Origin of the sequence: Mucilaginibacter conchicola (assembly GCF_003432115.1) — a bacterium.
Taxonomy (GTDB): domain Bacteria; phylum Bacteroidota; class Bacteroidia; order Sphingobacteriales; family Sphingobacteriaceae; genus Mucilaginibacter; species Mucilaginibacter conchicola.
The window spans coordinates 57,672-519,044 of sequence record NZ_QWDC01000001.1; the positions used below are offsets into that span (position 1 = coordinate 57,672).

At 43.4% G+C, this 461,373-nt stretch carries 391 protein-coding genes, 3 tRNA genes and 2 riboswitches (2 of these 396 running past the window's edge); of the genes, 226 read left to right on the plus strand and 168 right to left on the minus strand.

Going from position 1 to position 461,373, the window contains the following annotated elements; translation table 11 throughout:
• Both D0C36_RS00205 and D0C36_RS00210 read left to right on the plus strand, forming a co-directional pair.
• Positions 1-960 carry the 3' portion of a sensor histidine kinase gene (locus D0C36_RS00205; protein WP_117389587.1) on the plus strand. The gene continues 93 nt to the left of window position 1, outside the view, so 960 of the gene's 1,053 nt are visible here — the last part of the coding sequence; the start codon falls outside the window, past its left edge; its stop codon occupies positions 958-960.
• Positions 957-1,709, plus strand: coding sequence for a LytR/AlgR family response regulator transcription factor (locus D0C36_RS00210; RefSeq protein ID WP_117389588.1), 753 nt, complete (start codon positions 957-959; stop codon positions 1,707-1,709). The genes D0C36_RS00205 and D0C36_RS00210 overlap by 4 nt, the downstream gene beginning before the upstream one ends.
• Here the strand turns inward: D0C36_RS00210 and D0C36_RS00215 are convergent.
• Together D0C36_RS00215 and D0C36_RS00220 are read right to left on the minus strand one after the other, a co-directional pair.
• Positions 1,706-2,623, minus strand: coding sequence for a helix-turn-helix domain-containing protein (locus D0C36_RS00215; RefSeq protein WP_117389589.1), 918 nt, complete (start codon positions 2,621-2,623; stop codon positions 1,706-1,708). The genes D0C36_RS00210 and D0C36_RS00215 overlap by 4 nt on opposite strands.
• Positions 2,624-2,687: 64 nt before the next feature.
• The gene (locus tag D0C36_RS00220; RefSeq protein ID WP_117389590.1) at positions 2,688-3,503 is read right to left on the minus strand and encodes an SDR family oxidoreductase; all 816 of its coding nucleotides are present in this window, start codon (positions 3,501-3,503) and stop codon (positions 2,688-2,690) included.
• A gap of 162 nt (positions 3,504-3,665) precedes the next feature.
• Between D0C36_RS00220 and D0C36_RS00225 the strand changes: the two genes are divergently transcribed.
• The 9 genes from D0C36_RS00225 to D0C36_RS00265 all read left to right on the plus strand — a co-directional run bounded on the left by D0C36_RS00225 (position 3,666) and on the right by D0C36_RS00265 (position 11,401).
• Positions 3,666-4,061, plus strand: coding sequence for a hypothetical protein (locus D0C36_RS00225; RefSeq protein ID WP_117389591.1), 396 nt, complete (start codon positions 3,666-3,668; stop codon positions 4,059-4,061).
• A 29-nt stretch (positions 4,062-4,090) separates the two neighbouring features.
• Positions 4,091-5,224 (plus strand): helix-turn-helix domain-containing protein, encoded by a 1,134-nt coding sequence (locus D0C36_RS00230; protein ID WP_117389592.1) that lies wholly within the window; start codon positions 4,091-4,093, stop codon positions 5,222-5,224.
• A 63-nt stretch (positions 5,225-5,287) separates the two neighbouring features.
• Positions 5,288-6,115 carry an alpha/beta fold hydrolase gene (locus D0C36_RS00235; protein ID WP_117389593.1) on the plus strand — a complete coding sequence of 276 codons (828 nt, stop codon included), beginning with the start codon at positions 5,288-5,290 and terminating at the stop codon, positions 6,113-6,115.
• Positions 6,116-6,181: 66 nt separating this feature from the next.
• Positions 6,182-8,005, plus strand: a complete 1,824-nt coding sequence (gene topB / locus D0C36_RS00240) for a DNA topoisomerase III (protein ID WP_117389594.1) — start codon at positions 6,182-6,184, stop codon at positions 8,003-8,005.
• Between the two features lie 60 nt (positions 8,006-8,065).
• On the plus strand, positions 8,066-8,497 hold the full coding sequence (locus D0C36_RS00245; protein WP_117389595.1) for a DUF417 family protein: 432 nt from the start codon (positions 8,066-8,068) through the stop codon (positions 8,495-8,497).
• Between the two features lie 62 nt (positions 8,498-8,559).
• A complete protein-coding gene (locus D0C36_RS00250) occupies positions 8,560-9,864 on the plus strand; it encodes a spondin domain-containing protein (protein ID WP_117389596.1) in 1,305 nt (434 codons plus the stop codon).
• A 200-nt stretch (positions 9,865-10,064) separates the two neighbouring features.
• Positions 10,065-10,655 (plus strand): sigma-70 family RNA polymerase sigma factor, encoded by a 591-nt coding sequence (locus tag D0C36_RS00255; protein WP_117389597.1) that lies wholly within the window; start codon positions 10,065-10,067, stop codon positions 10,653-10,655.
• A 1-nt stretch (position 10,656) separates the two neighbouring features.
• Complete coding sequence (locus tag D0C36_RS00260; protein WP_117389598.1) at positions 10,657-10,947, plus strand: hypothetical protein; 291 nt, start codon at positions 10,657-10,659, stop codon at positions 10,945-10,947.
• 7 nt (positions 10,948-10,954) lie between these two features.
• Positions 10,955-11,401 carry a DoxX family protein gene (locus tag D0C36_RS00265; RefSeq protein ID WP_117391308.1) on the plus strand — a complete coding sequence of 149 codons (447 nt, stop codon included), beginning with the start codon at positions 10,955-10,957 and terminating at the stop codon, positions 11,399-11,401.
• Here the strand turns inward: D0C36_RS00265 and D0C36_RS00270 are convergent.
• On the minus strand, positions 11,382-12,275 hold the full coding sequence (locus tag D0C36_RS00270) for a LysR family transcriptional regulator (RefSeq protein ID WP_117389599.1): 894 nt from the start codon (positions 12,273-12,275) through the stop codon (positions 11,382-11,384). The two genes, D0C36_RS00265 and D0C36_RS00270, sit on opposite strands and share 20 nt — an antisense overlap.
• A 91-nt stretch (positions 12,276-12,366) precedes the next feature.
• On the opposite strand from D0C36_RS00270, the gene D0C36_RS00275 reads away from it, so the two are divergent.
• Complete coding sequence (locus D0C36_RS00275) at positions 12,367-13,332, plus strand: alpha/beta fold hydrolase (RefSeq protein WP_233524376.1); 966 nt, start codon at positions 12,367-12,369, stop codon at positions 13,330-13,332.
• Positions 13,333-13,374: 42 nt separating this feature from the next.
• On the opposite strand, the gene D0C36_RS00280 is transcribed toward D0C36_RS00275, so the two are convergent.
• A complete protein-coding gene (locus tag D0C36_RS00280) occupies positions 13,375-14,184 on the minus strand; it encodes a helix-turn-helix domain-containing protein (protein WP_117389600.1) in 810 nt (269 codons plus the stop codon).
• A 22-nt stretch (positions 14,185-14,206) separates the two neighbouring features.
• Positions 14,207-15,178, minus strand: a complete 972-nt coding sequence (locus tag D0C36_RS00285; protein WP_117389601.1) for an aldo/keto reductase — start codon at positions 15,176-15,178, stop codon at positions 14,207-14,209.
• Positions 15,179-15,387: 209 nt separating this feature from the next.
• Here D0C36_RS00285 and D0C36_RS00290 point away from each other — a divergent pair, with 209 nt between their 5' ends.
• The 9 genes from D0C36_RS00290 (at position 15,388) to D0C36_RS00330 (ending at position 36,837) form a co-directional block, all read left to right on the plus strand.
• Positions 15,388-21,231, plus strand: a complete 5,844-nt coding sequence (locus tag D0C36_RS00290) for a DUF3320 domain-containing protein (RefSeq protein ID WP_117389602.1) — start codon at positions 15,388-15,390, stop codon at positions 21,229-21,231.
• Between the two features lie 130 nt (positions 21,232-21,361).
• Entirely contained in the window at positions 21,362-22,246 is an 885-nt protein-coding gene (locus D0C36_RS00295) for an AraC family transcriptional regulator (RefSeq protein ID WP_117389603.1), read from the plus strand.
• A gap of 478 nt (positions 22,247-22,724) precedes the next feature.
• Positions 22,725-25,895 (plus strand): SusC/RagA family TonB-linked outer membrane protein, encoded by a 3,171-nt coding sequence (locus D0C36_RS00300; RefSeq protein ID WP_233524377.1) that lies wholly within the window; start codon positions 22,725-22,727, stop codon positions 25,893-25,895.
• Positions 25,896-25,918: 23 nt separating this feature from the next.
• Positions 25,919-27,829, plus strand: coding sequence for a RagB/SusD family nutrient uptake outer membrane protein (locus D0C36_RS00305; RefSeq protein ID WP_117389605.1), 1,911 nt, complete (start codon positions 25,919-25,921; stop codon positions 27,827-27,829).
• Between the two features lie 28 nt (positions 27,830-27,857).
• Complete coding sequence (locus D0C36_RS00310) at positions 27,858-29,099, plus strand: DUF5000 domain-containing lipoprotein (RefSeq protein ID WP_117389606.1); 1,242 nt, start codon at positions 27,858-27,860, stop codon at positions 29,097-29,099.
• 26 nt (positions 29,100-29,125) lie between these two features.
• Positions 29,126-30,352: a DUF4998 domain-containing protein gene (locus D0C36_RS00315; protein WP_117389607.1), complete on the plus strand. Its 1,227-nt coding sequence runs from the start codon at positions 29,126-29,128 to the stop codon at positions 30,350-30,352.
• Between the two features lie 73 nt (positions 30,353-30,425).
• Complete coding sequence (locus D0C36_RS00320) at positions 30,426-32,369, plus strand: SGNH/GDSL hydrolase family protein (RefSeq protein ID WP_117389608.1); 1,944 nt, start codon at positions 30,426-30,428, stop codon at positions 32,367-32,369.
• Between the two features lie 105 nt (positions 32,370-32,474).
• Positions 32,475-34,799, plus strand: coding sequence for a glycoside hydrolase family 95 protein (locus D0C36_RS00325; RefSeq protein WP_117389609.1), 2,325 nt, complete (start codon positions 32,475-32,477; stop codon positions 34,797-34,799).
• Between the two features lie 19 nt (positions 34,800-34,818).
• Complete coding sequence (locus D0C36_RS00330) at positions 34,819-36,837, plus strand: alpha-amylase family protein (protein ID WP_117389610.1); 2,019 nt, start codon at positions 34,819-34,821, stop codon at positions 36,835-36,837.
• A 27-nt stretch (positions 36,838-36,864) separates the two neighbouring features.
• Here D0C36_RS00330 and D0C36_RS00335 read toward each other — a convergent pair whose 3' ends face one another.
• The 3 genes from D0C36_RS00335 to D0C36_RS00345 all read right to left on the minus strand — a co-directional run bounded on the left by D0C36_RS00335 (position 36,865) and on the right by D0C36_RS00345 (position 40,702).
• Complete coding sequence (locus D0C36_RS00335; protein WP_117389611.1) at positions 36,865-38,412, minus strand: hypothetical protein; 1,548 nt, start codon at positions 38,410-38,412, stop codon at positions 36,865-36,867.
• Positions 38,413-38,501: 89 nt separating this feature from the next.
• Entirely contained in the window at positions 38,502-40,484 is a 1,983-nt protein-coding gene (locus D0C36_RS00340; protein WP_117389612.1) for an HRDC domain-containing protein, read from the minus strand.
• 11 nt (positions 40,485-40,495) lie between these two features.
• Positions 40,496-40,702 carry a hypothetical protein gene (locus tag D0C36_RS00345; RefSeq protein ID WP_117389613.1) on the minus strand — a complete coding sequence of 69 codons (207 nt, stop codon included), beginning with the start codon at positions 40,700-40,702 and terminating at the stop codon, positions 40,496-40,498.
• Between the two features lie 119 nt (positions 40,703-40,821).
• Between D0C36_RS00345 and D0C36_RS00350 the strand changes: the two genes are divergently transcribed.
• Both D0C36_RS00350 and D0C36_RS00355 read left to right on the plus strand, forming a co-directional pair.
• Complete coding sequence (locus D0C36_RS00350; RefSeq protein WP_117389614.1) at positions 40,822-41,310, plus strand: hypothetical protein; 489 nt, start codon at positions 40,822-40,824, stop codon at positions 41,308-41,310.
• Between the two features lie 194 nt (positions 41,311-41,504).
• A complete protein-coding gene (locus D0C36_RS00355) occupies positions 41,505-42,290 on the plus strand; it encodes a DUF4261 domain-containing protein (RefSeq protein ID WP_117389615.1) in 786 nt (261 codons plus the stop codon).
• Positions 42,291-42,357: 67 nt separating this feature from the next.
• Here the strand turns inward: D0C36_RS00355 and D0C36_RS00360 are convergent.
• The 5 genes from D0C36_RS00360 to pyrE all read right to left on the minus strand — a co-directional run bounded on the left by D0C36_RS00360 (position 42,358) and on the right by pyrE (position 46,665).
• Positions 42,358-42,430, minus strand: a tRNA-Lys gene (locus D0C36_RS00360).
• 342 nt (positions 42,431-42,772) lie between these two features.
• Positions 42,773-43,585 (minus strand): carboxypeptidase-like regulatory domain-containing protein, encoded by an 813-nt coding sequence (locus D0C36_RS00365; RefSeq protein WP_117389616.1) that lies wholly within the window; start codon positions 43,583-43,585, stop codon positions 42,773-42,775.
• A gap of 30 nt (positions 43,586-43,615) precedes the next feature.
• On the minus strand, positions 43,616-45,244 hold the full coding sequence (locus D0C36_RS00370; protein ID WP_117389617.1) for an ABC-F family ATP-binding cassette domain-containing protein: 1,629 nt from the start codon (positions 45,242-45,244) through the stop codon (positions 43,616-43,618).
• A 368-nt stretch (positions 45,245-45,612) separates the two neighbouring features.
• Positions 45,613-46,008: an SRPBCC family protein gene (locus D0C36_RS00375; RefSeq protein WP_117389618.1), complete on the minus strand. Its 396-nt coding sequence runs from the start codon at positions 46,006-46,008 to the stop codon at positions 45,613-45,615.
• Positions 46,009-46,023: 15 nt separating this feature from the next.
• A complete protein-coding gene (pyrE, locus tag D0C36_RS00380; RefSeq protein ID WP_117389619.1) occupies positions 46,024-46,665 on the minus strand; it encodes an orotate phosphoribosyltransferase in 642 nt (213 codons plus the stop codon).
• On the opposite strand from pyrE, the gene D0C36_RS00385 reads away from it, so the two are divergent.
• The gene (locus D0C36_RS00385) at positions 46,664-47,287 is read left to right on the plus strand and encodes an NUDIX hydrolase (protein WP_117389620.1); all 624 of its coding nucleotides are present in this window, start codon (positions 46,664-46,666) and stop codon (positions 47,285-47,287) included. The two genes, pyrE and D0C36_RS00385, sit on opposite strands and share 2 nt — an antisense overlap.
• On the opposite strand, the gene coaD is transcribed toward D0C36_RS00385, so the two are convergent.
• The 4 genes from coaD to D0C36_RS00405 all read right to left on the minus strand — a co-directional run bounded on the left by coaD (position 47,268) and on the right by D0C36_RS00405 (position 49,839).
• Positions 47,268-47,732 carry a pantetheine-phosphate adenylyltransferase gene (coaD, locus tag D0C36_RS00390; RefSeq protein ID WP_117391310.1) on the minus strand — a complete coding sequence of 155 codons (465 nt, stop codon included), beginning with the start codon at positions 47,730-47,732 and terminating at the stop codon, positions 47,268-47,270. The two genes, D0C36_RS00385 and coaD, sit on opposite strands and share 20 nt — an antisense overlap.
• A gap of 196 nt (positions 47,733-47,928) precedes the next feature.
• The gene (gene nudK / locus D0C36_RS00395) at positions 47,929-48,513 is read right to left on the minus strand and encodes a GDP-mannose pyrophosphatase NudK (RefSeq protein ID WP_117389621.1); all 585 of its coding nucleotides are present in this window, start codon (positions 48,511-48,513) and stop codon (positions 47,929-47,931) included.
• Positions 48,503-49,051 (minus strand): 16S rRNA (guanine(966)-N(2))-methyltransferase RsmD, encoded by a 549-nt coding sequence (gene rsmD, locus D0C36_RS00400; protein ID WP_117389622.1) that lies wholly within the window; start codon positions 49,049-49,051, stop codon positions 48,503-48,505. Before rsmD ends, nudK begins: the two co-directional genes overlap by 11 nt.
• Positions 49,042-49,839, minus strand: a complete 798-nt coding sequence (locus D0C36_RS00405) for a DUF3822 family protein (protein ID WP_158557047.1) — start codon at positions 49,837-49,839, stop codon at positions 49,042-49,044. Before D0C36_RS00405 ends, rsmD begins: the two co-directional genes overlap by 10 nt.
• Positions 49,840-49,908: 69 nt before the next feature.
• On the opposite strand from D0C36_RS00405, the gene D0C36_RS00410 reads away from it, so the two are divergent.
• Positions 49,909-51,327, plus strand: coding sequence for an ATP-dependent DNA helicase (locus D0C36_RS00410; RefSeq protein WP_117389624.1), 1,419 nt, complete (start codon positions 49,909-49,911; stop codon positions 51,325-51,327).
• A 61-nt stretch (positions 51,328-51,388) separates the two neighbouring features.
• Here the strand turns inward: D0C36_RS00410 and D0C36_RS00415 are convergent, their stop codons facing one another.
• On the minus strand, positions 51,389-52,726 hold the full coding sequence (locus D0C36_RS00415; RefSeq protein WP_117389625.1) for a sensor histidine kinase: 1,338 nt from the start codon (positions 52,724-52,726) through the stop codon (positions 51,389-51,391).
• A gap of 178 nt (positions 52,727-52,904) precedes the next feature.
• On the opposite strand from D0C36_RS00415, the gene clpB reads away from it, so the two are divergent.
• Complete coding sequence (clpB, locus tag D0C36_RS00420; protein ID WP_117389626.1) at positions 52,905-55,505, plus strand: ATP-dependent chaperone ClpB; 2,601 nt, start codon at positions 52,905-52,907, stop codon at positions 55,503-55,505.
• A gap of 120 nt (positions 55,506-55,625) precedes the next feature.
• On the opposite strand, the gene D0C36_RS00425 is transcribed toward clpB, so the two are convergent.
• Complete coding sequence (locus D0C36_RS00425) at positions 55,626-56,360, minus strand: hypothetical protein (RefSeq protein WP_158557048.1); 735 nt, start codon at positions 56,358-56,360, stop codon at positions 55,626-55,628.
• Between the two features lie 344 nt (positions 56,361-56,704).
• On the opposite strand from D0C36_RS00425, the gene D0C36_RS00430 reads away from it, so the two are divergent.
• The gene (locus D0C36_RS00430; RefSeq protein ID WP_117389628.1) at positions 56,705-57,052 is read left to right on the plus strand and encodes a phosphoribosylpyrophosphate synthetase; all 348 of its coding nucleotides are present in this window, start codon (positions 56,705-56,707) and stop codon (positions 57,050-57,052) included.
• A gap of 72 nt (positions 57,053-57,124) precedes the next feature.
• Here the strand turns inward: D0C36_RS00430 and D0C36_RS00435 are convergent, their stop codons facing one another.
• Positions 57,125-57,682, minus strand: a complete 558-nt coding sequence (locus D0C36_RS00435; RefSeq protein ID WP_117389629.1) for a hypothetical protein — start codon at positions 57,680-57,682, stop codon at positions 57,125-57,127.
• 184 nt (positions 57,683-57,866) lie between these two features.
• On the opposite strand from D0C36_RS00435, the gene D0C36_RS00440 reads away from it, so the two are divergent.
• The 4 genes from D0C36_RS00440 (at position 57,867) to D0C36_RS00455 (ending at position 62,802) form a co-directional block, all read left to right on the plus strand.
• Positions 57,867-59,147 carry a M16 family metallopeptidase gene (locus tag D0C36_RS00440; RefSeq protein WP_117389630.1) on the plus strand — a complete coding sequence of 427 codons (1,281 nt, stop codon included), beginning with the start codon at positions 57,867-57,869 and terminating at the stop codon, positions 59,145-59,147.
• A gap of 39 nt (positions 59,148-59,186) precedes the next feature.
• A complete protein-coding gene (locus tag D0C36_RS00445) occupies positions 59,187-60,470 on the plus strand; it encodes a M16 family metallopeptidase (RefSeq protein WP_117389631.1) in 1,284 nt (427 codons plus the stop codon).
• A gap of 169 nt (positions 60,471-60,639) precedes the next feature.
• The gene (gene guaB, locus D0C36_RS00450) at positions 60,640-62,109 is read left to right on the plus strand and encodes an IMP dehydrogenase (protein WP_117389632.1); all 1,470 of its coding nucleotides are present in this window, start codon (positions 60,640-60,642) and stop codon (positions 62,107-62,109) included.
• A gap of 108 nt (positions 62,110-62,217) precedes the next feature.
• Positions 62,218-62,802, plus strand: coding sequence for an LOG family protein (locus tag D0C36_RS00455; RefSeq protein ID WP_117389633.1), 585 nt, complete (start codon positions 62,218-62,220; stop codon positions 62,800-62,802).
• A gap of 67 nt (positions 62,803-62,869) precedes the next feature.
• Here D0C36_RS00455 and D0C36_RS00460 read toward each other — a convergent pair whose 3' ends face one another.
• Entirely contained in the window at positions 62,870-63,469 is a 600-nt protein-coding gene (locus tag D0C36_RS00460) for a hypothetical protein (RefSeq protein WP_117389634.1), read from the minus strand.
• 191 nt (positions 63,470-63,660) lie between these two features.
• Here D0C36_RS00460 and D0C36_RS00465 point away from each other — a divergent pair, with 191 nt between their 5' ends.
• The 5 genes from D0C36_RS00465 (at position 63,661) to D0C36_RS00485 (ending at position 69,655) form a co-directional block, all read left to right on the plus strand.
• Entirely contained in the window at positions 63,661-64,113 is a 453-nt protein-coding gene (locus D0C36_RS00465) for a DUF3592 domain-containing protein (RefSeq protein ID WP_117389635.1), read from the plus strand.
• Positions 64,110-65,285 carry a dipeptidase gene (locus D0C36_RS00470; RefSeq protein WP_117389636.1) on the plus strand — a complete coding sequence of 392 codons (1,176 nt, stop codon included), beginning with the start codon at positions 64,110-64,112 and terminating at the stop codon, positions 65,283-65,285. Before D0C36_RS00465 ends, D0C36_RS00470 begins: the two co-directional genes overlap by 4 nt.
• A gap of 103 nt (positions 65,286-65,388) precedes the next feature.
• Positions 65,389-66,345: a thioredoxin-disulfide reductase gene (gene trxB / locus D0C36_RS00475; RefSeq protein ID WP_117389637.1), complete on the plus strand. Its 957-nt coding sequence runs from the start codon at positions 65,389-65,391 to the stop codon at positions 66,343-66,345.
• 240 nt (positions 66,346-66,585) lie between these two features.
• The gene (locus D0C36_RS00480; RefSeq protein ID WP_117389638.1) at positions 66,586-68,901 is read left to right on the plus strand and encodes a family 20 glycosylhydrolase; all 2,316 of its coding nucleotides are present in this window, start codon (positions 66,586-66,588) and stop codon (positions 68,899-68,901) included.
• 16 nt (positions 68,902-68,917) lie between these two features.
• Positions 68,918-69,655 carry a hypothetical protein gene (locus D0C36_RS00485; RefSeq protein ID WP_117389639.1) on the plus strand — a complete coding sequence of 246 codons (738 nt, stop codon included), beginning with the start codon at positions 68,918-68,920 and terminating at the stop codon, positions 69,653-69,655.
• Positions 69,656-69,710: 55 nt separating this feature from the next.
• On the opposite strand, the gene D0C36_RS00490 is transcribed toward D0C36_RS00485, so the two are convergent.
• Entirely contained in the window at positions 69,711-71,264 is a 1,554-nt protein-coding gene (locus D0C36_RS00490) for a M20/M25/M40 family metallo-hydrolase (RefSeq protein ID WP_117389640.1), read from the minus strand.
• Positions 71,265-71,357: 93 nt separating this feature from the next.
• Here D0C36_RS00490 and D0C36_RS00495 point away from each other — a divergent pair, with 93 nt between their 5' ends.
• From D0C36_RS00495 to D0C36_RS00510, 4 genes are read left to right on the plus strand one after another with little or no spacing between them, the layout of a single operon-like run.
• The gene (locus D0C36_RS00495) at positions 71,358-73,415 is read left to right on the plus strand and encodes a BatA domain-containing protein (RefSeq protein ID WP_117389641.1); all 2,058 of its coding nucleotides are present in this window, start codon (positions 71,358-71,360) and stop codon (positions 73,413-73,415) included.
• A gap of 21 nt (positions 73,416-73,436) precedes the next feature.
• Positions 73,437-74,693 carry a dihydroorotase gene (locus D0C36_RS00500; protein ID WP_117389642.1) on the plus strand — a complete coding sequence of 419 codons (1,257 nt, stop codon included), beginning with the start codon at positions 73,437-73,439 and terminating at the stop codon, positions 74,691-74,693.
• A 10-nt stretch (positions 74,694-74,703) separates the two neighbouring features.
• Positions 74,704-75,372, plus strand: coding sequence for a hypothetical protein (locus D0C36_RS00505; protein WP_117389643.1), 669 nt, complete (start codon positions 74,704-74,706; stop codon positions 75,370-75,372).
• A 15-nt stretch (positions 75,373-75,387) separates the two neighbouring features.
• Positions 75,388-75,939, plus strand: a complete 552-nt coding sequence (locus tag D0C36_RS00510; RefSeq protein WP_117389644.1) for a DUF4199 domain-containing protein — start codon at positions 75,388-75,390, stop codon at positions 75,937-75,939.
• A 276-nt stretch (positions 75,940-76,215) separates the two neighbouring features.
• Here D0C36_RS00510 and rseP read toward each other — a convergent pair whose 3' ends face one another.
• From rseP to D0C36_RS00545, 7 genes are all read right to left on the minus strand, one after another.
• A complete protein-coding gene (rseP, locus tag D0C36_RS00515) occupies positions 76,216-77,547 on the minus strand; it encodes an RIP metalloprotease RseP (RefSeq protein WP_117389645.1) in 1,332 nt (443 codons plus the stop codon).
• 17 nt (positions 77,548-77,564) lie between these two features.
• Complete coding sequence (locus D0C36_RS00520; protein ID WP_117389646.1) at positions 77,565-78,731, minus strand: 1-deoxy-D-xylulose-5-phosphate reductoisomerase; 1,167 nt, start codon at positions 78,729-78,731, stop codon at positions 77,565-77,567.
• 62 nt (positions 78,732-78,793) lie between these two features.
• Complete coding sequence (locus tag D0C36_RS00525; RefSeq protein WP_117391311.1) at positions 78,794-79,177, minus strand: four helix bundle protein; 384 nt, start codon at positions 79,175-79,177, stop codon at positions 78,794-78,796.
• A gap of 26 nt (positions 79,178-79,203) precedes the next feature.
• Positions 79,204-80,703, minus strand: coding sequence for a GH3 auxin-responsive promoter family protein (locus tag D0C36_RS00530; protein ID WP_117389647.1), 1,500 nt, complete (start codon positions 80,701-80,703; stop codon positions 79,204-79,206).
• Positions 80,704-80,709: 6 nt separating this feature from the next.
• Positions 80,710-81,438, minus strand: a complete 729-nt coding sequence (locus D0C36_RS00535; protein ID WP_117389648.1) for a hypothetical protein — start codon at positions 81,436-81,438, stop codon at positions 80,710-80,712.
• 10 nt (positions 81,439-81,448) lie between these two features.
• Positions 81,449-82,417 carry a glycosyltransferase gene (locus D0C36_RS00540; protein ID WP_117389649.1) on the minus strand — a complete coding sequence of 323 codons (969 nt, stop codon included), beginning with the start codon at positions 82,415-82,417 and terminating at the stop codon, positions 81,449-81,451.
• 147 nt (positions 82,418-82,564) lie between these two features.
• Entirely contained in the window at positions 82,565-83,515 is a 951-nt protein-coding gene (locus tag D0C36_RS00545) for a glycosyltransferase family 2 protein (RefSeq protein WP_117389650.1), read from the minus strand.
• Between the two features lie 129 nt (positions 83,516-83,644).
• On the opposite strand from D0C36_RS00545, the gene D0C36_RS00550 reads away from it, so the two are divergent.
• Positions 83,645-84,658, plus strand: coding sequence for an energy transducer TonB (locus D0C36_RS00550; protein ID WP_233524378.1), 1,014 nt, complete (start codon positions 83,645-83,647; stop codon positions 84,656-84,658).
• A 32-nt stretch (positions 84,659-84,690) separates the two neighbouring features.
• Here D0C36_RS00550 and D0C36_RS00555 read toward each other — a convergent pair whose 3' ends face one another.
• Positions 84,691-86,190 carry a malate:quinone oxidoreductase gene (locus tag D0C36_RS00555; RefSeq protein ID WP_117389651.1) on the minus strand — a complete coding sequence of 500 codons (1,500 nt, stop codon included), beginning with the start codon at positions 86,188-86,190 and terminating at the stop codon, positions 84,691-84,693.
• Between the two features lie 289 nt (positions 86,191-86,479).
• Here D0C36_RS00555 and D0C36_RS00560 point away from each other — a divergent pair, with 289 nt between their 5' ends.
• Together D0C36_RS00560 and D0C36_RS00565 are read left to right on the plus strand one after the other, a co-directional pair.
• Entirely contained in the window at positions 86,480-87,001 is a 522-nt protein-coding gene (locus D0C36_RS00560) for a hypothetical protein (protein WP_117389652.1), read from the plus strand.
• Between the two features lie 266 nt (positions 87,002-87,267).
• Positions 87,268-88,278, plus strand: a complete 1,011-nt coding sequence (locus D0C36_RS00565; RefSeq protein WP_117389653.1) for a glutamine synthetase beta-grasp domain-containing protein — start codon at positions 87,268-87,270, stop codon at positions 88,276-88,278.
• 41 nt (positions 88,279-88,319) lie between these two features.
• Here the strand turns inward: D0C36_RS00565 and D0C36_RS00570 are convergent, their stop codons facing one another.
• Positions 88,320-88,730 carry a gamma-glutamylcyclotransferase family protein gene (locus D0C36_RS00570; protein ID WP_117389654.1) on the minus strand — a complete coding sequence of 137 codons (411 nt, stop codon included), beginning with the start codon at positions 88,728-88,730 and terminating at the stop codon, positions 88,320-88,322.
• 59 nt (positions 88,731-88,789) lie between these two features.
• On the opposite strand from D0C36_RS00570, the gene D0C36_RS00575 reads away from it, so the two are divergent.
• From D0C36_RS00575 to D0C36_RS00620, 10 genes are all read left to right on the plus strand, one after another.
• Positions 88,790-90,148 carry a glutamine synthetase family protein gene (locus tag D0C36_RS00575; protein WP_117389655.1) on the plus strand — a complete coding sequence of 453 codons (1,359 nt, stop codon included), beginning with the start codon at positions 88,790-88,792 and terminating at the stop codon, positions 90,146-90,148.
• Positions 90,149-90,257: 109 nt separating this feature from the next.
• Positions 90,258-91,295 carry a hypothetical protein gene (locus tag D0C36_RS00580; RefSeq protein ID WP_117389656.1) on the plus strand — a complete coding sequence of 346 codons (1,038 nt, stop codon included), beginning with the start codon at positions 90,258-90,260 and terminating at the stop codon, positions 91,293-91,295.
• A gap of 53 nt (positions 91,296-91,348) precedes the next feature.
• A complete protein-coding gene (locus tag D0C36_RS00585; protein WP_117389657.1) occupies positions 91,349-92,218 on the plus strand; it encodes an HAD-IIA family hydrolase in 870 nt (289 codons plus the stop codon).
• Between the two features lie 3 nt (positions 92,219-92,221).
• Complete coding sequence (locus D0C36_RS00590) at positions 92,222-93,256, plus strand: glycoside hydrolase family 43 protein (RefSeq protein ID WP_117389658.1); 1,035 nt, start codon at positions 92,222-92,224, stop codon at positions 93,254-93,256.
• 24 nt (positions 93,257-93,280) lie between these two features.
• Positions 93,281-94,468: an aldose epimerase family protein gene (locus D0C36_RS00595; protein ID WP_317126745.1), complete on the plus strand. Its 1,188-nt coding sequence runs from the start codon at positions 93,281-93,283 to the stop codon at positions 94,466-94,468.
• A 96-nt stretch (positions 94,469-94,564) separates the two neighbouring features.
• Entirely contained in the window at positions 94,565-95,551 is a 987-nt protein-coding gene (gene moaA / locus D0C36_RS00600) for a GTP 3',8-cyclase MoaA (protein ID WP_117389659.1), read from the plus strand.
• A gap of 5 nt (positions 95,552-95,556) precedes the next feature.
• Positions 95,557-96,750 (plus strand): molybdopterin molybdotransferase MoeA, encoded by a 1,194-nt coding sequence (locus tag D0C36_RS00605; RefSeq protein WP_117389660.1) that lies wholly within the window; start codon positions 95,557-95,559, stop codon positions 96,748-96,750.
• 40 nt (positions 96,751-96,790) lie between these two features.
• Positions 96,791-97,261 (plus strand): cyclic pyranopterin monophosphate synthase MoaC, encoded by a 471-nt coding sequence (gene moaC, locus D0C36_RS00610; RefSeq protein WP_117389661.1) that lies wholly within the window; start codon positions 96,791-96,793, stop codon positions 97,259-97,261.
• Between the two features lie 19 nt (positions 97,262-97,280).
• Complete coding sequence (locus tag D0C36_RS00615; RefSeq protein ID WP_262512193.1) at positions 97,281-97,856, plus strand: NTP transferase domain-containing protein; 576 nt, start codon at positions 97,281-97,283, stop codon at positions 97,854-97,856.
• Positions 97,853-98,899, plus strand: coding sequence for a HesA/MoeB/ThiF family protein (locus D0C36_RS00620; protein ID WP_199501943.1), 1,047 nt, complete (start codon positions 97,853-97,855; stop codon positions 98,897-98,899). Before D0C36_RS00615 ends, D0C36_RS00620 begins: the two co-directional genes overlap by 4 nt.
• Before the next feature lie 120 nt (positions 98,900-99,019).
• Here D0C36_RS00620 and D0C36_RS00625 read toward each other — a convergent pair whose 3' ends face one another.
• Together D0C36_RS00625 and D0C36_RS00630 are read right to left on the minus strand one after the other, a co-directional pair.
• Positions 99,020-99,439: a molybdenum cofactor biosynthesis protein MoaE gene (locus D0C36_RS00625; protein ID WP_117389662.1), complete on the minus strand. Its 420-nt coding sequence runs from the start codon at positions 99,437-99,439 to the stop codon at positions 99,020-99,022.
• 1 nt (position 99,440) lies between these two features.
• On the minus strand, positions 99,441-99,683 hold the full coding sequence (locus D0C36_RS00630) for a MoaD/ThiS family protein (RefSeq protein ID WP_117389663.1): 243 nt from the start codon (positions 99,681-99,683) through the stop codon (positions 99,441-99,443).
• A gap of 171 nt (positions 99,684-99,854) precedes the next feature.
• Here D0C36_RS00630 and D0C36_RS00635 point away from each other — a divergent pair, with 171 nt between their 5' ends.
• On the plus strand, positions 99,855-100,223 hold the full coding sequence (locus D0C36_RS00635; RefSeq protein ID WP_117389664.1) for a DUF7009 family protein: 369 nt from the start codon (positions 99,855-99,857) through the stop codon (positions 100,221-100,223).
• A gap of 4 nt (positions 100,224-100,227) precedes the next feature.
• On the opposite strand, the gene D0C36_RS00640 is transcribed toward D0C36_RS00635, so the two are convergent.
• Positions 100,228-100,629: a hypothetical protein gene (locus tag D0C36_RS00640; protein WP_117389665.1), complete on the minus strand. Its 402-nt coding sequence runs from the start codon at positions 100,627-100,629 to the stop codon at positions 100,228-100,230.
• 94 nt (positions 100,630-100,723) lie between these two features.
• Positions 100,724-101,146, minus strand: coding sequence for a secondary thiamine-phosphate synthase enzyme YjbQ (locus tag D0C36_RS00645; protein ID WP_117389666.1), 423 nt, complete (start codon positions 101,144-101,146; stop codon positions 100,724-100,726).
• Between the two features lie 129 nt (positions 101,147-101,275).
• Between D0C36_RS00645 and D0C36_RS00650 the strand changes: the two genes are divergently transcribed.
• Positions 101,276-103,051 carry a tetratricopeptide repeat-containing sensor histidine kinase gene (locus D0C36_RS00650; protein WP_117389667.1) on the plus strand — a complete coding sequence of 592 codons (1,776 nt, stop codon included), beginning with the start codon at positions 101,276-101,278 and terminating at the stop codon, positions 103,049-103,051.
• Positions 103,052-103,090: 39 nt separating this feature from the next.
• A complete protein-coding gene (locus D0C36_RS00655; protein WP_117389668.1) occupies positions 103,091-103,366 on the plus strand; it encodes a DUF4342 domain-containing protein in 276 nt (91 codons plus the stop codon).
• Here the strand turns inward: D0C36_RS00655 and D0C36_RS00660 are convergent.
• Positions 103,363-105,333 (minus strand): ATP-binding protein, encoded by a 1,971-nt coding sequence (locus D0C36_RS00660; protein ID WP_117389669.1) that lies wholly within the window; start codon positions 105,331-105,333, stop codon positions 103,363-103,365. The genes D0C36_RS00655 and D0C36_RS00660 overlap by 4 nt on opposite strands.
• A gap of 236 nt (positions 105,334-105,569) precedes the next feature.
• Here D0C36_RS00660 and D0C36_RS00665 point away from each other — a divergent pair, with 236 nt between their 5' ends.
• The gene (locus D0C36_RS00665) at positions 105,570-105,872 is read left to right on the plus strand and encodes a hypothetical protein (RefSeq protein WP_117389670.1); all 303 of its coding nucleotides are present in this window, start codon (positions 105,570-105,572) and stop codon (positions 105,870-105,872) included.
• Positions 105,873-105,919: 47 nt separating this feature from the next.
• Here D0C36_RS00665 and D0C36_RS00670 read toward each other — a convergent pair whose 3' ends face one another.
• The 4 genes from D0C36_RS00670 to glgX all read right to left on the minus strand — a co-directional run bounded on the left by D0C36_RS00670 (position 105,920) and on the right by glgX (position 114,315).
• Entirely contained in the window at positions 105,920-106,393 is a 474-nt protein-coding gene (locus D0C36_RS00670) for a VOC family protein (RefSeq protein ID WP_117389671.1), read from the minus strand.
• A 94-nt stretch (positions 106,394-106,487) separates the two neighbouring features.
• A complete protein-coding gene (gene treY / locus D0C36_RS00675) occupies positions 106,488-110,438 on the minus strand; it encodes a malto-oligosyltrehalose synthase (RefSeq protein ID WP_117389672.1) in 3,951 nt (1,316 codons plus the stop codon).
• Position 110,439: 1 nt separating this feature from the next.
• Entirely contained in the window at positions 110,440-112,200 is a 1,761-nt protein-coding gene (gene treZ / locus D0C36_RS00680) for a malto-oligosyltrehalose trehalohydrolase (protein WP_117389673.1), read from the minus strand.
• A gap of 3 nt (positions 112,201-112,203) precedes the next feature.
• A complete protein-coding gene (glgX, locus tag D0C36_RS00685; protein WP_117389674.1) occupies positions 112,204-114,315 on the minus strand; it encodes a glycogen debranching protein GlgX in 2,112 nt (703 codons plus the stop codon).
• 172 nt (positions 114,316-114,487) lie between these two features.
• On the opposite strand from glgX, the gene D0C36_RS00690 reads away from it, so the two are divergent.
• The 9 genes from D0C36_RS00690 to D0C36_RS00730 all read left to right on the plus strand — a co-directional run bounded on the left by D0C36_RS00690 (position 114,488) and on the right by D0C36_RS00730 (position 121,383).
• A complete protein-coding gene (locus D0C36_RS00690; RefSeq protein ID WP_117389675.1) occupies positions 114,488-116,275 on the plus strand; it encodes a glycoside hydrolase family 15 protein in 1,788 nt (595 codons plus the stop codon).
• Complete coding sequence (locus D0C36_RS00695) at positions 116,275-117,381, plus strand: mechanosensitive ion channel family protein (protein ID WP_117389676.1); 1,107 nt, start codon at positions 116,275-116,277, stop codon at positions 117,379-117,381. The genes D0C36_RS00690 and D0C36_RS00695 overlap by 1 nt, the downstream gene beginning before the upstream one ends.
• Before the next feature lie 124 nt (positions 117,382-117,505).
• Positions 117,506-118,315 carry a hypothetical protein gene (locus D0C36_RS00700; RefSeq protein WP_117389677.1) on the plus strand — a complete coding sequence of 270 codons (810 nt, stop codon included), beginning with the start codon at positions 117,506-117,508 and terminating at the stop codon, positions 118,313-118,315.
• 175 nt (positions 118,316-118,490) lie between these two features.
• Positions 118,491-118,895, plus strand: coding sequence for a TraR/DksA family transcriptional regulator (locus D0C36_RS00705; protein ID WP_394339836.1), 405 nt, complete (start codon positions 118,491-118,493; stop codon positions 118,893-118,895).
• A gap of 130 nt (positions 118,896-119,025) precedes the next feature.
• A complete protein-coding gene (locus D0C36_RS00710) occupies positions 119,026-119,358 on the plus strand; it encodes an ArsR/SmtB family transcription factor (protein WP_117389678.1) in 333 nt (110 codons plus the stop codon).
• A complete protein-coding gene (locus tag D0C36_RS00715) occupies positions 119,348-119,815 on the plus strand; it encodes an SRPBCC family protein (protein ID WP_117389679.1) in 468 nt (155 codons plus the stop codon). Before D0C36_RS00710 ends, D0C36_RS00715 begins: the two co-directional genes overlap by 11 nt.
• Before the next feature lie 6 nt (positions 119,816-119,821).
• Positions 119,822-120,217 (plus strand): DoxX family protein, encoded by a 396-nt coding sequence (locus D0C36_RS00720; RefSeq protein ID WP_117389680.1) that lies wholly within the window; start codon positions 119,822-119,824, stop codon positions 120,215-120,217.
• A complete protein-coding gene (locus D0C36_RS00725) occupies positions 120,214-120,792 on the plus strand; it encodes a YdeI/OmpD-associated family protein (protein WP_117389681.1) in 579 nt (192 codons plus the stop codon). Before D0C36_RS00720 ends, D0C36_RS00725 begins: the two co-directional genes overlap by 4 nt.
• A gap of 9 nt (positions 120,793-120,801) precedes the next feature.
• Positions 120,802-121,383: a YdeI/OmpD-associated family protein gene (locus tag D0C36_RS00730; RefSeq protein ID WP_117389682.1), complete on the plus strand. Its 582-nt coding sequence runs from the start codon at positions 120,802-120,804 to the stop codon at positions 121,381-121,383.
• A 1-nt stretch (position 121,384) separates the two neighbouring features.
• Here D0C36_RS00730 and D0C36_RS00735 read toward each other — a convergent pair whose 3' ends face one another.
• Complete coding sequence (locus D0C36_RS00735; RefSeq protein WP_117389683.1) at positions 121,385-122,890, minus strand: glycoside hydrolase family 43 protein; 1,506 nt, start codon at positions 122,888-122,890, stop codon at positions 121,385-121,387.
• Positions 122,891-123,200: 310 nt separating this feature from the next.
• On the opposite strand from D0C36_RS00735, the gene D0C36_RS00740 reads away from it, so the two are divergent.
• The 10 genes from D0C36_RS00740 to D0C36_RS00785 all read left to right on the plus strand — a co-directional run bounded on the left by D0C36_RS00740 (position 123,201) and on the right by D0C36_RS00785 (position 136,127).
• Positions 123,201-123,848: a DUF3667 domain-containing protein gene (locus D0C36_RS00740; RefSeq protein ID WP_233524379.1), complete on the plus strand. Its 648-nt coding sequence runs from the start codon at positions 123,201-123,203 to the stop codon at positions 123,846-123,848.
• 98 nt (positions 123,849-123,946) lie between these two features.
• The gene (locus D0C36_RS00745) at positions 123,947-124,324 is read left to right on the plus strand and encodes a hypothetical protein (RefSeq protein WP_117389684.1); all 378 of its coding nucleotides are present in this window, start codon (positions 123,947-123,949) and stop codon (positions 124,322-124,324) included.
• Between the two features lie 113 nt (positions 124,325-124,437).
• Positions 124,438-128,799 carry a CusA/CzcA family heavy metal efflux RND transporter gene (locus D0C36_RS00750; RefSeq protein ID WP_117389685.1) on the plus strand — a complete coding sequence of 1,454 codons (4,362 nt, stop codon included), beginning with the start codon at positions 124,438-124,440 and terminating at the stop codon, positions 128,797-128,799.
• A 4-nt stretch (positions 128,800-128,803) separates the two neighbouring features.
• Positions 128,804-129,943, plus strand: coding sequence for an efflux RND transporter periplasmic adaptor subunit (locus D0C36_RS00755; protein WP_117389686.1), 1,140 nt, complete (start codon positions 128,804-128,806; stop codon positions 129,941-129,943).
• Between the two features lie 4 nt (positions 129,944-129,947).
• Entirely contained in the window at positions 129,948-130,340 is a 393-nt protein-coding gene (locus tag D0C36_RS00760; protein ID WP_147321908.1) for a hypothetical protein, read from the plus strand.
• A gap of 268 nt (positions 130,341-130,608) precedes the next feature.
• A complete protein-coding gene (locus D0C36_RS00765) occupies positions 130,609-130,923 on the plus strand; it encodes a hypothetical protein (RefSeq protein ID WP_117389688.1) in 315 nt (104 codons plus the stop codon).
• A gap of 141 nt (positions 130,924-131,064) precedes the next feature.
• Positions 131,065-132,066, plus strand: a complete 1,002-nt coding sequence (locus tag D0C36_RS00770) for an ABC transporter transmembrane domain-containing protein (RefSeq protein WP_117389689.1) — start codon at positions 131,065-131,067, stop codon at positions 132,064-132,066.
• The gene (locus tag D0C36_RS00775; protein ID WP_117389690.1) at positions 132,059-133,429 is read left to right on the plus strand and encodes an HlyD family secretion protein; all 1,371 of its coding nucleotides are present in this window, start codon (positions 132,059-132,061) and stop codon (positions 133,427-133,429) included. The genes D0C36_RS00770 and D0C36_RS00775 overlap by 8 nt, the downstream gene beginning before the upstream one ends.
• Before the next feature lie 5 nt (positions 133,430-133,434).
• Complete coding sequence (locus D0C36_RS00780) at positions 133,435-134,886, plus strand: TolC family protein (RefSeq protein ID WP_117389691.1); 1,452 nt, start codon at positions 133,435-133,437, stop codon at positions 134,884-134,886.
• 134 nt (positions 134,887-135,020) lie between these two features.
• Positions 135,021-136,127: an acyltransferase family protein gene (locus tag D0C36_RS00785; protein WP_117389692.1), complete on the plus strand. Its 1,107-nt coding sequence runs from the start codon at positions 135,021-135,023 to the stop codon at positions 136,125-136,127.
• Positions 136,128-136,142: 15 nt separating this feature from the next.
• Here the strand turns inward: D0C36_RS00785 and D0C36_RS00790 are convergent, their stop codons facing one another.
• Positions 136,143-137,381: a DUF3179 domain-containing (seleno)protein gene (locus D0C36_RS00790; protein ID WP_158557049.1), complete on the minus strand. Its 1,239-nt coding sequence runs from the start codon at positions 137,379-137,381 to the stop codon at positions 136,143-136,145.
• Between the two features lie 141 nt (positions 137,382-137,522).
• On the opposite strand from D0C36_RS00790, the gene D0C36_RS24430 reads away from it, so the two are divergent.
• The 7 genes from D0C36_RS24430 to D0C36_RS00825 all read left to right on the plus strand — a co-directional run bounded on the left by D0C36_RS24430 (position 137,523) and on the right by D0C36_RS00825 (position 142,435).
• Positions 137,523-137,690, plus strand: coding sequence for a hypothetical protein (locus D0C36_RS24430; protein ID WP_158557050.1), 168 nt, complete (start codon positions 137,523-137,525; stop codon positions 137,688-137,690).
• A 51-nt stretch (positions 137,691-137,741) separates the two neighbouring features.
• The gene (locus tag D0C36_RS24435) at positions 137,742-137,894 is read left to right on the plus strand and encodes a hypothetical protein (RefSeq protein ID WP_158557051.1); all 153 of its coding nucleotides are present in this window, start codon (positions 137,742-137,744) and stop codon (positions 137,892-137,894) included.
• 871 nt (positions 137,895-138,765) lie between these two features.
• Positions 138,766-139,092, plus strand: coding sequence for a restriction endonuclease (locus D0C36_RS00800; RefSeq protein WP_117389694.1), 327 nt, complete (start codon positions 138,766-138,768; stop codon positions 139,090-139,092).
• Positions 139,093-139,121: 29 nt separating this feature from the next.
• Positions 139,122-139,274: a hypothetical protein gene (locus tag D0C36_RS24440; protein ID WP_158557052.1), complete on the plus strand. Its 153-nt coding sequence runs from the start codon at positions 139,122-139,124 to the stop codon at positions 139,272-139,274.
• A 373-nt stretch (positions 139,275-139,647) separates the two neighbouring features.
• Positions 139,648-140,055 carry a hypothetical protein gene (locus D0C36_RS00815; protein ID WP_117389697.1) on the plus strand — a complete coding sequence of 136 codons (408 nt, stop codon included), beginning with the start codon at positions 139,648-139,650 and terminating at the stop codon, positions 140,053-140,055.
• A 185-nt stretch (positions 140,056-140,240) separates the two neighbouring features.
• Positions 140,241-141,671, plus strand: a complete 1,431-nt coding sequence (locus D0C36_RS00820; protein WP_117389698.1) for an AAA family ATPase — start codon at positions 140,241-140,243, stop codon at positions 141,669-141,671.
• Positions 141,668-142,435, plus strand: a complete 768-nt coding sequence (locus tag D0C36_RS00825) for an HNH endonuclease family protein (protein ID WP_117389699.1) — start codon at positions 141,668-141,670, stop codon at positions 142,433-142,435. Before D0C36_RS00820 ends, D0C36_RS00825 begins: the two co-directional genes overlap by 4 nt.
• Here D0C36_RS00825 and D0C36_RS00830 read toward each other — a convergent pair.
• Genes D0C36_RS00830 through yhhA form a run of 4 tightly spaced genes read right to left on the minus strand, consistent with a single transcriptional unit; the run spans position 142,432 to position 145,193 of the window.
• Positions 142,432-143,301 (minus strand): aKG-HExxH-type peptide beta-hydroxylase, encoded by an 870-nt coding sequence (locus tag D0C36_RS00830; RefSeq protein WP_117389700.1) that lies wholly within the window; start codon positions 143,299-143,301, stop codon positions 142,432-142,434. The genes D0C36_RS00825 and D0C36_RS00830 overlap by 4 nt on opposite strands.
• Positions 143,288-143,884 carry a cyclophane-containing peptide 2OG-Fe(II) oxygenase YhhC gene (gene yhhC / locus D0C36_RS00835; RefSeq protein ID WP_117389701.1) on the minus strand — a complete coding sequence of 199 codons (597 nt, stop codon included), beginning with the start codon at positions 143,882-143,884 and terminating at the stop codon, positions 143,288-143,290. Before yhhC ends, D0C36_RS00830 begins: the two co-directional genes overlap by 14 nt.
• Positions 143,868-144,998, minus strand: a complete 1,131-nt coding sequence (yhhB, locus tag D0C36_RS00840; protein WP_117389702.1) for a cyclophane-forming radical SAM/SPASM peptide maturase YhhB — start codon at positions 144,996-144,998, stop codon at positions 143,868-143,870. Before yhhB ends, yhhC begins: the two co-directional genes overlap by 17 nt.
• Positions 144,999-145,004: 6 nt before the next feature.
• Entirely contained in the window at positions 145,005-145,193 is a 189-nt protein-coding gene (gene yhhA / locus D0C36_RS00845; protein ID WP_117389703.1) for a YhhA family cyclophane-containing RiPP, read from the minus strand.
• 331 nt (positions 145,194-145,524) lie between these two features.
• Between yhhA and D0C36_RS00850 the strand changes: the two genes are divergently transcribed.
• The 6 genes from D0C36_RS00850 to D0C36_RS00875 all read left to right on the plus strand — a co-directional run bounded on the left by D0C36_RS00850 (position 145,525) and on the right by D0C36_RS00875 (position 157,349).
• A complete protein-coding gene (locus D0C36_RS00850) occupies positions 145,525-145,755 on the plus strand; it encodes a hypothetical protein (protein ID WP_117389704.1) in 231 nt (76 codons plus the stop codon).
• A gap of 198 nt (positions 145,756-145,953) precedes the next feature.
• Positions 145,954-146,868 carry a DUF4238 domain-containing protein gene (locus D0C36_RS00855; protein ID WP_117389705.1) on the plus strand — a complete coding sequence of 305 codons (915 nt, stop codon included), beginning with the start codon at positions 145,954-145,956 and terminating at the stop codon, positions 146,866-146,868.
• A gap of 12 nt (positions 146,869-146,880) precedes the next feature.
• Positions 146,881-152,742 (plus strand): ATP-binding protein, encoded by a 5,862-nt coding sequence (locus D0C36_RS00860; RefSeq protein ID WP_117389706.1) that lies wholly within the window; start codon positions 146,881-146,883, stop codon positions 152,740-152,742.
• Positions 152,743-152,843: 101 nt separating this feature from the next.
• Complete coding sequence (locus D0C36_RS00865) at positions 152,844-153,536, plus strand: AbiV family abortive infection protein (protein ID WP_117389707.1); 693 nt, start codon at positions 152,844-152,846, stop codon at positions 153,534-153,536.
• A gap of 37 nt (positions 153,537-153,573) precedes the next feature.
• Entirely contained in the window at positions 153,574-155,187 is a 1,614-nt protein-coding gene (locus tag D0C36_RS00870) for a hypothetical protein (protein ID WP_117389708.1), read from the plus strand.
• Positions 155,188-155,654: 467 nt separating this feature from the next.
• Entirely contained in the window at positions 155,655-157,349 is a 1,695-nt protein-coding gene (locus tag D0C36_RS00875) for a recombinase family protein (protein WP_117389709.1), read from the plus strand.
• Between the two features lie 154 nt (positions 157,350-157,503).
• Here D0C36_RS00875 and D0C36_RS00880 read toward each other — a convergent pair.
• The 3 genes from D0C36_RS00880 to D0C36_RS00890 all read right to left on the minus strand — a co-directional run bounded on the left by D0C36_RS00880 (position 157,504) and on the right by D0C36_RS00890 (position 158,310).
• Positions 157,504-157,588 (minus strand) — tRNA-Leu (locus D0C36_RS00880).
• A gap of 56 nt (positions 157,589-157,644) precedes the next feature.
• Positions 157,645-157,717 (minus strand) — tRNA-Gly (locus D0C36_RS00885).
• Between the two features lie 110 nt (positions 157,718-157,827).
• The gene (locus tag D0C36_RS00890) at positions 157,828-158,310 is read right to left on the minus strand and encodes a regulatory protein RecX (RefSeq protein WP_117389710.1); all 483 of its coding nucleotides are present in this window, start codon (positions 158,308-158,310) and stop codon (positions 157,828-157,830) included.
• A 56-nt stretch (positions 158,311-158,366) separates the two neighbouring features.
• On the opposite strand from D0C36_RS00890, the gene D0C36_RS00895 reads away from it, so the two are divergent.
• Both D0C36_RS00895 and D0C36_RS00900 read left to right on the plus strand, forming a co-directional pair.
• Positions 158,367-160,826 carry a bifunctional UDP-N-acetylmuramoyl-tripeptide:D-alanyl-D-alanine ligase/alanine racemase gene (locus D0C36_RS00895; protein WP_117389711.1) on the plus strand — a complete coding sequence of 820 codons (2,460 nt, stop codon included), beginning with the start codon at positions 158,367-158,369 and terminating at the stop codon, positions 160,824-160,826.
• A gap of 14 nt (positions 160,827-160,840) precedes the next feature.
• Positions 160,841-161,434, plus strand: a complete 594-nt coding sequence (locus tag D0C36_RS00900) for a DUF502 domain-containing protein (RefSeq protein WP_117389712.1) — start codon at positions 160,841-160,843, stop codon at positions 161,432-161,434.
• Here D0C36_RS00900 and D0C36_RS00905 read toward each other — a convergent pair.
• Both D0C36_RS00905 and D0C36_RS00910 read right to left on the minus strand, forming a co-directional pair.
• Positions 161,431-162,690 (minus strand): TCR/Tet family MFS transporter, encoded by a 1,260-nt coding sequence (locus D0C36_RS00905; protein ID WP_117389713.1) that lies wholly within the window; start codon positions 162,688-162,690, stop codon positions 161,431-161,433. The genes D0C36_RS00900 and D0C36_RS00905 overlap by 4 nt on opposite strands.
• A 5-nt stretch (positions 162,691-162,695) precedes the next feature.
• Positions 162,696-163,961: a TCR/Tet family MFS transporter gene (locus D0C36_RS00910; RefSeq protein WP_117389714.1), complete on the minus strand. Its 1,266-nt coding sequence runs from the start codon at positions 163,959-163,961 to the stop codon at positions 162,696-162,698.
• A 107-nt stretch (positions 163,962-164,068) separates the two neighbouring features.
• Between D0C36_RS00910 and D0C36_RS00915 the strand changes: the two genes are divergently transcribed.
• Complete coding sequence (locus tag D0C36_RS00915) at positions 164,069-166,027, plus strand: redoxin domain-containing protein (protein WP_117389715.1); 1,959 nt, start codon at positions 164,069-164,071, stop codon at positions 166,025-166,027.
• A gap of 64 nt (positions 166,028-166,091) precedes the next feature.
• On the opposite strand, the gene lepB (D0C36_RS00920) is transcribed toward D0C36_RS00915, so the two are convergent.
• The 3 genes from lepB (D0C36_RS00920) to D0C36_RS00930 all read right to left on the minus strand — a co-directional run bounded on the left by lepB (D0C36_RS00920) (position 166,092) and on the right by D0C36_RS00930 (position 169,092).
• A complete protein-coding gene (gene lepB, locus D0C36_RS00920; protein ID WP_117389716.1) occupies positions 166,092-166,757 on the minus strand; it encodes a signal peptidase I in 666 nt (221 codons plus the stop codon).
• A gap of 49 nt (positions 166,758-166,806) precedes the next feature.
• On the minus strand, positions 166,807-167,514 hold the full coding sequence (locus tag D0C36_RS00925) for an LOG family protein (RefSeq protein WP_117389717.1): 708 nt from the start codon (positions 167,512-167,514) through the stop codon (positions 166,807-166,809).
• A gap of 78 nt (positions 167,515-167,592) precedes the next feature.
• Positions 167,593-169,092, minus strand: a complete 1,500-nt coding sequence (locus D0C36_RS00930) for a sodium:solute symporter (protein WP_117389718.1) — start codon at positions 169,090-169,092, stop codon at positions 167,593-167,595.
• Between the two features lie 124 nt (positions 169,093-169,216).
• Between D0C36_RS00930 and trpA the strand changes: the two genes are divergently transcribed.
• The gene (gene trpA / locus D0C36_RS00935) at positions 169,217-169,987 is read left to right on the plus strand and encodes a tryptophan synthase subunit alpha (protein WP_117389719.1); all 771 of its coding nucleotides are present in this window, start codon (positions 169,217-169,219) and stop codon (positions 169,985-169,987) included.
• A gap of 3 nt (positions 169,988-169,990) precedes the next feature.
• On the opposite strand, the gene D0C36_RS00940 is transcribed toward trpA, so the two are convergent.
• The 3 genes from D0C36_RS00940 to sucC all read right to left on the minus strand — a co-directional run bounded on the left by D0C36_RS00940 (position 169,991) and on the right by sucC (position 172,695).
• A complete protein-coding gene (locus D0C36_RS00940; protein ID WP_117391318.1) occupies positions 169,991-170,611 on the minus strand; it encodes an L-threonylcarbamoyladenylate synthase in 621 nt (206 codons plus the stop codon).
• Positions 170,612-170,730: 119 nt separating this feature from the next.
• Positions 170,731-171,261, minus strand: coding sequence for a YceI family protein (locus tag D0C36_RS00945; protein ID WP_117389720.1), 531 nt, complete (start codon positions 171,259-171,261; stop codon positions 170,731-170,733).
• Positions 171,262-171,504: 243 nt separating this feature from the next.
• Entirely contained in the window at positions 171,505-172,695 is a 1,191-nt protein-coding gene (gene sucC / locus D0C36_RS00950; protein WP_117389721.1) for an ADP-forming succinate--CoA ligase subunit beta, read from the minus strand.
• Positions 172,696-172,852: 157 nt separating this feature from the next.
• Between sucC and D0C36_RS00955 the strand changes: the two genes are divergently transcribed.
• From D0C36_RS00955 to D0C36_RS00970, 4 genes are read left to right on the plus strand one after another with little or no spacing between them, the layout of a single operon-like run.
• Positions 172,853-173,512 carry an ABC transporter ATP-binding protein gene (locus D0C36_RS00955; protein WP_117389722.1) on the plus strand — a complete coding sequence of 220 codons (660 nt, stop codon included), beginning with the start codon at positions 172,853-172,855 and terminating at the stop codon, positions 173,510-173,512.
• Complete coding sequence (locus tag D0C36_RS00960; protein WP_117389723.1) at positions 173,513-173,806, plus strand: hypothetical protein; 294 nt, start codon at positions 173,513-173,515, stop codon at positions 173,804-173,806.
• Complete coding sequence (locus D0C36_RS00965; protein ID WP_117389724.1) at positions 173,790-174,407, plus strand: HAD family hydrolase; 618 nt, start codon at positions 173,790-173,792, stop codon at positions 174,405-174,407. The genes D0C36_RS00960 and D0C36_RS00965 overlap by 17 nt, the downstream gene beginning before the upstream one ends.
• 57 nt (positions 174,408-174,464) lie before the next feature.
• Entirely contained in the window at positions 174,465-175,976 is a 1,512-nt protein-coding gene (locus tag D0C36_RS00970; protein ID WP_117389725.1) for a S41 family peptidase, read from the plus strand.
• 82 nt (positions 175,977-176,058) lie between these two features.
• On the opposite strand, the gene smc is transcribed toward D0C36_RS00970, so the two are convergent.
• From smc to D0C36_RS01010, 8 genes are all read right to left on the minus strand, one after another.
• On the minus strand, positions 176,059-179,616 hold the full coding sequence (smc, locus tag D0C36_RS00975; RefSeq protein WP_117389726.1) for a chromosome segregation protein SMC: 3,558 nt from the start codon (positions 179,614-179,616) through the stop codon (positions 176,059-176,061).
• 63 nt (positions 179,617-179,679) lie between these two features.
• Positions 179,680-180,981, minus strand: coding sequence for a DUF2268 domain-containing putative Zn-dependent protease (locus D0C36_RS00980; RefSeq protein ID WP_117389727.1), 1,302 nt, complete (start codon positions 180,979-180,981; stop codon positions 179,680-179,682).
• A gap of 48 nt (positions 180,982-181,029) precedes the next feature.
• On the minus strand, positions 181,030-181,815 hold the full coding sequence (locus D0C36_RS00985; RefSeq protein WP_117389728.1) for a PhzF family phenazine biosynthesis protein: 786 nt from the start codon (positions 181,813-181,815) through the stop codon (positions 181,030-181,032).
• A gap of 5 nt (positions 181,816-181,820) precedes the next feature.
• Complete coding sequence (locus D0C36_RS00990; protein WP_117389729.1) at positions 181,821-182,483, minus strand: ATP-binding cassette domain-containing protein; 663 nt, start codon at positions 182,481-182,483, stop codon at positions 181,821-181,823.
• Positions 182,464-182,790: a hypothetical protein gene (locus D0C36_RS00995; RefSeq protein WP_147321909.1), complete on the minus strand. Its 327-nt coding sequence runs from the start codon at positions 182,788-182,790 to the stop codon at positions 182,464-182,466. Before D0C36_RS00995 ends, D0C36_RS00990 begins: the two co-directional genes overlap by 20 nt.
• Before the next feature lie 16 nt (positions 182,791-182,806).
• The gene (nfi, locus tag D0C36_RS01000; protein ID WP_117389731.1) at positions 182,807-183,514 is read right to left on the minus strand and encodes a deoxyribonuclease V; all 708 of its coding nucleotides are present in this window, start codon (positions 183,512-183,514) and stop codon (positions 182,807-182,809) included.
• Between the two features lie 54 nt (positions 183,515-183,568).
• Entirely contained in the window at positions 183,569-184,429 is an 861-nt protein-coding gene (locus D0C36_RS01005) for a sigma-70 family RNA polymerase sigma factor (RefSeq protein WP_090466905.1), read from the minus strand.
• A 195-nt stretch (positions 184,430-184,624) separates the two neighbouring features.
• Complete coding sequence (locus D0C36_RS01010; protein WP_117389732.1) at positions 184,625-185,464, minus strand: MBL fold metallo-hydrolase; 840 nt, start codon at positions 185,462-185,464, stop codon at positions 184,625-184,627.
• Positions 185,465-185,499: 35 nt separating this feature from the next.
• Here D0C36_RS01010 and D0C36_RS01015 point away from each other — a divergent pair, with 35 nt between their 5' ends.
• The 10 genes from D0C36_RS01015 (at position 185,500) to D0C36_RS01060 (ending at position 196,967) form a co-directional block, all read left to right on the plus strand.
• Positions 185,500-186,198 (plus strand): class I SAM-dependent methyltransferase, encoded by a 699-nt coding sequence (locus D0C36_RS01015; protein WP_317126746.1) that lies wholly within the window; start codon positions 185,500-185,502, stop codon positions 186,196-186,198.
• A 117-nt stretch (positions 186,199-186,315) separates the two neighbouring features.
• Positions 186,316-186,876 carry a hypothetical protein gene (locus D0C36_RS01020; RefSeq protein ID WP_147321910.1) on the plus strand — a complete coding sequence of 187 codons (561 nt, stop codon included), beginning with the start codon at positions 186,316-186,318 and terminating at the stop codon, positions 186,874-186,876.
• Positions 186,877-187,064: 188 nt separating this feature from the next.
• Positions 187,065-188,003, plus strand: a complete 939-nt coding sequence (locus D0C36_RS01025; RefSeq protein ID WP_117389735.1) for a transporter family protein — start codon at positions 187,065-187,067, stop codon at positions 188,001-188,003.
• A gap of 8 nt (positions 188,004-188,011) precedes the next feature.
• Positions 188,012-189,562 carry a phosphatase PAP2 family protein gene (locus D0C36_RS01030; protein ID WP_117389736.1) on the plus strand — a complete coding sequence of 517 codons (1,551 nt, stop codon included), beginning with the start codon at positions 188,012-188,014 and terminating at the stop codon, positions 189,560-189,562.
• Between the two features lie 27 nt (positions 189,563-189,589).
• Positions 189,590-190,381 carry a hypothetical protein gene (locus tag D0C36_RS01035; protein ID WP_147321911.1) on the plus strand — a complete coding sequence of 264 codons (792 nt, stop codon included), beginning with the start codon at positions 189,590-189,592 and terminating at the stop codon, positions 190,379-190,381.
• A gap of 93 nt (positions 190,382-190,474) precedes the next feature.
• Positions 190,475-191,578 carry a hypothetical protein gene (locus D0C36_RS01040; protein ID WP_117389738.1) on the plus strand — a complete coding sequence of 368 codons (1,104 nt, stop codon included), beginning with the start codon at positions 190,475-190,477 and terminating at the stop codon, positions 191,576-191,578.
• A gap of 89 nt (positions 191,579-191,667) precedes the next feature.
• Entirely contained in the window at positions 191,668-192,132 is a 465-nt protein-coding gene (locus D0C36_RS01045) for a RidA family protein (RefSeq protein ID WP_117389739.1), read from the plus strand.
• 12 nt (positions 192,133-192,144) lie between these two features.
• Complete coding sequence (locus tag D0C36_RS01050) at positions 192,145-193,260, plus strand: D-TA family PLP-dependent enzyme (RefSeq protein ID WP_117389740.1); 1,116 nt, start codon at positions 192,145-192,147, stop codon at positions 193,258-193,260.
• A 26-nt stretch (positions 193,261-193,286) separates the two neighbouring features.
• The gene (locus D0C36_RS01055; RefSeq protein ID WP_117389741.1) at positions 193,287-194,357 is read left to right on the plus strand and encodes a dipeptidase; all 1,071 of its coding nucleotides are present in this window, start codon (positions 193,287-193,289) and stop codon (positions 194,355-194,357) included.
• A 9-nt stretch (positions 194,358-194,366) separates the two neighbouring features.
• Positions 194,367-196,967: an MGH1-like glycoside hydrolase domain-containing protein gene (locus tag D0C36_RS01060; protein ID WP_117389742.1), complete on the plus strand. Its 2,601-nt coding sequence runs from the start codon at positions 194,367-194,369 to the stop codon at positions 196,965-196,967.
• A gap of 4 nt (positions 196,968-196,971) precedes the next feature.
• Here the strand turns inward: D0C36_RS01060 and D0C36_RS01065 are convergent, their stop codons facing one another.
• Positions 196,972-197,556 carry a hypothetical protein gene (locus D0C36_RS01065; RefSeq protein ID WP_117389743.1) on the minus strand — a complete coding sequence of 195 codons (585 nt, stop codon included), beginning with the start codon at positions 197,554-197,556 and terminating at the stop codon, positions 196,972-196,974.
• Positions 197,557-197,689: 133 nt separating this feature from the next.
• Here D0C36_RS01065 and D0C36_RS01070 point away from each other — a divergent pair, with 133 nt between their 5' ends.
• Entirely contained in the window at positions 197,690-198,610 is a 921-nt protein-coding gene (locus D0C36_RS01070) for a sugar phosphate isomerase/epimerase family protein (RefSeq protein ID WP_117389744.1), read from the plus strand.
• Positions 198,611-198,634: 24 nt separating this feature from the next.
• Here the strand turns inward: D0C36_RS01070 and D0C36_RS01075 are convergent, their stop codons facing one another.
• The 6 genes from D0C36_RS01075 to D0C36_RS01100 all read right to left on the minus strand — a co-directional run bounded on the left by D0C36_RS01075 (position 198,635) and on the right by D0C36_RS01100 (position 204,912).
• A complete protein-coding gene (locus tag D0C36_RS01075) occupies positions 198,635-198,910 on the minus strand; it encodes a hypothetical protein (protein WP_117389745.1) in 276 nt (91 codons plus the stop codon).
• Positions 198,911-198,944: 34 nt separating this feature from the next.
• Positions 198,945-199,460 (minus strand): DUF4251 domain-containing protein, encoded by a 516-nt coding sequence (locus D0C36_RS01080; RefSeq protein ID WP_117389746.1) that lies wholly within the window; start codon positions 199,458-199,460, stop codon positions 198,945-198,947.
• A 239-nt stretch (positions 199,461-199,699) separates the two neighbouring features.
• On the minus strand, positions 199,700-201,583 hold the full coding sequence (gene htpG / locus D0C36_RS01085) for a molecular chaperone HtpG (RefSeq protein WP_117389747.1): 1,884 nt from the start codon (positions 201,581-201,583) through the stop codon (positions 199,700-199,702).
• Positions 201,584-201,681: 98 nt separating this feature from the next.
• A complete protein-coding gene (locus D0C36_RS01090; protein ID WP_117389748.1) occupies positions 201,682-202,200 on the minus strand; it encodes an NADPH-dependent FMN reductase in 519 nt (172 codons plus the stop codon).
• A gap of 17 nt (positions 202,201-202,217) precedes the next feature.
• Entirely contained in the window at positions 202,218-203,567 is a 1,350-nt protein-coding gene (locus tag D0C36_RS01095; RefSeq protein ID WP_117389749.1) for a sensor histidine kinase, read from the minus strand.
• Positions 203,557-204,912, minus strand: a complete 1,356-nt coding sequence (locus D0C36_RS01100; protein ID WP_117389750.1) for a sigma-54-dependent transcriptional regulator — start codon at positions 204,910-204,912, stop codon at positions 203,557-203,559. Before D0C36_RS01100 ends, D0C36_RS01095 begins: the two co-directional genes overlap by 11 nt.
• Before the next feature lie 276 nt (positions 204,913-205,188).
• Between D0C36_RS01100 and D0C36_RS01105 the strand changes: the two genes are divergently transcribed.
• From D0C36_RS01105 to D0C36_RS01190, 18 genes are all read left to right on the plus strand, one after another.
• Entirely contained in the window at positions 205,189-206,442 is a 1,254-nt protein-coding gene (locus tag D0C36_RS01105) for an efflux RND transporter periplasmic adaptor subunit (protein WP_117391319.1), read from the plus strand.
• Positions 206,443-206,570: 128 nt separating this feature from the next.
• Entirely contained in the window at positions 206,571-207,248 is a 678-nt protein-coding gene (locus D0C36_RS01110) for an ABC transporter ATP-binding protein (RefSeq protein WP_117389751.1), read from the plus strand.
• 179 nt (positions 207,249-207,427) lie between these two features.
• A complete protein-coding gene (locus D0C36_RS01115; protein WP_117389752.1) occupies positions 207,428-209,860 on the plus strand; it encodes an ABC transporter permease in 2,433 nt (810 codons plus the stop codon).
• A gap of 102 nt (positions 209,861-209,962) precedes the next feature.
• Positions 209,963-212,326: an ABC transporter permease gene (locus D0C36_RS01120; protein WP_117389753.1), complete on the plus strand. Its 2,364-nt coding sequence runs from the start codon at positions 209,963-209,965 to the stop codon at positions 212,324-212,326.
• A gap of 100 nt (positions 212,327-212,426) precedes the next feature.
• Positions 212,427-214,820 (plus strand): ABC transporter permease, encoded by a 2,394-nt coding sequence (locus D0C36_RS01125; protein WP_117389754.1) that lies wholly within the window; start codon positions 212,427-212,429, stop codon positions 214,818-214,820.
• A gap of 35 nt (positions 214,821-214,855) precedes the next feature.
• Entirely contained in the window at positions 214,856-217,213 is a 2,358-nt protein-coding gene (locus D0C36_RS01130) for an ABC transporter permease (protein WP_117389755.1), read from the plus strand.
• A gap of 114 nt (positions 217,214-217,327) precedes the next feature.
• Positions 217,328-219,733, plus strand: a complete 2,406-nt coding sequence (locus tag D0C36_RS01135; protein WP_117389756.1) for an ABC transporter permease — start codon at positions 217,328-217,330, stop codon at positions 219,731-219,733.
• A 223-nt stretch (positions 219,734-219,956) separates the two neighbouring features.
• Complete coding sequence (locus D0C36_RS01140; RefSeq protein WP_117389757.1) at positions 219,957-222,362, plus strand: ABC transporter permease; 2,406 nt, start codon at positions 219,957-219,959, stop codon at positions 222,360-222,362.
• A gap of 126 nt (positions 222,363-222,488) precedes the next feature.
• Complete coding sequence (locus tag D0C36_RS01145; protein WP_117389758.1) at positions 222,489-224,882, plus strand: ABC transporter permease; 2,394 nt, start codon at positions 222,489-222,491, stop codon at positions 224,880-224,882.
• Between the two features lie 72 nt (positions 224,883-224,954).
• The gene (locus D0C36_RS01150) at positions 224,955-225,983 is read left to right on the plus strand and encodes a DUF4097 family beta strand repeat-containing protein (protein WP_117391320.1); all 1,029 of its coding nucleotides are present in this window, start codon (positions 224,955-224,957) and stop codon (positions 225,981-225,983) included.
• A gap of 33 nt (positions 225,984-226,016) precedes the next feature.
• Entirely contained in the window at positions 226,017-228,386 is a 2,370-nt protein-coding gene (locus tag D0C36_RS01155; protein ID WP_117389759.1) for an ABC transporter permease, read from the plus strand.
• A gap of 425 nt (positions 228,387-228,811) precedes the next feature.
• The gene (locus D0C36_RS01160) at positions 228,812-231,226 is read left to right on the plus strand and encodes an ABC transporter permease (protein WP_117389760.1); all 2,415 of its coding nucleotides are present in this window, start codon (positions 228,812-228,814) and stop codon (positions 231,224-231,226) included.
• 85 nt (positions 231,227-231,311) lie between these two features.
• A complete protein-coding gene (locus tag D0C36_RS01165; RefSeq protein WP_117389761.1) occupies positions 231,312-233,732 on the plus strand; it encodes an ABC transporter permease in 2,421 nt (806 codons plus the stop codon).
• A gap of 98 nt (positions 233,733-233,830) precedes the next feature.
• A complete protein-coding gene (locus D0C36_RS01170) occupies positions 233,831-236,287 on the plus strand; it encodes an ABC transporter permease (RefSeq protein WP_117389762.1) in 2,457 nt (818 codons plus the stop codon).
• Positions 236,288-236,414: 127 nt separating this feature from the next.
• A complete protein-coding gene (locus D0C36_RS01175) occupies positions 236,415-238,778 on the plus strand; it encodes an ABC transporter permease (protein ID WP_117389763.1) in 2,364 nt (787 codons plus the stop codon).
• Positions 238,779-238,822: 44 nt separating this feature from the next.
• Positions 238,823-239,437, plus strand: coding sequence for a recombination mediator RecR (gene recR, locus D0C36_RS01180; protein ID WP_117389764.1), 615 nt, complete (start codon positions 238,823-238,825; stop codon positions 239,435-239,437).
• 5 nt (positions 239,438-239,442) lie between these two features.
• Complete coding sequence (locus D0C36_RS01185; protein WP_117389765.1) at positions 239,443-240,282, plus strand: glycosyltransferase family 2 protein; 840 nt, start codon at positions 239,443-239,445, stop codon at positions 240,280-240,282.
• A complete protein-coding gene (locus D0C36_RS01190; protein WP_117389766.1) occupies positions 240,266-241,081 on the plus strand; it encodes an SDR family oxidoreductase in 816 nt (271 codons plus the stop codon). Before D0C36_RS01185 ends, D0C36_RS01190 begins: the two co-directional genes overlap by 17 nt.
• A gap of 2 nt (positions 241,082-241,083) precedes the next feature.
• Here D0C36_RS01190 and D0C36_RS01195 read toward each other — a convergent pair whose 3' ends face one another.
• A complete protein-coding gene (locus D0C36_RS01195; RefSeq protein ID WP_117389767.1) occupies positions 241,084-242,025 on the minus strand; it encodes an ion channel in 942 nt (313 codons plus the stop codon).
• Between the two features lie 369 nt (positions 242,026-242,394).
• Here D0C36_RS01195 and trpD point away from each other — a divergent pair, with 369 nt between their 5' ends.
• The 10 genes from trpD to D0C36_RS01245 all read left to right on the plus strand — a co-directional run bounded on the left by trpD (position 242,395) and on the right by D0C36_RS01245 (position 258,558).
• A complete protein-coding gene (trpD, locus tag D0C36_RS01200; RefSeq protein ID WP_117389768.1) occupies positions 242,395-243,384 on the plus strand; it encodes an anthranilate phosphoribosyltransferase in 990 nt (329 codons plus the stop codon).
• A gap of 3 nt (positions 243,385-243,387) precedes the next feature.
• Positions 243,388-244,011 (plus strand): phosphoribosylanthranilate isomerase, encoded by a 624-nt coding sequence (locus tag D0C36_RS01205; protein ID WP_117389769.1) that lies wholly within the window; start codon positions 243,388-243,390, stop codon positions 244,009-244,011.
• Between the two features lie 32 nt (positions 244,012-244,043).
• Positions 244,044-245,225 carry a tryptophan synthase subunit beta gene (gene trpB / locus D0C36_RS01210; protein WP_117389770.1) on the plus strand — a complete coding sequence of 394 codons (1,182 nt, stop codon included), beginning with the start codon at positions 244,044-244,046 and terminating at the stop codon, positions 245,223-245,225.
• A gap of 256 nt (positions 245,226-245,481) precedes the next feature.
• Positions 245,482-247,908 carry an ABC transporter permease gene (locus tag D0C36_RS01215; RefSeq protein ID WP_117389771.1) on the plus strand — a complete coding sequence of 809 codons (2,427 nt, stop codon included), beginning with the start codon at positions 245,482-245,484 and terminating at the stop codon, positions 247,906-247,908.
• Between the two features lie 81 nt (positions 247,909-247,989).
• Complete coding sequence (locus D0C36_RS01220; protein WP_117389772.1) at positions 247,990-250,407, plus strand: ABC transporter permease; 2,418 nt, start codon at positions 247,990-247,992, stop codon at positions 250,405-250,407.
• Positions 250,408-250,493: 86 nt separating this feature from the next.
• Positions 250,494-252,890, plus strand: a complete 2,397-nt coding sequence (locus D0C36_RS01225; protein WP_117389773.1) for an ABC transporter permease — start codon at positions 250,494-250,496, stop codon at positions 252,888-252,890.
• Positions 252,891-252,988: 98 nt separating this feature from the next.
• Entirely contained in the window at positions 252,989-255,373 is a 2,385-nt protein-coding gene (locus D0C36_RS01230; RefSeq protein WP_117389774.1) for an ABC transporter permease, read from the plus strand.
• 305 nt (positions 255,374-255,678) lie between these two features.
• A complete protein-coding gene (locus D0C36_RS01235; RefSeq protein WP_117389775.1) occupies positions 255,679-256,356 on the plus strand; it encodes an ABC transporter ATP-binding protein in 678 nt (225 codons plus the stop codon).
• Between the two features lie 13 nt (positions 256,357-256,369).
• A complete protein-coding gene (locus D0C36_RS01240) occupies positions 256,370-257,803 on the plus strand; it encodes a TolC family protein (RefSeq protein WP_117389776.1) in 1,434 nt (477 codons plus the stop codon).
• A gap of 152 nt (positions 257,804-257,955) precedes the next feature.
• On the plus strand, positions 257,956-258,558 hold the full coding sequence (locus D0C36_RS01245) for a porin family protein (protein WP_117389777.1): 603 nt from the start codon (positions 257,956-257,958) through the stop codon (positions 258,556-258,558).
• A 64-nt stretch (positions 258,559-258,622) separates the two neighbouring features.
• Here D0C36_RS01245 and D0C36_RS01250 read toward each other — a convergent pair whose 3' ends face one another.
• Entirely contained in the window at positions 258,623-259,882 is a 1,260-nt protein-coding gene (locus D0C36_RS01250; protein ID WP_117389778.1) for a nucleoside permease, read from the minus strand.
• Positions 259,883-260,034: 152 nt separating this feature from the next.
• On the opposite strand from D0C36_RS01250, the gene D0C36_RS01255 reads away from it, so the two are divergent.
• A complete protein-coding gene (locus tag D0C36_RS01255; RefSeq protein ID WP_158557053.1) occupies positions 260,035-260,631 on the plus strand; it encodes a porin family protein in 597 nt (198 codons plus the stop codon).
• Positions 260,632-260,687: 56 nt separating this feature from the next.
• Here D0C36_RS01255 and D0C36_RS01260 read toward each other — a convergent pair whose 3' ends face one another.
• Genes D0C36_RS01260 through D0C36_RS01270 form a run of 3 tightly spaced genes read right to left on the minus strand, consistent with a single transcriptional unit; the run spans position 260,688 to position 263,062 of the window.
• Complete coding sequence (locus tag D0C36_RS01260) at positions 260,688-261,290, minus strand: bifunctional nuclease family protein (RefSeq protein WP_117391321.1); 603 nt, start codon at positions 261,288-261,290, stop codon at positions 260,688-260,690.
• 29 nt (positions 261,291-261,319) lie between these two features.
• Complete coding sequence (locus D0C36_RS01265; RefSeq protein WP_117389780.1) at positions 261,320-262,297, minus strand: electron transfer flavoprotein subunit alpha/FixB family protein; 978 nt, start codon at positions 262,295-262,297, stop codon at positions 261,320-261,322.
• Positions 262,298-262,324: 27 nt separating this feature from the next.
• Positions 262,325-263,062 carry an electron transfer flavoprotein subunit beta/FixA family protein gene (locus D0C36_RS01270; RefSeq protein ID WP_117389781.1) on the minus strand — a complete coding sequence of 246 codons (738 nt, stop codon included), beginning with the start codon at positions 263,060-263,062 and terminating at the stop codon, positions 262,325-262,327.
• A gap of 70 nt (positions 263,063-263,132) precedes the next feature.
• Between D0C36_RS01270 and D0C36_RS01275 the strand changes: the two genes are divergently transcribed.
• Entirely contained in the window at positions 263,133-263,468 is a 336-nt protein-coding gene (locus tag D0C36_RS01275; RefSeq protein ID WP_117389782.1) for a tetratricopeptide repeat protein, read from the plus strand.
• A 200-nt stretch (positions 263,469-263,668) separates the two neighbouring features.
• On the opposite strand, the gene dnaB is transcribed toward D0C36_RS01275, so the two are convergent.
• Positions 263,669-265,225: a replicative DNA helicase gene (dnaB, locus tag D0C36_RS01280; protein WP_117389783.1), complete on the minus strand. Its 1,557-nt coding sequence runs from the start codon at positions 265,223-265,225 to the stop codon at positions 263,669-263,671.
• 285 nt (positions 265,226-265,510) lie between these two features.
• Between dnaB and rlmB the strand changes: the two genes are divergently transcribed.
• Entirely contained in the window at positions 265,511-266,281 is a 771-nt protein-coding gene (gene rlmB, locus D0C36_RS01285) for a 23S rRNA (guanosine(2251)-2'-O)-methyltransferase RlmB (RefSeq protein WP_117389784.1), read from the plus strand.
• 126 nt (positions 266,282-266,407) lie between these two features.
• Here the strand turns inward: rlmB and D0C36_RS01290 are convergent, their stop codons facing one another.
• Entirely contained in the window at positions 266,408-267,493 is a 1,086-nt protein-coding gene (locus D0C36_RS01290; protein WP_117389785.1) for a mannose-1-phosphate guanylyltransferase, read from the minus strand.
• 239 nt (positions 267,494-267,732) lie between these two features.
• Here D0C36_RS01290 and recQ point away from each other — a divergent pair, with 239 nt between their 5' ends.
• On the plus strand, positions 267,733-269,925 hold the full coding sequence (recQ, locus tag D0C36_RS01295; protein WP_117391322.1) for a DNA helicase RecQ: 2,193 nt from the start codon (positions 267,733-267,735) through the stop codon (positions 269,923-269,925).
• A 121-nt stretch (positions 269,926-270,046) separates the two neighbouring features.
• On the opposite strand, the gene D0C36_RS01300 is transcribed toward recQ, so the two are convergent.
• Together D0C36_RS01300 and D0C36_RS01305 are read right to left on the minus strand one after the other, a co-directional pair.
• Positions 270,047-271,954 carry an OmpA family protein gene (locus tag D0C36_RS01300; protein WP_233524381.1) on the minus strand — a complete coding sequence of 636 codons (1,908 nt, stop codon included), beginning with the start codon at positions 271,952-271,954 and terminating at the stop codon, positions 270,047-270,049.
• A 38-nt stretch (positions 271,955-271,992) separates the two neighbouring features.
• Positions 271,993-272,616 (minus strand): 7-carboxy-7-deazaguanine synthase QueE, encoded by a 624-nt coding sequence (locus tag D0C36_RS01305; RefSeq protein ID WP_117389786.1) that lies wholly within the window; start codon positions 272,614-272,616, stop codon positions 271,993-271,995.
• Positions 272,617-272,781: 165 nt separating this feature from the next.
• On the opposite strand from D0C36_RS01305, the gene D0C36_RS01310 reads away from it, so the two are divergent.
• Positions 272,782-273,555, plus strand: a complete 774-nt coding sequence (locus D0C36_RS01310; RefSeq protein ID WP_117389787.1) for a hypothetical protein — start codon at positions 272,782-272,784, stop codon at positions 273,553-273,555.
• Positions 273,556-273,557: 2 nt separating this feature from the next.
• Positions 273,558-273,890 (plus strand): Rieske (2Fe-2S) protein, encoded by a 333-nt coding sequence (locus tag D0C36_RS01315; protein WP_117389788.1) that lies wholly within the window; start codon positions 273,558-273,560, stop codon positions 273,888-273,890.
• A 57-nt stretch (positions 273,891-273,947) separates the two neighbouring features.
• On the opposite strand, the gene D0C36_RS01320 is transcribed toward D0C36_RS01315, so the two are convergent.
• Together D0C36_RS01320 and lepA are read right to left on the minus strand one after the other, a co-directional pair.
• Positions 273,948-274,829, minus strand: coding sequence for a bifunctional 5,10-methylenetetrahydrofolate dehydrogenase/5,10-methenyltetrahydrofolate cyclohydrolase (locus tag D0C36_RS01320; RefSeq protein ID WP_117389789.1), 882 nt, complete (start codon positions 274,827-274,829; stop codon positions 273,948-273,950).
• Between the two features lie 90 nt (positions 274,830-274,919).
• Complete coding sequence (gene lepA / locus D0C36_RS01325) at positions 274,920-276,707, minus strand: translation elongation factor 4 (RefSeq protein WP_117389790.1); 1,788 nt, start codon at positions 276,705-276,707, stop codon at positions 274,920-274,922.
• Between the two features lie 90 nt (positions 276,708-276,797).
• Here lepA and D0C36_RS01330 point away from each other — a divergent pair, with 90 nt between their 5' ends.
• The gene (locus tag D0C36_RS01330) at positions 276,798-277,943 is read left to right on the plus strand and encodes a hypothetical protein (RefSeq protein ID WP_117389791.1); all 1,146 of its coding nucleotides are present in this window, start codon (positions 276,798-276,800) and stop codon (positions 277,941-277,943) included.
• Positions 277,944-277,950: 7 nt separating this feature from the next.
• On the opposite strand, the gene D0C36_RS01335 is transcribed toward D0C36_RS01330, so the two are convergent.
• The 7 genes from D0C36_RS01335 to D0C36_RS01365 form a co-directional block, all read right to left on the minus strand.
• Entirely contained in the window at positions 277,951-279,531 is a 1,581-nt protein-coding gene (locus D0C36_RS01335) for a hypothetical protein (protein ID WP_117389792.1), read from the minus strand.
• Positions 279,532-279,680: 149 nt separating this feature from the next.
• Complete coding sequence (locus D0C36_RS01340) at positions 279,681-280,202, minus strand: DinB family protein (RefSeq protein WP_117389793.1); 522 nt, start codon at positions 280,200-280,202, stop codon at positions 279,681-279,683.
• A 59-nt stretch (positions 280,203-280,261) separates the two neighbouring features.
• Positions 280,262-281,716 (minus strand): TonB-dependent receptor, encoded by a 1,455-nt coding sequence (locus tag D0C36_RS01345; RefSeq protein WP_233524382.1) that lies wholly within the window; start codon positions 281,714-281,716, stop codon positions 280,262-280,264.
• A gap of 67 nt (positions 281,717-281,783) precedes the next feature.
• Positions 281,784-283,169 (minus strand): sigma-54-dependent transcriptional regulator, encoded by a 1,386-nt coding sequence (locus D0C36_RS01350; RefSeq protein WP_117389795.1) that lies wholly within the window; start codon positions 283,167-283,169, stop codon positions 281,784-281,786.
• Positions 283,170-283,313: 144 nt separating this feature from the next.
• Positions 283,314-284,708 carry an arginine decarboxylase gene (locus tag D0C36_RS01355; protein ID WP_117389796.1) on the minus strand — a complete coding sequence of 465 codons (1,395 nt, stop codon included), beginning with the start codon at positions 284,706-284,708 and terminating at the stop codon, positions 283,314-283,316.
• A 491-nt stretch (positions 284,709-285,199) separates the two neighbouring features.
• On the minus strand, positions 285,200-286,096 hold the full coding sequence (gene ctlX / locus D0C36_RS01360) for a citrulline utilization hydrolase CtlX (protein ID WP_199501944.1): 897 nt from the start codon (positions 286,094-286,096) through the stop codon (positions 285,200-285,202).
• 112 nt (positions 286,097-286,208) lie between these two features.
• On the minus strand, positions 286,209-287,651 hold the full coding sequence (locus D0C36_RS01365) for an arginine deiminase family protein (protein WP_117389798.1): 1,443 nt from the start codon (positions 287,649-287,651) through the stop codon (positions 286,209-286,211).
• A gap of 156 nt (positions 287,652-287,807) precedes the next feature.
• Between D0C36_RS01365 and argS the strand changes: the two genes are divergently transcribed.
• The gene (gene argS / locus D0C36_RS01370) at positions 287,808-289,574 is read left to right on the plus strand and encodes an arginine--tRNA ligase (protein WP_117389799.1); all 1,767 of its coding nucleotides are present in this window, start codon (positions 287,808-287,810) and stop codon (positions 289,572-289,574) included.
• A gap of 122 nt (positions 289,575-289,696) precedes the next feature.
• Here argS and D0C36_RS01375 read toward each other — a convergent pair whose 3' ends face one another.
• The 6 genes from D0C36_RS01375 to D0C36_RS01400 all read right to left on the minus strand — a co-directional run bounded on the left by D0C36_RS01375 (position 289,697) and on the right by D0C36_RS01400 (position 294,147).
• Entirely contained in the window at positions 289,697-289,990 is a 294-nt protein-coding gene (locus D0C36_RS01375; RefSeq protein ID WP_117389800.1) for a hypothetical protein, read from the minus strand.
• Positions 289,991-290,207: 217 nt separating this feature from the next.
• A complete protein-coding gene (locus D0C36_RS01380) occupies positions 290,208-291,095 on the minus strand; it encodes a 3-hydroxybutyryl-CoA dehydrogenase (RefSeq protein WP_117389801.1) in 888 nt (295 codons plus the stop codon).
• A gap of 33 nt (positions 291,096-291,128) precedes the next feature.
• Complete coding sequence (gene bioD / locus D0C36_RS01385; protein ID WP_117389802.1) at positions 291,129-291,740, minus strand: dethiobiotin synthase; 612 nt, start codon at positions 291,738-291,740, stop codon at positions 291,129-291,131.
• A complete protein-coding gene (locus D0C36_RS01390) occupies positions 291,733-292,848 on the minus strand; it encodes an aminotransferase class I/II-fold pyridoxal phosphate-dependent enzyme (RefSeq protein WP_117389803.1) in 1,116 nt (371 codons plus the stop codon). Before D0C36_RS01390 ends, bioD begins: the two co-directional genes overlap by 8 nt.
• A gap of 69 nt (positions 292,849-292,917) precedes the next feature.
• Positions 292,918-293,277, minus strand: coding sequence for a Spy/CpxP family protein refolding chaperone (locus D0C36_RS01395; protein ID WP_117389804.1), 360 nt, complete (start codon positions 293,275-293,277; stop codon positions 292,918-292,920).
• Between the two features lie 90 nt (positions 293,278-293,367).
• The gene (locus D0C36_RS01400; protein WP_117389805.1) at positions 293,368-294,147 is read right to left on the minus strand and encodes an XRE family transcriptional regulator; all 780 of its coding nucleotides are present in this window, start codon (positions 294,145-294,147) and stop codon (positions 293,368-293,370) included.
• A 184-nt stretch (positions 294,148-294,331) separates the two neighbouring features.
• Here D0C36_RS01400 and D0C36_RS01405 point away from each other — a divergent pair, with 184 nt between their 5' ends.
• Positions 294,332-294,592: a GIY-YIG nuclease family protein gene (locus tag D0C36_RS01405; RefSeq protein ID WP_317126747.1), complete on the plus strand. Its 261-nt coding sequence runs from the start codon at positions 294,332-294,334 to the stop codon at positions 294,590-294,592.
• Between the two features lie 142 nt (positions 294,593-294,734).
• On the opposite strand, the gene D0C36_RS01410 is transcribed toward D0C36_RS01405, so the two are convergent.
• From D0C36_RS01410 to D0C36_RS01420, 3 genes are all read right to left on the minus strand, one after another.
• The gene (locus tag D0C36_RS01410; protein WP_117389806.1) at positions 294,735-297,962 is read right to left on the minus strand and encodes a DPP IV N-terminal domain-containing protein; all 3,228 of its coding nucleotides are present in this window, start codon (positions 297,960-297,962) and stop codon (positions 294,735-294,737) included.
• A 67-nt stretch (positions 297,963-298,029) separates the two neighbouring features.
• Positions 298,030-300,360 (minus strand): penicillin-binding protein 1A, encoded by a 2,331-nt coding sequence (locus D0C36_RS01415; protein ID WP_117389807.1) that lies wholly within the window; start codon positions 300,358-300,360, stop codon positions 298,030-298,032.
• A 130-nt stretch (positions 300,361-300,490) separates the two neighbouring features.
• Positions 300,491-300,982, minus strand: coding sequence for a hypothetical protein (locus tag D0C36_RS01420; protein WP_117389808.1), 492 nt, complete (start codon positions 300,980-300,982; stop codon positions 300,491-300,493).
• Between the two features lie 83 nt (positions 300,983-301,065).
• Between D0C36_RS01420 and D0C36_RS01425 the strand changes: the two genes are divergently transcribed.
• Positions 301,066-302,112: an L-dopachrome tautomerase-related protein gene (locus D0C36_RS01425; protein ID WP_117389809.1), complete on the plus strand. Its 1,047-nt coding sequence runs from the start codon at positions 301,066-301,068 to the stop codon at positions 302,110-302,112.
• Here the strand turns inward: D0C36_RS01425 and D0C36_RS01430 are convergent.
• Complete coding sequence (locus tag D0C36_RS01430; RefSeq protein WP_117389810.1) at positions 302,096-302,947, minus strand: MOSC domain-containing protein; 852 nt, start codon at positions 302,945-302,947, stop codon at positions 302,096-302,098. The genes D0C36_RS01425 and D0C36_RS01430 overlap by 17 nt on opposite strands.
• A gap of 141 nt (positions 302,948-303,088) precedes the next feature.
• Here D0C36_RS01430 and D0C36_RS01435 point away from each other — a divergent pair, with 141 nt between their 5' ends.
• From D0C36_RS01435 to D0C36_RS01445, 3 genes are all read left to right on the plus strand, one after another.
• Positions 303,089-304,801: a GMC oxidoreductase gene (locus D0C36_RS01435; protein WP_117389811.1), complete on the plus strand. Its 1,713-nt coding sequence runs from the start codon at positions 303,089-303,091 to the stop codon at positions 304,799-304,801.
• Positions 304,802-304,848: 47 nt separating this feature from the next.
• Positions 304,849-305,568, plus strand: a complete 720-nt coding sequence (locus D0C36_RS01440; protein ID WP_117389812.1) for a ThuA domain-containing protein — start codon at positions 304,849-304,851, stop codon at positions 305,566-305,568.
• A gap of 145 nt (positions 305,569-305,713) precedes the next feature.
• Positions 305,714-307,789, plus strand: coding sequence for an IPT/TIG domain-containing protein (locus tag D0C36_RS01445; protein ID WP_117389813.1), 2,076 nt, complete (start codon positions 305,714-305,716; stop codon positions 307,787-307,789).
• A gap of 78 nt (positions 307,790-307,867) precedes the next feature.
• On the opposite strand, the gene D0C36_RS01450 is transcribed toward D0C36_RS01445, so the two are convergent.
• Positions 307,868-309,406: a M20/M25/M40 family metallo-hydrolase gene (locus tag D0C36_RS01450; protein ID WP_117389814.1), complete on the minus strand. Its 1,539-nt coding sequence runs from the start codon at positions 309,404-309,406 to the stop codon at positions 307,868-307,870.
• 212 nt (positions 309,407-309,618) lie between these two features.
• Here D0C36_RS01450 and D0C36_RS01455 point away from each other — a divergent pair, with 212 nt between their 5' ends.
• Both D0C36_RS01455 and D0C36_RS01460 read left to right on the plus strand, forming a co-directional pair.
• Positions 309,619-310,269: an OmpA family protein gene (locus D0C36_RS01455; protein ID WP_117389815.1), complete on the plus strand. Its 651-nt coding sequence runs from the start codon at positions 309,619-309,621 to the stop codon at positions 310,267-310,269.
• 19 nt (positions 310,270-310,288) lie between these two features.
• On the plus strand, positions 310,289-310,747 hold the full coding sequence (locus D0C36_RS01460; RefSeq protein ID WP_117389816.1) for a PRC-barrel domain-containing protein: 459 nt from the start codon (positions 310,289-310,291) through the stop codon (positions 310,745-310,747).
• Between the two features lie 2 nt (positions 310,748-310,749).
• On the opposite strand, the gene D0C36_RS01465 is transcribed toward D0C36_RS01460, so the two are convergent.
• Positions 310,750-312,915, minus strand: a complete 2,166-nt coding sequence (locus D0C36_RS01465; protein WP_117389817.1) for an FUSC family protein — start codon at positions 312,913-312,915, stop codon at positions 310,750-310,752.
• A gap of 189 nt (positions 312,916-313,104) precedes the next feature.
• On the opposite strand from D0C36_RS01465, the gene D0C36_RS01470 reads away from it, so the two are divergent.
• Positions 313,105-315,678, plus strand: a complete 2,574-nt coding sequence (locus D0C36_RS01470; RefSeq protein ID WP_117389818.1) for a phosphoenolpyruvate carboxylase — start codon at positions 313,105-313,107, stop codon at positions 315,676-315,678.
• Between the two features lie 79 nt (positions 315,679-315,757).
• Positions 315,758-316,282: a DUF4142 domain-containing protein gene (locus tag D0C36_RS01475; RefSeq protein ID WP_117389819.1), complete on the plus strand. Its 525-nt coding sequence runs from the start codon at positions 315,758-315,760 to the stop codon at positions 316,280-316,282.
• A 112-nt stretch (positions 316,283-316,394) separates the two neighbouring features.
• On the opposite strand, the gene D0C36_RS01480 is transcribed toward D0C36_RS01475, so the two are convergent.
• A complete protein-coding gene (locus tag D0C36_RS01480; protein WP_117389820.1) occupies positions 316,395-316,856 on the minus strand; it encodes a DUF4268 domain-containing protein in 462 nt (153 codons plus the stop codon).
• A 116-nt stretch (positions 316,857-316,972) separates the two neighbouring features.
• Complete coding sequence (locus D0C36_RS01485; RefSeq protein ID WP_199501945.1) at positions 316,973-319,120, minus strand: glycoside hydrolase family 3 C-terminal domain-containing protein; 2,148 nt, start codon at positions 319,118-319,120, stop codon at positions 316,973-316,975.
• A 104-nt stretch (positions 319,121-319,224) separates the two neighbouring features.
• Here D0C36_RS01485 and D0C36_RS01490 point away from each other — a divergent pair, with 104 nt between their 5' ends.
• From D0C36_RS01490 to D0C36_RS01510, 5 genes are all read left to right on the plus strand, one after another.
• Entirely contained in the window at positions 319,225-320,742 is a 1,518-nt protein-coding gene (locus D0C36_RS01490; protein WP_117389822.1) for an alpha-L-fucosidase, read from the plus strand.
• A gap of 1 nt (position 320,743) precedes the next feature.
• Positions 320,744-321,622: an SMP-30/gluconolactonase/LRE family protein gene (locus tag D0C36_RS01495; RefSeq protein ID WP_117389823.1), complete on the plus strand. Its 879-nt coding sequence runs from the start codon at positions 320,744-320,746 to the stop codon at positions 321,620-321,622.
• Positions 321,623-321,797: 175 nt separating this feature from the next.
• Positions 321,798-323,117, plus strand: coding sequence for a tRNA (N(6)-L-threonylcarbamoyladenosine(37)-C(2))-methylthiotransferase MtaB (mtaB, locus tag D0C36_RS01500; protein WP_117389824.1), 1,320 nt, complete (start codon positions 321,798-321,800; stop codon positions 323,115-323,117).
• Between the two features lie 32 nt (positions 323,118-323,149).
• Complete coding sequence (locus tag D0C36_RS01505) at positions 323,150-324,328, plus strand: prolipoprotein diacylglyceryl transferase (RefSeq protein WP_117389825.1); 1,179 nt, start codon at positions 323,150-323,152, stop codon at positions 324,326-324,328.
• Between the two features lie 29 nt (positions 324,329-324,357).
• Positions 324,358-325,152 (plus strand): inositol monophosphatase family protein, encoded by a 795-nt coding sequence (locus D0C36_RS01510; protein ID WP_117389826.1) that lies wholly within the window; start codon positions 324,358-324,360, stop codon positions 325,150-325,152.
• Between the two features lie 104 nt (positions 325,153-325,256).
• On the opposite strand, the gene D0C36_RS01515 is transcribed toward D0C36_RS01510, so the two are convergent.
• Together D0C36_RS01515 and purB are read right to left on the minus strand one after the other, a co-directional pair.
• Positions 325,257-325,808, minus strand: a complete 552-nt coding sequence (locus D0C36_RS01515; RefSeq protein ID WP_117389827.1) for a NifU family protein — start codon at positions 325,806-325,808, stop codon at positions 325,257-325,259.
• A gap of 174 nt (positions 325,809-325,982) precedes the next feature.
• Entirely contained in the window at positions 325,983-327,326 is a 1,344-nt protein-coding gene (gene purB, locus D0C36_RS01520; protein ID WP_117389828.1) for an adenylosuccinate lyase, read from the minus strand.
• 114 nt (positions 327,327-327,440) lie between these two features.
• Here purB and D0C36_RS01525 point away from each other — a divergent pair, with 114 nt between their 5' ends.
• From D0C36_RS01525 to D0C36_RS01540, 4 genes are all read left to right on the plus strand, one after another.
• Positions 327,441-328,070 (plus strand): TetR/AcrR family transcriptional regulator, encoded by a 630-nt coding sequence (locus tag D0C36_RS01525; RefSeq protein ID WP_117389829.1) that lies wholly within the window; start codon positions 327,441-327,443, stop codon positions 328,068-328,070.
• A 76-nt stretch (positions 328,071-328,146) separates the two neighbouring features.
• Positions 328,147-329,493 (plus strand): TolC family protein, encoded by a 1,347-nt coding sequence (locus tag D0C36_RS01530; RefSeq protein WP_117389830.1) that lies wholly within the window; start codon positions 328,147-328,149, stop codon positions 329,491-329,493.
• A 32-nt stretch (positions 329,494-329,525) separates the two neighbouring features.
• On the plus strand, positions 329,526-330,632 hold the full coding sequence (locus D0C36_RS01535; RefSeq protein ID WP_117389831.1) for an efflux RND transporter periplasmic adaptor subunit: 1,107 nt from the start codon (positions 329,526-329,528) through the stop codon (positions 330,630-330,632).
• A gap of 24 nt (positions 330,633-330,656) precedes the next feature.
• Positions 330,657-334,076, plus strand: a complete 3,420-nt coding sequence (locus tag D0C36_RS01540; protein WP_117389832.1) for an efflux RND transporter permease subunit — start codon at positions 330,657-330,659, stop codon at positions 334,074-334,076.
• A gap of 69 nt (positions 334,077-334,145) precedes the next feature.
• Here D0C36_RS01540 and D0C36_RS01545 read toward each other — a convergent pair whose 3' ends face one another.
• Positions 334,146-334,682, minus strand: coding sequence for a hypothetical protein (locus D0C36_RS01545; protein ID WP_199501946.1), 537 nt, complete (start codon positions 334,680-334,682; stop codon positions 334,146-334,148).
• Positions 334,683-334,786: 104 nt separating this feature from the next.
• Between D0C36_RS01545 and D0C36_RS01550 the strand changes: the two genes are divergently transcribed.
• Positions 334,787-335,272, plus strand: a complete 486-nt coding sequence (locus tag D0C36_RS01550) for a DUF4126 family protein (protein WP_117389833.1) — start codon at positions 334,787-334,789, stop codon at positions 335,270-335,272.
• 107 nt (positions 335,273-335,379) lie between these two features.
• Positions 335,380-336,000 carry a TetR/AcrR family transcriptional regulator gene (locus tag D0C36_RS01555; RefSeq protein ID WP_117389834.1) on the plus strand — a complete coding sequence of 207 codons (621 nt, stop codon included), beginning with the start codon at positions 335,380-335,382 and terminating at the stop codon, positions 335,998-336,000.
• Between the two features lie 3 nt (positions 336,001-336,003).
• Here the strand turns inward: D0C36_RS01555 and D0C36_RS01560 are convergent, their stop codons facing one another.
• From D0C36_RS01560 to D0C36_RS01580, 5 genes are all read right to left on the minus strand, one after another.
• Complete coding sequence (locus tag D0C36_RS01560; RefSeq protein WP_117389835.1) at positions 336,004-336,414, minus strand: OsmC family protein; 411 nt, start codon at positions 336,412-336,414, stop codon at positions 336,004-336,006.
• Positions 336,415-336,424: 10 nt separating this feature from the next.
• Positions 336,425-336,886 (minus strand): hypothetical protein, encoded by a 462-nt coding sequence (locus D0C36_RS01565; protein ID WP_117389836.1) that lies wholly within the window; start codon positions 336,884-336,886, stop codon positions 336,425-336,427.
• 37 nt (positions 336,887-336,923) lie between these two features.
• The gene (locus tag D0C36_RS01570) at positions 336,924-337,964 is read right to left on the minus strand and encodes a PorP/SprF family type IX secretion system membrane protein (RefSeq protein WP_117389837.1); all 1,041 of its coding nucleotides are present in this window, start codon (positions 337,962-337,964) and stop codon (positions 336,924-336,926) included.
• Positions 337,965-337,966: 2 nt separating this feature from the next.
• Positions 337,967-342,361 carry a PKD domain-containing protein gene (locus D0C36_RS01575; protein ID WP_117389838.1) on the minus strand — a complete coding sequence of 1,465 codons (4,395 nt, stop codon included), beginning with the start codon at positions 342,359-342,361 and terminating at the stop codon, positions 337,967-337,969.
• A 227-nt stretch (positions 342,362-342,588) separates the two neighbouring features.
• On the minus strand, positions 342,589-343,836 hold the full coding sequence (locus D0C36_RS01580; protein ID WP_117389839.1) for a nucleoside recognition domain-containing protein: 1,248 nt from the start codon (positions 343,834-343,836) through the stop codon (positions 342,589-342,591).
• 83 nt (positions 343,837-343,919) lie between these two features.
• Between D0C36_RS01580 and D0C36_RS01585 the strand changes: the two genes are divergently transcribed.
• The 4 genes from D0C36_RS01585 to D0C36_RS01600 all read left to right on the plus strand — a co-directional run bounded on the left by D0C36_RS01585 (position 343,920) and on the right by D0C36_RS01600 (position 347,309).
• On the plus strand, positions 343,920-344,357 hold the full coding sequence (locus D0C36_RS01585; protein ID WP_117389840.1) for a DinB family protein: 438 nt from the start codon (positions 343,920-343,922) through the stop codon (positions 344,355-344,357).
• A 54-nt stretch (positions 344,358-344,411) separates the two neighbouring features.
• Positions 344,412-344,840 carry an OsmC family protein gene (locus D0C36_RS01590; protein ID WP_117389841.1) on the plus strand — a complete coding sequence of 143 codons (429 nt, stop codon included), beginning with the start codon at positions 344,412-344,414 and terminating at the stop codon, positions 344,838-344,840.
• 9 nt (positions 344,841-344,849) lie between these two features.
• Positions 344,850-345,683: a maleylpyruvate isomerase N-terminal domain-containing protein gene (locus tag D0C36_RS01595; protein WP_117389842.1), complete on the plus strand. Its 834-nt coding sequence runs from the start codon at positions 344,850-344,852 to the stop codon at positions 345,681-345,683.
• Between the two features lie 279 nt (positions 345,684-345,962).
• Positions 345,963-347,309, plus strand: a complete 1,347-nt coding sequence (locus D0C36_RS01600; RefSeq protein ID WP_117389843.1) for an OmpA family protein — start codon at positions 345,963-345,965, stop codon at positions 347,307-347,309.
• 77 nt (positions 347,310-347,386) lie between these two features.
• On the opposite strand, the gene D0C36_RS01605 is transcribed toward D0C36_RS01600, so the two are convergent.
• Entirely contained in the window at positions 347,387-347,767 is a 381-nt protein-coding gene (locus D0C36_RS01605) for an SRPBCC domain-containing protein (RefSeq protein ID WP_117389844.1), read from the minus strand.
• A 35-nt stretch (positions 347,768-347,802) separates the two neighbouring features.
• Positions 347,803-348,387, minus strand: a complete 585-nt coding sequence (locus D0C36_RS01610) for an acetate uptake transporter (RefSeq protein ID WP_117389845.1) — start codon at positions 348,385-348,387, stop codon at positions 347,803-347,805.
• A 98-nt stretch (positions 348,388-348,485) separates the two neighbouring features.
• Between D0C36_RS01610 and gpmA the strand changes: the two genes are divergently transcribed.
• Positions 348,486-349,187, plus strand: coding sequence for a 2,3-diphosphoglycerate-dependent phosphoglycerate mutase (gene gpmA / locus D0C36_RS01615; RefSeq protein ID WP_199501947.1), 702 nt, complete (start codon positions 348,486-348,488; stop codon positions 349,185-349,187).
• A 141-nt stretch (positions 349,188-349,328) separates the two neighbouring features.
• On the opposite strand, the gene D0C36_RS01620 is transcribed toward gpmA, so the two are convergent.
• Positions 349,329-352,124, minus strand: a complete 2,796-nt coding sequence (locus tag D0C36_RS01620; RefSeq protein ID WP_117389846.1) for a S9 family peptidase — start codon at positions 352,122-352,124, stop codon at positions 349,329-349,331.
• 141 nt (positions 352,125-352,265) lie between these two features.
• Here D0C36_RS01620 and D0C36_RS01625 point away from each other — a divergent pair, with 141 nt between their 5' ends.
• Positions 352,266-353,831, plus strand: a complete 1,566-nt coding sequence (locus tag D0C36_RS01625) for a PAS domain-containing sensor histidine kinase (RefSeq protein ID WP_117389847.1) — start codon at positions 352,266-352,268, stop codon at positions 353,829-353,831.
• Here the strand turns inward: D0C36_RS01625 and D0C36_RS01630 are convergent.
• Entirely contained in the window at positions 353,828-354,157 is a 330-nt protein-coding gene (locus tag D0C36_RS01630) for a hypothetical protein (RefSeq protein ID WP_117389848.1), read from the minus strand. The two genes, D0C36_RS01625 and D0C36_RS01630, sit on opposite strands and share 4 nt — an antisense overlap.
• A 183-nt stretch (positions 354,158-354,340) precedes the next feature.
• A complete protein-coding gene (gene lepB, locus D0C36_RS01635; protein WP_117389849.1) occupies positions 354,341-355,438 on the minus strand; it encodes a signal peptidase I in 1,098 nt (365 codons plus the stop codon).
• A 118-nt stretch (positions 355,439-355,556) separates the two neighbouring features.
• Between lepB (D0C36_RS01635) and D0C36_RS01640 the strand changes: the two genes are divergently transcribed.
• Positions 355,557-357,185: an alpha-amylase family protein gene (locus D0C36_RS01640; RefSeq protein WP_147321912.1), complete on the plus strand. Its 1,629-nt coding sequence runs from the start codon at positions 355,557-355,559 to the stop codon at positions 357,183-357,185.
• Between the two features lie 5 nt (positions 357,186-357,190).
• On the opposite strand, the gene D0C36_RS01645 is transcribed toward D0C36_RS01640, so the two are convergent.
• Both D0C36_RS01645 and D0C36_RS01650 read right to left on the minus strand, forming a co-directional pair.
• Positions 357,191-357,931: a heavy-metal-associated domain-containing protein gene (locus tag D0C36_RS01645; protein ID WP_117389851.1), complete on the minus strand. Its 741-nt coding sequence runs from the start codon at positions 357,929-357,931 to the stop codon at positions 357,191-357,193.
• A gap of 81 nt (positions 357,932-358,012) precedes the next feature.
• Positions 358,013-358,573 carry a helix-turn-helix domain-containing protein gene (locus D0C36_RS01650; protein WP_117389852.1) on the minus strand — a complete coding sequence of 187 codons (561 nt, stop codon included), beginning with the start codon at positions 358,571-358,573 and terminating at the stop codon, positions 358,013-358,015.
• 78 nt (positions 358,574-358,651) lie between these two features.
• On the opposite strand from D0C36_RS01650, the gene D0C36_RS01655 reads away from it, so the two are divergent.
• Complete coding sequence (locus D0C36_RS01655; protein WP_117391325.1) at positions 358,652-359,497, plus strand: phytanoyl-CoA dioxygenase family protein; 846 nt, start codon at positions 358,652-358,654, stop codon at positions 359,495-359,497.
• Positions 359,498-359,517: 20 nt separating this feature from the next.
• Here the strand turns inward: D0C36_RS01655 and D0C36_RS01660 are convergent, their stop codons facing one another.
• From D0C36_RS01660 to D0C36_RS01675, 4 genes are all read right to left on the minus strand, one after another.
• Positions 359,518-359,853 carry a TfoX/Sxy family protein gene (locus D0C36_RS01660; protein WP_117389853.1) on the minus strand — a complete coding sequence of 112 codons (336 nt, stop codon included), beginning with the start codon at positions 359,851-359,853 and terminating at the stop codon, positions 359,518-359,520.
• Between the two features lie 5 nt (positions 359,854-359,858).
• Positions 359,859-362,903 (minus strand): GH92 family glycosyl hydrolase, encoded by a 3,045-nt coding sequence (locus tag D0C36_RS01665; RefSeq protein WP_117389854.1) that lies wholly within the window; start codon positions 362,901-362,903, stop codon positions 359,859-359,861.
• 87 nt (positions 362,904-362,990) lie between these two features.
• Entirely contained in the window at positions 362,991-363,770 is a 780-nt protein-coding gene (locus D0C36_RS01670) for an amidohydrolase (protein ID WP_117389855.1), read from the minus strand.
• Positions 363,771-363,826: 56 nt separating this feature from the next.
• Positions 363,827-364,972 carry a methionine aminotransferase gene (locus tag D0C36_RS01675; RefSeq protein WP_117389856.1) on the minus strand — a complete coding sequence of 382 codons (1,146 nt, stop codon included), beginning with the start codon at positions 364,970-364,972 and terminating at the stop codon, positions 363,827-363,829.
• A gap of 278 nt (positions 364,973-365,250) precedes the next feature.
• Here D0C36_RS01675 and D0C36_RS01680 point away from each other — a divergent pair, with 278 nt between their 5' ends.
• The 4 genes from D0C36_RS01680 to D0C36_RS01695 all read left to right on the plus strand — a co-directional run bounded on the left by D0C36_RS01680 (position 365,251) and on the right by D0C36_RS01695 (position 367,824).
• Positions 365,251-365,817 carry a DUF6252 family protein gene (locus D0C36_RS01680; RefSeq protein WP_147321913.1) on the plus strand — a complete coding sequence of 189 codons (567 nt, stop codon included), beginning with the start codon at positions 365,251-365,253 and terminating at the stop codon, positions 365,815-365,817.
• Positions 365,818-366,323: 506 nt separating this feature from the next.
• The gene (locus tag D0C36_RS01685; RefSeq protein WP_233524384.1) at positions 366,324-366,641 is read left to right on the plus strand and encodes a hypothetical protein; all 318 of its coding nucleotides are present in this window, start codon (positions 366,324-366,326) and stop codon (positions 366,639-366,641) included.
• Between the two features lie 202 nt (positions 366,642-366,843).
• Positions 366,844-367,026: a hypothetical protein gene (locus D0C36_RS01690; RefSeq protein WP_117389859.1), complete on the plus strand. Its 183-nt coding sequence runs from the start codon at positions 366,844-366,846 to the stop codon at positions 367,024-367,026.
• 90 nt (positions 367,027-367,116) lie between these two features.
• Positions 367,117-367,824, plus strand: coding sequence for a DUF92 domain-containing protein (locus D0C36_RS01695; RefSeq protein ID WP_117389860.1), 708 nt, complete (start codon positions 367,117-367,119; stop codon positions 367,822-367,824).
• Here the strand turns inward: D0C36_RS01695 and D0C36_RS01700 are convergent, their stop codons facing one another.
• From D0C36_RS01700 to D0C36_RS01715, 4 genes are all read right to left on the minus strand, one after another.
• A complete protein-coding gene (locus D0C36_RS01700; protein ID WP_117389861.1) occupies positions 367,825-369,081 on the minus strand; it encodes an aspartate kinase in 1,257 nt (418 codons plus the stop codon).
• Complete coding sequence (locus D0C36_RS01705; protein ID WP_117389862.1) at positions 369,082-369,894, minus strand: DUF3298 and DUF4163 domain-containing protein; 813 nt, start codon at positions 369,892-369,894, stop codon at positions 369,082-369,084.
• Positions 369,891-370,403, minus strand: a complete 513-nt coding sequence (locus D0C36_RS01710) for a GNAT family N-acetyltransferase (protein ID WP_117389863.1) — start codon at positions 370,401-370,403, stop codon at positions 369,891-369,893. Before D0C36_RS01710 ends, D0C36_RS01705 begins: the two co-directional genes overlap by 4 nt.
• An 84-nt stretch (positions 370,404-370,487) precedes the next feature.
• The gene (locus D0C36_RS01715) at positions 370,488-371,168 is read right to left on the minus strand and encodes a YggS family pyridoxal phosphate-dependent enzyme (RefSeq protein WP_117389864.1); all 681 of its coding nucleotides are present in this window, start codon (positions 371,166-371,168) and stop codon (positions 370,488-370,490) included.
• A gap of 41 nt (positions 371,169-371,209) precedes the next feature.
• On the opposite strand from D0C36_RS01715, the gene D0C36_RS01720 reads away from it, so the two are divergent.
• The 3 genes from D0C36_RS01720 to D0C36_RS01730 are packed head-to-tail and all read left to right on the plus strand — an operon-like array spanning position 371,210 to position 375,182.
• Positions 371,210-371,743, plus strand: a complete 534-nt coding sequence (locus D0C36_RS01720) for a DUF4296 domain-containing protein (protein WP_117389865.1) — start codon at positions 371,210-371,212, stop codon at positions 371,741-371,743.
• Positions 371,744-371,746: 3 nt separating this feature from the next.
• A complete protein-coding gene (locus tag D0C36_RS01725; RefSeq protein WP_117389866.1) occupies positions 371,747-374,107 on the plus strand; it encodes an endonuclease MutS2 in 2,361 nt (786 codons plus the stop codon).
• Between the two features lie 7 nt (positions 374,108-374,114).
• Complete coding sequence (locus D0C36_RS01730; RefSeq protein ID WP_117389867.1) at positions 374,115-375,182, plus strand: GDSL-type esterase/lipase family protein; 1,068 nt, start codon at positions 374,115-374,117, stop codon at positions 375,180-375,182.
• Between the two features lie 119 nt (positions 375,183-375,301).
• Here D0C36_RS01730 and D0C36_RS01735 read toward each other — a convergent pair whose 3' ends face one another.
• A complete protein-coding gene (locus D0C36_RS01735) occupies positions 375,302-375,832 on the minus strand; it encodes a hypothetical protein (RefSeq protein WP_117389868.1) in 531 nt (176 codons plus the stop codon).
• A 221-nt stretch (positions 375,833-376,053) separates the two neighbouring features.
• Here D0C36_RS01735 and D0C36_RS01740 point away from each other — a divergent pair, with 221 nt between their 5' ends.
• The 5 genes from D0C36_RS01740 to D0C36_RS01760 all read left to right on the plus strand — a co-directional run bounded on the left by D0C36_RS01740 (position 376,054) and on the right by D0C36_RS01760 (position 380,664).
• Entirely contained in the window at positions 376,054-376,749 is a 696-nt protein-coding gene (locus tag D0C36_RS01740; RefSeq protein WP_117389869.1) for a CoA transferase subunit A, read from the plus strand.
• A 130-nt stretch (positions 376,750-376,879) separates the two neighbouring features.
• A complete protein-coding gene (locus tag D0C36_RS01745) occupies positions 376,880-377,536 on the plus strand; it encodes a 3-oxoacid CoA-transferase subunit B (RefSeq protein ID WP_117389870.1) in 657 nt (218 codons plus the stop codon).
• Positions 377,537-377,723: 187 nt separating this feature from the next.
• Positions 377,724-378,374 carry a ribulose-phosphate 3-epimerase gene (gene rpe, locus D0C36_RS01750; protein ID WP_117391326.1) on the plus strand — a complete coding sequence of 217 codons (651 nt, stop codon included), beginning with the start codon at positions 377,724-377,726 and terminating at the stop codon, positions 378,372-378,374.
• Positions 378,375-378,562: 188 nt separating this feature from the next.
• Positions 378,563-379,630: a 3-phosphoserine/phosphohydroxythreonine transaminase gene (gene serC / locus D0C36_RS01755; protein ID WP_117389871.1), complete on the plus strand. Its 1,068-nt coding sequence runs from the start codon at positions 378,563-378,565 to the stop codon at positions 379,628-379,630.
• A gap of 83 nt (positions 379,631-379,713) precedes the next feature.
• On the plus strand, positions 379,714-380,664 hold the full coding sequence (locus tag D0C36_RS01760; protein ID WP_199501948.1) for a D-2-hydroxyacid dehydrogenase: 951 nt from the start codon (positions 379,714-379,716) through the stop codon (positions 380,662-380,664).
• Positions 380,665-380,734: 70 nt separating this feature from the next.
• Here the strand turns inward: D0C36_RS01760 and D0C36_RS01765 are convergent, their stop codons facing one another.
• A complete protein-coding gene (locus D0C36_RS01765) occupies positions 380,735-381,331 on the minus strand; it encodes a hypothetical protein (protein ID WP_117389872.1) in 597 nt (198 codons plus the stop codon).
• Between the two features lie 515 nt (positions 381,332-381,846).
• Positions 381,847-382,047, minus strand: coding sequence for a hypothetical protein (locus D0C36_RS24355; protein ID WP_147321914.1), 201 nt, complete (start codon positions 382,045-382,047; stop codon positions 381,847-381,849).
• 124 nt (positions 382,048-382,171) lie between these two features.
• Here D0C36_RS24355 and thrS point away from each other — a divergent pair, with 124 nt between their 5' ends.
• The 4 genes from thrS (at position 382,172) to rplT (ending at position 385,404) form a co-directional block, all read left to right on the plus strand.
• Positions 382,172-384,097, plus strand: a complete 1,926-nt coding sequence (gene thrS, locus D0C36_RS01775; protein ID WP_117389874.1) for a threonine--tRNA ligase — start codon at positions 382,172-382,174, stop codon at positions 384,095-384,097.
• A gap of 1 nt (position 384,098) precedes the next feature.
• Positions 384,099-384,665, plus strand: coding sequence for a translation initiation factor IF-3 (gene infC, locus D0C36_RS01780; RefSeq protein WP_117389875.1), 567 nt, complete (start codon positions 384,099-384,101; stop codon positions 384,663-384,665).
• A gap of 117 nt (positions 384,666-384,782) precedes the next feature.
• Positions 384,783-384,983, plus strand: a complete 201-nt coding sequence (gene rpmI, locus D0C36_RS01785; RefSeq protein WP_117389876.1) for a 50S ribosomal protein L35 — start codon at positions 384,783-384,785, stop codon at positions 384,981-384,983.
• 76 nt (positions 384,984-385,059) lie between these two features.
• A complete protein-coding gene (gene rplT / locus D0C36_RS01790) occupies positions 385,060-385,404 on the plus strand; it encodes a 50S ribosomal protein L20 (RefSeq protein WP_095704380.1) in 345 nt (114 codons plus the stop codon).
• 215 nt (positions 385,405-385,619) lie between these two features.
• Here the strand turns inward: rplT and D0C36_RS01795 are convergent, their stop codons facing one another.
• Positions 385,620-386,516 (minus strand): SRPBCC family protein, encoded by an 897-nt coding sequence (locus D0C36_RS01795; RefSeq protein ID WP_117389877.1) that lies wholly within the window; start codon positions 386,514-386,516, stop codon positions 385,620-385,622.
• A 110-nt stretch (positions 386,517-386,626) separates the two neighbouring features.
• Positions 386,627-386,833: riboswitch (cobalamin riboswitch) on the plus strand.
• A 107-nt stretch (positions 386,834-386,940) separates the two neighbouring features.
• On the opposite strand from D0C36_RS01795, the gene D0C36_RS01800 reads away from it, so the two are divergent.
• From D0C36_RS01800 to D0C36_RS01825, 6 genes are all read left to right on the plus strand, one after another.
• Positions 386,941-389,013 carry a TonB-dependent receptor plug domain-containing protein gene (locus D0C36_RS01800; RefSeq protein WP_117389878.1) on the plus strand — a complete coding sequence of 691 codons (2,073 nt, stop codon included), beginning with the start codon at positions 386,941-386,943 and terminating at the stop codon, positions 389,011-389,013.
• Between the two features lie 3 nt (positions 389,014-389,016).
• The gene (locus D0C36_RS01805; protein WP_117389879.1) at positions 389,017-390,159 is read left to right on the plus strand and encodes a YncE family protein; all 1,143 of its coding nucleotides are present in this window, start codon (positions 389,017-389,019) and stop codon (positions 390,157-390,159) included.
• Positions 390,160-390,176: 17 nt separating this feature from the next.
• On the plus strand, positions 390,177-391,064 hold the full coding sequence (locus D0C36_RS01810; protein WP_117389880.1) for a cell surface protein: 888 nt from the start codon (positions 390,177-390,179) through the stop codon (positions 391,062-391,064).
• A 45-nt stretch (positions 391,065-391,109) separates the two neighbouring features.
• On the plus strand, positions 391,110-392,195 hold the full coding sequence (locus D0C36_RS01815) for a DUF5074 domain-containing protein (protein WP_117389881.1): 1,086 nt from the start codon (positions 391,110-391,112) through the stop codon (positions 392,193-392,195).
• A gap of 76 nt (positions 392,196-392,271) precedes the next feature.
• Complete coding sequence (locus tag D0C36_RS01820; RefSeq protein WP_147321915.1) at positions 392,272-392,838, plus strand: DUF6580 family putative transport protein; 567 nt, start codon at positions 392,272-392,274, stop codon at positions 392,836-392,838.
• A 164-nt stretch (positions 392,839-393,002) separates the two neighbouring features.
• Complete coding sequence (locus tag D0C36_RS01825) at positions 393,003-393,689, plus strand: SIR2 family NAD-dependent protein deacylase (RefSeq protein WP_117389883.1); 687 nt, start codon at positions 393,003-393,005, stop codon at positions 393,687-393,689.
• 278 nt (positions 393,690-393,967) lie between these two features.
• Here D0C36_RS01825 and D0C36_RS01830 read toward each other — a convergent pair whose 3' ends face one another.
• Positions 393,968-394,216 carry a hypothetical protein gene (locus D0C36_RS01830; RefSeq protein WP_117389884.1) on the minus strand — a complete coding sequence of 83 codons (249 nt, stop codon included), beginning with the start codon at positions 394,214-394,216 and terminating at the stop codon, positions 393,968-393,970.
• Positions 394,213-394,923 carry a DUF3291 domain-containing protein gene (locus D0C36_RS01835; protein WP_117389885.1) on the minus strand — a complete coding sequence of 237 codons (711 nt, stop codon included), beginning with the start codon at positions 394,921-394,923 and terminating at the stop codon, positions 394,213-394,215. Before D0C36_RS01835 ends, D0C36_RS01830 begins: the two co-directional genes overlap by 4 nt.
• 75 nt (positions 394,924-394,998) lie before the next feature.
• Between D0C36_RS01835 and D0C36_RS01840 the strand changes: the two genes are divergently transcribed.
• The 7 genes from D0C36_RS01840 to D0C36_RS01870 all read left to right on the plus strand — a co-directional run bounded on the left by D0C36_RS01840 (position 394,999) and on the right by D0C36_RS01870 (position 400,433).
• On the plus strand, positions 394,999-395,481 hold the full coding sequence (locus tag D0C36_RS01840; RefSeq protein WP_117389886.1) for a GAF domain-containing protein: 483 nt from the start codon (positions 394,999-395,001) through the stop codon (positions 395,479-395,481).
• Positions 395,474-396,127: an alpha/beta fold hydrolase gene (locus D0C36_RS01845; protein WP_117389887.1), complete on the plus strand. Its 654-nt coding sequence runs from the start codon at positions 395,474-395,476 to the stop codon at positions 396,125-396,127. The genes D0C36_RS01840 and D0C36_RS01845 overlap by 8 nt, the downstream gene beginning before the upstream one ends.
• Complete coding sequence (locus D0C36_RS01850) at positions 396,124-396,726, plus strand: DNA-3-methyladenine glycosylase (RefSeq protein ID WP_117389888.1); 603 nt, start codon at positions 396,124-396,126, stop codon at positions 396,724-396,726. Before D0C36_RS01845 ends, D0C36_RS01850 begins: the two co-directional genes overlap by 4 nt.
• 49 nt (positions 396,727-396,775) lie before the next feature.
• A complete protein-coding gene (locus D0C36_RS01855; RefSeq protein WP_117389889.1) occupies positions 396,776-397,276 on the plus strand; it encodes a pyridoxamine 5'-phosphate oxidase family protein in 501 nt (166 codons plus the stop codon).
• 105 nt (positions 397,277-397,381) lie between these two features.
• Positions 397,382-398,671, plus strand: a complete 1,290-nt coding sequence (gene kynU / locus D0C36_RS01860) for a kynureninase (protein ID WP_117389890.1) — start codon at positions 397,382-397,384, stop codon at positions 398,669-398,671.
• 3 nt (positions 398,672-398,674) lie between these two features.
• On the plus strand, positions 398,675-399,538 hold the full coding sequence (locus D0C36_RS01865; protein ID WP_117389891.1) for a bestrophin family protein: 864 nt from the start codon (positions 398,675-398,677) through the stop codon (positions 399,536-399,538).
• Positions 399,531-400,433 (plus strand): histone deacetylase family protein, encoded by a 903-nt coding sequence (locus tag D0C36_RS01870; RefSeq protein ID WP_117389892.1) that lies wholly within the window; start codon positions 399,531-399,533, stop codon positions 400,431-400,433. Before D0C36_RS01865 ends, D0C36_RS01870 begins: the two co-directional genes overlap by 8 nt.
• Here the strand turns inward: D0C36_RS01870 and D0C36_RS01875 are convergent.
• From D0C36_RS01875 to D0C36_RS01890, 4 genes are read right to left on the minus strand one after another with little or no spacing between them, the layout of a single operon-like run.
• Complete coding sequence (locus D0C36_RS01875; protein WP_117389893.1) at positions 400,422-401,798, minus strand: MATE family efflux transporter; 1,377 nt, start codon at positions 401,796-401,798, stop codon at positions 400,422-400,424. The two genes, D0C36_RS01870 and D0C36_RS01875, sit on opposite strands and share 12 nt — an antisense overlap.
• 44 nt (positions 401,799-401,842) lie before the next feature.
• On the minus strand, positions 401,843-402,472 hold the full coding sequence (locus D0C36_RS01880; RefSeq protein ID WP_117389894.1) for an AlbA family DNA-binding domain-containing protein: 630 nt from the start codon (positions 402,470-402,472) through the stop codon (positions 401,843-401,845).
• Between the two features lie 17 nt (positions 402,473-402,489).
• A complete protein-coding gene (locus D0C36_RS01885; RefSeq protein WP_117389895.1) occupies positions 402,490-402,939 on the minus strand; it encodes a GNAT family N-acetyltransferase in 450 nt (149 codons plus the stop codon).
• Positions 402,940-403,413, minus strand: a complete 474-nt coding sequence (locus D0C36_RS01890; RefSeq protein ID WP_117389896.1) for a DUF4442 domain-containing protein — start codon at positions 403,411-403,413, stop codon at positions 402,940-402,942.
• A 179-nt stretch (positions 403,414-403,592) separates the two neighbouring features.
• Here D0C36_RS01890 and D0C36_RS01895 point away from each other — a divergent pair, with 179 nt between their 5' ends.
• Positions 403,593-403,787, plus strand: coding sequence for an entericidin (locus D0C36_RS01895; protein WP_147321916.1), 195 nt, complete (start codon positions 403,593-403,595; stop codon positions 403,785-403,787).
• Positions 403,788-403,856: 69 nt separating this feature from the next.
• Here D0C36_RS01895 and D0C36_RS01900 read toward each other — a convergent pair whose 3' ends face one another.
• Positions 403,857-404,651, minus strand: a complete 795-nt coding sequence (locus D0C36_RS01900) for an SDR family NAD(P)-dependent oxidoreductase (RefSeq protein ID WP_117389898.1) — start codon at positions 404,649-404,651, stop codon at positions 403,857-403,859.
• A 111-nt stretch (positions 404,652-404,762) separates the two neighbouring features.
• On the opposite strand from D0C36_RS01900, the gene D0C36_RS01905 reads away from it, so the two are divergent.
• Positions 404,763-405,362 (plus strand): hypothetical protein, encoded by a 600-nt coding sequence (locus D0C36_RS01905; protein WP_147321917.1) that lies wholly within the window; start codon positions 404,763-404,765, stop codon positions 405,360-405,362.
• Between the two features lie 109 nt (positions 405,363-405,471).
• On the opposite strand, the gene D0C36_RS01910 is transcribed toward D0C36_RS01905, so the two are convergent.
• The 3 genes from D0C36_RS01910 to gyrA all read right to left on the minus strand — a co-directional run bounded on the left by D0C36_RS01910 (position 405,472) and on the right by gyrA (position 410,510).
• Positions 405,472-406,725 (minus strand): tetratricopeptide repeat protein, encoded by a 1,254-nt coding sequence (locus D0C36_RS01910; RefSeq protein ID WP_117389900.1) that lies wholly within the window; start codon positions 406,723-406,725, stop codon positions 405,472-405,474.
• Positions 406,726-406,787: 62 nt separating this feature from the next.
• The gene (locus D0C36_RS01915; protein WP_117389901.1) at positions 406,788-407,894 is read right to left on the minus strand and encodes a tetratricopeptide repeat protein; all 1,107 of its coding nucleotides are present in this window, start codon (positions 407,892-407,894) and stop codon (positions 406,788-406,790) included.
• 3 nt (positions 407,895-407,897) lie between these two features.
• Complete coding sequence (gene gyrA / locus D0C36_RS01920) at positions 407,898-410,510, minus strand: DNA gyrase subunit A (RefSeq protein ID WP_117389902.1); 2,613 nt, start codon at positions 410,508-410,510, stop codon at positions 407,898-407,900.
• A gap of 176 nt (positions 410,511-410,686) precedes the next feature.
• Between gyrA and D0C36_RS01925 the strand changes: the two genes are divergently transcribed.
• Entirely contained in the window at positions 410,687-411,706 is a 1,020-nt protein-coding gene (locus D0C36_RS01925) for a TlpA family protein disulfide reductase (RefSeq protein ID WP_117389903.1), read from the plus strand.
• Here the strand turns inward: D0C36_RS01925 and D0C36_RS01930 are convergent, their stop codons facing one another.
• The 6 genes from D0C36_RS01930 to D0C36_RS01955 form a co-directional block, all read right to left on the minus strand.
• On the minus strand, positions 411,707-412,102 hold the full coding sequence (locus D0C36_RS01930) for a hypothetical protein (protein ID WP_117389904.1): 396 nt from the start codon (positions 412,100-412,102) through the stop codon (positions 411,707-411,709).
• Positions 412,103-413,017, minus strand: a complete 915-nt coding sequence (gene hemF, locus D0C36_RS01935; protein WP_117389905.1) for an oxygen-dependent coproporphyrinogen oxidase — start codon at positions 413,015-413,017, stop codon at positions 412,103-412,105.
• Positions 413,018-413,170: 153 nt separating this feature from the next.
• Positions 413,171-414,415: an MFS transporter gene (locus D0C36_RS01940; protein WP_117389906.1), complete on the minus strand. Its 1,245-nt coding sequence runs from the start codon at positions 414,413-414,415 to the stop codon at positions 413,171-413,173.
• 113 nt (positions 414,416-414,528) lie between these two features.
• Entirely contained in the window at positions 414,529-414,726 is a 198-nt protein-coding gene (locus D0C36_RS01945; protein ID WP_095704231.1) for a cold-shock protein, read from the minus strand.
• 199 nt (positions 414,727-414,925) lie between these two features.
• Entirely contained in the window at positions 414,926-415,396 is a 471-nt protein-coding gene (locus tag D0C36_RS01950; protein WP_117389907.1) for a hypothetical protein, read from the minus strand.
• A gap of 253 nt (positions 415,397-415,649) precedes the next feature.
• Positions 415,650-416,456, minus strand: a complete 807-nt coding sequence (locus D0C36_RS01955) for an SDR family oxidoreductase (protein ID WP_117389908.1) — start codon at positions 416,454-416,456, stop codon at positions 415,650-415,652.
• A 108-nt stretch (positions 416,457-416,564) separates the two neighbouring features.
• On the opposite strand from D0C36_RS01955, the gene D0C36_RS01960 reads away from it, so the two are divergent.
• Positions 416,565-417,467 (plus strand): DUF6694 family lipoprotein, encoded by a 903-nt coding sequence (locus tag D0C36_RS01960; RefSeq protein WP_117389909.1) that lies wholly within the window; start codon positions 416,565-416,567, stop codon positions 417,465-417,467.
• On the opposite strand, the gene D0C36_RS01965 is transcribed toward D0C36_RS01960, so the two are convergent.
• The 4 genes from D0C36_RS01965 to D0C36_RS01980 form a co-directional block, all read right to left on the minus strand.
• Complete coding sequence (locus tag D0C36_RS01965; protein WP_117389910.1) at positions 417,468-418,211, minus strand: menaquinone biosynthetic enzyme MqnA/MqnD family protein; 744 nt, start codon at positions 418,209-418,211, stop codon at positions 417,468-417,470.
• A 13-nt stretch (positions 418,212-418,224) separates the two neighbouring features.
• Positions 418,225-418,845, minus strand: coding sequence for a histidine phosphatase family protein (locus D0C36_RS01970; protein WP_199501949.1), 621 nt, complete (start codon positions 418,843-418,845; stop codon positions 418,225-418,227).
• Between the two features lie 81 nt (positions 418,846-418,926).
• Positions 418,927-420,120, minus strand: a complete 1,194-nt coding sequence (gene mqnE, locus D0C36_RS01975; protein WP_117389911.1) for an aminofutalosine synthase MqnE — start codon at positions 420,118-420,120, stop codon at positions 418,927-418,929.
• Between the two features lie 98 nt (positions 420,121-420,218).
• The gene (locus D0C36_RS01980) at positions 420,219-420,728 is read right to left on the minus strand and encodes a hypothetical protein (RefSeq protein ID WP_117389912.1); all 510 of its coding nucleotides are present in this window, start codon (positions 420,726-420,728) and stop codon (positions 420,219-420,221) included.
• Between the two features lie 102 nt (positions 420,729-420,830).
• Here D0C36_RS01980 and D0C36_RS01985 point away from each other — a divergent pair, with 102 nt between their 5' ends.
• The 5 genes from D0C36_RS01985 (at position 420,831) to D0C36_RS02005 (ending at position 426,948) form a co-directional block, all read left to right on the plus strand.
• Positions 420,831-421,946 carry a trans-sulfuration enzyme family protein gene (locus tag D0C36_RS01985; protein ID WP_117389913.1) on the plus strand — a complete coding sequence of 372 codons (1,116 nt, stop codon included), beginning with the start codon at positions 420,831-420,833 and terminating at the stop codon, positions 421,944-421,946.
• 281 nt (positions 421,947-422,227) lie between these two features.
• The gene (gene tnpA / locus D0C36_RS01990; protein ID WP_199501950.1) at positions 422,228-422,563 is read left to right on the plus strand and encodes an IS200/IS605 family transposase; all 336 of its coding nucleotides are present in this window, start codon (positions 422,228-422,230) and stop codon (positions 422,561-422,563) included.
• 350 nt (positions 422,564-422,913) lie between these two features.
• A riboswitch (SAM riboswitch) is annotated at positions 422,914-423,026 on the plus strand.
• Between the two features lie 236 nt (positions 423,027-423,262).
• Positions 423,263-424,576: an O-acetylhomoserine aminocarboxypropyltransferase/cysteine synthase family protein gene (locus D0C36_RS01995; protein ID WP_117389914.1), complete on the plus strand. Its 1,314-nt coding sequence runs from the start codon at positions 423,263-423,265 to the stop codon at positions 424,574-424,576.
• Positions 424,577-424,657: 81 nt separating this feature from the next.
• A complete protein-coding gene (locus tag D0C36_RS02000; RefSeq protein ID WP_117389915.1) occupies positions 424,658-425,713 on the plus strand; it encodes a homoserine O-acetyltransferase family protein in 1,056 nt (351 codons plus the stop codon).
• Positions 425,713-426,948, plus strand: coding sequence for a homoserine dehydrogenase (locus D0C36_RS02005; protein ID WP_117389916.1), 1,236 nt, complete (start codon positions 425,713-425,715; stop codon positions 426,946-426,948). Before D0C36_RS02000 ends, D0C36_RS02005 begins: the two co-directional genes overlap by 1 nt.
• 139 nt (positions 426,949-427,087) lie before the next feature.
• Here the strand turns inward: D0C36_RS02005 and D0C36_RS02010 are convergent, their stop codons facing one another.
• The 3 genes from D0C36_RS02010 to D0C36_RS02020 are packed head-to-tail and all read right to left on the minus strand — an operon-like array spanning position 427,088 to position 432,614.
• A complete protein-coding gene (locus tag D0C36_RS02010; protein WP_117389917.1) occupies positions 427,088-428,629 on the minus strand; it encodes a dihydrolipoamide acetyltransferase family protein in 1,542 nt (513 codons plus the stop codon).
• 45 nt (positions 428,630-428,674) lie between these two features.
• A complete protein-coding gene (locus D0C36_RS02015) occupies positions 428,675-429,922 on the minus strand; it encodes a competence/damage-inducible protein A (protein WP_117389918.1) in 1,248 nt (415 codons plus the stop codon).
• A gap of 1 nt (position 429,923) precedes the next feature.
• The gene (locus D0C36_RS02020) at positions 429,924-432,614 is read right to left on the minus strand and encodes a putative LPS assembly protein LptD (protein WP_233524386.1); all 2,691 of its coding nucleotides are present in this window, start codon (positions 432,612-432,614) and stop codon (positions 429,924-429,926) included.
• Between the two features lie 178 nt (positions 432,615-432,792).
• Here D0C36_RS02020 and D0C36_RS02025 point away from each other — a divergent pair, with 178 nt between their 5' ends.
• Entirely contained in the window at positions 432,793-433,647 is an 855-nt protein-coding gene (locus tag D0C36_RS02025; RefSeq protein WP_158557054.1) for an N-acetylmuramoyl-L-alanine amidase family protein, read from the plus strand.
• Positions 433,648-433,676: 29 nt separating this feature from the next.
• Entirely contained in the window at positions 433,677-434,621 is a 945-nt protein-coding gene (locus tag D0C36_RS02030) for an MlaD family protein (RefSeq protein WP_117389920.1), read from the plus strand.
• Between the two features lie 149 nt (positions 434,622-434,770).
• On the opposite strand, the gene D0C36_RS02035 is transcribed toward D0C36_RS02030, so the two are convergent.
• The 4 genes from D0C36_RS02035 to D0C36_RS02050 form a co-directional block, all read right to left on the minus strand.
• Positions 434,771-435,688, minus strand: a complete 918-nt coding sequence (locus D0C36_RS02035) for a ribonuclease Z (RefSeq protein ID WP_117389921.1) — start codon at positions 435,686-435,688, stop codon at positions 434,771-434,773.
• A 19-nt stretch (positions 435,689-435,707) separates the two neighbouring features.
• Positions 435,708-436,085: an STAS domain-containing protein gene (locus D0C36_RS02040; RefSeq protein ID WP_117389922.1), complete on the minus strand. Its 378-nt coding sequence runs from the start codon at positions 436,083-436,085 to the stop codon at positions 435,708-435,710.
• Positions 436,086-436,138: 53 nt separating this feature from the next.
• Positions 436,139-437,083 carry a phosphoribosylaminoimidazolesuccinocarboxamide synthase gene (locus D0C36_RS02045; RefSeq protein ID WP_117389923.1) on the minus strand — a complete coding sequence of 315 codons (945 nt, stop codon included), beginning with the start codon at positions 437,081-437,083 and terminating at the stop codon, positions 436,139-436,141.
• 83 nt (positions 437,084-437,166) lie between these two features.
• On the minus strand, positions 437,167-438,132 hold the full coding sequence (locus D0C36_RS02050) for a PhoH family protein (RefSeq protein WP_117389924.1): 966 nt from the start codon (positions 438,130-438,132) through the stop codon (positions 437,167-437,169).
• A gap of 103 nt (positions 438,133-438,235) precedes the next feature.
• On the opposite strand from D0C36_RS02050, the gene D0C36_RS02055 reads away from it, so the two are divergent.
• From D0C36_RS02055 to D0C36_RS02070, 4 genes are all read left to right on the plus strand, one after another.
• Positions 438,236-439,012 (plus strand): SAM hydrolase/SAM-dependent halogenase family protein, encoded by a 777-nt coding sequence (locus tag D0C36_RS02055; protein ID WP_117389925.1) that lies wholly within the window; start codon positions 438,236-438,238, stop codon positions 439,010-439,012.
• A 16-nt stretch (positions 439,013-439,028) separates the two neighbouring features.
• Positions 439,029-439,568, plus strand: coding sequence for a hypothetical protein (locus tag D0C36_RS02060; RefSeq protein WP_117389926.1), 540 nt, complete (start codon positions 439,029-439,031; stop codon positions 439,566-439,568).
• Between the two features lie 29 nt (positions 439,569-439,597).
• The gene (locus D0C36_RS02065) at positions 439,598-441,430 is read left to right on the plus strand and encodes an ABC transporter ATP-binding protein (RefSeq protein WP_117389927.1); all 1,833 of its coding nucleotides are present in this window, start codon (positions 439,598-439,600) and stop codon (positions 441,428-441,430) included.
• A 144-nt stretch (positions 441,431-441,574) separates the two neighbouring features.
• Complete coding sequence (locus D0C36_RS02070) at positions 441,575-442,972, plus strand: MBL fold metallo-hydrolase (protein ID WP_117389928.1); 1,398 nt, start codon at positions 441,575-441,577, stop codon at positions 442,970-442,972.
• 380 nt (positions 442,973-443,352) lie between these two features.
• On the opposite strand, the gene D0C36_RS02075 is transcribed toward D0C36_RS02070, so the two are convergent.
• The 3 genes from D0C36_RS02075 to D0C36_RS02085 form a co-directional block, all read right to left on the minus strand.
• A complete protein-coding gene (locus D0C36_RS02075; RefSeq protein ID WP_117389929.1) occupies positions 443,353-444,081 on the minus strand; it encodes a (Fe-S)-binding protein in 729 nt (242 codons plus the stop codon).
• Between the two features lie 9 nt (positions 444,082-444,090).
• Positions 444,091-445,413 (minus strand): MFS transporter, encoded by a 1,323-nt coding sequence (locus D0C36_RS02080; protein WP_117389930.1) that lies wholly within the window; start codon positions 445,411-445,413, stop codon positions 444,091-444,093.
• A gap of 122 nt (positions 445,414-445,535) precedes the next feature.
• A complete protein-coding gene (locus D0C36_RS02085; RefSeq protein ID WP_117391330.1) occupies positions 445,536-446,225 on the minus strand; it encodes an aspartate/glutamate racemase family protein in 690 nt (229 codons plus the stop codon).
• A 148-nt stretch (positions 446,226-446,373) separates the two neighbouring features.
• Between D0C36_RS02085 and rnr the strand changes: the two genes are divergently transcribed.
• From rnr to D0C36_RS02110, 5 genes are all read left to right on the plus strand, one after another.
• Positions 446,374-448,512, plus strand: coding sequence for a ribonuclease R (gene rnr / locus D0C36_RS02090; RefSeq protein ID WP_117389931.1), 2,139 nt, complete (start codon positions 446,374-446,376; stop codon positions 448,510-448,512).
• 55 nt (positions 448,513-448,567) lie between these two features.
• A complete protein-coding gene (locus D0C36_RS02095; protein WP_117389932.1) occupies positions 448,568-449,542 on the plus strand; it encodes a polyprenyl synthetase family protein in 975 nt (324 codons plus the stop codon).
• 6 nt (positions 449,543-449,548) lie between these two features.
• On the plus strand, positions 449,549-449,962 hold the full coding sequence (locus D0C36_RS02100; RefSeq protein WP_117389933.1) for an energy transducer TonB: 414 nt from the start codon (positions 449,549-449,551) through the stop codon (positions 449,960-449,962).
• Between the two features lie 104 nt (positions 449,963-450,066).
• Positions 450,067-451,665, plus strand: coding sequence for a M1 family metallopeptidase (locus D0C36_RS02105; protein ID WP_158557055.1), 1,599 nt, complete (start codon positions 450,067-450,069; stop codon positions 451,663-451,665).
• 2 nt (positions 451,666-451,667) lie between these two features.
• Positions 451,668-452,081: an energy transducer TonB gene (locus tag D0C36_RS02110; protein WP_117389935.1), complete on the plus strand. Its 414-nt coding sequence runs from the start codon at positions 451,668-451,670 to the stop codon at positions 452,079-452,081.
• 93 nt (positions 452,082-452,174) lie between these two features.
• Here the strand turns inward: D0C36_RS02110 and rpmA are convergent, their stop codons facing one another.
• From rpmA to D0C36_RS02135, 5 genes are all read right to left on the minus strand, one after another.
• Complete coding sequence (gene rpmA / locus D0C36_RS02115) at positions 452,175-452,597, minus strand: 50S ribosomal protein L27 (protein ID WP_117389936.1); 423 nt, start codon at positions 452,595-452,597, stop codon at positions 452,175-452,177.
• Positions 452,598-452,647: 50 nt separating this feature from the next.
• The gene (rplU, locus tag D0C36_RS02120) at positions 452,648-452,956 is read right to left on the minus strand and encodes a 50S ribosomal protein L21 (RefSeq protein WP_117389937.1); all 309 of its coding nucleotides are present in this window, start codon (positions 452,954-452,956) and stop codon (positions 452,648-452,650) included.
• Between the two features lie 100 nt (positions 452,957-453,056).
• Positions 453,057-453,506, minus strand: coding sequence for a hypothetical protein (locus D0C36_RS02125; protein ID WP_233524387.1), 450 nt, complete (start codon positions 453,504-453,506; stop codon positions 453,057-453,059).
• Between the two features lie 99 nt (positions 453,507-453,605).
• A complete protein-coding gene (locus D0C36_RS02130) occupies positions 453,606-453,977 on the minus strand; it encodes a four helix bundle protein (RefSeq protein WP_117389939.1) in 372 nt (123 codons plus the stop codon).
• 58 nt (positions 453,978-454,035) lie between these two features.
• Positions 454,036-455,436, minus strand: a complete 1,401-nt coding sequence (locus D0C36_RS02135) for a dicarboxylate/amino acid:cation symporter (RefSeq protein WP_117389940.1) — start codon at positions 455,434-455,436, stop codon at positions 454,036-454,038.
• Positions 455,437-455,485: 49 nt separating this feature from the next.
• On the opposite strand from D0C36_RS02135, the gene D0C36_RS02140 reads away from it, so the two are divergent.
• From D0C36_RS02140 to D0C36_RS02160, 5 genes are all read left to right on the plus strand, one after another.
• Entirely contained in the window at positions 455,486-456,013 is a 528-nt protein-coding gene (locus D0C36_RS02140; protein ID WP_199501951.1) for a hypothetical protein, read from the plus strand.
• Between the two features lie 42 nt (positions 456,014-456,055).
• Positions 456,056-456,556, plus strand: coding sequence for an RNA polymerase sigma factor (locus D0C36_RS02145; RefSeq protein ID WP_117389941.1), 501 nt, complete (start codon positions 456,056-456,058; stop codon positions 456,554-456,556).
• The gene (locus D0C36_RS02150) at positions 456,543-457,133 is read left to right on the plus strand and encodes a hypothetical protein (RefSeq protein WP_147321918.1); all 591 of its coding nucleotides are present in this window, start codon (positions 456,543-456,545) and stop codon (positions 457,131-457,133) included. The genes D0C36_RS02145 and D0C36_RS02150 overlap by 14 nt, the downstream gene beginning before the upstream one ends.
• Positions 457,134-457,481: 348 nt before the next feature.
• A complete protein-coding gene (locus tag D0C36_RS02155) occupies positions 457,482-457,712 on the plus strand; it encodes a hypothetical protein (RefSeq protein ID WP_117389943.1) in 231 nt (76 codons plus the stop codon).
• The gene (locus D0C36_RS02160) at positions 457,712-458,662 is read left to right on the plus strand and encodes an aldo/keto reductase (RefSeq protein WP_117389944.1); all 951 of its coding nucleotides are present in this window, start codon (positions 457,712-457,714) and stop codon (positions 458,660-458,662) included. Before D0C36_RS02155 ends, D0C36_RS02160 begins: the two co-directional genes overlap by 1 nt.
• 81 nt (positions 458,663-458,743) lie before the next feature.
• On the opposite strand, the gene D0C36_RS02165 is transcribed toward D0C36_RS02160, so the two are convergent.
• Together D0C36_RS02165 and D0C36_RS02170 are read right to left on the minus strand one after the other, a co-directional pair.
• Complete coding sequence (locus D0C36_RS02165) at positions 458,744-459,658, minus strand: hypothetical protein (protein ID WP_117389945.1); 915 nt, start codon at positions 459,656-459,658, stop codon at positions 458,744-458,746.
• 126 nt (positions 459,659-459,784) lie between these two features.
• Positions 459,785-461,373, minus strand: the 3' portion of a protein-coding gene (locus tag D0C36_RS02170; RefSeq protein ID WP_117389946.1) for a hypothetical protein. The gene runs 724 nt beyond the window's last position; the window shows 1,589 of its 2,313 coding nt (coding positions 725-2,313); its start codon lies beyond the right edge, outside the window — the gene reads right to left on this strand; it ends in the stop codon at positions 459,785-459,787.

Below are 461,373 nucleotides of genomic sequence, written 5' to 3' on the forward strand. Positions count from 1 at the left end.
CCGGTAAAATTCCCTGTACAGTTTTGGGTTAAGCAAACTTTTGATTTTGCTATCTGGAGCGGTGTGTTCTTTTTTAGCGGATATGTGCTGGCACCTAAAGTGATATTTAAAGGGCAAATCCTTTTGTCAATTATTATAGTAATACTAATTATGATAGGGGTGGTTTGGGTAGATAACCAGTTGGATAAATTGCTGCACATGCAGGAGGCCATGGATAAAACCTTTGGCACCAAACAGCATAGTACGCCGCACCTTGGTAATTTTATCGCAGTGGTAGTAACCCTGCTATTATTGGGCATGGGTACTATATCTGCAGTGGTACAGCGTTTCCAGGCGGATAGGTTGAAAGAGCAAGTACTGCAGCAGGAGAAAATAGTATCAGAATTATCGTTTCTTAAAACGCAGATCAACCCGCACTTCTTTTTCAATGTGCTCAATACCATTTATGCCCTTATTGGGAGCAAGAACACAGATACTGCCCAGGAATCGGTTTACACACTATCGCACATGATGCGTTATGTATTATATGATACCAAGCATGACCATACTACGCTTGCCAAGGAGATAGCCTTTATTGATGATTACATTAAACTGATGCGTTTAAGACTACCCGATGCGGTGCAAGTGATATTTGAAAAGCCCTTAACGCAGGCCAATGCAGAGCTATCACCGATGTTGTTTTTGCCTTATATTGAAAATGCATTTAAACATGGTGTAAGTTCGGTGCATCCAAGCTATATTTATATAGAACTGAAGCAGGCCGGTAACGAGTTACTGTTCGAGATCCGTAATTCGCTGTTTGAGCAGCAGCCTGATAATAAAGAGGAAAGCAACGGTATAGGGTTAAAGAATACCCAGCGCAGGCTCGATCTTTTGTATCCCGGTAAACATTTGCTGCAGGTAGAAAAAGATGATACCGCACGCGAATTTGTTGTGAAACTTAAACTCCAATTGCAATGATCATAAAATGTATTGCGGTAGATGATGAACCAATGGCTCTAAACCTGGTGGTATCTTACATTGAGCAAACGCCGTTTTTACAATTGGTTGATAAATGCTCAAGTGCTATAACTGCTCTTCGATCCATTCAGGATCATCCTGATGTTCAGCTGCTTTTCCTTGATATTCGGATGGCCGACCTGAGCGGGATGGAACTTGCCAAAATAATAGACCAGGGAACCAGCCGCCGCGACCGACGCATTATTTTTACAACGGCTTATGACCAATATGCCCTTGAAGGTTATAAGGTTGGTGCGTTAGATTACCTGATGAAGCCCTTTAGCTTTGCCGATTTCTCCCGTGCTGCGGCAAAAGCCTTTGAATATTTCTCGATGTTTGAAGAAGCAAAGCAAGTCCCTGTAACTCGCCAGGTTTCTGTAACGCCCGATAAAGACTACATATACCTTAAAGTAGAGTACCAGTTGGTGAAGGTAGATACAGGGCATATTTTATACATAGAAGGGCTAAAGGATTATGTAAAAGTATTTTTGGATAATGAAACTAAGCCTATCCTTACCCTTACCAGCCTAAAAAATCTGGAAGAGAAATTACCCATTACAAAATTTCGCAGGTTGCACCGCTCGTACATAATAGCGTTGGATAAAGTGAAGGCCGTAACCAAAAACTCGTTACAGGTGGCCGATATCACTGTACATATCACCGACCAGTACAAAGATGCTTTCGCCGAATTTCTAAGCAGCTGGGCTTAATTCATGCTCCTGAACTCGACAGGCGTTTTGCCGGTTTTTTGCTTAAACAACTTGCTGAAGTATTGTGGGTATTCAAAGCCGAGCAGGTAAGCTATTTCGCCAACCGATTTATCGCTGCCTAACAATATATTCTTAGCTGCTTCTATCAAATGTAGATGAATATGATCTTGTGCATTTCTGCCGGTTTCTTTTTTTAAAAGGTCGCCCAGGTAGGCAGGAGAGAGGTTTACCTGGTCGGCAAGGTATTTAACGGTAGGCAGGCCATGGCGGCTAAGGTCATCGTTTTGAAAATAGCTGTTCAGGATCTGCTCAATTTGGCTTACCACCGTTTTGTTGGATGTTTTGCGGGTGATAAACTGCCTGCCATAAAACCTTGTGCAATAATTCAACAGCAACTCTAAAGATGATACAATAATAGACTGGCTGTAGGTATCGATGTTTTCCTGCAATTCGCTATCTATCTTCAATACACAATCGGTCAGCACCTGTTTCTCTTTTTCTGAGAGATGGAGAGATTCTGATACTTCGTACGAGAAAAAGCTGTACTCATGCAGTTTATTACCCAGCGATGTGCCCCTTATCAGATCGGGGTGGAAGAAAATGCCCCAGCCGTTCATGGCGGTAACACCCGTAGGCCGTTCCTCGTTCTCCATCTCAATAACCTGGTTAGGCGCAATGCAAACCAGGCTGCCATTCTGAAAATCGATCATCTTGCGGCCGTACTTGATGTTTTGGCGGTGGTAATCTTTACAAAGAATGTAATATAGGTCGCCCGAGATCTTTGTGCCATCAGGGATATGTTCCTTTACCTTGCCAAAATCAATAATGGCTATTAGCGGGTGTTTGATAGTGCTCTCCAGCCCAAACATTTTAAACAGATCGGGGATGCCTTGTAGCTGCAAAAAGTCGCTCATTGTGCGTTTGCTTTAAAAGCATACAGAAACACCGGATATGGTGTTTCTGTACGCCGGTATAAAATTACAATCCAAACTGGCTTTTTATAGCCTCGGTGAATCTTTTATCATCAAGTTGTTTGCGGTTGTTCACGGTTTCGCGGGCATCTTCGCCGGCAGTGTAACGTAGCTGATCAGTACCATCCGTAACGGCTTCATATATCACATCGGCCACCAAGCTTGCCGGAGAGGCATGTTCAAAAAAGGCGGGCATACCTTCCTGTAACTTTTGGAAAATATGGGCGTATTCGGGCATGTTCTCATCGGTGCTTATGTCAAGAGAACGGGTAGTGAAATCTGTGTGGATAGCGCCGGGCTCAACAATTTTCATCTTGCCGCCAAATTGCTCCACCTCAAAGTTCATGGCTTCAGAGATACCCTCAACCGCAAATTTGGTTCCGTGATATAGCGCACCCAACGGGAAGGTTACCTTACCACCAACAGATGATATGTTAACGATAATGCCGCTTTTGTTAGCGCGGAAATGTGGCAATACCGCGCGCGTAACATCCAGCAAACCTATCACATTAGTGTTAAACTGGCGAATGATGCTATCCCTGCTAAATGTTTCAACCGGGCCAAAGGCACCGTAACCTGCATTGTTCAACAAAGCATCTATCTTACCAAATTTTTGAATGCCCGCCTCAACCGCCTGTTGTATCGATTCAAGATCGAGCACATCCAGTTTGGTCACTAAAACATTTTCTAATGCGCTTAGTTCGGTCTCGTTTTGCGGGTTGCGCATGGTAGCTATCACATTCCATCCTTTTGATTGAAATAATATGGCAGTGGCTTTTCCTATACCGCTGCTTGCACCTGTAATTAAAATTGTCTGGTTCATTTTTTGTAGATTTTATTTGATGAACCAAAGATGGGGAGTGCCGCCAGGCAGGCGTTAATATTTATTATGGCAACTTGTATGCTTTTTACGGATAAGGATAAATTCAGAACAAAAAGAGGCGGGGCGGAGTTAATAGCTAAACCTTTACATTGAATACGTACAATGAAGAACCTTTGCTTTATCCTGCTTGTTTGCTTCTTCGCCACACCGGCATCAGCCCAAACTAAAGCTGAAATAAAAGCATCAAAAAAACTGTTTGAAGGTAACTGGGCTAACAAGAAACTACAACGTCACCTGTCTATTTCTTTTGATGCTGCGGATAACTACGCCACCATCAACGACTGGCATGGCAAATGGAGCCAGGACAATAACACCATTGATGCCTACAAAGCTTTTATAGAACATGATAAACTGGTGATGCCCGAAGATAAGACCGATCTGCGGGCACCGTATTGCGAGATCATCAGAAAAGGAAGCACACTGTTATACCGCTGCCGCGGGATGGATACCAAAGACAAGCGCTTTGTTGACGAAGTATTGTTTGTGCGCGAAAAATAAAACAATGTTTTATTTACTTTAGTGTGCTGATGAGCCACCTTTTAGACTCCATACTTTGCGGTTCGGTATTGTTGCTGGCCGTTGTTGTACTCATTAATGCCCCGCGGGTAAATGTGAAGGCCAACAAGTGGTTTGCCGCTTTTATGTTCTGCTTTTTTCTGGTATGCCTGCAGAATGTGCTATTGACCAACGGCTTGCTTAATGAAAATGACAAGGCTTTTGAACTCCTCGCTATCAGCAACTTTGTGTTGGCCCCGCTGTTTTATCTCAGTGTTTCATTTTATGTTAAGCCGGTTATCACTTTCCGGTTCAATCATTACCTCCATTTTGTTTTTGCGGCTTTTGTTCTCATTATAACACTTATCTCGTTCAGGTTAGATGCGGGTGACTATCCCGATGAGTCCCCTACAGGAGCCGCAGAGAATATCTTTAACAGCCTGTTTAGTATCCAGGTCACGGTTTATTGCTTGCTGGCTGCGTGGAAGATAATAAAGTATCAGCGCGGATTGCTTCAGCACCGCTCCGTTTTAGAAACCATTGATCTGAACTGGTTGAAACACATCAGCATTGGTGTGCTGATCATGTCGTTGTTTTGGACGGCGGATATCGTTTTTCAGTTATCAGAGCATTACCCTGCAGTTGATATAGCTACCAGCCTGGTTTATCTCTCGGGTACATTTTACATTGCTAATTACTGGTTAAAACAGAAAGAGGTATTCCCGTACTCGGCCGAAGAGAAGAAAGAGATTAATACTATTATTGACGAACCGACGGCTACCAACCGTAAAGATCTCTTAACGGATGATAAACTGGCAACCTTGAAAGCGGAGTTACTCGAGCTGCTTGATAACGAAAAACCTTACATAGATGCCGACCTCAACCTGATAAAACTTGCGGAGATGCTGAAAGTCTCCGCGCATATCCTTTCTTATGTTATCAACGCAGGCTTTAATGAAAACTTTTACCAACTGATAAACCGTTACAGGGTAGAAGAAGCTAAACGACTAATACCCGATCCAAAAATGGCACACCTGAGTTTGCTGGGCATTGGGTTTGAAGTGGGTTTTAATTCTAAAAGTGTATTCAACAGTACGTTCAAAAAAGTTACGGGGCTTACACCATCGGCTTACAAAGCCTCTCACGCAAATAAAAAGGAGTCCTGATTGATAGATCAGGACGATTAAGCTTCAGTTTCTATGGTTTTTTGACGAAAACTGTAAAACAACATGACGTACTTAAAACACCTCTTTATTATTCCGGCTATTCTGTTACTAAATACCGCCTGCAAGAAAAGCGATGCACAGAAAGCCGTCTTTACGCAGAAAATTGTTAGCCTGCCTACGCATAAACTGAGTGCCTGGGTTGCCGCTAAGAACACCAAATATCTTGTTGTATTTGAATCGGGCCTTGGAGATGACCATACCGCCTGGCCGGAGAAGAACCTGACAGCCACGATCGCCGCCCAAAGTGATGTATTAAATTACGATAGGGCAGGCTATGGTAAATCAACCAGCGGCCCTGCGCCGCGAAATATTGCCAAACTGTGCGAAGAACTGGAGAAAGTGATCGGTGAGTTTGCCGGCGACAGGAAAGTTGTCCTCGTAGGTCACTCCTTAGGCGGCATGATCATCCGCGATTATGCGGTTAAAAATCTATCTAAAACGGCAGCCCTGTTATTCGTCGATCCTTCCAACGAAACCTATAACCGGCCTACGGCAGAAGAACAGGAGATGATCTATAACCTGTTCGCCGGTCAATACGGCGCGAATTTCGGCGGCAGCCAGGAAGCCAAGTATTTGATTGATGATGCCAACTACGTGGCCGCGCTGCCTGCTTTACCTAATGTTCCGGTGGTTGTGCTCACCAGTATGAAAACCGATGCAGACCATAACGCTGCCGACAGGAAGAAATGGTTTGACAGCCACGAGTTGTTAGGTAAAGGCCTCAGCGATTTTAAACACCTCAGTACCACCAGATCCGGCCATTACATTATGCAGGAAGAATCTGAACTGGTGCTGAATAATTTAAAAGAGCTGTTGGCGAAACTGCCCTAACGGCGGCTGTTACTTTTCAACAGCCATTGTGCCATCCTTAGCGTTTAGGTAGTTTCGGGCTGTACTATGAAAGTGATCATTGCCGAAAAGCCATCTGTGGCGCGTGATATAGCTAAGGTGTTTGGCGCAACCACCAAACGCGAGGGGTATATTGAGGGGAAGGGCTATACATTTACCTGGGCCTTTGGGCATTTGCTGCAGCTGGCTCCGCCGCAGGAGTATGGCTTTTATGGCTGGAATGTGCAGAACCTTCCCATGCTGCCATCAAAGTTTAAGCTGTCTGTCCGCAAGACAAAAACTAAAGATGGCGTGGTGGATGATCCCGCCGCGCGCAAACAACTGGATGTGATCCGAACGCTGTTTGACGAAGCAACCGAGATCATCGTGGCAACGGATGCCGGGCGCGAGGGTGAACTCATCTTCCGGTACATCTATTATCATCTTAAATGTAAAAAGCCATTTAAAAGGCTTTGGATCTCGTCGCAAACGGATGCTGCCATTAAAGATGGTTTCCGCAACCTTAAGCCGGGGACGGATTACGATACGTTGTTCTATTCGGCACATTGCCGTTCGCAGTCGGACTGGCTGGTGGGGATGAATGCCACGCAGGCCTTGAGCCTGGCATCAGGCAACAGGGCCGTATTATCGTTGGGCAGAGTGCAAACGCCTACTTTGGCCATGATATGCGCACGGTATCTGGAGAACAAAAACTTCGTACCCGAGATCTATTACCAGGTAGCTATACAGCCCGATAAAGACGGCATCACCTTCCGCGCTATATGCGACCGCCGTTTCAAGACCAAAGAAGAGGCAGAGGTTGTTTTAAGTAAGGTCGAGGATGTGGCATCGGGTTTCCCAGATGGTGGTTTGATACTCAGGGTAGAGGCAAAACCACGCAAAGAACCACCGCCGCTGCTGCACGATCTGAGCAGCCTGCAACAGGAAGGTAACAAAAAGAAAGGTTTTACTGCCGACCAAACCCTTGCGCTGCTGCAAAACCTTTACGAAAGCAAATTGGTAACCTATCCGCGTACCGGCAGCCGCTACATTGGCGACGATGTATTTGCAACCGTGCCCGATCTGATATCAAAATTTGAAGACCATAAAGATTTTGGTAAACAGGCGCAATTGCTGAAAGGTGCCAAACTGAGTAAGAAAAGCGTAAACGCCAAAAAGGTTACCGATCACCATGCGATATTACCTACAGGTGAAAAGCCCAACTATTTAACGCCCGATCAGCAGGCTATTTATGACATGGTTGCCGGCCGCATGCTGGAAGCCTTCCATCAGGATTGTATAAAAGAAATTACCCGCATTGTGGTACAAAGCGGCGAGAAGTTTAACGCCAGTGGTACGGTGATCAGTACCCCCGGATGGCGTGCGGTATTCAACGATGCCGATGAGGATAAAAAGGACGAGGAGAATGTATCCCTGCCAAAAGTGGTAAAAGATGAGCGTTTACCCATCCGCCAAAAAGCCGTTTTAGAAAAGCAAACCAAACCCAAGCCGCTCTACAACGAGGCGAGTCTGTTAAAGGCTTTGGAAACCGCTGGTAAAGATATTGACGATGAAGAACTGCGCGAGGCTATGAAAGAAAGCGGCCTGGGCACACCAGCTACCCGTGCGGCTATCATCGAAACGTTGATCAAACGCGCATACATCAGCAGGGAAAAGAAAAATCTGGTGCCTACCACAACCGGCCTTTCGGTTTACGAAGTGGTAAAGAGCCAACGCATAGCCCAGGCAGAGCTTACTGGTTCATGGGAAAAACGCCTAGAAGAGATAAGGGGCGGGGCATCCGTTACGGCCTTCCGCGAGGAGATAAACGCCTACACCAGAGAGATCACCGGCGAGTTATTGAAAGCAGGCATTCCCCTTAAAACAAGTTGATGATTTAAAATATTTGTAAGGCTTGCCTGTTTTTCGCGACTTAGCGCGAAAACACAAGTCATGAATTTAAAAAAAGCAAGTTATAACCTTGGGGTTATTGCCACCATCATCGTTTTATTCTGGATAGGCATCGTAAAATTTACGCCGAGTGAGGCCGCAGGTATCAAAGGCTATGTTTCGCATAGTTTTTTAATGAGCTGGCTGTACCATGTAGCATCAGTACAAGGTGTATCAAACATTATCGGCACCGTTGAAATTGCCACGGCCATCTTACTCATCATTTCCTTTTGGAATACTAAAATCGGCCTTATTGCCGGTTATATAAGTGCCGGTATCTTTCTTATAACACTTAGCTTTTTGTTCACCACGCCAGGTGTATGGCATTTAATGGATGGCGTACCTGTTACCGACTTTTTTGTGGTGAAGGACATGGCCTTTCTTGCCGTGGCATTGCAGGTGATAGACAAGCATCAAACATCCGCTGCAAAATAAATTCTCAAAAAGTTTGTAAGGGCATCCCTCAAAACCCGACAGACTGTTAAAATTTCACGCAAATGAATACATTCAGAATTTTAAGAGCAATATCAGCAGTTACGCTGCTGCCGTTTACACTTACCGCCTGCAAAAAGGATAATAACTATGATAATGCGCCGTCTCAGCAAACTACCATCACGGTTGAGAATGTGCTTAAATCACAGCCGCTTGTAGAATCTGGTACTTTCCAGGGCGTGGGCTCACCTGCGCTGATTTTGCCGGGGCAATCAACCACTATTACATTCTCTGCTGCAAAAGGCGAGGCCCTGTCTTTCGCTACCATGTACGGCTGGTCTAATGACCTGTTCTTCGCTCCTGAGAACCCTGGCATACAGGTTTACGATAAAAGCGGCAACCCTATTGATGGCGACGTTTCTGCCCAGGTAAAGCTATGGGATAACGGTACGCGCATCAACCAGAAACCGGGCGCTGCCGTCAGTCATCCGGGTACTGCTGATAGTAAGAACATCACCGAGGTAAAAGGTGTTGATGCGCAGGGTAACACTTACCTTGAAGCATCTAAACTGGTTAAAGCAACGCTTAAGTACCAAGGTAACTCGGTATTTACGCTTACGCTGCAGAACACATCGGGCGGTACGGCTAATGAAACTCCGCTTAGTCCGGGTGTATGGTCGGTATCGTACATTGCCGGTGGTAATCTGCTTGCGCCAAATCCGCTTTATGAGGCTGGTAAACCAACCGCCAACGGTTTAACCAATATTGCAGAAGCAGGTGATAACTCAATGCTAAGCGCTTATGCAAAAGGCATCACCGGTATCTTCACGCCGCTCTCACCTGTGCTGGTTGTGGTTTATAACGGGATAGATAATCCTATCTACAAAACAGGTGAATTGGACATGGGGCGCGGGCTAAAAGCTTTGGCACAACAAGGTAATGCCGATACATTAGCTGCATATCTGAAAACCCAAAAAGGTGTGAAAGCTGTTTACGTACTGCCCGCTCCTGACAGCAAAGTACTGCTGCCGGTTATTGGAAACCAAAAAGGTGGCATGGTATCGCAACAACTTAACGTAAGCAAAGGCGACCGCATAGCCATAGCAACTATGTATGGTTTTTCGAATGATTGGTTCTTTGCCTCGGCTGATAACGGTGTTGATGCTACCCAAAAAGGCGATATATCAAACAGCACAAAATTATTTGATGATGGTACGGCCATCAACCAGTTCCCGGGTGCAGGTATAACGCAATTTAACCTGGCCGGTACGCCGCTTAAAGAAAGCAAAGCTATTGCTGCGGTACCTAATCCAAATGCATTTACAACCCTGCCTGATATTGCGGGCATTATTAAAGTAACGCTTAAATAGTTGTGTGTGTCAATTCTCTGGTGGGCGGCTTTGTGCCGCTCATCAGAGAATTTTTACCCTGATAAAATAAATAAAAACCTCGCTTATAGCCAGATACGTATATGCTCAAAAAAATATCATTTATTTTGTAAGCTTTTGTTTTCGGTTACGACTAAGTGCCATAAAAAGCTCCTCTTGAGATAAAGAGCAATTATATACACATGGATGCGGAGATCATAGAACATACTACTATACATACGCTTGAGCCCCAAAAATGGGTAGAGCTGTACGCTGATTACTTGTACACTTACGCACTCAGTAGGCTTAACGATGAAGAGACTGCACGTGACCTTGTGCAGGATACGTTTTTGTCGGCGCTTGAGAAAACATCATCCTTCAGAGGCGATAGTACCGAGCGCACCTGGCTCACGGCCATCATCAAATACAAGATCATCGATGTTTATCGCAAGCAATCGAGAGGGTTAACGGTAAAAAAGGCCGATGCTTTTGGGGATGATGAGAACGAGTTTTTTGACGCTGATCTTAATCACTGGAAAAAAGAACACTGGCCGGCTCCCTTTGGTGTTGAGCAGCATGATCCTTTGCATAACAAAGAATTTATGAGTACGCTGCAAAGGTGCCTTACCAAACTGCCGCCGCTTTGGAACTCGGTTTTTAAAATGAAGCATATTGACGATGAGCAGACCGATGAAATTTGTAAGGAGCTGCGCATAAGTGCAGGTAACTTTTGGGTTATTATTCACAGGGCTAAAGTGAACCTTCGTTCGTGCCTGCAAAAAAACTGGATATAAGATGAAGAAGCGACTGAATACTGAGATAGAAAAAATAGCCTACAACTGCAGGCAGGCCACGCTGTTGATAGAGAAAAAGCAGGAAGTTGAACTCACCAACCGCGAGAAACTGGAGTTGAAGATCCACCTGGCCGGCTGCTATATATGCCGCGTGTATGAAGAACAAAGCGTGCTGATAAACAGCATGATGAGGACTTTATTTAAAGGTACATCAACCGATGGTATAAAGCTGGATGACAGCTACAAACAAAAGCTCAAAAAGCAAATAGAAGATGAGCTTGATAAAAAATAATACCGCAATGGAAAACAAGTTTGGCGCATGGTCGCCATTACTTTTAAGAATAATAACCGGCATTGGCTTTATTGTACATGGTTGGGCAAAAGTAGCCCGTGGCACAGCGGGTTTCGAAAAATTATTGATCCAGACAGGCATACCCATGCATCACCTCATGTCGATCATTGCGCCGTACACCGAAATATTGGGTGGCGCGGCATTGCTGGCAGGTTTGTTTACACGCCTTATTGCCGTGCCATTAATAGTAACCATGCTAACCGCAATGTTCACTGTTAATATTAATTACGGTTTCAGCTCTATAAAAACTATAGGTTTAACGCCAAGCGGCCCTTTGTTTGGCCCGCCGGGATACGAGATCAATTTGTTGTACATAGCTGTTTTGCTGTCTCTCATCATCACAGGTGGGGGCAAGTTCTCTGCCGATCATCAGTTTAAGCTAAAGTGGCGTTAACGGTCTCGCTTCGGCTTTGTATCAAATCAATAAATGCATTAAGTGCCCTTGCTGGCGCTGCGCTGCTACGCGATATCAACACAGTGCTCATAGTACCCAGTTCTTTACCAACGGGGAAAGTTTTAATGTTTTTAGCCAGATAGTAGCTTTTTATGATATCGGCAGGCAACATGCTGATACCCAAACCGGCCTCAACAAAGTTGATAACAGCCTCTATCGAGTTAACCACAATAGGCTTGTACTGCATTACACCCTGCGCACTCAACCATGATTCCAGTCTGGCTCTAAATACACATCCCTGGTCAAATACCACTATTTTAACCAGCGGGTTACCGGTAAGCAGTTTGGCAAGCGTTTCTGTTTTGGCAGGGGCCAGGATAGTAAGTTGCTCTTCAGATATAGGCTCAGACCGTAAGCCCGCGATGCTCACCGGCCCGGGTACAAACGCTGCATCAAGGTTATGGTCCAGCACATCTTTAATGAGTTCTGCTCGCATGGCCGATTTAAATTCCAGCTCGACACGAGGGTGCAGTTCGGCAAAGCTGTTAAGTATATCGGGCACTTTGAGCACCATGGTAGTTTCAATACAACCTATCTTTAAATGCCCGGCCAATGAATCGGCACTGTTTATCTCCGTTTTGGCTTCCTCAACCAGATGGGCTATCTGTTTTGCGTAATGCGATAATATGTCGCCTGCGGGGGTAAGTGAAACCTTGCGCGGGCTGCGTGCAAACAGCGGTGCGCCAAACTCTTCTTCAAGGCTTCTGATACGCGCGGTTACGTTTGATTGTACCGTAAACATTGCCTCTGCGGCTTTGGTAAAGCTACTATGCGTGGCAACTGCTTCAAATATTTTAAGGTCGTTGATATTCATAAATCATTTTTTATGATTATTAAAATCAAAATTAATCGTTTTTAATAATCAATTATAGGGAATACTTTTGAATCATCAAAACAGAAAAACAATGAACAAAAAAATAGTAAGCTACCTGAGTGTGTTGCTGATGACTTTTGCAGGAGCAGCAAACGCCCAAAAAACAAAAACACCAAATACAACAAACATGAAAAATAACCAGGTTCATTTCAATTACATCAAAGCCAATGGTATAAACGTTTTTTACCGCGAAGCAGGCCCAAAAGATGCTCCGGTAATATTGCTGCTGCACGGTTATCCAACATCATCATTTATGTACAGGAACCTTATTCCTTTGCTTAGCGAAAAATACCATGTAATAGCGCCCGATCTGCCAGGGTTTGGCTATACCGATATGCCCGCTGCCGATAAATTCAGCTATACGTTTGAGAATTTCACCAAAACCATGCAGGACTTTATTGACCAGTTATCGCTTAAACGCTTTGCTATTTATGTGTTTGATTACGGCGCACCTACAGGCTTCAGGCTGGCACTGGCTAACCCTGAGAAGATAACCGGTATTATCTCGCAAAATGGCAATGCTTATGATGAAGGCCTTAGCGATGGCTGGAACCCCATTCGCAAGTATTGGGAAAACCCGACTAAAGAGAATAGGGAAGCCCTGCACGAGGTAGTGACCATGAAGATAACCCGCTGGCAATACGAGCACGGTGTAGCCGATAAAACCCTGATAGCACCTGAGACTTATACTTTAGACCAACACTTTCTTGACCGCCCTGGCGCTGCGGAGATCCAACTGGATATTTTGCGCGATTACCGAACTAATGTATCGCTATATCCTAAATTTCATGAATACTTCAGGCAGTACAAGCCAAAGCTACTGGCGGTTTGGGGAGATAAAGATCCTTACTTTTTACCGGCTGGTGCACAGGCGTACAAAAAGGATATACCTGACGCTAAAGTGGTTTTGTATGATACCGGCCACTTTGCTTTAGAAACACATTGCGAGGAAATAGCCGCTGAAATTATGGCGTTTATGGCAACGTTGCCTAAGTAATAGTTTAAATTAAAAAGGCTTCGGTACTATCCCGAAGCCTTTTTATATCGCCCTGGTAGGCGCGTTACCATATTGTTTTTTATAAGCGTGAGAAAAGTGCGAAAGCGTTTCAAAGCCCAGATCAAGGTAAATGGCTGATGGCTTTTGTTGTTTGTGTTCTATCAAATGTTTGGCTTCGGCCAGGCGGCGTTGCTGCAGCCATTGGTGTGGTGCCATGCCAAAGGTTTTGCTGAAATCGCGTTTAAAACCGGCAAGGCTTCGGCCCGTTAGTTGGGCAAACTTTTCAATGGGCAGGTTAAAGTGGAAATGGCTGGCCATAAAAGTTTCCAGATCTATCTTATGCGGTGCCGAAAAATCAAACAGCAAATTCTTTAGCTGTGGCATAGCGTGCAACAAGAGTTTAACCGCCTCGCGCACTTTAAGTACACCCATTTCCTGCGTTATGGTATCTGCCGGACTATGCACGTATGGGACGATTGATTGGAAAAATCCTTTCAGGTATTCGTTTGGTGTGATGAGGATGTTTCGCTCGCCGTTATGCTTTTCTTTTATATCTATCTGCTCTTCAAGGGCTATTTTTCTCAATATCTCTTCCTGCAGGGTAATAATGATGGTTTGGTAAGGTTCATCATCCAGAGGCGTTTTGTTGATCTGTGCCAGCTGGTTTTTGCCTATCAGCAGCATCTGGCCTTTTTGCATGGTAACCTGCTGGTGAGCAGTTTCCAGGCTAAATAGCCCGGAAACCTGCATTACCAGTGTGTTATGTTTCAGGAATCCTACCTTATCCTTGCGCTTGGCAGAAAGGTAAGAGTAGAATACAATGCCCGGAATTATCTCGGTAGGGTTAACCATGCGCTAAATATATAAAATTGACTTAGCGTTGCAGATAAGTACCGCCAACAATAGCACCAGGCGCAAAGTGTGTGTTCAATAAATTCATTTCTTCGGCAGAGAATACAATTTCCATTGCGGCGGTATTCTCCGGCAGGCGGCTTCTGCGGCTCATGCTCACCAGCGGCATAATGTGCTCTCCCTGTTGGTTTACCCAGGCAATAGCCAGTTGGGTAGGGGTAACGCCTTTATCGTTTGCCATTTGTTTCAGCAGTTCAACTTTCTCCAGGTTTTTGATGAGGTTAACTCCCTGGAAACGCGGGAAATGGTTCTGATAAGCATCAGCAGCAAGGGGCGCTGTCATGGTGCCGGTCAATAAACCCTCGGCAGTGTTGGCAAAGGCTACTACAGCTATGCTTAATTCTTTGGCTACTGGCAACAGTTCGGCTTCTATCTGGCGGTCGGCTAACGAATAACCTATTTCTAATGCTGATATAGGGTGAACATTATTAGCCTCACGTAATTGTGCAGGCGTAATTTCAGATACACCAATGTGGCGCACTTTGCCTTCTTTCACCAGATCCGCCACGGTGCCAATGATATCCGCAACCGGTACGCTGCCATCCATGCGGCAGGGCTGGTAAAGATCAATAAACTCTGTACCCAAGCGTACCAATGAATAGTTGATGAAATTCTTAATCGCCACCGGGCGAAAATCCATCCCGATAAATTGCCCGTTATGAACCATACCGCCAAATTTTACGCTGATGAAGGCGTCGTCTCTGCGGCCTTTAATGGCTTTGCCTACCAATAACTCGTTATGGCCTGCGCCGTAAAAATCGCCGGTATTTAAGAAATTGATGCCGCTGTCTAAAGCCGCCTGTATGGTGGCAATGCTTTCGGTCTCGTCACCAGCTTTGCTTCCCCAAACAGAAGACATGCGCATACAGCCTAAACCAAGTTTTGAAACCAGCGGCCCGTTATTTCCTAATTGTATCTTTTTAATTGCTGTCATTTTCTTTGTTTTGTTTTGATATACAAAGATGCAGCCAATGTAAATGATCAAATGTCGTGTACTGCTCAAAATGCTTGCTTGTGAGGCTCGCAGTATTCTCCATCTTTATAAAGCCTAAAGCACTGAAGGGAATTTGGGGATAATAGACCTTTTAATTCAACCGTTAGATAAATATCTAATTAATATAAGATTATTATCTTGTGGCTGTTATGGAGAACCTAAAGCTATCACCTTCTTCCGTTGAATTTACTTACAACCCTGTTATCAATTTTGCGCTTCAGCAAAATTATGTGCCGGCTATTCGCGAACTGGTTATCAGTAATCCTTTTGAAACCGACATTGCCGGATTAACCATCAGCGTAAAACCTGAGCCTGAGTTTGCTGCCAGTTGGACAGAACAAATAGGCCTTATACAAACGGGCGCATCGGTTACCCTGCGACCTTCCATTAATCCGTCCACAAAGTTTTTGGGTGACCTTACCGAAAAGCTGACGGCGAACTATACTGTTACCATTAACAGGGGCGATGATGTGCTGTATACCGGCAACTACCCGGTGAATCTGTTAGCGTTTGACCAGTGGAATGGGGTAGGCTTGATGCCCGAGATGCTTGCTGCCTTCTCTACGCCAAACCATCCGCAAATTGCCGGTGTGATACGCACCGCGGCCGGCATTTTAGGTAAGTGGACAGGCAACCCATCTTTTGATGAGTACCAAAGCAAAGAGCCGGATAGGGTGCGTAAACAAATGGCCGCCATATATGAAGCCATAGCTCAGCTGCAGCTTATATATTGTTCTGTACCTGCAAGTTTTGAAGAAACTGGTCAGCGTGTTCGCCTGGCCGATACCATATTTAGCCAAAAGCTGGCCAACTGTCTCGATATGAGTTTGCTGTATGCCGCCTGTCTTGAGGCGGTGGGCATCAGGCCTTTGCTTATCATTACTAAAGGGCATGCCTTTACCGGTGCCTGGCTTACCGATGATTCGTTTGCTGATGCCGTTAATGACGACCCCTCGCTGATCACCAAACGCATGGCCGAAGGGATAAACGATATTGTGGTACTTGAGGCAACGTGTATGAATGCCGGTCAGCAAAGCAGCTTTGATGATGCTGTGCGCTCGGGCGAGCAAAAGATGCGAAACACCGACGAGTTTATTCTTTTTATAGATGTTAAACGTGCCCGTTTTGGTGCAGTGAGGCCTTTGCCGTTGCGCATTGCCACCGCACACGGCTGGGAAATTGCCGAACCTGAACTGAGTACCAGAGAAGCCATATCACCTGAGGATGTTATTAAAGGGCAGAAACTGGTAGAGGTTAGTCATATCGACATTTCCAAACAACGGTTGTGGGAACGTAAACTACTTGATCTTACGCTTAGGAACAGCCTGCTCAACATCCGTATCACCAAAAGCGTGATCCAGTTTATGACGGTGAACGCCGGTAAACTGGAAGATGCCCTGGCGGATGGGAAAGAGTTTCAAATATTAGGCAAACCATCTGACTGGGATAATGCCGTGCGCGATAGTGGCTTATATCAAACACTTCACCAAAGCGATCCTGTTGCTAACCTGATAGAGCATGAACTTTCGCAAAAACGACTGAGGGCATACCTGCCTGATAATGACTTGAACGATAGCCTTACCAGCCTGTACCGTTCATCGCGCGTATCTATTGAGGAGAATGGTGCTAACACACTTTATATTGCCCTCGGCTTATTAAAATGGTATGAAACGGATGCCAGCCAGCGCCCGCGTTATGCGCCTATATTGCTGCTGCCGGTAGAGATTGTTCGAAAATCGGCACAGCGAGGTTTTGTGATCCGCAGCCGCGAGGAAGAAACCATGATGAACATTACCTTGCTGGAGATGCTTCGCCAGGATTTTGGCCTTACCATAGGTGGTTTGGATACATTGCCGCGCGATGAAAGCGGGGTGGATGTAAAGCTGATATTCAATATAGTTAGGCAGGCCATCATGTCGCGCCCGCGCTGGGATGTTGAGGAACAGGTACTTGCCGGAAACTTCTCGTTTAGTAAGTTTATTCTCTGGAACGATATTCATAACAACGCCGATAAACTCGCTAAAAATAAAGTAGTTGCCAGCCTTATATCAGGTAAACTGGAATGGGATGCCACAGATAGCATTGCACCCGATGCCATTAATGATGAAAAGCTGCACCCTGCAAAAGTGGCGCTGCCTATCAGCACCGATTCATCCCAACTGGAAGCCATCCTTAGCTCGGGCGAGGGCCGTAGCTTTGTGTTGCACGGCCCGCCGGGTACAGGTAAGTCGCAAACCATTACCAATATTATAGCCAATGCGCTTTACGCAGGTAAACGCGTGCTGTTTGTAGCAGCAAAAAAAGCGGCGCTTGATGTGGTGGAGAACCGTTTAGAGTCTATCGGTATAGGTTCTTTCTGTTTAGAGCTGCATTCAAACAAAGCCAAAAAGACAACAGTATTAGAGCAGTTAAAAGCAGCTACCGAAGTTGCCCGCCATGCCCCGCCCGGCCGGTATACCGAAGATGCCGAACGCCTGTTTAACCTGCGTAACGAACTTAATGGTTATGTAAGCCTCTTACACCAGCGTTATCCCTTTGGTTATTCCTTGTTTGAGCTGATAACGGCTTACGGCAACATCAAGGAAGATAGCAAGGTATCTTTCCCTCTGGATGCCTTTGAAAGCCTCACCACGCAGCAAGTTACCAACTGGCGCGATATTGCAGAAGATGTTGAGGCAGCAGGCAAACAAATAAGCAAACCCAACGGCCACGCTTTGGCCGCCATAAATATTGAAAGCTATTCGCCGGTGATGCAGCAGCAGGGTGCCGAGCTTATCCTGCGCCTACAGGCCCTGCTTTCGCAATTGCGCGATCAGTCTGATATCACAGCCGATCTGCTTAAACTAAGTCAGGGGGTGAAAACTATTGAACAGGAGCAGGCACTGGCCCAATTAACACAAGCGCTTATCCAGCTGCCCGATGTGCCTGCCAGTTTATTACAGGCTGATAGCTTTGAACAAACCCTTGCAGGTTTAACAGGCCTTGCCGAACATGGCATTAAACGTAATGCTTTAAGAGATGGGTTGCTGCAAGGCTATCGTAAAGAAATACTCTCTTTCTCCGCAGAGACCACGTTAAGCAAATGGCAGATAGATGAAGGGAAATGGTTTCTGCCGCGCTGGCTGGGCCATCGCAGTATAGCGAAATCATTAAGGGCAATATCGGTAAGCGGACAGGTTGATAAAGACAGCATAGTGCCTGTATTATCTGACATTATTAATTACCAGGAAGAGCAGGCCATTATTGATAAGGCAAATCATCTGCCGCAATTATTAGGTTTTCTGTGGAAGAACGGCGAACCCGACTGGCAGCAGCTCATTTTAGCCTGCGAAAAGCTGATCACTATAAGCCGTGCAGCATCGGCGCTAATTGGCACAAGCAACGCTGCTGCTTGGCGCCGTGCTTTAGCAGCTGAGTTTAGTGAAGGCAGCAAGGCCTATACTCACGAACATGAGCAGGTTTTACAACAATACCTCGAAACAGAGGAGCAAACCCGCAATACCATGGCCGCGCTGGCCGATGTGCTAACTGTAGATTTTGCACAGCTAAGCACCGCCGGTAGTAACTGGAAAGAAGCGGTAAGTAATGTTATCGCCGGCTGGCAGAACAATCTTATTCAACTGCCCGATTGGTATAACTGGCTAACTGCCAAACGCAAAGCAATGCTTAACGGTTTGGCTACTTTAATATCTGCTTACGAACAAAACCTTGTGCCTACAGGTAAGGTGGTTCAGCATTTTTTGAAGGGATTTTATCAATCTGCCGCAGGGTATATTTTAACAAAGAACCCGCAGTTAGCTACATTTAACGGTGAGCTGTTTGAAGATAAGATCCGTAAATTCAAAGAGATAAGCACTGCCTTTGAGACCTTAACCCGACAGGAATTGTACGCACGCCTTGCCGCTAACATCCCGTCGTTTGTGCAGGAAGCTTCGCAAAGCTCTGAGATAGGGATGCTGCAGCGTGCTATCCGCAATAACGGCAGGGCGATGTCTATCCGCAAGATATTTGATTCAGTTCCTAACCTGCTACCGCGGTTGGCACCTTGCATGCTTATGAGCCCTATATCTGTTGCGCAGTATTTTGATGCCGATAGCCCTAAATTCGACCTCGTGATATTTGACGAGGCATCACAAATGCCAACCTGCGAGGCCGTAGGTGCCATAGCTCGTGGTACTAACGTTATTGTTGTAGGCGATCCTAAACAAATGCCGCCTACCAGTTTCTTCAGCACCAACAATATTGATGAAGATAATATTGATAAGGAAGATCTGGAAAGTATTCTTGATGATTGCCTGGCGCTATCAATGCCATCAAAACACCTACTATGGCATTACCGCAGTAAGCACGAGAGTTTGATAGCCTTTAGTAATGCTAAATATTACGATAACAAGCTGCTCACTTTCCCGTCAACAGATGATATTACCAGCAAGGTTAAACATGTTGCGGTTGAAGGTTTTTATGATAAAGGTAAAACCCGCACCAATCTCGCCGAAGCAAAAGCTATTGTTAACGAAGTGGTGCGCCGCCTGTCAGATCCTAAACTGGCGCGCTTTAGCATGGGTATAGTTACTTTCAGTTCGGTGCAGCAATTATTAGTTGATGACCTGCTGAACGATGTATTTAAGCTGAGACCCGATCTGGAAAAGCTGGCGCTTGAAGCTGCTGAACCCTTATTCATCAAAAACCTGGAGAATGTACAGGGTGATGAACGCGATGTGATCCTGTTCTCGATATGTTATGGTCCGGATGGCAACGGTAAATCAACCCTTAATTTTGGCCCTATTAACCGCGAGGGTGGCTGGCGAAGGCTTAATGTGGCCGTATCAAGGGCTCGTTACGAGATGATGGTGTTCTCAACTTTGCGCTCAGATCAGATTGATCTTAACCGTACGGCATCAGAGGGTGTGGCCGGTTTAAAAGCTTTCCTGGCGTATGCCGAGAAAGGTCGTACCGCACTGCCATACAGGCCAAAAATATCGGTTGGTACGCATGGTGCATTTGAGCAGCAGATAGCTGAGCAATTAGAGAAAGAGGGCTACACCGTGCATACGCAGATAGGTTGCTCAGATTATAAGATAGACCTTGCGGTAGTTGATCCTGAGGACAGCGAACGTTATATCCTCGGCCTGCTAACCGATGGTAACAATTACTTTGAAGCCCGCACATCCCGCGACCGCGAAATAGTACAAACGGATGTATTGCGTGCGCTTGGCTGGCAAATTCATAAAGTATGGGCAACCGAATGGTGGACACGCCCCGAGAAAGTGCTCGCGGGTATCATAAAAGCTATTGACGCTGCACGCATAAAAAAACAAGAAATAGTTGTTGAAACACCGCCTGCACCGGTACAAACGTTAACGCCAATAGAGGTGCCGCTTGCCACTGCTACAGCACCCGCGCAATCGCCTGTTAGTATCAGCAAAGGCGTGCCTTATGAAATTCATCAGCCGGAGCCGCAGCAAACCCAATCTGCCGATGACATTTTTTATCCGCAGAATGTAGCAAGGATAAAGGCGCAGATATTTAATATACTTGAGGTTGAAGCACCAATCAGTCGCGATTTGCTTGGTAAACGCATTTTGGGTGCATGGGGTATAGGTCGCATGGGATCGCGCGTGGGCGCGCACCTTAATCAGGTTTACGAGAAGATGAACCTGAGGCAGGAAGGTGCAGGTTACAATGTGTTTTTCTGGAAAGGCGGACAACAGCCTGAAGATTACCGTATTTTCAGGATAGCTACAAATGAAGCACAGATACGTTCTGCTGAAGACTTGCCGCCTGAGGAGATAGCCAACGGTATCACCGAGATACTAAAGAACCAGATAAGCCTGCCCACTGCCGATCTGATACGCGAAGGGGCAAAACTGTTTGGTTATGCGCGTACAGGTTCAAATGTTGAACAAGCCATGCTGGCCGGTATCCGTAAGGCTATTGAAAGGGGCGAGGTATCAGAAGAAGGAGATAGGATCGTGTACCGCTCTGCGAGATAAGCTGCGATAATAAAGCCTTGGAAATGATTTTTCTGAGGCTTTATCATAAACCATTGGTACGTTGTTGCTATGCATCACATTGGTAAAATGCTATCTTCTTGCTATCTTTCACGGTTATTAGATAAGAGCGATGAAAAGAAGGGACGGTTTTGATGGTCAGAAAATGATCAACCTGCCAAAGGATATCTACAAGAAATCGTTTAACACTAAAACTGATTTCCTGCAGTTGTATGTGGCGCATATTGGCTTTTTCCCTAAGGCATTGGGCCACTATCGCGAATGGCCGAACGGTTGTGAGGATAATATCATTTTCTATTGCCTGCAGGGCAAAGGCTATTACATTACTGAAGGTAAAAAGCACGAGATGACGGCGAACCAATTCACCATCATCCGCTCTACCAATACCCGCCTCCGGTACTGGGCCGACGAGGAAAACCCATGGACTATTTACTGGATCCACTTTAAAAGCGAGAACATGGCTGAGATAAACAAACTGCTGCAGTTTGATCAGCACCATAGCCCTGTACAGATCCCCTATAACAAAAAGGGGATAGACATTTGGCACAATATCTATAAAACGCTTGAAGACGGTTACAGCCGCGAGAACCTTTTTAACGCTGCATTTTGCCTTAACTATTTCCTGGCTACGTTTCTTTTCCCAGATAAGCACTTTGAAAAAACACAGGCAGAACATCCGGATATGGTAGCTACCACTATCAAATTTATGCGGGCCAACATCGAGAAAAGACTCACCGTTGAGGATATGGCCAAACATAACCAGTTATCGGCCTCACATTTTTCAACAGTATTCCGCAAGGCTACAGGTATGCCGCCAATTGATTATTTCAATAACCTTAAAATGCAGAAGGCTTGTCAGTTACTTTATACCGATCATTTAAAAGTACGTGATGTGGCTTTTCAATTAGGTTATGAAGACCCATTTTACTTCTCCCGCATCTTTAAAAAATACATGCAGGTATCGCCCGAGCGTTACAAACTGATGCATGCCATGTAATTTAAAGCTAAAAGTTTACTTCAAATTGCTCAGTTTGGCTATAAATAATATAATAGTCCATCTCGTTTGAAGCTTTATCCATTTTAAGGAATTTTTTTGCGCTGTAATTTTAGCCAACCAATTACCAATTTAAACGAGTATGAGATATTTAACTAAATGCAGGCTAAAGCCTTAGCCTCAATGTGGTCTGCCCACTAACGATCAGCATAAGCCCTTTGCTTTAATCGTTTCCTGATAACAGTATTTGCGATTAAACCGGTTACCCATAAATGGGGTGATTAGGATTCTTATTGCCCTGTTTTTTCAGCAATGGCGTGGTGGGGTTACCAGGTAACCGGCAGATGTAGAGACCGATAACTAATTCCAAAAACATGATGAAGAAAATTTTATGGAAAAACTTTACGAGCGAACTGATAAATGTCAACCATACAGATACACCCCAGCGAAAGCCATAGGGGCTTTTTGTGTTTGTTTGATATTGAGTTTTTTATTAACGGGTAAGTCGTTTGCCCAATCAAAGATAACGATAACCGGCCGCGTGGCAGATAGCACCGGTACCAGCATTGTAGGCGCCAACATCACTGCAACAAACCACAAGAACGTGAGCACAGCTACCGATGTGAACGGTAAATTTGTGATAGATGCTGAAGCAGGAACTATCTTCCGCATTACCTATGTTGGTTATAAAGAGAACGGCTTCACCGTAACCAGCGGCAAAACGGTATACAATATCACTATGGCTGTGGTTAAAAACGAATTTGCCGATGTAGTGGTTACCGCCTACGGCCGCAAGCAACGCAAGGAAGCAGTTGTAGGTTCTGTTACCACTGTAACCCCAAGCGAACTGAAGATACCTGCAAGTAACCTTACCAATGCACTGGCAGGGCAGGTGGCGGGTGTAATTGCCTACCAGCCCAGTGGCCAACCCGGCATGGACAATTCATCTTTCTTTATCCGTGGGGTAACCACTTTTGGTTATAAGCGCGACCCGCTGATACTGATAGATAACGTTGAACTTTCAACATCAGACCTTGCGCGTTTGCAGGTGGATGACATTGCAAGCTTCTCTATCCTTAAGGATGCGAGTGCTACAGCATTATATGGTGCCCGCGGCGCAAACGGTGTTATCCTGGTTACCACAAAAGAGGGTAAAGTAGGTAAGCCGCAGATCAACTTCAGGGTAGAGAACTCTATGTCGCAATCGGTTAAAAACCTGGAACTGGCAGATCCTATTACGTATATGCGGTTGTTTAACGAAGCTACCGTTACACGCGATCCGTTGAGCCCGCTGCCTTTTAGCCCTAATAAAATCATCAATACCCAGGCTACGCTTGCAAAAGCACCCGGCAGTAACGAGTATGTTTACCCTGCGGTTGATTGGCTTAAAACCTTATTTAAAGACCACACCAGCACCCAACGTGCCGATATGAGTGTAAGCGGTGGTGGTGGCGTTGCCCGGTACTATGTTTCTGGCTCTTACAACGTTGACCATGGTGTGCTGCGCGAGGATATCAGGAATAATAACAATAACAACATCAATTTCCGTAATTACCAGTTGCGTTCAAACGTGAACGTGAACCTCACCAAATCAACAGAATTGGTACTAAGGTTATCCGGTACTTTTAACGAATACAATGGGCCGCTAACGTCTGATGCTTCGTTCTCAACCGATTTATATAACATTGCCATGCACACCAGCCCGGTGCTGTTCCCGGCGTTTTACCCGGCTGATGAGGCTAACCAGAACACGCAGCACATCTTGTTCGGTAACGCGCCGGCAGCGGGTAGTTCGGCATCAAATGCAGTGGCCTATCTTAACCCGTATGCAGCTTTGCTAAGGGGGCATAAGAATTTTTCGCAGTCGCGGATGTCGGCACAGTTGGAGTTGAACCAGAAACTGGATTTCCTTACTAACGGATTGAATTTCCATGGTTTGTTCCATACCAACAGATACTCATACTTTGAATCGTCAATGGGGTACTCGCCGTTTTACTACAACATCGGCTCGTACGATAAACCATCAAATACTTACACCTTGTCGTGGTTAAACTCACAACCAGGTGCAGCTACCGAGTATTTAACCTACTACAGAGACCCAAACACCAGCCAGCTGAACACCTACATCTTCTTCCAGGGGGTGGTTGATTACTCAAGAAGATTTGGTGATCATAACATCAGCAGTTCTTTAATCGGTACACAGCAGCAAACACTTTATGGTAATGCAAACAGCCTGTTTACCTCGTTACCATACCGCAACCTTACACTGGCGGGCAGGGCTACTTACTCGTTCAAAAGCCGTTATTTCCTGGAGTTTAACTTTGGTTATAACGGTACCGAACGTTTCTCTGCCAAGCATCGCTTCGGCTTTTTCCCAACCATTGGTGGTTCTTGGATAGTATCTGACGAGAAATTCTGGGGCGATAAACTGTACCAGTTTGTATCGCGCTTAAAACTAAGGGCCAGCTATGGTACCGTAGGTAACGACCAGATTGGTAACCAGCGTTTCTTCTACCTGTCTGATGTTAACCTTAACGGCGGTAACCCGGCTTACTTTGGTACAAATAACGGTTATGGCCGCAATGGTGTTACGGTTTACAACTATCCAAATTCAGACATCACCTGGGAAACATCGCGCCAGCTAAACTTAGGCGTGGAGATGACGATCTTGAAGAACCTGAACATTGTTGCCGAGGTTTACAAATATCACCGCTACAACATTCTGCAAAACCGGACATCAATACCTACCACTATGGGGCTTGAAGCAGGCGCCAGTGCCAATTTCGGCGAAGCCGAAACAAAAGGTTTGGATCTGCAGATGGATTACAAGACAAGCTTAGGCCAAAGCGGTTGGTTGCAGGGCAGGGGTAACCTAACCATCGCCAGCAGCAAATACTCAAAATACGAAGAGCCGCAATATCCCGAAGCTTACCGCTACCAGGTGGGCCAAACCATTAACCGCGCGGTAGGCTACATTGCCGAGCGTTTGTTTGTTGATGACAACGAGGCCCGTAACTCGCCAACGCAGATCTTCTCTACCAATGGCGTGGCACCCAAAGGCGGCGATATCAAATACCGCGACCTAAACGGCGATGGTAAAATTGATGGCGCAGATTTAACCTTCATCGGTTACCCTACAGTGCCAAACATTGTTTACGGCTACGGTTTATCAGGTGGTTATAAAGGATTTGATCTTTCTGCTTTCTTCCAGGGCCAGGCGCAGGTGAGTTTCTTTATTGATCCATCTCGTACCAGCCCATTCATTCAAAGCCCCGATGGCGCTTATGCCAGCGGTAATACGCAATTACTGAAAGCTTTTGCTGATGATCATTGGTCTGAAAGCAACCAAAACCTGTATGCCCAATACCCAAGATTAGGTACTACCGGCAACCAGATTGAAAACAACAGGCAAAACAGTACCTGGTGGATGCGCGATGGTAGCTTCCTTCGCCTTAAATCGGTTGAGTTTGGTTACACTATCCCGGCCCGTTTAACCCAGCGCTGGAACATGACCAAAGTGCGCATCTATTTCAACGGTTTAAACCTGTACACCTGGAGTCCATTTAAGTTATGGGACCCGGAGATAGGGGGCAATGGCTTTGCTTACCCTATACAAAAGGTGTTTAACATTGGCCTTAACGTAAACTTATAACCGACCAAACATCAGATAACATCATGAAAAGAATATACCCAATATTTTGCCTGGTACTGATAGCGTCGCTATTTGCATCATGTAAAAAGTACCTTGACGTAGCGCCTGATAATACAGGCACGCTGGAGTACGCATTTAGAAACCGCAACGAGGCAGAGAACTACCTGTTTACCTGCTATGCTACCCTGCAGCAGTTTGCAGAGGCTACAACCAACCCAAGTTTTACCACCTCGGGCGAGATCATTTACCCGAATAACCTTACCAAACACCCTATAGATGAGACTGGCTTTAACATGCTGCGCGGAACGCAGAACAGCAACAACCCCGGCTTAAACTACTGGGATGGCGAGAATAGCGGTAAGGCAGTCTTCCGTTCTATCCGAAGGTGTAATACCATGCTGGAGAACATCGATAAACCTGCCGACCTTTCATTTGCTGAGAAAAAGCGCTGGATAGCCGAGGTTAAATTCCTTAAAGCTTACTATCATTTTTACCTGGCCCGCCTTTACGGCCCGGTGCCATTGATAAAAACCAACCTGGATATCACCGCATCCTCAGACGAGATAAAGGTGAAACGCGCCACCATGGACGAGACCTTTGCCTACATTACACAATTGTTGGATGAAGCTATCCCTGATTTGCCGCCGGTTATCAATAACCAGGCACAGGAGCTGGGCCGTATCACGCAGTTGATCGCACTATCTGTTAAGGCCGAGGTATTGGCTACGGCTGCAAGTCCGCTGTTTAATGGTAACCCAGATTACAGCAGCGCGCAAAATAAAGACGGCCAAAAGCTTTTCTCATCAACTTATGATGCTGATAAATGGGTGAAAGCTGCTGATGCTTGTAAAGCTGCTATTATGGCTTGTGAGGCAAACGGTTTAAAACTTTACACTTTTATCCCGCCAGCGGTGATCACTTCACTGCCCGATTCATTGCGTAAAGTGCTTACCATACAAAACGCGGTGACTGAAAAATGGGAGCTGAACAATGAACTGATTTGGGCGCTAAACCCAACGTTCGACTGGCAAGGTTACGCTACCCCGCGTATGACACAGAAGAGCGTGGTAAACATTTTCTCAAACCCATCAACCTTTGCGGTGCCGTTGGCTATGCAGGAGTTATTTTATTCTGATAAGGGTGTACCTATTAATGAAGATAAAACGTTTGACTATGCAGGCCGCTACAGCTTGAAAAAGGGCGATCAGGACAGCCGTTTCTATATCGCAAAAGATTCACTTACTGCTAAAGAGCACTTCAATCGCGAGCCGCGCTTCTACGCCAGTATTGGTTTTGATGGCGGTATCTGGTACGGTAACGGTAAATTGAACCTTAACGATATGTACCACGTTTGGGCACGCGGCATTGAATCTTACGCCGGCCCTAAGGATATCAATACTTTAAATATCACCGGTTACTGGCCTAAGAAACTGGTGCATTATCAATCGGTATATGATGATGGTTTTCAGCAGATAGCTTTCCGTTTACCGTTGATCCGTTTGGCTGGTTTATACCTGCTTTACGCTGAAGCTTTGAACGAGGTGAATGGCCCAACAGCAGAGGCTTATAGCTATATAGACAGGGTACGTACCCGCGCCGGTTTGCCTGGCGTGGTTGATGCTTGGTCTACATACTCTAAAAATCCTTCAAAATTTGCTACCAAAGATGGTTTCAGGCAGATCATTCACCAGGAAAGAAGACTGGAATTGGCATTTGAAGGCCAGGCTGGCTGGGACTTAAGAAGATGGAAAGAACTGCAAAGCGTATTGAGCGTGCCTATGCAAGGCTGGAATGTTTACGAAGCGCAACCTGCCAACTATTACCAGCCCCGTACACTGTTCAACGCCATATTTGGTGTAAGGAACTACCTATGGCCTATTAAGGACAATAGCCTGATAGTGAACGGCAATCTGGTTCAGAACCCCTACTGGTAATCAATAGTCAACATTAAAAATATTGATCATGAAACATTATTTTAAATATATATACATCAGCATCTTATTAATAACAATAGGGTGTGGCTGCCTGCTATCGGCCTGTAAAAAGAACGAGGGCTATAACACCGAGCCGGTATCAAACGATAAGACTAAGCCGGGTGTAGTAACCAACATTAAGGTGGATAATTACCACGGCGGTGCTTACATTACGTATGATCTGCCAAACTCGGACAATATCTTATACGTTTTGGCCAAGTACCAGATAAACGATAAAACCGCGCGCGAAACCAAGGCCAGTTACTATACCGATACCATTAACGTTGATGGTTTTGCAAGCAACAAACCGTATGATGTTACGCTGTATACGGTAAGCCGCGCTAACGTCATGTCAGACCCGGTTAAAGTAACTGTTAACCCGGATGTGCCTTTTTACAAACTGGTTTCGCCAACTATTGAGATCAGTACAGATTTTGGCGGCGTAAATATCAAAGCGCTTAACCTTAATAAGAAAGAAGTAGGTGTGATCCTTATTGCTATGGATAATTCAACCAAAGCGCTTGAGGTGAACGATCAGCACTATACCAATGCCGATACCATTAACTACTCGGTACGAGGCTTTCCGGCGGTGGAGCGTAAGTTTGGCGTTTATGTAACAGATAAGTTCGGTAATATATCTGATACTACTTTGGTTGACATTACGCCACTGTTTGAAACACAGCTGGATAAAACAAAATTCACCGTTTACAAACAACCAAGCGATAGCCAGATAGGTTACGGCTGGGAACTACCTTACTTGTGGGATAACAAGGTTGATGGATACTCTAACGGATGGCACACGCAACCCGGTACCGGCAAGCCTATGCAGTGTACCTTCGGGATAGGGGTAACCGCGCAGATAAGCCGCATAAAAGTTTACGAACGCCCGTTGGAATATGCCTTCTTCCACGGTAACCCTAAAAACTTTAGCTGGTGGGGCGCTACCAAAGAATCGCCTGCTGATGTGGTGCTGCCGCAATCGGCACCGGTGGGTACCGTAGTGGGCGATTGGGTAAATCTTGGTAACTATCGTTATCCAAATCCGCCATCGGGCCTGCAACCGGGCTTTACTAACGCTGCCGATGAGAAATTTGTAATGGCCGGGGTCGATTTCCTTGTTCCCGCATCGGCACCTGCGGTTAAATACCTGCGTTTGTTGGTACATGATACCTGGGGCCGGGGCGATGCCGCACACTTAATGGAAGTAACAGTATTTGGTAAACCACTTTGATCAATAGGTCAACTAATCAAATAATTATGAGAAATCTTTTAACGATATGTTTTGTCCTGATCATTGCGGGCTTCTTTGCTTGCCGCAAGCAGGATACAGAATTTAAAAATTTCCTGGGCGATAAGGAAGTCGTGTATCCGGGTGTAGTGAACAATCCGCACTCGCGCCCGGGCAACCTGCGTACCGCGCTGGTTTGGAACCCAAGCTCAGACCCCAGCATCACCAAATACGTAGTGTACTGGAACAATAAGACAGATTCTGTAGTTGTGCAATCTACCAAGCATAACCCTACAGATTCTATAACGGCTATTATCCCCGGCCTTAGCGAGTATATATACTCGTTCACCGTTTACTCTTATGACGCTAAAGGTAATCGCTCTATTCCCTTAGAGATCAATAATGTAAAGGTTTACGGGCCTGTATTTCAATCGGGATTGGTGAACAGGGTTTACGATGCGGCTAATCCATTTACGGTATTTGAAAATGGTAATATAACGCTTAACTTCCTTACAGCAGATACATCAAATATCAATGTATCAACGGCAATTAAATATACTAACCGCGAGGGTAAGGAAGTGGAACATTTGCTGAGTGCTGATAGTACTAAGTTTACTATAACAGACTTTAAGAGCGGGTCGGCCATATCGTATAAGTCGGGCTATATCCCGGTTAAAGGTGCAATTGATACGTTCTATGTAACTAATGCTACAACCTTCCCACAGATAACCGGCATCCAGATATGTAAGAAGTCATTGTTCAGAGAAAATAAATTGCCTAATGATGCAGATACCTATGAATCGGGTACCAGTGTGAGCAAACTTTGGGATGGCTCAAACGGCCCGCAGGGGTATCCTAACATATTCCACAGTGCAGGTAACTCGGGCATGCCGCATACTATTACATTTGACATGGGGAAAGTTTACAAGAAACTAACCAGTGTTGAAGAGGTTGGCCGTAACTGTTGTAACAACCCCGATGATTTCGAGATCTGGGGCATAGCCGATATCACTAATGCAGCCACGAACCTTTCTGCACGTGATGGCGGATGGAGCGACGAAATGAAAGCCAAAGGCTGGACGCTGCTGAAAACCATTAAACGTACAGATGATGGCCAGGCTGCCATAAAAGTAGATTTTGATGCCAACGTGCCGCCTGTTAGATACATCCGCGTACGCATAAAACACGTGGTTAATGGCGACGGTAATTACAGCAATATGAGCGAAATGACTTTCTGGAACGACGTACTTAACTAACATTAATTATCTTTCTGCCGCGGCCGGCAATTGTTACAAAACGTTGCCGGCTATTGCAGCAGATATTTGCATTATGAGATTACCGTTTAGCAGACATTTTCTTATTGGCTTTTTGGCTTTGTTGGCAATATCTTCAAATACTTTTGCGCAGGGCGATGACACAAAGTGGAAAGGTTTTGAGCGCGTTAACTTCTTGATAGAGGGGCACAAAGCCTGGTATGTTAAACCTGTACATGAACTGGCAGGCAAGCCCTGGGTTTGGCGCTCATCATTCCATTGGTGGCATACCGATATGGATAGCATCTTGCTTACCAGGGGGGTGTACGTAGCCTATTTAGATGCCGACGATCAGTACGGCAGCCCTGCATCTATGCAGCTTTGGGATAAGTTTTATAACTACATGGCGGCAAAAGGCTTCGCCTTGAAACCTGCTTTGGAAACCATTAGCCGCGGGGCTTTATATACCTATGCCTGGGCAAAGCGCAATCCCGATAAAGTAAGCTGTATTTATGCAGAAACGCCGGTATGCGATGTTACCAGCTGGCCGGGCGCAAAAGGCAAAGGTATTGGTGACGAAGGTGCCTGGAAGCAATTTTTGCAGGTATTTCACTTTACAGAGGCAGAAGCCATGGCTTATCGTGGTAATCCCATTGATAGTTTGGATGCACTGGCGGCATTTAAAGTCCCGTTCCTGAATATCATTAACCCTGCCGATAGGTTTGTGCCGCCGTCAGAAAATTCTGACGTACTGGTACAACGTTACCGCGCTTTAGGCGGCAAAGCTGATGTGATATTAGAAGAAGGCCAGCCCGAAGAACTTTACGGGCATCACTTTAAAATTACCCATCCTGAAAAAATAGCAGATTTTCTGCTGAATAATAGTTATCCCGTAAAAAGCAATTTGCCGTACCATAACTATTTTAATGTAAGAAACGGCGCTTCGCATTTCAACGAAGCGGTGAAACGTAAAACCGCAACGGTGGCTTTCTTGGGTGGCTCTATCACATTCAATCCCGGCTGGCGCGAGAAAGTTTGCAAATACCTGCAGGAGCGGTATCTCGATACTAAATTCAGGTTTATTAATGCCGGCATCCCATCGTTAGGTAGTTTGCCGCATGCCTTCAGGTTTAAGCGTGATGTGCTGGATTCGGGCAAGATAGATTTGCTTTTTCTCGAAGCTGCCGTTAATGATCGCGTGAATAAAACGGACAGTATCACTCAAGTTAGAGATCTGGAAGGCATTATCAGGCAAGGAAAGGCAGCCAACCCTAAGATGGACATTATCATGATGTCATTTGCTGATCCTTATAAGAACGAAGATTACAAAACCGGCCACACACCTGCAGAGATAACCAATCACGAGTTGGTAGCAAGCCGTTACGGCATCCCATCCATTAACCTGGCTAAAGAGGTTTTTGATAAGATAGCCAAAGGTGAGTTTACCTGGAATGGCGATTTTAAAGATCTGCATCCATCACTATTCGGCCAGGAATTGTACGCTGCCAACATTAAATCGTTATTGGACACGCTGGCGCAAAAGAAAAGTACACGCAGCGCGGCTGATAAACTGCCTGTACCACTAAATAAGCACAGCTTTACAAAAGGCGTTTATACCGATATCAGCAACGCAAAACATAACGCAGATTGGACTATTGACCCAAACTGGACGCCAAAGGATGGCGTTGGAACACGCACGGGCTTTGTGAATACGCCGATGCTGGTAGCCAACACACCAGGTGCTGAATTGAGCCTGACTTTCAACGGAACAGCAGTGGGTATGGCCGTGGTATCAGGGCCCGATGCCGGTATCGTATCTTATTCGGTAGATGGTAGTGTATATAAACAGATAGACCTGTTTACCGAGTGGAGTGAGGGCCTGCATTTGCCATGGTACATCCTGTTCAAAGGCGACCTTAAGCCGGGGAAGCATACGCTTAAACTGTTTGTGGCCGATAAGCATAATCGCAAAAGTAAGGGTAATGCCTGCCGTATAGTGCATTTCCTAACCAATAAATAATCCATTGTTTCAAAGGTTCTGTCCATTTGGGCGTGCTGCATGAATGATAAATTTGTCTTTATCGTTTGAGCACCAACTCAAGGCCGGTAACCAATTAACATCCGTATGAGAAGAATTTTAAACCTGATATTGCTGATATCAGTAACTACCTGCGCTCAGGTTTCGGCGCAAAACAAACCGCTAAAGCTTTGGTATGATACCCCTGCATCGCAATGGGAAGAAACTTTACCCTTGGGTAATGGCCGCTTAGGGATGACACCCAACAGCCAGATTAACGAAGAGCATATTGTTTTAAACGATATTACCCTTTGGAGCGGTGCCCCGCAGGATGCCAATAATTATGAAGCTAACAAAAGCTTACCCGAAATAAGACGCTTATTGGCCGAAGGCAAGAATGAAGAAGCTCAACGCCTGGTAGATAAGAACTTTATATGTACCGGCAAAGGATCAGGCAGCGAGCCGTTTGGCAAGTACCAGGTACTGGGCGATCTTAAAATGAAATTTCAATATTCCGGTAAGGGTACTCCCTCAAATTATAAACGAGAACTGTCTTTAGATAGTGCTATTGCCAAATGTACATTCACTATTAATGATGTAAATTATAAGCGCGAATATTTTACCAGCTTTAATAACGATGTGTCTGTTATCAAACTTACAGCAAGCAAGCCGGGCCAGTTAAGTTTCTCAACAGCGCTATCGCGCGAAGAGCGTTTTACCACCACGGCAAAGCCGGGCGAGCTGATCATGAAGGGCAGCTTGCGCAGCGGTACTGATGCTGAAGGTATGCAATATAGTGTGCGTGTAAGGGTTGAAACTAAAGGTGGCAAAGTAAATACAGATGGCAATAATGTGGATGTAGAAAATGCTACAGAAGCAATCATCTACATTTCTGCCGGAACAAATTTCAAGAACCCGGGCTACAAGCAATCTGTAGACAAGTTATTGGCAGCTGCATTAAAAACGCCTTATGCTACAGAAAAGAGCAGCCACATCAAAAAGTTCAGGAAACTGTTTAACCGGGTTAATATTGATCTGGGCAACAGCACAGCTAAAGAGGAAACAACCGGAACCCGTTTAATAAGCTTTAGAAAGGATCCTGATGCCGATAAAGGTTTACCGGTATTGTTCTACCAGTTTGGTAGGTACCTTACCATCAGCAGCACAAGAGTTGGGTTGTTGCCACCAAACCTGCAGGGCTTATGGGCTAACCAGGTGAACACGCCATGGAACGGCGATTACCACCTGGATGTAAATGTGCAAATGAATCACTGGCCGGTAGAGGTATCAAACCTGTCTGAATTGAACCTGCCGTTGGCGCAGCTGGTAAAAGGCATGGTGCAACCCGGCGAACGCACGGCAAAGGCTTATTACAACGCTAAGGGTTGGGTGGCGCATGTTATTACCAATATATGGGGCTTTACAGAGCCCGGCGAGAGCGCTTCATGGGGCGTAACTAAAGTAGGTTCGGGCTGGTTGTGTAATAACTTATGGGAGCATTATGCTTTTAGTAACGACAAGAATTACCTGCGCGAGATCTACCCGATATTGAAAGGCGCAGCGCAGTTCTACAACGATATGCTTATCCCCGATAAGAAGACAGGTTGGCTGGTTACTTCCCCATCCTCATCGCCAGAGAACTCTTTTTACCTGCCCGATGGCAGCCATGCAAGTATCTGCGAAGGCCCAACCATCGATAACCAGATCATAAGGGAGTTATTTGGCAATGTGATCACCGCGGCGAAGGTTTTGGGTAAAGATGAAACATTTAGTAAAGAACTTGATCAGCGCATGAAGAAACTGCCGCCGGCAGGGCAGGTAGCTAAAGACGGCCGCCTGATGGAATGGCTGGAAGATTACAAAGAAACCGAGCCGCAGCACCGCCATGTATCACACCTATACGGACTTTACCCGGCATCACTTATCACCACCGATGCTACGCCTGCGTTGGCCGAAGCCTGCAGGAAAACACTTGAGGTAAGGGGAGATGATGGCCCAAGCTGGTCTATCGCCTATAAACAACTTTTCTGGGCGCGCCTGCACGACGGTAACCGTGCATATAAACTGTTTAAAGAGATCATGCGTCCAACGCTTAAAACTGATATCAATTACGGCTCTGGTGGTGGTATTTATCCAAACTTGTTTTCGGCAGGGCCGCCGTTCCAAATCGACGGCAATTTTGGCACCACAGCCGGCATTGCAGAAATGCTGGTGCAAAGCCACGCAGGTTACATTGAACTATTGCCTGCCATGCCCGATGCCTGGAAGGCTAACGGCAAGGCCAATGGTTTAAGGGCAAGGGGAAACTATACCGTGTATTTTGACTGGGCTAACGGAAAGGTGATCAATTACCGCATTACCTCTGCCGATGGCCGCGCTGTAAAAGTGAAGATCAACGGCGTAATGAAGACCGTTAAAACCATCAAAGTTTAATCCGGATAATAGCTATAACATGCTGAAAAATATCGCCAGGCTAAGCACCGCCTTATGCCTTTTATTTGCCTCTATTATCGCCAATGCGCAAAAGAAAGTAAGCATCCCTTTCGGTAAGGATGGACGTATAAGTTACGATCTGTCGCGGGGTACTTTCGATACTTATCAAGCTAATGAAGCCGTATTTAAAACTATATATGCTGATGCTAAAGTAAATGATATAGAATTAGATACACGTAAATACTTAAAGCGTTCATACACAAAGGAACGTATTAAAGACGGCTTCGGTAACGGGTACAAACATACCATAACACTAACCGCCGATGGGCTTCAGCAGATGAAGCAAGTGTTTTATACTTATGATGATCGTGGGTACTTTTTTACGGAGATATCTTTTACAGGGGCTGTATTAAAAAGCAACAACATGCATCCTATAAACGGTGGCTTTGTACCCGTATCAGGCGGCGATTTGCAAACCGTTTTTGTGCCTTTTGATAATGATACTTTTATCAGTTATCAGTCTAAAGCTTTTGGTAAGGATAACGGCGTAAGTGCCGAAGTTGGTACCGTATACTCAGAGAAAGCAAGGGGCGGGCTTGTTGCCGGATCAATAGAGCATGGCGTTTGGAAAACGGGCGTATCTTTAAACGCTGGCGAACCTGTTAATAAAATAGATGTTTGGGCAGGTTATACCGCTGAGGCAGTAACCCGTGATAAAATTGCTCACGGTATAATAGAAGGCAATACCATCCGTTCGCCACGGATAATGATGGGGTACTTTGCCGATTGGCGCAAAGGCATGGAAGAATACGGAAAAGCTAACCGTATTGCCGACCCGCCTGCTGTTGCTAAATGGACAAAGCCCACGCCCGTAGGATGGAACAGTTGGGGTGTGATACAAGAGCACATCAGCCTGGATAAGGCCAAAAAGGTGGTCGACTTTTTTGCCGATAGCATCCCCGCGTTTCGTACCGGTAAAACCGCTTACATCGATCTGGATTCGTACTGGGATAAGTTGGTGCATAACGGCGATTATGCTGAACTAAAAGAGTTTGTAACCTATTGCCGCGCAAAAGGATTGGAGCCGGGTGTTTACTGGGCACCGTTCACCGATTGGGGCCATGGCGGCGGGCCAAACCGAAAGGTAGACGGTAGTGATTACACTTTCGGCGATATATGGACAAAGGTTGGCGGCGGTTATCATGACTTGGATGGCGCAAGGGCTATTGACCCAACGCATCCCGGTACAAAGCAACGCATCGCCTACATTATTGGTAAACTTAAAGCCTGTGGTTTCTCCATGATCAAGATAGACTTCCTTGGGCATGCCGCTATTGAAGCTAACGGCTTTTATGACAAATCGGTTAAAACGGGGATGGAAGCGTACCGTAAGGGGATGGAGTATTTGATCAGTCAAACAGGTAAAGATATGCTCATCTATGCTGCTATTTCGCCAAGCCTGGCTACAGGCAGGTATACCCACATGAGGCGCATAGCTTGTGATGCCTTTAAATCTATTGATAATACGCAATATACCCTAAATAGTGTAACCTACGGCTGGTGGCAAACCTACCTGTATGATTATCTCGACGCCGACCACGTGGTTTTTAATGACGAGACTGAAGGCGCCAACCGCGCACGTTTATTATCTGCTCTGATAACAGGTACCTGGCTGTCTGGTGACGATCTATCAACCCACGGCCAATGGAGTGAGCGTATCAAAAAATACTACGAAAAGCCAGAATTGCTGGAAGTGGTTAAACCAGGTAAAGCATTCCGCCCGGTTGACGGCAATACAGGGAAAGGCGCATCTGCCATATTCTCTAAACGGGAAGGTAATGTGTTTTACGTGGCTGCCTTTAATTACGGTAAACAGCCGACAAGTTATTCGCTCACAGCAGATCGTTTAGGCATCAACTTTAAAACATTGTTGAACGGGAAAGAATTGCTGCAAAATAACCCGATAATTAATAATGGTGCTCTTCAATTTAAACTTGGTGGGGCAGATGCTGCTCTTTATAAATTTACTGTGAAATAAAGCCTTATTTAGTATTGCTGGTATTGGCTATGCTTTCATAAATTCCTTTATCAGCAAGCTATGATAAACAGGGGGCATAGCAGTATTGGCTTTGTCTTTTTCGTACGCTTTAAGAAATGGCTCAAGATATTTTATCTCATAGGCTGATTTGCGCGTCTTAGCTTTAAGCTTTTTAGAAATGGAGCGGATCATGTTGTCCGCTTTTTTATCGTCTCCATTGGTTTTGTAATGATATACAAAAGCTAACAAAATGGCATACGGGCTATCAAACAGCAGGTAATCAGGAATCACGCCCGAACCGTCTACACCATTCTCCATCAGGTAGAGTAAGTTTTCAGGGCCGCGATTAAAGAAAGCATTGGGAAATTCCTTCTCCAGGAAATCGAAGTATGTATTTTCCGCTATCGCGATGTCTTCTATCAGGTTATTTATCTGTGCTTCTAAAGTTTTTAGAGGCTTGGTAATATCAAATTTCCAGCCACCATAAGGGTGAATAAACTTCTTATTCTCTTGCCGTTTTTCAGGTAATGATGCGATGGCCATTTGGTAGAAGTGGATATGTGGTAATTCCAGGTCGGAATTGCGCTGTTGCCATTGTAATAATTGGTTGTGCTGCAAGCCCAGGTGGCACATCAGAAATTTATCAGCCTCTTCAAATACCAGCCATACAAACTTTCTGCCTGTGGGTGCATCTTTAAACCATCGCCACGAATTTTGTTCATCAGTGGTTATTCCAGTCCAGCCTGCGGCCAATAAAGCATCCTGTAGCTTAATATCAATTAACTGTTCTATTACATCACCACTTAAGGCTTTGGCCTTTGCTGCTTTATCATAAGCAGCCTTGAGGGTAATGATTGATTTTTTCAGATCGAGAAAGAAGCGTGCGGTATATTCTTTTTCCAAGCCGCCGGCTATTTGTATTTCGTCTGATAGGATAGGCAGTATCAGATCTTCATCAGCATTGCGCAGGCGTTTTATCTGGTTGTGTTGGGCAATGGTGCGGATGTTAAGCAGATGTTTATCTATTATCAGTTTCTCAAAAGTTTGCGGGAGCTTTTCCTGTTCGCCAAGGCTGCCATCAAGATAACTGTTTACCAGGAGGCCATACCAATTGGTGAGTAATGCCTGTTCGCCTTGTTTTTCGGCTTCGTGCAGAATGTTGCTTAACAATTCGCTTAAATTAAATTCTGCTAAAGGCGCACAATCATTACCTGTTAATACACCATTTTTACAAAGTGTTTCCCAGGCAATGTTGCCTGCATCAATATAAAAATAAGTCTCATTATCCCTGGTTTGTACGTAAGCCAACTCGCCTGTAGTTTCCTCTTTTGCCCAACCGGGTATTTGGGTTATCTGTTTGGCAAGGTTTGGATAATTGTGGGCCGGTATACGGTAAACGAATTTGTATTTCAATAATATATCAATTACCCTAAAGTGAGTGTAACCGGTATCATAAAGCGCCTGTATGCGATAAATGCCGGCAAGGTATTGGCGTTTTATTGTATCGGTAAGTTTTGCTTTATCTATAAGATGTACGGTATCCTCAATAAGGTTCTCAATGGCATGTTGCGACATAAGTTTAGATATGGTAAAACCAATAAGTACTTATTTAACAAGATGTAAGCTATTGAAATTGTTTGCAGAAAATGTGAAGCTACTTATGTTCAAAACAGGCTGGCCTGATCGTCACCGCCGCTTAGTTCCTGCTGGTATGCCCTGATAAGTGTGATTAGTTTGGCGCCATAACGCGTTACCTTCTCCGGGCCAACACCCTTTACGCCACTTAGTGTTTTTAATGTTGCAGGCAACCTGGCGGCAATGGCGGCTAAGGTTTGTTCAGAAAATAACATGCTCGCCAACACACCTTCTGTTTGTGCGGTTGTTTCGCGCCATTCAATTAAACGCTCATAAAGCGCTTCGTTTGGCTTAGCATTTAATGCTTTAAGTAGCGATTGCTCTGGCGTTTGTTTTTGTAACGATATGCGCAGATAGTCATCCGTTGTGAAGGTTTGGTCGCTAAATGCCTTTAATAGCCATAGCCGGTTAACAAGCCAATGCATGAGTTTATCTGCCTGCGCGGCAAGTTCTTTAGAGGTGCCTACATATCCGCTTAATGACACATAGAGACCCGCCAGCATTGTTTCTAATTTATCACTAAAAAAGATGGCAGCTTTTTGGATCCGTTCATCCGTATACTGGGATAATTTCATCTTATCAGCAACATTGAATATCTCGTCTCCGCCGCCGGGCAGCAAAGCTTTAAACTTGGATAATGTTTCTTTTAAGCCCGAAAAGTTAAACAATTCTGATAAAAGGAATAGCCTGTAGGCTTCTTTGTGTTTCTCTAAAGTATCGAAATTAGGCTCCCTGTTTTTTGCTTCAAGATTAAAGCGGTTTACAACAGGGTCGGCAATTACATTACGTGCAGATACCGGGTTACTTAAAACAAGCCCCTCTAAAGATCGGCACCTGCTAAGCGCAACGTAAGCTTGCCCGTGGGTAAATGCTTCGCTAACATCAATAACCGCTTTATCAAAAGTTAGGCCCTGGCTTTTGTGGATAGTGATGGCCCACGCCGGTTTTAAAGGGATCTGCGCAAAACTTCCGGCATTGTTCTCATTTATGCCATCGTCTCCGCCAAGTTCGTATTTCACATTTGTCCACTCCAAGGCTTCAACCCGTATTTCCAGCCCATCTGGTGTGGCGACCAATACGGCTGCCGGCTCAAGATCGATAACGCGGCCTATCTTTCCGTTATAATAACGTTTTTCAGGCGAGTTATCATTCTTTACAAACATAACCTGCGCACCAACTTTAAGTGATAGTGTTGTTTCAGTAGGGTAGGCATCTGCCGGAAACTCGCCACGGATGGTGGCTTTATACACGGTTTCGGCCCCGGGCAATGCTTCAAGATGCCCCGCATTAATTGATTGTGCAATACGGTTGTGCGTAGTTAGTGTAATGTAACCTTCGCCAACATCCGCCATAAAGCCGCGGATAAACCTGGTATTTAAACGAGTTAGATCTTGCTCGGTGAGCTGCTGATCGCGCATGGCATTAAGGATGCCCACAAAGGTTGGGTCGCTTTGGCGGTAAACCTTATCCAACTCAACACGCACGTAATCTGTTTGTTGTAAAACCAGGCTGCTAAAAAAATATGGCGTTGAGTAATAAGGCCGTAACAGGCTCCATTCTTCTTCGCGAATGATGGGGCTTAGCTGGGCCAGATCGCCGATGAGCAGTAGCTGCACACCACCAAAGGCATGTTTGTTACCCCGTATATTTCGCAGTATAAGATCAACCTGATCAAGCACATCTGGCCGTACCATACTTATCTCGTCTATGATCAAAAGTTCAAGCGACCGCAGCAATTCGCGCTTTTCGGCATTGTACTTTGTTTCGGGGCGATCAGTTTGTTCGGGCAACAGGGGGCCAAATGGTAATTGGAACAACGAGTGAATGGTCATGCCACCTGCGTTTATAGCCGCTACCCCTGTAGGTGCTACGATCACCATTTTTTTGGTTGATGATTGTCGTATCTTCCTTAAAAATGTAGTTTTTCCGGTACCTGCTTTTCCTGTAAGAAAAACAAGTGTGTTGGTATAGTCTACGTATGCTTGTGCGAGGCTAATTGACGGGTTATCCATGTTTTGCTACCTTACAGGCCTGCTGCCGCCACTACAGCATTAACAAGGCCCGGTACCATGATCATTTGATTGGTAGAGTGATTTTTCCACTCATCATCCTTTTTTACCAATGTATAAACTGCACCATACATCGTGATCCTTATCTCATCCGGTTCTTTTGAGGTAATAAAAAAATAAAATGTTCTGTCCTCGTAATGTGCTTCGTATTTGGTAGACATTCCGCAAAAATAAACGATGGCAGTGCTCCGGCCAATTATAGTTTTGAACACGTTGATATATTTCGATAGTTTTGTAGCGTTACGGCAAATACAATCGTAACTACACTAAACCTTTCCTTATGAAAAAAACACTATTAATCCTTTTTGTGCTTTTTGTTGTTGGCGTTGGCTGTAAGAAGATGAATAATGGCGGCGAGCTTTGTGCATGTTCGCCAATGCGGGGGCCGGAGTTGTATTTATCAGTAAAAAACGCTACCGGTACAGATCTGCTAAACGAATCGAATGCCGGTGCGTATACAAAAGACCAGGTGCAACTGTATCAGAAGAATACAGCAGGACAAACTACTGCACTTCTGTTTGCTGTAAGACCACCTTTTACTTATGGTGATAAAAAGTTTGAATCCTATTCGATATATATTCCCGTTAGCTTTGCTGGGCAAGCAAACAACACCGTGTACCTAAAGTTAAAAGAAAAGGAATATACGCTTAAGGTGCAGTTAACTCAAAATAATGCTGAAGTAACAGCACTTATGATTGATGAGAAGCCGGTGGTTAAGGATAATACTGATCTTACCAATTATCTGCAAATGTTTTATTTAACAGAATAAAGAAGAGCTTGAACTATATTTAATAAAAAGCCCTTAGCAAATGGTTGCTAAGGGCTTTTTATATGCGTGACCGATAGGTACAGATATCGAACTCTTTTATTGATGATTGCAAAATCATCTTGGCTCTAAAGCATCGTTCTTAACTATCATTGACTAATAAAACCTATATCTTTATTTCGATTAAATTTCATCAAATGCCAGTATTCAATTTTTTTAAGAAAGAAAAAAAAGAAACAAAACGAGAAAATATTTTATTGGCAATGCCAATATTTAATGATAATAACAATTATCAATTGGATAAAGTTATTGACAATTTGAAAATATTTTGGGGACTTGATATTACCGAATTAGTAGGAGACGATGAAGCAGCATCATTCAATATAAACGGCGAAACAATTGCTTTAGCAAACATGGGGGTGCCAATACCTTGGGGTGATATAGAGGGTACAGCTCAATATGCTTATAATTGGCCGTCCGCCCTAAAAGACTTAGAGAGCCACACAGGGCATGCGATTGTATCAATTATGGCGGGAACAAAATCCTCTTTAGAAAGATTTAAAATCCTAAGCCAGGTTTTGAGTGCGGTTTTAATGACATCCGAAGCAGTCGCGGTATACCAAGGAAGTCAATCATTGCTTATTCCACGTACACAATATCTTACCTATATTGAATCGCTTAAAGAAAATGAAATTCCCGTCGCACTGTGGATTTACATTGGACTAAGAAATACTGATAAGGGTAACAACGCTTATACTTATGGCCTAAAAGACTTTCAGAAATCCGAAATTGAAATTATCAATTCAAAACTAACGTTAGAAGAATTATTCGACCTCTTGTTCAATATTACTTCCTATGTGATAGGTAATGATGTTACTCTAAAAGAAGGCGAAACAATAGGACTTACCGCTGAGCAAAAAGCATCCATTAGTATATCAAAAGGACGATTTATTGAGGGGCAGTCGATTAAGCTTGAGATATAAGTTAAAAGGATCGTATTATTGGATACGATCCTTTTAAGGAAACTTGAGTAGTACTCAAAAAAATCAGTGACCCCGGAGAGGCTCGAACTCTCGACCCAATGATTAAGAGTCATTTGCTCTACCAGCTGAGCTACGGAGTCGGTAAATATTTGCTGAGGGCTACAAATATATACTATCCGTGCCTTAATTATTATACTTTAAAATACAAACAGCGCGGTTGCTTAATGCAGTGGCGTCCGTTTTACAAATAGGTGATAAATGTAGTCCGGTAACTTCCATCCCGGGTAAAAATGTGACTTGATGTATTTAAGAAAATTGAAGAGGATGACCCCCATCCCCAGGATGAAGGCAAGGCTAAGTATTATGTAGCCCATAATTGCGATTACATACATAATAATATAGTTTAAAGATGGTTTGATCGGTTATCTAAAACTACCTATTATTAACTGAATATCAATGAATTGTTGATAAATTGTTGTAACCTAATATTCTGCCAGTACGTTAAAGCCCAATCCGGCTATCCCAACCTTGTCCCAAGCGGCCTGGCTGGTGTTTCTGGCTATTATTGATCCGCTAAAAAAGCTGGCCGAAAACCATAAGTTTTGCACACGCGCTTGCTTTATCCATTCTAAACTTACAAAAAATTTATCCTCAACCACAATGTTATATGGTTGAAGGTCAACTGTTATCATATCCTGTCCGCGTTTAACCACGGCAAATATATTCTGATGTTGAATGAGCTGATCGGGCAGGCCATCTTTCACGGTATAAAAGTTAACGCGCAGTATCGTGGAATCAAATTCGGCAGCTGAGGACAAAGAAGCATTGAATTGCTTTAAATAAGTAGGCGATTTTTTGATCTTGATAATGGTGCCTATCTCGTTGCCCGGCCTGCCGGTGTTGAAACTGGCGTTGGTATTTTTTGAGCGTGTGGTGTTACCTAATATAACCTGTTTCCAATTATGGTTGCTTACCCTTACTTCGTTAAGTTGGGTTACAGATGGCAATAGTGTGAAGGTTTTTCCGGGCTGGGAGATGATGTCTGCCACCTTATAGGTTTGTGGCGCGTAACCTACCATTGACATGCGCAGGCTATCGTTATCATGATTAGCGAGGTTTATCTTGTATGCGCCGTTATCATCGGTAACAGTACCTACGTTTTTGCCAACTATACCCACGTTAACGTAGGGCAGGGGCTGGTTGGTTTTGCCATCGGTTATGCGGCCGGTAAAGTCTTGCGCATAAACAAAAAATACCGGTATGGTTAGTAATACAGTTAATAGTACACGTTTCATACCGGTATAGACGATTCAAAAAGGAATTAGTTACGCTTTCGCGTACATTTCCTCGCGCTGCTTTTGTATAGCCTCACTACTTATATACTCGTCGTAGGTCATCAATTTATCGATGATACCTGACGGGGTTAATTCGATGATACGGTTAGCGACGGTCTGCACCAACTCGTGGTCACGCGAGGTGAAGATCATATTGCCACGGAAATCTTTCATACCGTTGTTAAGCGCAGTGATCGATTCCAGGTCTAAGTGGTTGGTTGGTTCATCAAACAACAGCATGTTGGCGCTTTGCAGCATCATGCGGCTAAACATACAACGCATTTTTTCGCCACCCGATAGTACGTTTGATTTTTTCAGAACCTCTTCGCCGCTAAATAACATACGGCCAAGGAAACCGCGTATAAACTGATCATCTTTTTCGCCCGGCGAATACTCGCGCAGCCAATCTATCAGGTTATCATCTTTACCTTTAAAGTATTCGGCAGTATCAGTAGGTATATCGGCCAGGTTAACAGTAACACCCCATTTAAATGAGCCTTTAAAGTCGGTATCACGGCCTGTAAGTACATCGTAGAAAGCCGAGGTAGCCAAACTGTTTTGCGATATAACAGCTATTTTATCGCCTTTGGCAGCCATAAAGCTGATATTTGAAAACAACACCTCGCCGTTAAGTGATTTGCTAAGGTTTTCAACCTGCAATACCTGGTCGCCAATCTCGCGGCCCTGGTTGTTAAAGATGATACCAGGATATTTACGGTTTGATGGCTGGATCTCATCAAGGTTGATCTTATCCAAAGCTTTTTTACGGCTGGTGGCTTGTTTTGATTTTGAAGCGTTGGCGCTAAAGCGACGGATGAACTCCTGTAACTCTTTAACCTTATCCTCTGCTTTTTTATTCTGCTCGGCACGTTGTTTCAATGCCAACTGGCTCGATTCATACCAGAACGTATAGTTACCGGTATAGATGGTCATCTTACCAAAGTCGATATCTACCACGTGCGTACAAACTGTATCAAGGAAGTGCCTGTCGTGCGATACTACCAGTACAATAGCCTCGTACGATGCAAGGAAATCTTCTAACCAGCTGATGGTGTTAATGTCCAGGTCGTTGGTAGGCTCATCCAGTATCAGGATATCAGGTTTGCCAAAAAGAGCCTGTGCTAATAACACACGTACTTTTTGAGTATTATCAAGATCTTTAACCTGTTTATAGTGGTTATCTTCTTTGATGCCCAAGTTGCTGAGTAGGGTAGCAGCGTTGCTTTCTGCATTCCAACCATCCATTTCAGCAAAAAGGTTTTCCAGCTCACCGGCGCGCTCGCCGTCAGCATCGCTGAAATCTTCTTTTAAATAGATAGCATCCTTCTCCTTCATTACGGCATACATCTCTTTATGCCCCATCATTACGGTCTCGATAACGGTAAATTCATCAAAGGCGTAGTGGTTTTGGCTTAACACGGCCATACGCTCGCCCGGGGTAAAGCTTACCGAACCACTTGTAGGATCTATCTCGCCCGATAATATTTTTAAGAAGGTTGATTTACCGGCACCGTTGGCACCTATAATACCGTAGCAATTGCCTTGGGTAAATTTAAGGTTAACATCCTCAAAAAGGGTGCGTTTACCGTAACGAAGAGATAAGTTTGATACCGTTATCATGCTGCATTTCTAATTTGCCGCAAAGGTACGCTAAATTGTTAAGTAATTGAAGTGCGGGGATAATTTAGGCCTGTTTTAGGCAATTGGGATAATAATCTACAACCCGTTGTTGTTGTGGGGATAAGGTTCCTCAATATATTTAAAAGTATTAGTTAAAAAACTTTTAAATATGCTTGCATGATTCAATTATTGCATATATTTATGCAACGGTATAACATTTGAACAGGTTATTCCGTAAAACAAACAAATCCCCTAAAACCCCTAATTAAACTATGGCTATTGTAGTAACCAGTCTGTTCATCGTAAACGCGTTAGTGGCCGCCAATCACATTAAGAACGGAGCCAGAAACGAAATTTAATCCTCACGGCTAACTTAGCAAACGTACTAAGTTAGCCGTTTCTTCTTCTACGAGTTTCTTTAACGGGCCACTGGCCACCATCTTCATCATCATATTCAGATCGGCAGTGATGGTAAACTTTGCTTCGGTATTTTCTGATGCGCTGTTTAATTCCCATTTCAGTTCCAGATCAAATGGAGCTTTTTCTGCCGGGATAATTCTGATCAATGTATCAGCAACACGTTCATCTATTTTTAATGATAGTGTAGTGATGTTTTGCACGTTGAAACTCGCCTGGTCGGTTGTTGATTGCCAATCGGTAATACTATCGGGCATTAACTGCCTGTGGTTATTCATATCTCCTAAAAAGGCATAAACAACACTTGCAGGTTTATTGATGGTAACTGCACTTTCAAATACACTCATAATAAGATCAGATTTTTATTGGCCCCAGGTTGATGGCTCTTCACGCCATTTTTTCAGCATTTCTACATCTGCCGCAGTAACATACTGTTTCTCTTCGGCATATTTTATTAATGCGTTATAGTTTGATAGTGTAAAGTAAGGGCATTTAGCATTCTTAAAGTTCTCATCGGCTACATCAAAACCGTAGCTGAAGATAGCGGCTAAACCTGCAACCGTGTAACCGGCCTCGCGCAGAGCATCAACAGCCTGTAAGCTGCTTTTGCCGGTTGATACAAGGTCTTCAATTACTACCACGCGCTGGCCCGGTGTAATTTCACCCTCGATCAAATTGCCACGACCATGCTCTTTTGCTTTAGCACGTACGTAGATGAAAGGTAAGCCAAGCTCTTGCGCTACAAGGGCACCTTGTGGTATGCCGGCGGTAGCAACACCTGCAATGGCATCAACCGAGCCAAACGTTTCTTGTATGGCCGACGATAGTTGTTGCCTTATGTAAGTGCGGATGGTTGGGTAGGATAGGGTTACGCGGTTATCGCAATAGATGGGTGATTTCCAGCCTGAAGCCCATGTAAAAGGATTAGTAGGTTGTAATTTTATTGCTTTAATTTGCAGCAAAAATTCGGCGACCTGCTGTTGGGTCTCACTATTGTTAAACATGGCTCAAAAATACAGAATTTATATTAACGAAAAAGTGGTTTTGCTTACCGTTAAAACACCCGATCTTGAATTGGGGTATAAAGCGATTGATGCAGAGCACTTTGATCTGAAAATTGTTTACCATTGGGCACTTAAGCAAAAGCATAAATTATTTTATGTGCTTTGCAATGACGCAAAGGCATTTCTGAAACAGGTGATCAAAGATAACTTTCTGATTGAGGCTGCCGGCGGACTGGTGACTAACCAGCATGGCGAACACCTGTTTATTTACCGCAATGATAAATGGGACTTGCCAAAAGGTAAGATAGAGAAGAAAGAGAAAACCAAAATTGCCGCCGTGCGCGAGGTAGAAGAGGAATGCGGCATTAAAGTGAGCAAGCTGGAAGAGAAGATCTGCAAAACTTACCATACTTATATATATAAGAACGAAGTGGTGCTTAAAAAGACCCACTGGTTTAAAATGCGTTATAAAGGCAAGGCTAAATTAGTACCCCAACTGGAAGAGGGTATAACCGATGTGCGCTGGTTTAGCGACCGGGAGGTGCCTGCCATTACCAACAACACTTTCCCATCAATTATTGATGTACTGGTAAAAGAAAAGCTTATTGCAGAAAAGGTATAGCTTCTTTGGGTACAAACTGCGAAACATCGCCATTGTAACGGATAATTTCGCGCACAATGCTTGAGCTGATGGACGAATAACCAGGTTTGCTTACAATGAATATGCTTTCTATCTCCGGCTCAAGCGCATGGTTCATTTGTGCGATAGCTTTTTCGTACTCAAAATCGCTTACGGTACGTATACCGCGGATCATGTAATCGGCACCAATACTGCGGCAAAAATCAACGGTAAGGCCTTCATAAGCTACGATGTGGATGCGTTCGTCATAAGAGAACACTGCGCGTAACATTTCTTCGCGTTTACCGGCAGAGAGCAGGCCTTGTTTACTGCTGTTTACACCTACGCCTATGTAAAGCTTATCAAAAAGGTTTACTGCCCGTTTTACAATATCTACGTGCGCTTTGGTAACAGGATCAAACGAACCCGGGAACAGGGCTATTTTCATATCAGTAGCTTTGTTGCTCATCAAAAATAGGGAATAGTTATTAGAAAAAGCTGTTAAAAACCTAACTGTCATTTCGAGCGAGCAGAAGGGCTGGGACGGTGCGAGCGGGGCGACGAGAAATCTTCTACGAGCGATTTGTACGCGTAAGTTTATGAAGTAGAAGATTTCTCTCTATCGTTCGAAATGACATGAATTATTAGTTCAATAATTGATTTATCTGCGCGTACTGCAACAGCATTATCGTCTTGGCATCTTTTATCTCACCGGTTTTCACCATCTCTAAAGCTCGGCTAAATTCGAGCTCCAATACCTCAATGCTTTCGGTTTCATCGGCTAAGCCGCCGCCGTCGCTAACTTTCATGTCTTTGCTGTATTCGGCCACAAAAAAGTAAAGTATCTCGGTGACCGAGCCCGGCGACATATACGCTTCAAATACTTTTTGCACCTGCGTTATCTTGTAGCCTGTTTCTTCCTCGGTTTCCTTGCGGATACAATCCTCTGGGTTATGTTCATCTAACAAACCTGCGCAGGCTTCTATCAGGTAACCATCTTCGTTTCCATTTAAATAAGTAGGCAGCCTGAACTGGCGGGTAAGGATCACTTTGCCTTCGGCTTTGTTATATAGTAAAATAACTGCACCGTTGCCACGGTCATAAGCTTCGCGTTGCTGGGCCTGCCACTCGCCGTCGCGGCCCAAAAGTTCGTAGGTTGCTTTGCGCAGGGTGTACCAGTTATCTGATAGTACGGTGGTCTGTAGGTTTCTTACGTGGTTATTGCTCATCGGTAGGATGCTTAAAAAAAGAGAACGACGAATGCCCGTATTTACGCTGCTCTACAAAAGACGGATGGTTGGCCAGGTTTTGCATACTTTGATGTTCAACAATCAGTAAACCATCGGGCTTAAGCAGGTTACGCTCAAAAACTACTTTTGAAATGGTAGGGATCTTATCCAGGTCATACGGCGGGTCGGCAAATATAAGGTCGTATTGTTCGGTCTCCATAGCCAGGTATTTAAATACGTCGGCTTTAAAGGTTTCTATTTGGGTAAGACCATGCTGGCGCGATGCATCTTTCAAATAATGAACGCAATGGATGCTCCTGTCAACCGAGGTTACTTTCTCTGCATAGCGCGAAGCAAACTCCATGGAGATATTGCCGGTGCCGCTAAAAAGATCAAGCACGGTGATGCCTTCAAACTCTATCTGGTTTTGCAGGATATTGAAAAGGGCTTCTTTTGCCAGATCGGTAGTGGGGCGTACCGGTAAATTCTTTGGCGGGTTTAACCGCAGGCCTTTTAACTTACCACCAATTATACGCATAGCGATAATGCTCCAAGGGCCAGCAACTTATGTAAAGGCACAGTATAAGGCGCCTCTAAAACCGTGATATTACTGATGCGTACCTGTCCGAAAAACTCTTTCAAATAGTTAAAGTAACCATCAGTATCGTTTATTTCGCCGCTTAGTACCAGGCGCATATCTTTTGGTTCCAGCTCCAGTTCTTTAGCAACCAGTGCACAGAAATAAGCCAGTTCTTCGTGGTTTTTTATGCTGAAAGTATTGTAGAAACGTACTTTGTTGTATTTGTAATTAACTACAGAAGCCATATCATGACCAATGCTCAAATACAAAGTATTGCTTGTAGGGTAATCATTAGGGATGGCCTTAATAAAGCCCGCATCAATATGGCAGATGGATTGGTTATCAAAGTCTTTAACTGCGTAAGTAAGGCTTTCATCAACTTTGTAGATGATCACGTTATCATCGTTCAGTTCCTGGGCAAATACCTTTTCGGTCTCTTTAACATCAAGCAGGCGGGCAATTTCGTTAGCACGCTCAGGCTCGTAAAGCGATTTTGGCAGCAGGGTAAAAGCTTCGGCAGCCAAACCGGTTATTACCTGTTTGTAGTTGGCTGTGAGGATATCGCGCAGCAGGTTAGGGTCGCGTAATTCATCAGTGCTGAAATTTTCGCCCCAGCTTAAAAGCTGCTTGCCGTGTACAATAGCGTAATTGAAACTGTTGGGTTCAACTTGTAACAGCAGGGTATAGCTGTTGGCCTGGTTAAGGCTTAAGTCGGTGCTGGTGTAAAGGGTTTTATTCTCGCTCATGCAGTTAAAGCAAAAGTAATATTTTTTCTCAATTACCTGTATTAACATAGTTATTGGCATTTTTGTGCTATGCAAGGCACCGAATATATCAGTAAAAGTTTTCCGCACCAGCCAACGGCCCAGCAGCAGGAGCTTTTTCATAAGCTGCATACTTTTCTGGCTACCGAAGACGGCGACGAATGCTTTATTCTTCGTGGCTACGCCGGTACCGGTAAAACAACCATTGTCGGTGCGCTGGTAAAGGCCTTGCCTAAATATAATTTTCGGTCGGTGTTGCTGGCACCTACGGGCAGGGCGGCCAAGGTGATCACTAACTATAGTGGAAGAAAAGCTTTTACCATTCATAAACGCATCTATCGTAAAAAGTCTGCCATAAATGTTGATGAAGCATTCGCCCTGGCCGAGAATATGAGCGCCAATACGCTTTTTATTGTGGATGAGGCGTCGATGATCTCGAACGAGCACAACAGCGGCAACCGCGAAACCCTGCTGCGCGACCTGGTGAACTACGTTTACAACACCAAAAATTGCAAACTGATGCTGGTTGGCGATACCGCCCAGTTACCACCGGTAGGTACTATAGACAGCCCCGCGCTTGATGCCAAACTAATGAAAGGCGTTTTTGGGCTGGATGTACATACCTATGAACTGACGGATGTTCTGCGCCAGCAAAAAGAATCGGGCATTTTGTACAACGTAACTAATGTGCGCAACATCATCCGCCAGGAAAAAGAGGTGATGCCCCGCATAGTTACAAAAGGTTATAAAGATGTTTTCCGCATGCGTGGTGATATGCTGGAAGAAGGGCTTAACTATGCCTATAACAAATATGGTAATGATGATACGCTCATCATCTGCCGCAGTAATAAGAACGCCAACCTTTATAACAAACAGATTCGCGGCCGTATCCTCTACCGCGAGGAAGAACTAACCGGCGGCGACCAGCTGATGATCGTTCGTAATAACTATTTCTGGCTAAAAGATCAGGAAGACAGCAGCACGGGTTTCATTGCCAACGGCGATATAGCCCGCGTAAAAAAGGTGCGCCGGTTTGAGGAAATGTACGGTTTCCGCTTCGCAGATGTGCAACTGGAGTTTATTGATTACGCCGAAGATCCCATACTGGACTGTAAGGTGTTGTTAGATACGCTATACTCAGAAGCCCCCGCACTTTTACAGGAAGACCAGCGTCGCTTTTACGAAGAGGCCATGAAAGATTACGACCACATCCTCAACAAACGCGATAAGCATAACGAGCTAAAAATGAACCCGTACTACAATGCACTGCAGGTGAAGTTTGCTTACGCCATTACCTGCCACAAAGCCCAGGGCGGCCAGTGGGGTGCTGTGTTTGTTGATCAGGGTTACCTTACCGAAGAAATGGTAAATACCGATTTCCTGAGATGGTTCTACACCGCCTGCACCCGTGCAACAGAGGAATTATATCTGGTGAATTTTAATGATAAGTTCTTTACGGATAAAGAGTAGATCATGGTTTATGGATGATAGTTCATGGCAGTTACTACGACCATGATCTATGAACTACAAGCTACTGAACTTCCGGCAACGTTACCGTAAACAAACTGCCTTCGCCTTCTTTACTTTGTGCTGTTATTTTGCCGTTGTGGCTGTTCACAATATCGCGCACAATGCTGAGGCCTATGCCTGTAGATTGCTCGCCGCGCAAACCCGAACGGCCGGCACCTGAGAAGCGCTCAAATATTGTCGGCAGCATTTCCTTCGGGATGCCCATACCGTGGTCTTTTACCTGGATAATGAGGTTGCGCTTATCGCGGTTTAAATGAACTTCAACCTTGTTGCCATCTTTTGAGAATTTAAGGGCATTGCTGATGAGGTTATCTATCGCCCTCGGGAATTTCTCGTGGTTCATCATCACAAAGGCCGATTTTACGTTGCTTATCAGTACCACATTCTCCCTGCCGCCTTGTTGTATCTTCCAGGTGGCTACAATATCCTGCAAGCATTTATTCAGGTCGGTACGTTGCATTTTATCTGTAGATAGTCCGGCGTTTTCATCTCGCGCCGCATCAAGCAGGTCGTCAATAATGGTACGTGCCTTCACGCATGATTCGCGCATCATGTTCAGGTTATCCTCGGTATCTGCGTCAATGTCATCAAGCGCCATCATCATGGTTAATGATTCAACAGCTGCGATAGGGTTACGCAGGTCATGTGCAACGGTGCCCAATACCTGGTTTTTGAATACGTTGGCTTTTTCTATCTGTGTTTTCTGTTCGCGTATCTCTACTATCTGCCCGTAATAACTGGCCTTGTAGCTAAAGAAATACCGCGAGGTGAGATAGAACCCGGCTAACAAAATGGCCGATATCATCTGGTTATACACCATATCGGTAGGGCTTACCTGCGCGTGATAGCACAATACTGTGAACAATAGCTCGATACCTACTAATAAGATTAGTGTTTCGTAATACTCAAATGTGAAAAGCATACTCACCACACTCAAGGCAATAAGGTAAAGCGTGAGGCTGTTGCTGGGGTCTGATGTGGAGATAAAACTGGAATACATCCCGCAAACAATGATGTAAAGACCGAAAATAAATACGAATAACGACATGCCCGCCGTACCATGCTTTGTTTTGCGCATCTCAATAATAAACAGATGGCTTATTATATAAAAGAATGGTGTTATGCCAATAAATAACCAGTTGATAAAATCAAACTCGGGGAAATTCTGTGCCTTGGTTAAACTCTCCGGAAACAAATGGTACAACACCCTGATGATGATACTTAGGCTCAGAAAAATAAAGCTGGCAGTACGTACACCCTGTAAATTTTGATAGGTGTAGTAGTTGCGATAGGGTTCGCGATACTTTTGGGCAAGCTTTGTAAAAAAATGGGTCTCCACGGTTACGTATTAGGGGTACTCAAATGTATCAAATAGTTGGTTTTTAAACAAATGTGAAATGTGCATTTAGTCAGGCGGGTTGACAAAATGGCGTGTGGTTTTCAAATGTTTCTGTCAAATATTCAGACTGTTGCAGGGGCAGATGCTATGGCCTTAGTTTTGATGATACTTGTGTACTATGAATTTTAACAACTTTACCATAAAAGCCCAGGAAGCTGTACAAAAGGCTTCTGAAATTGCAACCGGTAATCAGCAACAAGCTATTGAACCGGCCCATTTATTAAAGGGTTTGTTACTGGTTGATGAAAACGTTATAACCTACCTTTTAAAAAAGCTAAACGTTAACCTTAACCGGCTAAACGATACCCTCGACGAACAGATCGCATCGTTCCCTAAAGTGAGCGGAAGCAATATCTATTTGTCGTCAAATACAAACACTGCTTTGCAAAAAGCACAATCGTACCTCAAAGAATTTAAGGACGAGTTTGTATCGGTAGAACATATTTTATTAGGCATTTTGGCCGGTAGCGATAAAGCTGCCGGAGCCCTGAAAGATGCCGGTGTAAACGAGAAGGACCTGAAAAAAGCAATCGTAAGCCTGCGCGGCGACAACAAGGTTACCGACCAAAACGCCGAAGCTACTTACAATGCTTTAAATAAATATGCCCGTAACTTAAACGAGTACGCAGAAAGCGGAAAGCTCGACCCGGTTATTGGCCGTGATGAAGAGATCCGCCGTGTTATCCAGATTCTTAGTCGCCGTACCAAGAACAACCCGATACTGGTGGGTGAACCCGGCGTAGGTAAAACCGCCATTGCAGAAGGTATTGCCTTCCGTATCATTAAAGGTGATGTGCCTGAGAGCTTAAAAAGTAAAACCGTGTACTCATTAGATATGGGTGCGTTGGTAGCAGGCGCCAAATACAAAGGCGAGTTTGAAGAACGTTTGAAAGCCGTTATCAAAGAAGTGGTGCAAAGCGATGGCGATATCATATTGTTTATCGACGAGATCCACACCCTTGTTGGTGCCGGCGGTGGCGAAGGTGCTATGGATGCTGCAAACATCCTTAAACCGGCCCTTGCCCGTGGCGAACTGCGCTCGATAGGTGCAACTACTTTGAACGAGTATCAAAAATACATCGAAAAGGACAAGGCGTTGGAGCGCCGTTTCCAGAAAGTAATGGTTGATGAGCCTGATTCTGCCGATGCCATTTCCATCCTTCGCGGATTGAAGGAGCGGTATGAGGCTCACCATAAGGTGCGTATTAAAGACGAGGCCATCATCGCCGCCGTTGAAATGTCGCAACGCTACATCTCAGATCGTTTCCTGCCGGATAAAGCTATCGACCTGATGGACGAGGCTGCTTCTAAACTGCGTTTAGAAATGGATTCGGTACCTGAAGCGGTTGATGAACTGGAACGCCGCATCATGCAGTTGGAAATTGAACGCGAAGCGATAAAACGCGAGAAAGATGACCATAAGGTTGCCGAGCTGAGCCAGGAGATAGCCAACCTGTCATCACAACGTGATTCGTTACGTGCCAAATGGCAGGGCGAGAAAGACCTGGTTGACGGCATTAACCAAAAGGTTGAGCAAATTGAGACCTATAAGCTGGAAGCTGAGCAAGCCGAGCGTGCCGGTGATTATGGCAAGGTAGCCGAGTTACGTTACGGTACCATTGTGCAGGCACAGAAAGAAGTTGAAGACCTGAAAGCTGCCCTGCAGGAAAACCAGGATGATAGCCGCATGCTGAAAGAAGAAGTTACTGCCGATGATATTGCCGGTGTGGTTTCACGCTGGACAGGTATCCCGGTGAGTAAAATGGTGCAGAGCGAGCGCGAAAAGCTGCTGAGTTTGGAAGATGAGCTGCACAAACGCGTGGCCGGTCAGGAAGAGGCTATTGAGGCCATAAGCGATGCTATACGCCGCAGCCGTGCCGGTTTGCAGGATAAACGTAAACCAATCGGTTCGTTCATTTTTCTGGGTACTACCGGCGTGGGTAAAACCGAGCTGGCCAAAGCACTGGCCGAGTACCTGTTTAACGATGAAAACTCGATGGTACGTATTGATATGAGCGAGTATCAGGAACGCCATGCCGTATCAAGATTAATTGGAGCGCCTCCGGGATACGTGGGATACGATGAAGGCGGCCAGTTAACCGAAGCTGTTCGCCGTAAGCCATACAGTGTAGTGCTATTGGATGAGATAGAGAAAGCTCACCCGGATGTATTCAACATTCTGCTACAGGTGTTGGATGACGGCCACTTAACGGATAACAAAGGCCGCGTGGTGAACTTTAAAAACACCATCATTATCATGACCTCGAACATCGGCTCAAACATTATCCAAGAGAACTTCCAGGATTTTGAGGACAGCGATAAAGAAGCGGTGATAGCCAAAACCAAGAACGAATTGTTTAACCTGTTAAGGCAAACCATTCGCCCCGAGTTTTTGAACAGGATAGACGAGATCATCATGTTCACTCCGCTAAGCCGTGATGAGATAGGGGATATTGTGAAACTACAGTTTAAACAAGTGCAGCAAACCCTGGCTGAAATGGGAGTAAGCATTGAAGCGACAGACGAAGCTTTAGACTGGCTGGCCCAGTTAGGTTACGACCCGCAATTTGGTGCACGCCCGCTTAAACGGGTTATACAAAAGAGAATACTGAACGAATTATCAAAACAGATCCTTGCTGGCAAGGTGGATAGAGATAGTAAGATAAAGTTGGATATGTTTGATAACAACTTTGTGTTTATGAATGCGAATGAAGGATAAGTGCTGTTGATAGCAGACCGGACGTTACACGGCTATGTGATTGATTGATAAATTTGCCGGTCTGCGGCATTCTTTAAACACAGTTCAGACAATGGAGCTGCCTTAGGGCGGCTCTTTTTGTTACTTATAATTGATGTAGGTATATTTTGTGATTGTATGACCGTCAGTACCAAATGGTGTATCAGATGTTAGCGGGTAGCCGCTTTCATCGTACGTATATTTGTAAAGCACCGAGTAATTTTCATCAGGGGATTTACGGGTGTATTTGATTATTTCATTTTTGCTGCTAGATGGGTAATTAAAAACTTTCCATTTCAGGCCAACTCCGGTGTTAGCGCTCTTGTTGTCGCCATACTCATATTCGCCGGTTGCGATGTATGGTTTGTTATTGCTAACATCTGTCGATACTGATTTTATCAGGTTACCATTTTGATAAAAATATTCGTTAAAGCTTCCCGGATAAGTCTGCGAAATGGTTTTTACTACTAAACCATTTTCAACAACAAGTTTGTCAACAACTGTTCTCGGGTTATCGGCAGACGGTTGGTAGGTCATCATTGTAGGGATTCCTTTATCATAAGTGTACGTAAAAACAGATTTTACTCCGTTTTCAATACTAACGGTTTTAATAAGGTTTTCTTCGTTATCGTAAAAAAAGGTTTGATCTACGTCGTCTGGCGGAAACTGCGTGCCGGTGTAACGGGTTTGTAATGACGTAAGACGATTGTTATTATCGTAATCATAATTAATTACGTATTGATCGCCATTGGGGTAAGTGCTAACAGCAGATTTTATTAGCTTTTTATCTGAGCTTTGATTGTCGTTGTTTTTCTTACATGCCAGCAACAATAACATAAAACATGTACAGATTAAAAGCGCTTTTTTCATTTATGCGATAAGGTTAATTTGCTTTCGAAAATAAGTAAATTACTTTGAAATTTACTTATTGGTGATGACTTTAGCTTAAATATTAGAGCTACGTTAAACTGAATTTTGAGCAATTAAAAGTGTATTTATCCAACTGGTAAATCTCTGTTAGTAACAAACTGCTCATTATCAAGCGTTCACGAATGTTCACGATGTTCATGGCGTGAACGTGAACACTCGTGGTCGCATTTATCAGTCGGCCATCAAACAACGGGCACGCTTTTTGGGTTACTAAGTTGTGGTTACGGCCACACCAATTAAACGCTATCATCATGAAAAATTTTGAAACATTAGTGGATGCCACTAACGACCTTACTAAAAGAGGATATACAGAGAATTTAAGCCTTGAAGGAGATACCATAGACGACAAGTCTAAAGATATACACATGACCGCCGACGATTTTGAGATAGATGAGTTCTACCGTTTCGAGGGCCAAAGCAATCCCGACGATATGGCTATTGTCTATGGCATCAGCTCGGCTAAATATGGTATTAAGGGCATTCTTGTAAACGCCTACGGTACCTATGCCGATGATAGTTCATCGGCTATAGCAGCCAAATTGCACCACCACCAGGTGAGCACAAATTTAAATGGGGCGGACAGACCGGCGAATAATTAAGTCAAAATTCAAAATTAAAAAGTCAAAATTTGGAAGCAGGGCAAGCACGCTAAGCTTTTTAATTTTGACTTTTTAATTTTGAATTAAGCTCAAAAGCTTTCTCCCTCTTACCTGTATCGCCGCAGTACCATCGCGCATCATAAAGTGAAGCTGGTTCACCAGTTCATCCTTTATCCAATCATACCGCGGACTAAGGTTATACAATATCTCGGCGGCAAAGGCTTTAACTGCCACCTTCACTTTCGGGTCTATCAGCCAATCAAAACATTTTTCAACCACGGGTTCCATATCCAGGGCTGCTATTTGCTTACGAATGGCATCCGGTGCTTTCTTGTCGGTGAAGGATAGTAGCACACGGGTGTAGTGGCGTTGGCAGCTTGGATAGGTTACATCTGCCATGCGGGTAATAAAGTAGGGGAGATCATCTGCATAACGCTCAGGTTCTGCATGTAAAGTTGTATCCAGCAACCATGCTGCTCTGAAGCCGGTCTGTTCGTCCTTGTGGAATGTCAGGTCTATCAGTTGGTTGATATCAAAGTTTTCATCGCGCACTTTTTGCGATAGGCGATCTACAAAACCTTTTGTACGGTCGGCAGACAGGGCTTTGATGATATCGTCGGGTGTAAGCATCTAAAATAAAATCAGCTGAAACTTTATCAGGGTTATCAAACTTACTTAAATATAAACCAAATAATTATGCCGATGGCAAGGTAAGTGCTCAGTCGATTTTTATTGGCTCAACTGAAAAACTTACACAGCATTTATACCACCGCATACTAAAAATTATACATTTGCTAACCGTTATTTAATATACATGGTTAAATTTAATCGCTTTACCCTTGACAATGGGCTGCGTGTCCTTGTCCACGAAGATAGTACTACACCGATGGCGGTGCTTAACATTTTATATGATGTTGGCGCCCGCGACGAAGATGCCGAACGTACCGGTTTTGCTCACTTGTTTGAGCACCTCATGTTTGGTGGATCAGTAAATATTCCCAATTATGATGGCCCGCTGCAACGTGTAGGCGGCGAAAATAACGCCTTCACCAGCAACGATATTACCAACTATTATATCACCCTGCCATCTGCCAATATCGAGACCGCATTTTGGCTCGAGAGCGACCGCATGCTGAGCCTCGCCTTTAGCGAGAAAAGCCTTGAAGTACAGCGTAATGTGGTGATAGAAGAATTTAAACAGCGTTATTTAAATCAGCCTTATGGCGATGTGTGGTTAAAGCTGCGCCCGCTGGTTTATAAAACGCACCCTTACCGCTGGGCTACCATTGGCCAAACCATTAAACATATTGAGGATGCCAAGATAGAGGATGTAAAAGCCTTCTTTAAAAAGCATTACAATCCGCAGAATGCCATAATGGTTGTTGGGGGAGATGTGACCACCGAGCAGGTGAAAGAACTGGCCGAAAAATGGTTCGGCAACATTCCCGCTGGCGAAAAATATGTACGCAACCTGCCACAAGAGCCGGCACAGCGCGAAGAGCGCCGCGAAACTACCAGTGGTAAAGTACCTTTGAATGATATCTACATTGCATTTCAAACTTGCGACAGGGCAGATCCTGCTTACTATCCAACAGAGCTGATCTCTGATGTCCTTTCGCGGGGCAACTCATCACGTTTGTATAAGAGCCTTATAAAAGACAAGCAGCTTTTCAGCGAGGTGCATGCCTACATCACCGGTAGTTTGGATAAAGGCATGTTTGTGCTGCAGGGCAAGCCTGTACAAGGGGTTAGCATGGAAGATGCCGAGCAGGCGCTTTGGGCAGAGTTAGAGAAACTGAAGGCTGAAGATGTTTTGTTAGAGGAGCTTACCAAAGTGCAGAACAAGACCGAAAGCACGATGGTGTTCGCTGAAATGTCGTTACTGGATAAGGCCATGAACCTGGCTTATTATGAGCTTTTGGGCGATGCCAACGAGTTTAACCGCGAAACGGCTAAGTTTTTAGCAGTTACCCCCTCGCAAATAAGAGAGCAGGCGCTAAACATTTTCCGTAAGGAAAACTCTTCTACGCTTATTTATCTTGCCGAGCGAGCCGATGGTGTTGATGAGCCCGAATTATCTGAAGCCGAAAATTGATTTGAGATGGCAGCCCAACCGGCTGCGTAAATGCTAAACATGACTGAACTTGACAGAAAAACGCCGCCACAATTTAACGGTGTAGAAAATATAAACCTCATCCATCCCGAAAGGCAAACACTTGTCAACGGAACTAAACTATTCGTTTTTAATTCAGGCGAGCAGGATCTGGTGCGCATCGAATTTATCTTCAGTAACCTGCGTTTTGATCCGGCCAAGCCGCTGATGAACGTTGCGGTGAATACTTTACTGAATGATGGTACCACCACCATGACAGCCGCACAAATAGCCGATAAGATAGATTTTTACGGCGCTTTTCTGCAGTTTGACTATGGGTATGATAACTCGCAGGTAACGTTATACACGCTTACCAAACACCTGAATGCTACGCTGCCGGTGGTGAAAGAGGTGTTAACGGATTCTATCTTCCCCGAGAAAGAACTGGCTACCTATAAACGTAACCAGCAACAGAAGCTACAGGTAAGCCTGCAAAAGAACGATTTTGTTGCCCGCCGATTATTCAATGAAGCTGTGTTTGGCGATACTATTTACGGTAAAGCTGCTCAACCGGAAGATTTCCAATCGCTTAACCGCGAGGATATGCTGCAGCACTTTAAGCAAATGTATCAGCCTGCAAACTGTACTATAGTAATTGCAGGTAAAGCAGGTGCCGAAGTTATTGCCGCGGTAACCAATACATTTGAGGATGACTGGAACAACACCACTGCAAAAGGTGATACTAACCAACCCGAAGTAAAATCGGCAGAGGAGCGCTTTATCTACAAAGAGAAGGCGGGCGCTTTGCAATCGGCTATCCGCATAGGTACGCCGTTCGTTAAACGCTCACATCCCGATTTTCCGGCTTTGCAGGTTTTGAATACCGTGCTTGGTGGTTATTTCGGTTCAAGGCTGATGAGCAATATCCGAGAGGATAAAGGTTATACCTACGGCATCGGCTCTGGCATGGCATCATTTAAAAATGCAGGCTCATTCTTTATCGCATCAGAGGTAGGGGCTGATGTTTGCAAAGCCGCGCTTACTGAGGTGGAGAAAGAGATCAATCAATTGAAAGCAGATCTGATCCCTGATGAAGAACTATCACTGGTGCGCAACTTTATGCTGGGTTCATTATTGGGTAGTCTGGAGAATGTAATGTCGCACGCAGATAAGTTCAAGAACATATATTTCTCGGGTCTTGGTTATGATTATTACGAGCGTTACGCCGAAACAGTGAAGAATATAACCGCTCAAGACCTGAAAGCACTTGCCAATAAATATTATGATTTCGACAACTTTTATAAAGTTGTGGTAGGGAAATATTAGTAAAGAGAATCAAGAAGTAAGAGTCAAGAATCAAGACGAAAGCGGAATGTTTGTTCTTCGGAATGTCAAATTCTTGACTCTTGGCTCTTGATTCTTGTTTCTCTTTTAAAATCCGAAATAAAAATCTATCTTTGCCCGGCAAATAATAACTCCAATTTAATTATTTGCTATGCAGTTAGACCCATCCAAATTTGTCGCCGAAGGATTAACTTATGACGACGTACTGTTACTCCCCGCATATTCAGAAGTATTACCACGCGAAGTTAACACGAGCACTTTTTTAACAAAAAAGATCCGTTTAAACGTACCAATCATTTCGGCCGCTATGGATACTGTAACAGAGTCTAAACTGGCCATTGCCATTGCACAGGCTGGTGGTATAGGCATGTTACACAAAAACATGACCATACAGCAACAAGCTGACGAAGTACGTAAAGTAAAACGTTCTGAAAGCGGTATGATCCTGGAGCCGGTTACATTATCAGAAGAGGCTTTGCTATCTGATGCCGTGAACATTATGCGCGAGAACAGCATTGGTGGTATCCCGGTTGTAGACGCCGATGGCAAACTCAAAGGCATTATCACCAACCGCGACCTGCGTTTCCAGAAAGACCTTACTGTAAAAGTTAGTGATGTGATGACCAAAAAGAATTTGATCATTGCTCCCGAAGGTACAACCCTGCAGGATGCTGCCGCTATACTACAGGATAACAAAATTGAGAAACTACCGGTTGTAAATGTGGATGGTAAACTGGTAGGTCTCATCACTTATAAAGATATCCAAAAAGTAAAAAACTTCCCCAACGCCTGTAAAGATGAGTTTGGCCGTTTACGCGTAGGCGCTGCAGTAGGTGTAGCTGCCGACAATATCGATCGTGTTGCGGCACTTGTTAAAGCAGGTGTAGACGTTATTACTGTTGATACTGCACATGGCCACTCAAAAGGGGTAATTGATATGGTGAAGGCTGTTAAAAAATTATATCCTGATCTGCAGGTTATTGCAGGCAACATAGCCACTGCCGATGCTGCCTTAGCTCTTGCCGAGGCCGGTGCTGATGCTGTTAAAGTAGGTATTGGCCCGGGTTCTATCTGTACTACCCGTATCATAGCAGGTGTTGGTGTACCCCAATTATATGCTGTTTACGAATGTGCTAAAGCGCTCGAAGGTACCGGTATCCCTGTTATTGCCGATGGCGGTATTAAACAAACCGGCGATATGGTTAAAGCTATTGCTGCGGGTGCAAGCACCATTATGGCAGGCTCCCTGTTTGCAGGTGTTGAAGAGTCTCCCGGCGAAACCATCATTTACGAAGGCCGTAAATTTAAATCATACCGAGGTATGGGTTCTATAGAGGCTATGGCAAAAGGTTCAAAAGATCGTTACTTTCAGGATGAGACCGACGTGGTAACCAAACTGGTACCTGAAGGTATTGTTGGCAGGGTACCATTTAAAGGTAATATGGCCGAGGTGGTTTACCAGTATGTTGGTGGTTTACGCGCAGGTATGCACTACTGTGGCGCTGCGACTATCGAAGATCTGCAAAAAGCCAAATTTGTACGCATTACCGCTGCAGGTATGCGCGAAAGCCATCCGCACGATATTACAATAACTAAAGAGGCACCTAACTATACGCGTTAATTAATGATTGAATTAGTGAATGAGTGAGGGAGTGAATTAACTCTACATTCATTCACTAATTAATAATGCTTTCGTTTTATTCCACCCTTCACTCAATCACTCATTTAAATGAGATCCATCTGCGTTTTCTGTGGTGCCAACTTCAACGGCGACCTTCAACTTAAACAAGCTATTGAGCAACTGGCCGAAGTATTTGTGGCTAAAAATATCAAACTGGTATACGGGGGTGGTAAAGTAGGGGTAATGGGTTTAATTGCCGATGCCATGCTGAGTCGTGGCGGAGAGGTAGTGGGTATCATTCCTCAGTTTTTGATGGATAAAGAGGTAGGCCATAAGGGTATCACCGAATTGCACGTGGTTGATAATATGCACCAGCGCAAACAAATGATGAATGATCTTAGCGATGGCATCATTATGCTTCCGGGCGGTTTCGGTACGCTCGAAGAATTTTTTGAGGTGTTAACCTGGCTGCAGTTAGGCCTGCACAGTAATCCGGTAGGCGTTTTAAATGTAAGCGGATTCTACGATAACTTGCTTAAACAAATGGATGTGATGGTTGAACAGCGCTTCCTTAAACCTGCCAACCGCCAATTGGTGCTAACCTCAGCCGACCCAGTTGAACTGGTTAACCTGATGGAAAACATCGATATAAAACCCGAAAGTGTTTGGTATAAAGACAAGGACGTTATTTAATTGCTGAATTAATGAATCAGGGAGATTATTGAATAATCTATAATTCACTAATTCAACAATTCAATAATTATACTGTCGGTTTAACGTACATCCTTATGCGATGGGTTGGGCTAATGGTTACCACGCCGCTGGTGATCTCTTTGTTTGATAGTACGATATACATCTCAACATCAACACCATTCTTAGAGAAAACATCTTTTCTTTTAAACTTACCACTTTCAATTAACGACAGGTCATCAATAGAACCTGTAGTTTCCGGCTTGCCGTAATTAGCACTTACTTGCTTAAGCAATTCTTTATACTTAGTGATATAGTTGTTCAGCACCTCAGGAGATTCAGGCGATGAATGATGATCAGGCGCAAAGTTGCTGTCGTCCCACTCGTACATTACGTTGTTGATAGTAGAGTCTTTAGCATTAGGGAAATAGTAAACCCACAGATTAGGTACTGTAGCTTCCTGGCGCTCAAAAACAACCGGATCTGCAATGCCCGGCGGGTTCATATAAGTGCTTGATGGTGTAACCTGTTTGCTGTTTGAAGCAATTTCGTTATTACGGATCTCAGATATATGTTTGTCTTTAAAATTGAATATCAGCTGCGCAACAGAAGTTTCACAGCATATAGCGATAAATAATAAAGCAGCAACAGACTTTCTTAAATACTTCATATCAAAATAGGTCTTAAGGGCAATAATTGGTGATGCCCGTAATTGGTTAATGCTAATATATGCAAATTTGCTGTGATTTACAGCTATTTATTTAACTTACATTATGAAATAAATACCTGCTGGTTTTGATATTGTTTTCAAAACAGCGGTTTTCTTACGGGTGAAAGCCACTTTTACAACAATAAGATCTAATGCATATCAATTTGTCTGACGATAATTTTAATCAACTCATCATTCTAATGGCGGGGCTTATTTTCCTGTTGGCGGGCTATTTTAATTTAAAACGTAAACGTTTTCTGTATGACAAAGGAATAGGTGCTGAAGGTGTTGTTATTTCGATAGAACGGAATGATGGTTTTAGGTTTGGGAAAAATGCCGACATTAATTGGTTCGTGACGATAAGATATCTTACAAACGATAAATTATGGATAACCAAACGTTACGATGAACTGAATGAAACGCTGCCTTTTACCGAAGGCGATAAGGTAAAGATCATTTATGATCCTGCAGATCCGGAAGAATTTATTTTGGATAATAGCTCGTCGAAATACGGGCCGCTGGTATTTACCACAATTGGTATTTTAATGATTGCAGGTTCAGTACTCTTTTATTTTTTTAACATTAAAACGGGTGATTTAGAATGAAATTTTTTTTGTGGTTATTTCCTGTGTTATTTGTGATTTCAGCGTCGGCGCAAAATGCTACACAGATCCATCAGAAAGCCATCCTTATTGATACGCACAATGATGCCCTCTCAAACGAACTGATAACCGGTGTTGATCTTGGCAAAAGCCAGCAAACCGGCAATTTTGATCTGGTGCGCGCCAAACAAGGTGGTTTAAAAGCGCAGGTATTCTCCGTTTGGTGCGGCGATCAGTACGGCAACGGCACGGCCTTCCGCTTTGCTAACAGGGAGATAGATTCGCTGGATGCATTAATTAAACGATATCCGAATAAAATAAAACTGGTACGTACAGCAAGTGATCTGCAAAAGACTGTAAAGCAAGGTAAACTGGCTGCGCTAATAGGTGTAGAGGGCGGCCACATGATTGAGGACAGGCTGGATTATATTGAGATCCTTGCCCGTCGCGGGATGATCTATTTAACGCTTACCTGGAACAACAGTACATCATGGGCAACATCGGCACGTGATGAGGTATTGCATGGCGATACTTTAAAACATAAAGGCCTTACTGATTTGGGCAAGCAAGTGGTGAAAAAACTCAACAAGCTCGGCGTCATCATCGATCTGTCGCATCCTGGCGAAACAACTTTTAATGATGTAATGGCGCTTACTACAAAGCCGGTTATTGCATCGCACAGCTGTGCTTATGCATTGGCCCCGCATCGCCGTAACCTAAAGGATTATCAATTAAAAGCCATTGCAAAAAATGGGGGTGTGGTGTTTATTAACTTTTATAGCGGCTTTTTAGATCCTACTTACGAGGCTAAACACGAGGCTTATCTCGCAAAGCATAAACCGGAGTTAGATTCGCTCATCAAAATTTATAACGATTACGACCTGGCCAGCATCCGCCTCAATTCCATCAATAAAACCGAAGCCGATCAGCTTCGCCCGCCGTTGAGCCTGCTTATTAAACACATCGATTACATGGTGAAATTGATAGGTGCCAACCATGTAGGTATAGGGTCTGATTTTGATGGTGCGGAATCATATCCTTTAGGATTAGACAGCGTAACCGATTACCCTAAGGTGACTGCAGAGTTGTTAAAATTAGGTTACAGCACTAAAGATATAGACAAGATACTGGGCGGCAATTTTATCCGCGTTTTAAAAGCCAACAAGGGCAGCTGAGCTTATTATTAACACCCTTAACACAACGTTAATAAGTTTTACGGGGTGCTGACCGTGCTTTTTTTAGTTTTTGTTAACTTCGCATCTCAATACTTAGAAAGAAATGTCACAAGATACTGAACACGTAAAATGTTTAATTATTGGCTCGGGCCCTGCAGGGTACACCGCAGCCATTTATGCTTCACGCGCCGATCTTAAGCCGGTTATGTATACCGGTATGCTCGCGGGTGGTCAGCTTACCCAAACTACCGAGGTAGAGAACTTTCCGGGTTACCCTGAAGGTGTGATGGGCCCTGAGCTGATGGAAGATTTCCGCAAACAGGCTGAGCGCCTGGGTACTGATATCCGCTTTGGATATGTTAGTTCGGTTGATTTTTCATCATTGCCGCACAAAGTTACGGTTGATGAGAGCAAAACCATTTTGGCTGATACGGTTATCATTTCTACCGGTGCATCTGCAAAATGGCTGGGTTTAGAGAGCGAGCAAAAATACAGCGGTTTCGGCGTATCTGCCTGTGCCGTTTGTGATGGCTTTTTCTTTAAAGGACAGGATGTAGCTATTGTTGGTGCCGGTGATACCGCTGCCGAAGAAGCTACCTACCTGGCTAAAATGTGCCGCAAAGTTTACATGATTGTTCGCCGTGATGAGTTCCGCGCTTCAAAAGCAATGGTTCACCGCGTGCTGAATACTCCTAATATCGAGATACTTTACAATACCGAAACCATTGAAATTATGGGCGACGGTGTTGCCGTAAACGCTGTTAAAGTTTGCAATAACGAAACACAGGAAACTACTGTGTTAGATGTTACCGGTTTCTTTGTAGCTATCGGCCACAAACCAAATACTGATATCTTCCGCGGACTGATCAACATGGACGAAACAGGTTATATCATTACCCGCCCCGGCTCAACCGAAACCAACGTAGAAGGTGTATTTTGCTGCGGCGATGCGCAAGATCATATCTACCGCCAGGCAGTAACTGCCGCAGGTACCGGCTGTATGGCCGCTATTGATGCAGAGCGTTACCTGGCTGCTAAAGAGCATGTGGTAACCGCTTAAGCGTTTACAGTGATTAGAGATTTGTGATCAGAGATTAGTCTTCTTATTGTTTTAGGACTTTCCAACTAATCTCTACTCTTCAACCTCTAATCTCTCTTCCTAAAAAACTTTAAAAAGGCTGGTTCTTCATAAAGAACCGGCTTTTTTGTTTCTATTCGGGTAATTTTTGTGTGATAATGGCACATTATTTTCAAATAATGCTAAATTGAGCGCTCATTTATTCACCTGAAAATTTTTATTATGAATAAAAAGCTCACTGCTTTACTGTTCTCCTGCTTGCTTGGATCATCAGCAATGGTTAACGCGCAGGACACTAACCCGTATGCGGGAATTATCCCTGCGCCGGTATCGGTTACCAAATCTCAAGGTCAGTTTGTACTGAGTCAGGAGACTATAATCCAAGCTGATACACCCGATAACAAAGCAGTGCAGTTCTTCTCGAAATTTTTGGCCGATAACATGGCATACAATAAGCAGGTTGCCGCCCGCAATGCGCGTGTAAGTACTACCAGCATCGTATTTACATCTGCAGGTACCGATAACTTGCCTGCCGAAGGTTATCGTTTAACGGTTACCCCAAACCAGGTTACCGTTGCAGGTAAAGGGGCGGGCTTGTTCTACGGTATCCAGACATTAATTCAACTGATTCCACTGGAACATGGCGGTACAGCCAAATTGCCCGCCGTTACTATTGAAGATTATCCGCGTTTCGGTTACCGTGGTATGATGCTGGATGTTTGTCGTCACTTTTATACTGTTGAGTTTGTGAAACGCTACATCGACCTGATGGCTTCTTACAAACTGAACCGCTTCCACTGGCACTTAACTGATGATCAGGGATGGCGCATTGAGATAAAAAAATATCCAAAACTCACCTCGATAGGCAGTACGCGTAAAGAGAGCGTAATAGGTAACTATAAAGACCGCCAGCCATTGCAGTATGATGGCGTACCGGTATCTGGTTATTACACGCAGGATCAGATCCGCGATGTGATCAAATATGCAGCAGATCGTTACATCACTATTGTTCCGGAAATTGAAATGCCGGGCCATGCTTTAGCCGCTTTGGCTGCATACCCGGAGTTAAGCTGCGACCCGAGCCTGACCTATGAAGTGAGCGGCAAATGGGGGGTGTTTAATAATATCTTCTGCCCGTCAGAAAAAACGTTCAGCTTTTTACAGGATGTATTGACTGAGGTGATTGATCTTTTCCCAAGCAAATACATCCACATAGGTGGTGACGAAGCGCCTAAAGAGGTATGGAAGCAATCGAAGTTTTGTCAGGACTTGATAAAGCGTTTGAAACTGAAAGACGAGCACGGCCTGCAAAGTTACTTTATACAACGTATGGAGAAATTTGTGAACAGCAAAGGCCGCAGCATCATTGGTTGGGATGAGATATTGGAAGGTGGCCTGGCACCCAATGCTACCGTAATGAGCTGGAGAGGCGAAGGAGGCGGTATAGAGGCTGCTAAACAACAGCACGATGTGATCATGACGCCAAGCAGCCAGGCTTTATACTTTGACCACGCACAGGGCAAAATTAACCAGGAACCTGTAGGCATTGGCGGTAATGCACCCATCGAGAAAACATACGCTTACAACCCAACACCGGCTGCGTTAACGCCCGATCAGCAGAAATACATCAAAGGCGTACAGGCTAACCTTTGGACCGAGTATATTACTACCGAAAACAAAGTGGAATATATGATACTGCCACGCATGCTGGCTTTATCTGAAGTTGCATGGACACCTGTTGCTAACAAGAATTTTAAAGACTTTTACGAGACCCGCATGCCTGAACATTTGGCATGGTTTGATAAAAACGGGTACAATTTCCGTGTGCCACCTGCTATTGGTGGTGTAGATACCGTGATGATAGGCTCTACTATGACGGTTAACCTGAAATCGCCGGTTAAGGGGGCTAAGATCTACTATACCATTGATGGCTATACCCCGCGCGAGACCGAATTACTTTACACCGGCCCGATGACCTACCAGGTACCGTTGAATGAGTACCGCGATTTGAAAACAATTGTGATAACACCTGCCGGTCGCCGTAGTAGCATCACCGCTGCAAAAGTGTTTAATAAGAGGCCGCTACCCGCTGTGCCTTACACTGGCAACACCCCGGGCTTAAAATACCAGGCATCAGAGGGGACTTATGTGAATACCACACAAATAAACCCTGCAGCGGTAATTGATACCGGTATAGCAAAAAGCTTTAGTGTTGCACTAAGTGCATTTAAAAAAGCGTTCAACAAATACGGCGTGGTTTTTAATGGCTATTTAAAGGTTGATGTAGATGGCGTTTACAGCTTCTCTACAGCATCTTCAAACGGTTCGGTATTGCTGATAGATGAAGTGCCTATTGTAGATAACGATGGCCGTACAGGTATTGTGGAGCAACAAGGGGCTATTCCGTTGCAAAGAGGGTACCACAAGATCACTATTAAATACGTAGATGCCAACTCATCAGCCAGCGGTTTGCGTGTTTACATGACCATACCGGGCAAACCCAAAGGCGAAATATCACCTGATATGATGTTTAACTAATTGATTGATAATATTGATGTTGAAGGGTAAATATTTCTTTGTAGCTGCGGCCTGCTCAGTTATAGCAGCCTGCAGCAGTAATGATAAAAAACCTGCCGCAGCCGTTGCACAGGCTAAACCTGCGCTGATGGCACCTTTCAGGTTTCATAAGGCTATTGAGGTGGCGCCGGGCCAAACGTTCGATATTATAAGCTGGGGCAGGGGCTCGACAGATGCAGGGGCTTACGCCATTTTGCATTCAGACTCGGCAGGTATTAAATACACCACCACAACCGGCGATCTTGATGGCTCCATTACCGACGTTTATAACGCTGATATGGACAACGATGGGAACCCCGAGATACTGATCCAGGCCAAAGCAAAGGATACGGTAAGCTATGCACGCATTTATGCTTTTGAGTTTAACGGTAATGATGCCGATAAACTCGATTTTCCAAAGCTGACAAGTTCGCAACGCAAAGGCTATCGTGGTAACGATAACTTTTATATTAAAGAAGGTAAGCTTATCCGCGAGTTTCCCATCTACAGCAGTAACGATTCATTGGCTAAACAAACCGGGGCTAAACGCCAGTTGGAATACAGCCTGCGCAGCAACAATTTCTCGGTGAAACAGCTCAGTCAGGACTCTATCGACGTTAAACCGGCAGCAGTTCAGGAAACCAAAAGATCTGAGCCTGAAAAGAAGCAGTCCACATCAAGATCAAGTAAAAAGAAGAAAAGCGAAAGCCATAAAAAGCGTCGCAGAAGAGGATAAAAAGAAAGCGCCCCGAACATCACCGGGGCGCTTTCTTTTTGTGGTTGAATTATTCCTACAATCCGTCGAAAGCGAATATCTCTTTCTTAAGCGGTTTGCGCGGCATCATTTCTTTCTCTATACTGGTTTGGTATACAAACGAGGCAACAATGATAGCAGCCTGTTTCAGATCATCTATCTGCAAATGATCATAGTTATCTTGGTTGCTGTGGTGGGTTTTGGTCTCGTAATCTATCGGATCCTGGATGAACTGGAAGCCCGGGATACCTGCCCAGTCAAATGATAGGTGGTCTGTTGAGCCCGTGTTTTTATCAGTAACGGTTTTTGCGCCAAGGTCATTGAAAGGGGCTAACCATTTCTCAAATATTGGCATAATGGTTTTATTGTTCTGCGTAAAAATCCCGCGGATCTTACCAGTGCCGTTATCAAGATTATAGTAAGCAGATACCTTTGCCTGTTCGGGTTTCAATTTGTAATCTTTGCTCATGAAATGGTTTTGGGCGTAGCCATAAGAACCGTAAACGCCTTGTTCTTCGCCACCCCATAATGCAATGCGGATGGTGCGTTTTGGTTTCAGCCCCAAAGAGTCTAATAAACGCACAACTTCCATCATCACAATACAGCCTGCTGCGTTATCGGTAGCGCCGGTTGCTGCCTGCCACGAATCAAGGTGGCCGCCAAGCATAACCAGTTGTGATTTTAACTTAGGGTCGGTGCCGGGGATCTCGCCCACAACGTTGTAACCTTTGGTATCATCAGTAGAGGTTTTGGCCACTATATTGATGGCCAGTTCTACAGATTGGCCGCCTGTAATGAGGCGTTTTATCTTTTGTCCGTCCTCATAAGCCATGGTCAGTTCAGGGATAGCTTCAGGGTGCGAAAGTTTGTGTTGCGTATGCGCCTGCACAAAAACCGTCCCGTTGTTGTTTGATGTTTGCGCACTGATGATTCCCAAGGCGCCGGAGCCTTTCAACAAAACATCAACCCGTGCAAGGCTTTTGAATATTCCTGCATACTGTGCTATTTGTTCATGGGTTACCATATAGGTATCTTTCATGTTAGCCAACTCCTCGTCGGTAAGGCGCGATGCAAGTGGTTTGAAATTATTGTCGGCTTTGAGCTTACCGCCGGTTATCAGGATGTATTTTCCTTTAAAATCGGCAAGATGTTGCGCAATGTAGGTTGTATCCATAGCCTGTTGCGGAGTTATCAAAGTAACCTGCCCCTGTTGCAAACCGTTGGTGCTCGAGCTCCATGGGTTAGGGTAAGCCATAACAGGTTGTATGTAAGGCGTTTTCATGATGATGCTGAAATCTTGCAGGTCCCATTGTTTACCAAATTCGCCCCATGGCTCCATGGCAGCGTTGGTAAGTCCCCATTTTTTCATGGTTTCTACTGCCCAGGTAGCAGCACGTTTAAACCCCGGCGATCCGGTAAGGCGCGGGCCTGCCACATCTGTAAGCTGATGTGCAATCTGCGGTATTTGTGAACTGCTCATCTCGGCACGGCGAATGCGGCCAAAGACTGTCGTATCAGGCGATTGCGCCATTACCGTAGTGCTACCCAGCATCGCAATAGCCAGGCCTAATTTAAAGTTGAGGGTTTTCATATTGATAAAGGTCAGTTAGTTTTAATAAAAGTACATATTGTTATTGATGGTACAAAGTATGTCAATCTGCCCATTAATTTGCACATTTGCTTAATGCACTTCCTGTATCCTGCCTTTTTATTTGCATTGCTCTCGCTGGCTGTCCCGGTGATCATTCATCTGTTCAACTTCAGGCGGTATAAGAAAGTTTATTTCAGTAATGTGCAGTTTCTGAGGGAGGTACAACTGCAACAGGCCAGCAGGCGCAACCTGCGCGAGCGGCTCATTTTAGCATCCCGTTTGTTAGCCATTTTGTTTTTAGTGTTAGCCTTTGCCAGGCCATACATCCCTGGCAAAGATGCTGTTGCCGCCGGTAAACAGCAGGTGGTAAGTATATTTGTAGATAATAGCTATAGCATGGAAGCCATCAACCGCGAAGGCTCATTATTAGACCAGGCTAAACAACGCGCCAAACAAATTGCCGCAGCATATTCAATTAACGACAGGTTCCAGGTACTTACACAAGATTTTGAAGGCAAACACCAGCGCTTGCTCAGTCGCGGTGAGTTTAACGACGCTGTTGATGCCATTAAACCATCGGCACAAACCCGTACGCTTCAGCAAATAACTGACCGGCAGCAAAGTCTTTTAGGCATGCAGGGTGGCGATAGTAAACACAGTTACCTGATATCTGATTTTCAGAAGAATATGGTAACAGGCAACCAGTCAGTTAAAGCAACTTTTCCCGTTAGCCTCGTACAATTAACTTCAGTTGCTTTGCCCAATGTAGCGGTAGATACCGCATGGCTTACCGGTGCCACACATCGCCCCGGCGAGGGCGAAAAACTGGTGGTAAGGCTACGTAACTATGCAGATAAACCGGCAGAGAAAGTGCCGCTGAAGCTTACCATTAACGGCGCGCAAAAAGCTATAGGTAGTTTTACCATAGGTGCACGTTCATCACAAACAGATACTTTGTCGTTTTCGGGATTATCTAAAGGATGGCAAAAAGGAGAGATAGAGCTGCAGGATAATCCGGTTACTTTCGATAATAAATTCTACTTCTCGTTTAAAGTGAGTGATGAGTTGCCGGTGCTGCTCATAAACAGCGGTACACCAAATAAATATCTTACAGCTGTTTTTAGTGGCGATGCATTTTTTAAACCTACGCAAGTTGTAGATGGCAGCGTTGATTACGCCCGATTGAGTACTTATCCATTAATTGTATTGAGTGATATTAGATCCCTCTCAGCCGGATTGATCCAGCAATTGCAAACTTACGTGCGTAAGGGCGGCTCTCTGGTGGTATTTCCATCTGCAGATGCAGACCTTGGCAGTTATCAGAACCTGTTACAGCCTTTGGGCGCAGGTTCCCCGGCTAATCTGTTAACCGAACCAACCAAAGTATCAGCAATAGACATGCGGAGTGCTGTATTCAAAAATATATTTGAATCGGCACCGCAAAACCCCGATCTGCCTAAGGTTAATAAATACTATCCGCTTACGCCGGGTACTAAACGCGCAGGCCATTTAATGAAACTGCAATCCGGTACCGATCTGCTTCAGCAAACGGCTGCGGGCAAAGGTATAGTAACCGTATCAGCCGTGCCGTTGATTGAAGAGTTTAGCAATTTGCCTGTACATGCTTTATTTGTGCCCATTATGTTGCGTACAGCTTTGTTGAGCGGGCATGATATGCCTTTATTTTACACTGCTGGTAATACAGATGCTATTGAGACCGTACCGCTGCAATCAACAGAAAAAGAATTGGTAAAACTGGTTAAAGGCAGCGAGGTGATAGTGCCCGATGTGAGGCAGCAAGAGGGGAGTACCATGTTGTATACGCCCGGTGAACTGCTATCGCCCGGTATTTATGATCTGATGAAACAGGGTAGCCTGGCCGCTGTGCTGGCGTTTAATGATAACAGGAGCGAATCAGATCTGAGTTACCTTACAGCCGCACAACTTGAGAATATTTTTCCTAAGAACACGGGCTTGCTCAATGGCGAAAAGTTAAATACCAATAATATTAACAGCTCTGCAAATTGGGGGCTGCAATTATGGAAACTTTGTATAATTTTGACCCTGATATTTTTGGGAGCCGAGATACTGCTGGTGAGGTATTTCAAAACCGCTAAAAGCGAGCCTCGTGTACCTACAGTTATCAGCTAAACCCACCATAAAACAGCGCTAATGAATTTACTCATTAAATCCGCCACTGTTGTTGACCCCGTTTCGCCTTTTAATAATAAGGTTGCCGATATTTTGATTAAAAACGGCAAAATTGAAAAGATAGGTACATCACTAAACGATGATAACGCCGAAATTTTTGACGCAGGCAAAAGCTACGTTTCTCCCGGTTTTTTTGACCTTAACTGCAACGTAGGCGAACTGGGTTTAGAAACCAAAGAAGATTTGCAAACCGGTACTGCCGCTGCTGTTGCGGGTGGTTTCACGGGCCTGGCCTTAATGCCTAATACACAACCGCCTGTACATTCAAAAGCAGAGGTTGAATACCTGCGTAACCGCGCCAAAGGTAACCTGGTTGATATTTATCCTTTAGGCACTATTTCGCACAAACGCGAGGGCAAGGACATGGCCGAGATGTTTGATATGTTTAAAAGCGGCGCTAAGGCTTTTACAGACGGTAACCGCCCTGTGCAGGATGCCGGTTTAATGGAGCGTGCTATGCTTTATGTACAAAACTTCGGCGCTAAAGTAATTTCTTATCCAGAGGATACTTCCATCGCCGGTAAGGCAAAAGTTAACGAAGGCGTGGTGAGTACCATGCTGGGTATGAAAGGTATCCCGGCCCTTGCCGAAGAGCTGATGATAGCCCGCGACTTGTACCTTGCCGAAGATACCGGTGCCGAGATCCATTTTACTACGGTATCTACCGCACACGCCGTTGAACTCATCCGCGAAGCGAAACGCAAAGGTGTTAAGGTAACTTGCGATGTTGCTGTGCATAATCTTGTACTGACAGATGAGGCTTTAATGGGCTTTGACAGCCAATACAAAGTTAAACCGCCGCTACGTACACAAAACGATGTTGATGCGCTAATTGCCGGGTTAAAAGACGGCACCATCGATGCCATTGTAACACAACACACCCCGCACGAAATAGAGTTTAAAGATGTGGAGTTTGAGGTGGCCGAGTTTGGTATAGTTGGCTTGCAAACTGCTTTGCCACTGCTTTTAAAAGCCGGGCTAAGCGCCGAACTTATTGTTGAGAAACTTTCTATTAATCCTCGTAAAATATTACATACCGAAGCTGCATCTGTAACAGAAGGCGCACAAGCTAATCTAATAGTTTTTGCTAGTGATGTAGAGTGGGAGTATACAAGAGCTACAAACCGCTCAAAAAGTTTCAACTCGCCATTTATTGGCCAGAACTTAAAAGGCAAAGTATTGTTAAGCTGTAATAACAATCAAATAGCAAAATTTTAAACAAAAACCTATGATCGATTCAAAAGTAAGCAAAGCCATTGCGGCCGCTTTACAGGCATTTGCCAAATATGGCAGCACTGATGCTGTAGCTCTTAAAGCTGACTTCGAAGCTGTTTTTTCATCAGATGCCGACTTTATGACCAAAGTTGATCTGCTTGATAATGTATTTAATGATAACCCTCAATTAGAAGAACTCCGAGAGGTGTTTTTTGATCTGTTGATGATCAACTTCTTCAGCGAGGATGTTAAGAAATTAGAGGACGATTACCTTGAAACCCCTGAATGGGAAGATATTGAGGAACAAACCCTTGACCGTGGTACCGAATTATTGAACCTTTTGCTTTATCTGAACGAGTGTGCAGATGAAGACCTGGAGCCCGAACTGGAAGATTATCTGAAAGAGTTTCTGCTGGTTGATGAGGATGAGTTTCAGGATGAGCACCGTATTTACGAGCCCGTTATAGCACACCAGATACTGGTTGAAAGCCCGGTTAGCGAGGTGAATAAAATTGCCGCTACCGTGGCTGATGATTCTGAGGTGAAAGAGTTATTCTACCCGATGATGACCTTTTTCCAAAATCCTGATCCATCTGAGGATGATAAACAGGAAATAGCCGATAATGCCGTTAACCAACCATTTGACATGGCGGTATTGGAAATATTGGTTAGCTTTAAATAAATTAAACCTAAATAAATGGAGACTCTCGCACCTAATCCTACAAAGATCGCTACTAAATGGGCGGTTATTTATGTTGTTGTATCAATCGTTATCACCTATACGTTTCAATTACTGAATATAGACCAGAACTCGGCGCTGAAGTATATAAGTTATTTGCCGTTCATCGCGTTTTGCTTTTTAGCACAGAAAGAATACAAAGACCAGTTGGGCGGCTTTGTCACTTTTGGTAAAGCTTTTAACCCGGGTTTCAGGTATTCGCTTTTCGGTGGATTATTATTAGGTGTATTTATCTTCATTTATCTACAGTATTTAAGTCCCGAGATGCTTCTTAAAGGCATGGAAGAGCAACGCACTCAATTAGAAGCTAAAGGCATGTCTGATGACCAGATAGATAATGCCCTGGCCATGGGTAAAAAGATAGGCCCAATGCTGGGCGGTATCTTCACAGCAATCAGCAGCTTGATATTTGGGTCTATTGTAAGCCTTATTGGGGCAGCTATATTGAAAAGAGAGAAAACTGCTTTCGATATTCCAGACGAAACCACATCAACAGATCCAACTGTATAATTTTACAGGTTGAAAATATCAAAGCCGCTTCAATTTGGAGCGGCTTTTTTGTTGTGGAAATTTCATTCTGATGGATAGTGAAAATCTAAGGGCGTTCTCACCGCCACGTCATTGCGAGGTACGAAGCAATCTCTTTGAGCAAGGTTGTATGTAGCATGTATAATTGTCCTTAAGAGATTGCTTCGTACCTCGCAATGACACATATTATTAAAAGAGTACTTCATGAAAAAAAGCCCACCCAAACGGGCAGGCTTTCAAAATATCTAACTAAAGAGCTTATTTCTTCGTCACTATCTTCACAATATCATTACCGAAAGCGAATACCATCAGCGAGATCAGCAGCACGAAACCTACTATCTGCGCACGCTCAAGGAATTTATCGCTTAGTGGTTTACCTTTTATCATCTCGATGATAAGGAATACCGTATGGCCACCATCAAGGCCCGGGATAGGCAACAAGTTAGTTAATGCCAGTACCATTGAAAGGAAACCTACCAGGCTCCAGAACCTTACCCAATCAACTGTACCGCCAAATTTCTCGGCAATACCCAGCGGACTTGAAATAGCTTTAGTAGCTTTAACCTGGCCCGAGAAGATCTTTTTGATCCCTTTTGCGTTATCGGCAAACATACCCCATGCTCTTTTAGCACCAACCGGGAACGACTGGAAGAAACCGTATTTAATGGTCTTCAGGTTTGGCAAAATCTCTTTACGGGGGCGGAAGAAGCCTAAGTGGCCTTCTTTATCAATATTCGCTTTAAGGTCTAATAGGCTGTCTGCACGTTTAACAGAAAGATCAACCGTTTTGCCTTTGTTGGCTAATAATTGCGCCTGTAACTGATCGTAGAACACAGTGGGCACCTTGTTTACAGCCAAAATACTGTCGCCTTTGGTTAAGCCGATACGTTTAGCTTCGCCAACAACAGAATCAACGCTAAACTTGCCGCGCGGTACAATGCTGATAAACTCTTCGATCCCAAAGTCAGACAGGTCATTCAGGATAGTAGGGGGCACAGTAACATCAAATGTTGAGTCGCCTCGTTTTACGGTGAATACAGTGTTGTCCAATAACACTTTCGAGCTTACCAGATCTTCAAAGCGCTGTAGCTCTTTGCCATTTACTGCAGTAATCTTATCGCCGGCTTTAAGGCCCATTTTCTGGCCTATCTTACCGGGAACAATACCGTACTGCACGGTTGACATCGGGGTATAGCTTTCACCATAGCGCACGGTAAGCATCCAGAAGATGAAAATACCAACTATAATGTTAACGATGATACCACCCAACATCACTATCAAACGCTGCCAGGCTGGTTTCGCCCTAAATTCCCAGGGTTGTGGCGGGCCTGCAAGTTGTTCGGTATCCATAGATTCATCTATCATACCGGCAATTTTTACGTACCCACCCAATGGCAACCAGCCAATACCATACTCAACACCTTTGTAGTTGAATTTGAAAAGGCTTACGCCCCAGGCATCAAAGAAAAGGTAAAACTTCTCTACCTTTATTCCGAAAGCACGGGCGGCCAAAAAATGCCCGAACTCGTGTAGTATCACTAAAATTGAAAGGCCCAGTATCAACTGGCCCGCCATCACCAAAACGCTCATCCGTAGTTATATAAATGTTAAGCCTTTAACGGCATTTTTTGTATTAAATTTTGCGCAAATATGCGTGTTTCTTTATCAGTATTCAAATAGTCGTGCAGGGTAGGGTTTTTGATGTAAGCTATCTGCTGCATGCAGCTTTCAATCACATCGCTCATCGCTAAAAAGCTTGTCTCGTTTGCCAGGAAAGCGGCCACCGCCACCTCGTTTGCTGCGTTAATGATACATGGCATATTACCCCCTTGCTCCATTGCCTCAAAAGCCAGTTTAAGGTTGCGGAAGGTATCCATGTCCGGTTGCTCAAAGCTCAAATTAGCATAATCAGCAAAGCTGAAACGTTTGAAATTTGTTTTAATGCGCTGCGGATAAGTTAAAGCATATTGGATAGGCAGCTTCATGTCCGGCAAACCCATTTGCGCTTTTATAGAACCATCCTCAAACTGCACCAAAGAGTGAACAATTGATTGTGGATGCACCACAACTTCTATCTGAGAAGGCTGCAGATCAAACAACCATTTGGCTTCGATCACTTCAAGCCCTTTGTTCATTAACGATGCCGAATCAATAGTGATCTTGGCGCCCATCACCCAGTTGGGATGTTTTAAAGCGTGCTCCCTGGTTACATCAGCCAAAAACGCAGCCGACTTGCCACGGAACGGCCCGCCAGATGCCGTAAGGATGATCTTTTCGATAGCATTAGCTTCCTCGCCGGCAAGGCATTGGAAAATAGCCGAGTGTTCGCTATCAACCGGTAATATCTTTACGTTATGTTCTTTGGCAAGGCTGGTAACAATATCGCCGGCAACAACCAAAGTTTCTTTGTTTGCTAAGGCGATATCTTTACCGGCTTTAATGGCATTAATGGTTGGTTCCAACCCTGCAAAGCCTACCATAGCTGTTAATACCACATCTATCTCCGGAAGGGTTACATGGTCTTTTATCGCATTGTAACCTGCTAATACTTTGATGGGCAGATGCGCCAAAGCTTCTTTAACTTCGGTGTATTTGCTCTCATCGCAAATGATAACATAGGCAGGTAAAAACTCAATTGCCTGCTGTATCAACAGGTATGCGTTTGAATGTGCTGTTATCATAAAAGCTCTGAACAGCTGCTTGTTATCACGCACCACCTCAAGTGTTTGTGTGCCGATGCTGCCTGTAGAGCCAAGGATGGCTATATTTTTAATATGGTTGTTACGTTCGATTGTTTTATTGTTTTATTGTTGGCAAAGTTTGAATTATAAAAGTTTTAAACTTTAAGCCGTTCGTCGGTGAATTTTATCAATTGATGTATCTCTTTCGGCAATGCATTTAATGTAGCGGTAAAACGTAAGTGGGTTTCGTTATCGATCAGATTTCTGACCAAAGCTTTATTACACCAATCAACACATTCTTTTACAGAGCCAAAGCTGTAGTAATAGAATTTGATTTTATCCTTTTTGTGATATCGACCAAACCCCTCGGCTATATTTGCTGATATTGAATCAGCTGCATTCACAAATTGTTTTCCAATTGTATCTTTTGCAAAGTAATCCCATTTTATAACTATTCTCCAAACTTCATTGGTAAAAGCAAAAGAGGACTTATAACAAGTTAAGTCATCTAATTGGAGATAGTTTTTTTCGTTTGACACAATCACTCTATAAAGCAATACAACAATTAAACAATATATCCAGATAATTCATCCGCAATTTTCCTGTCGTTTGATAGGCGCGGAACTTTGTTTTGCCCGCCAAGTTTACCCTGGCTGCGCATGTAGTTAATGAAAGCATCTTTCTTTAAACTTCTGACAATTAAAGGCTGCAAAATGTTACCCTCAATTAAGTCAAAATAGTAAATATTTTTCTGTTGTAGTGCCTTATCTACTTTAAGTGCAAAGGCTACCATATCTTTAGGCTCGGTGCCAAACTCAATAAACCACTCATGGTAAGGTAATTGACCGCCCTCAGGTGCAACCTGCGGCGCTACCGTAAACTCTATAATATCTATACCTTCTTCTGCTGCAACACTTAACAAAGCTTGTTCTACTTCCTCGCCAATAACGTGTTCGCCGAAGGCTGAGATATAGTGCTTGATGCGGCCGGACACTACGATCTTATAAGGATCTTTCGATACAAACTTAACTGTATCGCCAATGCTGTAGCCCCAAAGGCCGGCGCTGGTGTTCAGAATAAGCGCGTAGTTTTTATCTAAGTCCACATCTTTTAAGTTAATGCGGGTTGGGTTCTCGTTAAAATACTCATCGCTTGGGATAAACTCATAGAAGATCCCCGCATCTACCATCAGCAATAGACCTTTTTCTTTCTGCGAATCCTGGAAAGCTATAAAACCTTCTGATGCAGGGTAGGTTTCGATGCTGTCAATCCCAAAACCAATGCTCTCTTCCATACGGGCGCGATAGGGCTGGTAATTAACACCGCCATGCACGTATAGTTTAAAGTTCGGGAAAATGTCTTTTATCTTTTTACCGCCTGATATTGCCGAAAGCCTGTCGAAATACATCTGGCACCATGGTGGTATGCCCGATATAAGGCGCATATCCTCATTCTTGGTTTCTTCAACAATGGCGTCAACCTTTTCTTCCCAGTCTTCAATGCAATTGGTTTGATAGGATGGGAGCCTGTTCTTTTGCAGGTACCCAGGCACGTGGTGCGCTACGATGCCTGAGAGGCGACCGGTTTGGATGCCATGTTTCTCGGCCAATACAGGGCTGCCTTGCAAGAATATCATTTTGCCATCTACAAAATCGGCTTTACCGGTCTCGTGGATGTAGCTTAATAAAGCGTTACGGGCAGCTTTAATATGCTCCGGCATGCTTTCCTTTGAGATCGGGATATATTTTACTCCTGATGTTGTACCAGATGTTTTAGCCAGATAAGCAGGTTTGCCTGGCCATGTTACATTCTCTTCGCCGTTTACTACGCGCTCAATGTAAGGGCGCAATTCTTCGTAATCGCGAACGGGAACTTGTTTCTTAAAGTCTTCGTAGTTGTTTATCGCGGCAAAATTATGGTCGATCCCAAAAGCGGTATTCTTAGCTTGATGAACCAAATGGCTAAAGTTTTTTTGCTGCAACGCCAGTGCATTTGTGCGCATAGTATTGAGCTGCCGGTTAACAAACCACGCAAAAACCTTACTTAACGATGCTTTGATACCCATAGCAGATCAGTCGGTCTCGTTAATTTCATCATCAACATCCTGATGGCTGTAAATGAGTTTACGATACGTAACAGCCAATATAATGTTCACAAAAGGGTAAGTGAACAGAATAAGGATGGATATAATGGGGTAGTACTGCGAAAGCTTTGCAGGTAAAGCGATCAATAAAATGATGATCAGCAATATGGTAATCACCTTGATGATGTAGCCGCCGGTTAGTTTAAAGCTTTGCTTGATAGATTCTATTGGCCCCGAGTCATCATCTACAATAAAGGTGTTGAAAAACATTACCCTTAATGCAAGGTATAAGCCGCCAAGGCCGGCAAGTACTTCAATTGCAAATTGTATGTTGGGTTGCTCTTCAAGATAATCTATCAGGATCCCTAAATTGGTTACAATAAAGGCAAATATGAACACTACCACAAGATAGCTCACCACCATTTTGGCTTTCGGGATCACCTGGATAAATTCAAAATCGTAGTATTTGCTATCAATAACGGTAAAGATGAGTTTATATAAGCCGAGCGTAGTGTAGGCTTGCAGCCAGATGAGGATGAAAGTAACGATCATTGATCCCCAATAATCCTCTGGCGTATACATAAAACCGGCTACTAAACCCAAAACACCCAGTAAAAAGAAGGCTATAACCGAGTAAACTATAATGGTTACAAAATTCTTTCTGAAAATATCCCATGAAGATTTTACGGTCTCCACAACCGAAAATGGGTGATACATACTACGCTCCCTACGACCTTTTTAAAATAACACGTTTCCAAAAATCCTGCATAAAACCTAAACCGTAAGCAGTAAGCTGGGTTAGTGCAGCAATTATGCTCAAAAATGCAATTTTTAGCGATTTATTCTTTATAAGAGAGTGAAAAAATATTAACAAAATGTAAAGTGCCAACACTGCATTACACAATACGGCAATACGCCATGCAAACAGGTTGGCTATTATGGTAAACAGAATGCCCAACGTTGCGCAAGCCGGAAAAAAATGCACCAGTTTTAATTGCGAGGGAAAGAATTTGTAAATGTTAATACGTGCCCTGCCGAAAAAGTGCAGCTGCTTATAAAACTTTACAAAATCAGTACGGCGCTTGTGGTAAACAATAGCATTAGGTATAAGGCCTATCTTAAAACCCGATGAATGGATGCGGATGCTGTACTCAATATCCTCGCCCAGGCGGGTGATGATAAAGCCGCCAACTTTTTCCCATACAGCACGCGAGATACCCATATTAAAACTGCGCGGATGGAACTGACCGATCCCTTTTTTGTTACCACGGATACCACCGGTGGTAAAAGGCGATGTCATGGCATAGCTGATAGCCTTTTGTATGGGGGTGAACGATGCATGTGCGCCATCGGGGCCACCGTAAGCATCCAGCCAGTTGGTAGCAAGAGAATCGTTTACTATCTGTAGGTAATTCTCCGGGATCAAACAGTCCGAATCAAATATCACAAAGTAATCGCCTTTGGCGCGTTCAAACCCGAAGTTGCGGGTAAAACCCTGGCCTTCGTTCGGCTTTTCGTAATAACGGAGGTCGAGCCTGTCGGTATATTTTTTTACTATCTCATCAGCCTTGTTTACAGAACCATCCTCAAGCACCAAAACCTCAAACTGCTTATATGTTTGGCGGGTAAGGGTATCCAGTAATTCGTCAATTTCCTGGGGGCGATTATATAAAGGTATGATGATGGAGAAAAACATTTCGTAGATGTGCAGATTTCAAATGTGCAGATATGCAGATGAATAAAATTAAATGTGTAGATGTGCAAATATGCAGATGTAATTATGTAATTCTTAATGATGTTGAAAGAAACATCTGCACACCTGCACATTTGCATATCTGCACATCTATATCGTTTCTGCTATCTGGTAATTATTGCGGTCGTGCGAGTTACGCGATACCAGTTCGGCAACAAAGCCGGTAAGGAATAGCTGCGACCCCAGGATAATAGCTACCAGTGCTATATAAAACAAAGGATTGGCCGTAACATCACGGTAAGGCAGATGCTGCGATATTAAGTATAATTTCTCGGCCAGCATCCACACTGCAATAACAATACCTGCAAAGAAACTCAGCGTACCCATTGCACCAAAAAAATGCATAGGGCGTTTGCCGAATTTGCCTACAAAGAATATAGATAAAAGATCAAGGAACCCGTTGATAAACCTGCTCCAGCCAAATTTGGTTTTACCGTATTTACGTGCACGGTGCTCAACCACTTGTTCGCCAATTTGGGTAAAGCCGGCCCATTTGGCCAGTACGGGTATGTAACGGTGCATCTCGCCGTAAACTTCAATGTTTTTTACAACAGCGCCGCGGTAAGCTTTAAGGCCGCAATTAAAATCGTGCAGGTTGTTGATGCCGCTCATTTTGCGGGTAGCAGCATTGAATAACTTGGTAGGGATGGTTTTAGATAAAGGATCGTAGCGTTTTGCTTTCCAGCCCGATATCAGATCGTAATTTTCCTCTTTAATGCGGCGGTAAAGTTCGGGTATCTCATCCGGGCTATCCTGCAGGTCGGCATCCATGGTAATAACCACATCGCCACGGGCAGCATCAAAGCCAATGTTTAAGGCTGCTGATTTGCCATAGTTTCTTCTGAAACGGAAACCCCTTATAAAAGGATTATTTTCTTTCAGTTTCATGATCATGCCCCATGAACCGTCATCACTGCCGTCATCAATCAGCACAATCTCGTAGGTAAATTTATTTTCGTCCATTACACGGTTTATCCATGAGGTAAGCTCCGGTAACGATTCAACTTCATTATATAGTGGTACTACTACTGATATATCCATTTAAAAAAGAACCTTGTGTAAGGTTAGCTGCAAAAATATAAAAATTACGTACGGTAAGTATATATTAATGGCTCATTTTGACGGTTGGAATTTCCTTGTTATTTTTAAAACCTGAAACTTTGTCACTGCATGAAATTCTTTTTATCAGCACTCTGTATTTTAACGGCCAATTTCGTGTTGGCGCAATCTGTGGCTACAAAATCTAATGTGAGACCAGATTCTATAGCATATTACATGCGTAATAACCATGAGATGGCTTATAATGATCGCGATGCAAAATTTATCCGGTTCATTATAAAGGCTGATGGCGGCATGTACCGCATTAACGACTATTATATGAACGGCAAACTGCGACTTGCCACACTTAGTTCTGTAGATAGTTTACGATTTGAAGATGGCATACAAGGTGTTTGTTATGAATATTTTGAAGATGGTAAACGCAAAAGTATCAAAGCATTCAATAAAGGTAAGATGGAAGGCGATGCCGTTAGCTATTATCCCAACGGGGGATTAAAATCAATAGAAAATTATTCACCCGCCGGTGTTTATCTTAAACAATTTTCAGATTCGACAGGGGGCGTTCTTACCGATGCGGGTAACGGTAAGTGGATAAAGCAACCTGAAAACGCAAAAGAACACACAGAAGGTAATGTAGTAAACGGAAAAGAAGATGGCGACTGGAAACGATACATCGGCGATTCGGTATATACCATCACTTATAAGCAAGGTGTAATCATACAGGGTGAAGAAAATCTGCGCAAAGATCAGTGGGGAATGGAATTGCCGGAGGTAAGCCCGTCTTTTGTTGGTGGTGACGCTGTATTTGGCCGCTATCTTGGGAAGAGTATTCATTACCCGCGAGCTGCGAGGATGAACAACGTACAGGGAAGAGTTATAGTTGCGTTTGTGGTAGAAAAGGACGGCTCACTGACCGGTATTAAAGTACTCAGAGGAATAGGCGGCGGCTGCGATGAAGAGGCAGTACGCGTACTTTCTTTATCACCAAAATGGGTGCCTGGTAAAACGAAAGGCAAGCCTGTAAGAGTACAGTATTCTATCCCTATTAATTTTGCCTTACAGGATGACGGGTATGAAGACAGGTCTGCTACCGCCAATCCGTTCCCACAGGCACGTGAAAATTAAAAAACTTATTTATTAAAATGCCCTTGCGTATCTTAAGCTAACCCCAATACCTTACTCGTACGCTCACGTGTAGCATCAGCCAAAGCTTCATCGTTAACCAGCGATTGCCCGTAAGACGGAATCATCTGCTTAAATTTGTCCTGCCATTCAGGGGTGTTTATCAGATCCTTAAAGCAACGGCTTATAAGGGTGATCATGATAGGTACTGATGTTGATGCACCCGGTGATGCGCCCAACAGGGCAGAGATAGTGCCATCAGCACTGGTTACCACTTCGGTACCAAACTCAAGCACGCCGGTACGTTTCTCATCCTTTTTGATGATCTGTACACGCTGGCCTGCCATATCTAATACCCAGTCTTCGTTTTTAGCTTCAGGGAAATACTCTTGCAGAGCCTTTAACCTGTCGGCAGGAGATTGCAGTACCTGTACAATAAGGTACTTGGTCAAAGCCATGTTATCGCGGCCAACAGCCAGTAAAGGCAATATGTTGTTGAACTTAATTGACTTGAACAAATCAAGCAATGATCCTTTTTTTAAGAAACGGGTTGAGAAACCTGCATAAGGGCCAAAAAGCAAAGATTTTTTACCGTCGATCATCCTTGTATCCAAATGCGGAACCGACATTGGCGGCGAACCTACCGATGCTTTACCGTAAACTTTAGCTTCATGGCGTGCTATAACAGCCGGGTTGGTACAAACCAGCCATTGACCGCTTACCGGGAAACCACCAAAGCCTTTACTCTCGGGTATACCCGATTTTTGCAGCAGGGGCAAAGCACCGCCACCGGCACCAACAAATACAAACTTGGCGTTCAGCTTGCGTTTAGCGCCGCTATTACGGTCGCTTACTTTAATGCGCCAGGTGTTATCCTTGTTGCGTTTTATATCGTCAACCTCGTGGTTAAGGCTTAGCTTAACGCCTGGTTTTTGTTCAAGTTTTTTAACCAGGCTGCGGGTAAGGGCACCAAAATTTACATCGGTACCTATATCCATAAAAGTACCCGATACTTTCTGAGAAGCATCACGGCCTTCCATCACCAGCGGGATCCATTTTTCTAACTGGGTATGGTCTTCAGAGTATTCCATATCCTTAAAAAAGTGGTGTTTTACCAATGCCTGCTGGCGTTTTTTAAGGTATTCAACATTGTCATCGCCCCAAACAAAGCTCATGTGCGGTACTTTGCGGATAAAGCTCTCAGGGCTATCCACATAACCTTGCTCAATTAAAAACGACCAGAACTCTTTTGAGATCTCAAACTGCTCGGCAATTTTAATGGCTTTGGTTATCTCTATAGAACCATCCTTAAGCTGTGGGGTATAATTAAGCTCGCAAAAAGCCGAGTGGCCTGTACCGGCATTGTTCATTGCATCAGAACTTTCGGCAGCAACGGTATCAAGGCGCTCAAAAATTTCGATAGTAAGATCGGGCTGTAACTGCTTAAGCATAACGCCAAGCGTAGCGCTCATTATGCCCGCGCCAACTAAAACTATATCAACCGTAGTGTCAGATCCAATATTGCTGTTATTCATGATGGTTTATGAATGCCAGGGTACATTCAGCTATAATTATTAAAAACCGATAGCATTTGGTAAAGTTTACCACATCATTAAAAACAATGGGGCATCTTTTTAATACAATCAGGCAATTTTAACAAAATTAACAGAGTTTTCCGCGTTCAGATTGTAATTTTTTAATGAAAATCCAAACGTTTTAAAGAAACCTTAAAATAATTAGAAATTTGTTAACGATAGTCAATAATTATATAATCCACACAAATACTGATGATTAGCGTTTTAAATTGATAAACCAATTACCTTGATGAAAAATATATTAACCATTTTAGCCTTGCCGCTGTTGTTTATGGCGATGGCTTGTAATAACAATAAACCTGCGCCGGCCTCAAATGATACCACACAAACTGCGGTAACTGTAAAGAATAAAAAGGTTGCAGTAATAAACAACCCCGATAAAAATTATGCAAAACTGGCTACCGTGCCCGATCCTTGTATTAAATGTATAATAGGAGTGGTGCAAACCACAGATGAATTTAAAAAACTGAATGTTCCGGCAAATTCATCGGATATTAAATACGAAATTAATTGGGTACCGGCAGAAACGAGTGCAGATACGGCAAGCAAACATATTTCCACCAACGCTTTGAAGCTGGATGTTATAAATAAAAGTAAATCTGGAGCTGTTTTATCATCATTTGTATATGATAATACAGCATCTAAGTTGTTTTTGCTGAAGGATGACGCGAAAACAGAGATAAAAGCCGATGTAAACGGCCTGAAAAAGATAAGAAGAGCTTGTTATTGGGGCGTTGCCTCAGCAAAGTAGGGTGAAATATTTGTGCTTAACGATAATAAATTTATCAGTATTTAAATTGATCGTGTGATATATATTATGTTAGCATAATAAACTGTATTGATTTTTATACAAAATGAAGATTTGTTGAATAATTATAATTTTTAGTTCGATTTTTTATAAATTTTTTCAAAAAAGTTATTGAATTTATAAAAATACTCTAAATTAGCAGCGTAAAGACTAACTGATTTTATAAGGAACTATAATTAAACTTAAAAAATTCAAATTTATCATTAAAAATGGCAACAAAACTCGAGTACATCTGGCTTGACGGCTACAAACCAACCCAAAGCCTGCGCAGCAAAACAAAAATTGTTAAAAGTTTCAGCGGAAAAGTAGAAGACCTTGATAACTGGAGCTTTGATGGTTCATCAACAGAGCAGGCACCGGGCGGCTCATCAGATTGTATCTTGAAACCGGTTTTTACCGTTCCTGATCCACAAAGAAAAGATGCTTATTTAGTAATGTGTGAGGTGTTGGATTCAAAAGGCCAGCCACACGAGTCAAACGGCCGTGCACACATTGAAGATGATGATAACGATTTCTGGTTTGGTTTTGAGCAGGAGTATTTCCTTTGGGATCCTGCAACTAACAAACCGCTTGGTTTCCCGGCAGGTGGTTACCCAGGCCCGCAAGGCCCTTACTACTGTTCGGTAGGTGCAAACAACGCTTACGGTCGTGAGATTGTTGAAGAGCACTTAGACGTATGTTTAGAGGCTGGCTTAAACGTTGAAGGTATCAACGCTGAGGTTGCTGCCGGTCAGTGGGAGTTCCAGATCTTTGCTAAAGGTGCTAAAGAGGCTGGTGACCAGATCTGGGTTGCACGTTACTTATTAGAGCGTATTGGCGAGAAATACGGAGTAGCAATAAACTGGCATTGTAAACCGCTTGGTCAGTTAGACTGGAACGGTTCTGGTATGCACGCTAACTTCTCAAACACTTTATTGCGTACTGCTAACAGCGAAGCGAAATTTAAAGCTGTTTGTGAGGCATTCCGCCCTGCAGTTGCTGAGTGTATTGCTGTTTACGGTGCTGATAACGATCAACGCTTAACCGGTAAACACGAAACCGCTTCTATCCACGATTTCAGCTATGGCGTATCAGACCGTGGCGCATCTATCCGTATCCCTCTTTACGCTGTTGACCACGGCTGGAGCGGTTACCTGGAAGATCGTCGCCCTAACTCTGCTGCCGATCCATATAAAGTAGCTGCAGTAATTATCAAAACAGTAAAATCTGCTAAGATATAATATCCCTGCGCCTATTTTAACATTCAAGTCCTCCGGTTTCATCAACCGGGGGATTTTTTGTTTAGGTACTTTATGTAATCTCCATCGGGGATGAGCGGGGCATTACCAACGCTGCGGTTATAAACATAAACCCATACGGTGATAGTGCCTTTTTCGGTGTTAATATCTGCCAGCTCGCGGCGGTAAAGATTGGGTTGCTCTTCGTCAGGGCCAACGCCCTCATAAAAGTCCAGCTGCTTTAAAACTTCAAATGGGTTTTGCATCTGGTAAACACTGCCGTAAACCAGCTGGTTGCTTTGGTTCGTTTCAACTAAGCCTGGGTATTCTCCAAGATCATAGAGCTGGCCGGGAGTAGTACCAAATGATATAAACTTACAGTTTGCGCGCAGGTACAATGCGAAATCGTTATCGGCCTGGAGAAGAGTGCCGTAAACAAAAAGAAGGTTGGTCATGTGTTTAAAGGTACAAAAATTCAGTTTTCTTGTTTAAATTGGCGTTTTATCCATCTAAAATGAATACAGAACAGGTTATATCCTATATCAACGATAATAATATCCAGAAAGTAAAATTTGCCTTTGCCGATGTAGATGGCATTTTGCGCGGCAAGGTGATCAGCAAACAAAAGTTTCTGGATGGTCTGAAAGGTGGTTATGGTTTTTGCGATGTGGTTTTTGGCTGGGATAGCACCGATGCGCCTTATGATAATGTTGATGTAACCGGATGGCACAGCGGCTATCCTGATAAGCAGTGTTATATCGACTTGTCAACCTTCCGCATGATACCGTGGGAAGATAATGTACCATTCTTTTTAGCTGATTATACCGGCCCGGATAAAAAAGCTTTGGATGTGTGCCCGCGTAGTTTATTGAAGAAGATTGTTGACGAGTGCAGCGCTTTAGGATATATCGCACAGTTCGCACAAGAGTTTGAATGGTTCAACTTTCTGGAAACACCGCAAAGCCTGCAGGATAAAGGTTTTGCCAATATGCAGCCATTATCGCCGGGCATGTTTGGTTACTCCATTCTTCGTCCGTCACAAAACAGCGGCTTTTATAACGACCTATTTAACCTGCTAACACAATTTAACATCCCGATAGAAGGCCTGCATACCGAAACCGGCCCCGGGGTTTACGAAGCCGCCATACATTATGCAACAACATTAGAGGCTGCCGACAGGGCGGTGTTGTTTAAAACAGCAGTGAAAGAAATTGCATCGCGCCATGGTATTTCTGCCACTTTTATGGCTAAGTGGAACGAAAACTTGCCGGGCTGTAGCGGTCATATTCATCAAAGTTTATGGACTGCTGAGGGTGGTAAGAATTTGTTCTATGATGGTGGTGATGTAAACAAAATGAGCGAACTGCATAAGCAATACCTCGCAGGTCAGTTGTATTGTATGCCTCACTTATTGCCAATGTATGCGCCAACCATTAACAGCTATAAACGATTGGTTGAGGGTGCCTGGGCGCCAACCACAATTACCTGGGCGGTTGATAACCGTACTACGGCGTTGCGCGTTATTAATACATCAGAAAAAGCTACCCGCCTTGAAACCCGCATCCCCGGATCAGATACCAACCCTTACCTGGCCATCGCAGCAGCACTGGCATCGGGCCTGTATGGTATCAAAAATAAACTAAAGCTTGATATTGAGGCAACCAAAGGCAACGGTTACGCTAATAAGGCCAACGGCGTATTACATTCTAACCTGTTTGATTCCGCCACGGCTATGCAAAATTCTGCCATTGCTAAAGAACTTTTCGGTGAAGGCTTTGTGAAACATTTTACGCAAACCCGTTTATGGGAGCACAGGCAATATGCTAAAAGTGTAAGTGATTGGGAGTTGAAGCGCTACTTTGAGTCGATCTGATTATTTTATGTGTAGAATTTACATTTAAAAAATATCAAAACAATAGTATATTAGCCGCATTAACCAATATAATCGCCGGGAATAAACTCGCTTAGTCCCGGTTCAGAAAATGGACTTTCACCTGATCATACAATCGGCCTGGGAAGGGTACGATAAATCAAAAACCATCCGCAGTATTGATGATATCAGTGCTATGGTGTCTACTAATCACGTTTACCGCATCACTTTTGATGACGATGATATAGTTATTGCCAAGCTATCCTTCTTTGGTAAGTTTGAGCATTTTAAAGAGGATCACCGCATTATACAGGCACTTTCAAACAACCTGCTATATCCGTTCGAGAACTTGCTTTCTAAATCGTTACTGAAGAATAACCGCGTTTACATTTATCGTTATAAAAACGGTAAAGATGATGCATGGGTAGTGTTCTATAATCCAACCCGCATGGCAGAGCGCCTGCCGCGCCGCTTAGATGACGAGATGATCAAAAAACTGGGCAGCCAGATAGGTAAGTTCCACAAAGCCTGCTCAAGGGTGAAGAACGTGGTGCCCAAATCATCCAAAACCTTACGTACCGATATTTACGATCTGCAGCGTCAGTTAGAGAAAGATGAAGCAAAATTTGGCAGTCGTGCGCAAGTTGATCTGTTGAAATACCACTGTGAGCAGTTTCTGAAGAACCGTTCGCGCTATAATATGAGCTCGTTCGAGATCATCCCGGTATTTATCGACTGGAATATCGGCAATTTCTCGGTTACGCCCGAGTTGGAATTGTTCTCCCGCTGGGATTACGACTGGTTCAGGATGAGCTACCGTTTGCTCGATTTTTATTTCTTTAGCAGGGTGGTGTCAGATGCCGGCGACCGTACAGTATTCAGCTACGTGATAGGCCCAATGATGGAAGACCGGTTTATCCTCTTCCTGCAGGAATACCACAAAGTGAACCCTATAACGGCTGATGAGATCCGTTTCCTGAAAGAGGCCTACCGTTTCTTTATCCTTAATTATGTGATAAAAGATGGTAAATACTTCTTTAGCGAGCAGTACGCCAAGAAACTACAGGCCGAGGCACTGGAAATTTACCTGCCATCGGTTGACAGGGATTTCGATGCCGAGATTATTATAAAGGCCTTGGGGCTTGAATAGTGCTGTGTACAGGCCCAATGAACCAATAAACTAATGAACAATTGAACTAAAACATGAAACGCATTGAGGATTTTAAATCGATTATTGACCGTTATGATATCGTATTTTTTGATGCGTTTGGTGTTTTAAAAACCCACAGCGGGTTGCTGCCCGGTATTGAGCGGACATTTGAGTACCTGGCGGCGCAGGGCAAGGAGTATTACATTGTTACCAATGATGCATCTCGTAGTCCGGCGCAACTGGCGGAGTCATACCACAAAAAAGGTCTGCACTTTGTTGATGCAAACAGGATCATATCATCGGGCCAATTAACTAAAGAGTACCTTGAACTTAAGGTAGATGGTGGTTATGTAGCTTATTTGGGTACCGATGAATCGGCTCACTATATTGAGAGCGCCGGTTTAAAAACATTGCCTGTGCGAGATGTTGACCATACCAATATTGATAAGGTAAACGCGCTGGTGTTTATGGACGATGAAGGATTCGACTGGTTTCATGATATCAATAAAACCGTAAACCTTTTGCGTAAACGTACTATACCAGCCATTGTAGCCAATACCGATTATGCTTACCCCACATCAAAACATGATGTAAGCATTGCAATTGGTGGTATAGCGCAAATGATAGAGACCATCGTTGGTAAGAAATTTATCCGTTTTGGTAAGCCCGATTCGCAGATGTTTATGTTTGCGTATGACCTCATCCGCGACTATCGCCCTATCAGCAAAAAGCAGATTGTGATGGTGGGCGATACGCTGCAAACTGACATCATCGGCGGGAATAAATTTGGCTTGGATACGGTACTGGTACTATCAGGTAATACACTGCCGCAGGATGCCGAGAACCGCATACAGGCAACCGGTATTGTGCCAACCTATATATGCGAAAGTGCTGTTTTAGGCCCCGAGGCTTTGAACTTATAACCTATGAAAAAAATAATAACCGGCTGTTTGCTGATGCTGTGCTCAATTGCAGCTATGGCACAGCAAAAAACATTTACCAACCCGCTGCTTCCTTCGGGGGCAGACCCATGGGTGATCCATCAGGGTGGGTACTATTATTATACCAACTCCACCGGTAAAAACCTTACTATCTGGAAAACCAAAAACATGGCCGACCTCGGTACCGCCGAAAAGCATGTGGTATGGGAACCGCCTGCCGGTACCAAACACTCTAAAGAGCTTTGGGCGCCCGAACTGCATTACCTGCGCGGCAAATGGTATATGTATTTTGCCGCCGACGATGGCGATAATAATAACCACCGCATGTATGTGGTAGAAAATTCATCAGCCGATCCAACCAAAGGCACCTGGACTTTTAAAGGCCAGGTTGGTGATGCAACCGACAAATGGGCCATAGACGGATCGGTGTTTGAGCATAAAGGCCAGTTGTACATGATCTGGTCGGGCTGGGAAGGAGATTATAATGGACAACAGGATATATTCATCGCTAAAATGAAAAACCCATGGACGATAGAGGGTAAACGCTCAAAAATATCAGGGCCGCTGTTTGACTGGGAGAAGAACGGCGACTTGGGTAAAGACAGCAATCCGCAGCATGTAAACGTGAATGAGGGACCCGAGATATTGATACACGGTAATAAGCTATTCCTTATTTACTCGGCAAGTGGTTGTTGGACTGATTTTTATGCCTTAGGTATGCTTACGGCATCTGGCAACAGCAACCTTTTGGATCCGAAATCATGGAAGAAATCAGACAAGCCGGTGTTTCAGCGAAACGTTGAAAAAAGCGTTTACGCGCCGGGCCATAATTCTTTCTTTAAATCAGCTGATGGTAAAGAGGACTGGATTATCTATCACGCCAACTCAAAAGCAGGGCAGGGCTGTGGCGGTTTCCGCTCGCCACGTATGCAAAAGTTTACCTGGAATGCCGACGGTTCACCAAATTTTGGCGATCCGGTGGCCGAAGGCGTTGAATTAAAAGCGCCATCTGGCAATTAAAAACAGAAACAATATCAACCAAATATGATGATGAACACAATTAATAAAGCAACTTTGGCGGTGATGCTGGCAGCAAGCGTAACGTTTGCAGCCTGTAATCAATCAGCGCAAAAAACAACATCAACCATGACAGATAGTACCTCTACCCAAACTACACCAAAATTACCGGAAGCATCTGCTTTTGAGAAAACCATTAACGGTAAGCAAACGCATCTTTACATCCTTAAAAATAAAAACGGGGTTGAGGCAGCTGTTACCAACTATGGTGGCCGTATTGTGAGCCTGCTGGTACCTGATAAAGATGGCAAACTAACTGATGTGGTTTTAGGTTTTGAGAGTGTTGATGGCTTTATCAACTCAAAAGAGCCTTACTACGGTGCAACTATTGGCCGTTACGGTAACCGTATTGCTAAAGGTAAATTCAAGTTGGATGGCAAAGAATATACTTTGGCTACCAATAACGGTATTAATACTCTGCATGGTGGCCATCCGGGTTTCCAGGAAGTGGTGTGGGATGCTAAGCAAATTGATAGTGCTACTTTAGAGTTAAGCTACCTGGCTAAAGATATGGAAGGTGGTTTCCCAGGTAACTTAAATGTTAAAGTAACTTATCAGATAACTGACGATAACTCGATGAAAGTGAGCTACTCTGCTACTACTGATAAGAATACAGTTGTTAACTTAACTAACCACGCTTTCTTTAATTTGAACGGTGAAAGCAGCGGTACCATTTTAGATCACCTGGTACAAATAAATGCAGATAATTATACCCCTGTAGATAGAACACTGATCCCTACAGGTAAAATAGATGCGGTTGCAGGTACACCTTTTGACTTTACTAAACCAACCAAAATTGGCGAGCGTATCAACCAGGAGAACGAGCAATTGAAAGATGGCAAAGGTTACGACCATAACTTTGTGCTAAGCAAGCACGATATCAGCACACCAATAGCTACCGTTGTTGGCGACAAAAGCGGCATCAAAATGGAGATATTTACCGAGGAGCCTGCGCTGCAGTTCTACAGCGGTAACTTTATGCAATCGCAAAACGTGATGAAGAATGGTAAGAAAGATGAGTTCCGTACCTCATTTGCTATGGAGACTCAACACTATCCTGATTCTCCGAACCAGCCAACATTCCCGTCAACAGAGTTAAAACCAGGCCAGACTTATAAAACACAGTCTATCTATAAATTCTCTGTGGTTAAATAAAGGATTGTTCTGAAGACATATTTCATGTAGAGACGCGATACTTCGCGTCTCTTTTTGTTTTATCGCATTCCTTTTTTTACGACCTTGCCGAACGCTATGCTCTTAGACAACCACGGACGAAAAATTAGCTACCTGCGCCTTGCCGTTACCGACAAGTGCAACCTGCGCTGCTTTTATTGCATGCCGGAGCAGGGGCTGGATTGGTTGTCGCGTAAAAAGTTGATGAGCTATAATGAAATGCTGCGCATGTGCCGTGTAATGCTGAGCATGGGTATCGAAAAGATCCGCATTACAGGTGGCGAGCCATTTGTGCGCAAGGATATGATGCAACTGCTTACGGCAATATCCGGGCTGGATGGTTTGAAGGAGTTAACCATCACCACTAACGGTGTTTTAACCGCGCCATACATCGCTGATTTGAAAAAGATAGGCATACGCTCGATTAACTTGAGTTTAGATACCCTGGATGCCGGTCGCTTTTTCGCGATTACGCGTAGAGATGAGTTTTCGGCTGTATTGGATACACTTCAGGAATTGTTGAAGCAGGATTTTGATATGAAGATAAACACCGTGGTGATGGCCGGCAAAAACACGCAGGATATCATTCCGCTGGTTGAGTTGACAAAAGAATTGCCGGTAAGCGTAAGATTTATAGAGGAGATGCCGTTCAACGGCGACGGCCATCAGCATAGTGGCATTGCCTGGGACTACGTGAGGATATTTGACGAGATACGACAAGCCTATCCATCCATTCAAAAAATACCCGACCCGCAGTTTTCTACTGCTTATAACTATCAGATTCCCGGCCATCAAGGCAGCATTGGTATCATAGCTGCTTACTCGCGTACTTTTTGCGGTACGTGCAACCGTGTCCGCGTTACGCCAAATGGAATGCTGAAGAATTGTCTGTATGATGATGGTGTACTGAATATCAAAGACCTGATGCGTTTAGGCATGAGTGATGCCGAACTAACATCAACTTTAAAACGCGCCTTCAGCACCCGCGAAAAAGATGGCTGGCAAGCCGAACAAAAACGACTGGAAAACCCCGCCAGTGAATCAATGGCAACAATAGGGGGGTAAACAATATGATAGCCGTACAGGAAGCTGAAAATATTATCTTATCGCAGGTAACCAACTATGGCGAGGAACTGCTGCCTTTTGAACAGGCGTTGGGCAAAGTACTTGCCGAAGATATTATTACCGACCGCGATCTGCCACCCTTTAACCGTGCTACCGTAGATGGTATAGCGGTTTCCTATGTCGCAATTGTTAACGGATTAAACACTTTCCGTATAAAGGCCACGCAGGCAGCGGGGCAGGAGCCTGTTAGTATAGATGAGCCTGATGAATGTATCGAGATCATGACCGGCGCGGCTTTGCATGCGTCAGTAGATACGATGATCCGTTACGAGGATATTATAATAGCAGATGGGGTAGCGACTATAAACATCAATGATATTAAACGGGGTCAAAACATCCACCTTAAAGGAAAAGACAAACTGAATGGCGATGTAATTGCCAAAAGCGGCAGGATGATTAATGCAGCTGTTGTCAGTCTGGCTGCTTCGGTTGGGAAAACATCATTGTCGGTTAAAAGAGTACCAAAAATTGTGGTGATATCATCAGGCGATGAACTGGTTGATGCAGCCGACATTCCATCTGAATACGAATTACGCCGGTCTAATAATTATACCATTAAAGCCATCCTTAAAACCCAGGGCATTGATGCCGATATGATGCACATGCCGGATGATAAGGCTATTATTGATATCAAACTATTGGGTTGCCTGCAAACCTATGATGTGATATTGCTTACCGGCGGTATCTCTATGGGTAAGTATGACTATATACCGCAAGCGCTTGAAGATGCCGGAGTGACTAAACTCTTCCACAAAGTAGCACAACGCCCCGGCAAGCCGTTTTGGTTTGGCAGGCACGCAAATGGTAAGTTTGTTTTCGCATTCCCCGGTAACCCTGTATCGGTATTTATGTGTATGTACCGGTATTTCTTGCCCTGGTTAAATCAATCTCTTGGCTTACCAAAGGAGCTACCTGTTTATGCCCGCCTAAGTAATGACTTTACTTTTACGGTGCCACTTCAGTTTTTTCTGCAGGTAAAACTTAACTTTACCAATGATGGTATTTTAATGGCCACACCCATTGAAGGAAATGGTTCAGGAGACTTTGCCAATCTTGCAGATGCAGATGCGTTTATAGAGCTAACCGCAGAGCAAAGCAACTTCAAAGCCGGCGAAGTATTCCATGTATGGAAGTTTTAAAGAAATCAAATAATCCTATAATCAAATTAATCAGCGGTCAATGTTCACCCACTTAGATGATAGAGGCAATGCCACCATGGTTGATGTATCGGCCAAAGAGGTTACCCACCGTACAGCTATTGCGCAAAGTATTGTGGTTTTGCCCGATGAAGTATTACAACATCTGGTTAGCGGCGATCTGCAAACTAAAAAAGGTTCGGTTATTCAAACGGCCATCATCGCAGGTATAATGGCCGCAAAAAAAACCGGTGATCTGATACCGCTTTGCCATCCATTGGGAATGGAGAATTGTAAGGTGGATATCCGTTTCTCAGACGCAAACGAACTGGTTATTGAATGTACTGCCAATATCACTGCTAAAACAGGTGTGGAGATGGAAGCTTTGGTTGGCGCATCTGTAGCAGCCTTAACCGTTTACGATATGTGCAAATCTATGAGCCATGATATTGTGATAAGGGAAACCAAACTGATAGCAAAAACAGGGGGTAAGCGTGACTTCAAACGAGTTTAGAACCAGATTAAACGGCTTGGTGCTCGCCGGCGGTAAGAGTAACCGCATGGGCGAAGATAAGAGCCTTATTAACTGGCATGGTAAAGAGCAACGTTATCATATGGCTGATATGCTTGAAGAATTTTGCGATGAGGTGTTTATTTCCTGCAGAGATGATGAGCAACAGGATGGTGTGGATAAAGGATACAATACTCTGCGGGATACTTTTATAGGCTTAGGGCCCATGGGCGGGATACTCTCCGCCTTACGCGAACAACCTGATGCTGCCTGGCTGGTAGTAGCCTGCGATTTGCCACTGGTGGACAGAACTGTTATTCAAACGCTGACGGATAACCGTAATACAAATGCCATTGCTACAGCTTTTAAAAGCGATTACAAAGACTTGCCCGAGCCTGTTATAACTATCTATGAACCGGAAAGTTATGACATATTACTTCAATTTTTATCAGAAGGGATTACCTGCCCGCGTAAGGTTTTGATCAATAGTAATGTGCATTTGCTTACAAATCCCGGTAATGATGCTTTGGCCAACGCCAATACACCTGAAGAGGCAGAGCGGATCCGCGCTATTATTAAATCTAATATCAATGTATGATGCAGCCGGATTGGGAAAGATATAGCTGCCAGATGGCTTTGCCGGGCTTTGATGAAAAGGCCCAGCAAAGGTTGCAGGATGCCCGCATATTGATAGTGGGTGCCGGTGGTTTAGGTTGCCCGGTAGCCCAATATTTAACAGCAGCAGGTGTGGGGAATATCACTATTGCAGATGATGATGCGGTATCAGAAAGCAACCTGCACAGGCAAATTCTATACACGCCCGCCGATATTGGTTCGCTTAAATCTGTTGTGGCCTGCGAACGCTTGTCGCTTCAAAATCCACAGGTGAAATTATCTGCTATAACTAAAAGAATAACTTCCGGTAATGTTAGTCAATTAGTTAATAGTAATGATATTATAGTTGACTGTACCGATAATTTTGAAACACGATATCTACTAAATGATGCTGTAGTTATAGCTGCCAAACCTTTGGTTTACGGCGCTATTTATCAGTTTGAAGGACAGGTAGCAATATGGAATATTGTCAACGCTGATGGTAGCCGCTCTGCCAATTATCGCGACCTGTATCCACAGGTTGATGCCACGCAGATACCCAACTGTGCAACCGGCGGCGTTATCCCTACACTGGCAGGTATTATCGGTTGTATGCAGGCTAATGAGGTGATTAAGTACCTCACCCAAACACGCGAGTTGCTTGCCGGAAAGGTGCTTGTATTTGATGCGCAAACTATGCAAAGCAGGATCATCAAGCTTAACAACAATAATACAGTAATTACAAGTATTCAACCTACACAAGAGGTTGGCGTTATTGATGCCGAAATTGCCAAAGCAGGCATTGCCGATGGTTCTATGCAACTGGTGGACATCCGCACCGACCAGGAACATGATGAGTTTAACATAGGCGGCATGCACTTTGAACTGGATGAGCTGGCAGATAACCTCGACACATTTGACCCCCAAAAATCTTATGTGTTCTACTGTTCATCAGGCAAGCGCAGCGCCGAAGCGGTAAAGCTGATGCAGGAGAAATTGCCGCAGGTTAAAGTTTATTCGCTAAAAGGTGGGGTAAGTACGTGGTAGGATAACAAATTCCTGTCATTTCGAACGACAGTGAGAAATCTTGATATTAATGCTAAGCTGAACGTACAGAGTAACAGGATTTCTCCTCGCTGTCGCTCGTTCGAAATGACATAATGCTTTCTACGGCGTTGCACCAACCCAAACCTCACCATCCTCAAAGTATTCTTTTTTCCATATCGGCACGGTTTGTTTCAGCGTATCGATGATATAACGACAAGCAGAAAAAGCAGCATCGCGGTGGGCAGCGGCTACCGCTATAATAACAGGTATATCGCCAATTTGCAAAGTGCCCGTTCGGTGGTGAATGAGTACCTTTTCAACAGGGAATTGTTCAAATACTTGTTCGGTTATTTTATTCATTTCGCTTATAGCCATTGGTTTATAAGCTTCAAAGTCAAGTTTTACTACAGTTCTGCCTTTGGTTTGGTTACGTACGGTTCCGATGAAAACGTCAATACCCCCACAACCGGGCGATATTACCCAATCAACGCATGCCTGCACATTAAGTGGTTCGGTAAGTAGTTGGATGTTGGTTTTCATATCATCCGCCGCTAACTGGTGGTATCAGGGCAATTTCATCGCCGGTTTTAATGTGCATGTCATCACCGGCATACTCGTTATTTACAGCAAGCATATAACTGGCAAGTTTACTTAACCTTGGGTAGTTTTGCTCAAGAACGGCCTTTAATCGAGCGGCAGTAGTATCTCCAGGTATTTCAACCTCAACAGATGAAGCCCCAAAAATATCTTTGGCAATACCAAACGCCAGCACCGTAACCTTCATGCAGCAAACATAACAAATTAAAGGGTGAAGGGTGGAATGATAGGGCGCGCAATGATGAACGAATTTTAAAACTAATCTCTGATCTTTAGCCTCTGATCTCTAAAACGGCAACATTATTGTTGTAACAAGGCATGCCATAAAACGGCTCAAATTTTAATTTACTACCCAATTATGAAAATCTGCGTTAGTAACAACAGTTTGAAATATCACCTTACACCATCAGAAGTTGAAGCCTTTGCACACGATGGTTTGTACAAAGAGAAAGTGCAGTTTGGTGACGATAATTTAACCTACGTGATACAACGTACAGCGGAAACCAAAATATCCGTGTCTTTTAAAAATAATATCATTGCCCTGATAATCCCTGAGAAAATTGCCGATGAATGGACGGCAACTGATAAGGTCAGCTTTGAGGCTGTGCAGGATGATATGCATTTATCGGTTGAAAAAGATTTTGACAGCCCAGATGTGGTGAATGAAAACCATGCTACCAGCTTTATCAATCCAATGGTTGCCGAAAGCCAGGAGCAAGACAATTAAGGTTTTAGCCTTTGTATGCTTTTAGCAGATCATCAACGGAAATACCGTTAATGGTAAGGCCTGTGGTGTTACAATCGATGATATTTATCATGCTTAGATCGCAATTTGTAATTGTGCTGCCATGCAGGTCACAATTCTCAAATCTTAACGGTCTTTGTTCTGCATTGGGGTCGTAGTAGGGATGACCGGCAGGTGGTAGGCCTATATCATGGATGTAAGCGCCGCCTAACTGGGCGTATTTTATTTCCAGATCGCTGAGGTTGGCGTCCTCTATTACTATATTGATGGCGGCAACATCACGCATTCGTAACCCGTTGATACATGCGGTATTTATTTCTCCCTTTTCTATCACTGCTTTTGTAATGAGAAGCTGTTTGGTACTGTTGCTTATTTCTATACAATCCATAACGTTATAGTTTTAAAGCAAATGTAGGGTAAAGCAGTTTAAGAGAATGATGGTCGGCCGCGCCAAATTAAGGGTGTTTTCACGACATCATGACCTACTCGCCCCAGGCAGTGATCACAATAGTGCGGCTGCCGCCATGGTTGCGGTGTTCGCAAAGATAAATACCCTGCCAGGTACCTAACGCCAAACGGCCGTTACGGATAGGGATAGAGACTGAAGCGCCCAGCATAGCTGCTTTCAGATGTGCCGGCATATCGTCAGAGCCTTCATAGTCATGCAGGTAATCGGGGTCATTCTCGGGTACAGCCTTGTTAAAATACATCTCAAAATCCTGCCGAACGGTAGGGTCGGCGTTCTCATTGATGCAAAGCGAGGCCGAGGTATGCTGTATAAACACCTGTAACATGCCGGTTTTAAGCTCGCTTATCTGCGGCAGGGCGTTAATTACTTCGCGTGTAATGATATGGAAACCGCGCCTTACCTGCGGAAGATCTGTTATCTGTTGAAATATCTTCATGTACAATTATACAATTTAATGGCTTTATATGTTCGGCAGATACAGGCTACTACATTTGCGCTATTTTACCTGCCCAATAATGCTAATGAGGTATCAGCTACTTATTTTTAAGTTGTTAAACCTTATGCTATGAACCGTGTCCTCCTGCTTGCGCTTTTACTGCTATTTGCCGGTTTTAAGGCCGGTGCCCAAAACATCCGCCAATTATTAGATTCGGCACGGGCCAACAAACAAAAAGATTTCGGCAAAGTAATATCCTTTGCTACGCAGGCGTATAATGAGGCCAAACAAAGCAAGCAAACTAAACTTGAAGGCGAGGGAGCATTTCTGCGCGGCCTTGGCAATTATCTATCCGGTAAATATGATGAAAGTTTACGCTGGTATTTCCAGTCGGAAAATATTTATAGCAGCATTAAAGATACATCAGGCTTAGCCGAATTGTATTCTGATATGACCATCTTTTACCTGCGTACAAAAAAGTTTAAAGAGGCCAATGAGGTAAGCCAAAAAGCGGTACGGTTTGCTGATGTTATCCATGCAAAAAAGCTACTGCCGACCGCAGTAAACAACCGCGGACTAATGTTTCTGGATATGGAGAACGCAGATAGCGCGGCTACCTATTTTAAACGCAGCTACACGCTTTATAAAGCGGATAACGATAAAGTGGGAATGTCTTACGCGCTGGATTATCTCGCGTCGGCGTTATCGCTTAAAAATCAATATGAACCTGCATTGAAAGCGCTGGGCGAGGCTAAAGATCTAAGGGCCGGCGTAGGTGATAAGATAGGCGAGGTGCTGGCGGTAACCAACATAGGTGAGATTTACCTGAAACAGAATAAACTGAAAGAAGCCACAGGTAATTTTCTCGAAACGCTACAAGAAGCAAAATCTTTAAAATACAACGAGCTCGAATTGTATGCTTACGAGATATTAGGCCAAACCTACGCTGCGAGAGGCATGTTCAAAGATGCTTATGAATATCAAAAACAACACCTTGAGTTTAAGAACAAGGTGATGGATGCCAAGCACAGCAAAGATATTGAGGAACTACAAACCAAATACGAAACTAACAAGAAGGAGCAGGAGAACAAGCTGCTAACCGCCCGCTCGCGCGAACAGGAAGCCGAACTGAGCCGCAATCGTATTGGTATTTATGCCTTATTGGCTACCATAATTATTGCCGGTTTGGTATTGTACCTATTGTACAATCGTTACCGCACGCGCCAGCAGGCTAAGTTTAACGCCGCGATGTTAGAAGAGCAACGCCTGCGTGCCCAGGGTATTATGGATGCCGAAGAGAACGAGCGCCAGCGCCTTGCCCGCGAACTGCATGATGGTGTTGGCCAGTTACTGTGCACTGCACGCAGGCATGTAGAGATCAGTCAGGATAATTATAATATTACGGATGATAATGCTTTGCAGATGATAGATGACTCTATTGTTGAGGTGCGCAATCTATCGCACAGTATGATGCCGCCGTATTTGCTGAACAAAGATCTGCGCCAGGGTATAGAAGAATTTATTTGCCGTATTAATAGTAAAAAGCAACTCGAGATCCACACGGAGTGGGTGAATACTGAAAATCTCGATCTGGATAAAACCACCATGCTAATGCTATACCGAAGTATGCAGGAGATCATCGGCAATATATTTAAGCATGCCAAAGCCAGCAGTATCCATATCGAACTCATTAACCATGATACCGAGCTTACACTGATGATCATTGATGATGGTGTTGGATTTGATAAGGAGAAACTGATGAGAACCAGCAAGGGGCTCGGTTTGAAAAGCATCGAATCGCGGATTGCTTATGTTGGCGGGCACCTGGATATCGATACTCAGCCTGGTAAAGGTGTTACCTATGTTATTGAAGTGCCGTTGCAGCAAATAGAAGCAGTTGCCTGATAGTTTGTAACATTCCTGAAGCTGTATCATCTAAATGGTATGAAAACTAAAGAAACTTTTAACCTTAGCGGCAAGCACCTGGTTAACAAAATAAAAGAGCTAATTGAAGAAGGTAACATCACCCGCATTACCATAAACGATAAAGCAGGGAAGGAACTGATGAGTTTCCCGCTGTCTATTGGTGTGGTTGCAGCTGTTTTAGCACCTGTATTGGCTGCAGTTGGTGCTTTAGCGTTGTTTGTTGGCGAGTGTACTTTAACCGTTGAGCGCGAGGTAGAAGAGGTGGCGAGCGATAATAACGAGCAACCACTTTAAGCTACAGGCAGGATTACGGTAAAAGCCGAACCTTTGCCTTGTTGACTGGTTACGTTGATGCTGCCATTATTGGCTTCGGCAAATTCTTTACATAGCAACAGGCCAAGGCCGGTACCTTTCTCGTTACCGGTGCCACGGGTACTGATATTGCTGAGGTCAAATATCTCGTTGAGTTTCTCGGGCGCTATGCCTATCCCGCTATCTTTAACGGTAAGCGCAACCACATTATCATCATGCTTCTCGGCACTTACTACCACTTTGCTGTTATTTGCGCTAAATTTTACCGCATTTGAGAGCAGGTTACGGATAATGAACTCAAAATGATCCGGATCAGCAAAGATGTTGATATTGTCGCGAACGTTGTTTTCTATTGTTATACGCTTATTGCCGGCTACGCCCGCCAGGAAGATAGCAGCCTTATCAACAAAAGCCCTTGCATTAAATGCTGATGGGTTGATAGGGATACCCTTTATCTGTTTCTGTCCCCATCGTAGCAAGCTGTCCAGGGTCTCTAAAGAAACGGTAGTATTATCCTTTAACTGGTTCAACAATTCTTTACGTTGCTCAGGTTCCAGATCGTCATCATCAATAATTTCTAACAGGTTGATCACCGAAATGAAAGGCGAGCGCAGATCATGCCCCAGGATAGAGAAAATTTTATCCTTAGCAGTATTTGATTCCTGCAGTTCGGCGTTGGTGTTGTTGAGGAGATAATTGAGTTTACGTGTGCGGAAATAGAACCATATCAACACCATCAGTATCAAAAACACGGCTGCTATAATACCGTACGATATGCGCTGCTGCAGGTCGCGGCGATTATTCTCAAACCTAAGCTGCTGCTCGCGGATCTTTGACTGGTTGAGTTCATACGCATTTTGCAGGCTAACTATTTGCCGGCTCATCTTTTTGTAGAAAAACTCGTCGGCTATTTTGTATTGCTTATTGCGGGCTTTATAGGCTTCAGTATAATTCTTTTGCAGCTCGTGGATGTTGGCAATGGCGTTAAGCTCATCTACCTGTTCTTTATAGGCATTACGGCTTTCTGATAATTGTAAAGCCTGTTTCCAGTAGTCTAATGATTTGGCCGTGTTACGATTGCCGTAGGTAGTTGCCAGCCCGGTAAGTGTTTGTATCTGCCTTATATAGTTGTTTATTTTACGGGCTTTTTCCAACGCTTCTTTTTGTAGTTTGATAGAGGTTGTAGTATCCCCGCCTTTGGCGTAAACTGATGCCAGTGTATTAGTGAGAGTGATATTAAGGCCTTGATATTTAGGCACCTCACTTAGTTTTATCCCTTTAAGCAAATATGGTTTGGCTTCTTCAAGCTTACCCGTTTCGCGGTAGGAGATGGCTATATCATTGAACAGGTTGAGCGACAGGTTAGAGAAAGGGATCTGGTCATTCAGTTTTTCAGCTACACGATAATACTCCAGCGCACGATCGTGTTTCTTTTGACCGGCATAAGCTTCACCAAGGGTGATGTATGCTTCCATCTGGCCAAGCTTGTCGCCATTTTTCTGACTTAACTCTAATGCGGAGAGAAAGTAACCTGTTGAACGGTCATATTGGCCTTTGCGTAATTCAACCACACCGAGGCGAATGTTTTCGGTAGCCATACCTTTGGTATTATGGATGGCCTCGTAAAGATCAAGCGCCTGCAGGTATTTTTTGCGCGAGCTTTCAAAATCGCCCACATTATCATCTATCATGCCTAACTGATTAAGCATGGTGGCCTCACCCTGTTTGTTTTTTGTGCTGCGTGCCAGCTGCAAACCTATGTTGGCAAAAAAAGTGGCCGAGTCGGGCTTATCATAACGGTAACGCGAAACCAGTTTGTTGTAATATTCAATAGTATCGGCGCCTGTTGGCGCATCAATTTTTAGAGCAACCGCCTTACCATCACTTGCTAAAAAAGCAAAGCAGGTAATTAATACGCAATAAACAGAGATACGCACGGCAATATTCACAATACTATCCTGATAAGAGGAACATCAACAAGGGGCATCAAAGCTACTAAAAATACCTGTGATAGCGTTATTTAGAATGAAAATAGGTTGAATTATAGTTAAGCAAATAACTTAATACAGCATCATGATTATTTAATACGCAGTTAATATAAAATGCCACATTTTTATAGAAAAATTTAACCTATTTCAAACAACATCAAGTAACGTTTGTCGTATATATTATAATCTTAAACACTATGGTCATCTTAAAACTTGTTACCGATTCGGACACCGAGAAACACGTAGAGATAGTTACAGAAAGAGGCGTTTGGGGCAGCGGACTCTACAAGATATTTTCTTCCAGATTCCTGAGCAAACTTACTCATAAGGATATCCCTCATGAACCAACTGATGAAAACGATCCTAACTTTTTAGGTGAGATCAACATTGATAGAGACGAGGAAAAATGGGAATACAAAGGCACCAAGCTAAAGATCCCTGAACTGAAAAAAATAGTAGACTTTATATTTGATTACAAAGCACCAGATGCTGCGTATTAATAAAAACAATAAAGGCCCCGATAAATGGGGCCTTTATTGTTTTTATATCAACCTTTTGCAGCTGCTTCAACTTTAGCAATATCAATTTTGTCCATCTGCATCATTGCATGCATTACGCGCCCAGCTTTTGCTCTGTCCGGATCGGCAAGTAATTTACCCAACAACGGTGTGCACACCTGCCACGATAAACCAAATTTATCCTTTAGCCATCCGCAGCGCGATTTTTGCCCGCCATCTGCAGATAGTTTCTCCCAGTAGTAATCAATCTCTTCCTGCGTGTCGCAATTGATAAAGAAGGATACCGCCTCGGTAAATTTAAAATGCGGGCCGCCGTTTAGGCCCATAAATTCCTCATCGGCCATTTTAAACTGGGCACTCATGAGCAAACCTTCTTTACCCGGGCCTTCTTTGCCGTAGTTGTTGGTATAAACAATGCTAAAATCGCTGAATACGGTTTGGTAGAAATCCATGGCTTGCTGCAGGTTGTTATCAAACCAAAGGAAAGGGAGTATCTTTTTCATAATATAGTGTTTTAATATACCAAAGATACCCTGTAAATGCACCGCGTGTAAGGGCCAATTGCGACAAATATACAGGCAGATTATGCCAATTGTATTATACCCTGCCGAATAACCTTGTAAGCTTACGCATGCGTTTTAAAGGCAAAGCCGATAACTGTTCTTCTGTAAGTTGCCATGTCCAGTTTTCGCCATCGCTTGCAGGTGTGTTCATACGGGCATTTTCATCCAGCCCCAGCCAATCCTGCAATGGAATGATGGCCGTATCACAAACCGATGATAAAGTTTCGCGGATGAGCATTTCAGCAATGTTTTTCTCTTTTGCTTTTATGCCTGTGTATTTTTTGATGTTGCTTAGTAATATGTTATCAGCATCCTGCCTGTACCAGCCGAGGGTGGTGTTGTTATCGTGCGTGCCGGTATATACCACAAAATTCTTCTCGTGCTGATGACTTATATGCGGTGAGCCTGCAATGTCATCGCCAAAGGCAAACTGCAAAACTTTCATCCCGGGCAGGTGATACTTATCTTTAAGTTCATAAACCGGTGCATCAATTTCACCGAGATCTTCTGCTATGAAAGGCATAGTGGGGAAGTGTTTCTTTAATTCCTCAAACAGATCCCCGCCCGGGCCGGGCAACCATTTGCCGTTCACCGCAGTGGTTTCGGTGGCGGGTACTGTCCAATAGGCCGAAAATGCACGGAAATGATCTAAACGCAACACATCATACCATTGCAGGTTTTTACCGATGCGTTTTATCCACCAATCATATCTTGTTTCTTTAAGCTTTTGCCAGTTAAAAGTGGGCATGCCCCAACGCTGACCTTCGGCATTAAAATAATCGGGTGGTACGCCGCATACGGTATTCATCTCAAGGTCTGCACCCAGGTCAAATAATCCAGGATTAGCCCATACATCGGCAGAATCATAACTGATGTAGAAGGGGAGATCGCCAAAAATTTTGATACCCAATTTATTGCTGTAAGATTTAAGGTTTTGCCATTGCGATGTGAAGATGAACTGATACCATTTTATTTCTTCGATTTCAGTGGCATGTTGCAAGGCCAGCTCTTTTAAAGCTTTTTTATTTCGTAGTTTGTATTCATCTGGCCATTTGTTCCACGGAGTGCCGTTGTTCTGTTGTTTTAGAAGTGTATAAAGCGCATAATCCTGCAGCCACCAATCCTCATTTTTGCAGAAATCGTTAAATGCTTTATTATCCTGTCCTGATGTTCTGAAGCGTTTCCACGCCAGGCTTAATAGTTGATAACGGGATTTTTGCGCCGCCTTGAAATCAACGTTGCTGCTTGTTTTGGTGTGATGTTTTTTCAGATCGCCTGCCTTCAGCAATCCTTCAGTCTTTAACAACTCCAGGCTGATTAACAATAAGTTACCCGCCTGACTTGAAGTGCCGCTATATGGCGAAAAGGCATCAACCTCGCTAACGGTATTTAACGGTAGTATTTGCCAGTACCGCTGGTTAGCCGCTTTTAAGGTATCAGCAAATGCAAATGCCTCTTTGCCAAAATCGCCGCTACCAAATGCCGAAGGCAGAGATGTGATGTGTAGTAACACACCTGCACTACGCTTGTTATCTGAGGGTTTCAGATGCAAAACTATGAAGGGCACATCGGCCAGTAGGTTTTTTAGTTTGAGTTTTTTGTTGATGATGTACTGTTTACCGGTAATGATGTCTGCAGCAGAGGCAGGAGCTTCAGCAGGCAAAATAACTTCCGTGTCTGCCCAGTCCTCACTCGTGTATTTTTCTAAGCCGTTTTTAGCCACTCCTGTAAGGCTAAGCGGAGCGATGGTAACAGCCCATTCGCCGTTGTAAACTCTTGCGAAGGCGATAACTTTATCCGCGTGCTTACCCTTAACCTGTAACGACAGGTATTCGCCTTTAGAAAATATATCTGTTGATGCACGAAACTTAAGCAACTTGCTTAATAGCTGAAGCTTAAATGATCCGTCCGTTTTTGTCCAGTCGGCAGGAGTGTCGGTTACATCGGTTAGTACCTGTTTCCTCAATTCGTAATCTACAGGCCTGCGGTTATCGGGGTCAACCATGCTGAGATCCAACATTTCGCAACCCTGGTAAATATCGGGTATACCCGGGCAGGTAAGCTTCAGTGTTAATTGCGAAAGTGAATTAACAGTTCCATAGTCCGCTATTTTATTGAAGAAACCGATGAAGCTCTCCCAAAACGGCTTTTGCTTATCCAATAAACCTAAAGCAAATTCTTTTGCAGCTTTTTCATAATCATCGTTTGGTTGAGCCCAATTAGAATGCACTTTTGCTTCGCGAAGTACTTTTTCGAGATAAGCGCTCACGCGATCCCTATAGTTATTAATATCTTCCTCTTCACCGGCGTAAGTGCCAATGAGGGTTTGGTAGATAAAATATTCATCGTTGGTATCAGGCAGATCATCCTGCTTCAGTTTAGCGTTAAGCTTGCGCCATTCGGTCACTTTCTCAAACCACTCATCACTTAAATAGCTCAGAACGTTTAATCTCGCACGCACGTCTTCGCCACGTTTGGTATCATGGGTTGATGTACCATTTAAAGCCAGCGGCCATTGTTGCTGACGCGCTTGCATCAACTTATGGAAATCATCTACAGAGGTACCAAATGCATCCGGTGCATCACCAACCTCGTTATGCCCAATAAAGCGATTATAGGTGTACATCAGCGTATCTTCAACACCCTTAGCCATCAAAGGCCCGCTGAACTGCATACAGCGCTGGTAAAAGAGCAAAACATTAGTACTATTGCCGGATGAGAAAAGGATGCTGTTGCTCTTTAAAATAGCATTTAAGGCTTGTCGCTCATCATCATTTAACGGCCACTTGTTTCCATAAAAACGGTAAACCGGCAATTGTATCAGCAGATCAGCAATTGCTTGTTTAATAGTATCTCCGTCTTTGGCATCGCCCAAACCTAATTCAAAGTAATAATTGGCGAGGTTATCCAGTTCCCCGTTCATGTTTGAGGTAAGGATAAGTCGTTTTTTATTCAATATCTGTTCAGCAACAGGCTTATTGCTTTTCGCTATCTTACCGTAAAACTTGGTGAAAGCTTTCTCGGCCTTTTTATTAGTGAAAAGGTTGTTAACCTGCGCCAGGAAATCATAGCCCGATGTACCTTCAATAGGCCATTCAGGCAATTCTTCGCCATGCTCTAATATTTTTTCTACAACGATATATGTTTTCTCACCAACCAGCTTGCGAAGGCGCTGCAGGTATTGTTCGGGATCGTATAGGCCGTCGATGTGATCGATACGAAGCCCCTGGAAAATGCCTTCTTTTACCAGTTGATCAATCAATTGGTGAAAATCATCAAATACCCGTTGCCTTTGAATATTCAGGCATATCAATCCATTCACAGTAAAAAAACGACGGAAATTAATGGTGTTATCTGTTTCCTTCCAGTTGCAAAGGCGATAATATTGTTGACCGGCGATTTTTGAAAGTTGCGCTTTATTTTTATTAAGTTTAGAGAGGTTATTTAAATTGATGCTTTCCGTTGATGATGCGTTCAGCGGCCATCTTTGATCTGCATAAGCGAAGAAAAATTCATTATTTTCATGCACGATCTGCAGATCGCCGTTATCAATCACCACTTGCAGATCATCGCCCAGAAACGGCACCATGATAGGACCTTTGAAGAAAGCGCCATCAGCTAAACTCTGATCAAAATAGTCTTTATATGGCGATGCCGGCCCATTTTTTAATACATCCATCAGCCATTTGTTGTTGTGATGGAAAGCCATGTGGTTAGGCACAATATCCTGTAACCAGTTGATGCCGGCAGCTTTCAGCTTTTTGCTTATGGTTTTAAGCTCTTTCAAAGTACCTATCTCCGGGTTAATGCTCAACGGGTCGGTACCATCATAACCATGGTTGCTGCCCGGTACAGCGCTGAATATGGGAGAAGCGTACAGCGTTTTGATCCCTAACTCAGTAAGGTAGGGGATAATGCCCTCAAGATGTTTGAAGGTGAAATCTTTGTGGAACTGTATACGATAGGTAGATACCGGATTGAACATTTTAATTGCTGTAAATAGTAATAGACGCTGGTTGGAGTTTTGATGCTTCGCTTGTTCCTGTTGAGGTGAAAATGAGCTTTAAGCCAGATGGTAGCTGAAAAGCATGCTGCTGCCCGGAGAAATTCATAAAGCAATGCACATGCTGGTCTTTCTCCCAACGATGCAGGTGCAGCGTTTTTTGTTCCTCATTAAAGGATACCTCTAACTGCTGCCTGTTGTTATTGTGCAGCGCAGGGGTGCTTTTCCTGAGTTGAATTAAACGCTTATAATAATCCAACATCTCTTGATGTTTTGATTGTTCTGCGCTATCCCAATTCAATTTAGATCGCTCAAAAGTATCCGGCGATTGCGGATCTGGTGCTTCGCCTTCGGCGTGGAAAGCTTTAAATTCGTTCTTACGGCCGGTTCTTACCGCTTCTATCAGTTCCTTGTCGCCATGACTAACAAAGTACAGGAACGGGTTTTGCTCCCCATATTCTTCGCCCATAAACAACATAGGCAGGTAGGGGCTAACCATTACAGCTGCCGCCATCAGTTTTTGCATATCCGTACTGAACAGTGTGCTGCTGCGCTCGCCGAGCATGCGGTTACCCACATGGTCGTGGTTTTGGGAGAACACTACGAACTGCTCACCTGGGTTATTGGTTTTAGTGCCGAATGTTTTCTGTCGCCCTTCAGAGTAAATGCCGTCATAAACATAAGCATCTGTATATGATTTAGCCAGATGCCTGATGCCTTCAAATTCCGAATAGTAACCATTGCGTTCGCCCCCTGCAGTGACACGCAGGGCATGGTGAAATTCATCTATCCATTGTGCATCCATACCGAACCCGTTTTGTTCAACAGGGTTGATGTAGCGGTTATCATTCAGGTCGAACTCAATGATGAGGTAGTGTTTGTTGCCTGTCTCAGCCATTAGCTCATCAACCTGCTCACGTATCTCCTGCAAAATGTGCTTCGGACTAAAATCTTTGATGGCATGTACAGCGTCCATCCGTAATGCATCTATCTTAAAATCGCGGAACCACATCAGTACATTCTGTACAAAGTAATTGCGCACCTCATCGCAACCGGCATCATCAAAGTTGATAGCCTTGCCCCATGGTGTTTGGTATTTATCGGTGAAATAAGGGCCAAACTCATTGAAGTAATTCCCCTCGGGGCCTAAGTGATTGTACACTACATCCAATATCACGGCCAACCCGTTACTGTGACAGGCATCAACCAAATGTTTTAAACCATGCGGGCCGCCATAAGAGTTTTGCACCGCAAAAGGAAACGCACCATCATACCCCCAGTTGCGTTGGCCGGGGAATTGCGCAACAGGCATTATCTCAATGGCGTTTATACCCAATTCTTTCAGGTATTGGAGTTGGGTTTCGATGCCCGCAAAATCTCCATTAGTTGTAAATGTACCGGTATGAAGTTCGTAGATGATATAATCTGAAAGTGGGATGTCGGGCTGATTAACCCGCTCATCTTCCAGCTTTACTATTTCAGAATATCCATGCACGCCATCTGGCTGCGAACGCGATGCTGGGTCTGGTAATTCCTTATCACCATTCAGTCGAAATTTGTACAGGTCGCCGGCTTTAAGCTCCTCGGTTCTAAGTGTCCAATAACCTTTTGGTTGTGACGCTAACTGAAAGGTTTGGCCATTTTTTAAAACCAATTCCGCCTTATCTGCATACGGTGCCCAAAGCACAACGTTTGCTGTTTTATCATCAGTAAACGTTATGCCGGGTACATTCGCCTTATCCATAGCTTACTTCAGTTTATTGCGCAACACCACTACAGAGCGGCCTTCAACATTTATCACTTCTTTTTTTGCCAGGGGCTGTGCCGTAATTTCGTCATTACTGGTATCTAATATGATCTCCCAGCTTTTGTTCACCAATACATCCGGAATATGATATTCCAGCTGATCATGGTGGGCGTTGAAGATCACATAGAAATTATCATCCGTCACAGGGTCGCCGGTATTGTCAACACTGTGCAGGCCATGGCCATTCAGGAAAATTCCTAATGAGCGGGCAAAGTCGTGGTTCCAGTTCTCGTCTTCCATCTCGTTGCCTTCCGGTAAAAACCAGGCAATATCCTCAAGGCCTTTGCCTTTAACCGGCCTGCCCTGGAACCATCTCCTGCGGCGGAACGCAGGGTGGTCTTTTCTTATCTGGATCAATCTTTTAGTGAACTCCAATAATTGCTTATCAGCACCGGCCCAGTTCAACCACGAGATCTCGTTATCCTGACAGTAAGCATTGTTATTACCGTTTTGCGTACGGCCAAACTCATCACCGGCCACCAGCATAGGCACACCTTGCGAAAGGAACAGGGTTGCCAGCAAATTACGTTTTTGCTTATCGCGCAGTTTGTTTATCTCAGGATCATCGGTAGGGCCCTCGGCACCACAGTTCCATGAACGGTTATGGCTTTCGCCGTCGTTATTGTTTTCGCCGTTAGCTTCATTGTGTTTTTCGTTGTATGATACCAGGTCGTTCAGCGTAAAACCATCATGTGCGGTTATAAAGTTGATACTGGCAGTAGGGCGGCGGTTATCATCCTGGTAAAGATCGGGGCTGCCGGTAAAGCGCTGGCCAAACTCACCCAACATGCTATCGGCACCTATCCAGTAATCGCGTACGCAATCGCGGTATTTGCCATTCCACTCTGTCCATCCCGGCGGGAAGTTACCCACCTGGTAGCCGCCTTCGCCAATATCCCATGGTTCGGCAATCAGTTTAGCCTGCGATATGATAGGATCCTGGTATATGATCTCAAAGAAACCACTCAGCTTGTTCACGTCGTGCAGCTCGCGGGCCAAAGTAGCAGCCAGATCGAACCTGAAACCATCAACGTGCATTTCTACTATCCAGTAGCGCAGGCTATCCATAATGTAGCGTAATACGTTTGGCAGCATAGCATTCAGTGTATTGCCTGTGCCTGTATAGTCGTTATAGTAACGTTTGTTATCATCAACTAAACGATAGTATGAGGCATTGTCGATACCTTTTAAAGATAACGTAGGCCCCATTTGGTTGCCCTCACCAGTATGGTTGTAAACCACATCCAGTATCACTTCAATACCTGCTTTGTGCAAGGCTTTCACCATTTCTTTAAATTCCTGCACTTGCTCGTGGCAGGGTACGCTGCCTGCATATTTAATATCGGGCGCAAAAAAGCCAATGGTGTTATAGCCCCAATAATTGGTTAACCCTTTTTCAAGCAGATGGCGGTCGTTCACAAAATGATGGATAGGCATCAGCTCAATGGCTGTAACACCCAGCTCATGCAAATATTTGATACAAGCCGGATGGCCTATAGCGGCGTAAGTGCCTTTTATCTCGTCAGGAATATCGGGATGCATCTGCGTAAAGCCTTTAACATGCATCTCGTAGATAATAGACTGATGGTAAGGGATGCGCGGAAATTTATCATCGCCCCAATCAAAAGTAGGATCAACAACTACTGATTTTGGCATAAATGGCGCACTGTCTGTAGTGCTGAAACTCAGATCCTCATCAGGGTTGCCTATTTCATAAGCAAATATAGAGTCGTGCCAGTCTATCCTGCCTGATAGGGATTTGGCATAAGGATCCATCAATAATTTGTTTCTGTTAAAACGATGGCCGTTTTGTGGGTCATAAGGGCCATCAACACGGTAGCCATAAAACTGGCCTGGTTTAACATCGGGCAGGTAGCAATGCCATATCTGGTGTGTACGTTCGGATAGTTTTATTCTTTTTTCGGGTTGCTTATCATTGAACAGGCATAGCTCAACGCCGGTAGCGCAATCTGCATATAAAGCGAAGTTTACGCCGTTTCCGTCCCATGTAGCACCCAGGGGGTAAGGTTTCCCCGGATAAATTTTACTCATGCATTTACAAAGGATATTATTCCGTAAATGTTTTTTTAATTTAAGATTATCGTTTGGCGAAACAGGTTTATGGTGTCCTAAAGACACCATAAGTAATAAACTTTCAGCTTTTTGGTAACAATTATAAAAAACCGTTGTTGGTAGGGTTATTTAAGATACTACAACATACTCAATGGAAAAACATACCTACCAGACAGGGATAATTGGAAACTGCGCGTACCTGGCGCATATAGGTACCGATACAAATATAGAGTGGATGTGCTGGCCACGTTTTGACAGCCAGTTTGTTTTCGGCGGAATGCTGGATAAAGAGAAGGGTGGAGAGTTTTCCATTAAACCTATCGGCGAGTACACTACTAAACAATACTATTTAGAGAACACCAATATATTACGCACCGAGATTACCTGCGAGAACGGCAAGTACCGTGTTACGGATTATGCGCCGCGTTTTCGCCGGCACGACAGGTATTTTAAACCGCTCATCCTTATCCGTAAAATAGAGCCGCTTGAGGGTAACCCGCGTATTAAAGTGGTTTGCGACCCTGTTTGTGATTATGGCCGAAAAAAATGGTCGAGAGCGTTAGGCAGCGATTCGATCACCTATACCAGCTGCGATGAACACATGACGCTCACCTCAAACATACCGCTTACCTATCTGGATGAAGAGGCTTATTTTTCATTGAATGATACCCGCTACCTGTTGCTGAATTATGGTGTAGAGATTGACCGCTCACTGGTTGGCTTGGCTGAGGAATATCTGCGCGAGACAACCGAGTACTGGCGCTTATGGATCAAACACTCGTCCATAGCAGGGTACTTTCAGCCCTACGTTATTCGCTCGGCGCTGGCTCTTAAAATTCACCAGTTTGAAGATACGGGGGCTATCATAGCTGCGAGTACCAGCAGTTTGCCTGAGTTCCCGGGGAGTGGCCGTAACTGGGATTACCGCTATTGCTGGCTACGCGATACCTATTATGTGTTAACATCTCTTAATCACATTGGCCATTTCGAGGAGATGGAGCGCTACTTTGGTTATGTAACGGATATATCCTTCGGCGATAAAAGCAGTTTCAGGTATCAGCCTTTGTATGGCATAGATGGCCGCAAAGATCTCAACGAGGTGATAATGGAGCATTTATCGGGTTATGAAGGTAACGGGCCGGTGCGCATTGGTAATCAGGCATCAGAACATATCCAGAATGATATTTACGGGCAGGTGATGATATCGCTGCTTCCGCTTTACACAGATCACCGTTTTGTATTTACCGAACGCAAAGATTCTGACAAATGGATCTCATCTATCCTGGATAAGATCGACCGTACTATTGATGAGAAAGATGCAGGTATATGGGAGTTCCGCAATATTGCACACATCCACTGTTACAGTAATTTATTCCAGTGGGCGGGTTGCTGCGCTGCGGAGAAAATTGCGCTTACCATTAATAATGATGAACTGGTACAACGTGCCCGCGCCTTAAAAGCCAGAGCCGCTGCTCATATAGAAGCTTGTTACGATCCCGAACGTAAGGTTTATACCCACGCCGCCGGTAGTCCGCATTTGGATGCCAGTACACTGCAGCTCATCATGATGAATTATCTTGACCCTGCTTCGCAAAAGGCAAAAGACCACCTTATAGCTTTAGAGAAAGAATTGAAAACCGAAAGCGGCCTGTTCTATCGCTACATTCACCAGGACGATTTTGGTAAACCGAAGACTACTTTCCTTATATGTGCGTTTTGGTATGTAGAGGCCCTGGCTTGCGTTGGCCGCATGGACGATGCCATGCGCGAGTTTGAAAAGCTGATGAAATATTGTAACCACCTATTGCTGTTTAGCGAGGATGTGGATGAGAAGACGGGCAGCCAGTGGGGTAATTTCCCGCAGGCATACAGCCATGTTGGGTTAATGAATGCGGCTTACCGCATAGCCGTTAAGTTAGACAGACCGATATTTTTATAATGGAAAAGCAGTTTAACACATGGTCTAAACAAATGCCGCACCTGGTATGGAACCTGCTTATCATAGCAGCCGTATTGCTGATAGGTTATGTAGTGAAGGTTATTGTTAAACTGCTGCTCAATTATTATAAGAATAAAAAGGATGCAGAGTACTCGTTCCTTCGCTCGTTTGTAACGCATTTCAGCAAATCGCTTAATCATTTCATACCGCTGCTTACGCTTAATATCCTGCTGCCATATTTTGCGCTTAAGGATGTTTATGCCGATGATATAAGAAAATGGTTCGGGATATTGTTGGTGATATCTTTTGCTGCGCTGCTTACAAATGCAATCAAAATACTCGAGGATTTTATCTACTATAAGTACGATTTTAATAAAGAGGATAACCTTAAGGAACGTAAGGTACGCACGCAGTTATCCTTTGTGCGTAAGCTTAGCACAGTACTTATCATCCTTATTACGCTATCGCTGATATTGCTCAGTTTTGACAGCGTACGGAAACTGGGAGCAGGTTTGCTCACCGGTGTAGGTATAGGTGGTATTATCATCGGTTTTGCGGCACAGAAATCATTAGGGAATCTGTTGGCCGGTTTTCAGATAGCGTTCACACAACCCATCCGTATTGATGATGTATTGGTGGTTGAAGGCGAATGGGGAAGGGTGGAAGATATTACGCTTACTTATGTGGTGCTCAATATCTGGGATCAGCGGCGATTGATACTGCCCATCAACTATTTCATAGAAAAACCTTTTCAAAACTGGACACGCACTACCTCGCAGCTATTGGGTACGGTGTTTCTGTATGTAGATTATGAAGTACCTATCGATGCTATGCGCGAAGAACTGGCTCGTTTGCTGGAGGCAACTCCGCTTTGGGATAAACGGGTAGGCATTATACAAGTTACCGATGTAAAACCAAGCACTATTGAATTAAGGGTATTGGTAAGTGCACGTAACTCATCTATGGCTTTCGATCTGCGCTGCTACATCCGCGAAAATCTGATCAAATACCTTCAACAGAACTATCCGGGCAGCCTGCCTAAAAACCGTATCGAGATAAACAGCGGTTTAGACAACTTCAAAAAAAGCTTTGCCTCAGACATTTAATTACACTTAATTGTCTTTTTGTAGTCATTTGGTGCTGATAATCAATCGAAAATAATTAATTATAAATTAAAACCTGTTGCTGCTTGTGCTGTTTTTATAAGTACTTATCTATCTATGAATACTTATGAAATCAGTTTTTGTCATCAACGATAATAGTGTTGAAGCGAGGAGCGTAGCAGAGTCGGCATTAATGTTTGCTAAAAGCATACATGCCAGGTTAGTGATCGGGAGTAGGGGAGTTAAATCGGCCAGCATGGAGTTAGCACCCGTGGTTGATGATATCGATGATGAGCATCATATTGATGAACACCTGTTTCACTACCTGAACGTATTGAATATACATACCGCAGGAGAGGAGACGGAAATAGTCGAGACTGATATTTCTGATCTGGATAACAGTGCTCTTGCTACATTCATCAACCACAATAATATTGGCATGGTGATAGTTCCCGCAGGTAATATTGACGATGCAAAGCTGGATATGCAGATCGTACTGAACAAAATATCGGTACCTATGCTGATGTTGCCGGCCAACTGGCAATACAAAGATATCCAACGACTTACTTACATCACCGACCTGCGTTGGTGTCGCACTGATGTTTTGGGTTACCTAAGCAAACTAACGCTCCCAAATAAAACCGACCTGTTTGTGGGCCATGTAGCCGCATCGGGCATACCGGATCTTGATGAGGATTTTGCGAAACAGATTTTCTTTGAGGCGGCCAAACGTTGCGGTAACCATCAGCAATTGAATTTCCACCATATAAAATCGGGCGATATAGCTACAGTAGCGGATGTATTGATACACGGTATGAAAAACGATGCCCTGGTATTGATTAACCACTCAGCGCACTATGGGTATTTTGTAGGCAAAAAACTGTCTTTAAACCATCCTGAGCTGATAAGTGTGCCTTTGTTATTATATCCAAATTAATAAATAACAAAAAAAATGTTATTTCGAACGATAGTGAGAAATCCTGTTAGTAATAAGATTTCCCTTCGCTGTCGCTCGTTCTAAATGACAGGTTATAGTTGTAACATCGCTGATACAATTATGCCGTTAGCGTTCAAATTTTAAAATTGTAAAACCTTACACAATAATTGCTGTTATGAGCATCATGGAAAATCAAACCGAATCACGCGAAAGAACAAGATACTCTGACGCAGAGCTTGAGGAATTCAAAGACGTTATATTACAAAAGAAAGCTGTTGCGCAGGAAGAACTCGAAGCATTATCGAGCTCATTGGGCAGTAGCAACCCTAACGGTACTGATGATACATCAGCTGCATATTCTACTTTAGAAGATGGTTCGGCCACACTGGAGAAAGAAAGCTTACACCAGTTAGCGGGCCGCCAGAAAAAGTTTATTGAGCAGCTGGATGCTGCTTTGATCCGCATTGCCAACAAAACTTATGGCCTTTGCCGTGTAACCGGAAAACTGATACAAAAAGAGCGCCTGATGGCTGTGCCACATACTACGCTAAGCATGGAAGCCAAACTGAAACAAAATTAAAATACATTAACTCGCAATAATGGAAAGCCGCCCGTAACCAACGAGCGGCTTTTTTGCGTCTAAGAAATTTTAAAATAAATTTGCGTAGCCAAATAGCTACATTTATATTTGTAGTCAAATAGCTACATATATGAATTTACGAAGGGATGTATTCCAGGCCATTGCCGACCCAACCAGAAGGGCCATACTTTTATTGGTTGCATCGCAATCGTTAACAGCTGGAGCGATAGCGGCTAACTTTGATACGGCAAGACCGACTGTTTCCAAACACTTAGCAATCCTTACCGAATGCGAATTGCTTAAGCAAGAACAACAGGGCAGGGAAGTACACTATCATTTAAACGCCAATAAAATGAAAGACATAGCCGATTTTATTGAACCCTTCCGCCAGATGTGGGACGAGCGCTTTAACAAACTGGAAGCCGTTATGAAAAATTATCAAAACAAACAACATGGAGCTTAAAACCAAAATACATGCAGAAGATGGCCGCCCCGATCTGCTGATAACCCGAGAGTTTGACCTGCCGGTTCAATTGCTTTTTAAAGCCTATGAAGATGCGGAACTTTTTGAGCAGTGGATGAATACTAAAGTGGTAAAGCTTGAAAGCAGAAAGCATGGCAGCTGGGCGTTTGAAACCAGTAACGCCGAAGGACAGGTGGTATTTAAGGCTAACGGCACCATCCATGATTTTGTACCCGATAAAAAGATAGTACGCACTTTTGAAATTGAGAACGCTCCATTTGATGTGCAACTGGAATTTCTGGATTTTGAACGATTGACGGATGACACCAGCAAACTGACCATTCATTCTATTTACCGTTCCGCAGCCCTGCGCGATCAGATGCTTAAACTACCCTTTAACCAGGGCCTCAACATGGCGCACAACCGTTTACAGGATATTGTTAACAAACTAAAATAACCTATCATGAGTAAAACTAAAAAGATCATTTACTGGCTAACCACGGCGTGGTTAGCCTTAGGTATGGCCTCAACTGGCGTGGTGCAACTGATGAAATTAAAAGCAGAAACTGCATTTGTATTAGAACTGGGCTTCCCTGTATACATCCTCACTTTGATAGGCCTGTGGAAATTATTAGGCGTAGTAGCTGTGCTTGTGCCCAAAATGCCTTTGCTTAAAGAATGGGCCTACGCCGGATTTTTCTTTGTAATGACGGGAGCCTTATATTCGCATCTGGCAACAGGCAAATCTATGGATCAGGTTTTTGGCGCTTCACTTTTGCTGGTGCTTACCGTTGTATCATGGTACCTGAGGCCGGCCAATAGAAAATTATCAACGCAAACCACAAATGAGAACCAATGAACCCAAAAGTTGATTTTTATTTCGAGAAGGATAAAGCCTGGAAACAGGAAGTAAATAAACTGCGGTCGATAATTTTGGATTGCGGCCTTACAGAGGAACTGAAATGGGGACAGCCCTGCTACGTTTTAAATGATGCCAATATTGTGTTGATCCACGATTTTAAAGAGTACTGCGCACTGCTGTTTTTTAAAGGTGCTCTACTTAACGACGCCAATGGCATATTGATACAGCAGACAAAAAACGTACAATCGGCAAGGCAGATAAGATTTACTAACCTGGATGAAGTGATTACACTGGAACCTGTTATTAAAGCCTATGTTTTTGAAGCTATTGAAGTTGAAAAAGCCGGACTGAAAGTAGAGTTCAAGAAAACCAAAGAGTTTAACATGCCCGAAGAATTTCAGGCAAAGCTCGACGAATTTCCTGCGCTGAAAGAAGCTTTTGAATCTCTTACACCAGGCAGGCAACGGGGTTATTTATTGCATTTCTCATCGGCCAAACAAGTAAAAACCCGCGAAGCGAGGATTGAGAAATACATTCCGCATATACTAAACGGTAAAGGATTGGATGATTAATAACTGAGTATGAACACTGAAGTAGATGATTTTATAGCCGGAGCCACAAAATGGCCGGACGAGTTAAAGCAACTCCGACGAATATTGCTTAATAACGGCTTAATCGAGGACATGAAATGGCGTGCGCCGTGTTATACTCTCAATAACGCCAACATAGCAATCATCGGAGAACTGAAAGATTGCTGCGTGCTCAGCTTTTTCAAAGGTTCTCTGCTGCAGGACGAGGCCGGTATTTTAACAAAGCCAGGCGAGAATACACAATCGGCCCGAACAGTGAAATTTACCGGTGTAGATGAAATAAAACAACTCGAATCCACGCTAAACGCATACATCCGCGAAGCGATAGAAAACGAGAAAGCAGGCAAGGTTGTCGATTTTAAACAAAAGCACGAACTGGAACTCGCCGAAGAACTTATTGCTATGATGCAGCAAATACCCGCGTTAAAATCGGCTTTTGAAGCGTTAACTCCCGGCAGGCAACGTGCTTATAACCTATACTTCACCGCGCCTAAACAATCTAAAACACGTTTATCGCGTGTAGAAGCCTGTATGCCTAAAATATTGGCAGGTAAAGGACTAATGGACAGGTAATTTAGTCCGCCTTATTCACCAGATCAAACCTGCTGAAAATAGCCTGTTCATTTGGTGTGCCGTTAAAGTACAGACCCACACGTTGCGGACGATCCCACTGGGGAAGTTCGCTTATAGATACTTTGTTGCCCGTAGCCAGCTCTTTCCATTCGTCTTTACCTTGCTTGTAGTACGCTTTACAGGTTCTGTCCGGCGTCATCGAGAATTTCAATTCAACAGGAGAGTTTGCGTTTATCGTTGCCGAATCAAGCAAGCTTGTATTACCATCTTTTATCAACCAGTATTTTACGGTGTTGCCTGATGTGGTAAGGCCTAATACGGCTTTTGTGGTACCATAGAACGCCAAACCTTTTGATGCCTCATTATGATTGGTAACCGTGGTACTCATCTCAAAATGGTCAGACATCGGGCGAACGCCATACATCATACCACTTTTGTTACCGGCTAACATGGTGCCCGATAATGATAGTTTTCCGTTACCCTGCTTAACTACCGGCGATGCGTTGTGGAAATCATACTGCCAATAAAGAGCTGGCTTTTTTGCGTTAAAGGTATCATGGATATTAGGATAGGCATGTTTGCTGGCAATTGCTTTCATGGTAGGCCATCCGTTTTTACCGTTCCAGTTTAAGGTTGCAAGCATACCCTCGCGGCCGGTAAATACCTCGCTGCGCTGGTTATAGGCATGCAATATGTAATAATATTTGCCCTGTGCATCCTGAGTAAAAGTTCCGTGGCCGCTGCATTTCCAACCTTCGGCGGGTTTAAGCAGTTCAGATGCTTCGTACTTTTCATAAGGGCCCGCAAAACTGGTTGAACGTGCCACCTTTACATGGTAACTGCAGCCAATACCACAACAACCACCCGCCGAATAGAACAAGTAATAGTACTTGCCATGTTTTAAAAAGCTTTGGCCTTCCATACCGATTTTCGCGTCGTCTTTTAACAGAGAAATAGTTTCGCCGTAGGCCTTAAGTCCGTCGGGCGTTATCTTTTGAGCAAGCAGTTCGATAGGGCGGTTATCCAGTCCGTATGCTTTAAAGGTGATATACAGCTGCCCTTTATCGTTATAAATAAAAGCGTCTATAGCTTCTTTACCGTGATCTATGATCACGCCATGGTCTGTAAAACCATGGTCGGGATATTTTGAGGTGGCTACGCCGATGCACGAAATATTGTCCGATTTACGGCGGGCGGTGTAATAGATATAATAAGTATCTTTTATTTTATAGTACTCCGGTGCCCAAAACGAGCCAACTGTCCAATCCGGTGCTTTATCAAACACATAGCCTGTTTGTTTCCAGCTTTTAAGGTCGGTTGAGTGATAAACAGGGTAGTGCGGCGCCCATTCTGATGAGGTACCTGTGGCATAATAACCGTTAGCAGTGTGTATGATAGAAGGATCCGGAAAATCGCCCGAAATTGCAGCTGCAGTAGTTTGGGCTTTAGCAGAAACAGAGCAGCAGAACATTGCGGCCACAACAATAGCTTTAGTAAGTGATCTCATCAGGTTTACAATTGGATGCAGGCCTGCAATATCGAAAAATACCTTTAAATTCTTACTGCTAAACCGATTATTTTAAATTTTCGCCGAAACTTAACTTGTTTAAAGTGCATAAAATATAGATAGAAATATTCCCAAAAAATTTGAATAATATCTATCTTCACTCGGTTTTAAAGCGGTTTTGCTTTAAATAGAAACCCTAAACTTAACAATTACTATTGCACTCATCGTGACAGATACTATCTTAAATTGCAGAAATTGCGCAGATCCCATCACCGGTAATTATTGTTCAAACTGCGGCCAACCAAAGGCATTGAAACGTGTAGACGGGCATTACCTGGCACATGAGATACAACACCAGCTCCATTTTGAGAAAGGTATTCTTTATACCATTAAAGAGTTGCTTTTAAGACCGGGGCGGAGTATAAGACAATTTATTTCAGATGATCGCAACCGCTTGGTGAAACCCGTGGCTTTTGTGGTTATTGCTTCGCTTGTATACTCTACCATCAACCACTTTTTCCACATCGAGGATGGTTATGTAAGCTACAAAGAAGCTGATAAATCGGCCGTAGGTGGTGTTTTTGAATGGATGCAACACCATTATGGGTATGCAAACATTATCATGGGCGTATTTATCGCTTTATGGACAAAGCTGTTCTTTCGTAAACATAATTATAATTTCTTTGAGATACTGATAGTCCTGTGTTTTGTAATGGGCATTGGTATGCTGATATTCTCTGTATTTAACTTAATAGAAGCTTTTACTAAAATCAAATTAATGACCGCAGCCGGCGTAATTGGCTTTGCTTATTGTACCTGGGGCATAGCGCAATTTTTTGGTGGGCGTAAGGTAATGGATTATGTAAAATCTCTCTCTGCGTATCTGTTAGGGTACCTCACTTCAATGATCCTTGCCATACTATTGGGTGTTTTGTTAGATATTATTACGAAGCATTAAGCTTATAGCCATAAATAATTCACAAGATTTTTACATGCTCAGGATGTAAACAGCTTATTTAAAGTTGCCATACAGGCTGATAATGCTATTTTTGCACTGTGAAAAAAGCTTTGCTATACATAATAGTAACTGTGATCGTAGCTCAAAATACCGAGCTTGATCAATTGGCGAAGCTGCCTATACTTTTCCAGCACTTTAAAGAACATCGCCAGCGCGATAGTAGTGTAACCCTGATGCAATTCTTAGGCATGCATTATTGGGGTGATGATCTTAATGATAACGACAATGACCGTGATATGCAATTGCCATTTAAAAAGATGGATGCGCATGCCACATACGTTTATCTTTTACCTGCTTTGCGTGTCATTGAAAACGATACACAAGTTAAGCCGGTAAATAACTCCTTTTCAGAGTATCGCCCGGATTATTTTCCTGATCCGGCGCTTTCATCGCTCTTCAGGCCGCCTCAGGCATAATTTGCTAATCCATTTTATTTAATTACCTGCAACAAGGCCTTTAAGGCTTTGATGCTGCTTTGCATTAGCTGCATTTTAAGCAGGTATAGTCGCAAATTATTTACAGCAAATTCATGCTTAATAAGATCATACAATTCTCAGTTAAAAATAAACTGGTAATTGGCTTATTTATGGGGCTTTGGATCATTTACGGTGTGTACGAAGTTACGCGCCTGCCAATTGATGCCGTGCCCGATATTACCAATAACCAAGTACAGATAATCACTACCGCACCGGCGCTTGGCGCACAGGACGTGGAACGATTGATCACTTTCCCGATAGAACAGGCCATCAGTAACATCCCGGGCCTTAAAGAGAGCCGCAGCATGTCGCGCTTTGGCTTGTCGCTAATTACCGTCGTGTTAGATGATGATGCCGACATATATTGGGCACGCCAGCAGGTCACCGAACGCCTGCAACAGGTGGATATTAACGAAAATGCCAACAAGCCCGAGCTTGCCCCGGTAAGTACAGGCCTTGGCGAGATATACCAGTATGTAGTACGCCCAAAGCCGGGCTTTGAAGATAAATACAGTCTGGCCGATCTGCGTACCATACAAGACTGGATCATCCGCAGGCAATTGTTGGGTACCAAAGGCGTAGCCGATGTATCAACCTTTGGCGGCGAGCTGAAACAATATGAGGTTGCGGTTAATCCCGCAAGGTTAAAATCACTTAACCTGAGCATTACCGATGTGTTTACCGCGCTGCATACCAATAACCAGAATACCGGCGGTGCCTACATAGAAAAGGGCCCAACAGTGATGTATATCCGCAGCGAGGGTTTGGCAGGCAGTATTGCCGATATAGAGAACATCGTGGTAAAAGTAAATGCCACAGGCGCACCGGTACTGATTAAACAGGTTGCGGATGTAAAACTTGGCGCGGCTACACGTTACGGTGCCTTAAACTACAACCCTACCGGAGAGGTAACCGGTGCCATAGTAATGATGCTTAAAGGCGCCAATTCATCAGAGGTTATCGTAAATGTTAAAAAACGCATCGCCGAAATACAGAAGACCTTGCCCGATGGCCTGGTGATAGAGCCATTCCTCGATAGGACAAAAATGGTGAACAATGCCATCAGTACGGTTGAAAGTAACCTATTAGAGGGTGCTTTGATAGTAGTATTCGTACTCGTGATATTCCTCGGTAACCTGCGTGCCGGTTTAATAGTGGCTTCGGTTATTCCATTGGCCATGCTGTTTGCCATCATCATGATGAACACCTTTGGTGTAAGCGGTAACCTGATGAGTTTAGGTGCGCTGGATTTTGGTTTGATAGTGGATGGCGCGGTAATCATTGTTGAGGCTATTTTGCATCACCTGCATTTCTCTAAACGATATGCCACAGTAGATAATCTCTCTCAGGATGAGATGAACACAGAGGTAACAGGATCTGCTTCGCGCATGATGAATGCTGCGGTTTTTGGGCAGATCATTATTCTTATTGTTTACTTGCCGATATTATCGCTATCAGGCATCGAGGGCAAAATGTTTAAACCAATGGCGCAGACGGTAGCCTTTGCCATTTTAGGTGCGTTTATCCTGTCGTTAACTTATGTACCGATGATCAGCTCGATGTTCATCAGCAAAAAACTGACGCATAAAGCCAACCTGTCTGACAGGGTGATGAACAAGATAGAGGGTGTTTATCAACGCTGGCTGGCTAAAGCGATGGGCTTCCGTAAGGTGCTGGTAGCATCAGCTTTTGGATTGTTTGCGGTGGCTATATTTATATTCAGCCGGATGGGTGGCGAGTTTATCCCGCAGTTAGAAGAGGGCGATTTTGCCGTAGAGACGCGCTTGTTAGTAGGTACTAACCTGAGTACCACCATCGGTACCATACAACAGATTTCAGCTTTGCTGCAAAAGAAATTTCCCGAGGTAGAAAAAGTAGTATCCCGTATCGGTAGTGCCGAAATACCTACCGACCCGATGCCTATTGAGGGTGGCGATGTGATCATTGTACTAAAAGATAAAAAGGAGTGGACGAGCGCCAAATCTTTCCAGGAAATGGCCTCAAAAATGTCGGCAGCGGTGCAGGAAGCTGTGCCGGGCGTGACCACCAGTTTCCAGTTCCCTGTTCAAATGCGCTTCAACGAACTGATGACAGGCGCTAAACAGGATGTGGTGTGTAAGATCTTCGGCGAAGATCTGAACGCCCTTGCACGCTACGCTGAACAAATTGGTGCTATCAGCAGGACTGTTGATGGCACTGCCGACCTGTACGTTGAAAAAGTAACTGGTATGCCGCAGGTAGTGATCAAATACAATCGTGCCGAAATAGCCAAATACGGGCTGAATATAGATGACGTGAACCGCACTGTTAACGCGGCCTTTGCGGGTGCCGCCGCAGGTAAGGTTTACGAGGGTGATAAAAGCTTTGACCTGGTAGTACGCGTAGGCAGCGAAGGCCGTCGCAATTTAAGCGATGTACAAAACCTGCTCATTTCAACGCCAACGGGCATACAGATTCCGCTTTACCAGGTAGCAAGTGTTGACGAAGTAGAAGGCCCTAATCAGATACAGCGCGAGAATGCCAAACGCCGTATCACGGTAGGCTTTAACGTTCGGGGCAGGGATGTACAATCGATAGTAGAAGAACTTCAGCAGAAAGTGAATAGTAAGGTAAAACTTGCGCCGGGATATTACATTACATACGGTGGTGCATTTGAGAACCTGCAGCAGGCTAAAAAACGTTTGGGTATTGCTGTTCCGGTGGCATTATTGCTTATCTTCCTGATGTTGTATTTCGCGTTCTCGTCTATCAAAGAAGGTGCGTTGATCTACACGGCTATCCCACTATCAGCCATAGGTGGGGTGTTTGCCTTGGCTTTGAGAGGGATGCCTTTCAGTATCTCAGCAGGCGTTGGTTTTATCGCCTTGTTTGGTGTGGCCGTTTTGAACGGTATTGTATTGATATCCGAATTTAACCGCATCCGTGATGAGGGTAAAATAACCGATCCTTTAAAACTGGTAATGGAAGGTACCCGTAACCGTTTAAGGCCTGTACTAATGACCGCAGCAGTAGCATCATTAGGCTTTTTGCCTATGGCGCTCAGCAACGGTGCCGGTGCCGAGGTACAACGCCCGCTGGCTACTGTAGTTATCGGTGGATTGATCACGGCTACGTTCCTAACCTTATTTGTGCTGCCGGCGCTTTACCTCTTGTTTATTGGTAAAGTAAAAGTGCCTGCAACAGGTAAGGCTGTTATGATAGGTTTGGTGTTGTTTGGATTATCTGCATCAACAGCAAATGCACAGCAACCTGTAAGCGTTAACCAGGCCTTACAAATAGCGCTGAACAATAACTTGCAGGTACAAACCGCCAGCCTGAACGAGAAAGCAGAAAGCATCCGCCAGAAAACAGGTTTCGATATCGCCAAAACGCAGATCTCTGCCGATTACGGGCAGATCAACAGTGCGATAAACGATACACGTTTCGGTATCACACAATCCATTAGCTTCCCAACAGTTTACAGCAACCAGAAGAAGGCTTTGAAGGAGAATTATCTCTCAGCCGGTGCGCAAGCCGCTTTAACCCGTCAGGATATCAAAGCTGATGTTCGTAAGCTGTATTATCAGCTATTATGGATAGACGGAAAGAAAAAGCTTTTACGCTACGCGGATAGCATTTACACTTTGTTCGAGAAGAAAACCAACCTGCGTTTTAAAGTAGGTGAGGCCAATGTGCTGGAGCAAACTACCGCTCAAACCCATCATCAGCAAATAACTAACCAGTTAAATTTATTATTGGGTGATGAAGAAGTAGCACTAAAGCAATTTAACTTATTGCTGCATGATAGTGTAACGTATATCCCTAAAACAGATACACTACGTATTAACGTAGATCCGATGCTATATACGCAGCCTTCAAATGATAAACTACCGCTTTTGCAGGTTTATAACCACCAGGCCGAAGCAGCCCGTTACCGCTGGAAAACGGAGAGGTCAAAACTGTTGCCTGATTTCTTTGCAGGGTATAATAACCAAAGTATTGCAGGCTCACAATTTGTTAATGGCACAGAGACCTATTACGGTACAGGCAAGCGATTTAACTATATAGCCGCTGGCGTAAGTATTCCCTTGTTCTGGGGAGCGCAGTCGGCCAAAGCATCTGCCGCAAAGGTAGAATGGCAAATGGCACAGAAACGTACTGAACTGGCCTCGCAGCAATTGCAAACAGAGTTACAGAATGCCAACAGCCAGTTGCAGAAATATGCAACCAGTTTAGAATACTACGAGAAGCAGGGCAACAAAAATGCCGCCCTTATTATCTCAACTGCCGATAAACAATTTACCGGTGGCGATATCAATTACCTGCAATGGGTAATACTGGTAGATCAGGCCATCAGCCTTAAAAACGAATACCTGGATATGCTGAACAATTATAACCAGTCGGCTATACAGGTTCAAAAACTCAACAATCAATAAAAAGATGAAGACATATATATTATCGATCCTTGCCGCAACGGTGCTGTTTGCCTCATGCGGCGGCGAAAAACCAAAGAAAGAAGCCAAAGAAGAAAAGCAGGCTGATACCTTAATGGTAACCCTAACACCTGCACAAATGAAAAATGCGGGTATCCAAACAGGCATGCCATCAAACGAAAACGTAAGTGGTGTTTTAAAGTTGCAAGGTAGTATTGATGTACCGCCGCAAAGTACTGTTAGCGTAAGTTTCCCTTTAGGCGGTTACCTTAAACGCACGGAATTACTACCGGGTGCGCACGTACGCAAAGGTGAAGTGTTAGGTGTGCTGGAAGATATGCAATTCATCCAGATCCAACAAGATTACCTCTCGGCCCGTGAGAAGGAACTGTTTGCAGAGAAAGAGTATAAGCGCCAGCAGGAACTAAACGCCAGCAAAGCCAGCAGCGACAAGGTGATGGAGCAGGCCCGTACTGAGATGGAGACCCAGCGCATCAACATGCGTTCATTAGCGCAAAAGCTGGAACTGATAGGCATTAACCCGAACAGGTTAACTGCCGGTAATATCTCTAAGAGTGTAAATATCTATTCGCCTATAGATGGCTTTGTATCAAAGGTAAATGTGAACATAGGCAAATACACCTCACCGACAGATGTACTGTTTGAACTGGTAAACCCTAAAGATATCCACCTGGCGCTAAATGTGTTTGAGAAGGATGTAAACCAGCTGTCAGTAGGCCAAAAGGTGATCACTTACACAACTGATAATCCTGATAAAAAATACGAAGCCGAGATCATCCTGATCAGCAAAAATCTTGACGAGGACCGTATGGCCAGTGTGCATTGCCATTTTGAAAAGTTTGATGCATCGTTATTGCCGGGCATGTTCATGAACGCCGAGGTAGAAGTGAAAAACGCAACTGCCTTAACCGTTAACGAGGATGCGGTAGTACGCTGGCAAAACAAACACTATGTTTTTGTTGATCAGGGCAATAACAACTTTAAAATTACTCCTGTAGCCTTAGGTAATGCCAATGCCGGCAAACAGCAGGTAAGCGGGGAGGGCCTAACGGATAAAACAACGATAGTTACCAAAAATGCTTATGCTTTGCTAATGAAGTTAAAGAACAGTGCAGAAGATGAATAATAAAATGAGATTGATAACATGCAGGCGCCTGTTCATAGCCGGCTTTGTTGTTTTACTTTGGGGCATGGCCGCCTGTAAAAAGGATGGTACGGCCAACGGTAGTCTTAAAGTGATTGTGGAGCACAACGGCATCAAAATAAATGGCGCATCGGTATATCTTAACCGTGATAGCACATATCATCCCGATAGCCTGAATGATGAGTACGATAAGATGCAAAAGGCCGATGCAATAGGTGAGGTAGTTTTCCATAACCTTATGCCGGGTACTTACTATGTTTACGCTGCCGGCTTTGAGCGCGATAATCACGCGGGTATTGAAGGTGCCGACAGTATAATAATTACCGACCGGCAACGACAGAATGATTACGAATTGAAGTTGCATACCACGCTGCGATAAAATGTTAGGCTAATAAAAATCCACTCCTAAAAAGAGTGGATTTTTTTATGGTAAAAACGCAGTTTACTAACATTCTTATCACTTTCTAATAAGTCTCTAATGTGTTTCTAATATATGTTTTAAGGAATTGTAAAATCGGTCATTTTAGTGTCTCAAATTGTATTTTTGTGGGGTATTGGTAAAACACTTAGTGTAATTAATAGTTACCTTTGCGCCAATGCAATTAGTTAGATTTTTAAGAAGGTCATCCATCTGCGGATTATTAGGAATGCTGCTCATAACAGTGTTCGTGATAAAGTCGTGCGACCTTTTTATTGACCACTATGTTGCAGCGCATCACAGGTGTATTTCTGCAGATAACCCTGCCGACGATGACAGCACTACAGGCAGCGAAAGCAAAGCCTTAGGAGAAGATAGTTTTGACAAAAGTGCCAAAAAACTTTACTCATGCTTTGAGAATCCTACTTTCTTTAGATCACTTACCTGGGCAACACCATTGTCTGTGCATTGGGATGTTTATGTTTTCGGCGTTTTTGCCGAACCACTTAGGGTAGTGCTTACCCCGCCTCCTAATTTCTGTTAGCATTTCTCTCTAAATCAGCTTGCCGGTTGCAACTGATAACATGTACCCAATAATCTAATATGGGCTGCATTTACCATGCCTGCACTGCGCTAAGCAATACCCTTACTAATAAAATTTACAATTAGCTTTTAACCTGTTTTTATGAAAAAAACAAAGCATGCAAATGCTGTTACGCCCTGGCAAAGGCTGGCGCGTATATTACATTACGAACGTAATACTATCAACTACATTTTCGTTTACGCTATCCTTATCGGTTTGATAGGTTTAACCTTACCATTGGGTACTACAGCTGTATTCAACCTGTTATCAAACGGGGCAATGTATAGTTCAACATATATTTTGATAGCCGTGGTGCTGATAGGTATTGTCATCGGCGGCTCGCTGCTGATTGGCCAGCTTACACTGGTAGAGTTCCTGGAGCAAAAGATATTTACCAAGGCATCAATGGAGTTTGCCTTTCGTTTACCGCGCATTAAAAAAGATGAACTGACCGGCGAGCACCCGCCTGAGTTGGTTAACCGCTTCTTCGATATCCTAACCATACAAAAAGGTCTCACTAAATTATTGGTTGATATTGTGGCAGCAGCTGTACAAATCTTCTTCAGCGCTATCCTTTTATCATTTTATCACCCGGTATTTATGGCGGTGGGCTTGCTTGCTATCATCGTGATAGTGGTGATCGTATTGTTATACTACAAACAAGGTGTTGATACCAGCCTGGATGAATCGCATCATAAATATGAACTGGTTGCGCACCTGGAAAACGTAGCCGGCGACCTGGATAAATACCGTGGTAATCCAGCGATGATGGATAGCGTGGTAAAGACTACAGATGAGATCAACGCAAAGTATTTATCGGCCCGTAACAGTCACTTTAGTGTTCTACGCAAATACTTTATGGGTTCTGTAGCGCTGCGTACCATTTTGATGGGCGCTTTGCTGATGCTGGGATCTTTCTTCGTAGTTGAGCGCGAAATGACCTTTGGGCAGTTTGTTGCTGCAGAGGTAATTATTGTACAGATAAGCTACGCCGTAGAGAAACTTTTAACAAACATGAACACTGTATTTGATATGGTTACCGGCAGCGAGAAACTGGCCGTTGTTACCGATCTTGAATTGGAAGGAGCACCACAACATGGCTAAGCTATCACAACACGGTTTGCACAATAAGCACATGGAAGACCTGGCAGTGCAATCAAACGACGAAATGATCAACATCAAAAGTTCGCGCCTGCTTGGCCGTATTATGGGCATTTGCCTGGTGTTGTTCATCATCATATTACTGTTACCATGGCGACAAACCATCCCTGGTAAGGGTACGGTAACGGCCCTGCACCCCGAAGACCGTCCGCAAACAGTACAAAACCAGATTGGTGGCCGTATTGAGCGTTGGGCTGTACGCGAGGGGCAAGAAGTTAAGAAAGGGGATACCATACTGGTGATCTCTGAGACAACACAATCATATTTTGACCCTGAACTACCGGAACGTTTAGATGAGCAATTGGAAGCCAAGAGAGGCAGTGAGGATGCTGCTGTACAAAAAATGGAAGCCACCAATGCGCAGATCAGGGCGATGACAAGTGGATTACGTTTTCAGCTATCTGCCGCCGAAAATAAGGTACAGCAATCTGTTAACTACGTAAAAATGGATAGCGCCGATCTTGTGGCGGTTCACAACTTCTACGAGACCTCGAAATCGCGTTTAGACCGTTACGAGGCGGGTTATAAGAATGGATTGTTCTCGCTTACGGATATTGAAACTCGCAGGTTGAAGTTGCAGGAAGATAACGCTAAAGTTATCGGCCAGCAAAATAAGCTGAACAACTCAAAGCAGGCATTGTTGAATGCCCGCATCGATTTGGATAATATCCGTGCAAAATACCAGGAATCGCTGGCTAAGGCACAATCTGATATGAGTTCGGCACTTTCGAGCAGGGCAAGTGCGCGTGGTGATATTGCCAAACTGCGTAACGATATTTCAAATATCTCTATCCGCAGGGGCCTATATGTGGTGCGAGCGCCGCAGTCGGGATTTGTGGTGAAAACATTGAAGGCTGGTATTGGTGAGAACATCAAAGAGGGTGAATCAATCGCTACGCTTCAGCCAAAAAACCCCAAAGTGGCTGCTGAGCTTTATGTGAACGCCATGGATGTACCGCTGATATTAGATACAAGCGATGTGCGGCTGCAGTTTGAAGGCTGGCCATCAGTACAGTTCTCTGGATGGCCTTCGGTAGCGGTGGGTACGTTTGCAGGTAAAGTTTGGGCTATAGACCGCGTAAGCAGCAATGGCGGCAAATATCGTTTGCTGATAAAACCAACTACGCCACTACCCGAGAATGATGAGGAATGGCCTGTTCAATTGCGCCAGGGATCGGGCGTATACGGCCGTATCATCCTGCGCTCGGTGCCGCTGTGGTACGAAATATGGCGACAGTTAAATGGTTTCCCGCCAAGCCTTGAGAAAGAACCTGCGGCAAAAGCTACAGATGGCAAGAAAGGATAACAACAATGACAGTAAAATTGAAACAATATATAGTTGCGGTGATCATAGCCGCAGCAATTTTTATAACGAGGGCCTATGCGCAATCACCGCCAAAGGCCGATACGGGCAGCGTTTTTGCGTTATCAGATCTCGAAGCGCTGGTATTCAAATACCATCCTATAGTTAAACAGGCGGGTTTGTTAAGCGAGGCGGCAAAGGCTAATGTATTACAATCATTAGGTTACTTTGATCCGGCTATAAAAGCATCATTCGGTAGAAAGCTGTTTGGTACTACCGAATATTACAACAACTGGGGTAGCGAATTGAAAATACCGCTCTATGTTGCCGGCGCCGACCTTAAAGTTGGCTATGACCGTAATGTAGGTACCTACACCAACCCCGAAACACGCACAGGCACAGATGGCCTTACTGCAGTAGGCTTAAGCATCCCGATAGGGCAAGGTTTGCTGATTGATGCAAGGCGCAGCACGCTTTGGCAGGCAAAGGCCATGGTAAGCTACGCCGAAGCTGATAAAGTAAAGCAGATAAACAGTGTGTGGTACAGTGCTGTTAAAGATTATTGGAGCTGGTATTATAGCTACCGCGAATATGTTTTACTGAAAGAAGGCGTGGAGCTTGCACAGAAACGTTTTAAGGCTGTGAGTAACCAAACGTTGATAGGAGATAAGCCACCAATTGATTCGGTAGAGGCGAGTATTACCGTGCAAGATAGGCAAATACAATTGGCTAAAAGCGTTATTGAGATGCAGAATGCCATGCTGGTGCTCTCTAACCATTTGTGGAGCGAACAAGGTACCCCGCTTGAGTTACCGAAAAATGCCGTTCCGCAATTAGTGAGCGAGAAAGTTACGCTGCCGGGTAATGCTGTTTTGGATAGTTTGGTTGGCCAGGCTGGTACACAACACCCCGAGTTGGTAAAACTACGCGCAAAGGGCACACAATTGGATATTGAGCGCCGATACCGCCAGGAAGTAATGAAACCAAAGATAAATATCACAGGTGCACTTATTTCATCGCGCCGGGATTTTAACTCATACGTGCCCGATTATTACGATTTTAACTGGCGCAACTATAAAGTGGGATTGGAGTTCGCTTTTCCATTGTTTCTACGCGCCGAACGCGGTAAACTTCGTGAGGTGAAAATCAAACAGCAACAACTAAATTATGATGTGCAGCAAACGGGCAGGGAGATCAATAACAATATCCTTAGCTCGTACAACAGCTTAACGGCCTACCGATCGCAGTTAGGGGTACAGGTGCAAAGCATAAACAACCAGCAACTACTGCTTACGGGTGAGCTGCAGAAGTTTGAACTGGGAGAGAGCACCCTGTTCCTGATCAACAGCCGCGAAAGTAAACTGATAGACATGAAGATAAAACGCGAGAGCATGATCTCCGGCTATCAGAAAACCCTTGCCGAATTGTACTACAAAGCAGGTACACGGCAAAATCTGTAGTTTTGTTTCTAAGGCTATCTGGTTGTGCGGATAGCCTTTTTTGTTTCTGATATGGTTCCAAATTTTTTAATGTCTGCCAAACATTTTATATTTTGCTGCGATTATTCAGAACTAATTATACCCTCAAACTACTGATGAACAACAATGAACTGGCCACCAAGCCACATTACCCTATATTAGATGGACTTCGCGGCGTTGCAGCCATCATTGTAGTAACTTTTCATCTTACCGAGCCGTTAGGCACAGGCCATTTGGATATCCTGGTTAATCACGGCTATCTGGCTGTCGATTTTTTCTTTCTGCTATCTGGCTTTGTTATCGGCTATGCTTATGACGATCGTTGGCAGAAAATGACGGTTGGTAGTTTCTTCCGCAGGCGTATAGAGCGCCTGCAGCCTATGGTTGTTTTAGGGATGACTATGGGTGCCATCGGTTTTTATTTTACCGATTCAACGCTGTGGCCGCTTATCCATACCGTACCGGTTTGGAAGATGCTGCTGGTGCTGCTGGTAGGATACACTATTTTGCCCGTACCATTATCGCTTGATATCCGTGGCTGGCAGGAAATGCACCCATTAAATAGTGTGGGATGGTCGTTATTTTTTGAATACATAGCCAATATTCTTTATGCCGTTTGGATCAGGAAATTCTCAAAAACAGCGTTAACTATCCTGGTTATTATCGGGGCCATTGCGCTGGCTCATCTCGCCATAACTAACGGTGATGTAAGCGGCGGTTGGACGCTGAATGCTGAGCAGGTTCGCTTTGGTATAACACGTACCATATTTCCATTCTTTGCGGGCTTATTAATGTCTCGGGTAATTAAACCGGCTAAAATTAAGAATGCCTTTTTGTGGTGCAGCCTTTTGGTTGCATTAGTGTTATATATGCCTCGTGTAGGTGGAGCTGAGCATCTTTGGATGAATGGTATTTACGAATCTGTTTGCATCATCTTTGTATTCCCAATGATAGTTTACCTGGGAGCCAGCGGCGTTATACAAAGCCAAACAGAGAATAAGGTGTGTAAATTTTTAGGTGATATATCGTATCCGCTTTACATGGTTCATTACCCTTTGGTTTACTTCTATGTGGCCTGGATAAGCGAGAATAAAGGCATTACGCTAACGCAAGCCTGGCCTTATGCTTTGCTTATTTTAGTAGGTGGGATAGCGTTGGCTTACGCTGCGTTAAAATGGTATGATGAACCGGTACGTAAATGGCTACGGAAGAAACTGGCTTAAAAGATCTTGATACCTCTAATTAAGTGTGGCCAAATAACTGGTTTTTGGGTGGAAGTTTTTCCACGAGTGCCAGTATTCCTGATAAGATTGTATGCTTGTTAGTTGTTTTCCTTTATTGACGCCTGATACGCATAAACCATTGTTATCCCATAAAGAGTTTGTTTCTACATCTGTTAATTGGTCTGCAGTTCCTGTTTTAAAGTGGAGCTGTTTGCCATCAACAACGGTGTTCCAGGCCTGGAAAGTTTGCTTATCTTTTTTTATAGTTACCAATAAAGGAGTTTTGCCTACAACATCATTGAAAACTTTAGCTTTAACCAATTGTCGCCAATCATAGGCCTTGGCCTGGCCGTTTAAATTAATGCCAAGTATCCAGCTCTTTCTAACCAGCGTGTCTTTATTAACAATGTTAGAGTCTCTGTCTAAAGGCTGGGTAACATCATATTTTTTAAGATCGGCATAATCCGGTTTAAATTGCTCCTCCGGTTGTAACACCAATGAGCTTGGGTATCTCTCCAGCCAGGCAGCTAATGTTGCTTGCTGATAAGGCACCTCGGCAAGTTTCTCGCCCTCGCGACTGCCTGCAGCTGCTTCACCCGTTGCCTGATACCACCAGCTTCCGGTAGTTCCATCTTCTATAACGGCGTTGTAATGCCTTGCACCAACCAACCGGAAGTTTTCGCGTTTGCCGTTGACTACCGGGCTAAATACTCTGCCGGTGCGGCACATGGTACAATAAGTAACCAAAACAGGTAAGCCACCAACCTCATCCTGTATTTTGTGATGATAGCCCAGATAAATAATAGGGTAGGCCTTGGCAACACCATTATGTACCACGCCAACCACCAGGTAATCTTGCGGAACCTTATTTTTAAAAACATTGGCAAAGGCAGGGGCAACCGGCTCTTTAAACATTTCTTCGGCCTTAAATTGAATATCGGTTACATAAAATGTTGCAGCGCCTGCAAAAAATATAACCGGAAGCATTATTTTTTTTGAACGTTTTTCGGCACCAAAGTAAAACGCGTAAACTATTATTGCAACAGCACCGACAATGCGCAGTGGCCAAATTATCTTCTCAAGATAGTAGCAAAGCTTTATAGCCTCTAAATTTTGACTGCCCGGAAAAGGCATTAGAAGGTAGGCGTGTACCAAGCCCGGGAGAAACAAAAAACACATAGCAAGCCAAAATAACCAGGTTTTTCTAACCGCTGTTTTAGGCGCAGGAATAGTAAATCCGTCATTAACAGTCATAGGTGTATCGTTAAGTACGATACACGCAGGCACACTTGGCATGAAACGAAACTTTTTGGTTTATAATTGGTTATATATACGTAACATAAAAATTACATATATTTACAACAGCAATATATATAATTAAAAACAAAACAAACAATGAGAAAACTTTTTTTTCTTGCCGCTTTGTTAATTGGCTTAACATCGGCTTCATTTGCACAAACTGTTAAAACAGGCGCCCCAAAAGAAAAAGCCATGGAGTTGCAAAAAAAGCTTTCTTTGAGCGACAAACAATGCGAAAAGGTAAGTGCCATTTACCAGGAATAGGCTAACAAGTTTGAGGCGATTAAAAAACAGGAAAATGGCGATAATGCTAAAATGGCAAAAGCGCTGGCCCCTGTTCGTAAAGAAACCATCTCAAAAATTAAAGCACAGTTAACCCCAAAACAAGCGGTTAAATTTGATGCACTGGTAAAACAGGAACGTTCTAACAACGCAGGCTGGTCTACCGGTTGGTCGGCAGATTCATAAGCTTAGCTATATTGAATTATATAAAAAGCCCCGCTACAGAGCGGGGCTTTTATTTTAAAGTGTTATAATATTATTGACTGGCGCTTGTATTTTAATTTATACATCTAAATTTACTAAAACCTAATTATCAACTGTTTCTTGAAAAAGATATTGGCAATAGTGATGCTATTTGTACTCCTGTTTAATATGGGTGGGTATATGCTATTGTTCCAATAACGACTTGCCAGGCATTCGCGGGTTGATGGCTTATCGCCCCGAAACAGAAAGGCCGCTAAACGCCCTTGCTGAAGTTTTGCTTCGCGATGATAACAACACGTTAAGCAGGGGCGAACGTGAGTTGATAGCTACCTATGTATCGTACTTTCTCGCTGAAACTCATATCAATTTTGAAAATACTTGTCCTTCTTTAGACAAGCTACCTACTGATTCTTCGAAACCATGTTTGTCGTTTTCCCATGGCAGCTGTATCCTTATCTTACTAAAAATAGAGATAAATATGTGTTTAAACGAAGTTTATCGTCATTCAGTGCTAGAGCACCGTCTTAAAATACCACACCCGAAAAGTGTTGTCCTTTAATATAACTAAGGTTACTAACACCGCAGCATTTTGCACAGTTATTCAAGAAGCATATGGGGCAAACACCACTAGAATACCAGCCTTTTAATTAAGAAAATTAAGGCCGTCTCAGTAATCTTCAGCCATCGTCTTTATTGGTCACATTAAGTGATTTAATTGTGTTTAAGCTAAATAAAACTTGCGTAAACTACCGATAAATTGAACGTTACGGTACGATGGATCACAGAATTATTTCGGAAATGTTTAGCTTTATAATAATAACCAAATGCTAAGGCAGAAGGATACCTGAAAACAATGTCTGATAAAAACGAACTCAACTGGGAAGATTACGAAGCTATAACCCAATACATTTATGGCGCACTTGGCGCGCCGTATAATATCAAAGTCAAAGGTTATGGCCGTAATTGTAAAGTCATAGGAAGGTCTAAGGTGGAGCATCAGATAGATGTGCTGACCGAACAGTTTGACGGTGAACGCCAATTGCTCACGGCTATCGAATGCAAGTGCTGGGACAAGAAAGTAAATAAGGATGTTGTTATGAAGCTTTCTGAAATCATGTCAGATGCTGATATGCTAGCGGCATCATCGTTTGTAAAACAGGATTTACTAAAGACACAGTGACCTATGCAGAACACAAGGGTATCAAACTGATGGAACTGTGGGAAGCCGGAGAAAAAGATGAACACTTCAATAAAACGGTCGAAATCGGGATGTTGAATCTTCATCTTAAGGCATTCGTGTCACGCGGAGTCGCTACCAGCATAGATATTGGCGGTAAAATAATCACAATTGCTGATGAATAAGAATTGATAAACATGCACTATGTTAAATTCTCCGACACGAGAGGTAACGTCTTTTCATTAAGTGAATTCTTGGGCGAGTTTTCTAAAGAATTACAAAACAGAGGGGAATTTTTAAAGACCACGACGATAACCTATCCGCTTAACCGTACATTGCTCTATAAACAACCGAACGAAGAAATAGCGTTCGACAAAATATCCATCACCGGATACTTTGCGAACATTGATAAAAGCTCTAAAAAATCGTTTACACTGACTAACCAAGTCTGGATGATCATGAACGAGCTGTTTGATAAAAGAAGATTGACCTTATCAAAGAGCGGCTTAATATTTCATTTACCTTCAGACAATTAAACTGCAACCTAAAGCCAAACTCATGAATGATGTTCAAGTTACCTACCAAGGAACAACAGTAGAAGAAGTTAAGCCCAATATTCCAGTTGGTGAAGAATATGATTTTAAACACTATGTATATTTTTCACCTTTCCTGTCAGATATAAATATTGACAGCGAAACAGCTCAGTTTCACGTAAATCTTTCAAGTCAACTGGAAGGAACAACCCTCTATTATAGATTTACGACTTTGTCCACTTTTAAATTTTATGAATTCTCCGTGGGGGAAGATCAATACGATCTTTTAAAAGATTACGCACAATTTAGTTACGTCAAGCACTTCGAGTTATTTAAAGAAAAGTTATCCATTGATCTTCATGAACAGTTGCGTCAACAACTGGACATCGTTCGTAGTGAGCAAGGCGGCCTGAACGCCATAGAAACCACGTAGTATTTAGCATCACGCAAATCATGACAACCCGGTTATCATATTATATTTATTGTAGAAAATTGCTTGTCGAGCGATATTTAAACCGTCGCACATGTTAATAATATATAATACATTTGTGAATACACGCAGCACGGACAAAGTGGTAGCGTTGCCGGATTTTAACCATCTTTTTCAAAACTGATAGCATGCAAATAAAGCCTAATACAAAAAATACGACATCGATATATATCAAATCTTTAGAAATAAAGAATTTGAGAACCTTCGGTGACGTTGTTTTAGAATTTGAAAAACCCGATGGTACCTTACCTCGCTGGACCCTGATCTTAGGTGACAACGGTATTGGTAAGTCAAGTCTTTTGCAATGTATTGCCTGGATGAAACCAGACTTGCCTGACCAGAATGATGACCTTGGGCAAAACATTAAAAAATCAGCTATTGAACCCACAATTAATTTTGAGGAAAATGAAACGTTAGAGCGGCTTGTCAGGAAAGGGATCAACGTTGAAAAAGAACATACCTTCATCAAGGGAATATTCCTGGGCGGGCATAAACTTCCCGGCAAAAAGCTTCCCAAAGGAGCGCCCTGGTGCTATTCCAGCATGAAGATCGAGTTGGGTGCTGATCACAAGTTAAAAGACGTCCATCATAAATTCGACACCAACTCGGACGATCTGTTCCTGACAAACGAGGTTTTTATATTTGCTTACAGCGCTTCCAGAGTATTGGGGAAAGCGAATCTAAATGAAGCTTATATGAAAGACACCATCACCAGCTTTCTGACGGATTCTACAGTGCTCTACGATGCCGAGGAAGTACTTCATACCATCAATTATGCCGCCTTCGGGGCCGATGAGAATGAAAAAGAAAAGTACCAAAAATATCTGTCCTCTGTAAAGCAAGCCTTCAAGAGCATTTTGCCAGATATTCAGGCTGAAACAGACATCGAGATCACTACGCCTAAACTCGTCAAAAATCAAATTAAACAAGGGGAAATATTAATTACCACCCGGCATGGCAAAAAGATCGCATTCAAAGACTTCAGTCTAGGGTACAAAACGGTAATGTCCTGGATCGTTGATCTTTCATGGAGGCTATTCAATGAGTTTCCCAAAAGCAAAGACCCTTTTAAAGAACCAGCTATCTGCATCGTTGATGAAGTCGATCTACACCTGCATCCTAAATGGCAACGCGATATTATTCAAAACCTATCTGAACACTTTCCCAATATACAATTCATCGCAACTGCGCACAGTCCATTGATGGTGCAAGCTGCCTTAAGGGAGAACTATGCGGTACTCAGACTGGGACAATCAGGTGTTGATATTCTGAATGAACCAAAAGGGATCGATGGCTGGCGGGTGGATCAGATCCTCACCAGTGAATTTTTTGACCTTAAAACATCACGCGGCATCGAATACGAGGAGATGCTGAGAAGGCAGCAAGAGTTGAATCGCATAAAAAAGCCAACCAAAGCGCAGCGTGAAGAACTGGATGAGCTAACACAAAAAATGACCGAATTCCCAATTGGTGAAAATCCCGAAGAGATAGAGAATAGAAAATTGATCTCCGAAGTGGTAGAAAAAATCAAAACTAAAAAGATAAAGATTGAACTATGATCCGGATTATCAGACCCGCGGTAATTCCAAAAAAGTTAAAAAATGACGGTCCTGGCCTGACGAAGGCCAATAACAAGGCATTTCATGACGATGCCGCTAAGTTTTTAAAGGACCTCAAAATCAAGACGGCCGTTTACGGCGCTAAATCTGTTAAAAAAGCACTAAAAAAAGCACAACATAATAAATGCTGCTTTTGTGAGAAGGAACAGGTCGACGAGTATGGCGCGGTCGAACATTTCCGTCCGAAAAAAGGTTATAAGATTGACCGAAAGCAGAAGAAAATGACCAAGCCGGGTTATTTCTGGCTCGCCTATGATTGGAGCAATCTTTTCTTTGTCTGCGGGCGTTGTAACACCTCGTTTAAAGGCAATCTTTTTCCACTTAAAGACGATCTAAAACGTGCGAAATCCCATAAGGATAATGTTGCTGATGAAGTACCTTTACTGTTAGACCCCACAGGATCAGGGGTTATGGACCCGGAAAGCCACATTTATTTTAAGGACCAGTTTGTCATGTATCATAGCGAGTTCGGCCAAGCTACAATAGACATCTGCGGTTTGGACCGGGATGAGTTAAATAATAAAAGGGCAAAGCTTATTAAGGATATAGAGGCGCGTATTTGGATATTGTCAGCGCAGGATAGTCATACCCCGCTTCAGGTCCAATCCGCAAAAAACTATCTCCGGAACTGCCAAACGGAAAGTGCAGAGTTCTCAAGTGTGGCTAAGAATTACCTGTCCCAATTTAATATTGTGACTACTTAAGCTATCGGCTCGAGTAGCTTGGTAGTGAATTTTATGCCCGCTTTACTAAGCGTTTTGCAGGTGGAAAAATTTTGTAGCGCGCGGAAGTCAGCCTCTATATCGGACAGACGATAAGACAAGTGATTGAAGGTGGAATTGTCTGTTTGAGATTGAGCCAAATACTGTTTCATAAAGTTTTGGATGGCCCTGAAAACAAAAAATCCGTGTATCACCCCCATCAAGGGGCGCTCCGTGTCACGCCATGGAGAGTAAAAGGTTTCTTTTGAACCGGGTTCGACCAAAATCACCTGTTGTTGGATAAGGCTTAATTTCAGGTGCATCGCCTCATGTAAGATACCTTCAGCTACCCTTATAGTTGATAAGGGGCTGTCATCCTCGCAGACAGATAAAAATATCGTAAAGGGAATCGCGGGGTGGCTGTAACTGGTATCATAATCCGGGCCTTCACTGGCGATCACCTGGATACAGTTGACCAGGCTGGCGATACAAGCGACACACTCTGGTATTTCCGCCAATAGTTCTAAAGCGGCTTTCAGCTTGGTTGCTGCCCGCTGCCTGACCAATTCCCGCTTGTTTAGCGGTAACAATCCGTGTTCTTCGTAAAATCCGGCTAAGTGGTCTTTATCGGGCGCCTCCAGGTAGATCATGTTGGAGGCGTAAGCAGCGAGAAATTGCTTATCTGTGTCAGACTTAGTTTGATGCAGGGCGGTTGCAGTAGCATAAGCTAAACGACCGTCTATCTGAATTGACAGTAAGCGTTCGTACTCTAAAGCGACCAGCTTGTTTGTCAACTGGTTTTCCCAAAGCGGAAACGGTGAACTAAGAAACGCTTTGATGTCTTTCTTCAGCAAATCATCCGGCAGCATTGAACGTGTAGACTAAAGTGTAACGGGTAAAATCATGGACGGTGGAAACCGCATGATAGGAATGGTCAGATATTTCAAAGCCAATACCGGTATTGTGCAATGGTCGGACAACTTTCGCGACATCCGAAGGATTCTTTGTATGAAACAGCATCAGGTAGCCACCGTTTTCGTCTGTCCAGTGGTCATTTAGCTGAATAACCAGTCTGTGGGTTTCCGCACTGCCGATGAAGTCGTTATGCACCCCCATCCGGTGTCCATTAACCAACTTGTGCGCGGTGATCTCGATGACCTTTAACGGTCGTTCAAATAAATGGCTGAAACGTTCCGCCAACGCGTCAAGCGTTGCCAAGCTATTGAGGAACCGCAAATGTTCCGGTAGTTCAAGATCCAGTAAGCTGAACTCATACTGCGTATAAAAATCGGTTTCGGTAAATGACCAGTATGCGTTCGCCTCGAACCAGTCCAGCAATTCACCGGCCTTTCGTTGGCTGAGCGCTTCATTGACACTAAAATGCGGAAATGGCTCCCGGTTCAATACCGAACTGTGTAAGGGTATATCTATGATCTCAGGCAACGTTTCCATATATCTTCGCTAAAGCGGCTTTCATTTCATCTATCAACAGCATCTGGTCGGCACAATACACGGATGTATTGTTAAATCCCGTTTCATTTTTCCAGCGGTGCAGTATCATGCCGCCCCCACAAAGGTCGAGATAAGGACATTTCAGGCACTGGGCAACTGAAGGCCGCTGCATCCTGCGGTATTCTTCAAAATCTTCCGAATACAAGAATGTCGATAGGTCGCCATTTTTGATATTAACCGATTGGCTGAATTGGTCCGCGCCGTTGAACGCACTTTTCAGTGTGTCGTTCTTAGTGAGTGTGCCATCGGTATCGACGATCAGAATGCCAAAATCCGTAATGCCTAAACCTTCCTTAGAAACGATCCCGCCCAGCAGCACCTTCAGCATATCATCCAATACCCTGATGGGCAACGGTTCGTGGTCGGCCAGGTAAACCTGAAGTAATCGGACCATCCAGTTCCCGTATTCTGTCGAGAATAGCGACCGTTTGCCAAAAGGCAGGCGGTCGTGATTGCCGTCTTTATACAGAAAATCCACACTGGGCGCGCCTAATGATTTAAAAAAGTAATAAACCTCCGCCGGGTCGGAAAAAGGGTCAACAACGGCTAGCAGGCCGGCATTGAGAAAAAGATGGTCGGGATGTGCTTTAAGTATCTGATAACCTTTGACCACCTCGTCAAAAGTTCCGCTACCGGTATGGCCGATGCGCCATTGGTCGTGTATTTCTTTCGGACCATCAATGCTCACCGCAACACTCGCCCGGTATGAGGAGCAAATATCCAACAGTTCCGGCGTGATCAATACGCCATTGGTTTGTATACTGATCGGAAACTCGGGGGATAAAACGTTACGCAGTGTGGACAATAGGAATTTTAGCCGTTCCGCGCCTAATAAGAAAGGCTCACCACCATGAAGGACGATGCTGAAAGGCTTACCCTGGAGGTCAGCCACTTTTTTTAGTTCGCGCGCGGTCGCTTCAATGGTTTCACCCGACATGAACTTGCCCTGGCGGGACCAGTTATCATCGCCCATGTGGTAGACATAGCAATACGTGCAATTGATATTGCACCTGCTGGCCACCTTGAGTAAAACCGTATCTATGAGCGCTTCCAATCCTGATTATCTCCCGCGGTTATGACGGTTATGAGTTCTGTTATAAGAGTGAATGCGGTTCTCTTTCTCAAAATCGATCTCGCCGATCAGGCGTTTCAGAACCTCATTGTCCATTTTCGTATGGTCAATAATGATCTGCTGCGTTTGTTGCTCCGGCGCTTCGTTTTGAAGGTCTTTCTCGTTTGTTTTTTCCATAAAAGGGCCTTGATAATTAGGTAAAGTTATCAATAAAAATAGCCTTATTTTTTTTATTTTGTAATGGATTGATCTTTAAATCATTAAATAAGTCCGCAATGACTCGTTATTTAAGGAGCAAATCTCATGAAACAATAACCTATCATTTGAATTCAAAGGCTTTTTGTATTCATAAGCATTTAATTTTCAAATAATTAATATTTTGTATCGTAACTTAATTTATGGTATCGTTCTCGTTATTGATCATAAAGGCTATCCCGAAAAATAGGATGATGTTTTCTAAAATCACAGATGTGGTCTTTTTTGGCTATTTTTAGATCAAAAATAAAGTATGAATAATACACTTACCCAGCAACTGAAAGATGACTTCGCACGTGCCTCAGGGCATAAAATGAGCGCCGATAATAACCCTTCCGATTTTTCGGCATTCCTCTACGAGAAACTCCTGAAAACCATATCGGACACTCTGGCGGAAGAACTGGCGAAGCAGCCTGAAAGTAAACCTTACTTCGACAGTTTTCAAAAGAACCTTAATCACAAGTTGGGCTCTTCTTTTAGTTAATTCAGGCACAGGCCTGTTATAGCAGTCGCCGCGAAAAAAGCGCCTTGTGTTTTGCACCTGACCCTCGTCGACCAACCGGCAAAACACGGGGCGAAAATGGGCCGCGCAACGTCGGATAGCCCGAGCCACAGGCACCGCCCTGATAAACTCCCGCTTTTTTGTATTTTTATTTTTTAATCATAAAGCCTGAAACTTGTCATGGTTAAGAACCAACATTATGTTCCCCGATTTTATTTAAAGCATTTTCTGGACGAGAATGGTAAGTGCCTGGCTTTCCATAAAGACAGTCAAAAAGTTTTTTCGACCAATCCACAGAGCATGGCCAATGAAAATTTCTTTTATGACCATTCTGCTTTCGACGATGCATTAGGGACGGATCAGCCGGTGGAAAAATACCTCAGCCAGGTTGAAGAACTGTATGCACCATTCCTGAAATGGCTGCTTGACGCGATCGATAACAGGGAGATCATCTCATTGAACGAAGATATGCGGGCCATTCTTTGTGACCTGGTCATGTTCCAGATCATTCGTACGAAAGCGCATCGCGAAAATATGTTCCAAGGCTTCCGGCAATTTCAGGATAAGTTAGTGCAATCAGGTTGGCTGAGCGAGGAAATGATAACCGAAATGCGAAAAGATAATACGGCAGACCGGGCAAAACAAAGTCACCTGGAACAACTTTTTTTTGATACAGAATTTAAGGAAAGCCTCATCAAGATCCTGGACAGTCATATCTGGTTGGTCTTTAAAAACATTACCAATACACCGTATTATACCTCCGACCATCCTGTCGTTAAAACGCCGCATCTACGCCGTGAACACCGGTCCGATAACGGTTACAGGTCCGAGGGTATCGAGATCGCCATGCCGCTGTCTTCGACCCATTTGCTGGTGCTGGTGGAACGGACCATGTTCAAGCAATATGAAGCGTATGAGAACGAAGTATTGATACATAGTGATGTGCAACATATCATCTATTACAACGCGATGCAGGTATCGCAGTCTTACCGTGCTGTTTATTGTGTAACGGACCAGTTCGAGCTGGCTAAAGAAATGGTAACGACGCATCCCGAACTCCAACAACTCGACCACGACCGGTTCGGTGTAGAATAATTTGACCTATTTATGACCACTAAGATCAATCCCAATGCCTCCATCCGGAGCGGTTATGTCTTTGAAGACCTCTATGTGCTTCAGTTATGTGTCAACTGGCTCAGGCATCCTGAAAGATATACAACATTGCGTGTCCAGTATTTACCTGATGCTGTGCAACAGGCACGATTCGCTATCGACGATGTCGTCACGACCAGCCCGGAAGGCTATTATGAATTTTTCCAGTTAAAACACTTGCAAAACCCGCAAACTGATTTTTGGACGTTTGAAAGACTGGTTGAAAAAGGGCTATTGAAATGGGTCAAATCCTATGGTGCTATTCAAAAAGGCGAGTTGAATGGCAACGGTGCGCTCATTACGAACGGACTGCCTGATACAGAGGTCGCCGTCTGTATGATGGGGACAAAGCTTAATTATGAACAATTGGCAATCCGGCAACCGGCTTTATTGCAGCAATTGGAAAATATTGACGGACAAGAACGGCTTAAAACATTCCTCCACGATTTTTCTTTCGATTTCGGAACGCCGGGAAAACAGGAAATGGAGCGAAAACTGCGTGACATCCTGAACTACGAACTCAAAGTTACCGAAGAAGGGATCAATCGTCTTTTGCTTTACATCGCGCAGCAGGGCAGCGAAAAGCACCCTATAGCTTTTCAGCTGGCAGACATCCGGGCCCAACTCTCCTGGGACGATCCCCGGCCATTGAACCAGGAATTTAACATCCCGATCGATTTCGAGTTTTTTAATAAGTCGCAACATGCCGAGACCATACAGGAATTGCGGGACCCCAAGGGTGGCATAAAAGTATTTACCGGTAAGCCCGGCAGCGGCAAAAGCACCTATCTGTCCAAACTTTACCAAATACTACAACAGAAACTTGGCTTGTTCACCATTCGTCATCATTATCACTTAAATCCGAGTGACACCGCATTCCGGGAACGCCTGAACGCCGACCGCGTGAAAGAGGCACTGAAAGCTGAATTTAAAAAACTGAAACAGGAAGTGATCGGTCAATTGGCCATCAACAATACGAGTCATGTGTCCTTGCGGGAATTCATTAACGCGACCGCTAAATTCTATGCAGCCAAAGGTCAGACATTCGTCCTGATCATTGACGGGTTGGACCATGTTATCCGGGAAAGCCATCATACGCGTGAGTTGAGTGATTTTATCGAACAGGTCCTTTATCCCCAAGAAGGCTACTGGCTGGTGCTCGGTACTCAGGAAGTGGCAGTACCTTACTTACCGAACGTAGTGCATCGGCTGGCCCCGGCAGAACAATGGCTGGAGATCAAAGGGCTTCACCAGCGCGCTATCGAAAAAATATTCCGGAAAGATCCAGTCTTTAAATTATTGACCGCCCACGAACCGGTACGCGGAAAGGTGATCCCGCTGTTGTATCGCAAAACACAAGGCAATCCGCTGCACCTTCGCTATGTACTTGGTCAGCTTACTTTGGTGAATGAAAGGGTAACCTTGGAAAAGATCGAACAGGTATTGCCTTACCAGGGAGAGATCAGCGCGTATTACGAAGAACTTTGGCGACAATTACCGCCATTGGCCAAAACCTTCGCCCTCGCGGTTTGTGTACTCGACTTTCGGCTTCAGGAAGAACAATTGTTCGACCTGGCCGCTCACCTGACTTCCAAACCACAGGAAATATCCGAGGCCTTTCATCAGATCCGGCACTTGTTCCGCATGGAACTGGCAGGTATTACCGTTTACCACAACAGTTTTGGGGTATTTGTCGGCGCACGGCCTGAATTTGAACAGCAGAAGCTGTTATTGTTCAAGCAACTGAAGAACTGGCTGAAAAAGCCGGCACAAAAAGAACTGGCCTGGGCGGAACTCTTGAAGATCGAATATTTCCTGGGCAACGACCGCCCCATCTTAAAAGTCGACAAAAAATGGGTGACTGAAAGCTACCTGGAAGGCAGAGACGAAGAAACGGTACGTAAAATACTCCAGCTTGGCGCTGAGGCAGCCTTTAAAAAACAACGTTTTGAACTGGTTGCCAATTTCAAGCAACTGGATGTCTACTTCAGTAATAAGCAATACAGTCTGCATAAAGTGCTGCCCGTTTTGTCCGCATTCGCACAACGGCTCAAATCTCCGGCGACCGCCCGTTTCACGGACTTCGATCAACTGGAGCATTTTCAGATCAAGAACAATCTCATCAATTTGTATGACCTGGGTAAGCTGCAACGTATACCGGAAGCAGCCACTGAGCGTTTCAATGAGCTATTGTCTACTCACGCCCATGAGCATCAGGAAGTGGTTAAAGAACTGTTGGAACTCCTGGCGCATATTGAACCGGAACCCTTTGAACGTGTTTATCGGTTCATCCTGCATTACCGGCGCAACGAAGATTCAGCGAACTACTTTGAGCATTACTTAAGCCACCTGCTTCAGCGAAAACGTCAAAGTAAGGTCAGGGCCTTGTTAGATGCCCAATTGAACGCGAGCGAAAAACACGCTTTAACATTGCGGCTCATCGGACACCAGCTGACCAGCGGTGATACGCAGTGGAACGCGTATATCACCCGATTCAGTAAAACGGTTAAGAATAATCCGCATTACCACCTCTATCATTACCTGGAGACAGGCAGCCTCCTCACCATGCCCGTGCTGACCGAGCATGCTGATCTGCCGGAAAAACTGGATTATCATGGCACCCGTGAATCCAAAGCCGAGCAATTGTATGCGGACAATTTTTTCTCCGGCCTTTTGCTGAATTTGTCCGGGTCGCCAATTCCCGTAACGCAATGGACAGCGGCGGCAGGCGATGGCTGGCAGATGCAACTGATGGTCACCGTCCTGGACCTGAGTACCCTGATGAGTTCTCTTTTTCAAGCGAAAAAAACCATCCCAGTGACCGCGTTATTCGACGAATTTGAGTCTTTACCAGACCTGGATTTCTATGCCGATCACGAAAAATTCGAGGTCAAGCGTACCATCATTCCTCACGTTCTGAAAGAAATGCTGTTCACTCTTGCCGCACTCAACCGGCAAAACGGATCACCGAACGCATTCGACAAATCGGATGTAGAAGCAATATTTGAGTCCAAATGGTTGAACCACGGTGTCAGAAGCGAAATATATGCCTTGCCCTATTGCAGCTTTACCGCTGCAGGTTACCGGGCTTACAAGACGCTGATGACGGACTATCTACGCGATGCCCTCATTCCATTCCATGAGCGCGCCGAATACTACCTGCAAATGGCCCTGCAAGCGGACGTGTTACAAAAACGCGAAGATGCCCGTTACTTCCTGGAGAAAGCCAGTGAAAACATCATCAGCTATGGCCATCATAAGGATATGACGGTTGACGCCATCCTGGATGGCATCAAAGTCTGTGGGGCAGCTGGTTCAGCCCAGACCGTAGATATGTTACGTAAAATGGCTCCCTATGTATATTATATGGAAGACCTGACGGATGGTGACGAAACCGGCAGTTTTATCTACGAATGGGGCGGGTTACTCAATACCTATGCCCCGGAACTCCATCGAAATCTTTATTTGGAAAAGGTGGAGAAACGAGAATATCAGTTAGCCGAGGTGTTATTTGCCGATCTGCTTGGTCAGCTTGACCTGCAAGACCCGATCGATCAGGCCCTGGCGGAGACCGCGGTTTCGCGTGCTACTTTCTCTGGGCTGACGTCCCTGGCAGAAACGCACCCGGCTGTTAAAACGGTTATTGAACAGATCCAATGTCAATTCGGACCGGTCGACTATACAGAGGCGCGCGAGCCGGAAAAACATACCCCATATGAACGAGAACGACCATCACGTGCGGCTATGCTGACTGTAACCCCGGCCGCCCTTCATGACCACTACCTTAACCTGCCGCTTAATGGCTACCAAGAACGTAAATATGCGCAACGACATTTTCTGAACGACTGGTGTGCAGTTTGGCTGGATTCAACAGACCACCTGCCGGAGGTCATCGCCGCCTTAAAAACCATTACCAGCCTGCATTTCGAGGACATCGATCACGAGACGCTGGACCTCATCTACCCGCAGGCCCTCATCTATGACCGTCAATATGCTTTCGACTGCCTATGCTGGTCTTTTGCCAATAACGGAGACTGGAGCCCTGCTTATATCCGGGGCGATGAATCCGCCCAAAAGAAATGGGGCTTGCTGGTGCGGGATTTTCCGGGCAGCGAAGCCGCATTTTTTGAACATACTATTTATTATAGCGGTAAGAGCTATGGCCGAGGTGAAAACTATTATATGCCCATGCCCAAGGTTATACAGTTCTTTATTTTTATCAATCAACCGGAAAAAGCAGAAGCACTGGTGCGTTCCAGTATCGATTTCCTGCCACAACTTTTTCCCGACGTGGCGCTTCCCGTTCCTGACTTCATCATGTATGAGCGTCCCATCAGCACGTTCAAACTTTTACTTAAACGGCTGGAGTGGTTGAGCCCACTTGTACGGGAAAGAGCCGCCTTTCACCTGGCCCGGCTTTTGGCAGCCGATAAAAGCGGAACGCTGCACATACAATTTTTGGGCTGGCTCGAAGAAACTATGTTGGAGAGCTATGCCTGTTACGGGCTATTGGTGCTGCTGCGATCGCTTAATCAACCAGATAGTTATAGCTACACCCACCTGGAATTTGACCGGTATTACCCATTGGCCTTGCGCTGCATGGCCACCGACCTATTATTAATGGCTATCGCCAAAAAAACCCGCAAGCGATTTTACTGTGAGCTGCCAATGATCGCAGCTGTTTATCTACGCAGGGATGAGATGACCGAAGCCAGGTTCCGGGAAAATGTTCGGACCCATTTGCCGGTCATATTTTTCGATATGCTCAAGGGCATGCAAAAAAGAACAAACCAAGAGGTCTGGCGCCTGTGGTACAACCTCTTCATTGAACGGACAACAGAGCTGGGCATCACGGAAACCTATGATGACCGCAACTACCATAACCGGGAGCATGACCTGATGACCGGACGTTCCACCCTTATTACCGAAGTGTACCGCTCGACATTTTTTAACCTGATCGATTATCTGCATTCCACCCGTATCATTGGCGGCCGCGAACTTGATTATTATACGAAGAAGAACCTGCCGGTCGATCTATCTTTCTGGGCGGTCGCTCTTTCAGAAAAACCCGATTGGTGGCCTGTTTTTAAAGCCGGCCAAACAGAACTTACTGCTTCCGTTAAAGAGCTCCTGGAGGTTAAAAACAATAAGCAAGTCTTACACCTGCATGGCGCGGTCAGCAATGGGCCTAAATACTATCAAAGTACCCGGCAAGGTGAAATTCACATCATTCCATTTGCCTATCAGGTTGCCGGTAAAACAACCGTTTCTCCGAAAGAGATATACCGGGCTTTACAGGAAAAACGAACCGGCTGGTTCTCGGATACGCGAGATTTTGATGATTTTGGTTACTTCGATCACCCAATCGATCATCGTTATGACGGATATGTTCCCCAAATCGAATTAAAGGGGTTGCAAATGACCAATCTGGTGAGTTTCATTAGTTTTGAAACCATCCATATGTGGCAATATTACCGAATGGCCCATCAACCGATGCTGCCTGTCCCGGAATTGACCAGCCGATCGTCACTTTCTACCGAAAATGATAAAATAACGTATCGGGATAATAATAATGTAGTGATAAGTATTCATGATTTCGCTATGGGTGTTCGTGACGAAATGCATACCGGGGACGTGATCCCGACAGGTAATTATATGCTGGTCGACAAACCCTTTTTAGACTTAGCACTGAAAAGCATGGGCCTGCGCCTTGCCTTTGTTTACCAGTTAAAAGTACATCAAAAAGCTTCCATTTACGTCCGTACCAGAGAAACAGAAACGTTTTATGATACCGTACATTTGGATCTTACATACTAATTTTGAAGATCAAACCTAAAAAATCATATCACTAATCCACTCGCCTCAAACCAACGAATATAAAATGCATCACTTTCATACCCAAACCGAACAACTAATCAATGGCCAGCGATAAACCCACAAACCTGTTCCGCAGCCTGGATGCAGAGGGCTGCAAACATATTTATCCAAAAGTCAAAAAAAACGCAGACCGGCATTTCAACGCAGCCGAGTTGCTTGTCCAGTCTGGGGACTATGCGAACAGCGTAGCGCACTTGATCCTGGGTTCTGAAGAATTGATTAAATCGTTCGTGCTGGTGTTGCAGGCCTATGAATTTCCGGTGAAGAAGATAGCCAATTACGACAAACTGTTCACGCATCATACCGCCCGGCACAACCTGTTAAAAGAGTTTTATTCGGTTTATCGCTTTATCAGGGGCATTGTGGAGTGGCCGGAATGGAAGCAAGGGCAATCTTTCCTAAGCAACTTTTCCAAAGTGCTTAGCTACAGCGTTAATATCCTGAATAATAGCATTGCTAATTATGAATGGTGGGATAAGGCAGATCAAATGAAGCAACACTGTTTTTACCTGGACTACAACAGTCGTGGCACGGTCGACCCTATCAGCATCGACCACAACGCGTTTGAAACTACCCGAACTATCACCCACAAATTCCGGGAAGATCTGCGCCTGATGGTCATCATTATCGAACGAGCTTCTTCCGAAGACCTCGCTACGTTAAAGGATGCTTTTGTCAGCACCGGAATGACCGAACAGATCGATGAGTCCATTACGCGAAAAAAGAGTAAATAGAAGAACCTAATCATCAATTTTAAGCTAAACCTGAACAATGAGTATTGTTAATACAGAACCGCAAATCGCCCATCAGAAATTAAATGACTTTTTAGCTCGTTGGCCACTGACCGCCGTTGAAGCCATGAACTTGCCGGATTATAGCCAGGCGGGCAACCCTGACACTTTTACCTATTGGCTGGAACACGGTTCCGTTGCCATTGGTGAGATCGGCGGTCATCCATCTTCCAAATTTGGTATCTGGAGCCGGGCGACCGATAAAGAAGGCGTATCGCCGGCCTATTTAGAAACAGCTGAGTATAAATGGTTCAAAAAATATGGGCCTGACCCTGAGGGATCGTTTCAGCGGGTCAAAGCATTAATTATCGCCATCATCCGGAACGCGCAAGCGGGCAATTTTGCGGCTATTGATTCCATTGATATTAACAGCATGGTCAAATGGAAGCTCGCATTCATTTATTCCAACTATCGCTTATTGCCCATCTACGCCAAAGAGATCATCCGGAAGATCGCCAAACATTTTGAATACGAAGACTACGCCACCGCACCGCTGTCCGAATTATATCAATTTATCCTGAGTAAAAAAGAAGCGGACGAAGAGCTCTTTGACTTCTCCAGTAAGTATTACCGCCTTGCTAAGGCGATACCTGAACGTAACTATTACATTATCGGATCGAAATACGGCGATGATAACGGAAATGATGTAGTGGATGTATTTCCTGATATGCTGGAGAAAAGTGCGGTTTCGACGGGATTCTTCTGGGATACAGATTTTTCTAGCCTGGTTGGTCAGGATCATACCAGTATCAGCAAATGGATCAACCAGCATGTACCGTACGACCAGCCTAAATTTGATACTTCAGCCCGTACTTTTAAATATTTTCTCAACCTCAAAAAAGGCGACCTCATTGCCGTTAAATCCCATGGGCGTTTTAATAACCTGACCATAATTGCCTACGCGGAAGTGACCGAGGTTAACGGTTCGGTCTACCGGTTCGGTGACCCGGTACTTGGGCACCTCATCCATGTCAACTTTCTAGAAACCGGTTTGCGCATCGATACCGGACTAAACTATGCCTTGACGATACACCATATCATTCCTGGTGAAAAAGAAGGACATTTTGAGAAGATATTTGGCAGTTATGCCATTACAGGTACTAGTGATGAATTCGCCCTCGAAGAACTTACACAAGATGATATAACAGATGAAGAGCCGTTGGAAGATGATATCAGGACTAAAGATACTTCAACGTTCACCCGTAACATCGAAACGACCCAATTGGTCAGACAGGTCCACAACCAAATCCAGAATGGGTTCGCGCAATATTTAAAAAGAACTTTTCCACAAGACAAAGTGGGCACCGAAAGAAAACGGATAGACATTTGGCGGCGCAATGACGACAGTTTTTATATTTACGAGGTAAAACCGTATAATTCGGCTTTTGCGTGTATCCGTGAAGCCCTGGGGCAATTGACAGACTACGCCTTTAGTAAAAGAACCCTTCTTGAAAAATACCTTGTGGTGGTGGGTACCCAACCACCGGATGACCGGGAACTGCGTTACCTGAAATTCCTGAAAGAAAACATCGGTTTGAAACTGAGTTACGAATGCTATTCCATCGAAGAAGATTGCAGTATCATTTATTCCTGAGCAGTTAAATATTTAGCAATTATTAAATTAAAGCCTTACAAAAAAATAATCATTTTAATGATTAAAGTAATTGGCTTTTAATATTTAATATTCTGTATGCAATATTTAGAGCATGAGTCATATATTATTCTAATATGCAAATATCAAAAAGGTCACCGGATAACGATAGCATTTTCAATAATGTTGTGCTGTTAATATCTGCCTTTAAATACAAAGGCCATTTCTACACAAAAGGTATTCAAATATATATCATAAAGGAAGCTTATCTAACTTACTCCATTTAAAGCAGTCAAAATTTAATACAATCGATTCATTTATTATGGTTTTTGTTCATTTTGGGATGCCAAACTTATCGGACAATCTTTAAATAGAACCGATACCTAAAGACGATAAATCATTGGTTGTTTATTTAACACGTCCATACATCAAAACTCAATTAATCCGTTAAATAATAAACCTATTATTATATGGAATCGGCATACTTATATGTCCGTGTTAGCACTGACGAACAGGCAAGAAAAGGATTCTCATTGCCTGAACAAGAAGATCGTTTGTTGAAATATTGTGAGTTTGGCAATATCGAAGTAAAAGGTATCTATAGAGAAGATTATTCGGCCAAAAACTTTAACCGACCAGAGTGGAAAAAACTAATAGCTACGATTAAGAAGGATTCAGGCAAGAAAGAAAATAACATACTATTCATAAAATGGGACCGGTTTAGCCGTAATATCGAATATGCTTATGAGATGATAGGCATTTTGCGGAAGTATCGTGCAACTGCTATGGCTATCGATCAACCGATTGATTTCACGGTTCCTGAAAGTACGGTTATGCTTGCAGTATATCTATCGATACCTGAGGCTGAAAATAGCAGAAGAGCGTTAAATACGTCTAACGGTATGCGAAGAGCGAAGCTGCTAGGAAGGTACCCAAACAAAGCACCGCTCGGTTTTACCAATTGTACCGGACCCGACGAAAAAAAATACATTATTCCTGCATATCCCGAGGCTGATATTATCAAATGGGCGTTCAAGCAACTCGCTAAAAATTCATTCAAGATTGAAGTAGTAAGAAGAATGGCTTGCGCCAAAGGGTTAGTATGTTCTAGATCTGGTTTTTGGAAGCTTGTACGGAATCCGGTATACTGTGGATTTATTCCTATATCTACCATTGGACAAGCACCTGAATTGATAAAAGCCGTTCACGAGCCCCTGATCTCCGAGACTTTGTTCTATGAAGTTCAATCGATAATAAATACCAGGCGGAAAGTCGAGAGTAAATCAGATGAGTTAGGTAATGCTTTTTTCCTTAGAGGATTTTTGATTTGTCCGGCTTGTGGTAAAAAGCTCAGTGGAAGTTTTTCAAGAGGATCGACGAGAAAATACCCTTATTATCACTGTTTTAAAGGTTGTCCAACGAGAATAAGGGCAGAACTAGTGAATAATAGCTATAATGAAAAACTGCAGAAAATGCTTCTTTTAGACGGTGTTATAGGACTGTTCAATCTTGTTTTGGAAGATGAAAACATTGGTTCTCAACGGGCAGAATATTTACAGGATCGTAGATTATTGAAAAAACAACTTGAAGAACAGCAATTACTTATCTCAAAGGCCAGGAAATTATTTGTTACCGATCGATTGAAATTTGATGACTTTAAAGAACTTAAGTTAGAAAGCCAAATTATTTGCAGCAACGTAGGGGTGGAGCTGAGTAGTAATGCCTCCAAGTTAAGATTACTGCGACAACAATTAGAGGTTGACGGAAGAAGTATCAATCAAATATTTTACAACTTTTTAAAGCTGAATATATTAGATAAGAAATACATCGTTAGCATGATTCCGCCTAAGACGATTGACATTAACACGGGCACAGTATCAATACAGATCGGAAGTATCTTAGCAAAGATATTGTCGTTTAAAAAAAGTAATTCATTAATTGAAGTATCTGATTTGGATACTCGACCAAATAATTTTAGAGAAAGGAAGGTAACGATAAAAAGTGCTATTTCTTTAATGGGAAGAAATGGTATTCAACTGGAAGAAGGTGAAGCAGGAGTGATTTTAGATTTTCTCTATCATATGGCAAGAACATATAATTTTACCAACGTCAAAATTAACCATATCCCTAAGTGGATATCGAACCAGCAGAAACCGGCATGGTGATATCTTAAAGTTTCTTTTTAGACTGGATCTCAAAACGGTACAAGAAAAATTTAAGGAAAAATCGAACCGTTAATGGGGTCGGTGTAACCGTTTGATTGATAGATATTTAAGGGTATAAAAAAAGGAAACAACGACCCTGTGTTGTTTCCTTTTGTACTCAGAGCGGGAATCGAACCCGCACTCCGTTTACGGGAACAGGATTTTAAGTCCTGCGTGTCTACCAGTTCCACCATCTGAGCATTTAGAAGGGTATTAACCTTCTAAAAATAAATCCCTTCGGTGTGGAAGGGATTTGAGCGAAAGACGAGATTCGAACTCGCGACCCCGACCTTGGCAAGGTCGTGCTCTACCAACTGAGCTACTTTCGCGTTGGTATTACGCTTAACAAAAAAACAAAAGCCGTTTCTGTTTTGCGTGGTGCAAATATAGCGAGAAATGAAGTTTCTGCAAGTAAAAAGTTAACTTTTTTTAAAGTTTTTCATAAGTCGTTGGCTTTCAAAACGTCGCTGATAAGGTCGGCTTCGTAGCCGCGGCTCATGGCGTACTGTTGCAGTTTGTAACGTCGTTTAAAGCTGTCTTTTTCGGCAATGGTTGGGGCTTTCTTCTCTATGAGTCGGGTAAGCGCGGCAAAGTAATCGTCGGCATCGATAACTAAAAGCGCTTTTTTGATGAGGTTGGGAGATACCCTTTTTGCTTTTAACCCCAGTTTGATCTTAACACGGCCCCATTGTTTCTGATTAAATTTACCTTGCACGTATGCTTTCGCAAAGCGCTCCTCATTTAAAAAGTTCTCCTCAATTAAGTAGCTGATGATCTGCTCAACAGCATCGGGCCATAACCCCCAATCGTATAATTTATCGCGCACTTCCTGTTGCGAACGTTCCTGGTAGGCGCAGTAATGTTCGGCCTTTGTCTTGGCAACATTTACGTCGGTTATACGAATTTTCTTAGGAACTTCCATCAAACCAAAATTCGTTAAAATTCTTCTCTTTACAGAAATATAAGCAATTTAGTGCCATGCAAGCTACCTATGCTATAAGCCAGATTAAGCAGATTATTAGTGCCGCCGGAGAGATTGTTGAGAATACCCAGATCAGCGTTTTGCTTACGGATAGTCGCCGTATCAACAATCCTGCTGTTTCACTTTTCTTTGCGCTTAACGGCCGTAGAGATGGGCACGGGTTTATTCCCGATGCTTACACTGCCGGTGTACGTAACTTCGTGGTGAGCCACCGCCCGGAGATGATTGCAGAGGATGTGAACTTCCTTATAGTTAGTGATGTGCTTTTAGCGCTTCAGCAGCTGGCCGCTCATCATCGTGAGCAGTTTAATTTTGATGTAATCGGCATTACAGGCAGCAATGGTAAAACCATCGTAAAAGAATGGCTTTACCAGTTAATAAGCCCCGAACATAATATTGTACGCAACCCCAAAAGTTATAATTCGCAGATAGGTGTACCGCTATCGGTATGGCAAATAAGCGAGGGGAACGATCTTGGTATATTTGAGGCGGGTATCTCATCGGTAGGAGAAATGGAACGCTTAGAGGCCATTATCCAGCCTACGATCGGTGTGCTTACCCACATGGGTACTGCGCATGATGAGGGCTTTGATTCGCCAAAGCAAAAGTTGGAAGAGAAACTGGGCCTGTTCAAGAACTGTAAACAAATCGTCTATAACTACGATCTGCTGATAGATTTCCCTGAGGCTATGCGTGGCCGTGAGTGCTTTACCTGGAGCCGCAAGTTTAACATCGCCAACCTTTATGTTTTTAGCGAAACCACTATCTCGGGCAGGTACTACATGCGCGCCATTTATAAAGGTAACGAGATTGAGTGCCTGGTTCCGTACCGTGATGAAGCATCTATCGAGAATGCCATCATCTGCTGGGCTACCATGCTGGCGATGGGCTACTCGCCCGATGAATGCGACGACCGTATAGAACGCCTTGCGCCGGTAAGTATGCGTTTAGAGTTGAAGCATGGTATAAATGATTGCTCAATAATTGATGATACGTATAATTCGGATATACAATCGTTGGAGATAGCATTAAACTTTTTGGGGCAACAGAATCAACATGCAAAAAAAACACTTATTCTGTCAGATATTTACCAATCAGGGCTGAAGGAGAATGATCTGTATAAGCAAGTAGCCCAGCTGGTAGGTAATGCCAGGGTTGACAGGCTTATTGGCGTAGGCCCGGCGCTGCAAGATCATAGTACATTTTTTAAAGCCCCCCAACTGCATTTTTATACAGATACTGATGCATTATTGAATGACTTGCCAAGACTGCACCTGCACGAAGAAACTATCCTGATAAAGGGCGCACGTACTTTTGAATTTGAAAAGATAAGCCGTGCGTTGGTGCAAAAAGCGCACGAAACAGTGCTGGAGATAAACCTTAACACATTGCTTAATAATCTCAATTTTTATAAAGCCAAGCTTAGTCCCGGCGTAAAACTGATGGTAATGGTGAAGGCTTTTTCTTACGGCAGCGGTACCTTTGAGGTGGCCAATATATTGCAGTACAACAAGGTTGATTACCTTGCGGTGGCTTATACCGACGAAGGAATAGCCCTGCGCGAGACGGGCATTACCCTGCCAATAATGGTTTTAAACCCGGAACCATTGGCTTATGACAAACTGGTAGCCAATAAATTAGAACCTGCCATTTATAGTTTTAGTTTACTGGACGAATTTGTGAGATTTGCACAGGACGAAGACATACAAAACTACCCGGTACATATCAAAATAGATACTGGTATGCACCGCGTTGGTTTTGAAGAATATGAGGTGGAAACCCTTTGCGATATGCTTGAGGTTAACCCATATATTCATGTACAATCTGTTTACTCGCACATGGTGGCAAGTGATGCTGAGCAGCATGATATGTTTACTTTAAAACAGATCAGCACATTTGAGAAGATCTTCAAGGCTATTGAAGCCGCTTTGGGTTATACGGTGATAAAGCACATCAGCAATACCTCGGGTATAACGCGCTGGCCAAATGCGCAATATGATATGGTTAGGCTGGGTATAGGTTTGTATGGCGTTGATGGCGCAGTTCCGCGTGAGAGTACTGCCCTGCAGCCGATAGCTACGCTAAAAACTACGGTGTCTCAGGTAAAGAAAGTACCTGCTAATGAAAGTATCAGTTATATGCGCAGCGGTAGTTTAAAAACCGATGGCAAAATAGCAACAGTGCGTATAGGTTATGCCGATGGTTATTTGCGCGCCTTCGGTAACGGGGTGGGTAAAATGCTGGTGAACGGTACGCTGGTACCAACCGTAGGTAATATCACAATGGATATGTGTATGCTTGATGTAAGCAATGTTGAGGTAAAAGAAGGTGATGAGGTGATCGTATTTAACGAACGGCAGCGCATAGAGGAACTGGCCACCCAGATTGGTACCATCCCGTATGAAATACTTACTAATATTTCACAACGCGTAAAAAGAGTGTACTTTTACGAGTAATTTATTTGTACTGAATGACCCGTATTTTCCGCGCCCTTATTAATTATTTCATCAAAGGCTTATTGGTGGTTGTGCCTTTGGGTGCTGCTTTCTTCCTTATTTTTTGGATCATCTCGAGTATAGATACCTCGCTTAATTTAAGCAGTGAGATCTGGGTTGATCAACGCGGCAGGCCGCTTTATATCCCTGGTCTTGGTATTTTAACAGTAATTGTGGTAGTGATGGTAGCAGGTGTATTGGTTACCAATGTTATTACAGTACCTATAAAAAAATGGGCTGGCCGCTGGCTTAACCGATTGCCACTTTTCAAATTTCTGTACTCATCAATTAAAGATCTTACTGAAGCATTTGTAGGAGAGGAGAAGAAGTTTAATGAACCTGTTATTGTTGAGGTAAATGAGTTTGGTTTAAAAAAGATAGGTTTCCTGGTGCAAAAAGACCTGGCCAAATTAAATATGCCAGGAGAGGTAGCGGTGTATTTCCCGTATTCGTACTCCTTTGCCGGGCAGGTGGTTATCATCTCTGCCGATAAAGTTAAACCTCTTGACAAAAACGCTGCCGATATGATGAAATTCGTTATATCAGGCGGGGTAAGCGGGTTGGATTAAATGTGCGGTGTTGCCTTTGGTATCTCGTGTGAGTCTTTTGTCCCTTTAAAACTTCTATAGGCTAATATTACAGCTATAAACATCATTATTGCACCCAAAAGATACGGTGCGCCCGGGAAATAAACTGCGGCACCCTTAGCTGTAAAATGATGGAAGATAGATGTCATCATTAACGGGCCAATCACGGTGGTTATACTTACCAAACTGGTTAAGGCACCCTGCAGTTCGCCCTGCTCATTGGCCGGTACGTGGTCTGATATAAAGCCCTGCAAAGCTGTACCGCCAAGGCCGCCAAGGCAGTAAGGTATCATACAGAGGTACATCATCCAGCCTGTGTTTATAACAGATATCATTGCCAGGCCAATGCCATAGAAAGCTATACCAGCCATGATATTTTTGCGCAGGCCAAATTTAGGTATCGTCCATCGTACAAGGCCGCCTTGTATACCGGCTATCAATGCACCAATAAAAATACCCAACGCGCCAATGCTGTAGGTAGTCCACTGAAATTTCTCTATTACGTAGAATGGAAGCACATGCTCAACAGCCTTTTGGGCAATGTAAACAATGGTATAAGCCGTTATAAGCGTGCTTACCGCTCTGGAGTATTTGCGTAGCCTTAATAATGAACCTACAGGGTTTGCACGCTTCCAGTTAAACTCTCTTCTATTCTCTTTAGATAAAGATTCGGGCAGTACAAAATAGCCGTAGGCGGCGTTAACTAATGCTAATGAAGCAGCTACTATAAATGGCAATCTTATCCATACACCACTTAAAAATCCACCTAAACCTATACCCAAAATAAATCCTAAACCTGTAGCAGCGCCAACCAAACCAAAATTGGCTGCACGTTTTTCGCCTGTGCTTACATCAGCAATGTAGGCGGTAGCGGTAGTAGTGCTGGCACCTGCTATACCGGCTATAATGCGGCCTACAAAAAGCCAGGCAATAGTAGGGGCAAAAGCCATCAAAGCATAATCAATTCCAAAACCTATCAGGGATACCAATAAAACCGGCCTGCGACCTATTTTATCGCTAAGGTTACCCAGTACCGGCGCAAAAATAAATTGCATGGTGGCGTATGTAAAAGTAAGCCATCCGCTATACTGGCTGGCAGTACTTACATCAACATGGCCAAGTTTTTCGAGTAGATTGGGTAGTACAGGGATAATGATGCCCAAACCCAATACATCCACAAAAATGGTAATAAATATAAATCCTAAAGCAGCTTTGCCGTGTTCAGCGGTTTTGGTCATGTATATTAGTGTAAGCCCCCGGTATAATAGCTTTTATCGTTGGTTTGTTTGGTTTTTCTGAAACTCCGTACAGCAAGTATGGCACTCAGGAACATTAAAACGGCAGCAATATAGTAGGGTGCACCCGGTAATTGAACCGGCGCATTCTTGTTGGTAAAATAGTAAAATACATAAGTCATAAAACCGGGGCCAAAGATAGAACTTAGGCTCATGAGGCTGGTTAAACCGCCTTGTAATTCTCCTTGCTCATTCTTGGGCACCTCGTTGCTCATTACACCTTGCAGAGCCGGGCCGCAAATGCCACCTAACGAGTATGGGATCATGAAGGCAAACATCATCCAGCTTTTTGTGGCCATGCCAAACAAAGCCATACCAATACCATAAAGTACCAGACCTATCCATACACTACGTTCCTGGCCCAATTTAGGGATAACGATGCGGATAAGCCCGCCTTGTACCGCTGCTATCATTACACCGATAAAGCCTAATGAATAACCAACCGTATCTTCATTCCATTTGAATTTCTCCATGGTGTAGAACGTCCATACGCTTTGCACAGCGTGGCCGGCAAAGTATACAACAAACAAGCAGGCGGCCAGGCCAAATATGGCAGGGTATTTTTTTAACTGTAATAAAGAGCCCATTGGATTGGCTCGAGACATATCCAATTCGCGGCGGTGTTCTTTATCCAACGACTCTGGCAATATAAAGAACCCATAGGCTGCATTTAAAAGCGCCAGGGCAGCGGCAGCGTAAAATGGGTAATGTGTATCTATCTTACCCAAAATACCGCCAATTACAGGGCCTATAATAAAGCCAAGGCCGAAAGCTACGCCTATCATCCCGAAGTTTTGTGCCCGTTTCTCCGGTTCACTAACATCTGCAATGTATGCTGATGCTGTGGTAAAGCTTGCACCGGTGATGCCCGCAATTATACGCCCAACAAATAGCAGCCATATAGTTTTGGCAAAAGCAAGAAAAAGATAATCGATACCGAAACCTAAAAGCGAGAACAATAGCACCGGGCGCCGGCCGTACTTATCGCTTAGGTTGCCAACAAGCGGCGAAAACAGGAATTGCATAACAGAGTAGGCCATTAGCAAATAACCCGAGTAGCGCGTGGCTTCACTAAGACCGCTATGGATCAAACCCTCTATCAACTTAGGAAAAACAGGAATAATAATGGCAAACCCAATAACATCTATCAGCAGGGTAACAAAAATAAAGCTAAGGGCAGCTTGTTTCTTTTTAGGTTGTAATTGAGGCTCCATTGAAGGATAAAGAAACAATATTTTTTTCGCTTAACGATATTAATTATCAGATAATATTTGGATGTTATTTAACTAAATTCTTACATTGACTAAAATATTAGTTACCTATGAAAACATTAAACCTTATCTTAATTGTACCGGGTATTTTGTTGATGCAGAACACCTTTGCACAATCATCAAAACATTTAACATTATCAGACGAAACGCCCTCAGCCGGTGAAAAAATCAACTTGAGTTATAACCCTGCGGGCACACCTCTTGAAGGTAAAAACGACATTAAAGCTGCTGTTTACTTCCTTGATAACAAGAAATTCCCTGTTGCTGATGTTGACCTGAAGAGTACCGGCAAAGAGCTTAAAGGCGACTTTACTGTTCCTGCAGATACGAAGGCTTTGTTTGTTAAGCTAAGCAGTGGCAAGGATATAGATGATAACGCTGAAAAGGGATATGTGTACCAGGTGTATGACAAAGCCAACAAACCGGTAGAAGGAGCCAACGCTATGAATGCTTATTTGATAAGCAGTGGCATGGGCGCATATTTCGCTAAAATTAAAAACGACCAATCTGCGGCAAAAGAACTTTATAAGAAAGAGTTTACAGCGTATCCGCAAAGCCAGAAAGATTTTGGTGCCAATTATTGGGCAATGCTTGGCACATCAAAAGATGCCACCGATAAAGCGGCTTATGACGCCGAGATGAAAAAGCTGGCCAAAAGTACTACCGAGACTGATATGAACCTGGTTTACAACCTTTACCAGCGTACACGCAAAACCAAAGAAGCGGATTCGCTGAACAGCATTATTGTAGCCAAATTCCCTAAAGGTGATATCGCAAAAAATGCGGCCGGAACTACCTTTAATAAAGAGAAAGATCCTGCAAAAAAAGAAGAGCTTTATAAAGCCTACATAGCCAATTATCCTGAAAAGAATGAAGAAAGCACGCTCCAGGATAATTTCAGGATGCAGATAGCATCTGGTTATCTTAAGGCAAACAATGTTGATAAGTACAAGGAATGGGCAGCACAGGTAAAGAAAAAATCGCAATTGGCTGATGCACTTAACAATGTAGCCTGGGATTGGGCAGAAAAAGGTGAAAACCTTGATGAAGCAGCAACTCTTTCAAAGCAATCGTTAGATATATTGGATGATGAGTACAAAAGCGGCGTGGCTCCTTCAATGTATATGTCTCCGGCCCAGGCCAAAGAGAATAACCGCTCTTCTTATAACACGTTTGCAGATACGTATGCATTTATCCTGTATAAGCAAGGAAAGTATGCAGAAGCCTTGAAATATCAGCAAGCTGTTTATGAAAATACAAAATACACTGATGCTGAAATAAGTGAGCATTATGCGTTAATACTTAATGCTAACGGGCAGTACACCAAAGCCAAAGAAGTTATTGAGAAAACAGTAACAGAAGGTAAAACCAATGAAAGCCTTAAAGCACAACTGGCTATTGCTTATGCTAAAATTAAAGGCAACAACGCCGGTTATCAGGAATATCTTGCAGGCTTAGAGAAGCAGAAAGCGATGAAGGCAAAAGCCAAATTCATTAAAGACATGATCAATACACCTGCGCCTGTTTTCGCCCTTAAAGATTTTGAAGGTAAAGAGGTATCATTAGCCAGCCTTAAAGGCAAAGTAGTGGTGGTTGATTTTTGGGCAACATGGTGCGGCCCTTGTAAAATGTCGTTCCCGGGTATGCAAATGGCGGTTAACAAGTACAAGGATAACGATAATGTGAAATTTGTGTTTATTGATACCTGGGAAAACGGTGATAACTACCTGCCCGGCGTAAAGCAATTTATCGCCGATAACAAATACACATTTCACGTTTTAATGGATGAAAAAGGAGAGGACGGTCGCCAGTCAAAAATAGTATCACAATTTAAAGTTGATGGTATACCTACTAAATTCGTCATCGATAAAAACGGCAATATCAGGTTTAAATACGTAGGCTACTCAGGATCGTCTGAAGCTGTGCTTGACGAAGTAACCAACATGGTTGACCTTGCAGCAGATCCTGACGCTGTTACTAATGCACCAAAAGTTACCATGACAAAATAATACCGATGCGGTATAAACAAAGAAGGCGGCCTTGTTTAGGCCGCCTTCTTTGTTTACGATCAAATTACCTGTTGAGTATGATCGTTCTGATGTCGCTTTCTTTAACAAAACCTATGTAGCGTGAGTCGGCGGCGTTGTGGCGGCTGTCGCCTAAAAGGAAATAACTGTTTGCAGGCACTTTAACCGGGCCAAAGTTGTCCTCATTGTATGTGGTGCCCGGAAAAGCTTTCGATATCATCTCGTTTACAGTGTCTTTGCTCACCACGTATTGTTTAAGGTTAAGTCTTGTCTCGGCCATCGCCTTTTTTGAAAAGGTTATAAGATAAGTTGTATCCAATAGTGTGTAAACAGGGTAGTGGTTATTCACTACGTATCTATTTATTTTGTCCAGCTGGCTTTCGGTAATTATATATTCATTCCATACATTATCTTCATTTAAGGGCTTTCGATTCCTCAGTAAAACACCATTCTTTATCTGTATCTCATCGCCCGGCAGGCCAACACATCTGAAAATAGATAAAGGCACATCTTTATTTGAAAATGCGATGAACTTATAAAAGCGGTCTTTAGCAAATTTTGATCCGTAGATGCGATCTCCGGGATTGATAGCCGGCTGGTTGGCATCTGTCGGGACCTTGTACATTGCCAAAACGTTGGTTAACTGAAAAATAAAAGTTATCCCAATAAACGCTGCTGCAACTGTGATAATAATGATAAGGGCTTTTTTCATTGGCAGTAATATAACAAAAAATCCCCTTTCGGGGATTGATGTATCGCTTTTAAAAGTTCGGCTTCAGCACGTACTTATCATAGAAACGGAATATATGCTCTACTGCTTCTTCTGCTGTATCAACTACGCGGTAAAGGTTCAGATCATCAGGGCTAATGTTATGCTCATCATGCAGCATACGTTCTTCAACCCATTTGAACAGGCCGCCCCAATACTCCCGGCCTACAAATACGATAGGGAAGCGGGCAATTTTGCCGGTTTGTATCAGCGTTATAGCTTCAAATGATTCGTCCATAGTACCAAAACCGCCGGGTAGGATAATGAAACCCTGAGAGTATTTCATGAACATAACCTTGCGGATAAAGAAGTAATCAAACTCCAGTATTTTATCCCTGTCTATGTATTTGTTATGGAACTGCTCAAAAGGTAACTCGATGTTTAAACCAACCGACTTACCGCCGGCTTCATAAGCACCTTTATTAGCCGCTTCCATAATACCCGGGCCACCACCTGATATTACGCCGTAGCCACGCTCGGTAAGCAGGCGGGCGGTATCTTCTGCCAGTTTATAATACGGGTTATCATTATGTGTACGTGCCGAACCGAAAATAGATACACAGGGGCCAATTTTAGCCAGTTTCTCAAAGCCGTCAACAAACTCGGCCATTATTTTGAAGATCTGCCAGGAGTCGGTCACTTTAATTTCCTGCCAGTTCTTATTCTCAAACGCTTGTCTTATTTTTTCTTCACCAGTCATGTTAAAATAGTAATAGAAGGGGCCGTTTGCCCCGGGGAGTTATAAATAGATTTTTTCTTGTTATCAGGTGCGGGATGGTTACGAATTAACTAACGTAATTTCCGCTTCAGTGTTTTTCTTTTTAGATGTTACCCACAGGCCAACAAATGTAATTAAACCGTTTACAATTATCAGCTCGTTATCAAAAACGTAACCGCCCAATAATTCTTTAGAATCGGTACTTAAAAAGTAACATACGGCAGGGGATATTAAACAGATGAATGGCACCAGTTTATCATTCACCTGGCGTTTGCTCATAAACAAACCAAAGCTATATAAACCCAAAAGGGGCCCGTAGGTGTACGAGGCAACTTTGAAAATGGCTGTTACCACGGCATCATTATTTAGAGCGTTAAACGCAATAATGGTCAGGAACATCAGGCCCGAGAATGCGATATGTACCCAGTGGCGTACGTTCACCATTTTTTTGCTGTTGGTATCGCTGCGTTTATTAAAGCCCAGGAAATCCACACAGAAGGATGTGGTGAGCGCGGTAAGTGCCGAATCTGTAGTGGCAAATGTAGCTGCTGTTAACCCCAACATAAAAACCATAGCCGGTACCAACCCGAGATAGTTTAATGCGATAGTAGGATAGAGGTAATCTGTTTTCTCAACAGTGATACCATTTTTTACTGCGTACATATAAAGCAAGGCGCCAACGCTAAGGAAAAAGATATTGATCACCACGAAAACCCCTGTAAAGCTGAACATGTTCTTCTGCGCTTCTTTAATGTTGCTTAAGCTGAGGTTTTTCTGCATCAGGTCCTGATCAAGGCCGGTCATACCTACGGTGATGAATAAGCCGCCAAGGAATTGCTTGCTTAAGTGGAAGTGGCTACTCATAAAATCCTCTAAGAAGAAAATCTTAGAATAACTGCTGTTTTTAATAGCCTCTGCTGCCTGGAAAATATTCATATCCAGGCTGCGGCAGATAAAATATATCGACAGAAAAACTGATAATACCAGGAAGAATGTCTGCAAGCTATCAGTAATGATGATGGTTTTTAAACCACCTTTAAAGGTGTATGACCATATCAAAGCCAGGCATATCAGTACCGTTACCCAAAAAGGAATATGGTAGCTATCGAAAATGAATTTTTGCAGAACAATCACCACCAGATATAGCCTGAAGGATGAGCCAATAGTGCGGCTCAAAAGGAATATGGCGGCTGCAGTTTTATAACTCCATGTTCCCAAAGCATGCTCTATGTAACTGTAAATAGATGTCAGCTTCATACGGTAATATAGCGGCAGCAATACTGTAGCTATGATGACAAACCCCGCTGCGTTCCCCAACACAAACTGGAAGTACGCAAACTGATCGCCGCTTGGCGCACCAACTTTACCCGGTACCGATATAAAGGTAACGCCGCTTAAAGCAGTACCTATCATACCAAAAGCCACCAGGTACCATTTTGAGTTGCGGTTGGCCACAAAAAAAGTATCGTTATCTGATGATTTGCGCGAGGTAAGATATGATATCACCATCAGCACCAAAAAGTAACCGATAATGAAGGATAATAGTATTGCTGGTGACATAATTTAGCTTTGCGTTACGCCCTAAAGTAGCAGTTTAAGATTGCCAATGCAAAATAATATATGCACTGTTTAGTAAAAAAGATACTTTTGCAGGCACTTGTACAGAGATAACGCTATTACTCAGATGAATCGTCTTAATCAGCTTTTTGCTTCAAAAAATAATAATCTGCTTTCTATTTATTTTACAGCAGGTTACCCGCAATTAAACACAACGCTTGATATTGCTGAGGCGCTTGAAAAAGCCGGTGCGGATTTCCTGGAGATAGGTTTCCCATACTCTGACCCTGTTGCTGATGGCCCAACTATTCAGCACAGTTCGCAAACATCACTTGATAACGGCATGACTTTGCATGTTTTGTTTGAGCAACTGAAAGGCCTTCGCAAACGTGTTAACATTCCGGTGCTTTTAATGGGTTACGTAAACCCTATAGTGCAATACGGCGTTGAGCGCTTTTGTAAAGATGCAGCGGCGGCTGGTGTGGATGGCGTTATCGTTCCGGATTTGCCAATGTACGAGTACGAGATGATCTACCGCAAGCATTTTGAGGATAACCACCTGAGTAATATATTCCTTGTTACACCACAAACCTCAGATGAACGTATCCGTAAGATAGATGGCCTCAGCAACAGCTTTATTTATCTGCTATCTTCATCATCAATAACAGGTGGTAGCCTTCAATTGAACGATAGTATCGAAGCTTACTACCAACGTATAAAGGCGATGGAGTTGAACAATCCTGCTATTATTGGTTTCGGTATATCAGATAACAAGTCGTTTAGCAAAGCTTGCGAGTATGCAAATGGCGCTATAGTGGGTAGCGCGTTTGTGAAGTTATTGGCAGAAGAGAACTATTTAGAAAGGATCCCGGCTTTTATAAAGGGGATAAAAGGCTAAAACTTACAAATAATCTTCAAGCACACCTTTGCCTTCGCGGATAATCTCGAAATCACCAGAGGTGCAATCAACTACTGTAGACGGTACGTTTTCGCCGTAGCCGCCATCTATCACAATATCTACCAGCTCCTGGTATTTCTCGTAAATCAGTTCCGGGTCGGTAGAATATTCCATGATCTCATCATCATCATGGATTGATGTAGATAAAATGGGGTTGCCTAACACCTTCACAATCTCGCGGGCAATGTTATTATCAGGCACACGGATACCTACTGTTTTCTTGTTAGAGCTAAGCAGTTTTGGTACGGCGTGGCTTGCGTTAAATATAAATGTAAAGGGCCCCGGCAATGCTTTTTTTAGCAAACGGAAAGTGGCGTTATCAATAGGCTTAATGTAGTCCGAAATATGGCTCAGATCGTAACAGATAAATGAAAAATTGGCTTTCTCGGGTTTGATATTACGTATGCGTGCCACTTTCTCAATAGCTTTTTGGTTGGTAATATCACAGCCTATGCCATAAACCGTATCGGTAGGATAGATGATGATGCCGCCTTTGCGCAATACATCTGCTACTTGTTCAATGGCTTTCTCGTTTGGGTTTTCAGGATAGATTCTTAAAAGCATAATACTAAAGCAAATATAGCTGCCAAATGGTTTTAAAAGAAAAGCCATCTGTTAAAACGGATGGCTTTTCTTTTATGAAGCGTTGACTAATCTCTAATCAACAAATCTCTGATTACTAATTACGCTTGTTTAGCAAACTGTATGCTGGCAGTTAATTTGATATCCTCGCCAACAACGATAGAACCGGCTTCGGTAACACCCTCCCAGGTTAAACCAAACTCTTTACGATTAATTTTGCCGCTTACATCAAAACCAGCTTTGTTATTACCGTAAAAATCGGTAGCAACGCCGCCGTGCTCAACATCAAGGCTAACCGGCTTGGTGATACCTTTAATGGTCAAATCGCCTTTTAATTTGTAATCATCGCCATCTTTAGTAAACGATGTTGATTTGAAGCTGATCTTAGGGTGAGAAGCAGCGTCAAAAAAATCTGCACCTTTTAAGTGCTCATCGCGTTGGCTCTGATTGGTATCAATGCTGTCAACGTCTAAAGAGAACTCAACTTTAGCATCGCTGAAATCATCATTCTCAGTTTCTAATGAGCCTTCAAATGATTTGAATGAACCTGTTACGGTTGATATTACAAGGTGTTTAACTTTAAACTGAACCTCTGAGTGCATTGGGTCTAATACCCATTTTGTTGTAGCCATGGTTGTTTTTAATTTGTTGTGTATGACAAATATATAATTAAATGTTTAAACATCTATTTTGATTTTCATCAAATGACGCTCTCAAGACAAACAAGTATTTATTAACAACCTTAGGAAAGGGTAGATGTTTGTTTAAACTTATAATTTAATACTACGGTAACAAAAAGGCCCCGAGCTATCGGAGCCTTTAATTTTATAAAAATTTCGGTGACTAATCTCTAATCACCAACCTCTAATCTCTGCTTATGCAAGAACTTCTTTAACGCGCTCAGCAGCTTCTTTCAATAAGATAGCTGAGAAAACCTGTAAGCCAGAGTTATCGATAAGTTCTTTTGCTTCTTTAGCATTGGTACCTTGCAAACGAACAATGATTGGCACAGGGATGTTGCCAATCTCCTGGTAAGCATCAATAACACCTTGCGCAACACGGTCGCAACGAACAATACCCCCAAATATGTTGATCAGAATAGCTTTAACATTAGGATCTGAAAGGATAATGTTAAAACCGGCTTTAACAGTTTGTGCGTTAGCAGTACCACCAACATCAAGGAAGTTTGCAGGCTCACCACCGGCAAGTTTGATGATATCCATTGTAGCCATAGCTAAACCTGCACCGTTAACCATACAACCAACGTTACCGTCAAGTTTTACATAGTTAAGGTTGCTTTTGCTTGCTTCAACTTCAGTAGGGTCTTCCTCAGCAGTATCGCGCATTGCAGCGTAATCAGGGTGGCGGTATAAAGCGTTATCATCTAAGTTCACTTTAGCATCAACAGCTAAAATTTTATTGTCAGATGTTTTTAATACCGGGTTAATTTCAAACTGAGAAGAGTCGGTAGCGTCATAAGCTTTGTAAAGCGCAGTGATAAATTTCACCATGTCTTTAAAAGCTTCGCCGCTTGTGCCCAGGTTAAAGGCAATTTTACGTGCCTGGAAACCTTGCAGACCAACTTTAGGATCTATTTCTTCTTTAAATATTTTATCAGGAGTTGAGTGTGCAACTTCTTCAATGTCCATACCACCTTCGGTAGAGTACATGATAATGTTGCGGCCTTTAGCGCGGTCAAGCAGTACGCTCATGTAGTACTCTTTGGTTTCGCTTTCGCCGGGGTAATAAACATCCTGTGCAACCAAAACCTTGCTTACCAATTTACCTTCGGGGCCGGTTTGTGGGGTAACCAACTGCATACCGATGATCTGGCTGGTTAATTCTGCAACCTGATCGTGGTTTTTAGCCAATTTAACGCCACCGCCTTTACCGCGGCCACCTGCGTGTATTTGTGCTTTTACAACAACCCAGTCAGAGTTGAAGTCTTCTTTCAATTTTTGAGCAGCCGCAACTGCTTCTTCCGGTGTTTCAGCAAGTATACCTTCCTGTACTCTTACGCCAAAGCTTTTTAAAATCGCCTTGCCCTGATATTCGTGAATATTCATATTGTCGAAGTATTTGCGGTAAAACTACAATTTTGTTTTTAGAGATTAGGCCACCCAGGTTACAGTTTTGTAATATTTATTTCAATAAATAATAGCCTTTAATCGCATTTTAACAACTTATAACAAATCGGTTGTTAACTAATCGCTAAATTCGCACATGCTAAAAGCACAAGCCATACAAAAATCATACGGAAAGCTGCATATACTTAAGGGAGTTAACCTCGAAGTTCAGAAAGGTGAGATAGTTACCATTGTAGGTGCATCAGGCGCAGGCAAAAGTTCGCTGCTCAATATTTTAGGAACTTTAGATACACCCGATAGCGGCCAGATATTTATAGATGGTGCCGAAATAAGCAAGTATAGCAACAAAGCTTTAAGTACGTTCAGGAACAAGCATATCGGCTTTATATTTCAGTTCCATCACTTATTGGTTGAGTTTAATGCGTTAGAAAATGTATGTATCCCGGCATTTATAGCAGGCGTATCGCGTGCTGATGCAGAGAAGCGTGCTAAAGAACTGTTAGATATGCTTGGCCTTGCCGAACGTTTTGATCATAAACCATCAGAACTATCTGGCGGCGAACAACAGCGAGTAGCCGTAGCAAGGGCATTGATCAATAACCCGGCTTTGATATTCGCCGATGAGCCATCAGGTAACCTCGATTCAAAAAATGCTTTAGAATTACATGAGTTGTTCATCAAACTCCGCCAGGATTTTAACCAGACCTTTGTAATTGTTACCCATAATGAAGACCTGGCCAACATGGCCGACCGTACCATTTTGATGAAAGATGGTTTAATTGTAGAAAGTTTATAAGTGAAGATACTGATTACCGCTGCCACATCGGCAAATGCATATAAGTTTAAAGCAGGTTTAAACGAACAGGATATTGTTTTGGGCGATTATGGCGATATACCTGCATTTACTAAAATGCTTAAACTACCCAACCCGGGTAAAGAAACATACGCCCATGAAATGCTTACTTTAAGCCTTGACAATGCTATTGATAGAATTTATCTGCTTGATGGTAAAGAGTGGGATATCCTGCAGCACTCAAAACAATTGTTCAGCGAATATAATATTGAACTGATAGATGGCAACAACCTATAACGATATCGATTCGCGCAAGAAGGCTTTTGTGTTTGAGTTGGACGATGTGCTTTTCCCCGGAAAGGACTACTACTACCAGATCTACTACCTGTTTGCTAACCTTTTAGAGTACACTGAATTAAACAGCGCATCTAAGACAACCGATTTGATGATTGATACGTATAATAAGAGCGGAGAAGGTGCGGTTTATGATGCATTGGTGAACCAGTTGAGTGTTGATGAAAAGTACCGCAGTAAGCTGGAGCTTATGTTGCTTACTGCAAGGCTTCCATTAAAATTGTTGTTGTACCAAAATATGCTTAGCTTTATGCAAGAGGTGGTTACCGACAGGAAAAAGCTGTTTATAGTTACCAACGGTGCACCGCAAATGCAATTGAATAAAATTCGCCAGGTAGAGTGGCATGGGTTAGAGCCATATTTAACGTGTTACTTCACCCAGGAAACGATGCCTAAACCCGAAACAGATGCTATTGATCTGTTACTAAAAGAACATAATTTGGAGAGGAGGGATCTGCTAATGATAACGGGAACAGAAACTGATATTTTGTGTGCTGAAGCAAGTGGGATTGACCACATACCAGCCTCTGAAATAATATCTTAAAATATAAATAATATACTTAATACTAACACGTTAACTGCTTTGTAATTAATATAGTTTATGAGAAAATTTTTTTACCTTATTATATTATCTTCTGCCCTTTTTACTGCTTGTAAAAAAGACAAACCTGCACAGGCTTCAAGTCTCGACCTGATAAAAGATTCAATTTACTATTATTCGCAGCAAACTTATTACTGGAATACTTCATTGCCATCTTATGAGAACTTCAGGCCAAGGTCATTTAGTGGTTCAACTGATATAAACTCGCTTAGCAAAGAGGTTGATGCGCTTTCGCAATACGCAATAAACCCTAAAACAAACAAACCCTATGAGTACGATGAAGACGCGCCGGGCCAAGCTAAATATTCTTTTATAGATGAAGGTGGCGTAGCAGGTTCAATAGGTGGCACCAATGGTGATTTTGGTTTTGCACCGTTTTGGCCAAGCATGAACGATTTAAGGATCAAATATGTTTACCCGGGTTCGCCGGCTGATAACCAGGGTATTAAACGCGGTTACCAGATAGTTAAAATAAATGACAAGACCGATCTTGCCGCTACTGACGCCAATGTTGATTTCCTGATAAAAGCTTATGCTTACAGCAATACCATTAACATGACCTTGAAAAGGTATGATGGAACTACCTTTGATGTTTCATTGTCTACAGCTTCATATACGGTAAACCCGGTTTTAACCAGTAAGATATTTGAACTTGATGGTGGTAAAAAAGTTGGTTACATGGTTTTCAACAGCTTTACTGAGCTTGATAACGCCCAGCCAAGAATTGATGCCGCACTTAATGCTTTCAAAGCCGCCAGCGTTACCGATCTGGTTATCGACCTTAGATACAATGGTGGCGGGGCTGTAGAAACTGCGCAATATTTAAGTAATTTGCTGGCTCCTGATGCGGCTTTTGGCACACCGATGTTTAGCTACATATTTAACGAAACAATGTCATCGGGCAAAGCAACAATTCTTAAAAACCAGGTACGCCGAAGCAATGGTCAAACTTATAACTATTATGATGCGTTTGATTTTTCTGCAGCCGCAAATACAGAGAATTTTGAAAAACAACCTTTTGGAAGTTTTGCCGGTCTTAACAACATTTTCTTTATAGTAACCGGTAGCACTGCTTCGGCCAGCGAATTGACTATTAATAACCTGTTACCAAAACGTAACATCAAACTTATAGGTAACACCACTTATGGTAAACCGGTTGGTTTCTTTGCTTTAAACATTAATAAATACCAACTTTATGTTCCGCAGTTTGAAACCAAAAACTCTTTGGGTAAAGGTGGATACTATGCCGGTATGCAACCCGGTTCAACCGATTATGCCGGTAAGTATGCCGCAGATGACGTTAGCAAAGACTTTGGCGACCCTGAAGAGCAATTGCTTAAATATGCGCTTAACTATGTTAAAGTAGGAACCTTTGATGTTGCAGGTCCAAAAGTACAAAGTACTACAGGCCAACAACTCTTCAGCGCTGATGTATCTCGCGCTTTAGATATAAAGTTAGGTGCAAAACAGTTTAAAGGAATGGTGTTTGAAACCCCAAAGCACAAAAAATAATCTTCTTACAGATACAAAAAGAGAGGCCTTGATAAATAATCAAGGCCTCTCTTTTTGTACATATCTTTTGTTGATCTGCTTACTACTCCGCAAATTCTCTTAAATCTACCGGCACAACACGCGATATGCCTTGCTCAACCATAGTTACACCGTATACAATATCGGTACAGGCAATGGTGCGTTTATTGTGCGATATGATGATGAACTGCGATTCGGCAGAGAATTTACGGATAATGTTATTGAACTTGTCGATGTTGGTATCATCTAACGGTGCATCTACCTCATCAAAAATACAGAATGGGGCAGGCTTTAACAGGTAAAGCGAGAAAAGGATGGCCGTAGCAGTCAAGGTCTTCTCACCACCCGATAACTGGTTGATAGATAGCGGACGTTTGCCCTTAGGACGGGCAATAATATCGATATCAGATTCCAGCGGGCGCTCAGGATCGGTCAACGTAAGATCACACGAATCTTCCTCGTTAAATAACGAGCGGAATACCTTGATGAAATTCTCCCGTACCAAAATAAAGGCGTTCATAAACTTCTCCTTAGCGGTATCATCTATCTCCTGGATAGTAGCCAACAACGATGCTTTAGCCTCAGCAAGATCTTTCTTTTGTGTTTGGATGAAAGTGTGGCGCTCATTCATTTCATTGTAAGCCTCAACTGCCATAGGGTTTATCGCACCAAAATCATCCAGTTGGCGTTTCATCTTCTCCGTTTTATCGCGGATGTCGTCCTCGCTTTCGGTTTCGCTCACCTCAACTTCAAGCAAGTCGTTAATATCGATATTAAACTCTACAGATAAACGCTCACGAAGGGCATTTAGCTCTATTTTAAGATTATTACGCTCATCCTTCAATTCGTTCTCGATAGTTTCTGTACGATCTTTTTGCTGGCGTAGTTTAGACACTTCAGCTTCGCGTTCGGTGATGGCATTGCGCCACGCGTAGTATTCCTGTTCGGCCTCGGCTGTTCCCTTTTCAAGGGCTTCTTTCTGCTCGTACATCTCCAGCAGGTTTTCGTCGCTATCGCCGGTTTGTTGCAGGTTTTCCAGTATCTGCGCTTTTACTTTTTCAAGCTCGCTATTATTCTGGCTAATGCGTGTATGCAAATGCTCCAGTTGTGTTTCGCGGTAATCAAGGTCTTTAGCAAGGCCCGATACTTTGTTTTGCTGCTGATGGAAACGGATGTTCTCCTGGTTATAAGCATTTGAACGAACGGTAACTATCTCGTTCAGTTCATTAAACAAAGCCTGTTTCTCCAGCATCAGCTCGTTCTGCGTTTGCTTTTGTTCTTTGAGGTCTATCAGCGTAGGGCCAAGGTTGAATATTTCTTCTTTGATACCCGCGATCTTATCGGCAATAGCCTGCTTACGGTTAAGGCTGTTCTCAATAAAGGCTTGGTATTGCTCCTGCTTGGTTTTAACAGTAACCAGTTCTGTATTCAGTTGGTTCAGCTCAAACTGCTTTTGCCTCACCTCATTAGCTTTGCCTGAAGCTTTAAGAGCTGCTAAACGACTATTCAGTTCTTCGTTCTGATTTTTAAAAGCTTGGATGCGTGTCTCGGCTTGTTTGATCTCTTTGAGCAGGTTATCCAGATTCTTAGCCCTGCCAATACGCTTACCTTCAAACAAACCTACAGAACCACCCGCCATAGTATGGCGCGATTTATTGAACTTACCGCTTTTACCTATTAACACTACACCATCAGGTAATTGGATAGAATTGATATCCTGCTCGCCCTGGTCGTTAACTAAGTAAACGTTCTTTAATAGATAGGTGCAGAGCGGTTTATAACGCTCATCAACTTCAACAACAGATAGGGCAGGGATAGCCGCCGCAGCCCCACCCAAACCCTCCCCGAAAGGTAGGGCTTTAGAAATTTCTTCTGTATAGTTATCCAGTATAAAGAATTGCGCCCTTCCTTTGGCTGATTTGCTCAGCAGGTTAATGGCGGCTATAGCTTCATCATAATTATTCACCACATAGTGGTTCATCAGCGGCTCCAGGTAGTTCTCAATCGCTACGCGGAATTCTTCTTTACAAAATAGGATATCACTGAAGAGGGTAATAGTTTTAGCCCAGCCTGTTGTCTTTTTAAGAAAGCGGATAGACTCAGGGAAACCTTCCAGGTTATCAACCAAACTTTTGGTGAGGTTATACTCATTCTGTTTAGCATCCAGCTTGCGGCTATCGGCGGCAATGCTTTCTGTAACTGTTTTAAGTGATGCTTCGGTTTCTGTGATCTGCTCCTGGAGTTTATTTTCTGCCTCAACTGCCAGATCGTATTCGCCACGCATGGTTTCTACGCGGTTTTGCAATTCGGCTACTACGGTATTAAAGTGGGTAAGCTCAGCTTCTTTATTGGTGGTATCTTCCATATTGCGCTGGCTTTCCTGCTCAAGGGCCTGCTGCTGGATGTTGAGGATATCTATATCTTTTTCGGCTTTATAAACCTGGCTTTGCAGGCGGTTATTCACCGAATTAAGTTCGTTCAATTCAGCACGTGCTTCGGTTTGCTGTGCGCGCAGCTCATCTACAGCCTCTTTTAGATCGGCAACCTGCGAGGTAATGGTTTGCAGGTTTTCATCTTCCTGCATTTTTTCCTCGTTAAGGCGCTTAATGTTGTACTGTACGTGTTTATACTGCGTATTATCGCGCTCTAACTCGTCTTTAAGGCGTGTCTCTTTATCTTGCTGATGTTTAAGCTGCTCGTTCTTTATCCGCTTTTCGCTCTCATACGCGCGGATCTTCGCTGTGTACTCATTGCTGGCTTTTTGTTGTGCCGCAAGGTTTTTCTCTTTGGTGATGCTGTCAACCTTGTTTTTTTGAAGGTCGGCCTCAAGAGTATCAATCTGCGAGGTAATGCCGGCTTTCTCAACCTTTTGTACCTGCTCTTTTTCCTCTATCTCAGCTAACGACTTGCTGAAGTTGGCAATACGGAAAGATGCCAGTGAAATACTCAGCGTTTTGTACTGCTCTTTTAAACGGTAGTAGCGTTCAGTTTTCTTGGCTTGGTTCTCAAGTGTTTTTAAGTTTTTCTCTATCTCGAACAACAAGTCTTCAACACGCTCCAGATCAGCCTCGGTGTCTTTTAATTTACTGAAAGTCTGTTTTTTACGCAGCTTATATTTAGAGATACCCGATGCTTCCTCAAACAAATTACGGCGCGATCCTTCTTTGTTGTTGATGATCTCGTCTATCATCCTCAACTCGATGATAGAGTAGGAGTCGGCACCTACACCGGTATCCATAAAAAGGTCGGTGATATCTTTTAAGCGGCACTGCACATCATTCAAGCGATACTCACTTTCACCACTACGGTAAAGACGGCGGGTGAGGGTTACCTGCGAGAAATCGGTAGGAAGGATGTTCTTAGTATTGTCGAAGGTTAAAGATACCTCAGCAAGGTTGGCTGCTTTGCGGCTTTTGGTTCCGTTAAAAATAACGTTGTCCATCTTCTCAGAACGCAGCATACGGGTGCTTTGCTCACCCAAAACCCAGCGTATAGAGTCGACAACGTTACTTTTACCGCAGCCATTTGGCCCGGCAATAGCCGTAACACCCTCATTAAAATTAATGGTGATCTTATCGCCGAAACTCTTAAACCCCTTGATTTCTAATTTAGTAAGCTGCATTAATCAGGACAAGTACTAATCGTAAAATAGATGCTTAAAATAAGTATTTTCCCGTAAAGTAGACTACTTCACTTCAAAATGTACGGTATAAGGTTTAAGAGGGTAACCATCTTTAGATTTGAACGATCTGTCGGTGATTATAAAATCGTATGTTGTGCCCGGTTTCAGATCCATTTTGAGTTTAAAAGCTTTACGATCATCACTAAAGCCGTTAACACCTGATAGTGGGAAATGCTCGCGACCGCCTTCGCCTAAATTGATCGAATATCCTTCGCCCATTGGTTGCGAGAACTTAATTGTCAACTCTTTTAAATCAGCCGAAACATCTTTTTGCCCGTTAATATCCGGATATAAACTAACCACAACAGGTCTCAGTTTATCAAGTTCAATTAACAGTTGTTGTTTATCTACCAGCTCTTTATAATACCCTGACTGTTTTAGAAATGCAGTTACTGCATCTTCATTGGTATAATCCAGCTCAATGATGTTTTTGATTGCCCGTTTCTTATTAGGTTGGCTGTTATAGTATGCTTTACATATAGCGTATCCCATAAAATATCCCAGATCTGCATGTGAATTTCCAGAGCCATTATACAGCCAGTTTTGGGTACCACTACCAAACATTTCAAGTTTGAATTTCTCTTTAAGTTCAGCCTCGTGTTCACGCCCATATATCATGTAGGCATTCTTATTAAGGCGGCCAGTAACCAGTTCTGCAATGAAATCTGCAGCGCCTTCCATAATCGCTTGCGAAAGCAGGATATGGGTATCGCCACTTTTTTGCTGCGTATGTACATATTCGTGAACGTTAAGACCAACCAGGTTAGCATTTTGCTGATTCTTAAAAACACCTTTAAGCCAATCGCTCAATTCTGAGGCATTTGTTTGCCCGTCGGCCGTGGCTATTTCTGCACCTACAAGTACCATGTCATCTGTAGTGGTACCGCCAGATCTGAGGCCGCCAATGGTAAAATACATTTTAGCGGGTTTTAATTCGGGGTAAAGTTTCCTAAACTTTTCTACGCTACGCTCAATTGCTACTACTTGTTGTTTTACGCTTAATGTATTTTTCCTGATGCTTTTCCAAAAGGCGGGATATTGATGAATGAGTTTTATCCACAATCTGGCATCATAGTCGCGTGCTTTCATAAATGCCTTAAGCCCCGGGGTACCGCGGTCAACATAAAGCTTTTGTAAAATATCAACCTGTTTTGCTGTATCGGAGACAGTTGCCAGGCTATCATACGCCTGCCAAAAATTATCTATGTCTGAGGTGTATACAATTTTACTGTTGCGCTGCTGCGCTTGCATCGCCAAAGGCATGCATAAAATAAACAGGAAAAGGAGAAGGTTTAGTTTTTTCATATCGGGACTTAGAGTTACCCGGATTTGCTTTGTTACAATCAAGAACCTTTAAACCTCGATGCTTCCGCGCAGATAGGTTACCGTTTTACCAGCCATTATTACACGGTCGCCCTTTAATTCGCACCAAAGTTCGCCTTTGCGGGCTGATATCTGGTAAGCATGCAATACATTCTTATTTAACTTACCTGCCCAATAAGGTATAAGGTTACAATGTGCCGAGCCAGTTACCGGATCTTCGGGTATGCCCGCGGCAGGCGCAAAAAAGCGCGATACAAAATCAACATCCTTACCTGGCGCCGTTACGATAACGCCCATAGTATTTATCTTAGCCAGTAACGAATGATCGGGTTGCATGTTCTGGATATCATCCTCACTATCATAAACCAGAAAGTAATCGCGGGAGCGTAAAACTTCTTTCGGTTGGGCGCCACCTAAGGCTGCCACAAGGCCCTCAGGCAAGTCGGCTGCAAAGGGTGGGCGCGATGGGAAATCCATAGAATATTTATCGCCCTCGCGCTTTACTACCAGCGTGCCTGCTTTAACGGTATCGAAATTAATGGTATCACCTGTGTAACCTAATTCGGTGAAAAGAATATGCGCCGTTGCCAATGTAGCATGGCCGCAAAGATCTATTTCCAACTCAGGCGTAAACCAGCGTAACAGGTAGCCATTATCGTTTTTTACGAAAAACGCTGTCTCAGCCAGGTTGTTCTCCAAAGCTATCTTCTGCATCATCTCATCCGGCAGCCACTCATCCAACGGACAAATTGCCGCAGGATTGCCGCCAAAAAGTTGATCGGTGAAAGCATCGGCCTGGTAAATGAAGATTGTCATAGCGTTTAACGGTTAATACCGCTAAGATAGCCGTAAGTAACTAAATCTTCATTATCTGTAATGTGTTTTGTGCAGCCCTTATCAAGCAGGATAACACGGTCGCTAACATCCAATATGTTATAATACTGATGATCGGTAACAATAATTCCCTTGCGTTTGGCGCAGGCGCGTATTACTTCTTTCAGTTCCTCGGCTTGTATAGGGGAGATGTGCGTAAAAGGTTCATCCAGCAAAATAAAATCAGCTTTGCTGTGTATCACCATCATAGTCTCAAAATGGCGCAATTGGCCACCAGATGGTTCGGCAGCGGTTTTATTGCAGCAAAGTTCATAGATTGGTAATTGCGTAAATGCAGGCCAAAAATCGGGGTCTACAACAAGCTTAGCCAGTTTCTGCAATCTTATCCCGTTGGGGAGATAGTTATGTTGAGGCAGATAAGCCATACAATTTCCCTGATAGCCTTTTTTTATAAATACATCATCAATAGCTACATACTTGTAAGTGGGTTTTAACAAACCGAAGATGATCTTCAGTAAAGATGATTTACCGCAGCCGTTTCTGCCCAATAAGCCGATGATCTCTCCCTGCCGACAGGTAACGTGCACATCCTGCAATATCTTGCGGCCATCGTATTCAAGTTGTATGCTATCAACCTTTAACGTGTGCATGGTGCGGTATAAAAGGTGATATCAAAGCAACTATCAGCAGGAAAACTGCCATGTCACAAACAAATATGTAAGTATACATGCGGGTAATGCTATAGCCAGCATTGCGGTAGAACATGAACGATCTATCAGAAAAATAATTTTTATAGAATACAGTACCGCCGTAGCCAACAATCTTTATAATGAGTGCGTTTACAACGAACCACATACCTATCTTTAAAAGATCGAGAATGCAGATTGCCGTAAAAATGAGATTGATGACCATTACAGGCCTGTAGAAATACCAGACAAGTGTACGCGTGTTGTTCATTGATGGTTTTAGGCGATTAATCAAACAACCCCGGCTGTGCAGGTTTACCGTCCCCATGCTCTATCCTTATCTTGTTAACTAACAAGTGTGCCTGCCTGGTTGGTTCGGGTATGCGGTAGCCGCGAATGCAATTTTTAATCACATCAACGCTTTGTTGTATACTGATATTATGCCCCGGCGAAATATAAATGGGATTGCAGCGCGCTTTGCTGCGCAGGGCTACACCAACTTGCTCGCCTTTATCATACATTGGGCTTTCGGCAAAGGATCTATCTGCAGGTTCATCAAACCTTCCAGCCAATCGGCTTTTGGCACTGCCGATGGTTGGCACGCCGGTTACCAAACCAAAATGTGTAGCAATACCCATGCGGCGTTCATGGGCTATGCCCTGGCCGTCTAATACCATCAGATCAGGCTTGGTGATGAGGTTATTCCATGCATCTATCAAGGCAGGGATTTCGCGGAAGGCCAGCAGGCCGGATATGTATGGGAACGTTATATGCGATATGGCTGTTGCTGTGCCAATGATTTTCAGTTCGGGATAAGAGAATACAACGATGCCCGCATAAAGTATATCTGAATATTTATTGAAAGATATATCGGCGCCAGCAATGGTGCGAATAGGGGTGTTGAGTTCCTTTATGCTGATCTGTTTGCGGAGTTCCTGCTGGTGGTCGATAGCCTGTGCAGGGGTAAGGTTTTGATAGCCGCTTACATCTTCCATAAATAATTTAACATAAAAAAGCCCCTGCTTGTTTAGCAGGGGCTTTTAATGTTGTTAACCTAAATATGATTTCAGGATCTTGCTTCGCGACGTATGGCGTAAGCGTTGCAGTGCCTTATCTTTTATTTGGCGTACACGCTCGCGGGTAAGGTTAAATTTCTCACCTATTTCCTCAAGCGATAGCGGATGGTTGGTACCTAAACCGAAGAACAATACGATGATCTCGCGTTCGCGCTCGGTCAAAGTAGAAAGTGAACGTTTGATCTCTTCTGATAACGATTCGTTGATCAGGATAGAGTCGGTGTTAGGCTCCTGGTTTTCCAATACATCTAACAGCGTGTTTTCTTCACCTTGTACAAACGGTGCATCCATTGATACGTGGCGACCACTGTTGCTCAGGGTGTCAGAAATCTTGTCAACAGTAGTTTCCAAAATATCTGCAAGTTCCTCTGGTGATGGCTCGCGCTCGTATTCCTGCTCTAATTTTGAGAAGGCTTTGCTGATCTTGCTTAATGAACCAACCTGGTTCAAAGGCAAACGCACAATACGGCTTTGCTCGGCAATAGCCTGCAAGATCGACTGGCGGATCCACCATACGGCGTATGATATGAATTTGAAACCCTTGGTTTCGTCAAAACGTTTTGCAGCTTTAATCAAACCTAAGTTACCTTCATTAATAAGGTCGCCCAGGGTAAGGCCCTGGTTTTGATATTGTTTAGCTACCGATACCACAAAGCGAAGGTTCGTTTTTGTTAAACGCTCCAATGCGGCCTGGTCGCCTTCTCTAATTTTCTGTGCTAAGATTACTTCTTCTTCGGCAGTTATCAGGTCAACTTTACCAATTTCGTGTAAGTACTTGTCAAGGGATTGTGACTCACGGTTGGTAATTGATTGAGTTATTTTGAGTTGTCTCATCTATTTTATTAGCCTCGATTCTTTGATTTAGAATTGAACGTGCAAAAGTACGAATTTGTTTCTTAAAAAACCAGTTTTATACTAAGAAAACCAGTATTTTACCCTAAAATGAGAAAGTATTTTTAGGGCTTGTTTTTGGAATAATTTTTGTGGGTTACAAATAGGTTATCGGTTTTTCGGTTTATGAAAACCAAGTTACAAATCTTTTAGCATAAATACATCTTTAACCCGTATTCCTTTTTCAGTGTGCTGCAAAGTACAGCATTCATTCATCGGGTCGTGTTCTAAATACAATATGTATTCCTTTTCTGCGGCCTCATTCCAGTACAATTTCCTTTCATCAAGTGTCTTCATAGGGAACATATCATAAGCCATTACATAAGGCAGCGGGATATGCCCAACAGACGGAAGCAAGTCTGCCATATACAATACTTGTTTACCTTTATAGCTAATTTGTGGCAGCATCATAGCATCGGTATGGCCGTATGCAAAACGGATCTTCACATCATCAGTAAAAGCTACGCCATCAACAGCGTCTATAAATTTTAGCTGCCCGCTTTCCTGTATGGGTAAGATATTATCTTTAAGAAATGAAGCTTTCTCGCGTTCGTTAGGATTAACTGCCCAGTCCCAGTGTTGGCTGTTGCTCCAGTACGTTGCATTTTTAAAAGCAGGGGCAAGGTTGCCGTTGATACGTTCTACCGCGCCACCTACATGGTCAAAATGCAGGTGGGTCAGGAAAACATCGGTAATATCATCTCTATGAAAACCTTTTGCGGCTAACGAGCTATCTAATGATGCATCGCCATGCAGGTAATAATGACTAAAGAATTTCTCGTCTTGCTTGTTACCAATGCCGGTATCTACCAATATCAGGCGATCTCCTTCCTCGATGAGCATGCAGCGCATGGCCCAGGTGCAAAGGTTTTTATCATCGGCAGGGTTTGTTTTTTGCCATAACGCCTTTGGCACAACGCCAAACATGGCACCACCATCCAGTTTAAAAAAGCCGGTATCAATAGTATGTAGTTTCATAGTATTTCAATTATAGGAAAAAATATCTTTGCATCGTGAACGACATTTTCGGACAAGCACTTTTTGACCACTACAAACAGAACGGTAAGCACAAGCTTTGGATAAACAATAAATACGGCCCCAAAGAGGAGATGCCGGTTGATGTTTATTTTCGTGATGAGGATGAAATGCCCGACCTGGAATTATTTGCTTTAAAGCATTGTAAAGGCAAGGTATTGGATATAGGGGCAGGGGCGGGCAGCCATGCTTTGATCCTGCAGAGTAAAGGACTGGATGTAACTGCTATGGATATCTCTCCGTTAGCAGTTGCAATAATGCAGCAGCGCGGAGTAACGAAAGCTATTGAAGCGGATGTTTTTAGTTACCGACAGCAACAACAATACGACACGCTTTTACTGATGATGAACGGCATTGGCCTGTGCGGCACTTTAGATGGTCTTCGTAAGTTTCTGCAACATGCAAAGCAACTGCTTAAACCCGGCGGAAAGTTACTGTTCGATTCGTCAGATATTGCTTACCTGTATGATGGCCATCCGCCCAAAGAGCATGACTACTACGGCGAATTATCATACCAATATATTTACAAAGGCAAAAAAACCGAGTGGTTTAAATGGCTTTATGTAGATGCCGAAACATTGAAGAAAATTGCAATAGAGGAGAAGTGGATAGGTGAGGTTTTATATAATGATGACATGGATCAGTACCTTGTGCAACTTACTCCTTTAGATAATTAAAGGTTTAAATACTAAAGCCTTAAGGCACCGGTTATTTATTTGAAAATTCTCTGTAATAAATTTGTTATATTCAATTTTATAAATATTTTTACGGTGTTATACCCTAATATTACCTGAGTGTTGAGAAGATTTCTGGCTATATTGCTGCTAAGCGTGCACCTGTTTAATGCGGGTGGATATGCCATTATTTTCCAATATTTTATGCGTCGCTCAGAGCAACAGATCGTAAAACAGATCTACGAGAACAAGGTTGATGCAACCCAACTTGTGCTGCTCAAAGTTCCGATGCGCACCCCCGGTATACAAGATTGGCCCGATTATGAGAAAGTACAGGGGCAAATTCAACTTAAAAATGGTTTCTATAATTACGTGGGTGTAAAAATGACCCGCGATACCATGTTCCTGGTATGCGTTGCCAACGAGGTTAAAAACAAATTGTTTGAGGCCAATACCATTATGGCTAAAAACATAAGTGATGCGCCGTTGAGCAAAAAAGGACAGGATGCGCCTGCTAAGAAATTAAGCTCGCCTGTAAGCGAGTACAATGTACCCGTTACCGAATACGATTTTCTGCAATTTAAAGATGCTTCAATAAAGAGAGAGAATCTTTTATCTTCAATATTAACTCACCCTTACATTGAATCTCCGGGCAAGCCGCCCAATCACCTCATCGGTTGATTAATATTCATTCTAAGATTTTTTGTGCGCTTTAAGCTGAACGGCTATATACGTTTTGTCGTAACGTTTATGATTTGTTCAGCGCTAAGCACCATGCAATTACTTAAGCATCAGCCATTAAATTTGTGAGATTTTTTGGTGGCTGATGCTTATAAAACTTTCATACCCTTATTATTTAAACCACTTTTATGAAGATAACTTTACAATATATTAAGTATTGTATTAGTGCATTGGCTTTGGTTGCTTTAAACCAAACTGTTAAAGCCCAAACCGAGTCTGATGCGCTTATGATACCGAAAAATTATTTCTGTGCCGCAGGCCTTTATACCCACAATAGCTGGAACCATTACTGGGAAGGCACTTTCCGCCGCGAAAATCTTAACCTTGGCACAGTAAGCAGCAATGTTTACGCACTTGGTGGCAACTACGGTCTAAGTAATCGTATTAACGTGTTGTTTATGGCACCTTATGTTAAAACAAATGTATCTGCAGGTACTTTAAGAGGCCAGCAAGGATTTCAGGATATCAGCCTCGCAGTTAAATGGATGGCAGTAAAAGAAGAATTAGGAACAGGCTTATTAAGTTTACATGCCATTTTATCCGGCAGTATCCCTGTGGGTAACTACCAGGCAGATTATCTGCCACTTTCTATTGGTATGCGCAGCAAAAATATTGCTCTGCGCGGTTTATTAAACTACCAGGTGGGCAGGTTCTTTGTAGCAGGTGCAGGCCAGTACATGCGTCGCGATAACATTACTATTGATCGCGATGCGTATTACACTACAGAAATGCATTACACTAACCAGGTTGCCATGCCAAACATGACCAACTTTTTATTTAGCACAGGTTACCGCAGCTTAAAGTTTAATGCCGAGGCTACGCTTACGCACATGAACACTATTGGTGGTTTTGATATCACTAAAAACAACATGCCTTTTCCAAGCAACAATATGGAAGCAACTGCGGTAGGCGGTATCTTCAAATACATGTTCCAGAACATTCAAGGCCTTGAGTTTACTGCAGGTGGCAGTTGGGTATTACATGGCCGCAATTACGGGCAAAATTTAGGCGTATTTGGCGGCGTATATTACGTATTCTCAACTAAAAAGGATAAATCAGAAAAATAAACCAACAGATGAAAAAAAATCTCCTACATATATTACCGGTTGTGTTTGCGGCAGTATCGTTGCTAAACTCATCATGTAAAAAAGAAATTGTTGAGCGCAATACCGTATTCCCGGCCCTGGCACCGGCTAACCAGGATCTTGATGCAGACACCTGGAAACCAATTTTAACAGCATCATCAACATTTACTGTTGCTACGCCGGATGCTGTTACATCGCCAAATTATTTGGCCGATCTTAACGAGATAAAGAGCTATCAGCGTAACTTAACAAAAGAACAGAACGATATTATCGCTTACTGGAGTGCAGGTTCTGTTTTACGCTGGAACGAAATATTACGCGACCTTGTAGCTAAGCATAACCTGCCGCCATACCAAAAAGATGATGGTACATACCCTGCACCAAGTGCCGCTAACCCGTTAGCTTATCCTTTGTTCCCTTTTGCTAACCCGCCTTATGCTGCACGTGCTTATGCTTATGTAAGCGCGGCCCAATATGATGCGCTGGTACAGGCCTGGAAATTTAAAAAGCAATTCAATCGCCCGGCGCCATACAAAACCGATGCGGCTATTAACGCATTGGTACCAAAATCAGACCTGCCTGCTTACCCAAGTGAAGATGCAGTAGTATCTGGCGTTACGGCTAAAATGATGGAATTATTATTCCCCGGCGACCTTGATTTCATTCGTCAGAAAGCTGCCGAAGAAAAGCTATACCGCATTATGGCCGGTGCCAACACCCGCTCTGATATGGACGCAGGCGAATCATTAGGCCGCCAGGTTGCCGATGTGTTTCTTACCCGTGCGCGTAGTGATAAAGCAGGTGCCGCTATCGGTAACAAAGATATCTGGGATAAACTGGAAAATGATACCAAAGCAACGGGCCAAATACCATGGATAAGCTTAGAATTACCACGCCGCCCGCCTATGTTGCCGTTGTTTACACAAGTAACGCCATTCTTGTTCACAACTCAAACAGTTGTTTCATTGCGCCCTAAAGCACCTTACTCTACAAGCTCGCCGGAGTTTAAGAAAGAGGCTGATGAGGTATTGCAAATGAGCATGAACCGTAGTCGCGAGCATGAGCGTATTGTTGCTTTTTGGGCTGATGGTGTAGGCACAGTAACCCCGCCGGGACACTGGAACTATATTGCTGCCGAAGAGTTTGTTAAACATAAATTTAGCGAAGTGCGCTGGGCTCGTAACCTTGCCTTATTGAATATGGCCGAAATGGATGCCGCTATTGTGTGCTGGGATGCTAAGTATGCTTACTTTAACCCACGTCCAAGCCAATATATGTTTGATATTAAAACACTTACCGGTGTGCCTAACTTCCCGTCGTATACATCAGGTCACTCAAACTTTAGTGGCGCCGCTGCTACCATTTTGGGGTATTTGATTCCTGAGCGTAAAAATGATTTTATGGCGATGGCGCAAGAGGCAGCTATGTCGAGATTATACGGCGCTATACACTACCGCAGCGACTGCGAAGTTGGTTTACAAACCGGTATTAAAGTAGGCGAGTATGCAATTGCCCTTGCAAAAGCAGACGGTGCTAACTAAACAAATATTACAGCTTTTAAGTGAAGGATGATGAAGACTGAGCAAAAGATACACTACGTTTTAAGAATAGCAATAGCCATGTGCTTTATTGGCCATGGTTCTTTCGGGATCATAACTAAGCAAATATGGTGCAACTACTTTGCTGTATTTGGGATAGGCACTAAAAGTGCTTATGCTTTAATGCCATGGGTAGGCGGTGTGGATATTGCTTTAGGTGTATTGATGCTTTTTAGGCCGATGCGTGCTATAGCCCTGTGGTTGGTTGTTTGGGGTGCTGTAACAGCATTTCTTCGCCCGGCATCAGGCGAGCCTTTTGCCGAGTTTATTGAAAGGGCGGGCAATTTTGGTGCACCACTGGCTATGCTCATCTTATCGGGCGGAATAAAGAGCTTTAAACAATTATTTGAGGTAATAAACCCCGCTGCCACGGTTGACGACAAAACCATGGCGCGGGTTTATAACTGCTTAAAAGTAGTAGGCTTTTTCCTGCTGATGGGGCACGGTTGGTTAAACCTTATCCAAAAGAAAGGCTTACTGAGCCAATACGCTTCGCTTGGTTTTAGTGATCCGGCTAAGGTGGCACAGTTTGCGGGCGTGTTTGAGATAGTAGCGGCTTTGCTGGTACTATTTAAACCTGTTCGTAGCCTGGTACTCATCTTTATCATTTGGAAAGCAGCAACCGAGTTATTTTATCCTAAATACGAAGTATTTGAGTGGATAGAACGCGGGGGCAGCTACGGTACTTTATTGGCCTTATGGCTTTCATTAAAACAAGTTTCTTCAAATCTCACTATACCGTTCTTATCTAAAGATCATTGATCATTTAGGGGGACTTTCAACCAAACACACAATTAAATTAAGCGCCCTTAACAGGGTAGCATGCTATTATATTACCTTATAAAACCCACAATAATGAAACTTATTTACAAGGTGCTTTCGGGCATTATCATATACGTACTCTTTGCAAATACTAAAGTGAATGCACAAGGCTGTGTGGCCATTAGCGGTAAAGGAGCATTCACAGTAATGGAACATCCTATGCTGGATAGTACCGCCGCGCCCGGCCAAGAAAGCAGCTGGGTATTTACTTCATCGTATCGCTATTTCCACTCTTACAAACACTTTAAAGGCACCGAAGAGCAAAAGCAACGTCAAACACTTCACAACGAGGTTGTAAACTTCCAAAACACTATTGACCTTAGCCTTACCCGCAATTTCAACAGATTTTGGTCTGTAACGGTAGGTCTGCCTTATTTGATCAATATTCGTTCTTCATTATATGAGCATGGTGGTAAAGAGCGCCACAGATCATACTCAAACGGTATTGGTGATGCGCGTGTTGTAGCTTATCGTTGGTTATTTGACCCTCGCAAAGTACATAGTGGCAATTTGCAAGTTGGTTTAGGTATCAAATTGCCTACCGGCGATTATAATTACAGAAGCTACTTCTACAATGTAACACCATCAAAACGCCCTGTTGACCAATCTATCCAATTGGGTGACGGCGGTGTGGGTATTATTGCCGAAGCAAATGGATTTTTGAGTTTGGGTGGCCGTTTCAGTGGCTACACAAACTTGTACTACATGTCAAATCCGCGTAATACAAATGGTACCCGTACTTACCGCGAAACTTTAAGCGCTGCATTAGCAAATGAAAGTATTATGAGCGTTCCAGACCAGTATCTGGCGCGTGTAGGTGTTAATTACACTTTTGGTGGCTCATTAAGCGCGCTTACCGCATCAGTAGGTGGCCGTATTGAAGGTATCCCGCCCCGCGACCTGATAGGTAAAAGCGATGCATTCCGTCGTCCGGGTTATATCATCTCGGGTGAGCCGTCGTTAAATTACAGCTTCAAAAAAGTAAATGTTTTTGCCAGCGTTCCAATCGCATTAAAAAGAAACCGCCAGCAAAGCGTTACAGACCAGGAGAATTCTGCAAGAACGGGCACCTATGTAATTGGCGATGCCGCCTTTGCCGATTACTCTATCAATCTCGGTATTTCGTTCAAGTTTTAATAATGGTTATGAAAGCAAAAGCCGGGGTGGTTCCCGGCTTTTTTGTAATTAAAACTGGCATCTGATAGTAAAAGTAATAGTTTTACAAAATGAACTCTGCTGAACAAAACTTTAAAGAAACAGGCTTAAGCCTTCCGCCGGCACCAAAACCGCTTGGTGTTTACAAACCATGTTTAATTGATGGCAAATACCTATACCTATCGGGCCATGGCACCGTGCAGGATGATGGTACATTGATCATTGGCCGTATTGGTGATACCATTGATATGGAGAACGGTAAGCTTGCTGCAAGGCAGGTTGGCTTGGCTATGCTGGCCACTATAAAAGAAAACCTGGGCAGTTTAGATCGTGTAAAACGCGTTATAAAGGTATTGGGCATGGTTAACTGCACGCCCGATTTTGAGCGCCACCCGTACATTATAAATGGTGCAAGCGAACTGTTCGCCAAAGTTTGGGGCGAAGAGAACGGCATCGGTGTGCGCAGCGCAGTAGGGATGGGCTCGTTGCCTGATAACATCCCTGTTGAGATAGAAGCTCTTTTTGAACTGGTTTAAAACCAATCGCCTATGGAAATCCCCGCCTGGTACATCATCAACAATGTTGATGAACTGGATACGCCTGCACTTATAGTTTATCCTGATAGGGTAAAAAGCAACATCGATCTTTTAAAATCGATGGTAGACGACCCTTTCCGCTTACGCCCACATGCAAAAAGCCATAAAAGTGCTGATGCTGCTCTTTTAATGATACAGAGCGGTATCAGCAAATTTAAATGCGCTACTATTGCTGAGGCCGAAATGCTTGGCATAGCCAAAGCTACTGATGTACTATTGGCTTATCAACCGGCGGGCCCAAAGCTGCAACGCTTTATTGAGGTTATAAAAGCTTATCCAGATACAACGTATTCTTGTTTGGTAGATAACGATTACTCTGCAAACGTTATGTCAAAAGCTGCCATAGAAAGTAATTTAGTAATCCCGGTTTATATAGATCTTAACGTGGGCATGAACCGTACCGGATTAAAACCTAAATGTGCGTTTTTTCTGTTTAAAACATGTTCTGTGCTTCCCGGCCTAAGGTTGATGGGGCTACATGCTTATGACGGTCACATCCATGATGATGATTTTGCCGTGCGTGAGCAGCGTGTTGCTGAAGCACTTCAGCCTGTCCATCAATTAAGAGATGATCTGGTTAATGCTGGTTATGCAAAACCCTTACTAATTGCAGGCGGATCACCAACCATGCCAATCATTGCCCGGTTAAAAGATAATGTGGAGCTTAGCCCCGGTACATTTGTTTATTGGGATAAAGGTTATGGCGATGCCTATCCCGAGCAACCTTTTCAATCAGCGGCTTTGCTTGTTGCAAGAGTGATCTCCTTGCCCGAAGACGGTAAGATCTGTATCGACCTTGGTCATAAATCAGTATCAGCCGAGAGGCCGCTAAACGAACGGGTTTATTTCCTTAACGCACCCGAACTTAAATTCATCAGCCATAGCGAAGAGCATTTAGTAGCAGATGCAGGCCCTAATCATAACTATAAAGTTGGCGATGTGCTTTACGGATTACCTTTCCACGTTTGCCCTTCAGTAGCATTGTACGAACGGGCTATCACTATTGAAAATAATCAGATCTCCGGCCAATGGAAAACCATCGCCCGAGACAGAAAAATTACCATCTAACCATCCAACAATAAAACAATTCAACAATGTTTTGCATCGACGCCCATTTAGACCTCAGCATGAATGCCTTGGAGTGGAACCGCGATCTTACACAGCCGGTTGCCGCTATTAATGCCCGCGAAATTGGTTTAACTGATAAACCCGACCGCGCCAAAGCCGTGGTATCATTGCCGGAACTAAGGCGTGGCGAGATAGGCTTGGTAGTAGCTACCCAAATAGGGCGATACGTTGCGCCCGATAATCATTTACCGGGATGGCACTCTCCACAACAGGCCTGGGCACAAACCCAAGGGCAGTTAGCATGGTACAAAACTATGGAAGATGCCGGTGAAATGGTACAGATAACAGATATTACCGGATTGGAGCAGCACCTTGCATTATGGGAAGGCGGTGGAGACAGCTCAAAAAAGCCCGTAGGTTATATTTTGAGTTTAGAGGGTGCCGACTCTATTATTGATGTGAGTTACCTGCAAAAAGCTTATGATTACGGTTTACGCGCCTTAGGCCCGGCGCATTACGGGCCGGGGCGTTATGCTAACGGTACCGATGCCACCGGCAAAATGGGCGATAACGGGATTGCGTTATTGAAAGAAATGGAACGCCTCAACATTATCCTTGATGCTACGCATTTATGCGATGATGCATTCTGGCAGGCACTGGATAACTTTGGCGGACACGTTTGGGCAAGCCACAATAATTGCCGTGCACTGGTAGATCATAACCGCCAGTACAGCGACGAGATGATCAAAGCGCTTGTCGGCCGTGGCGCCGTCATCGGTGCCGCCCTGGATGCATGGATGATGGTGCCAGGTTGGGTGAGGGGGCAATCTGATCCTAAAACTATGAATTGCAACCTTGAAGTTATGGCTGATCATATCGATCATATTTGCCAAATAGCTGGTAACGCTCTACATGTAGGCATGGGCACCGATCTGGATGGCGCATTTGGCCGTGAACAATGCCCTTATGACCTTGAAACCATCACAGATTTGCAAAAAGTGCCCGAGATATTAACAAAACGCGGTTACAGCCAAACAGATATAGAACAAATGATGTATGGTAATTGGCTGCGTTTTTTGCGCAATGCATGGAAATAGGAGATAATTATGGGCGCAGAAGCGGATAGATTAAAAACTACAGGCTGGAAACGCTGGGGGCCATACGTAAGCGATCGCCAATGGGGTACCGTACGCGAAGATTATAGCGCCAACGGCGATGCCTGGAACTATATAACGCACGATATGGCCCGCAGCAAGGCTTTTCGCTGGGGCGAGGAAGGTATAGCTGGCATTTGCGACATGAAGCAGTTGCTGTGTTTCTCCGTAGCTTTCTGGAATAAAAAAGACCATATCCTTAAAGAACGTTTCTTTGGACTAAGTAACGCTGAAGGCAACCATGGCGAAGATGTAAAAGAGCAGTATTACTATTTGGATAATACGCCTACGCATTCGTACATGAAAATGCTGTACAAATATCCTCAGCAACCTTTCCCGTACGATGAATTGGTGGCCGAAAATCGTAAGCGTGATCGCAACCAGCCCGAGTATGAATTGATGGATACCGCAGTATTCAATACTGATGATTACTTCGATATTTTTGTTGAGTACGCCAAAGGAGCGATAGACGATATCCTCATTAAAATAACAGTAACTAATCGTAGCACGGAAGCAGCAAAACTAAATGTGCTGCCAACAATTTGGTTTCGTAATACCTGGGAATGGGGCTACGATGATTATAAACCGCAACTGGCCTGCAAAGATGGGTGGATAAACATTGATCACAAGGATCTTGATATATGCAAGCTGATAGCAGAGGGTGAACCCAATGCACTATTCTGCGATAACCACACCAATGCCATACGCTTTGCCGGCACGCATAATGACGGGGCTTTTTATAAAGATGGCATTAACGAATACATTATTAATGGCGCAGATACCGTTAATACAACACGCACCGGTACAAAAGCGGCCTACAACTACGATTTAGAAATAGCCGAAGGCGAAAGCATTACCTTAAAACTGCGCCTTACCCAAAACGAGCAGGCAGGGTTTGCGGATTTTGACGAGATCTTCCAATCAAGACAAAAGGATGCTGATGAGTTTTACGAAGATCTGCTTCCAAACAAGAACGCTCCCGAAAAGGCTATGATAAGGCGACAAGCTTATGCTGGCTTACTTTGGAACAAGCAGTTTTATTATTACGATGTTCATCAATGGCTGGCAGGCGACCCTGCCGATCAAAAACCACCTGCATCGCGTTTGCATGCCCGCAACAGCAAGTGGCAGCATTTTAATAATCGCGGTGATATTATCTCCATGCCCGATAAATGGGAATACCCATGGTTTGCCGCCTGGGATCTGGCATTCCAATGTATAGCATTATCAGGCATTGATATGGCTTTTGCTAAAAATCAGCTTAGCTTACTTATTCGTGATTGGTACATGCACCCTAATGGTCAATTACCGGCTTACGAGTGGGATTTTAGCGATGCTAATCCACCGGTGCATGCTATGGCTGCCTGGAAAATTTATTTACAGGATAAACAGGCCAATAATGGTGAAGGCGATACGTTTTTCCTTGAGCGAATTTTCCACAAACTGATGCTGAACTTTACCTGGTGGGTAAACCGTAAGGATGAGGCAGGCAACAATATATTTGAAGGCGGTTTTTTGGGAATGGATAATATAGGCGTGTTTGACCGTAATACCAAATTCACAGATGGATCGCACCTGGAACAGGTTGATGGCACCAGCTGGATGGCTATGTACTCGCTTAATTTGTTGGGCATGGCAGCCGAGTTGGCTCAGGCTAACAAAGCTTACAGCGACATCGCTTCAAAATATTTTGAGCATTTTATTTACATTGCTGAAGCCATGTCGAGCATGGGAGAGGGTGGGCAGGAAGGCCTTTGGGATGAGGGTGATAACTTCTTTTACGATCAGTTGCGTATGCCCGATGGTAGCGCCATAAAAATGCGTATCCGCAGCATGGTAGGCCTGATACCGCTCTTTGCAGCAGAGTTAATAAACGATATAGATATTACCGACAATCCCATATTTGCCGATAGGCTGGAATGGTTTAAAGACAATAGACCAGACCTTGCCGCATTGGTATCGCGCTGGGATGAGCGTAGCCCTAACGGAAAACACCTGATAAGTTTGTTGCGCGGCCACCGCATGAGTGGGTTATTAAGGTATATGCTTGATGAAAACGAGTTCTTAAGCCCTTACGGTATCCGCTCGCTTTCAAAGTACCATCTGGAGCATCCGTTTAGTATCACTTTGGACGGTAACGAGTTCAGCATAAAATATACACCCGGAGATAGCGATGGCTACATGTTTGGTGGTAACAGTAATTGGCGCGGCCCGGTATGGGTACCATTAAATTATATGTTGATCCAAAGCCTTAACACCTATCATGAGTTTTACGGTGACGATTTCAAAGTTGAATGCCCAACCGGATCTGGCAATATGATGAACCTTAAAGAGGTGGCTAATGAGATCTACAGGCGTATATCCAATCTTTTTTTAACAGATATAAATGGCCATCGCCCTGCAAATGGTACCGATGAAAAGGTACAAACAGATGCCAATTTCAAAGACCATATCCTCTTTTATGAATTTTTTGACGGTGACACGGGTAAGGGGTTGGGTGCATCACACCAAACAGGGTGGACAGGATTAATTGCCAACTGTTTGTACCAGTAAAATATTAGTCCATGTAATGTATAAGTATAGCTTTTTTCAATAAAGGAGAATAAGCTACACTTGCCTGGCCTTCATAACCTTCGCGGTGCTGAAACCTGATGGCTTTTTGATTAGCTTTTATTTCTTCCCATGCAGGTTTATCGGCCGGGTTGGGGTTAGAAAATGCATCTTCAAACTTTTCCCTTTTATCTATTGCGGGTATTTTAAAATGTACCCCATCAAAATAATGCTCAAATATCTCGGTGATCCTTTTGGTCTGTTCATCAGCAGAAATGGATTTGGCATCTATCAAAAGATCTATCGTGGTAAATTTATATTGATAAAGCAGATCGCCTTGAGTATTTTTTATTTCTAATACCGCTTTTGATTTCAGTATATCACTACCCGATACTTTAAGTGTAAAGTTGTCTTTTGCCTGTGTATTTGAGAAATAATGTTGTGTAGAATATTCTTCATTGTATAACGAAACCGTGTCGGTCTTTACAACAGTATCGCTATTGCCTTTATCATTTGTATTTGATGACGATTGATTACCACCACATGAGGCAAGCAATATTAACAAGGCAATGGGCAGGATGTTATTTTTCATAGCTAAAGGTAACCTTTTAAGGACAAAAGGGTTCAAATAAAATAATTGTGTTTACAGGACACAATAAATTTCATTCTATCAAATTATTGATTTAGATTTACTTACCAAGTAATAAATAAACACTAAATCAATTATGAGCTTAAACAGACGCAGGTTTTTACAGAGCGCAGGTACACTGGCGCTTAGCAGTGCCGTATTATCGGGCAAAGCATCATCATTACTTTTAAAACATCCGGTCGGGGTGCAGCTTTTTACTTTCTTTGGCGTTATAGATGAAGATGTAAAAGGTACGCTTACTAAAATAAAAGCTGCCGGATATAGCGAACTGGAGTCGGCATTTAGCAAAAAAGGCGGTTACTACGGGATGAAACCTAAAGAGTTTAAAGCTATGGCAAATGACCTTGGCCTGGTTTGGAAATCGCATCACGTATTGGGGGCTCCATTTAAAATGCCAGCCGGTGCCAAAATGCCAAATGGTGCGGATGGTAAACCAATGGTAATACCACCGATGCTAAACCTTACCGAAAATATGCAACAATTAGTTGATGAAGCTGCCGAAGGCGGCATCAAATATCTTGTTTGTGCAATGGCTCCAACCGGAACCCTTGAAGAGGTGAATGCATCTATAGCTATCTTAAACAAAACAGGAGAAGCGGCGGCAAAAGCCGGGATACAATTTGCTTATCACAACCACGATATGGAATTTAAGGCTATTGGCGATAAGGTACCATACGATCTGTTACTATCGGAAACAGACCCACAGAAAGTTAAGATGGAACTTGATCTTGCCTGGGCAATGAAAGCCGGTAAAAACCCGGTAGATCTGTTTAAAGCACATCCGGGCCGTTTCCCGCTGTGGCATGTTAAAGACCTGGATGCAAGCCGTGAGAATATATTACCTGTAGGTAGCGGCACACTTGATTTTAAACCGGTATTTGCAGCGGCATCAACCGCGGGCATGAAGAGTTTCTTCGTAGAGCATGATGGCCCTAAAGATCCTTATGCAAGTATCAATAGCAGCATTCAGTACATCAGCAAAAACATAAATATTTAACTGATATAAGATGTTTGTACAGGTTTATTGTAAGTAAGCCTGTACAAATTCATCATTACTAATAGTGCTTACCAGGATATTGATATATTGCTTTTGCGGGGCATTGCTATCCAACTCAGAAGAATAGTCTTCTAATACGTCAAGATAGCCAACCGCCTCTTCCTCGTCCTCAAAAAGCAAAATCACATCGCCGTTTAATTCGGTATCAGTACCGTTAGGTGGAGTTGGCAAATCATATTCGGCAAAAATAGTAGTCTTAAATACCGGCGAGCCGTTTTGAGGTATGTCTATCTTAAGCATAACTTTTAAAGTTTATGCTTGTAAAACACGAGCTTTAATTTTTAGTTTTAGGCCGATCTTTTACCACGCCGTCAAATCTTATACTTTGGCGGTTTACGCTATTTATTGATAAGTTAGCATATCCGTTAAAATAAACGTCAAGATACATTTGCACGTTTCCCGGTACATCGTTAGGCTTAATAAAAATACGATAGCCACCTTTTTTAAGATCGTTAACTGTGTAATCAAATTTTGTTGATGTAAATTTTATGCCCGCGTCATTATTATTGTTATAGCCCGCGTTGTTGTACGCCACTCCAAAATATGGTAAAAATGAAGTAACCGTATCCTTAGCAATCGTGATGTCATAAGGCGAGGTGAGAAAACGCTGCCCGCCGCCCATCGGATACATATAATTGGCCTGAAATACAAAGTTTTTAGAATCGACAAGTGCTTTTATCTCCTGCGCTTTTTGAGCAGCTTTCTTTTGTTTGTCAGTTTGTGCATGCGCCGGAGCGGCCAATGTTATTGCCAGAATAACAACAGTAAGTATATTTAATAAACGTTTCATTGTTAATGCTTTATGTAAGTATAAGTAATTTTTAAGTTAGACTGTTTTTGCATGTTTAAGTTTAATTTGAAACAGCATTTTAACCGGGCTTCATAAGTCGATAAATCATCTTATTTATCATGCTTTTATTACAAGATGCAGACTGTATAGAAATTCCATAACCATCATTAAATAAAAAAGCCACCCGTCAGTTAACGGATGGCTCTCAAATTTTACTCCCCCTTCAGGGGGCTGGGGGGCTAAATCAAGTTAACGCTTCGGTTAACAAACTCCGTTAACTCGGCACCGGTTAATAAACCTTGCGATAACAGAGCCAGATCAAATGCCTGTTTAGCTAATTGAGCCTGTTCTTCTGTATTATCGTTATTCAAAATCCGGCTGATCAATTTGTGATTACCGTTCACAATAACTTTATAGTTATCCGGCATGTTGCCATAAAAACCCATACCACCGCCCATGGCTGCCATATCTTTCATACGGCGCATAAACTCATCCATAGTTACGGTAACCGGCAACTCATCAGGATGAAGGCTTTCCAACTCCACACGGTAAGCCGGTTTGTTGATGGCTTTATCAAAGATCTCTTTTACCTGTGCTGTTTGCTCTTCGGTTAAAACATGTTCAGGCGCATCATCTTTTTTGATCAGTTTATCGGCAACATCGGCATCAACGCGTTTAAGCGAAGTTTTCTCCAATTTTTGCTCTAACTGACTGATGAAGTGATTATCGATAGGAGAGTTCATCAGCAACACATCGTAACCTTTTTTATTGGCCGATTGGATGAACGAATCCTGCTTATCAGCGTCATTGGTGTAAATGTAAACTAACTGGCCATCTTTATCTGTCTGCGTACCTTCAACTTTATCTTTGTACTCAGGTAGTGTAAAGTTCTCTTTTGCGGTATTGGTTAACAGGACGAAATCTTTTGCTTTATCATAGAATTTCTCATCGCTGATGGCGCCATATTTCACAAACAAACCAATGTCGCTCCATTTGTCTTCGTAAGCTTTGCGATCGTTTTTAAATAGTTCAGCCAGTTTATCAGCCACTTTTTTGGTGATATAGCTATTGATCTTTTTTACGTTGCTATCGGCCTGCAGGAAGCTGCGCGATACGTTCAGCGGGATATCCGGTGAATCGATAACACCATGCAACAACATCAGGAACTCCGGAACAATATCTTTTACTTCCTCGGTAATAAACACCTGCCGCGAGAATAATTTGATCTTGTTTTTCTGGAACTCAAAATCGTTCTTCAGCTTAGGGAAGTACAGTACACCGGTAAGGTTGAAAGGATAGTCAACATTAAGATGAATCCAAAACAATGGGTCTTCGCTGAACGGGTAAAGTTCTTTATAGAATTTCAGGTAATCCTCATCCTTCAACTCATTAGGAGATTTCGTCCAGATAGGATTGGTATCGTTGATGATATTATCAACGGTAACCGTGGTGTATTTTGGTTTGCCTTCTTCGTCAACACCATCCTCAACGCTATCTTCTTTAGTGCCAAATTTGATAGGCACAGGTAAGAATTTACAGTATTTATCAAGGATCTCCTGTAGCTTGTGTTCGTTCAGGAACTCTTCAGATTCCGCATTAATGTGCAGGGTAATTTCGGTACCGCGCTCTTCCAGGTTACCATCGCTTATCTCAAATTCGGTGCTGCCATCGCAGATCCAGTGGGCTGGCGTAGCGCCATCCTGGTAGCTTAAGGTTTCAATTTCAACCTTATCAGCCACCATAAAGGCAGAGTAGAAGCCCAAACCAAAACGACCGATGATCTCATTAGCATCTTTAGCTTCTTTGAATTTCTCCATAAACTCAGTAGCGCCCGAAAAAGCTATCTGGTTGATGTATTTTTTGATCTCCTCAGCCGTCATACCAATACCGTTATCAGATATGGTAATGGTCTTTTTGTCGGCATCAAAGGCAACTTCAACGCGCAGGTCTCCAAGTTCGCCGTTGTATTGACCAAGGGCCGCAAGGCGTTTTATTTTTTGAGTAGCATCTACTGCATTTGATACCAGCTCGCGCAGAAATATCTCGGTATCAGAGTATAAGAATTTTTTAATGATGGGAAAAATGTTCTCGGTGTGTATCGAGATGGTTCCTTTTTCTTGCATTTTATTGAGTGATTTTTAGTTTGACTAATTGTAATGCAAACTCAATATCAATGCATGTTCCAAAGGGTAGGGAGTGGACAAATTGGCAGAAGGATTTGCTATGCGTTGATCACCTTGCCAACCAAGTTTCTAATAGAGACATCCGTTTCCCGGTCAATGATATTCCCTTCGCCATTCATCTTGGCCCTGATAAATGGAATTAACAGTGTGCCGCCCTGAATTATATTTGCAGACAATGCACCCAGCGTAAGCAGCAAAGCCTCGTGCGCATGCTTACCTACCGATGATGCTGTTATTAATGCCAATGGTTTATCAACCATTGTGCCTGCGCTCACCGTCCAATCCAAAGCATTTTTAAGCTGGCCAGGTACACCAAAAGTGTATTCTGGCGTACAGATGATAACTTTATCTGCTGATGCGATCGCCTCTCTGAATTTTACTACGATTACAGGCGGTTCATCGTTATCTAAACCAGGGTCAAAGGGTGGGATAGATACTAGTTCTTCGTAAATGGTATAGTTAATATCCTGAGGCAACAACGCCCCGATATATTCGAGAATACGATGATTGGATGAGCCTGCTCGCAGACTACCTGGTATGGCTAAGATTGATGGCATGGCGCTAACCTAACAACTTACACCGGGAACGTCATAATAAATGCAGAACCTTTACCCTCTGTTGACTGTACCTGGATATTGCCTTTATGCAACAACATAATTTGCTTACAAAGGCTTAAACCGATACCGCTGCCTGTTTTACGGGTGCTGAAGAACGGGATAAAGATCTTGTCCAACAGCTCAGGCGGCATACCTACACCATTGTCTATCACTTTTACCAATAGTTTACCGCCTTGCAGCTCAGCCTGCAAAATAATTTGTGGTTCCTCACGGTCTTTAACTGCCTCAATAGCGTTTACCAGCAGGTTGATCAATACCTGGTCTAAGAGATTAACGTCGGCTTCAATGGTAAGGGCAGGGTCGCGCAGGATGATGTCGAGTTCGATGTTCTTTTTCTCCAATGATGGTGTCATCAGGGTGTTCAAGTTCTCAAACATATCGCGCACCAGCATACGGGTAAGGTCAAGCTTGGTGATCTTGTTGAGGCTGCGATAGCTTTCGGTGAATTTCAACAAACCATCACTACGGCGTTTAATGGTATCAATGCCGAGACCGATATCTTCCAGGTCGCCATGCTGTAACTGTTCAGTTATTTCAGGGTCTTCCAATCGGTTCTTCAACGTATCCGCTAAAGATGATATAGGAGCAACCGAGTTCATGATCTCATGCGTCATTACGTTCAGGAGTTTAGACCATGCTTTTGACTCTGTTTCGTCCAAAGCCTCGCTTACATTTTGGAAAGCGATGAGTTTATACAATTTGTCTTCGCTTCGCATCACGCTTGCGGTAACCAGCATTTTAACCTGTTGCTGATCGCGGGTTATGGTCAATACCTGCCCTTCGCCAGCTTTTAGTTTCATTACGTTGGTGTACAACTCGGCCTCGCGCTTCTCAAGCGAGTGGATGGTTTTCAGGTAAGGTACACCTATCAGGTTTTTAAAAGCTTCATTTATCCAGCTTATTTCGCCGGTTTCCTGCTCATAACTTATTATACCTGTATCAACAAGCTCCAAGATCTTCTGCAGATATTGATATTGTGTTTCACGCTCACGACTAATTACTTTAAAGGTGGTATTGATATCATTGAAACCTTTGCGCAACGGTTTAAGCTCGGTAGGGGCTTTGCGCACATCAAAATGCCGCGAGAAATCACGGTAATGGATAGATTCAACAAACTGATTTACCTCATCCTGTGCCTTCTTGTTGAAACGGATCAGATCTAACACTGAATACACCACCAATGGGATAGTGATCACCGTAAATAAATACTGCTGAAGCTCAAATATTACCAATACAGTAGCCGTGATGGCTATAAACAACAGTGCAACGCGCAGCACCAGCCGCCATTCGTAACGATTAAATATCATACTTACTCAATCTGCGGTAAAGTGCGGTACGTGTTAAGCCAAGTTCTTTGGCGGCACGGGTAATGTTACCGTTATGTTTGTCTATCACTTTAAGGATGGCGTTCTTTTCTAAAGTGCTTAGCTGGATGTTATCCTCATCAATAATACTCTCGGTTGGCGCCTCTAAAACAGAGAAGATAAGGTCGTCGGCTTTTAACAGGCTGTCATCGGCCATAATTACGGCACGCTCAATGGTGTACTGTAGTTCGCGTACGTTGCCGGGATAACTGTAGCTGCGCAGTTTGTTAACGGCAGTATTATCAAAATCGGCAGCAGGTTTCATGTACTTGGTGCTGTACATTTTGGCAAAATGCCTTGCCAGCACCACAATATCCTCGGCACGTTTGCGTAGCGGCGGCATGTTTATCTCTACAGTATTGATACGGTAGATCAAATCTTTCCTGAACTTATTCTCGTTAGCCAGTTCCTGCAGCGGAACGTTGGTAGCGCATATCAATCGGATATTGATATCCACGGCCTTATTGGTACCCAAACGTGTAACCTGACGGTTCTGTAATACAGTAAGCAACTTAGCTTGTTGCTGCAGGCTGATGTTACCTATCTCATCCAGAAACAACGTACCACCCTCGGCTTCCTCAAAGCGGCCCATGCGGTCTTCCCGCGCATCCGTAAAGGCACCTTTTTTATGACCAAATAATTCACTCTCGAAAAGAGAATCGGTCAGCGCGCCAACATCTACTTTTACAAAAGGCTTATCAGCACGTAAAGAGCGCTCGTGAATGGCTTTAGCCATCAGATCCTTACCAGTACCGTTCTCGCCGAGGATAAGAATATTGGCATCGGTAGGGGCTATCTTATTTACTTTGTGGAATATATCTTCCATCACTTCAGATTCACCCAGTATTGAGGTTTGGCCGGTGCTGCTTTTTGATGATTTGGTGGTTTTAGCACCACCTTCTTTTTTCTCCAGCAGGTCGGTTATCGTATCTATCAATTTCTCGTTATGCCACGGTTTAACCACAAAATCGTTGGCACCTTCTTTAAGCGAGCGTACAGCCAGGTCAATATCGCCGTAGGCTGTTATCATGATAACGCAAACGTTGGGTTTCCACTCTTTTATTTTACGCAGCCAGTAAATACCCTCGTTACCAGTGTTAATGGCGCTGTTGAAGTTCATATCAAGCAACACCAGGTCTATGGTGTTCTTTTGCAGCAGCCAGTTAAGGTTCTCGGGATTTTTCTCCGTTATAATTTCCTGTGTAAGAGGTTTAAGCAACAGTTTAACCGCGGTAAGTACATCCGGGTCGTCGTCAACTATTAATACGTTGGCTTTTTTAAGTATCATATAATAAGGTAAATCAGCTTAAATACATCTGCAATTTAGTATTTTGACTGCTAAATATCGTACCATTTATAGTATAAAGGCTATTATACTGTAAATCAAACGGCATTGACTGATATTAAAATTGAACAGCTTCAAAGCATTGTATCATAACCGAACACTTGCTGTAACAGAAGCGTACGGTGGATTATAGATATTTTGATTTAATTTATTGATAATCAATATTTTAATTTGTGGCATGTGTTTTTGTATTCACATACCAAACATTATACAAACAACGTGGATAGAGTTATACAAAAAAAGAAATGGAGCAACAAACGCCTAATGACCATAGCAGGTGTTACGGGCGTTGTGGTTTTAGTTGCCGGCAGCATATTTTTCACATCGGGTAAAAGTAAATTGAACGTTGATACAGAACGCATTACTGTAAGCGAAATTAAAAAAGGCCCGTTCCAGGAGTTTATTCCGGTTAACGGCGTGGTGATGCCGCTTACAACTATATATCTTGATGCCGTTGAAGGCGGACAAGTTGAAGAGAAGTACGTAGAGGATGGTGCCATGCTTAAAAAAGGCGACCCGATATTAAAGCTTTCAAATATAGATGAGGAATTAAGCCTTGCATCGCAGGAATCGGCAGTATTTGGCGAGCAAACGCAAATGCAGATAGCACACAACAACGCTCAGCAAAATACCGTTTCCAAGCTTAATCAAATGGCAGATGTTGACAATGCTTTTAAGGAAGCAGAACGTGTTTACCTGCTTGATAAAAGCCTTTATGAGCAAAAAGCTATCGGTTTACAAGAATACCAGGCTGCAAAAAACAACTATGACTATCAGGTACGTCGTAAACGTTTAACCACACAGATCCTGAAACAAGATACAAGCCTAACTCAACAACAAGAGCAACAGGCTAAAGAGCACTATGCTCAGATGAAAAATGCTTTGACCCTGATGCGTAAAAAAGTAGGTAGCTTAACCTTACGCGCACCTATAGATGGTCAGTTAACTTCGATGGATGCCGAGGTTGGCCAGAACAAAAATAAAGGTGAACACCTGGGCCAGATTGATGCTCAAAACGGCTTTAAAGTTAGGGTTGATGTTGAGGAGCACTACCTGTCACGTATCTACAACGGCCTTATGGGCGACTTTGTATTCGCTGATAAAACATATAAACTAACCATCAAAAAAGTTTATTCGCAAATCACCAGCGGCCGTTTCCAGGTTGATATGGAGTTTGTAGGCACGGTGCCAAAAGGCATCCGTAAGGGACAAACCTTACAGATCCGCCTGGCATTGAGCGATGAGACTACCGCATTACTTGTACCTCGTGGTGGTTTCTATCAGCAAACCGGCGGTAACTGGATCTTTAAAGTGAGTGAAGACGGTAAAACGGCTTACAAAACTGATGTACAGATCGGTCGCCAAAACCCTGATTACTTTGAGGTACTGCAAGGCTTAAAACCTGGCGACAAGGTAATTACCTCAAGCTACGAGAACTACGGCGACATACAGGAACTGGTACTCAAACAATGACGAAATTAGCGTGCAACGAAAATGCGTTGAGCTGCGTCTAATAAACAGAAAAAACGAAATTAAAACATAAATCACAATTAACAACAAACCCGCCCGCCTTAAACAGCGGGTAGGTTTAAGGAGGCCAAATGATAAAAATTACTAATCTTGAAAAGTTCTACCGTACCGAAGAGGTAGAGACCATTGCATTAAACAAGCTATCGATGCATGTTGATACCGGCGAGTTTGTGGCCATAATGGGCCCGTCTGGTTGTGGCAAGTCAACCTTGCTTAACATCCTGGGTATGCTGGATGATCCTGATGAAGGCAGCTATGTTTTCAATGATATCGAGGTTGCTCATTTCAACGAGCGCAAACGTGCCGACCTGCGTAAACACAACATTGGCTTCGTGTTCCAGAGTTTTAACCTTATCGATGAGCTTACTGTGTTTGAAAACGTTGAGCTTCCGTTGATCTACACCGGTGTTAGCGCTGCAGAGCGTGTTAAAAGGGTAGAAGAGGTGTTGGATAAAATGCAGATCATGCACCGTCGTAATCACTATCCGCAACAGTTATCGGGTGGTCAGCAACAGCGTGTGGCAATTGCCCGTGCGGTTGTAAACAAACCAAAACTGATACTTGCGGATGAGCCTACCGGTAACCTGGATAGCAGCAATGGTAACGATGTAATGGAACTTTTAACAGACCTTAACGAGCAAGGCACAACCATTATCATGGTAACGCACTCTGAGCACGATGCCCGTTATAGCCACCGTATAATCCGTTTATTAGACGGACAAACCGTGATGGAAAACATCATGGTATAATCTACTGATCTTTAGTTAATAATATAGTTAAGTGTGCCTCCTGCTTACTCCCTCTGCCGCCCGAACCGGCAGAGGGGTTAGCTTGAGATTTGCCCAATTTTTATCACAATTTATAGGTATAAGTGCTTGTTGGTTTGGATAGATGGGGTTAGTTTTTTAAGATCTTAAAATAGTCTGCCATGATTAAAAACTACATAAAAACCGCTTTCAGGAGCCTTTACAAAAACAAGGGCTTTACCACCATAAACATTTTGGGCCTGGCCCTCGGCCTGTTATCCTGCCTGTTAATTGTATTGTATGTTGTTGATGAGCTTAGCTTCGACAAATACAACGTAAACCATGACCGTATTTTCCGCGTAAACGAAGACCTTAAGCTTGGCGATAACAAGGTAGACTATGCCGTAGCCATGCCCCCTTTGGCCAAAACCATGAAGGCCGAGTATCCTTACGTGGTTGAAGCAACCCGCATAAAAGCCGCAGGTACTACGCACGTTAAAAAAGGCGATCTTACCGTGGTAGAGAACCGCATTGCCTTTACAGATGCATCTATTTTTAGTGTATTTACACTGCCTATGATAAGCGGAGATCCTAAAACCGCACTAAAAGACCCAAACACTGTTGTACTTACAGAAACAACCGCGCTAAAATATTTTAACACCACAGATGCGGTTGGTAAAACCATTGTATTTAACGAGAAAGAGAACTTTAAAGTAACCGGCGTTATTAAAGATGTACCAAAGCAATCGCACTTTAACTTTGACTTCTTTGTATCGCTGGAGTCGTTTCCTGATAGCCGTTCAAACGAGTGGCTGCGCAGCGATTACAACACTTACGTGTTATTGAAAGACAAACATTATGCAAAGCAACTGGAAGCCAGCTTCCCTGCGTTTTTGCAGAAATTCAGCGGTGCTCAAATGCAGTCTGAACTGCACATGAGCTACGATCAGTTTGAAAAAAGCGGAAGCTATTTCAGAATGAACCTTACCCCGCTGGATGATATCCATCTGAGATCTGCCCGTACCGGCGAACTTGGCCCTAACAGCACAATTCAGTACGTTTATATATTTTCTGCTATCGCGATATTTATTTTGCTGATAGCCTGCGTTAACTTCATGAACCTCAGCACCGCCCGCTCTGCTAACCGTGCAAGAGAGGTGGGTGTACGCAAAGTATTAGGTTCATCGCGCCAGCATTTGATCTTCCAGTTTTTGGCAGAGTCGGTAATGGTTACCCTTTTTGCAACCATTATCGCATTATTTGCTTCAATTGCTTTATTGCCTTTATTTAACCAGTTGGCCGGTAAAGAGATCGTGCTTACTGTTCAAATGTTAACATGGATCATCCCTGTTCTATTTGCCATTGTGGTGATAGTAGGCGCTTTGGCAGGTTCATATCCGGCATTCTTCCTGTCGGCTTTCCAACCTATCGCGGTATTGAAAGGCAAACTATCTGCAGGTTTTAAAAGCAGTTTTCTGCGCAATTTCCTGGTAGTATTTCAGTTTGGGGTATCTATACTGCTCATTATCGGTACGCTGGTTATCTATAATCAACTTAACTTTATCCAAACCAAAAATTTAGGCTATAACCGCAGTCAGGTTTTGGTGGTGCAAAATGCCTACGAACTGGGCAACCAGGCATCAATATTTAAACAGGAACTTACCGAACTGCCGGGCGTTAAAGCCACCACCATGACCGGCTTTCTGCCAACATCTGGCTGGAAAAATACCCGTATCTTCTTCAAAGATGCATCGCTTAACCAAAAGCAATCTATGTTCCCGCAAACCTGGGATGTAGATGCAGATTGGATCCCTACGCTTGATATGAAAATGGCACAGGGCCGCAATTTTGATAAAAACATTGCTACCGATTCATCAGCCGTGATCATTAACGAAGCTGCCGCTAAATTCCTTGGTTTTAATGATAACGCAGTAAATAAAGAGCTGTACCAATCCTTAGGCGGTAAAACCGAACTCGCTAACACCAAACTGTATCATGTGGTAGGTGTGGTTAAAGATTTCCACTTTAATTCACTGCGTGAAAAAATTGAGCCGGTAGTATTGAAACTCGGCCAAAACATTGGTGCTTTGAGCATCAGGGTAAGTTCAACCAATTTACCTGCGCTAATGAGCCAGATAAAAGCTAAATGGAGCGGTTTATCACCGTCGCTGCAGATCAACTACTCGTTCATGGATCAGGATTTTGATACTATTTACAAAAGCGAGCAACGCGTGGGTGAGATCTTTGTCATATTCACTACACTGGCTATCATAATTGCTTGTTTGGGCTTGTTTGGCCTGGCAGCTTACGCGGCAGAGCAACGCACCAAAGAAATAGGCATACGCAAAGTATTGGGCGCCGATGTAACCTCGATAGTATCCATGTTGTCGAAAGATTTTGTGAAACTGGTTGTGCTGGCCTTAGTGATATCTGCGCCACTTGCCTGGTACTTAATGAACAAATGGCTGCAGGATTTTGCCTATCGCGTACAAATACAATGGTGGGTAGTTGCCGCAGCAGGAGCAGGTGCGATACTGATAGCAGTGGTAACCATCAGCTTCCAGTCGATAAAAGCGGCACTGGCCAATCCGGTTAATAGTTTGAAGGATCAATAGCCTTTAGTGATTAGAGATCAGGCTTTGCATCGGGAATTTTAGGATTTAGAGTTTAGGTTTTAGAATTTCCTTTATTAAGATTTAGCATTTACACATCATACTATGTTTAAGAATTACTTTAAGATCACCTGGAGAAACCTGATGAAAAATAAAGGTTTCACCGCCATAAACATCGCCGGTTTGGCAGTGGGTATGGCCAGTGCTGCGCTTATATTGTTTTGGGTACAAAACGAGGTAAGTTATGACAGGTTCCACCAAAAGGAAGACCGTTTGTACACCATGTACAACCGCTCGCGCTTTGATGGTAAGTTATGGTGCTGGAATACTACTCCGGAGCCTATGAGTAAATCTCTTAAACATGATTTCCCACAAGTGGAGCAGGCTACCCGCGTAACTGATGCCGGTTTTCTGTTTACCGTTGGTGAAAAGCGCTTAAACATACAAGGTAGTTTTGCTGATAACGATTTCCTGACGATGTTCAGCTTTCCTCTTGTAAAAGGCGATGCTAAAACCGCACTTACGGTGATGAAAAACATCGTGTTAACCGAGTCTACAGCCAAAAGGCTTTTTGGTAACGATGATGCGATGGGTAAAACCATCAAGATAGACAGCGTTGATTATTTTACCGTAACCGGTGTAATGAAAGACCTGCCCAACAACACACGTTTTAAGTTTGATTACCTGGTACCATGGGAGTACAACGATAAGATAAGTAACAGGGGTAAGGAGTCTACCAACTGGGGGAATAACAACGTACAAACCTACATTACTTTAAAACCGGGTGTTACGGAAGATTTCTTTAACTCGCGTGTTAAGAATATTACCCGTTCGCATTCGGATATTAAGGATATCGATGTATTTGTTCATCCGGCAAAAAAATGGCGCCTTTACTCTAAGTTTGAAGAAGGCAAGCAGGTTGGCGGAAAAATAGAAACCGTAACATTGTTCAGTATTATTGCAGGTTTTATTTTGTTGATCGCCTGTATCAACTTCATGAACCTGAGTACCGCACGCAGCGAGAAACGCGCTAAAGAGGTGGGCATCCGTAAAGTGGTAGGCGCAGGTAAAGCGAGCCTCATAGCTCAATTCATGGGCGAATCGATAATGATATCATTGATATCAGGCGCAATTGCTTTACTTATTGTAGAGCTATCTATATCAGGTTTCAATACGCTTACACAAAAGCAGTTGTTTATTCCGTTTGGTGATGCTTCGTTTTGGTTGGTAGCTATTGGTTTTATATTGTTCACAGGGCTGTTAGCCGGCAGTTATCCTGCTTTATACTTATCATCATTTGCACCGGTAAAAGTGCTTAAGGGTACATTTAAAGCGGCAAACGCAGCTTTTTCACCACGCAAAATATTGGTGGTAACACAATTTACTTTCGCCATTGTGCTTATCATCAGCACCATCATTGTAAAAGAACAGCTTGACTACGCACAAAATCGCGAAACCGGTTATGCAAAAAACAACCTGGTTTATACGATAATGACAGGAGAAATGGGTAAGAACTATAACCTTATCCGTAATGAATTATTGACCAGCGGCGCTGCCACAGCAGTAAGTAAAACCAGCGCACCTATTACCGAGGGCTGGAGCGACACTTGGGATTTTAGCTGGGATGGCAAACACGAAGGCGAAAAGATAGACTTTAACGTGTTTAACACCGATGGCAACTTCACCAAAACCATGGGCCTTAAAATTATTGACGGCCGAGATATTGATGTAACCAAATATCCAAGCGATTCTACAGCTATAATGCTTAACGAAGCAGCTGTTAAAATAATGGGGTTTAAGCATCCTGTTGGACAGATAGTACGTAGTAGCAATGGGAAGCTTACAGTTGTGGGGGTGGTGAAAGACTTCATCCTGCAGTCGCCGTATGAACCCGTTAAGCAAATGGTAATACAGGGGCCATCAACATGGTTCAATGTAATTCATTTTAAACTTAATGATAAGCTAAGCACAGCACAAAGCCTTAAACTGGCCGAAAATGTGTTTGAAAAGTACAATCCCGAGTATCCGTTCGAGTCGCACTTTGTGGACGAGGCTTATGGCAAAAAGTTCCAGGATGAGCAGCGGATGGGCACGCTGGCCTCGTTATTTGCCGGCTTAACCATTTTTATTTCTTGTCTTGGCCTGTTCGGGTTAGCCACCTATATGGCGCAGAACCGCATCAAAGAGATAGGTGTGCGCAAGGTGTTAGGCGCATCGGTAATGCGGGTTACCACCATGCTGTCAAAAGACTTCCTGAAGTTGGTAGGCATCTCTTTCGTTATCTCGGTGCCGGTTGCCTGGTACCTGATGAGCCAGTGGTTACAGAAATATCCATACCGTGTTGAGATAAGTGTTTGGGTGTTTGTGATGGCCGGAGTGTTAACCACCTTGATATCGATACTAACAGTTAGCTCGCAGGCTGTAAAGGCAGCACTTACAAACCCCGTGAAGAGTTTGCGGTCGGAATAGAGGTTAGAGATTTGTTGATCAGAGATTAGTAGTAGCTAATCCTTTAGGATTTAGAATTTCATCAATCAGAGTTTAGTTTTCAGAATTTAATCATAACAATATGATCCGTAACTATTTAAAAACCGCATGGCGTAATATCTTAGCCAATAAGTTTTATGCAACTATCAATGTAACCGGCCTAACGGTTGGCTTATTGGTGGGTATTTTTATGCTGCTTTGGGTGCAGGATGAATTGAGTTATGACCGTTTTAACAAAAAAGCCGATAACATCTACAAAGTAGGAATTGTTGCCGGTACAGGATTAAGTAAGCAGATCTTCAACAACATCATTGCGCCGGTATCAACCTTTGCCAAAAGCGAAATACCCGAAGTTAAAGATGGTGTGCGTATTATGAGTGTAGGCGATGCTCCTTTTAAATACAAAGACAAGGTATTTTACGAAGAGAATTTCTGTTTTACCGATCCTTCTTATTTCTCTGTTTTTGATTTCCCGCTGATAAAGGGGGATAAGCGTAACCCTTTCCCCGACAATAACTCGGTGGTGATTACCGAAAGTACTGCAAAGAAATTCTTTGGGGATGAAGACCCTATAGGTAAAACCGTAACCTTAGGGCAAAATGAACCAGTAGCCGTAACCGGTGTAATTGCCGATTATCCGCAAAACTCAAGCTTTAAATACCATGTGATGTTACCGCTTTCAAGGTATAACGATCTGGCTTATATAAAAAACAAAACCAGTTATGATGGCAAAACCATTGTATCATCAATGGATGCGGATTGGTCGAGCTTCTCGTTCCAAACCTATTTGTTAGCCAAATCAAATACAGACGTTGGTAAATTAGAGAAGAAACTACAAGCAATACATGAGCGCCAAAAGCCTGAGGATGCTCCGGTGCCGTATCTTACCCAGCCGTTACCACAAATGCACCTTTACCAGGCCGATGGTACAGATGGAGGCATGTCGACCGTGCGTATGTTTGGGGTGGTTGCTATAATGATACTGGTTATCGCTTGTATCAACTATGTAAACCTTTCTACCGCCCGTTCAATGCTGCGCGCCAAAGAGGTGAGCATGCGTAAGATCATCGGCGCAGGTAAATTTCAGTTGTTTATGCAGTTTATGGTAGAGACGGCCCTATTGTTTGCCATTGCTGCCGTATTTGCTATTGTACTGATGTACATTCTGTTACCTTATTACAATGAGTTTTCGGGCAAACAGATAGTGATTGGTTTAACCAGCTATAATGTTTGGGCTTGTATCCTGGTTACATTGTTGGCTACTTTAATAGCATCAAGTATTTACCCGGCCATGCTATTATCATCCTTTGAGCCGTTGAAGGCACTTAAGGGTAAAATATCTGCAGGCATAGGTGCTGCGGCGTTCCGTCGCGTACTGGTGGTGCTGCAATTCAGTGTGTCGGTGGTGCTTATTGTAGGCACACTTGTTATAGGCAAGCAGCTTAAATACATCATGACAAAAGACCTTGGTTACGATAAAGAAAACATCTTAACCTTCAACATGCGTTATGATATGCACAAGCATGCCGAAGCAGTGATGAACGAGCTGAAGAAAGACCCATCTATAACTGCGGCGACAGTATCAAGCCGTAACGTGGTAGTTGGCGGCTCATCAACCGGTGATAACGATTGGGACGGCAAACCTAAATCATCAAACCTATGGTTCAACCAGATCCATGGGGATAAAAACATCATCGATTTCTTTAAGATAAATTTGATCGAAGGCAGCAACTTTACTGGTGCGGTAGCCGATAGTTCTCACTTCATCATCAATGAAACTGCCATTAAGGAGATGGGGCTAACCGGAAATGTAATTGGCAAACGCCTCCGTATCCAAAAAATTAATGGTACCATAATAGGTGTAGTGAAAGATTTCCATTTCCAAAACCTGCATAAGAAGATCGAACCGATAGTATTCCAGTATCGCCCTGAAAACTGCTGGCGCGTTTATTTAAAAACCACGAATGGCAATGCACAAAGGGCCATAAACGCAGCTACCGCGGTATGGAAACAATATAATAGTGATGTACCTTTCAACTACGCTTTCCTTGATGATAGCTACCGCAAGCTGTACAGCGATGATAGCAGACAGGGGCAGTTATTCAATATTTTCTCGGCCATTGCAATTATCATTTCTTGTCTTGGTTTATTTGGCCTGGCAACCTACTCTGCACAGGTAAAAACACGCGAGATAGGGATCCGTAAAGTGTTAGGCGCAAGCGTGGCGCGAATTATTACCCTGCTGGCCGCTGAGTTTATGGTGCTCATTATCGTTGCAACGGTTATTGGCCTTCCTGTTGCGTGGTACGCCATGAACAGCTGGCTGCAGGATTTCGCCTACAAAACCAACATAGGGTGGACGGTATTTGCCTTTGCCGCTTTAGGTGCTACGGCAATTGCACTGGCCACCATAAGCATACAATCTGTTAAGGCCGCACTGGCCAACCCGGTAAAAAGCCTAAAAAACAACGATTAAACCAAGTATTTTGACACAATTAACCAACCGGTATCATGATAAAGAATTATGTAAAAATAGCATGGCGCAACCTTGTACGTAACAAGGGTTTTGCGCTAACCAATATCCTTGGGCTAACCATCGGGATGTTATGCACCGTTTTCATCTTTTTATGGGTAAAAGATGAGGTATCATTTGATAAGTTCCATCAAGATCATGACAACATCTACAAGGTGTTGGCTACCCGAGATTTTAAAAACAACGTTTTTACCGATCCCAGCATGGCCATGCCGCTGGCTAAAGCTATTGATGGAGGCAACCCACAAATAAAACATGCTGTTGTAACCACCTATCGCGAGGAGCATTTGGTTGAGTATAACAACACCAAAGTTAAAAAACACCTTTACCAGGTAGGAGAGCAGTTTTTCAATATCTTTAGTTGGAAGTTCACCAAGGGCAGCGCCGCAACCGCGCTGAGTGACCCTAAGAATATGGTGATCACAGAATCGGCTGCCAAATCATTTTTCGGCGATACTGATCCGATAAATAAGGTACTTAAGCTGGATAATGCCAATAACTTTAAAATAGTTGGCGTTGTTGCCGACCCGCCGGGTAACTCAACCTTTCAGTTCGATTTTATTATTCCGTTTGATTACACCAACGAGTGGGTTAAAAACCGCATGAATGAGTGGTACAATTCGTCGCATAACGTATTTGTTCAAACCGTACCTAACGCAAATATGGCGGCTGTTGATAAATACATTGACCAGGTAAAACACAAAAATGCGCCAAACGATAAGATAAGCACCTACTATACCTTCCCCATGAACAAGTGGCACTTGTACAGCGAGTTTAAGGACGGTAAAAACGTAGGCGGTATGATAGAATATGTGCGTTTGTTTACCGTTATCGCGGTTATAATTTTATTGATAGCCTGTGTAAACTTCATGAACCTGAGTACCGCCCGCAGCGAAAAACGTGCAAAGGAAGTAGGTATCCGCAAAACTTTAGGGTCTGACAAAAGCCAATTGGTAACACAGTTCTTCTTTGAATCCATAATCATAGCATTGATCGCATTTGTTTTGGCTGTAGGCTTTGTATTTCTGCTGATGCCGTTCTTTAATACCCTGGTTGATAAAAACCTGCGCCTGAATGTATTTGAGCCTTTCTTTATTTTAGGAGCATTTATCATTATTGTTTTCACAGGAGTTGTAGCCGGAAGTTATCCGGCTTTGTACTTATCATCGTTTAATCCGGTAAAGGTTCTTAAAGGCACTTTTGCTGCTGGCAAAGCAGCGATCCTTCCACGCAGGATATTAGTTGTTGGGCAGTTTGTAATGTCGATATTGTTGATATCAGCAACCATCATCGTTTACCAGCAGATCCAACATATCAAGAACCGCAGTATTGGTTATAATCCAAATAACCTTATCATGATACCTGCGTCTGATGATATCAATAAAAGTTTTGCCTCAATTAAACAGGAGCTGCAGAATACCAATCTGGTGAGCTCTGTTACCCGCACCTCGTCGCCTTTAACCGAGATATGGTGGAAATCGGGTGCACCTGATTATGATGGCAAACCGGCAAATGCCGATATTATTTTCTCGGGGTTGCAGGCTGATGTGGATCTTACCAAAACCATCGGTACCAAAATATTAGCGGGCCGTGATTTTATAGGTACACCTGGCGATACCTCGGTAATGTTGTTGAATAAGGCCGCTGTTGACGCCATGAAGCTAAAGAACCCGGTTGGCATGGTGATGCGTTATGGTAACCGTAAATATACCGTTGCAGGTGTTATTGATAATATGGTGATGGCATCTCCATTTGATCCGGTAGACCCATTAATGGTTTACTATTCACCCAATGGCGCGTCGGCAGTTAATATCCGCTTAAAAGAAGGTGTGGCTCCGCAGAAAGCTATTACCATGCTTGAGGGAATATTCAAAAAGTATAATCCAAAAGAGTTGTTCGAGTATCGTTTTGTTGACCAGGAGTTCGGCAAAAAATTCGCGACTGAAGAGCTTATTAGCCGCGTTACCAACATATTTGCCGGACTGGCGATATTTATATGCTGTATAGGCCTGGCGGGTTTGGCATCATTCACTATAGAGAAGCGTTTCAGAGAAATTGGTGTGCGCAAAGTGTTGGGGGCTACCGTTCGCCAGTTATTAATGCTGATATCAGCAGAGTTCCTTAAACTGGTATTAATCGCTTTTCTGATAGCTGTACCGCTAACCTGGTATTTAATGAGCAACTGGCTGCAAAAATACACTTATCACATCAACGTAAGTATATGGTTATTTGGCGCAGTAGGTGCATTAATATTACTACTCACTTTAGTGGTAGTAAGCCTTAATACCATGAAAGCAGCGCTGGCCAACCCGGTGAAAAGTTTACGTTCTGAATAATTAATCATTGAGCCATTCGCTACGCTGTTATTGGGTCACTGTTTTCTGGAGAAGATCATAGTGACCCAATGCCCAATGACTCAATGACAACTATAATGACTCAATGACGATAGTATGCTAAAGAATTACTTTAAAACCGCCTGGAGAAATTTCTGGAAACACCGCTCAACCGGCTTTATTAATATTGCCGGTTTATCTGTTGGTATGGCTGCTGCTGTGCTCATTTTTATTTGGGTACATAATGAGTTAAGCTTTGATGCAGATGAACCCGGAGCTGAAAACATCTATCGTATAACCAACCATTTGGCGATTTCCAAAAACGAAACCTGGGTATGGGAAAGCTCGCCGTACCAGATGGGGGTAGAGGCAAAAAAAGTAATGCCTGAGGTTGAGGCTGTAACCCGCGTTTTGCCATATCATTGGTTACCAATGTACCTCAACATTAACAATGAATTTTTCGCTGAAACAAACGCGGCATTTGTAGATGAATCGTGGTTCGACGTATTTAAAGGCAGGTTCGTGAGCGGTAACGCCATCGCCTTTAATAAAAACCCATTTAGTATCATCTTGTCGGAGACTAAGGCTAAAAAATACTTCGCCAATCAGGATCCTATCGGTAAAACCATCCGTATCGATTCGGCAGATTACCAGGTGCAGGCAGTGGTTAAGGATGCTCCGGCAAATTCAAGCTTCAGGTTTGATGTATTTGTCCCTATTGCCGCACGGCAGTCAGATCCGCAAGAAAAAAAGAACGATTCCGGGTGGGGTAATTTTTCATATATAACTTTTATTAAACTTAAACCAGGCACTAATATCAAGCATGCCGCTGCTAACCTTAAAAGCATCATCAAACCGCATCGCGATAAAGAAGATAACCTTAGCGTTAGTTTAAGAAACCTAACCACACTGCACTTTGAGAACGACCTGCAAAACTCAGGCCTTATACATGGCGATAAGAAGGTGGTTTACATATTTGTGGTTTTAGGAATTTTACTATTGGTTATTGCATGTATTAATTATGTGAACCTTACCACCGCGCGTGCAAGCTTACGTGCCAAAGAGGTAAGTATTAAAAAGATAGTGGGGGCGGGCCGCAAGCATCTGTTTAACCAGTTTGTGGCAGAGTCTGCAGTGGTAAGCATATTGGCCCTGGTACTTACAGTGATCCTTATCAGTGTTGCACTACCATCATTCAATAGCTTTACCGATCGTAATTTCTCGTTAACAACCGGCTCTGTTTATCTATGGGCCATTATGATAGGTACATTGCTGGTAACCATTGTGCTTAACAGTATTTATCCGGCGTTGCTACTGTCATCGTTTAAACCGCTTAGCGTTTTCCGAGGCGGCAGTGTGCTGAAAATGAAAGATACATCACTGCGCAAGGGTTTGGTAGTGTTACAGTTTACATTCTCTATCTTCCTTATTATTGGCGTTATCACCATTTATCGTCAGTTGACATTTGTGCAGTCGCAAAACCCTGGTTATGACCGCTCGCAGGTAATGTCGTTTAATATTTCCTGGAAACTTTTGAGGGGTTTAAAAGATGAGCAGCAAGCGGCTATTAAATCGGCTTTAAAACAAAGTTTGTTGCAGCAATCATCTGTTGAAGCTGTTTCACTTGTCGGTTTAGGTTCTATACAGGCTAATGATAGCTATTCATCGGGCACTGCTGATTGGGATGGCAGGCCCAAAGACTTTAACCCAAGCATATCTTTTTTTAATGTAGATGGCGATTATGCTAAACTTGTAAAGCTGAATTTTATTACCGGCAGGTGGTTTTTGCCGGGCAAAGCAGATAAGCATAATGTGATTTTAAACGAAACAGCTGCACGCCAGTTTAATCTTCATAAACCTTATGTTGGACAGCGTTTTCTTGCCCAGGGCGAAACCGGCGTTGTGATAGGCGTAGTAAAAGATTTTAGTTTCCAATCTATGCACAACAAGATCTCTCCGGCGATATTTAAATTAGAAGAATTTTGGAGCTACAATTACCTTGTTAAAGTTGCACCGCATAAACAAGCAGACGCCATTAACCGTATCGAAAAACTGTGGAAACAAACCTTCCCGGGCCAGCCATTCAATTACCAATTTTTGGATGAGGAATTCAATAAGATCTATCGCGAGGATGCCAAAGCATCAACCTTAATGTCGGGCTTTGCCATGGTGGCGGTTGTTATTTCCTGTTTGGGTTTGTTCGGTCTGGCAGCTTTCACCGCCGAGCGCCGCGGAAAGGAGATAGGCATACGCAAAGTATTGGGTGCATCGGTATCAGGTCTGGTATCGTTATTATCAATTGAGTTTATCGTATTGGTTTTAGTTGCGCTGGTTATTGCCGCGCCACTGGCTTACTGGCTCATGAATTTGTGGTTGCAGAACTTTGCCTATCGTATATCAATACAATGGTGGGTATTTGTAGCTGCGGGCTTAATAGCTGTATTGATAGCCTTTGTAACCGTAGGCTTGCAAACAGTTAAAGCAGCGATAGCCAATCCGGTGAAGAGTCTTCGTTCAGAATAGAGATCAGAGATTAGTTAATTAGAGATTAGGTAAGAGCAAACTCTAAAAAGCAACTAATCTCTGATCACAAATCTCTAATCACTAATCCCACTGTATCAAAACCGAACACATACTGTTACACTTACGAACGTATGCTTAATTGATTTATTTATATAAATAATTGATAATTAGATTTTTATATAAGTGGCATTTATTTTAGGTTTACAATACAAACTACACTGCCATGATAAAAAGTTATCTTAAAATAGCCTGGAGAAACCTGTTGAAACACAGGGCATTCTCGTTTATCAACATCATTGGGTTGGCATTGGGCATCACGGCTTTCGGCTTGATAGCGCTTTATGTTACCGATGAATGGAGCTACGATAAATACAACACCAAAGCCGATCGTATCTTCCGCGTGGTACAACACGGGCAATGGCAGGGTGGTAAATTCGATATAGCAGTTACCTCGCCGCCATACGCGCCAACGTTAAAATCAGAGTTTCCGCAGGTTGCTGATGCCTGTCGCATCGATGCAGAGGGTGGAAGCAAAATAGTGTACGGTAATAAATCACTTGAAGAGGGCAACATGCTATTTACTGATAACAGTATCTTCAATATCTTCACCTATCAATTTTTACAGGGCGATGCTGCCGATGCGCTTGCCAAACCCAATTCTATAGTATTAACAGAAACCCTTGCCAAAAAAATTTTTGGCGATGATATCTCATCAGTCGTAGGTAAAACATTGCAACTGGGCGATAACCCTACACAAGTAACCGGCGTAATTGCTGATGTACCGGTAAATTCTCATTTCAGTTTCAAAGCCCTGCGCTCGTTCCCGACCGACTATTTTACAGGATACAATAACAACTGGGGTAATTCAAATATGTACACCTATCTGCTTCTAAAAAATGCTGCAGATAGCAAACAAATAGAAGCATCGGGTGAGTCGTTCTTCAATAAACACATCAAAAATGACCTTGGGGCAATGAAGTTTACTTTAGAGCTTCAGCCATTAAAAGATATTCACCTGCGCTCGAACTTAAGCTACGAGTTAGGTACAAACGGTAACATCACTTACGTGTATGTGTTCAGTATTACCGCTATCCTAATACTGGTTATCGCCATCATCAACTATGTTAACCTTACCACAGCGCGTTCATCGGTAAGGATAAAGGAGATCGGCGTACGTAAAGTGATAGGTTCAGACAGGGGCCAATTAGTTACGATGTTCTTTGCCGAGTGCGTATTGCTTACAGTGATCTCTACTATTATCGCCGCAGTACTCATACAATTGATACTTCCGTACTTTAACCAGTTATCGGGCAAAACACTTACGCTGTTCCAATTTGGTAAGTACCAAACCATTGGTTTGTTCATTGGCTTCTCGATAGTTACGGGGGTGCTAAGTGGTATTTATCCTGCACTATTCTTGTCAGGCTTTAAAACCATCCCTGCCATGAAAGGGCAAATGGGTAACCAATTGGCGACTATTTTCTTCCGCAAATCGCTGGTGGTATTCCAGTTCGTGGTGACTATTGTGCTGATCGTTGGCTCATGCATCATCTATCAGCAACTAAATTATTTCCAAAGTAAAGATCTTGGCTTCAATAAAGCCCAAACCTTAACCTTCCACATCAACAACCACGACGTTCGGGGCCGTGTGGATGCGCTGAAACAAGCATTGCTGCAGAACCCGCATATTGAAGCGGTAGGCGTGGCCGGCAACCCAATTGGCAACAATAACATAGGTGGTGGCGATTTTAACCTTGGCCCCGATGGAAAACCAACTGCAGACTCTAAAATTGTACAAAACCTACAGATAGATGAGGATTTTGTCCCTGCTCTACAGATCCGTATGGCAGCAGGCCGTAATTTCTCAAAAGCTGTTACCAGCGATGTTAATGATGCCATCATCGTAAACGAAACACTGGTAAAAGAATTAGGTTGGAAAGAAGCAGTAGGCCGTGTAGTGCGCACCGGGGTTGACGAAAAAGGTAAAGTTTTATCGCGCACCATTGTAGGTGTGGTTAAGGACTTTAATACCTACTCGCTTCAGCATAAAATTGCACCTATGGTGATGGAACTGACTGTAGAGGCTAAAGACAAAGACAACTTGTATATCCGCATAGGTAAAGGCGATGTAAAAGAGTCGTTAAGTTATATTAACAAAGTATATGCTGATTTCGATATCGAGAACAAACCCGAGTTTCATTTCCTTGATCAAAACTTTGCTGCCCAATATCAAACAGAACAAAAGCAGGGAACCATCTTATTAATATTTACCATTCTGGCAATCAGCATTGCATGCTTAGGCCTGTTTGGGTTGGTTACATTTACCGCAAGCCAGCGCGTGAAAGAGATCGGCATCCGCAAGGTTTTGGGCGCCAGTGTAAGCAACATTGTTAGTTTGCTATCTGCCGATCTGATGCGTCTGGTCGGTATCGCCATCATCATATCCATCCCTATTGCATGGTTTGCCATGGATAAATGGCTGCAGGATTTTGCTTATAAAATAAACATCCAATGGTGGGTGTTCTTGTTGGCCGGTGTTGTGGCATCAGTTATTGCTTTGGTGACCGTAAGCACACAATCTATCCGTGCGGCGCTCGCCAACCCGGCAAAGAGTTTAAAGAGTGAGTAAGTTTAGTGATCAGTTAATTAGAGATTGGAGATCAGACCTTATCTCAATTAGCGTTTAAAATCTACGATTTAGAGTTTAGTTTTTAGGATTTCAATAATTAGAATTAAAATTTTTACCCCCTATACCATGTTCAAGAACTATCTGAAAATTGCACTTCGTGGCCTTTGGAGAAACAAGGGTTTTACCTTTATTAATCTGTTTGGCCTCACCATTGGCCTTTGCAGTTGCTTGCTAATAGGCGTGTACATTGTGCACGAACTAAACTACGACAACATGCAAACCAAGGGCAACCGCATTGTGCGTATGATAATGGAGTACAAGTTTGGTGATAAAGGCGAAGCTAAAAAAGGCAACTATACCAGCGTAAAAGTTGCACCTACTTTCCAGCGTAATTTCCCCGAGGTAGAAAGCACTGTCCGCATGACCAATGCTTCTTTGATCGTGAATTATAACGACAAACTGCTTAACGAGAAATCGTTCATGTTTGCCGATTCATCGTTCTTCAAAATCTTTTCTTTCGATCTGATAAAAGGCGATAAAAAAACTGCATTAAATCAAAGTCATAAAGTTATTGTAACTGCATCTACCGCTAAAAGATACTTTGGTAATGATGCCCCTATAGGCAAAGCACTTAAAGTAGGTAACGACAGTATCCCTTACCAGGTGAGTGGCGTAATGGCCGATTGCCCGTCAAACTCGCAGATAAAATTTGATTTCCTGGCATCGTTTTCTTCCTTAAACCTCACCAAATGGGAAAACAGTTACTGGAATGCCAATTACACAACTTTCTTATTACTTAAAGATGAACGTTCTATTGCTACTCTTGAAGCCAAAATAAAGCCATTTATGGATAAAGAAATGGCAGGCGAGGGGGCAAGTATCAATTTTAGCCTGGAACCATTTAAAAGTATCCACCTACACTCGCCGTTTGATGGTTTTGAGCCAAATAACAACATTAAATATATTTATGTATTAGAAGCCATCGCGCTTTTGATACTGGTTATCGGCTGCTTTACTTACGTTAATTTGAACACCGCCCGTTCAATGGAACGTGCTAAAGAAGTAGGAGTGCGCAAAGTTATAGGTGCCGGTAAGAACCAATTGTTCTGGCAGTTTATCGGCGAGTCGGTTATTATCTGCGTAATTGCGGTAATTATCAGTTTCTGCGCCGCAATCGCTCTACTACCGGCCTTCAATAACCTTACCGATAGGCAACTTCCTGTTGAGGCGTTCTTTACTACGCCATTTATTGTTGGTACCATAGCAGTAGTGTTTGCGGTAAGCTTCTTTGCCGGGCTATATCCTGCTTTAGTACTTACTAATTTCCAGCCGGTTAAAGTGCTAAAGGGGGCATTTAAAAATACCACATCAGGCCAGTTTACACGCAAGGCTTTGATCGTGTTTCAATTTTCGGTATCGGTGATACTGATCGCCTCTACAGTCATCATCCAAAAACAATTAGCTTATATCCGTAACAAAAATTTAGGTTACGAGCGCGAGCGTGTTGTGGTATTGCCTTTCGAAAACCGTATGGATGAAAAATTAAGTGTGATACGAAATGAATTTAAGGCGGATAGGAACGTATTGAATGTATCACGCTGCGTAAATTCTCCGGTTAATATTGTGGGTGGTTACAGCATGCGGAATGATGTGATGCCAGAGAGCCAGCAGATAGCTGTTACCGCTAATCCTATTGATGAAGAATATGTTAAAGCAACAGGCCTGCATATTGTAGCCGGAACCGATCTTACCCAACAGGATGTTAAAGACGTAACAAACGAAGATCGCAGTAAGAACATCTATCATTTTGTTATTAACGAAGCCGCAGCAAGAGAACTGGGCTGGACACCGGAGCAAGCCGTTGGCAAAAAAATGTACCTGGATTCGCAACGCCCCGGCTACGTGAAGGCCGTAGTGCGCGACTTTAATTTTGAATCATTACACAGCACCATCAAACCCGTAGTATTATTCCCCGAAGGATGGGGCAACCGGATTCTGGTTAAAATAAGCGGACAAGACATCCCTCAAACCATTGCACATTTACAAGCTACATGGAAAGAGCTGGTTCCTTTCCGCCCGTTCGAGTATCGCTTTATGGATGACGATTTTAACAAGCTTTACAAATCAGAGTTACGCCTGGGCAGTGCACTTAATGTGTTTGCCGGTATTGCCATTGCTTTAGCCTGCATGGGCTTATTCGGGTTATCGGCATATATGGCTAAACAACGTATAAAAGAAATAGGCATACGCAAAGTACTGGGTGCAAGTATCACCAACATCACGGCAACGCTGTCGGTATCATTTATCAAACTGGTGTTGGTTTCTATCGTTATTTCGTTGCCAATTGCATGGTATGCAACCGGACTTTGGCTGCAAGGATTTGCTTACAGGGCAAATGTTAACGTATTTACATTTATACTATCAGGGGCATCGGTGGTGCTTATCGCCATCATAACCGTTAGCTTTCAATCAATTAAGGCAGCATTGGTAAACCCGGTTAAAAGCTTAAAGAACGAATAATTAAAAAAGACCTTTTTGCATGCAACTTATTTGTGGCAGCTGCAGTCTTATAAAAGAAACTTAAACACAATTATGAAAAAGCATTTACTCCTTTTCCTGTTGGCATCCGGCACATTGGCGGCATCAGCCCAAACCGACAAAACCCCATACTATACCCGTTCATTAACCAATGATGGTATTAAAAACGTTGTGCTAAGCACCAGCGGTGGCAGTATCCTGGTAACCGGCGCAGGCCAGCAACAACCGCATATTGATGTATTTGTTGTAGGCAACAACCACGAGGATCTGACCAAAGACGAGATCAAAAAACGTTTGGAAGAAGATTATATCCTTGATATCGATATCCAGAACGGCCAGTTAAAAGCAACAGCAAAAAACCGCCGTAATAACATGAACTGGAGAAGATCATTAAGTATTGGTTTTAAGGTTTATGTTAATGCTCAAACCTCAACCAACTTAAACACCAGCGGCGGTAGTATCCGTATCGAAAACCTTAACGGCAACCAGAATTTTGAGACAAGTGGTGGCAGCTTAAACGTAGCCAACGTTACCGGTAATATTAAAGGCGAAACCAGTGGTGGCAGCATCACCGTTACCAACAGCCGTAACACCATTGATCTGGAGACCAGCGGCGGCAGCATTACAGCAAGCAACTGTAGCGGTAAAATTAAACTGGAAACCAGCGGCGGCCCATTAAATCTTTCTGATCTGAAAGGTACCATAAATGCTGAAACAAGCGGCGGCGGCATTAGAGGTAAGAATATTGATGGCGAACTCATCACCAGCACATCAGGCGGTAGTATTGGCCTTACAGGTATTTCAGGCAGTTTAAATGCATCAACCAGTGGTGGTGGTATTGATGTACAGATGGTTAAACTGGGCAAATATATTAAGTTAGAAACCAGTGCCGGTCATGTATCTCTTAACGTACCAAAACAATCGACCATGAATGTAAGCCTGCATGGCAGCCGTGTTAACCTGGATGTTGCCGGCGATTTTCAGGGCAGCAAAGAGAAAGAAGATGTTGTAGGTAAAGTTAACGGCGGCGGTGTTACGGTTGAGGTACACGGCGATAGCGGCGTAACTGTATCTTCAAGATAATCTTTTAAGACCTTTATTTATATCACAAGAAATATGTTTAAGAACTATTTTAAAATTGCCTGGAGAAACATCAGTAAACGCAAAGGTTTCTCATTTTTAAATGTTGGTGGATTAGCATTAGGTATGGCAAGTTGCCTGCTGTTGCTGTTGTATGTGAGTTATCATTTAAATTACGACAAGCAGTTTAAAAATCTCGATAACATATTTCTTGTTGAAAATAACCAGCCCGGCGATGGTAAGGTTTACACCTTTTCGGCAACGCCAAGATTGGCTGCAGCCACCATCAAAACAGAAGTACCAGATGTTGTACGTGCTGTAAGAACCATTGATTATACCGGCGAAAGCTTGCTTACCTATAAAGACAGAAGTTTTAAAAAACGCGGTATGTTCACGGATGATGGCTTTTTCGATATTTTCTCATACCCGTTTGTGAAAGGCGATGCTAAAACCGCACTTAAGCTGCCTAACTCGATCGTACTAACTGAATCCGTTGCCAAAACCCTATTTGGCGATGAAGACCCGATGAATAAGATCATCAAGCGTAACAATGCATCGCCATTGCAGGTTACAGGAGTTATTAAAGATGTACCGCCTAATGCAACCTTTCAGTTTGAAGTAATATTACCATGGGTTCTTTTTGAGGACGCTAACGACTGGGCAAAAAATGGCGGCTGGGGCAGCAACTTCGCGCGTACGGTTGTGCAGCTTAAAGATCCGTCAAAACTTAAAAGTGCTAATGCCATTATGCAGCACATGGTTGAGCGCCATAATGATGGTAATAAGAACGAATTGTTCCTTTATCCTTTCGCCAAACTGCATTTATACAGCGAGTTTGTTGACGGTAAAGCAGTAGGTGGCATGATAAGCCAGATAAAACTGTTTGTTGCTTTGGCTATCTGCATATTGCTGGTTGCATGTGTAAACTTCATGAACCTAAGTACTGCCCGCTCTGAAGAGCGTGCTAAAGAAGTGGGTATCCGCAAGGCGATAGGTTCGGGGAGAGGCTCACTTATCAGTCAGTTTATTACAGAGTCAATCATCCTGTCACTGGTGTCAGTAGGCATCGCAGTGGTGTTGGTGGTAATATCTTTGCCTTATTTTAACACCTTGCTGGGCATTAAATTGGTACTGCCTTATTCCGATCCGATGGCTTGGGCAGCTTTGCTTGGCATTGGCGTGTTGACCGGATTACTTGCCGGTAGTTACCCGGCTTTCTACCTATCATCTTTTGAACCTATTAAAGTTTTAAAAGGCATGTTTAAAGGTGGTTCTTCTGCTTTATCGCTAAGAAAAATACTGGTTATTGTGCAGTTTGGCTTTGCGGTATTTTTAATCATCGCCACTATATGTATCTATCGCCAGATAAAATATGTGCAAGACAAACCTGTGGGGTTTGATAAGAATAATCTTGTTGAGATACCTATTGAGGGTGATCTGGAAAAAAACGCAGATGTGTTGATCAATCAACTAAAAACATCAGGTAATATAACCGGCGGGAGTGTATTCTCTTCGAGTATTACCTCATCAGGAAGCAATACCTGGGGCTTAAGCTGGCCCGGTAAACGCGACGACCAAACCGTGCTTTTCGACGTATTTAGGGTAAGTAATGACTTCACTGCAACTGCGGGCGTTAAATTGCTGCAAGGCCGTGAGGTTTCATCAGCTAACCCGCTTGATACCGCCGGCAAAACCGCTATGGTAAATCAATCGGCAGTTAAGGTGATGAAGTTGAAAAATCCCATAGGTACCGTTGTAAAATACGGCGACTCGGAAATGACCATAGTTGGCGTTTATGAAGATTTTGTTTGGGGATCACCTTACGAACAAACACGCCCAATGTTTACCCATTTTAGCACCAAGTACGCCAATGTGATAGCCTTACGTTTGGCACCGGGCAGAAGCATAACGACCAATATTGAGGCAGTGAATAAAGCTTTGAAACAATTTAACCCTGCTTACCCGCCAACAGTAAATTTTGTTGACAGTGACTTTGCCAGGAAGTTTGCCAATGAAAAATTACTGGCCACGCTTGCAAATATCTTTGGTGGTTTAGCTATAGTGATATCATGCTTGGGTCTGTTCGGCTTGGCGGCTTATGCAGCGGAACAACGCATCAAAGAAATAGGCGTACGTAAAGTGTTAGGCGCAAGTGTGGCCAACCTTGCGGGTTTACTATCAAAAGATTTTTTAAAGCTGGTGGCTATTGCCATAGTGGTGGCTGTACCAATATCATTCTGGGCTATGAACAAATGGTTGCAAAACTATCAGAACCGCATTACTTTAAGCTGGTGGATGTTTGTGCTGGCGGCGATAATAACCATAATTATAGCTGTAGCAACAGTGAATTACCAGGCTATTAAAGCTGCACTGGCCAACCCGGTAAAAAGCTTAAGAAGCGAATAGTTTTGGGTCATTGGGTCATTGGGTCATTAGGTCATTAGGTCATTAGGTCATTAGGTCATTAGGTCATTAGGTCATTAGGTCATTAGGTCATTAGGTCATTAGGTCATTAATGACAATTAGCTAACGATATGCTTGTTTCAAATATTTAGAAATAATGACTCAATGACATCGCAGCGTAATGACCCAATGACGCAGAGCAAATGACGGCGTAGCGTAATGGCTTAATGAATAAAATAAATAAAGGTCGGGTGTTTAAACGCCTGACCTTTATTTATTTACAAGCTTTTTCGATACACTAATGATTAGTGTATCGAAACCGAACAATCACTGTACAATAGCGAACATATTCGCATGCGTAAAGCATATTTAACAACTTGGTTTACAGATACTTATTTGTTTGGTATTGTTTTTCAATATAACCTGTTATGATCAAGAATTACCTAACCATTGCATGGAGAAGCCTTACCAAAAACAGGGTATTCTCATTCATAAATACATTCGGTTTGGCTATTGGCCTTGCCTGCTGCATGCTCATAAGCGGCTACCTTTACCAGGAGCTTACCTACGATACTTACTCTGCCAACGCCGACCAGCTTTACCGCGTAAATTTAACCACGCTTGGTAACGGAACTTCTGATACGTATCCGGTTGTCGATATTGCTGTAGGCGAGGGTATGAAAAACGCATTTCCCGAGATAGAGGCTGAAACGAGGTTAGCAAGCAACCAGCAGGTGTTTATTGAGAATGGCCCTAAGCAATTTAAGGAAACCAACATAGTACGTGCTGACGCCAATTTTCTGCAGGTATTTTCTATCCCGCTGATAGATGGCGATGCCAATAGCTGTTTAAAAGATCCGTCGTCGATGGTGGTAACCAAAGAGATGGCCAAAAAATACTTTGGTACTGTAAACGTAGTGGGCAAAAGCCTGCTGGTGGCAAAGCAGCCCTTTAAAATAACCGGGGTTATTGATAAAGTGCCGGACAACTCTCACTTCCATGCTGATGCTTTTTTGAGCATGATCACGTTTACGGCAAACGCCCGCCAAACCTGGAGCAATGTTAATTTCTACACCTATCTGCAACTGCGCAAAGGTGCCGATCCTAAAAAACTGGAAAAACAGTTTCCGCAGTTGGTTGCCAAATATGTAGTGCCCGAGATCCAAAACGATATGGGTATTAGCCTCGCAGAAGCACAAAAATCTGTAAACACGTTTCTGTTCACTTTGCAGCCAATTAAAGATATACACCTTTACTCGCACACCAAGTTTGAGAAAGAGGCAAATGGCGATATCAACTACGTGTACATATTTGGCGCGCTGGCTGCATTTATATTGGTTCTTGCATGTATCAACTTTACCAACCTTTCTACCGCAGCATCTGCTAAGCGTTCAAAAGAAGTAGGTATCCGTAAAGTATTGGGGTCTTTAAAAAGCAGCCTGGTATCACAATTTCTTACCGAGTCGGTATTACTAACCACACTGGCAATGGCATTTGCATTAGGCTTGGTTTACGTGTTGTTGCCATACTTTAACGATCTCTCCGGTAAGCAGATCACCATACGTTTTTACCTCAGTGCAACTGCAATCGTTGTAGAGCTGTTGGTGGCATTAGTAGTGGGTGTACTGGCAGGTATTTATCCGGCTTTCTTTATCTCATCATTCAAAATACTAAGCGTACTAAAAGGCAACGGAAGCAGCGATGTTAAGACCAGCCGCAGTATGCTGAGAAGTGGGTTGATCGTTTTTCAGTTTGCCATCTCAACCGGTTTTATCATCGCCACATTTGTAGTTTATCAGCAACTTAATTACATGCAGAATAAAAAACTGGGTTATGATAAAGAACAGGTATTGGTACTTAACGATACCTACACACTGCAAAACAACCTGGAACCTTTTAAGAACAAACTTTTACAGGATAACCGTGTGGTAAATGCAACCATATCGAGTGATGTACCTGTCAAAATAGCCGATGGTACGCAGATCTATCTCAAATCATCTGCAAGTGATAGCCAACACAGCGAGATCCATGCTAACATCTATCATATTGATGAAACCTACCTGCCAACCATGGGTATGAAAATGGCAGCAGGCCGTAACTTTATGCCTGCATCCCCGGCAGATTCTGCAGGTGTTATTGTTAATGAAACCGCAGTTAAAGACCTCGGCATTACCGGCGATCCAATCGGCAGGACTATCGTACGCTCGGGCCAGCATGCCTTCAATATAGTTGGTGTGGTAAAAGACTTCCATTACTCATCGGCTAAAGAAAAAATTGCGCCGCTGATGATGCTTTACGGCCACAGCAATGGCGCAATGATGGTAAAAGTTAAAGTGGCGGATGTACACGGACTTATTACTGATATGAAACAAACTTGGGACAGCTTTAACCCGGGCAGCCCGTTCAGCTATAACTTTCTTGATGACCAGTTTGCACATCTCTACGTTGCGGAAGGCCGTACGGGTAAAATATTTACCTCATTTGCGGTTTTGGCTGTCATTATCGCCAGTTTGGGATTGTTCGGCCTGTCGGCATTTTCTATCCGCCAAAGAGTTAAGGAGATAGGCATCCGCAAGGTGTTAGGCGCATCATCGGGCAGTATAACCGGTATGTTATCGGCGCAGTTTCTTAAATTGGTAGCGCTGGCCATCATCATAGCTATGCCTTTAACCTGGTTTGCCATGCATAAATGGTTGCAAGAGTTTGCTTATCGTATTGATATACAATGGTGGGTGTTTGCCGCAGCAGGGGCAATGGCGTTAGGCGTAGCCTTTATAACTGTGAGTTTCCAATCGGTTAAAGCCGCACTGGCCAATCCGGTAAAGAGTTTGCGTTCAGAATAATTAACCGTCATTGGGTCATTGAGTCATTAGGTCATTCATGGAAATGGCAATGACTCAATGACGCGATGACTCAATGACATAACCTATGTTTAAAAACTATATTAAAACAGCTTTCAGAAATCTTACAAAGAACAAAGCTTTCACCATCATTAATGTGCTCGGCCTTGCCTTGGGCCTGTGCGTTTGCATGCTTATTGTGTTCTACGTGGTTGATGAGTTAAGCTACGATAAATACAACACTAAGTTAGACCGCATTTATCGCGTAAACAACAACATTAAGTTCGCGGGCATGAACAGGCAGTTCGCGCAATCACCGGCGCCGCTTGCTGCTTCCTTTCAGACAAACTTTCCTGAGGTAGAAACTACCGCACGTATGCGCCAGTGGGGTTCATACAAAGTACGTAAAGGTGACCAGAATGTACATGAAGATCGCACTGTGTATGCAGACAACAGCCTGTTTGACATTTTCACTTTGCCAATGGTACAGGGCGATGCTAAAACAGCGCTGAAAGATCCCCGTACAGCGGTGATCACCGAAACCATCGCAAAAAAATATTTCAATACCGATAACGTGATCGGTAAAACCTTACTGCTGAACGATTCGCTTAATTACAAAGTAACTGGTGTAATAAAAGATATGCCAAAGCAATCGCACTTTAGATTTGATATTTTTCTTTCGATGATAACGCTCGAGGAAAGTAAGGAAGACACATGGCTAAGCAACAATTTCAATACTTATATTTTGCTTAAACCCGGTGCTAACGTAAAGAACCTTGAGAGCAAATTCCCTAACCTGGTTCGCAAAGAAGCCGGCGGTCAGTTAGAAGCAGGCATTAAAATGAGCTATGACGAGTTAGAAAAATCAGGCAATTTCTATCGTTTAGCCCTCGTGCCGCTGGCAGATATCCACCTGCACTCTAACATCGTAGCCGAGTTGGAAGCCAACGGTAACATCCAGTACGTTTATATATTTTCAGCTATCGCGATATTTATCCTGCTAATAGCTTGCGTAAACTTCATGAACCTTTCTACCGCCCGTTCATCAAACCGTGCGCGCGAAGTGGGAGTAAGGAAAGTATTAGGCTCGTTACGTAAATACCTTATAGCGCAATTCCTTTCAGAATCTATTATGGTGACTTTAATTGCAACCATTATAGCAGTTATTGGGGCTTATTTACTGCTGCCTTTCTTCAACCAAACATCTGGCAAGGAGTTGGCCATTACACAGCAAACGTTAGTGTGGTTGGTTCCATCATTAATTGTAGCGGTTGTAGTGATAGGGTGCCTGGCGGGTTCATATCCGGCATTTTTCCTGTCGGCTTTTCAGCCTATTGATGTACTGAAGGGCAAACTGGCATCGGGCTTTAAAGGCGGCTTTTTACGCAGCTTTTTGGTGGTTTTTCAGTTTGGTATTTCGATATTCCTTATCATCGGTACCATCGTTATCTATAACCAGCTTAAGTTTATCCAAAGTAAAGACCTTGGCTTTGGCCGCGATCATGTGGTGATGATCAAGAACACCGACGACCTGAACAATGCCAATGTACTTAAAGACGAACTGATGCGCTTACCAGGTGTTAAAAATGCAACCCTTACAGGCTTTACCCCAACAGGCGGCTGGCGCAACAGTACTACCTTTTTTGCCAGCGAAGCTAAAGACACTAAAAACGCTTTAGCCACCCAAAACTGGGAAGTGGATGAAAACTATATACCAACCATGGGTATGCATATCATAGCTGGTCGTAATTTTGAAAAAGGCCGCCTGGCCGATTCAACAGGGTTGGTTATCAATGAGGCTGCTGCCAAACAGCTTGGTTTTGCAGACCCTATAGGTAAAGAACTTTTTGCGCCAATGGACAACATGTTATCCAAAATGCGCCGAATGCACATTATTGGTGTAATGAAGGATTTTAACTTTAATTCGCTCCGCGAAAATGTTACGCCTGTGGTATTTTTACTGGGTAATAACAACGGGCAGCTTTCAGTACTGGTAAACACAGATGACATGACAGGTCTGGTGCAACAAATGAAAAACAAGTGGCAGTCTGTTGCGCCCAATGTAGCCTTCGATTACTCATTTATGGATGAAGAATTTGATGCCTTGTACCGTACCGAGCAGCGCATGGGCAAGATATTTATCTCGTTCACTACTATGGCTATTATCATCGCCTGCCTGGGTTTATTCGGTTTGGCAGCTTATGCAGCAGAACAGCGTACAAAAGAGATCGGCATACGCAAAGTATTAGGCGCAAACGTATCAACCATTGTGGGCATGCTCTCAAAAGATTTTATAAAGCTGGTGGTTATTGCTATCGCGATAGCTGCGCCGCTGGCATGGCTATCAATGCAGGAATGGCTAAAAGGTTTTGCCTACCGTGATACTATCAAATGGTGGGTGGTTGCAGCAGCAGGGGCAGGAGCTATCATAATAGCTTTTGTAACCATTAGCTTCCAATCCATAAAAGCTGCGCTGGCTAACCCTGTTAAGAGCCTTAAAAACGAATAAAATATTCATTGGGTCAATTGAGTCATTGGGTCATTATTTATCAAAATGACAATGACTTAATGGCCTCACTGACTTTGCGATACTAAACTACCCACACTATGTTAAAGAACTACTTTAAAATTGCCCTCAGAGGATTTCGAAAACACAAGCTGTTCACGTTTATTAATGTGATAGGTCTGTCAATCGGTATCAGCGCATCGCTGGTGATCTACCTCATCGTACATTACGACCTCACTTTTAACAAATTTGCAGGCGGTAATGATGGTATTTATCGTGTAACTACCGAGTATGCTTTCTCGGGCGAGGTTGGCTACAACAGCGGTGTTTGTACGCCTCTTACTGAAGCTATTAAAACAGACATATCGGGAATAGAAAAATCGGCGCCGTTCTATACACTTTATGAGGCGCGTGTACAAGTACCGCACGGCAAAGGAGAGGAGTTTAAACTGAACAAGGAGAACGGCATTGTAATAGCAGACGGCCGCTATTTTAACCTATTCAAATACAATTGGGTTGCCGGCAATGCTAAAACATCGTTAAGCCAGCCTTACCAGGTTGTGTTAACCGAGAGCCAGGCCAAGAAATATTTTCCGGGTATGGGCTATCAGGATATGATAGGCCGTGAAATTGTTTATGAAGATTCGGTACGCACCAATGTAAGCGGTGTAGTAGCCGACCTGAAAGGCAATACAGATTTCCTCTTCCATGATTTTATCTCGTTTAAAACTGCAGACGTAGACAGTCTGTTTAAAGGTTATTTCCAACCTACAGAATGGGGAAGCACCAATTCAGCATCGCAGCTTTTTGTTAAGCTTGATAAAAATACGGCTGCTACAAACGTGATAAAACAGTTAAATGTACTGCGTAACAAACGTGCACCACAAAAGGCAGATAAAGCCAATTACACCAAATTTGATCTGGAGAAACTGGATGATCTGCACTTTGACCAAAAGTATTATTCGTTTGATGGCGCACGTACGGCCAATCGCAGTACGCTTTACGGTTTGTTAATAATAGCAGCATTCTTGTTGCTATTGGGTTGTATCAACTTTATAAATCTGACTACAGCGCAGGCATCACAAAGGGCAAAAGAAATAGGCATCCGCAAAACTATGGGCAGCGGGAGAGGGCAGCTCATTATGCAATTTATGAGCGAGACTTTTTTGGTAACCCTGTTTGCCGTTATCATCTCTGTTGCACTTACGCCTTTGATCCTCAAATTATTCAGCACATTTATTCCTGATGGTGTAAAGCCTGATCTGTTACAACCCAATCTTTTGTTATTCCTTGCAGGATTAACGGTGGTAGTAAGCGTGTTATCGGGCTTTTATCCGGCGCTGGTTTTATCTAATTATAAACCTGTTGTTGTGTTAAAATCGCAAGTAGCGCCAACATCCGGCAATACCCGTAAAACCCTTTTGCGGAAATCGTTAACCGTTACGCAATTTGTTATAGCGCAATTCTTTATTATGGCTACCATACTTGTAGGCAAGCAGATACATTATGCCTTAACTAAAGATATGGGTTTTAAAAAGGATGCCATACTAATTGTTACAACGCCCTATAAAAGTGCCAGAACCAACAAAAAGCAGGTCTTCCTGAATAAAATACGTTCTATGCCGCAGATAAAAATGATAGCGGTAGGGGGAGATGCACCACTTTCCGGGGGCACACATTCAACTGAGGTAACTTATAAAAACGGAAAAACCGAAGTAAAAACCGATCTGCAGCAAAAATTTGGCGACGAAAATTATCTCAAAATATATGATATAAAACTGCTTGCAGGTCGTAACCTTACACCTGCTGATACTGGCAGAGCAACCGTAATTAATGCCACTTATGCAAAAACGTTAGGTTTTAAAAATGTTGCCGACGCAGTTGGTATAACGTTGGACTACAATGATAAAAAACGAGAGATAGTTGGTGTAATGAAAGATTTTAACCAGAAATCTCTACGTTCGCAAATTAAGCCTTTGGCTTTTATTGAACCACAACGTTTCAGTAACCGTGTATTGCATATTGCCCTTAAGCCGCAAACTGCCGGCGGTAAAGAATGGAAAACAGCCATTGCCGGCATGGAGCACGTTTGGAAAGAGCTTTACCCCGAAGAAGAATTTAGCTATACATTTTTTGATGACAGTATTGCTAAGTTCTATGAAAGCGAACAACAAACTTCAACGCTGCTGTCATGGGCAACAGGTTTATCAATACTGATAAGCTGCTTGGGGTTACTGGGCCTTGCTATGTATACCACCAGCCTGCGCACCAAGGAGATAGGTGTACGCAAGGTATTAGGTGCAACGGTGGCGCAAATAGTTACCTTGTTGTCAACTGAACTAATATGGCTGATTGTATTGGCGTTTATCGTAGTAACGCCGATAGCCTATTACGCCATGCACAAATGGATGGAGAACTTTGCCGACCGCACTAATATAAGCTGGTGGATATTTGCGCTGAGCGGCATGGGCATGCTGCTGATAGCATTGTTTACCCTGAGTTTTCAAACTATAAGAGCGGCTATAGCCAACCCAGTGCGCAGCCTCAGAAGCGAATAATTTAACCTGAATTATATAAACGAAACAGCGGCCCTTGAAGCCGCTGTTTTTATTTAGTTAAGATATGTTAAAAGTTTACCGGTTAATATTTTATATACGGATATTGCAGGTATAAAATCCTGTCACGATGATTAAAAACTACTTCAAAACTGCTTGGCGAAACCTCACGCAAAACAAAGCATCATCGATCATCAACATCAGCGGATTGGCTATTGGTATGGCGGTAAGTTTTACGTTGCTGCTTTATGTTTACAATGAGTTTAGTTTTGATAAGTTTCATGCAAACAACGAGCGACTTTACCAGGTATTTAAAAACCAGCCCGCCAGCGGCGTAATAAAAACTAAAAGCTACACGCCGCAAACCCTGGCACCTGTACTGCAAAAAGATTTCCCTGAGATTGAGAATACTGCCCGCATGAGCGAAGCCACAAATGCGCTGGTTACCTATAAAAACAGATCGTTGAAGTTTAAAAGCTATGCTACAGATCCGTCGTTTATGCAGTTATTTAGTTTTGAAACGGTTTATGGCGATAAAGTAAATCCGTTAGCAGATGAATCATCTGTAGTAATCACGCAATCTGCCGCAACTGCTTTATTTGCTGATGAAAATCCGGTGGGAAAAGTGTTGCAGTATAATTCTTCTCCTTTAAAAGTGAGCGCCGTTATCCGGGATAATCCTCAAAATTCAAGCTTTGATTTTAAAGTTTTGATCCCATGGCAGGCTTTTTTAAACCAGGCACCCTGGCTTAAGGATGCAGGTTGGGATAACTATTCCTACGCAACCTATGTGTTGTTAAAGCATGGGACTTTTGTAGCATCCGTTAACAACAAGATAAAACACCTTATAGCAAAATATTATGCGCCGGATAAGACCATCGAGCTGTTCGCTTATCCGTTTAGCAAACTGCACTTATATGGCAACTTTGTAAACGGCGTAAACAGTGGTGGCAATATCGAATATGTACGCCTTTTCTTGTTACTCGCTATAGGCATGTTGTTTATTGCCTGTATAAATTTTATGAACCTTTCTACAGCCCGCTCCGAGAAACGCGCACGCGAAGTAGGGATACGCAAAGTTATGGGAGCAAGACGCTTTTCGCTCATAAAGCAGTTTATGGCCGAATCGTTAACTATGGCTTTCTCCGCTTTTCTTATTTCTATTATCCTGATGATATTGTTGCTGCCCACCTTTAATACGGCAATGCACATTCAGCTAAGCATACCTTATACCAGCTTGTGGGCGTGGATGGCGGCTTTCGCCATCACCATTTTTACAGGCGTTATAGCGGGAAGTTATCCTGCTTTATTTCTATCATCATTTAATCCGGTGAGGGTTTTAAAAGGACAACTTACAGGGTTACGTACAGCTGTAAAGCCACGACAGGTATTAGTTGTAATGCAATTTACCTTTGCAGTTTGCCTTATTGTAAGTAGTATATTTATCTACAAACAAATAAATTACATTGCCAATAAGCCTGTTGGGTACAACCGCAATGGCTTAATAGAATTGCCTATTGAAGGCGGACTTTTCGGTAAGTTTGAAAGCTTTAGGCTTGATGCCATAAAGGCCGGAGCGATTACTGATGGGGCATTAATATCAGAACCCATAACAAAAATAACCGGCGCATCATGGGGTAATACCTGGCCCGGACAGCTACTCGGTGAGGATAAAGTGGTAATTGATTGCATTGCGGCCACATATCACTTTACAGATACTTATCAGCTTAAATTTATACAAGGGCGCGATTTTGACATAGCCCGACCATCAGACAGCGCCGGTGTTATACTTAATGTGGCTGCGGTAAAGCTGATGCGATTAAAAGAGCCAATCGGGCAGCCTATTAAATGGATGGGAGCAAACCGTACCGTAATAGGTGTTGTGAAAGATTTTGTTTGGGGATCGCCTTACGAGCCGGTTAAGCCAACCATTATAGGCTACGTTAAGGACTGGGTAGGTAATATAGGCCTCAGGTTGAATCCCAATCTCTCGGCCTCAAAAAGTCTTGCTTTATTGGAATCGGTTTATAAAAAGTATAATCCTCAATATCCGTTTGAATACACGTTTACCGACGAAGCTTTCAGCAATAAATTTCAAAGTGAAAAAGTATTAGGGGCGATGGCACTTACGTTCACTTCACTTGCGGTCATCATATCCTGCCTTGAGCTATTCGGGCTCGCATCGTTCTCAGCAGAGCAGCGCCGAAAAGAGCTGAGCATTCGCAAAGTATTAGGTGCCAGTGTGGCTAATTTGTGGTTTAAACTATCAAACGAGTTTATAAAACTGGTTGTTATATCATTCTTTATCGGCTCGGCATTAAGCTGGTACTATATCCATAATTGGTTAAACAGTTATACATACCATGCTGATATATCGGTTGATGTATTTGGAGTTACACTGATTGCCAGTTTACTTATCTGCTTACTGGCGGTTAGCTGGCAGGCTGTAAAAGCTGCATGGGTAAATCCCGTAAAAAACCTGCGCGGCGAGTAAGCCAACATAGCAAACCAACGCCGAAAATTGCGTAAATTCGCGGTATGAACTTTTCATCAAAGTTGTTGGAAGAAGCGGTTGCTGAATTTGCAAAATTACCGGGTGTTGGCCAGAAAACGGCCTTGCGCCTGGTGCTGCATTTACTAAACCGCGATGTGGAAGAGGTTCAAAAATTCAGCACAGCAGTAAGCCGTTTACGCAACGAGATCCAGTTTTGCCAAACCTGCCATAACATATCTGATACAGCCACCTGCGAAATATGCGCTTCGCCACGCCGCGATCATAGTTTGATATGCGTAGTTGAGGATACCCGCGATGTGATGGCCATTGAAAATACCAACCAATATAATGGCGTCTATCACGTGCTTGGCGGATTGATATCGCCTATGGATGGGATAGGCCCGGCCGACCTGCAGGTTGATTCCCTTGTTGAACGGCTTAAAGAAAATAATGTAAAAGAAATCATATTTGCCTTAAGCGCAACTATGGAAGGCGATACCACTATTTTCTATCTGCACAAACGCTTAAAACAATTTAACATAAATATCTCTACAATAGCCCGTGGCATAGCTTTTGGTGGTGAATTGGAGTACGTTGACGAGATCACTTTAGGACGATCTATAGTGACCCGCATACCGTACGAAAATTCATTATCCTAACGCGTATGAAACTTTCTGTCATTGTAGTTAACCATAACATGTGCAGCCTGTTAAAACAGTGCTTAGTTACTTTAACAAGAGCATGTAAAGATATTGAACATCAATTAATTGTAATTGATGATGCATCTACAGATAAGTCGGTTGAAATGATGCAGGCCGAGTTCCCCGAAGCTACTTTGATAGTTAATGACCATAGCGTTGGCATGGCTGCGGCCCGTAACCAGGGTATCGAAAAAGCAAACGGCGAGTATGTTTTACTGGTCAATGCGGATACAATAAGCGGCAAAAAAACGATAGAACAGGTTGTTGAATTTATGGACAAGCATGCCGATGCCGGTGGTGTTGGAGTGCGCGCTTTAACTCCTCGAGGCCGTTTCATGCCCGATTCAAGAACAGGCTTCACCCGCGGCTGGGCCATGTTGCTTAAAGTAACCGGACTGGCCAAATACTTCTCAAAATCGCGCCTTTACAAACATGATGAGAACTGGATAGAGGAAGAGGAATTTGCCACTACCGAAGTTGACGTGATCAACGGCGCATTTATGCTTTTACGCCGCTCTGCTTTAAAAGAAGTGGGTAATCTTGATGAGCGCTTTATCCAATACGGTCATGATATCGACCTGTCGTTCCGTTTACGTTTGGCGGGTTATAAAAATTACTACTATCCACGTACATATATTCTCAATTTCGCCAAACAACTGGTACCTAAATTTACATGGAACTACATCCGTAAATTTTATGGCGCTATGATTATATTCGCCGGCAAATATCTGTTTAAAATGCCAGAAATTAAGGTTCCGGGCATGCCGCAGATCTTTGCCCCGAAATATGAGATTGAAAGATAAAGTTGTTGTTATAACCGGTGCATCATCAGGCATTGGTAAATCCCTTGCTTATGAATTTGCGAAACGCGGCGCCAACCTGGTATTGGGAGCACGCCAGTTTGTAACCCTTTGCGAAATAACACAGGATATAGAAGCCCGCCACCAAAACCGATCTGTTGCCGTACAATGCGATGTTACGGTTGAAGAAGATTGCAAAACCCTCATTAAACAAGCTTTATTAACCTTCGGCAGGGTAGATGTGTTGATCAATAACGCCGGTATCTCCATGCGTGCGCTTTTCAAAGATGTTGATTTAAAAGTTCTTAAGGAACTAATGGATGTAAACTTTTGGGGAACTGTTAATTGCACTAAATATGCGTTACCCGAAATTGCCAAAACTGGTGGTAGTATTGTCGCCGTTTCTTCCATAGCCGGGTACAAAGGCTTGCCCGGCCGCTCTGGTTACTCGGCATCAAAATATGCGATGAATGGCTTTATGGATGCTTTACGTGTAGAGAACCTGAAAACAGGGGTACATATCATGGTGGCATGCCCGGGTTTTACGGCCTCAAACATCCGCAATACGGCTTTAAATAAAGACGGCGTTTCTCAGCAGGAGAGTACTCTTAATGAGGCCAAAATGATGTCGTCAGAAGAAGTAGCTATCCGCATAGCTAATGGGGTAGAGAACCGCAAACGTACGCTGATACTAACCTTTCAGGGTAAACTAACTGTGTTCCTGAGCAAGTTTGTGCCGGCGTTTCTGGATAAACAGGTTTACAAACTGTTCTCTAAAGAGCGCGATCCATTACTGAAGTAAGATTAGCTCAATCTCTCAAAGCTATTTATCTCACTCATATCTAATACGATACGACCATCTCCATCACGCTGAAACATGGGCGTAAATTTCGCATCCCAAATCATTTCAGGCACCTGGTATGCGGTGCGCGAGTGTACCGTTTGCGAGAAGGTATCATCGAAGGCTTTGAGTAGTATGGAGAAACTTGCCTCGCCACGGGCAAGGTCATCATGGGTCATATCAATTAACGGGCTGTTCTCATCAAGCGGGTGTACAACCGTCCAGTTTAATGTAAGCATGCTTACATTTTTCCGCTCGAGACTCAGCGGGAAAAATCTACGCAATGGTTTGCCATCTATCATTTCGTTGTAAGAGAATATCACTTCCACATCCAGATCTATCAGCACGTTCTTACGGATATTACACAGTCTGAACATCAGCCCGCGGCCGCCATCGCGATATGGTGCCACCAGCAGATTATGGCTGTAAACTATTTTAGCCGTAGGCCTCGAGAAACGCCCGTAAAGCAAACCGGTAGCCAGTGCAAAGGCCAGTAAACCCAGCATCGATTCAAATGCTGCCACACTATTGGCCACCACGCCCTGCGGCGTAATATGCCCGTAACCAACTGTTGAAAGGGTTTGTGCCGAAAAGAAAAACGCATCCAAAAACTGAGGCATGCCACCACCTTCAATGGTACCATCGAGGCTGCTGTTGCCAATAAGTACATATAGACACGCAAAAAACACATTGGTGAAAAGGTAGCCGCTCAGCACCACTATCCAGAACTTAGCCCAACTCATGGTGATCAGTGTGTGGTAGGTATCGGCCGTATTAAAACGCGCAAGGCCTTTACGCTTTACATTAACCGAGCCGTCCTTATTTAGCAGGGGCTGGTTTTTGATAACCGGTTGAGGGCCAAAACCAAGGTCGTTCTCGGGGTTTATCTTTTGCTCGCGGATCATTTATAATGAGTAAAGGACTGAATGAGTAATAACACAAATATGCAAATGAATGAATCAATATTAAAAGATATTCACTCATTCCATCCATCACTAATTCGCTCATTATAAAATACCTCTTGCATTTAGTAAAAACAATTTCCATATTTGCCACACAAGAACATGAAAGTACAATTAAACAATAACTGGTGGTGGCTTAACGAGATATCGTAAGGCAACCTCATTTTTTGTTTTTATATAAAGATATTTAGAAGGGTTGCCATACGGCAGCCCTTTTTTTTGCCCCCCGGCCCCCTAAAGGGGGAGTAGGATAGGCGAATCGGACGTTAACATTTAAAGACAAAATTCCCCCTTTAGGGGGGTAGGGGGCTAATGAAACAGATACTTAACCACTTATTTGAACACAAAACGTTCACCCGCGAGCAATCGAGGGATATTTTGAAAGACATTGCTACCGGCAAATTCAACAACTCGCAAATGGCGGCGTTTATGACGGCGTACTGTATGCGCAGCATCACCGTTAACGAACTGGAAGGCTTCCGCGATGCCATGCTTGAGCTTTGCCTGCCTATTGACCTGCAAAACGGCGAACTGATTGACCTGTGCGGTACAGGCGGCGATGGCAAGGATACATTCAATATCTCTACGCTTGCATCATTTGTAGTAGCCGGTGCGGGTTATAAAGTAGCCAAACATGGTAACTACGGTGTATCATCAGGTTGTGGCTCATCTAACGTAATGGAGCACCTGGGCTATACTTTTACCAATGATACCGATAAGCTGAAACGCAGCGTTGACGAAGCGAACATCTGTTTCCTGCATGCGCCGCTGTTCCATCCGGCCATGAAGACTGTTGCACCTATCCGCAGGGAACTGGGTGTTAAAACCTTTTTTAATATGTTGGGGCCGCTGGCTAACCCCGCGAAGCCGCAAAACCAAATGGTGGGTGTGTTTAACCTGGAGTTGGCAAGGGTATATGCTTATCTATATCAGAAATCGGGCATCAAATACACCATTTTAAATGCGTTGGATGGATACGACGAGATCTCGCTTACTTGTGATTTTAAGACATTCTCGCAGGATGGAGAACGCATTACCAGTGTTGAATCTTTAGGATTTGAGAAACTGCAAGAAGATCAGATAACCGGCGGACATACCGTTGCCGAATCGGCAGATATATTTATGAAAGTACTTAATGATGAGGCTACAACCGCCCAGGCAAGTGTGGTGCTAAGCAACGCTGCTATGGCCATTAAAACCATTAAGCCGGATACCAGTTTTGCCGATTGTTTTTATGAGGCAGAAGAAGCACTCATCAGCAAAAAAGCACTGAACAGCTTTAAAACACTTTTAGCCAGCTAAGCCATGCGCATAAAGGTTTGCGGATTAAAATATAAGGATAACATTGAAGCAGTAGCCGGTTTGAAGCCCGATTATATGGGCTTTATCTGCTACGAAAAATCGCCACGTTTTATTGAGGGTTTAGATCCTGAAGCTTTATTTCAGCAACCCGAAGATATTGTAAAAACAGGGGTATTTGTGAATGAGGATGCCGATGTGATAAGCAAACTGATCTACAAATACAAGTTTGATGCCATACAGCTGCACGGTGACGAATCGCCTGAGTTTTGTGCGTTGTTTAAGCATGAGGTAGAAGTAATAAAAGCTTTCGGTGTTGATGAGAGCTTTGATTTTGAGCAATTGGAAGCATACAAAAACAGCGTAGATTATTTCCTGTTTGATACCAAAACACCTTCACACGGTGGTTCGGGCATTGCATTTGACTGGACTATACTGAACAAATACAAACTGGATGTGCCGTTCTTTTTATCAGGCGGTTTAAGCACTGAGAATATCGGAGAAGTGACGGATATTAAACACCCGGCATTTTATGGCGTTGACCTGAACAGCAAGTTTGAGCTATCGCCGGGATTAAAAGACATTGATAAATTAAAAAAAACTTTTTTTAATGTGAGGGGTGAAAGATAATATTCATTCAATCACTAATTCAACAATTAAACATGAAATACGGAGTAAACGAACAAGGCTATTACGGAGATTTTGGTGGGGCATACATCCCGGAGATGCTTTACCCTAATGTAGAAGAGCTACGCCGCGAGTACATCAAAATACTGGATGAGCCTGAATTTAAAGCTGAGTTTGAAGGATTGCTGAAAGATTACGTAGGCCGCCCTTCGCCGTTATACCATGCTAAACGTTACTCTGAAAAATACGGTGCCAATATTTTCTTTAAGCGCGAAGACCTGAACCATACAGGCTCGCATAAAATAAACAATGCCATAGGGCAGATACTATTGGCAAAACGATTGGGCAAGAAACGTATTATTGCCGAGACCGGTGCCGGTCAGCATGGTGTAGCTACGGCTACAGTTTGTGCGCTGATGGGTATTGAATGTATTGTGTACATGGGCGAGATTGATATGGAGCGCCAGGCTCCAAACGTGGCCCGTATGAAAATGTTAGGTGCAAAGGTAGTTCCGGCTACATCAGGCAGTAAAACGCTTAAGGATGCCACCAATGAGGCCCTGCGCGATTGGATAGCCAACCCGGTTGATACGCACTACATCATCGGTTCGGTAGTAGGCCCATTCCCTTACCCTGAGATGGTAGCAAAATTCCAGTCCATCATATCTGCCGAAACCAAAGTTCAGCTAAAAGAACATACCGGCAGCGAGTTACCAAACTATGTATTGGCCTGCGTTGGTGGTGGCAGCAACGCCATGGGGATGTTCTATAATTTTCTTGATGATGAAGAAGTGAAACTGGTAGCTGTTGAAGCCGCGGGAAAAGGCGTAGAGAGCGGCCATTCTGCAGCCACCACAGCATTGGGCAAAGAAGGTGTACTGCATGGTAGCCGCACCATCCTGATGCAAAGTGAAGATGGGCAGGTGGTTGAGCCATATTCTATCTCTGCCGGATTAGACTACCCCGGCATTGGCCCGCAGCACGCGCACCTGTACAAGGTAAAACGTGCCCAATACGCCAACATTACCGATGATGAATCATTAAATGCCGGCCTGCTTTGCTGCCAGTTAGAGGGTATTATCCCGGCAATTGAAACAGCACACGCCCTCGCTTACCTCGAGAAAATGACTTTCCAAAAAGATGATACGGTTGTGGTCTGTATCTCAGGCCGCGGCGATAAGGACTTGAATACTTACATCAAACATTTCGGATTTTGAGTTAGAGATTGGAGATTAGTTAATTAGAGATTAGGGCTATTTCTTTTTTTGAATTTGAAAGTAGCGTTCAGCATTTCTTTCCTCAACTAATCTTTAATCTCCAACCTCTAATCTCTTCAAATACTGTATCATAACCGTACACCTGCTGTTACACTTACGGACAACGGACACTTTTCCTTACATTGACAAATATCTAATAATCAACAAGTTATTGTTTTGGTATAGCTTTTAACTTTATAAAGCAAATACCATCACAATGCTGAAAAATTATTTCAAGATTGCCTGGAGAAACATACTTCGCCACAAGGCATATTCCATTATCAATATCTCCGGTTTAACGGTGGGCATTGCAGCCTGCTTGTTGATATTTGTTATCCTGCAGTTTGAGACCAGCTATAACAAGTTCAACGCTAACTATAAAAACATCTACCATATTATTACCGAGCAAAAGCAGGAAGGTAATATGTCTTTCAATCCTGGCGTATCAGTACCGGGTTTAGAAGGTTTTCGCCTGGATATGCCGCAGGTAAAGTTTGCCGGTTTAAATTCAAGCTACGGCAGCCAATTAACTGTTTTAAGTAATGGCGATGGCGTATCAGCAAGTGATAAGAAATTCATTGAACCGCTTGGCGTAATGTTTATGGAACCGCAGTTCTTTGACATTTTTACGGCGAAATGGTTAAGCGGCAACAAAGATGTATTAGCCCAGCCTAATATGGTTGTGCTTTCAAAAAACACTGCCAACAAATACTTTGGCGACTGGCAAAATGCAAACGGCAAAAACATCAAAATAGATAACTCTTTAACCTTACGCGTTGCGGGTATTATTGAAGATATGCCTGAGAACAGCGACATCCCGTTAAAGGTACTGGTATCATACATCACCTGGAAAAACGCAGGCGATCTTTACGGTTACACAAACGAATGGGGTTCGTTAAGCAGTAACCACCAGATATTTGCTTTACTGCCTGAAGGTATGTCTAAACAAGCTTTCCAGAATCAAATAGATAGCTACACAAAAAAAGCCACCGATAATAAAACCAACAGCACACGCCTGCACCTTGTACAGCCGCTTAGCGAGTTGCACTTTGATACCAAAGTAGGTAACACTCTTGGCGATCATTTAACCAGCAGGGCAACGTTAAAAACGCTTGGTTTCATCGCTATATTGATCATCCTGATGGCTTCTATCAACTTCATCAACTTATCTACAGCGCAATCTGTAGGCAGGTCAAAAGAAGTAGGCATCCGCAAGGTGTTGGGCAGCACGCGCAAGCAATTGATAGCACAAGTATTGGGCGAAACCATGTTGGTTATCTTGTTCTCAATATTGTTAGCAGTGGCATTGGCTAAAATAGCTTTGCCTCAACTTAAAAATATTGCCAGCGTGCCTGATGATATTGCATTGCTCAACTTAGGCACGGTGTTATTCCTGGTAGCAACGTTTATTGCGGTGGTACTGTTATCTGGTATTTACCCGGCATTGGTGGTATCGGGCTTTAAGCCGGTGCTGGCGCTTAAAAATAAGATCACAGCAGCCTCTATAGGTGGTATCCCATTACGCAGAGCGTTGGTGGTGGCACAGTTTGCCATTGCACAATTGCTTATCATTGGTACCATTGTGGCCGTTAACCAGATGAACTTTGTGAACGAAGCTGACCTCGGCTTCAATAAAAATGCGGTAATGATGCTGCCCGGTTATACCGATAGCATCAGCCTTAGCAAAATGGAATCATTTAAGGCAAGGCTGTTACAAAACCCTAACGTAAAATCGGTTAGCTTTACCTCTGATGCGCCTTCGTCAGAAAATAATTGGGGGGCAAACTTCTACTTTAATAATTCCATGAAAGATCCTGATTTCAGTACTTTTCTGAAGTATGGTGATTCGGATTATTTCAAAACATTCGGCTTTACATTTGTGGCCGGTAAAGGATACGATAAGAGCGATACCATTAACCAGTTTGTTGTTAACGAGACCTTTATCCATAAACTAGGCATCAAAAGAGCAGAGGACGCTATCGGCAAAAACATGAAGCTGGGCAGCGCCAAAACATGGTCGCCGATTGTGGGCGTGGTTAAAGATTTTAAAACCAACTCGCTGCGCGATGAAGTAAAGCCTATCGTGATGTCGTCTAAAAAAGCTGTGCTATCACAAACAGCAGTTAAAATAGATACCCGTAACCTTACCCGCACTGCAAAAGATGTACAAAAACTTTGGGAAAGCACTTATCCGGAGTATGCCTACAACGGTTATTTCCTGGATGAGAACATTGCCCAGTTTTACAAGCAGGAAAACCAGTTGGCTTTGGTTTACAAGCTATTTGCCTTTATTGCCATATTCATATCATGTTTGGGCTTATATGGCCTGGTATCGTACATGGCGGTACAGCGTACAAAAGAAGTTGGCGTACGCAAAGTATTGGGTGCATCCGTATTCAATATAGTACTGCTGTTCTCTAAAGAGTTTATGATACTTATAGGTATCTCGTTTGTATTGGCTATGCCAACGGCCTGGTACATGATGAGCGAGTGGCTGCAGAACTTTGCATACCGTGTGCCGCTTACAGCTGGTGTGTTTATACTGGCAATGGCAACATCAATAGCTATAGCTTGGCTTACGGTTGGCTACAAAGCAACAAAAGCCGCTTTGGTTAACCCGGTAAAAAGCTTACGTTCTGAATAAAAATCGTCATCAAGTCATTCGTTGCACTGTCATTGGGTCATTGTTTTTAAAAATGATCCAATGACATAATGATACATAAATATGCTAAAGAACTACTTTAAGATAGCCTGGCGTAGCTTGTTAAGGCACAAGGCCTATTCGCTCATTAACATTATCGGTTTGAGCGTAGGCCTTATTGCCTGTTTAATAGTATCTACAGTTGTAACCGATGAGTTATCGTACGACAGGCAATGGTCAAAAACTGATCGTATCTATCGTGTACTATCTGTAAGTAATACCGTTAAGGGTGAGGCACCAATGCCGGTTACTTTCTCAGGCTTAGGCCCATCCATGAAAAGGGATCTGCCTGAAACGGAAGATTACTGTCGCATATCTGTTATCAAGAACAGGTTGAAACTTACTTCAAATGAAGAGGGCATAAGCTTTAATGTTTTAGAAGCAGAGCCTACGCTTTGGAATATGTTTAACGTTAAAGTTTTAGAGGGCGATCCTAAGAAATTTGTTAAGGGTTACACTAACCTTATCATCAACAAAACAGTACGCGATCAATATTTTAAAAATCAGAATCCGCTTGGTAAGGTTATAATGACCGTGCCTGAATTTGGTGAGCCCCAAAAATATCTCATTACCGGCGTTGTTGACAATATACCGCAAAACACTCATTTGCGGGCAGATGTTATTACGCTGAAAGAATATCGCACTGGTGATAATGCCATGCCCACCGGTAACAGCTTTTATACCTTTCAGCCGCAATATGTTCTCTTAAAAAAAGGAACGGATATACCCGCTTTTACCAAAAAGGTTAATAACTGGTATGCAGCAAATTTTAAAGGCAAAGTACTTGACTACAAATTTAACTTTCAACCGCTTAAGGATATTTATTTAAAGTCTGATTTCCCTGCGGTACAAGAAGTGCATGGCAGCATACGCAACGTTTACATATTTGCGATAATTGCCGCTTTGCTTTTGCTTATTGCCTGTATAAATTTTGTAAACCTTACCATATCGAGAGTGTTCACCCGTGCCCGCGAAACCGGGGTTAGGAAAGTATTAGGTGCCGGCAAAGGGCAATTGATAAGCCGTTTTATGGCCGAGTCGCTTTTATTCTTCGTGATATCATTTGCTATTGCGATAGTGCTTTACCCTGTTCTGATAAAGTTTGTTGAAACTTACCTGGGGCACAGTTTGGTTATAAACCTGTTTAACGGTGCATTTTTGTTAAGTGCTGTATTGGCAATAACGGGAGTAAGCTTGCTTACGGGCCTATATCCGGCGTGGTATCTATCAAAACCAAAGCCTTCAATAATTTTAAGGGATAAGATACCGGCTGGCGTAGGTTTAAACCTACTCAAACGCTCATTAATTATTGGGCAATTTACCATATCGGCTATCATCATTATCGCTACTCTTGTAGTTAGGTACCAGGTAAATTTCATGAGCCACCAAGATCCTGGGTTTGATAAGAATAATCTCGTTAATATTGATTTTACCGACTGGGGCAAAAGCGGCGAAAGCTTTAAAAATGCAGTTAAGCAAATTTCAGGTGTCGAGGGAGTCAGCATTACCAACTGGTATCCGTCGGCTGGCTCGGGCTCTATGTCGCGCGATGTAAACCTCGGCGATAAGCGTGTGGTACTTTATTTTATCCAGGGCGATGCCGACTTGCCATATATTATGGGTTTCAGATTGAAGAAAGGGCGTTTGTTCAACAGAGAATCAAACGCAGATGCGCTCAGTCAAGATTCATTAATGGGTGGTGCATCAACTGCTAAAACAAAACAGCAGATACAAAACCAACCCATAATAGCTACCGAATATACCGCCAAATTGATGGGGCTTAAGCTAAACACCCCGGCGGGTAAGTTTGAAGGTATGCCGGTAGGTGTGGTGTCTGATTTCTATAGCGAATCTTTACATAACAAAATAAAGGCAACAGTTATACAGGCCATAACCAACCAACGTTATGGCGCTATGCTTATAAAAACTACGCCGGGAAGTGGCAAAAATGTACTTACAGCAGTAAATAAACTTTACAAGAGTTATTATCCTGCTAAACCCTTCAACTACAGCTGGGTAAGTGACCTGATAGATCAGCAATACCGCACCGAGTTTAAATTGCAGCAATTGTTTACCTGCTTCAGTCTGCTTATTATTTTCCTGGCGTGCATGGGCTTGTTTGGTTTGGTGGCATTTGCCGTAGAGCAAAGAGTAAAGGAGATAGGTATAAGGAAAGTGCTGGGTGCCAGCGTGCAGGACATTATTGCGCTTGTATCCGGCGATTTTCTGAAGCTCGTGTTCGTCGCATTTATTATAGCATCGCCAATCGCTTGGTACGCCATGAATATGTGGTTGCAAAATTATGCTTACAGGGTTAACATACCTGCATGGGCGTTTGCAGTTGCAGGCTGTGGGATATTATTTATTGCTTTTATCACCATAAGTTTCCGGTCGATAACTGCGGCATTAACAAACCCGGCTAAGAGTTTACGTTCGGAGTAAATAATCGTCATTGGGTCATCGAGTCATTAGGCTATTAAAACAACCAGCCGATGACTTAATTACTCAATGACCCAATTAAATAAGGCATGATAAAAAACTACTTTAAGATCGCGTGGCGAAACCTTTGGAAAAACAAGGTATCGTCGGTAATAAACATCGTGGGGCTTGCCGTTGGTATGGCGGCCTGCATTGTTATATTATTGTTTGTGGCCTATGAGAAAAGCTTTGATAATTTCCATGGCGACAATGTGGTTCGGATAAGCGAAGTGCAAAAATTCCCGGGGATGGCTGCCTCACAAAAGGTTGGTTTATCTATGTTCCCGATGGGGCCTTCGTTGAAAGCGGAGTTCCCTGAGGTGGAGAAATTTACCCGCGTAAAGTGGGATAAAAAATACCAGATGACCTTTGGCGAGAAGCGCGTTTTCTTACCACAGGTATTCGCGGTTGACTCAGCATTTCTAAAGATCTTCAATTTCAAAGTACTGAAAGGCAATGCACAGAATGCCATTGAGAAACCCAACAGCATTGCCATTACACAAGAAACTGCCGAAAAGTTATTTGGTAACGAAGACCCTATAGGCAAAACCATCAATCACTTTGGTGGCGATACCGTAAGGTTTATGGTTACTGCAGTAATGGCAAATTGCCCTAAAAACTCGCAACTACAGTTTGATGCCATCTACTCACTACCCGGCATTCACCAAAAATGGATGGATAACTGGGGGGGCAACTGGCTGAATACTTATTTAAAACTTGCGCCTGGAACCAACTTAAAAGGTTTTGAAGCAAAAATGCCGGGTTTCCTCAAAAAACATTTAAACGGCGATGGCTGGAAATACTACGAGCTATTCTATTTGTCGTTGAAAGACATTCACGCTAACTCTGCCGATATCGGTTTGGATTATCTGAATTATCAGAAGTTCGATAAAAAATCTACTAACCTGTTCGCCATTATAGCTTTTATAGTGCTTTTAATCGCTTGTGTTAACTTCATGAACTTGTCTACCGCACGCTCTGCCGATAGGGCTAAAGAAGTGGGTATCCGTAAATCAATAGGAGCAAACAGGCCTCAGCTGGCCATCCAGTTTTTGGCCGAGACAATTTTGCTCTCGTTGCTGGCCTTAGTACTTGCTATCGTGTTAGTAGAAATTGCTTTGCCTTATGTGAATAGCTTAAGTCAGCGCGATATCAGCTTAAACATTATCGGCAACCCGGGTTTCATGCTCATATTGGTAGCTGGTGCTTTATTGGTAGGTGGTATATCTGGCATATACCCGGCATTATTTCTTTCGTCGTTCCAACCGGTAAAAGTGCTGAAAGGATCTGTTGAAACAGGTAAAAATAAAGGTACCATGCGCAATGTGTTGGTAGTTGCCCAGTTTACAAGCGCTGTGTTCCTAATGATAGCCACCGTATTTGTAGTAAAACAGCTACGGTTTATGCAAGATAAAGACCCTGGCTTTACCCGCGACCAAATAGTAAACATCCCTCTCGACAGGATCTCGGGCCGTAACTATGAGTTGTTTAAACAAGCTTTATTGGGCAATACATTAGTTGCTGATGTTACTGCATCTCAGGATCAGTTAGGTAGTCACTTAGACCAAAACGGTGTATCATTCAAATACAACAACGACGCCCTGCGCGAATTAGCCGCTACCCAGCTTATTGTGGACGATAACTATCTGCGTACTTACAACATTAAAATGGTAGAGGGCAAGAATTTCTCGTCAGAAAAATCAGCCAACGGCCGCGAGTATATCGTTAACGAATCGATGGCTAAAGAGTTATTGAAAGATCATCCCAAGGCGGCTTTATCGTCATTGATCGGTCAACGTTTTGGTTATGATTCGTTGGGTGTCATTACAGGCATCGCTAAAGATTTCAACTTTAACTCACTGCATTATAAAGTAGAGAACTTATATATAGTAAACCAGGATCAGTGGGGTTTCAGCACGGTATCGGTAAAAATAAAAGCCGGTAAATCAAAAGAAGCGCTGGAATACATTAAAGCTACCTGGAAAAAGATCAACCCCGATTACCCTTTCGAATACCAGTTTCTTGATGACCATTTTGCCGAAGTTTATCAGGCAGATACACAAATAAGCAAAATAGTGGGCATACTGGCCGTGTTGGCTATTATGATATCCTGTCTGGGTCTGTTCGGCCTCGCGTCATTCTCTGCTGAGAAACGTATCAAAGAGATAGGAGTGCGTAAAGTATTAGGCGCATCAGTACAAAATATTGTAATGCTGCTTACCGGGCATTTTATAAAACTGGTGCTGATGGCCAACCTTATTGCATGGCCGCTTGCCTGGTACACCATTAATCACTGGTTGCAAGGCTTTGCTTTCCGTATTAATGTAACCTGGGGCTCGTTTGTATTTGTGGCCCTTGCATCGGTTTTTATAGCCGTTGCAACCATCAGCTTCCAATCCATAAAAGCAGCAATATCAAATCCTGTAAAAAGCCTTAGAAATGAATAAATAATTAAATCATTGAGTCATTTGCTTCGCTGTCATTGGGTCATTAACTGACCTAAAAGACAATGAACAAATGACTTGATGACCTAATGACCTAAATTATGTTAAAAAATCACTTTAAAATAGCTTTGAGAAACCTGTGGAAACATAAGGTATTCTCTTTTATAAATGTAACGGGCCTATCCGTAGGTATTACCGCCTGTTTTTTCATTTACATGTATGTAGCCTTTGAGTTAAGCTACGATAAATTCCATAGCAAGGTAGATAACATTTACCGCTTGGTTACGGACATCAAAACCCCGTCAGAAACCATTAATACTGATGTAACTTCCTGGGCATTTGGGCCGCATATAAAGCCAGAGTTTCCGGAGATAGAGGCCTTTGTGCGTGTAAGCGGCGAGAGCTTCCTGGTAAGAAAAGATAATATCAAATTCCAGGAAGATAAGGCCCTGTATGCCGACTCAAACTTTTTTAAAGTGTTTGATTTTAAGTTGCTAAAAGGTGACGCCAAAACTGCGTTAACTGCACCTGCCAGCATCATTTTCAGCGAGACTTCAGTTAAAAAATATTTTGGCGATGCTGATCCAATCGGTAAAACAGTATTGATAACTGGTAATGCTGTACCTGCTATTGTAACCGGCGTTATGAAAGATATGCCGGCCAACTCACAGATAAAAGCGGATCTGCTGATATCTATGACCACCCTTACCCAAAAATTCCGAACGGATATTGACGACCAATGGGGTAACTACGGTGCAAGCACATATCTTTTATTAAAACCCGGCACCAACCCTAAAGCTTTAGAGGCCAAATTTGTGCCGGTGATTGAAAAGCTCAATGGCCGCGAACAGCGCGAACGCAAAATGGCGGCAACGCTTTTATTGGAGCCAATGAAAGATGTGTACCTGCACACCACCCGTGGCGGGCAGGAAGTGGGCAGCATGAGCAATGTTTACATTTTTAGTATTGTAGCCGTATTTATCCTGTTAATAGCCTGTATCAATTTCATTAACCTTACTACGGCACGTTCTGTTGAGCGTGCAAAAGAGGTGGGTATCCGCAAAGTGGTTGGTGCGGCAAAAGGCGAGCTGGCCGCTCAATTTATAGGCGAGTCTGTAGTACTTTGTATAATTGCCTTTTTCATCACACTGGCGCTTTCATCCTTACTGTTGCCTGTGTTTAATCAGTTGTCCGGTAAAGTGGTTAGCACTGGCATTTTTAGTAATCCGGGCTATGTTGCAGGTTTATTTGGGCTATCTGTATTAATAGGGTTACTGGCAGGTGTTTATCCGGCATTGGTGCTATCGTCGTTCAGGCCGGTAATGGTGCTAAAGGGCAGGTTTTCTACAGGTACCAAGGGCAATATGCTCAGGAAAACACTGGTAGTGGCGCAGTTCAGCATCTCTATAGCTCTCATCATAGGTACCATTGTAGTTTATGACCAGATGAGCTTCATGCGCAATCAGGACCTTGGTTTCTCAAAAGAGCAGATGCTGGTGATGGATACCGATAATGATCCAGGTCAGGAAGCCTTTAAACAGGCCATAAGCACTTTGCCGGGCGTTAAAGCAACAACACTATCGTCGGCTATACCGGGTGGAGGCCACAGCGGTGCATACTCCGAGATTGAGAACAATAAAGGTGACCTGCAGGTGGCCAACCTTGCACTTTACTTTGTTGATTTTGATTACATTAAAGATTACGGCATTAAGATCATCGCCGGCAGGCCGTTCTCCCGCGATTTCCTGAAGACAGATACCGCGCAGGCCATGATCATTAACGAGCAGGCTGTAAAGCTATTTGGTTATACTACACCGGAGCAAGCCATTGGCAAACGCTTTAAACAATGGGGCCGCGAAGGTAAAATAGTAGGGGTAATGAAGGATTTTCACTACCATTCGCTACAGGAAAAGATAGACCCGCTAACCATGCGTGTAGAGATGAAGGCATTTAACAAAGTTTCGGTTAGGCTAAGCACTGCTAATCTGCCGGTAACACTGGCCAAGATCGAGAGCGCGTGGAAACAATACATCCCTAACAAACCATACAGCTATTTCTTTTTAGATGAGTTTTTTGACCGCCAGTACCGCAGCGAGCAACGCTTTGGCAAGCTATTCTTCAACTTTGCCATACTGGCCATTGCCATATCATGCCTTGGCTTGTTAGGCCTGGCATCATACAGCACTTATCAGCGTACCCGAGAAATAGGTATCCGCAAAGTATTAGGCGCATCAACAAGTGGCATTGTTAACATGCTCTCTATCGACTTTATGAGGCTGGTATTGATATCATTTGTTATAGCAACACCGGTAGCCTGGTACTTTATGCACAAGTGGCTGGCGGATTTTGCTTACCGTATTGACATCCAATGGTGGGTGTTTGCATCGGCAGGTATACTGGCGCTGGTAGTAGCATTAACTACCATCAGTTTCCAGGCTATAAGGGCAGCATTAACCAATCCGGTGAAAAGTTTGCGTTCCGAGTAGGGATTGGTTAATCAGTTAATTAGAGATTAGTTAGTTAGAGGTTAGGCTTAAATAGTCTAACCTCTTTATTTTATATGCACCCCAACCTATCTCTAATAATTGTGCGCAAAGCGCACCTACAACTGTATCATAACCGTACGCATGCTGTTACACAAGCGTACAGTTTATGGTTTCAATAATTAATATAATTAATTGACATACAACTATTTATGACTTTGGTATATATTTCACTTATCAATACCAAAACAGTTTAAGAAATTGCGGGACAAATAACCCATTAATTCATCAATCACAATTAATAAAACATGTTATCACTTCAGCACATTTCAAAGTATTATCAGGTAGGCGGAAACAAAAACTACGTTATTAACGACATCAGCATTGATGTTGAGCAGGGCGAGTTTGTTTCAATAATGGGCCCTTCGGGTTCAGGTAAATCAACATTGCTGAACATCATCGGCATGTTAGATGAACCATCAGACGGCTTCCATTACTTTGTAGATCAACCGGTACATCAGCTAAAAGAGAAACAACGCTCGGCTTTATACAAACAATATATCGGCTTCGTTTTCCAGGCTTATCACCTTATTGACGAGCTTACAGTTGCCGAAAACATTGAAACGCCGCTGATATATCAGGATGTAAAAGGAGCAGAGCGTAAAGCCATGGTTGCCGATATGCTGGATAGGTTCCAGATAGTTGGCAAGAAAGATCTTTTCCCTGCGCAATTATCAGGCGGACAGCAGCAACTGGTTGGTATTGCCCGTGCTTTGATAGCAAAACCAAAATTAATTTTGGCTGATGAGCCTACCGGTAACCTTAACTCAAAACAAGGCGAGGAGATAATGGAACTGTTCCGTAAGCTGAATAAAGAAGACGGCGTTACGATCATCCAGGTTACGCACTCTGAGAAAAACGCGGAATACGGTTCGCGCATTATTAACCTGCTGGATGGAAGGGTAGAGTCCATCAAAAACCTCTGAACTATAACACAAAATGCGATACTTTAAAATTTTACTTGGCACTTTAATAGCACTGTCGCCGGCGTTGGCAAAAGCGCAGACTGCAGATAGCGTACTTACTTTACAGCAATGCATTGATATTGCTGTAAAAAACAACCTCGACGTTAAAAAAAGCAGTATCCTGACACAATCAAGCAGGATAGACCGCAACCAGGCCAAAGAATACCTTTTGCCATCAATTAACGGCCAGGTTGACCATGGTATAAACAACGGTCGTAACATTAACCCGTTTACCAATACCTATGTTGACCAGTCTTTGACCTATGGTAACTATAGTTTAAACGGTGATCTTACTTTGTTTAGCGGTTTGCAAAACCTTAATCGCATAAAACAAACATCATTAGCTTACGAGGCCGGTAAAATGGATTTCCAGCAAGCTAAAGACCAGGTAACTATTAATGTGATCACGGCATACCTGCTGGTGTTGGATAATACTGAGTTACTTTCACAAGCTAAAAAACAATTAGCTGTAGCAAAACAACAGGTTGATAGGTTAGAAATATTGGAAAAGAAAGGTGCTAATAAAACACCATCAGACCTGTATGATCTGAAAGGTACTTTCGGCGATAATCAGCTGTCCTTAGTTAATGCGGTTTCAACGCTCGAAACATCAAAATTAAACTTGCTGCAGATATTGAATATCCCGTATCGTAAAGGCTTAACACTGGCTCCAGTTGACGCGCAAAACTTATCTAAGCAAACAGACGCTACGTCAGAGTCTATATATTCAACAGCTTTAGATCAGCTGGCATTGGTGAAAGCATCTACCTTAAGGCGTAAAAGCGCAGAGAAAGCTGTGAGTGTTGCCAAAGGTGCTCTGTATCCAACAGTATCATTATTTGGTGGTATTTATACTAACTACTCAAGCGCAGCACAGCGTTCAGTATTCAGAGATTCAAGCGTGGTTAACACCGGGCAATACATCAACACCCCAACCGGCCAGCAATCTGTACTTGTTAAACAAGCTAATTTTGATAACCGCAATATTGGATACTACGATCAGTTTAAAAATAACTACAGCACACAAGTAGGCGTTAGTATCAGGATCCCGATCCTCAACTATTTCCAAAATCGTAACAAAGTATCCAAGGCGAAATTAGACCTTGAGAACTACAAGGCCATTGAAGAAAACACACGTATTAAATTAAGGCAGGATGTTGAGCAGGCTTACCTAAATATGGAATCGGCATATAATAGATTTGGTGCGCTGCAGGAGCAGGTTAAAGCCTACGCCGAATCGTTCCGTATTGCAGAGATTCGCTTTAATGCGGGTGTGCTTAACTCGGTAGACTACGTGTTGGCCAAAAATTACCTTGATCGTGCTAATCTTAACCTCATCAATGCACGTTACGATTGCTACATTTACAACAAAATATTAGATTATTATCAAGGCCGATTGACACTTTAAGAAGCAAATAACCCTATAACAATACAGTCCGGATGCACTATTTACAGTCGCCCGGACTTTTTTTTTGTGCTTAAAATATATTTTTACAAAAAAATACATACCTCAACACAAAACACACTGTGTAATGTTTAACCCTAAAATCCATTAAACCGATGAAAAAATTATTACTTACCCTCGGCTTATTTGCCGCATTTACCACAATAAGCAAGGCTCAATTACTTCCAAGCGTACAGTTTGGTGCAAAAGCCGGTGTTAACTTATCAAGTTTATCAAACAACAACGGAACCTTCAGTTCTGATAACCGCGCAGGTTATCTTGCAGGTTTCTGGGCGCGTTTTGGTGCTATTGGCTTCAACTTCCAACCAGAGCTTTATATCACAAGCAAAAACGTTGATATCAACAATAGCAATGTTAAAATTGCTTCAGCTAAATTTACCAGCATTGATATCCCTTTACTTTTAGGCGGTAAAGTTGGTGCGTTTGGTTTAGGTGGCCGTTTTTATGCAGGCCCGTTATTATCGTTCGCTATTAATAAAGACAATAACTTTGGTACAGCGGTAAGCCAGGCAGCAAGCTTCCGTTATAAAGACTCAAACTTCGCTTTAACTGCAGGTGCAGGTATCGATATCAGACGTATCTCTATCGATCTGCGCTACGAAGCCGGTTTAAGCAAACAAGAATACTTTGATGGCTCAACCAACTACAAAACCCGTGTAAGCTTGTTTAACTTAAGCTTAGGTTACGCGTTCTTGTAAAATATTTTACAGCATAAAAAAGGCCCCGATAAATATCGGGGCCTTTTTTGTTTATATCGTTTTATTATGCGTGCTGTATTGCATGTTTTAAAGCAGCGTTATGCTTGTATCTGAATACAAATGGGAATATCACCGCTATCACCAAGGCATAAGCTGCAAAAGTTATCCAGATGCCATGCCAATCTTTTTGGCCATTTGGCATAATAAAATATTTATCTATAAGCCAGCCACTAACATTGCTGCCAAAGAACGCTCCAAAGCCATTTACCATCATCATGAATAAACCCTGAGCGCTACCACGCATTTCAGGAGAGGCTTGTGTCTCTACAAACAACGAACCTGAGATGTTAAAAAAGTCGAAAGCCATGCCGTAAACAATACATGATAGAATAATCATCCATAAACCATCCGCAGGGTTCCCAAATGCAAATAGCCCAAAACGCAACACCCAAGCTATCATACTAAACAGCATTACGTATTTGATACCGAATTTTCTTAAAAAGAATGGAATTGCAAGAATGAATAAAGTCTCTGATATCTGCGAGATAGACATTATAATTTCAGAGTGAGTTACAGCTAAAGTATTCTTGTATGCCGGATTCTTAGCAAAGTCGCTAAGAAAAGTATCTCCATAAGCATTTGTAAGTTGTAAAGCCGCTCCTAATAGCATTGAAAATGCAAAGAAAATAGCGAAACGAGAACTCTTAAACAGTTTAAAGGCATCAAACCCAAATAGCTCTATCCATGATTTTTTTTCATTTTTACCTGCAAGAGGTGGGCATTTTGGAAGTGTAAAAGCATAAAACCCAAGTGAAAGGGATACAAAAGAGGCAATATAAAATTGGTTCGCAGACTCTCCGTTATGGGTGAGATTAATTGTCCACAAGGCAGCGATAAATCCAACTGTTCCCCATGTTCTGATAGGGGGAAAAACTTTTACGATATCTTCGCCTGATTTTTTAAGTGCAGAATAGGAAACAGCTATTGATAAGGAAAGTGTTGGCATGTAAAAAAACATATTCAACAACATAACCCAAAAAAAAGCTACCGGATTGGTTACTTGAGCAAGAGTAAATAAGGTGGCCGCTCCTAAAATATGTAACAACCCATACAACCTCTCAGCATTAATATACTTATCAGATATAATACCGGCAATCGTTGGAGAAAATATCGAAGCGATGCCCATTGTTGAAAATATCGCCGCGAATTGAATATTGCTACCTAAATTATTGGAAAACCAATATCGGCCTATAGATATAAGCCAAGCCCCCCAAATAAAAAACTGTAGAAAGTTCATCAGTATTAAGCGAAACTTAATATTCATATCATGCAGGCGGTAAAGTCAGTAAAAATCAACGTTTAAATAAAAGCGAAAATTAGCGAAATATTGCCAAACTATGAAGTAATTAATTTTCATTAATTGATTAGGAAATGCGCTTTAAAGGTTTACATTTGCACCCTAAATTTTATCACAGCATGAAAAAAATTCTACTCTCAGCGGCAGCTTTGTTCTGCCTTTCTACAGCAGCTTTTTCACAAACTAAAGGTACAAATGTTGTAAGTGTACAAGTTGGTCTTAACTTAGCCAATGTAACTGCATCCGGCATTAGCAACAACGATTACAAAGCTGGTTTTAACGCAGGTTTAAATCTTGATCATTATTTTTCTGACAGCTGGAGCTTAAAGATCGGCGCCCTTTATGATCAAAAAGGATGGGGTAAAGGTTATTTTGAAAGCACTACTACCGATTTTAAACTTGACTACATCACTGTACCGGTTTTAGCTAACTGGCACTTTGGCCGAACTAAAAACTGGTATTTAAATTTTGGCCCGTATGTTAGCTTTTTAACAAGCGCTAAAACAAGCATCGGTAGCAATGATGTTAAAGATTTTTTTAACACTACAGACGCAGGTATTGATTTAGGCATAGGTATAAAATTACCAGTATCAGAAACCACGAAATTCTTCATTGAACTTAGCGGACAAGGGGGTATAGCCAATATCAACAAAGATGCAACCGGCGCTACCATTCGTAACCAGGTATCAAGCATTAACGTTGGTATCAATTTCTAACGAAATTAAATACAAACAAAAAGGGAAGTTGATATCAACTTCCCTTTTTGTTTGCTTTATGATGACTTACGTTTATTCAACTCATCGCGTATTTTGGCTGCTTTTTCATAGGCCTCTTCTGTTAGGGCCTGCTGCAAACGCGATTTAAGCTCGTCTTCACTCAATGTATTATAAGTGCCGCTTGCAGAATGCGTTGCAGTTTTTTCCTCTGGTGTTTCGTTAATATTTTCCAGGTAAACAAAATCATTACCCTCTATTACAATACCAGCGGTTGATAGGATAAACTCGTAAGTGTAAATAGGGCAGTCAAACCGTACCGATACCGCAATGGCATCAGATGTACGGGCATCTATCTCAACAGTTTTCTTACCATCAAAACAAACCAGCTTGGCATAAAAAATACCATCAACCAGGTTGTAGATAATAATTTCCTGTATGCTGATGTTGAATGCCTGGCCAAGACTTTTAAAAAGATCATGCGTAAGCGGACGGCTCGGCGTCATCTTTTCAATTTCGATGGCAATAGCCTGCGCCTCAAAACTACCTATGATGATAGGTAATCTTCTGCGGCCATTAACTTCGCCTAAAACCAGAGCATAAGCGCCGGATTGCGTTTGGCTGTATGATAGCCCCACGATGTCCAGCTCGATCTTTTTCATGTCGTTACCCATCACTGCAAATATACACTTTAAGCTGATGCTTTGTAATCTTTTACGGCAGCAATTAGTTTAGGTACCACTTCAAAAGCGTCGCCCACTATGCCGTAATCAGCCACTTTAAAGAACGGCGCTTCGGCATCTTTGTTTATCACAACAATAACTTTTGATGAGCTAACACCTGCAAGGTGCTGTATGGCGCCCGATATACCGATGGCTACATACAGGTTAGGGCTAACGGCAATACCCGTTTGGCCAACGTGCTCGCTATGGGGGCGCCAGTCGGCGTCTGATACTGGTTTTGAGCAGGCAGTAGCCGCGCCAAGCAGGCCGGCCAATTCCTCGATCATTCCCCAATTCTCAGGTCCCTTTAAACCACGACCGCCAGATACCACGATCTCCGCATCGGGCAACGATACTTTATCTGTAGAGCGAACGATATCTTTAAGCATCTGCTTAAAGTCTGATTCTTTGGTCTCCACCGAAAAATCTTCAACCTGTGCCGTACCGCCGGTCTCGACAACTTTGTATGAGTTAGGAGTAAGAGCAATAACTTTATTAGCGGATGTTAATTCAACAACAGCAAATGCCTTACCCGAGAATGCTGTTTTCTTCACGGTGAATTTACCACCGTTTTGCTCAGGCAGGGCAACAGCACCATCGGCAACGCCGGCTTCCAGTTTAACGCCAATACGCGGCGCTAAACCACGGCCGCTGAACGAGTTTGATAATACTACGATATCAGCCCCTTGCGCCTTAGCAGCCTCTGCAATAACAGAAGCATAAGCCTGGTTCACAAAGTTCTTTAGCTTATCGTTGCCAACGTTCAGTACTTTTTCGGCTCCGTACTTACCTAAAGCAGCTAACTCATCAGCGGCAACATCACCTATAGACAGTGCTACAAGGTTGGTATTGTTCTGATCGGCAATGGCTTTGGCATAACTTACGGCCTCTAATATTGATTTTTTGAATTTGCCTTCGGCATTTTCAGCATATATTAAAACTGACATAAATGATCTTTTGGTAGGTGTAAATAATTAGATAACGCGCGCTTCGTTGTGCAGCAGATCAACCAATTTGGCTGTGTCATCGGCAGGTACTAAAGTAACTTGTCCGCGTGGGGCAGGAGTTTCAAAACTGATGATCTCAGAGGTTGATTTCACTTCAACCGGCTCAACCACGGTAAGCGGTTTGGTACGTGCGCTCATGATACCGCGCATGTTAGGGATCTTTGGTTCGGCAACACCTTCAGCGGTGCCGGCAACAAAAGGGAAGGGGATAGTCAATACTTCTTTACCACCTTCAATCTCGCGCTCAACGGTAGCTTCACTATCGGTAGCATCCAATTTTTTAATGATAGATACTGAAGGGATATCCAGCAGTTCGCCCACCATACCAGCCACTTTAGAGCCGTTGTAATCGATAGATTCACGGCCGGTAAGTATCAGGTCGAAAGGGTTTTGCTTTACATACTCGGCTATCTGTTTGGCCACAAACCATGCATCATGTGGTTTAGCGTTGATGCGTACAGCATCGGTAGCGCCAATAGCCAGGGCTTTACGCACGGTGGCCTCGGTAGTGGCATCGCCAACGTTGATGACGGTTACACTGCCTTTGCCGCCATCAGTTAGTTCAATGGCACGGGCAAGAGCAATCTCATCGTAAGGATTTAAGATAAACTGAACACCGTTGGTATTAAATTGCGTGTTATTATCGGTAAAAGTTATTTTTGTCGTGGTATCCGGAACATTACTGATACATACCAATACTTTCATAATATAATTAGTTTTATAGGTATTTGATTAGGGTAACGCACAAATTTAGTTAAAAAAGAACGAGTTTAAAATGGACACAAGCAGATTAGACAAGCTGTTGGCATTTATAGAGAACGAGCCAAACGACGAATTTTTGAAATACGCACTGGCCACAGAATATCTGCGACTGAACGATACCGAAAAGGCTTTAGCCTATTACGAAGACCTGGTAAATAACCACCCTAACTATACCGGAACCTACTACCATTTAGGCAAGCTTTACGAAGCGCTAAACCGCAGGGATGATGCAATTGTCACTTACGAAAAAGGCATCCAGATTACCCGTGCTAAGCGCGATATGCATGCATTATCTGAACTGCAGGGTGTTTATAATAATCTGGTAGGTTTTGATGATGATGACGATTAGCCCCCCAGCCCCCTAAAGGGGGAGTGGAAACGAAAAGTATAAATAATGAATATCGAATTTTGAACGATGAATTTCGATGTATCAGACACTTCAATACACTGCGTTCAACATTCAGTGTTCAATATTAATAGAGAAGCCCGCCTGATTTCAGGCGGGCTTCTCTATTATTCTACTCCCCCTTTAGGGGGCTGGGGGGGGGGTTAAAACGGCGGTTCATCTTCCATATCATCCATGCGCGATGGGCGGATGATAAAGTTATTCGGTTTATCAAAATCTTGATTTGGTGTTAGCGCCGAGAAGCCGCTATTCATAGGCGGGAAGCCATCCATGCTGGTTTCCAGATCCGTAAATTTAACGTATTTACCTACGAATTTGAGCCTTACTCTACCAGTTTCACCGTTACGGTGTTTGGCTATAATTACCTCGCCAACGCCTTGGGTAGGGTTGTTGTCTTCATCAACTTCTAAGCCGTAATATTCCGGGCGGTAAAGGAAAAGCACCATGTCTGCATCCTGCTCAATTGAACCCGATTCACGTAAGTCAGACAGCATTGGGCGTTTTGAACCGCCTGGTCTGCTCTCAACCGCACGGCTTAACTGCGATAGTGCAATAACCGGTACGTTCAGTTCTTTTGCCACGGTTTTAAGCGCACGCGAGATACTACCAATTTCCTGCTCGCGGTTACCACCTTTACCATCACTCTTACCATGCATCAGCTGCAGGTAGTCAATGATGATGAGCTGAATATCGTGCTGAGATTTTAAACGGCGACATTTGGCGCGGAACTCAAAAATATTTAATGATGGAGTATCGTCGATAATTAATGGCGCCTGCTCCAGTCGACCAATCTTAGAATGCAGTTGCTGCCATTCCCACTCTTCCAAAGTACCTTTACGGATTTTCTCCTGCTCAATTTCGGCTTCGCCGGATATCAAACGATTCACCAACTGTACTGATGACATCTCCAGCGAGAACACAACCACCGGCTTATCAAAGTCAACTGCTGCGTTGCGCGCACAGCTTAGTACGAAAGCCGTTTTACCCATCGCGGGGCGAGCCGCGATGATCACCAGGTCGGATTTTTGCCAGCCCGAGGTCATACGGTCAAGCTCGGTAAAGCCTGATGCTACACCGGTTAAACCATCCTGCTTATCTTTCAGCGCTTCAATATCTTTCAGGGCTTCCTGCATCAGGTCGTCCATTTTACGCGAGTCGCGGCGAAGGTTGTTCTGGGCTATCTCGAAAAGGTTTTTCTCTGCTTTATCCAACAGATCGAAAACGTCGCTGGTATCCTCGTAGGCATTGGTAACAATGTCAGTAGAGATACGGATCAGCTCGCGCTGGATAAATTTCTGGATGATAATACGCGAGTGATACTCAATGTTAGCTGCAGAAGCCACACGGTTGGTTAACTCGGTAATATAAAAAGCACCGCCTATCATTTCCAACTCACCGGTTTGGCGAAGCTGTGAGGTTACGGTAAGGATATCTACAGGGGATGTTTTCTCAAATAGATAAGCTATAACGTTAAAGATCTTTTGATGCCTGATATCGTAAAAAACCTCAGGTTTAAGAACGTCGATCACTGATGAAAGAGCATCTTTCTCCAGCATCAGGGCACCCAAAACAGCCTCTTCCAGATCAAGCGCCTGAGGCGGTATTTTGCCCAGGTTATTTTGCGGAAGCGCGTTACTAAAACGTGTTCTGCGCTCGCCGGTGTTAGCCTTGTAATTAGGGGTATCGTTCTCAAAAGTCATAGGAAACAAAAATATATAAAATTAGTTGGGGACGTTACCACAATTCATCCACATAGTGTATTTACTTTTTAATAGAAACATTATCAGGACTATATTTTTTGAGGCCGATAATTAACACTATATGTGTAAAACGTGTTAATTACTTTATAAGTACCTGATTTTTATCGCTGTTGATAATTACAACAGGGTGTTAACAACTATGAACTAAGTATGGCTGGCAGCAACATTAATGTACTGGTTTAATCAGTTAATATGAGTACTTTTGGCGAAAAATTTTCTTAAAATATGACATACAATTCTAAACCTGCACGCGAAAGCAATCAGATGGTTTTTGGTATAAGGGCGGTGATTGAAGCCATCAACGCGGGTAAAGAAATTGAGTCGCTTTACATACAACGCGGTGTGGGCGGCCCGTTACTTAACGAGCTGAAAGGCGTACTACAGCAACACAATATTATAGCCCAACAGGTACCGGTTGAAAAACTCAACCGCATCACCATGAAAAACCACCAGGGTGCTATTGCATTTATATCGCCCATTGTTTACCAAAAGGTAGAGGATCTGATCCCGGAAATATTTGAGAAAGGAGAGGTACCGCTGATCCTGGTGTTAGACAGTATTACAGATGTGCGCAACATGGGCGCTATTGCCCGTACGGCAGAGTGTGCGGGCGTACATGCCATTGTGATACCTGCACGTGGTTCGGCACAGATCAATCCCGATGCTATTAAAACATCGGCAGGTGCGTTGTACAAAATTCCGATTTGCCGCCATGATAATTTTATGCAGACGGTAAAATTTCTGCAGGAATCGGGCCTGCAACTGGTTTCTTGTACCGAGAAAACTACCGACTATCTGTACACGCCTGATTATACCGCTCCAACGGCTATCATCATGGGATCTGAAGAAGACGGTATCCGCAACGAGATCATTCGCATCAGCGATTATCTTGCCAAGATACCTATGTATGGCGAGATAGAGTCATTGAACGTATCGGTATCAACCGGAATAATATTGTATGAAGCGATAAGGCAGCGCGGCTTTGCTGCTGAATAGAGAATCAAGAAGTCAGGATCCAAGAGCCAAGACAAGAAAAATTATGATTGCAAAAAAAGAGCCCGACTGTAATAGCCGGGCTTTTCTTTTATCTTGATTCTTGACTCTAATAGTCTTGATTCTCTTCTAAACGTATTTTGTTCCAAACTGCTGTTTCACATCAGCAACTACTTGTTTAACGCCTTGTTCTTCAGATCGTGGGCTAATCATCAATATATTGTCTGATTCTACCACAATAAAATCATGCAATCCTTTAATAATTACCAATTTACCTTCAGGTACATTCACCATACAGTTAGATGAATCGTACATGATCACTTTATCGGCAGGGATAACGGCATTGCCTACGTAATCCTTCTCGGCCAGTTGGTAGATAGATGCCCAGGTACCCAGGTCGCTCCAGCCAAATTCTGATGGTAACACGTAAACGTTTGGCGCTTTCTCCATAATACCATAGTCTATTGAGATATTAATGCAGCGCTGATAAACCTTGTGTACAAAAGCCTTTTCCTCGTCGGTATTGTAAACAGAACGGGCCTCGGCAAATATCTCGTGCATCTCGGGCAGATGCTGATTAAACGAATCAACAATAGCCTTGGCCGACCATACAAAGATGCCCGCATTCCAAAGGAAATCGCCACTTTGGAGAAAAGTTTTGGCAATCTCTAAAGTTGGCTTCTCGGTAAAGGTTTTCACCTTATGGAAGTCGTCATTAAGCGTTTGATCGGTATACTGGATGTAACCATAACCCGTATCAGGGCGCGATGGCTTTATACCCAGCGTAATCAGTAAGTCATTCTCAGATGCTGTTTTTAACGACTTTTCAATAGTAGTGATAAAAGCAGCTTCATCCAATATCAAGTGATCCGACGGCGCCACTACAATGGCTGCATCAGGGTTCATGCTTTCTATCTTGAAACAGCCGTAAGCTACGCAGGGCGCAGTGTTACGCATCACCGGCTCGGTGAGGATCTGGTTGTCTGCCATATCTGGCAGCTGGGTTTTCACCAGGTCGGTATAATTCTCGTTGGTAACAACGTAAATATTCTCTTTAGGGCAAACTTTCAGGAAGCGATCATACGTATTTTGGATAAGCGTTTTACCTGTGCCCAGTATATCAATAAATTGTTTAGGGTGCGAGGTACGGCTGATAGGCCAAAAACGGCTGCCGATTCCGCCTGCCATAATGATGGCGTAGTAGTTGTTGTTCATTATAAACGGTAGTTTTTAATTTGGCAATTGCTGGCTAAAGATGTACATTAATTTGTGATTTCAAAACAACGAAAAACTAAATATTTTCATCATTTTTTCACTTTTTCAATAAATGTTAAAAACGCAAAATTGTTTTCAAAAAGAATAATCATTTCAGTATAATTTTTTGAAATGAACAGCCGTTTATTCTTAGAATTTTGTATTTTCAACCATATTTCCAAAACGCGCAATTAAGAATGATCGAGACAAAGAAGTCGCTTTTTGATAACCTTCAAAACTTTTTCGGTTTTGATAACTTCAAAGGGGAACAAGAAGCGATAATCACTAATATTTTGGCGGGGAATGATACGTTTGTGATTATGCCTACCGGTGGTGGCAAATCCATGTGTTACCAGTTACCCGCACTTATGAGCGAGGGCACAGCGATTGTGATCTCCCCGCTTATCGCACTAATGAAAAATCAGGTAGACCAGTTAAGAGCTTTCGGCGGGTCTGATAGTATTGCACACTTCCTCAATTCTTCGTTAAGTAAATCAGATATTTTAAGAGTTAAAGATGATGTATTAAGCGGCAAAACCAAACTGCTTTATGTTGCACCGGAGTCTTTAACTAAGCAAGAGAACGTCGACTTTTTACGATTGAACCATGTATCATTCGTAGCTGTTGACGAAGCACACTGTATCTCTGAGTGGGGCCACGATTTCCGCCCCGAGTACCGTAAAATACGCCAGGTGATCAGCAATATTGGTGACGACATTCCAATCATTGCGCTTACCGCTACCGCAACCCCTAAAGTACAGCAGGACATCCAAAAGAACCTGCAGATGAATAACGCTACGGTGTTTAAATCATCGTTTAACCGCACCAACCTTTTTTATGAGGTGAGAGCCAAGCGTAATGTACTAAAGGAGATCGTAAAATTTGTAAAGCAAAACCAGGGCAAATCTGGCATTATATATTGCCTTAGTCGTAAAAAGGTTGAGGAAGTTGCCGAAGCGCTTAACCTTAACGGTGTACGCGCTTTACCTTACCACGCTGGTTTAGATCCAAAAGTCCGTGCCGATACTCAGGATAAATTCCTGATGGAAGATGTGGAAGTTATTGTAGCTACCATCGCCTTCGGTATGGGTATTGATAAACCGGATGTTAGGTACGTAATACACCATGATATGCCTAAGAGCATGGAAGGCTACTACCAGGAAACTGGCCGTGCAGGGCGTGATGGTGGCGAAGGTGTTTGTGTGGCTTTCTACTCCGAAAAAGATATCGATAAGCTGCAGAAGTTTATGAAAGATAAACCTGTAGCCGAACGCGAGATAGGCACCCAGATACTGAAAGAGGTTATCGACTATGCCGAATCATCAGTTTGTCGCCGTAAGCAGTTGTTACACTACTTTGGCGAGAACTTTAACGAAGCAGGTTGTAACAACATGTGCGATAACTGCTGCAGCCACAAAACCCATTTTGATGGTGAGGAGCACTTGCACCGCGTTCTAAGCCTCATCAAACACATAGGCGAGAAGTTTGACGATGCGCACATCATCAACGTATTGATGGGTAAGGATGATGCCCAGGTAAAAAGCTACGAGCACGATAAACTGGATTACTTTGGATCGGGCAAGGAGCAGGGCGAGAACCTTTGGAACTCATTGCTTCGCCAGGCATTGCTGAATAACTTTGTTTCAAAAGATATTGATAATTACGGCTTGCTGCATTTAACTAAGGCAGGCAACTCGTTTATTGACAATCCTTACAGCATCAGGTTCCTGCTTAACCGCGATATGGGCCCAACCGATGACGAGGAAGGCGACGAAGGCCCTAAACAGGGCGGTGCTGCGCTGGATACTCAGCTGTTGCAGATGCTTAAAGACTTGCGCAAGAAAATAGCCAAGCAAAAAGGCTTGCCGCCGTTTGTTATTTTCCAGGATCCATCGTTAGAGGAGATGTGTACGCATTATCCTGTTAGCAATGATGAGATGAAGCAGATATCAGGCGTGGGTGCCGGTAAAGCCATGAAATTTGGTGCACCGTTCATCGACCTGATAGCAAAATATGTTGAGGATAACGATATCGACCGCCCGGTAGATATGGTGATCAAGAGTGCTGCTAATAAATCGGCGCTTAAGGTATTTATCATTCAGAACATCGATCGTCATTTAAATCTCGAAGACATTGCGGCCTCTAAAGGTTTATCTTACGAGGAGATACTGAAAGAGGTAGAAACCATTGTAAACTCTGGCACCAAGCTTAACCTTAACTACTACATTGATGAGGTTATTGATGAAGATAAACAGGACGAGGTTTTTGATTACTTTAAAACCGCAGAATGCGACTCGATAGACGAAGCTCTTTCTGAATTAGGATCAGACGATTATACACGTGAAGAGGTACAGCTAATGCGTATCAAATTCATGAGTGAAGTAGGGAATTAAGCTCTTTAAGGTTAAAGGCGAAAGGATAAAGGTAAAAGGCCTGAGCGAATTGCTCAGGCCTTTCCTATTTATAAACCAATGTAAGTTAAAACCTTTTACCTTTCAGCTTTTACCTTTAACCTCATTTAGCTATTATCATAAACTCCGTTCTGCGGTTCAAAGCGCGGTTCTCATCAGTGGTATTTGGTGCAATGGGCTGGCCTTCGCCATAACCTTTATAAACCAAGCGTTCGGCTTGTATTTTGGCTGCTATCAGGTATTGGTAAACAGCGTTGGCGCGTTTCTCTGATAATACCTGGTTAGCTTCTTTATTACCCACGTTATCCGTAAAGCCCGATACCTCGATCTTGATGGTCGGGTTCACTTCCATAAAATCAACCAGCTTTTGTAGCTCGGCTTTTGACTCAGGTTTCAGATCAAATTTATTGGTATCGAAGAAAATATTCTTCAGGATCACTTTATTGCCCACCTCAATCGGAGAAAGCAATACGGTTATGTTAAAAGCTTTTTTATCCTTCAAACCTATAAGTGAGAAATTATCCGAATAGAAGAGATATCCCTCGCGAGAAATATTTAAGCCGTAGTTTTTCCCCGTTGGCAAAGTAGCCAGAAATTCGCCGGCATCCTCAGAACTGTAATCCTGGTAAACAGGAACATTCTTTTGCAGGTCTATGATCTCCACAGCCGCTTCGAGCGGGGCTTTTGTCTTTTTATCTTGCACAGTACCTTTTACATAAGTAACCACTTTAGGGCGGATGCTCTCCGGTAACTCAAAAGTATAGATATCAAACCCGCCATAGCCTTTCAGCGCGTTTGACGCAAAAAAGGCATAACTACCGTTGGCGGTAAGCGTTAAACCATTCTCATCACCTGCAGAATTAATAGGGTAGCCCAGGTTCTCGGGCTTTTGCCATTTGCCGTCTTTTCCTAAACGACTAACGAATAAGTCTTTTGCACCCAAACCCGGCCAGCCGCTGCTGCAAAAGTAAAAAGTACTGTCATCAGGGTGAATAAACGGCGATTGCTCATCATAAGCGGTATTTATCTCGGGCCCCATATTTTCGGGCTCGCTCCAGCCTTTATCCGTAAGATGCGATTTCCAGATGTCATAGCCCCCGTAGCCGCCTTTGCGGTTGCTAACAAAATAAAGTGTACGGCCATCCGCACTAATAGATGGCTGTGCTTCCCAGCCATTAGTATTTAGCGGTGCACCAATACTGAAAGGTTTGGCCCAATCATCACCGCGTTTTTGAGCAATATATATATCGCAACGGCCCAAACCATCAGGCCGGTTACAGCCGGTAAAAAACAGGTATTTACCATCCTGCGAGATTGACTGTGCACCTTCGTTATACATCGGTGTGTTGATCACATCGCTGAGGTAGGTAGCCTTTTGCCATTTATTATCGGCTTTGTTGCTCTTATAAAAATCTTCGTTGCTGTTTATTTTACGGGTAAATATCAATGTAGATTCATCTGCTGTAGCAACTGGCAGGTACTCGTCATCTGCAGTGTTTATCTCCGGCCCCATATTGATAGGCTGAAAGGGAACCGGGTGGGCAATGGCATATATACTGAACTTGCAATCGGCTATCAGCTTTTGCGCATAGGCAGCATTTTGAGGCGTGTTGTTTTGATAAGTAAGGTATTTTTCGAGATGATGCAGCGCAGGCTCATACATAGAAGTAGCTATTTCGCACTCACCAATTTTTAAGTATATCCCTTTGTTAAACTCAGGATCTAAGGCAATTATCTTTTGAAAATGTTCTACTGCGGGTTTGTACATACGGCGCATGCGCATTACATCTCCTAATTGTGCATGAGCCTCAATAAACTTACCGTCGGCATCAATGGCTTTTTGCAGCAAGGCAATAGCCTCATCATACATGTGCTCATCAATGCTTTGATTGGCCAGAGCAAAGTTCTTTATAGCCTCGGTGTTGTTGGTGGTGTAACGCCTGTCTTGTGCGGTAGCACCGGCAGCAAATAACAGAAATATAAGCAGAAAAGGGTAGAGCTTTTGCATCATTAACCTATACGTTAATTAATGCCGTATGTTTCATTACTCTACGGAATATTGAGGTATTTATGCGTTTGCAAAGATATTTCCCATTGCGGGTTGGCCATTACATAATCTACAATAAGCGGCGTCATCTCCTGGTGTTTAGACCACTCGGGCTGCAGGTACAGCTTACAGTTAGGCCCAACCAGTTTAGCGTGATGTTCTGCGAAGGCAAAGTCGGATTTGTTAAACACAATCACCTTCAACTCATTGGCCTTATCAGCAACCTGTTGCATGGGCGCTTTAAACTTCTTTGGCGACAGGCAGATCCAGTCCCAACTACCAGAAAGGGGGTAAGCGCCTGATGTTTCAATAAAGGTTTTGATACCGTTTTGCTGCAGCTGGCTGGTTAGATGATCAAGATTATAGATCAATGGCTCGCCACCGGTAACTACTACAGCTTTTGATGGATGCTGCATGGCATTTTTAACAATGGTATCGGCAGGAGTGAGGGGGTGCAGTTCGGCATCCCAGCTTTCCTTAACATCACACCAATGGCAGCCCACATCACAACCACCCAGGCGAATAAAATACGCTGCCTTGCCGGTATTGTATCCCTCGCCCTGTATCGTATAAAACTCTTCCATTAAAGGAAGCAGTGTGCCATCTTCCGGAACCTGGTGTGCCATAATTAAGGGTGCAAAGGTAAGTTTTTTGAAGGTAAAAGGTTAAATGCGAATGGCAAAAGGTTTAAAATGATATTTAGAAGATAATCTGAAACTTACAGTTGGCCATTGAGTTTTAAGCTTTTACCTTTCAGCTAAATTATTTATAATTACAGAAAAATATCGCGTATGAGAAAACTCTACATCCCGCTTCTTTTTGTAGCATTATTAGGATTTAGCTCATGTGTTGATATTGAGGAACATTACGATTTTAAGGAAGATGGATCTTGCAAGCTCGTTTATGGGTTTGAAATGAGCAAAGCGGTATCCATCCTGATGAATCTCATGACCGATTCTGTGCGTGCTACCCCGCAATTTAGCCTCGCTAAAGATACTACACTAAACTTTTATGATGCTTTGCCTGATACCTCTGCTGCTAAATTAAATCCCGAAGAGGTGGCAATGGCAAAAAGCAGTGACCTGTCTGTTCAAATGGATCTGAGCAAAGGAATCATGCGCATAAACATGAGTCACACAGCTAAATCAGCCGCCGATCTGCAATATTATCTTCAGCATATCTCAACCGTATCGGTAAACACACCGAAGGTTGACCTTTTAGATCCGAAGAATCCTGCTAAAAACTCCAATGCTTTCTCAATGCAGCGTTTTGTGGCAGGGCAGGATTATTACATTTACGAGGTTACGCCACACAGTTTCTCCCGCATTATTGATAAGATCAAATTTGGTAAGTTTCTTCAAAGAACTAAATCGACCATGGCAGCCGCAAAAGCTATGCTGATAGATATGCCGTATAAAGTGGTAATGAACTTTGCGCACCCGGTTAAGAAAGTGAGTAACCCCAAAGCCATCCTTTCGGCCGACCGCAAGCAAGTTACGCTCGTTACCAATATGGACGACGTGATGAAAGACCCTACGCTAATGAATCTTAAGGTAGATTTTTAAACATGAAATGGTACGCAGTTCCGGAAATCAGCCCATCGGCAGAGCCATTTGTTAAGAAAGTTAAAGCCGGAGGCAAAAACATCTGTATAGTAAATTATGAAGATAAGCTTTACGCAGTAGGAGCCACCTGCCCGCATGCAGGTGCAGAACTAAGCGGCGGCTGGTGTAAAGATGGTAAGATCATCTGTCCGTTTCACCGTTACGGGTACGACCTGCAAACCGGCAGGGGGAATCCCGGTCAGAATGATTTTATTGACAGCTATCCTGTTGAATTACGCAACGGGGATGTGTATGTGGGTATTGAATCTTTTTGGGATAAAGTTTTCGGGAAATAAAAAAGGGTTAAAAGCTTGTAAGCGTCCAACCCTTAATATCCTAAACAGGATTATATTTTACTGATAAACTTCCTTATTAGCCGAAGCCAAAGTATTTTTTAACAAACCGATAATGGTCATTAAGCCAACGCCACCCGGAACCGGGGTTATCCATGAAGCTTTAGGCGCAACGTTTTCAAAATCAACATCGCCATAAAGTTTAAAGCCCGATTTGGTTGTGGCTGATGTTTCGCGGTTCATACCTACGTCAACAACAACGGCACCGTCTTTTACCATATCGGCAGTGATGAAATTCTTTTTACCGATGGCTACGATCAGGATATCGGCATCAAGCGTAAATTTCTTGATATCGGGCGTGCGGCTGTGGCAAATGGTTACCGTACAGTTACCCGGCACAGTGTTACGCGCCATCAGGATGCTCATTGGCGAGCCTACAATATTGCTACGACCGACAACAACACAATGCTTGCCAGCAGTCTCAATACCATATTCCTTCAGCATCAAAGTGATACCGTACGGCGTAGCCGGTATAAACGACGGCAGATTGCGTTGCATACGGCCCAGATTAACAGGGTGGAAGCCATCCACATCTTTCTTAGGATCAATGCGTTCGGTTACCTTCTCAGGGTCGATATGTTTTGGTAATGGAAGTTGTACAATAATACCGTCTATATCAGCGTCTGCGTTTAGCTCAACAACTTTGGCAAGCAGTTCTTCTTCGGTTACGGTATCTTCATAACGTACGAGGGTTGATTTAAAGCCAACCTTTTCGCAGTTCTTCATTTTACTGGCAACGTAAGTTTCGCTACCACCGTCGTGGCCAACCAACACTGCCACCAGGTGCGGCTTGCGGCCGGTTCGTTCCAGTATTTTAGCTGCCTCTTCGGCAATTTCACCTTTAAGTTTTTCCGATACGTATTTTCCGTCTAAAAGCTGCATAGGAGAGTTAAGATATAAGAGTCAGGAATCAAGAGGCAAAAAACTCAACCGGTCTTGCCTCTTGATTCCTGACTCTTGGTTCAAATATTATTAATCCAGTTTCAAAACTGCCATAAACGCGCTTTGTGGTATCTCTACGTTACCTACCTGGCGCATGCGTTTTTTACCTGCTTTTTGTTTCTCTAATAGTTTACGTTTACGCGAGATATCACCACCATAACATTTAGCGGTTACGTCTTTACGCATGGCTTTTACCGTTTCGCGGGCAATAATTTTTGCACCGATAGAAGCCTGTATAATGATCTCAAACTGTTGGCGTGGTAAAAGCTCCTTCAGTTTCTCACATATCTTTTTACCAAAATCATAAGAGTTACTGCGGTGTATCAATGATGATAATGCATCCACCGGCTCGGCATTTAAGCGGATATCCAGTTTTACCAGGTCTGATTGGCGGTAACCTATCTGATGATAATCAAACGATGCATAACCTTTAGAGATAGTTTTTAGCTTGTCGTAGAAATCAAATACGATCTCGCCCATTGGCATCTCAAACACCAGCTCAACACGGTCAGATGTTAAGTACGACTGATTAATGATCATACCACGCTTCTGGATACAAAGTGACATCACAGGCCCTACAAACTCAGATTTGGTAATGATGGTAGCCTTAATAAATGGCTCCTCAACAAAATCCATCTTGCTTGGATCGGGCAGGTCACTTGGATTGTTTACCAGCAACTCTTCGCCTTTGGTTGTATAAGCTATGTATGATACGTTGGGAACGGTAGTAATAACCGTCATATTAAACTCGCGCTCAAGGCGTTCCTGGATAATTTCCATGTGCAGCATGCCCAGGAAACCACATCGGAAACCGAAACCCAAAGCCGCAGATGATTCTGGTTCAAACACCAACGAGGCATCATTTAACTGAAGTTTCGCCATCGATTCGCGAAGCTCTTCGTAATCCTCGGTATCAACGGGGTAAATACCGGCAAATACCATTGGCTTTACCTCTTCAAAACCTTGGATACCTTCGGTACAAGGGCGATCAACATTGGTAATAGTATCACCAACTTTAACCTCTTTAGCCTCTTTAATACCCGATATAATGTAACCTACGTCGCCGGTTTTGATCACATCTTTAGCCAGCTGGTTCAATTTCAGGGTTCCTATCTCATCAGCATTATACTGACGCTCTGTAGCCACAAATTTTACTTTATCTCCTTTACGGATCTCACCGTTAACCACTTTAAAGTAAGCGATGATACCACGGAAAGAATTAAATACCGAGTCGAAGATCAAAGCCTGCAATGGCGCATCCGGATCGCCGACAGGAGCAGGGACGCGTTCAACAACGGCACGCAGAATATCATGCACCCCCATACCGGTTTTACCCGATGCAGCAAGGATATCCTCGCGTTTACAGCCGATAAGGTCAACTATCTGGTCTTTAACTTCCTCAGGCATAGCGCCCGGAAGGTCCATTTTATTCAGAACAGGAATGATCTCCAGATCGTTTTCTAAAGCGAGATAAAGGTTTGATATGGTTTGCGCCTGTATACCTTGCGATGCATCAACAATAAGCAGGGCGCCTTCGCAAGCTGCAATAGAGCGCGACACTTCGTACGAAAAATCTACGTGGCCCGGCGTATCAATTAAGTTTAAAACGTATTTCTGACCATCAAGCTCGTAATCCATCTGGATAGCATGGCTTTTGATGGTGATACCACGCTCACGCTCAAGGTCCATATCATCAAGTAATTGGGCCTGTGCTTCGCGTTGGGTAATGGTGTTGGTGTATTCTAATAACCTATCGGCAAGGGTACTTTTACCGTGGTCAATATGTGCAATAATACAAAAGTTACGGATGTGCTTCATTCAGCCGCAAAAATACGTTTTTAAGCGGATAAATTGTTATCAAATAAGCGATTTACTAACTTAGGAGACCTTTGAAAAACCGATCACATCATGAAAGCTATAATTACCGCGATTTTTCTTTTACTAAACATCAATGTATTCGCCTGCTCGTGTTTCATGCAACCTGCTTTTAAATCAAAAGATGATCTTAAAGACAACAGCTTTATAGCGTTGGTTAAGATAAAACAAACCGCGCCATTAGATGAGAAATACAAATTTATGAGCTTGCGTACCGACAGCATTATTCATGTTGAAGTAAAAGAGCTTTTTAAGGGAAAGATTACCGATGCTGTTATTGATGCCTCATACCGTTCCGATTGTAATATGATTCTAAACACCGGCGAGGAATGGTTGCTTTTTGGTTACGAGCGTTACGGCAAAACCTACGTATCCAGGTGCAGTTACAGCACGAAGTACAGAGACATAACAGGCTTTAGAGACTGGAACTGGTTTCGTGGTATCAAAGAACTGGATGTTTTGCGAACTATTTACAACCACTCATTTAATGGTGACATTTCAAATACACTATTTTATCCTGATGGCAAACCAGAGATAAAGCAGAAAATTGTGAAGGGTAAGCTGGAAGGCACACGTTCAATTTACTATCCTGATGGAAAGCTATATTTAACAGAAGATTTTAAAAACGGTATCAGGGCCGGTACCCGCCGAATATATGATACTTCAGGCCATCTGCTATCGCTGACCAAATATCGGAACGGATTGAAGAAGGAGATAACAAGGTATCAGGATACTGCAGAGCACGCTTGGTATTTAAATTACCAGATGAGGAATAACCGGGAACCGTTATTTGGCGATCATGACCACGACTCTACCTATTTTGCTAAACTGTTAGACTCTCTCAGAAGCTTAAAACATTGGGATAAGGAGATTCAATATCATGAGGTCTTCAGCAAAGATGGAAGAAGCTACCAGCGCGAAATATTTGGCTACAAAGGAAACGTGGAATCAAAAGCTTATCTTGACTGGAACGCAGGAGTCTACGAAGAATGGCATTATCTAAAAAGCGGGAAATTAGAGTACCATATTAAATATGATCAAAGGAAAAACCTCAAATTAGAGACTGATTACAAAGAGGATGGTAGTACAAAAGATTTTAACGGTATATGTACTTCCTGCAAATTGTACTTTGATCCCGATAGTCCGGCCGGAGCGGCTGAGGAAATCTATTTACAATAAACCACAATCACTCTCTTATCTCAACAAACTGTGGAGTTTCTGTAACCGTAATTTTCAGTTTACCACCTTCGGCTTTTATTTCTTTTTTGTCCATATCATCAGCGCCAGCTTTTAAGTTGTACAAAACAGCTTTTGAGTTTTTGCCGATATTAAGCGTGTAATCTGCCGTTCTGCCTTTTTGATCGGGTATGGTTAACACGTAGATAATTCTTTTACCAAGCTGATATTTATCAACCAATGGGTCGGCATTAGTTGTACCAACATATTTGTAATTACCCATCAGTTTATTGGTTTGCAGGATATAATCTGCAGCGGGTCGGCGTTTAGGGCTTTCGGCCAGGCCGGATGTCATGTATTGGCCAGGATTGTTGGCCACGGCATCAAATAACTGGTAAAAGAACAAACGATCGATACCATGACGCATGTACAGGAGCGAGGTACGCAGTATCCAGTCGGCCTGTGTAAGCAATGCTGACTTATTCCCGATTGCAGGCGCATGCTGATAGCTTTCGGGATTGATATCATAACCTGTCTCGGTGAGCCAAACGGGTAATTTTAAACTCTTACCCAAAGCAACAAATCCATCCGCAACACGGCCGCTTTCGGTTAACTCGGGTGCTACGCCGGTACTTGCACGCTGGTGGGTAAACACGCTGCCATTATTGGCGTACAAATGATAATTGATTACATCAAAGCAAAGATCAACGCTGCCATCAGCCTTTAAACCACGATTTTGTTTGCACCAAGCCACCATGCGTTTCACATAATTTACATCGGCGGTAGCCAAACCACCCATCACAACCAGCATATTAGGGTCTGCAGTTTTAACGCCTGCATTTGCACCGAGGGTATGTTTATGTCCATCATAAAATGCAGAGAGATTTGCAGCATACTCTTCAGGTGTTTGGGTAGCCTTATCGCCTTTCCACCAGCGGTCGGGCTCGTTATTACATTCAATGTATTTAACCAAACCTAAACCAATTTTTACAGTGTTCACCACATCGTTATTCCACCTTGGTCTGCTATCAACTTTAACCAGTTTAGCATCAATCTGTGTATTTGAGCCATACCTTGCCGCAAACTGAAACGCAGTGCGCGCCTGATCTATGTACGACGCCGGTTTACTACGGTCTGCTTTATAATACGCCGGCACATTCTCATCATCGCGATCTTCCTGCGGATAGGTGTTCATCATGAAAACAGGCAGATTTTTTAAATCGGCCACCACCAGTATGCTATCTTGTTTACATCGCTCGTAAATGACATCATAATACCAACTGCCATTATTGGTGGGATTGTAAGTATAATCGCCCATGGTGTTTTCCAGCTTGTTCCAGTTCATGTAATGGCGTACCGCGCTGAAGCTTTTAATAATCGCCATATTATCCTCGTAGATATGATTGCGGTCATTAGGCGCTTTAGGATTCTCCAGAAAATTCCATTCGTAAGCATTTATACCGAACATATTTTTCAGCGGAACCTTACCGGCTGTATCTGCTCTTGAAAAGGGCCTATCTGCCACAATATTAATGGTATCCTTCACCAGCTTAACAGGCGGCTGTTGCGAACGGCACCGCGAGAAACTCATTAAAGAAACAGAAAGGGGCAAGAGATACTTATAGCAGGCAGATACAGTCATGAGCGGATTAATAATCTGAGACTAAATTACGCGTTAGGCAACAAAAAAGCCACGTACTTTTTAAGAACGTGGCTTTTTTATAATAGTTTATCTATTGGTTAGAACAACATTTCATTGGGCGGAGTTACACCTTTTAAACGGATGTAAACCGTAGTTTGACCGCGGTGGTGAGTTTGATGCTCAAATGCTTTAGCCAATAACTGGCCTTTTTGCATTTTCATATCCTTACCCATGCTTACTTCCTGTTTAAACTGATCTTCGGTCATGCCCTGGATAGCGCTGATAGCGAAATCGTAGCTGGCCATTACCGCTTTGGTAACTTCTTCTTTAGTTTGTTGGGTGGTTTTCTCTAACGAGGTTTTACCCATAGGGCTTTCTTTACCGCTTATGGTACTTAAAAAGAAATAGTTAGCATCACCAATGTGAAGCATTTGCTCGGCAAATGATTTTACCTGAGGTGTAGCTTTAAATGTGTAACCATCGGCAGGCATAGCATCCAGATAAGCCTGAGTGTACTTTTTTGCGCGCTGCCATTCGGCCACAATTTGGTCTTTGCTCATTTGCGCAAACGAGGTGCAGGCAAAGCATAGCATTACCAGCAAAAGTGATAGTTTTTTCATGATTGTTTGGTTGTTAGGTAATTTTAGTTTTCGGGTACTAAGATAGGAATTAGAACTACTTAATTCTCCTCGTTTTTTGTTCCGTACCCAAACAAATGCCTCAATTTGATCATAGCCGAAACCTCTACCGGCATATATTCTTCCCAGCCTTTCTGGTCGGCTTTTACCATCTCTAAAACGTTATCTGTTTCTACCTGCAGGTTGTTCTTGTTGTAGTTTTCGATATCTTCTATCTTATTGTTTACCAACAGATATTCGTACAGATCTATCAAATGCGGCGGCAGGGAGAATTTCTTACTATTCCATATTTCGCCATCGCGCAGGGTAGGATAAATAAACAGTTTAACCTCGCGACTAAACAGCGTAGCAAACGCCTCAAGAATACCGCCCGGCAAGTTCTTGTAATGGCTTTCAGAGAAAATATACTCCAGGTTGGGATAACCTAATACCACGCCCAGCTTCAGTTTAGTGATCTTTGAGAGATAGGAAACAAGCTTATAGTATTGATGGAAATTTGATATCAAAACCGTTTGACCTAATGAGCAGAGAATATCCACACGGTCAAGGAAATCTTTCTCGTCTATCTCAGCGCTGTCATCAGCATCGCGTTCTTTAAGGGCTTGCAACGTAAGCTCGGTTATTAGCGATACTTTATCACGGTCAATATCCGGCTCGGCCATAAACTTCTCTACGCCGGTATTTATCATATCCAGGTGCACGTTGATCAACGGCCTGAAACGACCGCGAACAACCACCACATGCTTTTTATACAATACCTCTGATGGCTGTAAATTTTTACCATCCGGCCCAAAGAGGGCTGCATCAGTAAAGCCTAAAGTAACCAGGTGCAGGCTCATCAAACGATTATCAACCTTATCAAAACCAGGCCCTTCAAAACGAATCATATCTATCTGGATACGATCTCGGCTCAGGTCGTCCATCAATGATTCAAGGAAAACCAATGGATGATCTTTGTAATAGAAGCAGGCGTACATAAGGTTAACGCCCAGTATACCTGCCGCTTGCTGCTGCAGGTTATTATCGTTATCCAGCAGGTTTACGTGAATGATCACATCATGAAACTCGCCGTTTGGTTCCATTTGGTAACGCAGGCCCATCCAGCCGTGGCCATCGTTAGTTTTATGATAGTTCAGTGCAGCGAACGTAGCGGCAAAGGCAAAAAATGTAGTGGTTTCGCCGCGCATGGCCGATAGGCGCTCCATCACCAGGCTATACTCGTGGTTAAGCATCGATATCAGGCGAGATTCGCTTACATAGCGGCGGGCTTGTTGTACGCCATAAATGGAATCGGAAAAGATCATGTCATAAGCCGACATGGTTTTGGCAATGGTTCCTGCTGCTGCACCTGCTTTAAAGAAATGTGCTGCAACGTCCTGCCCGGCACCAATCTCGGCAAACGATCCGTAGATCTTCGGGTCGAGGTTAATGGTAAGCGCTTTTTGCTTGGTGCTGATGTCTTTACGATGGATGATATTCATAGGGGATGTAGCCATAATGCAAATTTATCAAAATAAAAAAGCCCGATATTGCTACCGGGCTTTAAAAGCCAAAATTCTTATGTTATTCGCCTCGTTTTAAGCCAAATTTTTCAATTTTGCTGTAAAGGTGGCTTCGTTGTATATCAATATCGTCTGCAGTTTTTGATACGTTCCAGTTGTTTTTCTCCAGTTTGAACTTGATGTACTCGCGTTCGGCGTAATCTTTATACTCCTGGAAGTTGGTGAACTGATCGTAATCGGTTTGCGGTGCTGCGGCAGCCGTTTCGCCGGCAGTAGCCGTTGCCGGTGCCGATGGGTTGGCGAAAGCTCTCACATCACCATCAGTAATGATCTTATCGCTCAAAATGATCAAACGCTCTACCATGTTGCGCAGTTCGCGGATGTTACCCGTCCACGGTAATCTCTTCATTTCCTCAAGGGCCGCGTCAGAGATCTTTTTGGTTGGCATGCCGTATTCGCTGCAAATTTCCTCTAAAAAGCTTTGGGTTAGCAATGGGATATCATCCTTACGCTCAATCAATGGTGGTACGTGTATTAAAATAACGCTTAGGCGATGGTACAAGTCCATACGGAAGTTACCGTCTTCAATTTCTTTGAGCAAATCTTTGTTTGTCGCCGCCACAACACGTACATCAACATCAATTTCCTTTTCGCCACCAACGCGGGTAATTTTGCTTTCCTGTAAAGCACGCAATACTTTGGCTTGTGCAGACTGGCTCATATCGCCGATCTCATCCAAGAACAAAGTACCGCCGCTTGCCGATTCAAACTTACCTATACGTTGTTTAATAGCCGAGGTAAATGAACCTTTCTCGTGGCCAAACAATTCGCTCTCTATCAACTCTGATGGGATAGCTGCACAGTTCACCTCAATGATAGGGCCGTTTGCACGGTTTGATTTTTCGTGCAGCCAACGCGCAACGAGCTCTTTACCGGCACCGTTAGCACCGGTAACCAATACACGGGCATCAGTAGGGCCTACACGGTCAATAGTTTCTTTGATACGCGCAATCGCTTGCGATTCGCCCAAAATAGGGCGCACTTTTGATACGCGGCGTTTTAAGGTTTTGGTTTCAACAACCAAGCTGCCGCGGTCTAACGCGTTGCGTACGGTAATTAAAAGTCGGTTAAGATCTGGCGGTTTCGAGATAAAGTCGAAAGCTCCTTTTTTGCTGGCCTCAACAGCGGTCTCCACCGTGCCGTGGCCTGATATCATGATAAAAGGCAGATCAGGTTTTATGGTAAGGCCTTCGGTAAGCACTTCCATACCGTCCATGCGGTTCATTTTTATATCGCACAGTACAAGGTCGTAGTCGTTCTTGCGGATCATCTCTAACCCGTCAACACCGTTATCTACATCCTCAACCGTATAGTCTTCATATTCAAGTATTTCGCGAAGGGTGCTGCGGATAGCCCTTTCATCATCAATGATTAAGATTTTAGCCATGTGTTGTAAACTCTATTATGGGCGTAATGTTTGCGGCTAATATAAAAAATGTATAGTTTTTTAAACACTTTTTTGTGTGGGGCTTTTAAAACAGAAAAGCACCACCTTATGGGCAGTGCTTTTGTAAAATATTTAAGCTTAAGATCAGGTTGTATAACCTAATATTTTAAGTACTTGTTTACTGTTTTGCTCTTCACCAAACACCTCAAAGTTAAACGTCTCATCGCGGTTTCGGCGGATAATAACGTGCTTAGGCGACGGCAGCAAACAATGGTGGATACCACCATAACCGCTTAAAACTTCCTGGTAAGCACCGGTGTTAAAGAAACCCAGGTATTGCACCTTACGGGTCTTTGGCATAAACACGCTGTTCATGTGTGCTTCCTGGTTGTAGTAGTCCTGGCCATCGCAGGTAATACCGCCAAGGTTAACACGCTCGTATTCGCTATCCCAGTTGTTAATAGGCAACAGGATGTATTTTTGGTTCAAAGCCCAAACATCGGGCAGGTTGGTAATAAACGAGCCATCCAACATCAGCCATTTCTCGCGATCATTCTGTTGTTTACGGCCCAACACTTTGTAAAGTATGCCAGATGCCTCGGCAACTGTGTATTTACCAAACTCAGTAATAATATCCGGTTCAATGGTATCATGTTCGGCGCAGATCTCTTTAATACGGCTCACGATCTCGTTGATCATGTACTCGTAATCAAAATCAAACACCAATGAGTCTTTGAAAGGCATGCCGCCACCAATATCCAAAGTATCCAAATGCGGATTAACTTTCTTGAATTTACAGTAAAGCGTTACGTATTTCTCCAGTTCGTTCCAGTAGTATGGTGTATCAGAAATACCCGAATTAATGAAGAAGTGCAGCAACTTCACCTGGAAGTTAGGGTTCTGCTCAATTTTATTGTGATAGAAATCGATCACATCTTCCATACGCACACCAAGGCGTGAAGTGTAGAACTGTGAATCGGGCTGCTCCTCAGCAGCTATACGGATACCCAGATTACAAGGGGTGTCCATTTCTATCTCATCATCGTACAGATTAAACTCTTCTTTGTTATCCAGAACGGGGATAATGTTATGGAAACCATCATGCAGCATATCAATAATATACTGCTTGTACTGGAAAGTTTTAAAACCGTTACAGATAACAGTCATATCCTTGGTTAACGCACCTTTCTTCTCCAGCGCATCGATCATCGGCATATCAAAAGCCGACGATGTTTCCAGGTGGATATCGTTACGCAGGGCCTCTTCAACAATATGCTTAAAGTGCGAGCTTTTGGTACAGTAGCAATACTTATAGCTACCACGATAATTGTTTTTTATGATAGCTTGCTGAAACAACAGTTTTGCCTGCTGTATCTTCTTGCTTATCATGGGCAGGTAAGTGAAGCGCAGGGGAGTACCGTACGTTTCAATCATCTCCATCAAATTGAGGTCGTTAAAATATAATTCGTCCTCTATTATCTCAAAACCTTCCTGAGGGAAACCAACACTAAGGTCAAGAAATTCCTGGTAACTCTGCATTCTCTAATATTTTTCGCAAAAATGTAATTTTTAAACGGATTATTTACCAAAATATTTGATGCAATTATTGTCGTATTGTAATTTGTTTGTGAAGGGATTGTTAAGGATCAAAGTATTCGTTTATGGTTCGTCATGCCGAGCTTGTTTCGGCATCCCATAAGCGGAGCAATTTGGGCGTTCCCTGCGGTCGGGCTATCCACTCATACGCGCACAGGCATTAGGCGCAGGCCGGTATCCGTTTCTATCCCTAACGCGCTTTGTTGTAGAGGCACACACGGCTTTTTACAGGATGCTTTAATGCAAACTTAATAACCAATGTCATTTCGAGCGAGCAGAAGTGTTGGCTTTTGCGCCGGGGCGACGAGAAATCTTGTTAGACAAAGACGAGCAAACAGTTAAGCCTCAATAACAAGATTTCTCCTCGCTGTCGCTCGTTTGAAATGACAGGATGCGGATATTTCAATGACTCAATTTACAACGCAGCGAATGACTCAATTACCCAACGAAGAAAGATGCACTTCTGCCATCATACACCTTGCGCTACCACCGCCGTTGGTTTCAATAGTGGTAATATCCGCATAAACCAGTTTACCGTACTTCTCCAACGATGCTTTTTGCTCTACCGTTAGCGAATCAAAGGCCGCTTTTGACATCACCACGAGTGTTTCACCTGCAGCATTTTTCACTTCCAGCATGTTGCCGGCAAAATGGTTCATCTGGTCGAAAGTGATATCAACAATTTCTTTACCTACGTTTTGCAGAGATTTAATAACTAACTCTTTTTCAGATGCATCAGTTATGCTATCTAAACAAACAACTGCAAAGGCCGTACCTAAAGCCATAAGCACATTGGTGTGGTAAATGGCTTGTCCGTTTTGGTCAAATGCATCAAAAGTTACCGCAGTATAACCGGTATAATCGCAAAATGCTTTCAGTACTTCAGCATTGGTACGGGGAGAGAGACAAGCGTAAGCCACTTTGTTCACCCTGTCCAAAACCATACTGCCGGTACCTTCCAAAAACTCGTTCTTCTGCTCAAAGCGACTCAGATCAATAACATGATTGGCAGCAAAATTTTCTTCCAACTGTCTGATGATATCCTCGCGGCGCTCCAGCCTGCGGTTTTCGGCCTGCATGGGGTAGAGAATAATATCGCCGTTTTCATGAAATGATACCCAGTTGTTCGGGAATATAGAATCGGGCGTATGAGGCTCTGGTGTATCGTTAATTACAGTAACGTTTACACCGTTATCCCTTAATACCGAAACAAAGCCGTCAAACTCCTCAACAGCTTTCTGCTGCACAGCTTGCTGATCATCATCACGGTTTTGGAAAGCATTGCTTTCCGCCGTTTGTGCGTTAAAACCAAACGCCACAGGGCGAATCATTAATATGTTGGAAGTACTTTGAGAAGTCATCGAGTCATTTGCTTCGCTGTCATTGAGTCATTATTTTGATGTATCCACTGGGTAATGACTCAATGACCCAATGACACAGTGACTAAAGGGTATCCCTTGTCAACGGCATACTCATACAGTGAAAACCGCCGCGCGCACGCGATAACTCTGCCGATGGCATCAGGATCAGAGTATCCTTCATGGTTTGCGGGTCGAGTTCGTCGTTCTCCAATTTTTGAAGAACTGATTTTACGTTGAGTACTTTAAAACCATTCTTTTTAAAAGCTTCAACTGTCTTGTTATTACGATCGTAACCCAGTACCACGCCATCTTTAATGGCCAGCAGGTTACAGCTGTCTGTCCATTGTTCGCGGGCATCAAAAGGGAACTCGTTGTTACCAGAGTAAATGAATTTAACCTCACCTGTGCAACCCAGATCATTCTTGCTTACATCGGTCAGCAAATCTTCCAGGTTATCAAACGTGCGTGGCTTTTGGCCTTTCTCAAACTGCACTATCTCCGGCTTGTCTTTATCTTTCTTATCAGCAAACCAGTTGATCGGTTCGTGTTCTGATTGCTCCGGTTCAGTTATCGACAGCGATTTCAGCATCACCCAGGTATTGCGTTTCACCTGCGTAAATACGGTGTCAATGTGCATGTAATCGCGCTTATGCGGAATTTTGACTATCGTTACTTTGCTTACCACATTGTTAGCGAATAGCAGTTTGATGGCCTCATTAGCTCCACTTACCGATGTACGCTCGCTGCAGCCAATGATCAAATGCTGCGGACTAACCATCATTACGTCGCCACCCTCAAGGGTTGTTTTTTCTTCCTGGTCTTCACCCGGGCGCAGGAAATGCTGCACGGTATCCGGTATCTCCAGGATATTATCGCGATAAGCAGCAAACAACGGGTGATTAAAGAATACATAACGCACCAGCAAAGTCTCGCGCGAGCGAGCTTTTTTTGCAGGCTTGTTCAACAACATAAAGTTATTGATGGCAATACCTATATCCCTTGTAAAAATAAGGTTAGGGATGGGGGCAAATATCATGGTATCATCATTCAGCGAACCGGAGATAAATATCTTGGCTAACTCAACGGGATCAGTATCTATCAATTGCAACTGCAGGCGGTAAGTACAGTTCTCTATTGCACAAACTGATGCAACCAGTTTCTTACGGATATCTGTTTGTTGCAGGATATCGCTCAGCAGCGTTTGTATCTCGATAACTTTATCAGAGTTATGGAAACCTGCGTTATCAGGCTTAAAAAAAGCACGGTCGGCAGCAGCACTGTCTATCTCACTCAGGCGGCCTTTTATTTTGGCGGGGTCAAGAAAATACATTAATAACTTAATGTAATAGTCGTACTCCTTGCGGCGCATTGTATCCAAATGAACAATATCTTCAAACAGCCAATCCTGTGCTTTTGAAGGCACTACTTTACCCAGGCCGCTATCAGGGCTGTGTACCAGCAATGCTTTAAGGTTACCAATTTCGGAAGTTACATCGAGCTTAAAATCGTTATTTACAGGCAGCATAAATAGTTATGTTCTTAACAAAGTTAGGGAATTTTGCTGAGAGGAGAGGGGTTCATAGATGATGGTTCATTGTTCATGGTACTTCCTTGTCGTTTATCTTTAACCACGAACTATCATCCATTAACTATGAACCAAACAAAATGTTAATTTTGCGCAATGGATTTTATTATTGAGGCTGTTATTAAAGCCGTTAAGGACTTATACCAAACCGATATTGATGCTAATGCTGTAAACCTGCAGGAAACCCGCAAGGAGTTTGACGGCCAGGTTACTGTGGTTACTTTTCCGTTTACCAAAGTATCGCGAAAAGGCCCCGAGCAAACCGGCACCGAGATAGGTGAGTACCTTAAAGCCAACGTTCAGGAGATCGCTTCGTTTAACGTTATTAAAGGCTTCCTTAATATTTCCATAGCCGATAGCTACTGGCTGGCACAATTGAACAACACCATACTTACTGATGATTTTGCTGTTGCAAAGCCTAACGGTAAAAAAGTAATGGTGGAGTATTCATCGCCTAATACCAACAAACCGTTGCACCTTGGGCATATCCGCAACAACCTGTTGGGTTTCTCGCTATCTGAGATCCTGGCTGCTGCTGGTTACGATGTAGTAAAAGCTAACCTGGTTAACGACAGGGGTATCCACATCTGTAAAAGTATGCTGGCCTGGCAACAGTTTGGCAATGGGGAAACGCCACAAAGCTCGGGCTTAAAAGGCGACCATCTTGCCGGTAAATATTACGTTTGGTTTGATAAAGCATATAAGCAACAAATAACCGAATTGATTGAAGAAGGCCAGACCGAAGAAGAGGCTAAGAAGAATGCCCCACTTATAAAGCAAGCGCAGGAAATGCTCCAGAAATGGGAAGCCGGCGACGACGAAGTGATCAGCCTTTGGAAAACCATGAATGGTTGGGTGTATGAAGGTTTCGCAGAAACCTACAAAGCCCTTGGCGTTAGCTTTGATAAATATTACTACGAAAGCGATACTTACCTTTTAGGGAAAGATATTGTTGAAGAAGGCTTGCAGAAAGGCGTATTCTTTAAAAAAGAAGATGGTTCTGTTTGGATAGACCTGACTGAAGACGGCCTCGACCAGAAACTGGTTCTGCGTGCTGATGGCACTTCGGTTTACATCACCCAGGATCTGGGTACCGCCCAACTGAAGTTTAACGACTATCACATGGATGAATCTATCTACGTGGTAGGTAACGAACAGGATTATCACTTTAAAGTACTCTTCCTCATCCTTGATAAACTGGGCAAAAGCTGGGCAAAAGGGTTGTACCATTTATCTTATGGCATGGTCGATCTTCCATCAGGTAAAATGAAATCGCGCGAGGGAACGGTAGTTGATGCTGATGACCTAATGGCTGATATGTATGATACCGCCAAAGAACAAACCGACGCTGCGGGTAAGGTTGAAGGTTTATCTGAAGAAGAAAAAAACACGTTATACCACACCATTGGTATGGGTGCTTTAAAATATTTCCTGCTGAAAGTTGACCCTAAGAAACGGTTATTATTTGACCCCAACGAATCAGTAGACTTTCAGGGACATACCGGGCCGTTTATCCAATACACGCATGCCCGTATCAAATCGGTATTGGCAAAAGCAGGATATGCAGGTGTGATTTCTACAACCGTAAATGAATTAGATGGTGTAGAGCGCGACTTAATCGTTAACCTTACCAAGTTTCCCGGAACTATAGCAGAAGCAGCCAAAAGCCATAGTCCGGCATTAATTGCCAATTATATTTACGAGGTAGCTAAGAATTATAACAAGTTCTACCACGAGAAATCAATAAGCCAGGCAGAGACTGAAGAACTAAAGAAGTTCCGCATGCAGCTATCAGCGGCAACAGCCAATGTTATTAAACGCGGCATGAAGTTGTTGGGAATTGCGGTGCCGGAGAGGATGTAAAGCTTAAGGCAGAATCAAGATAAAAGAGTCAAGAAACAAGAAAGTCCTTTGCCATAAGCAAGGGACTTTCTTGTTTGAAGCTAAGTCTTGTTTCTTGATTCTAACTTCTTGTATCTTTTAGATTATCTCCAGTGCCCCCCGCGCCAGGTATAACCACGGTTGGTGCGCGCCCAATTACCTTGCACATAAACGCGGTTAGCGCGTGCGCGGGTGTAATATCCGTTTACATAAACGTAACGGTTACGGCGGTAAACCCATTCGCCGGGCACCCAGTATGCACCGGCATAAGGCGCCGCAGGGCGTGTATAAACAGGCTCAACGGGCTGGTCGGCCACGTAATAATCGCTTGCGCATGACGACAAAAACAGCGAACCCGCTATTGCTGCCATAAAACCTAATTTTCCTAATGTTTTCATCTGTAATATGATTTGGAATATAAGACAGACGAAACGGAAAATGGTTTAAGTCCTTGATAGAGATCCAAGAAGTTAAGAGTCAGGAATCAGGAAAAATATAAATCGTCATTGCGAGCGATAGCGTGGCAATCCTCAATACGCAGATCCGCTCTGTAAGTTGAGGATTGCCACGTCGCTTTCAGCTCCTCGCAATGACGTAACGGAAAAAAGTGACGGCCTACGCGAACTTCTCTGCCACCACCAAATCTTTACTTCCTGCAGTGTATTGATAAAATCCGCTTCCGCTCTTAACACCAAGGTGGCCGGCGGTAACCATATTTACTAATAACGGGCAGGGCGCGTATTTTGGGCTACCGAAGCCGTTGTGCAACACTTTCAATATAGCCAGGCATACATCCAGACCAATAAAATCAGCTAATTGCAAAGGCCCCATAGGGTGAGCCATGCCGAGCCTCATCACGGTATCTATTTCACTAACGCCAGCCACACCTTCAAACAGCGTGTAAATGGCTTCGTTTATCATCGGCATCAGGATGCGGTTGGCCACAAAGCCTGGATAGTCATTCACCTCAACAGGGTCTTTACCCAGCTGGCGCGATAAGTCCATAATGGTTTTAGTCACCGCATCGGTAGTGGCGTAGCCGCGTATCACCTCAACCAGTTTCATTACCGGTACAGGGTTCATAAAGTGCATGCCAATTACATTAGCGGGATTGTTTGTTGCGGCGGCGATCTCTGTGATAGATATAGATGATGTGTTTGATGCCAGGATAGCTTCAGGTTTGCAAACCTCACTCAGTTGTTTAAAAAGCTTTAGTTTGATGTCGCGGTTCTCAGTAGCGGCCTCAACAACCAGGTCGGCGTTGGCTGCGCCTTCTTTAACATCGGTGTAGGTTTTTATATTGCCCAGGGTTGATGCTTTGGCAGCCTCATCGATAGTTCCTTTTTTTATCTGTCTGTCAAGGTTACCGGATATGGTTTGCAGAGCTTTTTGCAGGGCAGCCTCGCTGATATCCACCAGCGACACGGCAAATCCATTCTGAGCAAAAGTATGCGCAATGCCATTCCCCATAGTGCCCGATCCGATAACTGTAATGTTTTTCATGCTGTATAAATGGTTTATGCAAACATCCTTAATTTATAACAAAATGTGGGCACCGGCCTCAATAATTGTTTGTTTGTTCACATCATCCAAAGCGGGTACGCGGCCTAAGTGCTTTAAGCCGGTGTAATTAATAATATATTCTTCGGTAGATGCATTCTCCTCACCATTAAAGATGATACCCCTGATAGCAATCCCACGGCTTTTCAATGCTTCAACAGATAACAGCGTATGGTTGATGCTACCTAAATAATTCTGCGAAACCAGTATCACATCCGCTTTTAACTGCGCTATCAGATCAATGATCATCGCCTTATCATTTAGCGGCACCATCAACCCGCCGGCGCCTTCTATTAATAAGGTATTGTTGGTTTCTGGCGCGATGATGCCTTTCTCATCAATAACAATCCCATCCAAAGCAGCCGATTTATGCGGCGAATAGGGTTGGGTTAAACGGTAAGTTTCAGGATGGAAAACTGTTTTATCGTTACTTACCAAACTCTGTACTTTCAAAGTATCCGAATCGTGCAGATCGCCGGATTGAATGGGTTTCCAGTAGTCTGACTTTAGTTTCTCAACTAAAATAGCCGATATTAATGTTTTGCCTATACCGGTACCAATGCCGGTCACAAATATTTTATCACTCATTAATTATTCTGTTTATGGCTGATGTTAATCTCATGATCTCATCGGCAGTGTTATAAGCATGCAGGCAGATACGGATACGCTCGGCACCTGCAGCGACCGTAGGACTCATTATCGCCTTTACATCAAATCCCGAACGCTGTAATTCGGCAGCTGCAGTTTTTGCTTTATCGTTACTGCCTAATACGATGCATTGTATTGCGCTGCTGCTATCTATGAGGGCAGATGTATTTAATTGATCTTTAAAGAGCCTGATGTTGGTTTTCAATGTGTCAATAGCCGATTGCGAACGCTCCAAAAACTCATAAGCCATCTTTATTGATGCCACTTGGTGAAATGACGCTGCCGTGGTATAAATAAAAGAACGTGCAAAGTTGATAAGATAGTTACGTAACACATCACCCCCTAAAACAATAGCGCCATGTACACCCATAGCTTTACCAAAGGTCATTACACGGGCAAACACCTCATCCTGCAAACCCAGTTCGCTTACCAAACCAGCAGGGTAGAGGCCGATGGCGTGGGCCTCATCTACAATTAAATTAGCTTCGTATTGTTCTGTTAAAGCAATGATCTGCTGCAAAGGCGGCTCATCACCATCCATAGAATACACACTCTCTACTACTACGCAACAGTTCCCTTTGGCAGCTTTCAATTTAGCCTCAAGGTTTTCCAGATCATTATGCTTAAAACTGTAGCGGTTGGCGTGACTCAAACGTGCGCCATCTATAATAGAAGCGTGGATCAGCTCGTCATGTATAATGGTATCGCCCTTTTGCGGTAGGGAAGAGAACAGCCCCACATTGGCATCATAGCCCGAGTTGAATAATAAACCTGTCTCTGCACCGTGAAAAGCAGCTATTTGACTCTCCAGTTCTTCTGTATAGTTGAGATTACCGGATATCAGTCGGGAACCGGTTGAGCCGTTCAAGGCGTCATACCTTTCAATCTCTTTACGGATGCTCTCTTTCAGTTCTACCGAATGCGCAAAACCCAAATAATCGTTAGAGCAAAAATCTACCAGATCATTTTCAGGCTTAAGCGTACGTAAGGAGCCTTCGGCAGCACGTTGCTCCAATCGGGAACTGAGATATATTAATGCTTTTGACAAATCAGGTAAATTTTGGCTAAAATAAAAAAAGCGGCACTAAGGCCGCTTTTTTATATGCTTTAATTAAAATTAGTTGGATTGGCCGCCGCCGCCGCCGTTCTGTCTGCGGGCGCGCATTTCATCCATTTCTTTCTGCCATGCCGCAGCTTGCTCAGGGGTAAGGATGGCTTTAACTTTATCGTTAGTTGCCTGCATCATTGGGCGCATCTGGCTGCGCATATCGCCGCCTGCATTACGAAGGCTGTCCATTGATTTAGCCTGCGCCTGGTAAATGGCAGTAATTTTAGTCGCCTGGTCATCGGTTAGTTTCAAGCTTTCTTTCAATTGCTTAACGCGATCTTCAGGGCTCATTCTCATACGGCCGCCTTGTGCATGGCTAACTGCTGATACGCCTAAAACGAACAAGCAGATCATCATAATCTTTTTCATCTCTATTATTTTTTAGTTTTTAATGATAGTATGATAAAGATAGACCGCTTTGGTTTAACCTGTACGCATGTAACTTAATTGTTGCTATAATTAGTTAACATCCTTATTGTTAAGGTTGGCTATAGAGCGTTGCATCTGGGCCATCATACTGGTAAGACTTTCCATAGTAGGCTCGGGCGTTGGCTGCGGCAGATTGGTTGATATATAGGCTTTGGCTTTCCAAACTTCAAGCAGATCTTCGGCGTCAATTTCGTAAGGATCGTAAACTGTATTATCTGAAATCAGTTTTATCTTACGGCCTTCTTTGTATTTATTGCCGGCACGTTTGTAAACCACGCCATCGCTTTTGGTGATGAACACGTAGGTTTCGCCAACTTTTACATCGGCCCAGTTTTCCTGGTACTCACCTATTATAATAGTACCCGATTGCAGAGGCAGCATCGAGTCACCTTTTATCTCGAAAGCACGATAAGTACCTTGCTTAAACATTGGCAGGTAGAACTTTGGTAACTGCGCCACAAACTCAGGATCGGCATAACCATTAAGGTAACCGGCACTGGCTTTCATGGGTACTAACTCTATGTTCTCGTTATCATCTTTATCTACCGAAATACTTAACACTCTTAGGTTTGCGGGATTGCCTTTTGGTTTCGGCGCCCATTTTTCGTCGATAGTTTCGTTAATAAAGTCGTCAATTGATACATCAAAAAATATTGCTAACTGTTTTAGTAATTCATACTTAGGTTCGGCGCGCTCTTCTTCATACGCACCTACTAATGAGCGCTTTATACCAACCTGATCAGCAAATTGCTGTTGTGTTAGCCCTTTCTTTTTCCTAAGAAATTTAATATTTGATGAAATTTTTGACATAAAAATTTGGAAATGCTAAAATGTTTAGTAATTTTATGCTCATAAAGTTAGCAATTATTATTTAAACAGCAAATTTTTTTATCAAATGAAGAGGTTCGTATATATCATCACAGACAGAAACCGCAAGAATTTACACGTAGGAATGTGCACAGATCTTTTAAAAACTATTAAGTTTTATGGTGATATGCCCACCTTATTTTTTGATAGTGCGCAACAGCTAAATAGATTAGTATACTTTGAGGAAATAAATACTGAAGAACAAGCGATGGAACGCTTTAAAGTGGTAAGCACTTTTACCCGCATGCAAAAAGAGAAAATGATACGCGCCGTAAATACCGATTGGATAGATCTTACTGCAGGTTTAAAATACGAAAGCGGCCAAAGGATGAGACCAACCCTTTACAGCCGCCCATCAATACAGCCAGCCAGAAGAGCGGTTGCATAATCTGGTCTGTTCGTTCTTTTAATTGCTCTTTATATAATTATATAAATAGTGCTTTCAGCTATTTATATAATAGAAAAGGCGACCATATAGCCGCCTTTTTACTGTGTGTGTGAATGAAATCACACCCGTATTTCTCTTTTAATTACCAGCCAGGGGTAAAGTTTAACCCAAACACGCCGGTTTTAACATCCGTACGGTTAAACGGTATGGCATAGTAAGGCTCAAGAATAATTGCGCCAAACAGGTTTATCCTTAGCGATATACCCGCGCTAAGTGCAGGCACGCGTTGGTTGGTATTATAAACCGTTTGCATTATAACATTACCATTGGCATCTTTAACAGGGTTGCCGTTTTGATCCATCTGAGGTGCCTGACCAATAGCATCAGGGGCACCCTGAAACTTGATCTCGTTACCGCCGTTCCAGGCTAAACCGGCATCAAAGAACAGGTTCAGATCCGTAAACAGGAATTTAGATTTAATGGCCGCCAGTTTCTCGGGGCCGGTGAACGGCAAACGAACCTCGAAGTTTGCTACCGCAATTCTGTTACCAGATAATTGATCTATAGTAAAGCCATTAGTATTTGGCCTGTTGGCATTGTAAAATGTTTGCGCCTCGTAACCGCGTATCAGGAATGGATAACCTACGTATAACGGGTACAAGTTGTTGCTGGTATTCCCAAAACGGCCATAGCCATATAACCTCGCTGCGAACGTCACCGGCCTTGCACGTACATATTTCCTCAGATCAATAGTAGGCGAGAAGAATTTATAGGTACCTACGTTATATTCGGCCTCGATACGGAAACGATGCCCGCCAAGCGGTGCGGCAATGCCGAAGTAAGAATCATCACCCACTAATGACGCACTTGCACCATAGATCTGGAAAGCTCGCAAATCAATACCTGTTTCAGAAAAATATTGCTCTCGCGAGATCTTGTTTTTTGATACATCAAGCAGATCATTTAACTGTGTGGTTTGATTGCCGTTATCGCCAACAATGGTAGTGTAACTATAATCTCTTGCATAACGGTCAACCCGGTATGAGTATCTTGAAGCAGTAGCACCAAACTCTGCCCTTAAAGTTCTGGAAAAAGGGTATGAGGCTACGCCTTGTATCGCATCCTCAAACGTGCGGATGATATCTGTACGGGTTTCATAAACCGGCGTACTTTTTCCGTCAATTGTTTTTGTGGTAAAAACCTCGTTATAAAAACCCGACTGGTAAGGAATATGCGAAGCGCCGGCACCAAATGTCCAGCGGCCCTTTTGGTTAAGGTACAGGAACGATGCACCAAAATCATATATCTCACCATTTACTGCCGCACCGGCATAGATCTGGTTACGGCCTAATATATCACTAAACACGCCTTGTACACCGCTTGATAAACCTGCGCCGTAAACACTATTTACACCAACACCAATGCCGCTGCTTGCCAGTGCATCCAGTTTAAATTTAGGTTTGTAAGCAACTGCGTGGATGGAATCAACCGGTATTTTACGATAAGCAAGATAGTTGTTCAGGTTGCTGTTTATCAAATCTACACCAACAGCTTTGGTTGGCGGTAACAAAGCAGCTGTATAATCAGTGACGCCCGGCTCAACCGCTACGGGTTTAAAATCTGAAGCCTTTGCATTGTAAACAGAATATTTTTGAGCGCGATAATAGGAGTACACCACATCATCGTTATTAGACACACTTAATGCCGGCGAAAACTCGGTGATACCGCTGATACCGGTAAACAGGTCTGTCATTTGCTCCACCTTACCGCTTGCAAAAGTATAGCGGTAAAGGTTGCGGAAACCATCACGGTTTGACAGGAAATAAACCTGCGAACCATCTGCCGAATATTGCGGGTTTAAGTTATTTGCCCCATCAAATACGTTGATATTGGTAACCTTTCCGGTTTCCAGATCAAGTTCGGCTAAATTAAACGTTATCGCCTGCGAAAGCGATTTATCATAAGTTGCGCGGTCGCTGCTGTAAATGACATGCTTGCCATCTTTTGAGAAATTTGGCTGATAATCTGAAAACTTATCATTGGTTAACTGCTTAACCTGCTTGCTATCAAAGTTGTATAAATATAGGTCGCTTTGGCCTTCAGACATCCCCTGGAAAACAACGCTCTTGCCATCCGGCGACCAGGAAAGGTTACTGAATTGCTCGGCCTTGCCCATAGATATATCCTGAAGTATGCGACCATCCGGCACGCTTACTACCAACATCCGGTTCCGCCCTTTGGCAAAAACGCTGAAAGCAAATTTTTTACCATCCGGCGACCAGGTACCGGCCGATTCTATAAAATTAAATTCATCAATATGCGTATTTGATGTTTTACTTGTGAGTTGTTTCACAATACGCCCCGTTTTAGCATCGGCCAGATAAAGATCTATACTAAACAAATTCTTTGACGACAAGAATGCCAGATACTTGCCATCCGGACTAACAGAAGGCGCAACTGTGAGATCGCCGCCCACCTTATCATCAATTATCCTGAGGCCAACCGGTTTCTGAACGGTATCCTTAAGGAAAGGCTTGTAGGTATTGATGATAGAGTTTTGCCAAAGTTTGGATAGCGTTTTATCATCGTACCCAAATGTGCGACGGATACCGTATTGTAAACCAAAACGCGCTACGTTCTTAAAGAAAGGTACGATGATGGTATCGCCATAAGTAGAACCCAGGAACGACCAAAAGGCCTCGCCATAACGGTAAGGGAAGTATTTATTACTTTCGGTAAGGTCCTTAACCGTTGGGATATCTTTATTCAAATAAGCATCGCGCATCCACATGGCGGTATAGGCATCCTTTTTACCGATGGACAAGTACTCAGCCATACCCTCAATCATCCATAAGGGCAGGTTGCCTATATTCTCGAAATTTGATGAATCACGCCCCAGCAGCGTGTGGTATTGAAAAGCATGCACCAACTCGTGACCCAACACGTGGCGCGTGGTTTGGTTGGTTTCCATTATCGGCATCACCACGCGGTTCTTTAAACCTTCGGTAACACCACCAGTACCTACACCAATTTCACCGTCAATGGCAGTGGTCTGCTGGAAATCGGGGTGGTTAGCGTAAAGGATAATAGGATTGGGTTTGTTAAACGTATCGCGAAAGATCTGCTGGTGCAGGGTGTACCATAACTCACTCTCCTGAGCAAAACGTTTGATGAGACTATCATTCTTCATGTAATAATAGATCTCAAAGTGCGGGGTTTTATAAACTTTAAAGTCCAACTTTTTATAGCGAACCTTATTTTGGCCAAAGTATTGGGCTTTTGCCGGGTTACTAAATATTGCCGAAACAACAAGGCATAGCAAAGCCACAGCATGTTTAACGCTTAAGGTAAAGGGGAAACGTCTCTTCATAAATAATGAAAAAATAGATACGCTAAATTTAATAAAACACTGCCTTTAAACAAACGCCGGCAACCTTTTAGGTGGTTGGTGGCGGGTTGCCTTCTGCAGTACCTTCTTCAGGAGCCGGCGCGGGTGAGGGAGTCGCGGTGGTGTCCATTGGCATTTCAGTACTATCACTTGATGTCTCTTCCTCACGTATTATCGGCGAAGGACAGTTATACTCTTTAGTAATTTTACTCCATGGTTTTGGGAAAGGCCCGTATGTATAGCCGGATTTCGGATCGGCATAAACCTTCTCCATAAATGCTCCGAATATCGGCAACGCCGTATGTGAACCTTCGCCGGTTTCTGACGAGGTGAAGTGAACACTGCGGTCATCAGCACCAACCCAAACACCAGTTACCAGGTCTTTAGTGATACCCATGTACCAGCCATCCACATAGTCTGACGAGGTTCCGGTTTTACCACCTATCTGGTTATTCTTTTTCCAAAGGCCCGGGTATTCCCAAAGCGCTTGCGAAGTACCGCCCGGTTCTTCCATACCACCGCGGAACATATAAAGCATTAGCCACGCAGTTTCTTCGCTCAGTACGCGTTCTGATTTCAGCTTAAACTCTTTTATCAGGTCACCATCCTGGTCGGTAATTTTCTCTACCAGTATAGGATCTACTTTTTCTCCTTTATTTAGGAAAGTGCTGTATGCACGTACCATCTCGTAAACCGAAACATCGTTAGAACCCAGGGAAACCGACGGTACCGATTTCAAATAACTTTCTATGCCTATTTTGTGTGCATAATCAACAATCTTATCCCAGCCTACATGTTCAGTTACTTGTGCGGTGATAGAGTTAACCGATTTGCCCATTGCCCAACGCAGCGACATTTCACGGTACGAGAAATGGAAATCGGCATTTTTGGGTTCCCACACATCATCTTTACCCTGGTCTTTAAATTTGATGGTCACCGGTTTATCGGTAAACTTATCGCAAGGGGTAAAGCCATTATCTAAAGCGGTTACGTAAGCAAAAGGCTTAAAGGTTGAACCTGCCTGACGCTTGGCCTGGTTTACGTGATCATAGTTAAAATATTTATGATCGATACCACCCACCCAAACTTTTATTTTACCGGTTGATGGCTCCATGGTCATCATACCTGTGTTAAGTATTTTGGCGTAATATTTTATCGAATCTACAGTAGAGAAGGTAGTATCCTGATCGCCTTTCCAGGTAAACACCGTCATACGTTTTTTCTTCTCAAAATATTCTTTGATCTTGGTGGTATCGCCGTTATATTTTTTGCTCAGCAGTTTGTAGATAGGCAGGCGTTGCTCGTTCTTCAGGATAAAATCTTTTATCTCAACACCCTTACTATCGCGCCACGGGTTTTTATTACCCCAAAGATTATTAAAACGCTTTTGCAGCATCTTCATTTTCTGGTCTACTGCTTCCTCGGCGTATTGCTGCAGTTTTGAATCGATGGTGGTGTAGATCTTCAGGCCATCTTCGTAAAGGTCGTAGCCGTTCTCTTTGCACCATTTGTCCAGCCATTTTTCAACCGCGTGGCGGATATATGAATCGCCCGAGCCTGTATTATCGATATAACTCAGATCTAAACCGATCGGCTTAGCAGTTTCTTTTTTAAACTCTTCTGGTTTCAGATAACCATACTTTGCCATCTGGCTTAAAACCACGTTACGGCGCTCAATAGAACGGGTAGGGTTAGTGCGTGGATTATAAGTTGATGTCGCCTTCAGCATCCCAATAAGCGTAGCGGCTTCGGCAGGAGTAACGGCGTTTGGCATCTTATTAAAGTAGCGCAGTGTAGCCGTTTTTATACCAAAAGTATTATTACCAAACGGGACGGTATTTAAGTATAAGGTAAGAATTTCTTCCTTGCTGTACTGGCGCTCTATCTTAAAAGCGGTAAGCCATTCTTTACATTTAAACACCACAGTTTTTAATACCGGAATATGCCTTATAATACCTTGCGATTTACGTTTACGTGTGCTGAAAAGGTTTTTTGCCAGCTGTTGCGTAATGGTACTGCCACCACGGCGGTCGCCTTTTGCGGTTGATAGTAAACTGCCTACAAAACCAATGAAATCTACTCCGTTATGTTTATAGAAACGGGCATCTTCGGTAGCAACAAGGGCATGGATGATATCAGGAGAAATGGCTTTATATTCAACAGGAGAGCGGTTTTCTTTATAAAAACGGCCGATAAGTTTGCCATCGGCGGTGTAAACTTCTGAGGCCAGCGACATGGAAGGTTGTTTAATATCCTTCATATCAGGCGAGTAGCCAAAAAGCCATAGAAAGTTCAGTTCAATAGAACAGAAAAAAATTATGATAAAGTAAACGAAGATCGCGAAATATCTTAGGTACCGGTTCTTTAATTCCTTGAACATTGGGTAAAGATGTAAAATAATCAGCCCAAATCATAGCCCCGGGCACAGCTAAAAATTAACAACGCAATTTTAACAAGTAAATTTTAAGTTAACTCATTTTGATGATAAGAAATACAACGGGCATTTTGTCCTAAGGTTTACTAAAAGAATAAATATCACCGCTATTGCCTTTGCATGCTCTAAAAAACTGCATGGGTATTCCCTTCCTGAAACTAACTTTGCTCAAGGTCGAGATATCACAGTCAAAATTATTTTTATTATCAAATATCATCTCTCTGTTGACCAGTTTTGTAGGAAGATTGTTAACCACTGTTACATAATAATCGCCTTTAAATATATTATTCCCATCAAATATCAATATCCGGGAAGTGGCCTTGTGTGATGAACCCCAATACCATATAGAGTTCATTACTTTGTAAACTTTACCTGAATCGGTTTTTACCTCACCCAAATAGGTCAGATCTGTTTGTGTTTCCCCTTCTTTTGTCCATTTGCCGAAGACAAAGGTTTTGCCTACAATTCCCTTTCTTAAAACAGAAAGCCTTATGTTTTTGTCATTAGTTTGAGCCATTGTGCTCAACGAAAGAAATAACAGTAGGGTTAACGTGTAAAGTCTTTTCATGTTCAGATCAATATCTGAAAACAAACATAGATTATAAGGTAATGTCGAAGCAAAATATTCTAACAATATTTCTATTATGTTTTATGCTTAACAGCAACGCACAACAACTTACAGAGGTTGCCCAATTTGGCAAAAATCAACCTATCGGTGTAACGGTTGCACCTAAAAGCAACAGGTTATTCGTATCGTTCCCGAATACCGAGCCTTACTTATACGGACTAACCGAGATCAAAAACGGCCAGCGCATTGCGTTCCCAAACACGGAATGGAATAAAATAGATACCGCCCAAACCGAAACTCATTTTGTAAACGTGCAGGACTTGTATGCTGACGGCATGAACAACCTTTGGGTATTGGATTCGGCACCGGGTGGCGGGGCTGCTGTTATCGGTGATAACAAAAAGAAGGAAGGCAAATTCAAGTTGATTAAGATTAGCCTGGATGATAACAAAGTACAGCGTATTTATGATTTTGATGATCTGCCGAAAGACCAAAGCGCGTTGAATGATGTTTGCGTGGATAACAGCCGCCAGTTGGCCTACTTGTCAGATCCGGGACTCCATGCCATTGTAGTGCTCGACCTTAACACCGGCAAAAGCCGCATTGTATTGAAAGATGATAAAAGTACGGTAGTTACGGCCGGTTTTAAACTGCATTTGGATGGCAAAGACGTTATCGACCAAAGCGGAAAGCCTTTCACATCAAATGTAAACGGCATTGCTTTAACGCATGATAATCAGTGGTTCTATTTCAGGGCCATCAACCAAACCAAATTGTACCGTATTGCAACCGAGTTTCTGGCCAACGTTACCCTTAGCGATGACGACCTGAGCAGCAAAGTAGAGACCGTTGCCGAAACCGGCGTTTGTCACGGTATGATAGCCGATAGCAGGGGATACATCTATTTGAGTAACTCTGTAGAGCACGCCATCCAATACGTAAAACCGAACGGAGAAGTAAAGACGCTGGTGCAGGATAACCGCTTGATTTGGCCCGATTCATTTGGGATTGGTACTGATGGTTATTTATACCTCAGCGCATCGCAAATGCACAGGCTGCCGAAATATAACAACGGGCAGGATAAAGTGGAATACCCTTACCGTGTTTACAAAGTTAAGCTGCCGAAGTAGGCGCATCGCTGCCAACAATAAAACGTTCTTCGGTATGGGTTGATAGAACAGTCAGCTCATCGCCTACATTAATGTTACCCGTACCTATTAAAGCCAGGTTTTGCCCAAATAGTATCTTATTGCCTTTGCGGCGATATTTTGCCAGCGTTTTTAAAGGTTCTTTGCCTTTGGCGATGGTTTCCTGATTGATAGTGGTCATGATACAACGGGCGCATAGTTTAACGCCGTAAAAATCCAGTCCGTTAATTTGGATATGGTTCATCAGATCCTCGCTGTAGGGTGCGCCGCCTGTAAATACCACATTCGGGCGAAAGCGGTTCATGGGCAGCGCCTCATCCAGGCGTGAGTTAAGGTCATCCAGCGCCGCCTGACCAATGATGAGCAGGGGGTAGGCATCAGAAAATGAGGTTACCATACCTTCACTGGTGTAGCGCAGGTCTGTTTGCCTGTGTGTTTCATCTGGCATATAAACCAAGCGGCTGCTCTTGCCTAACTTTTCGGTAAACCAGGCATCAACTTCATCGCTAACCAGCTGGCCGCTGCAGGTATCATCCCAAATGGTTACCTCAAGGGCATCCTGTTTAATAGGTTCAAAAGGAATTTTTATGGATGAGCCATCTGGCGTATAGGTAACACTTAAGCCATCATCTTCTACGCTCACTTTGCACAGCGCCAGTTGCGCATATTCGCGTTGCGAGAGGAAGCGGTTATCATCATCTATCAGCATCCAGCGGCGGTCGTGTTCAAGGCCGCGGTCGGTTACTTTAGCGGTGGTCAGTTCAATACCGCCTAATGATTTAATGGGATAGATAATGAGTTGTGATACACGAAGCATACACAAACATACAGCATAGCGAGGAATATAGCCAGTACGGGCAATTGTTTAATTTACAATTGATTTATTGCCTTTTAATTGATAGTATTGTTTTAACCAATTAACCCACCGGGCACCCTACACCGGCAAAACCTGCTGTAAATGGAAAATAATTCTGCTAACCTTAACTTAAAGGCTGCGGCCAACAACACGTATGATGCCATTGTGGTTGGCTCGGGCATTAGCGGCGGCTGGGCTGCCAAAGAGCTTACCGAACTCGGCCTTAAAACCATTATGCTGGAGCGTGGCCCCAACTACGAACACATTAAAGATTATAAAACCGCTAACAATGCCCCTTGGCAGTTTGAACACCGCGGCAACGTAACACAGGCACAACGCAAGCAACGGCCGGTAATATCCCGTAACTGGGGTGCATCTGAACCTATAATGGATGCCTGGGTTAATGAGCAGGAAGCACCATACACAGAAGTAAAACCTTTTAACTGGTGGCGATCATACCGCATGGGTGGTCGCTCTATTTTGTGGGGCAGGCAAAGCTACCGCTGGAGCGACCTTGACTTTGAAGCCAACGCTAAAGACGGCTGGGCGATAGACTGGCCCATCCGCTATAAAGATATAGCCCCCTGGTATGACCATGTAGAAAAGTTCATTGGTATAAGTGGGTCAATGGAAGGTATCCCGAATTTACCGGACGGCCATTTTCTGCCGCCTATGGAATTGAACGTGGTGGAAAAAGATGTGGCTGCCAGCATTAAAAAGAAATTTGGCAGGCACATGATCATTGGCCGCTCTGCTAATATTACGGTGCCATATAACAACCGCACCAATTGCCAGTATCGCAACCGCTGCTGGGAAGGTTGCCCGTTTGGCGGATATTTCAGCACGCAGTCATCAACTTTGCCGGCTGCCGTTAAAACAGGCAACCTTACGGTAAGGCCGCAATCCATCGTCACCAAAGTGTTATATGACAAGGATACCAAAAAAGCCAAAGGCGTAGAGGTACTGGATACTGAAACTAATAAAACGTATGAGTATTATGCTAAAGTGGTATTCCTGAATGCTTCAGCACTGAACAGTGCCTGGGTGTTGATGAACTCGGCTACCGATATTTGGCCGCAAGGCTTGGGCAGCAGCAGCGGCGAACTGGGCCATAACATTATGGATCATCATTATAACCTTGGTGCCAGCGGTTTGGTAGAGGGTTATGAAGATAAATACTATTTTGGCCGAAGGGCAAACGGTGTTTACCTGGCTCGTTTTGCCAATATTGGTAATGACAAACGCGACTATCTGCGTGGTTTTGGCTACCAGGGTGGTGCGGGCCGCCAGGGCTGGAGCCGCGAAATAGCCGAGTATGGTATCGGTACAAAATATAAAGACGCATTAAGCGAACCGGGTGCCTGGACAATGGGCATAGGCGGTTTCGGCGAGTTGTTGCCATACCACGATAACAAGATCACCCTTGACCCTAAAGTGAAAGACAAATGGGGACTGCCGGTACTTTCTATGGATGCCGAGATAAAAGACAACGAGCGCAAAATGCGTGTAGATATCGTTAACGAAGCCAAAGCCATGCTGGAAGCTGCCGGTGTAAAAAATGTAGAAACACACGATAAAGGGCACAACGTTGGCGATGGTATACACGAAATGGGTACCGCACGTATGGGACGCGATCCAAAAACATCGGTATTAAATAAGCATAACCAGGTTTGGGATGCTAAAAACGTTTTTGTTACCGATGGTGCATGCATGACCTCATCTGCCTGCCAAAACCCATCGTTAACCTATATGGCCCTTACTGCCCGTGCTGCAAATTTTGCCGTGCAGGAGTTGAAGAAGGGCGGAATCAGTTAATTAGAGATTAGTTTTGTACTCTTTAGAGTTTAAGATTTAACATCATTATGAAAAAATACATCTTATCATTTGCTTTACTTTTTGTCACGATAATCACTTTTGGCTTTGCGAAACCGCGGGTGCTTATCTTCAGCAAAACGGCTGGTTTTCATCACGAGTCGATAGCTGTGGGTATTCCTGCCATTATTAAAATGGGGCAGGAGAACAATTTTGATGTGGATACCACCACCAACTCTGCGCTGTTTACGTTGGATAATCTGAAAAAATACAAAGCAATCATTTTTCTGAGCACCACCGGCGATGTGCTGAATGCAGAGCAGCAAACCGCGTTTGAGCGATACATAAAACAAGGTGGCGGCTTTGTAGGCGTACATGCCGCAACAGATACCGAGTACGACTGGCCATGGTACGGTAACCTGGTAGGCGCTTATTTTAAAAGCCACCCCAGCAAACAACAGGAAGCCAATTTAGAAGTAGTAGACAGAAACTTCATAGCAACCAAACACTTGCCTGCAACATGGCGCCGGTTGGATGAATGGTATAATTACAAGTGGATAGCCGGGGGGCTACACATACTCATCAAAATAGATGAAAAAAGCTATACCGGTGGCGAAAACGGCGATAACCACCCAATGGCATGGTACCACACTTATGATGGCGGCAGGGCGTTTTATACAGCTTTGGGCCATACCGATGCCTCATACAGTGAACCTTTGTTTTTGAAACACCTGCTTGGCGGTATCAAATACGCCATGGGGCAAAAATAAGATATAACAAATGTTTAACAAGGGCTTCTTTAGGGAAGCCTTTGTTGTTTTGCGGAAATCCCGCAGATAAATATGCCCTTTTCCACTGATTTACCTGCGTGTGTTTAAGCCCGACCTTTAGGCAAACTAAACACACCCACAGATCATGAAAAAAACCTTTACCAAGATCCTAAGCCTGACGATGATGTTTACCATCCTTATCAGTGCTTGCAAAAAAGACAACAACGTTAAGCCAGACCCTGTACCACCCAAAAAAGAAGATAAGCCTGCCTTTAACGGTACTATCGATGGAAAATCATTCAAACTCGATAAAAGCCAGGTTAAAAACACCTTTTACTCTACCGACGGCGATGCTATAAAAAGCAACCTTACGGATATAACCTTGGATGGTTCATCAAGTATGAAATTCTTCATCGCCGATATGAAGGCGGGGCAGGTTGATATCACCAAAAAAGCTGGCACCTCGTTTAACCCTGGTACACCTGGCGTTAAGATCCAGGCCAATGGCACTTCGCCTGTTTTGCAAACCTACATCGTGTATAACAACGCCGGCAACGCTTATTATGCATTTAGCGGGTTTATTAAAATGACCATTGACGAAGACGGAAGTTTTTCAATGGAGTGGAATTTAACTTTTAAAGATGCTGCGGGCCGGGAGTTTACTTCTACAGGTTCTGTATTTTATGCGGGTTATAAAACCACCATCAAACCAAAATCAGACATTGTTGACCCTACACCGGTTGCAGCCACGCCAACAATAGAGAATATTGCGCCAACCAGCGGCCGCGCGGGCGATGTGATATCTATTACCGGTACAAATTTCAGCACTACAATGGCTGATAATGTAGTGAAAATTAACGGTGTTGATGCAACAATAGTAAGTGCAACAGCCACCAAAGTAGAAGTGAAGGCGCCGGCAAACGGCACAACCGGTAAAATATCCGTTAAAGTAAAAAACAGCGAAACCAAAGAGGGCCCTACCTTTACCTATGTACCTGCAGCCACGCTAACTGCCATCTCTGTATCGCACGGTAAAGTGGGAGATGTGATCACTCTAACAGGTACCAATTTCAGCACCGTTACTACCGAAAATGAAGTAAAGTTTGGCACAAAAACAGCCGCGGTAAAATCTGCCACCGCAACACAATTAACTGTTGAAGTTCCGCAAGGTGTTGAAACAGGCAATATTACTATCAAAGTAAAAGGTTACGATGTTACACCGGCAAACGGGTTGGATGTTAAGTTCACTATTGACGTAATTGTTGTAGATCCGCCGGTTAATGTGGGCGCCAAAGGGCAGGCCGCCAGGATAAGCAGTGGCCCGTATGATTTTGGGAACCGCGCTGTTGATAGCAAAGGTAACCTATATGTAGTAGACGAAAACCAGCAACTGGTGAAAATGGACTACAACGGTAACGTGCTTAAAACCTTCAGCAAAACCGAGATCAATTTTGTTACCATCAACAGCTACAAATGTATAGGCTTAACAAACGATCAGAACGGTGTGGTACATGCCTTATTATACCTAAGTACATGGCCAAACGGGCAGGTTAAAACTTATATGGCCACTATATCATCGCAGGATTTAGTTACCAAAGAGTTTGAAACTTACCTGTATGACCAAAGCATTAAAGGAATGGAAGTTGACAGCAAAGGCCAATACTATGTACTAAGTGAGAATTTCAATACACCTGACATCTTGAAAGTAAAAAAAGAGGCCACCGCTGAAAAGTACATTCAAGGTGGTACAGGCGGTGCTTTTGGTGGCCGCGGTGCTTATGCTATGGATATTGATGGCAACGATAACCTCTATGTAGTAGCCTACGTGAAAGGTAAATATACTACCGATGTACCAACGCAGGCAGCTATATATAAAATCGCTCCTGATGCTACTATCACACCGGTAATTTCACAATATGCCAACGGTTATAAAGATGGTGCAATTGCCGAAGCGCAGTTTAACGATATCCGCAGCATAGCCGTATCAAACCTCGATCTTTATGTGAGCGATAACGGCAACTTCCGTATCCGCAAAATAGCTACCCGTACCGGCGAGGTAACCACCATTGGCGGCAATGGTAAAGAGTTTACCAACGGGCAACCATTGTACACCGGCCCGCTGCTGGGGGTTAACATGAACGGTTCATGGGGCTTGTTGCTCGATAGCAAGAATGGCGCTATCTACAGCTTCCGCAGTTCGGTACAGAAATTTGTATTCTAAACCAATAACAACAATCCTAATAAAAAGCCCGCTTCGGAGATATTCCGGGCGGGCTTTATTGTTTATTGTAAGCAAAGTTTATTCAAAACCACCGTGGCGGTTAGCTTTACCTTGTTCCGGCCATTTTATAGGCTGGCCATTTTCGCCGGTTGCTTTATCGCGAGGGAATTTGTTCGGATCTTCTGATGCCATGTATACCAGTATAGCTGTTAGGATGGCATTACTGCGCAGGTCATCAAACACAACTTTATCATAAGTATCGCGGTTGGTGTGCCAGGTATAATTACCGTACGACCAGCTGTTTGAACCCAGAGAGAAGCCCGGTGCGCCAACTGCAACAAATGATGCAAAATCAGAACCGCCACCACCAGGTGTGCCCGGGAAGTTGGTTTTTATCTGATGGCGAATAGTATCAGGTACAACCTCAAGCCATTTACTGATGAAATCGCCCGCTTTGGCATAACCCTGTCCGCTTATATTTACAACCCGGCCTGTACCGTTATCCTGGTTAAATAATGCCTGCAGATTAGCTACAATTTCGGGATGGTCTTCAACAAAAGCACGTGAGCCGTTCAAACCCTGCTCTTCACTGGCCCAATGGCCTACCAAGATAGTACGCTTTGGTTTAGGGTACACTTTCTTAAGGATGCGCATGGCTTCCATCATAGTTAAAGTACCGGTACCGTTATCAGTAGCGCCTGTTCCGCCGTCCCATGAGTCGAAGTGAGCTGATAGCATCACATACTCGTTTGGTTTCTCGCTGCCTTTTATCTCGCCGATGACGTTAAAGGTAGCTTTTGGGCCCAACTCTTTTGATTCGGTATGGATGGTAATACGCGGTTTCTCATTCTTTTCTGTCAAGCGGTAAAGCAGGCCGTAATCTTCCAAAGCGATATCAACGGTAGGTATAGTTTTGGTGTAGGCAGCAAATATCTTATCCACTCCAAATCCTTGCGACCAATAATTAGTAATAATACCCGCAGCGCCGGCTTTTTCTAAAGCCACCGGCAGGGTGCGGCCATTGTACCCGGTCTTTTTAACGCGGTTACGCCATGCTTCGGTTTGGGCACCACGCTCAGCTTTCATTTTGTCAATTGACTCCTGTAAAGCAAACTCTTTCCAGTTATCATCCGGGCGGCCGCTTACCGGGTTCATCGATATCATTACAAACTTGCCTTTAACAGCAGGAAGCCATTTGGCAAATGCTGCAGAATCGGCAACATCAGGCAGGATAACCGTCTCGGCGGTAACTGCTGCTTTCATACCGGGGCTCCAGGCCAACTGTGTACCCTCAATGCTGTGCACGCGCGGGTAAACCATATCAATGTGCGATATGCCGCGTTCCCAACCGCGCCAGTCGCCCCATTTTTCCTGTTTGGCTGTAATGCCCCAGCCTTTATATTTATCAAGCGCCCATTTGCCTGCCTGGTCATATTGCGGGGTACCCACCAAACGTGGGCCAATGCCGTCAAAAAGTTCATGCGCAAGGGTCTGAAGCTGCGAGTTCTCAGTAGCTTCTTTTACAATTTTATCTACAACCGCATTGTTGTTTTGCGCAAAAGCAGAACTGCTTACGCATAAAGCGGCTGCAATAAATAGTTTGTTAAAGTTTTTCATTCTGTTAAGATATAGGGCTTTTATATGCACGAATGTAGCAAATTGAAGTCGGTATACGCGGATGGAGCTTGTAACATTGCTGTGCACGAGTTGTGCACACCTGTAATATCACCGCAATAACCACCTGTAATAACTGTACAACCCTTTTTTATTTCATCAGAAATTCATTTGGCGTGGTTTGTGCTTATTGTCAACCAAACAAGAACACAACAATGGCACAATTAGATGTACAGCCTAAAAAGCATAGCTCTGCCTGGCTGTTGATCATTTTTCTGATACTAGCTGCGGGCGCGGCTGTTTTACTTTATAAAGGTTGCAATAAAAGCTCCCCCCTAAAAGTTGATGCAGCCGATACTATTAAACAAGATACCGCAAAACTCGATAGCAATACCATAGTTACCACACAGCCAGATTGGAGTAAGATAGATTTTAATATCCCGGCATCAAACTATGAAGAGGTAACAGACACTGCAGTTATCGTAAAAGGTAACGACCATTATACCATTTATAGCCTCGGCGAAAATATCCTTTTCAAAAAAGGAGATAGCAAGATAATGCCGGCTTCTGAAACTGCCTTACAACAGGTAGTAACCTCCTTAATTAAACGTTATAAGGACGCTAATATAGGCGTTTACGGCCATACAGATTCTATTGGGAATACCATTGCAAATAAGAACCTCGGTGCTGCACGTGCTGAAGCTGTTAAAGATTGGTTAACCAAACAGGGCCGCTTGCCGGTAGACCAGATATCCATCCACTCGATGGGCGAACAGCAACCAGTGGCCACAAACGCCACCGAAAAAGGAAGAGCGCTCAATCGCAGTGTAGAGATAGTAGCCTTTCCGGATAAAGCAGCACAATAAAAACTTAAACACAACAAAAATGGACTTTGCAGATAACACCGGTGATTACGATCACCTTGAAGAATTAAATGAAAGTGATTTTGAAATAGCAGATAACCAACCGGATATTATGGGCTGGGATATACTTGATACTCATAAGAACAAGGTAGGCGAGGTATCAGAGTTATTATTTAACGCTGAAACCCGTAAAGTACGCTACATTATATTGGATATGGAGAGCAACGATGTTGGCCTTGATGACGGCCGTGTTATTATACCGATAGATATTGCTGTATTTGACCTGGATAAAGACATTGTTAAATTACCCGGCGTAAGTACTACCACACTGGAATTTATGCCACTTTACGAGCGTGGCCGCATTATTAATAAAGATACGGATAACGACATACGCCGCGCGTTGGATATACCAGAACGCGATGCCCCGATAAAACCAGGTTCGTTAAACGTGGCACAAATGCGAATCTTCGCAAAGCGATAGCTCTATCTTAATACACTATCAGTGATCTTTGCCAGATCTATTGATACTTTATGGATAAACCCAAGCTGCTCTTTCATCAGGTTCTCATCTGCGGTTAGTGGCAGGGGTAAAGTTTCTGGTGACGGTATACTGCTTAAACGTATGGCATCATCAAGCTTTTTGGGTTCTTCTATCTTTCCGCTCATGCGGTTGATGGCTTCTTTTAATACAGCTATACTTTTCTTTACCGATCTAAGCATATCCGGATGTACACCTTGTGGTTTATTGCGGATAATCGCGGTAGCAATATTTGCCGTATAAGATGCCAGCACATGGTTAAGCACAACAAACTTGTGCAGGTCTTTAATATTGCGCTGTTTACGCTTGGGCTCTGATGTCATGCGCTCAAACACGGCTGATAAGTTGGCCGAACTTACATAAACATCCTTGCGGGCAAGTTTATATTCGGTAATGGTAACTTCCTTGCCCGATAAACTGTCTGATACTTTGCGCAGGTAATTCACATTTGAATTAAGTACCTGCTGCAAGCTTTCCTGCACCACCTGAAACTCCCAGGTTGGGAATATAAGGTAACTGGCAATAAAAGCGATACCTGAGCCTATCAGCGTATCTACAATACGTTCTTGCGCTATATTCAAATGGCCCAGTCCCAAAAACTTGAACAGGATAAGCACGTAAGGCGTCATGAATATTACTGACACTACGTAATTCAACCTTAAAAAACTGTAGGTACCTATCATGAGGCCAACCAGTATGCAGAACTGTGCCGTTTTATCGGGAATAAAATATAAAATCACAATACCAATGGCACCACCAACTATGGTACCTATCAAACGCTGGTAATTACGCTGCTTTGATAAACTGAAACCTGGCTTTAGGATAACTATAATGGTTAGTAATACCCAATAGCTGTGCCCGCCCAACGAGAAGTTTTTAGCCGCAATAAAACCCACTAAACATACCAATGATACCCGCAGGGCGTGCTTAAACGCACCCGAATTAAGGGTAAGGTTATCCCAGAAAATATGCGGTGCAAAATCCTGATGGCCTACAAATTTAGAGTATTCTACATCGTTAAGGTTTTGTACCAACCCATCTGATGCTTTAGAGTGGTAATATTGGTAAATGTTGGTGATGGTTTTGCCCAAGTCACGCAGATTGATCAGGATCTTTTTCAGCACAAGGTTGCTGGTTTCCTTATCATCTATACCAACATTATCAATCTTCAATTTAAGCCTTTCGAGCGGCAAATCAAAATTATGTAGTTTTTCCGGTCGTCTGTTTGCCAGAATAGCGTAGCCTATGTTATCCAGGTCATCGGCCATAAGGTGTAAAAACCAACTAACATCGGCCAAAACACCCGTCTTTTCAAATTTCTCGCGGATAGAGCTGTAGTCATAATGAGTGGCCATTATCTGCTCAAACATATCTACCAGATCGTTAAAGGTAATTACCAGCACACGGCTTGCAGGGGTAGATTCGCGCACCATCACACGGCTCTTGAACAGTATCTCTCTAACGGCATCCTGATGGTTGCTCACTTGTATTTGGCTTAGCACCAGTTTGCGATAATTCTCATCAACATCAGTACGGGTATCGTAAAAATCGGCTTTTATACGCAGGAAGTTGGCCACATCGGCCACGCTCTCGCCCAAAGTTTGCTGTGCTGCCCGGTAAGGCCTTATCCCGAAGAAGATGATAGCAAACAGCATATACCACACGCCACCAGCCAAAATGGTTAAGCAAAACAGCGGGACTTCAGGCGGTGGCACCCGCTTATCCATCATAAATATCATAATAAGCAGGCCCGATGTACCTACTGATGCAGCCCTGTTACCATAAACAATAAGCATGGAAAACAGAAAGGCAAGTGTCGTTATCTCAATCCCCAGGGTAACTACATTTAAGCGGGCATAGCCTGTTATAAGCGATACTACAAGCAATATAGCATTGCCAATAAGCATACCGTTTCGCTTATGGATAAGAGGGCCGGGGCTATCAATGGTACAGATACATAAAGCGCCTAACGACATGGTTAGGCCTTCATCAAAATGCCCTAATTCCATCATTAAGAGGGCGGGAGCAAGGATGCCTATAGACATGCGAAGGCCATCTGAAAAATACTGGCTGTAAAAAAAGCTTTTTATTTCCCGCTGATGGCTTTTCATCTACTGTTTATTAGGCACGATATTTATGCTGCAAAATTAAACAAATAAAACGGCTATGGTTTTACAATAATCAATATTGCATTAAAATAACTAAACCGTTATAAATTTTGCAGTTTATACGGTATTTTGATTTTAGATCATTAAATTCACGCCGTTAACACCAATATAACACTATAAACCTGTACAAATATGCCATCAACGCTTAGGCTTAGTCAGAAAGAGTCCGTTTTTAACCAGGAAGTTGTAAAGCGCTTTGAGCTTTATAATAGTTTGTTCCAAACGCTGCCTTTCTACCAGGTGAAGGAGATTGGTCAGTTGCTTCCGTTCTTTAGTGCACATTGCGAGAAAGGGGCAGCCGAGCAGAGATCTCCTAATGATATTATCGATTCTTTTTTCAAGAAATACGTTCCTGGTGTAGATCACCGCGAAGAGTTAAATCGCCTTTTCCGCTTTATACAATACATTGAGCGCCAAGTAGTTTTGTTTGATGCTATTGAGGATTCATCCTTCGGCAAGATCACCCGCACAGATGATACCGGTTCGCTGCAAAGCCTTATCCAACAGGCAGCACAAAGCGAAGAAGCAAGGGCTAACATCAGCAAGCAACTGCAGGATTTTTCATTAAGGCTGGTATTAACCGCCCACCCAACGCAGTTTTACCCAGATTCGGTTTTAGGTATCATGACTGATATGATAGAGGCTTTGAAAACCAACGATATCGCTTCTATCGACGTACTGTTGCAGCAATTAGGTAAAACACCATTCTTCAATAAAAAATCACCAACTCCTGTTGATGAGGCAAGGAGTTTGGTGTGGTTTCTTGAGAATGTGTTTTACCACGCATTATCGGGCATACAGTCAAAACTCGAAGATGAGTTTGATATAGAAGGCAACCCCAACGCACTTGAACTTGGCTTTTGGCCGGGCGGCGACCGCGATGGCAACCCCAACGTTACTACAGAGACTACTCGTTCTGTAGCTACTTTATTAAGACAGATCATCTTCCGTTGCTATTATCGCGATTTCCGAAACCTGAAACGCCGTATCACTTTCAGGGGATTAACCGATACTATATCGGCTTTAGAAACGGTACTTTACGATAACGCTTTCAATACGCAGCAAAACCCTAAAGACCTGCAACCTTATCTGCTTACAACGCTTCGCGAAATGCGCGACACACTCATTAACAACCACGATGGTTTGTTTGTGAACATTGTAGAGAGCCTCATAGAAAAGGTGAAGCTGTTTGGATCATACTTTGCCACTTTAGATATAAGACAGGACAGCCGCGTACTGCGCGATGTTTTCAAATACACCACCGAGAAAGTTTACACCGGCGTACCAAAGAATTATGCCGACATGGACGAGGTGGCCAAATTAAAAAGCCTGCCGTTTAACCAGGCCGATTTTAAATGTCCCGATACTGCCGAACCTTTGATACAGGATACGCTGAACACCATCCGCCTGATGAAGCAGATACAGCACAGCAACGGCGAAAAGGGTTGCCAGCGATTTATCATCAGCAATTGCCAGCAGGCATCTGATATTCTGCAACTAATTGCCCTGCACCTGTGGAGCGGCTGGGAAAAAGATAAACTGAGCATTGATTTTATGCCATTGTTTGAGACCGTTAACGATCTTAAACATGCCAGCGAAGTAATGGAGCGTTTGTACACGCATCCATTCTACAAAAGCCACTTAAAGGCACGTGGTAATAAGCAAACCATTATGCTTGGCTTTAGCGATAGTACCAAAGATGGCGGCTACCTGATGGCAAACTGGAGTATCTACAAAGCAAAAGTTGAGCTTACGGCCATGGCACGCAAGCATGGCATACAACTGGCCTTCTTTGATGGCCGCGGCGGCCCGCCTGCACGTGGTGGTGGTAAAACACACCGTTTTTATGCATCAATGGGTAAAGAGATAGCAAACGACCATATCCAGTTGACCATACAAGGCCAAACTGTAAGTTCGCAATACGGTTCGGTAGAAACTGCAAGGTTCAATACCGAGCAGCTGATCAGCGCGGGTATTACCTCGGCATTGCATCCAAACCATCATGATCTGCTTGATGCCAAGCACAAAGCCCTGATAGCAGAGATGGCCGAGAACAGCCACAAGTTATTCCTCGAGCTGCGCGAGCATCCGTTGTTCCTGGAGTACCTGGAAAAATATAGTCCGCTGAAGTTACTGTCGCAGATCAACATCAGCAGCCGCCCAACCAAACGTAATTCGGGTGCCAAATTGAAGCTTGATGATCTGCGTGCTATCAGTTTTGTAACCTCGTGGAGCCAGTTAAAACAAAACATCCCTGGTTTTTACGGTGTGGGCACAGCGCTTAAGAAAATGAAAGACAATGGCAGCTGGGAAGATGTACGCGACCTGTACCACAAGTCGGGTTTCTTTAAAACCATGCTGGATAACTGTATGATGTCAATGTCTAAAGCAGATTTCCGCGTTACAGCTTATATGGAGAAGGATAAAAAATTCGCCAAGTTCTGGAAAGGTCTAAAAGCCGAATATGAGCTGACCAAACAAATGCTGCTTGAACTTACCGAAACGACCGTGTTGATGGAAGAGTTTCCTGTAGACAGGCGCTCTATCGGCGTGCGCGAGCGCATTGTTTTGCCATTGGTTATCATCCAGCACTATGCCCTGCAATGCCTTAACAATACTGATGATGAGGAATTGACCGGCATTTACAATAAGCTGGTTATCCGCACGGTATACGGTATTGTAAACGCAGGCCGCAACCTGGCATAAAACTGTTACAATAAATATAAAGCGCATTTCAAACTGTATAGCGCCTGCTTTGTTACGTAAATATTAAACCCATATTTACATGAGAAGGTTAGGCGCTATACTTATTTTGGTTACCGTTTTTGAAATTTTGGCCTGCGGCGATCGCAAGGGCAGAAATTACAATAATGATGCATTGGCCGATAACGCCAAAGTGTTTGTTGAAACCGCCCACGAAGCCGGTTTGGCAGAAATACAACTTTCGCAGTTGGCGCTTAAACAATCAAAAGATACATCTATCACCTCGATGGCCAAACGTATCATAGCCGATCATACCGATGCTGATGCTCAATTAAAAAAGATAGCCAGCGAAGCTAAGATCAATTTAAGTGACACGCTTACCGCTATTCATACTGAAGCACTTAATAGTTTAAAAACTAAATCAGATACTGCCTTTGATAAAGCCTATTCGCAGGTGATGGTTAACGATCACGAGAAGGCCATTAAGCTATTTACCGCTGCTATTGAAAGCACCGGCGGCGATGTACAAAACTTTGCCAAAGCCACTCTGCCAAAACTACAAAGCCATTTTAAAGTAGCCGATAGTATTTGTAAGGATATGAAGTAAGTCTGAATCAGGATTTACAGGATTGTCGGGGCTCGAATTTTCGGAATTGAAAGAATTTGAAGAAGTTACTACTTAATTTAAAAACAGTTTTTCAAATTCTTTCAATTCGAGTTCAGACACTCACCCCGAAGGCATATTTCACATCGCTCCAAAACTCATCCAATGCAATAATGCGGAGTTTAAAAAAGGAGATTAGATCGGGCCAGTTTTCCTGCTGATAGATACTGGTGGGGGAAATCTCTTTGTAAATACGGCTGATGGTTTTGCCGTACTCATCTACATCATGCAGTTGCCAATGCCATTCTTCGCCTAAAGTATCGTGCAGGATGTTCTTGTAAGTTTCCAGCTGTTCAAAATATAATTCCTGTAGTTCTGTATCGGGATGAGCGATCTCTATAGAAATACTGGCCAATTTATTATCTGCCTGCATCCTGAAATAAATGTGCTTGGCACCTGTTTTATAATTCACCCAGTTTACGCGCAACCCTTCTGCAGAAAACACAGGGGCCATATACTGCCCAAATGCTGTCCAGAATGCTTGCCGTAATTGAGATGCTTGTTCTTTGCTGTACATTTATTAATAGAATTTGTCATTGCGATCCGCCGGATGGCGGAGAAGCAATCTCCTCGCGGATAATTAACGCGAGGAGATTGCCGCGTCGCTATCGCTCCTCGCAATGACAATAATTGTTATTTCACTTTAAACTCTTTAACCACCTTTTCATCCGCAGAATTACTGCCGAGTATGAGTTTGTAATCTCCCGCATACAATTTCCATTCGCGGTGATATAAGTCCCATTTCTGTAATTCTTTAACAGGCACATTGATCGTAACGGTGGTCTCGCCGCCTTTGTTGACCGTTACACGTTTAAATGCCTTTAACTCTTTAAGCGGCATGCGTTCAACCTGCGGATATTGGATGTAGGCCTGCACCACCTCATCGGCGTTGATATTGCCTGTGTTTTTCACAGCGATGGTGAAGCTTACTGTATCTTTCAATGTATAACCCAATTTTAATTCGCTTTTAGATGCATACTCAAATTTGGTATAGCTTAATCCGAAACCAAATGGATACTGCACCGGCCCGTTATAATAACGGTAAGTGCGGCCGGCCATGTTGTAATTCTTATAATCGGGCACGTTGCTCAGGCTCTTGTAAAAAGTAAGCGGCAAATGGCCTGATGGTGAAACATCGCCAAAAAGGATATCTGCCAAAGCGTTGCCGCCCTGCTCACCCGGGTACCAGGCAAGGATAACGGCATCAGCATATTGGGCAACGGCATCAATGTTAACGTCGCTGCCGGCGGTTACTACCGCTATGATCAGTTTCTTCATATCGCTGCGCAGCTTTTTCAGGAAAGCGATATGGCTGGCAGGCAATTCCAGATTCAACCTGTCGCCGCCACCTGCCGCAAGGAAAGCGTCACCTTCTTCACCTTCATTAACCGGTGATAAACCAAGCACAGCAATGGTCACATCGGCGTTACCGGCAGCCCATATCCCGCCGAAGTGCGTGGTATCGCGGTTATCCGCTCCCAAATCATACTCTACACGTGCGGCAGGGCCAACGGCAGCTGTAATACCTTCTACAAAATTGATCACTTTGCCCGTGCCGTGGTAGTTGCCCACCAATGCATCGTATGAGGTAGCATTAGGGCCAACCACCATGTAGCTGCTATATTTTTGTTTGCTCAGTGGCAGTATGTTCTTATCGTTCTTTAACAATACCATGCTTTGCTGCGCCACTCTACGCGCCAATTCAATGTGTTGTGCGTTATGCACGCTATCTGCGCCATAAGCATGATATGGGTTCAGTTTGGCATCATCATAAAAACCCAATTTAAATTGTGTACGCAGCGTAGCAGATAATGCTTTATCTATATCAGCCTTCTTAAGCAAGCCACGCTGAACTGCTTTCATCACATCGTTTTGAAGCAGGGTAGAGCAATCCAGGTCTACACCAGCTTTTATAGCGTCAGCAGCCACAACAACCTGGTCGGGCGTGGTTTTGTGTCGAAGGTAGATGTCGTCGAGCGCGCCGCAGTCGGTCACCACGTGGCCCTTAAACTGCCATTCTTTCAGCAGGATATCGCGCAGCAAAGTATTACTGGTACAGCAGGGTTCGTTGTTTACACGATTGTAGGCACACATTACACTTTCTACGCCGCCATCTACCAGGTATTTAAACGAGTAGAGGTAAGTTTCGCGCAGGTCTTTCTCATCAATAATAGCATTAAACTCGTGCCTGCCTGCCTCAGGGCCACTGTGTACGGCGTAATGTTTAGCCGTTGCACTGGCTTTTAAATAATGCGGATCATCGCCTTGTAAACCGGTTACAAAAGCACGCCCCATACGCGAGGTAAGGAAAGGATCTTCACCATAGGTTTCCTGCCCGCGGCCCCAGCGCGGGTCGCGGAAGATATTGATATTAGGCGTCCAGAAAGTAAGCCCCATATACTGCAAACGCCTGCCCAAACCCGTCGACAGGTTATACTTGGCACGGGCCTCGGTTGAGATAACCGTCGATACCTGTTTCAGCAGGTCATCATTAAAAGTAGCCGCCATGCCAATAGCCTGCGGAAATATCGTCGCTTCACCTGCACGGGCAACGCCGTGTAAAGCTTCGTTCCACCAATTATAAGCGGGTATACCTAAACGCGGTACTGCCTTGCTGTTATAACCTAAAAGGGATATTTTCTCTTCGAGCGTAAGTTTGGTGAGCAGGTCTTTTACTCTTACGTCGATCGCTTTATTAGCATCTTTATAAACCGGTTGCGATTGCGCAAATGCACCGAAAGGCAGTGCAAGCAATAACAGGTAGCGAAGTTTCATAGGCATATTTTAACGGATGGCTAACTTAAAAGAAATAGCCCGCACTGCCAATTATTTAGCTTTAAATATTACTTTAGCGTAATCCTGCGCAATTATAAATTATCTGCTTTATGAAACTTTTACCGGCATTATTATTACTGCTTCCGTCGTTGGCATTTGCACAACCGGCACCAAAACCTTACGGCCCGCTACCCACCCAAGGGCAGCTAAACTGGCAGGAAACCGGCATGTACTGCATTGTACACTGGAGCACTGCTACTTATACCGATAAAGAATGGGGCTACGGCGACGAAAGCCCGGAAATAGTGAACCCATCAAACTTTGATGCCATGCAGATAGTCGGCGCGGCAAAAGCAGGCGGTTTTAAAGGTATCATCGTTGTAGCCAAACACCATGATGGCTTTTGCCTGTGGCCTACCAAAACCACAGATCATAACATCTCAAAAAGCCCATACAAGAAAGGCAAAGGCGATATTTTACGCGAATACCGCCAGGCCTGCGATAAACTGGGCATGAAGATGGGAGTTTACTGCTCGCCATGGGACAGGAATAACAAGTTTTACGGCAAGCCGGAATATGTGACCGAAGTTTACCGTAAGCAACTACAAGAACTATACACCAATTACGGCCCGCTGTTTATTACCTGGCACGATGGCGCCAATGGCGGCGACGGTTACTATGGTGGCGCACGCGAGGTGAGAAAAATTGACCGATCAACCTATTACGGCTGGGATACTACCTGGGGAATAGCCCGCAAACTGCAACCAAACGCTGTAATTTTTGGTGATGTTGGCCCTGATGTGCGCTGGGTAGGCAACGAGAACGGCAAAGCCGGCGAAACCTGCTGGGCAACCTACACACCGCACGCACCAGATGAAGGCAAAACACCGGGCAACGGCTATGTAAAAGATTATGAAGGTACCGATGGCCACCGCGATGGCAAATTCTGGATGCCGGCAGAGTGCGACGTATCGCTGCGCCCGGGATGGTTCTACCACAAACGCCAGGACGATTCGGTTAAAACGCCGACCAAGTTGTTAGAACTATACTACAGCAGCGTTGGCCGCGGCGCAGCGTTTGATCTTGGACTATCGCCCGACCAAACCGGTAACTTAAGTAATAATGATGTAGCGTCGTTAAAAGCTTTCGGTACGATATTAACAAACACCTTTGCCTCTAACCTTGCAAAAGGTGCCACCATTACCGCCAGCAATGTACGCGGTAAAAACGCCGCCAAATACGGTACTGCTAAACTAACTGATGCAGACCGCTACACCTATTGGGCAACCGATGATAAAGTAACCACCGGCAACATAGTAGCCGATGTGCACAAGCCTGTTACGTTTGATGTGATACGCCTGCGGGAGAACATTAAGCTTGGTCAGCGTATTGATGCGGTGGCGGTTGATGTATGGGAAGATGGTAAATGGAAAGAAATTGCAACAGCAACCAGCATAGGCGGTAACCGCCTGATAAGATTATCAGAAAAAGTGACTGTCCAAAAGGTAAGGGTGCGTGTTATTAAAGCATCTGCCAGTATTGCCTTAAGCGATTTTGGTTTATTTAAAGATGCATCAAAAGATGGCATTGCTGCCATGATGGATAACCCGAAGCCACAAAAGTTTTAAGATGAGAAGCTTGCTCATTTTCCTTTGCTTTTGCTCATTATCGGCATTTGCGCAAACATCACAACTGTTTGATGCCGGTGCGAAACCAAAGTTAGTGTCAAATCAATTTGAGTTTACCGAAGGGCCGGCGGTTGACAGGCAAGGGAATATTTATTTTACCGATCAACCCCATAACAAGATCTGGAAATATGATACCAACGGCAGGCTATCCGTTTTTATGGACAAAGCAGGCCGTGCCAACGGCACTTATTTCGATACAAAAGGTAACCTGATAGCCTGTGCAGATGAACATAACCAGCTTTGGCAGATCAGTCCGCAGAAAAAGGTAAAAGTATTGCTTGAGGATTACGAAGGTAAACTGTTCAACGGCCCTAACGATCTTTGGATAGACAAGTACGACAACATCTACTTTACCGACCCGTATTTTCAGCGCGACTACTGGACACGCAATAAGTCTGAAATGAGCGGCGAGAAAGTATTCCTGCTAAGAAAAGGACAAAACAAACCGATCCTACTTGACAGCATGGTAAAGCCCAACGGCATTGTAGGCACGCCAGATGGTAAACATCTTTTTGTAGCTGATATCGGTGCCGGCAAGATTTATAAATACGATATTAAACCTGATGGCAATATCACCAACAAACGCTCATTCTTTACCGAAACCGCAGATGGTATTACTTTGGATGAACAGGGTAATCTATATTTGGCAGGCAAGGGCGTTACCATCATCAACCCAAAGGGAGAGAAGATAAGCCATATCGATATCTCTGAGCCATGGACGGCTAACCTATGTTTCGGCGGCAAGGGCAGGAGAACGCTTTTTATCACCGCATCGAAAGCGGTTTATGTGATACGGATGAAGGTTAGGGGAGTGGAATAGTTTCTTTGCGATAGTGTCTTGCATTTGGGATGCTGAAACAAGTTCAGCATGACTTGATGGTTAGTTTTTCTGTGATTTAAGAACCGGATAGATACCTATCCTTTATCTCTAATCACCAATTGACTAATCTCTGACTTCAACTAATCTCTAAAAATCTTATCTTTGCGGCTTGCAAATGAATAAGAAAGTCGCTTTTTATACACTTGGCTGTAAGCTCAATTACTCGGAGACTTCGTCTATCGGCAGGTTATTTACCAATGCCGGTTACGATACCGTTGAGTTTACCGATACGCCCGACGTTTTTGTGATCAACACCTGTTCGGTTACCGAGAACGCTGATAAAAAGTGTAAGAAAATAGTAAAAGAGGCACTTAAAATATCGCCTGCTGCATTTGTAACCATTGTAGGCTGCTATGCGCAGTTGAAACCACAGGAGATAGCAGAGATACCCGGTGTGGATATGGTACTTGGCGCAGCCGAGAAATTCCAGCTGGTAGATCACATTACCGACCTGACCAAAAAGCCCAAAGCCGTTGTTTACAATCAGCCGGTGAGTGAGGCAAACGAATTTGTTCCGTCTTTCTCTATCGGCGACCGTACCCGTACATTTTTAAAGGTGCAGGATGGCTGCGATTATTCATGTACTTTCTGTACCATCCCATTGGCGCGCGGCGCCAGCAGAAGCGATACCATTGAAAATGCTGTTGAGCAGGCAAAGCAAATTGCTGCATCAGGTGTAAAAGAAATTGTGTTGACAGGGGTAAATCTTGGCGATTTCGGGATCCGTAACGGCCAGCGCGAAGACAGATTCTTTGACCTGGTAAAAGCTTTGGACGAGGTTGAAGGAATTGAACGTATCCGCATCTCATCAATTGAACCCAACCTTTTGAGCGACGATATCATCGAATTTGTATCTACCTCAAAACGTTTTGTACCGCATTTTCATATCCCGCTGCAATCGGGCAATAACAAAATATTAGGTTTAATGCGCCGCCGTTACCGCCGCGAGCTGTATGCGGAGCGTGTTGCCAAAATAAAAGAGCTGATGCCGCATTGCTGCATTGGTGTTGATGTTATTGTTGGCTTCCCGGGCGAAACCCGCGAGGATTTTATTGATACTTATAACTTCCTTAACGATCTGGATATTTCATATCTGCACGTTTTCACTTACTCTGAACGTGAAAATACCCCTGCGGCTGAAATGAGCGGAACTGTACCTGGGTCAACCCGTGCAGACAGGAGCAAGATGCTACATATCCTGTCTGATAAAAAGCGCCGTGCATTTTACGAGACCCAATTAGGCAAAGCCGATGAGGTACTGTTTGAAGGCGATATAAAAGACGGCTATATGCACGGTTTTACGCGCAATTACGTTAAGGTAAAAGCCAAGTACGACCCCGTACTGGTTAACGAAATTAAAACAGTGCACTTAACAGCAATTTCACCGGATGGTGATGTTGAAATAACAGAAAGCGAAGAGATATTAGTGCATTAACTGTTATATTCGCCCGACAAACTTAAGCACCTATGTTCCCAAATCTCTACTTCCTTGTTGAATACCTGACAGGGGCGCACGTTGAATTTCTTAAGATCGTACAAACCTTTGGTTTTTTTGTGGCAATCGCCTTTATGGGTGCATACTGGGCTTTTACGCAGGAGTTTAAGCGTAAAGAAGCTTTAGGTTATATCAAATCATTTAAAAAAACCGTAACCGTAGGTGCTAAGATCACCACGTTTAAGTTAGCAAGTAACGCCATATTCGGCTTCATAATATTCTATAAGATATTTGATGTTGCGCTGAACTTTAGCGCGGCAGTTAATGATCCTCAGGCTTTCCTGCTGTCTACCCGCGGTAACCTTATCGGTGGTATTTTAGGTGCTGCCGGTTTTGCTTATTGGGCATATTACGAGAACAAAAAGCAGGTGCTACCTGCTCCTGAAAAGCGTACCATTGATGTTCATCCTTATGAGCTGATGGGTAGCATTTTGCTATGGGCTGCCATTTTCGGCTTCGCCGGAGCTAAGCTCTTTAATGCCTTAGAAAACTGGGACGCTTTTATGAAAGACCCTGTTGGCATGCTGATAGGCTTTAGCGGTTTAACTTTCTACGGCGGTTTAATTTGTGGTGGCGCTGCGGTATTATATATCGCTAACAAGCATGGTGTGAAGCCTTTTACCATGCTGGATATTGGCGCGGCAGGTATGATGCTTTCTTACGGCCTTGGCCGTATTGGCTGCCAGATGGCCGGTGATGGCGACTGGGGTATCCCTAACCTTAAACCAAAGCCAAGCTGGTTTAGCTGGGCACCAGATTGGATGTGGAGCTTTAAATATCCGCACAATGTAGACCAGTCTGATTATGACAATCACATCCCGGGCTGTGTTGGCAAATATTGCAACGAACTTAGATTACCCGTATACCCAACGCCATTCTACGAAACTGTAGTTTGTCTGATCCTATTCTTCATCCTTTGGAAAATGCGCCATCGTGTTAAAGCGCCGGGTGTGTTCTTCGGCATTTACATGATAATGGCCGGCGTTGAACGTTTCTTCGTTGAGTTAATACGCGTGAACACCAAATATGTGGTAGCAGGCGTATCATTCACGCAGGCAGAGATGATCTCTGTTATTATGGTTGTGGGTGGCTCATTACTTATTTACTTTGGTAATAAACGTTTTGCCAAAACCGGTGCGGTGAACGCATAGTATCATCACTTAATTTACCTTGATATATCATGAACTTCAATCAGATTATTGATCGGGTTATAGATGTTTCTAAAGAAGCCGGTCAGTTTATACGTGAAGAACGCAAAACCTTTGATGCAGACCGCATTGAATACAAAGGCCTTAACGACCTTGTATCATACGTTGACAAAACTGCAGAGGAGAAAATAGTAGCCGGACTTGAGTTAATTTTACCCGAGGCCGGCTTTATCACCGAAGAAAAAACCAGCACGAAGGTAGGGGAGCGCTATAACTGGGTTATAGATCCTTTGGATGGCACTACCAACTTTATACATGGCTTACCAAGCTTCTCGGTAAGTATTGCTCTGCAGGAATACGACACGCCTGTGTTAGGTGTGGTATATGAGGTGAACCTTGACGAGTGCTTCTCGGCCCATAAAGATGCACCTGCATATTTAAACGGCACCGAGATAAAGGTTAGCAACAAATTCAAAGTTGCTGATAGCCTTATAGCAACCGGTTTCCCGTATTACGATTTCAGCTACCAGGAACGATACATCAAACTCTTTACAGAGCTGATGCGCAATTGCCACGGCCTGCGCCGTTTAGGTTCAGCAGCGGTTGATCTGTGCTATACAGCATGTGGCCGTTTTGAAGCTTTTTATGAGTATAACTTAAATCCTTGGGATATTGCCGCGGGTATCGTCATAGTTCAGCAAGCAGGCGGCGAGGTGGTAAACTTCCATGGCGGCAGCGAAGTGTTGAAGAAACGCGAACTGGTGGCTACTAACGGCAAGATAACTAAAGAGTTGCTGGATTATGTAGATAAGTATTTCAACGTTTAGTCTCCTTTTAGGTAAGTGAGCTATCAAACAAAAAGGCCGATTGGATATCCAACCGGCCTTTTATATTATATCGGTGAAATCATCCACCAAAATCAGTATAATCCTTAAAGAGCTTCAGAAACCACCTCAGTAACTTCAGGAACCATACGTTTTAACAGGTTCTCGATACCGGCTTTAAGCGTAACAGTTGATGACGGGCAACCGCTGCATGACCCGCGAAGCTCTACAGTAACCACACCTTCATCAAACGAGCGGTAAGCAATAGCACCACCATCCTGTTCAACAGCAGGGCGAACGTAATCGTTCAGGATCTGTTGGATCTTGATCTCTGTTTCAGTGCCTTCAAACTCAACATCAGTTTCCTGCTCGGTTTCCTGTACTTTATATTCGGCCTCAACGGCACCTTTTACAAACTCTTTAAGTATTGGTTGTATATCATCCCAATCAGCACCGTCGGTTTTGGTAACCGTAACAAAGTTGCTGGCGAAGAACACACCGTTAACAAAGTTAAATTTGTACAATTCCTTAGCAAACGGCGATTTTTCAGCGCTTTCTTTAGTGGCATAGTCAACACTGCCGTTGATCAGCAACTTGTTCACAATGAACTTCATTGTTGCCGGGTTAGGGGTAGCTTCGGTATATACGTTGATATTCATCTTGTTTTCTTATTTATAAGTAGAACAAATATAAACAGGGTTTTGATTTAAGCATCCTGTTTAAAGTGTTTTGACCTCGTCGTGACGATGCTTTAATGTGCAAATATGCAGATTTCAGATATGCAGATTAGCTTTTTGAATCATCTGCACATTTGCATATTTGAAATCTGCACATTATATGCCCGTATAATTCTGCGGAGTGATCGCCTTTATCTCGTTTTTAACGCTATCGTTCACATTCAACCCATCCACAAACTCAGCGATGGTTTGAGCATTTACCTGGGTATTGGTACGGGTAAGTTCTTTCAATGCCTCGTAAGGATTAGGATAGCCTTCGCGGCGAAGGATAGTTTGGATAGCCTCGGCAACCACTGCCCAATTAGCTTCTAAACTTGAGTTGATAGCAGCCTCGTTTAGCAATAATTTATTCAGTCCGCGTAGGGTTGATTTAAAAGCAATAATAGTGTGAGCTACAGGCACACCGATGTTACGCATAACGGTTGAGTCGGTTAAGTCGCGTTGTAAACGTGAGATAGGCAGTTTTGCCGCAAGGTGTTCAAATAATGCATTGGCAATACCTAAGTTACCTTCGCTGTTTTCAAAATCGATAGGGTTAACCTTGTGTGGCATGGCCGATGAACCTACCTCACCAGCTTTTATCTTCTGCTTAAAGAAGTTCATGCTGATGTACGTCCATATATCACGATCCAAATCAATAATGATATTATTGATACGCTTCATGGCATCACATTGCGCTGCAAAGTTATCGTAATGTTCTATCTGGGTAGTGTACTGCGACCTGTCCAGTCCTAAAATATCATTGATAAAATGGTTGCCAAAAGCTTTCCAGTCAATAGCAGGGTATGCCACGTGGTGTGCATTAAAGTTACCTGTAGCACCGCCAAACTTGGCACCATGTGGTACGGCTTTCAGTTGCGCTACCTGTTTTTCCAAACGCTCAACAAACACCTGTATCTCTTTACCTAAACGGGTTGGCGATGCAGGTTGTCCGTGGGTATGTGCCAGCATCGGGATGTTAGCCCATTCGTTAGCATATTCCTGTAATTTAGCTATCAGCGAAGATATCTCCGGCAGGTAAAGTTCTTCTAAGGCCAGTTTAAACGAGTAGGGTATAGCTGTGTTGTTAATATCCTGAGAGGTTAAGCCGAAATGGATAAACTCTTTCAACTCTTCTAAGCCAAGCTTATCAAACTCAGCTTTTATAAAATACTCAACCGCTTTAACATCATGGTTGGTGGTTTTCTCAATGTCCTTAATGGCCACTGCATCTTCCTCAGAAAAATTTCTGTAGATATCGCGTAACTTTTCGGTTTTGGCTTTATCAAAGCCTTGTAGCTGCGGCAGCGGGTGCTCGCAAAGTGCTATAAAGTACTCTATTTCAATAAACACCCTGTATTTAATTAGGGCAAATTCTGAAAAATAAGCTGCAAGTGCTGATGTTGAGTTACGGTACCTACCGTCGACAGGAGATATGGCAGTTAGGGAATTTAAATCCATTGAGTGATTTTTTTGCAAAGATAGACAATTGTGGAAAATGGACAGTTGTAATACAGAAGTAATTTATCATGGAAACTTTGAAATCTAAAAATGTTTCCATAGTTTTGACCAATAATGTCAAACGGTCAAATCGATAGAATAATTTTAGGTGCCGAAGAGCTTTTTCTGCAAGCGGGCATCAGGAGCGTTACCATGGACGATATTGCCCGCCATTTGGGTATGTCGAAAAAAACCATTTATCATTTTTTCAATGATAAAAATGACCTGGTAACGGTGCTGGTCAGGAAAAAATTGCAGGAAGATGAATGCCAGATAGTGGATATCATCAACAAATCATCAAACGTGATCGAAGAAATGATCAACATGATGAAGGCCTCTGAAGAGATCTTCGGGCGCATTAACCCAATTGTGATACATGATATGCAGAAATATCACCCCGAATCATGGGCAGAATTTCAGAAGTTTAAAGCCGATGTACTGGTAAAAACACTGGAAGAACTTTTATTAAAAGGCATAGACCAGGGTTTAATAAGGGCTGATATTGACGTAAAAGTACTGGCTAAGATGCGTGTTAACCAGGTTGAGATGGGATTTAATACTGCGATATTCCCGGTAGCACAATTTAACCCATGGAAAGTGCAGTACCAAATGTTAGAGCATTTTAACTATGGTATATGCACGCTGAAAGGTCACGAACTGCTTGATAAATATAAATCAGAGCATATTGAAAAAAAAGCCAGCTAACAACAACACTGTTGACATAAGGCTGTCAAAAACAACACTTGTTTTGCAACACAACAAACTACCATATATACAACAAATGAAACGAATACTTACCCTACTAATGTGCTTAACAGGGGCTTTAAAAAGCTTCTCGCAAACACAGCCTGTTGTTGAGAGCTATAATTTTACGGTGCAGGAAGCCGTAGATTATGCTTACAAACATCAGAACGCTGTGCTTAATGCCAATTTAGACGTTAAAAGCGCTGAATACAAGGTAAAAGAGACAACCGGCATAGGATTGCCGCAAATAAACGGCCAGGCAACACTTACTGATTATCTTAAAATACCCACACAGTTGTTGCCGGGCGAACTGGCTGGCCAGCCGGCAGGAACTTTTATACCTGTACAGTTTGGAGTTAAATACAATTCCAATCTTTCGGTAACGGCCAATCAGATATTATTTAACGGCAGTTACCTTGTTGGTTTAAAAGCTTCTAAAACTTACAAAGAGTTATCTACCAGAAACTATCAGCGTTCTAAAATCGAGGTAAATGTAAATGTTACCAAAGCCTATTACCAGGTTTTGGTTAACAGCGAACAAATTAGATTGCTTGATGCCAACATTAATCAATTAAAACAACAGGTTGATCAAACAACCGCGCAAAATAAACAGGGTTTTGTAGAGAAAATTGATGTAGACCGTATTTCTGTACAATACAACAATTTATTAACTACCCGGGAAAATACATTGCGTTTGCTTGCCCTTAATTATCAGTTGTTGAAATTTCAAATGGGGATGCCTATAGAAAACAACCTGTCGCTGGTAAGTAAGCTTACTGACATTGATCTGCAGAACGATGTTGCTGCGCTGACCGCGGATACCACTTTCTATCATAACAGGATAGAATACGGTTTGCAGGAGACTCAGAAAAAATTAAATGAACTTGATCTTAAAAATAAGAAAACCCAGTACTTACCAACGGTTAGTGCCAATGCAAGCTATGCAGCATCTTACCAAAACAATAGTTTTAGCCGGTTGTACAGCAATAATTTTCCTTCGGCTTATGTAGGTTTAAGTATCAATATCCCAATTTTTAACGGTCTGCAAAGAGAGTATCAAATAAAACAATCTAAAATTACGGTGCTTAAGTCTCAAAACGACTTAGTGAACTTAAAAAATTCGTTAACGCTTGAGGCCAGCCAGGCACGTATCAACTTCATAAACGGCTTGCAAACACTTAATAACCAAAAGCAAAGCCAGGCATTAGCGCAAGAAGTATTACGCGTATCAAAAATAAAATACCAGCAGGGCGTAGGCTCAAGCATTGAGGTAACCCAGGCACAAACAGCCCTTGAAGATGCAGACAATAAATATATACAGGGTCTTTATGATGCTTTGGTAAGTAAGGTAGACCTCGACAAAGCTTACGGAAGAATACAATAACGATAATCTAAATCACTCATATCAAACTCAACATGAAAAAATACTTATACATATTACCGGCCCTTGCAGTATTGGCAGCATGCTCAAATAAGCCGAAAGATAAAAAAGCCCAACTGGCTGATCTGCAAAAAAAACAAGCAGAAATAAACGCCCAGGTTGCTAAACTACAGGCTGAAGTTGGTGGCAACGACTCGACCAAAACTACCGAGGTAGGTGTAGTAGACGTAAAAAGCGGCGCATTTACTAACTACGTACAAATACAAGGTAAAATTGATGCACAGGATAACGTAACAGCTTATCCGCAATCGCCGGGTACTATTACCGGTATCTTCACTAAGGTAGGCCAGCATGTATCTAAAGGCCAAACTTTGGTACAGTTAGATAACAGCGTGCTTAGGCAAAACATTGCACAGTCTGAAGCGCAGGTGGCATTGAACCAACAATTGTTCAGTCGCCAGAAAGCTTTATGGGATCAAAAAATAGGTACCGAGGTACAGTTCCTGCAGGCTCAAACCAATCTGCAAGCAAGCAAAAAGGCATTATCAGGCCTTCGCGAACAAGCGGCCATGTACCGTATTGTATCGCCTATAAATGGTACTGTTGACCAAATGGACCTTAAACTTGGGCAAGTGGCACAACCGGGGCAAACAGGTATCCGCATTGTTAATGCTGATGTGTTAAAAGTAAAAGCTGATGTGCCGGAATCGTATTCTGGCAGCGTTGCAACCGGCAATAAAGTAAATGTTGTTGTGCCTGATGCTAACGATTCGTTAACCACTAACATCACTTTTGCGGCGAAAGCTATCGACCCAACATCGCGCAGCTTTGCGGTGGAAGTGAAATTACCTCAGCGCAAAACGCTTCGCCCAAATATGACGGCTATTTTAAAGATCGCAGACTACTCAAAAACAAATGCTATTACCGTTCCTGTTAAAGCCATCCAACGCTCTGAAGAAGGCGATTATGTGTACGTAAATGCTAACGGTACTGCAAAACGCACTGCTATTAAAGCAGGTGTTACCTACGGTGGTGTTACCGAAATTTTATCGGGCCTTAAAGCCGGCGACCAAATAGTTACTGAAGGCGCTGCTGATATTGAGGACGGCGATAAGATCAAAGCAAGTAAGTCTGCCATTTAACAATCAACCTTATCTATTACAGATATGAAAGATATCAAAAAAGAATTTGCGCCCTCAAGTTGGGCCATCGATAATAAAACAGCCATATACGTGCTCATGTTCCTGATCACGGTATTGGGTATCATCAGCTATAACAATCTCCCTAAAGAGAACTTCCCTGATATTGCCGTACCTAAGGTATTTGTTACCACGCAGTTCCTGGGCCAATCGCCGCAGAATGTAGAGAACCTGGTAACAAGGCAATTAGAGAAAAAACTAAAGTCATTAAAAGGTTTAAAAAAGGTAACTTCAAACTCAGTACAAAACGTATCTATTATTACCGCTGAGTTTCAGGCTAATGTAAAAGTTAAGGATGCGAAGATAGATGTACAGGACGCTGTTGATAAAGCCCGCCAGGACCTTCCGCAAAACGACCAGAATTTTAAAGAACCGCAGGTATCAGACATTAACGTTGCCGACTTGCCTATCCTTTACATCAACTTATCGGGCGATTACGACCTGAAAAAGCTAAAAGAATATGCAGACCTGCTGAAAGACGAAATTGAAGGTTTTAAAGAGATCTCGAAAGTTGACGAGATTGGTGCGTTAACGCCCGAGATACAGATCAACGTTGATCTTAATAAAATGTCTGCCGCTCAGCTAACATTCACTGATATCACCAACTCTATAGGTTATGAGAATATACTTGCATCTGCAGGTACCATAAAAACAGATGGTGTTCGCCGCAGTATTGATATCAAGAAAGACTTTAAGAACGCTGATGAGGTTGCCGCAATGGTTATACGTAATCCTAAAGGCCAGGCCGTTTATCTGCGCGATATTGCAGAGATAAAAGATTCGTTTCTTGAGCAGGAGAGTTATGCCCGTTTAAAAACGCCACAGCAACAGAAGTTTAAAAACGTTATTACCCTAAACGTAAGTAAACGTACCGGCGAAAACTTGATAGAAGCATCAGATAAGATCAATGCTTTGATAAAGGATAAACAGAAAACTGTTTTCCCTAAAGGCTTAAATATCACCGTAACCGGCGACCAAAGCGACAAAACGCGTACTACACTGAACGATCTGATCAATACTATTATCATTGGTTTTATCCTGGTAACAGTTATCCTGATGTTTTTTATGGGTACAACCAACGCCATATTTGTGGCGCTATCGGTACCGTTGTCATGTTTCATCGCCTTCCTGATAATGCCTGCCATCGGCTTTACTCTTAACATGATCGTATTGTTCTCTTTCTTGCTGGCTTTGGGTATTGTAGTGGATGATGCTATTGTGGTGATAGAGAATACGCACCGTATTTTTGCCAATGGCAAAGTGCCTATCAAAGAGGCTGCTAAAATGGCTGCAGGTGAAGTATTCTTACCGGTATTTTCCGGCACCATGACAACTCTTGCACCCTTTGTACCATTGGCGTTCTGGAACAGTATCATTGGTGAGTTTATGTTCTTCCTGCCTATAACGCTTATCATTACCTTGTTAGCATCATTGGTGGTTGCTTACATCATGAACCCTGTGTTTGCGGTTGACTTTATGAAGCCACACCACGATGGAGAACATGATAACCCTAAATTTGACAAACCAACCAAACGTGCTTTGATATGGTTAGGTGCTGCTACGGTTATTGGTTATCTGATCAACATTGGGTTTGGTAACTTTATGGTACTCATCATAGCGCTGTACCTGCTAAATCACTTCTTCTTATTAAAGGTGATAGACCGTTTCCAGAAAAACTCATGGCCTAAGTTCCAGAACTGGTATGCCAAATGGTTAGAGCGGGCAGTTAAACGCCCTGTTACCATGCTAATGGGTACTTTTGGTTTATTTGTTTTGGCGATAGTTTTGACCGCCGTATTGGGTAAAACGCCGGAGTTCTTCCCATCGGGCGACCCCAACTTTGCCTACGTATACATCACCATGCCAATTGGTACCGACCAGGCTACCACAAACGAGGTGACTAAAAAGGTTGAGCAGAAAGTTGCGCAGATAATTGAACCGGATAAAGATATAGTATCATCCATCATATCAAACGTTACCAAAAGCGTTACCGACCCGCAAGACGAAGACCAGGGCGATTATCAAAACCGCGGTAAAGTTACCGTAGCCTTTGTTGAATTTGGTGATCGCGATGGCAAGGACACTAAGCCTATTTTAGCTAACATCCGTAAGCAATTGCAAAACATTGTGCCGGGCGTTACCATTTCTGTAGCGCAAGAAGCCAGCGGACCACCGGTACAAAAAGATATCAGTATCGAGATCATCGGTGATAACCTTGATACACTGGTAAAAACCGGTACACGACTAAAATCATATCTGGAAAAACAAAACATTGCGGGTATTGAGAATCTGGTTGCCGACGTGCAGAATGATAAACCGGAGATCATTTTTGATATTGACCGTGAACGTGCTAACCGTGAGGGTATCTCAACCGGGCAAATAACAGATAACCTTGCTACTGCAATATTTGGTAAAAAGGCTGCTGATTTCCGTAATACAAAAGAAGACGATTACCAGATAAAGGTGCGCGCGCTTGAAGAACAACGCGGTAACATTGACGAGCTTCGCAACTTAAAGATCACTTATCGCGATCTTGCTACAGGTGGCGCTATCCGCCAGGTACCTATCTCGGCTTTTACCGATGTACGCTATGCAAATACTTTTAGTAACATTAAGCGTAAGCAGCAACGCAGGGTGCTAACGCTTGGCTCAAACGTTATTAAGCCTTACAATGCTAACGAGGTTAACCAGAATATCCTGAGGGCTATAAACAACTTTAAAAAGCCGGATAATGTGATCATTCGCCAGGGTGGTGGCCAGGAAGACCAAATGGAAGCGATGACCTTTTTACTCGGGGCTTTAGCAACTTCAGGTGGTTTAATTTTCACCATTCTGATGCTACAGTTTAACTCGATAGGCAAAACGTTTATCATCATCAGCGAGATCTTCTTCAGTATTATTGGCGTATTATTGGGTACAGCATTGTTCGGCATGACCATGGCCATTGTAATGACAGGCGTGGGGATCATAGCGCTTGCTGGTGTGGTGGTACGTAATGGTATATTGTTGGTTGAGTTTACCGATATGCTGATAGACCAGGGTGCAAGCCTGCACGATGCAGTGGTTGAAGCAGGCCATACCCGTATGACGCCTGTATTGCTTACAGCAACTGCTGCCATATTAGGTTTAATACCGCTGGCTGTAGGTTTCAATATCGATTTCGTAGGCCTGTTTACTCACTTTGAGCCGCATATCCACTTTGGTGGTGATAACGTTGCCTTCTGGGGCCCGTTAGCATGGACCATGATCTTTGGTCTTGGTTTCGCAACCATTATCACTTTGATATTGGTACCATGTATGTACATCATCAGGGTTAATATGAAAAACTATTTCTTTGGTAAAAAGAAAGAAGTTAAAAAGCCTAAAGTGGAAATAGCAGAAGCATAAGTCCAAAAATCAACATAGCAAAAAGCCGCAACATTAATTTGGTGCGGCTTTTTCATTTCAGAGGCATTGTTATTTAAACCTTTTAATCAGCGATTTAAGGTTATTAGCCACTTTGCGCAGTTTACGCTCACGGCGGCTGCCTGCATCAAGGGCATCATAAACAAGCCCTGCGGCAAGGGCATAAACGCCGTGATGCAATACATCTATAGCTATATCTTTTGGTTTCTGCTCATCAATTGGTTTAGCTGCATCGTGTTTAGGCAGCATTACCAAAGCGGTACCCCAAACAGCACCAAAGTGCAGCAGGGTGGCAGGCAAACCTTTTAAACCGGTTAAACCTATCAACCCGCGGGCAACACCCCAGGCGGTACCATAACTCCAGTGTATTTCCTGGTTAAGCTTTGGCTTTTCCTCTGGTGATGCAGGTGCAACGCCAGAAACATCGCCGGCCACTTTAAGAGGAGCATCGCTGCTTTCGCGCTTTGTTATTTTCATCTCTATTGATTGTGACAGTGTCATGGCGGCGGTTGCGGCCAGCCCGGCCAGCAGGCCTTTGCCAATTGCGCTTCCTAAGGCTCCTAATGCATTATCTTCGTGTATTTTCATCTGGTAGTAGTTTAGGTTTATAACAGGTTAAATTAATTGTTGATTTAATTAATTTAACAAACAGTATAAAACTTTTCGGTGTTGTATTACAAAACACCATTAAAATGAGTTTATCAGTAGCAAAAACATACAGCAGAGCAGCAGGATTAGGCCTCATAGCAGGTATGCGCACCATGTATGCACCCGCGGTATTGTCACATTTATACAGCAGGCATCCATCAGCAAACCTTAAGGATTCTCCTTTGAAATTTCTGCAGACGATACCCACTTCAAAGGTTTTTAAAGTACTTGCGGCAGGCGAGCTGGTAGGAGATAAGTTGCCTACCGCGCCAGACCGTATAGCTAAGCCGGGATTGATAGGCCGCATCGTATCAGGAGCATTATGTGGCGCTGCAGTTTTTAAAGGCGAAAATCAAAATGCCGTTATTGGTGGCTTTATTGGTGGTATGGCTGCATTCGGGTCAAGTTTCGGATGTTTCTTTTTACGGAAGGCTATCGTATCTAATACCCGTGTTGCCGATCCGGTTGTTGGGGTTTGTGAAGATGCCCTAACAGTGGCCGCCGGGATAGCGATTATTAATCACTTATAAGTTTTAACATATAAAAATCATATTTCGCGTCAGGCTGACACATTTATCGTTGGATTTAAATAGCTTTGTTGAACGCTAATGTAAAATAGTCAAACTTAAAACAACTAATGAGTTCAGCAGCGATAGATCAGCAAGACATAAAACGCGAAAAAATATTAGATGCCGCACACCAGCGCTTTCTGCATTATGGTTACTCAAAAACAACCATGAATGAAATAGCCGGCGACCTCTCTATGTCGAAAGCTTTATTGTACTACTACTTTCCTGATAAAAGCGAGTTGTACATGGCCGTTATGCGTAAACTTGCTGCCGATTATCTTAAACAGCTGGAAGATAAGATAGGCCATTTCATCAACCTTAAGGATGCATTCCTTTACCAGGTAAATACCCATCACGATTTTATTGTTACCAACTTTAATTTTTTTGATTATTTCCGTGTAAATGAGCAAAACCTGCCCGATTCTATCTGGGATATCATTGGCAATATAAACAATGCCGAAAAACGCATGCTTACCGCAGCTATTGAGACGGAGATAGAGAAAGGGGTTTTACAGTCTAAAGAAAATATCGGAGAGATAGTTGAAGTATTTTTAGACGCATTACACGGTATAAAAGTTAGTGGCTCAATGCCGCACAAAGGCCATAAGTTCCCTACCAAAGAACTATTAGACGAGATACATACCAAACGTTTATTATTGATAGATATCTTTGTAAAGGGCTTGCACTAAGCACTAAACGGTAACAGCATTATTAACCGTAACATTTCCCACCAGTATTTTGTGAACAGGGCAGGCATCGGCAATAGTTAAAAGGCGTTTTCTTTGTTCCTGGGTAAGTTCGCCTTCAAAATTCAGTTTGCAATCTATGAATGTACCGGTATCTGTCTTAAACAGTTCCAGGTCAATGGCTATTTCATCAACTACCCACATTTTGCGGTCAATATACATACGCAGGGTGATCACCGTGCAACTTGCCAGGCTTGCCAATAGCAAATTGAAAGGAGACATCCCAGTATTGGTGCCACCTTTATCTAACGGTTCATCAGCTACCAAACTATGCCCATCACTGGTAACAATGGTTTGATATTTAGCGTGTGTTATTCTTGCGTTTGCAGTTACTACCGGATCTTTCAATTCTTCCATGCACAGGAAATTAGTTGTCCTGATCAAGGCTTACCATGTTCCAATTACCAATTTTTGTGCCCATACCGCCGCGGTATTTCAAAGTAATGGTAAAGTTGGTGGTCAGGTTTTCGCCATCATCATATTTTGTATTGTACGATGATTTAATGACGTAGATAGAGTCTGATTGTTTTGCAAATTTATATCGGTCATCAGAAAAACGCACATTGGTAGCCCTGATGGTTGGTTGTATAAATTGCCTCGCAATACCATAAGCAGTATCGCTATCTGGCAATCCATCAAACGAAACGTTACTATCAGATAAGGCGAATTTTGCTAAAAACACACCAAAAACAACAAAAGCAAGCACAATAAGCCATGCAGCTTTCTTGGCGGTTTTCTTCTTTACTTTTTTGTCCTTTAAATAATCCCTGGACGGGGGAGCTTCCCTTCTGCGTACATAGGGCCTTGGTGGCGGAGGCGCTGATCTCATAATAGTTTAAATAATAATTGAGGGGGGGTATGTAAATTTAGTAAAAATGATAACATCTGCTGGCGCCATAAAATTTTTGTTCGCCTCTTTCTCGTGATGGCAGAGTGGTCTCGTAGCCAATGCTGCCTTCGGTTGTACCGCTTGTATTGCCGTAATTAACGCCACCTGCCGGTACGTCATGACTAACACCAAAGCGCACCTTTTCCCCACCTTCTTTATTAATAAAAAGATCAAAGATGAGTGAAACTACGAAGGCACTTGGCCCGCCGGCACCACCACTGCGGTACCAGGCACCTATATTAACGCTTTTGCGTTTGTACTGCATGCCAGCGCTTAATGATTGCATGTTGCCTTGCTTATAAAAAACAACTGACGGTATGATGTATGATTTATCTTCATCATCCAAATTATCATCTTGTGTAAGGTTATATCTAAAGCTGGCGTGTGCCGTTGCGCGTACGGGTAATTTTGACGGTGTACCTGTAAACGATTGGTTAGGTGTATTCAAATGCTGCCCGGCCAAACCAATGTTGAAGTTTTTAAGCGTTAGGTTAACACCGGCACCGGCATCAAAAAAGAATTTATTGTTAAAATCAGGCCTGTCTGCACCTGTTGCTGAGCCGGGGATATAGCCCAGGCTGGGATCTATCTGATCGCCAAACACGAGCTTGCTAAAGTCCACCGAGCGATTGGTGATACCTGCCTGTAAGCCAAAGGACAGCACGTAATCTTGCGAACCTACGCTATAGGAATAAATACCGGCAATATTGTTCTTGTTTAGGTAAGCAGTACCTTCACTACTACGGGTAAATATTAAACCAAGGCCACCACCAAATTGGGGTACATTATAATCTATAGAAGCCGATAGGTAAGATAAATTACCGGGGATTGACGTGTACTGGTTACGATAGATAAGATTCATGCGCAGATCGCCTTCAAATTGCCCGTTCAATGCCGGGTTTAGGTATAGCGGCGAATTAAAGAACTGCGAATACATGTGATCCTGCGCAGCAGCACGACTAATGAACAATGCTATCACTGCGATCACTAATAAGCTATATTTCACTATTCCCCTCATCACTATCGTATTAAATGAATTACCCCGGTGCGCTTAGGTAATGATCCGTTTAGCGAATTACCTTTCCACTCGGCTCCGTTGATGAATTTTGCCGTTGCCTGCCATACGTAAACGCCCTGCGGTACAGGTTGGCCATTGTATGTACCGTCCCAGCCATCAGCGGGGGAACCGTCGCCGGTAAGAGCCGATGTTTGCCATATTAGTTGGCCCCAATTATTAAAGATCTGCAGGCGCCACTCTTTCAATTTTTGGCCTTTTGCTTTAAAAGCCCTCAATTCGCTGGTGCTTGATGCCGGTTGGAAAGCATTAGGCAGGAATAACTCGCCCGTAAATTTGATCTCGATCTTGCGGGTAAAGTCTTTGCTGCAACCACTTGGCGTTGCTGCAGTAAGCGTTACAGTATACGGCGAGTTCTCGTAATTATATTGATGAGGAAGCGGTGTGATGGCCGTTTCATTTACCGAACCATCACCAAATTTCCAGGTATATGTTAAAGCAGCTGCAGGTATAGTGCCCGCAGCAGGAGTAGTATTTACAAATGTTACCTTATTGTTTACATCAACAGTATAAGTAAAGGATGGCTCAGGTAAAGGATAAACCGTAATAGGCAACAGATCAGACTCGGGGCCATCTCCACACCCTGTATTTGCAGCACGCACGCTTACAAAATAATTGCCGGCAGTGGCAAAAGGATAGTTAATATCATTTGTATTACTGGTTTTGATACTGGTTAGCTGCGCCCTGTTCTCGTCATAAATAGTATAAGTATACGTTTCACCACCCGATGATAAATTTCGAAATACAACCGGGGAACCTACACAAACAGAAGTGATGTTATCTTTAAACTGCATGTTAGATTGCGGACCGGATGGCGATACCGAAATCTGCGTTTGCGGACTGCGACCACTGGCACCGCAGGAGTTTACAGCATCCATATATACAAACCATGATGTGCTCTGCGTTACCTGTACCGGCGGGAAATCAGCATTGCTCTTATCGTTATTAGTTTTGAGGATAGGTGTGGTTAAATCAGTTCCTGAAGCATCTACCAGGTGATACTCGTAACTGATGTTGTTGCCTGCTGTGAGATTCTGAACACTCAGTGTAAGCGTACCGCAGGCTACCTTGTTATTTACCAATATTGCCGGGTTAGGCTGGGCCCCGCTAACCGTTATTTGTTTTATAACAGGCCCACGAGGGTTACAATTGCCTTGTATTGATAATGATACAATGTACGTAGCAGTTGTGCCATCGGCATTCGGTATATAGGTATGCGAAGGGTTTACATCTGTTGACGTAGGTGTTCCATCGCCAAAATTCCAGAGATATTGCGTGCCGGCAACCAATGGGGTTGAGGTGTTAGTGAATTGTATAGGAGTTGCGCCGCAAACCTGTGTATTATCCATGGTAAAGTTTGCAATAACATCTGCCTTTACAGCAATTGTAACTTCATCAAAACTATTGGCGCATGGGGGCAAACCTTTTATTGTCCACCTAAAGGTGTAGCTATTACCAGCTGCAAGCCCGGTAACCTGGCTATTATAAGCTGCAGAATTTACTATGTTAGCTGCCGGGCCGGCAACTTGTGTCCACGCGCCGGTAAAAGTACCGGGGTTATTTCCTTGTAAGGTGTAAACAGATTGGTTGCAAATGGGGTTGGGATCGGCGCCGGCATTTGCGGTAGGTGTTTGAGGGTTTACGGTAATAGTAGTTGGTGTTGAAAATACCATGCTGCAGTTACCGCTTGTTACCGCAGCCCTGTATAAAGTAGTTTGAGTAATGTTATTATAAATTAGTGTAGAGCCGCCTTGTAAAGGCATAACGTTTACCCAGGAAGTGCCGCCATTTGTTGATTGTTGCCAAACAATGCTCCCGTACGAATCGCTTAAAGTTACCTGCCCTGTATTGCTTCCCTGGCAGACAGTAGTTGCGCCTGCCGTTGTACCGCCCACCGCATTTGGTAAAATAGTAACCGTAAGTGTAAACACATTGCCGGGGCAAGTGCCGGTATTAGGCGTAATGGTATACGTTACAACGGCATTTGCGGTGCCGGTATTGGTTATAACATCGTTAATAGTAGACGTAGTACCGGTTGTGCTAAACCCTGTTGCGGTGCCACTGGTAAGGGCGGCGGTCCAGTTATAGCTTGTTGCCGTTGGCGATGTAATGGTATAAGCAAGGTTAGCACCAGTACATATCGTAGGGTTGGCAACACTGGTAATTGTAGCTTTCCGGGTTATTAGCACTGTAACATTCTTTGCAACTGTACCACAGGCACCACCTAATGATGTTGTGGTTGTATAAGTAAGCACAACCTGGCCAGCGGCAATATCTGCAGCGGTTGGGGTATAGGTTGTAACCGGTGCGTTAGCGTTAGCAAAATTCAATGCTGTACCTGTAGGGCTTGTCCAGCGTACGGCGGTAACAATGCCGCCAACACCAGGTGAACCAGTTAAGTTTGCAACACTCCCCTCACAAATAGGAGATGGGGCAGTAGCTGTAACCGTGGGGCCATTAGCTATTGTTATTTGCTGAGTATCAGTATTGGTACCACAATTATTTTGATGTGTAACTTTTACTGTGTAAACGCCCGTAGTAGGGAATATGATCTGTGGGTATTGCGTATGGCTATTGCTTCCTGTGGCAAAGGTTGCGCCGTTATTCAGTTCCCAGGTATATGTAGTCGCATCAGACTGTGCCGTACCATCAAAATTGGTCTTGGTTTCTGCAGCGTTAGGGTCAAAACTTATAGGTGCATTAACGGTACAAATTGTAGTATTGGGCGACAGATCTGCAACAGGCGTATTGTTAACCAAAATAGTTTTTGTAGGGCCTTGTATGGTTCCGCAACTTATGGTAGCTATGTCCAGTCTGAATTGGTAAACGCCTATTTGGTTAAACGTAAAAGTTGGTGTTTTAAGCGATGCATTATATGTTACACCTGATGCGGGGCCGGCAACTCTTACCCAATTATAAGTAGTGCTGGTATTGCAGGTTTCATCAACTACTGAGTTATTTTGCGGTGTTACCGTGCCCGATGACAGGCATATCGTGGTTGGCAGGGTAAAGGCAATGGTAGGCGCATCCTGTACACATATATCATGCGAAACATCTACGGCTGTACATAAACCTGTGTTATTTTGCAAACGGAGCGTTACCGTATGCGTACCATGTGTAGTGAAAGTATGAATAAGCGGCTGGTTCAATGTGCGGTTAACCGCTACCGGAACGCCATCAACCAGCCAGGTGTATTGGGCATTTTGGTTCTCACAAAGACCTGCGCTGCTATTAGGATCCTGCCCCGGGTCTGATATATTATCAAACCGCACCGCGTTGTTGGTACATGCAGCTGCCGGAAAGGTAAAACGATTGGTAGGCGGTGTTAAGATTTTTGCATAAGCCGATGATGGGCTTACGTTTGATGAGCAATATGGGTTGATAGGTGTTACATCTACCTTAAACACGTTATTTTGGTTATCTATTTGATTCCCGCACGATGAGCGGGTATAAGCGTGGGTAATTGCACCGTTAGCTGCCGCAAGCTGGCAGTAAGTATAAACGTTTGAAGTGCCATCGCCCCAATTAACACGATAGGTAAGGCCGGGATAGTTGTACCGTATACCGTTTAGGGCGCCGTTATCAATAGTAATAGTAAACGTGGCTGTGGAACCTGCGCCCAGGCAATAAATATTGTCACCACTGCCGCCGAGGTTACGAAAAACAACATTATTTATTAGCGTGTAAGCCTTTGTACCTACTATGCCGCCTTTTGTTGCTTTAACTATAACAGTATAATTGCTCAGTTTAGCGTCAAAAGTATATGGCAAGGGCTGGTTATTTGCTTCAACAGCGTGGTTAAGCTCATTTATAAACGTACCTGTGGTGGTTGAGCCTGTTGTTGAAATATCTATAAAGGCGAAAGGCGTTGAGTTTCCATTGCCAACGCAAGAACCGAAGACCTCTGTATTTGAACCTATAGTTTGAGATGAAGTAGCTGCAATTACACCACCGGCATTATTGATGGTAAAGGCTGCTGATGTAGAACTGGTAACCGATGGATTTGTGGAGACAACCCTAACCCGATAACCTGTACCTGCAGGCGTACCCGAGGGTATGATACCATTTACAAATGTTGCATAGAAACCTGCATAGCTACCTATTTGTACCTGCGAAGCAAAACTGCCCGATGCATCTGATAAGTAGAGACGAAAAGTATTGGTAGATGCGGTGATACATCCCGATGTATTATCAATAGTAACAGGCACCGCAATGGTAGAACCCTGGCCATAAGGGCCGGCATCTACCGCACCAATGGTAATGGTTTGTGCAGTAGTAACCCGCGTAATAAGCAGGAAAAAGAATAATAAAAATAAACCCTTGGTAAATATTTTGCCCATCAAGCGCTCATCAAAAATCAATCAATCTAAACCAGGTAGTATAACATTGCTGTTACAACTATACGTTATACGCAGCCCATACCTAAACGGTTGCATGTTACTGACCAGATTATTAATTGAATATGGATGGACGGGGGGAACATCATCCTGAAACAATACCATACTGATAACAACTGCACCTTTGTACGCATGACGCACAAAAACAGTTGCATGTTACCACGTATCTATTATTTTAAAGCCCCGAAGAACAGGTAAGAAACAAGAATGGCCGTGATAACACCTGCCAGATCGGCAATAAGGCCTGCCGGGATAGCATACCTTGATTTTTTAATGCCCACCGAACCAAAGTAAAGTGCTACGATATAAAACGTAGTATCGGCTGATCCGTTGAAAACCGATGCAAGGTGCCCGGCAAAACTATCGACTTTAAAGGTGGTCATGATATCTATTGACATAGCTTTGGAGCCAGATCCGCTTAATGGCTTCATGTAAGCAACCGGCATAGCATCTACAAAGCGGGTATCAAGCCCGAGTTTGGTTACTACAAAGCGTAAACCATCATTCAAAAAATCGAGCGCGCCGCTGCTTCTGAAAACGCTTATGGCCACCAGCATGGCAACCATATAAGGTATTATCTTGATAGCAACATCAAAGCCGCCTTTAGCACCGTCTATAAATGCTTCAAAAACGTTTACTTTTTTCCAAACCCCGCCCAATATAAATATTACAGGAATAGCGAATAGCAGCCCGTTACTAACTACTTTTGAAACTACAGAGATCTGTTCGTGCGTTAAATTTGTGGTAAAATACCACACCATTAAACTGATAAATGCAGTTACGCCACCCAGCCATGAAATAATAACCCTGTCCCAAAGGTTTATTTTTTGTTTTATAGCAACAGCGAGCAGCCCTATCACTGTAGCTACATAGGTTGCTATGATACAGGGAAGAAAAATATCGGCGGGATCTTTAGAATGAAGCACAAACCGTTGTGCAATAATAGTTACAGGCAACAATTGCAAGCCCGAGGTATGCAGCACGAGGAACATGATCTGCGCATTAGATGCAGTTTCCTTATCCGGGTTTAACTCCTGCAGACTACCCATGGCTTTTAAGCCCAAAGGTGTTGCCGCGTTATCTAAGCCCAATAGATTGGCAGAAAAGTTCATCATCATCTGGCCGTTGGCAGGGTGATCTTTAGGTACCCCCGGAAACAAACGACTTAAAAACGGCCCTACAATGCGTGTTAGAAAGTTTATTGCACCGGCACGTTCTCCAATGTTCATAATACCCAACCACAGCACGATATTACCTGCCAACGGAAGGGCTATTTTCATAACCGATGCCTCTGATGAGGAAAATATCCCGTCAACTAATACCTTAAATGCATCTACATCACCTAAAAATATCAGCTTACAAAGCGCTATCACAAAAGCGATGATGAAAAATGCTATCCAGATGTAGTTTAAAGCCATGTTGAGTATTTACAGGGATGAAGATAATTTATTTTGAATAATTAACCGCTTTTGTGAGCTTTATCAGCATAAATTTATTAGTTATGAAAGCGGCGGCAATAGCACTTGAGCACACTATCAATGAGTTCTTAACAGGTAAAGCTCAGGTTATTACATGGAATGACACCGTTACCGCCGGCAAATGGAATAACAAAGACATAATTGGTCATTTGATAGATAGTGGTCACATTAACCTGCAGCGTTTTATACGGTGCACTTACGAGGAAAACTTTAAACTCATTTACTTTCAGGACGAATGGGTTACTGCACAGCACTATAAAACTGCTGATATTGAAGAACTGCTTAAACTATGGGAACTCTTGAACCGGCAGATCATACGCGTGCTGAAAAATTCCCCACCGGGACGCGCTCTGGTAAAATGCGATAACGGGCGTTATGAAACCTCGTTGCACACCATTGAATTTATTGCTACTGATTATGTAGAACACATGAAGCATCATTTAAACCAGATAAGAGGGTAGAAGCGTTATCAATATTTAGATAAAACATTAACTTAGCCCCATAATACATTACTTATGGCTACTATAAAACTTTCGCGCGTAAGCGGCGATTTTGGCTTTGAAGCTACTGACGAATACGGACACTCGGTAAAAATGGACAGCAGCCCCGAAAGCGGTGGCAAGGATTTCGGTATCCGCCCAATGCAGATGCTATTGATGGGCCTTGGCGGTTGCAGCGCTATCGACGTAATTACCATCTTAAAAAAACAACGCCAGGATGTAGTTGACTATAAAATGGTGATCAGCGGCGACCGCGAGGCCGGCAAAGAGCCATCGCTTTGGGAAACCATTAACCTCGAGTTCCACATTTACGGTAACGTTGATGAAGATAAAGCCAAAAAAGCAGTAGAATTATCTTTAGATAAATACTGTTCTGTTGCAGCTACTTTGTACAAAGCCGAAGCTGATATTAATTGGCAGGTGATCATTCACCCGGCAGTTTAAAATATTATTATGGCGCAGCAGATTCCTGTTGAAACAGTACATCTTTTCCCGGTACTGGACAAGATGCTGATAGATCTGCTGCGCTCTTTATCTCCTGATGATTGGCATAAACCAACCGTTGCCAAACAATGGACCGTAAAAGACGTAGCCGCCCATTTACTTGATGGTAACGTACGCGGCATTGCCACCCTGCAAGGTTATGAGTCACCGCCACCGGATGTACAGATCAATAGTTACCGTGACCTGGTAGTTTACCTCAACAACCTAAATGCAACCTGGGTTAATGCCATGAAACGTACGAGTCCGCAACTACTTATCGAGCAGTTAGAGAGTACCGGCCAACAGTATATCGAACACATTAATTCGCTTGATGCTTTTGCACCGGCAAAATATGCGGTAGCATGGGCAGGAGAGGAGACCTCACTGAACTGGTTCCACATTGCCCGCGAATACACCGAAAAATGGCACCACCAACAACAGATACGAGATGCAATTGGTGTTGATGGTTTGCTTACGCCCGAACTTTTCTATCCTTGTATTGACGTATTTATGTACGCACTACCGCATAATTATCGTAAAGTTGACGCGCCCGTAGGGTCTGTTATCCAAATAACCGTTTACAGCCATACCGGCGGTAGTTGGTATTTGCACAAAACCGAGGCCCATTGGATATTAGATAAACTTGCCGCACCAACTACAACTAACATTACCATTACTGCTGATACTGCATGGCGTATGTTCACTAAAGCGTTAACTCCCGCCGAAGCAGAAAACAGGGCCGAAGTAACCGGCGAACACCAGTTGGCAAAAGCATTTTTTGCTACCATAGCTGTAATGGCTTAAGCCATTTTCGCACCCCATTTACTGCATGCTGTATAGTTTTAAGGCCACATTTCTAATACTTTTCTAATTGGTTGTAAGCTTACATGCCAAACATATTAGCAATAGCTTATGGCTTAATAAAGTGCTATATTGTAGCTATTTAGCTCGTTTTAGTAGGTTTTAGACTACTTAACCAATCGGTTTTATTGTTCAGAAAGCATTTCTCAGTGGCATTGTTGTTGCCTGTCTCGGAATAGCTATGGCAGTACCAATTACGCCAGGCATCTAAAAACGAGCAATATGAAAACACATCTAAAAAAAGCATCATTACTAATGACCGGCTTGCTGGTTGGCGGTAAATTGTTTGCGCAGACCCCCGATTCCTTAAACACAAAAAATTACGTACAACCTTTCTCAGGCGGCGGCTCTTTCCGCACCTGGACAATAGGCGTTCATGGTGGCCTTTTAACACCATACACCATTTTTGGCACTAACGGCCGCCAGGATTACAGAACTCCAAAATCTGAAATTGGCTACGGTGCTTACATCCAAAAACAATTTTTACCGGGTTTTGCATTACAAGCCGACTTCTTAAGAGGCCAGCTTAGTGGCGAGAACGGACGCGCAGTAGGTACTATTGCCGCCGGAAGCAGCTACACCACCAAACTTGACTGGAGTGCCGCATTAAAAGCAAACTTTACTTTAGCCAATATTAACTGGTACAACCACAAAGGCGCTATACAGCCATACATTAGTGCAGGTGCCGGTTACGCTGGTTACAAAGTAACTACCCAGGATGCTTCGGGTAATACTTTAGCAAGCAGTAATGGTACAAGCAAAGAATGGTTCATTCCGGTTGGTTTGGGCTTTAAATTTAACCTTGGTTCGGGTGTTAACTTAGACTTAGGTTACCAGGTTAACTTTGTACAAACAGATAACTTTGACGGCCTTAACGTAGGCGGTAACGACAGGTTCTCTTATGCACACATCGGTTTAGAATTTGCCCTTGGAAGCAGCAAGAAACCACAGTTAGCCACTTACAACCCGGTTAACTCAATGCGTACAGAATACTTATGGAAAAACCAACAACTACAAGCACAAGTTGATGCTGAAAAAGCAGCAAACGCACAGTTAAGAAGTGATTTAGATGCGACTAACGCAAACGTTGCTAAATTGACTGTTGACAGTGATGGTGACGGTGTTATCGACTTAAACGATAAATGCCCTAACACACCTGCAGGTACTAAAGTTGATGGCTCAGGCTGTCCGTTAGCTAAACCTGTAGTAGTGGTTACTGAAGAAGATCGCCGTGTGGTTAAAGATGCTATCTCAAACCTTGAGTTTGACTTAGGTAAAGCAACCATCCGCGAAAAATCATTCGCAAGCTTAGACAGGGTAGCACGTTTATTAGTTGATAAAAACTTCAGCTTAAAATTAGCTGGTCACACAGATAACACAGGTTCAAAAGACTTAAACATGCGTTTATCTAAAGACCGTGCAGAAGCTATCAAAACCTACTTAGTAGAGAAAGGTGCTAATGCATCACGTATCGAAGCTACAGGTTACGGTCAGCTACAACCAATTGCTTCTAACAAAACAGCAGCAGGTCGTCAGCAAAACCGCCGTGTAGAGTTTACGCTTTACTAAGCAATAATACTGCTCACAACAAAAGAAAAGCCGCTCCTAAATAGGGGCGGCTTTTTATCATTTAAATATTCTCGATTTTAAAACGAGAAGAAATCCTCAAGGCTTCCAAAATAAGTATCATTCCAGCCTTCGGTGATATCATCGTAAGCTTCATCAGGAATATTGGTATGCCTTAACTCAACAGATGTGCCGTGTTTATCAGCATGCAGTTTTATAGTAACAATGGATTCCTCAGGCTGCCCGTCGAAATACCATTGTTGAACAATTTTCTTGTTTGTTTCAAACTCAATGTTCTTGCCCACAATAGCGCCTTCCCATAACGAAAACTCAGAACCGGGCTCTGTTGACATTTCTGCAGGGTCGCCCGTCCATAACTGTATGGTTACGGGGTTGGTAAGCGCCATGTAGATCTCTTCCGGCGTAGCCGGCAGTATATAGTATTTTTTGTAATCTTTCACCTGCGCAAGTTAGCAAGAAAACATTTAACCTGCTGTTATTTAGCACCGATAGGTAAAACTGTGCGGCCATAAACCTCATTCAGCACGTTAGCTATGCCGGTATAAATGGCTGATAGACCGCATATTATACCTTCATAACCTGCCAGGTGCTTAATGCTTTCGTTACCGCTTGCATCACCCCAAACCAGCAAGCCAAACAGGATGGTTAAAGATGCAAAAACAAATTGTAGCGCACGGTTTAGCTTCAAAGTACCAAAGAACAGGCATAAAGTAAACAGTCCCCAAATACCCAAATAAGCACACATGGCACCTTCTGATGGTTTTGTACCCCAACCCAATTTTGGCATTACAATAAGGCCTACTAATGACAGCCAGAAAAAACCATAAGATGTAAATGCTGTTAAGCCAAAAGTATTGTTCTTTTTAGCCTCTATAACGCCGGCAATAACCTGTGCAAGTCCGCCGTAAAAAATGCCCATGGCCAATATCATGGCATTCAGCTCAAAAAAGCCGGCATTGTGGATGTTGAGTAAAACAGTGGTTAAGCCAAAAGCGCAAAGGCCGAGCGGGGCAGGGTTGGCAATGCCATCCTTCACCACAACAGGTGTTGTTGGTATCATAATTAAGGTTTTAAAATTGGTTTCTACTGCAATCTAAATAAAAACAATTAATAAACAATACTGTAATTGCAGTTTACTAAACCGTATTAGCAAAACAAATGGCAAAAGGAGAGATCCAAAAATTAGTATTACTGCGCCATGGCGAAAGTGTATATAATCAGCAAAACCGTTTTACCGGATGGACAGATGTCGACCTGTCTGAAAACGGTTTGAATCAGGCCATACAGGCAGGCAAGCTATTAGCCGAAAAAGGATATACCTTTGATATAGGATTTACCTCGGTATTAAAGCGTAGTATCAAAACCATGCATTTTGTGCTGGAGCAAATGGATAACCTGTGGATCCCTGTACAAAAATCGTGGCGGTTAAATGAGCGTTTTTACGGCGCTTTACAGGGATTAAACAAAGACGAGACTGTTGCCCAATATGGCGAAGAGCAGGTACACAAGTGGCGCCGCGACCCGCTTGAACACCCACCTGCCATAAACGAGCAGGATAAACGTTTCCCAGGCCATTACCTGCGCTACCAGGACCTCACATACCGCGAACTACCCCTTACCGAAAACCTTAGTGAAACCATGACCCGCGCCTTACCGTTCTGGCACGAGAGTATTGTACCCGCTATCCGCGAAGGTAAGAAAGTGATCATCTGCGCGCACGGCAACAGCCTGCGCGCTTTGGTACAATACATTGAAAACCTAAGCGATGAAGATGTAGCCAAACTGGATATCCCCACAGCAATCCCATGGGTTTATGAGTTGGATGAAAGGTTAAATTGTATAAGACATTACTATTTGTAAAACCACTTTGTCATTTCGAACGAGGAACGAGGAGAAATCTTCTGCGGCCGATACTTACAACGTAGAAGATTTCTCCTCACTGTCGCTCGTTCGAAATGACATGGGTTATATTAATGCACACTGCCAACTCAAAACTGCAAACTAAAATTCTAATCCCCAATCCTTGCCTTTGTCAATTGCAGGCACGCCTTTATCCATCCATACCGACATTGGGGCGCCTTTCAAAAAGTGATCAAAGAATTGCGCTTCGCGGATGGTGATATCCTTGCGGTTTTGCCGTTTCACCAGGTTGTGTGCCTCATCGTTGTACTGCAGCAACCAAACCGGTTTGCCTAAGCGGCGAAGGGCGGTAAACATCTCAATGCCCTGGTACCATGGCACGGCGCCATCAGCATCATTACTCATGATCACCACGGGCGTTTTTACTTTTGGTAGTTGGAACAGGGGAGAGTTCTCAATATACAATTCAGGTTTATCCCAAAGCGTTGCGCCAATGCGGCTTTGTGTTTTTTCGTATTGGAACTGCCTGTTAACACCACTTTCCCAACGGATGCCACCGTAAGCCGATGTCATGTTAGCAACCGGTGCACCTGCCCAGGCAGCGGCATACATATCAGTTTGTGTAATGAGGTAAGCCACCTGGTAACCGCCCCAGCTTTGTCCCTGGATGCCCACGTGACTGCCATCAACCCAAGAATTTTTCTTCAGATACTCAACACCCGAGTTGATGTACTCTACAGCAGAAGCGCCGGGATGGCCCGCATCGTAACTGATATCCGGTGCAAAAACCAGGTAACCATTGCTCACAAACCAACTTATCGGCAAACGAGATGGCGTAGGTGCTGGCGGTACATAATTATATAATCCATCAGATAGTTTTTCATAGAAATAGGCGATCAGCGGATATCGTTTTGCAGGGTTAAAATCTTCGGGTTTGTAGAGGATACCTTTTGATTTATGTCCTTTCGGTGTAGTCCATTCCACCAGTTCGGCGGTGCCCCAGTTGTAACCAGCTTGTTGCGGGTTAATGGCACTAAGCTTGGTTTCTTGCTTTAGGTTAGCAGATACATAAAGATCAGGCGATTGGGTATAGCTTTCTTTGGTATAGATAAACACATCAGCATCTTTAGCTTTTAGCAGGTCGCTGTATTTCATGGGAGCGAGAGGCGCTGCAAGCTTTGGTTCACCTTCGCCAGCCATGGTTTTGGTGTAGTAGCCCCATTGTTTGGTACGGTCGTCCTGTGCTATCATCCATAGTGTAGCTTTTGCCGGGATAAATTTCTCTTCAGGGTCAGCAGCATTATAACGGAACTCCACTTTATTTCTTCGCCCCATAGCATCTGTAAAATTATTTGCCCGCCCGGTTGCCGGGTCAATCTTCCAGATATCATAACGATCATATATCAACACATGCTTATCATGCGCTTCCCAACCCGCAACACCATACGCTGAAGGATCATCGGGTACGTCATTTTCCTCGTCGCCCAGTTTGGCCGTAATGGCAGAGGTGATATTTCGCTTCTTACCCGTGTTCACATCATACGTGAACCATTTCTGCAGCTTAGCATCAAACCAAAGCACAAAATTACCATCAGGAGAGATGCTGTACCTGGCTTTTATACGATCATTGATACGGGTACGTTGACCTGTATTGGTATTAATGAGATAAGCTAATTGCTGCGCACCACCTTCCCATTGCGATTGCACACGTGCGCCCGTATCAGTAACGCCCAACACAAAAGTAGCATCCTTGTTATCGGCCATAAATACATCGCGAAGATTGATATCTCCTAACTGGATCACTTTTCGGGCACCTTCTTTTAAATTAATAACGGCCTGGTAACTGCGCTTTAGATCGCGCTGCAGGTTTTTAAGCTGTTGCGGTTGCAGGTAATCATCTTTATAGTTCCAAATATCGAGGCGGGCATGCTCAAAATCAACCAGTGTAGTATCAGCCGGTTTGGGGATAGGTGCGGTACCAAAAAACAATTTATTACCACTTTTACTGAATTGCACTTTGCCGTCGCCGCTAACCGCCCATTTGGCGGGTACACCTGTGGTGCCTTCGCTGGCAATTACAGTGGCGCTATCCTTACCTGTGGTATAGTAGTAAAGTTTAAACGGTTTTACCTGTGCCTTCTCGGGGTTTTTCTCAGCAGTAAACGCCAACTGTTTACCGTCATCATCAAAAGTAATGTTCTTGTAGCTACCTTTACCGGTGCTGATGGTTTTCAGCACATCGCTTTCCACATTATACAAAAACAAACCGGCTTTTACCTTATCGTTCTTTTTGGGCGCGGTTACAGAGAAAGCCAGCCACTTGCCATTTTTAGTTAGCTGAAAATCGCTTACATATTGAAACTGTCGCTTTTTGCCGTTTGCCAACTGATGGATAGTCAGTTCCGCACCATCTTTAACCGGTGGGGCAATAGTATTGGCTACGGCCTTTTTTGATGTATCAGTTTGTGCAGGTTTTTTGGTCGAATCAGCAGGAGAGAGGTAGGCTATTACTGAGGCCTTCTCTGCTATTTTGAATGTTCGTATAGCAGGTACCTTTTGTATTTGAGTATTTCCCAGCGTAACAATACCTAAAGTATCTTTAGGCATTTCAGCAGGCTTTTTCTTTTTGATCTTCGCCTGCCTTACATCTTTGTAAAAGGGGCGGATCAGGAATACAGCATATTTACTATCGGCGGTGAAACGTAACGTATCTGCCCGTTGGATAACGGTTTTGCTTTTACCTGCTGTGTTCATGATATTCAGCGCGGCATCGCCTTCCTGGGGTTTAACTACAAAGGCTACCCATTTGCCGTTATCACTTAAGCGTTGGGCAGCTATATTCTGCCAGCCATCAAATACATTATGGTCTAAGGGTTTCTTTTGGGCAAAGGCGCAAACACTGTGCAAAAATAAAGCTGATAGTAGGAGTTTCTTCATGCGATAGCTATTGTTGCTTAAATATCTATAAATTAAATTTACAGCCTTAATTGAAATGAAAAAGTTACAGTTTGGCTATATTTAAAGCTGAATAAAACGCTTACTTCGGTTAAGGATTTTACAATACTAAACGAAAGATACATGGCCGAAAATACGGTGCCGCAACCCCTTTATAAGAAATACCTTGAAGGCGGGGGCGAGATGGGAGAGCTTATCCGCACATTCGATTGGTCGGCAACTGTTTTAGGCACGCCCGATACCTGGCCGCAAAGCCTGCTGCTTACCTTAAGCACTATGCTTAAGTCGCGTTTCCCTATGTTTTTATTCTGGGGGAAGGAATATATCCAATTTTATAACGATGCTTACCGCCCAAGCCTTGGCGCTACAGGCAAACACCCTACTGCACTTGGCGGCAGGGGCGAAGATAGCTGGCAGGAGATATGGCCGATTATGACGCCCCAGTTAGAGCGTGCCATGCGCGGCGAATCAACCTACAGCGAGAACGAACTGGTACCCATGTTTAGGGATGGGAAAATAGATGATGTTTATTGGACGTACAGCTATTGCCCCGTTATTACCGAAGATGGTACATCGGGTGGTGCATTGGTAATATGCCATGAGACAACATCAAGCGTAAAAGCTCTTAAAACCGTTGATGATACAATAACCAAACTACAATTTGCGATTGAGGCAGCAGAACTGGGTACCTGGGACCTTGACCCCGCAACCAATAAATTTGTAGGCAATAAGCGCACAGCCGAATGGTTCGGGCTACCTCACACGCCTGATATCCCCTTGAATAATGCTATTGAGGCAATTGCCCCTGAAGACCGTGAGCGTGTTGGAAACTCCATTATGGATGCGATGAAGCCCGGTGCCGATGGCAACTACGATATATCATATACCATAGTTAGCCAACAAACAGGCCAAAGGCGCATTGTGCGTGCAAAAGGAAAAGTGATTTTTGATGCAGAAGGCACTGCTACCCGCTTTAGCGGTACGTTGCAGGATGTTACTGATGATGTGGAGATGGAAAAGCGTAAAGATGAATTTATCAGCGTTGCCAGCCACGAATTGAAAACGCCGATCACATCTTTAAATGCTTCGTTACAGATACTTCAGAAACTGGTGAAAGATGAGCCGGTATCGGATAAATTTAAAATGTTTACGGCCAAGGCAGGTAACAATTTAAACAAACTGGTACACCTGCTTGATGACCTGTTAAACGTTACCAAAATACAACAAGGCCAATTGGCGCTAAGTAAGAACCGCTTTAACCTCACAGAACTGGTTAAAGACAGCTGCGACCATATTAGCCAGGGTAACGACCACGAGATAACTGTTACCGGTGAGGACGAATTGTTTGTTTATGCCGATTACCGCCGCATTGACCAGGTACTGGTGAACTTTATAGGCAATGCAATCAAATATTCGCCACAATCAAGAAAGATAGATGTTGTTTTGGAACGCAGCGGTGACGATGCAAAAGTGATAGTGAAAGATTATGGGATTGGTATTAACCCCGAAAAATTACCGCACCTGTTTGACCGTTATTACCGTGTAGATGCGCTGGGGCACCAATTCTCGGGCCTTGGGCTGGGCTTGTACATCAGCTCGGATATCATCAAGAGGCACGATGGCAATATTGGTGTAGACAGCCAATGGGGCGAGGGCAGCCAGTTTTGGTTTACCCTGCCAATAGATTAATTTGAAGACGGGAAAGCGATAAATGGCGTTTGTTGTTTATCGCTGAACAATGAATTAAATATCGATCTGATCTTAAAAATCAACTTGCCGAAAAAACCGGTTGGTTGAACGGCGTTATTCCGGTCAAGATCCTGATCTCTGCCGGGGAAATCCTGTGTAGCCATTTCCTCTAATACAAAACGCCTTACACCCGCATCGCGGTTGATGATCTCGTCCATTTCGGCAAGATCTTTTAAAGTTGTTTGTCCGTTTTTGTGTTTGGTCCACAAAACCTCAAAACGTTCTTGCGACAAAGTGCGCCTTATGATGTAGCGGGGCTCTTTCATACTTAACTATTGTGTCAGTAAGACAGCAAAGTAAATGCCATTGTTATATCTGTTTAATATACAATAACTTATAAAATATAAAAAGTTATCCGTCGGGCGAAAGCGTTACATCAGGTGTTCGGTATCGAACAAAAAAGCCGGGTGTTAAAACAACCGGCTTTAGCTATTTTTAGTAGAGATATCTTAATTGATGCCTTTTAATACCCTGTTCCAACGGATATGGTTTAAACCATTGCCAGCGCTGTCAACACTCATCCAGGTCACTATGGCTTTACCTACTATATGATCCTCGGGTACAAAGCCCCAAAAGCGCGAATCTTCTGAATTATGGCGGTTATCGCCCATCATCCAGTAATAGTTCATTTTAAAGGTATAGTTGTCGGTTTGCTTGCCGTTAATGAAAACAGCGTCGCCTTTACGCTCAACCTTATTATGCTCGTAAACTTCGATAGCCCTGCCATATAACGCCATGGTAGAATCGGTTAACTTGATGTTTGTACCACGCGCCGGTATCATCAATGGACCAAAGTTATCTTCGCTCCATTTAAATTTCTCGTTATTCGGGAAGATCTGCGCGTTGTACTCCCCGGCAGGCTCAATAACTTCTTTAACAGATTTGATGTTGGAATAGCTTTTAAATTCCGCCAAACTTGCCGGCGGGATGATCATTTCATACAAATTTGGGCTGTACTGCAGGCGCAGGTCTATTTTCAGGTTTTTGATCATATCGGGGTTAAAGTCGGTACCATCCGTAGTAACCATGTATGATGTTTGGCCTTCAGGAAAAAGCGGCTCGTATTTGCCGTTGGCGTAAACTTTGCCATCTTTTATCTCAATAACGTCACCGGCAACGCCAACACAGCGCTTAATAAAGTGCGTACGCATATCAACGGGGCGCTGTACTGTCTCGGCAGGAAAATTAAACACTACCGGGTCGCCCTTCTTCACCTCGCCTAAGCCCGGCAGGCGATGATAACCTAATTGCCAGCCATCCCAGTATGTTTTAACCTTGCCATCAAAAACAGTCGATTCAAGAAACGGAATAGATATAGGCGTCATAGGCATACGGGCGCCATACGCCATTTTGCTCACAAACAAATAATCACCTGTAAGCAGGCTACCTTCCATTGATGCCGATGGGATGGCATACGCCGAAAACAACAGGCCGCGGATAATGGTAGAGGCTACAACTGCAAAAACAATGGCATCAACCCACTCGCGCAGTACGCTTTTGCGTGGCTTATCGGCTGCTTTTTTTCTCGAGAAGAATTTCCAGTTCATAAAAGTTGTGATTTAAATTTAGTAACGCGTAGCGTTTAGAGCGCACCAGCTTTAATTTGTTACACAGTGTGAAGATAATTTTTTATAATTTAAAGGCACAAACATTTACCTTACCAACATGCTACGACGCAATTTTATCAAGCTGTCTTCCACCGCATTAGTCGCCACCTTGTACAGCCGTATTACCTTCGCAAACCCGGCAGGCGATCAACTGATCAACGACCCTGACGAAGTTTGGGCCATTGCCGATGGCGACTGGATAAAATTAAGTGGCAAAGGCAATACGTTTTCTGATAAAGACATCAGCGTTGAAATAAAATCAAGGGGCAACGCCCGCGGCATTTATATCCAATCGCCAAATGCCGAATTGCGCGGCATACGCATGGTGTGGAAATATCAGACACAAAAATACAGCAAAGTACTTGGCGATCATTGGGAACGCTCTTATGGCGACCTGGGCTGGAAAACACCCGATGCCAATACCAAAAACCCATGGTATGCTATGTTGTATCATGAAAAGCAAACGGCTGGCTTTGGTGTTAAAACAGGTTGCAATACTATATGCTGGTGGGGCGTTAAGCCTGATGCTATTGAGCTAACGCTGGATACTCATTCAGGCGGCGAGGGTGTAAAGCTGGGCAACCGTACTTTACATGCTGCAGATATTATTACAACCATGAGTAGCCCCGGCGAAAATGCGTTTGCCACCACCACACGGTTCTGTAAGATGATGTGCGAAAAGCCACGTTTACCAAAGCAACCCATCTACGGTATTAACGATTGGTACTTTGCGTATGGCAATAATTCGCAGAAGTTTATCAATGAATTTACTAAAGCCATGGCAGAGTTTGCCGTTAGCGGTAATAAACCATGGTCGGTAATTGATGACGGATGGGAACAAGTTGATGATTTTGCCAAGCACAACGATAAGTTTGAGGATATGGCCAAAATGGCCGGTGAGATAAAAGGCCTGGGTATGCGCCCCGGTATATGGACAAGGCCGCTGATAGCCCGCTTAGATACTGTAAAAAATCGCCTGGCACCAACCATTAAAGGCCGGGATGATGCCAAAACGCCAATACTTGATCCGTCCGTACCTGAAAATATTGAGCAGATAAAGCATAATATCTCGCTTTATCGCCAGTGGGGTTACGAAATGGTAAAGCACGACTTTAGTTCGTATGATATTTTTGGCAGGTGGGGCATGCAAATGACCACCGAGTTTACCCAGCCGGGCTGGCACTTTGCCGACCAATCCAAAACCAACGCGGAGATCATCCTAAATATGTACAAAGCCATCCGCGAAGCGGCAGGTAGTATGTACCTTATTGGCTGTAATACTTTGAGCCACCTTTCTGCAGGCTTATTTGAGCTAAACCGCATTGGCGATGATACCAGCGGCAAAGAGTGGGAGCGTACCCGCAAAATGGGCGTGAATACCATGGGTTTCAGGATGACGCAAAACAACACCTTTTACGCTGCCGATGGCGATTGCGTAGGGGTAACTAAAGATGTAGACTGGAACAAAACCAAACAATGGCTGCAACTGGTAGCACAAAGTGGTTCGCCTTTGTTTGTATCGGCTGATCCATCGTTTTTGGGTGCAGAACAAAAGGCTGCTATTAAACAAGCCTTTGCCGAAGCTGCCAAACCGCAACCAACCGGCGAGCCTTTAGATTGGCTGGAAACAAACCAGCCCGCCAAGTGGAAGCTTAACGGGCAGATAGTAACGTTTGATTGGTCTTAAATTGCTTATGCCATCAGCGCCAGCATAACGGCGCTCATGGCTATCATCAGGCCATCTTCAATAATAGTGATTGTACTCATGGGTAGGTTAAATACCGAGCCTAAGCATGCGCAACGGATAGCGCGTTTGTTAAACACGCTTTGCAGTACGCCTATGATGCTTACTACCATTACTACCAACGTAACCAGGTTAGTGATAAATGGTTCAAAGTTAATGGCATAAGCAATACCAAGCCCTAATTCTACAAACACATAGATATATCCCCATGCGCGGATCTTTTTAGCCACAATATCATACATGGCATAGCTATCGGCAAATGAGGAGATATCCAGCATTTTAAAAAAGGAGAATATTAGAAAGAAGCCGCCCATAAATATGCGCATACCCATCATCCAATTGCCGCCGGTTGTGGCCGTAATTAAAACAGCTAAGCCGGTGATGTAAGCAAAAATGAGCAGCACCGGTTTGTAGGTTTGTACAAATGATCTCTTTTCTTCTGTATCAGTAAATGACGAAGCTGCAGGTGCCTGATGCGTTTCCGCCTCGGTTAATACGTATTTTGGATAATCGGCAAGGGCTGCTTTCAACTCAGCAGTATTTACGTGATGCCCCATGGTGACATCACCGGTACCTTTCTCCAAATTGATCTCGACGCCGGTAACGCCGGGCACCTGTGAAAGTAAATGCTGCACTTTAAACTGGCAGCCGGTGCAGGTCATGCCGGTGATATTATAGGTATGTGTCATTTTGTTTAGAATTTGATAATGCAAATGTATGGTACCATGAGCCACGTGCCTTTACATAATTACCGGAAAGGTTTACAACATTTACAGGTCCTCTATATTGCGGCGTTTATTCTCTTTAACCGTGCGATAAAAAGAAGGGGTGAGGCCCGTTTGCTTTTTAAATTGTGCCGATAGATGCGCCACGCTGCTGTAGCCCAGTTCATTCGCTATCTGCGAAAGCGTTAGCTCATCATACATCATCAGTTCTTTCACTTTCTCGATTTTTTGGGCGATGAAGTATTTCTCAATGGTACCGCCCTCAACTTCTGAGAATAAACTGCTCAGGTAACCGTAATCGAGGTTAAGCTTTGCCGATAGATAGTTGGACAGGTTAACATTCAACAACTCGTCGCTATGATGTATGAGTGAAATAATGGTGTTTTTGATCTGCTCTATAATACGGCTTTTCCGGTCATCTATAATTTCAAAGCCAAGATGTTGAAGGTTTTCACCAAGGGTTTGCAACGCAGCTAACGATGTATCTTCCGCAATCTCCACCTCACCCAATTCAACAGACAATGGCGTTAACCCTGCTTTTTCAAGCTCGGCCTTAACCACCATTTTGCAACGGCTGCACACCATATTTTTTATAAAGAGTTTCATTGGCAGGTGCTAAATTACCATTTAGAGAATGTTTACTGCGATGAGTTGCTTAAATTTACTTACCAATTATTAATCATCATGCCACAACAACCTGCTTTTACACCACAAGAGCTGGAAGCCTATCACCGCGATGGCTACCTTATTGTACGCAATTTTTGTTCGCCTGAAGAGACCGACAAACTTTACAGCACCGCCCTTAGCGACGACGCAATGAGCAAGAACGCTCTCGACCTTAACGACCAAAGCGGTAAGAAAACGCGTTTATCTCTTTGGTTTACGCCGGGTAATGATGTATTTGGTTATTTAACCCGCAGCAATAAAATGGTGATCCGCGTAGCAGCTTTGCTTGATGGCGATGCCTCTGTTTGCCATTTTCATTCCAAACTGATGCAGAAAGAACCACGGGTGGGTGGCGCTTGGGAGTGGCACCAGGATTATGGTTATTGGTACAAAAATCAGTTCATGTTTCCCGATCAGCTGATGAGTGTGATGGTGGCACTTACTAAAGCTGATAAAGAAAACGGCTGCCTGCAGGTGATAAAAGGTTCGCACAAACTGGGCCGCGTTAACCACGGTTTTGCCGGCGAACAAGTAGGGGCAGATATGGTAATGGTGAACAATGCGCTGGAAACCATGCCGCTTGTTTATGCGGAACTGCAGCCGGGCGATGCGCTTTTCTTCCATAGCAATTTGCTGCACCGCTCTGAAGCTAACCTATCTGATGCGCCGCGCTGGAGTATTATTTCCTGTTATTCGCTGCAAAGTAACCTGGCTTATAATGAAAAATCTGTCTCATGGAAAACGCCGATAAATGTGGTACCCGATGAGGCTATCCTGAACTGGGAAGCAAGCTCATTATCTGATAACGATTTCCTGGCCAAAGAGAACGACCCGGCACTAAAAGAAACCGGGTGGGAGAAATAAATCCTCACCACCCGGCTGTTTTATTTTTTTGAAGCTTTGGCCACCTTGTTAAAGGCCAGCGAAACGTCTATCCAGTGATCAAAGTCGGCCTGGCGGTGCCATGCTGGTTCTTCTACGTAGATGTAGCCTTTCATAACACGGCCACCATGGTTCATCTGGCTTACGCCGTTCTGCTCAACAGCAGTTTCGGCTTCATCCAATCCAACACGGCACATCATGTGGGCATCTTTTACGCAAATGCACATCTTATCATCCACCATAAAACAGATGCCGCCAAACATGGCTTTCTCTTCCACTATAGGTAAATCCATAAGGGCTTCGCGTACTTTGTTTACCAGTGCTTCGTTATAGGCCATGGTTTTTAGTCGATGGTTATTTCATCAGCAAAAATGTATGATGGGCTGCCTTTGCTCTCGTGCCACTCGGGTAGCGGACCATACTGTTTGGCTATTACTTTTATGTAACGTGCGCTTTTGCCGATAGGTGCTGTGTATTCCTGCGTTTGCGGCTCCAGACTATCTGGAGCTACTTTGGTGTTAACCGTTGCGGCCAGTTTGTAATTCTTGCCATCATCAGATAACCAGTACTCAACCATTTTAGGAAATACGATCCATGCGCGGCTATCCTGCAACGCACCAAAGCTCAACTGTTTTACAGGCTTTACTTTCTCCATATCCAGTACTACCTCAACATCTTTACCGGTATAGCCCTGCCAATTACCTATGCGCCAGTTAGCCGTACCGTGTATACCGTTTATCAACGTTTCATCGCCCTGGGCGCTGTAGTTTGGCAGGTATTTGTTAATGATACTGATCTTGATATCGCTGCGGATCTTTTTAAAAACAGCCTCGTCAACAAAGCTGCTTTTACCATCTTTTATCGCGATAGCTTTTACAGTTGTTGTTGCCGCAACCTGGAAGGGTTTGGTGTACAGCGTTGATTGTGCAGTAGGAGTGCTGCCATCAATAGTGTAGTAAATTTTCGCATCAGCATCGGCACAACCAATTTCTATAGCTATAGGCTCCTTAAATGTTTTTGTGCCGGTGATGTACGGGTTGGGCACTATCAGTTCATCTGTAATTTTTGAGGTTGGTTTTTCCAGCTCCTGCATAAAAAGTTTGTTGGCCAGCGTACCGCTAAATACTTCAAAATCGCCACCTTTAGCAACATCCTCATAGTTAAGGTAAAGCTTGGCATAAGGCTTTTTATCCAGGTTCATGCCTTGTATATAGAAGTTATTGCGATTAACCGTTGCACCGGGATTGCTGATAGTAAAGGTTTTGCCATTCTCCAGGTTCAGTGTAATTTTCTCGAACTGTGGCAGGGTAATTTGAAACTGATTCTGTCCCGGCATCACGTTATATAAACCCAAAGAGCTCATTACATACCAGGCCGACATCTGTCCGCAATCTTCATTGCCCGATAAGCCGTCAGGCTGGGCGCTGTACTGCTCGCGCAGCAGCTTGTTTACATAGTATTGGGTTTTGTATGATGCATTGGTGAAGTTGTACAGGTACGCAATATGATGGCTTGGCTCGTTACCATGTGCGTACTGGCCAACTAAACCGGTCACGTCGTCCTGCTGGCGGCCGCTTAGTTTTGATGTGGTGGTAAATAACTCATCCAACTTCTTTTCCAGTTTGTCCGGGCCGCCAAGGCTTTTGGCCAGTCCTTCAACATCCTGCGGAACCAGGAAGCTATATTGCCATGCATTACCTTCGGTGTAGTTGTTATTGATCTCGGTAGGCTCAAACGGAACATACCAGCCACCATTTTCGCGGGCCTGCATAAAACCGTTTTGGTTGTTGTGCAGGTTTTTCCAGTACTGGGCACGTTTAATGTAGGTTTTATAATCTTCGGGCTTGTTAAGCATTTTTGCCATTTGGGCAATACACCAATCGTCGATAGCGTAATCCAGGGTTTTAGCGGCAGATTCATGTTCTACATCAGATTGCACCGCACCGGTTTGGGCATAGTTATCCAAACCAAATTGCTTACGCGTTACCGATGCTTTCATAGCGGCAAAGGCCTCCTCAGCGTTGAAATCGCGGATGCCTTTTGCATAGGCATCAACAATAACCGGGATGCTGTGGTTGCCCACCATACAATAGGTTTCGGTAGTAGCCAGCGGCCATACAGGTAATACGCCGCCTTGCTCATACATCGCCAGAAAAGATTTGATAAAATCAAGCGTGCGTTTACGGTCAATGATATTCAGCAGCGGGTTTTCAGCACGGTACGTATCCCATAGCGAGAAGGCCGTGTAATAATTAAAGCCTTCGGCTTTGTGGATTTTATCATCCATGCCGCGGTACTGCCCGTCAACATCATTATAAAGGCTCGGTGCCGAAAAGCAATGGTAAAGCGCCGAGTAAAACATCACCTGTTTTAGCTTACCATAATCAGGCGGGGTCGGCTGTTTCTTGTTGCTACCTTTTGGCGATGGCTGATTGTAACCGTACGGACTATAAGCAGGAGAGGCCATCTGATTTTGCGAAGCGGTAGATGGCGCGCCACCTTCAACCTGAATTTTGTTCAATTCATCATTCCAGGCCAGTTTGGCGGCTTTGGCAACTTTTTTGAAATCGAAATCTGTTACCTCGGCATCCAGGTTTTTCAAAGCACCTTCGGCACTAACGGCTGAGATACCTACTTTTGAAATTACATCGCCAGGGTTATCAAAGCGGATGTACATTTTTACGTTCTTACCCTCAACCTTGTTCTTACCGTTCTGCAACTCATCATTTAGCGCAATGCCGTAACTTTTAAATGGCTTAGAGAATTTTGCGTAGAAGTATACATGCTGATCTGTAGCCCATGATTTTGATTTACGGAAACCACGTATCTCGTGGTCGTTCACCACTTCTATCCATGAATCCAGTACCTCATCACGGTGTTTCAGATTGATGATGATATTACCTTCCTTAGCACCTTTGTAATCGTATTTATGTACACCAACACGCGCGGTAGAGGTTAGCTCAACACCGATGTTATACTTATCTAACAAGGTATGGTAATAGCCTGGCGTAGCACTTTCGTTTTTCTTGTTAAAGCCCGAACGGTAATCCGTGTTCTTAAATTTGGGCTCGCCTGTGGTTGGCATAAACAGCACGTCGCAAAGGTCGGGGATGCCTGTACCGCTCAAATGCGTGTGCGAGAAACCATAAACAACGGTATCGGTATAATGATATCCCGAGCAGCCGTCCCAACCCTCTAAACGGGTATCGGGACTTAACTGTACCATACCAAAAGGCATAACCGCGCCGGGGTAGGTGTGGCCATGGCCGCCGGTACCTATAAAAGGATCAACAAATTTTGTAAGATCGGTCTTTTTCTTTTGTGCGAAGGATGCAGATGCGATAAAGAGGCCCGTTAATACCAGCGCCCCACGAAAAACAAGTTTCATTTATACGGAGTTTTGAAGCCGCAAAATAGCAAGTTTAGACGGCTAAAACATGGTACAAAGCTAAAATGTTACGCAAACTATATCATCTTACAGCAACTCAAACTTATCCGCATCTTTCAAAAAAGGCAGTGCGCGCCGGGCTTTGGCTACTTCATCGCCGATGATAGAGAAGGTATAAACATCTTCTTCATCGCGTTTGTAGTAAACCACGTTTCCGTTGGGGTCGATACAGGTTGAATCGCCTGAATGGTAAACCTCATTACCATCGTGACCAACACGGTTTACCCCTATAACATAACTTTGATTCTCTACCGCACGGGCAGGTATCAGGGTGCGCCAGTGCAGGGCGCGTTTCTCCGGCCAGTTAGCTACTACAATAAGCAGATCATACTCGTTATCAGGAATATTGCGCAAGAACACCGGGAAACGCAGATCATAGCAAATAACAGGGCAAATTCGCCAGCCGTTAAGCTCTACAATAAGCCTATCGTGGCCGGCGGTGTAGGTATTATGCTCTTTGCCTAAAGCAAAAAGGTGGCGTTTATCATAATGCTCGTAGCTACCGTCGGGGCGCATCCAGATGAGGCGGTTGTAGTACTTGCCATCTGCGTTGATCACAAGGCTACCGGTTACCACCGCATCAAACTTTTCGGCAGTTTTTTTCATCCATTGCATGGTTTTGCCATCCATTGGCTCAGCCAGTTCGGCGGCATTCATGGTAAACCCGGTATTGAACATCTCGGGCAGTATGATGAGATTTGTTTTCTCGCGGATATTGGATAACCGAAGAGATATGTTCTGAAGGTTTTTATCAATATTTTCCCAAAACAGATATCCCTGGTAAACGGTAATTTTTAAGTTATCCATAAGTAGCTTTTAATAGGTTACGGCAATTAAATTTATACGTAAAGTTTTACATAAAGTTAAACTTTTAATAGTCTTTCAACGGCTTTATCAAGCGTTTCTTGTTCTTTGGCGAAACAAAATCGTAAAACGTGTTTATCTGTCCCTTTGCGGTAAAACACGGAAACAGGAATGGCTGCTACACCGATATCTTTTGTTAGGCGGATAGCAAAGTCTACATCTTTCTCGTCAGTTATATCTTCATAAGTAACAGATTGGAAATAAGTACCTGCACATGGCAACAATTTAAAGCGTGTTTGCTCCAGACCCCGCCTGAAATGATCGCGTTTTTGCTGAAAGAAATCAGGCAGACTCAGATAGTTATTCTCATCCTTCAAATATTGCGCAATTGCATATTGTATCGGCGTGTTAACGCTAAACACTAAAAACTGGTGGATCTTACGGAATTCCTGCATCAAATGAGCGGGAGCAACGCAGTAACCCATCTTCCAGCCTGTGGCATGAAATGTTTTTCCAAATGAGGAAACGATCAAACTACGGCTTTGCAATTCAGGATAACGGGCCATACTATGGTGTTCCTGCCCGTCAAATACCAGGTGCTCGTATACCTCATCGCTCAGTATCAATATATCCTGATTTTTAACCAGCGCTATCAATTCATCAATATCGTGCCTGGTTAATATGGTTCCGGTAGGGTTGTGGGGTGAGTTGAGGATGATCATCCTGGTTTTATTGGTGATCAACCTTTTTACCATTTCCCAGGGGATACGATAATCAGGCGGTTCCAACTCCAGCGACTTTACCACACCGCCCATCAGCTTAATAGCAGGAGCGTAGCAATCATAAGCCGGCTCAAACATAATTACTTCATCATTGGGATGAATAACCGCACTGATGGCCGTAAAAATAGCCTGCGTTGCACCGGCCGTTACCGTTATCTCGGTATCGGGATTATAAACTGCGCCGTACAGTTTTTCTGTTTTGATGGCTATCTGTTCGCGCAGAGCCATTAAACCTGCCATAGGCGCGTATTGATTATGCCCGTCTAACATGGCTTTATTCACCAGATCTATCAGTTCAGGGGCACAGGAATAATCCGGAAAGCCCTGAGACAGATTGATGGCGCCATGCTCTGCAGCAAGGGCCGACATGGTGGTAAAAATGGTTGTACCCGTTTGGGGCAGTTTAGAGATCACAGGTATCATAGGCGGCTAAAATAGCGCAATTTGCCATTGGCGATGCGTTTTATTTGAAATTTATAACGCCCGTTTGTTGTAAAATGTGATACTTGTTGATAACATTTTTTAACATAAGAAATGTTAAAATTTCAACCGTTCCTCATTCAACATTCTTTCAATTCATTGTTTTTCAAACATATACAATTGTATCATTTATGATATAAACTGCGTAATTGTTAAATAATGTAAAATAACCTGATCGAAACACCGTTTCGGTTTAGATTCGTCGCAAAATCACCGTAAAAATGAACTGGAAACACATTTTACCCATCATCGCTCTTTTATCTTTTTCGATGTTCGGCTGCAAAAAAAGTAGCTCTACTGACAGTACCGACACAACACCTGCGCCGGCTTTACAGGCAACCATCGGCGGAAATGTTTGGACCCCCGATACTGTTTCGGCAACACTTACTTACAATGCTACTGCTAAAACCAAAACCTTTTATTTTAAAGGCACCAAATCGCAACAACAGGTTGAGGCAAGTGTAAAAGACAGTAATCCCGCAAATAACAGCAACTTTACAACAGGTAGTTATACACCCGCTGCCGACGGTAAACTGGTATTTACTTACTCAACCCAAGTAAAAAACAGCAATGGCGTTTATGTTTTTGAGCCATTTGGCGAGGTACAGAACGGTAATGGAAACCTTACAGTTACTACAGTAGATACGGTGGCAAAAACTATTTCAGGCACGTTTTACTTTACATCGTCGAAAAACAATTACGACTCAAACGGTAATCTAATATCAGTAGACCTGGCGGGAATAACTTCGGGCTCTTTCAAACTCCCTTACCTGATGGTTCGCCAATAAAAGCTTCCTATACCTGCAAAGTTGTGGTATAGCCACAACTTTGCAGGTACCCATATTTCTATTGCACCAAATTATAAAGTGGCGGATACTTGGTACCCGCCACTTTATCTATTATTTATAGTGGGAATAAACACACCCGGGCCATACTAACCCGTTTATCAGAGCAATATTTCAACTCCTATTTTAGCCTAAATAATCAGTGCAATTATTTAGATCACGCGTCTTCAAGCAACATCCTATCTTTTTTTAGCAATTTATATATAACATAAAATTCTGATTATTAACAACATAATAAAAATCATCACAAAAATTTCAATATTATTTATAATTAGTCTAAATAAAAGAAAAATAGTTTTTACATTTGCTGTACGTTAATGAATAACATAGCCCACAATGGGCAATCTAAATAGAAATTAACAATTGGTTAGTTAATAGAAGTCCTGTTTACCTGCGGCTTTTGAGCGTTTGCCGCAGGTTTAACAGGCGCAATAAAACATTGAACCTATATGTGCGAAACAAGGATATTGACCCAAAAAGGCCCAACGGTAATAAGCCATTGCCCTGAGTGTGGTATGCTGAATATATGGCATCAAAACCTTTTACTTTGTTTTACACCGTCTCAATTCGTTTCATTTCAGCGTTTTACTAACGATATGGGGTTCGAGGACAGATGCTTTCCATTTCCCGACGGATCTGAAAGGGTAGTACTTTGCACACCTAACCGCGATATCAATTTTGTTTTTACAGAAGAGGAATGGGATGATTTTAACTCGGCCATGATAGAAAGCCTTTACATGTTAGAAGTGTATTCATTAGTTAATTGAGATCAGCGATTAGTTAATTGGAGATGAGAGATTAGTGTGCACAACGGATTTCAATACATGACTAATTCACTCAATCTTTCTCTGCCTTTACAACTAATCTCCGGTCAACCAATCTCTGATCTCTTCCCTAAAACGGCACCATTGTTGTATTTATCTATCTAAACAGGCTGTAAAGCCTTTATGTGAACTAAATACATCTGTTATGAAAACACAGGATCTGAAAAATAATGCCAATGGCCACCAGGGTAATCCCACTGCCGACCGTGCATTTACTAACTCGAGAGAGGTTTTAAAATCAAAAGGGATAAGCAACGGCGGTGGCCAGCGCTCAAACCAAACATCAAGTAAAGACAGCGCACACCAGTCACAAAAAAAGCGCGACTAATATTTCTTCTGATATTAAATAGAACGCCCCGGCAAAATACCGGGGCATTTTGTTGTGATAAGTATCCTTGTTATTACCTAAATTTGATTGATGCCTTTAAGCACCATTATATTCATCATATTTTTAGCAGCAGCAGTTTTGGCTTCTTATAAGTCAAAAAAGCTTACGGCATACGGTGCTGTAACGGGTGGCATGGTAGCCGTTTTAATTTGGCTTGGCAGCGGGATAGCAGGTATAGCACAACTCGGCGTATTCTTCGTACTATCAGTTTTGGCAACATCTCATAAAAAACAATATAAGAGCAGTTTACAAACTCAAACTCATGAACAGATACGCAACTCATGGCAGGTTTTAGCCAACGGAGGTATTGCTGCTATATGTGGTGTATTTGCTTATCTCTTTCTGGCTAACGCTCCGGTTTTTCAACTGATGATGGCCGGCGCATTTGCATCCGCTTTAGCAGATACGCTATCATCAGAACTGGGCTCGGTTTACGGAAAAAGATTTTACAACATTATCACCTCTAAACCCGATGAAAGGGGCAAAGACGGCGTAGTGAGTGTTGAAGGCATCCTGATAGGCTTAGCTGGTTCGGCAGTTATTGCAGCGGTATACTCGTTTTATTATGGCTTTAATACAGTATTTTTCATTATCCTGATAGCAGGCACGGCCGGTAATCTTATAGATTCAATACTTGGTGCTACGTTAGAACGCCGCGGTATAATAGGCAATAACACCGTAAATGTGCTTAACACATTTGCGGCAGCAATTATAGTTTGGTTACTGTATATGCTCTAATCATTTAACAACTACCTGCGCAGTGTTGCGGCTGGTTTGTTTCATTAACGCAGTTTCATCGCCAATAATTTCTTGTAATGCACTATCGGTATAATGCCTTAAAGTGATCAGCTTTAAGTCGCTGTTATACTTCACTTTAAACGTTTCTTTTAAACTTTTCAAAAGGCGTTCGAAACGCTCGGGAGAAAAATCTATACATGCAGTAAAGCTTAAGGCCGATGTTTGCATCATGTTCACTTTCACGTTATGTTTTGCGAAGGCAGCAAATATCTCGCTAAGATGGCTTTCTGATACAAACGAATAATCAGTAGCAGAAACAGACAGCAATACCTGGTTATTTTTTACGATGATAACCGGTTTATCAAACTTGTTTATAGCGTTTTGTTTGATCACCGTTCCGGGGGCATCAGGATGTGTAAAAGGTTTTACTAATAGCGGAATATTGGCGTTCTGCAGTGGTTTTATAGTTTTAGGGTGAATAACGCTGGCGCCGTAGTAGGTCATCTCTATTGCTTCCTGGTAGCTGAGCTCATCAAACTTGATGGTATCAGGGAAAAGCTTTGGATCGGCATTTAATATACCGGGAACATCTTTCCAGGTGGTAACAGACTCTGCACCCAAGCAGGCAGCAAATATAGAAGCCGTATAATCAGAACCCTCGCGACCGAGCGTAGTGGTAAAGTTTTCAGATGTGCCGCCTAAAAAGCCTTGTGTTACTACAATGCCGTTACCTAACAACGCAGGAATATCCTTTTGAATGCTTGCGCGGGTTTTGTCCCAATCAACAATCCCTTCGCGATAGGTGTTATCGGTATGTATATATCCGCGCACATCTATCCATTTGCTGGTTAAGTTTTGATGATTGAACCAGGCACTCACAATACGGGTTGATACCAGTTCGCCAATGGATACTATCTGGTCGTATATAAAGTCGAAATCATCATGGGGTTCATCTTCAATCATCCAGTCTATCTCCACAAAAGTATTGGCCACCTCATCAAATACCGGGTGATGATCTCCAAACAGTTCGTGTAGTATCTGGTAGTGATAATTCTTTATCTCATCAAAAATGGCGTGCATATCATCGCTGCCATCCACATAGGCGCGGGTGAGTTTCTCCAGCGCATTGGTGGTTTTACCCATGGCCGATACCACAACAAGCAATTGCTCACCAGTATAATTGCCAACTACTTTCCCGAGATTAATAACACCCTGCGCATCCTTAACTGATGCACCGCCGAACTTAAATACAAGCATTTATTTTACGTATTGACTGATAGCGGTATTGGGCCGCAAAATATTTTTGATAGATGAATAAGGCACTAACAACTCTGTTTGGCCCGCAGCATAAGGTTTTATCTCGTACTGGTTATACACAAATCGTAAACCGGTAGGGGTAAGCGAATAGTTCTCATTTAAGGCAAACTTATTATCCTTAAAAAAGTAATCGCGCGCCAGCGATGAGGTATCTGATAGCTTCTCACTTTTACGGAAGATACCCTCGGCAATTTTGCTCAGTTCGGGGTACTTACCATCGGCGATGATCTCTTTAAGAGTTACCTCTTTACCTGTTTTACGGTTCCAGTTAATAAAGCCGGTAAAGCTACCGCCGTGTGCACCGCCCTGGTAATTATAGCCGCCATACTCCAGGGTTACTAACGATGAATCCTGGGCTAATACTTTGGCATAGCTATCCATGGTGAAGAACATTTGTGAACGTTTTTCGGTCTTTTTAAAGTCTACATAGCTTTGGATGAACTTTTTAGCTACCAGGGTTAAACTGGTGTCAGGTTTTCTGTCATCCATTATACCCAGTTGGGCAAGCTTTTTAACAATAGTGTCGTTCAGCATCGGCATTTTTGCAAACACCGGATATTTAATGCTTACCACGGTACAAGCGCTATCGGCTTTCTCGCCGCAATCAGGTGCACGTTCGTGAATGTTCTGGTAATTGTAAACCAGCGTATCTTTAAAAATCTCGTGTTGCTCTTTCGGTTTATCGGTACCAAACTGGCAGGCACTCAGGCCTAATATGGCAACTAAAAGGGTAGATGTGGTGATGTTTTTCATAAACTGGCAACTTGTTCTTTTGATAACGATGCATTAAGCCATCCGGCATCAAGATCGGCACCGTATTTTTTGTAAAAATTAATGGCCGGCTCATTCCAATCGAGCACTTGCCAAACCATGCCGCTAAATCCAAGCTCACGCACTTCCTGAAACAATCTGTCGAAAAGCAATTTTCCTAACCCTTTACCGCGGTGTTCTTCAGTTACTATCAGATCCTCGAGGTACAAGCGACTTCCTTTCCAGGTGGAGTAGCGCACATAGTACAATGCAAAAGCAACAACCACGCCATCAATTTCAACCACAAAAGCCTTCCAAACCGGATTAGCACCAAAACCGGCTTCTTCAAACTCCTCTAAGCCAACGGTAACCTGCTCTGGCTCACGCTCAAATAAAGCCAGTTCGCGTATCAGCTCCATTAACCGAGAGCAATCGGCTTTAACGGCAACGCGAAGCCCCCCAGCCCCCTGAAGGGGGAGTTTTTGAAAGGCAGAGTTTGTATTTTCTGTCATCTGTTATAATTCTATAAATTCTTTTAATTCCCGAAATTCGGGTTCAGACATTCTGAAAATTCTAAAATTCTGTAAATTCTGATTTCAGACAGTCTTCTTTGCCCGTCCACCAAAAATAGTACTTCCTAAACGTACCATGGTGCTACCTTGTTCAATGGCTAATTTATAATCAGATGACATGCCCATTGATACAGTATCAAAAGCATCATCTTTTCTAAAGAAGCTCAATTTAACGCCCTCGAAAAAAGTTTTCAGTTCGTAATATTCTTCTTTTATCTGCTTCTCGCTGTCGGTATTGGTAGCTATGCCCATCAATCCGCGGATGCGTACGTTTTTAAGGGCTGCAAACTCCTCGCTGCGCAGTAATTCTATCACCTCATCAAAGCCCAGGCCGAATTTGGTTTCCTCGTCGGCAATGTAAACCTGCAGCAGGCAGTCAATAACACGGTTAGCTTTTAAGGCATGTTTGTTTATCTCTTGCAGTAATTTAATACTATCAACAGATTGTATCATGCTGATGAACGGGGCAATATATTTTACCTTATTGGTTTGCAGGTGGCCAATCAAATGCCATTCAATATCGGTAGGTAATTGCGGCTGCTTATCAACCAATTCCTGCACAATATTTTCACCAAATAAACGCTGCCCGGCATCATAAGCCTCTTGTATATCCGTTATGGGTTTGGTTTTTGACACCGCTAATAATGTCACACCTATTTGACCGGTTTCCTTTTTTAGGTTTTTGATATTATCTGCAATGCTCATTTATCCGTAAATTTGTATTTAAAACGCCGCTAAATTACAGAATGCAAAAATATATAAGCTTGTTTTTTTCAGTATTGCTGTTTGCTGCATGCAAACCGGCAGCCAAAACGCCGCCAAACATTATTGATGAACAAAAAATGATAAAACTGTTGACCGACCTGCACATTACCGATGGCGAACTGTATACCATAACGCCTGTGCCCGATACATTATTCAAATACGGCAGGGAAAAATATTTGGCACTTTTTAAAAGGCATCATGTTACAGAAAAACAGTATGACGATAGTTTTAAATATTACTCACAAAACCCCGAGAAGATACAAGCCATTTACAACGAGGTTGACAAAATATTAAAGGCCAAACTCGACTCGATAAGGACGCCGGCGAAAAATACGGGACAAGCGAATGCAAAAAAACCGGGAATAGTAAATATACAAAAGCCAAAACCCGATTCTATTAAAGCAAATGCTATAGATTCTGTACAAGAAAAGAAAAGGCTGAAACAAAAGCTCGACTCTTTAACAAAGTCCGCAAAAAAACGCATGCGTCCAAACCCGCTTAAAAGCCAGAAATAAAGAATGCTTTACCCTAATAATAGTGCAGATAAACTCGGCTTTACCGAGATAAAAGAACTGATAAAAACGCATTGCCTGAGCACCATGGGGCAAGATATGGTGAACAAGATACAGGTGATGACCAATTACGACCTGATACTGAAATTTTTAAACCAGGCTAACGAGTTTAAGAATATCCTGCAAAATGACGATGCCCTGCCCATCAACCACTTTTACGATATAAAATCATTGGCTAACAAGGCCAAAATAGAAGGCGCTTTCCTGTCTGAGGAAGAGTTTTTTCAGGTACAGGCTTCGCTAACTACCGTATTCGCCGTTATTGCGTATTTCAATGAACGAGAGGGTGTTTACCCTAACCTTGAGGCGCTATTTGAGCATTTGCCGATAGAAAAAGCGATCATCAAAAAGATAGACCTGGTAATAGACCCGAAAGGAAAGATCCGCCACAATGCATCGCGCGAACTGATGGAGATCACGGCGGGCATTGCCAAAGCCGAGCAGGAAGCGCGCAAAAAAATAGACCAGATATTTAAGCAGGCATCAGCCAATAACTGGACAGCCGATGGCTCATTAACTGTACGCGATGGCCGCCTTTGTATTCCTTTGCTGGCCGAGAACAAGCGCAAGTTGAAAGGTTTTATCCATGATGAATCAGCCTCAGGCCAAACGGTCTTTATGGAGCCTGAGGAAGTGTTCTCACTCAATAACCTCATCCGCGACCTGGAGTTTGAACGCCGCCGCGAGATCATCAAAATATTGACAGCATTAACCGATGAGTTGAGACCATATGTGCCTTTGCTGCTATCATACCATGGCTTATTAACCAAGCTCGATTTTGTACGCGCCAAAGCACTATTTGCCATTCAGATTGAGGCCGAAATGCCGAAGCTGGTAAACGAGGGGAGATTCCGCCTGTTTAATGCAAGGCATCCGTTACTGTTCCTCAACTTTAAAAAAGAAGGAAAATCGGTTGTACCGCTTAATGTTGCTATTGATGATGCTACAAGGATCGTCGTGGTATCAGGCCCTAACGCTGGCGGTAAATCGGTATGTATGAAAACCGTTGGCTTGCTGCAGATGATGGTACAGGCGGGTTTATTGATCCCAGCCGGTGCTGATAGTGTGGCGGGGGTGTTTAAGCAATTATTTGTTGATATCGGCGACGACCAGTCTATTGAAAGTGACCTGAGTACCTATAGTGCCCACCTCTCAAAAATGAAAAAGTTTGTGGAAGATGCCAACGGCAAAACCATGATCCTGATAGATGAGTTTGGTACCGGTACCGACCCTCAATTTGGTGGCCCTATAGCCGAAGCTGTTCTGGAAGCACTGAACAATAAAAAGGTGAGAGGCATGGTAACCACTCACTATTCTAATTTAAAGATCTTTGCGAGTAATACAGAAGGGATTGAGAATGCATCAATGTTGTTCAATAACACCGAGATGCAGCCTTTATACATGCTTGAGGTGGGTAAACCCGGCAGCTCTTATGCATTTGAGATAGCGCAAAGGATAGGTTTGCCGCAAAATGTGCTTAACCTGGCTAAAAACAAAATAAGCGCCGGCCAGAAAAAGGTAGATAGTTTACTGGTTGACCTTGAGCGCGAGAAGAAAGAGATATTTGATACTAAGCAGAAGCTGGATAAACAGCAGCGCCGTGTAAACACTTTACTGGCCGAGAACGAGGAACTGAAGTCCTTTTTGGATGAGAACCGCAAAAACCTGCTGCGCGAGGCTAAGCAGGAAGCCAAAAGCATCATCCTTAACGCTAATAAACTGGTAGAGAACACCATTGCTGAAATTAAAAGCAGTAATGCCGATAAGGAAGTTACCCGTTCGCTTCGTGAGAACCTGACCAACGAGGTTAAGAAAAATACTATTAAAGTTGAGGCGCCTAAAAAAGCCCCGGCACAGGATGAGGAAGTTAAACCAGGCGACTGGGTGAAACTCATCGATGGCGATACTACCGGCCAAGTAATGGAAGTAATAAAAGACAATGTGGTGATTGCCATGGGCGACTTACGCACTGTGGTAAAGAAGAAAAGGGTGGAGAAGGTTACCCGCGCATCGGTACCTAAAGAGATTCGCCGCAGCAGTAACCAGACAGGCGATATGGCCAGTTTTAGTCCGGAGATTGATGTACGTGGTATGCGTACCGAGGATGCACTGCACGCCATTGAAAAGCTATTTGACCGGGCGCTGATGATGGGCTTCAACAACCTGAAGATACTGCACGGCAAAGGCGATGGCATTTTACGCAAAATGATACGCCAGTACCTCAAAAAATACGAACAGGTTGACCGTATGGAAGATGAGCACGCAGACAGGGGCGGGGATGGTATTACTTACGTATATTTAAAATAGGAAGCTCATGAAACAGCTTAGATTACTTGCTTTATCAGCACTGATGTTTGCCGGGTTCTGTGCAAAAGCCCAAACCAATATCAGTTTTAAAGATCCTAAGATCTTTTACATGGGCCGCTCGCCGGTGCGCGATACCTCGGCAGAGTTATCGTGGACCGGGGCTTCCATTGCCATCAATTTTAACGGTACCGCCGTAAAAGCTACCCTGAACGACGAGAAGGGCCTTAACTATTACAACGTAGTTATCGATGATAAGGTAACGCAGGTTATCAAGCTAAAGCAGGGCAAAAGCGAGTATGAACTGGCATCGGGTTTACCGGCAGGTAAACACAAGTTGGAGCTGTTTAAACGTACCGAATATGACTGGGGCCGTACCTGGTTCTACGGCTTCAACATCAATGGTAAATTACTTACACCCCCAACCTACAAACACCGTATTGAATACTTTGGCGACTCGATAACCTGTGGCATGGCTGATGAGGATACAACCGGCAAAGACCGCGGCGACAACGATTATGAAAATGGCTACGCCAGCTATGCCAACGTAGCGGCACGTGCTTTTAATGCCGATATACACTGTATCTCAAAAAGCGGCATCGGTATAGTAATAAGCTGGTTTGATTATGTAATGCCAGATATTTACGATAAGGTTTACGCTCACGGCGATGAGAAATGGGATTTCAGCAAATACACGCCAGAAGTAGTAGTTGTCAATCTTTTCCAGAATGATTCATGGTTAACCCGCGCTAAAGATCACGAACAATTTAAAAAACTGTTCGGCACCACGCCGCCAGCACCAGAGTTCATCATCAGTCATTATCAGGATTTTATCAAAAGCATCCGCGCCAAATATCCAAAAGCTAAAATAGTTTGTGCTTTAGGTTCCATGGATGCGTCAAAAGAGGGCTCTGCATGGCCGGGATATATTGAGAAAGCAGTTGCAGGGTTAAATGATAAGGATGTTTATACGCATTTCTTCGCGTTTAAAAATACGCCGGGCCACCCAAGTGTTAAAGAACAACAAGCTATGGGAGAGGATCTGATAGCGTATATTAAGAGTACGTTTAAGTGGTAGGATAGTACTGTCATTTCGAACGATAGTGAGAAATCCTGTTATTAATGCTAAGCTTATAGCTTTTCATAGATAACAAGATTTCTCTTCGCTGTCGCTCATTCGAAATGACAAATTTAAAACTACTCCCCAACCTTCTGCTGATCAGGTGTTTCGTTAGGGCCGGGGATGTTTACATTGTCGTTGCCATCGGCGGTACCTTCCTGGTAGGTTTGGTTCTGCTCGTTTTTATTTTCATCGCCCTCAGAAGTATCTTCTTCGTTATCTTTAGCAGGAGCAGCGTTCTCTTCGTCAGATTGTCCGGTTGGTACAGCGCCGGAGGCTTCTGTATAGTTTGACTGGCCTAACTGGTTAGGATCTTTAAAGTTATTAAATTCCGGGTGCTCATCAGACGGCTCGGTACGGCGGAAGTATTCGTTGGTATAACCCGCATTGCGCGATGGATTGTTGGCATCATCACCAGATGGAGTGTTGCTGTTCTCGCCGAATCGTTGCCCGCCGTTACCTTGGCCTTCCATACCGGGTTCATTAGCTTTCTTTTCCTCGCTGCCAAACATAAAGTTTTCGCGGCGCAGGTCTTTTTCTTCTAAATTATCGTCATCCTCAACGCGGTAAGCGTTTGGCTGTGGATTGTTGCTGTTATTTAGTTCCATTTTGTTTATAGATTGATGTATAGATAGAAGTCTTAAGTTTTTTATTTGTTTGTATTTTTTAATTAAAAGTTTAAAATACTAATTACCAGCATGTTCATGAACGTTCACTATGTTCATGCCGTAAACGTGAACACTTTTAAATCAATCCGCTCAAACAAATACTATGCATGCATAGTATTTGTTATATTAAAAACCTACATTTGCTTTAACCAATTATAAACATGAATAAAGTAGTGAGCGGGGCCGAAGAGGCCATCAGCGATATAAAAAACGGCATGACTTTAATGCTGGGCGGTTTCGGTTTATGCGGCCTGCCCGAGAAAACCATACTTGCCTTAGCAGCAAGTGGTATCACTGGTCTTACCTGCATATCCAACAATGCGGGGGTAGATGACTTTGGTATCGGCTTACTGTTGCGCAACCGGCAGGTTAAGAAAATGATCTCATCTTATGTAGGGGAGAACGCCGAGTTTGAGCGCCAGCTCCTAAGCGGCGAGCTGGAAGTAGAGCTCATCCCGCAGGGAACATTAGCTACCCGTTGCATGGCGGCAGGCTACGGTATGCCCGCAATTTTCACCCCTGCTGGTATCGGCACAGAGGTAGCAGAAGGCAAAGAGATCCGCAATTTTAATGGTAAAGATTACCTGATGGAAATGGCCTTTGATGCCGATTTTGCCATTGTAAAAGCTTGGAAGGGTGATAGCATGGGCAATCTGGTTTACCGGTCAACCGCCCGCAATTTTAACCCTGTAATGGCCATGGCCGGTAAAGTAACCATAGCCGAAGTTGAGGAATTGGTAGAGCCCGGCGAACTGGATCCTGATCATATCCATACACCAGGTATTTATGTGCACCGCATATTTAAAGGTGAGAACTACGAGAAGAGGATAGAGCAGAGGACGGTAAGGAAACAATAATTATGTCATTGCGAGGAGCGTAGCGACGCGGCAATCTCCTCGCTTTTATCTGCATGCGACGAGATTGCCACTCCGCCAGTTGGCGGATCGCAATGACATACCTTATATAATATTATAAAACATTAAATCTATGTTAGACAAAGAAGGCATAGCCAAACGCATAGCGAAAGAAGTAAAAGACGGTTACTATGTTAACCTGGGCATCGGCATACCTACGCTGGTGGCCAACTATATACCCGAAAATATTGATGTGGTACTGCAATCAGAGAACGGCCTGTTAGGCATGGGCCCGTTTCCGTTTGAGGGCGAGGAAGACCCCGATACTATTAACGCAGGTAAGCAAACCATTACCAAATTACCCGGCTCGGCGGTTTTTGATTCGGCCATGAGTTTCGGGATGATACGGGCTAAAAAGGTAAACCTCACCATCCTTGGTGCCATGGAAGTATCAGAAAACGGTGATATCGCCAACTGGAAAATCCCCGGCAAAATGGTGAAAGGTATGGGCGGCGCTATGGATCTGGTAGCCTCAGCAGAGAATATCATCGTGGCCATGCAGCACGTAAACAAAGCCGGCGAATCAAAACTGTTACCCAACTGCACGCTGCCGCTAACCGGCGTAAACTGTGTTAAAAAGATAGTTACCGAACTGGCAGTATTGGATGTGTTGCCTGATGGTGGTTTCAAGCTATTGGAACGCGCGCCGGGTGTATCTGTTGAAGATATAAAAAAAGCCACCGCAGGTAAACTAATAGTAGACGGCGAAGTACCGGAGATGCTTGTCTGAACTGACAAAATTCGTCATGCTGAATTTATTTCAGTATCCCACGGATAAGTTAACCTTCTGATGGGGTGCCGAAATAAATTCGGCATGACGAACTGTGTATGTATGTGATGTTCAATTGTCAGTTTGCAGGAGTGCGAACTGCAAACTATTGACTGCAAACTTCAACAATATCCCTATATTTACCGCCATGGAACGTTTGATAGCACCTTCTGTATTATCTGCCGATTTTGCCAACTTGCAGCGCGATGTTGAAATGATAAACGCCAGCGAGGCCGGTTGGTTCCATGTGGATGTGATGGATGGCATGTTTGTGCCTAATATCTCATTTGGTTTCCCTGTTATTAAAGCCATCAAGAAATACGCGCAGAAGCCACTTGATGTGCACCTCATGATCGTTGACCCAGATCGTTACCTTAAAGATTTTAAAGAAGCCGGTGCAGATAGCATTACGGTACATTATGAGGCTTGTCCGCATTTGCATCGTACTATCCAGGCCATTAAACAACTGGGCATTAAAGCCGCAGTAGCCGTTAACCCTGCAACCCCTGTTGCTAATTTAAAAGACATTATTGCCGATGTAGATATGGTGCTGGTAATGTCGGTTAATCCGGGCTTTGGCGGACAAAAATTCATAGAACATACTTACACCAAAGTAGCCGAAGTAAAGACCTTGGCAGCAAACGCCAACCCCAACCTTATTATTGAGGTTGATGGGGGAGTAGATGCAAGCAATATCGCCAAACTGGTTGAGGCAGGTGCCAGCGCGCTGGTTGCCGGCAGTTCGGTATTTTCCTCGGGCGATCCGTTCTCGGCAATTTCACAGCTAAAGCACGCCTGATTGCCATAATTGCAATTTCTTATAGTTTTTCTCTTTTTACGTTTTAATAATTGCAATTAATCCCGTGGTTAATTATCGATATTTTTTAAAAAAAATGTAAAAAAAGTCTATAAACTTTGTCGAATTTACTACCTTAGGCGCGTCTTAGTACAAACTTTATAAACCAACATAACAAACAACATATAGTCATGAAACACAATTTCGGTGCCGGACCCGGCATATTGCCTCAGGAAGTATTCAAACAGGCAGCTGCAGCTGTACTTGATTTCAACGGAACAGGTTTATCCTTACTGGAAATATCGCACCGTTCGCCGGAATTTGAAGAAGTACTTAATGAGGCTGTTGCGTTAGTGAAAGAATTATTCAGTGTACCAGAGGGTTATTCTGTATTGTTCTTGCAAGGTGGCGCAAGCACCCAGTTTGCAATGGCACCCAACAACCTGTTACCAGAAGGTGGCAAAGCTGCTTATTTAGATAGCGGTGTTTGGGCAAGCAAAGCTTTAAAAGAAGCCAAATTCTTTGGTAATGTTGAGGTGGTAGCATCTTCAAAAGAGAGCAACTACACTTACATCCCTAAAGATTATACTATTCCGGCTGATGCGGCTTACTTCCACATCACATCAAACAATACTATTTACGGTACGCAATTGCAGCAGTTCCCTAAATCTCCGGTTCCTTTGGTTTGCGATATGTCGTCAGATATTTTTAGCCGCGAGGTTAACGTTGCCGATTTCGGTTTGATCTACGCCGGTGCGCAGAAAAACATGGGCCCTGCAGGCGTTACTTTGGTGATAGTTAAAGATGATATCCTTGGTAAATCAGGTCGTAAGATCCCTGCTATGTACAACTACGAAGTGCAGATAGAAGGTGGCTCAATGTACAATACCCCGCCATGTTTTGCTATCTACGTATCAATGCTTACGCTGAAATGGTTAAAATCAAAAGGTGGCGTACAAGCTATCGAGAAAGACAACAACGAGAAAGCACGTGTATTATACGAAGAAATTGACCGCAACCCGCTTTTCAAAGCTGTTGCCGCAACTGAAGATCGTTCACGTATGAACGTTTGCTTCGTTATGGAGAACGCTGAACTGGAAAAACCATTTCTTAAATACTGTGATGAAAAAGGCATTGTAGGCCTTAAAGGCCACAGAAGCGTAGGTGGTTTCCGTGCTTCAATTTACAACGCATTGCCAATTACCAGCGTTTACGTGCTGATAGATGCTATGCGCGAGTTTGCTGAGAAAAATAAATAATACCCCCTAACCCCCTGAAGGGGGAATAGGATTTTGCTCCCCCTTTAGGGGGCTGGGGGGCTTAACCATTTTTATTAATTATAATGATCAAAATATTAGCTAATGACGGCATCGACCCGATAGGCAAAAAAATGCTTGAGGATGCCGGTTTTGTAGTGGATACCAATAACATTCCACAGGATGAGTTACCTACGCGCTTACAAGAGTACGATGCTATTACTGTGCGTAGTGCTACAAAAGTGCGCAAAGCATTAATTGACGTTTGCCCGGGCCTTAAACTGATAGGTCGTGGTGGTGTTGGTGTTGATAACATCGATGTTGACTACGCTAAAGAAAAAGGTATCGGCGTTTACAATACACCTGCTTCATCTTCATTATCAGTAGCAGAATTAGTATTCGGCCACCTGTTTGGTGGTGTACGTTTCTTGCAGGATAGCAACCGCAAAATGCCGGTTGATGGTGCTGCAAAATTCAACGACCTGAAAAAAGCTTATGCCAAAGGTGTTGAACTGCGTGGCAAAACTTTAGGTATCCTTGGTTTTGGCCGCATAGGCCGCGAGGTAGCTAAAATTGCTATCGGTGTGGGTATGGAAGTATTGGCTTTTGACGTATTTCCGTTTAACCCTGAGGTTGAGGTTGTTTTAGGTGGTGGCTTTGTTGCTAAAGTTGCTGTTAAAACTGCTACTAAAGAAGAGATCATCGCTAATGCTGATTTCATTACCCTGCACACGCCATTTGTTGACAAGGCGCTTATTGCAGCTGCCGAGTTTGAGCAAATGAAAAAAGGCGTTGGTTTGGTAAACTGCTCACGCGGTGGCCTAATTGATGAGACCGATCTGATCGCTGCTTTAGATGGCGGCAAAGTTTCATTTGCTGCACTGGATGTGTTTGATAACGAACCAACCCCTCGTCAGGATATCTTGTCTCACCCTAAGATCTCGCTTACGCCGCACATCGGTGCTGCTACTAACGAGGCACAGGAGCGCATAGGTGTTGAGCTGGCAAGTTTAATTATCCAGCATTTTAAAGGCTAATCCTTATAAACCTATAAATACTAAAACGGCCCGTGCATAAGCATGGGCCGTTGTTTTTTAAACGCGATTTCTATCGTTCTATATCCAAGATCCGCTCTTCGGCATCCATCTGTTTAAGGATGTCTACAGATAAAGTATCCTCTTTTGTAGAATAGTCTTTGCTTTTAAGTTTATCTATGCCGGTCGCCTGGTCGGTTTCGTAATTATTCAAATACAAAAATACTGTATCACCTTTCACGCGGCTCACCTTTGCGAGTGTGTAGGCCGAGTTTTTAAGTTTGATCTGTAGCAAATCATTCTTTTGCAGGGCAGGGATCATGCCGGTTACACGTTTATGTGTCTGCTTATCTGAAATAACAATCGCAACTACAATTGCAGCAACTACACCAAAGCCGGAGAATGTCCATAGCGGCAGTTTGGCATCAGCTTTTACGTTATCATAAGCTATCTTGAGCGATTGCGGCATGTTGCGATAATCTAAAACTTGCCGGCAATGTGCACAAACCGACGAGCCTGTTTTACCGATAGGGAAGAAGGGAATCCAAAAGATATGTGCCCATTTTTGCCACACGCTTATCTGTATGCTGTTAGGGGTATTGCAATTAGGGCAGGGTTCTGTAACAAATTCGTGTTTGATGGCTTTGGCCCGTGTACCATAGATGATCATGAGTGTTTGTGATTGTTTAGTGGCGGTTAAAATAGCGAAATATCTTTAGGGTTAAAAATATTGCGCTAATTAAGTAATAAGTTGTCAATCTGAGCCTGTCTAACACCTGTGCAGGCGGCAAATGATTTTACAGGCTCGCCATGAAAAAATAAATCCTAATCGGTTTAAACTACAAATGACTATAAAAAAGATTATACGTTTATTGACGAAACACGTGATCGCCCTGATGAAAGCGCATTATCAAAGGGATGATTTGAATACCTTTACTTTGAATACTGAATAGAAAATTTAAGCTTATAAATATTTCGGTAAGTTCTTTATCCAAAACGTGGTAGTCAACACTTTTTTCTGATTGCAAACCGTAAGTAGTCACAATTTCATCAATTATAAAGTTGAACTCCCTCAGATCACTTGTCCTTAATAAAAACTTCATGGCTTTTATAACAAAAATAAATCAGATCTTAAATTAATAAAAAGCAACTCAATATCATATTTAATACTTATTGACAAATACGTTATTGACTGAAGTGGATACCGGCCCGGAAGCCTAATGCCTGTGCCATAGGCATCCCTTCGGGGCAGGCGTATAAACGGAAAGCCCGACCGCAGGAAACGCCCATAACATAACCACTTGTCATGGTGAGTCCGTCGAACCAGTAGCCATGCGTAAAGGTCTTCGATAAACTCAGACTGACACTTGGTATGATTAACGCCACCAAATAGCATAATTTACACCCGCAGTATAAATAAAATCCTATTTTTGCAACAATTGAAAAGATCGCGGTAGTATGCGACCTTGTGTTTATTTACATATTTATAAAATTTAAATCATAGTTGTAGATGATTAACATTACACTTCCTGATGGTTCCGTTCGTGAGTACGATAAAGGGATCACTTCTATGCAGATAGCGCTGTCTATCTCTGAAGGTTTAGCACGTAACGTATTGGCCGCCGAAGTTAACGGCGAGGTTTGGGATGCCAGTCGCCCGATTGAAGAAGATTCAGCCGTAAAACTATTGACCTGGAATGATGCCAAAGGTAAAGCTACCTACTGGCACTCATCGGCCCACTTAATGGCCGAGGCTCTTGAGGCGCTTTATCCGGGTACAAAATTCGGTATCGGCCCGGCTATCGAGACCGGCTTTTATTACGATGTTGACTTTGGTGATATCAACTTCTCATCTGACGATTTTAAGAAGATAGAAGACAAGATGATAGAGCTTGCTAAAACCAAAAGCGATTACATTCGCAAACCGGTTAGCAAAGCTGATGCTATTGAGTACTTTACTGAAAAAGGCGACGAGTACAAGCTCGACCTGATAAAAGACCTTGCTGATGGGTCGATAACACTGTACACCCAGGGTAACTTTACCGACCTTTGCCGCGGCCCACACATCCCCAATACCGGCCATATCAAAGCCGTTAAGTTGATGAGCATGGGGGGAGCTTACTGGCGCGGTGATGAGAGCCGTAAACAGCTTACCCGCATCTATGGTGTAACTTTCCCTAAGGCAAGCGAGCTTGCAGATTATGTACACCTGATAGAAGAAGCCAAAAAGCGTGACCACCGTAAACTGGGTAAAGAGCTTGAGCTTTTTGCTTTTAGCGAAAAAGTGGGCATGGGTTTACCTTTGTGGTTACCAAAAGGTGCTGCCCTGCGCGAGCGTTTAGTTCGCTTTATGCAAAATGCGCAGGTTAAAGCAGGTTACGAGCAGGTAATTACCCCGCACATTGGTCACAAAAACCTTTACATCACTTCTGGTCACTACGAGAAATATGGTGCGGATTCATTTCAACCGATAAAAACTCCGCAGGAAGGAGAGGAGTTCTTGCTAAAACCGATGAACTGCCCTCACCACTGTGAGATATACAAAACCAAACCGCGTTCATACAAAGACCTACCGGTGCGTTTTGCTGAGTTTGGTACTGTGTACCGTTACGAACAAAGCGGCGAGTTGCATGGTTTAACCCGCGTACGTGGCTTTACTCAGGATGATGCACACTTGTTTTGCCGCCCGGATCAGGTGAAGGATGAGTTCAAAAAAGTGATAGACCTGGTGTTGTACACTTTTGGTGCCTTGGGTTTTGACAACTACACTGCGCAGATCTCATTACGCGACCCTGAAAATAAAACCAAATACATTGGTAGCGACGAAACCTGGGCATTAGCCGAAGCCGCTATTATGGAAGCTGCTGAAGAAAAAGGTTTACCAACTGTAGTTGAATATGGCGAAGCCGCTTTCTACGGCCCTAAGCTGGATTTTATGGTAAAAGATGCCCTGGGCCGCAAATGGCAATTGGGTACCATACAGGTAGATTATAACTTGCCTGAGCGCTTTGAGCTGGAGTACACCGGCAGCGATAACCAAAAGCACCGCCCTGTGATGATACACCGTGCGCCGTTTGGTTCATTGGAGCGTTTTGTGGCGGTATTGATAGAGCACTGTGCGGGTAATTTCCCGCTGTGGTTATCGCCAGAGCAATTCACTATTTTGCCTATATCCGAAAAGTATGAGGATTATGCAAAAAAACTTTCAGATGAGTTAAAAAATTCCGATATTTGCGGGCTCATTGACTTCAGAGATGAGAAAATCGGTCGCAAAATACGCGACGCTGAAGTTAAAAAGATCCCTTACATGCTTATTGTAGGCGAAAAAGAAGCAGCCGAAGGCTTAGTTTCAGTTCGTAAACATGGTGTAGGCGATTTGGGAAGCATGAGCATTGAGGAATTTAAACAACAAATAATTAAAGAAATAACAGTATAACTTGGCATTAAACAGACCTTTCAATAGAGGACCAAGGCCACCTTTTAAGAAAAAAGAGGCCGAACATAATATCAACCAATTTATTAAGGCTCCAGAAGTACGTCTTGTAGGCGACAATATAGAGCAGGGTATTTACTCGTTAAGAGATGCTTTAGCGTTAGCGCAAGAGCAGGAACTTGACCTGGTTGAGATATCTCCAAACGCCAACCCGCCTGTTTGTAAGATAACTGATTACAATAAGTTTATCTACGAGCAGAAGAAAAAGCTGAAAGAGATAAAGAACAATGCCAAGCAAACGGTTATTAAGGAGATCCGTTTCGGACCGAACACTGATGACCATGACTTTGATTTTAAATTGAAGCATGCTACCAAGTTTTTGGAATCGGGCGAGAAGGTAAGGGCTTACGTACACTTCAAAGGCCGTGCAATTGTTTATAAAGAACAAGGCGAGATATTATTACTTCGTTTTGCACAGGCGCTTGAAGAAGTTGGTAAAGTAGAGCAGTTACCAAAGCTTGAAGGAAAGCGAATGTTTTTAACAGTAGCACCTAAAGCAGCGAAAAAATAGATTTGCGGATTTCAAATGTGCAAGTGTGCAGATGAAACCCCTTAAAAAGTAAACCCGCAGGTGGAATGATTTGCACATTTGCATATCTGCACATTTGCACATTTATATAATAGAGTTATGCCAAAAATGAAAACCAATTCCAGTGCAAAAAAGCGCTTTAAGCTTACTGGAACCGGTAAAATTGCAAGAAAAAACGCATACAAAAGCCACATCTTAACCAAGATGTCGACAAAACGTAAGCGCGCCCTTGGTCACACAAGCTTAGTTTCTGAAGCTGACATGGGTAACGTTAAACGTATGCTTTGTATCGGCAAGTAATTAATTAATTTTTAACCAGGTATTAGAGTCCAAAGCTTCCTGTTAAAAGGAACACTCACTACCAAAAACAAACAACATGCCACGTTCAGTTAACGCAGTAGCGTCGAGAAGACGCAGGAAAAGAATCATGAACCTCGCCAAAGGTTATTGGGGTTCACGCAGCAAGGTTTACACTATTGCTAAAAACACAGTTGAAAAAGGTTTACAATACGCTTACCGCGACCGTAAAACCAAAAAACGCGAATTCAGAGCTCTTTGGATTCAACGTATCAACGCTGGTGCTCGTCAGCACGGTATTTCTTACTCTCAATTAATGGGTAAGTTAGCCGCTAAAGAAATTGGTTTAAACCGTAAGGTATTAGCTGATTTAGCTATGAACAATCCAGACGCTTTCAAAGCAATTGTTGACGCTGTAAAATAATTTTTAGGCACAACGCATAAGAAAAGCCCCGAATTTCGGGGCTTTTTTGTTTATCTGATTTCGATGATATCAATTTCTCATTGCCGTTGACTTTAGTCAACGGTTTACGTATAAACATATGTGGCTTCAGCCAAATCAATGAGCGATGTTTGGCTAAAGCCATAACGCCTTTCATTTTATCCGTCGGCTGAAGCCAACGGCAACGAATTTTGCCTTTACAATCCCACACTGGGTGCGCCATTGCCGGGCCTGCCATCAAGATCATCTAAATGCGACTGGTATTTTGACTCAGTATTTTCCTGTTGATCATCATCCGATACATCAATAATTGTTTCTTCGATAACCACAGCTACCGGTTCGGCATAATCGTTATCGTTTACACGGAATGAGTTATCTGAGGCTATGCCGCCATCAATATCCATATATTGTTTAAAGTTGCGCACGTCGCTGTCTACCAAATTCTTAAATACGGGGTTAAGAATATGCGCAATACCCCCACCAAAACCACCTGCAGGCGGCTGGTATGATATCACCACATCTATTAGTGTACCTTCACCATCGGGACTATCCTGAAAGGTTACTTTACCGGCGTTATCGATCAGCGAATCGGGAAGAGAACTCCAACCGATCACGTAACCAGGTTCGTCCTGCACAATTTCGGCATCCCAGCTTACATGCGCAGAGCCGATGGGTAGTTTCAGTATCCAGTGCGAAAGGGTATCGCTCACTACTTCAACACTCTCCAGGTGTTTCATAAATAGAGGCAGGTTATCCAGCTTGCGCCAAAAATCATACACTTCCTGCCTTGGTTTGTTCACCAGGTATGACGAGCGGATGTTCACGTTTACCGGCTCAACACTGTTGCGGCCCATGGCCGAATATAATTCGCAATGCCCGGTGATACCGCGGGTAAGCAAATAGCCTCCTGCACCCAATTTAATAATGCTGCTAAAGGGGCTTTTAAACAAACCCTTAAAGCCAGATAATGCCAGTTTTACACCACCCGCAATTGATACCGTACGCTCTGCTGCCGATAAATTAATGCTTTGCGCTATGCGCGCCACATTTGCCGGTGTTTCCCTAAATGTATTTGGTGCTGCTAATGTTGTCATAGTGTGTTCGTTATGTTAATACAACAATCATTACCATGCCAGGTTTTCGTTATCGGTAAATATTTTAACCTGATATATTTTTTGTATTGGGCTTTAGTTAAGCAATTTACTACATTTGCAGCGCTTTAGGTTTTGGTGCAGTGCATATCATTCTGCATCAAATTAAAAGGGAATACGGTGTAAATCCGTAACTGTCCCGCAGCTGTAAGCTCCGTTAACCAAAGTCCACACTTTTAAGTCACTGTTTGCCAACCGGCGAATGGGAAGGCAGGGCAGAGGGGAGCAAGTCAGAATACCTGCCTTGGCGTTATATTATTCATGGCTTTCGTGGATTGAAGCGTGGATGTGAATGCTCCCTGTGTACAGCAGTGTATTCCATTCCTATATTTTCCCCTACCAAAGCCATGATCATTGAGAAACGAGCATGCGCAACTATACTTCTGTTTTTAAACACGTGATACCCGCCAAACTGGCCGGTAAAGTTGCCTGTTGCCTTTCGCTGCCTTTCCTTTTGCTAAACACCGCCAAAGCACAAACTACAAAAAAGGATTCAACTGTAGCCGATACATCCAGGATCCGTAATCTCAACGAGGTGCAGATTCAAAGCAGTCGCTCAGGACTGCGCAATACATCGCCCACGCCATTACAAATAATAAAAGGCCCCGAGTTGGAACGACTTAACAGTTTTTCGGTTGCCGACGCTATCAAGTTCTTCAGCGGGGTACAATTGAAAGATTACGGCGGCATTGGCGGTTTAAAAACCATTAATGTTCGCAGCCTTGGCACCAACCATACAGCGGTATTTTACGATGGCATGCAAATGGGTAACGCCCAAAACGGACAGGTTGACCTTGGCCGAATATCGCTTGATAATATTGAGGAGATCGCTTTATACAGCGGACAAAAAAGCGAGATCTATCAGCCTGCAAAAGCGTTCTCTGCTGCAAGTGCTTTATACCTGCAAACCATCCGCCCTAAATTTGAAGACGGACAGCGTACCCGCATGCGCATCGGTTTTAAAACAGGTTCATTCGGGTTGATCAATCCATCAGTACTTTGGCAGCAAAAGCTGAGCGATAATATCAGCAGCACAGTCAGCGCCGAGTGGACCAAGGCCGATGGCATTTATAAATACCGCTACACAAACGGCGTTTATAACACTACGCTTACGCGCGATAACTCTGATATCGACGCGTGGCGCGTTGAGGCCGGCCTTAACGGGCAATTAGCCGACAGCAGCGGATGGTCGGTTAAGGTTTATAATTACAGTTCGGAGAGGGGATTGCCGGGAGCCATCGTGTCCAATAAATTTAGTTTTAGCCAGCGCCAGTGGGACAGGAACACTTTTATGCAATCGTCATGGCAAACCAACAGTAATAAGCGCTACAGCCTTATGCTGAATGCCAAATACGCCGATGATTACCAACGTTATCTCGACCCTGAATATATAACCGATGAGGGTGTACTGGATAACCGCTTCCACCAGCACGAGTTGTATCTGTCAGCAGCGAACCGTTATCGCATTACACCGGTGTGGGATGTAGCACTTTCTACCGATTACCAGCTGAATACGCTGGATGCAAACCTATATCATTTCGCTTATCCAACCCGCAATACTTTCCTTACTGCCCTGGCATCGCAATTAAAACTCAAACGCTTTAACCTGCAGGCATCTGTTCTGGGAACTTTTGTAGATGATAAAGTGAAGGCTTTTGAAAGTGCGGGCAATAAAACAGAGTTCACGCCGGCGGTAACTGCATCATGGCAGCCGTTTGCAGATAACGGCTTTTTATTGAGGGCTTTTTATAAAAACATCTTCAGGATGCCAACCTTTAACGACCTGTATTACACCTACATCGGCAATACCCTGCTAAAGCCGGAATACGCCAAACAATATGATCTTGGTTTTACATACAGCCGCAGTTTCAGCAATTCGCCGATAACATCGTTATCCATCCAAACCGATGCTTACTACAACAAAGTAAAAGATAAAATTGTAGCCATCCCCGGGGCAAACCTCTATAGATGGATCATGTATAACATTGGTAATGTGAGCATTAAAGGCCTCGAGGTAAACCTGCAAACTACCTGGAAAGCAGGCAGCGAGGTCAACGTCAATGCAGCTGTTAATTACACCTATCAGCAGGCCAGGTACACCGATCAGGGCGTTACGTTTGCTTATAATATTCCGTATATCCCGCTGCATAGCGGCTCATTTACCGCGGGAGCGGAGTACAAAAAGTTTGAATTGAATTACAGCTACCTGTACACGGGTATGCGCTACACCCAGTTGAGCAATAACCAAGATCACATCTATAACCAGCTGGAACCATGGTATACTCATGATGCTTCAGTAGGCTATAACACAATTATTTATAAGCGAAAAACCAAACTGGTGCTGGAGATAAATAACCTGCTTAATCAGGACAGGGAGATCATTGCCAATTTCCCTATGCCAAGGCGCTTTTACCGTTTAAAGATCAGTTATAATATTTAGGATATGACAGGAAGATTTTACAAAGCTATTTACTACTTCACGCTCGTGGCGTTCATCGCAGTGGCCGCATCTTGCCGTAAATCACCATCGGTTACGCCCGAGCAGACGGATACTTTCCCCGCCAATCCATCAAGCGCCATCAAAGGCATGTACCTGCTTAACGAGGGTAATATGAACATGAACAAAGCTTCGCTGGATTACCTTGATTTTAGGGCAGGTATTTACCGTCGTAACATTTACGGACAAACCAACCCCGAGGTGGTTAAGGGCCTGGGCGATGTGGGTAATGATATTGCTATCTACGGCTCAAAAATGTACGTAGTGGTAAACGTATCAAATAAGGTTGAGGTACTGGACGCCAAAACTGCAAAACGCATTAAACAGATAGATATCACCAACTGCCGGTATGTAACTTTCCATAACGGCAAAGCTTACGTAAGTGCTTACCTCGGCACCATCGGCGACCGTAATGCGCCAAACGGAACGGTGAGCGAGATAGATACCACCAGCCTCAGCATAACCCGCAAAGTAACGGTTGGCCGCCAGCCCGAAGAGATGGCCATAGTAGGCGAGAAGCTTTATATAGCCAACTCGGGCGGATATAATCCAAAGAATTACGAGCGCACCATATCGGTTATTGATCTGGCAAGTTTCACCGAAACCAAACGCATTGATGTAGCCATCAACCTCGACAGACTTAAGGCTGATGAATACGGCGACCTGTACGTAACCTCGCGCGGCGATTATTACGATATCCCATCCAAGCTGTTTGTTATCGATACCAAGACGGACGCGATCAAAAAAACATTCGATATAGCCGCCAGCAATCTTTGGATAGATGATGATACCGCCTACATCTACGCCACCGAATGGAACTATACGCAGCAAAAAAACACGATCAGCTATACCATGCTTAACGTTAAGGACGAAACCATCCTCAACAGCAAGTTTATTGCCGATGGCACCGACAAGAATATCACTGTTCCTTACGGCATCATAGTAGACCCTTATACCAAAGATGTTTACGTAACCGATGCCGGCAACTATGTTACATCGGGTACATTATACTGTTTTGATGCAGGCGGCCAAAAAAAATGGCAGATGATTACCGGCGATATCCCTGCACATTTTGCATTTGTTTACTAATAACCATATATCCATACATGAAAAAACAATTTACGCTCTCAAAACATCTCATTATTGCCTCGCTCGCTTTGGGCGTTTTATGGCAATCGTGTTCAAAAGATAAAATCGAAGTAATACAAGAAGCTCCTATAAGGCCAATTACAGCTAACAGCAATGCTTACGTTACCGATCTTTTTGAGTTTAATCCGGCTCCCGGTCAATTTATTAATACCGATCTCGGTGACGAAAAAGGTGCAAAAGGCACATTAGGATCAAACAACGGTTTGGTTAGTTTGGGTGCATGGGGCGGCAACATTGTTGTGGGTTTTGACCATACTGTACTTGATGCAGCCGGTAAAACAGACCTGGTGGTTTACGGAAACGGTTTTGCCAATTTTGCCGAGCCTGGTGTGATTTGGGTAATGGCCGATACCAATGGCAATGGTAAACCCGACGATAAATGGTACGAGATAAAAGGCAGCGCTTATGGGCAGCCGGGGTACATTCGCGACTACGAGGTTACCTATACCAAACCGGCCTGCGATACCTGCAGCGTACACTGGGCCGATAACCAGGGAAAAACCGGCGTAGTGCAAACCAACATGTTCCATACGCAGGCATATTACCCTGCCAGTGTAACCACAAATACTTACACATTAAAAGGCACGCTTTTACCATCAACCAATATTGATATGAGCAACCCAACGTATATCACCAGTGCTGCTTTTGATTATGGCTACTCTGACAATAAAGCCGGTGGCGACGAAATTGACATTAGCACTGCCGTTGATGAAAAGGGAAACAAAGCCAATTTGAAAGGCATAGACTTTATAAAAGTACAAACCGGCATACAGGCCAATATGGGCTGGCTGGGCGAGCAATCGACAGAATTTACCGGCGCTGCCGATTTAAGTTTACTTAAATAAACATCTAATAATAAATAGATTATCATTAAACACTTATACATAAACATGAAACACTTTAGACTTAAAAATTTCTTAACAGTACTAACTATCGCACTGGCACTATCGGCCTGTAAGAAAGATAAAGTACAGGTTGACGAAGTTGGCAAATACGAGAACGGCTTCTTCATCATCAACGAAGGTTGGTTTGGCCATGGCACCGGCACCGTAAGCTTCTTTGACTATGCCACCTCAAAAATTACCGACAGCATATTCACAAAAGAGAACCCGGGCAAAACTTTAGAACCGGCAACGTCATCCCTTGAGTTTGGTACCGTTTACGATGGCAAACTTTACCTGCTAACCAAATCAGGCGGCCCACTGGTTGCAGCCGATGCAAAAACAATGAAAGAGACCGGCCGTATCGCAGCTAACGCAGGTAACGACTGGCGCTATTTCATCGGGTTGGATAAAAACAATGGCCTGGTTAGCACCGGTAGTGGTATATATCCCATCAACTTATCTACCATGTCATTAGGTACACGTATCTCAACAGTAAATGGCGAAGTGGGTGATATGGTTAAAGCAGGCAACTACATTTTTGTGATCTCGGCAAATGATGGTTTGGATATTTTGAAAGCATCCGATTACACTCTGGTAAAAAATATCCCAGGCGTAGTGGTTGGTTTTGCGGTTACGCCTGATGGCTCTGTATGGGCTGGTGGTGATACCAAATTGGAAAAAATAAACCCGACATCACTTGAAGTAACTGACGTAACTGTTCCGTTTACTATTAACGGTTCATGGGGTGCATGGCACCCGGGCTCTATTACGGCATCAACAAGAGAGAACACCGTGTTCATAGCCAATAACGGCCCATACGGCGGTGGCACAACCATTTACAAATATGTTGATGGAAACGCAGCATCAGTTGCAAACGCATTTATCACTGTTAATGAAAATAACGAACTATACGGAAAGGGTTTAGCTTACAATAGCACAACCAATCTGTTAATGGTAAATACGGTTGAGAGCGGCTACGGAACACACTTTGCAGCCAACACTCTCTTATCTTACCATGCAGGTACGGGTGCAAAAACAGGCAGCATTGCCTTTACCGGTTACTATTTCCCGGCTACCTACGCTTTTCATTAATACTTAAAAAGGGGTAATAAATACCCCTTTTATTTACAATGCCTATTAGGTAAATTTGCGCTACAGAAAATATAAGATGTCGACTCAAACAACTCATACCCGCAATACAGTATTGATCACTATGGTGCTTGCAGCCATAGCAATGCGATTGGTAAATACACAATTCCCGGCTTTAAGCAACTTTACACCGGTAGGGGCAGTGGCTTTATTTGGCGGTGCTTATTTTACTGATAAATGGAAAGCTTATATTGTTCCTTTGGCTGCATTGGTTATTAGCGATGTGATTATCAATTACATGTACGCAGGTAAATTTACCTTTTACAGTAGTTCATTATACATGTACGGCTGCTTTATGCTGATGGTATTGGTTGGTACATTTATTAAAAAAGTAAATATTGCCAACGTGGCGTTAGCTTCAATAGTTTCGGTGCTGATACACTGGCTGGTTATGGACCTGCCTTTTGTTTATGGCATGCCAAATACCTGGGCAAACTATGGTACGTTGTTAGTTAAAGCTATTTACCCTTTTGAAACCAATATGTTGATTGCCGATGCGATGTACAGCGCAATCCTTTTTGGTGGCTTTGAGCTGGCTAAGAGCAAATACAACGTTTTGCGTGCCGAGCGCCAGTTGGCTTTGTAATTAACGGTTAATAATATTCAGAAAGCGGTTAGTTGTACTAATCGCTTTTTTTGTGTCTGAACTCGAATTACTGGAATTGAAAGAATTTTAAGAATTACGTTGTCGGCACCAAATTCTGTTAATTCCAATAATTCTTTAAATTCGAGTTCAGACAACATTTATCTATGAAAAGAGTAGTAGTACTCACCGGTGCCGGAATAAGCGCTGAGAGCGGCTTAAAAACGTTCAGAGACAGCGATGGATTGTGGGAAGGATATAACATTGAAGATGTAGCCACACCCGAAGCCTGGGAGCGCAACCCCGAGCTGGTACAGGAGTTCTATAACGAACGCCGCAGATCTGTTTTGGAAGCTGAACCTAACGCCGCCCATTTTGCCTTGGCCAGCCTGCAGGATAAATACGAAGTACACATCATTACCCAGAATATCGATGACCTGCATGAACGTGCCGGATCTCAAAATGTAATGCACCTGCACGGCGTCATTACCCGCTCGCAAAGCAGCATTAATCCGAAGCTTACTTATCCGATAGACGGCTGGGAAATAAAGATGGGGGAGACCTGTGAACTGGGCTCGCAACTACGCGCCCATGTGGTTTGGTTCGGCGAGGCTGTGCCGATGATAGAATCGGCAGCAGTACTTTGTTCGCAGGCCGATATATTCATTTTAGTGGGCACCTCGCTGGCTGTTTATCCGGCAGCCGGACTGATCAATTACGTACCCCGCACCGTCACCAAATACATCATTGACCCAAACATCCCGACGGTAGCCAACCGCTCAATTGTAGAGATGCCTTACAAGGCAACGATTGGGATGCCGATGGTGGTGGAAGAGTTATTGGCGGCAGAATAAAATCGGTAGACCTCGAAGGTCCAAAAACGTCCAAAATCGGCTTATAATTGCGGAAAACACTCACCAAATAAAATTTGGATTGATATTTTTATCATACATAAACAATTAGTAATCAATTATTTATGTTGGTATTTTGAATTAAATCTGATATTCTCGCCATGTCGCGAATCTTGTCCAAAATACCATTTAAGTATAAAAGCCTTCCAAATTAAATTTGGCAGGCTTTTAATATTTTATATAAGTACTTATTTTACAAGCATTTATAAAGTATATGTAAATCAATAATTATAGCGATAATAGGCTTCGTGATAATCTTTACCCATCTCAGTAAATCGTGCGGAAACTTTAGATAAAAAAGCTTCATCCAATATTTCGAATACCGAATTTACGCCGTCGGTAAGATCCATTTCCGGCACTTTGTATGTCTGTTCTAAAGTACCCTGTTCCATCTTCACAATGAACTTTTGATTCATGCTCATAATGGTTATTTTAAAATCAGGGTGCGGCAATTCTGCTATTACTCTCATTGTGTTACTGTATTTAATATTCCGGCCAGCGGGTCTTTTCCGTTAATGCTGCCGATGCTTTCAATTATCTTAAACCTGGCAAAAAGCTCTTCGCTATACCAATCTTCATTTCGTGTCTTTTTGATCACCTCAGCATGTTCTTTACTGCCATAAGCGAAGGCTTTCATCAACTCGGCGCTTTCCCAAACAGAGAAGGTGGCCTGCCTGTAAACTGGCGCCTCGCCAATGCCTACAGAGGTTATATACCCCGGAGCAGAAGCCATCAGATGCGCCACCTCATCCACATGCGACCAAAAGTTCTTAAGCCTGCTTGCGCGGATCGTAGCGCGGGTAAGCACTGCTACAGGGCCATCAATGTCTTTCACGTTGACTTTACCGAAAGGTTCTTTACCATCCCATTTACCATGGCTTTGCATAGGCCGGCACAAAACCGTCCAGCCCTCGGTAGCCAGCATACGCCACCACTTACTTACAAAAGAGCCTTTGGCAAAACGGTCGTAGGCTTCGCGGTCTTCCCATACGGCAAGTAAACCCCATTGCTGCCAGTCGGGTTGCAGATCAAATGTGCCGTTGCGGCCTGTGCCTAACAGTTTCCAGAAGGTGCAGCCATCCTGCAGCATCATAGGCAGGCGGTGCAGAGCCATGGCAAACAGGGCGAAGGGTACAAAAAGCTTGCGGTAACGTACTATAGTGAGGCTAACGATCATCTGTCCGCGAATTAAAATATTAAATATGAGATTTAGCTTATTTACTTTCAGCGCAGTGTAATTACTTTTGCTATCATGGCAGAAGATCTTAAAATCACTACATCAGCAGATAAAGAGGAGCAATACCGCTCGCTTATCCCACAAATTGAAGCTTTACTTTACGGCGAAACCGACTTGATAGCTAACCTGGCTAACGTGGCGGCAGCGCTCAAAGAACAATTCAAATGGTTTTGGGTAGGTTTTTACCTGGTAAAAAACAACGAGCTGGTTTTAGGCCCGTTCCAGGGGCCTGTTGCCTGTACGCGTATTGCCAAAGGCAAAGGCGTTTGTGGCACCTCATGGGAGAAAGCTGAAGTTTTGGTAGTACCCGATGTTGAAGAATTTCCCGGGCATATTGCCTGTAGTTCTGCGTCGCGTTCAGAGATCGTTTTACCTTTATTTCACGAAGGGCAGGTGATAGGCGTGCTTGATGTAGACAGCGAAGAACTGGATAAGTTTGATGAGGTGGATGCTCATTATCTGCAACAGGTTATCCAACTGATAAAATTCAATGCCTAAGGTATTTTTGATAGCCGGTTTAGGTGCCGATAAACGCCTGTTTAAAAACATCCGCATTCCTGAAGGATACGAAGTTGTTTATGCTGACTGGCTTGAACCTAATCTTACTGATACTTTAGCTGGCTATGCACAATCAATTATCAGTCAGTATAATATATCTGATTATGATATAGCGATCGGCGTATCATTAGGTGGGGTGATCTCAACTGAAATAGCCAAACGCGTTAACCTTCGCAAGGTAATATTGATCTCCAGCATCAAGACAGATTCTGAGGCGCCCTTTTACTTCAATGTCTTCCGAAAGATCCCTGTTTACAAACTTACCTCGGGCGAATTATTTAATAAATTAGGATTTGTAGTTAGATTGGTATTTGGTTCCATGTCTAAAGAAGATCAGCTCCTTTTTAAAAGCATGTTATCCAATTCATCGCCAGTGTTTCTCAAATGGGCAATGGGCGCAGTTCTCAACTGGCGCAATGATGTCATCCCGCCAAACCTTTACCATATCATTGGCGATAAAGATCTGGTATTCCCTTACAAAAACATTAAAAACCCAACGGCAGTTATAAAGGGTGGCACGCACATTATTGTTTTTGACAGAGCAGAAGAGATAAACACCCTGCTTGCCGACATTCTGATTCCATGAAATTACCCGAACTGTACTATAAAAACCCCAATATAGTTGCCCTTAGTCGCGATTTGTTGGGTAAGTATCTTTTTACCTATATTGGTGGTGAGCTAACCGGTGGATACATTGTTGAAACAGAGGCCTATGCAGGCGTTATTGATAAAGCTTCGCACTCGTATGGTGGGCGCTTTACACCACGCACCCAAACCATGTATAGTGAGGGTGGCATAATTTATGTTTACCTGTGCTACGGTATCCACGAGATGCTAAACGTTGTTACATCCTCAGCAGGAGAACCGCACGCTATCCTGATAAGGGCCATACAGCCAACCGATGGGATCGAGACCATGCTTCAGCGCCGAAAAATGGCACAACTGAAGCCCAACATCACCAAAGGGCCGGGCTCGGTAGCTAAAGCGATGGGAATATCAAGGCAGATAAATGCCGAGAGTTTACAAAGCGATATCATCTGGATAGAAGACAGAGGTTTAACATTCAGCGATGATGAAGTAACAGCAGCCCCTCGCATAGGTGTTGATTACGCCGGCGAGGATGCATTTTTACCGTACCGTTTTTATGTAAAAGGAAATATTTACGTGAGCAAGCCCAACAAATAGCAATTTCGAGTGGTTATTTGCTCATCTATCTTAAAAAGAAAACACACAAATGAGCAGCGATTGGTCAAGAACAGAAGGCCTTGAATACCTGAAAGACAAGGTACAGGAAATTAAAACAGCAATGCTAACTACCTATAGCGAGGAGCATGGCTTCAGCAGCCGCCCTATGGGTACCGCCGATATTGACGATAACGGCAATATATGGTTCTTCACCAATGAATATTCGCCGAAGGTGAGCGAAATATCAATGGAGAACACAGTATCGTTAACCTACTCTGATGTGGATAACCACACTTACCTGAGCATAGTTGGCGAGGCCAAAGTTGTTGAAGATGAAGAAAAAATGAAAGAGCTTTGGAACCCTTTTATCGAAGCTTTTTTCCCTGAAGGATTAAGCGACCCTAAACTGACATTGCTGAAAGTAGAACCTAACGATGCCGAATACTGGGATAGCAGCAATAGCCGTATGGTAGTGTTGTTTAATATGCTCAAAGCCCGCCTAACCGGCAAACAATATGACGAGGGCAAGCACGGCCACGTAGCACTTTAAGACATATAGCCCAACAGATAAAAACCACAACGTACAACCGTTGTGGTTTTATTTTTTTACGACCATCTGCTTCTCACAAATTGAATTAATGCCTAATATTGACCTATGATCTACCAGGATACATTTGGGTTTGCCCAACAGCAAGACGAGCAGGATGAGCTAAAAAGCTTCCGCGATGAGTTTCTGTTTCCGCAACATAACGGACACAAGGTTATCTATCTCTGCGGTAATTCCCTTGGTTTACAACCCAAATCTGCAGGCCAGTATATCAAAATCCAACTGGATAACTGGGAGAACTTTGCTGTTGAAGGATGGTTTATGGGCGATGATCCCTGGCTGAGTTATCATAAAGCCTTATTACCCACATTATCAGGCTTATTAGGGGCAAATGATAGGGAGATAACTGTAATGAACTCACTTACAGTTAATCTTCACTTACTGATGGTAAGTTTCTATAAACCAACCAATAAACGTTTTAAAATATTGATGGAAGCGGGCGCGTTCCCGTCAGACCAATACGCGGTTGAAAGTCAGGTACGCTTCCATGGCTTTAATCCTAAAGAGGCCATAATAGAAGTTACTCCGCGTGCTGGTGAGGTTACTTTGCGCACCGCAGATATCATTGCACAGATAGAAGATAATGCCGATGAGATAGCGCTGGTATTGTTCAGTGGGATCAATTACTACACCGGCCAGCTGTTTGATATGGAATCCATTGTAAAAGCCGGCCACAAAGCAGGAGCGATGGTGGGTTTAGACCTTGCCCACGCTGCAGGTAACGTGCCGCTGCAATTACATAACTGGGGTGCCGATTTTGCCAGCTGGTGCTCTTACAAATACATGAACTCGGGGCCGGGCGGCATAAGCGGAGCCTTTGTACACGAGCGGCATTTTGCCAATGATAAGCTAAACCGCTTTGCAGGATGGTGGGGCTACCGCCGCGATAAACAATTTTTGATGCAGCCGGGCTTCGATCCTGAATTGGGCGCACAAGGCTGGAATGTAAGTACCAGCCCGGTAGTGTTGATGGCGATGCATAAAGCGTCGTTAGATATCTTTGAAAAGGCAGGTGGTATCGTTCCGCTCAGAAAGAAAGGAGACCTGCTAACGGGCTACTTAGAATACCTCATCAACAACATCAATCAAAAGCAGGGCGAAGAGGTTTATCGCATCATTACACCAAAAGATCAAAAAGACAGGGGCAGCCAGCTATCTGTAGTTTGCAAACGCGATGCCCGCGCTATTTTTGACTACCTGGCGCAAAACGGCATTATCGGCGACTGGCGCGAACCCGATGTGATCCGTTTGAGTCCGGTGCCGCTTTATAATTCATTCACCGATATTTATCACGCCGCTGAAGGCCTTTTTAAAGCCCTTGGCGCCACCAACGCATAACTTATGGTATCATATAACCCCAAGCAATGGTTTAAGCTTTTATTCAGGGTAGAAAAGGCCGATACACTTCGTGAGCTTTTTCCGCTAATGCTGGTACTGGCAGCTTATGCCGGCATCGTCACCTATCTGCTTACTGATCTTTGGCATCTGCCTGAGACATCGATGCTGAAGAAAGTGATCTATATCCACCAAACTATCGGGTTTGTATTCTCGTTATTGCTGGCTTTCCGCATCAATTCTGCTTATGACCGCTGGTGGGAAGGCCGTAAACTGTGGGGCAGTCTGGTGAATAACAGCCGCAACCTGGCTATCAAGCTAAAACATTTGGTTGGTGCGCAGGAGGCTGCTTTTTTCAATTACGCCATTCCGCGTTATGCCAGGGCGATGAAAGACCACCTGCGGGATACTTATACTGCAGAAGAGAGCAGCATCGCTATTGATCCGTCTAAGCATGTTCCTAACCAGATCGCATCGGCCATCATCGGCGAGGTTTACCGCCTCAATAAAGCAGGGCAGATAAACCCCGAGCAATTGGTGAGCATAACTACCGAAATTACTTCGTTTACAGATATTTGTGGCGCGTGCGAACGTATCAAGAAAACACCGATACCATTTTCATACAGCGTATTTATCAAGAAGTTCATCTTCCTGTACATGATGACCTTGCCACTCACCTGGTGCTTTGATCTCAAGTATTTTATTATGCCGATCATTGCTATCGTATTATACGTATTTGGCAGTATTGAGCTGATAGCCGAGGAAATTGAAGATCCCTTTGGCCACGACCCGAACGATCTGCCGCTGGATGATATCAGCAACAACATCCGTAAGCACGTAGGCGAAATATTTGAGGGCAAAAATGCTTAGGATAGCGTTCGATCCCATATACGCGCACCCGCTGCCGGAAGGCCATCGCTTCCCGATGCTAAAGTACGAGCTGATACCTGAGCAATTACTATACGAGGGCATCATCACTCAGGAAAATGTTTTTTCACCTGAACTGGTAGATGAGGAAATTATCCTGCTTACCCATGATGCTGATTATTGGCAGCAACTCCGCGATCTGACATTGCCACCCAAAGAACAACGCCGCACCGGCTTCCCGTTAACTCAACGTTTGGTAGATAGGGAAAGATGCATTGCCCAGGGCACCATTGACGGATGCAGGTACGCTAAAGCGTATGGTATAGCCTTTAATGTAGCAGGTGGCACACACCATGCAGGCAGCAACTGGGGAGAAGGTTTTTGCTTATTAAATGACCAGGCTATAGCTGCTAACTATTTATTAAATAACAACTTATCGCAATCTGTTTTAATTGTAGATTTAGACGTTCACCAGGGAAATGGTACAGCGCAGATATTTGAGAACGATCCGCGGGTATTCACCTTCTCTATGCATGGCGATAAGAATTTCCCATTCAGAAAAGAACGCTCAAACCTCGACATCCCGTTGGATGACGGCATGGCTGATGAGGAATATTTAACCCTGCTTAAAAATACATTACCCCAATTAATCGCGCAGCAAAAGCCCGATTTTATCTTTTATCTCTCGGGCGTAGATGTGCTATCATCAGATAAACTGGGCAAACTCTCGCTCAGCAAAGAGGCCTGTAAAGAGCGCGACAGATTTGTACTCTCGCAATGCAAACAGGCCGGCATACCGGTACAGGTAAGCATGGGCGGGGGATATTCGCCGCAAATAAAGGATATTGTTGAGGCGCACTGTAACACCTACCGTGTAGCGGTTGAGCTATTCTTTTAGATCGTCAACGATAACCAGTTGTTGCTTTTTGCTGATGTTCTGGAACCTGAAGAACAGCATAATCGATGATGCTGCCAATCCGCAAACCAGTCCGTACCAAACACCCGCCACCCCGAATTTGAAATAGATACCGAGTAAGTAAGCTACCGGTAAACCAATACTCCAATAAGATATAAAAGTAATAATGGTGGGGATATTTACATCGCCCATACCGCGCAATATACCCAGGCCAACCACTTGCGTACCATCAAACAACTGAAAAAATGCAGCTACCACAAGTAACTGTGCTGCAATGGCTATCACTCGTTTATCTGTGGTGTATATCCACGGCAACAACTGGTTGCAGAAGGTAAATATCAGCGCTGTGATGCACATGAATACGATAACGATGTGGTAGTTAGAGATGGCAGATAAACGCAACTCACGGTGCTTGCCTGCGCCAAAATAATTACCGGATCGTACTGCTGCTGCAGATGATACTCCGCTGGCCATCATGTAGGTCATGGCCGCTAATGATATGGCTATCTGGTGGGCAGCCTGTTGTACAGGGCCAATAGTACCGATAAGGATAGAAGCTCCACCGAAAGCGCTCAATTCAAAAGTGGCTTGTAATGCCACAGGCATGCCTATCTTCAGTAATTCTTTTATACGGCCCCATTGTACGTTCTTGAATGCAAATTCGTGCAGGTATTTTTTGAAAGATGGTGAACGGAATACGTAAAAACCCATGGCAAGAGCCATCAGGCACCTGTCGATCAAAGTGCTGTACCCCACGCCACGAATGCCCATAGGTGGGATACCAAACATACCTTTCACCAGTACGATGCCCACTAAAATATTGAGTATGTTACCCACAATGGTGATGTACATAGCCTGTTTGGTAAAGCCCAGGCCTTGTGCAAATTGTTTAAAGGCATCAAAAATCATTAGTGGTACCATGGATAAGCTGAGCAGAAACAGAAAAGGCTTTGCTTGCTCAACAACCACCGGCGATTGATCCAGCCTGTTAATGAATAACGCCATTACTGAATATACCGCTGCGAATAGCACAAAGCTGGAAAGGATATTTAGTAGCAAACTATTGCTTAGCAAACGCCCGCACTCGGCAAAATTACCACGACCGTTATGCTGCGCGATAAGAGGGGTAATGCCATAGCTTATCCCTAAACCAATGGCCAGTGGCACCAGGAAGGTACTGATGGATAACGAGACCGCTGCAAGCGCATTTGTACCCGCAAACTGACCGACGATAATAGTATCAGATAGCTGCACCAGCGTATGGCCAATCTGCGACAACACCACCGGAATGGCCAGTTTAAGGCTGTCACGATAGTAAGAGTTATATTTTTGGTACAGGTTATTCATGGCCGGCTGAGTGGGGAGAGCCGGCAAATGTAAGCAATAAGCTTTTAACCCTGCATGGCTGTGTAAAACTCTTCTTTTTCGGTAGTGTGCACGGCCAAAACCCCTGATAATACCAGATCAACCAAAATGCGTTGCGCACGCCTGCGGCCAATGTTCAGCAGGGTACAAAACTCTTTTACGGTGATACGTTCCTGTTTATTCAAGTGCTCCAGCAGGGCTTTTTCTTTTGATGAATATTCTATCAGCACACCACGCTCATCCGCCCCGCGGCGAAGCACATCAACCACTACTTTGCTGGCCAGTACGCTTTTATCTTTTACGCGGATGTAAACCCACCATTTACCATCCTCAGCAAGGGCGGAGTGGGGCTTCTCGGTACTTTCCGGTATATCAACCATCAGTACTATTTTATCGTCGTAGTATACTTCTTCAAAAACAGGATCAAGCGCCGGTCGACAGAAAAAGTGGGCTGCCTTTTCTATCATATAGCGCTCCTCGGTCTCGTCCTTAACGCCTTTTATGGTGCCGTCATCCAGCACACCTATAAGCAAACGCCCACCCACATTATTAGCGAACGATACCATTGTTTTGGCTATCTTTTCGCAACTGGTTATGGTTTTCTTAAAGTCGAGTTTTACGCCTTCTCCCTCAAGTATCTGTCTCTTTAAATTCATCTCTCAATTCCTCAGTTCTATTTATATGGCGTAAATATTTCCATCCAACGGTCGGCACGGGTTATCTGCTCAAACCCAAATTGTTTATACAAACCGTGTGCATCCAGCGTGGCCAGTACAAAACGGCGCAGTCCCTGCAAATCAGGGTGCGAAATAATGGTTTGCACCAACCATTTTGATAAGCCGATATTGCGGTAAGGCTCAAGCACAAAAACGTCACACAGATAAGCAAAAGTGGCCTTATCAGTAATTACACGTGCAAACCCGGCCAGCTTACCATCTTTATAAACGCCAAAACACAGCGAATTGTCTATCGCTTTTCTCAGTTTATCTGCAGGAATACCTTTGGCCCAGTATGATTCGCCATCCAGGTAGTTGAATATTGTATCAAAATCAAGCAGCGAATTATCGGTTGAGATCTGATATCCTTTGTTAGCGAACCGGGCATCATTCATGTACACTGACATTTATTCTGTAGGTTTAAAGTTGAGGTTGCGTATATATACTTCGTTTTGTAACGAGGCACAAACCTCGCCGTCGGCATTAAAAATATCTACCAGGAAAGTTTTCTCGTATTTCCCGATGGTTTCAAGTATTTCCAGGGCTTCCTTTATATGGTGGTCATCAATCACTATACTAAACTTCAGAGTGGAATTTGCAGGTTTTAAAAAGTCAATTCTCGACGATTTTGACCAGATCCTCAGTTTTCTATCAGGCGAATACAAGATCCTATCAAAAAGCACCGGTAAAAATGGATCGGCAGCCGCAAAAATCGTCCCGCCGAATATTGTACCGTTGTAGTTTTTGTTAAAGAAGCTTTTAAAAACCTTTACCTCAACACCTTTAAAACCATTGTGAAACCGCTGTACCCAAATGCGTTGAAACAACAGGGGCGGGTAGAAGCGCATGATCCACTTAAGTGATGTTTCTGATACCACCATTGTGTTAAATATCAGAAAAAATATAAGCTTTTAAAGCCGCAAGTATTAATTGTGGAAATTATTTATCCCGTGAATAAGTTTAAACAGCTTTTATAAACTTTAGATAAACAAAAATGGAGTTAAGTGGTTATTATCCTGTTACAAGACAACGAATAACAAACATTATTAAACTTATATCCATGAAAAAACAATTTTTTGCATTTGCAGCAGCAGCGATGATCATTGGTTCAATAGTAACGGGTTGTGGTTCAGAAAAAGCTACAAACGGTTCTGACAGCACTAAAACAGATTCAACAGCAGCTACCACAGCTCCTGCTGATACTACTAAAGCGCCAGACACTACTAAAACAGATACTACTAAAAAACCTATGTAATTAGGTTTTAACTCAAATAAAAAAGCTCAGACCTTAAATGGTCTGAGCTTTTTTATTTGAGTATAGTTCTTAAAATGCTGATTTGATAACACCGCCATCCGCACGTACTGTAGCGCCGTTGGTAGCGGCCGCCAGCGGGCTTGCCAAATAAGTTACCGCATTGGCAATCTCATCTGGTGTAATAAAACGTTTTATTAAAGAAGTACCACGCATGTGGATGAAAAATTCTTCCTCTATCTGCTCTGTGGTTTTGTTTTGGCCATCAGCAAGGGCTTTCACAAAATCGCCAACGCCCTCAGAAAGGGTAGGGCCGGGCAGTACAGTATTTACGGTTACACCGCTATGTTTGGTTAACTCGGCCAAACCGCGTGCAACAGCTATCTGGGCGGTCTTAGTAACTCCGTAATGGATCATCTCTTCAGGTATTTGAATACCCGATTCACTTGAAATAAAAATGATCCGGCCCCAATTTTTCTTCAGCATTTTATCAAAATATACACGAGATAAACGAACGCCGCTTAACACATTTACTTCAAAAAACTTCAGCCAGTCTTCATCAGCAATCTCTGCAAATGGTTTCGGTTCAAAAATACCTACATTATTTACCAGGATATCAACTTCAGGAAGCTGCTGTAATAAATTATCGATCTGTTGCTTATCTGAAAAATCTGCAGCAACACCTTTAATATTCTGATTACCGGTTTCGGCGATAAGTTTCTGAGCAACATTATCAACTTTTGCCTGGCTGCGGCCATTTACGTAAACTACAGCGCCTTCATTAGCCAGCGATTTTGCGATAGCGTATCCAATTCCGGCTGTTGAGCCGGTAACCAGCGCAGTTTTATTTTTTAATTGTAGATCCATTTTTCGTTAGGGTTTTGATTTGATACTCAAGTTTAAGAACAATTATTGCAAAGTTGTTTAACTTAAAAACAAAGGTGTGACCAGGCTGACATTAGGATGCTTAAATGTTGATTGGATGATAAACCAAGAGAAAATGTTAAGAGTATTGGGCTTTTTATATCTTTAAAACAAGGTAGAGAAACGGATATGATATTTATATTGCAGATAAAGAATAAGATTAAAGACCGCCAGGTAGTTAATTTTCTTGTTTCACAATTTAGCCTAACACAAAAGGATATTGGTGAATTAATGAGCGGCAAAACCGACACCAAAATAAATTATCAAATTTTTTGCAGAGAATGCCCTTCAGAATTTAAAGTGGAATTGACTTTTTTTATCAAAGAAGAAGTTTGCTTAGAACTTGAGATATTTAATTCTCTTATCATAGCCCTGAGTTTTGTGGATTATTTTTCAAGAGCTGTTGTCATTAATGATGAAAGCCAGGATCCTTATCGTTGGATTTTAGTAAACGAGTTTAAAAAAATATTTGTTACTGACGAAGTTATCTATGATGATAACGGTTTGTTTAACGAAGGTTTGTTTATTGATTACAGCACAGCCAAAGAAATAACCATTAACAGCGCTATGAAAGTACTTCCAGATAGAGACTACTATTTAACCAAAGCTACAGACAGACCTGTTTTCTATAATCAGGATCCTACATGGGGATGATCAAAATAGATAATATGCAAAAAATCGCCTTATATTATTATTCATATAATTAATATTATGTTAAGTAATACTTTCCAAAAAGAGCCTGTATTGCTACAGGCTCCTATCATTAGTTTCCTAATGCTTTAATTTGAGCTGCTATTTTATTGGCATTCGCGTCATCGCGTTTACCTTTATAGTAAGTCATCAAACCATTAAGTGCATCTGCAGATTTTGGATTAAGTTCTACAGCTTTTAACAGATATGGTTTAGCTGCATCAAACATAGCACCTGCTTTTGCAATTTGTGCTGTGTATTCTTTTTGCTTGTTTGCAGGCAATTTATTTGCAGCATTGTAAGTATCAATTGCTGGCGATAAGTAAACAAAACCCAAGTTTAAAGTAGCCTCGAAATAGTTAGGATCAATTTCAATCGCTTTTTTATACATTTCTGCAGCTTTATCTGAATTTTGTTTCTTCTCAGCTTCCATAGTTGCTTTTGCAGCAGGTGCCGCTTTAGCAATTTTAGCAGCTGTGTATGAATCTGCAGCCTGCGAATATGCTAAGCCAGCGTAGTAATACAGATCTCTATTTTTTGGATCAGCCGCAATTGCGCTGGTAAGCTTATCTACAACTTCTTTTTGTTTTCCTTGCTTTAAAGCAATATCAATTTGGTGTGCTCTAAGTTTAGAGTGTTTTGGGTATTTAGTTAAACCCTCATCTATTGCTTTTAACGCATTTGCAGTATCTTTTGCTATTAAATAAGTACTTACAAGGTCGGCATAAGTACTATCAGCTTTAGAGTATTTGGTGGTTACCAATTTGGCGTAGTTTGTAGCAGCCTCAGGGTATTTTTTTGCGTTGTAAGCTGCCATTGCAGTATACAAAAGCGCGGTAGTATCCTCGGGGTTCATGCTGCGGTAATAATCAAAAGATTTGTATGCATCTTCAAATTTACCGGCGTTAAACTCTTTTGCGCCTTTGTTACCCTGGTATTGTGCAAGGGTAATTTTAGCGTTATCAATCCATTTTTTGTTTTCGCCTTTTGTATCAAGTTCTTGTGCTTTTTTTAAAGCCTCGCTTGCGGTGTTAAAAAACGGAAGCGCCGTTTCTGGTGCATTTTGATCGCTTGCTTCAATTAAACCTGCATAAATAGATGCTTTAACTGCCCATGTTAATGGCATTGTTGAAGTTTTTTCGTTAGCTGAAGCTTTATCTATAGCTTCTTGTGCTTTAGCTAAAGCAGGTTTAGCCAATGCCGGCTGGCTTTTAAGGCCCTGGTATTTGTCAAATTCAGACTGAGCGGTACTCAACTCCCCTTTTTGTGCGAAAGTTGCAGTAGAGATAAGGCCCAAAACGCCTATCATTAAGAATTTAATTTTCATCGTTACTGTTTTTGATTGGTAATGAGTGTGTTTGGCGGCGCTGGTGCCGCATTCTTAGTTTATTAATTTATTTGTTCTAAACGGTTATTAACCCGCTCTAACTGTGATTGATTACCGGTTTTAGTGTAAGCAAGTGCAAGCAACTCCAGGCATTTTTTATCACGCGGAGCCATTTCATTAGCTTTTTCTAACCACAAAATGGCGTTGGTGATATTCCTCTCCCCTTCATCTTTTTTAACCGCGCTTTGTTTAAAGTACAATAAACCCAAATTAAGCACCGGATCATAAGCATTGCCATTAAGTTCTATGGCGCGCAGGTATAAAGACTCTGCTTTGTCAAATTGGTTTAAGTTATCGTAACAATTTGCCGCCACAAATGTGATATCGGCATTGTTTGCATTATTATCAATAAGCTGAGGCAGCAGAGGTTCTAACGCTTTGTAATCGCGTTTGTTGTTGTAAATGTTAGCTTCGTCTTGCAAGAGTTGCTTATTTGTAGGGAGCAGTCTCCTGCCCTTTTTTACTATTTGCAATGCTTTTGCTGTATCGCCTATTGATTTATAAATAGATGACGCTGTTTCCAGGTACTCGAGCTTTGTACTATCGGTGCTTACTAAATTATCATAATATTTAGCTGCATCCTGTAAATTGCCTTGCTTATTGTTGGCATAAGCTATATAAGCGTTGATATTCTTTTGACCGGGCCCATACTTTTTAGCATTCTGAAAAGCAGTAGCCGCCCCCTTAAAATCATTGTTACGGGTTAGCGCAAAGCCTTTGCGCACGTAGGCATTTGAAAGGCAACGGCGCGAATAATCCATCTCTGCCTGATATTTGAATATCTTATTTTTACCGGCAAATTTTTCATATAAAGCAGCGGTCTGGTCTGTAAAACCTTCCGGCTGGTTGAGCGTATTTGTAGAATCAACCTGCAAAATACTCGAGTAAACAATTAAACGGTAGATATTTTTCTCAATATCGTTCGAATCTTTTTTGGTTACCACAAGGCTATCTGCTGATTTTTTTGCTCTCGCTAAAAATGCAACATCTGCTTTTTGCTTATAAAAAGCGAGGTTGTTTACCACGCTCTTTAACGCTTCTGATTGCCCAAAAGCGAAAGAGGTAATAAACAACCCTGCAATTAATAACCCTAACTTGCTTTTTTGCATAAGCTATTCGGTTTGGTCATCTTCGGTAGCAGCATCATCTGCAGCACCTTCGTCTGTTTTTGTTTCTTGTTTAGTGTCTGTTTCTTCGGTCGCAGCAGCGTTTTCTGCATTTGCTTCTGTCACTACTGTTTCGTCAAGCTCTTCATCTTCTACGTGCTCAACAGTTGCTACCGATGCAATTTCATCATTGCCTTTCAGAGTAATCAACCTCACCCCTTGCGTTGCGCGGCCCATTGTACGTAACTCGGCAATTGCCATACGTATAATAATGCCCGATTTGTTGATGATCATCAGGTCTTCAGTATCAGTAACACCTTTTATGGCAACAAGGTTTCCGGTTTTATCGGTAATATTTAAAGTTTTAACACCTTTACCGCCACGGTTGGTTACGCGGTAGTCTTCAATATCGGTACGTTTACCGTAACCTTTTTCCGATACTACCAGTACGGTTGTCTCAGCATCGTTAATGCTGATCATACCTACCACCTCATCGTTATTACTATCTAAACTGATACCGCGAACACCTGTTGCGGTACGGCCCATTGGCCTTACAGTTGACTCGTTGAAGCGAATTGCACGACCTGATTGTAGTGCCATTACAATTTCGCTGCTGCCGGTTGTTAATGTTGCTTCAAGCAGCGAATCGCCCTCGTTGATATTGATAGCATTGATACCGTTTGCACGCGGGCGAGAATAAGCCTCTAAAGATGTTTTCTTGATAACACCTTTTTTGGTACACATGATGATAAAGTTGTTCTCCAGGTATTCCCTGTCTTTTAACGACTTCAGTTTAATGTATGCCTTTATCTTCTCCTCTTTAGGGATATTGATGATATTCTGTATTGCACGGCCTTTTGAGGTACGGGTACCTTCAGGTATTTCAAACACGCGTAACCAGAAACACTGCCCGCTCTCGGTAAAGAACAGCATGTAATTGTGGTTTGATGCGATCAACAGGTGCTCAATAAAGTCGGCATCGCGGCTGTTGCTGCCTATAGAGCCTTTACCACCCCTGCCCTGACGGCGATATTCTGTTAACGAAGTACGTTTGATGTAACCCTCGTGAGAAATAGTGATCACAACATCCTCATCCTCAATAAAGTCTTCGGTTTGCATTTCTGCAGATGAGTGTACAATTTTGGTTTTACGCTCATCACCGTATTTTTCCTGTATCTCGGTCAGTTCCGTTTTGATGATACCCATACGCAGGCCTTCATCAGCTAAAACAGATTTTAAGTATTCTATCTGTTTCATTAATGCATCAAACTCATCACGGATCTTATCACGCTCCAGACCTGTTAAACGGCGAAGCGTCATATCCAGGATAGCACGTGCTTGTATATCGCTTAAGCCAAATTGCGCTATCAAACCTTCGCGGGCTTCATCAGGTGTGCCTGATGCACGGATAAGCTTAATAACTTCATCAAGATGATCAAGCGCTATCAGTAAACCTTCTAAGATATGTGCACGTTTCTCTGCCTCGGCAAGCTCAAACTGAGTACGGCGTATAACTACTTCGTGCCTGTGCTCAACAAAGTGATGGATCAGATCCCTCAGGTTCAGCAGCATTGGGCGGCCTTTAACCAGCGCAATGTTATTTACACTGAACGATGTTTGCAGCGAAGTATATTTATAAAGGTTATTTAAAACGATAGCTGCATTTGCATCGCGTTTTATCTCGTAAACCACGCGGATACCCTGGCGGTTAGATTCATCGCGGATAGCTGAGATACCTTCAATTTTCTTTTCGTTGATGAGTTCGGCAGTACGCTCAATCATCAATGCTTTGTTAACCTGGTAAGGTACATCGCTTACGATAATACGCTCACGGTCGTTATTGTAGGTCTCTATCTCAGCAGTTGCACGGATAACAATACGGCCACGGCCGGTCTCTAATGCAGCACGCGGGCCTTCAAAACCATAGATGATACCACCTGTAGGGAAATCGGGGCCTTTAACGTGTTTTATCAGTTCTTCAACAGCTATTTCTCTGTCATCGATGTATGCCAGCGTAGCGTCAATAACCTCGTTAAGGTTATGTGGCGCCATGTTGGTAGCCATACCTACTGCAATACCTGATGCACCGTTAACCAGCAAGTTAGGGAACTTAGCAGGCAATACAGTAGGCTCTTGCAGCGAGTCGTCAAAGTTGAGTTGGAAATCGATGGTGTCTTTGTTGATATCGGCCAGCATCTCTTCGGCAATCTTTTGAAGTTTTGCCTCAGTATAACGCATTGCTGCTGGCTGGTCACCGTCTATCGATCCATAGTTACCCTGTCCTTCAACAAACGGGTAACGTAAGCTCCAGTCTTGCGCCATACGTACCATGGCATCATAAACCGAGGTATCGCCGTGAGGGTGATATTTACCCAACACCTCACCCACTATACGGGCTGATTTTTTGTATGGCTTATTGTTATTTAGACCCAGGTCAAGCATGCCATAAAGTACGCGCCTGTGTACCGGCTTTAAACCATCGCGCACATCGGGTAATGCCCTTGATACGATAACCGACATTGAATAGTCAATGTAAGCTGATCGCATCTGTTCATCAATATTTATCGGAATTATTCGGTCTTCTTTGTGGGAGTTCTCGTTTTCTAAATCTTCAGCCATTTTTAATTTTTCTGTAGACAGTTATGGCGCTTCTCAAACATAGGTTTAACTGTAACTAAAGCGACCTGCGAAGATAACAAATTATACAGAGAACGGGCGTTTTTTTACTAACATTCTGCCGGTTTTTCACACTCCTTAGTGTTATAATTTACTACATTTATAAACGCTTTATCACCATGAAAAAATCAACCTTAAACCTGTTTGCAATTATCATTCTCTTAATGCTGCCGTTAAGTAGTATTGCGCAAACTACAATTACTACTGTAATTAAAAGCCCGATAAAGATAGATAGTGTGAGTATGGATGATGTAAGCACTACAGAACATTATAGTTTTCCGTTTAAGGATACGCTTACCTTTAATTTCCGCAAGAAAGATATTGATTGTTATAACATTAAGTATTACGTAAATAACAAAAGATATAAAAACCAGTTATGGTTAAATGCAGGAAAAATCAGTGTGAATGCACACCTGACCGATACTTCACATTTTATAATCGACACCGTAGTTAACTCACCTTTTTACTACCATAAGCTAACTTTTTTAAAAAATATTGCATTGCTCAGGAAAGATAGCTCGGCCTACAATGCTGCCTTGCTGCCGGAAATTGAAAATCACCTTGAACAAACATGGTCGATGTACCTTGCCCTCAGTTATATTGACTACAATCAAAATTCAAAGGATAATCTTTTAAAATTGAAGGCGATATTGGTGCAACAAAAAACAGATTTCAGTTGGTTTATGCTATATAAGATCGCTATCCCGAGGCTGAATGAGTTATTAAAGGTCAGAAGTTTTAATATAGCCGGTTTCGCTTTCATCAACAGACAAGGCAAAACTACAGATATCAAGTTACAGGATTACGATTACTACCTGCTTGATTTTTGGTTTTTAGATTGCCCGCCATGCAGGCGGGATCACATGTGGATAAGTGAAAACCTTGATAAAATTGCAGCGCAAAAAGTTAAAGTTATAAGTATCGGCACCGACAAAAAAGAACTTTTATCCGACTGGAACAAATATCTGGCTCAGCATAAATACACATGGGACAACTATCTTGAACCGGCAAATAAGAAAATAACTGAACAGCTTGGGATCAGCGATTACCCAAGCTATGTTTTGCTGAACAGCAAAGGAGAAATTGTAAGAACAGCAAACTCAGTTATTGATGCATTGCAGCAATTTAAAATAAACTGATCACTGTACCCTCTTCCAGTACTCTTCTACTACAGTACCATTCGGTAATATTCCGTTAAATATCAGCGTATCATTACGGATTTGAAAATGATATTTTACGGTTACATTGAGCAGTTTTGATGGCTGTGCGCTGTAGGTTTGTGTTTCAAAGCAACTATCCAACTGGAGTTTGTAGTTACCGGTCTCGTATGTGCGGGGTTGCTCATCTTTCTCTAAAAAAGTACCTGCATAATGCTCGGCATTGTATTGCCTGCGCAGGGTATATTCAGTTGGTGCCGGCGAGGGCTTGCCATTGTAAATACCGCCGCTATACTCCCACCTGCCGGATAACCCGCCATCAAATGTAAAGGATGATAATACACCGAAAAACAATACGGCAACAAGTAACTTTTTCATTTAAACCCAGTTAATTCCTTTTTTTAACAAGCCCATTGTTTTTTCCTCCTCGCTGCCTGGCTGTGCTTTAAAATCATACACCCATTTGGCAGTTGGTGGCAGGCTCATCAGTATCGATTCGATACGGCCATTGGTTTCTAAACCGAATTTGGTACCTGCATCATATACAAGGTTAAACTCAGCATAACGGCTGCGGCGCTGGTATTGCCATAACTGTTGTTCGTCGGTAAATGTTTTATCGCGGTTGCGGTTAACCAATTCCAGGTAAGTTGGCGCAAAGGTACGGCCAACTGCTTTTGAGAACTCAAATACCTGCTCCCAGGTTATCTCGTCGGTAGCCGTTAAACGATCGTAAAAGATGCCGCCTATGCCCCGCGTTTCACTACGATGTTTGATGTAGAAGTAATCGTCGGCCCAGGCTTTAAAGCGCTGGTAAAAATCGGCATGGAACTTATCACAAGTATCTTTTAATTGCTGATGGAAGAAACTTGCATCATCCTCAAAAACATAATGAGGTGTAAGATCTATCCCACCACCAAACCAGCGTACCGGCGGTGTATTGTTATGGAACGATGAAGGCATCTCAAAGTACCTGATATTCATGTGGATGATTGGCACCAGCGGATGATTTGGGTGGATAACGATAGATACACCGGTAGCAAAAAAATCGTCCTGCTCTACGTTAAGTGCTTTTTTTACAGTGTGGGGTAACTGACCATGTACGGCAGAGAAATTTACTCCACCTTTTTCAAATATGTTTCCGTCCTGTATCACACGGGTACGACCACCGCCGCCGCCATCGCGTTCCCAAAGCTCCTGCTCAAACTTAGCTTGCCCATCAGCCGCTTCAAGTGCTGCACATATCTCGTCCTGTATTTGTTGGTAATCGGCGGCTATTTGTTCGTGAGTTATCAATGAGTGATAGATTGAATGAGCGAATGAGTGAATTACTTTAAGGCGTCAAAGTTAAGCAAAGTAAACAAATCCTGTTTACTTTACCTTATTGGGGTTATCCACTATAGAAAACATTCACTCCTTCCATCCTTCACTAATTCACTTATTAAATACCTAACTAACTCCCGCCTCTTCCTCAATATAATTCAGATCCTTACCAAAGGTTTCCTTCAGCTGACTTAGTGCAAACAGCGCAATTACTGTGAGAATCCCCATCATGATAAAGCCTGCATTTATTTGCCCGTAGCTTCCTTTAAAGGCATTAAAAGCAAGTGTTATGGGGATGAGTGAACCGCGGACAAAGTTGGGTACCGTGGTGGTAACCGTAGCGCGTATGTTGGTGCCAAATTGTTCTGCAGCAATGGTTACAAACGTAGCCCAGTACCCTACTGAGCAGCCCATGAAAAAGCAAACCCAGATAAAACGCTCGTGTGTTATACCTTCTGATCTTAAGTAGATAATGGCAGCTACGGTTGATAATATATGAAATACCGCCATAGTGATCTTGCGCGATTTGATCAACTGAGCCAACAATCCCGCAAAAATATCGCCTATTGAAATACCGATGTAAGTATAAAAAACGCCCTCACCAGCGCTTAACACATCTTTTGAATGAAGGGCTTTACCAAACTCGGGGCTAAAAGTTACCAGAACGCCTACCACATACCATAAAGGTGCGCCAATAAGGATGCAATAGATATATTTTTTAAAGCGCGCAAAGTTGGTGAACAGCATAAAGAAATTCCCTTTGGAAACTTTGCTCTCCTGCACATCCTGGAACATGCCCGACTCAAACGTACCTATACGCATAAACAGTAACAGTATGCCCAAACCGCCGCCAACCATGTAAGCACTTTGCCAGCCATGTTTTGCAACGGCATAGGCAGCCGCAGCACCAAACAAACCGATAACTGCTACTATCATGGTGCCATATCCGCGCTTCTCTTTGCTTAAAGTTTCGGTAACGAGGGTTATGCCTGCGCCAAGCTCTCCGGCTAAACCTATACCCGCTATAAAGCGAATAGCGGCATACATAGGCACATTAACTACAAAGGCATTGGCAAAATTAGCTATCGAGTATAATAATATTGACCCGAACAAAACCTTAATGCGGCCCATTTTATCGCCCACAATGCCCCAGATAATACCGCCCAGCAACAAGCCGGCCATTTGCACATTAATAATCAATTGGCCCTTGGTGGTAATCTCGGCTTCGCTAAGGCCAAGGTCTGTTAAACTGGGTACGCGCACTATGGAAAATACCAGCAGATCATATATATCAACAAAATACCCAAGTGATGCAACCAATACCAGGAACACGGCATTGCGGGTTAATTTAGATGGGGCAGCTTCTAACATTTACTGTAATTAATTGGTGTGCTAAGGTAATTATTGCAAACAACGGTGCAAACTTTTGTAAATAAAAAACCCCTGTTGCCAGGGGTTATATATCATTACGTTTGTGTACAAGATCACACCTTTTTCACTTTTACAGCCTGCAGGCCTTTGCGGCCTTCTTCTTCCTCGTACTCTACATCGTCGTTATCTTTAATTGCGTTTACGCCACCTTGTACATCTTTAAAATGCACAAAAAGGTCTTTGCCTTCTTCGGTTATGATAAATCCATAACCTTTTTGAGTGTTAAACCATTTTACTTTTCCAGTTTTCATAATTCTTTTGATATTAATTGTGTAAGATTAGTAAGTATATCAAACTGAATAAGTAGCTTATTATCAATGTAGAAATACAACTATCTATATCAAATATAACAAAATATTAATATGCAAGTAAATAATTATTTAACAGGAATATAACGCAAAAAAGCCGCCTGTTTATAGCAGGCGGCTTTTATATATGCTGGGTTGAGAATTATTTAACTTTTTGGAAGTAGCTAACACCAGAACCCGGAACTACTTTTAACAATACCTCTTCGTTGTCGTTAGCAACATCAACAAAGTATACTAATGAATCAACGTTCTCGTCGTTCTCTAATTTGATAACCTCTTTAGCGAAGTAACCTTGGTATTTGTTTGAGATCTCTTTTTGAGCTGATACCGGTAATGCGTTGTATTGTACTGTTTGAGTAGTACCCATTAACTCACCGCGTTGGTTATAGAAAGCTGATTTTTGTACACCATCGATAGTGAAAGTAGCTTTCTGGAATTTAGATGTTACTTTCCAGGTTACATTTTCAGCACCGAAGAAATCGCTGTTGAATTTATTGATTGCTAAGTAAGTTACGTTAGCTGAATCATCGTTTACTTTAGGAGCTTTGTCGCCAGCAAAAACATTAACGCTTAATAATGCTGCAACTGCTGTAGTTATAAATATTTTTTTCATGGCTGTCTTTTTTAATTTATGCAACAAAAATACATCAGCTTTGAATATTGTCAAAATAATGCTTAATTTTTATGAAATTTTGATAATCATAGCGCCATAAAAACAAAAATGTCAAAATAACAGCCAATACTTAGTGTATTTTTTACAATATGTTAAAGATTTTTACAAATACTTATTGTAAAAAGTACACTAAGTAAATTTCATGTAAACAAATCTGAATTTCGTGACACATTCATGACAAAAACCTTCATTTTTAGCCATTATCAGCAAAGCCGGGATATAAGGTCATCCCGCCATCAGCAAAAATTGTGGTACCGGTAATGTAATCAGCATCATCAGATACCAGCCAGGCGGCAAGTTTACCAATGTCATCGGGCTTTCCGATACGGTTATAAGGGATAAGTGTTAAAAGTTTTTCCAAAGCCTCCGGCGTTTCCCAGGCTTCTTTGTTGATAGGTGTTTGAATAGCGCCCGGGCCAATGCCTGCAACCCTTATCTTTTGCGGGGCCAGTTCCTGCGCTATACTTTTCATAAACAGGCTGATACCGCCTTTACTGGCTGCATAATTAACATGGCCCGCCCAGGGGATAATTTCATGCACACTACTCATACAAATGATCTTTCCGGCGGCCCTGCTTATACCATCCCTTATCCCCTGTTGTATAAAGATCTTAGCCGCCTCGCGCGAGCAAAGAAACTGGCCCGTAAGATTAGTACCAATTACAGTGTTCCATTCATCCAGTGTCATATCAACAAACTTTGCATCTTTTTGCAAACCGGCATTGTTTACGAGGATATCCAATGAACCAAAAACATTAAGGTGGTGCGCAAACATCCTTTGTACATCATGCTCCTTGCTTACATCGGCCTGGTATGCTATTGCTTCTCCCCCTTCGGCAACAATTTGGCTCACCACTTCATCTGCCGCGGTATGGTTATGAAAGTAGTTTACAAGTACTTTTGCTCCTGCATTTGCCAGCGCTAATGCCACACCCTTGCCAATGCCGCTATCGGCACCGGTTACAATGGCCGATTGTTTTTTAAGTTTTTGTGTTTCCATGGTATGGGTTAAATGCGGGCTAATAGCCTATTGTTTTAAAAATTGAGAGAATACCATACAGAACTTTTTTGCTGCCGGTTAGTTTAATAAAGCAACATATCTAACCTTATGAAAATAACTTACCTGCCAATTGCTCTTATCCTGATAATCTTACTAAGCAGCTGCGGCCCTCGGATTGATGGCAGCTCTGAAAAAGCATCTAAAGCCTCATACGAAAAAATGAAAGCGGGCTTAAGCGATGAAGACCAGTCTAAACTTGATCTGGCCATTCTTTATATCACTGGCTCTGCCATGTACGATAAGATGCATGATGTTAAAGAATACAAAGATTTATCGTTTGAGAAAATTGTTTTGAAGAAAATTGACGGTAAAACCAAAGGTGGCATTTTTGACCTGGCCGAAGAATTTATGAAGCAGGATAAAGAGCGACAGATAAAATCGGCTCAGGATGAGATAACCGAACTCAATAAAACTGCTGATAAAGAGCGTAAGGATTACGACGCAATCCGCCAAAAAACAGAGATGTTAAAGGGCAGCTTTGTAAAGATGACGCTGGAAAACGGCATGCCTATGATTTATTGCCAGTTTAAGAATGTTACAGCCGATAAGATGTTTGATGCTTATTCACTCTCGCTGCTCATACGATCAATTGATAAAAACCATATTATATGGAATAGTACAACTGTACGCTCAGGCGTGGGAACAATAAAGCCGGGCGATACATTTGACGAGAAAATGGATGTAAGCCAATACAGTATGGACAACGCGCCCGAAATAAACTGGAAAGCCATCAAATACCCGGTTACCGACCTTGCCAAATACAACCTTGAGGTAGAGGCCAAAACTACGTCCTTATTTGTTGATGATAAGGAATACTCTTTAGACACGGTTAAATGGGACAGAGACAGCGAAATTAACTACCGTGCGAAGCTTAAGGAACTTAACGCAGATCTAAAAAAGGCTAAAAGCAAACCCGATAATCTTGATGATGAATTAAAGCGCGGCGGTTAATTACAACGCTTTAATATAATCCAGAAACAGGTATAACGCCTTGCGTTTTTCTTCGGTAAGATTAAAATCCAGTTTATGCATCAGGTAATCTTCCATATCAAAATCGGCACGTTGCGGCAGCACTTTCAACAGGTCTGATCGGTGGGCCAAACCATGGCGAAGTGCCTGATCGAACTCTTTGGTAAAAGCTTCGGGGATAGGTTTGTTAGCTATCCAGGCAGCAAATACGAATGGCAGACCGGTGAACTTTTTCCACTCGCCCGATAGATCGTATACGTATTGATACTGCTCGGTTTTACCGAAAGTACGGTCGCCTATTTGTACAAAGGCTGTTTTAGGATCAGTTGATGAAGCATAGTCTGCAGCGCCGGTAACTAACTCAGGCGTAACCTTCCAAAAGTTTTTAAGCAACACCTTAGCCAGGTTGTTTGAGCTGCGCGATTCGGGGTCTAACTGTATCGTCGTAGCTTCTTCGATAGGGCAATTACTGAAGATAAAAACCGAATTAACCGGCCCTTCGGCACCTATGCAATAGTTAGAAATAATATGCCACTCGGGTAGATTTAAAGTAGCTGCAACAGGTATTAAACCGATATCTACTTTGTTATCTATTAATTTCTGTGCACAATCTGAGGGCATATCCAAGCTCAGATCAATGTTTTCTTTTATTGCAGAATGTTGTAAGCCGTATAAAAAGGGTTTGGTGTTAGTATAACTAACAGCCGATATTTTGATCTTGTTCACGTTGGTAGTTCTCTTAGTTCGATTTTAGATGGAGCGCGTTGTTTGCATCAACAATGGTAAACTTGCTGCCATCATAAGTAACTTTATAAAGCACCAGGTTTTGGTGCGGGAAGGTATCCATTTGCGTTAAAGGCTGCTCAGTTAGTATGCACATCAGCAGGCGCAAAGCACGGCCATGCATACATACCAAAACCGTTTTTTCTTCGGGATGACTCATGATCACTTCCATCGCCTCGCGCTGGCGTATCTCCACTTCGTTAGGGCTCTCACCACCTTCAAATTTCGAATCAAGTTTGCCATCAAGCCAATCGCGCATCAGGTTTAGGAAAGCTCCTTTATTTTCAGGCGTAGACGGCTGCCCTTCTAAAACGCCCCAGGCTAACTCATCCAGCCCGCTCAATTTCTCGTACGGAATACCTTTATCAATAAACGGCTGGATGCTTTGCTGCGTGCGTTTAAGCTCAGATATGTAGATCTTATCAAAAGCAATATCTTTATAAGCCGCGTAAAACTGCTGCGCCTGTAACTGGCCTTCTTCATTCAGATCGGTATCGCGGCCGCGGCCCTGTACTATTCCTAATCTGTTCAGTTCGGTTTGCCCGTGGCGTACAATATAAAGTGTCTTTTGTATCATGTTCATTCGTCAATAGTTCATTGGTAACTCAACAGCTCAAACTTGTTTACTAATAAACTAATGAACCATTGAACCAATCAACTAATTAATAACCGGTAGCTTGTAGTAATTCGGTTTTGCCGTTTCTTCAAACAGGTGGTCTTTGTAGTCGGTAACTACATTATATAATGTATCTCGTTCTATAGGGTGGCGACCAATATTTTTGATAAGCTCTACCAATTCCTGAGTGCTCATAGCCGGGGTTTGCTCTTCTGCACCAGCCATCGAGTAGATCTTGGTGGTATCATCAAGTGTACCATCAATATCATCCACACCAAAGTTTAATGATAGCTGCGCCGTGGTGCGGCTTATCATAGCCCAATAAGCTTTTATATGGTCAAAGTTATCCAGGTAGATACGGGCGATAGCATAGTTGCGCAGGTCTTCAATTACGGTAGACTCCGGCACATTGCTCATCTGGTTATCCTGGTTCCGGAACTTCAGCGGAATAAAAGTCTGGAAACCACCTGTACGGTCCTGTAATTGACGCAGGCGCTCCATGTGGTCAACACGGTGCCAGTATTTTTCAATATGGCCGTAAAGCATGGTAGCGTTTGAGCGCATGCCCAATTTGTGCCATTCCTCATGGATATCCAGCCATTGGTCGCCGGTGCATTTATCTTTGGCGATAAGATCGCGCACCTCGGGATGGAAGATCTCCGCACCACCACCCGGTATTGATTCCAGGCCTGCATCCTTCATCATCTTCATACCGGTAGCATAATCTATCTTGGCTTTTTTGAAGATGTAATGGTATTCAACTGGTGTTAAAGCCTTTACATGCAGGTCAGGCCTGTGTTGTTTGATACGGGTAAACAGTTCGCTGTAGAAAGGAACATCGTATTGCGGCAACACGCCACCAACAATATGGACTTCGGTAACCGGCTGGTCGTCGTATTTTTTAACAATGTCCAGCATCTCTTCCATCGTATACTCCCAGCCGTCAGAGCGCTGTTTCAATAAGCGCGAGTATGAACAAAACTTGCAGTCATAAACGCAAAGGTTTGTTGGCTCGATATGGAAATTACGATTAAAGTAGGTTTTATCGCCGTGTTTTTGTTCGCGTATGTAGTTAGCCAGTACGCCCAGATAGCCCAATTCGGCTTTCTCGTAAAGCAGTACCCCTTCGTCGAAACTTATACGCTGGTGATGAAGTACCTTCTCGGCTATATCTTTAAGTTCGGGCAAAAGCTGAGGATCATTCATCAGCACCCGCAAATTCTCTGATACTTCCATGTGGGAAAAATATTTGAGCAAATGTAGTAAAATACCACATTTTTAAAACGGATGTTGACAACCATCGCGTGTTTAAACACCGAAGTATGACAATGATGTTACAGAGCTTTGATGTCTTTTATGTGGATACCGTTAAAGCAATCGTCCTGGCAACCCTTGGGTACGTAGCCAACTGAGCTGATCAATCCCCTGTCATCAACACTGAAATAGATATCGTTTTTTTCTTTACTAACGTTGATCATACTTGGTGCTTCGGCGTATATCTGATCTAAGGTTATAGGTTTAGCCGCATAATCATCATGAGTACCTATTTCAGCGCCGGTCTCCGTCCAGCTTTTTGTAACGATAAGGTTGGGAGAACTTTGCTCCTGATTTCCGGCTTTAAAGGCTCTTTCTATTACTTTACCATTCTGCACAGTTATTGTTGTTTCAAGGAAACTTCCTGTCCAAGAGCCAAAGGGTACTGTATAAGAATAAGAGTTACTTACAGATGCTTTAAAAGATTGCCATTTTTTGCGGCTCTCGTCAATCTTGGTTTGATTTTCATCCTTTTTACAGGCAACAAATAAAAGGCAGATAGTAAGGATGGCAAGTGATATGCGTTTCATTGTGTTTAAGGTTTGTGTTGACTATAATACGGCAATAATCTGCAAAACGCTACAGCATTCACAATTTTTCTTAGTTAATTTGGCAGCTTATCCATCGCAGCCATGAAAATAGAAACCATTGCCATACACGCCGGAAACCACGTTGACCCACACACCAAAGCTGTTGTACAGCCCATTGTAATGGCCACCACTTTTGAGCGCGATGCCGATGGTGGGTATGCATCAGGCTACCAGTACAGCCGCTCGGCCAATCCCAACCGTGATGCATTAGAGAAGGTTTTGGCACAACTGGAAAATGGTGTGGAAGCAGCGGCTTTTTCATCTGGTAATGCGGCGGGTATGTCGGTATTTCAATCGCTTGCGCCTGGCACGCATGTTATTGCACCCGATGATATGTACCATGGTTTACGCAACCAGGCAAAGCAACTATTTGCAGGTGTGTTGGAGTTTGATTTTATCGATGTAAATGATGAAGCAACGCTTCGCGCGCATATCAAACCTAACACGGGTATTATATGGGTGGAAACCCCTTCAAACCCGCTTCTTAAAATAACCGATATTAAAAAGGTGGTTGCCATAGCACGCGAACATAACATCAAAGTAGTATGCGATAACACTTTTGCTACACCGGTTTGCCAGCAACCGCTCTCGCTTGGTGCCGACCTGGTGATGTATTCTTCAACCAAATACTTTGGCGGGCACAGCGATCTGATGGGTGGCGCACTCATCACCGCAGAAAAAAGCGACTGGTGGACAAAGATCCGCGCCGTACAAACCATGGGCGGTGCCGTGCCCTCTCCTATGGATTGCTATTACCTGGTGCGCAGTATAAAAACTTTGCCGTACCGTGTAAAGGGACACGTACATAACGCGCTGCTGTTAGCTACCTTCCTGGAAAACCATCCTGCGGTTGAGCAGGTAATGTACCCGGGCTCAGCCTCACACCCTCAGTATGAAGTGGCAAAAGAGCAGATGATATTGCCGGGGGCTATGATGTCGTTCACCCTTAAAGGCGGCCAAGAGAAAGCTAAAAAGGTAGTTAATGCCTTAAAAATATTTACACAGGCCACCAGCCTTGGCGGTGTTGAAAGTTTAATAGAACACCGCGCTTCTGTTGAAGGGCCGGATACCAAAACGCCTTTTAATCTCCTTAGGGTATCGGTTGGTTTAGAGCATATCGATGACCTGATAGCCGATCTGGAGCAGGCGATGGCGTAAGCCACACTTGTTAACACAAGGTGTTCCGATGGAACACAATCCTTTATCATTATTCTTCTACCAACGAAATGTTCCTATGGAACATAGCTTCGTTTGAGCTTAAGTAGTTCATGTAAGTTTATTAGATCTATTAAATCCAACGTATTCTGAAAAGCACCTTGTATGTTGTACTGCTTTTTGAAATTTATGTTCCGTCGGAACATATCGTCGGTAGAAAAGTATTCCAAAATTTTTCGTTCCGTAGGAACGATTCGTGTATATTGGATATTAAATTATAAACCGTGCCTAACACCTACACTCAACTTCACATCCATTTTGTTTTTGCGGTTAAATATAGAAATGCACTTATCAGCAAAGACTGGAAAGAACAACTTCATAAATTTATAACTGGTATTTTTCAAAAGAACGAACATAAAATGCTGCAAATAAACAGCATGCCTGATCATATTCACATCTTCATCGGCTTAAGACCACACCAGTCGGTTTCTGCCTTGATTCAAAATATAAAAACCGAAAGCAGTAAATGGATCAGGGAACAAAAATTTTGTTCGCATCCTTTCGCTTGGCAAGAAGGTTACGGCGCATTTTCTTATGCAAAAGCCAGGTATCAACCCTAATCAATTACATTGCTAATCAAGAAGCCCATCACAAAAAAGAAACTTTTTTAGATGAATACCGAAAAATACTAAGTGCTTTTGACATAGAATGGGATGAACGCTACATATTTAAAGAACCAGAGTAACACGAATTGTTCTGACGAAACACAATAAATAACTTTCTTTTTCTACGACAAGATCTTCTTAATGAACATGGGCATTTTCAGATCTCGCTTTGTCAAAATATATTCCTTTTACACACCGATAACAATTATTTAGAAATTTTATTTGGAAGATAAATCCTCATTGCCCTATATTTGAAACAATATTTGGTAGCAATACCATGATCAATTTTCCCTCACACGGATTTTGATTTATAAAGAAGCGGCGAGAGATCAGGCTCTGAGAACCGCTGGCAACCCTGCAAAGTGCAGAAGGTGCCAATTCCTGTCCCGGAGAATAGGTTACCCGGGGGATATAAATTAATAGTCATGAAAAGTCTGATTTATTTAGCCCAACAAAACACATCGCAAACCCAAACGGGTGCATTTACTGTATACAACCTTTCTACCGGCTGTATTTGTATGTGTTGCTGCTGCTGTTGATGCAGTACACGTTCCCTTTTTCTGTTTCCTGAAAAATACGTGTTACCCTGCTTAGGATAGTTCTATCCGCACGCCATTCAATCTCAGTTTTAAATCAACTTAAAAAAATACTACCATGTCTGCACTAAAATTCGAAACCCTACAATTACACGCCGGTCAGGAAGTTGACCCGGCAACAGGCTCACGCGCTGTACCATTGTACCAAACAACCTCTTACGTATTCAACAGCGCCGAGCATGGCGCTAACCTGTTTGCGCTAAAAGAGTTTGGCAACATCTACACCCGCCTAATGAACCCTACTACAGATGTTTTTGAGAAACGCATTGCGGCCCTTGAAGGCGGCGTAGCGGCTTTAGCAACAGCATCGGGCCAGGCTGCGCAGTTCATCGCCCTGAATAATATCCTGCAGGCCGGCGACAACTTTGTTACCTCGCCATACTTATACGGCGGCACTTATAACCAGTTTAAAGTAGCCTTTAAACGCTTAGGTATCGAGGTACGTTTTGCTGAGGACGACTCTGCAGAAAACCTCGAAAAACATATCGATGCCAAAACCAAAGCCATTTATGTAGAAACAATCGGAAACCCCGGCTTCAACATTCCAGATTTTGATAAAGTATCGGCGCTGGCTAAAAAGCATGATCTGCCGCTGATAGTAGATAATACTTTTGCAGCAGGTGGCTATTTGTTCCGCCCTTTACAGCATGGCGCTAATATCGTGGTAGAATCAACTACCAAGTGGATAAACGGCCATGGCACCAGCATTGGGGGTGTTATTGTTGATGGCGGTAACTACAACTGGGGCAATGGTAAATTTTCGCAATTCACCGAGCCAAGCGAAGGCTACCACGGTTTGATATTTAACGATGTGTTCGGCATTAACGGGCCGTTTGGTAATATCAACTTCATTATCCGTGCCCGTGTAGAAGGCCTGCGCGACTTTGGCCCTTCGCAATCACCATTCAATTCGTGGCTGAATATTCAGGGACTGGAAACCTTATCATTAAGGGTACAACGCCATGTTGACAACGCGCTTGAGTTAGCCAAATGGCTGGAGCAACATCCACAGGTAGAAAAAGTGAACTACCCTGGGCTGGAATCATCGCCTAACCACGTTAATGCTAAAAAGTATTTAAAGAACGGCTTTGGCGCAGTACTGTCTTTTGAGGTAAAAGGCGGACAAGAAAATGCATCAGCCGTTATCGATAGCCTTAAACTGGTTAGCCATTTAGCCAACGTGGGCGATTCAAAAACATTAATTATACAACCATCAGTAACTACGCACCAGCAACTGAGCGATACCGAGCAGCTATCTGCCGGTGTTACCCCCGCCCTGCTGCGCGTTGCCGTTGGTATTGAACATATAGATGATATTAAAGCTGATTTTGAGCAGGCATTTGCCAAAATCGGTGCTTTAGAATATGCATAAAGACCTTCTATTAGTTTTTTAGTTTTTAAGTGATAGTTACAGGGAGCGGGCAACCGCTCCCGAATAACTGAAAAAGAAGAAATGAGTACACAAACCTTTACTTATACAGGGACTTTCGAACTTGAATCGGGCCGTAAACTACAAGGTATTGAAGTAGGTTACAATACTTACGGCACCCTCAATAAAAACCGGGATAACGTAGTGTGGGTATGCCATGCCCTCACTGCAAATTCCGACGTTTTTGATTGGTGGAAAGGCCTTTTCGGGCCGGAAGATCATTTTAACCCGGATGAGCATTTTATCATCTGTGCTAACGTATTGGGGTCGCCTTATGGCACTATCAATCCGTTGAGTACTAACCCCGCCACCGGTCAGCCTTATTTTTTGGCATTTCCTGAATACACCATAAGGGATATTGTTAAAGCGCACCAGTTGTTAGCCAACCATTTAGGTATCGATAAGATAGAGATCCTTTTAGGCGGTTCATTAGGTGGCCAGCAGGCTTTAGAGTGGAGCATTATTGAGCAGGATCGTATCAAAAACCTGATACTGATAGCTACCAACGCCAATCATTCGCCATGGGGCATTGCCTTCAACGAATCGCAACGTTTAGCCATAAGCGCCGACCGCACTTTCCAGGCGGGCAGCATTGATGGTGGCGCTAAAGGTTTAAAAGCAGCAAGAAGTATTGCGCTCCTATCCTACCGTAATTATAAAACCTACGGTATTACCCAGCAGGAAGACAGCGACGAAACGCCTGAAACCTTCAAGGCAGCAAGCTATCAAAATTACCAGGGCCAAAAACTGGTTAACCGTTTTAATGCATATAGCTATTGGTACCTGTCAAAAGCGATGGATTCGCACAATGTGGGCCGCGGTCGTGGTAGCGTAGATAAAGCGCTTGGCCTGGTAAAAGCCCGCACATTAGTAATTGGCATAAAATCAGATGTGTTGTTCCCTATCGAGGAGCAGCAGTATCTGTTCAGACATATTCCTAAATCGGCATTTGCCGAGTTAGACTCGTTTTATGGTCACGATGGTTTCCTGATAGAGACCGAAGATCTTACAAAGGTGATCACATCCTTCCTTAAAACGGATGTAAAGGGAAAAATTATTGAATTACAAAAAATAGCTTAATGAGCAAGAAACTTACCATTGGCCTCTTCGGCTTCGGCGTTGTAGGCCAGGGACTGTACGATATCATCAAAACGAAGAACCTTAACCTGGAGATTGTAAAGATCGCCATCAAAAACCCTGAGAAAGACCGCTCTCTTCCAAAAGAGCTGTTTACAACAGACAGGGACGATATATTGAACAACCCTGAAATTAACACGGTTGTTGAACTGATAAACGATACCGAAGCTGCATTTGAGATCGTATCTCGCGCACTTAGCTCAGGCAAAAACGTAGTATCGGCGAGCAAGAAAATGATCGCTACTTATTTGAACGAGTTGATAGAACTTCAGCAAAAACACGGCACATCTTTACTGTATGAAGGCTCTGTATGCGGTAGTATCCCAATCATCCGTAACCTTGAGGAATACTATGATAACGAGTTACTACATTCTATCAGTGGTATTTTCAACGGTTCATCAAACTACATCCTTTCAAAAGGATTTTTAGAGGGACTGGATTATGCATCAGCCCTTAAACAAGCACAAGACCTTGGCTTTGCCGAAACCGACCCAACTATGGATGTTGGCGGCTATGATGCAAAATACAAACTCATCATCGCGGCTGCGCATGCTTACGGTGTGGTTATCGATCCTAAAGATGTATTGAATGTAGGTATCCAGAATTTATCTGCAAAAGACCTGCAGTACGCCCGCGAAAAGAACCTGAAGATAAAACTTGTTCCGGTAGCTAAGGAATTAGACGACCGCCATGTAACTTTATTTGTATTGCCGAAATTTGTTAACGAGAGCGAGTTCCTGTACAATGTTGAGTACGAATACAACGGTGTAACCGTACAAGCTGCCTTTGCCGATCAGCAATTCTTTTTCGGTAAGGGTGCCGGTGGCCACCCTACGGGTTCGGCTGTGTTATCAGATATTGCGGCCCTACGTTACAACTATGCTTACGAATACAAAAAAGCAAAGGCTGATAATAACCGCCTGCAATTCACCAACAACGTAGACATTAATATTTACCTGCGTTATGAGGACGAAGCCTTAGTTGAGGCTCTGGAGTTTGAACATATCCATGAGCGTTTCTACTCGGGCAGTTACAAGTTTGTTATCGGTAAGGTCAACTTACAAAAACTGATAGATAACCAGCAACAAATAGCAGATACAGGCGCATTTGTTGCTTTTGCAGATCAATTATCGGGCGTTGCTTTGGCGGCAAACAAATTGCAGGAAGCCGAAGCTTAATTATAAAACATTGCTTAAATAAAAAGCCGTTCGGGAAATCCTGAACGGCTTTTTTATTGACGAGAGCCTTTAAAAACGAAAGGCTCCCTTGCGGGAGCCTTTACTGCGGACTCACAAATTAAATTAACTATATTCTGTACTATAAACTCCTGTTTGGATCCCAGTTTTCGAGGTAATGGGCTACCCTGCTCACAAACGAGCCGCCTAACGCACCATCAACAACGCGATGGTCATAAGATAATGAAAGGAACATCATGTGCCTTATAGCAATGGCATCGCCTTTTGGTGTTTCAATAACAGCCGGTTTCTTCTTAATCGCCCCTACTGCTAAGATGGCTACCTGCGGCTGGTTAATGATAGGCGTACCCATCACGTTACCGAAAGAGCCGACGTTGGTGATGGTAAATGTACCCTCGCGCACATCATCAGGTTGTAGTTTGTTGCCGCGTGCACGGTTAGCCAGATCATTAACCGCTTTGGTTAAGCCTATCAGGCTTAGCTCATCTGCCTTTTTAATAACCGGGACAATCAGGTTACCACTTGGTAAAGCTGTGGCCATACTGATGTTGATATCCTTTTTCTTGATGATCTGTGTACCGTTTACAGATACGTTGATCATCGGGAAATCTTTGATGGCTTTAACAACTGCCTCAATAAATATCGGTGTAAAGGTAATCTTCTCGCCCTCGCGTTTTTCGAATGAATTTTTAACTTTCTCGCGCCATAGCACCAGCTCGGTAACATCAGCTTCAACAAATGAGGTTACGTGCGGCGAGGTTTGCTTGCTGTAAACCATGTGGTCGGCAATCAGCTTGCGCATACGGTCCATCTCAATGATCTCCTGCCCGCCTGATACCGACGTAGCGGCAGCCGGTGCTGCAGGCGCAGGTTCAGCTTTTGATGCTTCTGTACCCGGTTGTGGTGCAGGTGGTACTTGTTGATGAGAGGCTTCAAAAATAGGCTCTGCTTTTGGCAGAGGCGCTTGCTCTTGTTGTGGTGCAGTAGTTTCAGTAGCCACAGGCGCAGTTTGCTGTGCTATAAAGTTCTGTGTCGACTGGCTTTTTGCTCCGCGTTTCTGGATATACTCCAGCAGGTCGTCTTTTGTTAAACGGCCCTCTGCCCCGGTGCCTGGTATGCGATCAAGTTCATCGTTACCTATACCCTCTTGTATAGCAATATTCTTTACCAATGGCGAGTAAAAACGGTTCTCGTATTTAACACCTTCGGCAACAGGTGCAGCTTGTTGTTCTTCTTTTGGTTCAAGCTGATCTAATCCCGGGATATCAGCCACAGGTACAGCTTCGGGTTGCTGAGCAGGCTCGGGTTGTTGAGTCTCTTTAGGTTGTTCAGTAACTTCAGGTTGTATTTCTTCAACGCGTTCGGCAACCGGCTGTTCAGGCATTTTTTCTTCTGCTACAGGTTGCGAATTTTCTTCAGGAGCGTCGGTTTCTATGATAGCGATGACAGAACCTACTTGTACTATATCGTCTTCTTTGCAAAGTTGCTCAACTAATTTTCCAGATACCGGAGAAGGAACTTCAGAGTCTACCTTATCGGTAGCTATCTCCATAACTGCCTCATCTGCTTCAATATAATCGCCTGGTTTTTTATTCCATTTAATTATTGTTGCCTCTGCAACACTTTCCCCCATTTTCGGCAGTAATAATTGGTATTTGGCCATAAGTAAAACTGTATATCAGTGACCAAATTTAGGGAAAATGAAAGGTTATGTGGTAGTTTCTTTTATTAAAGTATTCAACATAAAAAATGCCCCTACGGCACTTCTTTCAATGTTTTGCACACGCTTATTACCAAATGTGAATTTCTTTGCGATGGTTTTATTTGCATTTGCCACCGCTATCCAAACGGTGCCTACAGGCTTCTCTTCGGTGCCACCATCAGGGCCGGCAATTCCGGTTATTGCGATGGCAAAATCCGACTTAAATTGTTGTAAAGCACCCGCAACCATCTCCCTTACCGTCTGCTCGCTAACAGCCCCAAACTGGTAAAGGGTTTCTTCCTTTACACCCAGTATACTTTGCTTCAGATCGTTTGAGTATGAGATAGCACCACCCAGATAAACAGCAGATGAACCGGGATGTTGTGTTAGTAAATGTGATACATAACCACCCGTGCAACTTTCCGCAACAGAAAGGGTAAAATCATGTTGCTTCATAGTATCAAGTATTACCTTTTCTATAGGTTTATCTTCTTCGGCAATAACATTAATACCTACGCGCTCTATTATTTTTGCAGCGAAAGCTTCTATCTCCTGCCTCAACTGGTCTTCATCCTCGCCATCGCCGCTTAAGCGAAGGCGCACCTGCCCCATTTTTGGCAAATAAGCCAGCTTTATATAAGGCGGCAGGCTATCCTCGATATCCGCTATTTTTTCAGCAAGATATGATTCGCCCTCTCCTGCTGTCAATATTGTTTTATGTACGATGACAGGCAGTTGCAGAGTACTTTTCAACTTCGGCACCACCTGGTCCTGCATCATATATTGCATTTCAAAAGGTACGCCCGGCATCGATACATATATCTTACCACTTTCATTAAACCACATGCCAGGTGCTGTACCATTGTGGTTCAATATCACCTCGCAGTTTTGGGGCACTTGAGCCTGCAGGCGGTTAACATCAAGCATTGGGCGGTTGTAGCGCTTAAAAATGTTCAGCACATTGTTTAGCGCGTCATCATTCATCACCAGCGGTACATTGAAATACTCGGCCAGGGTTTGTTTGGTGATATCATCTTTAGTGGGCCCCAAACCACCGGTTATCAAAATAATATCTGCGCGTAAAGCGGCTTCGGCCAAGGCCTTAAGGATATGCTCGCGGCTGTCTGATACTGATGAGATCTGCTTAACTCTTATCCCTTCCCGGTTAAGCAATTGCGCCATCCATGCCGAGTTGGTATCAACAATTTGCCCTATCAGTATCTCGTCGCCAATGGTTATTATTTCTGCCAGCATATTAGTTAAAGCCAGGGTTGTTGGTGTAATCGCTTCGCTTGCTTAGTTTCAGATCCTGCAATATGGTCGATTTTACCTTAAGTGTTACGTTATAAGATTTGTAAAAACCAAAAGGCAGCCAGTTTATAGACAGGTCCCAACAGTGCAGGTCGCGGTAAATAGCAAATGATGTTGCATCAGAGAGTTTCATGGCCTTAAGGTCATAAGTGGTGTTGTATTGTATCTTCCACTTTTGCGTAAGGCTAACATCGCCACTTATCATCAAGGTATTACTGGTAACACCTTTATTGGTGTAGCCATTAAAATAAGCAAAACTGTAATTTAACGACAAATTCCACGGGACATTGAAATCAATATACGCACTTGGATCGCCGTTCATTAAAGCTAAGCGCTGCGCCTGGTCGGGCGACATGGTTTGTAGGGATGTTCCGGGTGGCAATTGCGTTTTCTTAGGCGAAAACGACGATGAGTTTAAACTCGAACTCATGGATACGCTAAAATTTGTTAAGGTTGGGAACTTTCCATCTTGCCAGGTATAGCGGTTTATCTGGCGCTTATATCTGAATATCTGTGCAGAGGTTATTGAGTCTCGCACCACCGTAACGTAGGGGTCAAGAGATCCGTTAAAACTTAAATTAACTTTTTGATTAAAAATAGATGTGTGACCATTGAATGCTATAGGCTGCAACTTTAACGAATCGGCCGCAAAGTTGTAAAAGGTTGAAAATGTTAAACCCTGCAAAATCGGGATCTTTCTGTCCACACCAGAGGTATCGGTACTTTTTGCTTTAACCTTAGCCTCAATGGTATTATCGAGCGAGAAGTTGATACCCGCCTGTTTACCTGAAGATGGCCCACCATAAGGTAATCCGTCAAAAATAGAATAGCGCGTAGCATAATATGGATACGGCACAGTAGCACTGCTAACTGCAGTACGGTAAAACCCATAGCTCGGATCGCCAAAATCAGGGCGGTATGAAAAACCGATAGACGGAGTGCTGATATGCCTTATTGCTTTAAGGTTACCGCCTTTTTTAAATTGTAAAACACCATATAGCTTTGTTGAAAAACCAGCATTAATCATGTAATCATACGCCCGGTTAAAGCCCGGTATGGTGTCTCTAACCTGGGTAACTTGCCCTGCAGTTGTGCCCCTATCATATCTTATCCTTGTGCTTTGCAAATACCAGCGCTCGGTATAGTTAACACCTGTGTTAAATTGAAAAAACTTTGCAAGGGTTGTGTTAAATGCCACCGGGATAGTATGCTGCATACCATTCTGTAAGCGTTTGCTAAGTGTTGTTGATTTAAACAGCTCTGACTCGGGTATGTTATTTAAACGGTTGGTAGCCTGCAAACTATAACCAACGGTAATCTTTTCGTACCATTTAGGATTAATGCTCTCCGGGTTTTTAAAGGGGCTAAGAGTAGCCATGTTAAAACTCAGGGTTGGCAACTCAAGATTAACGGTTTTTTGTGCAAGATCCTGGCTGTGACCTAATGAAATATTTAAATTGAACGGCGAATTTGCCCACGTTTTACCATAGTTGATACTTGATCTTAACGAGTTTTGCGTAAGCGATTGCAGGTTAAAGTTACTTTGGTTTACACTATTAGAGTAAAATGTTGATGTACCCGCGTTAACAGATGCGCTAAATGTAGTACCGGGATTTGCATTAGGATCTTGCGAGTGTGTCCAGGTAATGTTAAAATCTTTGGCTGCCGGATCGCCGGGCAGGCCGTAGTTATGCGAACCGTAAGCAAGCGTTAAACTACCGCCATATTTATAACGTTTTAAATAACGTGCGTTGGTATTTATCTCGTATGACCCTCTTGAATAGATGGTGGCCATAGTGGTAACATCTATATTATCATTAATGGCCATGTAATAGCCAATATTGCGCAAAAAGAAACCCAGTTTCTGATCCTCACCAAATGAAGGCAGTATTACCCCGGATGTTCTTGAATCGGGTTTTGGGAAAAAGCCAAAAGGTAAACCTATAGGTAGTGGCACCCCTGCTATCTCCAGGTATGCGGGGCCTGATATTATACGTTTCTTTTGCCCGATACCTTTTGTAATAACAATACCAAAGTGAGTATCTGGATATGGCAAGTTACAGGTACTGAATATTACGTTACGATAAGCAACTTCATCTTCATTTAGGCGCTTTGCCTGCCCGCCAGAAATAAAATTACCATCCTGCTCTGATGCAGGGTTCCAGATCTTTACCTTCTTGGTTTTGTAGTCAAATATCAGCGAGTCTGAAGCTATAGGCTTTTCTTCTTTTGATTTAGAAAGCGGGCGGCCTATATAACGTTTACTTTTGGGGTCGATAGAGCCACGTGCAAATATTAAGTGCGTTTTTTCGTTTACTCGAATATAATCGGCATCAAGCTCAAAATCTTCGTAGGTAACGCGTGCCTTGCCATAAAGGTGGGTTATTTTGTGCTCGTTATCTACAAAGGTTGAATCTTCGGCAACAGATTTTACGATAGATTTTAGCCCGCCGGCGCTTGGAGTAGTGTCTTGTTTGGTAGTAAGTTGCCCTGCTTTTGGTGCAGGATTGTTCTTATTACGATTACTTTTGTCTTTCTTATCAAGCTTCAGCAAACGCCTGTCGCGGATAGAATCAAGCTTAATAATAGTGTCTCTAACAGTTACGCTATGGTATCCATGTTTAGCAGACGCCATTATGTTAACTATTAAAACAAGCGCAAGTAGAAAAAAAAGCCTGACTAATTTCAAAATTGATTATGAATACTATTTTTGCACGGTACAGTTAACAGCCCCAAACATAATGAAAAATAAACTATTGAGCAGGTTGAAAAATGCGATTTATGGTGCATCAGCGCTACTAATTTGCTTTTCAATGTTTTCATTTAATGCTGTGGCTTCCGCAGAAAGTCACTTAACCGACACTGTTACAAATGGCTTTAAGCTACGCACTGTAATAGTTGATGCCGGCCACGGCGTTAAGCCCGAAAACGCTCCGAAAGGACATTACTCACGGGGCGCTGATGGCTCGTTTTCCAACGAAAGAAATGTAACGCTGTCTATCGCACTAAAATTGCAAAAGGCGATTGAAAAAGATATAAACGGTGTAAGAGCCGTTTTAACACGCTCTACCGAAGATGATGTTTCTTTTGAACGCCGTGCCCAGATAGCCAACGAAAACAAAGGAAACCTCTTTATATCTATCCACTGTAATTCGCTGCCTGATAAGATCATTAGAGAGCGCGTGGGCGGCACAGCACGCCGGCCGAAATACCGTAGCGTAAGGGTTGCCGACAGATCGGGCAAAGGAACTTTATTTTTGGTATATGCCTTAAAGCGATCAACTGAGGCCGAGAATGAGATAAAAAACAACCAGGTTGAAGCAGAGAGCGACCTTGATGGCGGCGGCTTAGACCCTGATGACCCGGTAGTTATGATCTTAACAAACGAGTACAAGCGCCGCTTTCGCAAGCAAAGTGTAAATATCGCAAACTTAATTAGCGACGAGATTGTTCAGGTTGACGGAAGGCGCAGCGAAGGTTTGCGCGGCCAGAGCATTTATGTACTTTGCCACGCCGCTATGCCATCGGTACTTGTTGAGACCGGCTATATCAACAACCCTGACGATGAGGAGTATTTGAACTCTGATGAAGGGCAAACTGAAATAGTAAACTCTATAGTACGCGCAATTACTAAATATAAAAACCAGATGGAAGGATCTGGAAATTAAAAATTTGACTATACATCTATCACGCACACATGAAAATATCTAACGAGACTAAAATCGGCGCACTTACGGCTGTAGCCATCACTGTCCTTATATTGGGATACAGCTTTTTGAAAGGGAACGATGTGTTCTCGGGCTCAAATAAATTTTACGCGGTTTACCGTAGTGTTGAGGGTTTAACTATTTCAAAGCCTATTTTGGTAAACGGTTTCCAGATAGGCCGGGTATCAAAAATGGAATTGCAGCAAAACGGGCAAACTATTGTTGAGTTTAAAGTTGATAAGCAATACAACGTGCCCGAAAATACGCTGGCCAAACTCCAAAGCACCGACCTTTTAGGCGGTAAGGCCATTGTATTTGAACTGGGCAACAGCACTAAATATGCTGAGGATCAGGACACACTGCGTGCCGATATACAAGGCAGCCTTGCAGAAAGCCTGCAACCTATTCAAAAGAAAGCCGAGGTATTGATAACTAAGGTTGATTCGGCCCTGGCTGCTATAAATCATATCATGAACCCGCGTTTCCAGGCTAATGTTGATCGTAGTTTTGCCAGCATTGCTAACTCGCTGCAAACATTAGAAGGTACTACCAAAAAGATAGATGCTATTGTAGGCGCACAAAGCAGCCACATTAACGGCATCATGACCAATGCCGAAGCGGTATCAGCCAACTTAAAAACAAGTACGGCTAAGCTTAACGGCATATCGGCTAACTTTGAGCGCTTCAGCAATGACCTGGCTAACTCAAACATAAAAGGTACACTTGATAATGCCAACAAAGCCACAGCCGACCTGAGCGCGACTATGGCCAAAGTAAACAGCAAAGATGGCTCATTAGGTTTACTGCTTAACGATACCAAGATGTATGATAATCTAACGGCAGCATCAGCAAACTTAAATAACTTATTTATTGACCTTAAAGCTCACCCAAGCCGTTACGTACACTTCTCAGTATTTGGCAAAAAGGGAGATTGATTTAGTTGATCAGAGATTAAAGGTTAGAGATTAGTTTCTCGGCTTTAACATAAAAAAAGAGCTTAGCACAAAATGCTAAGCTCTTTTTCTTTTATTTACTTTTTAAACCTGATCTCTGATCAACTAACCTCTAATCTCTCTAACACAAATCATTCACTAATAACAAACACCCTGCCCTCTACAGCCAGTTCGGTATTTGGGAAAACGGTTTGGGTTTCTTCCAAAAGCTCGTTAAGCGTTTTATAGCGAGCTGAGAAATGGCCTATTACCAACTTTTCGGCTTTGGTGATATTGGCTATCTCTCCTGCCTGTAATGCGGTGGTATGGTGGGTTTGGTTTGCCCTGTCCAGCATATCATGCATAAAGGTTGCCTCGTGGTAAAGCAGGGCAGCACCAGTTATCTGTTTAAAATACTTTTCGTTGTATTTGGTATCAGATACGTAGGCGTAGCTTTTTGGCGGTGCAGGTGCTATCGTAAGCTCTTCGTTTTTATAGATGGTACCATCCGGTGCCTCGTAGTCCGATCCTCTTTTAATGGCGGTATAATACGGCACAGGTATGCCAATTTCTTCAATACGCTCCTTTATCAATTTGCGTAAGCGTTTTTTTTGTTTAAAGAGAAAGCCGGTTGTAGGGATGCGATGATCTAACGGTATTGTTTCTACACATACATCCTGGTTCTCAAATATCAGTGACCGTTGCGATGCATCGGTAAAAACGTAATCGATGGCATAATTAAGCGAAGTTTCAGAATATTTCAGCTGAACTTCGATGATCTCCTTAAGTGGCTCGGGGCAAAAAAGCTTAAGCATCTTCTTGCGCCCATTAAGGTGCATTGATGATAGCAGACCAACAAGACCAAGGTAATGATCGCCATGCAGGTGGCTAATGAAGATATGATCGATACGGCCCGGTTTAATATCAAACCGCATCATCTGCTGCTGGGTACCTTCGGCGCAGTCAACCAGGTAAAGTTTATCGTTTACATTGACTACCTGCGCCGTAGGATTCCTATTAAAAATGGGAGTTGCAGAGCTGCTGCCCAGTATTGTTACTTCGAATTTCATACCGGGGGAACAGGCTATACTATTTAACTTCTTTCTTTAGCTCGCGCTCAATCTCTTCCATAAAGATCAGATCGATACCTTCTTCACAAGTTGGAACGATAGACAATACGCTATCTAACTGCGAAATGGTAATTAAACGCGATACAGCATCATTAAGGCCGCAAAGGATAAATGAACCGGTTGAGTTTTTGCACAACCTGTGGCCCACCAATAAACTACTTAAGCCCGATGAATCTGCAAACTTAACCTGCGACAGATCAAGGATAATATTACGCTGTCCTTCGGTGTTAGTTAATATCAATTCAGATTTTAACTGCGGAGTAACCAACGAGTTCAGTTTCGATTCGTTAAGCTTAATCAATACGTATTTCTCGTGCTTGTCAACCGTAAATTTCATTTGTATTTAATTATAAAGCTAAGATATAATAAATTTATCTCTTAATAAAAAATTTACATAGAGGCCAATGCTCTATTAATTGCGCTCTCTACCCTATCTACAACGTTAGCCACATCGGGCTTAACAAAGTTTTCGCCGGTTATCTGTTCGTACAGTTCGATGTATCTTTCAGATATCGAATCAACAATCTCTTTGGTCATTACCGGCACCTGCTGGCCGTCTTTTCCCTGGAAGCCGTTCTCGATAAGCCATTTTCTAACAAACTCTTTTGAGAGTTGTTTTTGTGCTTCGCCGTTTGCCTGGCGCTGCTCATATCCATCAGCATAAAAATAGCGCGATGAATCGGGCGTGTGGATCTCATCTATCAGGTAAATGATATCACCAACCTTACCAAACTCGTACTTGGTATCAACCAGTATAAGCCCCTGGTCGGCAGCTATTTCTGTACCTCTTTTAAACAAGGCGCGAGTATATTCTTCAAGCTGATTGTAATCAGCTTCAGAAACAATACCTCTTTTTAAAATTTCTTCGCGTGATATGTCTTCATCATGCCCAACAGCAGCTTTTGTTGTCGGGGTGATGATAGGCTCAGGAAGGATATCGTTCTCTTTTAATCCTTCAGGTAACTTAACACCGCAAACCTCTCTCCTGCCTGCAGCATACTCGCGCGCTGCGTGGCCGGCCAGGTACCCGCGGATAACCATTTCTACTTTAAACGGCTCGCATATACGGCCGATGGTAACTGTAGGATCTGGCACCGAAACCACCCAGTTAGGTACTATATCTGATGTAGCTTCAAGGAACTTGGCAGCTATCTGGTTAAGCACTTGCCCTTTGTAAGGGATAGGCTCGGGCAGTACAACGTCGAACGCAGAAATGCGGTCGGTAACCACCATAGCCAGGTATTTATCCCCTATCGTATATACATCACGGACCTTACCCTTGTAAAAACTGGTTTGCCCTTCAAAATTAAAGTGAGTTTCTTTTATTGCGTTCATGTGTCTCTGAGAATCAAGAGACAAGAATCAAGAAACAAGATGAGCTCCTGTCTTGATTCCTGACTCTAAAAGTCTTGGTTCTATTACTGTATATCCCCGTAAGCTTCCAAAATGCGTTTCACCAGTTTGTGGCGTACAACGTCCTCTCCGCTCAGGTAAACAATATCAATTCCTTTTATATCGGTTAAAATACGCAGCGCAGTGTATAAACCCGACTGCTGTTTCTTTGGTAAGTCAATCTGTGTTACGTCGCCGGTTACAATGAACTTGGCAGATGGTCCCATACGTGTAAGGAACATCTTTAGCTGCATATCGGTAGCGTTTTGCGCCTCATCCAATATTACAAAACAATTATCCAACGTACGGCCACGCATAAATGCTAAGGGTGCAATTTCAATAGTACGGTTCTCCAGGTAAAGCTTTAGCTTCTCTGCTGGTATCATATCATCAAGCGCATCATATAAAGGGCGCAGATATGGGTCAATTTTTTCCTTCAGATCGCCGGGTAAAAAACCAAGGTTTTCGCCTGCCTCAACCGCCGGGCGGGTAAGGATAATGCGTTTGATCTCCTTGTTCTTTAAAGCACGTACAGCCAGGGCTACTGCGGTGTAGGTTTTACCTGTACCTGCAGGGCCAATGGCAAACAGGATATCGCTTTTGCCAAGGCTATCTACCATACGGCGCTGGTTGGGCGTGCGGGCCTTTACCATAATACCGTTAGGGCCAAATACAATTACCTCGCCGCTGGCAAACTTATCGGCACCACCCTCGGTAGCGTTAGCAGTATTGGCAGATGGTTTGGCGCCAAGTATGCGCTCCACGTCAATTACATTAAGGCTTTCATATTTTTCTACGTGCTGCACCAGCGCGTTAAATTTTTCCTGGAAGGTGTTTAATTCGTTCTCGTCGCCCAGTACTTTAACCTCACTGCCGCGCGCAACTATTTTAAGCTTAGGATATTGCTTTTTAATGATCTCGAAGTGATCGTTAGATGGCCCCCACAATACCGCCGGATCTATTTGCTCGATTGATAATTTTAGCTCGTTCAATACTTCGTGTTTTTTGTTGAGTTGCGAATTTTTATGAATTAAAAATTGAATATTTGCACCTTTAATTACTCTACAAGATTAGCAATAAATATTTATAATATTAATGGCAATTATAACATTAACTACTGACCTGGGCGATAAAGATATTTATCAGGCTGCCCTTAAAGGTAGTATTTATAAGTTGCTCCCAACAGTAAATATTGTAGATATTACTAACAATGTGCCGGCCTTTAATGTGCAACAGGCAGCCTTCATTTTAAAGAACAGTTACCACTACTTTCCTGATGGCACTGTACACCTCATAGGCATTGATACTGTGTACAGTACGTACACCCGCTACCTGGCTGTAAAGCACAATAACCACTACTTTGTGGGTGCCGATAACGGCATCTTTTCGCTGATGTTTGACCACCAGGTAGCCGAGGTTGTGGAAATAAATATTATGCAGGATTTGAAGTTTCTGCACTTCCCCCTGGCTGATATTTTTGTGAAGGCCGCATGCCACCTGGCCGATGGCGGATCGCTTGCCGAGATTGGCTTACCGGTGCCCGAGGTGGAGAACAAAATGAACCTGCAGCCCGTTATCGAAAAAAACCTGATAAAAGGCGTGGTGATATATGTAGATGCGTTCCAGAACGTTATAACAAATATTACCAAAGAGTTTTTTAACCGTGTGCAGCAGGGCCGCAGGTTTGTGCTTTACTTTAAGCGTAATGAAACCATCAACCAGCTTAGCTGGCACTACAATGAGGTGCCTGAGGGCGAAAAGCTTTGCCTTTTTGGCATAAGCGACCACCTGGAGATTGCCATTAACAAGGGTAACGCCAGCGGCTTACTGGGCCTAAACCTTGGCGATAGCGTTATTATTGATTTCCAGTAATCAGGATTCAACCCGTATGAAAAATTTGATACTCACCGGCTTTATGCTGCTGTTTGGGCTTGCTGTATTTGGCCAAACCAACCCCGATTCGGTTGTTTATATCCAACAGCGCAATAAAATAAACAAGATGCTTGCTGATCGCCGTGCAAAGTTTGGCCGGTACGACACCAGCCTTGTTCAACACAGCGGTATCTTCGGGATGCAAACCAAAGGCGACATCCGCCGCTCAAACGAGATACTGATGGATATTGCTGATACTGACGATGAGATCTTTATCGAATTGAAGAAACTTTTTGATTACAACACCAATCAACTCAACTACAGCAAGTTTCAGCGCAAGCAAACTGAAAGCAGTTTAAAAGATGCCGAGAAAAGCCGCATTGCATATCTAAGAAGTATCAGCGCTTTAAGAAATCAGAACGACAGCCTTAAAGTACAGGTAAAACAGCTGGAAACATCTAAACAAAAGCAGCAAGGCATCATGATTGTGTTGGTAGTTCTCACTTTTGCGTCAATTTTAATACTGTTTATCGTCAAAAGGAAAAGAAACACGTAATTTCGCCACTTTGTACATAAAAATCATCAATGGCACGAGGACGACTGAACAGTGGCAGCAAGGCAGAAGCAGAATTACCAAAAGCTAAGTTAAATAAACAAAGCCTGCGCAACGTAAGTAAACTATTAAGTTATATAAAACCTTACAGGCTTAAATTTATAGGCGGACTTGTATTCCTTGTTATCTCCAGCTTAGTTGGTTTAGCATTTCCCGGATTTTTTGGTGCTTTGATAGATGCTTCGCAAGGTGTAAAACGTTATGGCTTTGTTCCTGCAGATCTTAAAAAGATCGGTGAGGTTGCCATTGTGGTATTATTCTTTCAAGGCTTTGTATCCTATTTCAGAATTACCTGGTTTGTACAAGTTGCCGAGAAATCATTGGCAGCTATCCGCAGGGATACTTATTTCAGGTTAATTACCCTACCCATGAACTTCTTTGCTAACCGCAGGGTTGGTGAACTCAATAGCCGTATCAGTGCAGACCTTTCTCAGATACAAGAAACCCTTACCACAACTTTAGCAGAAGTAATTAGGCAGGTGATCATCCTGATAGGTGGTATAACGTTATTAGTTATCATCTCGTGGAAACTTACTATTGCTTTATTAGTCATACTTCCCGTACTGATTGTTTTCGCTATCGTATTTGGTAAATTTATCAGAAAGCTATCACGCGAGGCACAAGATCAACTGGCCGAGTCTAATACTATAGTAGAAGAAACACTACAAGGTATTGCCAACGTTAAAGCATTTGTAAACGAGGCTTTTGAAGCAGGCCGCTATGATAAAACCTTGCAACGTGTAGTAAACATAGCTGTACGGGGAGCGAAATTTAGGGGCATGTTTGGTGCTTTTATAGTTTTCTGTTTGTTCGGTACTATATTCTGTGAAATTTGGTATGGCTCTTACCTGGTTTCTATCCACGATAAAGGGATGACCTTTGGCCAGCTAACTAACTTTATCGTATACGCGGCATTTATCAGCGCAGCAATGGGTAGCTTGCCCGATCTTTATGCTAATATCCAAAAAGCGGTAGGCGCAAGTGAGCGTGTTTTAGAAATACTGCATGAACAAGGCGAAGATGTTTCTATTAACGCCGAGGATAACGTGACCAAGAAACAGATCAACGGTAACCTCGAGTTTAGCAATGTGGAGTTTGCTTATCCGTCACGTTCAGAAATAACGGTATTAAAAAATGTTTCTTTCAGTGCAGATGCCGGTCAGAAGGTAGCTATTGTTGGCCCAAGCGGTTCAGGTAAATCTACCATGGCGGCTTTGATACTGCAGTTCTACCACCCGCAAAGTGGTTCTATCAAATTTGATGGTGTTGATGCAGATCACTATGCATTGACCGATATCCGTAACCAGGTGGCTATTGTTCCGCAGGATGTATTGCTGTTTGGCGGTACCATTGCCGAGAATATTGCTTATGGTAAACTGGGGGCCACCCGCGAGGAAATTATCACAGCAGCCAAGAAAGCTAATGCCGATAACTTTATCAGCGGTTTCCCTGAAGGATATGAGACCCTTGTAGGCGAGCGTGGCGTAAAACTTTCGGGCGGGCAACGCCAGCGTATTGCCATTGCACGCGCTCTGCTAAAAAACCCGGCCATCCTTATACTGGATGAAGCCACCTCTTCTCTCGATTCTGAATCTGAGCGCCTGGTGCAGGAAGCTCTCGAGGTGCTGATGAAAGGCCGTACTTCTATCATCATCGCCCACCGTTTATCAACAATTCGCGAAGCTGATAAAATTATTGTGCTGGAAAAAGGTAATATTGTAGAAAGCGGCAATCACCAGGAACTGATAGCAAACGAGCAGGGCCTTTACAGGTACCTTAGCCAGCTACAGTTTGAGAATGCGTAACGTTTAGCTCATAGTTGATGGTTCATAGTTAATAGTGAAAAACTATTTGAGTTCCGCAAACTTAATGCTTACCGCTGATGATTCGTGTTCATAGTTTAAAGCGCTATGATCTATGAACCATTACCCATGAACTACTAAAACCAAATGAAACTAACTATACACGGGGCGGCCCGTCAGGTAACCGGCAGTATGCATTTACTGCAGGTTGGCCAATATAAAATATTGATTGATTGTGGCCTCGATTACGAGAAAGACCACAACATGCAGATCAACGAAGATTTCGGTTTCAGGCCCGAGGAGATCGACGTTGTGATACTCACCCATGCACATATCGATCACTCGGGCAACCTGCCTACACTTGTGCGCATGGGCTTCAATGGCCAAATACTGTGCACCCCACCTACTGCCGATCTTACGGAGCTATTACTAATGGACTCGGTAAACATCTTTTTACAAAAAGCGCAAAAGGGCAAACAACATCGCCGCAGGCATAAACATAGCAGTGGCGGCCCGCAGCCTTTGTACCTGCAAAAGCATGTGATGGATACTGTTGAGCGTTTCATCACCATCAACTTTAACAGACCTTTCAGGATAACCGGCGATATAGAGGTAACTTTTGTACCTGCAGGCCACTTATTGGGAGCCGCCGGTGTGGTATTAAAAGTAAACGATGAGGGCGTTGAGAAAACCATTGCCTTTACAGGTGATATAGGCCGCAAAGGCTACCCTGTATTGAATGATCCTGAACCACTCCCACCTGTTGACTATTTAGTGTCTGAAGCTACTTACGGTGGCCGCATGCATAGCAAAGGCAAAAGCGTGCAGGAAACGTTGGAAGAGATAATCGATAAGGTTTGTATAAAAGAACAAGGCAGGCTCATCATCCCGGCGTTCAGTATTGGCCGTACGCAATCGCTGGTGTTTGTGCTGAACAAGATCTTTAGCAGCGGCGCGTTGCCACCGGTGAAGATTTTTGTGGATAGCCCAATGGCCAGCAGGGCTACAGAGCTTTATCGCAAGCACCATAGCCAGGTAAACCCTGAGGCACATGAGTTCTACAACACCAAAGGTGATGAGTTTGAGTTTGATAATCTCACTTATGTAGAGACTTTAAAAGATAGCCGACAGGTATCCAACTACTTTGAACCTTGTATAATTATCTCTTCTGCAGGTATGCTTGAGGGTGGCCGTATACAGGATCACCTGTTCTACAACATCCAGAATTATTACTGCACCATCCTGTTCATAGGTTACTGTGCTAAAGGCACATTAGGTTACCGCCTGCTTCGTGGCGATCCTATCGTACACATCAAAGACCGCGACCTGGCCGTTTACGCCACCATCAAACAAACAGACGTTCTGAGTGCCCACGGCGACCATGAAGATCTGGTGAACAACGTAAAATCGCAAGATGCATCAAAACTGAAAGGCGTTTACCTTGTACACGGCGAAACCAGTGCTATGCAGGCTTTGGCGGATACATTGGAAAGCGACGGATATAAAGTGAATATCCCGGAGAAGGGTGTGAGTTACGAGTTGTAGTTACCCGATACCTATAACACCGTGTCATTGCGAGGAGCGATAGCGACGTGGCAATCTCATAGGTAGTTCTTCGACAGCTAAATTCAAAAAAGATTTAAATCTCGTCGGCATGCTTAAATTCTTTATCATCCACCAGAAGAGCCAAGCGTGTGGGATACCGAAATAAATTCGGCATGACGGTAATAATACTATGTCATTTCGAACGAGGTACGAGGAGAACCGGAACAAAGTGGAGCTCATCGAAGATAAATCCTGTTAGAAAAGACAAGTTCAGGACTTTTCAGGAATAACAGGATTTCTCTTCGCTGTCGCTCATTCGAAATGACATGGTGGTTTTAAAAGTAAAATCACATAAATCACCACAATCTCAAAATCAGCGGTCACACGTTCCCCCAACCATTTGCCAGTACATCGGCAATGTGCATAGTCTTCAGTGGGATGTTGTTCTTATCGATATAACCCTGCAGGTGCAGCAGGCATGAGGCATCGGTTGAGATAATGTAATCGGCTCCTACAGACAGTGCATTATCAACCTTTTGTTGCGCCATGGCAGTTGATATGGCATCAAATTTAACCGCAAACGTGCCACCAAAGCCGCAGCAGGTCTCGCCCGCGGGCAAGTCAACCAGTTCAAGGCCGTGAACTTTTTCTAAAAGCTGGCGGGGTTCGGCTTTAATATGGCACTCGCGCAGGCCGGCACAGCTATCGTGGTAAACTGCACGACCTTCCAGCTCTGCGCCAAAATAATCAACCTGCAGAATATTTACTAGAAAATCGCTCAGCTCGTAAATATTAGCCTGGATACTCCTGCATTTATTGTGCGACATGGTATTGGTAAACAGATCGCTGTAGTAATTACGCACCATACCTGTACAAGAAGCCGATGGCGATACGATCACACTCTCCTCTTTAAAGTCATTTAGGAACTTACTGCCCACTGTTTTGGCATCATCCCAAAAGCCAGCGTTAAAGGCGGGTTGCCCACAGCAGGTTTGTTCGGGGTTATAGTTGACCACGCAGCCCGCTTTCTCTAATACTTTTACGGTATTAAAAGCAGTCTCGGGGTATAGCTGGTCAATAAAACAGGGAATAAACAGGTCAATGGTCATCGGCAGATATTAACTGGCGCTAAAGTCCGTATTTTTCTTTGAAATATTTTCGGCCTTCAGCAATGAAAACAACAGTAACAAACCTACAACGAAGAATGTTCCCAAAACCAGGGTAGAATTTCGCATACTGCCTGTTATCTCTTCAATAAACCCGAAACTGAACAATCCCCCTACTATGGCCAGCTTCTCGGTAACGTCATAAAAGCTAAAAAATGAAGCCGTATCGTTGATATTCTGCGGCAAAAACTTTGAATAAGTTGATCTTGACAACGATTGGATCCCGCCCATCACTAAACCTACTACCACCGCAACTATGTAGAATTGGGTTGATGTAGTAGTAAAATAGGCTGCTATACAAACGCCTATCCATATAAACACCACAAATATCAAAATACGTACGTTTCCATATTTATCAGACAAGCGCGACATTAACGTTGCGCCCACAATGGCCACTATCTGGATGATGAGAATGATAGAGATCAATGCAGAAGTCTCCATTTTTAGCTCCTTAGCTGCAAAACCGGTAGCTACCAACATAATGGTTTGCACCCCCATCGAGTAGAAAAAGAAAGATGGTAAAAAGCGTTTCAACAAAGGCATTGATTTTACTTTAAGCCAAACCTTGGCCAGTTCTTCAAAGCCGCCTTTTATAATATTTTTATGATGCGTTTGCGCATTTGGGCTACCCTTTGGTAGCACGCTGAACGGTATCATGGCAAAACCAATCCACCAGATACCTACTAATAAAAATGATAAACGGGCAGGTAGTGATTTATCAGTTATCCCAAAGATCTCCGGCTTTAATACAAAAGCAAAACACACCAGTTGAAGCAACACGCTGCCAATGTAACCGAAAGTAAAGCCCTTGGCGCTCACTTTATCCTGCATATCCAATGTGGCTATCTCGGGCAGGTATGAATTGTAAAAAACAAAACCACCGCTGTAACCAATGGCCGCCAATGCAAAACAGATAACCCCTAACTCTAACGTTGAAGCTTTAAAAAAGAATAATCCGCAGCAAGCCAAAGAACCAAGAAGGGTAAAGAACTGCATAAAGATCTTTTTGTTACCGCGATAATCGGCCACGGCACCTAAAATGGGCAGCAGGAAAACCATAATAAGGTAGGCTGTTGCCAGGGCATAATCCGTTAAAGCCGTATTCACAAAGCTCATCCCGAAGAAATTTACTTTATTGCCTATGGCCTCGTTCTGTGTAATGGCCACATAATACGCAGGGAAAATGGTTGATGTGATAACAAGATTGTACGCCGAATTGGCCCAATCAAACATGGCCCAGGCGCGTATGGTTTTAGGATTATTTTTTGCTTCCATTGCAGTTTAAAAGTATACATTTTTTAGAGTTTACAGAAAAATGTTCCTTAAGCTTATCCAAAAACAAAAGGCCTTGCTTTTAAAACAAGGCCTCATAGTATCGAATAAGCAAGTGCTCTTTATTATCCTAAAGCAAATTCCACAGCTGCCGCCGAATGGATCTGTGTGGTATCAAACAGTATCACATCGGTATCGCCGGGTTTTATCAGCAAAGGAATTTCGGTACATCCTAAAATAACGCCCTCGGCACCTTCTTGTACAAATCGGTTAATGATCTTTAAATATTCGGCTTTGGTTTCTGGTAACAATATGCCTTTGCCCAGTTCATCCATCAAAGTTTGGTGGATAAAAGCTCGTTCTGTATCATTAGGGATGATGCTTTCAATGCCTGCTTCGGTCAATTTATCTGTAAAAAAAGTATTCTCCATGGTGAATTTTGTACCCAGGAGCGCCACCTTTTTCAGGCCTTCTTTTTTGATAACCTGAGCAGTTGCAGTAGCTACGTGGATAATCGGCAAACCGATCTTTGCTTCTACCTCTTCGGCAATAAGGTGCAGCGTATTGGCGCAAAGCAGAATGGCCTCTGCCCCGCTGCTTTTTAAACCGATGCCTGCATCAACCACCATTTGGGTGGTTTTGGCCCAATCGTTAGCCGCATGGTTTTTGGCAATATCGGCATAATTGAACGAGTGCAGCAGCAATTGCGCTGCATTAACACCGCCCAGTTTATCATTAACGCCCTGGTTAATAAAACGATAATAATCAATGGTTGATACCCAACTGGTACCCCCAATAAGCCCTAAAGTTTTCATGGTGGTAAAACTATAACTATTTGTAATTGCTTTAAGTTTATAGCGGTTACCAAACCACATTTTACACTATGGTTACGGTTGTAAATTGATTAATTAGGGTTAATATACAAAAGCAAGCACAATTCGTATCTTAGCGCAAGTTCTATCTATGTCAAAAAAGAAAAATAAAAATAAATCCATCGACCAGGTGCTTACGCAAATGGTGCTGGACATATTCGAGCAAAACGGCAATACGCCGCTCAACTATAAACAAGTATCGGCCAAATTAAATGTACGCGACCCAGAGGCCCGTGCCGTTATAAACGATATTCTGGATGAGGAAACCTTTAAAGGTGTACTTAAACAGATCTCTCCCGGTAAATTCCAGCTACTGGAAATGAAAACCTTTGTTGAAGGCAAGGTTGATCTCACTAATGATGGTTCGGCCTTCATTGTTACCGACGATGAGTTTGAAAGCGATATCTACATTGCCCCGCGCAAATTGCGCAACGCCCTAAACGGCGATTGGGTAAAGGTCTATGTGTACGCTAAAAGTCGTGGCAAACGCAAAGAGGGCGAGATCATTGAGATCCTTAAACGCCACAAAACCGAATTTACCGGTGTGGTTCGTTTGTCGGAACATTATGCATTCCTGCTGGCAGACGACCGCAAGATGATGCACGATATTTTCATCCCGCTGAGCGAGTTGAATGGCGCCAAAAACGGTATAAAAGCTGTTGCTGAGATAACAGATTGGCCGGCCGGTGCTAAGAACCCTGCGGGTCGCATCAAGCATGTGCTTGGTCAGCAAGGCGAGAATGATACCGAGATGAACGCCATTTTGGCCGAGTACGGTTTCCCGCTGAGTTTCCCTGCCGAGGTTGAACGCGAAGCTGAGGAAATACCGGATGTGATATCAGAAGAAGAAGTTGCCAAACGTCGTGACTTCAGGAATGTGCTTACCTTTACAATCGACCCATTTGATGCCAAGGACTTTGATGATGCCCTATCCTTCAAAAAACTGGATAACGGCAATTACGAAGTTGGTGTGCATATTGCCGATGTGGCCCATTACATTATCCCCGATTCAGCATTAGATAAAGAAGCATACGAACGCGCTACATCAGTTTACCTGGTCGACCGTGTGATACCAATGCTGCCCGAGCGCCTTTCAAACGGGTTATGTTCGCTTCGCCCTAAAGAGGATAAGCTATGCTTTGCCGCTGTTTTTGAACTGGATGAAGATGCCAATATCCAAAACGAGTGGTTCGGCAAAACAGTTATCCACTCAGACAGGCGCTTTACTTATGAAGAAGTGCAGGATGTAATTGAAACGCAACAAGGCGATCACACCGAAGAAATATTAAAACTGAATGCCTTGGCCTACAAACTTCGCGAACGTAAGTTTAAAGCCGGTGCCATCAGCTTTGAAACCACCGAAGTAAAGTTTAAGCTGGATGAGAACAGCAAACCTATTGGCGTTTATGTAAAAGAGCGCAAGGATGCCCACAAGCTTATTGAGGACTTTATGCTTTTAGCTAACCGCAAGGTGGCTGAGCACGTAAGCAAAATGGGCAAAGGCAAAAACAAATACACCTTTGTTTATCGTGCTCACGATTCGCCTAAGCCCGATGCATTGAACAGTTTTGCGCAGTTTGCGGCAAGGTTTGGTTACAAGATCAATACCAAATCTGATAAAGATATCGCCCGCTCACTTAACCACTTAATGGAAGATGTTGAGGGCAAAAAAGAGCAGAACGTGCTCACCCATTTGGCCATTCGCTCAATGGCTAAGGCTATATATACTACCAAAACAAGCAGCCATTACGGTTTGGCGTTTTCGCACTATACGCACTTTACCTCTCCTATCCGCCGTTACCCGGATGTGATGGTGCACAGATTGCTTTTCCACTACCTAAATGGTGGCAAAAGTGCCAATGCCGACCATTATGAGGAGCTTTGTAAACATAGCTCGGCCATGGAGAAACGTGCTGCCGATGCGGAGCGTGCATCGGTTAAATACAAACAGGCCGAGTACCTGCGCGACCAGGTTGGCAATGCATTTGTCGGCATTATTTCGGGCGTTACCGAGTGGGGTATGTACGTAGAGATCATTGAGAATAAATGCGAGGGCATGATACGCCTGCGCGATATAACCGACGATTTTTATACCTTAGATGAAAAGAACTTTGCCATCATCGGCCAGCGTAAAAAGAAAATTTACCAGCTTGGCGACGAAGTAAAAATAAGGGTTAAAAATGTAGATCTGACCAAAAAGCAGATAGACTTTACCCTGATAAATGATTAACAATTATAATGATTTAGTGATTGTCTGTTAAGACACATCCCCCGATCACGCTTTAATGAGACCACTCGACGAACTGCAATCGCTGATTGCCAATTCCGTAGCCGAACTTAAATTCCCCGAATACCCGGCGGAGTTATATGAGCCTATACAGTATATACTTGCCCTTGGCGGCAAGCGTATGCGCCCTGCCCTGCTTTTAATGGCCTGCGACCTTTTTGGCGGCGACGTTAATGAGGCCATGCCCCCTGCCCTTGCCATTGAGGTGTTCCATAACTTCACGCTGATGCATGATGATATTATGGACAACGCACCAAAGCGCCGCGGCAAAACAACCGTGCACGAGAAATGGAACAGTAATGTAGCCATCCTATCAGGCGATGTAATGCTGATAGAAGGCTACAAATTAATGATGCAGGTGCGCGAGGATATCCTGCGTACGGTGTTGGATATATTTAACGATACCGCTGTTGGTGTTTGCGAAGGCCAGCAACTGGATATGACCTTTGAAACCAATATCGATATCAGCATCGAAGAATACATCAACATGATACGCCTTAAAACGGCTGTGGTGTTGGGCGGTGCTTTAAAGATAGGTGCGCTTATTGGTAATGCGGATATGAAAGATGCCGATCTGTTATCTGAGTTCGGTATTAACCTTGGTGTAGCTTTCCAACTGCAGGATGATATTCTTGACGTTTACGGCGACCCTGAGAAGTTTGGCAAACAGGTTGGCGGAGATATCATCTCCAACAAAAAAACTTACCTGTTAATAAAAGCGCTTGAGCTGGTTGAAGGTGCAGATGCGCAGGAACTTGATCAATGGGTTACCTATAAAGACTTTGACCCCACAGAAAAAGTTGCGGCTGTAACCAAGATCTACAACAAAGCTAATATTCGCCACTACGCAGAAACCGAAATGCATGCGTATGCAGATAAAGCCTTCGCTGCTTTAGATAAGCTAAACTTACCGGAAGAAAACAAGCAATACCTGCGCGATTTTGCGGATGGGTTGCTGGTGAGGGAATATTGATAGAATATGCTGAAACGGCTGTATATAGTTCTGTTTTTGCTGACAGCATTAACTACTGTCAATGCTCAATCAGTTAGAAAAATCACTGACACTATTGTTTATACAGTAGTTGACCTGCCGCCACAGTTTCCGGGCGGAGATGTGGGTTTACTTAAATTTTTCTCTAAAAATTTCAGATTTCCTGACAGCACTGATCTGAATAATTATACTGGCCGGGTAGTATTACAATTATTAATTGAGAAAGATGGCAGAGTTTCTAAGTCAAGCGTTTATAAGTTAACTAAAAGTACTGTGGTTTCCCGCGCAGTAGCCCGGACTTTCGAAAAATCACCCAGGTGGAAACCTGGTATAAAAAACGGCAAACCTGTGAGATCTTTTTGCCTTGTGCCATTTTCTTGCATTATGCCTGCTGAAGAATAAAATTGTTATCATCCCCATCTCTCCCCACATAATTTTTACAAAGCATCCCGCCCGCAAATAGCAGCATCATGCTTATCTTTAAGCACACCATCATTCCTTTCATAATGAATAAATTCAAATTAGCAGGATTTGTGACCTGCTTATTCTCTGGTTTGGTTTTATGCGCCAATGCCCAAACATCAGGCGGCAAACTGAAGCCGGAACAAGCCATAATGGATGTTCGCCATTACAACATCGCTATCAACTGTAATTTTGATCAGAAATCAATCGACGGTAATACCACCGTAGACGTGATCATGAAACAGCCGGCTAAAACGCTGATACTGGATCTGTTGGATTCTCTGCACGTAAGCGAAGTAGCAGTTAACGGCAAGAAAGAACCCTTTGAACATAAGAACGGCCTCATTACCATCAATCTTAATAAAGAATTGGCTGCTGGTAAAGCTGCTATCAAAGTATTATACAACGGCAAACCACGCATTGCTAAAAGACCACCATGGGATGATGGATTTACCTGGACACAGGACTCTACCGGCCACCCCTGGCTGGCAGTAACAGCCGAACAAACCGGTGGCAAGATCTATTTCCCTTGTAAAGACCACCCAAGCGATGAGCCGAACGAAGGCGCCGATATGTACATCACTGTACCATCAAACCTGGTTGTAGCTGGCCCGGGGTTACTAAAAGGCGTTAGCAAAAAAGGCAGTACTGCTACTTATCACTGGCAAACCAAATACACCATTAACAATTACAGCCTGGTGTTTAATGCCGGCGATTACACCGTTGCCAAAGGTTCTTATAAATCTGTAGCCGGCAATACCGTTCCCGTGCAGTTCTATGTACTTAAAGAGCATGCTGCCCAAGGCCCTCATCTTGTGGATATGGTAATAAAAGCAGCACAGGCTAAAGAAAAATACTTTGGCGAATACCCATGGGCCAAAGAGAAACTGGGAATTGTGGAAACCCCTCACCTGGGTATGGAGCACCAAAGCATGAACGCTTATGGCAACAAATTCAGGTACACAAAAGTTGGCGGTCAAGATTTTGACTGGCTGATGTTCCATGAGTTTGGCCACGAATGGTGGGGTAACAAAGTAACCGCCCGTGATTGGGCCGATTACTGGATCCATGAAGGGATTGATACATACGCAGATGCATTGCCTATTTTGGATCTTGAGGGCCGCCAGGCATATATAGATCATTTTAAAAAATCGGCAATGGGCATCCAAAACAAGCAGCCTATTGTATTGGGTAAAGATATTGATGAAGCATCAGCCTACAACGGCGACATTTATAGCAAGGGTGGTTTCTTTATGCATACCCTGCATTATGTAATGGGTGATACGCTTTTCTTTAAAACGCTTAAAGGTTTGGCTACCGATCCGCAATTCACCTACGACCATCAGAATGTTACCGATGAGGTAGAGCAATACTTCAGCAAAGCTTACGGGCAATCACTAAAACCGTTATTTGATATGTACTTGCGTACTACAGATAAACTTGAGGTAAGTGTACGCGCCCGTTCTAACGATAAATACATGTTAAGACTGCAAAACATCAAAATGACTTTACCGGTAGATGTTGTAACCGATGCAGGTAAACAACGCCTGATGCTTACCGACGAGCCGCAGATCATCAGCAGTAAAACAACACCGGTTATAGATCCTGATGGCTGGTATTTAAAGAAAGTGATATTAGAATAATAATGAAATATCTATTGATCATCATTTGCGCTTTTACGTATACAAGTGCAAAAGCACAAACCGACACTCTGACAGCCGCAGATACTGCGGTATATATTGCAGTACAACAACCTGTAGAATTCCCCGGCGGGCCTGAAAAGCTAAAAACAACCGTTGCCAAAATGGTACGCTATCCGGCTGATGCCCGCGAAAAAAGAATTCAGGGCAAGGTGATAGTAAGTTTTATTGTTGAAAAAGATGGTAAATTAACCCATCTTAAAATATTACAACACCTTTCTGATGATACAGATGCTGAAGCCCTACGCGTTGTAGGCAATCTCCCAAAATGGAAACCGGGAGTTCAAAGTGGAAAAGTTATAAGGCAAGAGTGGACTGTTGCTGTGCCATTTTATTTAGGAGAATTTAAGATGTTTTAACAGTAGAAACCATACACTACTCTTGCACCAAAAAATAAACAAAAAGCCCCGATCAAATTGTGACCGGGGCTTTTCAATATCTGTAAGTTGAAATTACTCAGCAGCTGTTTCTTCAGCAGCATCAGCAGCTTCTTCTTTTTTTGCTTTTGGAGCAGCAGCTTTCTTAGCTTTTGGAGCTTCTTCAGCTACCGGAGCTTCAACAGCTTTAGTTGCTTTTTTTGCAGCAGCTTTAGGAGCAGCTACTTCAGCAACCGGTGTTTCTTCTAAAGGAAGTACTGATACGTATGAACGGTTATCAGCTTTCTTTTTGAAAACAACTTTACCGTCGATAAGAGCGAATAAAGTGTGGTCTTTACCGATACCTACGTTAAGGCCCGGGTTGTGTTGGGTACCACGCTGGCGAACGATGATGTTACCTGCAATAGCTGGCTGACCACCGAAAATTTTGATACCTAAACGTTTGCTATGCGATTCGCGGCCGTTTCGTGAACTACCGGCCCCTTTTTTGTGTGCCATTTCTTTATATTTTTAACAGGAAACGAGTCTCCCGCAAGTTTAAAATCTAATTATAATGAGATACCAGTGATCTCGATCTTAGTGAATTGCTGACGGTGACCGTTTTTCTTTTTGTAACCTTTTCTTCTTTTCTTTTTGAAGATAATTACTTTATCACCTTTTAAATGAGACACGATCTTAGCTGATACTTTAGCGCCTTTCAAATCAGAACCTAATTTGAATTTACCTTCGTTTTCTGCTAACAACACGTTGTCAAATTCAATATTAGCGCCTTCGTCTCCTTGTAAGCGGTGTACAAAGATCTGCTGGTCTTTCGCAACTTTAAACTGTTGCCCGGCTATACTTACTATTGCGTACATTGTTGATTAATTATTGTTTTAAAATTTGAGGTGCAAATATATAGATTAAAATCTAAATAAACAACGCGATTTTATTTTTATCGCTATTGCTTAAATGCACTTATTTTACGTTTCTAAGCCTTACCTCGTTCTCGTCGAGTTTCTTTTTGATCTCTTTAAGCAGGCGTTGATTGGCATCGATCAGCTTTTCGTTACCCTGGTAAGTTTCGTCGAATACCACGCGTTTGGTTTTGCGTTTGTACTTAAACTCGATAATGTAACGCATCGAGCGCTCTTTAGGATCTTTCTTGGTTTCGTTAGTCGGGAAATCCCAATAACCAAGTTCGGCAGCTTTGCGGTGCAGGTACAGCAGATCGTCCTTGCTCAGGTCCATGTGCATTTTAACTACCGAATCCTTGCGGTTAACAAACTGGTATTCGCCGGTCTCAGAGTTGTACTTGTTCAACAGGCTATCGTTGTAACCATACTCCAGTTTAAGGCCTTCAAACTCGGCAAACTTATATGGTGCATTTTTCACCATCATGCCGTAGTAGTAAACGCAGTACAACATAAACGGCACAACAATACTTAGAAGAAGAAATATTTTTTTAGCGCGATTAGACATCTTATAATAATGAGTGAATTAGCGAGGGAGTGAATTAATGAATAATTAATTTTTAGAAACTGCTTTTCTTGCAGACGATGTAACTTTTAAAATTTGATTTGCCTCGTCAACCAAGATTGCTATTTCGCTTTCTTTGACAATTTCGGCTTCTACAAGAACTTCCATCCAGGAAGCAGATTCATCTGCTTCCTCTACAACAATTGACATCTTAGAATGAAATTCAGTTTGTGATCTGGCCCTGCAGGCCGCACGGTAATTAGTACCAACTGAAGATGATGAACGCAACAATTGTCTTCCTATTATTTTCGCTTCTTCAGTTTTGGGTAAAGTTCTGAAGAATTTTATATTATCAACCACAAACTTCTTAGTCCGAGCCCTAAACGCTTCTACAAAAGCTTCTTTATCTGTATTTGTCATTTATAATCTAATGGTTTTTCCATTCATCGCTCATTCACTAATTCAATCATTGCCAGCATCACTCATTCACTCCTTCACTAACTCCTTCATTAGAAAGCTCCCCTTCCCATTTACTTACAACTGCCGTAGCCATTGCATTACCCAATACATTAGTTGCTGAGCGGCCCATATCCAGCAAGGGATCAATACCTATTAAAAGCGCTAAGCCTGCTTCTGGGATATTGAACATGGATATGGTACCGGCAATAACCACCAATGATGCACGCGGCACGCCTGCTATACCTTTACTGGTTATCATGAGTACCAGCAGCATGGATAGCTGTTGTTGAAACGACAGATGGATATTATACGATTGCGCCAGGAAAAGCGATGCAAAGGTCATGTACATCATAGAGCCATCAAGGTTAAACGAGTAACCCAATGGCAATACAAAACTTACTATTTTGTCTTTACAGCCAAAACGTTCTAACTCTAATAACACTTTTGGATAAGCGGCCTCGCTGGTTGAGGTGCTGAAAGCAATCAGGATAGCATCTTTTATCCTGCTTACCAGTTTAAACACACGGCCTTTTAAAACTGTAAAGCCTGCCAATACAATTACCAGCCAAAGCAGTATGAGCGAAAAATAAAACTCACTTATAAAAATAGCATAGGTCTTTAAAATACCCAGGCCCTGTTTGGCAATAATAGCAGTAATGGCACCGAACACCGCAAGTGGCGCCAGCTGCATTACGTAGCCTGTTATTTTAAGGATAACGTGTGCGATGGCATCCATCGCCTTTATTACAACCTCGCCCTTATCGCCTATGGCAGCGGTGGCCACACCAAAGAACAGCGCAAATACTACTATTTGTAATATCTCGTTATTGGCCATTGCTTCCACAAAGCTTTTAGGGAAAACGTGGTCTACAAAGTTGACCAGTGAAATTGAGGTTTTTGCTATATCTATACCTAAATGGCTATCCGGTAAAGGCAAATGCATAGCTTCACCAGGTTTGAAGAAATTAACCAGCATCATCCCCAACAGGAGCGACACCAGGGTTGCACTTAAAAACCAAAGAAGGGTTTTGCCTCCAATACGGCCTACCGACTTAATATCTCCAACCTTAGCAACACCTACCACCAGCGTAGTAAACACCAAAGGCGCCACGATCATCTTAATAAGGTTCAGGAACATCTTACTTAAAATGGTAAAAATCTCAAGCTTTCCTTCACGGGCTTTATCGGCATCCTTACGGATGGTGGCCTGCGCGGCGCGCTCCGTCTTTAAAGCTTTAAAAGCAATTGTGGTGGTATCGGTACTTGCGGTAATTTGCTGGTCTAATGTTTTTATCTTTACCTCGGCGGTGCTAATGCTGGTATTAATATTGTTAATAACGGTAGCATTGTAAGCATAGCCGGCAATAACGCCCAGCACCAGTGCTATAAAAATATATAAGGTAAGTTTGCTCTTCTGCATTTTTTATGTAGTGTGGCAAAAATAGGAAAATAAAGCTTAAGGTTAACGGATGAGTATAACTACCTACGGATTAGCGCAAATAAAGAAAGAATTGCAGCATTTACCTGCCGAGCAATTGGCCGAATTATGCCTGCGGCTTACCCGCTATAAAAAGGAAAACAAAGAATTGTTGGCCTACCTGCTTTTTGAATCGCATAACGAGCAGGCTTTTATTGAATCGGTTAAGGCTGAGGCTGGCTTTATGTTTAGTCAGTTACCTGTGCAAAGCTATTTTACAGCTAAAGCTCTCCGCAAGATCCTTAAACTGCTTAACAAATACATCAAATTCATCGGTAACAAAACAGCCGAGGTAGAACTGCTGCTTAATTTTTGCCAAAGCTATATGCAGTATGTGATAAGGCAAACTTCGCACAAACCTATCCGCCTTATACTCACCCGCCAGGTAGAAAAGATCCGTACCACGCTAAGCAAACTGCACGAAGACCTGCAGTATGATTATGTGAACGATTATGAGCAGGTGCTGAAAGACGCAGAGGAGAAATACCCTTGGTTCAGCAAAAAAAGTTACGAGTTGTAACATTTGATGCTTTACTTTGTCAAACTTATAAATTATTAACAAGTGGCAGATAACAACGAAGAAGCTTTCAGGCGAATATATGAGGCCAATTCAAAAAAGATCTTCCATTTGTGTTATGGTTACACAGGTGATGATGATGCGGCGAACGATCTTTTACAGGAAACTTTCCTGAAAGTTTGGCAAAATCTTCACAAATTCCGTAACCAGGCGCTAATATCAACCTGGATATATCGTATTGCAGTAAATACCTGTTTAACCTATTTGCGGTCGGAAAAACGACAGGCTAAAGACGAGTTAACGCCTCTTATAGCAGAAACTAAACGTGAGGAGTTTTCTGAAAAGAATGAGCAGGTTGCTTTGCTGTATAAGTGTATATCAAAACTTGAAGAATCGGAAAGAATTATAATTACGCTGGTGCTTGATGAGGTGCCGTATCCCGAAATTGCTGAGGTTTCGGGTATATCAGAGGGAAATTTGAGAGTGAAGATCCATCGTATTAAACAAAAACTGACAGAGTTATATAATCAATATGAAAGACTTTGATCACTTAATGTCGGTTTGGCAGGCGCAGCCGCCCAAGGAGCACCTTTCTGTTGACGAAGTTGTTAAACAGGTAAAAAGGGGCATCCGCAGCTTTACGTCGCGGTTATATTGGAGCATTGTGGCCATGATAGCCACAGTGGCAGCTGCATTTATCCTCATGTTTTTTATTGCGTTTAAATCACCAGCCACAACAATTGGTATATTGATCATACTGGTAGCCATGGCAATGTACCTGTACTTCATGATACGCCACTACCAAATTTTAAACAAGCACGACCTTACCCAAAACCCTATCGACTATCTTGATAGTCTTAAAAAATACCAGAAAGACCGCTCGCGTACTATTGGCTGGTTCTTTTATTTCTATACTTTATTGATAAGCGCCGGATTAGCCCTTTACTTCCTCGAAGTATTAGAAAATGCGCCGCCATCGTTCAAGATTATTACTTACAGCTCTATCATTCTATGGTTCCTGTTTAACACTTTTTACATTAAACCACGTATGTTTAAAAATGAAGAAGAGAAACTGAACCTTCTGATAGACCGCCTGGAGCGCCTGCAGCAACAGTTTGACTAATTACACCTTTTCATTCTGAGCGAGGGCGAAGGATCTGCACACTCAAGTTAATTTACTGACAAAACCTTATCATTCACAAATAACTCATAATCAATATATTGAAATTACTAACAAAATCTTGTCAGTAATAAATAACTAATAATCAAGCGTTGACGATTGTTCACGGATGTTCATGCCGTGAACGTGAACACTGCCATCGCTGGCGTACGCGTGCGGCGTGTGCCTTCCGCAATTTATTAAGCTCATCTTCAAATCAGGCAAATCAAGGTTCAAAAACGCGAGATCACATCCTCATAAAAATCACACAAATCAGCGGCCGGCTTGTTAAAATTTAAACTACTTACAATTATGGAAGAATTTGAAGCAGTGCTTACCGGCACAGATACTGATGTTAACGGAACCGTTATCAGCAACGCCGGCGCATATACATTTAAAGCGATAGACGATAGTTTAGAACTCACCATTGCCCGCGATACTGAGGGTAACTGGGAACGCATTGGTGGTACAGAGCCATACTTATCCGGCTGGATTGATGAACTGGCCGAACAGATACACACAAACAACAGCAAAGTGATATAATGGAAAAACGTGAATTAGGAAAATCGGGAATTGAGGTGCTTCCGCTATGTTTTGGTGGCAACGTTTTTGGCTGGACCATTGACGAGAAAACCTCTTTCAAATTATTGGATGCATTCGTAGATAAAGGTTTCGACTTTGTAGATACCGCCGATGTGTACGCCCGCTGGGCTAACAACGGCGTTGGCGGTCAATCGGAAACCATTATAGGCAACTGGATAAAACAAGGCGGCAAACGCGATAAGATCATACTTGCCACTAAAGTAGGCAAGCCAATGGGCGATGATAAAAAAGGCCTTTCTAAAGCATACATCATGCAGGCGGTTGATGCCTCACTAAGCAGGTTAAAAACGGATTATATTGACCTTTATCAATCGCACGATGATGATAGCGATACGCCTTTAGAAGAAACGCTTGAAACCTTTACCGAACTGATAAAGCAAGGTAAAGTACGCGCTATCGGCGCCAGTAACTATGGTCACCAGCGTATACGCGAGGCTTTAAAAGTGAGCGAAGATAACGGCTTCGCCCGCTACGAAACCCTGCAGCCCGAGTACAACCTGTACGACCGCGAAGATTACGAGCGCCAGTACGAAGCATTGGCGCACGAAGCTAACCTTGGAGTAATAACCTATTACTCGCTCGCAAGCGGTTTCCTCACCGGCAAGTACCGTTCTGAGAATGATCTGGATAAAAGCAAACGCGGCGGCGGTATTAAAAAATACCTGGATAACCGTGGCTTTACCATCCTACGCGCCCTGGATGAAGTAGCTGAAGAATACAACAGCACGCAAGCAAGCGTGGCTATTGCCTGGGTAATGGCAAGACCGGGCATCACGGCCCCTATTGCCAGTGCTACAAGTGTAATACAACTTGATGACCTGGCCAAAGCTGCCGAACTGAAGCTTAGCCGCGAAACCATAGAAAAACTAACAAAAGCCAGCAGCTACTAAGCTACCGGCCTTAAAAAAAGCAAAAGCCTTCGGAGAATATCTACCGAAGGCTTTGCTGTTATATAATAGAGGCGGTAAGTTTTAGAAACGTGTAGGGCGTGCGCTCACACCGCCATTATTTTGTGCTAACTGGTTAGCGAAACCACCACGGTTGCCACCACCGTTATCGCGATTACCACGGCCGCCTCTGCCGCCGCCATCATTGCTTCGGCCATCGTTGCCGCGGCTTGGTTGGCTCCAGCCACCACCGTTATTGTCATTCCCCCGGCTTGGCTGTTGTGGTTGTTGCTGGCCGCCGTTCCATCCGCCGCCATTATTGCGTGGTTGGCCCCAACTGCCGCTGTTTCCTCTGTTATCGTTATTAGGTTGCTGGCCTCTGCCCCATCCGCCGTTGTTATCACGGTTGGGTTGCGGGCGGTTCCAGTTGTTATTATCAGGCCTGCCCCCCCCCCAATTGTTGTCGCGACCACGGTCTGGCCTATCCCAACCGTCGCGGTTATCGTTAGGGCGGTTGTAGCCGCCGTTGTTCCAGCCATTACCGCGGTTATCGTAAGGTCTGCCGGCGTAAACGTCACCGCGTCTGCTCCAATCGCGACCGCGGTTAAAGTCTCCGCCCCAACGGTTGCGGTAAACATCGTGGTTAAAGTACGGGCGGCGAGATCTTATCTCGTAGTGGCGGAATGAGCGCCAGTCGTAGTTGCGGTAAGCGCCCGGCAGGTAAGCAGCAGATACCCACTGGCCGCTGTTCATATAGTAATAGCAGTGGCGCGGTACGCTGTAGTAGGCCTCAACCTCGGGCAGGTAATAATAATCATCGCTGTCGTCAAAATCATCATTATCATAAACCATTACGGGCTGTGGCGGTGGCGGCGGTGCAGGGGCGTACACCGGCCTTGCAGGAATGTTGAAACCAAAGTGTATAGATATCTGGGCTTGGGCGCTATTGTAAAACAAACTGCCAAATAATATTGCTGAAAGTAAAACTGACCTTTTCATATCGCTAAAGATTTTATATCAATATGACGAGGACTGTTTGCGATAGTTTAACGCAATGCTGAAGATATTTTAATCAAATAAGCATTTATAAAATTATATTCTGCAATACAACACAGTAGCAATCCATTATAAATTAAATGCCTCATAAACCAACCGACCATCATTTGCCATACCTTCAATTATCAGTGTAGATTTCGTTTTTATTTGGGGTAAGTTCAAAATCTGTTTGTCATTATTAAAAAATTGAAGGTTAGCGTTCCAAAACAATGTTTTGGGTTTATCGAAACTCTCTGCTGCCACAAACTTTGGCACGTAAAACTCCCTGGCGTTATAGTAACCTGCTACGCTTACCGGAGTAATACCTTTTGACGGGTCATTTTTAAACAACCGCGCTCTGTTTGTTTTTATCACCACTGCACCTGCACCAGTAGTAGGGTTTGTAAATGCAGTAACCGTTTCAACTACATGCGGATCAATGTTGTTAATATTGAAATCGTCCTGCATTTCCATATCATTCACATAGACTTTCATAATGCCACGGTAAATATGCCTCGATTTCATCCTAAAAATATTTTTTGTCTGATCCCAGATAAAATCTACATTTCGTAACCTACCCATCAATTTCGCCATCATCTGCCCATCACTGTCAAACTTGTCTCCGCTTATTACCTGGTCGGGTAAGCCCATTGGGGTCATTTCTAATTTTGCGGTCTTCTTAGCTGTAATAGTTACCTCTTGTAACGTTCGTTTGGTTTTTCGGGAAATATCTGCGGGTATCTTTTTCGTAGAATCTACCATAGCATTATATACATTTGCCAGTTCATCCATACCGGTATCCGGAAGTTGTTCAGCTTTTTCAGTGTAAGTAATTTTAAGTTTGTCGCTGCCTTTAGCACTAAGCGCTTTTAATACAAAAGCAGTATCGGGTAAATCAAGATCATTGAAAGAAAAAGAGCCCTGCTTATCGGTAACCTGTTCATTTACTACTTTAAGATCTTTTGTAAAAAGCATAACTGTAGCATTATATAGCGCATTGCCGGCCATGTCCTTAACCAAACCCGATATACTGAAACCTTTCTCTGCCGGGAATTTAGCAGGCCCCTGCCCGTATTTAAACAGCTCGTTCCATGACCATTTATTGTAGCCATGGGTAAGCATTACCAAATCGAGATGTTGCCGGGACTGCAAAGATCTGGATCGAAAGTAATAGTCAGGGTCTTCGATATAACCTTTCAGGTCGGAGCTTAATAAAAGATAACTCATTATGTTAGATCCCGCTTCCCCGCCTTCATCGGGTTTAAGGCCACCCAAAATTGATACTGAAAAATTTGCCCTAAAATTGGCAGTATTTGTATTGGTTACTGACAGTACGGTTGAGCTGCCAACACTATCCTTATCCAAATGCAAGGTTAGATCGTTATTACCGAAAACAAATAACCTTCTGTGAGCAAGAATCTGCCCTTCGGGCGATAGCAACACAACTTGTACAATACCGCTTGCCAATTTTTTTGTTGCAACGTCTAAAGTTATCAAAGCGGTATCAAGTGTACACGGCACCGTTTTAATTAAACCCTGTGAATAAATTAAAAGCGTGTGCACCTTATTCCTGTTATCGCGAAAATATGGTCTGTTTGATGTAATGGATATTCGCGCAGAATCGGGCATTGTATTATCAACGGCGAGGCTTATACCTTTACTTACGGTAGTGGGGAGTT

Bases quoted from the DNA above. Each gene is read 5' to 3' on its own strand.
- D0C36_RS00210 (WP_117389588.1), top strand. From the start codon at position 957: ATGATCATAAAATGTATTGCGGTAGATGATGAACCAATGGCTCTAAAC.
- D0C36_RS00215 (WP_117389589.1), bottom strand. From the start codon at position 2,623: ATGAGCGACTTTTTGCAGCTACAAGGCATCCCCGATCTGTTTAAAATG.
- D0C36_RS00220 (WP_117389590.1), bottom strand. From the start codon at position 3,503: ATGAACCAGACAATTTTAATTACAGGTGCAAGCAGCGGTATAGGAAAA.
- D0C36_RS00225 (WP_117389591.1), top strand. From the start codon at position 3,666: ATGAAGAACCTTTGCTTTATCCTGCTTGTTTGCTTCTTCGCCACACCG.
- D0C36_RS00230 (WP_117389592.1), top strand. From the start codon at position 4,091: ATGAGCCACCTTTTAGACTCCATACTTTGCGGTTCGGTATTGTTGCTG.
- D0C36_RS00235 (WP_117389593.1), top strand. From the start codon at position 5,288: ATGACGTACTTAAAACACCTCTTTATTATTCCGGCTATTCTGTTACTA.
- topB (WP_117389594.1), top strand. From the start codon at position 6,182: ATGAAAGTGATCATTGCCGAAAAGCCATCTGTGGCGCGTGATATAGCT.
- D0C36_RS00245 (WP_117389595.1), top strand. From the start codon at position 8,066: ATGAATTTAAAAAAAGCAAGTTATAACCTTGGGGTTATTGCCACCATC.
- D0C36_RS00250 (WP_117389596.1), top strand. From the start codon at position 8,560: ATGAATACATTCAGAATTTTAAGAGCAATATCAGCAGTTACGCTGCTG.
- D0C36_RS00255 (WP_117389597.1), top strand. From the start codon at position 10,065: ATGGATGCGGAGATCATAGAACATACTACTATACATACGCTTGAGCCC.
- D0C36_RS00260 (WP_117389598.1), top strand. From the start codon at position 10,657: ATGAAGAAGCGACTGAATACTGAGATAGAAAAAATAGCCTACAACTGC.
- D0C36_RS00265 (WP_117391308.1), top strand. From the start codon at position 10,955: ATGGAAAACAAGTTTGGCGCATGGTCGCCATTACTTTTAAGAATAATA.
- D0C36_RS00270 (WP_117389599.1), bottom strand. From the start codon at position 12,275: ATGAATATCAACGACCTTAAAATATTTGAAGCAGTTGCCACGCATAGT.
- D0C36_RS00275 (WP_233524376.1), top strand. From the start codon at position 12,367: ATGAACAAAAAAATAGTAAGCTACCTGAGTGTGTTGCTGATGACTTTT.
- D0C36_RS00280 (WP_117389600.1), bottom strand. From the start codon at position 14,184: ATGGTTAACCCTACCGAGATAATTCCGGGCATTGTATTCTACTCTTAC.
- D0C36_RS00285 (WP_117389601.1), bottom strand. From the start codon at position 15,178: ATGACAGCAATTAAAAAGATACAATTAGGAAATAACGGGCCGCTGGTT.
- D0C36_RS00290 (WP_117389602.1), top strand. From the start codon at position 15,388: ATGGAGAACCTAAAGCTATCACCTTCTTCCGTTGAATTTACTTACAAC.
- D0C36_RS00295 (WP_117389603.1), top strand. From the start codon at position 21,362: ATGAAAAGAAGGGACGGTTTTGATGGTCAGAAAATGATCAACCTGCCA.
- D0C36_RS00305 (WP_117389605.1), top strand. From the start codon at position 25,919: ATGAAAAGAATATACCCAATATTTTGCCTGGTACTGATAGCGTCGCTA.
- D0C36_RS00310 (WP_117389606.1), top strand. From the start codon at position 27,858: ATGAAACATTATTTTAAATATATATACATCAGCATCTTATTAATAACA.
- D0C36_RS00315 (WP_117389607.1), top strand. From the start codon at position 29,126: ATGAGAAATCTTTTAACGATATGTTTTGTCCTGATCATTGCGGGCTTC.
- D0C36_RS00320 (WP_117389608.1), top strand. From the start codon at position 30,426: ATGAGATTACCGTTTAGCAGACATTTTCTTATTGGCTTTTTGGCTTTG.
- D0C36_RS00325 (WP_117389609.1), top strand. From the start codon at position 32,475: ATGAGAAGAATTTTAAACCTGATATTGCTGATATCAGTAACTACCTGC.
- D0C36_RS00330 (WP_117389610.1), top strand. From the start codon at position 34,819: ATGCTGAAAAATATCGCCAGGCTAAGCACCGCCTTATGCCTTTTATTT.
- D0C36_RS00335 (WP_117389611.1), bottom strand. From the start codon at position 38,412: ATGTCGCAACATGCCATTGAGAACCTTATTGAGGATACCGTACATCTT.
- D0C36_RS00340 (WP_117389612.1), bottom strand. From the start codon at position 40,484: ATGGATAACCCGTCAATTAGCCTCGCACAAGCATACGTAGACTATACC.
- D0C36_RS00345 (WP_117389613.1), bottom strand. From the start codon at position 40,702: ATGTCTACCAAATACGAAGCACATTACGAGGACAGAACATTTTATTTT.
- D0C36_RS00350 (WP_117389614.1), top strand. From the start codon at position 40,822: ATGAAAAAAACACTATTAATCCTTTTTGTGCTTTTTGTTGTTGGCGTT.
- D0C36_RS00355 (WP_117389615.1), top strand. From the start codon at position 41,505: ATGCCAGTATTCAATTTTTTTAAGAAAGAAAAAAAAGAAACAAAACGA.
- D0C36_RS00365 (WP_117389616.1), bottom strand. From the start codon at position 43,585: ATGAAACGTGTACTATTAACTGTATTACTAACCATACCGGTATTTTTT.
- D0C36_RS00370 (WP_117389617.1), bottom strand. From the start codon at position 45,244: ATGATAACGGTATCAAACTTATCTCTTCGTTACGGTAAACGCACCCTT.
- D0C36_RS00375 (WP_117389618.1), bottom strand. From the start codon at position 46,008: ATGAGTGTATTTGAAAGTGCAGTTACCATCAATAAACCTGCAAGTGTT.
- D0C36_RS00385 (WP_117389620.1), top strand. From the start codon at position 46,664: ATGGCTCAAAAATACAGAATTTATATTAACGAAAAAGTGGTTTTGCTT.
- pyrE (WP_117389619.1), bottom strand. From the start codon at position 46,665: ATGTTTAACAATAGTGAGACCCAACAGCAGGTCGCCGAATTTTTGCTG.
- coaD (WP_117391310.1), bottom strand. From the start codon at position 47,732: ATGAAAATAGCCCTGTTCCCGGGTTCGTTTGATCCTGTTACCAAAGCG.
- nudK (WP_117389621.1), bottom strand. From the start codon at position 48,513: ATGAGCAATAACCACGTAAGAAACCTACAGACCACCGTACTATCAGAT.
- rsmD (WP_117389622.1), bottom strand. From the start codon at position 49,051: ATGCGTATAATTGGTGGTAAGTTAAAAGGCCTGCGGTTAAACCCGCCA.
- D0C36_RS00405 (WP_158557047.1), bottom strand. From the start codon at position 49,839: ATGAGCGAGAATAAAACCCTTTACACCAGCACCGACTTAAGCCTTAAC.
- D0C36_RS00410 (WP_117389624.1), top strand. From the start codon at position 49,909: ATGCAAGGCACCGAATATATCAGTAAAAGTTTTCCGCACCAGCCAACG.
- clpB (WP_117389626.1), top strand. From the start codon at position 52,905: ATGAATTTTAACAACTTTACCATAAAAGCCCAGGAAGCTGTACAAAAG.
- D0C36_RS00425 (WP_158557048.1), bottom strand. From the start codon at position 56,360: ATGTTATTGTTGCTGGCATGTAAGAAAAACAACGACAATCAAAGCTCA.
- D0C36_RS00430 (WP_117389628.1), top strand. From the start codon at position 56,705: ATGAAAAATTTTGAAACATTAGTGGATGCCACTAACGACCTTACTAAA.
- D0C36_RS00435 (WP_117389629.1), bottom strand. From the start codon at position 57,682: ATGCTTACACCCGACGATATCATCAAAGCCCTGTCTGCCGACCGTACA.
- D0C36_RS00440 (WP_117389630.1), top strand. From the start codon at position 57,867: ATGGTTAAATTTAATCGCTTTACCCTTGACAATGGGCTGCGTGTCCTT.
- D0C36_RS00445 (WP_117389631.1), top strand. From the start codon at position 59,187: ATGACTGAACTTGACAGAAAAACGCCGCCACAATTTAACGGTGTAGAA.
- guaB (WP_117389632.1), top strand. From the start codon at position 60,640: ATGCAGTTAGACCCATCCAAATTTGTCGCCGAAGGATTAACTTATGAC.
- D0C36_RS00455 (WP_117389633.1), top strand. From the start codon at position 62,218: ATGAGATCCATCTGCGTTTTCTGTGGTGCCAACTTCAACGGCGACCTT.
- D0C36_RS00460 (WP_117389634.1), bottom strand. From the start codon at position 63,469: ATGAAGTATTTAAGAAAGTCTGTTGCTGCTTTATTATTTATCGCTATA.
- D0C36_RS00465 (WP_117389635.1), top strand. From the start codon at position 63,661: ATGCATATCAATTTGTCTGACGATAATTTTAATCAACTCATCATTCTA.
- D0C36_RS00470 (WP_117389636.1), top strand. From the start codon at position 64,110: ATGAAATTTTTTTTGTGGTTATTTCCTGTGTTATTTGTGATTTCAGCG.
- trxB (WP_117389637.1), top strand. From the start codon at position 65,389: ATGTCACAAGATACTGAACACGTAAAATGTTTAATTATTGGCTCGGGC.
- D0C36_RS00480 (WP_117389638.1), top strand. From the start codon at position 66,586: ATGAATAAAAAGCTCACTGCTTTACTGTTCTCCTGCTTGCTTGGATCA.
- D0C36_RS00485 (WP_117389639.1), top strand. From the start codon at position 68,918: ATGTTGAAGGGTAAATATTTCTTTGTAGCTGCGGCCTGCTCAGTTATA.
- D0C36_RS00490 (WP_117389640.1), bottom strand. From the start codon at position 71,264: ATGAAAACCCTCAACTTTAAATTAGGCCTGGCTATTGCGATGCTGGGT.
- D0C36_RS00495 (WP_117389641.1), top strand. From the start codon at position 71,358: ATGCACTTCCTGTATCCTGCCTTTTTATTTGCATTGCTCTCGCTGGCT.
- D0C36_RS00500 (WP_117389642.1), top strand. From the start codon at position 73,437: ATGAATTTACTCATTAAATCCGCCACTGTTGTTGACCCCGTTTCGCCT.
- D0C36_RS00505 (WP_117389643.1), top strand. From the start codon at position 74,704: ATGATCGATTCAAAAGTAAGCAAAGCCATTGCGGCCGCTTTACAGGCA.
- D0C36_RS00510 (WP_117389644.1), top strand. From the start codon at position 75,388: ATGGAGACTCTCGCACCTAATCCTACAAAGATCGCTACTAAATGGGCG.
- rseP (WP_117389645.1), bottom strand. From the start codon at position 77,547: ATGAGCGTTTTGGTGATGGCGGGCCAGTTGATACTGGGCCTTTCAATT.
- D0C36_RS00530 (WP_117389647.1), bottom strand. From the start codon at position 80,703: ATGGGTATCAAAGCATCGTTAAGTAAGGTTTTTGCGTGGTTTGTTAAC.
- D0C36_RS00535 (WP_117389648.1), bottom strand. From the start codon at position 81,438: ATGTATCACCCATTTTCGGTTGTGGAGACCGTAAAATCTTCATGGGAT.
- D0C36_RS00540 (WP_117389649.1), bottom strand. From the start codon at position 82,417: ATGTTTTTCTCCATCATCATACCTTTATATAATCGCCCCCAGGAAATT.
- D0C36_RS00545 (WP_117389650.1), bottom strand. From the start codon at position 83,515: ATGGATATATCAGTAGTAGTACCACTATATAATGAAGTTGAATCGTTA.
- D0C36_RS00550 (WP_233524378.1), top strand. From the start codon at position 83,645: ATGAAATTCTTTTTATCAGCACTCTGTATTTTAACGGCCAATTTCGTG.
- D0C36_RS00555 (WP_117389651.1), bottom strand. From the start codon at position 86,190: ATGAATAACAGCAATATTGGATCTGACACTACGGTTGATATAGTTTTA.
- D0C36_RS00560 (WP_117389652.1), top strand. From the start codon at position 86,480: ATGAAAAATATATTAACCATTTTAGCCTTGCCGCTGTTGTTTATGGCG.
- D0C36_RS00565 (WP_117389653.1), top strand. From the start codon at position 87,268: ATGGCAACAAAACTCGAGTACATCTGGCTTGACGGCTACAAACCAACC.
- D0C36_RS00570 (WP_117389654.1), bottom strand. From the start codon at position 88,730: ATGACCAACCTTCTTTTTGTTTACGGCACTCTTCTCCAGGCCGATAAC.
- D0C36_RS00575 (WP_117389655.1), top strand. From the start codon at position 88,790: ATGAATACAGAACAGGTTATATCCTATATCAACGATAATAATATCCAG.
- D0C36_RS00580 (WP_117389656.1), top strand. From the start codon at position 90,258: ATGGACTTTCACCTGATCATACAATCGGCCTGGGAAGGGTACGATAAA.
- D0C36_RS00585 (WP_117389657.1), top strand. From the start codon at position 91,349: ATGAAACGCATTGAGGATTTTAAATCGATTATTGACCGTTATGATATC.
- D0C36_RS00590 (WP_117389658.1), top strand. From the start codon at position 92,222: ATGAAAAAAATAATAACCGGCTGTTTGCTGATGCTGTGCTCAATTGCA.
- D0C36_RS00595 (WP_317126745.1), top strand. From the start codon at position 93,281: ATGATGATGAACACAATTAATAAAGCAACTTTGGCGGTGATGCTGGCA.
- moaA (WP_117389659.1), top strand. From the start codon at position 94,565: ATGCTCTTAGACAACCACGGACGAAAAATTAGCTACCTGCGCCTTGCC.
- D0C36_RS00605 (WP_117389660.1), top strand. From the start codon at position 95,557: ATGATAGCCGTACAGGAAGCTGAAAATATTATCTTATCGCAGGTAACC.
- moaC (WP_117389661.1), top strand. From the start codon at position 96,791: ATGTTCACCCACTTAGATGATAGAGGCAATGCCACCATGGTTGATGTA.
- D0C36_RS00620 (WP_199501943.1), top strand. From the start codon at position 97,853: ATGATGCAGCCGGATTGGGAAAGATATAGCTGCCAGATGGCTTTGCCG.
- D0C36_RS00625 (WP_117389662.1), bottom strand. From the start codon at position 99,439: ATGAAAACCAACATCCAACTACTTACCGAACCACTTAATGTGCAGGCA.
- D0C36_RS00630 (WP_117389663.1), bottom strand. From the start codon at position 99,683: ATGAAGGTTACGGTGCTGGCGTTTGGTATTGCCAAAGATATTTTTGGG.
- D0C36_RS00635 (WP_117389664.1), top strand. From the start codon at position 99,855: ATGAAAATCTGCGTTAGTAACAACAGTTTGAAATATCACCTTACACCA.
- D0C36_RS00640 (WP_117389665.1), bottom strand. From the start codon at position 100,629: ATGGATTGTATAGAAATAAGCAACAGTACCAAACAGCTTCTCATTACA.
- D0C36_RS00645 (WP_117389666.1), bottom strand. From the start codon at position 101,146: ATGAAGATATTTCAACAGATAACAGATCTTCCGCAGGTAAGGCGCGGT.
- D0C36_RS00650 (WP_117389667.1), top strand. From the start codon at position 101,276: ATGAACCGTGTCCTCCTGCTTGCGCTTTTACTGCTATTTGCCGGTTTT.
- D0C36_RS00655 (WP_117389668.1), top strand. From the start codon at position 103,091: ATGAAAACTAAAGAAACTTTTAACCTTAGCGGCAAGCACCTGGTTAAC.
- D0C36_RS00665 (WP_117389670.1), top strand. From the start codon at position 105,570: ATGGTCATCTTAAAACTTGTTACCGATTCGGACACCGAGAAACACGTA.
- D0C36_RS00670 (WP_117389671.1), bottom strand. From the start codon at position 106,393: ATGAAAAAGATACTCCCTTTCCTTTGGTTTGATAACAACCTGCAGCAA.
- treY (WP_117389672.1), bottom strand. From the start codon at position 110,438: ATGTTCAATCCGGTATCTACCTATCGTATACAGTTCCACAAAGATTTC.
- treZ (WP_117389673.1), bottom strand. From the start codon at position 112,200: ATGGATAAGGCGAATGTACCCGGCATAACGTTTACTGATGATAAAACA.
- glgX (WP_117389674.1), bottom strand. From the start codon at position 114,315: ATGAGTAAAATTTATCCGGGGAAACCTTACCCCCTGGGTGCTACATGG.
- D0C36_RS00690 (WP_117389675.1), top strand. From the start codon at position 114,488: ATGGAAAAACATACCTACCAGACAGGGATAATTGGAAACTGCGCGTAC.
- D0C36_RS00695 (WP_117389676.1), top strand. From the start codon at position 116,275: ATGGAAAAGCAGTTTAACACATGGTCTAAACAAATGCCGCACCTGGTA.
- D0C36_RS00700 (WP_117389677.1), top strand. From the start codon at position 117,506: ATGAAATCAGTTTTTGTCATCAACGATAATAGTGTTGAAGCGAGGAGC.
- D0C36_RS00705 (WP_394339836.1), top strand. From the start codon at position 118,491: ATGAGCATCATGGAAAATCAAACCGAATCACGCGAAAGAACAAGATAC.
- D0C36_RS00710 (WP_117389678.1), top strand. From the start codon at position 119,026: ATGAATTTACGAAGGGATGTATTCCAGGCCATTGCCGACCCAACCAGA.
- D0C36_RS00715 (WP_117389679.1), top strand. From the start codon at position 119,348: ATGGAGCTTAAAACCAAAATACATGCAGAAGATGGCCGCCCCGATCTG.
- D0C36_RS00720 (WP_117389680.1), top strand. From the start codon at position 119,822: ATGAGTAAAACTAAAAAGATCATTTACTGGCTAACCACGGCGTGGTTA.
- D0C36_RS00725 (WP_117389681.1), top strand. From the start codon at position 120,214: ATGAACCCAAAAGTTGATTTTTATTTCGAGAAGGATAAAGCCTGGAAA.
- D0C36_RS00730 (WP_117389682.1), top strand. From the start codon at position 120,802: ATGAACACTGAAGTAGATGATTTTATAGCCGGAGCCACAAAATGGCCG.
- D0C36_RS00735 (WP_117389683.1), bottom strand. From the start codon at position 122,890: ATGAGATCACTTACTAAAGCTATTGTTGTGGCCGCAATGTTCTGCTGC.
- D0C36_RS00750 (WP_117389685.1), top strand. From the start codon at position 124,438: ATGCTTAATAAGATCATACAATTCTCAGTTAAAAATAAACTGGTAATT.
- D0C36_RS00755 (WP_117389686.1), top strand. From the start codon at position 128,804: ATGAAGACATATATATTATCGATCCTTGCCGCAACGGTGCTGTTTGCC.
- D0C36_RS00760 (WP_147321908.1), top strand. From the start codon at position 129,948: ATGAGATTGATAACATGCAGGCGCCTGTTCATAGCCGGCTTTGTTGTT.
- D0C36_RS00765 (WP_117389688.1), top strand. From the start codon at position 130,609: ATGCTGCTCATAACAGTGTTCGTGATAAAGTCGTGCGACCTTTTTATT.
- D0C36_RS00770 (WP_117389689.1), top strand. From the start codon at position 131,065: ATGAAAAAAACAAAGCATGCAAATGCTGTTACGCCCTGGCAAAGGCTG.
- D0C36_RS00775 (WP_117389690.1), top strand. From the start codon at position 132,059: ATGGCTAAGCTATCACAACACGGTTTGCACAATAAGCACATGGAAGAC.
- D0C36_RS00780 (WP_117389691.1), top strand. From the start codon at position 133,435: ATGACAGTAAAATTGAAACAATATATAGTTGCGGTGATCATAGCCGCA.
- D0C36_RS00785 (WP_117389692.1), top strand. From the start codon at position 135,021: ATGAACAACAATGAACTGGCCACCAAGCCACATTACCCTATATTAGAT.
- D0C36_RS00790 (WP_158557049.1), bottom strand. From the start codon at position 137,381: ATGACTGTTAATGACGGATTTACTATTCCTGCGCCTAAAACAGCGGTT.
- D0C36_RS24430 (WP_158557050.1), top strand. From the start codon at position 137,523: ATGAGAAAACTTTTTTTTCTTGCCGCTTTGTTAATTGGCTTAACATCG.
- D0C36_RS24435 (WP_158557051.1), top strand. From the start codon at position 137,742: ATGGCAAAAGCGCTGGCCCCTGTTCGTAAAGAAACCATCTCAAAAATT.
- D0C36_RS00800 (WP_117389694.1), top strand. From the start codon at position 138,766: ATGTCTGATAAAAACGAACTCAACTGGGAAGATTACGAAGCTATAACC.
- D0C36_RS24440 (WP_158557052.1), top strand. From the start codon at position 139,122: ATGGAACTGTGGGAAGCCGGAGAAAAAGATGAACACTTCAATAAAACG.
- D0C36_RS00815 (WP_117389697.1), top strand. From the start codon at position 139,648: ATGAATGATGTTCAAGTTACCTACCAAGGAACAACAGTAGAAGAAGTT.
- D0C36_RS00820 (WP_117389698.1), top strand. From the start codon at position 140,241: ATGCAAATAAAGCCTAATACAAAAAATACGACATCGATATATATCAAA.
- D0C36_RS00825 (WP_117389699.1), top strand. From the start codon at position 141,668: ATGATCCGGATTATCAGACCCGCGGTAATTCCAAAAAAGTTAAAAAAT.
- D0C36_RS00830 (WP_117389700.1), bottom strand. From the start codon at position 143,301: ATGCTGCCGGATGATTTGCTGAAGAAAGACATCAAAGCGTTTCTTAGT.
- yhhC (WP_117389701.1), bottom strand. From the start codon at position 143,884: ATGGAAACGTTGCCTGAGATCATAGATATACCCTTACACAGTTCGGTA.
- yhhA (WP_117389703.1), bottom strand. From the start codon at position 145,193: ATGGAAAAAACAAACGAGAAAGACCTTCAAAACGAAGCGCCGGAGCAA.
- D0C36_RS00850 (WP_117389704.1), top strand. From the start codon at position 145,525: ATGAATAATACACTTACCCAGCAACTGAAAGATGACTTCGCACGTGCC.
- D0C36_RS00855 (WP_117389705.1), top strand. From the start codon at position 145,954: ATGGTTAAGAACCAACATTATGTTCCCCGATTTTATTTAAAGCATTTT.
- D0C36_RS00860 (WP_117389706.1), top strand. From the start codon at position 146,881: ATGACCACTAAGATCAATCCCAATGCCTCCATCCGGAGCGGTTATGTC.
- D0C36_RS00865 (WP_117389707.1), top strand. From the start codon at position 152,844: ATGGCCAGCGATAAACCCACAAACCTGTTCCGCAGCCTGGATGCAGAG.
- D0C36_RS00870 (WP_117389708.1), top strand. From the start codon at position 153,574: ATGAGTATTGTTAATACAGAACCGCAAATCGCCCATCAGAAATTAAAT.
- D0C36_RS00875 (WP_117389709.1), top strand. From the start codon at position 155,655: ATGGAATCGGCATACTTATATGTCCGTGTTAGCACTGACGAACAGGCA.
- D0C36_RS00890 (WP_117389710.1), bottom strand. From the start codon at position 158,310: ATGGAAGTTCCTAAGAAAATTCGTATAACCGACGTAAATGTTGCCAAG.
- D0C36_RS00895 (WP_117389711.1), top strand. From the start codon at position 158,367: ATGCAAGCTACCTATGCTATAAGCCAGATTAAGCAGATTATTAGTGCC.
- D0C36_RS00900 (WP_117389712.1), top strand. From the start codon at position 160,841: ATGACCCGTATTTTCCGCGCCCTTATTAATTATTTCATCAAAGGCTTA.
- D0C36_RS00905 (WP_117389713.1), bottom strand. From the start codon at position 162,690: ATGACCAAAACCGCTGAACACGGCAAAGCTGCTTTAGGATTTATATTT.
- D0C36_RS00910 (WP_117389714.1), bottom strand. From the start codon at position 163,961: ATGGAGCCTCAATTACAACCTAAAAAGAAACAAGCTGCCCTTAGCTTT.
- D0C36_RS00915 (WP_117389715.1), top strand. From the start codon at position 164,069: ATGAAAACATTAAACCTTATCTTAATTGTACCGGGTATTTTGTTGATG.
- lepB (WP_117389716.1), bottom strand. From the start codon at position 166,757: ATGAAAAAAGCCCTTATCATTATTATCACAGTTGCAGCAGCGTTTATT.
- D0C36_RS00925 (WP_117389717.1), bottom strand. From the start codon at position 167,514: ATGACTGGTGAAGAAAAAATAAGACAAGCGTTTGAGAATAAGAACTGG.
- D0C36_RS00930 (WP_117389718.1), bottom strand. From the start codon at position 169,092: ATGTCACCAGCAATACTATTATCCTTCATTATCGGTTACTTTTTGGTG.
- trpA (WP_117389719.1), top strand. From the start codon at position 169,217: ATGAATCGTCTTAATCAGCTTTTTGCTTCAAAAAATAATAATCTGCTT.
- D0C36_RS00940 (WP_117391318.1), bottom strand. From the start codon at position 170,611: ATGCTTTTAAGAATCTATCCTGAAAACCCAAACGAGAAAGCCATTGAA.
- D0C36_RS00945 (WP_117389720.1), bottom strand. From the start codon at position 171,261: ATGGCTACAACAAAATGGGTATTAGACCCAATGCACTCAGAGGTTCAG.
- sucC (WP_117389721.1), bottom strand. From the start codon at position 172,695: ATGAATATTCACGAATATCAGGGCAAGGCGATTTTAAAAAGCTTTGGC.
- D0C36_RS00955 (WP_117389722.1), top strand. From the start codon at position 172,853: ATGCTAAAAGCACAAGCCATACAAAAATCATACGGAAAGCTGCATATA.
- D0C36_RS00965 (WP_117389724.1), top strand. From the start codon at position 173,790: ATGGCAACAACCTATAACGATATCGATTCGCGCAAGAAGGCTTTTGTG.
- D0C36_RS00970 (WP_117389725.1), top strand. From the start codon at position 174,465: ATGAGAAAATTTTTTTACCTTATTATATTATCTTCTGCCCTTTTTACT.
- smc (WP_117389726.1), bottom strand. From the start codon at position 179,616: ATGCAGCTTACTAAATTAGAAATCAAGGGGTTTAAGAGTTTCGGCGAT.
- D0C36_RS00980 (WP_117389727.1), bottom strand. From the start codon at position 180,981: ATGAAAAAACTAAACCTTCTCCTTTTCCTGTTTATTTTATGCATGCCT.
- D0C36_RS00985 (WP_117389728.1), bottom strand. From the start codon at position 181,815: ATGACAATCTTCATTTACCAGGCCGATGCTTTCACCGATCAACTTTTT.
- D0C36_RS00990 (WP_117389729.1), bottom strand. From the start codon at position 182,483: ATGCACACGTTAAAGGTTGATAGCATACAACTTGAATACGATGGCCGC.
- D0C36_RS00995 (WP_147321909.1), bottom strand. From the start codon at position 182,790: ATGAACAACACGCGTACACTTGTCTGGTATTTCTACAGGCCTGTAATG.
- nfi (WP_117389731.1), bottom strand. From the start codon at position 183,514: ATGGAAGATGTAAGCGGCTATCAAAACCTTACCCCTGCACAGGCTATC.
- D0C36_RS01005 (WP_090466905.1), bottom strand. From the start codon at position 184,429: ATGAGACAACTCAAAATAACTCAATCAATTACCAACCGTGAGTCACAA.
- D0C36_RS01010 (WP_117389732.1), bottom strand. From the start codon at position 185,464: ATGAAACTACATACTATTGATACCGGCTTTTTTAAACTGGATGGTGGT.
- D0C36_RS01025 (WP_117389735.1), top strand. From the start codon at position 187,065: ATGAAGATAACTTTACAATATATTAAGTATTGTATTAGTGCATTGGCT.
- D0C36_RS01030 (WP_117389736.1), top strand. From the start codon at position 188,012: ATGAAAAAAAATCTCCTACATATATTACCGGTTGTGTTTGCGGCAGTA.
- D0C36_RS01035 (WP_147321911.1), top strand. From the start codon at position 189,590: ATGATGAAGACTGAGCAAAAGATACACTACGTTTTAAGAATAGCAATA.
- D0C36_RS01040 (WP_117389738.1), top strand. From the start codon at position 190,475: ATGAAACTTATTTACAAGGTGCTTTCGGGCATTATCATATACGTACTC.
- D0C36_RS01045 (WP_117389739.1), top strand. From the start codon at position 191,668: ATGAACTCTGCTGAACAAAACTTTAAAGAAACAGGCTTAAGCCTTCCG.
- D0C36_RS01050 (WP_117389740.1), top strand. From the start codon at position 192,145: ATGGAAATCCCCGCCTGGTACATCATCAACAATGTTGATGAACTGGAT.
- D0C36_RS01055 (WP_117389741.1), top strand. From the start codon at position 193,287: ATGTTTTGCATCGACGCCCATTTAGACCTCAGCATGAATGCCTTGGAG.
- D0C36_RS01060 (WP_117389742.1), top strand. From the start codon at position 194,367: ATGGGCGCAGAAGCGGATAGATTAAAAACTACAGGCTGGAAACGCTGG.
- D0C36_RS01065 (WP_117389743.1), bottom strand. From the start codon at position 197,556: ATGAAAAATAACATCCTGCCCATTGCCTTGTTAATATTGCTTGCCTCA.
- D0C36_RS01070 (WP_117389744.1), top strand. From the start codon at position 197,690: ATGAGCTTAAACAGACGCAGGTTTTTACAGAGCGCAGGTACACTGGCG.
- D0C36_RS01075 (WP_117389745.1), bottom strand. From the start codon at position 198,910: ATGCTTAAGATAGACATACCTCAAAACGGCTCGCCGGTATTTAAGACT.
- D0C36_RS01080 (WP_117389746.1), bottom strand. From the start codon at position 199,460: ATGAAACGTTTATTAAATATACTTACTGTTGTTATTCTGGCAATAACA.
- htpG (WP_117389747.1), bottom strand. From the start codon at position 201,583: ATGCAAGAAAAAGGAACCATCTCGATACACACCGAGAACATTTTTCCC.
- D0C36_RS01090 (WP_117389748.1), bottom strand. From the start codon at position 202,200: ATGCCATCAATCTTAGCCATACCAGGTAGTCTGCGAGCAGGCTCATCC.
- D0C36_RS01095 (WP_117389749.1), bottom strand. From the start codon at position 203,567: ATGATATTTAATCGTTACGAATGGCGGCTGGTGCTGCGCGTTGCACTG.
- D0C36_RS01100 (WP_117389750.1), bottom strand. From the start codon at position 204,912: ATGATACTTAAAAAAGCCAACGTATTAATAGTTGACGACGACCCGGAT.
- D0C36_RS01110 (WP_117389751.1), top strand. From the start codon at position 206,571: ATGATAAAAATTACTAATCTTGAAAAGTTCTACCGTACCGAAGAGGTA.
- D0C36_RS01115 (WP_117389752.1), top strand. From the start codon at position 207,428: ATGATTAAAAACTACATAAAAACCGCTTTCAGGAGCCTTTACAAAAAC.
- D0C36_RS01120 (WP_117389753.1), top strand. From the start codon at position 209,963: ATGTTTAAGAATTACTTTAAGATCACCTGGAGAAACCTGATGAAAAAT.
- D0C36_RS01125 (WP_117389754.1), top strand. From the start codon at position 212,427: ATGATCCGTAACTATTTAAAAACCGCATGGCGTAATATCTTAGCCAAT.
- D0C36_RS01130 (WP_117389755.1), top strand. From the start codon at position 214,856: ATGATAAAGAATTATGTAAAAATAGCATGGCGCAACCTTGTACGTAAC.
- D0C36_RS01135 (WP_117389756.1), top strand. From the start codon at position 217,328: ATGCTAAAGAATTACTTTAAAACCGCCTGGAGAAATTTCTGGAAACAC.
- D0C36_RS01140 (WP_117389757.1), top strand. From the start codon at position 219,957: ATGATAAAAAGTTATCTTAAAATAGCCTGGAGAAACCTGTTGAAACAC.
- D0C36_RS01145 (WP_117389758.1), top strand. From the start codon at position 222,489: ATGTTCAAGAACTATCTGAAAATTGCACTTCGTGGCCTTTGGAGAAAC.
- D0C36_RS01150 (WP_117391320.1), top strand. From the start codon at position 224,955: ATGAAAAAGCATTTACTCCTTTTCCTGTTGGCATCCGGCACATTGGCG.
- D0C36_RS01155 (WP_117389759.1), top strand. From the start codon at position 226,017: ATGTTTAAGAACTATTTTAAAATTGCCTGGAGAAACATCAGTAAACGC.
- D0C36_RS01160 (WP_117389760.1), top strand. From the start codon at position 228,812: ATGATCAAGAATTACCTAACCATTGCATGGAGAAGCCTTACCAAAAAC.
- D0C36_RS01165 (WP_117389761.1), top strand. From the start codon at position 231,312: ATGTTTAAAAACTATATTAAAACAGCTTTCAGAAATCTTACAAAGAAC.
- D0C36_RS01170 (WP_117389762.1), top strand. From the start codon at position 233,831: ATGTTAAAGAACTACTTTAAAATTGCCCTCAGAGGATTTCGAAAACAC.
- D0C36_RS01175 (WP_117389763.1), top strand. From the start codon at position 236,415: ATGATTAAAAACTACTTCAAAACTGCTTGGCGAAACCTCACGCAAAAC.
- recR (WP_117389764.1), top strand. From the start codon at position 238,823: ATGAACTTTTCATCAAAGTTGTTGGAAGAAGCGGTTGCTGAATTTGCA.
- D0C36_RS01185 (WP_117389765.1), top strand. From the start codon at position 239,443: ATGAAACTTTCTGTCATTGTAGTTAACCATAACATGTGCAGCCTGTTA.
- D0C36_RS01190 (WP_117389766.1), top strand. From the start codon at position 240,266: ATGAGATTGAAAGATAAAGTTGTTGTTATAACCGGTGCATCATCAGGC.
- D0C36_RS01195 (WP_117389767.1), bottom strand. From the start codon at position 242,025: ATGATCCGCGAGCAAAAGATAAACCCCGAGAACGACCTTGGTTTTGGC.
- trpD (WP_117389768.1), top strand. From the start codon at position 242,395: ATGAAACAGATACTTAACCACTTATTTGAACACAAAACGTTCACCCGC.
- D0C36_RS01205 (WP_117389769.1), top strand. From the start codon at position 243,388: ATGCGCATAAAGGTTTGCGGATTAAAATATAAGGATAACATTGAAGCA.
- trpB (WP_117389770.1), top strand. From the start codon at position 244,044: ATGAAATACGGAGTAAACGAACAAGGCTATTACGGAGATTTTGGTGGG.
- D0C36_RS01215 (WP_117389771.1), top strand. From the start codon at position 245,482: ATGCTGAAAAATTATTTCAAGATTGCCTGGAGAAACATACTTCGCCAC.
- D0C36_RS01220 (WP_117389772.1), top strand. From the start codon at position 247,990: ATGCTAAAGAACTACTTTAAGATAGCCTGGCGTAGCTTGTTAAGGCAC.
- D0C36_RS01225 (WP_117389773.1), top strand. From the start codon at position 250,494: ATGATAAAAAACTACTTTAAGATCGCGTGGCGAAACCTTTGGAAAAAC.
- D0C36_RS01230 (WP_117389774.1), top strand. From the start codon at position 252,989: ATGTTAAAAAATCACTTTAAAATAGCTTTGAGAAACCTGTGGAAACAT.
- D0C36_RS01235 (WP_117389775.1), top strand. From the start codon at position 255,679: ATGTTATCACTTCAGCACATTTCAAAGTATTATCAGGTAGGCGGAAAC.
- D0C36_RS01240 (WP_117389776.1), top strand. From the start codon at position 256,370: ATGCGATACTTTAAAATTTTACTTGGCACTTTAATAGCACTGTCGCCG.
- D0C36_RS01245 (WP_117389777.1), top strand. From the start codon at position 257,956: ATGAAAAAATTATTACTTACCCTCGGCTTATTTGCCGCATTTACCACA.
- D0C36_RS01250 (WP_117389778.1), bottom strand. From the start codon at position 259,882: ATGAATATTAAGTTTCGCTTAATACTGATGAACTTTCTACAGTTTTTT.
- D0C36_RS01255 (WP_158557053.1), top strand. From the start codon at position 260,035: ATGAAAAAAATTCTACTCTCAGCGGCAGCTTTGTTCTGCCTTTCTACA.
- D0C36_RS01260 (WP_117391321.1), bottom strand. From the start codon at position 261,290: ATGAAAAAGATCGAGCTGGACATCGTGGGGCTATCATACAGCCAAACG.
- D0C36_RS01265 (WP_117389780.1), bottom strand. From the start codon at position 262,297: ATGTCAGTTTTAATATATGCTGAAAATGCCGAAGGCAAATTCAAAAAA.
- D0C36_RS01270 (WP_117389781.1), bottom strand. From the start codon at position 263,062: ATGAAAGTATTGGTATGTATCAGTAATGTTCCGGATACCACGACAAAA.
- D0C36_RS01275 (WP_117389782.1), top strand. From the start codon at position 263,133: ATGGACACAAGCAGATTAGACAAGCTGTTGGCATTTATAGAGAACGAG.
- dnaB (WP_117389783.1), bottom strand. From the start codon at position 265,225: ATGACTTTTGAGAACGATACCCCTAATTACAAGGCTAACACCGGCGAG.
- rlmB (WP_117389784.1), top strand. From the start codon at position 265,511: ATGACATACAATTCTAAACCTGCACGCGAAAGCAATCAGATGGTTTTT.
- D0C36_RS01290 (WP_117389785.1), bottom strand. From the start codon at position 267,493: ATGAACAACAACTACTACGCCATCATTATGGCAGGCGGAATCGGCAGC.
- D0C36_RS01300 (WP_233524381.1), bottom strand. From the start codon at position 271,954: ATGATGCAAAAGCTCTACCCTTTTCTGCTTATATTTCTGTTATTTGCT.
- D0C36_RS01305 (WP_117389786.1), bottom strand. From the start codon at position 272,616: ATGGCACACCAGGTTCCGGAAGATGGCACACTGCTTCCTTTAATGGAA.
- D0C36_RS01310 (WP_117389787.1), top strand. From the start codon at position 272,782: ATGAGAAAACTCTACATCCCGCTTCTTTTTGTAGCATTATTAGGATTT.
- D0C36_RS01315 (WP_117389788.1), top strand. From the start codon at position 273,558: ATGAAATGGTACGCAGTTCCGGAAATCAGCCCATCGGCAGAGCCATTT.
- D0C36_RS01320 (WP_117389789.1), bottom strand. From the start codon at position 274,829: ATGCAGCTTTTAGACGGAAAATACGTATCGGAAAAACTTAAAGGTGAA.
- lepA (WP_117389790.1), bottom strand. From the start codon at position 276,707: ATGAAGCACATCCGTAACTTTTGTATTATTGCACATATTGACCACGGT.
- D0C36_RS01330 (WP_117389791.1), top strand. From the start codon at position 276,798: ATGAAAGCTATAATTACCGCGATTTTTCTTTTACTAAACATCAATGTA.
- D0C36_RS01335 (WP_117389792.1), bottom strand. From the start codon at position 279,531: ATGAGTTTCTCGCGGTGCCGTTCGCAACAGCCGCCTGTTAAGCTGGTG.
- D0C36_RS01340 (WP_117389793.1), bottom strand. From the start codon at position 280,202: ATGAAAAAACTATCACTTTTGCTGGTAATGCTATGCTTTGCCTGCACC.
- D0C36_RS01345 (WP_233524382.1), bottom strand. From the start codon at position 281,716: ATGGCTACATCCCCTATGAATATCATCCATCGTAAAGACATCAGCACC.
- D0C36_RS01350 (WP_117389795.1), bottom strand. From the start codon at position 283,169: ATGGCTAAAATCTTAATCATTGATGATGAAAGGGCTATCCGCAGCACC.
- D0C36_RS01355 (WP_117389796.1), bottom strand. From the start codon at position 284,708: ATGCAGAGTTACCAGGAATTTCTTGACCTTAGTGTTGGTTTCCCTCAG.
- ctlX (WP_199501944.1), bottom strand. From the start codon at position 286,096: ATGATTCGCCCTGTGGCGTTTGGTTTTAACGCACAAACGGCGGAAAGC.
- D0C36_RS01365 (WP_117389798.1), bottom strand. From the start codon at position 287,651: ATGCTGCCTGTAAATAACGATTTTAAGCTCGATGTAACTTCCGAAATT.
- argS (WP_117389799.1), top strand. From the start codon at position 287,808: ATGGATTTTATTATTGAGGCTGTTATTAAAGCCGTTAAGGACTTATAC.
- D0C36_RS01375 (WP_117389800.1), bottom strand. From the start codon at position 289,990: ATGAAAACATTAGGAAAATTAGGTTTTATGGCAGCAATAGCGGGTTCG.
- D0C36_RS01380 (WP_117389801.1), bottom strand. From the start codon at position 291,095: ATGAAAAACATTACAGTTATCGGATCGGGCACTATGGGGAATGGCATT.
- bioD (WP_117389802.1), bottom strand. From the start codon at position 291,740: ATGAGTGATAAAATATTTGTGACCGGCATTGGTACCGGTATAGGCAAA.
- D0C36_RS01395 (WP_117389804.1), bottom strand. From the start codon at position 293,277: ATGAAAAAGATTATGATGATCTGCTTGTTCGTTTTAGGCGTATCAGCA.
- D0C36_RS01400 (WP_117389805.1), bottom strand. From the start codon at position 294,147: ATGTCAAAAATTTCATCAAATATTAAATTTCTTAGGAAAAAGAAAGGG.
- D0C36_RS01405 (WP_317126747.1), top strand. From the start codon at position 294,332: ATGCCCACCTTATTTTTTGATAGTGCGCAACAGCTAAATAGATTAGTA.
- D0C36_RS01410 (WP_117389806.1), bottom strand. From the start codon at position 297,962: ATGAAGAGACGTTTCCCCTTTACCTTAAGCGTTAAACATGCTGTGGCT.
- D0C36_RS01415 (WP_117389807.1), bottom strand. From the start codon at position 300,360: ATGTTCAAGGAATTAAAGAACCGGTACCTAAGATATTTCGCGATCTTC.
- D0C36_RS01420 (WP_117389808.1), bottom strand. From the start codon at position 300,982: ATGAAAAGACTTTACACGTTAACCCTACTGTTATTTCTTTCGTTGAGC.
- D0C36_RS01425 (WP_117389809.1), top strand. From the start codon at position 301,066: ATGCTTAACAGCAACGCACAACAACTTACAGAGGTTGCCCAATTTGGC.
- D0C36_RS01430 (WP_117389810.1), bottom strand. From the start codon at position 302,947: ATGCTTCGTGTATCACAACTCATTATCTATCCCATTAAATCATTAGGC.
- D0C36_RS01435 (WP_117389811.1), top strand. From the start codon at position 303,089: ATGGAAAATAATTCTGCTAACCTTAACTTAAAGGCTGCGGCCAACAAC.
- D0C36_RS01440 (WP_117389812.1), top strand. From the start codon at position 304,849: ATGAAAAAATACATCTTATCATTTGCTTTACTTTTTGTCACGATAATC.
- D0C36_RS01445 (WP_117389813.1), top strand. From the start codon at position 305,714: ATGAAAAAAACCTTTACCAAGATCCTAAGCCTGACGATGATGTTTACC.
- D0C36_RS01450 (WP_117389814.1), bottom strand. From the start codon at position 309,406: ATGAAAAACTTTAACAAACTATTTATTGCAGCCGCTTTATGCGTAAGC.
- D0C36_RS01455 (WP_117389815.1), top strand. From the start codon at position 309,619: ATGGCACAATTAGATGTACAGCCTAAAAAGCATAGCTCTGCCTGGCTG.
- D0C36_RS01460 (WP_117389816.1), top strand. From the start codon at position 310,289: ATGGACTTTGCAGATAACACCGGTGATTACGATCACCTTGAAGAATTA.
- D0C36_RS01465 (WP_117389817.1), bottom strand. From the start codon at position 312,915: ATGAAAAGCCATCAGCGGGAAATAAAAAGCTTTTTTTACAGCCAGTAT.
- D0C36_RS01470 (WP_117389818.1), top strand. From the start codon at position 313,105: ATGCCATCAACGCTTAGGCTTAGTCAGAAAGAGTCCGTTTTTAACCAG.
- D0C36_RS01475 (WP_117389819.1), top strand. From the start codon at position 315,758: ATGAGAAGGTTAGGCGCTATACTTATTTTGGTTACCGTTTTTGAAATT.
- D0C36_RS01480 (WP_117389820.1), bottom strand. From the start codon at position 316,856: ATGTACAGCAAAGAACAAGCATCTCAATTACGGCAAGCATTCTGGACA.
- D0C36_RS01485 (WP_199501945.1), bottom strand. From the start codon at position 319,120: ATGCCTATGAAACTTCGCTACCTGTTATTGCTTGCACTGCCTTTCGGT.
- D0C36_RS01490 (WP_117389822.1), top strand. From the start codon at position 319,225: ATGAAACTTTTACCGGCATTATTATTACTGCTTCCGTCGTTGGCATTT.
- D0C36_RS01495 (WP_117389823.1), top strand. From the start codon at position 320,744: ATGAGAAGCTTGCTCATTTTCCTTTGCTTTTGCTCATTATCGGCATTT.
- mtaB (WP_117389824.1), top strand. From the start codon at position 321,798: ATGAATAAGAAAGTCGCTTTTTATACACTTGGCTGTAAGCTCAATTAC.
- D0C36_RS01505 (WP_117389825.1), top strand. From the start codon at position 323,150: ATGTTCCCAAATCTCTACTTCCTTGTTGAATACCTGACAGGGGCGCAC.
- D0C36_RS01510 (WP_117389826.1), top strand. From the start codon at position 324,358: ATGAACTTCAATCAGATTATTGATCGGGTTATAGATGTTTCTAAAGAA.
- D0C36_RS01515 (WP_117389827.1), bottom strand. From the start codon at position 325,808: ATGAATATCAACGTATATACCGAAGCTACCCCTAACCCGGCAACAATG.
- purB (WP_117389828.1), bottom strand. From the start codon at position 327,326: ATGGATTTAAATTCCCTAACTGCCATATCTCCTGTCGACGGTAGGTAC.
- D0C36_RS01525 (WP_117389829.1), top strand. From the start codon at position 327,441: ATGTCAAACGGTCAAATCGATAGAATAATTTTAGGTGCCGAAGAGCTT.
- D0C36_RS01530 (WP_117389830.1), top strand. From the start codon at position 328,147: ATGAAACGAATACTTACCCTACTAATGTGCTTAACAGGGGCTTTAAAA.
- D0C36_RS01535 (WP_117389831.1), top strand. From the start codon at position 329,526: ATGAAAAAATACTTATACATATTACCGGCCCTTGCAGTATTGGCAGCA.
- D0C36_RS01540 (WP_117389832.1), top strand. From the start codon at position 330,657: ATGAAAGATATCAAAAAAGAATTTGCGCCCTCAAGTTGGGCCATCGAT.
- D0C36_RS01545 (WP_199501946.1), bottom strand. From the start codon at position 334,682: ATGAAAATACACGAAGATAATGCATTAGGAGCCTTAGGAAGCGCAATT.
- D0C36_RS01550 (WP_117389833.1), top strand. From the start codon at position 334,787: ATGAGTTTATCAGTAGCAAAAACATACAGCAGAGCAGCAGGATTAGGC.
- D0C36_RS01555 (WP_117389834.1), top strand. From the start codon at position 335,380: ATGAGTTCAGCAGCGATAGATCAGCAAGACATAAAACGCGAAAAAATA.
- D0C36_RS01560 (WP_117389835.1), bottom strand. From the start codon at position 336,414: ATGGAAGAATTGAAAGATCCGGTAGTAACTGCAAACGCAAGAATAACA.
- D0C36_RS01565 (WP_117389836.1), bottom strand. From the start codon at position 336,886: ATGAGATCAGCGCCTCCGCCACCAAGGCCCTATGTACGCAGAAGGGAA.
- D0C36_RS01570 (WP_117389837.1), bottom strand. From the start codon at position 337,964: ATGAGGGGAATAGTGAAATATAGCTTATTAGTGATCGCAGTGATAGCA.
- D0C36_RS01575 (WP_117389838.1), bottom strand. From the start codon at position 342,361: ATGGGCAAAATATTTACCAAGGGTTTATTTTTATTATTCTTTTTCCTG.
- D0C36_RS01580 (WP_117389839.1), bottom strand. From the start codon at position 343,836: ATGGCTTTAAACTACATCTGGATAGCATTTTTCATCATCGCTTTTGTG.
- D0C36_RS01585 (WP_117389840.1), top strand. From the start codon at position 343,920: ATGAAAGCGGCGGCAATAGCACTTGAGCACACTATCAATGAGTTCTTA.
- D0C36_RS01590 (WP_117389841.1), top strand. From the start codon at position 344,412: ATGGCTACTATAAAACTTTCGCGCGTAAGCGGCGATTTTGGCTTTGAA.
- D0C36_RS01595 (WP_117389842.1), top strand. From the start codon at position 344,850: ATGGCGCAGCAGATTCCTGTTGAAACAGTACATCTTTTCCCGGTACTG.
- D0C36_RS01600 (WP_117389843.1), top strand. From the start codon at position 345,963: ATGAAAACACATCTAAAAAAAGCATCATTACTAATGACCGGCTTGCTG.
- D0C36_RS01610 (WP_117389845.1), bottom strand. From the start codon at position 348,387: ATGATACCAACAACACCTGTTGTGGTGAAGGATGGCATTGCCAACCCT.
- gpmA (WP_199501947.1), top strand. From the start codon at position 348,486: ATGGCAAAAGGAGAGATCCAAAAATTAGTATTACTGCGCCATGGCGAA.
- D0C36_RS01620 (WP_117389846.1), bottom strand. From the start codon at position 352,124: ATGAAGAAACTCCTACTATCAGCTTTATTTTTGCACAGTGTTTGCGCC.
- D0C36_RS01625 (WP_117389847.1), top strand. From the start codon at position 352,266: ATGGCCGAAAATACGGTGCCGCAACCCCTTTATAAGAAATACCTTGAA.
- D0C36_RS01630 (WP_117389848.1), bottom strand. From the start codon at position 354,157: ATGAAAGAGCCCCGCTACATCATAAGGCGCACTTTGTCGCAAGAACGT.
- lepB (WP_117389849.1), bottom strand. From the start codon at position 355,438: ATGAACTGGAAATTCTTCTCGAGAAAAAAAGCAGCCGATAAGCCACGC.
- D0C36_RS01640 (WP_147321912.1), top strand. From the start codon at position 355,557: ATGCTACGACGCAATTTTATCAAGCTGTCTTCCACCGCATTAGTCGCC.
- D0C36_RS01645 (WP_117389851.1), bottom strand. From the start codon at position 357,931: ATGACACATACCTATAATATCACCGGCATGACCTGCACCGGCTGCCAG.
- D0C36_RS01650 (WP_117389852.1), bottom strand. From the start codon at position 358,573: ATGAAACTCTTTATAAAAAATATGGTGTGCAGCCGTTGCAAAATGGTG.
- D0C36_RS01655 (WP_117391325.1), top strand. From the start codon at position 358,652: ATGCCACAACAACCTGCTTTTACACCACAAGAGCTGGAAGCCTATCAC.
- D0C36_RS01660 (WP_117389853.1), bottom strand. From the start codon at position 359,853: ATGGCCTATAACGAAGCACTGGTAAACAAAGTACGCGAAGCCCTTATG.
- D0C36_RS01665 (WP_117389854.1), bottom strand. From the start codon at position 362,903: ATGAAACTTGTTTTTCGTGGGGCGCTGGTATTAACGGGCCTCTTTATC.
- D0C36_RS01670 (WP_117389855.1), bottom strand. From the start codon at position 363,770: ATGGATAACTTAAAAATTACCGTTTACCAGGGATATCTGTTTTGGGAA.
- D0C36_RS01675 (WP_117389856.1), bottom strand. From the start codon at position 364,972: ATGATACCTGTGATCTCTAAACTGCCCCAAACGGGTACAACCATTTTT.
- D0C36_RS01680 (WP_147321913.1), top strand. From the start codon at position 365,251: ATGAACTGGAAACACATTTTACCCATCATCGCTCTTTTATCTTTTTCG.
- D0C36_RS01685 (WP_233524384.1), top strand. From the start codon at position 366,324: ATGTGCGAAACAAGGATATTGACCCAAAAAGGCCCAACGGTAATAAGC.
- D0C36_RS01690 (WP_117389859.1), top strand. From the start codon at position 366,844: ATGAAAACACAGGATCTGAAAAATAATGCCAATGGCCACCAGGGTAAT.
- D0C36_RS01695 (WP_117389860.1), top strand. From the start codon at position 367,117: ATGCCTTTAAGCACCATTATATTCATCATATTTTTAGCAGCAGCAGTT.
- D0C36_RS01700 (WP_117389861.1), bottom strand. From the start codon at position 369,081: ATGCTTGTATTTAAGTTCGGCGGTGCATCAGTTAAGGATGCGCAGGGT.
- D0C36_RS01705 (WP_117389862.1), bottom strand. From the start codon at position 369,894: ATGAAAAACATCACCACATCTACCCTTTTAGTTGCCATATTAGGCCTG.
- D0C36_RS01710 (WP_117389863.1), bottom strand. From the start codon at position 370,403: ATGACAGAAAATACAAACTCTGCCTTTCAAAAACTCCCCCTTCAGGGG.
- D0C36_RS01715 (WP_117389864.1), bottom strand. From the start codon at position 371,168: ATGAGCATTGCAGATAATATCAAAAACCTAAAAAAGGAAACCGGTCAA.
- D0C36_RS01720 (WP_117389865.1), top strand. From the start codon at position 371,210: ATGCAAAAATATATAAGCTTGTTTTTTTCAGTATTGCTGTTTGCTGCA.
- D0C36_RS01725 (WP_117389866.1), top strand. From the start codon at position 371,747: ATGCTTTACCCTAATAATAGTGCAGATAAACTCGGCTTTACCGAGATA.
- D0C36_RS01730 (WP_117389867.1), top strand. From the start codon at position 374,115: ATGAAACAGCTTAGATTACTTGCTTTATCAGCACTGATGTTTGCCGGG.
- D0C36_RS01735 (WP_117389868.1), bottom strand. From the start codon at position 375,832: ATGGAACTAAATAACAGCAACAATCCACAGCCAAACGCTTACCGCGTT.
- D0C36_RS01740 (WP_117389869.1), top strand. From the start codon at position 376,054: ATGAATAAAGTAGTGAGCGGGGCCGAAGAGGCCATCAGCGATATAAAA.
- D0C36_RS01745 (WP_117389870.1), top strand. From the start codon at position 376,880: ATGTTAGACAAAGAAGGCATAGCCAAACGCATAGCGAAAGAAGTAAAA.
- rpe (WP_117391326.1), top strand. From the start codon at position 377,724: ATGGAACGTTTGATAGCACCTTCTGTATTATCTGCCGATTTTGCCAAC.
- serC (WP_117389871.1), top strand. From the start codon at position 378,563: ATGAAACACAATTTCGGTGCCGGACCCGGCATATTGCCTCAGGAAGTA.
- D0C36_RS01760 (WP_199501948.1), top strand. From the start codon at position 379,714: ATGATCAAAATATTAGCTAATGACGGCATCGACCCGATAGGCAAAAAA.
- D0C36_RS01765 (WP_117389872.1), bottom strand. From the start codon at position 381,331: ATGATCATCTATGGTACACGGGCCAAAGCCATCAAACACGAATTTGTT.
- thrS (WP_117389874.1), top strand. From the start codon at position 382,172: ATGATTAACATTACACTTCCTGATGGTTCCGTTCGTGAGTACGATAAA.
- rpmI (WP_117389876.1), top strand. From the start codon at position 384,783: ATGCCAAAAATGAAAACCAATTCCAGTGCAAAAAAGCGCTTTAAGCTT.
- rplT (WP_095704380.1), top strand. From the start codon at position 385,060: ATGCCACGTTCAGTTAACGCAGTAGCGTCGAGAAGACGCAGGAAAAGA.
- D0C36_RS01795 (WP_117389877.1), bottom strand. From the start codon at position 386,516: ATGACAACATTAGCAGCACCAAATACATTTAGGGAAACACCGGCAAAT.
- D0C36_RS01800 (WP_117389878.1), top strand. From the start codon at position 386,941: ATGCGCAACTATACTTCTGTTTTTAAACACGTGATACCCGCCAAACTG.
- D0C36_RS01805 (WP_117389879.1), top strand. From the start codon at position 389,017: ATGACAGGAAGATTTTACAAAGCTATTTACTACTTCACGCTCGTGGCG.
- D0C36_RS01810 (WP_117389880.1), top strand. From the start codon at position 390,177: ATGAAAAAACAATTTACGCTCTCAAAACATCTCATTATTGCCTCGCTC.
- D0C36_RS01815 (WP_117389881.1), top strand. From the start codon at position 391,110: ATGAAACACTTTAGACTTAAAAATTTCTTAACAGTACTAACTATCGCA.
- D0C36_RS01820 (WP_147321915.1), top strand. From the start codon at position 392,272: ATGTCGACTCAAACAACTCATACCCGCAATACAGTATTGATCACTATG.
- D0C36_RS01825 (WP_117389883.1), top strand. From the start codon at position 393,003: ATGAAAAGAGTAGTAGTACTCACCGGTGCCGGAATAAGCGCTGAGAGC.
- D0C36_RS01830 (WP_117389884.1), bottom strand. From the start codon at position 394,216: ATGAGAGTAATAGCAGAATTGCCGCACCCTGATTTTAAAATAACCATT.
- D0C36_RS01835 (WP_117389885.1), bottom strand. From the start codon at position 394,923: ATGATCGTTAGCCTCACTATAGTACGTTACCGCAAGCTTTTTGTACCC.
- D0C36_RS01840 (WP_117389886.1), top strand. From the start codon at position 394,999: ATGGCAGAAGATCTTAAAATCACTACATCAGCAGATAAAGAGGAGCAA.
- D0C36_RS01845 (WP_117389887.1), top strand. From the start codon at position 395,474: ATGCCTAAGGTATTTTTGATAGCCGGTTTAGGTGCCGATAAACGCCTG.
- D0C36_RS01850 (WP_117389888.1), top strand. From the start codon at position 396,124: ATGAAATTACCCGAACTGTACTATAAAAACCCCAATATAGTTGCCCTT.
- D0C36_RS01855 (WP_117389889.1), top strand. From the start codon at position 396,776: ATGAGCAGCGATTGGTCAAGAACAGAAGGCCTTGAATACCTGAAAGAC.
- kynU (WP_117389890.1), top strand. From the start codon at position 397,382: ATGATCTACCAGGATACATTTGGGTTTGCCCAACAGCAAGACGAGCAG.
- D0C36_RS01865 (WP_117389891.1), top strand. From the start codon at position 398,675: ATGGTATCATATAACCCCAAGCAATGGTTTAAGCTTTTATTCAGGGTA.
- D0C36_RS01870 (WP_117389892.1), top strand. From the start codon at position 399,531: ATGCTTAGGATAGCGTTCGATCCCATATACGCGCACCCGCTGCCGGAA.
- D0C36_RS01875 (WP_117389893.1), bottom strand. From the start codon at position 401,798: ATGAATAACCTGTACCAAAAATATAACTCTTACTATCGTGACAGCCTT.
- D0C36_RS01880 (WP_117389894.1), bottom strand. From the start codon at position 402,472: ATGAATTTAAAGAGACAGATACTTGAGGGAGAAGGCGTAAAACTCGAC.
- D0C36_RS01885 (WP_117389895.1), bottom strand. From the start codon at position 402,939: ATGTCAGTGTACATGAATGATGCCCGGTTCGCTAACAAAGGATATCAG.
- D0C36_RS01890 (WP_117389896.1), bottom strand. From the start codon at position 403,413: ATGGTGGTATCAGAAACATCACTTAAGTGGATCATGCGCTTCTACCCG.
- D0C36_RS01895 (WP_147321916.1), top strand. From the start codon at position 403,593: ATGAAAAAACAATTTTTTGCATTTGCAGCAGCAGCGATGATCATTGGT.
- D0C36_RS01900 (WP_117389898.1), bottom strand. From the start codon at position 404,651: ATGGATCTACAATTAAAAAATAAAACTGCGCTGGTTACCGGCTCAACA.
- D0C36_RS01910 (WP_117389900.1), bottom strand. From the start codon at position 406,725: ATGAAAATTAAATTCTTAATGATAGGCGTTTTGGGCCTTATCTCTACT.
- D0C36_RS01915 (WP_117389901.1), bottom strand. From the start codon at position 407,894: ATGCAAAAAAGCAAGTTAGGGTTATTAATTGCAGGGTTGTTTATTACC.
- gyrA (WP_117389902.1), bottom strand. From the start codon at position 410,510: ATGGCTGAAGATTTAGAAAACGAGAACTCCCACAAAGAAGACCGAATA.
- D0C36_RS01925 (WP_117389903.1), top strand. From the start codon at position 410,687: ATGAAAAAATCAACCTTAAACCTGTTTGCAATTATCATTCTCTTAATG.
- D0C36_RS01930 (WP_117389904.1), bottom strand. From the start codon at position 412,102: ATGAAAAAGTTACTTGTTGCCGTATTGTTTTTCGGTGTATTATCATCC.
- D0C36_RS01940 (WP_117389906.1), bottom strand. From the start codon at position 414,415: ATGTTAGAAGCTGCCCCATCTAAATTAACCCGCAATGCCGTGTTCCTG.
- D0C36_RS01945 (WP_095704231.1), bottom strand. From the start codon at position 414,726: ATGAAAACTGGAAAAGTAAAATGGTTTAACACTCAAAAAGGTTATGGA.
- D0C36_RS01950 (WP_117389907.1), bottom strand. From the start codon at position 415,396: ATGAAAAAAATATTTATAACTACAGCAGTTGCAGCATTATTAAGCGTT.
- D0C36_RS01955 (WP_117389908.1), bottom strand. From the start codon at position 416,456: ATGGAAACACAAAAACTTAAAAAACAATCGGCCATTGTAACCGGTGCC.
- D0C36_RS01960 (WP_117389909.1), top strand. From the start codon at position 416,565: ATGAAAATAACTTACCTGCCAATTGCTCTTATCCTGATAATCTTACTA.
- D0C36_RS01970 (WP_199501949.1), bottom strand. From the start codon at position 418,845: ATGATACAAAAGACACTTTATATTGTACGCCACGGGCAAACCGAACTG.
- mqnE (WP_117389911.1), bottom strand. From the start codon at position 420,120: ATGGAAGTATCAGAGAATTTGCGGGTGCTGATGAATGATCCTCAGCTT.
- D0C36_RS01980 (WP_117389912.1), bottom strand. From the start codon at position 420,728: ATGAAACGCATATCACTTGCCATCCTTACTATCTGCCTTTTATTTGTT.
- D0C36_RS01985 (WP_117389913.1), top strand. From the start codon at position 420,831: ATGAAAATAGAAACCATTGCCATACACGCCGGAAACCACGTTGACCCA.
- D0C36_RS01995 (WP_117389914.1), top strand. From the start codon at position 423,263: ATGTCTGCACTAAAATTCGAAACCCTACAATTACACGCCGGTCAGGAA.
- D0C36_RS02000 (WP_117389915.1), top strand. From the start codon at position 424,658: ATGAGTACACAAACCTTTACTTATACAGGGACTTTCGAACTTGAATCG.
- D0C36_RS02005 (WP_117389916.1), top strand. From the start codon at position 425,713: ATGAGCAAGAAACTTACCATTGGCCTCTTCGGCTTCGGCGTTGTAGGC.
- D0C36_RS02010 (WP_117389917.1), bottom strand. From the start codon at position 428,629: ATGGCCAAATACCAATTATTACTGCCGAAAATGGGGGAAAGTGTTGCA.
- D0C36_RS02015 (WP_117389918.1), bottom strand. From the start codon at position 429,922: ATGCTGGCAGAAATAATAACCATTGGCGACGAGATACTGATAGGGCAA.
- D0C36_RS02020 (WP_233524386.1), bottom strand. From the start codon at position 432,614: ATGGCGTCTGCTAAACATGGATACCATAGCGTAACTGTTAGAGACACT.
- D0C36_RS02025 (WP_158557054.1), top strand. From the start codon at position 432,793: ATGTTTTCATTTAATGCTGTGGCTTCCGCAGAAAGTCACTTAACCGAC.
- D0C36_RS02030 (WP_117389920.1), top strand. From the start codon at position 433,677: ATGAAAATATCTAACGAGACTAAAATCGGCGCACTTACGGCTGTAGCC.
- D0C36_RS02035 (WP_117389921.1), bottom strand. From the start codon at position 435,688: ATGAAATTCGAAGTAACAATACTGGGCAGCAGCTCTGCAACTCCCATT.
- D0C36_RS02040 (WP_117389922.1), bottom strand. From the start codon at position 436,085: ATGAAATTTACGGTTGACAAGCACGAGAAATACGTATTGATTAAGCTT.
- D0C36_RS02045 (WP_117389923.1), bottom strand. From the start codon at position 437,083: ATGAACGCAATAAAAGAAACTCACTTTAATTTTGAAGGGCAAACCAGT.
- D0C36_RS02055 (WP_117389925.1), top strand. From the start codon at position 438,236: ATGGCAATTATAACATTAACTACTGACCTGGGCGATAAAGATATTTAT.
- D0C36_RS02060 (WP_117389926.1), top strand. From the start codon at position 439,029: ATGAAAAATTTGATACTCACCGGCTTTATGCTGCTGTTTGGGCTTGCT.
- D0C36_RS02065 (WP_117389927.1), top strand. From the start codon at position 439,598: ATGGCACGAGGACGACTGAACAGTGGCAGCAAGGCAGAAGCAGAATTA.
- D0C36_RS02070 (WP_117389928.1), top strand. From the start codon at position 441,575: ATGAAACTAACTATACACGGGGCGGCCCGTCAGGTAACCGGCAGTATG.
- D0C36_RS02075 (WP_117389929.1), bottom strand. From the start codon at position 444,081: ATGACCATTGACCTGTTTATTCCCTGTTTTATTGACCAGCTATACCCC.
- D0C36_RS02080 (WP_117389930.1), bottom strand. From the start codon at position 445,413: ATGGAAGCAAAAAATAATCCTAAAACCATACGCGCCTGGGCCATGTTT.
- D0C36_RS02085 (WP_117391330.1), bottom strand. From the start codon at position 446,225: ATGAAAACTTTAGGGCTTATTGGGGGTACCAGTTGGGTATCAACCATT.
- rnr (WP_117389931.1), top strand. From the start codon at position 446,374: ATGTCAAAAAAGAAAAATAAAAATAAATCCATCGACCAGGTGCTTACG.
- D0C36_RS02095 (WP_117389932.1), top strand. From the start codon at position 448,568: ATGAGACCACTCGACGAACTGCAATCGCTGATTGCCAATTCCGTAGCC.
- D0C36_RS02100 (WP_117389933.1), top strand. From the start codon at position 449,549: ATGCTGAAACGGCTGTATATAGTTCTGTTTTTGCTGACAGCATTAACT.
- D0C36_RS02105 (WP_158557055.1), top strand. From the start codon at position 450,067: ATGAATAAATTCAAATTAGCAGGATTTGTGACCTGCTTATTCTCTGGT.
- D0C36_RS02110 (WP_117389935.1), top strand. From the start codon at position 451,668: ATGAAATATCTATTGATCATCATTTGCGCTTTTACGTATACAAGTGCA.
- rpmA (WP_117389936.1), bottom strand. From the start codon at position 452,597: ATGGCACACAAAAAAGGGGCCGGTAGTTCACGAAACGGCCGCGAATCG.
- rplU (WP_117389937.1), bottom strand. From the start codon at position 452,956: ATGTACGCAATAGTAAGTATAGCCGGGCAACAGTTTAAAGTTGCGAAA.
- D0C36_RS02125 (WP_233524387.1), bottom strand. From the start codon at position 453,506: ATGTTGTACTGCGTTTACTACTACGGCATGATGGTGAAAAATGCACCA.
- D0C36_RS02130 (WP_117389939.1), bottom strand. From the start codon at position 453,977: ATGACAAATACAGATAAAGAAGCTTTTGTAGAAGCGTTTAGGGCTCGG.
- D0C36_RS02135 (WP_117389940.1), bottom strand. From the start codon at position 455,436: ATGCAGAAGAGCAAACTTACCTTATATATTTTTATAGCACTGGTGCTG.
- D0C36_RS02140 (WP_199501951.1), top strand. From the start codon at position 455,486: ATGAGTATAACTACCTACGGATTAGCGCAAATAAAGAAAGAATTGCAG.
- D0C36_RS02150 (WP_147321918.1), top strand. From the start codon at position 456,543: ATGAAAGACTTTGATCACTTAATGTCGGTTTGGCAGGCGCAGCCGCCC.
- D0C36_RS02155 (WP_117389943.1), top strand. From the start codon at position 457,482: ATGGAAGAATTTGAAGCAGTGCTTACCGGCACAGATACTGATGTTAAC.
- D0C36_RS02160 (WP_117389944.1), top strand. From the start codon at position 457,712: ATGGAAAAACGTGAATTAGGAAAATCGGGAATTGAGGTGCTTCCGCTA.
- D0C36_RS02165 (WP_117389945.1), bottom strand. From the start codon at position 459,658: ATGAAAAGGTCAGTTTTACTTTCAGCAATATTATTTGGCAGTTTGTTT.